The 450,252-nt window shown below is 72.8% G+C and carries 407 protein-coding genes, 4 tRNA genes, 1 other RNA gene, 7 pseudogenes and 2 riboswitches (2 of these 421 cut by a window edge); of the genes and pseudogenes, 205 read left to right on the forward strand and 214 right to left on the reverse strand.

The features are described from left to right. The 5 genes from ACFYXU_RS08540 to ACFYXU_RS08560 all read right to left on the reverse strand — a co-directional run. On the reverse strand, window positions 1-727 hold the 5' portion of the coding sequence (locus ACFYXU_RS08540; protein WP_389456978.1) for a hypothetical protein. The gene continues 488 nt to the left of window position 1, outside the view; only the first 727 of its 1,215 coding nucleotides appear in the window; its start codon is at window positions 725-727; its stop codon lies beyond the left edge, outside the window. A gap of 23 nt (window positions 728-750) precedes the next feature. Continuing rightward, complete coding sequence (locus ACFYXU_RS08545; protein WP_389456980.1) at window positions 751-1,785, reverse strand: NlpC/P60 family protein; 1,035 nt, start codon at window positions 1,783-1,785, stop codon at window positions 751-753. A gap of 195 nt (window positions 1,786-1,980) precedes the next feature. Beyond that, complete coding sequence (locus ACFYXU_RS08550) at window positions 1,981-3,012, reverse strand: NlpC/P60 family protein (protein WP_329856936.1); 1,032 nt, start codon at window positions 3,010-3,012, stop codon at window positions 1,981-1,983. Between the two features lie 257 nt (window positions 3,013-3,269). Then, on the reverse strand, window positions 3,270-4,634 hold the full coding sequence (locus ACFYXU_RS08555) for an NYN domain-containing protein (RefSeq protein ID WP_329856795.1): 1,365 nt from the start codon (window positions 4,632-4,634) through the stop codon (window positions 3,270-3,272). 33 nt (window positions 4,635-4,667) lie between these two features. Continuing rightward, entirely contained in the window at window positions 4,668-4,910 is a 243-nt protein-coding gene (locus ACFYXU_RS08560) for a hypothetical protein (protein ID WP_055644001.1), read from the reverse strand. Between the two features lie 160 nt (window positions 4,911-5,070). Between ACFYXU_RS08560 and ACFYXU_RS08565 the strand changes: the two genes are divergently transcribed. Then, the gene (locus ACFYXU_RS08565; RefSeq protein ID WP_376514722.1) at window positions 5,071-5,805 is read left to right on the forward strand and encodes a rhomboid family intramembrane serine protease; all 735 of its coding nucleotides are present in this window, start codon (window positions 5,071-5,073) and stop codon (window positions 5,803-5,805) included. Then, a complete protein-coding gene (locus ACFYXU_RS08570; RefSeq protein ID WP_017238849.1) occupies window positions 5,802-6,083 on the forward strand; it encodes an Lrp/AsnC family transcriptional regulator in 282 nt (93 codons plus the stop codon). The genes ACFYXU_RS08565 and ACFYXU_RS08570 overlap by 4 nt, the downstream gene beginning before the upstream one ends. A 72-nt stretch (window positions 6,084-6,155) precedes the next feature. Here ACFYXU_RS08570 and ACFYXU_RS08575 read toward each other — a convergent pair whose 3' ends face one another. From ACFYXU_RS08575 to ACFYXU_RS08600, 6 genes are all read right to left on the reverse strand, one after another. Then, window positions 6,156-7,550, reverse strand: coding sequence for an aminotransferase class V-fold PLP-dependent enzyme (locus tag ACFYXU_RS08575; protein WP_376514719.1), 1,395 nt, complete (start codon window positions 7,548-7,550; stop codon window positions 6,156-6,158). 185 nt (window positions 7,551-7,735) lie between these two features. Further along, window positions 7,736-7,851: riboswitch (SAM riboswitch) on the reverse strand. Window positions 7,852-7,938: 87 nt separating this feature from the next. Further along, the gene (trpD, locus tag ACFYXU_RS08580; protein WP_329856804.1) at window positions 7,939-9,003 is read right to left on the reverse strand and encodes an anthranilate phosphoribosyltransferase; all 1,065 of its coding nucleotides are present in this window, start codon (window positions 9,001-9,003) and stop codon (window positions 7,939-7,941) included. A gap of 131 nt (window positions 9,004-9,134) precedes the next feature. After that, window positions 9,135-10,757, reverse strand: a complete 1,623-nt coding sequence (locus ACFYXU_RS08585) for a cytochrome bc complex cytochrome b subunit (protein WP_329856805.1) — start codon at window positions 10,755-10,757, stop codon at window positions 9,135-9,137. Beyond that, window positions 10,754-11,806 (reverse strand): Rieske 2Fe-2S domain-containing protein, encoded by a 1,053-nt coding sequence (locus tag ACFYXU_RS08590; RefSeq protein WP_329856806.1) that lies wholly within the window; start codon window positions 11,804-11,806, stop codon window positions 10,754-10,756. The genes ACFYXU_RS08585 and ACFYXU_RS08590 overlap by 4 nt, the downstream gene beginning before the upstream one ends. After that, complete coding sequence (locus ACFYXU_RS08595; RefSeq protein ID WP_329856808.1) at window positions 11,803-12,612, reverse strand: c-type cytochrome; 810 nt, start codon at window positions 12,610-12,612, stop codon at window positions 11,803-11,805. Before ACFYXU_RS08595 ends, ACFYXU_RS08590 begins: the two co-directional genes overlap by 4 nt. A gap of 74 nt (window positions 12,613-12,686) precedes the next feature. Further along, on the reverse strand, window positions 12,687-13,307 hold the full coding sequence (locus ACFYXU_RS08600; protein WP_329856810.1) for a heme-copper oxidase subunit III: 621 nt from the start codon (window positions 13,305-13,307) through the stop codon (window positions 12,687-12,689). A 202-nt stretch (window positions 13,308-13,509) separates the two neighbouring features. On the opposite strand from ACFYXU_RS08600, the gene ACFYXU_RS08605 reads away from it, so the two are divergent. Further along, window positions 13,510-13,911, forward strand: coding sequence for a hypothetical protein (locus ACFYXU_RS08605; protein WP_329856811.1), 402 nt, complete (start codon window positions 13,510-13,512; stop codon window positions 13,909-13,911). Between the two features lie 86 nt (window positions 13,912-13,997). Here the strand turns inward: ACFYXU_RS08605 and ACFYXU_RS08610 are convergent, their stop codons facing one another. The 4 genes from ACFYXU_RS08610 to coxB all read right to left on the reverse strand — a co-directional run bounded on the left by ACFYXU_RS08610 (window position 13,998) and on the right by coxB (window position 18,467). Next, window positions 13,998-15,251 (reverse strand): Ig-like domain-containing protein, encoded by a 1,254-nt coding sequence (locus ACFYXU_RS08610; protein ID WP_376514713.1) that lies wholly within the window; start codon window positions 15,249-15,251, stop codon window positions 13,998-14,000. 122 nt (window positions 15,252-15,373) lie between these two features. Then, complete coding sequence (locus ACFYXU_RS08615) at window positions 15,374-15,772, reverse strand: cytochrome c oxidase subunit 4 (protein WP_329856814.1); 399 nt, start codon at window positions 15,770-15,772, stop codon at window positions 15,374-15,376. After that, complete coding sequence (gene ctaD / locus ACFYXU_RS08620; RefSeq protein ID WP_329856816.1) at window positions 15,769-17,505, reverse strand: cytochrome c oxidase subunit I; 1,737 nt, start codon at window positions 17,503-17,505, stop codon at window positions 15,769-15,771. The genes ACFYXU_RS08615 and ctaD overlap by 4 nt, the downstream gene beginning before the upstream one ends. Continuing rightward, a complete protein-coding gene (coxB, locus tag ACFYXU_RS08625) occupies window positions 17,502-18,467 on the reverse strand; it encodes a cytochrome c oxidase subunit II (RefSeq protein WP_329856817.1) in 966 nt (321 codons plus the stop codon). Before coxB ends, ctaD begins: the two co-directional genes overlap by 4 nt. 346 nt (window positions 18,468-18,813) lie before the next feature. On the opposite strand from coxB, the gene ACFYXU_RS08630 reads away from it, so the two are divergent. After that, window positions 18,814-20,202, forward strand: coding sequence for a cysteine desulfurase/sulfurtransferase TusA family protein (locus ACFYXU_RS08630; RefSeq protein WP_389456983.1), 1,389 nt, complete (start codon window positions 18,814-18,816; stop codon window positions 20,200-20,202). Window positions 20,203-20,601: 399 nt separating this feature from the next. On the opposite strand, the gene ACFYXU_RS08635 is transcribed toward ACFYXU_RS08630, so the two are convergent. Then, window positions 20,602-21,576 carry a carbohydrate kinase family protein gene (locus tag ACFYXU_RS08635; RefSeq protein ID WP_376514708.1) on the reverse strand — a complete coding sequence of 325 codons (975 nt, stop codon included), beginning with the start codon at window positions 21,574-21,576 and terminating at the stop codon, window positions 20,602-20,604. Window positions 21,577-21,741: 165 nt separating this feature from the next. Between ACFYXU_RS08635 and ACFYXU_RS08640 the strand changes: the two genes are divergently transcribed. Both ACFYXU_RS08640 and ACFYXU_RS08645 read left to right on the forward strand, forming a co-directional pair. Further along, complete coding sequence (locus ACFYXU_RS08640) at window positions 21,742-21,948, forward strand: hypothetical protein (protein ID WP_329856822.1); 207 nt, start codon at window positions 21,742-21,744, stop codon at window positions 21,946-21,948. Window positions 21,949-22,015: 67 nt separating this feature from the next. Then, entirely contained in the window at window positions 22,016-23,518 is a 1,503-nt protein-coding gene (locus ACFYXU_RS08645) for a hypothetical protein (RefSeq protein ID WP_389456985.1), read from the forward strand. A gap of 72 nt (window positions 23,519-23,590) precedes the next feature. Here ACFYXU_RS08645 and ACFYXU_RS08650 read toward each other — a convergent pair whose 3' ends face one another. Beyond that, window positions 23,591-23,947: an iron-sulfur cluster assembly accessory protein gene (locus ACFYXU_RS08650; RefSeq protein ID WP_015033024.1), complete on the reverse strand. Its 357-nt coding sequence runs from the start codon at window positions 23,945-23,947 to the stop codon at window positions 23,591-23,593. A 247-nt stretch (window positions 23,948-24,194) separates the two neighbouring features. On the opposite strand from ACFYXU_RS08650, the gene nadA reads away from it, so the two are divergent. Beyond that, entirely contained in the window at window positions 24,195-25,373 is a 1,179-nt protein-coding gene (gene nadA / locus ACFYXU_RS08655) for a quinolinate synthase NadA (RefSeq protein WP_376515275.1), read from the forward strand. Window positions 25,374-25,446: 73 nt separating this feature from the next. On the opposite strand, the gene ACFYXU_RS08660 is transcribed toward nadA, so the two are convergent. From ACFYXU_RS08660 to ACFYXU_RS08680, 5 genes are all read right to left on the reverse strand, one after another. Then, a complete protein-coding gene (locus ACFYXU_RS08660) occupies window positions 25,447-28,596 on the reverse strand; it encodes an efflux RND transporter permease subunit (protein WP_376515273.1) in 3,150 nt (1,049 codons plus the stop codon). A 144-nt stretch (window positions 28,597-28,740) separates the two neighbouring features. Next, window positions 28,741-29,430 carry a response regulator gene (locus ACFYXU_RS08665; RefSeq protein ID WP_376515272.1) on the reverse strand — a complete coding sequence of 230 codons (690 nt, stop codon included), beginning with the start codon at window positions 29,428-29,430 and terminating at the stop codon, window positions 28,741-28,743. Beyond that, window positions 29,427-30,698: a sensor histidine kinase gene (locus ACFYXU_RS08670; protein WP_376515269.1), complete on the reverse strand. Its 1,272-nt coding sequence runs from the start codon at window positions 30,696-30,698 to the stop codon at window positions 29,427-29,429. The genes ACFYXU_RS08665 and ACFYXU_RS08670 overlap by 4 nt, the downstream gene beginning before the upstream one ends. 639 nt (window positions 30,699-31,337) lie before the next feature. Further along, window positions 31,338-31,616: a hypothetical protein gene (locus tag ACFYXU_RS08675; protein WP_389456989.1), complete on the reverse strand. Its 279-nt coding sequence runs from the start codon at window positions 31,614-31,616 to the stop codon at window positions 31,338-31,340. 19 nt (window positions 31,617-31,635) lie between these two features. After that, on the reverse strand, window positions 31,636-32,436 hold the full coding sequence (locus tag ACFYXU_RS08680; RefSeq protein WP_361394024.1) for a PspA/IM30 family protein: 801 nt from the start codon (window positions 32,434-32,436) through the stop codon (window positions 31,636-31,638). A 273-nt stretch (window positions 32,437-32,709) separates the two neighbouring features. On the opposite strand from ACFYXU_RS08680, the gene ACFYXU_RS08685 reads away from it, so the two are divergent. The 3 genes from ACFYXU_RS08685 (at window position 32,710) to ACFYXU_RS08695 (ending at window position 35,313) form a co-directional block, all read left to right on the forward strand. Next, window positions 32,710-33,315 carry a DUF3043 domain-containing protein gene (locus ACFYXU_RS08685; RefSeq protein WP_329856839.1) on the forward strand — a complete coding sequence of 202 codons (606 nt, stop codon included), beginning with the start codon at window positions 32,710-32,712 and terminating at the stop codon, window positions 33,313-33,315. 50 nt (window positions 33,316-33,365) lie between these two features. Beyond that, a complete protein-coding gene (locus tag ACFYXU_RS08690; RefSeq protein WP_389456991.1) occupies window positions 33,366-34,142 on the forward strand; it encodes a class I SAM-dependent methyltransferase in 777 nt (258 codons plus the stop codon). 82 nt (window positions 34,143-34,224) lie between these two features. Beyond that, the gene (locus ACFYXU_RS08695; RefSeq protein WP_389456993.1) at window positions 34,225-35,313 is read left to right on the forward strand and encodes a S1C family serine protease; all 1,089 of its coding nucleotides are present in this window, start codon (window positions 34,225-34,227) and stop codon (window positions 35,311-35,313) included. Window positions 35,314-35,921: 608 nt separating this feature from the next. Here ACFYXU_RS08695 and ACFYXU_RS08700 read toward each other — a convergent pair. Next, complete coding sequence (locus tag ACFYXU_RS08700; protein WP_030205728.1) at window positions 35,922-36,128, reverse strand: hypothetical protein; 207 nt, start codon at window positions 36,126-36,128, stop codon at window positions 35,922-35,924. Window positions 36,129-36,219: 91 nt separating this feature from the next. Between ACFYXU_RS08700 and ACFYXU_RS08705 the strand changes: the two genes are divergently transcribed. From ACFYXU_RS08705 to ACFYXU_RS08720, 4 genes are all read left to right on the forward strand, one after another. Then, window positions 36,220-37,422: a bifunctional adenosylcobinamide kinase/adenosylcobinamide-phosphate guanylyltransferase gene (locus tag ACFYXU_RS08705; RefSeq protein WP_361394018.1), complete on the forward strand. Its 1,203-nt coding sequence runs from the start codon at window positions 36,220-36,222 to the stop codon at window positions 37,420-37,422. Window positions 37,423-37,470: 48 nt separating this feature from the next. After that, window positions 37,471-38,547, forward strand: coding sequence for a nicotinate-nucleotide--dimethylbenzimidazole phosphoribosyltransferase (gene cobT / locus ACFYXU_RS08710; RefSeq protein ID WP_361394016.1), 1,077 nt, complete (start codon window positions 37,471-37,473; stop codon window positions 38,545-38,547). Between the two features lie 108 nt (window positions 38,548-38,655). Continuing rightward, on the forward strand, window positions 38,656-40,434 hold the full coding sequence (locus ACFYXU_RS08715) for a phosphatidylglycerol lysyltransferase domain-containing protein (RefSeq protein ID WP_376515262.1): 1,779 nt from the start codon (window positions 38,656-38,658) through the stop codon (window positions 40,432-40,434). Beyond that, entirely contained in the window at window positions 40,431-41,144 is a 714-nt protein-coding gene (locus ACFYXU_RS08720) for a hypothetical protein (protein WP_376515260.1), read from the forward strand. The genes ACFYXU_RS08715 and ACFYXU_RS08720 overlap by 4 nt, the downstream gene beginning before the upstream one ends. Here ACFYXU_RS08720 and ACFYXU_RS08725 read toward each other — a convergent pair. After that, the gene (locus tag ACFYXU_RS08725) at window positions 41,081-41,848 is read right to left on the reverse strand and encodes a hypothetical protein (RefSeq protein WP_376515258.1); all 768 of its coding nucleotides are present in this window, start codon (window positions 41,846-41,848) and stop codon (window positions 41,081-41,083) included. The genes ACFYXU_RS08720 and ACFYXU_RS08725 overlap by 64 nt on opposite strands. Before the next feature lie 67 nt (window positions 41,849-41,915). On the opposite strand from ACFYXU_RS08725, the gene ACFYXU_RS08730 reads away from it, so the two are divergent. Next, a complete protein-coding gene (locus ACFYXU_RS08730; RefSeq protein WP_361394009.1) occupies window positions 41,916-42,680 on the forward strand; it encodes an adenosylcobinamide-GDP ribazoletransferase in 765 nt (254 codons plus the stop codon). 16 nt (window positions 42,681-42,696) lie between these two features. Here the strand turns inward: ACFYXU_RS08730 and ACFYXU_RS08735 are convergent, their stop codons facing one another. From ACFYXU_RS08735 to ACFYXU_RS08755, 5 genes are read right to left on the reverse strand one after another with little or no spacing between them, the layout of a single operon-like run. Beyond that, on the reverse strand, window positions 42,697-43,485 hold the full coding sequence (locus tag ACFYXU_RS08735; protein ID WP_376515256.1) for an endo alpha-1,4 polygalactosaminidase: 789 nt from the start codon (window positions 43,483-43,485) through the stop codon (window positions 42,697-42,699). Beyond that, entirely contained in the window at window positions 43,482-44,102 is a 621-nt protein-coding gene (locus tag ACFYXU_RS08740) for a spherulation-specific family 4 protein (RefSeq protein ID WP_389456998.1), read from the reverse strand. Before ACFYXU_RS08740 ends, ACFYXU_RS08735 begins: the two co-directional genes overlap by 4 nt. A gap of 7 nt (window positions 44,103-44,109) precedes the next feature. Then, window positions 44,110-45,552, reverse strand: coding sequence for a hypothetical protein (locus ACFYXU_RS08745; protein ID WP_389457000.1), 1,443 nt, complete (start codon window positions 45,550-45,552; stop codon window positions 44,110-44,112). Further along, window positions 45,549-47,078 carry a GT4 family glycosyltransferase PelF gene (pelF, locus tag ACFYXU_RS08750; protein ID WP_361394001.1) on the reverse strand — a complete coding sequence of 510 codons (1,530 nt, stop codon included), beginning with the start codon at window positions 47,076-47,078 and terminating at the stop codon, window positions 45,549-45,551. The genes ACFYXU_RS08745 and pelF overlap by 4 nt, the downstream gene beginning before the upstream one ends. 27 nt (window positions 47,079-47,105) lie before the next feature. Then, complete coding sequence (locus tag ACFYXU_RS08755) at window positions 47,106-49,196, reverse strand: hypothetical protein (protein ID WP_376515248.1); 2,091 nt, start codon at window positions 49,194-49,196, stop codon at window positions 47,106-47,108. 305 nt (window positions 49,197-49,501) lie between these two features. Between ACFYXU_RS08755 and ACFYXU_RS08760 the strand changes: the two genes are divergently transcribed. The 6 genes from ACFYXU_RS08760 to ACFYXU_RS08785 all read left to right on the forward strand — a co-directional run bounded on the left by ACFYXU_RS08760 (window position 49,502) and on the right by ACFYXU_RS08785 (window position 59,425). After that, on the forward strand, window positions 49,502-51,007 hold the full coding sequence (locus tag ACFYXU_RS08760) for a leucyl aminopeptidase (RefSeq protein ID WP_376515246.1): 1,506 nt from the start codon (window positions 49,502-49,504) through the stop codon (window positions 51,005-51,007). A gap of 356 nt (window positions 51,008-51,363) precedes the next feature. Next, the gene (gene lpdA, locus ACFYXU_RS08765) at window positions 51,364-52,752 is read left to right on the forward strand and encodes a dihydrolipoyl dehydrogenase (protein WP_389457002.1); all 1,389 of its coding nucleotides are present in this window, start codon (window positions 51,364-51,366) and stop codon (window positions 52,750-52,752) included. Between the two features lie 62 nt (window positions 52,753-52,814). After that, window positions 52,815-54,659 carry a 2-oxoglutarate dehydrogenase, E2 component, dihydrolipoamide succinyltransferase gene (sucB, locus tag ACFYXU_RS08770; RefSeq protein WP_389457004.1) on the forward strand — a complete coding sequence of 615 codons (1,845 nt, stop codon included), beginning with the start codon at window positions 52,815-52,817 and terminating at the stop codon, window positions 54,657-54,659. A gap of 120 nt (window positions 54,660-54,779) precedes the next feature. After that, the gene (locus ACFYXU_RS08775; protein ID WP_123451562.1) at window positions 54,780-55,403 is read left to right on the forward strand and encodes a GntR family transcriptional regulator; all 624 of its coding nucleotides are present in this window, start codon (window positions 54,780-54,782) and stop codon (window positions 55,401-55,403) included. 310 nt (window positions 55,404-55,713) lie between these two features. Further along, window positions 55,714-58,419 (forward strand): pyruvate dehydrogenase (acetyl-transferring), homodimeric type, encoded by a 2,706-nt coding sequence (gene aceE, locus ACFYXU_RS08780; protein ID WP_376517747.1) that lies wholly within the window; start codon window positions 55,714-55,716, stop codon window positions 58,417-58,419. A 43-nt stretch (window positions 58,420-58,462) separates the two neighbouring features. After that, entirely contained in the window at window positions 58,463-59,425 is a 963-nt protein-coding gene (locus tag ACFYXU_RS08785) for a helix-turn-helix transcriptional regulator (RefSeq protein ID WP_376513729.1), read from the forward strand. Between the two features lie 171 nt (window positions 59,426-59,596). Here the strand turns inward: ACFYXU_RS08785 and ACFYXU_RS08790 are convergent, their stop codons facing one another. Continuing rightward, on the reverse strand, window positions 59,597-60,517 hold the full coding sequence (locus tag ACFYXU_RS08790; RefSeq protein WP_389457007.1) for an SDR family oxidoreductase: 921 nt from the start codon (window positions 60,515-60,517) through the stop codon (window positions 59,597-59,599). Window positions 60,518-60,616: 99 nt separating this feature from the next. Here ACFYXU_RS08790 and ACFYXU_RS08795 point away from each other — a divergent pair, with 99 nt between their 5' ends. Beyond that, a complete protein-coding gene (locus ACFYXU_RS08795; RefSeq protein WP_361394314.1) occupies window positions 60,617-61,138 on the forward strand; it encodes a DUF4240 domain-containing protein in 522 nt (173 codons plus the stop codon). Between the two features lie 70 nt (window positions 61,139-61,208). On the opposite strand, the gene ACFYXU_RS08800 is transcribed toward ACFYXU_RS08795, so the two are convergent. Continuing rightward, the gene (locus ACFYXU_RS08800; RefSeq protein WP_384574512.1) at window positions 61,209-62,003 is read right to left on the reverse strand and encodes an SDR family NAD(P)-dependent oxidoreductase; all 795 of its coding nucleotides are present in this window, start codon (window positions 62,001-62,003) and stop codon (window positions 61,209-61,211) included. A gap of 89 nt (window positions 62,004-62,092) precedes the next feature. Between ACFYXU_RS08800 and ACFYXU_RS08805 the strand changes: the two genes are divergently transcribed. Continuing rightward, window positions 62,093-62,788, forward strand: coding sequence for a TetR/AcrR family transcriptional regulator (locus ACFYXU_RS08805; protein ID WP_376513777.1), 696 nt, complete (start codon window positions 62,093-62,095; stop codon window positions 62,786-62,788). Between the two features lie 102 nt (window positions 62,789-62,890). Here the strand turns inward: ACFYXU_RS08805 and ACFYXU_RS08810 are convergent, their stop codons facing one another. After that, window positions 62,891-63,388 (reverse strand): GNAT family N-acetyltransferase, encoded by a 498-nt coding sequence (locus ACFYXU_RS08810; protein ID WP_389457010.1) that lies wholly within the window; start codon window positions 63,386-63,388, stop codon window positions 62,891-62,893. Between the two features lie 39 nt (window positions 63,389-63,427). Between ACFYXU_RS08810 and ACFYXU_RS08815 the strand changes: the two genes are divergently transcribed. After that, window positions 63,428-64,348 (forward strand): TIGR01777 family oxidoreductase, encoded by a 921-nt coding sequence (locus tag ACFYXU_RS08815; RefSeq protein ID WP_389408219.1) that lies wholly within the window; start codon window positions 63,428-63,430, stop codon window positions 64,346-64,348. A 213-nt stretch (window positions 64,349-64,561) separates the two neighbouring features. Next, window positions 64,562-65,917, forward strand: a complete 1,356-nt coding sequence (locus tag ACFYXU_RS08820) for an NAD(P)/FAD-dependent oxidoreductase (protein ID WP_389457012.1) — start codon at window positions 64,562-64,564, stop codon at window positions 65,915-65,917. Window positions 65,918-66,593: 676 nt separating this feature from the next. Here the strand turns inward: ACFYXU_RS08820 and ACFYXU_RS08825 are convergent. Continuing rightward, on the reverse strand, window positions 66,594-68,060 hold the full coding sequence (locus ACFYXU_RS08825) for a regulator (protein ID WP_361393981.1): 1,467 nt from the start codon (window positions 68,058-68,060) through the stop codon (window positions 66,594-66,596). A gap of 288 nt (window positions 68,061-68,348) precedes the next feature. On the opposite strand from ACFYXU_RS08825, the gene lipB reads away from it, so the two are divergent. The 4 genes from lipB to ACFYXU_RS08845 all read left to right on the forward strand — a co-directional run bounded on the left by lipB (window position 68,349) and on the right by ACFYXU_RS08845 (window position 71,509). Further along, a complete protein-coding gene (gene lipB, locus ACFYXU_RS08830) occupies window positions 68,349-69,188 on the forward strand; it encodes a lipoyl(octanoyl) transferase LipB (RefSeq protein ID WP_376513740.1) in 840 nt (279 codons plus the stop codon). A 103-nt stretch (window positions 69,189-69,291) separates the two neighbouring features. Then, a complete protein-coding gene (gene lipA, locus ACFYXU_RS08835; RefSeq protein ID WP_189802162.1) occupies window positions 69,292-70,260 on the forward strand; it encodes a lipoyl synthase in 969 nt (322 codons plus the stop codon). 318 nt (window positions 70,261-70,578) lie between these two features. After that, window positions 70,579-70,794, forward strand: coding sequence for a hypothetical protein (locus ACFYXU_RS08840; RefSeq protein WP_148004411.1), 216 nt, complete (start codon window positions 70,579-70,581; stop codon window positions 70,792-70,794). 10 nt (window positions 70,795-70,804) lie between these two features. Then, window positions 70,805-71,509, forward strand: coding sequence for a DUF4191 domain-containing protein (locus tag ACFYXU_RS08845; protein ID WP_361393976.1), 705 nt, complete (start codon window positions 70,805-70,807; stop codon window positions 71,507-71,509). Between the two features lie 80 nt (window positions 71,510-71,589). Here ACFYXU_RS08845 and ACFYXU_RS08850 read toward each other — a convergent pair whose 3' ends face one another. After that, window positions 71,590-72,057, reverse strand: a complete 468-nt coding sequence (locus tag ACFYXU_RS08850; protein WP_329856885.1) for an RDD family protein — start codon at window positions 72,055-72,057, stop codon at window positions 71,590-71,592. A 223-nt stretch (window positions 72,058-72,280) separates the two neighbouring features. Here ACFYXU_RS08850 and glnA point away from each other — a divergent pair, with 223 nt between their 5' ends. Continuing rightward, a complete protein-coding gene (gene glnA / locus ACFYXU_RS08855; protein WP_329856886.1) occupies window positions 72,281-73,705 on the forward strand; it encodes a type I glutamate--ammonia ligase in 1,425 nt (474 codons plus the stop codon). A 93-nt stretch (window positions 73,706-73,798) separates the two neighbouring features. Here the strand turns inward: glnA and ACFYXU_RS08860 are convergent, their stop codons facing one another. Beyond that, entirely contained in the window at window positions 73,799-74,074 is a 276-nt protein-coding gene (locus ACFYXU_RS08860; RefSeq protein WP_329855628.1) for a hypothetical protein, read from the reverse strand. Between the two features lie 149 nt (window positions 74,075-74,223). Here ACFYXU_RS08860 and ACFYXU_RS08865 point away from each other — a divergent pair, with 149 nt between their 5' ends. Beyond that, window positions 74,224-74,583 carry an ArsC/Spx/MgsR family protein gene (locus tag ACFYXU_RS08865; RefSeq protein ID WP_376513743.1) on the forward strand — a complete coding sequence of 120 codons (360 nt, stop codon included), beginning with the start codon at window positions 74,224-74,226 and terminating at the stop codon, window positions 74,581-74,583. Window positions 74,584-74,585: 2 nt separating this feature from the next. Here the strand turns inward: ACFYXU_RS08865 and ACFYXU_RS08870 are convergent, their stop codons facing one another. Next, window positions 74,586-75,443 (reverse strand): alpha/beta fold hydrolase, encoded by an 858-nt coding sequence (locus ACFYXU_RS08870; protein WP_389457015.1) that lies wholly within the window; start codon window positions 75,441-75,443, stop codon window positions 74,586-74,588. A 75-nt stretch (window positions 75,444-75,518) separates the two neighbouring features. On the opposite strand from ACFYXU_RS08870, the gene ACFYXU_RS08875 reads away from it, so the two are divergent. Both ACFYXU_RS08875 and ACFYXU_RS08880 read left to right on the forward strand, forming a co-directional pair. Next, window positions 75,519-75,953 (forward strand): MarR family winged helix-turn-helix transcriptional regulator, encoded by a 435-nt coding sequence (locus ACFYXU_RS08875; RefSeq protein WP_389457569.1) that lies wholly within the window; start codon window positions 75,519-75,521, stop codon window positions 75,951-75,953. Next, window positions 75,950-77,371: a PLP-dependent aminotransferase family protein gene (locus ACFYXU_RS08880; RefSeq protein ID WP_389408213.1), complete on the forward strand. Its 1,422-nt coding sequence runs from the start codon at window positions 75,950-75,952 to the stop codon at window positions 77,369-77,371. The genes ACFYXU_RS08875 and ACFYXU_RS08880 overlap by 4 nt, the downstream gene beginning before the upstream one ends. A gap of 12 nt (window positions 77,372-77,383) precedes the next feature. On the opposite strand, the gene ACFYXU_RS08885 is transcribed toward ACFYXU_RS08880, so the two are convergent. Then, the gene (locus ACFYXU_RS08885) at window positions 77,384-78,289 is read right to left on the reverse strand and encodes a Gfo/Idh/MocA family protein (protein ID WP_376513749.1); all 906 of its coding nucleotides are present in this window, start codon (window positions 78,287-78,289) and stop codon (window positions 77,384-77,386) included. Window positions 78,290-78,653: 364 nt separating this feature from the next. On the opposite strand from ACFYXU_RS08885, the gene glnII reads away from it, so the two are divergent. Together glnII and ACFYXU_RS08895 are read left to right on the forward strand one after the other, a co-directional pair. Continuing rightward, window positions 78,654-79,685 carry a glutamine synthetase gene (gene glnII / locus ACFYXU_RS08890; protein WP_329855620.1) on the forward strand — a complete coding sequence of 344 codons (1,032 nt, stop codon included), beginning with the start codon at window positions 78,654-78,656 and terminating at the stop codon, window positions 79,683-79,685. Between the two features lie 362 nt (window positions 79,686-80,047). Then, complete coding sequence (locus tag ACFYXU_RS08895; RefSeq protein ID WP_329855618.1) at window positions 80,048-80,599, forward strand: winged helix-turn-helix domain-containing protein; 552 nt, start codon at window positions 80,048-80,050, stop codon at window positions 80,597-80,599. Here the strand turns inward: ACFYXU_RS08895 and ACFYXU_RS08900 are convergent, their stop codons facing one another. Next, complete coding sequence (locus ACFYXU_RS08900; protein ID WP_389457018.1) at window positions 80,600-82,015, reverse strand: PepSY-associated TM helix domain-containing protein; 1,416 nt, start codon at window positions 82,013-82,015, stop codon at window positions 80,600-80,602. Window positions 82,016-82,065: 50 nt separating this feature from the next. Beyond that, complete coding sequence (locus ACFYXU_RS08905; protein WP_389408211.1) at window positions 82,066-82,734, reverse strand: hypothetical protein; 669 nt, start codon at window positions 82,732-82,734, stop codon at window positions 82,066-82,068. 219 nt (window positions 82,735-82,953) lie between these two features. Here ACFYXU_RS08905 and ACFYXU_RS08910 point away from each other — a divergent pair, with 219 nt between their 5' ends. The 5 genes from ACFYXU_RS08910 (at window position 82,954) to ACFYXU_RS08930 (ending at window position 89,137) form a co-directional block, all read left to right on the forward strand. Beyond that, window positions 82,954-83,952, forward strand: a complete 999-nt coding sequence (locus tag ACFYXU_RS08910) for an NAD-dependent epimerase/dehydratase family protein (protein WP_389457020.1) — start codon at window positions 82,954-82,956, stop codon at window positions 83,950-83,952. A 232-nt stretch (window positions 83,953-84,184) separates the two neighbouring features. Next, window positions 84,185-84,985, forward strand: coding sequence for a tyrosine-protein phosphatase (locus tag ACFYXU_RS08915; RefSeq protein WP_389457022.1), 801 nt, complete (start codon window positions 84,185-84,187; stop codon window positions 84,983-84,985). Between the two features lie 70 nt (window positions 84,986-85,055). Next, on the forward strand, window positions 85,056-87,065 hold the full coding sequence (locus ACFYXU_RS08920; RefSeq protein WP_389457024.1) for a hypothetical protein: 2,010 nt from the start codon (window positions 85,056-85,058) through the stop codon (window positions 87,063-87,065). Between the two features lie 132 nt (window positions 87,066-87,197). Next, window positions 87,198-88,082, forward strand: coding sequence for a metal-dependent hydrolase (locus ACFYXU_RS08925; protein ID WP_376513760.1), 885 nt, complete (start codon window positions 87,198-87,200; stop codon window positions 88,080-88,082). Then, entirely contained in the window at window positions 88,082-89,137 is a 1,056-nt protein-coding gene (locus ACFYXU_RS08930; protein WP_389457026.1) for a PDR/VanB family oxidoreductase, read from the forward strand. Before ACFYXU_RS08925 ends, ACFYXU_RS08930 begins: the two co-directional genes overlap by 1 nt. A gap of 50 nt (window positions 89,138-89,187) precedes the next feature. Here ACFYXU_RS08930 and ACFYXU_RS08935 read toward each other — a convergent pair whose 3' ends face one another. Then, window positions 89,188-89,724, reverse strand: a complete 537-nt coding sequence (locus tag ACFYXU_RS08935; protein WP_389457028.1) for a hypothetical protein — start codon at window positions 89,722-89,724, stop codon at window positions 89,188-89,190. A gap of 37 nt (window positions 89,725-89,761) precedes the next feature. On the opposite strand from ACFYXU_RS08935, the gene ACFYXU_RS08940 reads away from it, so the two are divergent. Continuing rightward, on the forward strand, window positions 89,762-90,487 hold the full coding sequence (locus tag ACFYXU_RS08940) for a TetR/AcrR family transcriptional regulator (protein ID WP_376513765.1): 726 nt from the start codon (window positions 89,762-89,764) through the stop codon (window positions 90,485-90,487). 41 nt (window positions 90,488-90,528) lie between these two features. Next, window positions 90,529-91,041 carry a GNAT family N-acetyltransferase gene (locus ACFYXU_RS08945; RefSeq protein ID WP_384565896.1) on the forward strand — a complete coding sequence of 171 codons (513 nt, stop codon included), beginning with the start codon at window positions 90,529-90,531 and terminating at the stop codon, window positions 91,039-91,041. Window positions 91,042-91,065: 24 nt separating this feature from the next. Here ACFYXU_RS08945 and pulA read toward each other — a convergent pair whose 3' ends face one another. The 7 genes from pulA to ACFYXU_RS08980 form a co-directional block, all read right to left on the reverse strand. Next, entirely contained in the window at window positions 91,066-96,357 is a 5,292-nt protein-coding gene (gene pulA / locus ACFYXU_RS08950) for a pullulanase-type alpha-1,6-glucosidase (RefSeq protein WP_389457030.1), read from the reverse strand. Between the two features lie 69 nt (window positions 96,358-96,426). Continuing rightward, entirely contained in the window at window positions 96,427-98,112 is a 1,686-nt protein-coding gene (locus ACFYXU_RS08955) for a carbohydrate-binding module family 20 domain-containing protein (RefSeq protein ID WP_389457032.1), read from the reverse strand. A gap of 122 nt (window positions 98,113-98,234) precedes the next feature. Further along, window positions 98,235-99,314: a LacI family DNA-binding transcriptional regulator gene (locus tag ACFYXU_RS08960; RefSeq protein ID WP_329855597.1), complete on the reverse strand. Its 1,080-nt coding sequence runs from the start codon at window positions 99,312-99,314 to the stop codon at window positions 98,235-98,237. Then, a complete protein-coding gene (locus ACFYXU_RS08965; RefSeq protein ID WP_376513775.1) occupies window positions 99,302-100,969 on the reverse strand; it encodes a glycoside hydrolase family 13 protein in 1,668 nt (555 codons plus the stop codon). The genes ACFYXU_RS08960 and ACFYXU_RS08965 overlap by 13 nt, the downstream gene beginning before the upstream one ends. Before the next feature lie 39 nt (window positions 100,970-101,008). Then, on the reverse strand, window positions 101,009-101,881 hold the full coding sequence (locus tag ACFYXU_RS08970; RefSeq protein ID WP_376513781.1) for a sugar ABC transporter permease: 873 nt from the start codon (window positions 101,879-101,881) through the stop codon (window positions 101,009-101,011). Then, window positions 101,875-102,888, reverse strand: a complete 1,014-nt coding sequence (locus ACFYXU_RS08975) for a sugar ABC transporter permease (RefSeq protein WP_329855594.1) — start codon at window positions 102,886-102,888, stop codon at window positions 101,875-101,877. The genes ACFYXU_RS08970 and ACFYXU_RS08975 overlap by 7 nt, the downstream gene beginning before the upstream one ends. 19 nt (window positions 102,889-102,907) lie before the next feature. After that, a complete protein-coding gene (locus ACFYXU_RS08980; RefSeq protein ID WP_376514859.1) occupies window positions 102,908-104,185 on the reverse strand; it encodes an extracellular solute-binding protein in 1,278 nt (425 codons plus the stop codon). Between the two features lie 336 nt (window positions 104,186-104,521). Between ACFYXU_RS08980 and ACFYXU_RS08985 the strand changes: the two genes are divergently transcribed. Together ACFYXU_RS08985 and ACFYXU_RS08990 are read left to right on the forward strand one after the other, a co-directional pair. Further along, a complete protein-coding gene (locus ACFYXU_RS08985) occupies window positions 104,522-105,556 on the forward strand; it encodes a LacI family DNA-binding transcriptional regulator (RefSeq protein ID WP_389408204.1) in 1,035 nt (344 codons plus the stop codon). 75 nt (window positions 105,557-105,631) lie between these two features. Next, on the forward strand, window positions 105,632-106,552 hold the full coding sequence (locus ACFYXU_RS08990) for a phosphatase PAP2 family protein (protein ID WP_376514864.1): 921 nt from the start codon (window positions 105,632-105,634) through the stop codon (window positions 106,550-106,552). Window positions 106,553-106,676: 124 nt separating this feature from the next. Here ACFYXU_RS08990 and ACFYXU_RS08995 read toward each other — a convergent pair whose 3' ends face one another. Further along, window positions 106,677-108,245 (reverse strand): amidohydrolase, encoded by a 1,569-nt coding sequence (locus ACFYXU_RS08995; RefSeq protein WP_389457034.1) that lies wholly within the window; start codon window positions 108,243-108,245, stop codon window positions 106,677-106,679. Next, window positions 108,155-109,693: an APC family permease gene (locus ACFYXU_RS09000; protein ID WP_389408202.1), complete on the reverse strand. Its 1,539-nt coding sequence runs from the start codon at window positions 109,691-109,693 to the stop codon at window positions 108,155-108,157. The genes ACFYXU_RS08995 and ACFYXU_RS09000 overlap by 91 nt, the downstream gene beginning before the upstream one ends. 131 nt (window positions 109,694-109,824) lie before the next feature. On the opposite strand from ACFYXU_RS09000, the gene ACFYXU_RS09005 reads away from it, so the two are divergent. Further along, window positions 109,825-110,439: a TetR/AcrR family transcriptional regulator gene (locus tag ACFYXU_RS09005; RefSeq protein ID WP_389408201.1), complete on the forward strand. Its 615-nt coding sequence runs from the start codon at window positions 109,825-109,827 to the stop codon at window positions 110,437-110,439. Between the two features lie 36 nt (window positions 110,440-110,475). Here the strand turns inward: ACFYXU_RS09005 and ACFYXU_RS09010 are convergent, their stop codons facing one another. Continuing rightward, window positions 110,476-113,463: a bifunctional [glutamine synthetase] adenylyltransferase/[glutamine synthetase]-adenylyl-L-tyrosine phosphorylase gene (locus tag ACFYXU_RS09010; protein ID WP_389408200.1), complete on the reverse strand. Its 2,988-nt coding sequence runs from the start codon at window positions 113,461-113,463 to the stop codon at window positions 110,476-110,478. 236 nt (window positions 113,464-113,699) lie between these two features. Here ACFYXU_RS09010 and ACFYXU_RS09015 point away from each other — a divergent pair, with 236 nt between their 5' ends. Both ACFYXU_RS09015 and ACFYXU_RS09020 read left to right on the forward strand, forming a co-directional pair. Next, on the forward strand, window positions 113,700-115,751 hold the full coding sequence (locus ACFYXU_RS09015; RefSeq protein ID WP_389457036.1) for a PIG-L family deacetylase: 2,052 nt from the start codon (window positions 113,700-113,702) through the stop codon (window positions 115,749-115,751). A 48-nt stretch (window positions 115,752-115,799) separates the two neighbouring features. Continuing rightward, complete coding sequence (locus tag ACFYXU_RS09020) at window positions 115,800-116,231, forward strand: VOC family protein (protein WP_389457038.1); 432 nt, start codon at window positions 115,800-115,802, stop codon at window positions 116,229-116,231. On the opposite strand, the gene ACFYXU_RS09025 is transcribed toward ACFYXU_RS09020, so the two are convergent. The 4 genes and pseudogenes from ACFYXU_RS09025 to ACFYXU_RS09040 all read right to left on the reverse strand — a co-directional run bounded on the left by ACFYXU_RS09025 (window position 116,158) and on the right by ACFYXU_RS09040 (window position 120,346). Further along, window positions 116,158-116,847 (reverse strand): histone deacetylase, encoded by a 690-nt coding sequence (locus ACFYXU_RS09025; protein WP_389408198.1) that lies wholly within the window; start codon window positions 116,845-116,847, stop codon window positions 116,158-116,160. The two genes, ACFYXU_RS09020 and ACFYXU_RS09025, sit on opposite strands and share 74 nt — an antisense overlap. A gap of 133 nt (window positions 116,848-116,980) precedes the next feature. Continuing rightward, the gene (locus tag ACFYXU_RS09030) at window positions 116,981-117,469 is read right to left on the reverse strand and encodes a GNAT family N-acetyltransferase (RefSeq protein WP_389457040.1); all 489 of its coding nucleotides are present in this window, start codon (window positions 117,467-117,469) and stop codon (window positions 116,981-116,983) included. 182 nt (window positions 117,470-117,651) lie between these two features. Next, a pseudogene (locus ACFYXU_RS09035) lies at window positions 117,652-117,738 on the reverse strand (glutamine synthetase); the annotation flags it as partial. 616 nt (window positions 117,739-118,354) lie between these two features. Continuing rightward, window positions 118,355-120,346, reverse strand: a complete 1,992-nt coding sequence (locus ACFYXU_RS09040) for an ATP-binding protein (RefSeq protein ID WP_389457042.1) — start codon at window positions 120,344-120,346, stop codon at window positions 118,355-118,357. Between the two features lie 236 nt (window positions 120,347-120,582). Here ACFYXU_RS09040 and ACFYXU_RS09045 point away from each other — a divergent pair, with 236 nt between their 5' ends. Then, window positions 120,583-121,638: a DNA cytosine methyltransferase gene (locus tag ACFYXU_RS09045; protein ID WP_389457044.1), complete on the forward strand. Its 1,056-nt coding sequence runs from the start codon at window positions 120,583-120,585 to the stop codon at window positions 121,636-121,638. Window positions 121,639-122,128: 490 nt separating this feature from the next. Next, window positions 122,129-122,770, forward strand: a pseudogene (locus tag ACFYXU_RS09050) (site-specific integrase); the annotation flags it as partial. Window positions 122,771-122,845: 75 nt separating this feature from the next. Here ACFYXU_RS09050 and ACFYXU_RS09055 read toward each other — a convergent pair. Continuing rightward, the gene (locus ACFYXU_RS09055; protein ID WP_093876415.1) at window positions 122,846-124,207 is read right to left on the reverse strand and encodes a glutamine synthetase family protein; all 1,362 of its coding nucleotides are present in this window, start codon (window positions 124,205-124,207) and stop codon (window positions 122,846-122,848) included. Window positions 124,208-124,500: 293 nt separating this feature from the next. Here ACFYXU_RS09055 and ACFYXU_RS09060 point away from each other — a divergent pair, with 293 nt between their 5' ends. From ACFYXU_RS09060 to ACFYXU_RS09075, 4 genes are all read left to right on the forward strand, one after another. Next, window positions 124,501-124,881, forward strand: coding sequence for a hypothetical protein (locus ACFYXU_RS09060; RefSeq protein WP_376514880.1), 381 nt, complete (start codon window positions 124,501-124,503; stop codon window positions 124,879-124,881). Window positions 124,882-124,972: 91 nt separating this feature from the next. Next, complete coding sequence (locus tag ACFYXU_RS09065; RefSeq protein WP_376514883.1) at window positions 124,973-125,650, forward strand: DUF3105 domain-containing protein; 678 nt, start codon at window positions 124,973-124,975, stop codon at window positions 125,648-125,650. Beyond that, window positions 125,647-126,276 carry a DUF305 domain-containing protein gene (locus ACFYXU_RS09070; RefSeq protein WP_389457047.1) on the forward strand — a complete coding sequence of 210 codons (630 nt, stop codon included), beginning with the start codon at window positions 125,647-125,649 and terminating at the stop codon, window positions 126,274-126,276. The genes ACFYXU_RS09065 and ACFYXU_RS09070 overlap by 4 nt, the downstream gene beginning before the upstream one ends. A 126-nt stretch (window positions 126,277-126,402) precedes the next feature. Further along, on the forward strand, window positions 126,403-126,822 hold the full coding sequence (locus tag ACFYXU_RS09075; RefSeq protein ID WP_329855570.1) for a CBS domain-containing protein: 420 nt from the start codon (window positions 126,403-126,405) through the stop codon (window positions 126,820-126,822). Here the strand turns inward: ACFYXU_RS09075 and ACFYXU_RS09080 are convergent. Beyond that, window positions 126,807-127,616 carry an alpha/beta fold hydrolase gene (locus ACFYXU_RS09080; protein ID WP_389457049.1) on the reverse strand — a complete coding sequence of 270 codons (810 nt, stop codon included), beginning with the start codon at window positions 127,614-127,616 and terminating at the stop codon, window positions 126,807-126,809. The two genes, ACFYXU_RS09075 and ACFYXU_RS09080, sit on opposite strands and share 16 nt — an antisense overlap. After that, window positions 127,613-128,398 (reverse strand): DUF998 domain-containing protein, encoded by a 786-nt coding sequence (locus tag ACFYXU_RS09085; protein ID WP_389457051.1) that lies wholly within the window; start codon window positions 128,396-128,398, stop codon window positions 127,613-127,615. The genes ACFYXU_RS09080 and ACFYXU_RS09085 overlap by 4 nt, the downstream gene beginning before the upstream one ends. A gap of 202 nt (window positions 128,399-128,600) precedes the next feature. Between ACFYXU_RS09085 and ACFYXU_RS09090 the strand changes: the two genes are divergently transcribed. Then, window positions 128,601-130,361, forward strand: a complete 1,761-nt coding sequence (locus ACFYXU_RS09090; RefSeq protein WP_389408193.1) for an NAD+ synthase — start codon at window positions 128,601-128,603, stop codon at window positions 130,359-130,361. On the opposite strand, the gene ACFYXU_RS09095 is transcribed toward ACFYXU_RS09090, so the two are convergent. The 4 genes from ACFYXU_RS09095 to ACFYXU_RS09110 form a co-directional block, all read right to left on the reverse strand. Continuing rightward, the gene (locus tag ACFYXU_RS09095) at window positions 130,327-131,559 is read right to left on the reverse strand and encodes an MFS transporter (RefSeq protein WP_376514893.1); all 1,233 of its coding nucleotides are present in this window, start codon (window positions 131,557-131,559) and stop codon (window positions 130,327-130,329) included. The two genes, ACFYXU_RS09090 and ACFYXU_RS09095, sit on opposite strands and share 35 nt — an antisense overlap. 83 nt (window positions 131,560-131,642) lie before the next feature. Continuing rightward, window positions 131,643-132,665, reverse strand: coding sequence for an endonuclease/exonuclease/phosphatase family protein (locus tag ACFYXU_RS09100; protein WP_389457053.1), 1,023 nt, complete (start codon window positions 132,663-132,665; stop codon window positions 131,643-131,645). A 242-nt stretch (window positions 132,666-132,907) separates the two neighbouring features. Then, window positions 132,908-133,534: a TetR/AcrR family transcriptional regulator gene (locus tag ACFYXU_RS09105; protein WP_329855564.1), complete on the reverse strand. Its 627-nt coding sequence runs from the start codon at window positions 133,532-133,534 to the stop codon at window positions 132,908-132,910. Between the two features lie 616 nt (window positions 133,535-134,150). Beyond that, window positions 134,151-135,773, reverse strand: coding sequence for an MFS transporter (locus ACFYXU_RS09110; RefSeq protein WP_389457055.1), 1,623 nt, complete (start codon window positions 135,771-135,773; stop codon window positions 134,151-134,153). 189 nt (window positions 135,774-135,962) lie between these two features. On the opposite strand from ACFYXU_RS09110, the gene panB reads away from it, so the two are divergent. The 3 genes from panB to ACFYXU_RS09125 all read left to right on the forward strand — a co-directional run bounded on the left by panB (window position 135,963) and on the right by ACFYXU_RS09125 (window position 138,784). Then, window positions 135,963-136,826, forward strand: a complete 864-nt coding sequence (panB, locus tag ACFYXU_RS09115; RefSeq protein ID WP_361393901.1) for a 3-methyl-2-oxobutanoate hydroxymethyltransferase — start codon at window positions 135,963-135,965, stop codon at window positions 136,824-136,826. 90 nt (window positions 136,827-136,916) lie between these two features. Then, window positions 136,917-137,927, forward strand: coding sequence for an ATP-binding cassette domain-containing protein (locus ACFYXU_RS09120; protein ID WP_361393899.1), 1,011 nt, complete (start codon window positions 136,917-136,919; stop codon window positions 137,925-137,927). Further along, window positions 137,924-138,784, forward strand: a complete 861-nt coding sequence (locus tag ACFYXU_RS09125; RefSeq protein ID WP_376514903.1) for an ABC transporter permease — start codon at window positions 137,924-137,926, stop codon at window positions 138,782-138,784. Before ACFYXU_RS09120 ends, ACFYXU_RS09125 begins: the two co-directional genes overlap by 4 nt. A 15-nt stretch (window positions 138,785-138,799) precedes the next feature. On the opposite strand, the gene ACFYXU_RS09130 is transcribed toward ACFYXU_RS09125, so the two are convergent. Continuing rightward, a complete protein-coding gene (locus tag ACFYXU_RS09130) occupies window positions 138,800-142,072 on the reverse strand; it encodes a BTAD domain-containing putative transcriptional regulator (RefSeq protein WP_389457058.1) in 3,273 nt (1,090 codons plus the stop codon). A 682-nt stretch (window positions 142,073-142,754) separates the two neighbouring features. On the opposite strand from ACFYXU_RS09130, the gene ACFYXU_RS09135 reads away from it, so the two are divergent. Next, complete coding sequence (locus ACFYXU_RS09135) at window positions 142,755-143,549, forward strand: site-2 protease family protein (RefSeq protein ID WP_376517263.1); 795 nt, start codon at window positions 142,755-142,757, stop codon at window positions 143,547-143,549. On the opposite strand, the gene ACFYXU_RS09140 is transcribed toward ACFYXU_RS09135, so the two are convergent. From ACFYXU_RS09140 to ACFYXU_RS09150, 3 genes are read right to left on the reverse strand one after another with little or no spacing between them, the layout of a single operon-like run. After that, window positions 143,546-143,806, reverse strand: coding sequence for a hypothetical protein (locus ACFYXU_RS09140; protein WP_376517264.1), 261 nt, complete (start codon window positions 143,804-143,806; stop codon window positions 143,546-143,548). The two genes, ACFYXU_RS09135 and ACFYXU_RS09140, sit on opposite strands and share 4 nt — an antisense overlap. A 24-nt stretch (window positions 143,807-143,830) precedes the next feature. Next, complete coding sequence (gene npdG, locus ACFYXU_RS09145) at window positions 143,831-144,529, reverse strand: NADPH-dependent F420 reductase (RefSeq protein WP_376517266.1); 699 nt, start codon at window positions 144,527-144,529, stop codon at window positions 143,831-143,833. Window positions 144,530-144,579: 50 nt separating this feature from the next. Next, window positions 144,580-145,179, reverse strand: a complete 600-nt coding sequence (locus tag ACFYXU_RS09150) for a hypothetical protein (protein WP_361393889.1) — start codon at window positions 145,177-145,179, stop codon at window positions 144,580-144,582. 146 nt (window positions 145,180-145,325) lie between these two features. Between ACFYXU_RS09150 and ACFYXU_RS09155 the strand changes: the two genes are divergently transcribed. Then, window positions 145,326-146,660 carry an MFS transporter gene (locus ACFYXU_RS09155; RefSeq protein ID WP_389457061.1) on the forward strand — a complete coding sequence of 445 codons (1,335 nt, stop codon included), beginning with the start codon at window positions 145,326-145,328 and terminating at the stop codon, window positions 146,658-146,660. Between the two features lie 98 nt (window positions 146,661-146,758). On the opposite strand, the gene ACFYXU_RS09160 is transcribed toward ACFYXU_RS09155, so the two are convergent. Next, window positions 146,759-146,992: a hypothetical protein gene (locus ACFYXU_RS09160; RefSeq protein ID WP_376517271.1), complete on the reverse strand. Its 234-nt coding sequence runs from the start codon at window positions 146,990-146,992 to the stop codon at window positions 146,759-146,761. Window positions 146,993-147,054: 62 nt separating this feature from the next. Here ACFYXU_RS09160 and map point away from each other — a divergent pair, with 62 nt between their 5' ends. Both map and ACFYXU_RS09170 read left to right on the forward strand, forming a co-directional pair. Continuing rightward, the gene (gene map / locus ACFYXU_RS09165) at window positions 147,055-147,912 is read left to right on the forward strand and encodes a type I methionyl aminopeptidase (protein WP_376517272.1); all 858 of its coding nucleotides are present in this window, start codon (window positions 147,055-147,057) and stop codon (window positions 147,910-147,912) included. Between the two features lie 113 nt (window positions 147,913-148,025). Beyond that, window positions 148,026-148,676, forward strand: a complete 651-nt coding sequence (locus ACFYXU_RS09170; protein WP_376517274.1) for a heme oxygenase (biliverdin-producing) — start codon at window positions 148,026-148,028, stop codon at window positions 148,674-148,676. On the opposite strand, the gene ACFYXU_RS09175 is transcribed toward ACFYXU_RS09170, so the two are convergent. From ACFYXU_RS09175 to ACFYXU_RS09185, 3 genes are all read right to left on the reverse strand, one after another. Beyond that, window positions 148,666-149,334, reverse strand: a complete 669-nt coding sequence (locus tag ACFYXU_RS09175) for a PhzF family phenazine biosynthesis protein (RefSeq protein WP_384573347.1) — start codon at window positions 149,332-149,334, stop codon at window positions 148,666-148,668. The two genes, ACFYXU_RS09170 and ACFYXU_RS09175, sit on opposite strands and share 11 nt — an antisense overlap. An 84-nt stretch (window positions 149,335-149,418) precedes the next feature. After that, window positions 149,419-151,359: an HtaA domain-containing protein gene (locus tag ACFYXU_RS09180; RefSeq protein WP_389457063.1), complete on the reverse strand. Its 1,941-nt coding sequence runs from the start codon at window positions 151,357-151,359 to the stop codon at window positions 149,419-149,421. 63 nt (window positions 151,360-151,422) lie between these two features. Beyond that, window positions 151,423-152,868 (reverse strand): HtaA domain-containing protein, encoded by a 1,446-nt coding sequence (locus tag ACFYXU_RS09185; RefSeq protein ID WP_389457065.1) that lies wholly within the window; start codon window positions 152,866-152,868, stop codon window positions 151,423-151,425. Window positions 152,869-153,005: 137 nt separating this feature from the next. Here ACFYXU_RS09185 and ACFYXU_RS09190 point away from each other — a divergent pair, with 137 nt between their 5' ends. From ACFYXU_RS09190 to ACFYXU_RS09220, 7 genes are all read left to right on the forward strand, one after another. Beyond that, the gene (locus ACFYXU_RS09190; protein ID WP_389457067.1) at window positions 153,006-154,016 is read left to right on the forward strand and encodes a hemin ABC transporter substrate-binding protein; all 1,011 of its coding nucleotides are present in this window, start codon (window positions 153,006-153,008) and stop codon (window positions 154,014-154,016) included. Further along, on the forward strand, window positions 154,013-155,119 hold the full coding sequence (locus ACFYXU_RS09195; RefSeq protein ID WP_389457069.1) for a FecCD family ABC transporter permease: 1,107 nt from the start codon (window positions 154,013-154,015) through the stop codon (window positions 155,117-155,119). The genes ACFYXU_RS09190 and ACFYXU_RS09195 overlap by 4 nt, the downstream gene beginning before the upstream one ends. Continuing rightward, window positions 155,116-156,018: a heme ABC transporter ATP-binding protein gene (locus ACFYXU_RS09200; RefSeq protein ID WP_389457071.1), complete on the forward strand. Its 903-nt coding sequence runs from the start codon at window positions 155,116-155,118 to the stop codon at window positions 156,016-156,018. The genes ACFYXU_RS09195 and ACFYXU_RS09200 overlap by 4 nt, the downstream gene beginning before the upstream one ends. Before the next feature lie 146 nt (window positions 156,019-156,164). Continuing rightward, complete coding sequence (gene efeO, locus ACFYXU_RS09205) at window positions 156,165-157,322, forward strand: iron uptake system protein EfeO (RefSeq protein WP_389457073.1); 1,158 nt, start codon at window positions 156,165-156,167, stop codon at window positions 157,320-157,322. A 30-nt stretch (window positions 157,323-157,352) separates the two neighbouring features. After that, a complete protein-coding gene (gene efeB / locus ACFYXU_RS09210; protein WP_389457075.1) occupies window positions 157,353-158,621 on the forward strand; it encodes an iron uptake transporter deferrochelatase/peroxidase subunit in 1,269 nt (422 codons plus the stop codon). A gap of 55 nt (window positions 158,622-158,676) precedes the next feature. Next, window positions 158,677-159,558, forward strand: a complete 882-nt coding sequence (gene efeU, locus ACFYXU_RS09215; RefSeq protein WP_389457077.1) for an iron uptake transporter permease EfeU — start codon at window positions 158,677-158,679, stop codon at window positions 159,556-159,558. Next, complete coding sequence (locus tag ACFYXU_RS09220) at window positions 159,515-160,555, forward strand: hypothetical protein (RefSeq protein ID WP_389457080.1); 1,041 nt, start codon at window positions 159,515-159,517, stop codon at window positions 160,553-160,555. Before efeU ends, ACFYXU_RS09220 begins: the two co-directional genes overlap by 44 nt. Before the next feature lie 123 nt (window positions 160,556-160,678). Here ACFYXU_RS09220 and ACFYXU_RS09225 read toward each other — a convergent pair whose 3' ends face one another. Beyond that, window positions 160,679-161,458 carry a bifunctional DNA primase/polymerase gene (locus ACFYXU_RS09225; RefSeq protein ID WP_329855529.1) on the reverse strand — a complete coding sequence of 260 codons (780 nt, stop codon included), beginning with the start codon at window positions 161,456-161,458 and terminating at the stop codon, window positions 160,679-160,681. A 101-nt stretch (window positions 161,459-161,559) separates the two neighbouring features. Beyond that, a complete protein-coding gene (locus tag ACFYXU_RS09230) occupies window positions 161,560-162,192 on the reverse strand; it encodes a TetR/AcrR family transcriptional regulator (RefSeq protein ID WP_389457083.1) in 633 nt (210 codons plus the stop codon). A gap of 99 nt (window positions 162,193-162,291) precedes the next feature. On the opposite strand from ACFYXU_RS09230, the gene ddaH reads away from it, so the two are divergent. Further along, window positions 162,292-163,167: a dimethylargininase gene (gene ddaH, locus ACFYXU_RS09235; RefSeq protein ID WP_389457085.1), complete on the forward strand. Its 876-nt coding sequence runs from the start codon at window positions 162,292-162,294 to the stop codon at window positions 163,165-163,167. Between the two features lie 34 nt (window positions 163,168-163,201). Here ddaH and ACFYXU_RS09240 read toward each other — a convergent pair whose 3' ends face one another. Together ACFYXU_RS09240 and ACFYXU_RS09245 are read right to left on the reverse strand one after the other, a co-directional pair. Further along, window positions 163,202-164,188, reverse strand: coding sequence for a small ribosomal subunit Rsm22 family protein (locus tag ACFYXU_RS09240; RefSeq protein WP_389457087.1), 987 nt, complete (start codon window positions 164,186-164,188; stop codon window positions 163,202-163,204). Window positions 164,189-164,197: 9 nt separating this feature from the next. Next, window positions 164,198-165,481: a Bcr/CflA family multidrug efflux MFS transporter gene (locus tag ACFYXU_RS09245; protein ID WP_361394300.1), complete on the reverse strand. Its 1,284-nt coding sequence runs from the start codon at window positions 165,479-165,481 to the stop codon at window positions 164,198-164,200. 75 nt (window positions 165,482-165,556) lie between these two features. Here ACFYXU_RS09245 and ACFYXU_RS09250 point away from each other — a divergent pair, with 75 nt between their 5' ends. After that, window positions 165,557-166,558 carry a Gfo/Idh/MocA family protein gene (locus tag ACFYXU_RS09250; RefSeq protein WP_384569547.1) on the forward strand — a complete coding sequence of 334 codons (1,002 nt, stop codon included), beginning with the start codon at window positions 165,557-165,559 and terminating at the stop codon, window positions 166,556-166,558. A gap of 122 nt (window positions 166,559-166,680) precedes the next feature. Here ACFYXU_RS09250 and ACFYXU_RS09255 read toward each other — a convergent pair whose 3' ends face one another. After that, the gene (locus ACFYXU_RS09255) at window positions 166,681-168,312 is read right to left on the reverse strand and encodes an alkaline phosphatase D family protein (RefSeq protein ID WP_376512683.1); all 1,632 of its coding nucleotides are present in this window, start codon (window positions 168,310-168,312) and stop codon (window positions 166,681-166,683) included. A 102-nt stretch (window positions 168,313-168,414) separates the two neighbouring features. Between ACFYXU_RS09255 and ACFYXU_RS09260 the strand changes: the two genes are divergently transcribed. Then, on the forward strand, window positions 168,415-169,191 hold the full coding sequence (locus ACFYXU_RS09260) for an SDR family oxidoreductase (protein ID WP_376512684.1): 777 nt from the start codon (window positions 168,415-168,417) through the stop codon (window positions 169,189-169,191). An 82-nt stretch (window positions 169,192-169,273) separates the two neighbouring features. Here ACFYXU_RS09260 and ACFYXU_RS09265 read toward each other — a convergent pair whose 3' ends face one another. The 4 genes from ACFYXU_RS09265 to ACFYXU_RS09280 all read right to left on the reverse strand — a co-directional run bounded on the left by ACFYXU_RS09265 (window position 169,274) and on the right by ACFYXU_RS09280 (window position 172,257). Continuing rightward, window positions 169,274-169,597, reverse strand: a complete 324-nt coding sequence (locus ACFYXU_RS09265; RefSeq protein ID WP_329855519.1) for a nuclear transport factor 2 family protein — start codon at window positions 169,595-169,597, stop codon at window positions 169,274-169,276. A 59-nt stretch (window positions 169,598-169,656) separates the two neighbouring features. Next, on the reverse strand, window positions 169,657-170,673 hold the full coding sequence (locus tag ACFYXU_RS09270; RefSeq protein ID WP_389457090.1) for a hypothetical protein: 1,017 nt from the start codon (window positions 170,671-170,673) through the stop codon (window positions 169,657-169,659). Between the two features lie 25 nt (window positions 170,674-170,698). Then, a complete protein-coding gene (locus ACFYXU_RS09275) occupies window positions 170,699-171,625 on the reverse strand; it encodes an excalibur calcium-binding domain-containing protein (RefSeq protein ID WP_389457092.1) in 927 nt (308 codons plus the stop codon). A 170-nt stretch (window positions 171,626-171,795) separates the two neighbouring features. Continuing rightward, complete coding sequence (locus ACFYXU_RS09280; RefSeq protein WP_361393855.1) at window positions 171,796-172,257, reverse strand: VOC family protein; 462 nt, start codon at window positions 172,255-172,257, stop codon at window positions 171,796-171,798. Window positions 172,258-172,406: 149 nt separating this feature from the next. On the opposite strand from ACFYXU_RS09280, the gene ACFYXU_RS09285 reads away from it, so the two are divergent. Together ACFYXU_RS09285 and ACFYXU_RS09290 are read left to right on the forward strand one after the other, a co-directional pair. Continuing rightward, entirely contained in the window at window positions 172,407-172,904 is a 498-nt protein-coding gene (locus ACFYXU_RS09285; protein ID WP_389407337.1) for a DUF1203 domain-containing protein, read from the forward strand. A gap of 205 nt (window positions 172,905-173,109) precedes the next feature. After that, on the forward strand, window positions 173,110-173,403 hold the full coding sequence (locus ACFYXU_RS09290; protein WP_389407336.1) for a DUF6087 family protein: 294 nt from the start codon (window positions 173,110-173,112) through the stop codon (window positions 173,401-173,403). A gap of 83 nt (window positions 173,404-173,486) precedes the next feature. Here the strand turns inward: ACFYXU_RS09290 and rnpB are convergent. Beyond that, window positions 173,487-173,885, reverse strand: an RNA gene (gene rnpB, locus ACFYXU_RS09295) — RNase P RNA component class A. Between the two features lie 77 nt (window positions 173,886-173,962). Here rnpB and ACFYXU_RS09300 point away from each other — a divergent pair. Further along, complete coding sequence (locus ACFYXU_RS09300; RefSeq protein WP_389457094.1) at window positions 173,963-174,721, forward strand: MerR family transcriptional regulator; 759 nt, start codon at window positions 173,963-173,965, stop codon at window positions 174,719-174,721. Further along, on the forward strand, window positions 174,718-175,563 hold the full coding sequence (locus ACFYXU_RS09305) for a hypothetical protein (RefSeq protein WP_389457096.1): 846 nt from the start codon (window positions 174,718-174,720) through the stop codon (window positions 175,561-175,563). Before ACFYXU_RS09300 ends, ACFYXU_RS09305 begins: the two co-directional genes overlap by 4 nt. Here ACFYXU_RS09305 and ACFYXU_RS09310 read toward each other — a convergent pair. Next, complete coding sequence (locus tag ACFYXU_RS09310; protein ID WP_389457098.1) at window positions 175,508-176,950, reverse strand: RNB domain-containing ribonuclease; 1,443 nt, start codon at window positions 176,948-176,950, stop codon at window positions 175,508-175,510. The two genes, ACFYXU_RS09305 and ACFYXU_RS09310, sit on opposite strands and share 56 nt — an antisense overlap. 348 nt (window positions 176,951-177,298) lie before the next feature. Here ACFYXU_RS09310 and yaaA point away from each other — a divergent pair, with 348 nt between their 5' ends. Both yaaA and eda read left to right on the forward strand, forming a co-directional pair. Further along, window positions 177,299-178,066 (forward strand): peroxide stress protein YaaA, encoded by a 768-nt coding sequence (gene yaaA / locus ACFYXU_RS09315; RefSeq protein WP_384569573.1) that lies wholly within the window; start codon window positions 177,299-177,301, stop codon window positions 178,064-178,066. A 63-nt stretch (window positions 178,067-178,129) separates the two neighbouring features. Beyond that, a complete protein-coding gene (gene eda / locus ACFYXU_RS09320) occupies window positions 178,130-178,768 on the forward strand; it encodes a bifunctional 4-hydroxy-2-oxoglutarate aldolase/2-dehydro-3-deoxy-phosphogluconate aldolase (RefSeq protein ID WP_376512701.1) in 639 nt (212 codons plus the stop codon). On the opposite strand, the gene ACFYXU_RS09325 is transcribed toward eda, so the two are convergent. From ACFYXU_RS09325 to ACFYXU_RS09345, 5 genes are all read right to left on the reverse strand, one after another. After that, a complete protein-coding gene (locus ACFYXU_RS09325; protein ID WP_389457101.1) occupies window positions 178,758-179,567 on the reverse strand; it encodes a GNAT family N-acetyltransferase in 810 nt (269 codons plus the stop codon). The two genes, eda and ACFYXU_RS09325, sit on opposite strands and share 11 nt — an antisense overlap. Window positions 179,568-179,616: 49 nt before the next feature. After that, window positions 179,617-181,266, reverse strand: a complete 1,650-nt coding sequence (locus ACFYXU_RS09330; RefSeq protein WP_389457103.1) for a bifunctional RNase H/acid phosphatase — start codon at window positions 181,264-181,266, stop codon at window positions 179,617-179,619. Then, on the reverse strand, window positions 181,266-182,009 hold the full coding sequence (locus tag ACFYXU_RS09335) for a zinc ribbon domain-containing protein (protein ID WP_389407365.1): 744 nt from the start codon (window positions 182,007-182,009) through the stop codon (window positions 181,266-181,268). Before ACFYXU_RS09335 ends, ACFYXU_RS09330 begins: the two co-directional genes overlap by 1 nt. After that, a complete protein-coding gene (locus tag ACFYXU_RS09340) occupies window positions 182,006-182,824 on the reverse strand; it encodes a Nif3-like dinuclear metal center hexameric protein (RefSeq protein WP_389457105.1) in 819 nt (272 codons plus the stop codon). The genes ACFYXU_RS09335 and ACFYXU_RS09340 overlap by 4 nt, the downstream gene beginning before the upstream one ends. 66 nt (window positions 182,825-182,890) lie before the next feature. After that, window positions 182,891-183,928 carry an ABC transporter substrate-binding protein gene (locus tag ACFYXU_RS09345; protein WP_389457107.1) on the reverse strand — a complete coding sequence of 346 codons (1,038 nt, stop codon included), beginning with the start codon at window positions 183,926-183,928 and terminating at the stop codon, window positions 182,891-182,893. Window positions 183,929-184,146: 218 nt separating this feature from the next. Here ACFYXU_RS09345 and ACFYXU_RS09350 point away from each other — a divergent pair, with 218 nt between their 5' ends. Continuing rightward, complete coding sequence (locus tag ACFYXU_RS09350) at window positions 184,147-185,277, forward strand: hypothetical protein (protein ID WP_389457109.1); 1,131 nt, start codon at window positions 184,147-184,149, stop codon at window positions 185,275-185,277. A 47-nt stretch (window positions 185,278-185,324) separates the two neighbouring features. After that, a complete protein-coding gene (locus ACFYXU_RS09355; RefSeq protein WP_376512711.1) occupies window positions 185,325-185,459 on the forward strand; it encodes a hypothetical protein in 135 nt (44 codons plus the stop codon). A 68-nt stretch (window positions 185,460-185,527) separates the two neighbouring features. Here the strand turns inward: ACFYXU_RS09355 and ACFYXU_RS09360 are convergent, their stop codons facing one another. From ACFYXU_RS09360 to ACFYXU_RS09370, 3 genes are read right to left on the reverse strand one after another with little or no spacing between them, the layout of a single operon-like run. Continuing rightward, window positions 185,528-186,472, reverse strand: coding sequence for a 3-oxoacyl-ACP reductase (locus ACFYXU_RS09360; RefSeq protein WP_376512713.1), 945 nt, complete (start codon window positions 186,470-186,472; stop codon window positions 185,528-185,530). A 15-nt stretch (window positions 186,473-186,487) separates the two neighbouring features. Beyond that, window positions 186,488-187,564, reverse strand: coding sequence for a Zn-dependent alcohol dehydrogenase (locus ACFYXU_RS09365; protein WP_376512715.1), 1,077 nt, complete (start codon window positions 187,562-187,564; stop codon window positions 186,488-186,490). A 54-nt stretch (window positions 187,565-187,618) separates the two neighbouring features. Continuing rightward, complete coding sequence (locus ACFYXU_RS09370) at window positions 187,619-188,473, reverse strand: MaoC/PaaZ C-terminal domain-containing protein (protein WP_361393840.1); 855 nt, start codon at window positions 188,471-188,473, stop codon at window positions 187,619-187,621. 274 nt (window positions 188,474-188,747) lie between these two features. Here ACFYXU_RS09370 and ACFYXU_RS09375 point away from each other — a divergent pair, with 274 nt between their 5' ends. Genes ACFYXU_RS09375 through ACFYXU_RS09390 form a run of 4 tightly spaced genes read left to right on the forward strand, consistent with a single transcriptional unit; the run spans window position 188,748 to window position 192,168 of the window. Continuing rightward, window positions 188,748-189,671, forward strand: a complete 924-nt coding sequence (locus ACFYXU_RS09375) for an ABC transporter ATP-binding protein (protein WP_389457111.1) — start codon at window positions 188,748-188,750, stop codon at window positions 189,669-189,671. Then, the gene (locus ACFYXU_RS09380) at window positions 189,668-190,390 is read left to right on the forward strand and encodes an ABC transporter permease (RefSeq protein ID WP_389407328.1); all 723 of its coding nucleotides are present in this window, start codon (window positions 189,668-189,670) and stop codon (window positions 190,388-190,390) included. The genes ACFYXU_RS09375 and ACFYXU_RS09380 overlap by 4 nt, the downstream gene beginning before the upstream one ends. A gap of 24 nt (window positions 190,391-190,414) precedes the next feature. Beyond that, complete coding sequence (locus ACFYXU_RS09385; RefSeq protein ID WP_376512721.1) at window positions 190,415-191,566, forward strand: sensor histidine kinase; 1,152 nt, start codon at window positions 190,415-190,417, stop codon at window positions 191,564-191,566. Further along, on the forward strand, window positions 191,563-192,168 hold the full coding sequence (locus tag ACFYXU_RS09390) for a response regulator transcription factor (protein ID WP_361393837.1): 606 nt from the start codon (window positions 191,563-191,565) through the stop codon (window positions 192,166-192,168). The genes ACFYXU_RS09385 and ACFYXU_RS09390 overlap by 4 nt, the downstream gene beginning before the upstream one ends. Before the next feature lie 45 nt (window positions 192,169-192,213). On the opposite strand, the gene ACFYXU_RS09395 is transcribed toward ACFYXU_RS09390, so the two are convergent. The 3 genes from ACFYXU_RS09395 to ACFYXU_RS09405 form a co-directional block, all read right to left on the reverse strand. Next, on the reverse strand, window positions 192,214-193,659 hold the full coding sequence (locus tag ACFYXU_RS09395) for an MFS transporter (RefSeq protein ID WP_389457114.1): 1,446 nt from the start codon (window positions 193,657-193,659) through the stop codon (window positions 192,214-192,216). Between the two features lie 247 nt (window positions 193,660-193,906). Next, complete coding sequence (locus tag ACFYXU_RS09400) at window positions 193,907-195,103, reverse strand: lipid-transfer protein (protein WP_361405994.1); 1,197 nt, start codon at window positions 195,101-195,103, stop codon at window positions 193,907-193,909. An 11-nt stretch (window positions 195,104-195,114) separates the two neighbouring features. Continuing rightward, complete coding sequence (locus ACFYXU_RS09405) at window positions 195,115-197,340, reverse strand: acyl-CoA dehydrogenase (protein ID WP_389457116.1); 2,226 nt, start codon at window positions 197,338-197,340, stop codon at window positions 195,115-195,117. 124 nt (window positions 197,341-197,464) lie between these two features. Here ACFYXU_RS09405 and ACFYXU_RS09410 point away from each other — a divergent pair, with 124 nt between their 5' ends. The 3 genes from ACFYXU_RS09410 to ACFYXU_RS09420 all read left to right on the forward strand — a co-directional run bounded on the left by ACFYXU_RS09410 (window position 197,465) and on the right by ACFYXU_RS09420 (window position 198,996). After that, on the forward strand, window positions 197,465-197,890 hold the full coding sequence (locus ACFYXU_RS09410) for a MarR family winged helix-turn-helix transcriptional regulator (RefSeq protein ID WP_376512735.1): 426 nt from the start codon (window positions 197,465-197,467) through the stop codon (window positions 197,888-197,890). 54 nt (window positions 197,891-197,944) lie between these two features. After that, entirely contained in the window at window positions 197,945-198,529 is a 585-nt protein-coding gene (locus ACFYXU_RS09415; protein WP_389457119.1) for a hypothetical protein, read from the forward strand. Between the two features lie 62 nt (window positions 198,530-198,591). Then, window positions 198,592-198,996, forward strand: a complete 405-nt coding sequence (locus tag ACFYXU_RS09420; protein ID WP_389457121.1) for a DUF4259 domain-containing protein — start codon at window positions 198,592-198,594, stop codon at window positions 198,994-198,996. 4 nt (window positions 198,997-199,000) lie between these two features. Here the strand turns inward: ACFYXU_RS09420 and ACFYXU_RS09425 are convergent, their stop codons facing one another. From ACFYXU_RS09425 to ACFYXU_RS09435, 3 genes are read right to left on the reverse strand one after another with little or no spacing between them, the layout of a single operon-like run. Beyond that, window positions 199,001-199,411 carry a hypothetical protein gene (locus ACFYXU_RS09425; RefSeq protein ID WP_389457123.1) on the reverse strand — a complete coding sequence of 137 codons (411 nt, stop codon included), beginning with the start codon at window positions 199,409-199,411 and terminating at the stop codon, window positions 199,001-199,003. A 20-nt stretch (window positions 199,412-199,431) separates the two neighbouring features. Further along, a complete protein-coding gene (locus tag ACFYXU_RS09430; protein ID WP_389407320.1) occupies window positions 199,432-199,704 on the reverse strand; it encodes a DUF397 domain-containing protein in 273 nt (90 codons plus the stop codon). After that, window positions 199,673-200,512: a Scr1 family TA system antitoxin-like transcriptional regulator gene (locus ACFYXU_RS09435; RefSeq protein ID WP_389407319.1), complete on the reverse strand. Its 840-nt coding sequence runs from the start codon at window positions 200,510-200,512 to the stop codon at window positions 199,673-199,675. The genes ACFYXU_RS09430 and ACFYXU_RS09435 overlap by 32 nt, the downstream gene beginning before the upstream one ends. 84 nt (window positions 200,513-200,596) lie before the next feature. Here ACFYXU_RS09435 and ACFYXU_RS09440 point away from each other — a divergent pair, with 84 nt between their 5' ends. Both ACFYXU_RS09440 and ACFYXU_RS09445 read left to right on the forward strand, forming a co-directional pair. After that, a complete protein-coding gene (locus ACFYXU_RS09440) occupies window positions 200,597-201,004 on the forward strand; it encodes an ATP-binding protein (RefSeq protein ID WP_389457125.1) in 408 nt (135 codons plus the stop codon). Window positions 201,005-201,051: 47 nt separating this feature from the next. Continuing rightward, complete coding sequence (locus tag ACFYXU_RS09445; protein WP_389407317.1) at window positions 201,052-201,681, forward strand: class I SAM-dependent methyltransferase; 630 nt, start codon at window positions 201,052-201,054, stop codon at window positions 201,679-201,681. A 2-nt stretch (window positions 201,682-201,683) separates the two neighbouring features. Here the strand turns inward: ACFYXU_RS09445 and ACFYXU_RS09450 are convergent, their stop codons facing one another. After that, on the reverse strand, window positions 201,684-203,789 hold the full coding sequence (locus tag ACFYXU_RS09450; RefSeq protein ID WP_389457127.1) for a hypothetical protein: 2,106 nt from the start codon (window positions 203,787-203,789) through the stop codon (window positions 201,684-201,686). 281 nt (window positions 203,790-204,070) lie between these two features. On the opposite strand from ACFYXU_RS09450, the gene ACFYXU_RS09455 reads away from it, so the two are divergent. The 3 genes from ACFYXU_RS09455 (at window position 204,071) to ACFYXU_RS09465 (ending at window position 207,081) form a co-directional block, all read left to right on the forward strand. Then, window positions 204,071-204,976, forward strand: a complete 906-nt coding sequence (locus ACFYXU_RS09455) for an N-acetylmuramoyl-L-alanine amidase (protein ID WP_389457129.1) — start codon at window positions 204,071-204,073, stop codon at window positions 204,974-204,976. A 120-nt stretch (window positions 204,977-205,096) separates the two neighbouring features. Then, window positions 205,097-205,960 carry a DUF5336 domain-containing protein gene (locus ACFYXU_RS09460; RefSeq protein ID WP_376517778.1) on the forward strand — a complete coding sequence of 288 codons (864 nt, stop codon included), beginning with the start codon at window positions 205,097-205,099 and terminating at the stop codon, window positions 205,958-205,960. Window positions 205,961-206,070: 110 nt separating this feature from the next. Next, window positions 206,071-207,081, forward strand: a complete 1,011-nt coding sequence (locus ACFYXU_RS09465; RefSeq protein WP_389407313.1) for an LLM class F420-dependent oxidoreductase — start codon at window positions 206,071-206,073, stop codon at window positions 207,079-207,081. On the opposite strand, the gene ACFYXU_RS09470 is transcribed toward ACFYXU_RS09465, so the two are convergent. The 4 genes from ACFYXU_RS09470 to ACFYXU_RS09485 all read right to left on the reverse strand — a co-directional run bounded on the left by ACFYXU_RS09470 (window position 207,078) and on the right by ACFYXU_RS09485 (window position 211,050). After that, window positions 207,078-207,623 carry a hypothetical protein gene (locus tag ACFYXU_RS09470; protein WP_376516104.1) on the reverse strand — a complete coding sequence of 182 codons (546 nt, stop codon included), beginning with the start codon at window positions 207,621-207,623 and terminating at the stop codon, window positions 207,078-207,080. The two genes, ACFYXU_RS09465 and ACFYXU_RS09470, sit on opposite strands and share 4 nt — an antisense overlap. A 148-nt stretch (window positions 207,624-207,771) precedes the next feature. Beyond that, window positions 207,772-208,860, reverse strand: coding sequence for a prenyltransferase (locus ACFYXU_RS09475; RefSeq protein WP_389407312.1), 1,089 nt, complete (start codon window positions 208,858-208,860; stop codon window positions 207,772-207,774). Further along, window positions 208,857-209,603: a class I SAM-dependent methyltransferase gene (locus ACFYXU_RS09480; RefSeq protein WP_389457131.1), complete on the reverse strand. Its 747-nt coding sequence runs from the start codon at window positions 209,601-209,603 to the stop codon at window positions 208,857-208,859. Before ACFYXU_RS09480 ends, ACFYXU_RS09475 begins: the two co-directional genes overlap by 4 nt. A 112-nt stretch (window positions 209,604-209,715) precedes the next feature. Next, window positions 209,716-211,050 carry a glycosyltransferase family 4 protein gene (locus ACFYXU_RS09485; protein ID WP_376516109.1) on the reverse strand — a complete coding sequence of 445 codons (1,335 nt, stop codon included), beginning with the start codon at window positions 211,048-211,050 and terminating at the stop codon, window positions 209,716-209,718. A gap of 206 nt (window positions 211,051-211,256) precedes the next feature. On the opposite strand from ACFYXU_RS09485, the gene ACFYXU_RS09490 reads away from it, so the two are divergent. Next, window positions 211,257-211,880 carry a TetR family transcriptional regulator gene (locus ACFYXU_RS09490; protein ID WP_376516111.1) on the forward strand — a complete coding sequence of 208 codons (624 nt, stop codon included), beginning with the start codon at window positions 211,257-211,259 and terminating at the stop codon, window positions 211,878-211,880. Window positions 211,881-211,932: 52 nt separating this feature from the next. Here the strand turns inward: ACFYXU_RS09490 and ACFYXU_RS09495 are convergent, their stop codons facing one another. The 3 genes from ACFYXU_RS09495 to ACFYXU_RS09505 form a co-directional block, all read right to left on the reverse strand. Beyond that, the gene (locus ACFYXU_RS09495) at window positions 211,933-212,469 is read right to left on the reverse strand and encodes a hypothetical protein (protein ID WP_389457133.1); all 537 of its coding nucleotides are present in this window, start codon (window positions 212,467-212,469) and stop codon (window positions 211,933-211,935) included. A 111-nt stretch (window positions 212,470-212,580) separates the two neighbouring features. After that, the gene (locus ACFYXU_RS09500; protein ID WP_376516115.1) at window positions 212,581-212,814 is read right to left on the reverse strand and encodes a ferredoxin; all 234 of its coding nucleotides are present in this window, start codon (window positions 212,812-212,814) and stop codon (window positions 212,581-212,583) included. Beyond that, window positions 212,814-214,277: an aldehyde dehydrogenase gene (locus ACFYXU_RS09505; protein ID WP_389457135.1), complete on the reverse strand. Its 1,464-nt coding sequence runs from the start codon at window positions 214,275-214,277 to the stop codon at window positions 212,814-212,816. Before ACFYXU_RS09505 ends, ACFYXU_RS09500 begins: the two co-directional genes overlap by 1 nt. A 134-nt stretch (window positions 214,278-214,411) precedes the next feature. Here ACFYXU_RS09505 and ACFYXU_RS09510 point away from each other — a divergent pair, with 134 nt between their 5' ends. The 7 genes from ACFYXU_RS09510 to ACFYXU_RS09540 all read left to right on the forward strand — a co-directional run bounded on the left by ACFYXU_RS09510 (window position 214,412) and on the right by ACFYXU_RS09540 (window position 222,232). After that, a complete protein-coding gene (locus ACFYXU_RS09510) occupies window positions 214,412-215,449 on the forward strand; it encodes an MBL fold metallo-hydrolase (protein ID WP_389457137.1) in 1,038 nt (345 codons plus the stop codon). 106 nt (window positions 215,450-215,555) lie between these two features. Beyond that, window positions 215,556-215,632: riboswitch (cobalamin riboswitch) on the forward strand. 95 nt (window positions 215,633-215,727) lie between these two features. After that, window positions 215,728-216,981, forward strand: a complete 1,254-nt coding sequence (locus ACFYXU_RS09515) for a prenyltransferase/squalene oxidase repeat-containing protein (RefSeq protein ID WP_389457139.1) — start codon at window positions 215,728-215,730, stop codon at window positions 216,979-216,981. 8 nt (window positions 216,982-216,989) lie between these two features. Continuing rightward, the gene (locus ACFYXU_RS09520) at window positions 216,990-217,655 is read left to right on the forward strand and encodes an SCO2322 family protein (protein ID WP_389457141.1); all 666 of its coding nucleotides are present in this window, start codon (window positions 216,990-216,992) and stop codon (window positions 217,653-217,655) included. A 185-nt stretch (window positions 217,656-217,840) separates the two neighbouring features. Beyond that, complete coding sequence (locus ACFYXU_RS09525) at window positions 217,841-218,932, forward strand: energy-coupling factor transporter transmembrane component T (RefSeq protein ID WP_389457143.1); 1,092 nt, start codon at window positions 217,841-217,843, stop codon at window positions 218,930-218,932. Then, a complete protein-coding gene (locus ACFYXU_RS09530) occupies window positions 218,929-220,683 on the forward strand; it encodes an ABC transporter ATP-binding protein (RefSeq protein WP_389457145.1) in 1,755 nt (584 codons plus the stop codon). Before ACFYXU_RS09525 ends, ACFYXU_RS09530 begins: the two co-directional genes overlap by 4 nt. After that, window positions 220,680-221,525, forward strand: coding sequence for an ECF transporter S component (locus ACFYXU_RS09535; protein WP_376516131.1), 846 nt, complete (start codon window positions 220,680-220,682; stop codon window positions 221,523-221,525). The genes ACFYXU_RS09530 and ACFYXU_RS09535 overlap by 4 nt, the downstream gene beginning before the upstream one ends. A gap of 305 nt (window positions 221,526-221,830) precedes the next feature. Next, a complete protein-coding gene (locus ACFYXU_RS09540) occupies window positions 221,831-222,232 on the forward strand; it encodes a transglycosylase SLT domain-containing protein (RefSeq protein ID WP_329855442.1) in 402 nt (133 codons plus the stop codon). Window positions 222,233-222,328: 96 nt separating this feature from the next. On the opposite strand, the gene ACFYXU_RS09545 is transcribed toward ACFYXU_RS09540, so the two are convergent. After that, entirely contained in the window at window positions 222,329-223,507 is a 1,179-nt protein-coding gene (locus ACFYXU_RS09545; protein WP_361406067.1) for a steroid 3-ketoacyl-CoA thiolase, read from the reverse strand. 228 nt (window positions 223,508-223,735) lie between these two features. Here ACFYXU_RS09545 and ACFYXU_RS09550 point away from each other — a divergent pair, with 228 nt between their 5' ends. From ACFYXU_RS09550 to ACFYXU_RS09570, 5 genes are all read left to right on the forward strand, one after another. Next, window positions 223,736-225,034, forward strand: a complete 1,299-nt coding sequence (locus ACFYXU_RS09550; RefSeq protein ID WP_376516135.1) for a cytochrome P450 — start codon at window positions 223,736-223,738, stop codon at window positions 225,032-225,034. A gap of 92 nt (window positions 225,035-225,126) precedes the next feature. Next, complete coding sequence (locus tag ACFYXU_RS09555; RefSeq protein ID WP_376516137.1) at window positions 225,127-226,230, forward strand: DUF2330 domain-containing protein; 1,104 nt, start codon at window positions 225,127-225,129, stop codon at window positions 226,228-226,230. Beyond that, window positions 226,227-226,895, forward strand: a complete 669-nt coding sequence (locus ACFYXU_RS09560; RefSeq protein WP_376516139.1) for an O-methyltransferase — start codon at window positions 226,227-226,229, stop codon at window positions 226,893-226,895. The genes ACFYXU_RS09555 and ACFYXU_RS09560 overlap by 4 nt, the downstream gene beginning before the upstream one ends. Before the next feature lie 47 nt (window positions 226,896-226,942). Then, the gene (locus tag ACFYXU_RS09565; protein ID WP_376516141.1) at window positions 226,943-227,263 is read left to right on the forward strand and encodes an antibiotic biosynthesis monooxygenase family protein; all 321 of its coding nucleotides are present in this window, start codon (window positions 226,943-226,945) and stop codon (window positions 227,261-227,263) included. Between the two features lie 32 nt (window positions 227,264-227,295). Beyond that, window positions 227,296-227,781 (forward strand): GNAT family N-acetyltransferase, encoded by a 486-nt coding sequence (locus tag ACFYXU_RS09570; RefSeq protein WP_376516143.1) that lies wholly within the window; start codon window positions 227,296-227,298, stop codon window positions 227,779-227,781. Between the two features lie 8 nt (window positions 227,782-227,789). On the opposite strand, the gene ACFYXU_RS09575 is transcribed toward ACFYXU_RS09570, so the two are convergent. Next, window positions 227,790-229,850 carry an MFS transporter gene (locus tag ACFYXU_RS09575; protein WP_389457148.1) on the reverse strand — a complete coding sequence of 687 codons (2,061 nt, stop codon included), beginning with the start codon at window positions 229,848-229,850 and terminating at the stop codon, window positions 227,790-227,792. 570 nt (window positions 229,851-230,420) lie between these two features. On the opposite strand from ACFYXU_RS09575, the gene ACFYXU_RS09580 reads away from it, so the two are divergent. The 5 genes from ACFYXU_RS09580 (at window position 230,421) to ACFYXU_RS09600 (ending at window position 235,119) form a co-directional block, all read left to right on the forward strand. Continuing rightward, window positions 230,421-231,329: a peptidoglycan-binding protein gene (locus ACFYXU_RS09580; protein WP_389457150.1), complete on the forward strand. Its 909-nt coding sequence runs from the start codon at window positions 230,421-230,423 to the stop codon at window positions 231,327-231,329. 201 nt (window positions 231,330-231,530) lie between these two features. Continuing rightward, window positions 231,531-232,199 (forward strand): HAD-IA family hydrolase, encoded by a 669-nt coding sequence (locus tag ACFYXU_RS09585; RefSeq protein ID WP_389407303.1) that lies wholly within the window; start codon window positions 231,531-231,533, stop codon window positions 232,197-232,199. Between the two features lie 293 nt (window positions 232,200-232,492). Next, window positions 232,493-233,143 (forward strand): HNH endonuclease family protein, encoded by a 651-nt coding sequence (locus tag ACFYXU_RS09590; RefSeq protein WP_389407302.1) that lies wholly within the window; start codon window positions 232,493-232,495, stop codon window positions 233,141-233,143. Between the two features lie 187 nt (window positions 233,144-233,330). Further along, the gene (locus ACFYXU_RS09595) at window positions 233,331-233,831 is read left to right on the forward strand and encodes a DoxX family protein (RefSeq protein WP_389457152.1); all 501 of its coding nucleotides are present in this window, start codon (window positions 233,331-233,333) and stop codon (window positions 233,829-233,831) included. A 664-nt stretch (window positions 233,832-234,495) separates the two neighbouring features. After that, window positions 234,496-235,119 (forward strand): DedA family protein, encoded by a 624-nt coding sequence (locus ACFYXU_RS09600; protein ID WP_376515857.1) that lies wholly within the window; start codon window positions 234,496-234,498, stop codon window positions 235,117-235,119. 211 nt (window positions 235,120-235,330) lie between these two features. Here ACFYXU_RS09600 and ACFYXU_RS09605 read toward each other — a convergent pair whose 3' ends face one another. Continuing rightward, the gene (locus ACFYXU_RS09605; protein WP_376515847.1) at window positions 235,331-235,567 is read right to left on the reverse strand and encodes a DUF2277 domain-containing protein; all 237 of its coding nucleotides are present in this window, start codon (window positions 235,565-235,567) and stop codon (window positions 235,331-235,333) included. A gap of 60 nt (window positions 235,568-235,627) precedes the next feature. Then, window positions 235,628-235,852 carry a hypothetical protein gene (locus ACFYXU_RS09610; RefSeq protein WP_329855428.1) on the reverse strand — a complete coding sequence of 75 codons (225 nt, stop codon included), beginning with the start codon at window positions 235,850-235,852 and terminating at the stop codon, window positions 235,628-235,630. Between the two features lie 188 nt (window positions 235,853-236,040). On the opposite strand from ACFYXU_RS09610, the gene ACFYXU_RS09615 reads away from it, so the two are divergent. Then, the gene (locus ACFYXU_RS09615) at window positions 236,041-236,799 is read left to right on the forward strand and encodes a GntR family transcriptional regulator (protein ID WP_376515845.1); all 759 of its coding nucleotides are present in this window, start codon (window positions 236,041-236,043) and stop codon (window positions 236,797-236,799) included. A gap of 118 nt (window positions 236,800-236,917) precedes the next feature. Here the strand turns inward: ACFYXU_RS09615 and ACFYXU_RS09620 are convergent, their stop codons facing one another. Further along, window positions 236,918-237,694: an MBL fold metallo-hydrolase gene (locus ACFYXU_RS09620; RefSeq protein WP_389457155.1), complete on the reverse strand. Its 777-nt coding sequence runs from the start codon at window positions 237,692-237,694 to the stop codon at window positions 236,918-236,920. Window positions 237,695-237,820: 126 nt separating this feature from the next. Between ACFYXU_RS09620 and ACFYXU_RS09625 the strand changes: the two genes are divergently transcribed. After that, window positions 237,821-238,270 (forward strand): lamin tail domain-containing protein, encoded by a 450-nt coding sequence (locus ACFYXU_RS09625; RefSeq protein WP_389457157.1) that lies wholly within the window; start codon window positions 237,821-237,823, stop codon window positions 238,268-238,270. 125 nt (window positions 238,271-238,395) lie between these two features. Here ACFYXU_RS09625 and ACFYXU_RS09630 read toward each other — a convergent pair whose 3' ends face one another. From ACFYXU_RS09630 to ACFYXU_RS09650, 5 genes are all read right to left on the reverse strand, one after another. Next, window positions 238,396-238,935, reverse strand: a complete 540-nt coding sequence (locus ACFYXU_RS09630) for a DUF4231 domain-containing protein (protein ID WP_376515841.1) — start codon at window positions 238,933-238,935, stop codon at window positions 238,396-238,398. A 58-nt stretch (window positions 238,936-238,993) separates the two neighbouring features. After that, the gene (locus ACFYXU_RS09635; protein ID WP_389457159.1) at window positions 238,994-239,458 is read right to left on the reverse strand and encodes a hypothetical protein; all 465 of its coding nucleotides are present in this window, start codon (window positions 239,456-239,458) and stop codon (window positions 238,994-238,996) included. A 41-nt stretch (window positions 239,459-239,499) separates the two neighbouring features. Continuing rightward, entirely contained in the window at window positions 239,500-240,009 is a 510-nt protein-coding gene (locus ACFYXU_RS09640) for a flavoprotein (protein WP_361403721.1), read from the reverse strand. Window positions 240,010-240,259: 250 nt separating this feature from the next. Then, window positions 240,260-240,895 carry a VOC family protein gene (locus ACFYXU_RS09645; protein WP_389457161.1) on the reverse strand — a complete coding sequence of 212 codons (636 nt, stop codon included), beginning with the start codon at window positions 240,893-240,895 and terminating at the stop codon, window positions 240,260-240,262. A 152-nt stretch (window positions 240,896-241,047) separates the two neighbouring features. Beyond that, on the reverse strand, window positions 241,048-241,467 hold the full coding sequence (locus ACFYXU_RS09650; RefSeq protein WP_389457163.1) for a DUF6578 domain-containing protein: 420 nt from the start codon (window positions 241,465-241,467) through the stop codon (window positions 241,048-241,050). 124 nt (window positions 241,468-241,591) lie between these two features. Between ACFYXU_RS09650 and ACFYXU_RS09655 the strand changes: the two genes are divergently transcribed. Continuing rightward, window positions 241,592-242,125, forward strand: coding sequence for an SMI1/KNR4 family protein (locus ACFYXU_RS09655; protein ID WP_376515831.1), 534 nt, complete (start codon window positions 241,592-241,594; stop codon window positions 242,123-242,125). Window positions 242,126-242,350: 225 nt separating this feature from the next. Here the strand turns inward: ACFYXU_RS09655 and ACFYXU_RS09660 are convergent, their stop codons facing one another. Continuing rightward, window positions 242,351-242,989, reverse strand: a complete 639-nt coding sequence (locus ACFYXU_RS09660; RefSeq protein WP_389457166.1) for a hypothetical protein — start codon at window positions 242,987-242,989, stop codon at window positions 242,351-242,353. A 768-nt stretch (window positions 242,990-243,757) separates the two neighbouring features. Between ACFYXU_RS09660 and ACFYXU_RS09665 the strand changes: the two genes are divergently transcribed. Next, window positions 243,758-244,198 carry a hypothetical protein gene (locus ACFYXU_RS09665; protein WP_389457168.1) on the forward strand — a complete coding sequence of 147 codons (441 nt, stop codon included), beginning with the start codon at window positions 243,758-243,760 and terminating at the stop codon, window positions 244,196-244,198. 673 nt (window positions 244,199-244,871) lie between these two features. Here the strand turns inward: ACFYXU_RS09665 and ACFYXU_RS09670 are convergent. Then, window positions 244,872-245,066: a hypothetical protein gene (locus ACFYXU_RS09670; protein WP_389457170.1), complete on the reverse strand. Its 195-nt coding sequence runs from the start codon at window positions 245,064-245,066 to the stop codon at window positions 244,872-244,874. Between the two features lie 24 nt (window positions 245,067-245,090). After that, window positions 245,091-245,846, reverse strand: a pseudogene (locus ACFYXU_RS09675) (GntR family transcriptional regulator). 78 nt (window positions 245,847-245,924) lie between these two features. Here ACFYXU_RS09675 and ACFYXU_RS09680 point away from each other — a divergent pair. From ACFYXU_RS09680 to ACFYXU_RS09705, 6 genes and pseudogenes are all read left to right on the forward strand, one after another. After that, a pseudogene (locus ACFYXU_RS09680) lies at window positions 245,925-246,199 on the forward strand (hypothetical protein); the annotation flags it as partial. Window positions 246,200-246,581: 382 nt separating this feature from the next. Beyond that, window positions 246,582-246,806: a hypothetical protein gene (locus ACFYXU_RS09685; RefSeq protein WP_389457172.1), complete on the forward strand. Its 225-nt coding sequence runs from the start codon at window positions 246,582-246,584 to the stop codon at window positions 246,804-246,806. After that, window positions 246,803-247,510, forward strand: a complete 708-nt coding sequence (locus ACFYXU_RS09690; protein WP_389457174.1) for a GntR family transcriptional regulator — start codon at window positions 246,803-246,805, stop codon at window positions 247,508-247,510. The genes ACFYXU_RS09685 and ACFYXU_RS09690 overlap by 4 nt, the downstream gene beginning before the upstream one ends. Further along, entirely contained in the window at window positions 247,507-247,851 is a 345-nt protein-coding gene (locus ACFYXU_RS09695; protein WP_389457176.1) for a hypothetical protein, read from the forward strand. The genes ACFYXU_RS09690 and ACFYXU_RS09695 overlap by 4 nt, the downstream gene beginning before the upstream one ends. Before the next feature lie 503 nt (window positions 247,852-248,354). Further along, on the forward strand, window positions 248,355-248,867 hold the full coding sequence (locus ACFYXU_RS09700) for a DUF4365 domain-containing protein (protein WP_389457178.1): 513 nt from the start codon (window positions 248,355-248,357) through the stop codon (window positions 248,865-248,867). Next, window positions 248,864-250,012: a hypothetical protein gene (locus tag ACFYXU_RS09705; protein ID WP_389457180.1), complete on the forward strand. Its 1,149-nt coding sequence runs from the start codon at window positions 248,864-248,866 to the stop codon at window positions 250,010-250,012. Before ACFYXU_RS09700 ends, ACFYXU_RS09705 begins: the two co-directional genes overlap by 4 nt. A gap of 21 nt (window positions 250,013-250,033) precedes the next feature. On the opposite strand, the pseudogene ACFYXU_RS09710 reads toward ACFYXU_RS09705, so the two are convergent. Together ACFYXU_RS09710 and ACFYXU_RS09715 are read right to left on the reverse strand one after the other, a co-directional pair. Next, a pseudogene (locus ACFYXU_RS09710) lies at window positions 250,034-250,769 on the reverse strand (transposase family protein). A 248-nt stretch (window positions 250,770-251,017) separates the two neighbouring features. Continuing rightward, entirely contained in the window at window positions 251,018-253,225 is a 2,208-nt protein-coding gene (locus ACFYXU_RS09715; protein ID WP_389457182.1) for a hypothetical protein, read from the reverse strand. 198 nt (window positions 253,226-253,423) lie between these two features. Here ACFYXU_RS09715 and ACFYXU_RS09720 point away from each other — a divergent pair. Then, a pseudogene (locus ACFYXU_RS09720) lies at window positions 253,424-253,830 on the forward strand (transposase family protein); the annotation flags it as partial. Window positions 253,831-254,454: 624 nt separating this feature from the next. Here ACFYXU_RS09720 and ACFYXU_RS09725 read toward each other — a convergent pair. Together ACFYXU_RS09725 and ACFYXU_RS09730 are read right to left on the reverse strand one after the other, a co-directional pair. Further along, window positions 254,455-254,685, reverse strand: coding sequence for an e9imm peptide (locus tag ACFYXU_RS09725; RefSeq protein WP_389457184.1), 231 nt, complete (start codon window positions 254,683-254,685; stop codon window positions 254,455-254,457). Next, on the reverse strand, window positions 254,682-255,149 hold the full coding sequence (locus ACFYXU_RS09730; protein WP_389457186.1) for an NUDIX hydrolase: 468 nt from the start codon (window positions 255,147-255,149) through the stop codon (window positions 254,682-254,684). Before ACFYXU_RS09730 ends, ACFYXU_RS09725 begins: the two co-directional genes overlap by 4 nt. Window positions 255,150-255,167: 18 nt before the next feature. Here ACFYXU_RS09730 and ACFYXU_RS09735 point away from each other — a divergent pair, with 18 nt between their 5' ends. The 10 genes from ACFYXU_RS09735 to ACFYXU_RS09780 all read left to right on the forward strand — a co-directional run bounded on the left by ACFYXU_RS09735 (window position 255,168) and on the right by ACFYXU_RS09780 (window position 262,103). Continuing rightward, on the forward strand, window positions 255,168-255,947 hold the full coding sequence (locus ACFYXU_RS09735; RefSeq protein ID WP_389457572.1) for a GntR family transcriptional regulator: 780 nt from the start codon (window positions 255,168-255,170) through the stop codon (window positions 255,945-255,947). A gap of 138 nt (window positions 255,948-256,085) precedes the next feature. Beyond that, entirely contained in the window at window positions 256,086-256,442 is a 357-nt protein-coding gene (locus tag ACFYXU_RS09740) for a hypothetical protein (RefSeq protein WP_189953721.1), read from the forward strand. A 2-nt stretch (window positions 256,443-256,444) separates the two neighbouring features. Then, window positions 256,445-257,800, forward strand: a complete 1,356-nt coding sequence (locus ACFYXU_RS09745) for an FtsK/SpoIIIE domain-containing protein (RefSeq protein ID WP_389457189.1) — start codon at window positions 256,445-256,447, stop codon at window positions 257,798-257,800. An 88-nt stretch (window positions 257,801-257,888) separates the two neighbouring features. After that, window positions 257,889-258,554: a DUF2637 domain-containing protein gene (locus tag ACFYXU_RS09750; protein WP_200424181.1), complete on the forward strand. Its 666-nt coding sequence runs from the start codon at window positions 257,889-257,891 to the stop codon at window positions 258,552-258,554. Window positions 258,555-258,571: 17 nt separating this feature from the next. Then, window positions 258,572-258,766 (forward strand): mobile element transfer protein, encoded by a 195-nt coding sequence (locus tag ACFYXU_RS09755; protein WP_043231506.1) that lies wholly within the window; start codon window positions 258,572-258,574, stop codon window positions 258,764-258,766. A gap of 13 nt (window positions 258,767-258,779) precedes the next feature. Continuing rightward, window positions 258,780-258,938, forward strand: a complete 159-nt coding sequence (locus tag ACFYXU_RS09760) for a hypothetical protein (protein ID WP_107063396.1) — start codon at window positions 258,780-258,782, stop codon at window positions 258,936-258,938. Between the two features lie 44 nt (window positions 258,939-258,982). Then, window positions 258,983-259,306 carry a SpdD-like protein gene (locus ACFYXU_RS09765; protein WP_389457192.1) on the forward strand — a complete coding sequence of 108 codons (324 nt, stop codon included), beginning with the start codon at window positions 258,983-258,985 and terminating at the stop codon, window positions 259,304-259,306. A gap of 90 nt (window positions 259,307-259,396) precedes the next feature. Next, window positions 259,397-260,767, forward strand: a complete 1,371-nt coding sequence (repSA, locus tag ACFYXU_RS09770; protein WP_389457194.1) for a replication initiator protein RepSA — start codon at window positions 259,397-259,399, stop codon at window positions 260,765-260,767. After that, window positions 260,764-260,952: a helix-turn-helix domain-containing protein gene (locus tag ACFYXU_RS09775; protein ID WP_389457196.1), complete on the forward strand. Its 189-nt coding sequence runs from the start codon at window positions 260,764-260,766 to the stop codon at window positions 260,950-260,952. The genes repSA and ACFYXU_RS09775 overlap by 4 nt, the downstream gene beginning before the upstream one ends. Beyond that, window positions 260,952-262,103, forward strand: a complete 1,152-nt coding sequence (locus ACFYXU_RS09780; RefSeq protein WP_389457198.1) for a tyrosine-type recombinase/integrase — start codon at window positions 260,952-260,954, stop codon at window positions 262,101-262,103. The genes ACFYXU_RS09775 and ACFYXU_RS09780 overlap by 1 nt, the downstream gene beginning before the upstream one ends. 72 nt (window positions 262,104-262,175) lie before the next feature. Here ACFYXU_RS09780 and ACFYXU_RS09785 read toward each other — a convergent pair. Continuing rightward, a tRNA-Val gene (locus ACFYXU_RS09785) sits at window positions 262,176-262,250 on the reverse strand. Between the two features lie 155 nt (window positions 262,251-262,405). Between ACFYXU_RS09785 and ACFYXU_RS09790 the strand changes: the two genes are divergently transcribed. The 3 genes from ACFYXU_RS09790 to ACFYXU_RS09800 all read left to right on the forward strand — a co-directional run bounded on the left by ACFYXU_RS09790 (window position 262,406) and on the right by ACFYXU_RS09800 (window position 264,856). Further along, window positions 262,406-263,173 (forward strand): DUF4097 family beta strand repeat-containing protein, encoded by a 768-nt coding sequence (locus tag ACFYXU_RS09790; RefSeq protein ID WP_389457200.1) that lies wholly within the window; start codon window positions 262,406-262,408, stop codon window positions 263,171-263,173. A gap of 130 nt (window positions 263,174-263,303) precedes the next feature. Beyond that, the gene (locus ACFYXU_RS09795) at window positions 263,304-264,614 is read left to right on the forward strand and encodes a hypothetical protein (RefSeq protein WP_389457574.1); all 1,311 of its coding nucleotides are present in this window, start codon (window positions 263,304-263,306) and stop codon (window positions 264,612-264,614) included. Window positions 264,615-264,646: 32 nt separating this feature from the next. Next, window positions 264,647-264,856 (forward strand): zinc ribbon domain-containing protein, encoded by a 210-nt coding sequence (locus ACFYXU_RS09800; protein ID WP_329855380.1) that lies wholly within the window; start codon window positions 264,647-264,649, stop codon window positions 264,854-264,856. 25 nt (window positions 264,857-264,881) lie between these two features. On the opposite strand, the gene ACFYXU_RS09805 is transcribed toward ACFYXU_RS09800, so the two are convergent. From ACFYXU_RS09805 to ACFYXU_RS09815, 3 genes are all read right to left on the reverse strand, one after another. Beyond that, on the reverse strand, window positions 264,882-265,877 hold the full coding sequence (locus tag ACFYXU_RS09805; protein WP_389457202.1) for an HAD family hydrolase: 996 nt from the start codon (window positions 265,875-265,877) through the stop codon (window positions 264,882-264,884). A gap of 62 nt (window positions 265,878-265,939) precedes the next feature. Then, window positions 265,940-268,390 carry a phosphoribosyltransferase gene (locus ACFYXU_RS09810; RefSeq protein WP_389457204.1) on the reverse strand — a complete coding sequence of 817 codons (2,451 nt, stop codon included), beginning with the start codon at window positions 268,388-268,390 and terminating at the stop codon, window positions 265,940-265,942. 18 nt (window positions 268,391-268,408) lie between these two features. After that, a complete protein-coding gene (locus tag ACFYXU_RS09815) occupies window positions 268,409-269,647 on the reverse strand; it encodes an HpcH/HpaI aldolase/citrate lyase family protein (RefSeq protein WP_376508562.1) in 1,239 nt (412 codons plus the stop codon). Between the two features lie 177 nt (window positions 269,648-269,824). Here ACFYXU_RS09815 and ACFYXU_RS09820 point away from each other — a divergent pair, with 177 nt between their 5' ends. Further along, window positions 269,825-270,700 carry a TerD family protein gene (locus tag ACFYXU_RS09820; protein ID WP_389457576.1) on the forward strand — a complete coding sequence of 292 codons (876 nt, stop codon included), beginning with the start codon at window positions 269,825-269,827 and terminating at the stop codon, window positions 270,698-270,700. Between the two features lie 14 nt (window positions 270,701-270,714). Here ACFYXU_RS09820 and ACFYXU_RS09825 read toward each other — a convergent pair whose 3' ends face one another. From ACFYXU_RS09825 to ACFYXU_RS09850, 6 genes are all read right to left on the reverse strand, one after another. After that, window positions 270,715-271,452: a Tellurium resistance gene (locus ACFYXU_RS09825; protein ID WP_329855376.1), complete on the reverse strand. Its 738-nt coding sequence runs from the start codon at window positions 271,450-271,452 to the stop codon at window positions 270,715-270,717. A gap of 116 nt (window positions 271,453-271,568) precedes the next feature. Further along, on the reverse strand, window positions 271,569-272,714 hold the full coding sequence (locus ACFYXU_RS09830) for a DUF475 domain-containing protein (protein WP_361403658.1): 1,146 nt from the start codon (window positions 272,712-272,714) through the stop codon (window positions 271,569-271,571). 29 nt (window positions 272,715-272,743) lie between these two features. Next, the gene (locus ACFYXU_RS09835; protein ID WP_329855372.1) at window positions 272,744-273,319 is read right to left on the reverse strand and encodes a TerD family protein; all 576 of its coding nucleotides are present in this window, start codon (window positions 273,317-273,319) and stop codon (window positions 272,744-272,746) included. Between the two features lie 226 nt (window positions 273,320-273,545). Beyond that, the gene (locus ACFYXU_RS09840; RefSeq protein WP_026058190.1) at window positions 273,546-274,121 is read right to left on the reverse strand and encodes a TerD family protein; all 576 of its coding nucleotides are present in this window, start codon (window positions 274,119-274,121) and stop codon (window positions 273,546-273,548) included. Between the two features lie 138 nt (window positions 274,122-274,259). Continuing rightward, window positions 274,260-274,718, reverse strand: coding sequence for a peroxiredoxin (locus ACFYXU_RS09845; RefSeq protein WP_376508565.1), 459 nt, complete (start codon window positions 274,716-274,718; stop codon window positions 274,260-274,262). Window positions 274,719-274,849: 131 nt separating this feature from the next. After that, window positions 274,850-275,272 (reverse strand): DUF3052 domain-containing protein, encoded by a 423-nt coding sequence (locus ACFYXU_RS09850; RefSeq protein WP_329855367.1) that lies wholly within the window; start codon window positions 275,270-275,272, stop codon window positions 274,850-274,852. 419 nt (window positions 275,273-275,691) lie between these two features. On the opposite strand from ACFYXU_RS09850, the gene aceE (ACFYXU_RS09855) reads away from it, so the two are divergent. Together aceE (ACFYXU_RS09855) and ACFYXU_RS09860 are read left to right on the forward strand one after the other, a co-directional pair. Beyond that, complete coding sequence (aceE, locus tag ACFYXU_RS09855; RefSeq protein ID WP_376508567.1) at window positions 275,692-278,424, forward strand: pyruvate dehydrogenase (acetyl-transferring), homodimeric type; 2,733 nt, start codon at window positions 275,692-275,694, stop codon at window positions 278,422-278,424. Between the two features lie 66 nt (window positions 278,425-278,490). Beyond that, a complete protein-coding gene (locus ACFYXU_RS09860; RefSeq protein ID WP_384574005.1) occupies window positions 278,491-279,270 on the forward strand; it encodes a potassium channel family protein in 780 nt (259 codons plus the stop codon). Here ACFYXU_RS09860 and ACFYXU_RS09865 read toward each other — a convergent pair. Beyond that, a complete protein-coding gene (locus tag ACFYXU_RS09865) occupies window positions 279,251-279,727 on the reverse strand; it encodes a peptidase inhibitor family I36 protein (protein ID WP_389457207.1) in 477 nt (158 codons plus the stop codon). The genes ACFYXU_RS09860 and ACFYXU_RS09865 overlap by 20 nt on opposite strands. 131 nt (window positions 279,728-279,858) lie before the next feature. Continuing rightward, on the reverse strand, window positions 279,859-281,481 hold the full coding sequence (locus ACFYXU_RS09870) for an MFS transporter (RefSeq protein ID WP_376508573.1): 1,623 nt from the start codon (window positions 281,479-281,481) through the stop codon (window positions 279,859-279,861). A 116-nt stretch (window positions 281,482-281,597) separates the two neighbouring features. Between ACFYXU_RS09870 and ACFYXU_RS09875 the strand changes: the two genes are divergently transcribed. The 7 genes from ACFYXU_RS09875 to ACFYXU_RS09905 all read left to right on the forward strand — a co-directional run bounded on the left by ACFYXU_RS09875 (window position 281,598) and on the right by ACFYXU_RS09905 (window position 289,551). Next, window positions 281,598-282,233 carry a TetR family transcriptional regulator gene (locus ACFYXU_RS09875; RefSeq protein ID WP_389457209.1) on the forward strand — a complete coding sequence of 212 codons (636 nt, stop codon included), beginning with the start codon at window positions 281,598-281,600 and terminating at the stop codon, window positions 282,231-282,233. A gap of 136 nt (window positions 282,234-282,369) precedes the next feature. Next, window positions 282,370-283,581, forward strand: coding sequence for an alpha/beta hydrolase (locus tag ACFYXU_RS09880; protein ID WP_376508575.1), 1,212 nt, complete (start codon window positions 282,370-282,372; stop codon window positions 283,579-283,581). A gap of 74 nt (window positions 283,582-283,655) precedes the next feature. After that, the gene (locus ACFYXU_RS09885) at window positions 283,656-284,672 is read left to right on the forward strand and encodes a DUF4429 domain-containing protein (protein ID WP_389457212.1); all 1,017 of its coding nucleotides are present in this window, start codon (window positions 283,656-283,658) and stop codon (window positions 284,670-284,672) included. 477 nt (window positions 284,673-285,149) lie between these two features. Further along, a complete protein-coding gene (locus tag ACFYXU_RS09890; protein ID WP_389457214.1) occupies window positions 285,150-286,478 on the forward strand; it encodes a sensor histidine kinase in 1,329 nt (442 codons plus the stop codon). Further along, the gene (locus ACFYXU_RS09895) at window positions 286,475-287,158 is read left to right on the forward strand and encodes a response regulator transcription factor (protein ID WP_329855354.1); all 684 of its coding nucleotides are present in this window, start codon (window positions 286,475-286,477) and stop codon (window positions 287,156-287,158) included. Before ACFYXU_RS09890 ends, ACFYXU_RS09895 begins: the two co-directional genes overlap by 4 nt. Window positions 287,159-287,377: 219 nt before the next feature. Next, window positions 287,378-288,358, forward strand: a complete 981-nt coding sequence (locus ACFYXU_RS09900; protein WP_389407275.1) for an alpha/beta hydrolase — start codon at window positions 287,378-287,380, stop codon at window positions 288,356-288,358. Further along, window positions 288,355-289,551, forward strand: coding sequence for an acyltransferase (locus ACFYXU_RS09905; RefSeq protein ID WP_389457216.1), 1,197 nt, complete (start codon window positions 288,355-288,357; stop codon window positions 289,549-289,551). The genes ACFYXU_RS09900 and ACFYXU_RS09905 overlap by 4 nt, the downstream gene beginning before the upstream one ends. A gap of 62 nt (window positions 289,552-289,613) precedes the next feature. On the opposite strand, the gene ACFYXU_RS09910 is transcribed toward ACFYXU_RS09905, so the two are convergent. Continuing rightward, on the reverse strand, window positions 289,614-290,639 hold the full coding sequence (locus ACFYXU_RS09910) for an aldo/keto reductase (protein WP_389407273.1): 1,026 nt from the start codon (window positions 290,637-290,639) through the stop codon (window positions 289,614-289,616). Beyond that, window positions 290,636-291,055 (reverse strand): MerR family transcriptional regulator, encoded by a 420-nt coding sequence (locus ACFYXU_RS09915; protein ID WP_329855350.1) that lies wholly within the window; start codon window positions 291,053-291,055, stop codon window positions 290,636-290,638. Before ACFYXU_RS09915 ends, ACFYXU_RS09910 begins: the two co-directional genes overlap by 4 nt. A 52-nt stretch (window positions 291,056-291,107) precedes the next feature. Between ACFYXU_RS09915 and ACFYXU_RS09920 the strand changes: the two genes are divergently transcribed. Continuing rightward, complete coding sequence (locus tag ACFYXU_RS09920; RefSeq protein ID WP_361403620.1) at window positions 291,108-291,938, forward strand: serine hydrolase domain-containing protein; 831 nt, start codon at window positions 291,108-291,110, stop codon at window positions 291,936-291,938. An 18-nt stretch (window positions 291,939-291,956) separates the two neighbouring features. Here the strand turns inward: ACFYXU_RS09920 and ACFYXU_RS09925 are convergent, their stop codons facing one another. From ACFYXU_RS09925 to ACFYXU_RS09945, 5 genes are all read right to left on the reverse strand, one after another. After that, entirely contained in the window at window positions 291,957-292,652 is a 696-nt protein-coding gene (locus ACFYXU_RS09925) for a hypothetical protein (protein ID WP_389457219.1), read from the reverse strand. Beyond that, entirely contained in the window at window positions 292,649-294,220 is a 1,572-nt protein-coding gene (locus ACFYXU_RS09930) for an ATP-binding protein (protein WP_389457221.1), read from the reverse strand. Before ACFYXU_RS09930 ends, ACFYXU_RS09925 begins: the two co-directional genes overlap by 4 nt. An 8-nt stretch (window positions 294,221-294,228) precedes the next feature. Beyond that, complete coding sequence (locus ACFYXU_RS09935; protein WP_329855346.1) at window positions 294,229-294,912, reverse strand: response regulator transcription factor; 684 nt, start codon at window positions 294,910-294,912, stop codon at window positions 294,229-294,231. A gap of 74 nt (window positions 294,913-294,986) precedes the next feature. Further along, window positions 294,987-296,597: a murein biosynthesis integral membrane protein MurJ gene (gene murJ / locus ACFYXU_RS09940; protein ID WP_389457223.1), complete on the reverse strand. Its 1,611-nt coding sequence runs from the start codon at window positions 296,595-296,597 to the stop codon at window positions 294,987-294,989. Continuing rightward, window positions 296,594-297,781: a peptidoglycan bridge formation glycyltransferase FemA/FemB family protein gene (locus ACFYXU_RS09945; RefSeq protein WP_329855343.1), complete on the reverse strand. Its 1,188-nt coding sequence runs from the start codon at window positions 297,779-297,781 to the stop codon at window positions 296,594-296,596. Before ACFYXU_RS09945 ends, murJ begins: the two co-directional genes overlap by 4 nt. A 239-nt stretch (window positions 297,782-298,020) precedes the next feature. Between ACFYXU_RS09945 and ACFYXU_RS09950 the strand changes: the two genes are divergently transcribed. After that, window positions 298,021-299,181 (forward strand): Ig-like domain-containing protein, encoded by a 1,161-nt coding sequence (locus ACFYXU_RS09950; RefSeq protein ID WP_389457578.1) that lies wholly within the window; start codon window positions 298,021-298,023, stop codon window positions 299,179-299,181. Window positions 299,182-299,629: 448 nt separating this feature from the next. Here the strand turns inward: ACFYXU_RS09950 and ACFYXU_RS09955 are convergent, their stop codons facing one another. Beyond that, a complete protein-coding gene (locus tag ACFYXU_RS09955; protein WP_389457225.1) occupies window positions 299,630-300,283 on the reverse strand; it encodes a pirin family protein in 654 nt (217 codons plus the stop codon). A gap of 71 nt (window positions 300,284-300,354) precedes the next feature. Here ACFYXU_RS09955 and fasR point away from each other — a divergent pair, with 71 nt between their 5' ends. The 5 genes from fasR (at window position 300,355) to fabF (ending at window position 305,242) form a co-directional block, all read left to right on the forward strand. Further along, a complete protein-coding gene (gene fasR / locus ACFYXU_RS09960) occupies window positions 300,355-301,536 on the forward strand; it encodes a fatty acid biosynthesis transcriptional regulator FasR (protein WP_329855340.1) in 1,182 nt (393 codons plus the stop codon). 89 nt (window positions 301,537-301,625) lie between these two features. Continuing rightward, on the forward strand, window positions 301,626-302,543 hold the full coding sequence (locus ACFYXU_RS09965; protein WP_376508595.1) for an ACP S-malonyltransferase: 918 nt from the start codon (window positions 301,626-301,628) through the stop codon (window positions 302,541-302,543). 18 nt (window positions 302,544-302,561) lie between these two features. Further along, window positions 302,562-303,593, forward strand: coding sequence for a ketoacyl-ACP synthase III (locus ACFYXU_RS09970; protein WP_329855336.1), 1,032 nt, complete (start codon window positions 302,562-302,564; stop codon window positions 303,591-303,593). Between the two features lie 58 nt (window positions 303,594-303,651). Next, on the forward strand, window positions 303,652-303,900 hold the full coding sequence (locus ACFYXU_RS09975; RefSeq protein WP_189801979.1) for an acyl carrier protein: 249 nt from the start codon (window positions 303,652-303,654) through the stop codon (window positions 303,898-303,900). A 79-nt stretch (window positions 303,901-303,979) separates the two neighbouring features. Beyond that, window positions 303,980-305,242: a beta-ketoacyl-ACP synthase II gene (gene fabF / locus ACFYXU_RS09980; RefSeq protein WP_329855333.1), complete on the forward strand. Its 1,263-nt coding sequence runs from the start codon at window positions 303,980-303,982 to the stop codon at window positions 305,240-305,242. Between the two features lie 53 nt (window positions 305,243-305,295). Here fabF and ACFYXU_RS09985 read toward each other — a convergent pair whose 3' ends face one another. Together ACFYXU_RS09985 and ACFYXU_RS09990 are read right to left on the reverse strand one after the other, a co-directional pair. Further along, window positions 305,296-305,478, reverse strand: coding sequence for a hypothetical protein (locus ACFYXU_RS09985; protein ID WP_389457228.1), 183 nt, complete (start codon window positions 305,476-305,478; stop codon window positions 305,296-305,298). Window positions 305,479-305,544: 66 nt separating this feature from the next. Continuing rightward, complete coding sequence (locus ACFYXU_RS09990) at window positions 305,545-306,039, reverse strand: DUF3145 domain-containing protein (protein ID WP_329855331.1); 495 nt, start codon at window positions 306,037-306,039, stop codon at window positions 305,545-305,547. A 259-nt stretch (window positions 306,040-306,298) separates the two neighbouring features. Here ACFYXU_RS09990 and ACFYXU_RS09995 point away from each other — a divergent pair, with 259 nt between their 5' ends. Continuing rightward, the gene (locus ACFYXU_RS09995) at window positions 306,299-307,192 is read left to right on the forward strand and encodes an SGNH/GDSL hydrolase family protein (RefSeq protein ID WP_389457230.1); all 894 of its coding nucleotides are present in this window, start codon (window positions 306,299-306,301) and stop codon (window positions 307,190-307,192) included. Between the two features lie 61 nt (window positions 307,193-307,253). Here the strand turns inward: ACFYXU_RS09995 and ACFYXU_RS10000 are convergent, their stop codons facing one another. Next, window positions 307,254-309,701, reverse strand: a complete 2,448-nt coding sequence (locus tag ACFYXU_RS10000) for a beta-glucosidase (protein ID WP_389457232.1) — start codon at window positions 309,699-309,701, stop codon at window positions 307,254-307,256. Window positions 309,702-309,858: 157 nt separating this feature from the next. Here ACFYXU_RS10000 and ACFYXU_RS10005 point away from each other — a divergent pair, with 157 nt between their 5' ends. Continuing rightward, on the forward strand, window positions 309,859-310,455 hold the full coding sequence (locus tag ACFYXU_RS10005) for a TetR/AcrR family transcriptional regulator (RefSeq protein ID WP_389457234.1): 597 nt from the start codon (window positions 309,859-309,861) through the stop codon (window positions 310,453-310,455). Between the two features lie 382 nt (window positions 310,456-310,837). On the opposite strand, the pseudogene ACFYXU_RS10010 reads toward ACFYXU_RS10005, so the two are convergent. Further along, window positions 310,838-311,323, reverse strand: a pseudogene (locus tag ACFYXU_RS10010) (NAD(P)-dependent oxidoreductase); the annotation flags it as partial. Here ACFYXU_RS10010 and ACFYXU_RS10015 point away from each other — a divergent pair. Together ACFYXU_RS10015 and ACFYXU_RS10020 are read left to right on the forward strand one after the other, a co-directional pair. Next, complete coding sequence (locus ACFYXU_RS10015) at window positions 311,322-312,230, forward strand: LysR family transcriptional regulator (protein WP_389457236.1); 909 nt, start codon at window positions 311,322-311,324, stop codon at window positions 312,228-312,230. The pseudogene ACFYXU_RS10010 and the gene ACFYXU_RS10015 overlap by 2 nt on opposite strands. 32 nt (window positions 312,231-312,262) lie before the next feature. After that, on the forward strand, window positions 312,263-312,976 hold the full coding sequence (locus tag ACFYXU_RS10020; protein WP_389457238.1) for a carbon-nitrogen hydrolase family protein: 714 nt from the start codon (window positions 312,263-312,265) through the stop codon (window positions 312,974-312,976). Between the two features lie 118 nt (window positions 312,977-313,094). On the opposite strand, the gene ACFYXU_RS10025 is transcribed toward ACFYXU_RS10020, so the two are convergent. Then, window positions 313,095-315,281, reverse strand: a complete 2,187-nt coding sequence (locus ACFYXU_RS10025) for a M4 family metallopeptidase (RefSeq protein ID WP_389457240.1) — start codon at window positions 315,279-315,281, stop codon at window positions 313,095-313,097. 147 nt (window positions 315,282-315,428) lie between these two features. Here ACFYXU_RS10025 and ACFYXU_RS10030 point away from each other — a divergent pair, with 147 nt between their 5' ends. Continuing rightward, complete coding sequence (locus ACFYXU_RS10030) at window positions 315,429-316,391, forward strand: LysR family transcriptional regulator (RefSeq protein WP_329855317.1); 963 nt, start codon at window positions 315,429-315,431, stop codon at window positions 316,389-316,391. 6 nt (window positions 316,392-316,397) lie between these two features. On the opposite strand, the gene ACFYXU_RS10035 is transcribed toward ACFYXU_RS10030, so the two are convergent. The 4 genes from ACFYXU_RS10035 to ACFYXU_RS10050 all read right to left on the reverse strand — a co-directional run bounded on the left by ACFYXU_RS10035 (window position 316,398) and on the right by ACFYXU_RS10050 (window position 320,484). Continuing rightward, complete coding sequence (locus tag ACFYXU_RS10035) at window positions 316,398-317,246, reverse strand: EI24 domain-containing protein (protein ID WP_376508611.1); 849 nt, start codon at window positions 317,244-317,246, stop codon at window positions 316,398-316,400. Between the two features lie 10 nt (window positions 317,247-317,256). Next, window positions 317,257-318,861 (reverse strand): serine/threonine-protein kinase, encoded by a 1,605-nt coding sequence (locus tag ACFYXU_RS10040; protein ID WP_389457243.1) that lies wholly within the window; start codon window positions 318,859-318,861, stop codon window positions 317,257-317,259. A 115-nt stretch (window positions 318,862-318,976) separates the two neighbouring features. Then, complete coding sequence (locus ACFYXU_RS10045; RefSeq protein WP_329855312.1) at window positions 318,977-319,399, reverse strand: organic hydroperoxide resistance protein; 423 nt, start codon at window positions 319,397-319,399, stop codon at window positions 318,977-318,979. A 65-nt stretch (window positions 319,400-319,464) separates the two neighbouring features. Then, window positions 319,465-320,484, reverse strand: coding sequence for an NADP-dependent oxidoreductase (locus ACFYXU_RS10050; RefSeq protein WP_389407262.1), 1,020 nt, complete (start codon window positions 320,482-320,484; stop codon window positions 319,465-319,467). Between the two features lie 105 nt (window positions 320,485-320,589). Between ACFYXU_RS10050 and ACFYXU_RS10055 the strand changes: the two genes are divergently transcribed. Continuing rightward, on the forward strand, window positions 320,590-321,024 hold the full coding sequence (locus ACFYXU_RS10055) for a MarR family transcriptional regulator (RefSeq protein ID WP_361403572.1): 435 nt from the start codon (window positions 320,590-320,592) through the stop codon (window positions 321,022-321,024). Window positions 321,025-321,090: 66 nt separating this feature from the next. Here ACFYXU_RS10055 and ACFYXU_RS10060 read toward each other — a convergent pair whose 3' ends face one another. Then, complete coding sequence (locus ACFYXU_RS10060; RefSeq protein ID WP_389457245.1) at window positions 321,091-322,050, reverse strand: hypothetical protein; 960 nt, start codon at window positions 322,048-322,050, stop codon at window positions 321,091-321,093. Window positions 322,051-322,409: 359 nt separating this feature from the next. On the opposite strand from ACFYXU_RS10060, the gene ACFYXU_RS10065 reads away from it, so the two are divergent. The 4 genes from ACFYXU_RS10065 to ACFYXU_RS10080 all read left to right on the forward strand — a co-directional run bounded on the left by ACFYXU_RS10065 (window position 322,410) and on the right by ACFYXU_RS10080 (window position 328,272). After that, window positions 322,410-323,474: a rod shape-determining protein gene (locus ACFYXU_RS10065; RefSeq protein ID WP_361403566.1), complete on the forward strand. Its 1,065-nt coding sequence runs from the start codon at window positions 322,410-322,412 to the stop codon at window positions 323,472-323,474. Window positions 323,475-323,512: 38 nt separating this feature from the next. Next, the gene (locus tag ACFYXU_RS10070; RefSeq protein ID WP_389457248.1) at window positions 323,513-325,222 is read left to right on the forward strand and encodes a GAF domain-containing protein; all 1,710 of its coding nucleotides are present in this window, start codon (window positions 323,513-323,515) and stop codon (window positions 325,220-325,222) included. Window positions 325,223-325,293: 71 nt separating this feature from the next. Further along, entirely contained in the window at window positions 325,294-326,526 is a 1,233-nt protein-coding gene (locus tag ACFYXU_RS10075; protein ID WP_389407357.1) for a nitrate/nitrite transporter, read from the forward strand. A 300-nt stretch (window positions 326,527-326,826) separates the two neighbouring features. Next, window positions 326,827-328,272, forward strand: coding sequence for an acyl-CoA synthetase (locus ACFYXU_RS10080; protein WP_389457250.1), 1,446 nt, complete (start codon window positions 326,827-326,829; stop codon window positions 328,270-328,272). Window positions 328,273-328,323: 51 nt separating this feature from the next. On the opposite strand, the gene ACFYXU_RS10085 is transcribed toward ACFYXU_RS10080, so the two are convergent. From ACFYXU_RS10085 to ACFYXU_RS10110, 6 genes are all read right to left on the reverse strand, one after another. Continuing rightward, window positions 328,324-332,004: a S8 family serine peptidase gene (locus ACFYXU_RS10085; protein WP_389457252.1), complete on the reverse strand. Its 3,681-nt coding sequence runs from the start codon at window positions 332,002-332,004 to the stop codon at window positions 328,324-328,326. 154 nt (window positions 332,005-332,158) lie between these two features. After that, complete coding sequence (locus tag ACFYXU_RS10090; protein WP_376508624.1) at window positions 332,159-333,409, reverse strand: MFS transporter; 1,251 nt, start codon at window positions 333,407-333,409, stop codon at window positions 332,159-332,161. Beyond that, complete coding sequence (locus ACFYXU_RS10095; RefSeq protein ID WP_329855298.1) at window positions 333,406-333,858, reverse strand: GNAT family N-acetyltransferase; 453 nt, start codon at window positions 333,856-333,858, stop codon at window positions 333,406-333,408. The genes ACFYXU_RS10090 and ACFYXU_RS10095 overlap by 4 nt, the downstream gene beginning before the upstream one ends. A gap of 142 nt (window positions 333,859-334,000) precedes the next feature. Further along, a complete protein-coding gene (locus ACFYXU_RS10100) occupies window positions 334,001-335,380 on the reverse strand; it encodes a cytochrome P450 (protein WP_389457255.1) in 1,380 nt (459 codons plus the stop codon). Further along, window positions 335,377-335,721, reverse strand: coding sequence for a hypothetical protein (locus ACFYXU_RS10105; RefSeq protein ID WP_376508630.1), 345 nt, complete (start codon window positions 335,719-335,721; stop codon window positions 335,377-335,379). The genes ACFYXU_RS10100 and ACFYXU_RS10105 overlap by 4 nt, the downstream gene beginning before the upstream one ends. A gap of 110 nt (window positions 335,722-335,831) precedes the next feature. Continuing rightward, the gene (locus ACFYXU_RS10110) at window positions 335,832-336,323 is read right to left on the reverse strand and encodes a MarR family winged helix-turn-helix transcriptional regulator (protein WP_376508632.1); all 492 of its coding nucleotides are present in this window, start codon (window positions 336,321-336,323) and stop codon (window positions 335,832-335,834) included. 112 nt (window positions 336,324-336,435) lie between these two features. Between ACFYXU_RS10110 and ACFYXU_RS10115 the strand changes: the two genes are divergently transcribed. The 5 genes from ACFYXU_RS10115 (at window position 336,436) to ACFYXU_RS10135 (ending at window position 345,007) form a co-directional block, all read left to right on the forward strand. After that, entirely contained in the window at window positions 336,436-336,852 is a 417-nt protein-coding gene (locus ACFYXU_RS10115; RefSeq protein ID WP_361403540.1) for an organic hydroperoxide resistance protein, read from the forward strand. Window positions 336,853-337,119: 267 nt separating this feature from the next. Then, window positions 337,120-339,177 (forward strand): phosphocholine-specific phospholipase C, encoded by a 2,058-nt coding sequence (locus ACFYXU_RS10120; RefSeq protein WP_389407255.1) that lies wholly within the window; start codon window positions 337,120-337,122, stop codon window positions 339,175-339,177. Window positions 339,178-339,364: 187 nt separating this feature from the next. Continuing rightward, window positions 339,365-341,689 (forward strand): FG-GAP repeat domain-containing protein, encoded by a 2,325-nt coding sequence (locus ACFYXU_RS10125; protein ID WP_389407254.1) that lies wholly within the window; start codon window positions 339,365-339,367, stop codon window positions 341,687-341,689. A 26-nt stretch (window positions 341,690-341,715) separates the two neighbouring features. After that, the gene (locus tag ACFYXU_RS10130) at window positions 341,716-342,660 is read left to right on the forward strand and encodes a hypothetical protein (RefSeq protein WP_389407253.1); all 945 of its coding nucleotides are present in this window, start codon (window positions 341,716-341,718) and stop codon (window positions 342,658-342,660) included. Window positions 342,661-342,829: 169 nt separating this feature from the next. Then, window positions 342,830-345,007: a VCBS repeat-containing protein gene (locus tag ACFYXU_RS10135; protein WP_389457258.1), complete on the forward strand. Its 2,178-nt coding sequence runs from the start codon at window positions 342,830-342,832 to the stop codon at window positions 345,005-345,007. Window positions 345,008-345,339: 332 nt separating this feature from the next. On the opposite strand, the gene ACFYXU_RS10140 is transcribed toward ACFYXU_RS10135, so the two are convergent. The 3 genes from ACFYXU_RS10140 to ACFYXU_RS10150 all read right to left on the reverse strand — a co-directional run bounded on the left by ACFYXU_RS10140 (window position 345,340) and on the right by ACFYXU_RS10150 (window position 345,730). Then, window positions 345,340-345,413 (reverse strand) — tRNA-Ile (locus ACFYXU_RS10140). A 166-nt stretch (window positions 345,414-345,579) separates the two neighbouring features. Beyond that, a tRNA-Asn gene (locus ACFYXU_RS10145) sits at window positions 345,580-345,652 on the reverse strand. Between the two features lie 5 nt (window positions 345,653-345,657). Next, a tRNA-Asn gene (locus ACFYXU_RS10150) sits at window positions 345,658-345,730 on the reverse strand. A 136-nt stretch (window positions 345,731-345,866) separates the two neighbouring features. Between ACFYXU_RS10150 and ACFYXU_RS10155 the strand changes: the two genes are divergently transcribed. The 4 genes from ACFYXU_RS10155 (at window position 345,867) to ACFYXU_RS10170 (ending at window position 351,365) form a co-directional block, all read left to right on the forward strand. Next, on the forward strand, window positions 345,867-346,160 hold the full coding sequence (locus tag ACFYXU_RS10155; protein ID WP_376508642.1) for a YtxH domain-containing protein: 294 nt from the start codon (window positions 345,867-345,869) through the stop codon (window positions 346,158-346,160). 28 nt (window positions 346,161-346,188) lie between these two features. Next, the gene (locus tag ACFYXU_RS10160) at window positions 346,189-347,628 is read left to right on the forward strand and encodes an FGGY family carbohydrate kinase (RefSeq protein ID WP_389457260.1); all 1,440 of its coding nucleotides are present in this window, start codon (window positions 346,189-346,191) and stop codon (window positions 347,626-347,628) included. Window positions 347,629-347,703: 75 nt separating this feature from the next. After that, the gene (locus ACFYXU_RS10165; RefSeq protein ID WP_376508646.1) at window positions 347,704-349,437 is read left to right on the forward strand and encodes an ABC transporter ATP-binding protein; all 1,734 of its coding nucleotides are present in this window, start codon (window positions 347,704-347,706) and stop codon (window positions 349,435-349,437) included. Beyond that, a complete protein-coding gene (locus ACFYXU_RS10170) occupies window positions 349,437-351,365 on the forward strand; it encodes an ABC transporter ATP-binding protein (protein WP_329855282.1) in 1,929 nt (642 codons plus the stop codon). The genes ACFYXU_RS10165 and ACFYXU_RS10170 overlap by 1 nt, the downstream gene beginning before the upstream one ends. A 50-nt stretch (window positions 351,366-351,415) precedes the next feature. Here ACFYXU_RS10170 and ACFYXU_RS10175 read toward each other — a convergent pair whose 3' ends face one another. From ACFYXU_RS10175 to ACFYXU_RS10200, 6 genes are all read right to left on the reverse strand, one after another. Then, window positions 351,416-352,426 (reverse strand): RNA polymerase sigma factor, encoded by a 1,011-nt coding sequence (locus ACFYXU_RS10175; protein ID WP_376508648.1) that lies wholly within the window; start codon window positions 352,424-352,426, stop codon window positions 351,416-351,418. Window positions 352,427-352,540: 114 nt separating this feature from the next. Further along, window positions 352,541-354,433, reverse strand: a complete 1,893-nt coding sequence (gene dnaG / locus ACFYXU_RS10180; protein WP_389457263.1) for a DNA primase — start codon at window positions 354,431-354,433, stop codon at window positions 352,541-352,543. 29 nt (window positions 354,434-354,462) lie between these two features. Further along, entirely contained in the window at window positions 354,463-355,722 is a 1,260-nt protein-coding gene (locus tag ACFYXU_RS10185; protein ID WP_329855278.1) for an FAD-dependent oxidoreductase, read from the reverse strand. Window positions 355,723-355,879: 157 nt separating this feature from the next. Continuing rightward, on the reverse strand, window positions 355,880-357,196 hold the full coding sequence (locus ACFYXU_RS10190) for a deoxyguanosinetriphosphate triphosphohydrolase (RefSeq protein WP_376508652.1): 1,317 nt from the start codon (window positions 357,194-357,196) through the stop codon (window positions 355,880-355,882). A 35-nt stretch (window positions 357,197-357,231) separates the two neighbouring features. Next, window positions 357,232-358,071 (reverse strand): sirohydrochlorin chelatase, encoded by an 840-nt coding sequence (locus ACFYXU_RS10195; RefSeq protein ID WP_389457265.1) that lies wholly within the window; start codon window positions 358,069-358,071, stop codon window positions 357,232-357,234. Window positions 358,072-358,160: 89 nt separating this feature from the next. Next, complete coding sequence (locus ACFYXU_RS10200; protein ID WP_389457266.1) at window positions 358,161-358,652, reverse strand: GNAT family N-acetyltransferase; 492 nt, start codon at window positions 358,650-358,652, stop codon at window positions 358,161-358,163. Between the two features lie 76 nt (window positions 358,653-358,728). On the opposite strand from ACFYXU_RS10200, the gene ACFYXU_RS10205 reads away from it, so the two are divergent. Both ACFYXU_RS10205 and ACFYXU_RS10210 read left to right on the forward strand, forming a co-directional pair. Beyond that, entirely contained in the window at window positions 358,729-359,451 is a 723-nt protein-coding gene (locus ACFYXU_RS10205) for an aquaporin (RefSeq protein WP_376508658.1), read from the forward strand. Window positions 359,452-359,482: 31 nt separating this feature from the next. Continuing rightward, a complete protein-coding gene (locus ACFYXU_RS10210) occupies window positions 359,483-360,160 on the forward strand; it encodes an ElyC/SanA/YdcF family protein (RefSeq protein WP_329855272.1) in 678 nt (225 codons plus the stop codon). On the opposite strand, the gene cutA is transcribed toward ACFYXU_RS10210, so the two are convergent. Genes cutA through ACFYXU_RS10225 form a run of 3 tightly spaced genes read right to left on the reverse strand, consistent with a single transcriptional unit; the run spans window position 360,157 to window position 364,504 of the window. Then, complete coding sequence (gene cutA / locus ACFYXU_RS10215; protein WP_376508660.1) at window positions 360,157-360,909, reverse strand: divalent cation tolerance protein CutA; 753 nt, start codon at window positions 360,907-360,909, stop codon at window positions 360,157-360,159. The genes ACFYXU_RS10210 and cutA overlap by 4 nt on opposite strands. Then, the gene (locus ACFYXU_RS10220; protein ID WP_389457268.1) at window positions 360,906-362,774 is read right to left on the reverse strand and encodes an ABC transporter ATP-binding protein; all 1,869 of its coding nucleotides are present in this window, start codon (window positions 362,772-362,774) and stop codon (window positions 360,906-360,908) included. Before ACFYXU_RS10220 ends, cutA begins: the two co-directional genes overlap by 4 nt. After that, window positions 362,771-364,504 (reverse strand): ABC transporter ATP-binding protein, encoded by a 1,734-nt coding sequence (locus ACFYXU_RS10225; RefSeq protein ID WP_389457270.1) that lies wholly within the window; start codon window positions 364,502-364,504, stop codon window positions 362,771-362,773. The genes ACFYXU_RS10220 and ACFYXU_RS10225 overlap by 4 nt, the downstream gene beginning before the upstream one ends. Window positions 364,505-364,571: 67 nt before the next feature. Between ACFYXU_RS10225 and ACFYXU_RS10230 the strand changes: the two genes are divergently transcribed. The 3 genes from ACFYXU_RS10230 (at window position 364,572) to ACFYXU_RS10240 (ending at window position 367,016) form a co-directional block, all read left to right on the forward strand. Then, a complete protein-coding gene (locus ACFYXU_RS10230; protein ID WP_389457273.1) occupies window positions 364,572-365,339 on the forward strand; it encodes an aminotransferase class IV in 768 nt (255 codons plus the stop codon). 410 nt (window positions 365,340-365,749) lie between these two features. After that, window positions 365,750-366,301, forward strand: a complete 552-nt coding sequence (locus ACFYXU_RS10235) for a hypothetical protein (RefSeq protein WP_384564403.1) — start codon at window positions 365,750-365,752, stop codon at window positions 366,299-366,301. 97 nt (window positions 366,302-366,398) lie between these two features. Next, a complete protein-coding gene (locus tag ACFYXU_RS10240; protein ID WP_329855266.1) occupies window positions 366,399-367,016 on the forward strand; it encodes a class F sortase in 618 nt (205 codons plus the stop codon). 4 nt (window positions 367,017-367,020) lie between these two features. Here ACFYXU_RS10240 and ACFYXU_RS10245 read toward each other — a convergent pair whose 3' ends face one another. Genes ACFYXU_RS10245 through ACFYXU_RS10255 form a run of 3 tightly spaced genes read right to left on the reverse strand, consistent with a single transcriptional unit; the run spans window position 367,021 to window position 369,431 of the window. Beyond that, complete coding sequence (locus ACFYXU_RS10245) at window positions 367,021-367,806, reverse strand: TSUP family transporter (protein WP_361404631.1); 786 nt, start codon at window positions 367,804-367,806, stop codon at window positions 367,021-367,023. A 37-nt stretch (window positions 367,807-367,843) separates the two neighbouring features. Further along, complete coding sequence (locus ACFYXU_RS10250; RefSeq protein WP_329855264.1) at window positions 367,844-368,032, reverse strand: hypothetical protein; 189 nt, start codon at window positions 368,030-368,032, stop codon at window positions 367,844-367,846. Beyond that, a complete protein-coding gene (locus tag ACFYXU_RS10255; RefSeq protein WP_389457275.1) occupies window positions 368,025-369,431 on the reverse strand; it encodes a ferric reductase-like transmembrane domain-containing protein in 1,407 nt (468 codons plus the stop codon). The genes ACFYXU_RS10250 and ACFYXU_RS10255 overlap by 8 nt, the downstream gene beginning before the upstream one ends. A gap of 286 nt (window positions 369,432-369,717) precedes the next feature. Between ACFYXU_RS10255 and nirB the strand changes: the two genes are divergently transcribed. From nirB to ACFYXU_RS10280, 5 genes are all read left to right on the forward strand, one after another. Beyond that, complete coding sequence (gene nirB, locus ACFYXU_RS10260) at window positions 369,718-372,237, forward strand: nitrite reductase large subunit NirB (RefSeq protein ID WP_389457277.1); 2,520 nt, start codon at window positions 369,718-369,720, stop codon at window positions 372,235-372,237. Next, window positions 372,234-372,581, forward strand: coding sequence for a nitrite reductase small subunit NirD (gene nirD / locus ACFYXU_RS10265; protein ID WP_376508674.1), 348 nt, complete (start codon window positions 372,234-372,236; stop codon window positions 372,579-372,581). Before nirB ends, nirD begins: the two co-directional genes overlap by 4 nt. A 37-nt stretch (window positions 372,582-372,618) precedes the next feature. Continuing rightward, window positions 372,619-373,203: a TetR/AcrR family transcriptional regulator gene (locus tag ACFYXU_RS10270; protein WP_376508676.1), complete on the forward strand. Its 585-nt coding sequence runs from the start codon at window positions 372,619-372,621 to the stop codon at window positions 373,201-373,203. A gap of 96 nt (window positions 373,204-373,299) precedes the next feature. After that, window positions 373,300-374,661, forward strand: coding sequence for an MFS transporter (locus ACFYXU_RS10275; protein ID WP_389457279.1), 1,362 nt, complete (start codon window positions 373,300-373,302; stop codon window positions 374,659-374,661). A gap of 21 nt (window positions 374,662-374,682) precedes the next feature. Continuing rightward, a complete protein-coding gene (locus ACFYXU_RS10280; protein ID WP_329855259.1) occupies window positions 374,683-375,447 on the forward strand; it encodes an SDR family oxidoreductase in 765 nt (254 codons plus the stop codon). Window positions 375,448-375,513: 66 nt separating this feature from the next. On the opposite strand, the gene ACFYXU_RS10285 is transcribed toward ACFYXU_RS10280, so the two are convergent. Beyond that, entirely contained in the window at window positions 375,514-375,927 is a 414-nt protein-coding gene (locus ACFYXU_RS10285; protein WP_361404613.1) for a VOC family protein, read from the reverse strand. Window positions 375,928-376,016: 89 nt separating this feature from the next. Then, window positions 376,017-376,502: a group III truncated hemoglobin gene (locus ACFYXU_RS10290; RefSeq protein WP_389457281.1), complete on the reverse strand. Its 486-nt coding sequence runs from the start codon at window positions 376,500-376,502 to the stop codon at window positions 376,017-376,019. Window positions 376,503-376,777: 275 nt separating this feature from the next. Here ACFYXU_RS10290 and ACFYXU_RS10295 point away from each other — a divergent pair, with 275 nt between their 5' ends. Beyond that, complete coding sequence (locus tag ACFYXU_RS10295) at window positions 376,778-377,935, forward strand: PhoX family protein (RefSeq protein WP_389457283.1); 1,158 nt, start codon at window positions 376,778-376,780, stop codon at window positions 377,933-377,935. 62 nt (window positions 377,936-377,997) lie between these two features. On the opposite strand, the gene ACFYXU_RS10300 is transcribed toward ACFYXU_RS10295, so the two are convergent. From ACFYXU_RS10300 to dusB, 3 genes are all read right to left on the reverse strand, one after another. Beyond that, entirely contained in the window at window positions 377,998-379,020 is a 1,023-nt protein-coding gene (locus ACFYXU_RS10300; protein ID WP_389457285.1) for a DUF5937 family protein, read from the reverse strand. Between the two features lie 634 nt (window positions 379,021-379,654). Next, window positions 379,655-382,366, reverse strand: a complete 2,712-nt coding sequence (gene ppdK, locus ACFYXU_RS10305) for a pyruvate, phosphate dikinase (protein WP_376508686.1) — start codon at window positions 382,364-382,366, stop codon at window positions 379,655-379,657. Window positions 382,367-382,722: 356 nt separating this feature from the next. Continuing rightward, the gene (gene dusB, locus ACFYXU_RS10310) at window positions 382,723-383,859 is read right to left on the reverse strand and encodes a tRNA dihydrouridine synthase DusB (RefSeq protein ID WP_329855253.1); all 1,137 of its coding nucleotides are present in this window, start codon (window positions 383,857-383,859) and stop codon (window positions 382,723-382,725) included. 52 nt (window positions 383,860-383,911) lie between these two features. On the opposite strand from dusB, the gene ACFYXU_RS10315 reads away from it, so the two are divergent. Beyond that, window positions 383,912-385,351, forward strand: coding sequence for an MFS transporter (locus ACFYXU_RS10315; protein ID WP_389457287.1), 1,440 nt, complete (start codon window positions 383,912-383,914; stop codon window positions 385,349-385,351). Between the two features lie 36 nt (window positions 385,352-385,387). Here the strand turns inward: ACFYXU_RS10315 and ACFYXU_RS10320 are convergent, their stop codons facing one another. After that, window positions 385,388-386,296 (reverse strand): helix-turn-helix domain-containing protein, encoded by a 909-nt coding sequence (locus ACFYXU_RS10320; RefSeq protein ID WP_384564374.1) that lies wholly within the window; start codon window positions 386,294-386,296, stop codon window positions 385,388-385,390. Between the two features lie 101 nt (window positions 386,297-386,397). On the opposite strand from ACFYXU_RS10320, the gene ACFYXU_RS10325 reads away from it, so the two are divergent. From ACFYXU_RS10325 to ACFYXU_RS10340, 4 genes are all read left to right on the forward strand, one after another. Continuing rightward, window positions 386,398-387,834: an MFS transporter gene (locus ACFYXU_RS10325; protein ID WP_389457289.1), complete on the forward strand. Its 1,437-nt coding sequence runs from the start codon at window positions 386,398-386,400 to the stop codon at window positions 387,832-387,834. Window positions 387,835-387,980: 146 nt separating this feature from the next. Beyond that, window positions 387,981-389,021, forward strand: coding sequence for an aldo/keto reductase (locus ACFYXU_RS10330; protein WP_389407241.1), 1,041 nt, complete (start codon window positions 387,981-387,983; stop codon window positions 389,019-389,021). Window positions 389,022-389,037: 16 nt separating this feature from the next. Then, window positions 389,038-389,628 (forward strand): TetR family transcriptional regulator, encoded by a 591-nt coding sequence (locus ACFYXU_RS10335; protein WP_389457291.1) that lies wholly within the window; start codon window positions 389,038-389,040, stop codon window positions 389,626-389,628. Window positions 389,629-389,736: 108 nt separating this feature from the next. After that, window positions 389,737-390,438, forward strand: a complete 702-nt coding sequence (locus tag ACFYXU_RS10340; RefSeq protein ID WP_389457293.1) for a VC0807 family protein — start codon at window positions 389,737-389,739, stop codon at window positions 390,436-390,438. Window positions 390,439-390,512: 74 nt separating this feature from the next. Here the strand turns inward: ACFYXU_RS10340 and ACFYXU_RS10345 are convergent, their stop codons facing one another. Then, window positions 390,513-391,895 carry a glycine--tRNA ligase gene (locus ACFYXU_RS10345; RefSeq protein WP_361404583.1) on the reverse strand — a complete coding sequence of 461 codons (1,383 nt, stop codon included), beginning with the start codon at window positions 391,893-391,895 and terminating at the stop codon, window positions 390,513-390,515. A gap of 176 nt (window positions 391,896-392,071) precedes the next feature. Here ACFYXU_RS10345 and ACFYXU_RS10350 point away from each other — a divergent pair, with 176 nt between their 5' ends. From ACFYXU_RS10350 to ACFYXU_RS10365, 4 genes are all read left to right on the forward strand, one after another. Next, entirely contained in the window at window positions 392,072-393,037 is a 966-nt protein-coding gene (locus tag ACFYXU_RS10350) for a metal ABC transporter substrate-binding protein (protein ID WP_376508697.1), read from the forward strand. Window positions 393,038-393,048: 11 nt separating this feature from the next. Continuing rightward, complete coding sequence (locus ACFYXU_RS10355; RefSeq protein ID WP_329855244.1) at window positions 393,049-393,816, forward strand: metal ABC transporter ATP-binding protein; 768 nt, start codon at window positions 393,049-393,051, stop codon at window positions 393,814-393,816. A gap of 2 nt (window positions 393,817-393,818) precedes the next feature. Continuing rightward, window positions 393,819-394,712, forward strand: coding sequence for a metal ABC transporter permease (locus ACFYXU_RS10360; RefSeq protein WP_389407238.1), 894 nt, complete (start codon window positions 393,819-393,821; stop codon window positions 394,710-394,712). Window positions 394,713-394,784: 72 nt separating this feature from the next. Beyond that, window positions 394,785-395,195 (forward strand): transcriptional repressor, encoded by a 411-nt coding sequence (locus ACFYXU_RS10365; RefSeq protein ID WP_329855242.1) that lies wholly within the window; start codon window positions 394,785-394,787, stop codon window positions 395,193-395,195. A 69-nt stretch (window positions 395,196-395,264) separates the two neighbouring features. Here ACFYXU_RS10365 and ACFYXU_RS10370 read toward each other — a convergent pair whose 3' ends face one another. Continuing rightward, complete coding sequence (locus ACFYXU_RS10370) at window positions 395,265-396,089, reverse strand: isoprenyl transferase (protein WP_361404572.1); 825 nt, start codon at window positions 396,087-396,089, stop codon at window positions 395,265-395,267. Window positions 396,090-396,101: 12 nt separating this feature from the next. Then, on the reverse strand, window positions 396,102-396,851 hold the full coding sequence (recO, locus tag ACFYXU_RS10375; RefSeq protein WP_329855240.1) for a DNA repair protein RecO: 750 nt from the start codon (window positions 396,849-396,851) through the stop codon (window positions 396,102-396,104). A gap of 144 nt (window positions 396,852-396,995) precedes the next feature. On the opposite strand from recO, the gene ACFYXU_RS10380 reads away from it, so the two are divergent. Both ACFYXU_RS10380 and ACFYXU_RS10385 read left to right on the forward strand, forming a co-directional pair. After that, on the forward strand, window positions 396,996-397,469 hold the full coding sequence (locus tag ACFYXU_RS10380) for a carboxymuconolactone decarboxylase family protein (RefSeq protein WP_329855239.1): 474 nt from the start codon (window positions 396,996-396,998) through the stop codon (window positions 397,467-397,469). Between the two features lie 72 nt (window positions 397,470-397,541). After that, window positions 397,542-398,465 carry an RNA polymerase sigma-70 factor gene (locus ACFYXU_RS10385; protein WP_361404566.1) on the forward strand — a complete coding sequence of 308 codons (924 nt, stop codon included), beginning with the start codon at window positions 397,542-397,544 and terminating at the stop codon, window positions 398,463-398,465. Between the two features lie 24 nt (window positions 398,466-398,489). On the opposite strand, the gene ACFYXU_RS10390 is transcribed toward ACFYXU_RS10385, so the two are convergent. Both ACFYXU_RS10390 and ACFYXU_RS10395 read right to left on the reverse strand, forming a co-directional pair. Beyond that, entirely contained in the window at window positions 398,490-398,705 is a 216-nt protein-coding gene (locus ACFYXU_RS10390; protein WP_329855237.1) for a hypothetical protein, read from the reverse strand. Continuing rightward, on the reverse strand, window positions 398,702-398,923 hold the full coding sequence (locus ACFYXU_RS10395) for a hypothetical protein (protein WP_361404560.1): 222 nt from the start codon (window positions 398,921-398,923) through the stop codon (window positions 398,702-398,704). Before ACFYXU_RS10395 ends, ACFYXU_RS10390 begins: the two co-directional genes overlap by 4 nt. A gap of 132 nt (window positions 398,924-399,055) precedes the next feature. Here ACFYXU_RS10395 and ACFYXU_RS10400 point away from each other — a divergent pair, with 132 nt between their 5' ends. The 5 genes from ACFYXU_RS10400 to ACFYXU_RS10420 all read left to right on the forward strand — a co-directional run bounded on the left by ACFYXU_RS10400 (window position 399,056) and on the right by ACFYXU_RS10420 (window position 404,049). Next, window positions 399,056-399,889 (forward strand): Scr1 family TA system antitoxin-like transcriptional regulator, encoded by an 834-nt coding sequence (locus ACFYXU_RS10400; protein ID WP_389457296.1) that lies wholly within the window; start codon window positions 399,056-399,058, stop codon window positions 399,887-399,889. Continuing rightward, window positions 399,871-400,140 (forward strand): DUF397 domain-containing protein, encoded by a 270-nt coding sequence (locus ACFYXU_RS10405; RefSeq protein WP_389407235.1) that lies wholly within the window; start codon window positions 399,871-399,873, stop codon window positions 400,138-400,140. Before ACFYXU_RS10400 ends, ACFYXU_RS10405 begins: the two co-directional genes overlap by 19 nt. Further along, window positions 400,137-400,967, forward strand: a complete 831-nt coding sequence (locus tag ACFYXU_RS10410; protein ID WP_389457298.1) for a hypothetical protein — start codon at window positions 400,137-400,139, stop codon at window positions 400,965-400,967. Before ACFYXU_RS10405 ends, ACFYXU_RS10410 begins: the two co-directional genes overlap by 4 nt. 137 nt (window positions 400,968-401,104) lie before the next feature. Beyond that, entirely contained in the window at window positions 401,105-402,475 is a 1,371-nt protein-coding gene (locus tag ACFYXU_RS10415; RefSeq protein WP_389457300.1) for an FAD-dependent oxidoreductase, read from the forward strand. Window positions 402,476-402,540: 65 nt separating this feature from the next. Beyond that, a complete protein-coding gene (locus tag ACFYXU_RS10420) occupies window positions 402,541-404,049 on the forward strand; it encodes a LuxR family transcriptional regulator (protein ID WP_389457302.1) in 1,509 nt (502 codons plus the stop codon). A gap of 30 nt (window positions 404,050-404,079) precedes the next feature. Here ACFYXU_RS10420 and ACFYXU_RS10425 read toward each other — a convergent pair whose 3' ends face one another. The 3 genes from ACFYXU_RS10425 to leuA form a co-directional block, all read right to left on the reverse strand. Then, a complete protein-coding gene (locus tag ACFYXU_RS10425; RefSeq protein ID WP_376510445.1) occupies window positions 404,080-404,772 on the reverse strand; it encodes a TerB family tellurite resistance protein in 693 nt (230 codons plus the stop codon). 131 nt (window positions 404,773-404,903) lie between these two features. Beyond that, window positions 404,904-406,241, reverse strand: a complete 1,338-nt coding sequence (locus tag ACFYXU_RS10430) for a choice-of-anchor A family protein (RefSeq protein ID WP_389407231.1) — start codon at window positions 406,239-406,241, stop codon at window positions 404,904-404,906. A gap of 248 nt (window positions 406,242-406,489) precedes the next feature. After that, entirely contained in the window at window positions 406,490-408,262 is a 1,773-nt protein-coding gene (gene leuA / locus ACFYXU_RS10435) for a 2-isopropylmalate synthase (RefSeq protein WP_361404540.1), read from the reverse strand. Window positions 408,263-408,555: 293 nt separating this feature from the next. On the opposite strand from leuA, the gene ACFYXU_RS10440 reads away from it, so the two are divergent. Then, window positions 408,556-409,599 (forward strand): M4 family metallopeptidase, encoded by a 1,044-nt coding sequence (locus tag ACFYXU_RS10440; protein WP_329855226.1) that lies wholly within the window; start codon window positions 408,556-408,558, stop codon window positions 409,597-409,599. A 21-nt stretch (window positions 409,600-409,620) separates the two neighbouring features. Beyond that, window positions 409,621-409,872, forward strand: a complete 252-nt coding sequence (locus ACFYXU_RS10445) for a protealysin inhibitor emfourin (RefSeq protein ID WP_329855225.1) — start codon at window positions 409,621-409,623, stop codon at window positions 409,870-409,872. Window positions 409,873-409,874: 2 nt separating this feature from the next. On the opposite strand, the gene ACFYXU_RS10450 is transcribed toward ACFYXU_RS10445, so the two are convergent. The 7 genes from ACFYXU_RS10450 to ACFYXU_RS10480 all read right to left on the reverse strand — a co-directional run bounded on the left by ACFYXU_RS10450 (window position 409,875) and on the right by ACFYXU_RS10480 (window position 416,814). Continuing rightward, on the reverse strand, window positions 409,875-411,218 hold the full coding sequence (locus ACFYXU_RS10450; protein ID WP_389457305.1) for a TerD family protein: 1,344 nt from the start codon (window positions 411,216-411,218) through the stop codon (window positions 409,875-409,877). A gap of 92 nt (window positions 411,219-411,310) precedes the next feature. Continuing rightward, the gene (gene era, locus ACFYXU_RS10455; protein WP_374115426.1) at window positions 411,311-412,261 is read right to left on the reverse strand and encodes a GTPase Era; all 951 of its coding nucleotides are present in this window, start codon (window positions 412,259-412,261) and stop codon (window positions 411,311-411,313) included. A 21-nt stretch (window positions 412,262-412,282) separates the two neighbouring features. After that, window positions 412,283-413,248, reverse strand: a complete 966-nt coding sequence (locus ACFYXU_RS10460) for a WxL protein peptidoglycan domain-containing protein (protein ID WP_389457307.1) — start codon at window positions 413,246-413,248, stop codon at window positions 412,283-412,285. Window positions 413,249-413,323: 75 nt separating this feature from the next. Then, a complete protein-coding gene (locus ACFYXU_RS10465; RefSeq protein WP_376510454.1) occupies window positions 413,324-414,658 on the reverse strand; it encodes a beta-xylosidase in 1,335 nt (444 codons plus the stop codon). 189 nt (window positions 414,659-414,847) lie between these two features. Continuing rightward, window positions 414,848-415,327: a hypothetical protein gene (locus tag ACFYXU_RS10470; RefSeq protein WP_389457309.1), complete on the reverse strand. Its 480-nt coding sequence runs from the start codon at window positions 415,325-415,327 to the stop codon at window positions 414,848-414,850. Window positions 415,328-415,536: 209 nt separating this feature from the next. After that, on the reverse strand, window positions 415,537-415,899 hold the full coding sequence (locus tag ACFYXU_RS10475) for a cytidine deaminase (RefSeq protein ID WP_361404528.1): 363 nt from the start codon (window positions 415,897-415,899) through the stop codon (window positions 415,537-415,539). Between the two features lie 27 nt (window positions 415,900-415,926). Then, window positions 415,927-416,814 (reverse strand): helix-turn-helix transcriptional regulator, encoded by an 888-nt coding sequence (locus ACFYXU_RS10480; RefSeq protein WP_329855219.1) that lies wholly within the window; start codon window positions 416,812-416,814, stop codon window positions 415,927-415,929. Between the two features lie 154 nt (window positions 416,815-416,968). Here ACFYXU_RS10480 and ACFYXU_RS10485 point away from each other — a divergent pair, with 154 nt between their 5' ends. After that, window positions 416,969-418,387 carry an MFS transporter gene (locus ACFYXU_RS10485; protein WP_329855218.1) on the forward strand — a complete coding sequence of 473 codons (1,419 nt, stop codon included), beginning with the start codon at window positions 416,969-416,971 and terminating at the stop codon, window positions 418,385-418,387. A gap of 34 nt (window positions 418,388-418,421) precedes the next feature. Here ACFYXU_RS10485 and ACFYXU_RS10490 read toward each other — a convergent pair whose 3' ends face one another. The 5 genes from ACFYXU_RS10490 to ACFYXU_RS10510 all read right to left on the reverse strand — a co-directional run bounded on the left by ACFYXU_RS10490 (window position 418,422) and on the right by ACFYXU_RS10510 (window position 422,854). After that, entirely contained in the window at window positions 418,422-418,775 is a 354-nt protein-coding gene (locus tag ACFYXU_RS10490) for an MmcQ/YjbR family DNA-binding protein (protein ID WP_389457312.1), read from the reverse strand. Next, the gene (locus ACFYXU_RS10495) at window positions 418,772-420,067 is read right to left on the reverse strand and encodes a hemolysin family protein (RefSeq protein WP_329855216.1); all 1,296 of its coding nucleotides are present in this window, start codon (window positions 420,065-420,067) and stop codon (window positions 418,772-418,774) included. Before ACFYXU_RS10495 ends, ACFYXU_RS10490 begins: the two co-directional genes overlap by 4 nt. Before the next feature lie 5 nt (window positions 420,068-420,072). Beyond that, complete coding sequence (gene ybeY, locus ACFYXU_RS10500; protein WP_116161066.1) at window positions 420,073-420,570, reverse strand: rRNA maturation RNase YbeY; 498 nt, start codon at window positions 420,568-420,570, stop codon at window positions 420,073-420,075. Between the two features lie 12 nt (window positions 420,571-420,582). Beyond that, on the reverse strand, window positions 420,583-421,629 hold the full coding sequence (locus tag ACFYXU_RS10505) for a PhoH family protein (RefSeq protein WP_376510459.1): 1,047 nt from the start codon (window positions 421,627-421,629) through the stop codon (window positions 420,583-420,585). Window positions 421,630-421,735: 106 nt separating this feature from the next. Continuing rightward, a complete protein-coding gene (locus tag ACFYXU_RS10510; RefSeq protein WP_376510461.1) occupies window positions 421,736-422,854 on the reverse strand; it encodes a carbohydrate kinase family protein in 1,119 nt (372 codons plus the stop codon). A gap of 261 nt (window positions 422,855-423,115) precedes the next feature. Here ACFYXU_RS10510 and ACFYXU_RS10515 point away from each other — a divergent pair, with 261 nt between their 5' ends. Next, a complete protein-coding gene (locus ACFYXU_RS10515) occupies window positions 423,116-424,441 on the forward strand; it encodes an MFS transporter (protein WP_376510463.1) in 1,326 nt (441 codons plus the stop codon). Window positions 424,442-424,570: 129 nt separating this feature from the next. Here ACFYXU_RS10515 and ACFYXU_RS10520 read toward each other — a convergent pair whose 3' ends face one another. The 5 genes from ACFYXU_RS10520 to ACFYXU_RS10540 all read right to left on the reverse strand — a co-directional run bounded on the left by ACFYXU_RS10520 (window position 424,571) and on the right by ACFYXU_RS10540 (window position 429,373). Beyond that, window positions 424,571-425,581, reverse strand: a complete 1,011-nt coding sequence (locus ACFYXU_RS10520; RefSeq protein WP_389457580.1) for an adenosine deaminase — start codon at window positions 425,579-425,581, stop codon at window positions 424,571-424,573. A 2-nt stretch (window positions 425,582-425,583) separates the two neighbouring features. Further along, window positions 425,584-426,489, reverse strand: coding sequence for a ribonuclease Z (locus ACFYXU_RS10525; RefSeq protein WP_389457314.1), 906 nt, complete (start codon window positions 426,487-426,489; stop codon window positions 425,584-425,586). A 3-nt stretch (window positions 426,490-426,492) separates the two neighbouring features. Beyond that, the gene (locus ACFYXU_RS10530) at window positions 426,493-426,852 is read right to left on the reverse strand and encodes a histidine triad nucleotide-binding protein (RefSeq protein ID WP_376510467.1); all 360 of its coding nucleotides are present in this window, start codon (window positions 426,850-426,852) and stop codon (window positions 426,493-426,495) included. A gap of 80 nt (window positions 426,853-426,932) precedes the next feature. Further along, on the reverse strand, window positions 426,933-428,027 hold the full coding sequence (locus ACFYXU_RS10535; protein WP_376510469.1) for a tetratricopeptide repeat protein: 1,095 nt from the start codon (window positions 428,025-428,027) through the stop codon (window positions 426,933-426,935). After that, window positions 428,024-429,373 (reverse strand): ATP-binding protein, encoded by a 1,350-nt coding sequence (locus ACFYXU_RS10540; RefSeq protein WP_376510471.1) that lies wholly within the window; start codon window positions 429,371-429,373, stop codon window positions 428,024-428,026. The genes ACFYXU_RS10535 and ACFYXU_RS10540 overlap by 4 nt, the downstream gene beginning before the upstream one ends. Before the next feature lie 66 nt (window positions 429,374-429,439). Between ACFYXU_RS10540 and ACFYXU_RS10545 the strand changes: the two genes are divergently transcribed. Next, window positions 429,440-429,823, forward strand: a complete 384-nt coding sequence (locus tag ACFYXU_RS10545; RefSeq protein ID WP_389457317.1) for a hypothetical protein — start codon at window positions 429,440-429,442, stop codon at window positions 429,821-429,823. 39 nt (window positions 429,824-429,862) lie between these two features. Here the strand turns inward: ACFYXU_RS10545 and ACFYXU_RS10550 are convergent, their stop codons facing one another. The 4 genes from ACFYXU_RS10550 to hrcA form a co-directional block, all read right to left on the reverse strand. Next, a complete protein-coding gene (locus ACFYXU_RS10550) occupies window positions 429,863-430,606 on the reverse strand; it encodes a 16S rRNA (uracil(1498)-N(3))-methyltransferase (protein ID WP_389457319.1) in 744 nt (247 codons plus the stop codon). Beyond that, a complete protein-coding gene (locus tag ACFYXU_RS10555; protein WP_329855206.1) occupies window positions 430,603-431,685 on the reverse strand; it encodes a nitronate monooxygenase in 1,083 nt (360 codons plus the stop codon). The genes ACFYXU_RS10550 and ACFYXU_RS10555 overlap by 4 nt, the downstream gene beginning before the upstream one ends. A 283-nt stretch (window positions 431,686-431,968) precedes the next feature. After that, window positions 431,969-433,105 (reverse strand): molecular chaperone DnaJ, encoded by a 1,137-nt coding sequence (dnaJ, locus tag ACFYXU_RS10560; RefSeq protein WP_329855205.1) that lies wholly within the window; start codon window positions 433,103-433,105, stop codon window positions 431,969-431,971. After that, window positions 433,106-434,125: a heat-inducible transcriptional repressor HrcA gene (gene hrcA / locus ACFYXU_RS10565; RefSeq protein ID WP_329855204.1), complete on the reverse strand. Its 1,020-nt coding sequence runs from the start codon at window positions 434,123-434,125 to the stop codon at window positions 433,106-433,108. 149 nt (window positions 434,126-434,274) lie between these two features. Here hrcA and ACFYXU_RS10570 point away from each other — a divergent pair, with 149 nt between their 5' ends. Both ACFYXU_RS10570 and ACFYXU_RS10575 read left to right on the forward strand, forming a co-directional pair. Further along, window positions 434,275-435,003 carry an MBL fold metallo-hydrolase gene (locus ACFYXU_RS10570; RefSeq protein WP_329855203.1) on the forward strand — a complete coding sequence of 243 codons (729 nt, stop codon included), beginning with the start codon at window positions 434,275-434,277 and terminating at the stop codon, window positions 435,001-435,003. A gap of 119 nt (window positions 435,004-435,122) precedes the next feature. Next, window positions 435,123-435,926, forward strand: a complete 804-nt coding sequence (locus ACFYXU_RS10575; protein WP_361404492.1) for a DUF3097 domain-containing protein — start codon at window positions 435,123-435,125, stop codon at window positions 435,924-435,926. Between the two features lie 752 nt (window positions 435,927-436,678). On the opposite strand, the gene hemW is transcribed toward ACFYXU_RS10575, so the two are convergent. The 3 genes from hemW to lepA form a co-directional block, all read right to left on the reverse strand. Further along, on the reverse strand, window positions 436,679-437,920 hold the full coding sequence (hemW, locus tag ACFYXU_RS10580; RefSeq protein ID WP_376510477.1) for a radical SAM family heme chaperone HemW: 1,242 nt from the start codon (window positions 437,918-437,920) through the stop codon (window positions 436,679-436,681). A gap of 60 nt (window positions 437,921-437,980) precedes the next feature. Further along, window positions 437,981-439,858 carry an AMP-dependent synthetase/ligase gene (locus tag ACFYXU_RS10585; RefSeq protein ID WP_389407224.1) on the reverse strand — a complete coding sequence of 626 codons (1,878 nt, stop codon included), beginning with the start codon at window positions 439,856-439,858 and terminating at the stop codon, window positions 437,981-437,983. A gap of 198 nt (window positions 439,859-440,056) precedes the next feature. Then, window positions 440,057-441,922, reverse strand: a complete 1,866-nt coding sequence (gene lepA, locus ACFYXU_RS10590) for a translation elongation factor 4 (RefSeq protein WP_329855199.1) — start codon at window positions 441,920-441,922, stop codon at window positions 440,057-440,059. Between the two features lie 184 nt (window positions 441,923-442,106). Here lepA and rpsT point away from each other — a divergent pair, with 184 nt between their 5' ends. After that, window positions 442,107-442,373 carry a 30S ribosomal protein S20 gene (gene rpsT / locus ACFYXU_RS10595; RefSeq protein WP_188270270.1) on the forward strand — a complete coding sequence of 89 codons (267 nt, stop codon included), beginning with the start codon at window positions 442,107-442,109 and terminating at the stop codon, window positions 442,371-442,373. Window positions 442,374-443,256: 883 nt separating this feature from the next. Here the strand turns inward: rpsT and holA are convergent. Further along, a complete protein-coding gene (holA, locus tag ACFYXU_RS10600) occupies window positions 443,257-444,246 on the reverse strand; it encodes a DNA polymerase III subunit delta (protein WP_329855198.1) in 990 nt (329 codons plus the stop codon). Between the two features lie 62 nt (window positions 444,247-444,308). Here holA and ACFYXU_RS10605 point away from each other — a divergent pair, with 62 nt between their 5' ends. Beyond that, window positions 444,309-444,551: a hypothetical protein gene (locus ACFYXU_RS10605; protein WP_389457321.1), complete on the forward strand. Its 243-nt coding sequence runs from the start codon at window positions 444,309-444,311 to the stop codon at window positions 444,549-444,551. Window positions 444,552-444,624: 73 nt separating this feature from the next. Here the strand turns inward: ACFYXU_RS10605 and ACFYXU_RS10610 are convergent, their stop codons facing one another. From ACFYXU_RS10610 to ACFYXU_RS10630, 5 genes are all read right to left on the reverse strand, one after another. Continuing rightward, the gene (locus ACFYXU_RS10610) at window positions 444,625-445,533 is read right to left on the reverse strand and encodes a YceI family protein (protein ID WP_389407222.1); all 909 of its coding nucleotides are present in this window, start codon (window positions 445,531-445,533) and stop codon (window positions 444,625-444,627) included. Window positions 445,534-445,632: 99 nt separating this feature from the next. Next, entirely contained in the window at window positions 445,633-446,442 is an 810-nt protein-coding gene (locus ACFYXU_RS10615; protein WP_389457323.1) for an arylamine N-acetyltransferase, read from the reverse strand. Then, window positions 446,439-447,758 carry an MFS transporter gene (locus tag ACFYXU_RS10620; RefSeq protein WP_389457325.1) on the reverse strand — a complete coding sequence of 440 codons (1,320 nt, stop codon included), beginning with the start codon at window positions 447,756-447,758 and terminating at the stop codon, window positions 446,439-446,441. Before ACFYXU_RS10620 ends, ACFYXU_RS10615 begins: the two co-directional genes overlap by 4 nt. Then, a complete protein-coding gene (locus ACFYXU_RS10625) occupies window positions 447,755-448,375 on the reverse strand; it encodes a winged helix-turn-helix domain-containing protein (RefSeq protein WP_376510486.1) in 621 nt (206 codons plus the stop codon). Before ACFYXU_RS10625 ends, ACFYXU_RS10620 begins: the two co-directional genes overlap by 4 nt. A gap of 92 nt (window positions 448,376-448,467) precedes the next feature. Next, window positions 448,468-450,252 carry the 3' portion of a ComEC/Rec2 family competence protein gene (locus ACFYXU_RS10630; RefSeq protein ID WP_389457327.1) on the reverse strand. Its footprint extends 747 nt past the window's final position, so only the last 1,785 of its 2,532 coding nucleotides appear in the window; its start codon lies beyond the right edge, outside the window; it ends in the stop codon at window positions 448,468-448,470.

The following is a 450,252-nucleotide window of genomic DNA, read 5'->3' on the forward strand; positions in this document are numbered from 1 at the left end:
GGTCCGCGGGCGCCGCGGGGCCGCCGCCCGCCCGGCCGGTGGTGACGGCCGCCATGCCCCGGTAGGAGTCGGCCGGGCCGCCCAGGAGCCGTCCCATGGCGTCGATCGAGGCGGGCACGAGGACGACGACCCGGCCCGCCCACTTCCCGTGCCAGGCGTCCCCCACGGCGGGCACCGCCCGGTCCGCGGCCGCCGCGATCTCCCGCAGCCGGTCCCGGCTCTGCCCCACGCCGAGGACGAGGCTGTGCGTGCCGGGCACGGCCGTGACCTCGCCCTGCTGCCACAGCTGCTGCGGGGCGCTCTCGGCGGCGCGGTCCCCGGTCACGTACCAGCGGCCGTCCCGCTCGGCGAGGTCCAGGACCCGCTCGGTGGTGGCGGACCCGGAGTCGTAGCCCTTGATCCGGTAGCCGAGCTCGGCCCGCGCGGTGGCCCGGCCCTCCCCCGTCCGGTCGACGTCGGTGACGGTGTAGGACCAGCCGCCCAGCGGGATCGTCGCGAGCCGGTCGAACTCGGTGCGCGCGGCCGGCGCGAGCGCGGGGTCGAGGGCCGCGAGGTAGCCGGGCTCGTCGCGGGCGAGGAGCGCCCGGGCGTGCCGGTCGAGGAGGCCCTGGATCTCCTGGGAGGACGGGCCGGCCGGGGCGGGGGCCGCGCATCCGCCGAGGACGAGCAGCACGGCCGGCAGCACCGCCGCCGCGCCGCGCACCGCTCCACCCGGTCGAAAAGCCACGCCCCCGATCGTAAGCGGAAGCGTCAGACCCGGGTCACGGTGACGTGGGACATCATGTTCACCGGGTCGTAGCGGACCCGGGCGCCCGGGTAGGGGGCGTGGATGACCTGGCCGTTCCCGGCGTAGATCGCCACGTGGCTGGCGTCGCCGCGGTACGTGACGAGGTCGCCCGGCTGCGCCTGCGAGAGCGGCACCTGGCGGCCCGCGTGGCGCTGCGCCGAGGAGGTGCGCGGCAGGCTGATCCCGGCCTGGCGGTACGACCAGACCATCAGGCCCGAGCAGTCGAAGGCGGACGGGCCGGTGGCCCCCCACACGTACGGCCTGCCGATGGCGCTGCGGGCGGCCAGCACCGCGGCGGCGGCCCGTGACGGACCGAGCGCGGCGAGCTGCGGCAGCTCCTCGGCGGGGCCCCCGGCGGCGGACCCGCCCGCGCGTTCGCCGGTGCGGGAGGCGCGGTCGTAGTCGGCGCGCTGCTCGACGGTGAGGGAGGCGAGCACCCGGCGGGCCTCGGCGAGCTTCCGCTCCACGGTGCGCTTGTGTCGGGCGACCTCCACCCGGCTCGCCTCCAGTTCGGCGAGGGCCGTGCGGGCCTCGGTCCGCTTCTGGTCCAGGGCGCGCTGCGCGCGCCGCAGTTCGCCGAGCTCGGCGGTCTGGCGGGCGGTGATCCGGTCCAGGGCGGTGGCCCGGTCCAGATAGCTGTCCGGGTCGGAGGAGAGCAGCAGGGCGAGGGCGGGGTCGATGCCGCCGGAGCGGTACTGGGCTCCGGCGACCGAACCAAGCGCGCCCCGCATGCGGTTGATGCGCTCCTGGCCGCGGGCGAGGCTGTCCTGCGCCTGGGAGACCGTCCGGCGCAGCGCGTCCGTCTTCTCGTCCGCCCGGTTGTAGCCCTCGGTGGCCTGCTCGGCCTCCTCGAAGAGGCGGTCGACGGTGGCGCGGGTGGACGCGGGCGTCGCCCCGGGGTCGGCGCTCGCGGGGACGGCGCCGAGGGACGCCGCCGCGGTGGCCGCGGCGGCGGCGGTGAGGACGGTGACCCGGGCGGGTCGGCGGTGGGACGCCACGGATCGCGCTCCGTTCGGCTCGACGCAGACTGGCGCGGCAGACAGTAGCCGCTGATCACTCCTCGTCCAACGAAGGCGCCGGGCACACAAAGTGACGCCCCGCCGGAGAACACAGGTCACCGGCGGGGCGTCAGGTCAGCGCGTGTCACCGCGAACCACCCGTTCGGGCGGCAGGGCGGAGCGGGTCGGCGTGCGTCAGATGCGGACGCCGAACATGAACGAGCCGAGGGTGTTCATCGACTCGTAGCGGACGTAGGCGCCCGGGTACGGGGCGTGCAGGACCGTGTTGTTGCCCGCGTACAGGCCCACGTGCTGGAGGCTGTTGAAGAAGACCAGGTCGCCCGGCTTGAGCTGGCTGCGGCCGATCTTCACGCCGTCGTTCTGCTGGGTGTACGTGGTGCGGGTGAGGTCGACGCCCGCCTGGCCGTAGGCCCACTGGGTCAGGCCCGAGCAGTCGTACGAGTTGGGGCCCTCCATGCCGGAGGCGTACGGCTTGCCGATCTGGGTGGCGGCGGCGGCCAGGGCGGCGGCACCGCGCTGCGAGGCCGGGACCTCGTTGCCCAGGTTCACGCGCTCGCCGGCCGCGCGGCTGGCGCGCTGCTCCTTCTCCTGGATCCTGGAGCGCTCCTCGGCGGTCAGGGTGTTCAGGAGCTTGCGGGCCTCGGCGAGCTTGCCCTGGAACTTCTTCTTCTTCTCGCCGAGCGTCTTGCGGACGTCCTCGAGGTCGGACAGCTTCGCGGTGGCCTCGGCCCGCTCCTGGGCGAGCGTGCGCTGCTTGGCCTGGATCGAGGTCAGCACGTCGGCCTGCTGGGCGCTGAGCTGGTCGATCGCGGACGCCTTGTCGAGGTAGGTGTCCGGGTCGGCGGAGAGGAAGAGCTGGAGCGCCGGGTCGATGCCGCCGGAGCGGTACTGGGCGCTGGCGACCGAACCGATCTGGTCGCGGAGGGTGTTGAGCTCCTCCTGACCGCGGGCCACCTTGTCCTGGAGCTGGCCGATCTCCTTCTGAAGCTTGCCGCGGCGCTCGTCGGCGAGGTTGTACTGCTCCGTGGCCTCTTCGGCCTCGTGGTTCAGCTTGTCGACCTTCGACTTGACGTCGTCGATCTTCGGCTGCGCGGGAGCGGCCTGGGCACCGGACTGGGCGGAGAGAGCGACTGCTGCGGCCGCGGCCGCGGTGAACACGGTCACACGGGTTCGGCTCGGCTGCTTGGGACGACGGTGGGACGCCACGAAGGCGAGCTCCTTCTTCCTCAGAGCCGCCCAACCGGTCACGGGCAGGCGGTTCCTCCGCCGCCACCCCGGATGGGTGATCAACCGCGCGAAGGTTCGAAGCCCGACCCTAGTGACCAAGTTGTGATCAGTTCAAATCCCACTGGCAAAAATCTCGCCCACACACCACTTTATTTACACACATCACACGGCCCGTGATGGGCACTTGACGGTGCGCCATCCAGAATCCGGGCATAACGCCCAGGACTTGCGATGTGTCACGAGAGGCGCGAAAGCCGCTTCAGCAACAAGGCGGACGCCACCGGCCGCGCCCCCGCCTTCGCGACGCCGTCGGCCACCTCGCGGTCGGTCGAGACGACCACGACCGGCCGCCCCGGCGGCTCCGCCCTGACCAGCTGCCGGATCAACTCGTCCGCCGTGACCCCCGGCTTGGAGAACAGCACCCGGACCCCGCGCGGCGGCGCCAGCAGCACCGGGGCCGCCAGCTCCGCCCCGTCGAAGACACAGGTGACCTCGGCGCCCGAGCGGGCCGCCAGGCCCGAGAGCCCGCCGAGCAGCCGGAGCCGCTGCTTCTCCAGGGGCATCGTCGGATAGCCGGTCTTGGTGACGTTGTAGCCGTCGACCACCAGATGCGCCTGGGGCAGCGCCAGCAGCTGGTCGAGGAGCGCCGGGTCCGTCTCGGAGAGCGCCCGCGCCGCGATGTCCTTCGGGGACATCCGCCCCGGCTCCACCGCGTCCACGGTGTCCGCCGGGTGCACCGAGACGGGCGGCAGGGCGAGTTCGCGCCGCAGTCCCTGGGCCGCGTCGAGGACGGTGTCGAGCAGCAGCCGCAGCCGCATGTCCTCCACCGAGCGCCCCTCGCGGGCGGTCCTGCGGCTGGCCTCCAGGGCCGCCTCGACCTCGCCGAGCCGGGCCTTGAGCCGCCGGGACTCGCTCTCGGCGGCCGAGACCTGCGCCGCCGACTCCGCGCGCGCGGTCTCGATCTCGCCGTGGACCTTGCGCAGCGCCGCCTCGCCGCGCTTGACGTCGCTCTGGGCGCTGCGCAGCTTGCGCTGAAGCGATTCCGCTTCCTTGCGGGCGGCGTCCAGATCGCGCCGGAGCTGCTCGCTCTCGCCCCGGGAACGGTCCTGGGCGGCGGCGAGCTCCTCCCGGAGCCGCTCCAGCTCGCGCCGGCCCGCCTCGTCGGCGCGCTCGGCGTCGGCGCGCTGCGCCTCCTCGCCGGCGGCGGCGACCAGCTTGACCCAGCCCGGCGGGCGCAGCACGTAGGCCGCCGCCGCCACGTCGACGGGGTCGGCGGCCGCGGGCGGGGTGCCGGTCTCCACCGCACCGGCCAGCTCGGGCTCGCCCTGCTTGAACCGTTCGCCGATCCGCTGCCGGAAGAGCGGGTCGCTCTCCAGCGCGGCGGCCATCGCGTTGCCGGCGAACTTGGCCCGCCGGCTCGCGGTGAAGCGGGCGTACTGCCGCAGGGGCGCGGGCAGCTCCGCGACGGTCAGCCCGCCGAAGGCGTCCGCGACCAGCGCGACGACCCGCCGCCGTACGCCTTCCGGCAGCGGGTGGTCGAGCGTCTCGGCAGCGTCACCTGCCGCGCCGGCCGGCTCACCACCGTGCGCGGGCTGCTCCACGATCCGTCACCCCTATGTCGTCCGCGCCGTCCCTCAGGAGGCGGCGCCCGGCCTGTCCACCAGTTCGATCTGGTCCACCGCGTTGCACCAGCGACAGCGGACCGACTCGATGGTCTCACTGACCACCTGCCGCTCCTCGACCGTCGGGTCTCCGGCCAGGTCCAGATGGACGTACTCGACGACCTTGGAGGAGCGCGTGACGTCGAAGCGGGTCAGGTTGCCGCAGAGCGTGCAGCGCCAGCGGGTCTCGTCGGTCGGCAGGGGAACCGTCGTCATCGGTGCCGTCCTTCTTCCTGTTGCGTGGTGCCAGGTGCGGGAGCCGCGGTGCGCCGTCGAACTGCGGTCGGTGGTGCCCGTAACCCTAAGGCCTCACGGGGAGGGCCGGGCACGGCGAGGCACTCTGTCCACTTCGGCCCCGGTACGCCATGATCTGTCCATGATCGACTGGCGAGGCGCGGCGCTCGGGGCCTGGCGGGGCACCCGCGGCGGACCCACCGTGACGTACGCACTGATCGCCGCCTGCTGCCTGCTCTTCGTGATCAGCCCGGTCTCCGGGATGAACCCGGGATACGGCACCGGTGACACGCTCCTCGCCGCCCAGAGCGACTACTTCCGCCGCTGGGGCGTCGTCCCCGCCGAGCTGATGAACGGCGATCCGCGCGCCCTGCTCACCCCGCTGACCGCGCTCTTCGTCCACGGCAGCTGGCTCCACCTGCTGGGAAACATGCTCTTCCTGTACGTCTTCGGCGCGATGGCCGAGGAGCGCATGGGGCCCGTCGAGTTCTGCCTCTTCTACCTGGGGACCGGCTACATCGCCCTGCTCGGGTACGCGGTGGCGCACGCGGACAGCGAGCAGACCCTGGTCGGCGCCTCGGGGGCGATCTCCGCGGTGCTCGGGGCGTTCCTCTTCCTCTTCCCGCGCTCCCGGGTCACCAGCCTCTTCCCCTTCCTGTTCTTCCTGCCGCTGCGCTTCCCCGCCTGGATCGTGCTGATCTTCTGGTTCACGCTCCAGTGGATGGCCGCGCGGGCCGCGGGCGCCGGACCGGGCGTCGCCTATCTGGCCCACGTGGTGGGCTTCTCCGTCGGGTTCCTCTACGCCTGGGGGCGGTTCCGCGGTGGGGATAGAGTGAAAGCCCCAGCCGCGGCGACCGAGGGAGAAAGCCAGCCGTGATCACCGCGATCGTGCTCATCAAGACCAGCGTGGACCGCATCCCCGAGATCGCCGAGTCGATCGCCGCGCTCGACAGCGTCAGCGAGGTCTTCTCGGTCACCGGTACGTACGACCTGATCGCCATGGTCCGGGTCCCGCGCCACGACGACCTCGCCGACGTCATCCCCGGCCGCATCAGCAAGATCCCCGGCGTCGAGGCCACGGACACGCACGTCGCGTTCCGGACGTACTCCCAGCACGACCTGGAGGCGGCCTTCGCCATCGGCCTGGAGTCCTGACACCGGGCACCCGAGCACGGCCGAAGGGGGCCTCCCGACCGGGAGGCCCCCTTCACCCGTACGAGTGACCGATCAGCCGCGGTCCGGGACGCAGCGGCCGTCCTCGGTGCGGTACTTCCACTGCGCGCCGTCCCGCACGAGCTCCTTCACGGCGCCGACGAAACGCTCCACGTGCTCGTCCGGCGTACCGGCGCCGAAGCTCACCCGGATGGCGTTGAGCGAGCGCTCCCCCGGGGCGGCCTCCGGGGCGCCGCACTCGCCCGGGTCCTGCGGGTCGCTGCCGAGCAGCGTGCGGACCAGCGGGTGGGCGCAGAAGAGGCCGTCGCGGACCCCGATGCCGTACTCGGCGGAGAGCGCGGCGGCGAAGTGGGAGCTGTTCCAGCCCTCCACGACGAAGGAGATGACGCCGACGCGGGGCGCGTCGTCGCCGAAGAGCGAGAGCACCCGCACCTCGGGCACCTCGGCCAGGCCCGCGCGGACGGTGTCGATCAGGTGCCGCTCGCGGGCGACGAGGGAGTCGAAGCCGGCCTCGGTGAGCGCCTTGCAGGCGGAGGCGATCGAGTAGACGCCGATCACGTTCGGCGAACCCGCCTCGTGCCGGGCCGCGGTGGTGTGCCACTCCACGTCCACACCACCGTCGGCCCGGCGGGCCACCTTGCGGGAGGCGCCGCCGCCCGCGAGGTAGGGCTCGGAATCCTGGAGCCAGTCGGCGCGGCCGGCGAGGACGCCGGAGCCGAAGGGCGCGTACAGCTTGTGCCCGGAGAAGGCGACCCAGTCCACGTCGAGCTCGCGCACCGAGACCGGGTGGTGGGGGGCGAGCTGGGCGGCGTCGAGCACGATCCGGGCGCCGTGGGCGTGCGCGGCGGCGGCGAGCTCCTTCACCGGCCACAGCTCACCGGTGACGTTGGAGGCGCCGGTGACGCAGACCAGGGCCGGACCGTACGGGTCGCGGTCGGCGAGGGCCCGCTCCAGGGTCGCGACGGCCTGCTCCGGGGTGCGCGGCGCGTTGAGGTAGGTGACGCGGGCGTCCCGCCAGGGCAGCAGCGAGGCGTGGTGCTCGGTCTCGAAGACGAAGACCTGGCAGCCGGCCGGGATCGCGGCGGCGAGCAGGTTCAGCGAGTCGGTGGTGGAGCGGGTGAAGACGACCTGGTCGCCGTCGCGGCAGTCGAGGAACTCGGCGACGGTGGCGCGGCTGTTCTCGAAGAGGTCGGTGGAGAGCTGGGAGAGGTAGCCGGCGCCCCGGTGCACGCTGCCGTAGTAGGGGGCGTACGCGGCCACGTCGTCCCAGACCCGCTGGAGGGCCGGCGCGCTGGCCGCGTAGTCGAGCGCCGCGTAGCTGACCTCGCCACCGGTGACGAGCGGGACGGTGACGTCCCGGCCGAGGACCGGCAGCGGGGCGTCGCAGCAGGGGTCGGCGGACTCGGCGGCGGCGGTGTCGACGGTGGCGGTGTTCGGGCGTGCGGACATGGCGGTATCTCCCGGCATAAAAGGGGCGCGAAAAGGCGTGAAGGGGCCCGCAGGGCGGAAGCGCGCGAAGGGCGGCGCCACATACGGGTGTTGAGGGGAAGAGGGGCCGGAAGGGCCCTAACGCATTCGCTTGCTCACGAGACAACGCTCCCTAGAGGACCAAGGACCCCAGGGTGACGCGCAGGGGTCCGCGCTTGCCGCAGGCTTCTGCCGTACGACCTGGTCTTCACCCGGGGCACCCCGCCACGGACGGAGGGTTGCCGGACAGCCGGCCGGGGCCTTGCAGCTGTCACTCATGACCTGTTCCAGAACTTATGCCAGGCGATCACGGGGCCGCAACCCCGTCCCGGCATCCGGGACGGGGACGACACACGCCGTTCACACCGGCTCAGGCGTTGCTGGCCGCGATCCACCGCTCCAGCGTGCGGCGGGCGGCACCGGAGTCGATGGACTCGGCCGCCTTCGCGATGCCCGCGGCGAGCTGCTCCACCAGGGTGCCCGCGCCGGGCTCCAGGGCGGTGAGCGCCGCCGCGGCGTTGAGCAGCACCGCGTCCCGGACCGGGCCGGTCTCCCCCGCGATCAGCCGGCGCGCCACGTCGGCGTTGTACGAGGCGTCGGCGCCGCGCAGCGCCTCCAGCGTGACGAGCTCGATGCCGACGTCCCTCGGGTCGAAGCGCTCCTCGGTGACACCGCCGTCCCTGACCACCCAGACGCGGGAGGTGGAGGTGGTGGTCAGCTCGTCGAGACCGTCGTCGCCGCGGAAGACGAGGGCGGAGTTGCCGCGCTCGGCGAAGACCCCGGCGACGACCGGCGCCATGCGCGGATCGGCGACGCCCACGGCCTGGGCCCGCACCTTGGCCGGGTTGGTCAGCGGCCCGAGGACGTTGAAGGTGGTCCGGATGCCGAGCTGCCCGCGGGCCGCGGCGACGTGCCGCAGCGAGGGGTGGAACCTGACGGCGAAGCACATGGTGATGCCCGCCTCCTCGGCGACCTCGGCGACCCGGCGCGGGGTCAGGTCGAGGTTGATGCCGAGCTTCTCCAGGACGTCCGAGGAGCCGGAGGCGGAGGACGCGGCCCGGTTGCCGTGCTTGACGACCTTGGCGCCCGTGCCGGCGACCACGATGGAGGCCATGGTGGAGATGTTCACCGTCTTGGCGCCGTCGCCGCCGGTGCCGACGATGTCGACGGCGGGGCCGGGCACCTCGATCACGTTCGCGTGCGCGTACATGGTCCGCACGAGGCCGGTGATCTCCTGCACGGTCTCGCCCTTGGCGCGCAGCGCCACCATGAAGCCGGCGATCTGCGCGTCGGTCGCCTCGCCGCTCATGATCAGGTCCATCGCCCAGGCGGTGTCGTCGGCGGAGAGGTCCCGGCCGTCGAGCAGACCGTTCAGCAGGACGGGCCAGGAGCGGCCCGCCGTGGTAGGTCCTCCAGCGGGGGTCGCAGCGCTCATGGCAGCTCCTGGTGATCACGTGACGGATACGGTCCCACCCTATCGACCTCCGGGGACGGCAAAGAGCCCCGTCCATCGAATGGACGGGGCTCTCGCCGTGGCGACCTTCAGGAGGTCAGGGGTTCAGGTGATCAGTGGTGGCCGTGGCCGCTCTGGATCTCCTTGTACTCCTCGACCGTGGGCTTGGCGACCTGGCTGTCGTCGCCGTAGTAGCCCTTGTTGAGCTTGACCCGCAGCTTCTCCATGGGGCCGATCTTGCGCTCGACGCCGTTCTCGTCGACGGCCGGCGGGAGCTGCGCGGCGTCGTACTGCTCGTGCGCCGTGAGGCGGTGCAGCTCGCCCTGGCTGAGCGGCTCGTGGATCTCCACGAACTCACCGTGCGGCAGGCGCTTGATGATGCCCGACTCGCGGCCGTGCAGCACCTTGTCCTTGTCGCGGCGCTGGAGGCCGAGGCAGATCCGCTTGGTGGCGATGAACGCGATGACCGGGCCGACGAAGAAGAAGATCCGCACGAACCAGGTGATCGAGTTCAGCGACAGGTGGAAGTGGGTCGCCCAGAGGTCGTTTCCACCACCCACGAGCATGATCATGTACGCGGTGATCCAGGCGACACCGAAGGCGGTGCGCGTCGGAGCGTTGCGCGGGCGCTGCGCGATGTGGTGCTCGCGCTTGTCGCCGGTGATCCACGACTCGATGAACGGGTAGACGCCGATGGCCGCGAGGACCGCCGGGAAGATCGCCAGCGGGATCATCACGCCGAGGACCAGCGTGTGGCCCCACAGGTTGATCTCCCAGCCCGGCATGACACGGATCAGACCCTCGGCGAAGCCCATGTACCAGTCGGGCTGGGCGCCGGTGGACACCTGGTCCGGACGGTACGGGCCGATGGCCCAGATCGGGTTGATCGAGGCGATCGCCGCGATGACCGCGATGACGCCGAAGACCAGGAAGAAGAAGCCTCCGGCCTTCGCCATGTACACGGGCAGCAGCGGCATGCCGACGACGTTGTTGTTCGTGCGGCCGGGGCCGGCGAACTGGGTGTGCTTGTGGACGAACACCAGGATGAGGTGGGCGACCACGAGGCCCAGCATGATGCCGGGGAGCAGCAGCACGTGCGCCGAGTAGAACCGGGCGACGAAGTCGCCGCCGGGGAACTCGCCGCCGAACAGGAACATCGACAGGTACGTGCCGAGGACCGGCACGGACAGGATCGCGCCCTGCATGAAGCGGACACCGGTGCCGGAGAGCAGGTCGTCCGGGAGCGAGTAACCGGTGAAGCCGGTGAACATGCCCAGGAAGAACAGCAGGAAGCCGAACAGCCAGTTGATCTCACGCGGCTTGCGGAACGCGCCGGTGAAGAACACGCGCATCATGTGCACGAACATGCCGGCGAGGAAGATCAGCGCCGCCCAGTGGTGGATCTGCCGGATCAGCAGACCACCGCGCACCTCGAAGGAGATGTGCATGGTCGAGTTGAACGCCTCGGACATGAGCTGTCCCTGGAGCGGGACGTACGGTCCGACGTACTCCACCTCGTTCATCGACGGGTGGAAGAACATCGTCAGATAGACGCCCGTCAGGATGATGATGAGGAAGCTGTAGAGGCAGACCTCGCCCAGCATGAAGGACCAGTGGTCCGGGAAGATCTTCCGCATGTTGGCCTTGGCCAGCGTGTAGATCCCCAGGCGGCCGTCGGCCCAGTCCGCGACCCGCTCACCGGCGGGTGCTTTCTTCGTTTCGGTCACGGTGCTCATCCGCGCTCCCAGAAGGCAGGACCGACGGGCTCGTCGAAGCCGCCGAGCGCCTCGAGGAAGCCCTTGTCGTTCACGCCGATCCGCAGCTGCGGGAGGGCGTGACCGGCCGGGCCGAAGATGACGCGGGCGCCGTCGGAGAGGTCGAAGGTGGACTGGTGGCACGGGCAGAGCACGTGGTGCGTCTGCTGCTCGTACAGGGAGATCGGGCAGCCCACGTGGGTGCAGATCTTCGAGAACGCGACGATGCCCTGGTGGGACCATTCGAGCTCGCGCTTGTCCTTGATGTCCTCCGGCTGGATCCGGACGATCATCAGGGCGGCCTTGGCGATCTCGGTCTGGAAGTGCTCGTCGTGCTCCGAGAGGCCCTCGGGCATCGCGAAGGTCAGCGAGCCGACCGCGACGTCCTCGGGACGCAGCGGCTCGTTCGTGTTCATGTTGATGAGCTGGAGCCCCTTGGTCCACAGCGTGGTCCGGAGCTTCTTCTCGGGCAGCGGGCCCATGTCGCGCAGCAGGACGATGCCGGAGAGCGGTACGAGCGACAGCGCGCCGAACATCGTGTTGCGGATGAGCTTGCGGCGGCCCATGCCCGACTCCGCGGCACCGGCCGCGAAGTCCGCCATGACCTTGGCCTTGACCTCGGGCGACGCCGCCATCGGGTGACGCTCGTCGGCGACCTCGACGTCGGACATCAGGGTGCGGGCCCAGTGGACCGCGCCCGCGCCGATGAAGAAGAGGGCGGCGCCGAGGGTCAGACCCAGGGCGAAGTTGAGCGCGGACACCCGGCCGAGCGGCCAGATGTACACGATCTTGTCGACCGGGAAGATCACGTACGAGGCGATGAAGCCGATGGTGGCCAGCATCGACAGCGTGAACATGAAGGCGACCGCGCGCTCGGACCGACGGGCGGCCCGCTCGTCGATGTCCTGGATGCGGGGCTTGTGGGGCGGGAGGCCCGGGTCGGCGAACGGGTCGTCGGCGACCATCACCGCGCCGTGCGCGGTGTCCTGCCCTGCCGGCAGGTTCTCTTCTGGAATCTCTTGGCTACTCATGACTTCTTGGCCTTAGCGGTGTGGGCCGCGACCCAGATGGCAACTGCGATCAGCGCGCCCAGGCCGAAGACCCAGCCGAACAGGCCTTCGCTGACGGGGCCGAGGCCACCGAGGCTGAGACCGCCCGGGCTGTCGGCCTTGTCGCTGTTGACGGCCTGGACGTACGCGATGATGTCCTTCTTGGCCTTCTCCGGCATGGTCGTGTCGGGGAAGGAGGGCATGTTCTGCGGGCCGGTCTGCATGGCCTCGTAGAGGTGCTTCGGGTCCACGCCTTCGAGGCTGGGGGCGTACTTGCCGTAGGTCAGCGCGCCGCCCTCGCCGGTGAAGTTGTGGCACTGGGCACAGTTGGTGCGGAACAGCTCGCCACCCTTGGCGACGTCGGCACCGTCAGGGCTGTACTGGCCCTCGGTCGGCGTGATCGGGCCGGCACCGAGAGAGGCGACGTACGCCGCGAGCTGATCGATCTCAGCCTGCGAGTAGATGACCTTCTTCTTCGGGACCTGGGCGCCCGGCTGCTGGGCCGGCATACGGCCGGTGCCGACCTGGAAGTCGACCGCGGCCGAACCGACGCCCACGAGGGACGGGCCGTCAGAGGTGCCCTGACCGCCGGTTCCGTGGCAGCTGGCGCAGCCGACGGAGTAGAGCTTCTTGCCCTCCTCGATGGCGAGGGACTGGGCGGTTTCATCGGCCTTCGCCGTGCCCGCGGGCGCGAACGCGGCGTACAGCCCCCCCGTGGCCGCCAGCGCGAGAAGTAGGACGACGACCGCCGCCAGCGGATGGCGTCGTCGTGCGGAGAGCTTTTTCACGGATTACCCCGGTGTCAGGATCTTCTGCGTCGATGCTTGCTGGATGTCTCGGTCCGCCGTGGAGGCGGAGCCGATTACTTGATCATGTAGATCGTGGCGAAGAGGCCGATCCAGACGACATCGACGAAGTGCCAGTAGTAGGACACGACGATGGCGGCGGTTGCCTGCTCGTGGGTGAACCTCTTGGCGGCGTACGTCCGGCCGAGGACCAGCAGGAAGGCGATGAGACCGCCCGTCACGTGCAGGCCGTGGAAGCCGGTGGTCAGGTAGAACACCGAGCCGTACGGGTCCGAGGACAGCGAGAGACCGTCCTTCTTGACCAGCTCGGTGTACTCGAAGACCTGTCCGCCGATGAAGATCGCACCCATCACGAACGTGATGATGAACCACGTCCGGAGCTTCTTCACATCGCCCCGCTCGGCGGCGAAGACGCCGAGCTGGCAGGTGAGGGAGGAGAGCACCAGGACGGTGGTGTTGGTCGCCGAGAAGGGGAAGTTCAAGGCCGAGGCCTTTTCCGCCCAGAACTCGGGACCCGTCACCGATCGCAGGGTGAAGTACATCGCGAAGAGGGCCGCGAAGAACATCAGCTCGGAGCTCAACCAGATGATGGTTCCGACGCTGGTGAGGTTCGGTCGATTGACCGACGGGTGCGCGTGCCCTGTTTCTACTGTCGTTACTGTCGCCACGACCGACATTATGTCGGTCGCTTATCCCGCCCTCACTCCGGGGGGTGCCGTTCGGAGTGTCAGGGGGCCGTGTCCAGCCCGAACGGCCCAGTGCGGAGGCCCCTGAGCGCCGTTCGAACAGGTGCTGAACGGGTGTTGACGGGCTGTGGACCGGAGTAGCATCCGGCGCATCGGTCGACGACCTTCCCACGGACTTCCCCACGGAGGAACGATGCAGTCGAGTGCCACGGTCCTGGTCTACAGCGACGACGCGAACACCCGCGCGCAGGTGCGGCTCGCGGCCGGACGCAGGCCCGCGACCGACGTTCCCCCGGTCGAGTTCGTGGAGTGCGCCACGCTGCCCGCGGTGCTGAAGCGCCTGGACGAGGGCGGGATCGACGTGTGCGTGCTCGACGGCGAGGCGGTGCCCGCCGGAGGCATGGGTGTCTGCCGGCAGATCAAGGACGAGGTCTTCGCCTGCCCGCCGGTGCTGCTGCTGATCGGGCGGCCCCAGGACGCCTGGCTGGCCACCTGGAGCCGCGCGGACGCCGCGGTCACCCTTCCGGTGGAACCGGTCGAGTTCGCGGCGTCCCTGGCATCCCTGCTGCGCTCGCGCCTGTCGATCGACGCCTGAGCCGCCCGGGGCGCGTGCGGCGGGGCCCGCGTGTCGTCGAGCTCCCGTCGTCGCCCGGAGGGCGGACGGGAGGGTGACGGCGCGCTCTAGATCGACGGCCTCAGACGGGCCTTCTCGGTGGGGGCCACGGGGTTTCCGGCGGCCTCCACCAGCGCGCTGCCCTGCCGCCACTTGTCCCACTCCAGGTTCCAGTCGCCGAAGCCGTTGCCGAACGTGTCCATCTGCTCGCCGTAGCTGTTGACGACGCGGACGACGTCTCCGGCGCGGACGGTCTCGTAGAACCAGGCCGCGTTCCCCGTCGACATGCCGACGCAGCCGTGGCTGACGTTCTCGACGCCCTGAGAGCCGACGGACCACGGCGCGGCGTGGACGTACTCGCCGCTCCACGTCACCCGGGTGGCGTAGTACACGGGCAGGTCGTAGGAGTCCGAGCTGCCTTCCGCGATGCCGATGCTGGTGCCCCGCATCCGGACGTAGTACTCCTTGCCGAGCACCACTTTGATCCCGTTACGGGTGGAGAAGCCCGGTTTTCCGGTGGTCACCGGAATGGTGTTGATCACTTCTCCGTTGCGCTTCACCGTCATGTAGTGCGACTCGGCGTCGGCGACGGCCTCGATCCGGTCCCCGATGGTGAGCTTGAGCGGCTTGGACGCGCCGCCGTAGAGCTTGTCGCCGACCTTGAGGCCGTCCAGGTTGCCGGTGACCGTGACGACCGCCCCGGCCGGCCAGTACTCCTTCGGGCGGAAGTGCAGCTTCTTGTCGTCCACCCAGTACCAGGAGCCCTCGACGGAGGGCGTGGAGCGGACCTTGAGGGCCCGTTCGACGACGGCGCGGGCCGACCGGTCCTTGACCGGGAGGCTGAGCTCCGCCGTGATGGGCTGTCCGACGCCGTACGTGCCCGCCTCCGGCCCGAAGGCCACGGTCAGGGCCCGTTTGGCCGGAGCCGTCTCGAAGGTGAACGTACGGGCGCCTGGAGCGCCGTCCTCGTCCTCGGTGGCCACCTGGACCGTGTAGCGGGCGCCGGCGGCCAGGGCGGCCGTGGAGCGCCAGCGCTGCCCGTCCGCGGTGAGCTCGCCGGCGAGGTGGTGGCCCGAGGAGTCGACGGCGGTGACGTCCGTGATCCGGGCGTCGTCGTCCTTGGCCGTGATCTCCAGGGGCTTCTCGGGGTCCGCCTTGGCGCCGTCGGCGGGAGCGTTGACCGCGAGCTGCTCGGCCGCGTCGTAGGCCTTCTCCGACAGGGGGTGGCCGTCGGAGCCCGCGCACGCGGTGGCGCCCGCGTGGACGGTGACGGCCAGAAGGGTGCAGCTCAGAACAGTCCGAATGCGCGGCGTGTCGTTCATGACTTCACGCTAAGGACAATCCCGGCAGCCAGCGCGCCGAGTGCTGCAAAAGAGGGGCCCGGGCACTTCGCTGACGAAGTGTCCGGGCCCCTCGGTGTGCTCCGGTGCGGAGCGGGGTACCGCTACTGGTTCTGGTTCTCGCCCCGGTAGAACTCGAAGACCCAGCCGAACAGGCCGACGAGGATCAGCGGGAAGGAGAAGTACAGGATCCACCAGCCCATCGCGATGGAGAGGAAGGCGAGGGCGCCACCGACGGCCAGCGAGAGCGGCTGCCAGCTGTGCGGGGCGAAGAAGCCCACCTCACCGGCCTCGTCCGCGACGTCGGCCTCCTTGTCGTCCTGCGCCATCGCGTCGACACGCTTGGCCGTGAAGGCCAGGTAGTAGCCGATCATGATGGCCAGGCCGAAGGCCAGGAAGAGCGCCGTCGTGCCGACCGGCTCCTTGGACCAGACGCCGTACACGATCGCCATGGCAAGGATGAAGACGCTCAGCCAGATGAACATCTTGCCCTGGATCTTCACTTGCCGGCCTCCTTGCTGCCCGTGAGGGCCGCGGCCTCGTGCGGCTTGTTCTCGAGCTGGTCGACCGCAGCGATCTCAGGGTGGTGCAGGTCGAACGCCGGGGATTCCGAACGGATCCGCGGCAGCGTGAGGAAGTTGTGCCGCGGCGGCGGGCAGGAGGTCGCCCATTCGAGCGAGCGGCCGTAGCCCCACGGGTCGTCGACCTCGATCTTCTTGCCGTACTTGGCGGTCTTCCAGACGTTGTAGAGGAACGGCAGGATCGACAGACCGAGCAGGAAGGAGGAGATCGTCGAGATCGTGTTCAGCGTGGTGAAGCCGTCGGCGTTCAGGTAGTCCGCGTAACGACGCGGCATGCCCTCGGCGCCGAGCCAGTGCTGCACGAGGAAGGTCCCGTGGAAGCCGATGAACAGCGTCCAGAACGTGATCTTGCCCAGGCGCTCGTCCAGCATCTTGCCCGTGAACTTCGGCCACCAGAAGTGGAAGCCGGCGAACATCGCGAAGACCACGGTGCCGAAGACGACGTAGTGGAAGTGCGCGACGACGAAGTACGAGTCGGAGACGTGGAAGTCCATCGGCGGCGAGGCCAGGATGACGCCGGTCAGACCACCGAAGGTGAAGGTGACCAGGAAGCCGATCGTCCAGAGCATCGGTGTCTCGAAGGACAACGAGCCCTTCCACATCGTTCCGATCCAGTTGAAGAACTTCACGCCGGTCGGTACGGCGATGAGGAACGTCATGAAGGAGAAGAACGGGAGGAGCACGCCACCCGTGACGTACATGTGGTGGGCCCACACGGTCACGGACAGACCGGCGATCGCGATGGTCGCGGCCACCAGACCGATGTAGCCGAACATCGGCTTGCGGCTGAAGACCGGGATGACCTCGGAGACGATGCCGAAGAAGGGCAAGGCGATGATGTACACCTCTGGGTGTCCGAAGAACCAGAAGAGGTGTTGCCACAGCAAGGCGCCGCCGTTGGCGGCGTCGAAGACGTGGGCACCGAACTTGCGGTCCGCCTCCAGGGCGAACAGCGCGGCCGCCAGGACCGGGAAGGCGAGCAGGACCAGGACACCGGTCAGCAGCACGTTCCAGGTGAAGATCGGCATGCGGAACATCGTCATGCCGGGGGCGCGCATGCAGATGATCGTGGTGATGAAGTTGACCGAACCGAGGATCGTGCCGAAGCCGGAGAAGGCCAGACCCATGATCCACATGTCGGCGCCGACACCCGGCGAGCGGACGGCGTCCGACAGCGGGGAGTAGGCGAACCAGCCGAAGTCGGCCGCACCCTGCGGGGTGAGGAAGCCGGCCACCGCGATGATCGAGCCGAAGAGGTAGAGCCAGTAGGCGAACATGTTCAGCCGCGGGAACGCCACGTCGGGCGCGCCGATCTGAAGCGGCATGATCCAGTTCGCGAATCCGGCGAACAGCGGCGTCGCGAACATCAGCAGCATGATCGTGCCGTGCATCGTGAACGCCTGGTTGAACTGCTCGTTCGACATGATCTGCGTGCCGGGACGGGCCAGCTCGGCGCGCATGAAGAGCGCCATGAGTCCGCCGATGCAGAAGAAGACGAACGACGTGACCAGGTAGAGCGTACCGATGGTCTTGTGGTCGGTGGTGGTGAGCCACTTGATGACCACGTTGCCGGGCTGCTTGCGCCGTACGGGCAGCTCGTTCTCGTAAGAGTCCTCAGCTGCGGCGGCACCCTGGGTTTCGTTGTGGATGCTCACAGTTGGTGCTTCTCCGCATTCCTAGCCGGGTCCGTCTGCTCGATGCCGGACGGGATGTAGCCGGTCTGCCCCTTCTCCGCCAGCTCCTTCAGGTGCTGCTGGTAGCGCTCCGGAGAGACCACCTTCACGTTGAAGAGCATCCGAGAGTGGTCGACACCGCAGAGCTCGGCGCACTTGCCGAGGAAGGTGCCCTCCTGGGTCGGAGTCACCTCGAAGGAGTTGGTGTGACCCGGGATGACGTCCTGCTTCATGAGGAAGGGGACCACCCAGAACGAGTGGATGACGTCACGGGAGGTCAGGACGAACCGGACCTTCTCCCCCTTCGGCAGCCACAGGGTCGGGCCCGGGTTGCCGGTCTGCGGGTTCCGGTCGCCGGGGATGCCGGCGTCGTAGACACCGCCCGCGTTCGCCGGGAAGTCCTCGAGGAACTTGTCCGGGATCGCGGCGAGGTTCTTGTCCGTCTTGGCGTCGCCCTGCACACCGGGCACGTTCTCGACGTAGTTGAAGCCCCAGCTCCACTGGTAGCCGACCACGTTGACCGTGTGCGCCGGCTTCGGGGTGAGCTCGAGGAGCTTCGACTCGTCGCGCGCGGTGAAGTAGAAGAGCACCGAGACGATGATGAGCGGGGTGACCGTGTACAGCGCCTCGATGGGCATGTTGTAACGGGTCTGCGGAGGAACCTCGACCTTGGTCCTGCTCCGCCGGTGGAAGATGACGGACCAGATGATCAGGCCCCACACCAGGATTCCGGTGATGAGCGCGGCGGCCCAGGACCCCTGCCACAGGGAGAGGATCGTGGGAGCCTCTTCCGTGACGGGGGTGGGCATGCCAAGGCGGGGGAAGTCTTCCCAGTTGTACGAGCAGCCCGTGGCTGTCGCCAGGATCAGGCCCGCAGTCAGCACCTGCGGCAGCTTCCGCCGCATCGGGCGCCGCGACGAGCGGTCGGAGCCGTTGGGACTCACGTAGCGCCTTCCCGAGAGTCTCGGCCCGCAGTGGTCGGCCACGGCCGTCCGTCTCGCTGGTCGGTCGCCGCCCCGGCCGCGGGCAGGGGTTTGGATGTTTATGCGGACCAAACCCTACTGGACGCTATTTGGGGTCGCGCGGGGAGGGTGCCCAACGCGCCGTCCGAGTCCCCGAAGGGGTGGACTCCGGGGTTCCGGAGGGGGGTCGGAGGGGTCCGTTCGGCCGTCTGGCGACGCACCGCGCCCTCCTTCTGACGAGGCCTCACGGGCGGACGGCCACGGGGGCGCCGGCCGCGACGGATCCCCGCTCCGCCGCCGCCGGATCCCCGGCCTCTACGGTGGGCGGATGCCGTACTTCGACGCCGCGTCCGCCGCTCCCCTGCACCCCGTAGCCCGCCAGGCGCTGCTCGCCTCCCTGGACGAGGGCTGGGCCGACCCCGCCCGGCTGTACCGGGAGGGGCGGCGGGCCCGGCTGCTGCTCGACGCGGCCCGGGAGGCCGCGGCGGAGGCCGTGGGGTGCCGTCCGGACGAGCTCGTGTTCACTCCTTCGGGGACGCGCGCGGTTCACGCCGGAATCTCCGGGGCGCTCGCGGGGCGTCGGCGTGTCGGGAACCGGCTCGTGGTCTCGGCGGTCGAACACTCCTCCGTACTCCACGCGGGTGAGGCGCTCGCCTCGGTCGGCGGCACGGTGACCGAGGTACCGGTGGGACGGTCGGGCGCGGTGGACGCGGACGCCTTCACGGCCGCGCTCGCCGTCGCGGGGACGGCCCTGGCCTGTCTCCAGTCGGCCAACCACGAGGTGGGGACGGAGCAGCCGGTGGCCGAGATCGCGGAGGCCTGCCGGGCGGCGTCCGTGCCGCTGCTCGTGGACGCGGCGCAGTCCCTCGGCTGGGGCCCCGCGCCGGAGGGCTGGTCGCTGCTCACGGCGAGCGCGCACAAGTGGGGCGGTCCGGCCGGCGTCGGTCTCCTCGCCGTGCGCAAGGGCGTCCGGTTCGCGCCCCAAGGGCCCTCGGACGAGCGGGAGTCGGGGCGGGCGCCCGGCTTCGAGAACCTGCCCGCCATCGTGGCGGCGGCGGCCTCGCTGCGGGCGGTCCGGGCCGAGGCGGCGGCCGAGGGGGCGCGGCTGCGGGGGCTGGTGGACCGGATCCGGGCCCGGGTGCCCGAGCTGGTGCCGGACGTGGAGGTGGTGGGCGATCCGGTGCGGCGCCTGCCCCACCTGGTCACCTTCTCCTGTCTCTACGTGGACGGCGAGACGCTGCTGTCGGAGCTCGACCGGGAGGGTTTCTCCGTTTCGTCCGGTTCGTCGTGCACGAGTTCGACACTGACGCCCAGCCATGTGCTGCGCGCGATGGGCGTCCTGAGCGAGGGGAACGTGCGGGTGTCCCTGCCGTCCGGCACCACGGAGGAGGACGTGGACCGCTTCCTCGCGGTCCTGCCGGGGGTGGTCGCGACGGTACGGGAGCGGCTGGGCGCCTCGGGCGCCGTGGTGTCCGCGCCGGCCCCCTCGGGCTCCCTCGTCGTCGACTCCCTGGGCAAGCGGTGCCCGATCCCGGTGATCGAGCTGGCGAAGGTGATCGGGGACGTGCCGGTGGGCGGGACGGTGACGGTCCTGTCGGACGACGCGGCGGCGCGGCTGGACATTCCGGCGTGGTGCGAGATGCGGGGCCAGGCGTACGTGGGCGAGGAGACGTCCGCGGCGGGCGGCACGGCCTACGTCGTCCGCCGCACGTCCTGACGCCGGGCGGCGCCGTTACGGGCGGCGCGCGCCGTGGGCGGCACGCCGCCGTGGTGGGCCTGCGGCCCCAGCGGCCCCGTCGCGGGCGGCGCGCCCGCCGGTCCGTTGCGGGCCGGTGCCTCCGCCGACCCCGTTGTGGGCAGGCGTTCCGCAAGGGGCGGAACGGGTGGGCACAACGGAGCAGCGCCCTGCCGGCGCCAGAGGCTGTCGTGCCTGGACCCGCACCGACCGGTGCAGCACATGGTGGTGCGGGTCCAGGCCCAGATCGCGGAGGCGCCGCTCAGGGCGCCGTCCCGTGTGCCCACCCGTCCCGCCCAGCGGGACGATTGCCCACACGGGCAGCGGGCGAAGGCCTACAACGGGCGCGGGCACACGAGGCGCGGCCCCGCCCGGAAGGGATCAGAGCAGGTGGGACTGGACCTCCGTCGCCGCGTCCTCGCCGTACGCCTTCGTGAACCGCTCCATGAAGTTCGCCCGCCGCAGCGTGTACTCCTGCGTCCCCAGCGTCTCGATCACCAGCGTCGCCAGCATGCAGCCGACCTGCGCCGCGCGCTCCAGGCCCACGCCCCAGGACAGGCCCGTCAGGAAGCCCGCGCGGAAGGCGTCGCCGACGCCGGTCGGGTCGACCTTGGCGGTCTCCTCGGCGCAGCCGACCTCGATGGGCGTCTCGCCGACCTTCTCGATGCGCACGCCGCGCGAGCCGAGCGTGGTGACGCGGTGGCCGACGCGGGAGAGGATCTCCGCCTCGGTCCAGCCGGTCTTGGACTCGATGAGGCCCTTCTCGTACTCGTTGGAGAAGAGGTAGGTGGCGCCGTCGAGGAGCGTGCGGATCTCGTCGCCGTCCATGCGCGCGATCTGCTGCGAGAAGTCGGCGGCGAAGGGGATGCCGCGGTCCTTGCACTCCTCGGTGTGGCGGAGCATCGCCTCGGGGTCGTCGGCGCCGATGAGGACCAGGTCGAGGCCGCCCACCCGGTCGGCGACGGCCTTGAGCTCGATCAGCCGGGCCTCGCTCATCGCACCGGTGTAGAAGGAGCCGATCTGGTTGTGGTCCTTGTCGGTGGTGCAGACGAAGCGCGCGGTGTGCAGGACCTCGGAGATCCGCACCGAGCCGGTGTCGACGCCGTGCCGGTCGAGCCAGGCGCGGTACTCGTCGAAGTCGTAGCCGGCCGCGCCGACGAGGATCGGGGCGCCGCCGAGCTGGCCCATGCCGAAGCAGATGTTCGGGCCGACGCCGCCCCGGCGCACGTCCAGGTTGTCGACGAGGAAGGAGAGGGACACCGTGTGGAGCTGGTCGGCCACGAGCTGGTCGGCGAACCGGCCGGGGAAGGTCATGAGGTGGTCGGTGGCGATGGAGCCGGTGACTGCGATACGCACGGCGGGGTGCTCCTGCGAATTCGATCGGGGCGCGCGGGGCGCTCGGATGAAGGGTGAAGGCGGGCGACAGATCACGCTACCGGGTGGGGCGCTCCCTGCCGAACAGCGGAAACTACCCCAGAGTAGGTCTTTTCCCCGGAGCGGTGCGGTGCTTACGGTGCGCACATGAGCATCTACCCCGCTCCTCGTGAGCGACACGAGTCCGAGTTCAGCCTCGCCCAGCTGCGCGGGGACGGTGCCCGGATGGCCCCCCACTGGGTGACTCCGGCCGATCCGGCCCCCGTTCCGGTCTCTCCCGCGTCGATCCACGGGGTGGTCGTCCCGGCGGCCTCGGCCCGGCTGATCGACGCCACCGCCGAGTACGGCGGCTGACGGAGGGGAACCGTCCGCGCCTCCGCTCCGTCCCATCGGCGTCCGTTCGAGACGAAGGAGCGTTGCGGTGAGCGGTACGGAGAACGTACGGAGGCGGCGGAACGTCCTGGCCGTTTCGGTGGCGGCGGGTGTGCTGCTCGCCGGGGGCGGTGGCGTGTATCTCGCCGTCGCGGCGACGGCGGGCGGCGAGGCGACACCGTCCGCGGGTGACGGGAAGGCCGCGACGGCGTCGCCCCCGCCCCTGCGACTGGGGAAGGGCGGCGGCGTCCCCGGCATCGCGCCGGGCGAGCCGGACCCGGGGGGCGGTCCCGGCATCGCGCCGGGTGAACCGGACCCGAGCGGCGGCTCGCACGGGACGGTCTACGAAGCCAAGGGTCCCCTCCCCCAAGGGCCCTCCTCGGCCGCGGTCCACCGGCCCGAGGGCCTGGTCACCTCGGCGGAGGTGACCAGGCTGGCCGAGGCGCTCGGGATCGAGGGCAGGCCGGTGCTGGTCGGCGACGTGTGGACGATCCACCCGGAGAAGGACGGCCGGGGTCCGCGCCTGGACGTGGCGAAGGCGGCCCCGGGGAGCTGGTCGTACTCCTGGTACGACGGCGGCCCGGTGGGCGATTCCTGCCTCAAGGGCAGGGCGTGCCCGCCGCCCGGTGAGGCGAAGCCCCCGAGCGGCGGTTCACCGGTGAGCGAGGCCGCGGCGAAGGCGGCGGCCGCGCCGGTCCTGAAGGCGCTCGGCCAGGACGACGCGAAGGTGACCGCGACCCAGGTGATGGAGGGTTCGGTACGGGTGGTCAACGCCGATCCGGTGATCGGCGGGCTGCCGACCTACGGCTGGGCGACGGGGCTGCACATCGGCCCGGACGGCCGGGCCGTCGCCGGGAGCGGGACGCTCAAGGAGCCGGTGAAGGGCGACACGTACCCGGTGGTGGGGGCGGAGAAGGCGCTCGCGGAGCTGAACGAGGACGCGAAGAACTCGGGCCGGGTCGGCATCGGCGGCTGCGCGACCGATCCGCCGGCGGCGGGTGTCGAGGGGAACGGCAGGGCCCCCGTCGACGCGAGCGGCGGGACCGAACCGGCCGCGCCCTGCCGGTCGGCCTCGGACGCGGCGCCGCCGAAGGAGGTCCCGGTGACGGCCGCGGTGTTCGGTCTGACCGCGCAGGACGTGGCGGGCGAGCGGCTGCTCGTGCCCTCCTGGATGTTCACGGCGGACCCGGTGGACGCGGCGCCGTACACCGTGATCGAGACGGCGGTGGCGCCGGAGCACCTGGCTCCCCCGGTGAAGCCCACCGGGCCGGGCGAGGGCACGGCGCCGGCCCGTCAGATCACCGCGTACCGGACGGCCGAGGATGGCCGGAAGCTGTCGGTCACCTTCTGGGGCGGGGTGTGCAGCACGTACACCGCCAAGGCCGTGGAGACCCCGGAGAAGGTGACCGTGCGGATCGACGAGAAGGCCGACCCGGGGCGGATGTGCGTGGCGGTCGCCAAGGAGATCACGGTGAGCGTGACGCTGCGGAGTCCGCTGGGCGACCGGTCCGTGGTGGACGCGGCGAGCGAGGAGGCCGTGCCGCGGAGCTGAGCCCCCCGGGGCACACGTGAGGGCGGCGGCCCCGGGATCTCCCCGGGGCCGCCGCCCTCACGTGCTTAAGGCTTAGCTGAACGAGTCGCCGCAGGCGCAGGAGCCCGTGGCGTTCGGGTTGTCGATGGTGAAGCCCTGCTTCTCGATGGTGTCGACGAAGTCGATCGACGCGCCGCCCAGGTACGGGGCGCTCATGCGGTCGGTGACGACCTTGACGCCGTCGAAGTCCTTCACGACATCGCCGTCGAGCGAGCGCTCGTCGAAGAACAGCTGGTAACGCAGGCCGGAGCAGCCACCGGGCTGAACGGCGACGCGCAGGGCCAGGTCCTCGCGGCCTTCCTGGTCGAGGAGGGCCTTGACCTTGGCCGCGGCGGCGTCGGACAGGAGGATGCCGTCGCTGACAGTGGTCTTCTCGTCCGATACGGACATCTGCTTCTCTCCCGGTGTGTACGGAGACTGCTTGCCGACGGTTCCAACCGCCGGTGCCCCGGATTCATTCCGGGCCGAGTGGGGTCTTCCCTCTTTCATGCTCGCACACCCTGTCCAGGAACCACGGACAGCGAATTCGTCACATCGACACTATGGCCATCGTCATCCTGACGTGAAGCGGTTATGATAGATAGCGTCATTTCGACGAAAAGCGTTTCCCGAAGACCCTGAAGAAAGGGTGCGTGACGTGACCACCGCCCAGCCCCTGGATGTGCAGCCCTCGCCGCTCGCCCTGCTCCTGCTCGGTCGCGAAGCCGACCCCAAGAGCGAGCGCGGCGTGGAGTGTCCCGGCGACCTGCCGTCGCCCTCCGACCCGGACCTCGTGGAGCGCGCCCGCGCCGCGAAGGAGAAGCTCGGTGACAAGGTCTTCGTGCTCGGCCACCACTACCAGCGCGACGAGGTCATCCAGTTCGCCGACGTGACCGGCGACTCCTTCAAGCTCGCGCGCGACGCCGCCGCCAAGCCCGAGGCGGAGTACATCGTCTTCTGCGGTGTGCACTTCATGGCCGAATCGGCCGACATCCTCACGGGTGACGACCAGAAGGTCGTCCTGCCCGACCTCGCGGCCGGCTGCTCGATGGCCGACATGGCCACCGCCGAGCAGGTCGCCGAGTGCTGGGACGTGCTGACCGAGGCCGGCGTCGCCGAGCAGGTCGTGCCCGTCTCGTACATGAACTCCTCGGCCGACATCAAGGCCTTCACCGGCAAGCACGGGGGCACGATCTGCACCTCGTCCAACGCCGAGCGGGCCCTGGACTGGGCCTTCGAGCAGGGCGAGAAGGTGCTCTTCCTGCCGGACCAGCACCTGGGCCGCAACACCGCCGTCCGCGACATGGGCATGTCCCTCGACGACTGCGTGCTCTACAACCCGCACAAGCCGAACGGCGGTCTCACCGTCGAGGAGCTGCGCGCCGCCAAGATGATCCTGTGGCGGGGCCACTGCTCGGTGCACGGCCGCTTCTCGCTGGACTCGGTGAACGACGTCCGCGAGCGCATCCCCGGCGTGAACGTGCTCGTCCACCCCGAGTGCCGGCACGAGGTCGTCGCCGCCGCGGACTACGTGGGCTCGACCGAGTACATCATCAACACCCTGGAGGCGGCCCCGGCCGGTTCCAAGTGGGCGATCGGCACGGAGCTGAACCTCGTCCGGCGGCTGGCGAACCGATTCGCCGACCAGGACAAGGAGATCGTCTTCCTCGACAAGACGGTCTGCTTCTGCTCGACCATGAACCGCATCGACCTCCCCCACCTGGTGTGGACGCTGGAGTCCCTGGCCGAGGGCAACCTCGTCAACCAGATCCAGGTGGACCAGGAGACCGAGAGCTTCGCCAAGCTCGCCCTGGAGCGGATGCTGGCGCTGCCGTAACGGTTCTCTCCCCCGGATACGCCCGAAGGGCGCCCCGCGCGACGCGGGGCGCCCTTCGGCGTGCGCGGGGCCGCTAGACGTCCAGGGCGTCCAGCAGGTCCGTGTCCGTGTCTGTGTTCGCCTCGGTCGGCTGCTCCGGGATCTCCGCGCCGCCCTTCTTCGCCGCCTTCTTCTTCGCGCGGCGCTCCTTGCGGAGCTCCACCATCGCGTAGAGCGTCGGGACGAGCAGCAGGGTCAGCAGCGTCGAGGTGATCAGACCGCCGATCACCACCACGGCCAGCGGCTGGGCGATGAAACCGCCCTCGCCGGTGATGCCGAGGGCCATCGGCAGCAGGGCGAAGATCGTCGCCAGGGCGGTCATCAGGATCGGGCGGAGCCGGTGCCGGCCGCCCTCGATCACCGCCTCGACGACGCCCAGGCCCTGCGCCCGGTACTGGTTGATCAGGTCGATCAGGACGATCGCGTTGGTGACGACGATGCCGATGAGCATCAGCATGCCGATCATCGCCGGGACGCCCATCGCGGTGCCGGTGATCACCAGCAGGCCGAGGGCGCCGGTCGCCGCGAACGGGATCGAGACCAGCAGGATCAGCGGCTGGATCAGCGACCGGAAGGTCGCCACCAGCAGCATGAAGACGATCGCGACGGCCGCGAGCATCGCCAGGAACAGGTTGAGGAAGGCCTCGTCCTGGTCCTCGGAGACGCCGCCGATGGTCGCGGTGGCGCCCTCCGGCAGGTCGAGCGCGTTGATCTTCGACTGGAGGGAGGCGCTCACCGCGCCGGTGTTGTCGCCCACCGGCTTGGCCGTGATCGTCGCGGCGCGCGCGCCGTCGATCCGGGTCATCGAGACCGGGCCGGGGACCAGCTCGACCGTCGCGATGTCGCCGAGCTTCACCGGGCCGAGCGGCAGCGCCCGGAGCGCGGCCAGGGTGGTGGCCGGGCGGGCCGAGGTGATGAGGACGTCCCGCTCGCTGTCGTCGAGGATCGCCTTCGCCGCCGGGGTGCCCCGGACGGACTGGGCGACGACCGCGCCGAGCGAGGCGGTGTCGAAGCCGGCGTCGGCCGCCTTCGCGTTCGCCTTCACGGAGATCCGCGGCACGGACTGCGACAGGTCGCTCTGGACGTCGGTGACGTCCTTGAGCCCGGCGATCGCGGCCCGTACCTGCTCGGAGGCCTTCTTCAGGACCTCCGGGTCCGCGGCCTTCACGACCACGCTCAGGTCGCCCGAGCCGAAGCCGTCGCCCGCCGCGATCGTGGTGTCGCCGATGCCGTCGAGGGCGCCGAGGCCCTTCTCGATGGCGTCCCGGGTCCTCTCGTACGCGGCGGAGTCGTCCAGGCTCACCTTGTACGAGGCCTGGTTGGCGCCGGTGCCGCCGCCGAACGCCGCCATGAAGCCCGAGGAGCCCACGGTGACCTGGTAGTCCTTGACGCCCTCGGTCTCCGCGAGGACCTTCTCGACCTTCTTCGCGGCCTCGTCCGAGGCGCTCAGGCTGGTGCCGGGCGCCAGCTCCTGCTGGATGTTCAGGACCTCCTGCTCGCCCTGGTCGAAGAAGTTCGTCTTCAGGAGCGGGGCCATGCCGAAGGTGGCGACGAGGACGACGACGGCGATCGCCAGGCTGGTGAGCCGGCGCCGGGTCGCGAACCGCAGGACCGGCACGTACAGGCGCTGGAGGCGGCTCCGCTCCTCCTTCTCCTCGGCGAGCCTGCGGGCCTCCGCCAGGTCCTCCGGGGTGCCCTTGGGGGCGCGCAGGAACCAGTACGAGAGCACCGGGACCACGGTCAGCGAGACCAGCAGCGAGGCGAGCAGGGCCGCCGTCACCGTCAGCGAGAACGAGCCGAACAGCTCGCCGATCATGCCGCCGGTCAGACCGATCGGCAGGAAGACGGCGACGGTGGTGAGCGTCGAGGACGTGACGGCGCCCGCCACCTCGCGGACCGCGGTGAGGATCGCGGACTGGCGCTCCTCGCCGTAGCCCAGGTGGCGCTTGATGTTCTCCAGGACCACGATCGAGTCGTCGACGACCCGGCCGATGGCGATGGTGAGCGCGCCGAGCGTCAGCATGTTGAGCGAGAGGTCGCGGGTCCACAGCACGATGAGCGCGAGGACGACCGAGAGCGGGATGGAGACCGCGGTGACCAGGGTCGACCGGACCGACGCGAGGAAGACCAGGATCACCAGGACGGCCATGACGAGGCCGAGCGCGCCCTCCGTGGTCAGACCGGAGACGGCCTTGGCGACGGCCGGGCCCTGGTCGGAGACCACGGTGAGCTCGGCGCCCGCGCCGAGGTCGCGGCGCAGGTCGGGCAGCTTCTCCTCGACGGCGTCGGAGATCGCGACGGCGCTGCCGTCCTTGTCCATGGTGGCGAAGACGGCGAGGCTGGGCTTGCCGTTCGTCCGCGTGAGGGAGGTGCGCGGCGACTCCTCCTGCCGCACGGTGGCGACGTCGCCGAGCCGGACCGCCTTGCCCTTGCCGGGGACGGCCGCCGGGATGCGCAGGTCCTCGATCTGCCGCAGCGAGGTGTAGCCGCCGCCGACCTGGATCGTGCGGGACTTGCCGGCCTCCGAGAAGGCGCCGGCCGGCATCGTGGCGCCGCCGGAGCGGAGGGCCTCGGCGAGCTTCATGGTGTTCAGTCCGGCCGCGGCGAGCCGGCGCTCGTCCGGGGTGACGGAGACCTGGAGGTCCTGGACGCCGCTGACGGTGACCTGGCCGACGCCCTCGATGTCCTGGAGGGCGGGCACGACGGTCCGCTCCAGCTGGTCGGCGAGCGCCTGCGGGTCCTTGTCGGAGGCCGCGGCGAGGACGACGGTCGGCATGTCGTCCGTCGAGCCGGCGATCACCTGCGGGTCGACGGAGTCGGGCAGCTGGGCGCGGGCCCGGTTCACCGCCTGCTGGACGTCGGCGACCAGCTGCTTCGTCGACTCGTCGCCGTAGTCGAAGGAGGCCATGACGACGGCCATGCCCTCGGAGGCGGTGGAGGTGACCGACTTCAGGCCGTCGACGGCCTTCAGGTTGTCCTCCAGCGGCTCGACGACCTGCTTCTCGACCACATCGGGAGAGGCGCCCTGGTAGGGGGCGAGGACCGAGACCATGGGCAGCTCGATCGACGGGAACAACTGCTGCTTCAGCTGCGGGATCGCGATCGCGCCGAACACGATCGCGACGATGGACATCAGCCCGATCAGGGCCCGTTGCGCGAGGCTGAATCTGGACAGCCAGGACATGGGGTCTCTCTTCTGTGGCGTACTCGTCGGCGGGCGGGCACACCGCGGCACCCCCCGCCTACACGATCAGCCATCCGCGCCGAGAAGTCCTCGGCCCCCGGGTCCACTTCCTTATCCCGCGCATACCGCGTCTGGAGTACGCGCTCACTCCACCCGGGGGCGTACGAGACCGGACTCGTACGCCGTGACCACCAGCTGGGCCCGGTCGCGGGCGCCGAGCTTGGCCATGGTCCGGTTGACGTGCGTCTTCACGGTCAGCGGGCTGACGTCGAGGCGCTCGGCGATCTCGTCGTTCGAGAGGCCGCCCGCGACGAGGACGAGCACCTCGCGCTCCCGGGCGGTGAGCGCCGCGAGCCGCTGGGTGCGGGCGTCGCCGCCCCCGGCCGCCGGGTCCGACGCGGGGCCCTGCGCGAGGAAGGTGGCGATCAGTCCCTTGGTCGCGGCCGGGGAGAGCAGCGCCTCTCCGGCGTGCGCGATCCTGATGGCGCCGAGGAGCTCCTCCGGTTCGGCCCCCTTGCCGAGGAAGCCGGAGGCTCCGGCGCGCAGCGACTGCACGACGTACTCGTCGACCTCGAACGTGGTCAGCATGACGATCCGTACGTCGGCGAGCTCGGGATCGGCGGTGATCGTCCGGGTGGCGGCGAGGCCGTCGGTGCCCGGCATGCGGATGTCCATGAGGACGACGTCGGGCCGGGTGGCGCGGGCGAGCGCGACCGCCTCGGCGCCGTCGGGCGCCTCCCCCACGACCTCCATGTCGGGCTCGGAGTCCACCAGCACTTTGAAGGCGCTGCGGAGCAGGGCCTGGTCGTCGGCGAGCAGTACGCGGATGGTCATGCGAGGTCCTCCCCCGTGCGGGACGTCACCGGCAGTATCGCCTGCACGCGGAAGCCACCGCCGTAGCGGGGGGCGGCGGTGAGGGTGCCGCCGAGCGCGCCGACCCGCTCGCGCATGCCGAGCAGCCCGTGCCCGCCGACCGGGGGCTGGTCGGCGGACCGGGGCGGGTCCGTCGCGGCCGTGCCGTCGTCGAGGACGGTGATCTCGACCGTACGGCCCACCCGGACGATGCTCACCTCGGCCTTCACGTCCGGGCCCGCGTGCTTGCGGACGTTGGTCAGCGCCTCCTGCACGATCCGGTACGCGGCGAGGTCCACAGTCGCGGGGAGCGACAGGCCCTCGTCGGCACGGGCGAGGGCGATCGGGAGTCCGGCCTTGCGGAAGCTGTCGAGCAGCCCGTCGAGGACGGCGAGGCCGGGCGCGGGCTCGGTGGGGGCCTCCGGGTCGCCGGACTGGCGCAGCAGCCCGACGGTGGCGCGCAGCTCGCCCAGGGCGGAGCGGCTGGCCTCGCGGACGTGCGCGAGGGCCTCCTTGGCCTGGTCGGGACGCTTGTCCATGACATGGGCGGCGACGCCGGCCTGCACGTTCACCAGGGCGATGTGGTGGGCGACGACGTCGTGGAGGTCGCGGGCGATCCGGAGCCGTTCCTCGGCGACCCGCCGTCCGGCCTCCTCCTCCCGGGTCCGCTCGGCGCGCTCGGCCCGCTCGCGGATCGCGTCGACGAAGGCCCGCCGGCTGCGGACGGCGTCCCCGGCGGCCGCCGCCATCCCGGTCCAGGCGAAGACGCCGAGGTTCTCCTGGGCGTACCAGGGGGTCGGCCCGAAGGCCATCGCGGCGGCGGTCAGCACCGCCATCGTCGCCAGGCCGACGCGCCAGGTGGTGGGCCGGTCGGTGCGCGCGGCCACCGTGAAGAGCGCGACGACGGCGGCCATCGCGATCGGGGCCGGGCGGTTGTCGTTGACCAGCTCGACGAGGCTGATCGTGACGGCGAAGGCGAGCACGGCGAAGGGGCGGCGGCGGCGCAGGACGAGTGCGGCGGCGCCCAGGACCATGATCAGCACGCTCCAGGGGCCGGGACTGCGGTCCCCGAAGGTCGGCCCCTCCGGGCTGCCGTGCGGATCGGTGAACGACCCGGCGATCATGCAGACGAGCGCGCCGGCGGCGAGGGTGGCGTCGAAGGCGAGCGGATGCGCGCGGAACCAGTCGCGGAGACGGCTGGGGATCGTGCCGGCGGCGGGGCCGGGGCCGGTGGGGGTCACGGGGGACAACGGTACGACGCGGGGCGGGCGGCGCCGACGCGGAACCAGAGCCGACCGGTCCGGTGCGGGCCCGCGCCCTGTGCGCCCGCGCCCACCGGTCCGCTGCGCGGCGCCCCCGCAGTGGTGGGCCCGCGCCCGCCGTTGCGGGCCGCGCCCCCGCCGGTCCGTTGTGGCCAGCGCCCCGCCCGTTGTGGGCAGGCGTTCCGCAAGGGGCGGAACGGGTGGGCACAACGGACGGCGCCCTTGCCGGCGCCAGAGGCTGCCGCACCCCGACCCGCACCCTTGGTGACGGCACCAGGGCGGTGCGGGCCCAGGCGCAGGACGCGGAGGCGCCGCGAGAGCGCGCCGTCCCGTGTGCCCACCCGTCCCGCCCAGCGGGACGATTGCCCACACGGCAGCGGGCGAGCGCCCACACGGGCGTGGGCGAAGGCCCACACGGGCGCGGGCGGCGGGCCCGCACGGGCGCGAGCGAAGGCCCCACACGGGCGTGGGCGGCGGGCCGCGGCAGAACTCGTGCGGGCCGGGCGCAGGTGCGTGCCCGGCCCGGGAGGGACCGCCGGGACGGCTAGGGTCCCGCGCGGCCGAGAGGCCCGCCGGCCCAGGAGCGGACGCGCCCGGGCGCGTCAGGCGTGGTGGGAGCCTCGGGGGTCAGCCTGGGATCAGGCCGTCGTTCGAGAGCATCGCACGGACCTCCTCCAGGCTCGCGTCCTCGGCCGGGAGGATCAGCTCCGACGGCTCCAGCGCGTCGTCCGGCAGCGGCGTGCCGAGCCGGCGGACGGCCTCCAGCACGGCGCTCAGCGTGCGCCGGAACCCTTCCCCGTCCCCCGACTCCATCTCCGCGAGCAGCTCGTCGTCCAGCCTGTTCAGCTCGACGAAGTGGCTGTCGGCCAGCTTCCACTGGCCCTCCCCCATGATCCGTACGATCATGACGCGTCCTGTCTGTCGCCTACTTCTCGAAGCGCGGGTGGGACTGCTCCTGCTGAGTGCGGTCCTGCGGCGCGGCCGCGCCACCGCCCTCGATGGCCTGCTGCTGGGCCGAGGGGCCCCCGGCCAGCTCCGCCTTCATCCGCTGGAGCTCCAGCTCGACGTCCGTGCCGCCGGAGAGCCGGTCCAGCTCCGCCTGGATGTCGTCCTTCGCGAGCCCGGACTGGTCGTCCAGGGCGCCCGAGGCGAGCAGCTCGTCGATCGCGCCGGCGCGCGCCTGGAGCTGGGCGGTCTTGTCCTCGGCCCGCTGGATCGCGAGGCCGACGTCGCTCATCTCCTCCGAGATGCCGGAGAAGGACTCGGCGATCCTGGTCTGCGCCTGGGCCGCCGTGTACGTGGCCTTGATGGTCTCCTTCTTGGTGCGGAAGGCGTCCACCTTGGCCTGGAGACGCTGGGCGGCGAGGGTGAGCTTCTCCTCCTCGCCCTGCAACGTCTGGTGCTGCACCTCCAGGTCGCTGACCTGCTGCTGGAGCGCGGCCCGCCGGGACAGCGCCTCGCGCGCCAGGTCCTCGCGGCCGAGCGCCAGCGCCTTGCGGCCCTGGTCCTCCAGCTTCGCGGACTGGCCCTGCAACTGGTTCAGCTGGAGTTCGAGCCGCTTGCGGGAGGTGGCGACGTCGGCGACGCCCCGTCGCACCTTCTGCAACAGCTCCAGCTGCTTCTGGTAGGAGTAATCGAGCGTCTCGCGCGGATCCTCGGCCCGGTCAAGGGCCTTGTTCGCCTTCGCGCGGAAGATCATCCCCATACGCTTCATGACACCGCTCATGGGCTTCGCGCGCCCCCTTCTGACGGACTCGGCTCCAGCTCTTTCAACAGGATCCACAGTACGGGCCCTGTCTCCATTACCGCACTGTTCGGAGCGGGATGCGCTCCTCCCCAAGGACGATCGCGCGCGGTGTTCCCTCCCGCGCAGGGAGTAGATGGATCTCCGGGGAGACCGCGCCCGTCCTCCGTACGTACGCCCGAAGACGCAGTCCGTTAGCGGATCGTTCCCGCCCGGCATGGGGTTCATGCCCACCACCCCGTACCCTTGGGTTTTGTGTTCCGTAGCCGTTCGAAGGACGAGAAGGCCCCCACCGACAAGGTGACGGCGGACCTCTCCACCAAGCAGCCCCGCGACCCCGAGGCCCCCAAGGGCCGCCCGACCCCGAAGCGGAGCGAGGCGCAGACCCAGCGCCGTCGCGCCGCGACGGTGCCGACCGACCGCAAGGAGGCCGCCAAGCGCCAGCGCGAGGCACGCCGCACGGACCTGGCCCGGCAGCGCGAGGCGCTGGCCAATGGTGACGAGCGTTACCTGCCCGCCCGCGACAAGGGTCCGGTCCGCCGCTTCGTGCGCGACTTCGTCGACTCGCGGTTCGTGATCGCCGAGTTCTTCCTGCCGATGGCCGTGGTGATCCTCGTGCTGTCGCTCTTCGGCAACGCCAACCGCGGGCTTCAGAACATCTCCCTGCTGCTGTGGCTCGGTGTGATCATTCTGATCGTCATCGACTCGATCGGCATCTGGATCCGTCTGCGGAAGCAGCTGAACGAGCGCTTCCCGAACGAACCGAAGCGCGGCGCCATCGCCTACGGCCTGATGCGCACGCTTCAGATGCGCCGACTGCGTCTGCCGAAGCCGCAGGTCAAGCGCGGAGAGCGGCCCTGAGCGCCGACAGTACGGAGTCGGGCGCGCGCGCCTTCGACGGGGGCGCCCCGGTGCTGCCCGCCGTCGCCCACTGGCCCGCCGGTCCCGGCGGGCTCCGCGACACCATCCGGCAGGAGCTCGTCGCCCGCCAGCTCGACGAGCAGATAACCGGCCGCTACCCGGTGGGCCAGCGGCTGCGGATCCTCGACGCGGGCATGGGGCAGGGCATCCAGGCCCTGCGCCTCGCCCGGGCCGGGCACACCGTGACCGGCCTGGAGGCCGACCCGGACCTGCTGAAGGCGGCCCGTGAGTCGCTGGCGAAGGAGCCCGCCGGAATCCGCGAGCGGGTCCGGATGATCGAGGGCGACGGACGCGAGACCGGGGTGCACTTCCTGCCCGGCAGTTTCGACGTGGTCCTCTGCCACGGCGTGCTCATGTACGCCGACGAGCCCGACGCCCTCCTCGCGGGCCTGGCCCGGATGCTGGCCCCCGGCGGCCTGCTGTCCCTGGTCGTACGGAACGCGGAGGCCCTGTCCATGCGCCCCGGGCTCGCCGGGGACTGGTCGGGGGCGCTCGCCGCCTTCGACTCGGACGTCTACACGGACGACAACGGCATGAAGGTGCGGGCCGACCGGCTGGACGCGCTCACGTCGACGCTCGCGGGCATCGCGGCGCCGCTGCACGCCTGGTACGGGGTGCGGGTCTTCACCGACGACGTCCCCGCCGACGCGGGCCTACCCGCCGCCGAGCAGCTGGACCGGCTGCTCGCCGCCGAGGACCGGGCCGGGCGCACTGAGCCGTACCGGCGGATAGCGGCCCTCCTGCACCTGTGCGGCGTACGGGGCTGACGGAGGCCCGGGCGGCGGTCACGCACCCCTGATCGGGTGCGCTCGCCGGGCCGGGACCCGGACGGAACCGGATACTCCGGGCATGGACGTCTCCCGTGCCCGTCGCGCCCACCGCCCTCCCGCTCTCACCGCCCTCGCCGCGCTCGCCGTCGGGGGCTGCGTCGTCGCGCTGGCCGGCGGCTGCTCGTCGCCCGGCCGGGTCGCGGCCGCTCCGGAGCGCTCCACCCAGGCGGCGGCGCCGCTCGCCACCCATGAGCTGGAGGACGAGTACCGCACCGTCATCAGGAACGTCCTCCCCTCCGTCGTGCAGATCGAGGCGGGCGACAGCCTCGGCTCCGGGGTCGCCTTCGACACCCGGGGGCACGTCGTGACCAACGCGCACGTGATCGGCCAGGAGAAGACCTTCAAGGTCACCGCCGCCACCGGCGGGCAGCCCGTGACGGCGCGGCTGGTCTCCTCGTATCCCGAACAGGACCTCGCGGTCATCCGGCTCGACAGCGTGCCGCAGGGGCTGAAGGCGGCGAGGTTCGGCGACTCGTCCGCCGTCGACATGGGGCAGATCGTGCTCGCGATGGGCTCCCCGCTGGGCCTGTCCGGCAGCGTCACCCAGGGCATCGTCTCGGCGACCGGCCGGACGGTCAGCGAGGGCCGGACCGACGGCGGGACGGGCGCGACGATCGCGAACATGGTCCAGACGTCGGCGGCGATCAATCCCGGCAACAGCGGGGGCGCGCTGGTGAACCTCGACAGCGAGGTCATCGGCATCCCGACGCTCGCCGCGACCGACCCCGAGCTGGGCGGCGGCGCGGCGGCCGGCATCGGCTTCGCGATCCCCGCGTCGACGGTGCGGTCGATCGCGGGCCAGATCGTCAAGGACGGCCGGGTGACGGACTCGGGGCGGGCGGCCCTGGACATCACCGGCCGTACGGTCCTCGACGACGCCTACCGGCCGGAGGGCGTCGCGATCGTCGAGGCGCCGTCGGACGGGGCGGCCGGGCGGGCGGGGCTTCGGCCGGGGGACGTCATCACGCGGCTGGGCGACACGGAGATCACGACGATCACGTCCCTCGCGGAGGCGCTGGCGGCGAGGAAGCCGGGGGAGGTGGTGACGGTGACGTATGTGCGCGGCACGACGTCCCACGAGGCCCGGGTCACACTGGGCGAGCTCTAGCCTGCGGCGCCCTTGGCCGTGTCCGACGGGCCCGTGGCCCGTGGCCCGTGACCGTGTCCGTGTCCGATGGGCCCGTGGCCCGTGGCCGTGGCCGATGGGCCCACTGCACGGCCTGTACGAGCCCGCGCCGCCGTGGGCCGGAGCGGTACCGGACCGGGCGCCCGCGCCCGCGTGGCCCTGAGCCAGAGCCCCACGGGCCCGCGCGCCCGCGCCGCCGTGCCCGTACCCGTGGGGGCGTGCCCGTAGCCGTGCGGGCCTCCGCCCCCGCCCCGTGTGGGCCCGTCGCCCGCGCCCGTGTGGGCGCTCGCCCCCTGCCCGTGTGGGCAATCGTCCCGCTGGGCGGGACGGGTGGGCACACGGGACGGCGCCCCTTAGCGGCGCCTCCGCGTTCCGCCCCCGGCCCGCACCACCATGTGCTGCACCCGGGTGGTGCGGGTCAGGAACAGGAGCCTCTGGCGCCGGCAGGGCGCGGGTCCGTTGTGCCCACCCGTTCCGCCCCGGCGGAACGCATGCCCACAACGCGGCGGGGCGCGGGCCTACAACGGGGGCGCCGGGTGCGGGCCCGCGAGGGAGCGGCGGAGGCTCGGCGCCCGGATCGGCCGGGTGCTCTAGCCCTCCGCGTTCAGGGGCATCGGGCCGTAGATCTTCGTGCCGTCCTCCGACAGCGTCACCTGGTCCGCGCCGCCGCCGAGGAGGTCGCGCCAGTGCTCGCCGATCCAGCTCTCCGCGTCGCCCTGGGTGGTGAACTCCTCGGGGGTCACCACCGGCTCGACCTCCGTGCCGTCGGACTTCTCGAACCGCCACGTCCATGCCATGAAAGCCTCCTGGCGCTCGCCGGATGATCGGTTTCCTGCCCGCAGCGTAGCCGGGCGCGCACGCCTCGCGGTGGCGCGGGAGGATCTGGATGTGGAACTGACACTGCTCGGCACCGGCGCACCCCTCGGACTCCCCCGCCCCGACTGCCCCTGCGCCGTGTGCGCGCTGTCCCGCGGGGAGCGGGTGAGGGCGGCGACCTCGCTGCTCGTGGACGGGGCCCTGCTGCTCGATCTGACCCCGGGGGCCGCGCTGGCCGCCGCGCGGTCGGGGCATTCGCTGGTGGGGGTGCGTCAGGTGCTGCTGACGCATCCGCACGACGGGCCGGCCGTGGAGGTGCCCGCGGGGCTTCCGACGGCGGGGCGGGTGCCGGACGGACGGGAGTTGACGCTGATCAGCGGGCACCGGGTGCGGGCGGTGCCGATGGACTCCCCCGGGACCGGGTACGAGGTGACCTCGGCCGACGGCGAGCGGCTGCTCTATCTGCCGCCGGGCGGCGCGCCCGCCGGGATCGCGGACGAGCGTCTGGAGCCGTACGACATGGTCGTCGCCGATGTCACGGGGCGGCCGGACGGGCTCGCCCGGCTGCGGGCGACGGGTGCGGTCGGCCCGGCGACCGAGGTGATCGCGGTGCACCTGGACCACGACGTGCCGTCCGGCCCCGAGCTGGACCGGCGGCTCGCGGCGGCGGGGGCGCGGGCGGTGCCGGACGGGACGACGCTGTACGTCGGCGACTACCACGAGGTGCCGGACGTGCCCCGGCGGACACTGGTGACGGGCGGGGCCCGGTCGGGGAAGTCGGTGGAGGCCGAGCGGCGCCTGGAGACCTTCCCCGAGGTGCTGTACGTGGCGACGGGCGGGGCGCGGGAGGGCGATCCGGAGTGGGCCGAGCGGGTGGGCCTGCACCGGGAGCGGCGGCCGGCCTCGTGGCGTACGGCGGAGACGTGCGAGCTCGCGCCGCTGCTCGCGGAGGACGGCCCGGCGCTGCTCGTCGACTGTCTGTCGCTGTGGCTGACGGACGCCATGGACCGGGTGGGGGCCTGGGACGACGAGCGGTGGCGGGACGGCGGGCAGGCGGCGCTGCGGGAGCGGACCGGGGAGCTGGTGGCCGCGGTGCGGGCGACGCGCCGGACGGTCGTGGCGGTGACGAACGAGGTCGGGTCGGGGGTGGTGCCGGCCACGGCGGCGGGGCGGCGCTTCCGGGACGAGCTGGGACGGCTGAACGCGGCCTTCGCGGAGGAGTGCGAGGAGGTCGTCCTGGTGGTCGCGGGACAGGCGCTGGTGCTGCGCGGGTAGGGTTCCGATCGCTGATGGACCTCGCTGACTTGTCACTAGGCGGTACTCGTGAACCTGGACGACTTCTCCGATCTGATCGAGCGCCCCGACGGCGGGATACGGCGTGATGCCGAGGAGCGCCGGGAGCGGCTGACCGTGCCGCCGGGGGCGCTGGGCCGGCTGGACGAGCTGGGCGAGTGGCTGTCCGCGGCGCAGGCCTCGGTGAAGGTGCGGGCGATCGAGCAGCCGAAGGTGGTGCTGTTCGCCGGCGACCACGGGGTGGCCTCGCTCGACGTGTCGGGCCGCGCGGCGGGCTCGGCGCACGAGCTGGTGCGCGCGGTGCTCGACGGGGCGAGCCCGGTGGCGGTGCTCGCCCGGTCGATGGCGGTGCCGGTACGGGTCGTGGACGCCGGTCTGGACTGCGATCCGGAGCTGCTTCCGGCCGAGGTGACGCGGCACCGGGTGCGGCGCGGCAGCGGCCGGATCGACCTGGTGGACGCGCTGACGGCCGAGGAGGCCGAGGCGGCGGTCCGGCTCGGGATCGCGATCGCCGACGAGGAGGCGGACTCGGGCACGGATCTGGTGGTGCTCGGGGACCTGAGCGTCGGCGGCACGACGCCGGCGTCCACGCTGATCGCGGCGCTGTGCGGGACGGACGCCTCGGTGGTGACCGGGCGGGGCGGTGCCGGGATCGACGATCTGGCGTGGATGCGCAAGTGCGCGGCGATCCGGGACGCGCTGCGGCGGGCCCGGCCGGTGCTCGGTGACCAGCTGGAGCTGCTCGCGGCGGTCGGCGGGGCGGACCTGGCGGCGATGACCGGGTTCCTGCTCCAGGCCTCGGTGCGGCGGATGCCGGTGATCCTGGACGGTGTGGTGGGCGCGGCCTGTGCGCTGGTGGCGCAGCGGGCCGCCTTCCGGGCGCCGGACTGGTGGCTGGCGGGTCAGGTGAGCGGGGAGCCCGGGCAGGCGAAGGCGCTGGACCGGATGGCGCTCAACCCTCTGCTCGACCACGGCGTCCATGTGGGTGAGGGAACCGGGGCACTGCTCGCGCTTCCCCTCGTCCAGGCCGCCGCGGCCTTCGCCGCGGAGCTGCCCGAGCGTCCGGATCCGACCACTCCGGAGGCCGACGGCGGCTCGGAGGGCTGAGCGGGCGGAGGGGGAGGGGGACGACTCCGGGGACGGCCGGGCGCGACGCGCGCGTGGCCGTCTCCGGCGTCTCCGTACGACAAGCGTCGCCCCATATGATCGCTTTTCATGGGAGAAGTCCGCTTGTCTGCCGAAGCAGCACCCCGGAGCACCGCCCCCCGGGGCAGCACCGCCCGTTCACGGCGCAGCGCCGCGTTCGCCGTCTGGTACCTGCGCGTCGTCACGTTCATCAACTTCCTGAGCGCCGTCTGGGTGTCGTTCGGGCAGGACCTGCGCCGCCACAACGAGGACAACTACTTCACCCCGTACCTGCTCACCGCGGGCTTCGCCTCGGGGGTGTTCACCCTCTTCCTGGCGATCACCATGCGGCGCCGCAAGCGGGCCGCGTGGATCCTGAACATGGTGCTGGGCGGGCTCTTCCTGCTGCTCTTCGCGCTCGTGATGTTCTTCCCGGAGATCCGGCAGCACACCCAGAACTGGATCTCGCTGGCGCTCACCGCCGCGTTCGTGCTCGCCCTGCTCCTCGGCCGGAAGGAGTTCTACGCGAAGGGCGACCGCTCCAACCCGTGGCTGGCCGCGATCGTCGCGGTCGGCGGACTGCTCGTCACCTCGCTGCTCGCGGCCGTCCTGGTCACCGTCACCAACACCTCCACCACCTCCTCCACCTTCCTGGAGCGCTGGCGGTACGGCGTGATGCGGCTGATCACGCTGGCCTCGGACGACTCGCGGTTCGCCGGGATCAGCACCCCCGGCTGGGTCGACGTCACCATCAACGTGCTGTCCACGCTGCTGCTCTTCGCGGTGCTCTTCGCCGCCTTCCGCTCCCGGCGGGCGGTCGACCCGCTGACCGAGGAGGACGAGGAGCGGCTGCGGGCCCTGCTCGACAAGCAGGGTGACCGCGACTCGCTGGGCTACTTCGCGCTGCGGCGCGAGAAGAGCGTGGTGTGGTCGCCGAGCGAGAAGGCGGCCGTCGCCTACCGGGTGGTCGGCGGCGTCTCGCTCGCCTCGGGCGACCCGATCGGCGACCCCGAGGCCTGGCCCGGCGCGATCGAACCCTGGCTCGCGGAGGCGCGCGAGCACGGCTGGATCCCCGCGGTCATGGGCGCGAGCGAGGAGGCCGGGGTCATCTACGCCCGGCACGGTCTGGACGCCCTGGAGCTGGGCGACGAGGCGATCGTGGAGACCGACGAGTTCACCCTGGACGGCCGGGCGATGCGGACGGTCCGGCAGGCCTTCAACCGGGTGAAGCGGGCCGGGTACGAGGTCCGGATCCGGCGCCACGAGGACATCCCGCCGGAGGAGATGGCGGAGCTGCTGCGCAAGGCGGACGACTGGCGGGACGGGGCCACCGAGCGCGGGTTCTCGATGGCGCTCGGCCGGCTCGGCGACCCCCGCGACGGCCGCTGCGTGATGCTGGAGTGCACGGACGAGAGCGGTGCGCTGCGCGCCGTGCTGTCCTTCGTGCCCTGGGGGCCGAAGGGGCTCTCGCTGGACCTGATGCGCCGCGACCGGGACTCGGAGAACGGCCTGATGGAGTTCATGGTCATCGAACTCCTCCAGCGCGCCAAGGAGATCGGGATCACTCAGGTCTCGCTCAACTTCGCGATGTTCCGGTCCGTCTTCGAGCGTGGCTCGAAGCTCGGCGCGGGACCCGTGCTGCGCATGTGGCGTTCCCTGCTCAGCTTCTTCTCCCGCTGGTGGCAGATCGAGTCGCTGTACCGCGCCAACGCCAAGTACCGACCGATCTGGGAGCCCCGATTCATGCTCTTCGAGAAGAGTGCGGACCTGCTGCGCATCGGCCTCGCCGCCGGGCGGGCCGAGGGCTTCCTGGAGGCCCCGGGGCTGCCGAAGTGGCTGCACCGCAGACACCTGGAGAGCAGCCGTTGAGACACGCCGTCGGACGGTTCGCCCGCCGGGAGTGGGGGCCGCTCCTCACGGCCCTGCGGACGGCCCTCGTCACCCTGCGGTGGAGGGCGGTCCCGATGACGCTGGCCGCCGTCTGCCTCACCGCCCTCTTCCAGCTCGTGCAGAACCAGGACTGGGGCTATCAGCCGGTCCAGGACATCGGCTCGGTGCGGGCCGAGGACCCGTTGTGGCTCGCGCTGCTGCGGACCCCGCTCTCCCTCTTCGTGCCCGCGCTCGACCTGCCCGTGTGGGGTGCCCTCGCGCAGGTCCTGCTGGTGTTCGGGATCGCCGAGATCTGCCTCGGGCGGTGGCGGACGCTGGGCGTCGCGTACCTGGCCACCCTGGCCGGCACGCTCTACGCGCGCGTGGGCATCGCGCTCGGCCCCGACAGCCCCTTCGGGCTGCCGGCCTCCGACGCCCAGATCGTGGACACCGGCCCTTCGGCCGCCGTGGTGGGCCTCGCGGTCTACGTCTGCTGGCGCTACCGGGCGTACGGGACGGGCGGGCTCGTGGTCGTGGCGATGGTCGTCGAGGTGATGATCAAGGCGAACCTGGCGGGCAAGGAGCACCTCGCGGCGATCGCCGCCGTCCTCGTCCTGATCGCGGTCGAGTCGGCGCGCGGGCGCCGTCAGGACGGCGGCGTGGAGCCGCGTCCCGGCACGCGCTCCTGGAAGCCGCCGATCAGGTCCTGAAAGCGGCGCCGGACCTTGGTCCAGCGCTTGTCGTGGCGGTAGGTGCGGATGCGGGAGCGGGCCCTGGCCCGGTGGCGGCGCCGGTAGAACTTCCGGGACCACCAGGAGCCGGGGCGGGCGAGCCGGACGGCGCCGACGATCGCCACGAAGGGGATGAGGGTCCCGATCACGGCCATCCGGAACTTCCCCTTCACCAGCGCCACCAGGATGAGGAGGAAGTTCAGCCCGAGCGTGAGGATCAGGTTGACCCGGTCCTGGCGCTCGTCGGCGCTCATGTCGTCGACGCCGAGCGGCGAGAAGCCGCTGAGCGTCAGTCCCACGAGGGCCGTGGTGAGCACCACCACCTCGACGCTCTTGCGGCCGTCGTCCGACCAGTACACGTCGTCGAGGTGCAGGATGAGCGCGAACTCGTCCAGGACGAGTCCCGCGCCGATCCCGAAGACGACCGCGAAGAGGCCGGCGCCGAAGCCGTGCCGGTCGCTGCCCACGGCGCCGAAGCCGCCGATGACGGTGAGGACGACGCCGGGCACGACGTGATGGATGTGGAGTCCCCCGGAGGAGACGTTCTTGAAGGGGCCCTTCCCCGCCCGGATGAGCCGGGTGATGGTGCGGGTGACCAGGAATGTCAGGACGAAGGAGGTCAGAGCGAGCAGCATCGGGAGCTTGCCCGGCTCGACGATGTTCCGGGAGAACCAGTGACCCATGCCACCCCGATCCGATTTGCGCGGTATGCGCAATCTACCGTTCGGGGGCGCCGATTACCCTGCCCGGATGGACGGCCTGCGTTTCGCCTTCGGGACCCTCACCGTGTTCCCCGCCCGCATCACCCGCTGGGACCGGGACGCGGCGCGCGCCGGCATGCTCTCGGCCCCGCTCGCGGGCCTGGTCGTCGGGGTCTGCTCGGCGGCGGCCGGCGGTTCGCTCCTGCTGCTCGGCTCGGGCCCGCTGCTGGCGGCCGTCGCCACGACGGCCGTCCCCGCGCTGCTCACCCGGGGCCTCCACCTCGACGGCCTCGCGGACACCGCCGACGGCCTCGGCAGCGCCAAGCCCGCCGAGGACGCGCTGCGGATCATGAAGCAGTCGGACATCGGGCCGTTCGGCGTCATCACCCTCGTCCTCGTCCTGTTCGCGCAGGTCGCGGCCTTGTACCGGCTGTACGAGGAGGGCTGGGCGCACGGTGTGATCGCCGCCGTGCTGGCCGCCACCGTGGCCCGTCTCGCCCTCACCCACGCGTCCCGGCAGGGCGTCCCCGCGGCCCGCCCCGAGGGCCTCGGGGCGATCGTCGCGGAGACGGTCCCGACCCGGCCCGCGACCCTGACGACCGCCCTGTTCCTGGTGGGCTGCGCCGGGGCAGGCCTCCTCCTCTCCTCGTACGACGCCGTCCGCAACGTCCTGGCGGCCGGCGCGGCGCTCGGCGCGGCGGCGCTGCTGCTGCGCCGGTGCGTGCGGCGGTTCGGCGGGGTGACGGGCGACGTGTTCGGCGCGGTGGCGGAGACGGCGGGGACGGTGGCGCTGGTCGCGCTGACCCTGGGCTGAGCCCGGACCGGCCGGGTCAGCAGGCCTGGCGCCAGGCGTCCAGCTCGTACCGCTTCCGCATCGAGCTGAGGCCCAGCTTGCGGGCCTCCGGGCAGAACCGCTCCGTCGCCAGCTCGTACTCGACGTGGAAGACCGCCTTGCCCGCCGCCGTGAACGGGGCGAGGCGGCCGCACTCGTCGTACTGGGCACACTGCTCGTCGACCGCGAAGTCGAAGTCCGGCAGCAGCTGCGGGATCTGGTCCAGGTCGTTCTTGAGGCCGACCGCGAGGCCCCGGTCGTGGGCCAGGCCGGCGATGAGCCGGTTGTAGCGGAGCTGGTCGGCGGCGGTGAGGGGGAAGCCGGTGCGGTTGCGGTAGCCGTCCATGTTGTCGGGTTCGACGGCGTCGAAGCCCTTGTCCCGGCACATGTCGAGGCGCTTCGCCATGAGCGGGCCGAGGAGGTCGGTGCGGCGGATGTCGAGCCAGCGCTCGCCCTTCCAGCCGTTGCCCTCGCCGAGGAGGGCCTTCGGGAAGCGGCCGGCGTCGGGGCGGAAGTCCTCCCAGGCGCCGGTGGACAGGTAGCAGATGACCTTGCGGCCGCGCCGGTGGAGGTCGGCGACGGCCGACGCGGGGTGGTCGAAGCCGTCGATGTCGTACACCGGGACGTCGACGGCCGGGTCCAGCCGGCCGCTGAGCTGCCACTGCCAGGCGATCCCGGGAGCCGGCCGCCAGCGGTCCCCGGTGGTCTTCGGGTCCGGGCCGGGGGCCGCCGTGCAGGCCGTGGCGAGCAGGAGCAGCACCACGAGGAGCGGCAGCGGTCGTCTCATCGGGCGGGCTCCAGGAGGTGCGGGAGGGTGCCCCAGGGATGGGCGCCGGTGCCGGGGACGGCGCAGTGCACCGGAGTGACCGGGCGGACGCCGGGCGGGGCGGCGTAGACGAGGTGGCAGTAGTGGGCGGCGACCGGCAGGTCGAGCGTACGGTACGTGTCCCAGGGGCCCTCGAAGGTGACGAGGAGGTCGGCCTGGGCCTCGTATCCGGGGTCCGGGTGGGCGCCGTGGTTGAAGACGAGGGTGGCGGCCCCGGCGGCCCGGGCGGCGACCGCGATCCGGCGGTAGTGGGCGAGGGCGGCGGGCGCGGTCGCCACCTGGTCCAGGAAGGCGCCGTCGGCGCCGTACCAGTCGCGGTGGCGGACCAGTTCGGCGACGACCTCGGCGTGCGGGCGGCGGCCGTAGGCGGTGTCCACGTAGCCGAGGACGCGCACTCCGGCCGCCCGCAGCTGCCCGGCGGCCCCCGCGAACGCCGGGTCGGGCGCCGCGCCGGCGCCGCTCGCCGGGTTGAGGACGACGCCGTACAGGGAGGGCGCCGCGTCGATGAGCGCCGACCAGGCCTCGGGCTGCTGGGCCGGGTGCTCGTAGTACGGGACCAGGAGGGAAGGGACGGTCATGACACCCCTAGGCGCGGTGGGCGGTCGGTCGTACCAGGAGGACACAGGTCAGCGCGGCGAGCACCACCGCCGCTCCCCCGGCGGCCACCGGGCCCGCCACGGGTTCCACGGACTGGGCGGCCGCCGCGAGGAGGCAGACGGTGGCGGCGCTGAGCACCGCGCCGAAGGCCTGGAGCAGCAGCCCGAGCCAGAGCACGGTCCCGGTCAGGAGCAGGGTGACCAGGCGCGGCAGCGTCGGCCACGGCGCGCCCGGCCAGGCCAGGGAGGCGGCGAGGGCCAGCCCGAGGAGCACGGTGAGGTAGCCGCCGAGGCAGAGGACGAGGGTCCCGGTGACCGCACGGCGGAACTCGCGGGCGGTGGTGAGGGTCCGCAGCCGGGTCAGGCTGCCGTCCCGGAAGCGGTGGAGCAGCCATTCGGCGGGCCCCATGGAGAGGGTGAGCGCGATGACCGCGCCCGCCCCGCCCACCGTGGTGTCGCCCACGCCGGCCCGGAGGACGAGCAGGCCGCTGCCGAGGCCGAAGAGGCCGTACGGGAGGGAGGCGGCCCGCGGGGGTCCGCCGCGGCCCGCCGCTCCCGGGCGGGCCCCCGGGCGCAGGACGAGCGCGGCGAGGACGACGGAGGCGGCGAGGGAGGTGAGGAGGAGGGTCGCGCGCAGGGCGTCCGGCAGGTCCCAGCGGAAGGCGGGGACGGCGCCGGTGAGCGGCAGCAGGGCGCAGAGCAGGGCCCGTTCGCGGCCGAGGACCAGGAGGACGGTCGCGGCGGCGAGGTAGAGCGACTGTCCGGCGGCGAGGACGGCGGCCGGGGTCTCGCCCGGCCCGGCGGTCGCGAGGGCGACGGCGGCCCCGGCGAGGGCCCCGGCCGGGGCGCCGGTGAGCAGGGCGCGGGCGGCGGCGGGCCGGTCGCCGAGCCCGAGCCAGGTGTACGCGCGGTGGGAGAGGGCCTGGTTCCACACCCAGCCGGTGACGGCTCCGGCGAGCAGCGGGACGGTTCCGGCGGGGAGCCCGAACCGGCCGTGGGCGCCGGCGAGGAGGGGTGCGGCGAGGACGTAGGCGAGGCCGGGGAGCGCGAAGACGAGTCCGCGCAGCAGGCAGCCGGCGAGCTCGCCGTACCAGGCGCCGGCGGGCGGGGCCGCCGGTTCGGGGTGGCGCCGCTCCACGCGCGCGTAGAGGTCCTCGGCGAGGGAGAAGGAGTCGGCGCGGCCGTAGGTGAGCCGGATGTGCTCGTCGTTCATGCCGTCGGACTCGAGGATCGCGGCGATCTCGTCGGGGTGCACGGCGACGGCGACGAACCCGTCGAGCCGCCGGGCGAGTTCGTCGACGGGATCGGCGGCGAGGCCGTCGTCGGGGGGCGGGGGTGCGGGGCGTTCCGCGGGGCCGGTCCGGCGCGGGCGCGGGATCGCCGGCAGCGGGGCGCCCGCCTTCGGGGGCTTCAGCCAGAGGGAGCCGCTCATGCCGGGGTGCCTCCCGTGACGAGGGACGGGGAGGTGCGGCGGGGGGACGGGATCCTGAGGCGGAGGGGTTCCTGGGGCGGCGCGACCGGGTCGGCCGGGGTGCCGGCCAGCTCGCGGTAGATCCGCCGGAAGCCGTCGACCGAGCGGTGCAGGGTGAACTCGTCGATGACCCGTTGCCGGGCGCGGCGGCCGAGTTCGGCCCGGCGGGCCCCGTCCTGGAGGAGCGCGGAGACGGCGGCGGCCATGACGGCGGGCTCGCGGGGCGGGACGACGATCCCGGTGTCGCCGACGGCCTCCCGTACGCCTCCGACGTCGGTGGAGACGGTGGCGCGGCCGCAGGACATCGCCTCGATGAGGGAGAAGGGGAAGCCCTCGCTGATGGAGGAGAGCATGACGACGCTGCCGGCCGCGTAGGCCGCGGGGACGTCGCTGATCCGGCCCTCGAAGGAGACGCCGTCGGTCACGCCGAGTTCGGCGGCGAGCTTCTCCAGGCGGGTGAGGTAGTCCTCGTTCCCGGCGGGCACCGGCCCGAACAACCGGAGCCTGAGCGCGGGGAGTTCGGCCCGGCAGATCGCGTACGCCCGGATCAGGGTCTCCAGGTCCTTGATGGGGTCGACGCGTCCGCACCAGCTGAGCGTGGGCGTCTCGGGCTCGGGTCCGGCCTCGGGGAAGAGGGCCGGGTCGACGCCGTTGTAGACGGTGCGGATGCGGTCGGCGGGGGCCCCGCCGCGCTCCTCCCAGCGCCGGTTGTACTGGTTGCAGGGGGTGATGAGGTCGGCCTTGCGGTAGCCGAGGGTGTTGAGCTCGCGGTAGAAGCCGAGCATCAGGGCCTTGACGGGCCAGCGCTGTGCCTCGGTGCGGTAGCCGAGGTAGCGCTCGCGGAGGTAGATGCCGTGTTCGGTGAGCAGGAAGGGCACCCCTTCGAAGTGCTGGGCGGCGAGCGCCGGCAGGGTGGCGAGTCCGCTGGAGACGGCGTGCGCCACACCGCCGGTGGATATCCGGGCGGCGAGCGGGCGCAGGGCGTGTTCCAGCAGGTCGGTGGCGGTGAGCGCGTCGTGGACGGTGGGCCGGGCCGCGAGCGTCGGCAGGTGCGGCATGGTCCAGATCCACATCAGGGAGCGCAGCGCGGGCTCGGAGCGCAGCGCGGCGGTCAGCCGTCCCTGCCGGGCGAGTCCGGCGAGTTCGTAGAGGCCGCTGCCGAAGTCGCAGCCCGCGTCGGGGTCGAGGAGGGCGAGCAGGACGCGTTCGTACGCGTCGAGGAAGCGGCGGCGTTCGCGCCCCCGCAGGGGCCGGCGGACGGCCGGGCCCTGCGGGGGTCCCCAGAGGGGGTAGGCGGTGTGGCGGGTGACGTTGGACGGCAGCTCCCAGGTGACGGGTTCGCGGCCGCTGCCGGTGAGGGCGAGGATCTCGAAGTCGACCTCGGGCATGCCTCGGACGAGCTGGTCGCACCAGGTGCTGACGCCGCCGTGGACATGCGGATAGGTGCCTTCGGTGAGCATGGTGACGTGACGGCCACTGCTCGGCATGAGTGTGTTCCCCCCGGAACGAGCAGGTCAGGTGGTCGGGAGCGTGAGCGTGACGGTGGTCTGGAGCGCTTCGGGCGCGGTCCAGGCGGAGCGGGCGCCGGCGTAGGCGGTGCCGAAGGCGGCGGTGCCGAGCACGAGGTTCTTGCGGGTGCCCTCGGGGGCGGTGACGGGCACGGTGACGCCGGAGGGCGCCTTGACGGTGACCGTGGTGCCGACGCGGTAGGCGGTGACCTTTCCGGCGGTGACGGCCTGGTCCCAGGCGGCGCGGCGGTCCAGCTCGGTGCCGACGTCCCGCTGGGCGGGGTTCACCAGGGGCGCGTTCGCCGCGAACAGGGCCCGGTAGTCGGCCAGTACGCGGTCGAGGACGGGGTAGAGCAGCCGCTCCTCGGCGAGGTTGGACTGGTGCACGTAGTGCGGGCGGGGGTCGTTGCCCAGGACGTGGGAGAGGGCGGTACGGGCTTCCTGCGGCACGATGTGGTCGGCGTAGCCGGTAGCCGTGGGGAGCGGGGCGGGCAGGCAGGTGGAGGCCGGGTTGGACTCGCAGACGCCGCTGCCGCCGTCGGCGCGGGACGTGTAGATCCAGTTGTACTCGTCGGTCATCTCGGCGGCGGTGCCCACGTTGTAGTACACGTTCATCGGGTGGCGGGGCACGGTCTTCGCGGCGCCGGTGCCGACGGCCCGCTGCTGGGGTTCGCGGGAGTTGTCGCTCGCGGTCCACTTCACCCCGTTGTCGGCGAGGGCGCCGGCGAGGTTCGGATTGTCGACGGGCTGCTGGGGCAGGGTCCTCAGGCCGGAGTGCTCGCCGGTGACGAGTTCGGAGCGGTCGACGGAGATGCCCTTGCGCACCGCCCAGTTGTGGTTGTCGCGGATCTGGGCGGAGAGTTCGGCGCGGCTGACCCAGAGGGTGTTGCCGCTGGTGTCCTTGGCGCACTGCCAGGGAACGACGCTGTTGTCCTGGACGCAGCCGAGGAAGGGGTGGGTGTAGGTGTGGTTGATCCACCGGTACTGGGCGCGGTCGGCGACGAGCCGGTCGGTGAGCGCGTCGGTGCCGCCGTGCTCGGTCTTCCACTGCTCGCCCTGGCCGCCGTTGTAGACCATGTCGAGGGTGAAGCCGGAGGACTTCTGCCAGGCGGCGGCGTACTGGGCGTCGGCGGCCGTCATGCGGATCGGGTCGACGCCCTCGCCGTCGTCGCCGACGCAGTCGAAGTCGCCGGGGGTGCAGTCGAGCGCGGGGTCCCAGCGGGCGTCGGGGGCGAAGACGTCGTCGACGTGGACGGAGAGGTAGTTGCGGCTCTGGCCGAGGTGGACGCCCTGGGTGAGCCAGTCGACGATGCCACGCGCGAGGGCCCGGAACTGCCGCTGGTACTGGTTGTAGGCGAAGGTGACGACGAGTTCGCGGCGCCCGTCGGCGGTGTACTCGCCGACGAGGCTGGCCCGGCCGCCGCCGGCCGCGGGCACGTCGAGGTAGCTGGTGTAGCCGGCGCGGGGGCGGCCCGCGTAGCCGTAGCTCTCGGCGATCGCCGGGTCGTTGTCCTCGAAGGTGAGCGCGCCGGCGAGGTACCGGAAGGGGCCCGCGCGTCCGGCGGTGGTGACGCCCGCGGTGACGCCGTCGAGGACGCCGGACCAGCCGCCCTGGTCGGTGTAGTCGAGGCCGACGCCGGGGTGCGACCAGGTGTAGGCGTCGACCTGCGGGATCCCGAAGGTCCGCTCGTACGTGTGGAGGGCGGTGGCCTCGGCGGAGTCGGGACCGAAGGCGCTCTCGTGGGGCAGGACGACGCCCTGGTACTTGGCGCGGGGCCGCCCGTCGACGGTGTCGCTCAGGAAGGCGGTGTCGAGGACCGGCCGGTTCGGGTCGTTCAGGTCGACCCTGCGGTAGGGGACGCCGGAGCCCTTCAGTTCGGCGGTGATCGCCCCGACCGCGCTGCCGCCGTCGTCGACGACGAGGACGGTGAGGTCCACGCGGGGCGCCGTCGCGGCGACCGCCTGCGCGGACGGGACCACGGTGGCGAGCAGCGCGGCGGCGGCGAGCGCGGCGATCTTGCCCGCACGGGGCGCGCCGCCGCCGTCGGCGGTGGCGCGCGGCGCGGTTCTGGGCGTACGGATTCGGCCGGAGTCCATGGGCTGGTGTCCCCCCTCGACGGGCGCCGGCCGAACCGGCGGGTCCCGTGGAGATGTCGCTGATGAGGCGAAGAACGGTGTGTCGTCCTTGCGTGAATGAGGCGAGTGTGGCGGGGCGGCCGGGGCCGGAAGGGTAAACATGAAAGAGACACCACGGATGAGTGAATCAGCGCCGCCGTGAGCGAACCGGGTGAGCGAGCGTAGGCTCGTTCTCGGCGCTCTCCGGGCCGAAATACGATGCGGCGGGCACGGTCGGCCCATCCCTCGACCGCCACAGAACTCAATGGAAGCGAGATTTCACCACCGTGACTGCTCTCACTCTCAGCACTGCCGGCGCGGCGACGCTGCGCGCCGACGTCCTCGTCGTCGGCGTCGCGAAGTCCGGGAAGACGCTGGTCGCCGCCCCGGGCGCCGAGGCCGTCGACAAGGCCTTCGACGGCCGGCTCGCCGCCGTCCTGGAGACGCTGGGCGCCTCGGGTGCCGAAGGTGAGGCGACGAAGCTGCCCTCCCCCGCCGGTCTCAAGGCCCCCGTCGTCCTGGCCGTCGGCCTCGGCGCGGCCCCCGAGGACGGCGAGTCCTTCGACGCGGAGACCCTGCGCCGCGCCGCCGGCACCGCCGCCCGCACCCTGACCGGCTCGAAGAAGGCCGCCTTCGCGCTGCCCATCCTCGCCGCCGAGGACGCCGCCGCCATCGCGGAGGGCGCCCTGCTCGGCGCGTACGCCTACACCGCGTACCAGGACGCCGCCGGCGCGAAGAAGCCGCTCGCCGAGGTCGCCCTGCTCGGCGCCAAGCCGCGCGACAAGGCCTTCAAGGCCGCCGCCGAGCGCGCCCAGGCCGTCGCGGAGGAGATCAACCGCGCCCGCGACCTGATCAACCAGCCGCCGAACGACCTGACCCCGGCCGCGTTCGCCGCCGCCGCCCAGGCCGCCGGCAAGGAGCACGGCCTCAAGGTCCAGGTCCTCGACGAGAAGGCGCTCGCCAAGGGCGGCTACGGCGGCATCCTCGGCGTCGGCGTCGGCTCCGTGAACCCGCCCCGCCTGGTCCGCATCGCCTACACGCACCCGAAGGCGGAGAAGACCCTCGCCCTGGTCGGCAAGGGCATCACCTACGACTCGGGCGGCATCTCCCTGAAGCCGGCCGGCCACAACGAGACGATGAAGTGCGACATGAGCGGCGCCGCCGCCGTCTTCTCGTCCGTCGTCGCCGCGGCCCGCCTCGGCCTGGAGGTCAACGTCACGGGCTGGCTCGCCCTCGCGGAGAACATGCCGTCCGGCTCCGCCACCCGCCCGGGTGACGTGCTGCGCATGTACAGCGGCAAGACCGTCGAGGTCCTGAACACCGACGCCGAGGGCCGGCTGGTCCTCGCCGACGCGCTGACCCGCGCCTCCGAGGAGCACCCGGACGCGATCGTCGACGTGGCGACGCTGACCGGCGCCATGGTCCTGGCGCTGGGCAACCGCACCTTCGGCATCATGGCCAACGACGATGACTACCGGACCGCGATCCACGAGATCGCGGACGAGGTAGGCGAGCAGTCCTGGCCGATGCCGCTCCCCGCGGACCTGCGCAAGGGCATGGACTCCCCCACCGCCGACATCGCCAACATGGGCGAGCGGATGGGCGGCGGCCTGGTCGCCGGTCTCTTCCTCCAGGAGTTCGTGGGCGAGGGCATCACCTGGGCCCACCTGGACATCGCCGGCCCGGCCTTCCACGAGGGCGCTCCGTACGGCTACACCCCGAAGGGCGGCACCGGCTCCTCGGTCCGCACCCTGGTGAAGCTGGCCGAGCTCACGGCGGCCGGCGAGGTCTGAGCCGCGCGTCCGTGACGGAAGGCCCCGGGCCGCTTCGGCTCCGGGGCCTTCCCGCGCGCGGCCCGCGCCGGTGCGCCCGGCGCCGTGCGCTCGCGCCCGTCCGGCCCGCGCCGGTGCGCCCCCGGCTGTTCGCCCGCGACGAAATCCGCAGGTTCGTCCGCTCCCGTGACCCCGCCGGACGGACGATCGGCCGTCTCAGAGCACGGCCCCGCGTCCCGTCGTCCGTCAACAAGTGCGAAGATGGGTTCTCGGCAGGACAGGGCCCCCACCACAGGGCCGAAATAAAGCGGCCGGACACCAGCCGCCGCCAGGTCGTCGACGACCGGCGACGAGCGCACATGCATGGAGGACGTGACGTGGCGAACGACGCCAGCACCGTTTTCGACCTAGTGATTCTCGGCGGCGGTAGCGGCGGTTACGCCGCGGCGCTGCGCGGAGCGCAGCTGGGCCTGGACGTCGCACTGATCGAGAAGAACAAGCTCGGCGGCACCTGCCTGCACAACGGCTGCATCCCGACGAAGGCCCTGCTCCACGCCGGCGAGGTCGCCGACCAGGCGCGCGAGGCGGAGCAGTTCGGTGTCAAGGCCTCTTTCGAGGGCATCGACATCAAGGCCGTGCACAAGTACAAGGACGACGTGATCTCGGGCCTGTACAAGGGTCTCCAGGGTCTCGTCGCCTCCCGCAAGGTGACGTACATCGAGGGCACCGGTCACCTGTCCTCCCCGACCTCCGTCGACGTGGACGGCCGTCGCGTCGAGGGTCGTCACGTCCTCCTGGCCACCGGTTCCGTGCCGAAGTCCCTGCCCGGCCTGGAGATCGACGGCAACCGGATCATCTCCTCGGACCACGCGCTGACCCTGGACCGCGTCCCGGAGTCCGCGATCATCCTGGGCGGCGGCGTCATCGGCGTCGAGTTCGCCTCGGCGTGGAAGTCCTTCGGCACCGACGTCACGGTCATCGAGGGCCTGAAGCACCTGGTCCCGGTCGAGGACGAGAACAGCTCCAAGCTTCTTGAGCGCGCGTTCCGCAAGCGCGGCATCAAGTTCAACCTCGGCACCTTCTTCCAGTCCGCCGAGTACACCGACAGCGGCGTCAAGGTCACCCTGGCCGACGGCAAGACCTTCGAGGCCGAGGTCCTCCTGGTCGCCATCGGCCGCGGCCCGGTCTCCGCCGGTCTCGGCTACGAGGAGCAGGGCGTCGCCATGGACCGCGGCTACGTCCTGGCCGACGAGTACATGCGCACCAACGTGCCGACGATCTCGGCCGTGGGCGACCTCGTCCCGACGCTCCAGCTCGCGCACGTCGGCTTCGCCGAGGGCATCCTCGTCGCGGAGCGCCTGGCCGGTCTGAAGACCGTCCCGATCGACTACGACGGTGTGCCCCGGGTGACGTACTGCCACCCCGAGGTCGCCTCCGTCGGCATCACCGAGGCCAAGGCCAAGGAGATCTACGGCGCGGACAAGGTCGTCGCCCTGAAGTACAACCTCGCGGGCAACGGCAAGAGCAAGATCCTCAAGACCGCGGGCGAGATCAAGCTCGTCCAGGTCAAGGACGGTGCCGTGGTCGGCGTCCACATGGTCGGTGACCGCATGGGCGAGCAGGTCGGCGAAGCTCAGCTGATCTACAACTGGGAGGCGCTGCCGGCCGAGGTCGCGCAGCTCATCCACGCCCACCCGACGCAGAACGAGGCCCTCGGCGAGGCCCACCTGGCCCTCGCCGGCAAGCCTCTGCACTCCCACGACTGACGCTCACGTCATCACAGGGCGCGACGACCACTTTCCGCAATTCGTTAGGAGCAACTGAAACCATGTCGGTTTCCGTAACCCTGCCGGCGCTCGGCGAGAGCGTCACCGAGGGCACCGTCACCCGCTGGCTCAAGGCCGAGGGCGAGCGCGTCGAGGCCGACGAGCCGCTGCTCGAGGTCTCGACCGACAAGGTCGACACCGAGATCCCCGCCCCCGCCTCGGGCATCCTGGCCTCCATCAAGGTCGCCGAGGACGAGACGGTCGAGGTGGGCGCCGAGCTCGCCATCATCGACGACGGCAGCGGCGCCCCCGCCGCTGCCGAGGCCCCGGCCGCCGAGGCCCCGGCCGCCGAGGCCCCGGCGCAGGAAGCCCCCGCGCAGGAAGCCCCCGCGCAGGAGGCCCCGCAGGCCGAGCCGTCCACCGAGGCCGAGCAGCCGGCCCCCGCGCCGACGGCCGAGGCGGCCTCCGGCGGTGGTTCCGCCGAGGGCACCGACGTCGTCCTGCCGGCGCTCGGCGAGTCCGTCACCGAGGGCACCGTCACCCGCTGGCTGAAGTCGGTCGGCGAGACCGTCGAGGCCGACGAGCCGCTGCTCGAGGTCTCCACGGACAAGGTCGACACCGAGATCCCCGCCCCCGCCTCCGGCGTTCTCCTGGAGATCGTCGTCGCCGAGGACGAGACCGCCGAGGTCGGCGCCAAGCTGGCCGTCATCGGCGCCGCGGGTGCCGCTCCGGCCGCCGCCCCGGCTCCGGCGGCTCCGGCTCCGGCCGCCGCCCCGGCTCCGGCGGCTCCGGCCCCGGCCGCGGCTGCCCCGGCTCCGGCCGCCCCCGCTCCGGCTCCGGCTGCCCCCGCCGCGGCTCCGGCCGCTCCGGCTCCGGCCGCCGCGGCTCCGGCTCCGGCCGCCGCCGCCCCGTCCATCGCCCCGGCCGTGGTCACCCCGGTCCCGGCCACCCCCGCGGCCGCCCCGGCGGCCCCGGCGGAGGACGGCGCCTACGTGACCCCGCTCGTGCGCAAGCTCGCCACCGAGAACGGTGTCGACCTGGCGTCCGTCAAGGGCTCCGGCGTCGGCGGTCGCATCCGCAAGCAGGACGTCCTCGCGGCCGCCGAGGCCAAGAAGGCCGCCTCGGCCGCTCCCGCCGCCGCCCCGGCCGCCGCCGCGCCGAAGGCCGCCGCCGCGGAGGCCTCCCCGCTGCGTGGCCAGACGGTCAAGATGACCCGCATGCGCAAGGTCATCGGCGACAACATGATGAAGGCGCTGCACGGCCAGGCCCAGCTGTCCTCGGTCGTCGAGGTCGACATCACCAAGCTGATGAAGCTGCGCGGCCGCGCCAAGGACGCGTTCGCCGCCCGTGAGGGCGTCAAGCTCTCCCCGATGCCGTTCTTCGTGAAGGCGGCGGCCCAGGCGCTGAAGGCCCACCCGGTCATCAACGCCCGGATCAACGAGGACGAGGGCACCATCACGTACTTCGACTCGGAGAACATCGGCATCGCCGTGGACTCCGAGAAGGGTCTGATGACGCCGGTCATCAAGGGTGCGGGCGACCTGAACATCGCCGGCATCTCCAAGGCCACGGCCGAGCTGGCCGGCAAGGTCCGCGCCAGCAAGATCACGCCGGACGAGCTCTCCGGCGCGACCTTCACCATCAGCAACACCGGCTCGCGCGGTGCGCTGTTCGACACGATCATCGTGCCGCCGAACCAGGTCGCCATCCTGGGCATCGGTGCCACGGTCAAGCGTCCGGCCGTCATCGAGACCGCCGAGGGCACCGTCATCGGCGTCCGCGACATGACCTACCTGACGCTGTCGTACGACCACCGCCTGGTGGACGGCGCCGACGCCGCCCGCTACCTGACCGCCGTCAAGGCGATCCTGGAGGCCGGCGAGTTCGAGGTCGACCTCGGCCTGTGAGGCACGGTCGCCGAAAGGCAACGTAACGAGCCTCACCAGCGGCGCCCCCGTCCGGAAGTGTTTCCGGACGGGGGCGCCGCCGTATTGTCTAAGGGTCAACACTCCCCGAGGAGCCGCTTCATGACCGTCCCCGTCGTCCACTCGCTGCGCGAGCAGATCCGCGAGCACATCGTGGAGGGGATCGTCAGCGGCCGCTGGAAGCCGGGCGAGCGCATCGTGGAGCGCCGGATCGCGACCGAGCTGGAGGTCTCCCAGACCCCCGTCCGCGAGGCGCTGCGCGAGCTGGAGTCGCTGCGGCTGATCGAGTCGGCGCCGAACAAGGGCGTCCGGGTCCGCAACCTCACGGCGGCCGACCTGGAGGAGAGCTACCCCGTCCGGGCCGGTCTGGAGCAGATCGCGGCCGAGCTGGCGGCCGGGCGGCTCGCGGCGGACTGCTCGACCCTGGAGCCGCACGTGGCGGCCCTGTACGAGGCGGACGCGGCCTCCGACGGGACGGCGCAGGTGCGGCACACGGTGGCCTTCCACCGGGAGCTGGTGAAGGCGGCCGGGAACGGCGTCCTGCTGCACACCTGGGAGACGCTGGGCATCGAGGTGTTCACGGCCCTGTCGATCCGCTGGCTGGGCACGGTCCAGAAGTCGTACGCGGAGGAGCACCAGGAGCTGGTGGAGGCCTTCCGGCGGGGCGATCCGAACATCGGTGCGCTCGTGAAGGCACACGTTCTGGGCTGCGCACCGCGCGCCTGAGCCATGACTTTACGCACAGTGAGCGGGCCCGTTCGTCGACGGGCCCGCTCATTCGTGCGCGCACAGCCCCGGAACAGCCCTTCGGCAGCCGTTCCGACCTGCGAAAACAGGCCACCGGCCGAGGCACCGGGTGCCCTCCGCCCTGGCACCCTGTGCCGACTTTCTCGATCTGAAGAGGTTTTCGCCTTCAACCCTTTGATCGATCATCGATCGCCGGTTTAGAGTCTTCGGCGGGCCGCACCCGGCCCTTCGCCCTGTCCTGCCAGACAAGGCCACCATCTCCACCCCACCTGTCCGGAAGGCGGCGATCATGACCGATCCCGTAGGCAAGATTCCGAGCGAGCTCGACCAGCTCCCGGACCGTGACACCGAGGAGACCGCCGAATGGGCGGCCTCCCTGGACGCCGTCACCAAGGCCGCCGGCCCCCACCGGGCCGCCTACCTGATGCGCCGTACGCTCCAGCACGCCGAGGGCGCGGGCCTGGCCCTGCCGAAGCTCCTGGAGACCGATTACGTCAACACCATCCCCACCTCCGCCGAGCCCTCGGTCTCCGAGTTCGGCGGCGACGAGGAGATGGAGCGGAAGATCACCGCGTGGAACCGCTGGAACGCGGCCGCGATGGTCTCCCGCGGTTCCAAGCACGGCGTCGGCGGCCACATCGCCACCTTCGCCTCCGCGGCCTGGCTCTACGAGACCGGCTTCAACCACTTCTTCAAGGGCAAGGAAGCCGACGGTTCCGGCGACCAGCTCTACATCCAGGGCCACGCCTCCCCCGGCATCTACGCCCGCGCGTTCCTCGACGGACGCCTGGACGAGTCCCACCTCGACAACTTCCGGCAGGAGTCCGGCGGCAACGGCCTGCCCTCCTACCCGCACCCGCGCCGCCTCCCCTGGCTGTGGGAGTTCCCCACCGTCTCCATGGGTCTGGGCCCGCTCTCGGCGATCTACCAGGCGCGGTTCAACCGCTACCTGACCAACCGCGCCATCAAGGACGTCTCCGCCTCGCACGTGTGGGCGTTCCTCGGTGACGGCGAGATGGACGAGCCCGAGTCGACCGCGGCCCTCGCCCTGGCGGCCCGCGAGGGTCTGGACAACCTGACCTTCGTCATCAACTGCAACCTTCAGCGCCTCGACGGCCCGGTCCGCGCCAACTTCAAGATCGTGCAGGAGCTGGAGGCCCAGTTCCGCGGCGCCGGCTGGAACGTCGTGAAGTCGCTGTGGGGCAACGCCTGGGACGAGCTGTTCGCGCTCGACACCACCGGCGCCCTCGTCCGCCGCCTCCGCGAGGTGCCGGACGCGCAGGTCCAGACGTACCAGACCCGCGACGCCGCCTACATCCGCCAGGACTTCTTCGGCAAGGACCCGGCGCTCGTCGCGATGGCGCAGCTGCTGTCCGACGACAAGATCCTCGAGTGCTTCCACCTCTCCCGCGGTGGCCACGAGCCGCGCAAGGTGTACGCCGCCTACAAGGCCGCCCTGGAGTTCAAGGGCGCGCCGACGGTGATCCTCGCGCAGACCGTCAAGGGCTTCACCCTGGGTGAGGGCTTCGCGTCGAAGAACGCGAACCACCAGATGAAGAAGCTGTCGACGGACGAGTTCAAGAACATGCGTGACCTTCTTGAGCTGCCCATCTCCGACGAGCGGTTCGCCGACGGCCAGGTGCCCTACGGCCACCCCGGCGCCGACTCCCCCGAGGTCCGCTACCTCCAGGAGCGCCGCGCGGCCCTCGGCGGCCCGGCCCCGGCCCGCCGCACGCACCCGCTCGCCCCGCTGCCGGCCCCGGCCGACAAGGCGTTCGCCGCGTTCGACAAGGGCTCCGGCTCGCAGTCGATGGCCACCACGATGGCGTTCGTGCGACTGATCAAGGACCTGATCCGCGACAAGGAGACCGGCAAGCGCTGGGTCCCGATCGTCCCGGACGAGGCCCGTACCTTCGGCATGGAGTCGCTCTTCCCGTCGCTCGGCATCTACTCGCCGAAGGGCCAGACGTACGAGCCGGTCGACCGCGACCAGCTGATGTACTACAAGGAGGCCGTCAACGGCCAGATCCTGAACGAGGGCATCACCGAGGCCGGCTCGATGGCCGACTTCATCGCCGCGTCCACCGCGTACTCCACGCACGGCGAGGCGATGATCCCCTTCTACATCTTCTACTCGATGTTCGGCTGGCAGCGGACCGCCGACCAGATGTGGCAGCTCGGCGACCAGCTCGGCCGCGGCTTCCTCGTCGGCGCGACCGCCGGCCGCACGACCCTGACGGGCGAGGGCCTCCAGCACGCCGACGGCCACTCGCCGGTGATCGCGGCCACCAACCCGGCCGCCCTGACGTACGACCCGGCGTTCGCCTACGAGGTCGCGGTCATCGTCAAGGAGGGTCTGCGCCGGATGTACGGCGAGGCCGCCGAGGGCGAGGACCAGAACGTCTTCTACTACCTGACGGTCTACAACGAGCCGATGCCGCAGCCGGCCAAGCCGTCCGGCATCGACGAGGGCATCGTCAAGGGCCTGTACCGCTTCAACACGGCGGAGTCGGCCGGTCTCGACCTGCCCGCGAACGCCTCGCGGATCCAGCTGCTGTCCTCCGGCACGGCCATCCACTGGGCCCTGGAGGCGCAGAAGCTGCTCGCCGCCGAGTGGGGCGTGGGCGCCGACGTGTGGTCCGCGACCTCCTGGACCGAGCTGCGCCGTGACGCGCTGGAGGCCGACGCGGCCCTCCTGCGCGGCGAGGAGCAGGTGCCGTACGTCCGCAAGGCCCTGGAGGGCGTCGACTCCCCGGTCCTCGCGGTCTCCGACTACATGCGCCAGGTCCCGGACCAGATCGCGCAGTGGATCGAGCAGGACTACACCTCGCTGGGCGCCGACGGCTTCGGCCTCTCGGACACCCGCGACGCGGCCCGCCGCCACTTCGGCGTCGACGCCCAGTCGATCGTCGTCGCGGCCCTGGCCCAGCTGGCCCGCCGCGGCGAGGTCCCGGCCTCGGCCGTGAAGGAGGCGCGCGAGCGCTACGGCCTGTAAGGGCCCCCGCTCCGCCGAGGCGGGCGGCACGCATGATGGAGTCATGCGTGCCGCCCGCCTCATCAAGTTGGTCCTGCTCCTCCAGTCGCGTCCGTCGATGACGGCGGCCGAACTGGCCGCGGAGCTGGAGGTGTCGGAGCGGACCATCACCCGGGACGCGCTCGCCCTCTCCGAGGCCGGGGTGCCGGTGTACGCGGACCGGGGCAGGGCCGGCGGCTACCGGCTCGTCGGCGGCTACCGCACGCGGCTCACGGGGCTGGCGCGCGGTGAGGCGGAGGCGCTGTTCCTGTCGGGGCTGCCGGGCGCGCTGCGGGACATGGGGCTGGCGGACGCGGCCTCGGCGGCCCGCCTGAAGGTGTCGGCGGCGCTGCTGCCCTCGCTGCGGGACGCGCACGAGTCGGCGGCCCGGCGCTTCCACCTGGACGCGCCCGGCTGGTACCAGGAGCCCGAGACCCCGGAGCTGCTCGCCCCGGTGGCGGAGGCCGTGTGGGACGACCGGCGGGTGTCGGCCCGGTACCGGCGCGGGGACGGCGCGGAGGTGGAGCGGGAGCTCGAACCGCACGGCCTCGTCCTGAAGGCGGGGGTCTGGTACGTCTGCGCGCGCTCGGGCCGCTCCTTCCGCACGTACCGGGTGGACCGCTTCACGGCGGTGGCCGTGGGCGAGGACCGCTTCGACCGGGACCCTGACTTCGACCTGCCCGCCTTCTGGGAGGAGCGGTCGGCCGAGTTCGCCCGCTCCCTGCTCCGCGCGGAGGTGACGGTACGGCTCTCGGAGGCGGGCGCGCGGCGGCTGCCGTACGTCACGGACCGCGCGGCGGCCGAGGCGGCGCTCGCGGCCGGGACCGCCGAGGACGGCCTGCTGCGGGTGGTCCTGCGGGTGGAGAGCGAGGACGTCGCCTTCAGCCAGTTGCTCGGACTCGGCCCGGAGGTGGAGGTGCTGGCCCCGGACACGCTCCGCACGAGGTGCGCGGAGGCGGCCCGGGGGATGGCGGCGCTGTACGGGTAGCGGCGTGCGGGCGCCACCGGCAGGGGCGGGGGCGTGGAGGCCGTACGAGCGCCACCGGCAGGGCCGTAACGAGCGCCACCGTTAGTCGGCCGTACGGCGCTAGCGGCCGGCCGTACGAGCCCTACCGGTGGTCGGCCGTACGGGCCCTACCGGTGGTCGGCCGTACGGGCCCTACCGGTAGTCCGCCACGTCCGGTGTGCCGGTCTCGCCCGCGATGATGAAGCCCCAGGCGTCCGGCCGGGAGCCGTCCGCGTCGGTGAACCCGTACTCCTTCGCGAGGCCGCCGCTGGACAGCGACTGCCCGGTCCAGCGGTGGCGGTCGGGGTCGGCGGCGAGGGCGGCGACGGCCCGGCCGACGTACACCGGCGACTCGGAGACGGCGAAGTCCGGGATCTTCGCGGTGGCGTCGCGCCAGTTCTCCTCGGTGACGCCGAAGCCGGCGAGCATCTGCTCCGACCTGAGCCAGCCGGGCGTGACGGCGACGGCGGTGCCGCCGAACTCCGCCAGCTCCTTCGCGAGGCCGAAGGCCATCCGGAGGGGCGCGTTCTTGGTGAGGTCGTAGTACAGGTTCTCGCGGTACCGGGTCCCGTTGTACTCGGCCGTGCCGTCGGTGACCTCGACGACGAGCCCGCCGGAGTGGCGGATCAGCAGCGGGAGCGCGAGGTGCGAGGTGATGGCGCGGGTCCTCACTCCGAGTTCGAGCATCCTGAGGCCGCCGTCGAGGTCGCTCTCCCAGGTCTTCCTGCCGAAGACGAGCAGGTGCTCGCCGCCCCACACGTCGTTGACGAGGACGTCGAGCCGGCCCCGCTCCCGGTCGATCCGGTCGACGAGGGCGCGGACCTGCTCGGGCTCCAGGTGGTCGGTGGGGACGGCGATGCCCTCGCCGCCCGCGGCCGTCACCAGTTCGGCGGTCTCCTCGATGGTCTCCGTGGCGCGGCCGACCTCGCTGAGCTTCTCGCGGGTGGTGCGTCCGGTGACGTAGACGGTGGCTCCGGCGGCGCCGAGCTGGACGGCGATGGCCCGTCCGGCGCCCCGGGTGGCACCGGCGACCAGGCAGATCCGTCCGCGCAGGGGGGTGGTTTCTGTCGTCATGGTCCCCAGGCTGGCAGGAAAGCACGACATCTTCTGTCCGGATTCGTTTCGGGCTTTCCGGGTGCGTCGGACCTCGCGAGCCGTGATGCTGGTCCCGTGATGGACGAGACCGAGTTCTGGGAGCTGATCGACGCCACCCGCGAGGAAGCCGAGGGCGACCCCGAGGAGCAGGCCGATCTGCTCGTGGAGCGGCTGACCCGGCTGGACCCCGACTCGGTGCTCGACTACGCGCGCCACTTCGAGGCCCGTTTCAACCGCGCCTACCTCTGGGACCTGTGGGGCGCCGCGGCGGTGCTCTTCGACGGGGCGGGCGAGGAGACCTTCGACTCGTTCCGCTGCTGGCTGATCGGCCAGGGCCGGGAGGTGTACGAGGGCGGTGTGCACGATCCGGACGCGCTCGCGGAACTGCTCGGCGACTTCGACGTGGAGATCGACGGGGACGGCGAGGAGATCGGTTTCGCGGCGGACGAGGCGTACGAGGCGCTGACCGGCGCGGAGACCCCCGACCTGGGCATCCCGATGCCGGGCGGGGAGCCGCTGGGCGCGCCCTTCGACCTGGCGGACGACGACGCGCTCGCGGCCAGGTTCCCCCGGCTGTGGGAGCGCTTCGGGACGGTGTGACGCGCGGGGGCGAGGCGCGGGTGCTCCGCGCCCCCGGGTGGTGCGGCGCCGGGGGCGGGGGCGGTGGACGTCAGAAGTGGGTGCCGCCGTCGATGCGGACCTCGGTGCCGGTGATGAACCGGCCGTCCTCGGAGGCGAGCATCGCGACGACGCCGGCGACGGTCTCGGGACCGGCGAAGCCCTGGCCGAGGGCGGGGGCGAGCTTGGTGAAGAGCGACCAGTCGGCGTCCTCGGGGAGACCGGGGCCGACGCTCTGGCGGCTGGCGCCGGTGCCGTCCGTCATGCCGGAGGAGATGGAGCCGGGCTGGACGGCGGTGAAGCGGATGCCCTGCTTGGCGTACTCGGCGGCGAGCGCGTGGGTCATCGACTGGATGCCGCCCTTGCTGGCCGCGTAGGCGGCCATGTAGGGGTGGGCGAAGAGCGCGGAGGTGGAGGAGAAGTTCACGACGGCGGAGCCGTTGCCCTCCAGGAGGGCGGGGATCGCCTCGCGGATCATCAGGAAGGTGCCGGTGAGGTTGATCCGTATGACCTGCTCGAAGGAGTCGAGGCTCGTCTCGTGGGTGTGCGAGGAGCGCAGGATGCCGGCCGCGTTGACCAGGACGTCCAGGCCGCCGAGCGCCTCGACGGCGGCGGCGACGCCGGCCCGTACGGAGGCCTCGTCGCCGACGTTCACGACGACGGTGGTGAGGCGGTCGGCGGCGTCGCCGGCCTTGGCGACGGTGTCCTTGAGGCCGTCCTCGCTGATGTCCGCGGCGACGACGCGGCCGCCCTCGGCGAGCACGCGCAGGACGGTGGCCTGGCCGATGCCGGAGCCGCCGCCGGTGATGAGGGCGCGGCGTCCTTCATAACGGGTCAGCTGGTTCATGTCGACAACCTCTCGATGTCAAGCTTTCCGGGGATTGGTGCCACCGTACGCCTGCATGGCACGTTTTGCCACACCTGCACGTCATGCACATGAGGCAGTCGCGGGCGTACGCTTCACGGGTGAGCACGAAGCCCGAGGGGGCCCCCTCCCCCTCCCCCTCGCTGACGGAACGCCGCAAGGCCGCCACCCAGCTGGACATCGCCCGCGCCGCCGCCGAGCTCTTCACCGAGCGCGGACCCGACGGCACCACGGCCGAGGAGATCGCCCAGCGGGCGGGCGTCGCCCTGCGCACCTTCTACCGCTACTTCCGCTCCAAGCAGGACGCCGTCGCCCCGCTCCTCGCGGGCGGCGCCGACCGCTGGCGGGCGCGGCTCGCCGCGACGGAGCCCGGCGCGGGCGTGCCCGAGGCCCTGGAGCGCTCGATCGCCGCCTCCCTCACCCCGGAGTCCGCCGCCGAGGAGGAGGGCCTGCGCTGGACCCGCGGGCTGCTCCGCGCCGCCGCCGAGGACCCCGCCCTCCGGGCCGTCTGGTACCGGGTCAACCAGGAGTCCGAGGAACGGCTGCGCGACGTCGTCGCCGGGCTCGCCGGACCGGACGCCGACCCGCTGGAGGTGCGGCTCGCGGCGGCGGCGGCCACCGACGCCATCCGGATCGCCCTGGAGAGCTGGGCCGGGACGGACGCCCCGGAGCGCGGCGAGGGCGCCCCGGCCGCCCTGGCGGTCCGCTGCCTGCGCGAACTGATGGGCGGCATGCGGCTGCTGCGGGACGGCGCCTCGGTCGGGTGACCCGCGGGGCCTGGGCGGGGGCCCTCGGGTGTGCGGCCTGATCGCGGGCCCCCGCAGGTGTGCGGCGGCGTCCTCCGGGCGCGCGGGCCGGGGCGGAAGCCCTCAGGTGCGCAGCGAGCGGCCCATGAGGACGTCGTCCACGTACGCCCCGTCGAGGAACAGCTCCCCCGGCAGCACGCCCTCCACCGCGAAGCCCTCCGAGGCGTACAGCGCCCGGGCCGGGGCGTTGTGCCCGAGGACCCGCAGCGTGATCCGGACCGCCCCCTCCGCCCGGGCCCGGTCCATCGCGGCCCGCAGCAGCGCCCGGGCGACTCCCCCGCCCCGGGCCGACTCGGCCACGGCCAGGCCCTGGATCTGACGGACGTGGGCGGTCGCCGCGAGCGGGGTCGGCGGCACCACCCGCACGAAGCCGACGAGCTGCCCGGAGCGCACCGCCACCAGGTAGTCCCCGGGCAGATGGCGGGCGTCGAGGAAGGGCCGGCCCGGCGCCGGCCGGGGCTGCACCGCGTGGAGCGTCGACCAGGTGGTCCGGTCGAGCTCCGCGAGCGCGGCGTCGTCGTCCTGCACGGCGGTCCGTATCAGCGTCTCCGGCACGATCATGCCGGTCACTGTGCCACGGACCGGTCCGGGGAGGGCAGGATGGGGACCATGCAGCGTTCCGCGATCCGCAAGCGTGTCGCCGTCACCGGCGCCTCCGGGCTCATCGGCTCGGCCCTGGTCCGCTCCCTGCGCGCCGACGGCCACGACGTCCTCCGTCTCGTCCGCCGCCCCGCCCGCACGGCCGACGAGGTCGAATGGGACCCGAAGCGGCTGTACGTCGACGCCGCCGGCCTCGTCGGCGTCGACGCCGTCGTGCACCTGGCGGGCGCGGGCGTCGGCGAGCGCCGCTGGAACGAGGCGTACAAGAAGGAGATCCGGGACAGCCGGGTCCTCGGCACCACGGCCGTCGCGCAGGCGCTCGCCTCGCTCGCCGACCCGCCGGAGGCGCTCGTCTGCGGCACGGCGCTCGGCTTCTACGGCGACACGGGCACCCGCGCGGTGGACGAGAGCGCCCCCGCCGGGACGGGCTTCCTGCCCTCGGTCTGCGTCGAGTGGGAGGCCGCGGCCGCCGCCGCCGAGGAGGCCGGCATCCGGGTCACGTACGCCCGCACGGGCCTGGTGGTCGCCCGCGAGGGCGGCGCCTGGGGCCGCCTCTTCCCCGTCTTCCGGGCCGGGGTCGGCGGGCGGATGGGCGACGGGCGGCAGTACTGGTCGTACATCTCCCTCCACGACGAGGTGGCCGCCCTGCGCCACCTCGTCGACACCCCCGGCCTGTCCGGTCCGGTGAACCTCACGGCCCCCGAACCGGTCACCAACCGCGAGGTGACCGCAGCGATGGGCCGGGTCCTGCACCGTCCGACCCTCTTCACCGTCCCCGCGCCGGCCCTGCGGGTCGTCCTCGGCGACTTCGCCCAGGACGTGCTGGGCAGTCAGCGGGTGCTGCCGGGACGCCTGTTGGAGACCGGCTTCGACTTCGCCTTCCCCACGATCGACGACTCGATCCGGGCGGCGCTGCGCTGATCCGCGCCCCCGGCCGTCCCCGGACGTGCGCGCCCGCGCGCCCCCGTGCTGCGTGCACCCCGCCGCGCGCGGCCGACTTCCCCGGGGGCGCTGCCTAGGCTCGATGCCCACCGTCCGATGCCCAGCGTTCGATACGAACGCGAACTCGGGCATTCCGGAGGCCCGTTGGGGGCACAATGCCTCCCACCGGCGCGCCGACCTGGGGAGGGGCACGTGCTCAGTACCGCAACCAGCGCACAGCACAGGGACGTCGTGGAGGCCGTCGACGTCGTCATCGTGGGAGCCGGTACGGCGGGCCTCGCGGCCGCGCACCGGCTGACCCGCGCCGGGCTCGCCGTCGCCGTCCTGGAGGCCGAGCCGCGGGTCGGCGGGCGGCTCGCCACCGACCTCGTCGACGGCTTCCTGCTCGACCGGGTCGGCCCGCTGCTCACCCTCTCGCCCGAGGAGCTGCGGACCACGCCGGGCCTCGACGGCCTGGAGCTCCGCCCCTTCACGCCCGGGGTACTCGTCCACAGCGACGGGCGGTACGCGCGGTGGGGCGTCCCGCACCCGCGCCGGACGGCCGGACTCCGGGGCGCCGGGGTCCACCGGGGCGTGGGGGGAGCGTTCAACATGGCGCGCGCCCTCGCGAGCGCCCCCCGGAATCCGGCCGCCTCGCTCGACCAGGCGCGGCTCGGCGCCTCCCTCGTGCGGCTCGCCGCGACACCGGCGCAGCGGCTGCTCGTCCGGCCCGACCGGACCGCCCGGGAGGCCCTCACCGCGCGGCTCCCCGCCCGGACCGTGCAGGGCGTGCTGCGGCCCCTGCTCGCGGCGCTCCTCGCCGACCCGGACCTCGGCATGTCGAGCCGTCAGGCCGACCTGGCGCTCCGGGCCTTCGCCCGGGGGCGGGCGGCGGTCCCGGAGGGCGGTGCGGCGGCGCTCCCCGAGCGGCTCGCCGCCGCACTGCCGCCGGGCACCGTCCGCACCGGCGTCCGGGTCACGGACGTGTCGGTGTCCCGGGTCAGGACCGCCGGGCACGGCGTGTTCGGCTGTCGCTCGGTGCTGCTCGCCACGGGGGCGCGCACGGCGGCGGAACTGCTGCCGGGGCTGCGGGTGCCCGCCTTCCACCCGGTGACGGTCCTCCACCACACGGCGCCCGCGGCGCCCACGGCGGACCCGACGCTGCTCCTGGAGTCCGACGCGGGCGGTCCGGTCGCCCACACGGCGGTGATGAGCGCGGTCGACCCGACCCGGGCGCCGGCCGGGCGGACCCTCGTCACGTCCACGGTCCTCGGGACGCCCCCGGACGACACGGAGCGGCGGGTCCGCAAGCACCTGGCCACGCTGTACGGCACGTCCACGGACGACTGGGAGCTCCTGGCCCTCCACCACACCCCGGACGCGGTCCCGGCGATGCCGCCGCCGCACGACGCGCACCGACCGGTCCGGCTGCTGGCCGGGCTCTACGCGTGCGGCGACCACCGGGACACGTCCACGGTGCAGGGGGCGCTGGCGTCGGCGGCGCGCGCGACGAGGGCCCTCCTGAAGGACCTGGGCGTCCGCGCGCCGTCGACGGACGCCGCCGCCTGACACCCACCGACGGGACCCCGCACCCGACCCCGCTGGGGCCCGCGCCCGGCCCCGCTGTGGGCCCGCGCCCGGCACGTGGCGGGCCTGCGCCCCGCCGGTCCGTCGCGCCCGCGCGTTATGGGCAGGCGCCCCCGCCGGGCCGTTGTGGGCAGGCGTTCCGCAAGGGGCGGAACGGGTGGGCACAACGGACCCGCGCCCTGCCGGCGCCAGAGGCTTCTGCGCCCCGACCCGCACCACCGGTGACGGCACCCGGAAGGTGCGGGCCACGGCGCAGAACGCGGAGGCGCCGCTAAGCGCGCCGTCCCGTGTGCCCACCCGTCCCGCCCCAGCGGGACGATTGCCCACACGGGCACCGGGCGAGCGCCCACACGGGGGCGGGGCGAAGGCCCACACGGGCGCGGGCGCCCGGAGGCGGGCGACGGCCCACGTGGCAGCTGGGCTGCCCCTACGCGGACGCACGGGGCGCGCCCACGCAGGCCGGGGTCCGAGCCCGCACCCGTCAGAGGGTCCGAACCCACGCGGGCAGCGGGGCCGGACCCACGCGGGCGGCGGGTCCGGGCCCGCGCGGGCGGCGGGTCCGGGCCCGCGCGGGCAGCGGGTGCGAGCCCGCACCCAGCGGCGGGTCCGGTCACTCGCGGGCGGCGGGGCCGCCCCGCTCGGGTGGCGGGGCGGCGCGTCAGCTGAAGGTGGCCACTCGGTCGCGGTACGTGCGGGCCGCCGCCGCGTCGCGGTACGGCTCCAGGCGGCGCTCGAAGTCCCGGACGTACTCGACCGCCCGCGCCGACCGCATCTCCGAGGCCTGCTGCGCCGCCTCCGCGCCCAGCGCGCACGCCTGGTCGAGTTCGCCGAGGGCCAGCCGGGAGGTGGCGAGGACCACCCGGCAGAAGAGGCGGCTGCGGGCGAAGCCGGGCGCCCGGAGCTGGAGGGCGCGCTCCGCGTACTGCGCGGCCGGCCGGTACTGCTGGAGGTCCCGGTGGCAGTGCCCGAGCTCGTCGGAGAGCTGCGCCTCGTCGAAGTGGCGGGCCCAGTGGGGGACCTCGTCGCCGGGCCGGGCCGCCTCCTGCGCCCGCTCGGCGCGGACCAGCGCGGCGCTGCACGCGCGCGCCTCGCCGAGCACCGCGTGCCCCCGCGCCTCGACGGCGTGCAGCATCGCCTGGACGACGGGCGGCGCGGCGGGCCCGACGCCCTGCTGGGCGACCCGGGCGAGCTGGACGGCCTCCCGTCCGTGGCCGAGGTAGACGGCCTGGCAGCTCATGGTGAGGAGCACGTACGAGCCGTAGGCGCGGTCCCCGGCCGCCTGGGCGAGGCGCAGCGCCTGGACGAAGTAGCGCTGGGCGAGACCGTGGGCGGCGATGTCGTACGAGGTCCAGCCCGCGAGCCGGGTGAGGTCGGCGACGGCGGCGAAGAGCCGGCGCCCGGTGGTCTCCCCGTACGTGCCGCGCAGCATGGGCTCGGCCTCGTGCTCCAGGTACCGGACGAGGGCCTGCCGGGCGTGGCCGCCGCCGTAGGCGTGGTCGAGGGTGCGGAAGAGTTCGCCGACCGAGCGGAGGGCGGCGATGTCGCCGCCGGAGACGCGCTGCCCGGGGCCCCGGTCCGTACCGCGCTGGCGGGGCACCGAGGCGCGGCTCTGGGGCGGGACGCGGGGGTCGTGCGGGGGTGCGGCGATGCGGGGCGCGGGGTGCTGCTCGCCGCGGGCGACCCGGTCGTCGGCGCGGCCGATCAGCCAGTCGCGGCTGGGGACGACGAGCCCGGCGGGGGTGAAGGCGATCTTGCGGAGCTCGGCGTGGCTGCCGGAGTCCTTGCGCCACAGGCCGCTCACGATGTCGACGGCCTCCTCGGGGGTGGCGGCGAACTCCAGGCCCGCGTAGACGGGCGCGCAGGCGTCGAGGCCGAGGTCCTGGGCGGAGAGGCGGCGGCCGAGGCGACGGGTGAAGACCTCGGCGATGAGCGCGGGGGTGGTGCCGCGCGGCTGCTGGCCGCGGAGCCAGCGGGTCACGGAGGTCTTGTCGTACCGCAGGTCGAGGCCGTGTTCCAGACCGAGCTGGTCGACCCGTCTGGCGAGCCCCGCGTTGGAGAACCCCGCTTCGGCGATGAGCGCGGCGAGCTGGCGGTTCGGGATGCGCTGCGGTGGTCGTTCCGTCATCTGCTGTGCGGTCTCCTGCCTTCCGGGTCCGGGCGGCAGTCCCGTCGGACCCTCATGGAACGGCGTGAATTTAGCGGTCCGCACGGCCCGTACCGCCACCTTCGCCCCAGATTCATCCGATCGTGTGAGGATTGAGGACGTCGCTGACGGAGGCGTCCCCGTCCACCTGCCGGAGGGGTGCCCCCCGCGCCGCCGTACAGTGGCATGGGCGCGAATGACGCATGGTGCCGCGCCGGCCCGGGATGATCCCCGGTCCCCGGCTCCCGGCACCCAGGAGGAGGCATGGCCGTGAGTGAGCTGCGATTCGTCCGCCTTGGGTTCGGCGCGGAAGCCGTCGACTACCAGGTGGCGTGGGACAAGCAGCGCGAAGTGCACGCCGCGCGGTTCGCCGACGAGATCGACGACACCTGTCTGCTCCTCGAGCACCCTCCGGTGTACACGGCCGGACGGCGCACCCAGGAGAGCGAGCGGCCCCTCGACGGGACGCCGGTGGTGGACGTCGACCGCGGCGGCAAGATCACCTGGCACGGCCCGGGCCAGCTGGTCGGGTACCCGATCATGAAGCTGCCCCGCCCGGTGGACGTCGTCGCGCACGTGCGCCGGCTGGAGGAGGCCCTGATCCTCACCGCCGCCGAGTTCGGCGTGGCGACGACGCGGGTCGAGGGCCGCAGCGGGGTCTGGGTCCTCGGCGACCCGGTCGAGCGGCGCCCGGCGATCGGCGGGCTCTCCCTCGACTTCGACCCGAGGCTGACCGACGAGGAGTTCGACCCCCGGCTGAACGGCCCCGAGTACGCCCCGTCCAACGCCGGCCAGCGCCGCGAGGACCGGAAGCTCGCGGCCATCGGCATCCGGGTCGCCAAGGGCGTCACGATGCACGGCTTCTCGTTCAACGTGAACCCGGACAACGCCTGGTTCGACCGGATCATCCCGTGCGGCATCCGCGACGCGGGCGTGACCTCGCTCGCGAACGAGCTGGGCCGGGACCTCACCGTCGAGGAGGTGCTGCCGGTCGTGGAGAGGCACCTGCGGGACGTCCTGGAGAACGCGGAGCCGAAGCCCCGGGAGATCGAGCGCGCGGACGCGGGCGCACGCGGGGAGGAGCGGGCCGCGGAGCCCGCCTCGGCCTGAGGAATGCCGGGCTCTGGCCACGGGTTGGCCAAGCGTAGGCAAGGCATGGAAGCAACGGGCGTACCCTGGTGTGCGCCGAAGAATCGAAGCTACAGGAGCCGATGTGTCCGCAGTCGCACCCGACGGACGCAAGATGCTGCGCCTGGAGGTCCGGAACGCCCAGACCCCCATCGAGCGCAAGCCCGAGTGGATCAAGACCCGCGCGAAGATGGGGCCCGAGTACACGAAGATGCAGGGCCTCGTGAAGAGCGAGGGGCTGCACACGGTCTGCCAGGAGGCGGGCTGTCCCAACATCTTCGAATGCTGGGAGGACCGCGAGGCGACCTTCCTCATCGGCGGCGACCAGTGCACCCGGCGCTGCGACTTCTGCCAGATCGACACGGGCAAGCCGGAGGCGCTGGACCGGGACGAGCCGCGCCGCGTGGGCGAGTCGGTCGTCACGATGGACCTGAACTACGCCACCATCACGGGCGTCGCGCGCGACGACCTGGAGGACGGCGGCGCCTGGCTGTACGCGGAGACCGTGCGCCAGATCCACCAGCAGACGGCGGAGCGCGCCGACGGCCGCACCAAGGTCGAGCTGCTCGCCCCCGACTTCAACGCGGTGCCGGAGCTCCTCAAGGAGGTCTTCGACTCGCGCCCCGAGGTCTTCGCGCACAACGTCGAGACCGTCCCGCGGATCTTCAAGCGGATCCGTCCGGGCTTCCGGTACGAGCGGTCCCTGGACGTCATCACCCAGGCCCGCGACTACGGTCTGGTCACGAAGTCGAACCTGATCCTCGGCATGGGCGAGACCCGCGAGGAGATCAGCGAGGCGCTCCAGCAGCTGCACGACGCCGGCTGCGAGCTCATCACGATCACGCAGTACCTGCGCCCCTCGGTCCGGCACCACCCCGTGGAGCGCTGGGTGAAGCCCCAGGAGTTCGTGGAGCTCAAGGAGGAGGCCGACGAGATCGGCTTCTCCGGTGTGATGTCGGGCCCGCTGGTCCGCTCCTCGTACCGCGCGGGACGGCTCTACCAGCAGGCCATCGAGAAGCGCGGGGCGGTGGACAACGCCACCCAGGCGGTCTGATCCGCGCGGGTGGACGACGCCACCCAGGCCCAGGCGGTCTGATCCGGGTCACGCGCCCGTCGTGTGAATCCGAGCACAAGTAGTTACTGGCCAGTAGTGACCGAATCCGGTGCGGTCCGTACGACCCCGCAGCTCAGCGGGGAGGTGCGGACCGCGCCGTCGTTCCCGGCTCGCCCGACCGGCCGCATCAACGATTCATCAGTGTTTGACCACCGGGTCACGCCCTGGTAACACCGATCTGTGAGCCTGGTTTCACCCACCGCCACCACCCGCTCACACCCCCACCTCGTCTCACCCGCAATCGAGGGAGGCCCCCGTATGCCGGCCGCATCGACGCACGTCCGCGTCACCGCGATCCCGTCCGTCACCGACGCCCTGAAGGCCGTGGAGTCCCTGCTCCTGGGCGCCGGCCAGCGCACCGCACGGCGCAACGCCTGGAATTCCGTCCTGGAGGACCGCCGCCGCGCCAAGGACCGGGTCGAGGCCCAGCACGTGATGGAGGTCGCGTCCGGCCGGACTTCCCGGGCCACGTAAACTTCAGGACATGGCGAGGAAGGCAAACACGGGCAGCGCTGACGCTGCGAATCCAGGGCGACTGAAGCAGATCGCCCTCACGTACCAGATGACCCGGAAGGCGGACCCGAAGGTCGGTCTGGTCGTCGCGGGCGTGGGCATCGTCGTACTCGGTGTCCTCCTCGGGATCGGCTTCCTCATCGGTCACCCGGTCTACCTGGGCATCCTGGGCCTGGTCCTGGGACTCCTGGCGGCGGCCATCGTCTTCGGACGACGTGCCGAGCGCGCTGCCTTCGGGCAGATGGAGGGCCAGCCGGGCGCGGCGGCGGCGGTGCTCCAGAACGTCGGGCGCGGCTGGACGACGACCCCCGCGGTCGCGATGAACCGCAGCCAGGACGTCGTGCACCGCGCGGTCGGCCGGGCCGGCATCGTGCTGGTGGCGGAGGGCAACCCGAACCGGGTCAAGACCCTGCTCGCGGCCGAGAAGAAGCGGATGAACCGCGTCGTGGTGGACGTGCCGGTGCACGACATCATCGTCGGCGACGGCGAGGGCCAGGTGCCGCTCAAGAAGATCCGTACGACCATGCTCAAGATGCCCCGCGTGCTCACCGGCCCGCAGGTCACCGTGGCCAACGACCGGCTGCGGGCGATGGGCGACCTGATGAGCAACATGCCCCTGCCGAAGGGCCCCATGCCGAAGGGCATGCGGATGCCGCGCGGCGGAAAGACGCGCTGACGACCGGCCCCCTGTGTACGAGGAAGGCCCCGGACCGTGCGGTCCGGGGCCTTCCTCGTACACGGGAGTGGGGCGTGGGCTCAGATCCGCACCTGCACGGCGCCGGAGAGGCGGTCGTGGAGGCCGCGGCCGTCGCGGTCCCAGATGAGGGCCGGGATCGCCAGGCAGACCAGCAGGGAGCGCAGGGCCACCCGGAACGGGCCGAGGCGGCCGCCGCTCGCGGAGACGACCCGCAGGCCGAAGAGCCGCTTGCCGGGCGTGAAGCCGACGGTGCCGACCGTCAGGGTGCTCAGGACGAACAGGATGAGCAGAGCCCAGTTGCCCGTCGCCTGGTTGTAGCCGTCGGTGATCAGGCCGTATGCGATCAGGATGCAGAGGGCCCAGTCGACGGCGAGGGCGCCCAGGCGCCGCCCGGGGCGGGCGATCGAGCCGGGACCCTCCTCGGGCAGCCCGAGCTGCTCGCCGCGGTAGCCGAAGTCGACGCCGGCGTCCTCGGCCGCCGCGCGGGGGCCGGAGAGCCAGGATCCGAGTGCTTGCCTGTTGTCCACCCGACCACGGTACTGCGCCCGTTTTTGATCAGTTCGGCCCGGGTAGGCGAACGGCTCCGACACGGCAGAAGAGCACCCGGCCCGGTTAACTTGGACGAAACAATAGGGTCATGCTTGAGAAATCCCGTCTGCCTATGGTCGGGTCCAGCGTGTGCCACCGCACTGGCCGCACGACCGAGCTGCAAGCCCGCCCCTCCCCGGGCCGGGAGTAGGAGGAAGTTGGATGTCCGAGAAGCACGGGTTCCAGAACGCCGACGAGGTCAGCAAGTTCATCAAGGACAACGACGTCAAGATGGTCGACGTCCGGTTCTGCGACCTGCCCGGTGTGATGCAGCACTTCTCGATCCCGGCCACGGCCTTCGACCCGTCCGAGGAGCTCGCGTTCGACGGCTCCTCGATCCGTGGTTTCCAGGCCATCCACGAGTCCGACATGGCGCTCCGCGCCGACCTGTCGACGGCCCGCGTGGACCCCTTCCGCCGCGACAAGACGCTGAACATCAACTTCTTCATCCACGACCCGATCACGGGCGAGCAGTACAGCCGTGACCCGCGGAACATCGCGAAGAAGGCCGAGGCGTACCTCGCCTCGACCGGCATCGCCGACACCGCCTACTTCGGCCCCGAGGCCGAGTTCTACGTCTTCGACTCGGTGCGCTTCGAGACCTCGGCGAACCAGGGCTTCTACCACATCGACTCCGAGGCCGGCGCCTGGAACACCGGTGCGGAGGAGAACAACCGCGGCTACAAGGTCCGCTACAAGGGCGGCTACTTCCCGGCCCCGCCGGTCGACCACTTCGCCGACCTGCGCTCCGAGATCTCCCTGGAGCTGGAGAACGTCGGCCTCCAGGTCGAGCGCCAGCACCACGAGGTCGGCACCGCCGGCCAGGCCGAGATCAACTACAAGTTCAACACGCTGCTCGCCGCGGCCGACGACCTGATGCTCTTCAAGTACATCGTGAAGAACGTCGCCTGGCGCAACGGCAAGACCGCGACCTTCATGCCGAAGCCGATCTTCGGCGACAACGGCTCGGGCATGCACGTCCACCAGTCGCTGTGGGCGAACGGCGACCCGCTGTTCTACGACGAGACGGGCTACGCGGGCCTCTCGGACACCGCCCGCTACTACATCGGCGGCATCCTCAAGCACGCCCCGTCGCTGCTCGCCTTCACCAACCCGACGGTGAACTCGTACCACCGCCTGGTCCCGGGCTTCGAGGCCCCGGTCAACATGGTGTACTCGCAGCGCAACCGCTCCGCCGCCATGCGCATCCCGATCACGGGCTCGAACCCGAAGGCCAAGCGCGTCGAGTTCCGCGCGCCGGACCCGTCCTCGAACCCGTACCTCGCCTTCTCGGCGCTGCTCCTCGCGGGCCTCGACGGCATCAAGAACAAGATCGAGCCGGCCGAGCCGATCGACAAGGACCTGTACGAGCTGGCTCCCGAGGAGCACGCGAACGTCCAGCAGGTCCCGACCAACCTGGAGGCCGTGCTCCACGCCCTGGAGGACGACAACGAGTACCTCCAGGCGGGCGGCGTCTTCACGTCCGACCTGATCGAGACCTGGATCGACTACAAGCGCACGAACGAGATCGCCCCGATCCAGCTGCGCCCGCACCCGCACGAGTTCGAGCTCTACTTCGACCTCTAGGCCGTACCGCGCGAGCGAGGCTCTTCCGAGGCCCGCCGTCCCCTTCGAGGGGGCGGCGGGCCTCGCCGCTTCCGGGCCGCGGACGGGTGGCGGCTACCGCCCGTAGCGGATCAGGGCGCGGACCATCCGGCAGGTGGTGTCCGAGGGCGGGTGGATGCCGATGCTCTCGGCCGTCGTGCGTATCGTCGCGTTCGTCGCCTTCGACGGGACGTAGACGCCGGCGTCGAGGAGGGCGATCGCGAGCCGCATCGCCTTCAGACGGCGGTTGTGCGAGACGTACCACTCGCGGGGGCGGCCCGCGGGCAGCGGCTTCCTCTGGAGCGGCTTCCAGGGTTCGAGGGACGGCGTCCGGATCACGGCGAGAGCCATGGGCTACCTCCTGGCGAACGGTGGGGTGCGGGCCCTCCCCGGGACCCTCACCTTCACCCCCCATTTTAGAGACACCCACTGACAATCGCCCCTGGCCAGACAGGGTTTGGGGGGTGGTGGAGCAGCCCCTGGGGGGTACCGTGGGGGCCATGGAGATCTGGATCAATCCCGCCTGTTCCAAGTGCCGCAGCGCCCTCACCCTCCTCGACGCGGAGGGCGCCGACTACACCGTGCGGCGCTACCTGGAGGACGTGCCGGAGCCCGCGGAGATCCGGACGGTGCTGGACCGGCTCGGGCTCGAACCCTGGGACATCACGCGGACCGGGGAGACCGCCGCCGAAGAGCTCGGCCTGCGGGACTGGCCCCGGGACGCGGCGCACCGGGAGCGCTGGATCGAGGCCCTCTCGGCCCGTCCGAAGCTGATCCAGCGGCCGATCATCACGGCGGAGGACGGCACGGCCGTCGTCGCTCGCACCGAGGAGGCCGTGCGGGACGCGCTGTCCCGCTGACGTCAGCGTGCCAGGAAGCCCGCGATCCCGGACAGCGCCGCGGGCGGAAGGTCCGCCGGGAGCGTGTGGTGGGTCGCGGCGGGGTGGGTCTCCGTCACGATGCCGGGGACGGTCGCGCGCGCCCGGGCGGCCACCCGGTCCGGGTCGTGGACGCGGCTGCCCCCGGCGAGGAGCAGCAGCGCGGGGGGCCGCAGCGCGGTCAGTTCGGCGGGTGTCGGACGGGGTCCCGTGACCGGGCGCCGGGTCGGCCGTTCCGCCGCGAGGACGTCGAGGCGCCGCACCGCGGGGTCGTGGTCCGCGCCGCCGGTCTCCCAGGCCAGCAGCGACGCGGCCCGTGCGGCGCTCGGGCGCAGCAGCAGGGGCAGGGCGCGCAGCAGGTAGGCGGGCTTGAATCCGGCGAAGCAGCCGGTGGGGTCGAGCAGGACCAGGCGGTCGGTGCGGTCGGGGGCCGTGAGGGCGTACCGGAGCGCGATCCATCCGCCGTACGAGTGGCCGAGGAAGGCCGCGGAGGTGAGTCCGAGGCCGTCGAGCACCGCGTCGAGCCAGGTCACGAGGTCGGCGGCGGTGCGGATCGGGCGGCCGTCGGAGCGGCTGCGTCCGGGGCCGCCGACGAGGTCGACGGCGTGGACGCGGTGCGTGGCGCCGAGCGCGGCGGCCGTGGCGCCCCAGGAGGCGGCGGTGCTTCCGCCGCCGGGCAGGAGGAGGACGGGCGGGGCGTCCTCGGGGCCGTGCCGGAGGACGTGGGTGGTGCCGTGCGGGGTGCGGAGTTCCGAGGCGGTGGTGGGCCGGGGCCACCGGGCGAGGACCGCGTCGTACGCGGCGGTGAACTCGGTGAGCTCAGTCTCGTGGGCGCGGGGCATGGCACGAGTCCTCTCGTTCGGCGATAATCTCGCTCGGCGAGATGATAGGGGGGTGCGGTGGCCGAGTCACCGGAGATGCGGCTCTTTCATCTGCTGCGCGAGGTCACCGTCGAATACGGCCTGCGCCAGAACGAGTTCGCCGCCCGCCACGGCATGCACCCGACGGACGTGCGGGCCCTGATCTGCCTCCTCGACGCCGAGCGCGCCGGCACGGACGCCACCGCCGGGTGGCTCGGCGAGCGGCTCGGCCTGAACTCGGCCGGCACCACCTCCGTCGTCGACCGGCTCGAACGTCTCGGGCACGTGGCCAGGACGCGCGACGCGCGGGACCGCCGCCGTGTCCTGTTGAGCGTGGAGGACCGCGCCAAGGACCTGGGCCGCGCGCACTTCGGACCGCTCGTCGAGGGGACGGTCGCGCTCCTCGAAGGCTTCACCGAGGAGGAGACCGCGGCCGTGCGGCGATTCCTCGGCGGCGTACGGGACCTCATGGACGGCGGCGAGGGACGGTGAGCCCCACCGGCGCGCCCGGGAGCGACCTGCACCTGGAGCTCGGGGCCGCGGGCGGCCGGCGGGCCGCGCTCGTCCTCGCCCTGCGGGAGGCCGTCCGCGAGGGGCGGCTCGCCCCCGGGACCCGGCTGCCGCCCTACCGCTCGCTCGCCGCCGACCTCGGGATCGCCCGCAACACCGTCGCCGACGCGTACGCCGAGCTGGTCGCCGAGGGCTGGCTGACGTCCCGCCAGGGCTCCGGCACGCGGGTCGCCGACCGGGTCGCCGCGCCCGCCCCCGGCCCCCTGCGGCCCGCCGCGCCGCCGCCCCTCCCGTACGACCTCGTCCAGGGCAGGCCCGACCCCGGGTCCTTCCCCCGCGGCCCCTGGCTCGCCTCCGCCCGGCGGGCCCTCACCGAGGCGCCGCACGAGGCCTTCGGGACCCGTGATCCGCAGGGGCGCGCCGAACTGCGCCGGGCGCTCGCCGAGTACCTCGCGCGCGTGCGGGGCGTCCGCACCTCGCCCGACCGGATCGTGGTCTGCTCCGGCGCGGCACACGCCCTGCGGCTGCTCGCGCGGGCCGTCGGCACCGGGCGCCCCTGGGCCGTCGAGGCGTACGGCCTGCCCTTCCACCGGAGCCTGCTCGCCGAGGCCGGGGTCCGCACGGTGCCGGTGGACGTCGACGGGGACGGGCTCCGGCCCGCGGAGCTGCCGCCGGGGGCCGGGGCCGTGCTGCTCACGCCCGCCCACCAGTTCCCCACCGGCGGCCCCCTGCACCCCGAGCGCCGGACCGGCGTCCTGGAGTGGGCGCGGAGCTCCGGCGGACTCGTGGTGGAGGACGACTACGACGGGGAGTTCCGCTACGACCGGCGGCCGGTGGGCGCCGTGCAGGGCCTCGACCCCGAGCGGACCGTCCTCGTCGGCTCCGTCAGCAAGAGCCTCTCCCCCGCGCTGCGGCTCGGCTGGCTGTGCCCGCCGGCGTCCCTCGTGGACCGGATCGTGGCCGCGAAGGGCGAGCGCGAGCCGTACGCCTCGGCCACGGAGCAGCTCACGCTCGCCGACTTCCTCGCCTGCGGCGCGTACGACCGGCACGTGCGCGGCATGCGCCGCCGTCACCGGGCGCGGCGCGACCGGCTGGCGGCCGTGCTCGCCGAACGGGTGCCGGGGGTACGGGTGACGGGGATCGCGGCCGGTCTGCACGCCGTCCTGGAGCTGCCCCCGGGCACGGAACGCGCGGTGCTCGCCGCGGCCTCCCGGCACGGGGTGGCCACCGAGGGCCTGGCCGCCTACCGCCACCCCGACGCCCTCGGCCCCACCCGTCCGGACGGCCTGGTCGTCGGCTACGCCACACCGCCGGAGCGGCTGTACGGGGCGGCCCTGGACGCCCTGTGCGCGGCGCTCGCGGAAGGCCTCGGGGCGCGCCGCCGCGCTCCCGCGTCCTGACCCGCTTCCCCGTCAGGCGACGGCCGCGCGGCGCTCCGCCTCCGTGAGGATCTCCGTGAGCCGCAGGCCGAAGCGGGCGTCGCAGGCGTGCGGTTCGCCCGTGCGGGCGGCGGTGACGAGGGCGTCCACGGCGGCGCCGAACGCGCCCACGGCGCCGTCCCAGCGGGGCATGTCGGACCGGCCGCCGGTGCCGTACAGCGTGAGGGCCGCCTCCGCCGCCTCCGGGGGCGCGCTCAGGGTCAGCGTGGCCGTGCTGCTCGCCCCCGAGGCGTGCCGCAGCACCAGGTGGTGGGTGTCGTCCGGGCCGCCGGCGGCGGTGATCGCGGTGACGTCGCCGAGGACCGGCAGGAGGACGGAGAGGACGTGCGGGCCGACGTCCCACAGGCCGCCCTTCTCCCGGCGCCAGGGGGAGGCCGCGTACGCGCTGGCGGAACCGGGGCCGTAGAGCGAGCCGAGCCAGTGGGCCTCGCCCAGGAACCAGCCGCCCGCGGCCGCCTGCTCGTCGACCCAGCGGGCCGTCGGCTCCGCGAACCGCAGGGTGCAGAAGACGACCGAGGCGACCCCGGCGGCCTCGACCGCGTCGGTCACCTCGCGGGCGAGCTCCACGGTCGTGGCGACCGGCTTGTCGAGCAGGACGTGGCAGCCCGCGGCCGCGGCCCGGACGGCGAGGGGGGCCTGGACGTCCGGCGGGAGGGCCAGGGCGACGGCGTCGCTCACGGCGAAGAGGTCGTCCACGTCCTCGTACGCGCGCGTGCCGGACGCGTCGGCGAGCGCCTCGGCCGCCTCGGGGCGGCGGCCCCACACGCCGCTGAACTCGACTCCGGGATGCCCGGCGAGCGCGGGCGCGTGCGTCCGGGCGGCCCAGGGGCCGGTGCCGAGGAGTCCGATACGGGGCTTCACGCCGGGTGTCTTCGCCATGCCCCCAGTCTGCCGGTCGCCACCGACAGCGTGGACGGCCCCCCTGCGCGGGCGGAGGCGGGCGGACGGGCGGAGGCGGTGCGCCCGGTCCCCCGTATACGACACGGGGCGCCGGGCGGGCCCGTCCGTGCCCGCGGGGCGCGCGCGGGGAGGACCGGCGGCGGTTCGCGCCGCGCCGCCCCGGCCCCGCGAAGATCGGAAAAGCTGAGTAACACGGGGTTCACAAACGGGCAACCGTCGGGAAATCCCGTGTTGCCAAGCTGCGGTCGAACACACACCGCGCAGTCAGCGCAGAGACCGCAGCTTCTCGCAGTGCCGCGAGCCGCAGCGGAATTCCGCAGCAGCACGCCAAAGGATGAGACCCGTGACCTTCAAGGCTGAGTACATCTGGATCGACGGCACCGAGCCGACCGCGAAGCTCCGTTCCAAGACGAAGATCATCGCCGGTGAGGGCCTCGCCCTCGACGAGCTGCCGATCTGGGGCTTCGACGGCTCCAGCACGAACCAGGCCAAGGGCCACGCCTCGGACCGCGTCCTCAAGCCGGTCTTCGTCTGCCCGGACCCGATCCGCGGCGGCGCCGACATCCTGGTGCTCTGCGAGGTCCTCAACACGGACATGACGCCGCACGAGTCCAACACGCGTGCCGCGCTGGCCGAGGTCTCCTCCCGCTACGCCGCCCAGGAGTCGATCTTCGGCATCGAGCAGGAGTACACCTTCTTCGAGGGCACCCGCCCGCTCGGCTTCCCGGTCAACGGCTTCCCGGCCCCGCAGGGCGGCTACTACTGCGGCGTCGGCGCGGACGAGATCCACGGCCGCCCGATCGTCGAGGCGCACCTGGAGAACTGCCTCAAGGCCGGTCTCGGCATCTCCGGCATCAACGCCGAGGTCATGCCCGGCCAGTGGGAGTTCCAGGTCGGCCCGCTGGCCCCGCTGGAGGTCTCGGACCAGCTGTGGATCGCCCGCTGGCTGCTCTACCGCACGGCCGAGGACTTCGACGTCACGGCGACGCTCGACCCGAAGCCGGTGAAGGGCGACTGGAACGGCGCGGGCGCGCACACCAACTTCTCCACGAAGGCCATGCGCGAGGGCTACGACGCGATCATCACCGCGTGCGAGTCCCTCGGCCAGGGCTCGAAGCCGCTCGACCACGTCAAGAACTACGGCGCCGGCATCGACGAGCGCCTGACGGGCCTGCACGAGACCGCCCCGTGGGACGAGTACTCCTACGGCGTCTCGGACCGCGGCGCCTCGGTCCGCATCCCGTGGCAGGTCGAGCAGGACCGCAAGGGCTACATCGAGGACCGCCGCCCGAACGCGAACGTGGACCCGTACGTGGTGACCCGCCTGATCGTGGACACCTGCTGCGAGGCCCTGGAGAAGGCCGGCCAGGTCTGATCCGCAGCGCTTCCCGCACCACCGCCCGAGGGGCGCCCACCGTTCCGCACGGTGGGCGCCCCTCTCGCCATGTGGGATGCGTGACACGGGTTTTGGGGCCCGGAGGGTCGTCGGGGACATTCCCTTCTGCTTCAATAGGGATATGGCCATCATGCAGAACGACACCGCGACGGGTCGCCACGACCTCGAGCCGTTCTGGCCTTCCCGGCAGCACCACGACTTCGACCGGTGCTGTCGACGCGTGAGGAACGCGTCGGCCCTCTAACGCCTCGATCGGTTCGGTCCGATCCCGGCCTTCGGCCGCACGCGCACGACGTACGAGACCACTCCGTCCGTTCCCCGCGCGAAAGAGCTGACCTGCCATGGCCCACACCCAGACCGCTTCCCTCACGGCCGTCCGTCCCGGCCGGCACCGACTGCGTGCCGTCGATCCGAACGAGGTCGTCGACTTCTCCCAGGTGGCGGACTTCCTGCCGCCCGGCGCCACCCTGCTGCCCGCGCCGCAGCACACGCTGCCGACCCTGCCGGGCCGCCCGCCGATGGTCGGGTACCTCGTCCTCGTCCCGGCCGACCAGCAGCCGCACCTGCCCGTCGCCCCCGTCCCCGTCACGGCGCCCGTCGCGGCGGAGGAGCAGGGTCCGGTGACCATCGACGGCGTCCAGCGGATCGCCCTGGTCGACGGGGAGGCGCTGGACCTGACATACCTGGAGTTCGAACTGCTCGCCCATCTGGTGGCACACCCCCACCGGGTGCACACCCGCGACCAGTTGGTCACCACGGTGTGGGGGTACGGGCACGTGGGCGACGGCCGGACGGTCGACGTGCACGTGGCCCGGCTGCGCCGCAAGCTGGGCGCCGAGCACCGCCACACGATCCAGACCGTGCGGCGGGTCGGCTACAAGTACACCCCCTGATCAGGCGGTGGTGCGGGACCCCGGCCTCACCTTCGCCACCAGGGCGAGGGTGAGGTCGACCGCCAGGAACAGCAGCAGGCTCATACCGAGCAGCGGGACGAACCAGCCGATGAGCGCCGTCGCCGCCGCGAGCGGCAGCAGCAGCGTCACCGGGACCTTCCGCCAGGCTCCGCGGGCCACCGGGCGGCCCGGGCGGCGCAGCCACCACATGCGGTAGCCCCAGAGGATCAGCAGGACCAGGGCGAGCGCGAGCGCCGCGAGCGCCAGCTGGTTGAACAGGCCCAGGAACACCCCGGTGTGCGCGTCGATCCCGATCCGGGTGAGCTGCGCGAGCAGCGGATAGTCACCGAAGCGCAGCCGGTCGAGGACGGTGCCGTCCGCCGGGTCCAGCGCCACCGAGTCCAGCTCGACCGGGAACTGGGTGTCGGTCTCCTTGACGACGTACCCCTTGCCCTCGGAGGGCAGCGCGACCGAGATCCGCGGGCTGTCGATGCCCGCCGCGCGGGCCGCTCCGACCGCACGGTCGAGGCCGATGTCGGTGCCTCCGGTCTTCGTGGAGCCGGAGTGCGCGCCGCCGTGGCCCTCGTGCTCGGAGCCGGGGTTCGCGCCGGCCGAGAGGGTGGGCGTCGCGCCGCCGAGACCGTCCTGGACGGTGCCGATGTTCTCGCCCGCGTACCGCGACCAGGTCAGACCGGTCGCGGAGAGCAGGACCAGGCCGAGCGCCGCCCACAGGCCGACCGAGCCGTGCCAGGAGAGCGTGCGGCGGCGGGACTTCGGTCCGCGCTCGGGCAGGACGAGGGCGCGGCGGCTCCTCCGGCGGCGGCCGACCCAGAGGAGCACCCCGCCCAGCGCGATCACCCAGAGCCAGCTCGCGGCGAGCTCGCTGTAGTTGCGGCCGAGGTCGCCGAGGTGCAGGTCGCGGTGGAGACCGTCGATCCAGGTGCGCAGCGGCAGGGCGCCGGAGCTGCCGTAGCTGGGCAGCTGTCCGCGCACCTCGCCGGTGTACGGGTCGACGAAGACGGCCAGCGAGGCGTCCTCGGGGACACCGGGGTCGGCCATCAGGACCCGGGTGGTGGCGCCGGGTTCGGCGCCGGGCCAGACGGCGGTGACGGTGCCGTCCGGGTTGGCCTCGCGGGCGATGTCGACCTGCCGGGAGAGCGGCAGGGCGGTGTCGCCGACGGGGACCTCCAGTTCGTGCGCGTACACGACCTTCTCCGCCGGGAAGGAGAGCGCGTAGAGCAGGCCGCTGACGGCGGCCACGAGCAGGAAGGGGGCCACGAGGACGCCCGCGTAGAAGTGGAGGCGCAGGACGAGGGGGCGCAGCGCGCTCCACGTGCCGGGCCGGATGGGGGTCTTCGCCGACGGTGGCGCTTCGGACCCGGGGGTTTCCGGGCGCGCGAGATCGTCGATGGTCATGGGGGACTGTCCTTGGAGTCGTGTCTCGACAGGGGAAGGCGGCCCCCGGGTCAGACGTGTGCTCCGAGGGCCGTGGCGCGGGGTGCGGACAGCCGGGGCGGGCCGCGCCGGGAGAGGGCGTGCGCGAGGACGACGGTGTGCGGACGCGGGGCGGTCCCGCGGGTGCGGCGGACCGGGCGGCGCGGGGCCTCGGGGACGCGGACGAGGGCGCGGAGCAGCCGGAGCGGGGTGAAGGCGTACGCGAGGGCGGCGCGGGCGAGGGCGAGGAAGGCGGCCTCGCCGCGCGCCAGCCAGAGGCCGCAGAGGAGGGCGGCGAGGAGGTGCACGGCGAGCATGCCGGCACCGGAGGTCGTGCCCATGGGGTCGGCGGCGGCCATGACCAAGCCGTCCATGGCGTCCGCCCCGTCCACGGCGTGCGCGGCGTGTGTCCCGTGCATCGCGTGCATGCCGGCCATGCCCGCCATGCCGTCCATGCCGTCCATGCCGTCCATGCCGTCCATGCCGTCCATGCCCGGCATCGTGTGCGGGTGCGTGCCGTCCGTCGTCGGCGCGGCGTGGCCCGTCGTCGCGAACAGCAGGTGGAGGGCGCCCTGGAGGACCACCATGGCGCCCGTGATCGCGGGCGCGCCCCGGCGGCGGCCGGCCGCGGCCCAGGCGGCGAGCGCGGTCACGGCGAACGCGCCGGACAGCGTGGTCGCCGGAAGCTGATGGGCAGACATGGACGAATGCCCCACGGCTGCCAAAGTCACGCACACGACCGCGAAGAGCGCGGCTCGCAGGGCGCGCAGGGGCGACCGGACATCCGTCATCGCCGCCATGGTGCCATCCCGGCCACTTGGCCGGACAGACCCCCTCCCGGTGCCGTTCCTCCCCTGGCGGAATCCTCCGGGAGCGGAACGCCCTGACACCGGCCGCCACCGGCGTGCAGGCTCGGGATCATGAAACTTCTGATGCTCGGAGGGACGGAGTTCGTCGGCCGCGCGGTCGTCGAGGAGGCGCTCGCGCGGGGCTGGGAGGTGACGGTCTTCCACCGGGGGCGGCACGCGGCTCCGGCCGGGGTCGCGTCGCTGACCGGGGACCGCACCGCACCCGACGGTCTCGCCGCCCTCGCCACCGGCTCCTGGGACGCCGTCGTGGACACCTGGTCGGCCGCGCCGTCGGCGGTGCGGGACGCGGCCGGGCTCCTGGCCGGCCGGGTCGGGCGGTACGCGTACGTGTCGAGCCGCTCCGTGTACGCCTGGCCGCCCGCGGCGGGGCTCGCGGAGGACGGCCCGCTGGTGGAGGGCTCGCCGGACGACGGGGACGTGCCGTACGCGGAGGCCAAGCGGGGCGGCGAGCTCGCGGCCACCGCCGCGTTCGGCCCCGACCGGACGCTGCTCGTGCGCGCGGGCCTGATCCTCGGCCCGTACGAGAACGTGGGCCGGCTGCCGTGGTGGCTGGGCCGGATCGCGCGCGGCGGCCCGGTCCTCGCGCCCGGTCCGCGCACGGCACCGGTCCAGTACGTCGACGTGCGGGACCTCGCCGTCTGGACCCTGGACGCGGTGGCGGCCGGCCTTTCGGGGCCGTACAACCTGGTCTCGCCGCCCGGGCACACGACGATGGGCGAGCTGCTCGACGCCTGCGTCCGGGCCACCGGGAGCGACGCCGCACTGCGCTGGACGGAGCCGGAGGCGCTGCTCGCGGCGGGGGTGGCGCCCTGGACGGAGCTGCCGGTGTGGCTGCCGCCGGGCGAGATGTACGACGCCCTGCACACGGCCGACGTCTCCCGCGCCGTCGCGGCCGGGCTGCGCTGCCGCCCGGTGGACGAGACGGCCGCGGACACCTGGGCGTGGCTGGAGTCCCTCGGCGGCGTCGCGCCGCAGCGCCCGGACCGGCCGGGAGTCGGCCTCACCCCGGAGCGGGAGGCGGAGGTGCTGGCGGCGCTCGCGAAGGGCTAGGGGTGTCTTGCCGGGCGGGCCCGCGCATTCGGCCTGATCGAGCAAGAAGGGGTGTCTTGCCGGTGGGGCCCGCGCACTCGGCCCGATCGGCTAGGGGTGTCTTGTCGGTGGGGCCGCGCACCCGGCCCGACCGGCGGGACACGCCCCCGGGTCGCCGCGCCGCGGATCTGCCCGGAACCGGACGATCCCTTACCGTCGACTCGACCGCGCACGAACCGGAGGAGCCGACGCCATGCCCGCCATCCCCGCCGCCTCCGTCGCCAACCTCCGCGATCTCGGCGGCCTCCCCCTCGGTGACGGGCGCTCGGTCCGTCCCGGCCTCGTGCTGCGGTCCGCGCAGCTCGACCGGCTCGACCCGGACGAGGCCGCCGTGGCCGCCCTCGGCGTCCGTACCGTCGTCGACCTCCGTACGGAGACCGAGCGCGCCGACCGGCCGGACCGGCTCCCGCCCGGGGCCCGGCCGGTCGTCGCCGACGTCCTCGCCGACCACCTGGCCGGCAGCGGACTGCCGCCCGCCGCGCGCCTGAAGACCCTGCTCACCGACCCCGCGCTCGCGGAGGAACACCTCGGCGGGGGCCGGGTCCGGGCGGCCTTCGCCCGGACCTACCGGACCTTCGTCTCCGGAGAATCGGCCCGCGCCGCCTACCGCTCCCTGCTCACCGAGCTCGGCACGCCCGGCGCGGGTCCGCTGCTCTTCCACTGCACGGCGGGCAAGGACCGCACGGGGTGGGCGGCGACCGTCGTCCTGACGCTGCTCGGCGCGGACGAGGAGACCGTGCGGGCGGAGTACCTGGCGGTGAACCCGGCGGTGCGGGTGGCGTTCGCGCCGATGATCGAGGGGTTCACGGCCCAGGGAGGCGATCCCGAGCTGGCGCTCGACCTGATCGGGGTCGTGCCGGAGTACCTGGAGGCGGCGCTCGACGAAGTGGCCGTCCGGCACGGGTCGATGGAGACGTACGTACGGGAGGGTCTGGGCGTGCCGGACGAGGTGACGGCCCTCATCCGCGAGCGGCTTACGGTCACGTCCGCCTGACCCGGCGGCGGGGCCCCAGGAGTGCGGGCCCCCGGGGTGACCATCGGAAGAATCGCTCGTTCTGCTGAACGTGAGCACCCAGGATCTCGTTCCCTCGCCCGTGGGCCCCGTCGACGTCGAGCAGGCCGAGGCCGCGCTGGTCGAGCGGTACCCGCGGCTCGTCCGCATCGCCTATCTCGTCCTGCCGCCCGCGCTCGGGCGCAACCGCCGGGTGCTGACCGCGCACGCCCTCGTCCAGCGGTCGCTGCCCCGCCGCCGGGTCCCCGGGCCCGTCGTGCCCGGGCCCCGGCAGGCCGAGGACGCAGTGGATCCCGGCTACGCCTACGTACGGGGCGAGGTGCTGCGCCAGGCGCTGATCGCCGGGCTGCCGCTGCGGCGGCTCGCGGTGCCGCGCCGGGCGCAGTTCCCGCCGCTGCTGCCGCACGTGTGGGGGCTCCGGCTCTTCCCCCGGGTCGGCGGCGCCGACGAACTGGCCCTGGACCAGCGGCTGTCCCGGCTCTCCGGCCCGGGCCGCGCCGCCTACGTGCTCCGCGGCCTGGAGCGGCAGGGCGATCCGGAGGTCCTGCGCGTCCTGGCGGCGGCGGGCGTCGAGGACCCGCGCGCGGCGCTGGCGGAGGCGGACGCGCTGGAGGCGACGGGTGAGGAGACGGACCCCGGGAGGGACCCGGCGGTGACCGAGGCCCCGGCCGGGGCGAGCGGCCGGGAGCGGACCGGCGGGCCGGAGCACCCGGGCGGCGGTGCCCTCCTGGAGTCCGACGAGTTCGATCCCTGCGCGCTCCAGGCGCGGCCCACCGATCTCATGCGGCGGCGCCAGCACGTCCGGGCCGCCTTCGTCGCGGTCGTGGCGCTCGTCGTCTGCGGGACCCTGCTCGGGCTCCCCGGCGACGGCTGGGGCAGGAACGGCGCCGCGGCCCCCTCGTACGCCCGCAACCCCGCCGCCGAGGCCGCCCTCGACCCCGGCGCGGTCAAGCGGGTGGATCCGGCGGTGTGGCCGGGTGCGACCCGGCGGGACTTCTCGGTGTGGCCGGCGCGCGGTGGGCTGACCGGTGACAGCGCGCTGCTGCGGCGGGCGCTCGCCGTCTGGGCCAGGCCCGGGGAGTCCGTGCGGTCCTCCGCGACGCCGGGGACGCCCGTCGGGCCGCCGATGGGGCCTCCGCAACTGCTGTTCGCGGGCCGGGTCGACGCCATGCGCGTGGTGCTCTTCCACGACGGGCTGCGGGCCGTGCGGTACGCGGAGCCGGTCGAGGGGACCGCGGGCGCCGCGCTGGACTTCGCGCGGACGGACGCGGCCGACGCCGTCGCGGCCGCGGCGCTCGTCGTCTCCCGCGCGGGGGGCAACGTCCGCTATCTGACGGCCCCCTGGGTGCGGGAGACGGCCGTACGGGACCTCCTCGCGCCCGCGAAGGAGCCCGGGACGCTGGCCCGGGACTCCGCCGGGGTGACCGATCCCGTGCCCACGCCCGCGCGGTCCGGGAGCTGCACCCGGTGGAACACCCTCCAGGTGGGGGACGGCGAGGGGGTGCGGCTCCTGACCGACCTCGGTGAGCTCGCGCCCGCCCGGCTGCTGTGGGGGCCGCCCGCCTCGCCCGTGGACGCGACGGGGACGGAGGCCCGGGCGGCCTGGGCGCGGACGGCGTGCCAGCTGGCGGTGGCGCGGGGGAACGGGGTGCGGTCCGTGAGCGCCTGGCCCTTCGCCCGGCAGCCGCTGCCGGAGGGGGCCGGACGGGCCACCTGGGTGTGCACGCGCGCGGAGACCTGGCGGGGCACGGGCAGCAGGGTCCTCGCCCAGTTCCTGGTCCCGTCGCCCGGGGTGCCGGCCGCGCTCGCGGCCCGCTCCGAGGGCTCGCCGGCCTGCGGGGTGCGCGACCCCCGGGTCCTGGCGGGCGTGCTGTGGCGGGCGCCGGGCGGCGGCTGGTTCGTCCTGGCGGCGGGCGGCGGGGACTTCGCGTCCCTGGAGACCTCCGGCGGGGTGCGGGGCCGCTCCGACGGGCCCCTGCTCGCGGTGCGGGCGACGGCGGGCGCGCGGGCCGACCTGGACGGCACGCTGCGGAACGGGACCCGGGTGGCCGCGCTGCGCTGACCCCGGAGGAAGGTGCCGCGCCGACCCCGGCGGACCGCCCGCCCCGACCCGGGAGGATCATGCCGCGCCCGTCGTGGAAAAAGACGTGCCCGGGGCCTGTTCTCACCCCTTACCCCTCAGTACATTGACGGCATGTCTAATACGCAGCCTGCACCGGTGGCGTCGGAGCACATCGAGCTCAAGGCCCGCAAGGTCTCCTTCGACTGGCAGGAGACACCGCTCCACTGGGTCCCGGGCGATCCCTTCACCACGCACACGATCAACGTGCTGCACCTCCTGCTGCCGGCCGGCGAGCGCTGGTTCGTCCACGTCTACCAGCAGGCGCTGCCGTACATCACCGACGACCGGCTGCGCGAGGACGTCATCGGCTTCATCGGCCAGGAGGCCATCCACTCCCAAGCCCATGACGACGTCCTCCCCCACCTGAGGAAGCTGGGCCTCGACCCCACCCCGTACACCGCGCAGGTCGACTGGTTCTTCGAGAAGCTCCTCGGGGACCGGACCCTCCCGCCCGGCCGGCCGCGCCGCTGGTGGCTGATGGAGCGGGTCGCGCTGATCGCCGCCATCGAGCACTACACCGCCTTCCTCGGCGACTGGGTCCTCAACGCCGACGCGCTCGACCGGGCCGGCGCCGACCCGACCATGCTGGACCTGCTGCGCTGGCACGGCGCCGAGGAGGTCGAGCACCGCGCCGTCGCCTTCGAGCTGTTCATGCACCTCGACGGCGGCTACCGGCGCCGCGCCCGCACCTGGGCCCTCGCCTTCTCCGCGCTCGTCTTCCTCTGGCAGCGGGGCATCCGGTTCTTCATGGAGAACGACCCCGCGCTGCTCGACCCCAGGTCCTCCTTCGCGGACTTCGTCCGCAAGGGCCGGCAGGGCCTGCTGCCCTCCACCCCGGCCATGCTGCGCTCCATACCCCGCTACCTGAGCCGCGCCTACCACCCCTCCCAGGAGGGCGACACCGCGCAGGCCGTCGCCTACCTCGCCTCCTCCCCCGGCGCCAACGGAGGCCGCTGATGGCCCGGTTCACCACGGTCGCCCTCGTCGCCGGCGCCGCGCTGCTCGTCCGCCGCGCCGTCCGCAGCCGCATGTCCACGGCCCCGCTCTGGCCGATGCCCGCCCTCGACACCCCCGTCTCCGGATACGGACGGGGCAGCACCGTCCCGCGCAGGGTCACCGTCACCCGGCGCACCGCCCCCGCCGAGGGGGTCGTCGAACTGCGCCTGGAGGGCGCCGGACTGCCCGCCTGGCAGCCGGGCGCCCACATCGACCTCGTCCTGCCGTCCGGGCTCGTCCGGCAGTACTCGCTCTGCGGGGACCCGGCCGACCCGTCCTCGTACACCGTCGCCACCCGTCTGATCGAGGACGGGCGCGGCGGCTCGCGCGAGGTCCACGAGCGGCTCCACGAGGGCGTGGAGATCGAGATCAGGGGCCCCCGCAACCGCTTCCCGCTCGTCGGCGCCCCGGCGTACGTCTTCGTCGCGGGCGGCATCGGCATCACCCCGGTGCTGCCCATGCTCCGCGCCGCCGAGGCGGCCGGGGCCGACTGGCGGCTCGTGTACTGCGGACGGAGCCGGGCCACCATGCCCTACCGGGAGGAGATCGAGCGGCTCGGGGGCGGCGACCGGGTCACCGTCGTCGCGGAGGACACGTCCGGCCTCCCGGAGCTGGGGTTCCTCGGCCGGCTGCCCGCCGAGACGGCCGTCTACTGCTGTGGGCCCGACGGCCTGATGGAGGCGGTGGCCTCGGCGATGCCCGAGGGCCGGGTGCCGCGCCTGGAGCGCTTCAGCGCCGTCGCGCCGAACGGCGGCACCGCCTTCGAGGTCGAACTGCGCCGCTCCGGACGCACGGTGACGGTGGCGGCCGACCAGACGGTCCTCGAGGCGGTCCGCGAGGAGCTGCCGGGGATCATGTACTCCTGCCGGCAGGGCTTCTGCGGAACCTGCCGGCAGTCGGTCCTGGAGGGCGAGATCGACCACCGGGACGAGCTGCTCACCGACGAGGAGCGGGACGGCTCGATGCTGATCTGCGTCTCGCGCTGCGCGGGGAAGCGGCTCGTCCTCGACCTGTAGCGGCTCTCCGGGGAGGCCCCGCGAGCCCGGCCCGATCGGCGAGGCACCCCCTAGGGCAGCACCAGCCAGTCCAGGGCCAGCGCGGTGAGCAGGCCGCCCACCAGGAGCCAGGTGCCGAGCCGGGTACGGCCGTTGCGGGACAGCTCGATCACGATGCCGCAGAGGATCATCGCGAGGCCGTACACGCCGACGACCAGGACGGACGTGCGGCTGGCGAGCCGGATGACCAGCACCACGGCGAGCGCGACCAGGAGCACGGACGCGGCGGCGACCCGCAGCCGCCGCGCCTGCGTGGGCGTGAGCGCGCCGTCGGACGCCTCGTGCTCCGGCGGCTCCTCCTCCCCCTCGGGACCCAGCGGGGCGCGGGATTCGGCTGTCTCCGGGGCCTCTTCGGCCTCCCGGGGCGCCCCGGCGGCCGCGGCACCGGCCGCGGGCCTCTCCGCGTTCTCGGGTTCTTCGGATTCTTCGGGTTCTTCGGGCCCTCCGGTCGTCCCCGGCTCGACGGCCTCCGGGGCCTCGGGGGTCTTCCGGGGCTCTTCGCCCTCCGGTGCCGGTGCCGTCGGGGTGTCCTGGTCGGAAGCGCTCATGGGGCAGGAGCGTAACGGACGCGGTTAGGCTGTTCGTATGACGACCGGGGTGCGCCGCAGGATGGGCGTCGAGGAGCGCAAGCAGCAGCTGATCGGGGTGGCCCTCGAACTCTTCAGCCACCGCTCTCCCGACGAGGTCTCCATCGACGAGATCGCCGCGGCGGCGGGCATCTCGCGGCCGCTGGTCTACCACTACTTCCCCGGCAAGCAGAGCCTCTACGAGGCGGCGCTGCGGCGGGCGGCGGACGAGCTCGCCCTCCGGTTCGTGGAGCCGCCCCAGGGTCCGCTGGGGGCGCGGCTGCTGCGGGTGATGGGCCGGTTCTTCGACTTCGTGGACGACCACGGGCCCGGCTTCGCGGCGCTGATGCGCGGCGGCCCGGCGGTGGGCTCGTCCACGACGAACGCGATGATCGACGAGGTCCGGCAGGCCGCGTACGAGCAGATCCTGGCGCATCTGTCGGTCGGGGAGCCCTCCGCGCGGCTCGAACTGGTCGTCCGTTCCTGGGTGTCGCTCGCCGAGTCGACAGCGCTGCTCTGGCTGGACGGCCGCCGGGTCCCCCGCGCGGAGCTGGAGCGCCAGCTGGTGCACGACTTCGCGGCGCTGGCCGCGGTGAGCGCCGCGTACGACGCGGACATGGCGGAGATCCTGGTCGGCATCCTCGCCGACGAGCCCGCCGACGGCCCCTTCGGGGAGCTGGTGGCGCGGCTCGCCGCGCTGGTCCCGCAGCCCTCGCCGGTGCTGCCCGACCCGCGCCTGCCGTAGGCGGGACTCGCACAGCGGGGCGAAGCCCTACGGTGATCGCCATGACGGCACAGGTGACCTTCCGGCAGGCGGACGAGCGCGATCTCGGCGTGCTGGTGGAGTTGTTCGACGGGGTGGCGCGCTGGATGGTGCGCGGCGGGATCGACCAGTGGAAGCCGGGGGCCCGGGGTCCCGGGCACTTCCGCGCGCGGATCGCGGAGGGCGAGGTGTGGCTCGCCGCGCACGGGGGACGGACGGTGGGGGCGTACGAGCTGTGGTGGGAGGACCCGGAGGTCTGGGGGCCGCAGCCGCCGGTGGCCGGATACGTGCACCGGCTGATGACCGACCGGGAGGCGGCTCCGGCCGGTGCGGGGCGGGCGCTGCTGGCGCACGCGGAGGGGCGGATCGCGGCCTCGGGCCGGACGCTGGCCCGGCTGGACTGCGAGGCGCGCAACCCGGTCCTGGGGACGTACTACGAGGCGGCGGGGTACGCGGACGCCGCCCCGCGCCTGGAGAAGACGGGGGCGGACGGCCGCCGTTACGCGGTGCGGCTGTTGGAGAAGGCCCTGGCGTGACGGGTGCCGCGCCAGGGCCTCCGGTCAGTGCGCGGCCCGGAAGACCGCGACGGTGCGCGCCGGGACCGTGAAGGTGCCCGACGCCGGGTCGTACGCGGCCGTCCTCACGACCGGGTCGGAGCCGCCGGCCTGGACCGGGTGGAGGCGGTAGTCCGCCCCTGCGAGGCCGGTCACCTTCTGCGCGGTGCTTCCGGGGGTCGCGTTGAGGACGACCACCAGGTCGCCGAGGCGCATGGTGATCACTCCCGGGGTCTCGTCGGGGCCGGAGAGCGGGAAGGACAGGGCGTCCTGGACCCGTTCCGTAGTGGCCAGGGAGAAGACCGGCTCGGTGGTGCGGATCTTCTGGAGGTCCCGGTAGGCGGCGGAGGCGCCGTCGATCTGCGCGCAGCCGACGGTCAGGGCCGGGTTCGTGAGCAGCGGCCTGCCGTAGGACCACTTGGCCTTGTTGTCGGCGGCCGGCGGCAGGCCGCGGCCGAAGCCGTTGCCGTCGCGGCAGTCCCAGTGGATCGCGTTGAACCAGTCGCCGCTGTCGAAGGAGTTGCGGTCCAGGGACTTGGAGCGCAGCAGGTCCGAGCCGGCCTGGGAGAGCGCCGGGCCCTGCGAGAGGGTGGCGGTCGCCAGGGCGAGGACCTGCATGCGGGCCCGGTCGGCCGGGGACGTGTCCGCCGGGAGCTTGAAGGCGAGCGCGTCGTACAGGGACTCGTTGTCGTGGGCGTCGGCGTAGGCGAGGGCGTCGCCGGGGGCGGCGGCGTACCCGGCGGGGGCGCCGTTGTAGTCGACCTCGGAGCCCTTGACCGTGCGCCCGGAGGTGTCGGTGAAGGAGTACGCGGCGAGGTTGCCGGTGAGGCCGACCTTGATGAGGTCCTGGTCGTGCAGGAGGCGGGCCTTCTGCTGCTCGGGGGTGCCGTTGGCGGCCGACGTGTTGGGGTCGGTGTAGAGGCCGGAGGCGAAGCCCTGGACGCCGGGGTCCTCGTCGAAGGGGCCGCCGCCGCGGACGGCGTCGCGGGCGCGGTCGGAGAAGGTCGCGATGCCGGTGCCGGCCATGTTCTTCTGGGTGGCCTGGACGAAGCGGGCGTCGTCGGCGACCTCGCCGAAGTTCCAGCCCTCGCCGTAGAGGACGATCGCCTTGCCGTCGACGCCGTCCTTCGCGACGGTCAGCGCGTCGAGGGCCTTGCGGACGGCGAGGATGTTGGCCTTGGGGTGGTGGCCCATGAGGTCGAAGCGGAAGCCGTCGACCTTGTACTCCTTGGCCCAGGTGACGACCGAGTCGACGACGAGCCTGCCCATCATGGCGTTCTCGGGCGCGGTGTTGGCGCAGCAGGTGGAGGTGGCGACGGCGCCGTCCGCCTGGAGGCGCTGGTAGTAGCCGGGCACGATCCTGTCGAGGACGGACTTGTCGGACTGTCCGGCGGCGACGGTGTGGTTGTAGACGACGTCCATGACGGTGCGCAGTCCGTCGCCGTTGAGGGCCTGGACCATCTGCCGGAACTCGACCGTGCGGCGGGTCCCTTCGGGGTCGGTGGCGTAGGAGCCCTCGGGGACGGTGTAGTGCAGGGGGTCGTAGCCCCAGTTGTAGGCGTCCTTCGCCGCGGCGGCGGTGACGCAGGCCTGCTGCTCCTCGGAGTCGGGGGCGTAGACCTTGAGGTCGCAGGCGGGGGTGGTCTGCGCGGACTTCTTCTCGGGGACGGTGCCGAGGTCGAAGGCGGGGAGCAGGTGGACGTAGGACGTGCCGGAGGCGGCGAGCGCCTTGAGGTGCCGTGAGCCCTTGCTGTCCCGGTCGGTGAAGGCGAGGTAGGTGCCGCGGTGGGCGGCCTTCGCGGTGGGGTCGGCGACGGAGAAGTCGCGGATGTGGAGTTCCTGGATCTGGGCGTCGCGCAGCGGTACGGCGGCGGGCTTGCGCAGGTTCATCCAGCCGGTGGGGGCGAGCTTCGGGTCGGTGAGGTCGACGGCGAGGCTGCGGGCGGAGTCGGTGGTGAGGGCGGTGGAGTAGGGGTCCGTGACCCGGTTCCGGACGGTCTTCTGGACGGTGGGGGCCCAGACGTCGACGACGTACCGGTAGGGCTTGCCGGTCCAGGTGCGGGGGCCGGTGACGGACCAGACGCCGGAGGCGTCGTCGCGCCGCATGGGGACGGTCCTGCCGTCGAGTTCGAGGGCGACGGTCCGGGCGGTGGGGGCCCAGAGGGACAGGGTGGTGCCGCCCTTGCGGAAGGTCGGCCCGAGGTCCGCCTTCGTGGCCTTCGCCGCGTAGAGGTCGTCGAGGACGCCGGCGGTCTGGACGCCGGTGGCGGCGAGCAGGGCGCCGTTGGCGGCGCGCTGGGTGGCGATGAGCTGACCGCGCAGGGAGTCCCGTGCCCGGTCGGTGTCGCGCGGGTCGACGGTGAAGGCCGGGTAGTCCTTGAGGTGGGGGTGCTTCGCCTTCTGGGCGTCGGTGAGCGTGGCGGGGGTGAGGCGGAGCCACTGGCCCTCGGTGTTCAGGGCGCCGTCGGTGACGGTGATCCCGCCGTCCTTCGCGTACACCAGCTGCTGGCTGGTGGCGTCGGTGGCCTTCACCTTCCAGACGACGGTGTTCCGGTCGATCCACTGGGCCTCGGCCTTGCCGAGGTCGAGGTTCGGGGAGCCGCCGACGGTGGGCAGGAGGTAGGCGGGCTGTCCGGAGAGCGCCCAGACCTCGTGGCCGTAGGTGGCGAGGTCGAGGGACTGGTCGGTGGGCAGGTCCTTCTCGTCGCCCTTGTGGAGGATGTACGAGAGGGAGCTCGCGCCCTCGGTGAGCGGGACCTCGTAGACGGCGCCGTACGCGTCGAAGCGCGCGGGCATGAGGGGCTTGGACCAGTCGGTGGGCTGGGCGGCGCCGGTCCAGGTGTGCAGGCCCCAGCCGTCGTACTTCCCGTCGGCCCGCTGGTAGTGGAGGACGGCCTTGGTCCTGTCGGGGGTCGTCGGGGCCGGGTTGGTGTCGGACTGGCCCTCGGAGCCCTGCGTGATCCAGACCTCGCCGGTCCGGCCGAGGCCGATGGTGCGCTGCGGGCCGTCGGCGGTGCCGTCCTTCTCGACGGTGTACGGGAGGGTGGCGGCGCCCTCGGGGACCTTGACCCAGGCGAAGGCGCCGTGGGCGTCGCGTCCGGTGAAGGCGGCCTCCTGGCCGGCGGACTTCAGCTTCCAGCCGTCGTAGTCCCCGTCCTCGCGCCGGTAGTGGACGACGGCGTGGGTCCGCTCGACGGCGACGGGCTTCTCGGGTGCCGGGGGTGCGCCCGCCGTGGTGGCGGCGAGGGCGCTCGCGGTGCGGCCGGCGGTGTCGACGGCGACGGCCTTGTAGCGCAGGGCGGTGCCGCCGGGGGCGGTGACGTGCTGGGTGACCTTGTACGGGGCGTGGTCGGCGGTGCCGAGGGTCTGCCAGGGGCCGTTGCCGACCTGGGCGGCGAAGACGACCCGGTTGAGGCCGCCGCCGTCGACGTCGGCGGAGAGCTCGACGGTGCCGGTGGAGCCGGCGGCCGGGGCCCGGAGCGTCACGGTGGGCTTCGCCGTCGGGGCGGGCAGCGGCGCGTCGGCCTCGAGGACCAGGGTGGAGAGGGCCGGGACGGTGACGGTGACCTCGCCCTTCGCCGCCGCGACGGCGCCCTGGCCCCCGTACAGGGTGCGGAAGGCCGCGGAGTCGACCGGGACGGTGACGGTCCTCGGCGTGGTGGCGCCGTTGGTGGCGACGAGGTATTCGGTGCGCTGCTTCGGGTCGGTGCGGGTGAAGGCGTAGACGGAGCCCTCGGCGTACCGCTCGCGCTGGACGCCGTCGCGGAGGGCCGGGTTCTCGCGGGTGAGCTTCGACAGGGCGGCGATCGACCGGTAGAGCGGGTGGGTGGGGTCGTACGCGTCGGAGGCGTGGGTGCGGTCGGTGCCGAGCTGGTCGTCGTCGAGGTAGTCGGCGGTCCTGGAGGCGAAGAGCGTCTGGCGGGCGTCCTTGTCGCCGCCGGGGCCGGTGAAGCCCTGCTCGTCGCCGTAGTAGATCACCGGGTTGCCCCGGGAGAGGAACATCAGCTCGTTGGCGAGCCGGTCGCGGCGGACGAGTTCGTCGTCGGAGGCGTTCGGGTTGTCCTGCTTCAGGAAGGTGCCGATGCGGCCCATGTCGTGGTTGCCGAGGAAGGTCACCTGCTCGTAGGCGTTGGCCTTGTCGGTGGTGTACCGGTAGTCCTCGGCGAAGACCTTGGCGAGGCGGTCGGCTCCGGCGCCCTGGGAGGCGAAGGCGCGGGCGGCGTCCTGGAAGGGGAAGTCGAGGGTGGCGTCGAGCCGGCCCCGGGTGACGTACGGGGAGGTGACGGCGGGGTCGGCGGAGTAGACCTCGCCGAACATGAAGAAGTCCTCGCGGCCCCGCTGCGCGGCGTAGGCGTCGAGGGCGGTGGCCCACTGGGTCCAGAAGTCCAGGTCGACGTGTTTGACGGTGTCGATGCGGAAGCCGTCGATCCGGAAGTCGCGGACCCACTTCTCGTAGATCCTCTTCATGCCCTCGACGACCTCGGGGCGCTCGGTCCACAGGTCGTCGAGGCCGACGAAGTCGCCGTACTCGGCGGACTCCCCGACCCAGGTGGAGTCGCCCCGGTTGTGGTACATCGTGGGGTCGTTCAGCCAGGCGGGGACCTTGCCGCCGGTCGTCGTCGGCGTGTACGGGAAGGAGTCCGCGTCGACCGTGCCGATCGCGGTCCGGTCGTCGAAGGGGCGGCCGGAGGCGTCGAGGTACGGGTAGGCGCCCTTGGGGCGGTAGCCGTACTTCTTCTCCGCGTAGTCGACGGTGTCGGCGGTGTGGTTGGTGATGACGTCGAAGAAGACCTTCATGCCCTTGGCGTGGGCGGCGGCGATCAGCTGCCTCAGGTCCTCGTTGGTCCCGAAGTGCGGGTCGACCTGGGTGAAGTCGGTGATCCAGTAGCCGTGGTAGCCGGCGGAGGCGTCCTTGCCGGTGCCCTGCACGGGCCGGTTCTTGAAGATCGGCGCCATCCAGATGGCGGTGGTGCCGAGGCCCTTGATGTAGTCGAGCCGCCGGCTGAGGCCCTTGAGGTCGCCGCCCTGGTAGAAGCCCTTGTCGGCCGGGTCGAAGCCGGTCCGGGTGCGGCTGCCGGTGAGTCCGCCGCGGTCGTTGGAGGGGTCGCCGTTGGCGAAGCGGTCGGGCAGGACGAAGTAGAACTGCTCGCGGGTGAGGTCCTGGCGGGCGGGCTGCGCGGCGAGGGTTCGGTCGGAGGGCGGGGCGGGCGGCCGGGGTGCGGCCGTCGCGGGGACGGCGGGCACGAGGGCGGCGCACAGGGCGGCGGCCAGCGCGACCGCCGTTCTCTTGCGTATCACGGGGGTGCTCCCTGGAGGTACGGGAAGAGAGGGCCGCCCCGGCGGGGCGGCCCTGGGGGTGGCGGAGGCTCAGCTGCGGAAGGTGTCGTTCAGGACGGTCCGGCCCGTCGACGGGACCGTCGCGGTGCGGTTGGCGCCGGACTCCCAGGTCACGTTCCCGGCGGCGTCCTTGCGGAGGTACTTGTACTCGAAGGCCGTTCCGGCGGGCAGGTTCACCGTCAGCTTCCAGACGGGGTACGCGGCCGGGTCGAGCTTGACGGCGGAGGCGGGGGCCCAGTTGCCGAGCTCGGGGCGGTTGCCGGTGACGTAGATGTTCTGGCCGGTGACCGTGGTGGCGTTCACGTTGAAGGAGGCCCCGGCGGAGGCCTGCTGGGTGCCGCAGCTCATGGCCCCGGTGTGCAGGGCGACGGCGGTGTTCGCGGCGAGGGTGGCCGTGAACTGGCCGGCGGAGTTCACCGTGACGGCGGTGTTCGACTGCACGTCGCAGTAGGTGCCGGCGGCGAGGGAGGTCTGGAAGGTGCGGGTGAGGGCCGAGGACTCGTGGTTGATCGCCACGTACGCCTTGGAGCCCCGGCCGAACGCGATCGCGTTGCCGCCGTTGTCCCACCAGTTCGTGACGGCCTGTCCGCGGGAGGTGTTGCGGAAGGCGACCATGGAGGAGATCTCGCGCCAGGCGTGCTGGCACTTCCAGCCGTCGCTGTAGCAGGCGTCGACCCGGCCGTTGTTCGGCGGGCCCGCGTCCTTGTCGGTCCACTCGTAGCCGGAGTGCACGTCCGGGGAGCCGTAGGGCCAGGCCAGCATGAAGACGGAGGCGAGGGTGTAGTTCGCGCCGTCCTTGTAGCTGAGGGTGTCGCCGCCGCGCTCGGTGTCGTGGTTGTCGACGAAGACCCCGGCCTGGCCGGAGGGCATGTAGCCCCAGGCCTCGCCGAAGTTCTTGAGGAAGGCGAGCTTCTCGCTCTGCACGACCCGCTTGAGGTCGCGGGCGTAGCGGAACTCCTGGACGTCGCCGTTGCCGAGGTACTCGCTCGGGGAGACGGCCTCGCCGGCGCCGTAGATGGCCTCCTGCTTCCAGAAGACGCCCGGGTTCGTGAGCCGCGACTTGATGTTCGCGAGGTCGGCGGCCGGCATGTGCTTGGCGGCGTCGATCCGGAAGCCGTCGACGCCCAGCGACAGCAGGTCGTTGAGGTACCCGGCTATCTTGCCCCGGACGTAGTCCTCGCCGGTGTCGAGGTCGGGGAGCTGGACCAGTTCGCAGTTCTGGACGTTGGCCCGGTCCTGGTAGTTGGAGATGGAGGACCGGCAGTCGTCCATGTCGGCGCCCGAATAGAGGCCGGGGTAGTCGTACTTGGAGAACGGGGTCCCGCCCGTTCCCGTGCCCGACCCGTTCGCCATGTGGTTGACGACGGAGTCGGCGACGACCTTGACGCCCGCCGCGTGGCAGGTGTCGATCATGTTCTTGAAGGCGGCGCGGTCGCCGAGGCGTCCGGCGATCTTGTAGCTGACCGGCTGGTACGAGGTCCACCACTGGCCGCCCCGGAGGTGCTCCTGGGGCGGCGAGACCTGGACGTATCCGTATCCGGCGGGGCCGAGGCGGTCGGTGCACTCCCGGGCGATCGAGGCGAAGTTCCATTCGAACATCACCGCGGTGACGTCCTTCTCGCCGGGCGGGGCGGCCTGCGCCGGGGCGTTGCCCGTGACGGCCACAGCGGCTCCCGCCACGAGGGCGAGTGCAGCGGCCACGGTCTTCCTGGCCATGTCTCCTCCTGCTGACTTCACTGTCGCAAGAAGTTGCCGAAAGGTTCAGCAACTGTTTTCAGCCGTGACCGTACGAGTGCCCCGGCGCCCGGTCAACCCTCCGGACACCCCGACGCGACTTGTTACGAAAGGAGTTGGGGATGCCGGCCCGGCGGCTGCGCCGTGGAACCGCGCACCACCAGCTCGGGCTGGAAGACGAACTCCGTGCGCTGCACCGGGTTCCCCTCGATCTCCTCCAGGAGCGCGCCGACGGCCGCCGTCGCCATGGCCTGGACGGGCTGGCGCACGGTGGAGAGCGGCGGGCTGGTGAAGGCGATGAGGGGCGAGTCGTCGAAGCCGACGACGGAGACGTCGCCGGGCACGTCCAGGCCGCGGGCGCGGACCGCGCGGATGACGCCGAGGGCCATCAGGTCGGAGCCGCAGACGATGCCGGTGCAGCCCTCGCGGAGCAGGATCTCGGCCGCCGCGTGTCCGCCCTCGACGCCGAAGAGGGTGGGCCGGATGAACCGTTCGGCGTCGGCCCGTTCGACGCCGAGGAGCTCGTACAGCTCGGCGGTGAAGCCCTCGGCCTTGCGGCGCGAGGGGACGTAGCGGGTGGGGCCGATGGCCAGGCCGATCCGCTCGTGGCCCAGTTCGACCAGGTGGCGGACGGCCATGCGGGCCGCCGCCCGGTCGTCCGGGGAGACGAAGTTGGCGTCGATGTGCTCGTTGTAGCCGTTGATGAGGACGTACGGGACGCCCCGGGCCGACAGCCGGGCGTAGCGCGCGGGGTCGGCGGAGGCGTCCGCGTGCAGCCCGGAGAGGAAGACGATGCCGGCCACCCCGCGCTCCACGAGCTGCTCGACGAGTTCGTCCTCGGTGGCGCCGCCGGGCATCTGGGTGCAGAGCACCGGGGTGTAGCCGTGCCCCGCGAGGACCTGTTCGACGACCTGCGCGAAGGCGGGGAAGATCGGGTTGGTCAGCTCGGGCACGACGAGCCCGACGAGGCCCGCGCTGCGGCGTCTGAGCCGTACGGGACGCTCGTAGCCGAGCACGTCGAGCGCCGCGAGCACCTTGTGCCGGGTCGCTCCGGCCACCCCCGCCTTGCCGTTGAGGACCCGGCTGACGGTGGCCTCGCTGACCCCGGACTGGGCGGCGATGTCCGCGAGCCGCGGGGCGCCGTTCCCGGCGCCCCGCGGCAGGGGGATCGTCACACCGCCCACCAGACGGTGGTGTCGGCGGGCAGTTCCGCCTGACCGGCGGTGAGGGTGACCTCCTCGTTGGACAGGAGATACCGGCCGGGCAGCGGGACGGTGAGGGCCCGGCCGGTGGTGTTGGCGGTGCAGACGAAGCCGTCGCGGCGGAAGGAGAGCACGCCCTCGGGCGCCTCCAGCCACTCGACGGCCTCGCCCGCACCGAGTCCGGGCTGCGCCCGCCGGACGGCGAGGGCGCTGCGGTACAGCTCCAGGGTGGAGCCGGGGTCGCCGGTCTGCGCCTCGACGCTCAGGGCGCCCCAGGCCGCGGGCTGCGGCAGCCAGGAGCCGCCGTCGCCGAAGCCGTACGAGGAGCCCTCGACGGTCCACGGGATCGGCACGCGGCAGCCGTCGCGGAAGCCGTCCTGGCCGCTGGCCCGCCAGAAGGACGGGTCCTGGCGGACCTCGTCGGGCAGGTCGGTGACGTCCGGCAGGCCGAGCTCCTCGCCCTGGTAGACGTACGCGGAGCCGGGCAGGGCCAGCATGAGGAGGGTGGCGGCGCGGGCGCGGCGCAGGCCGAGCGCGCGGTCGCCGGCCTCGCGGAGCTGGGTGCCGAGGCCCGCCGGGTTGGCGAAGCGGGTGGCGTGCCGGGTGACGTCGTGGTTGGAGAGCACCCAGGTGGTGGGCGCGCCGACCGGGCGCATCGCGTCGAGGGAGGCGTCGATCACGGTGCGGAGCTCGGCGGCGTCCCAGTGGGTGCCCAGGTACTGGAAGTTGAAGGCCTGGTGCATCTCGTCCGGACGCACGTAGTGCGCGGTGCGGTCGACGGTGGGCGTCCAGGCCTCGGCGACGAGGACGCGCTCGCCGTCGTACTCGGCGAGGACCTGGCGCCAGGAGCGGTAGATCTCGTGGACGCCGTCCTGGTCGAAGAAGGGCATGACGTCGTTGCCGAGCAGCTTCAGCTGGTCGTGGGCGCCGATGTCGGGCAGGCCGGCGGCCTTGACCAGGCCGTGGGCGACGTCGACGCGGAAGCCGTCGACGCCCATGTCGAGCCAGAAGCGCAGGATGGAGCGGAACTCGTCGCGGACGGCGGGGTGCTCCCAGTTGAAGTCGGGCTGCTCCGGCGCGAAGAGGTGCAGGTACCAGTCGCCCAGGGTGCCGTCCGGGTTCTCCGTCCGGGTCCAGGCGGGGCCGCCGAAGATGGACTCCCAGTCGTTGGGCGGGAGTTCGCCGGTCTCGCCCTTGCCGGGGCGGAAGTGGTAGCGCTCGCGGAGCACCGAGCCGGGACCCTCGCGCAGGGCGCGCTGGAACCACTCGTGCTGGTCGGAGGAGTGGTTGGGGACGAGGTCGACGATGACGCGCAGGCCGAGGCCGTGGGCCTCGCGGATCACCGCGTCGGCGTCGTGGAGCGAGCCGAACATGGGGTCGATGGCCCGGTAGTCGGCGACGTCGTAGCCCGCGTCGGCCTGCGGCGAGGCGTAGAACGGGGAGAGCCAGACGGCGTCGACGCCGAGCTCCTTCAGGTACGGCAGCCGGCTGCGGACGCCTTCCAGGTCACCCATGCCGTCGCCGTTGCCGTCGGCGAAGGAGCGCGGGTAGACCTGGTAGATCACCGCGTCTCTCCACCAGCCCGTGTGCGTGCCGGTGGTCGGGGCGGCGGCGGGGGTGGCGAGGTGCTGGGTCATGTCTTCCTCGGTTCGTAAGGACATGGGGAGGGGTGCGCTTCAGCCCTTGACGGCACCGGCGGACATGCCGGTGACCAGGTGCCGCTGGGCGAAGAGGAACACCAGGGCGGCGGGGACGGCGATGAGCACGGAGGCCGCGGCCATCGGACCCCACTGGGCGCCGTACTGGTTGACGAACTTCTGTAGTCCGCCGGCGAGCGTGAGGTTCTCGTCGCCGACCATGAAGGCGGAGGCGTAGGCGACCTCGCCCCAGGCGGTGATGAAGGAGTAGAAGGCGGTGACGGCGATGCCCGGCTTCGCGAGCGGCAGGATGAGCCGCCAGAAGGTGCCGAAGGGGGTGAGGCCGTCGACGTAGCCGGACTCGTCGATCTCGCGCGGGATGGTGTCGAAGAAGCCCTTCATCATCCAGGCGCAGAAGGGGACGGCGATGGTCAGGTACGTGATGACCAGGCCGGCCGGCTGGTTGAGCAGGCCCATCGACGCCATGATGTTGTAGATCGGCACGATCAGGACGGCGACCGGGAACATCTGGGTGATGAGCAGCGTCCACATCAGGCCGCGCTTGCCGGGGAACCGGAAGCGGCTGACGGCGTAGCCCGTGGTGGCGGAGATGAAGACGCCGACGACGGTGGTGAGGCCCGCGACGAGCAGCGAGTTCCCGAACCAGGTGAGGAACGGGGTGTCGTTCAGCAGGTTCGTGTAGTTCTCGAACGTCGTCTCTTTGAAGAAGTCCGTGGTGGTCGCGAACTTCGCCGGCTTCAGCGAGGTCAGCAGCACCCACAGCACCGGGAAGACGGCGATCACGGACGCCGTGATCAGCGTGAGGTGCAGGGCGACCGAGGCGAGCGGCGAACGGCGGCCGCGGACCGGGGTGTTCACGGTCGGGGGGGTGGGCGTCGTGGTGGTCACCAGACTTCTCCCTGCTTGCGGAGGACGCGCTGGTAGAACGCGGCGAAGACCATCAGGAGGACCAGGATGAGCACGCCCCACGTCGAGGACTGGGCGAAGTCGCGCGGGCTGACCTCGAAGGAGAACTTGTAGGCCTGCGTGACGAGGATCTGGGTGGCCTCGCCGGGCCCGCCCCGGGTGAGCAGGAAGATCACCGGGAACATGTTGAAGGTCCAGATGGTGGAGAGCAGGACGACCGTCGTGGACACCGAGCGCAGTCCGGGCAGGGTGATGTGCCGGAAGCGCTGCCAGGCGCCCGCGCCGTCCATCTCGGCGGCCTCGTACAGCTCGCCGGGGATGGACTGGAGTCCGCCCAGGAGGGCGACCATCATGAAGGGGACGCCGAGCCAGACGTTGGTCGCGATGACCGAGATCTTGGCCCAGGTCGGGTCGTTGAGCCACGGGACGGCGTCGATGCCGCCGCCCGCGAGGATCTTGTTGAGCAGGCCGTTGTCCTGGTTGTAGAGGAAGCGCCAGGCGAAGACGGAGACGAAGCCGGGCACGGCCCAGGGCAGGATCAGCAGGAGCCGGTAGAAGGAGCGGCCGGCGATCCTCCGGTTCAGGATGTTGGCAAGGCCGAGGCCGAGGGCGAAGGTCAGCGCCACGCAGGAGACGGTCCAGACGATCGTCCAGCCGAGCGTCCCGAGGAACTGGCTGCCGGTGAGCGCGTCGGTGTAGTTGTCCAGACCGACGAACTCGTAGGTGGCCGGGATCTGGTTGACACCGATCGACCGCGCGACGTTCCGCTCGTTGGCGTCGGTCAGCGACAGGTAGATGCCGCGGACCAGCGGGTAGCCGATGATCACGGCGATCACCACGGTCACCGGGGCGACCATCGCCCAGGCGTACCAGTGGGTTGCGAGGGAGCGCTTCGCGGCGCCCCGGGGCTTGCCAGTTCCGCGGCTCCGGCCGCGGGCGACGTCGTCGCCCGCGGCCTTCGCCACCGACTGGCTGGGGGTGTCCACAGCCATCAGCCGGCCTGCCTTCCTGTTACTTCCAGTCCTTCAGGAGCTTGCGGTAGCCGTCGCCCACCGTCTTGGCTCCCGTCTCCGGGGTGGTCTGGCCGGTCAGGACCTTGGTGTACTCGGTGACGAGCGGCGCGAAGAGGCTGCCGGTCTCCGGGATCCAGGGGCGCTCGACGGCCTTGTCGACGACCGGCTTGAAGAAGGTGATCATCTCGTTGGTCGCGACGTCCGGCTTGATGTAGACGGACTGGCGGGTCGGGAGGAGGCTGAGCTCCTTCGAGATCTTCGCCTGGGTCTCGGCCGAGGTCATGTACTCGGCGAAGGCGTAGGAGGCGTCGAGGTTCTTGGAGCCCGCGTAGACGGCGAGGTTGTGGCCGCCCTGCGGGGCGCCCTGGCCGCCCGAGCCGGCCGGGACCGGGGCGATGCCCAGGTTGGCCTTGTCGGCGAACTCCTTGCCCGCGAAGGTGTCGGCGACGGCCCACGGGCCGTTGATCATCATGGCGACCTTGCCTTCCTTGAAGGCGGTCTGCATGTTGTTCCAGCCGTCGGTGGCGTCGGTCTTGGCCGCGCCGGAGTCCACCAGGTCCTTGACGACCTTGAAGGCCTTCACGCCGGCCGGGTTGTCGACGGTGATCTTCTTGTTCTCGGCGTCGACGAGGTCGCCGCCCTCGCCGTACAGGAAGGAGAGGAACCAGTAGGCGTCGTCGCCGCGCAGGTACAGGCCGGTCTTGCCGGTCTTCTGCTTGATCTTGGCGGAGACGGACTTCAGCTCGTCGACGGTCTTGGGGACCTCGACGCCGGCCTCCTTGAAGATCTTCTTGTTGTAGAAGATGCCCATGGAGTCGATGACCTGCGGCACGGCGTAGGTCTTGCCGTTGTACTTCGTGGAGGCTGCGGCCTGCTCCAGGAAGTCGCCCTGGTCCTTGAGGGCGGGGGTGCCGTCCAGCGGGGCGAGGTAGCCGAGGTCGGCGAACTCGGGGGTCCAGGCGACCTCGGAGCGGATGACGTCGGGCGCGCCGGAGCCGGACTGCGCGGCGTTCTTGAACTTGTTCTGCGCCTCACCGAACGGCACGTTCACGTACTTGACGGTGACCTTCGGGTGCTGCTTCTTGAAGTCCTCGGCGACCTGCTTGAAGACCTTGTCCTCGGAGCCGACCGTGGAGGTGTCCCACCACGTCACGGTGCCGGAGAGCTCGCCCGAGCCCTTCGAGCCGCCGTTGGAACCACTGTCGCTTCCGCCGCACGCCGCCAGGGTCACGCCGAGGGCCGCGACCAGCGCGGTGGCCGCTATGCCACGCCGCATGTGAACTCCTTCGATGATCCCGGGGAAACGAGGGTCTGGAACCTTCCTCATGCGACCGCTCCCTCGCGGCGCTCCGGGTTGCCAGGAACGTAACAGGGATGAAAACGCGCCGAAAGACCTTGCGAGAACTTTCTGCAAGACCCGGCGATCGTTACACCCACGTGTCCCGAAGGTTGCCGAAGGATCGCTTGACAGGGGCGATCGACCGGCCTTTACGGCCCGAATCCCCCCACCGGGCGCCCGCAAGGTCTGCAAGAGCTTGCGGAAGCGTCTTGCCGTGACGGTCTGTGCGGGACCGGTGGGCAATACGCCCCGTGACCGGTACAGTCCACCTTCATGACCGCGCGGCTCTCAGACATCGCAGCCCAGGCGGGGGTCAGTGAGGCCACAGTCAGCCGCGTGCTCAACGGCAAGCCGGGCGTGGCAGCCGCCACCCGCGAGTCCGTCCTTGCCGCGCTCGACGTGCTCGGCTACGAGCGGCCCGTCCGTCTGCGGCAGCGCAGCGCGGGGCTCGTCGGCCTCATCACCCCCGAGCTGGACAATCCGATCTTCCCCGCCCTCGCCCAGGTGATCGGGCAGGCCCTGACCCGGCAGGGATACACGCCGGTCCTGGCCACCCAGACGCCCGGCGGGTCCACCGAGGACGAGCTCACCGACATGCTGGTGGAGCGCGGTGTCGCCGGCATCATCTTCGTCTCCGGTCTGCACGCCGACACCACCGCCGACATGACGCGCTACGACCAGCTGCGCGGCAAGGGCGTCCCGTACGTCCTCCTCAACGGCTTCTCCCCCAAGGTCCAGGCGCCCTTCGTGTCGCCCGACGACCGGGCGGCGATGCTGCTGGCCGTGACGCACCTGGCCGCGCTCGGGCACACCCGCATCGGGCTCGCCGTGGGGCCGAAGCGCTTCGTACCGGTGCTGCGCAAGATAGAGGGCTTCCAGCAGGGCATGCGGGAGCGGCTCGGGCTCGGCCCCGAGGAGTCCGAGGCGCTGATCCAGCACTCGCTCTACACGCTGGAGGGCGGTCAGGCGGCGGCGGGGGCGCTGATCTCCCGGGGCTGCACGGCGGTCGTCTGCGCGAGCGACATGATGGCGCTCGGCGCGATCCGGGCGGCCCGGCAGCAGGGGCTCGACGTGCCCAGGGACGTCTCGGTCGTCGGTTTCGACGACTCTCCGCTCATAGCCTTCACCGATCCGCCGCTGACCACCATCCGGCAGCCGGTGCAGGCGATGGGGCAGGCCGCGGTCCGCGCCCTCCTGGAGGAGGTGGGGGGCACCCCGGCCCCGCACTCCGAGTTCGTCTTCATGCCTGAGCTGGTGGTTCGCGGCTCCACCGCATCCGCCCCGACGCCCGCGCGGACTCCTTCCTGAGGTGGACCGCGTGCACCCGGAACCCGACCGAGGGATGATCGGTCGGGGGGACGGGATCTGGCAGACTCTCTCGCTATGGGTGAAACGACCGTGAAGAGCTTGGACAGCCGGACGACCCCGTCGTCACCCATCGTGAACGGCGAGGGCAGGTTCGCGCGGCTGCGCGCGCACACGCCCCGGCGCCCCACGATCTGGTTCGAGATCCTGCTCATCGCGGTGAGTTACTGGACGTACTCGCTCATCCGGAACGCGGTGCCGGAGCAGAAGGCCGAGGCACTCCGGAACGCCGACTGGATCTGGAAGACCGAGAACTCCCTCGGCCTCGCCTTCGAGCACGCCGTCAACCATGCCGTGAACTCGGTGACATGGCTGATCGTGTCGATGAACTACTACTACGCCACGCTGCACTTCGTCGTGACGATCGGTGTGCTGGTGTGGCTGTACCGATGGCACCCGGGCCGTTACGCGGCGTTCCGCACGGTCCTGTTCGCCACCACCGGAGTGGCGCTGGTCGGCTACTACCTGTACCCGCTCGCGCCGCCCCGGCTCATGAACGGCCAGGACTTCATCGACACGGTGCTCGTCCACCACACCTGGGGCTCGATGGCCTCGGGGAACCTCAAACACGTGTCGAACCAGTACGCGGCGATGCCGTCGATGCACATCGGCTGGTCGCTGTGGTGCGGCCTGACCATCTTCCTGCTGGCCAAGGCGCCCTGGGCGCGGATCCTCGGCCTGCTGTACCCGACGGCGACGCTCGTCGTCATCGTCGCGACCGCCAACCACTTCTGGATGGACGCGGTCGGCGGCATGGTCTGCCTGTCCTTCGGCTTCGCCGTCTCCTACTTCTGGTACGGCTCCCGGCCGCACCGGCTGCCGAAGCTGGTGGAGCCGGTGGAGCCGGTGGGCGTCGTCGAGCGGGGCGGCCCGTCCCCGGCGAAGGGGACGGACCGCGCCCGTCAGGACGCCGAGGAGCAGGTCCGCTCCGGCAGGTGATCCCGCGGCCGGTCGGCCCCGGTGCGTGACCCGGCCCCTCCCGCCGCCGTTCGGCTCCGGTGCGTGACCCCGCCTCTCCAGCGGCCGGTCGGCCCCGGTGCGTGACCCTGTCTCCTGTCGCCGGTCAGCTCCGGTGCGTGATCCGGCCTCCCGCGACCGTCAGCCGGACCGGGGCCTCTGCGGTCTCGTCCGCCGGGGCCTCGACCGGGTCCACGGCGAAGGCGGCGAGGTCGGCCCGGAAGCCCGGCGCGATCCGGCCCGCGACCGCCTCCTCCCCCGCCGCGAGCGCCGCGTGCGTGGTCATCCCCTCCAGGGCCATCAGCCCGGTCAGCCCGCGGTGGGCCGAGGCCGCGCCGCGCGGGGCCCGTGCCGTGGCGAGGACGTGCCGGGCGTCGTAGTGGGCGATGGGCCAGTCCGAGCCGAGCGCGAGGTGCGCGCCGGCGTCCCGCAGGTCGCGGCAGCGCCAGGCGCGGGCGGCCCGCTCGTCACCGAGCCGCTTCGACCACTCGTCGGTGTGGTCGGCGCGGGTGTACGCCGTGTGCGGGGGCTGCATCGAGGCGACGACGCCGAGCGCGGTGAAGCGGCCGAGCTGGTCGTCGGGGACGGTCTCGATGTGCTCGATCCGGTGGCGGGGGCCGCCGGTGCCGAGGGCCTCCACGGTGTCGAGGACGTGCCGGACGGCGGCGTCGCCGATGGCGTGGGTGGCGGTGCCGACCCCGGCCCGGTGCAGGTGGCGCACGGCGGCGGAGTACGCGGCCGGGTCGGGCCAGAAGGCGTCGGTGCCCTGGCCGTGGCAGTCGGCGTGCTCCAGCCAGGCGGTGCCGCCCTCGACGGTGCCGTCCATGAAGAACTTCACGCCGCCGATCGCCCAGAGGCGTCCCGCCCGCTCCTGGAGCCGTACGAATCCGTCGAGCTCCTCGGCGGTGGCGCCGGGCATGCACCAGGGGGCGAGGCGGAGGCGGACGGGCAGGTCGCCGTCCTCCTCGATGCCGGCGAGCAGGCCGGGGACGTCGTGGCCGCCGAGGTCCATGACGTGCGCGGCGGTCAGACCGGTGGCGGCCATGGCGCCGAGGAGCCCGACGAGCCGGTCGCGGCGCTCGGCGTACGGCTGCGTGGGCAGGACCGGCGTGATCAGGTCCATGGCGGCGTGCTCGACGAGGTGTCCGGTGGGGCGGCCGTCGCCGTCGCAGACGATCTCGGAGTGCTGGGCGAAGGCGCGGGGTCCGTCGATGCCGGCGGCCCGGAGCGCGGCGGCGCTGGCGAGGGCGGAGTGTCCGTCGTAGAGGCGCAGGAGGGCGGGGCTGCCGCCGAGGGCGTCCTCGATGAGCTCGCGGTGGACGGGCCGGCCGCCGAAGGCGTTGTGGTCGAGGCCGAAGCCGACGACCCAGCCGTCGCGGCGCTCGGCGGTGCGCAGGGCGGCGCGCAGTCCTTCGAGGTCGGTGACGCCGGACAGGTCGGTGCCGGTGAACATCTCCAGGCCCCAGACGGGGTGGCTGTGGGCGTCGGTGAGACCGGGGGTGAGGGTGGCGCCGGCGAGGTCGATCGTCTCGGTGCCGGCTCCGGCCCAGGCGCGGGCCTCCGCGTCGGTGCCGACGGCGGTGATCACTCCGCCATGGACGGCGAGTGCGGTGGCGCCGGTGAGCTCGGGGTCACGGACGCGGGCGTTGACGAGGACGAGGTCGGGTGCGGACACGAGGGGTCTGCTCCTTCGGGGTCGGGTTCTGCGGCGAAGCGGGCGTAGGTCTCGGGGCGGGTGCGGCGGAGCCGGCGCGCGAGGAGGAGACCGAGGAGGAAGACGGCGGGGGCGAGGGAGACGAGCACGGTGTTGACCGTGGTCGAGGCCCCGGTGAAGAGGTCGACGTGGGCGGTGACCAGGCCTATCGCCCCGGCGAGCAGGACGAAGGCGGCCACGGGGGCGACGACGGTCCGCAGGACGCCCTCGCGGTGGTCGATCCGCCGGAAGAAGCAGGGCACGGCGAGCGCGGCGAGCAGCTGGAGGATCATCAGGCCGATCATCCCCGGGGTGTTCACCCAGAGGAGGAGCTGCTGGTACGGGTCGGCGCCGGCGAGCGCGAAGGCGAGGACGACGAGGGCGCCGAGCGCGGTCTGGGCCGCTCCGGCCACGTACGGGGAGCGGTGGCGGGGGTGGATCCGGCCGAGGGCCTTCGGCAGGACGCCTTCCTCGGAGAGGGAGAGCGCGTAGCGGTTGATGGCGTTGTGGAAGGCGAGGAGGGAGGCGAGGACGCTGGTGATGATGAGCAGGTGCATCAGGTCGGCGGCCCAGGCTCCGACGTAGGTGGTGATGGCGGCGAAGAAGAGGCCGCCGGGGTCGTCGGCGGCGGCCTGGACGACCTTGTCCTCGCCAAAGGCCTGGATGACCGTCCAGACGACGAAGGCGTAGAAGAGGCCGAGGAAGGCGACCGCGATGTAGGTGGCGCGGGGGATGGTGCGCTCGGGGTTCCTGGCCTCGCGCCGGTAGATCACGGTGGACTCGAAGCCGGTGAAGGCGGCGAAGGCGAAGGCGAGGACGGCGGCGGTGCCTCCGGTGAGGACGTGCGCGGGGGCGAGGCCCCCGAGGGAGAGGCCGTCCGCTCCGCCGTCGAGGAGCACGCCCCCGGCGAGGAGGACGAGGATGCCCGTCTCGGCGACGAGGAGCACGCCGAGCACCTTGGCGCCGAAGTCGATGGAGCGGTAGCCGCCGTACCAGATGACCAGGAGCCCGGCGAGGGAGACGGGGAGCCAGGGGACGTGGTGGCCGAGGGCGGCGGCGGTGTCGGACGTGGCGGAGCCGAGGAGTCCGTAGACGCCGATCTCCATGCCGTTGTAGCCGAGCATGGCGACCAGGGCGGCCGCGATGCCGACCGGGGTGCCGAGGCCACGGGCGATGTACGCGTAGAAGGCGCCGGCGCTGCGGACGTGGCGGCTCATGGTGGTGAAGCCGACGGCGAAGACGGTGAGGGTGAGGCCGGCGAGGAGGTAGCCGACGGGGGCGCCGATGCCGCCGAGGAGGATGGCGACGGGGGCGACGCCGGCCATGACGGTGAGCGGGGCGGCTGCGGAGACGACGAAGAACGAGATGTCGGCGGTGCCGAGGCTGCCGGTTCTCAGCCCTGGGGGCTCGTCGGGGGTGGGTGAGGGCATGGCGGGGGAAGCCTTTCCGCGACAGGAAACCTAAAGGCTTTCGGTTTCCGCAATGTAGCCTCGCCCTGGACCGTTCGGGAAGACCCGACGAACATCCGAGACGGCAGCAGCCGAACAGGGAGTGACGATTCATGGGCCGGCCGCGCAGACCCCTCCTCGACCGGGAGCGGATCACCACCACGGCGCTCGAGATCGTCGACGAGCAGGGCGAGTTCAGCGTCCCGCAGATCGCCAGACGGCTCGGGGTGCAGACGGCCTCCGTCTACCACCACGTCGACGGCCGGGACGGCATCGTCGAGCTGCTGCGCGAGCGGGTGGCCTCGGCCATCGACGGCGCGACCCTCGACCGGGAGCCCTGGGACGCCGCCATGGCCGCCTGGGCCCGCTCCTACCGGGCCGCCTTCGCCGCCCACCCGCGCACGATCCCGCTGCTCACCACGTCACCGGTGCGCGCGCCCAAGGTCCTCGCCCAGTACGAGCGGGCGGTCGACCGCCTGCTCGACGCGGGGTTCGCCCTGCCGGACGTGATGCCGGTGATCATCGCCCTGGAGAACGTCGTCCTCGGCTCGGCGCTCGACATGGCCGCCCCCGACGCGATGTGGGAGCTCGCCGACGAGACGGCGACGCCCCAGCTGGCCCGCGCGCTCGGCGCGGCCCGGGAGTCCCGCTCCGACCAGGCCTTCGAGCTGGCCCTCAGCGGCTACCTGGAGCACGTTCGGACGCTGCTCGACCAGGATCGGGCGTAGGACCGCGGCTCGGGGAAGAGCTCCCCGGGGACGGCCCTACGCCCCGTAGAAGAGCTCCTCGACGACGGCGCGGGCGCGGCGGGTGACGCGCCGGTAGTCGTCCACCATCTCGCCGACGTGCCCCGGCTCGTACCCCAGGTACCGCGCGACCGCCGCGAGTTCCCGCGGATCCGAGGGGAAGGTGTCGCCCGGGCGGCCGCGGACCAGCATCACCGCGTTGCGCACCCGGGTGGCGAGGACCCAGGCCTCGTCGAGGGTCTGCGCCTCCTCCGTCGGGATCAGGCCCGCCGTGTGCGCGGCGCCCAGGGCCTCGCGGGTACGGGTCGTCCGCAGGCCCGGCTCGGCCCAGCCGTGCCGCATCTGGAGCAGCTGGACCGTCCACTCGACGTCGCTGAGCCCGCCGCGCCCGAGCTTGGCGTGCAGGGTCGGATCGGCGCCGCGCGGCAGGCGCTCGGACTCCATCCGGGCCTTGAGGCGGCGGATCTCGCGGACGGCGTCCTCACCGAGCCCCTCGGCCGGGTAGCGCAGCGGGTCGACGAGCTCGATGAACCGCTCGCCCAGGTCGCGGTCCCCGGCCATGGGTTCGGCGCGCAGCAGCGCCTGGCTCTCCCAGACCAGCGACCAGCGGCGGTAGTAGGCCTCGTACGACTTCAGGCTGCGCACCAGGGGGCCGCTCTTGCCCTCCGGGCGCAGGTCCGCGTCGATGAGCAGCGGCGGGTCGGCGGTGGGCACCTGGAGGAGCCGCCGCATCTCGGCGACCACCCGGTTCGCCGCCCGCGCCGCCTCCTGCTCGTCGACGCCCTCGCGCGGCTCGTGCACGAACAGCACGTCGGCGTCGGAGCCGTACCCGAGCTCGTTGCCGCCGAAGCGGCCCATGCCGATGACCGCGAACCGGGTCGGCAGCTCGTCGCCCCACTCGGCGCGGACGGCGGCCCGCAGGGCGCCGGCGATCGTCGCCGCGTTGAGGTCGGTGACGGCCTCCCCGACCCGGTCGACGAGCGCGCCCGGGTCGGGCTCGCGGGGGTTGTCCTCGGTGCCGTACGAGCCGATGAGATCGGCCGCGGCCGTGCGGAACAGCTCCCGGCGGCGCACCCCGCGGGCCGCCGCCACCGCCTGCTCGGCGTCGTCCGCGCGGCCCACCGCCGCCAGGACCTCCTGCTCCAGGTGGTCCCGGCCGCGCGGCCGCAGCCCCTCCGGGTCGCCGAGGATCGCGACGGCCTCGGGGGCGCGCAGCAGCAGGTCGGGGGCGAGCCGCCCGGCGGACAGGACCCGGGCGAGGTTCTCGGCGGCGGCGCCCTCGTCGCGGAGCAGCCGCAGGTACCAGGGGGTCTTGCCGAGGGCGTCGGAGACCTTGCGGAAGCCGAGGAGCCCGGCGTCCGGGTCGGCCGAGTCGGCGAACCAGCCGAGCAGCACCGGCAGCAGCGTCCGCTGGATCGCGGCCTTCCGGCTCACCCCGGAGGCCAGCGCCTCCAGGTGGCGCAGGGCGGCGGCGGGGTCGGCGTACCCGAGGGCTTCGAGGCGCTGCCCGGCGGCCTTCGGGCTGAGCCGGATCTCGCCGGGGGCGAGCTGGGCGACCGCGTCGAGCAGCGGCCGGTAGAAGAGCTTCTCGTGCAGGCGCCGGACGACGGCCGCGTGCCGCTTCCACTCCTTGTTCAGCCCGGCAACCGGGTCGGTGCGCAGTCCGAGGGAGCGGCCGAGGCGGCGCAGGTCGGCCTCGTCCTCGGGGACGAGGTGGGTGCGGCGCAGCCGGTACAGCTGGATGCGGTGCTCCATGGCCCGCAGGAAGCGGTACGCCTCGTCGAGCTGGGAGGCGTCGGCGCGGCCGACGTAGCCGCCGGCGGCGAGGGCGGCGAGCGCGTCGAGGGTGGTGCCGCTGTGCAGCGTGGCGTCGCTGCGGCCGTGCACCAGCTGGAGGAGCTGGACGGCGAACTCCACGTCCCGGAGTCCGCCGGGTCCCAGCTTGAGCTCGCGCTCGACCTGGGCCACCGGGATGTTGTCGACCACGCGGCGGCGCATCTTCTGCACGTCGGGGACGAAGTTCTCCCGCTCGGCGGCCTGCCAGACGAGCGGGGAGACCGCGTCGACGTACTGGGCGCCGAGCTCCGGGTCGCCCGCCACCGGGCGCGCCTTCAGGAGCGCCTGGAACTCCCAGGTCTTCGCCCACCGCTGGTAGTAGGCGAGGTGGGAGGAGAGGGTGCGGACGAGGGGGCCGTTGCGTCCCTCGGGGCGCAGATTGGCGTCGACCGGCCAGATGGTGCCCTCGACGGTGGTCTCCGAGCAGATCCGCATCAGATGGGAGGCGAGCCGGGTCGCGGCCTGGATCGCCTTGCCCTCGTCGGCGCCCTCCGCCGGCTCGCCGACGAAGATCACGTCCACGTCGGAGACGTAGTTCAGCTCGTGGCCGCCGCACTTGCCCATCGCGATCACCGCGAGCCGGCACAGGGCGGCGTCGGCGGGCTCGGCCGTACGGGCGAGGGCGAGCGCGGCGCGCAGGGTCGCCGTCGCCAGGTCGGCGAGCTCGGCGGCGGTCTGCGCGAGGTCGGCGGTGCCGCACACGTCACGGGCCGCTATGGCGAGGAGGCAGCGGCGGTAGGCGACCCGCAGCGACACCGGGTCGGTGGCCTCGGCGAGCCCCTGCTCGAACTCGGCGACCCCCGGGTGCAGGTCGGCCGCCTCGTACTGGACGAGGGACTCCCAGTCGCGGGGGTGCCGGGCCAGGTGGTCGGCGAGCGCCTCGGAGGCGCCGAGCACCCCGAGGAGCCGGTCCCGGAACGGCTTCGCGGAGAGCAGCGTGGTGATGAGGGTCCCCCGCTCCGTCTCGGGCTGGGCCTCGACGAGACGCACCAGGCCGCGCAGGGCGAGATCGGGGTCGGCGGTGGCGCCGAGGGCGTCCAGCAGGACGGAGTCGTCGCGCAGCGCGGACAGCTCGGGCACGTCCAGCAGGTGTTCGGCCCCCGAGGGATCGGTGAACCCGTGCCGCAGCAGACGTGAGAACGTACTGCTCCTGCGTCCCGGCACCGTCATTCCACCGCTCCCTCCGAGCAGGTCAGCCCCAAGGGGTCGAGCCTATCGGGAGCGGGGGCCGGGGGCTTGCCCGCCCGCCGATCGCGCCGCGTCACACGTGAGATCCCGCACAAAGATCGCTTTACGGACGGATGAACCCTCAGTCTGGAGGGTCCGTCTCCCTGTGCGCGGCCCTCGCCGCGCCCCCTCCGCGGGGGACCGCCCCGCCCCGTCCGTCAGTGAAAGCGCCGCCGATCATGCCTGTCCGCCCCCGCCGTCCCTCCCGCCGCAGCATCCTCACGGCGGCCGTCGCGACCGCCCTGGTCGGCGGCACCTTCGCCGGGCTCCTCTCGGTGACGGCGGCGACGGCGAAGGCGCCGGCCGCTCCCCCGCCGGCACCCGAGACCCCCGCGAAGAGGGCCCCGGTCCGGGCCGCGGTCTCCCCCACGTCCGTGGTGCAGATCGTGGCCCATCCGGACGACGACCTGTTCTTCATGAACCCGGACGTGTCCCAGTCCCTGCGCTCCGGCAGCCCCCTCACCTCGGTCTACCTCACCGCGGGCGAGTCCGACGGCGTCAACGCGCGCCCCCGGGACGCCGCCGCGGCCCCGACCGACAAGGCGGGCTACGCCGAGGCGCGGCAGAACGGCATACGCGCGGCGTACGCGGAGATGGCGACCGGCAGCCGGACCAGCGCCTGGGACCGGGAGGCGATACCCACGGCGGGCGGCGGGTGGGCCGAGCTGGACACCCTGCGCGCCGAGCCGCAGGTCAAGCTGATGTGGTTGCAGATACGCGAGGCCGGCGCCATCAACGGCGACCGGCCGCACAGTCTCCACGGCCTCTGGACGGGCCGGGTCACCACCCTGGAGTCGCAGCGCTCCGCCGGCACCCCGGTCCCCGCGGACTTCGCCTACACGAGGGACCAGGTCGTCGCGACGCTGACCGGGATCCTGGAGCGGTTCCGGCCGACCTTCGTACGGATGCAGGACCCGAGCCCCGGCACGTACCCCGACGGCGGGGCGTTCCGGGACCACCAGGACCACCTCTTCGGGGCGCGGTTCGCGCAGACCGCGCTCGCCCGGTACGCGCGGCTGCCGGGGCACCCGCACGTCGGCGTGCAGAACTACCTCGGCTACCCGACCAGCGCCCTGCCGCACACCCTCGACCCCGAGACGGCCGGAGCGAAGCTGAAGACCCTGGAGACCTACTCGTGGCTGGACGGGGTCCGCGACTGCGGGACCGTCGCGGGCTGCGGCGACCTGAAGGTGGCCGCGCGGCCCGGCGGGCGGGGCTGGACACAGACCGTCCGCTACGCCCGGGGCACCTCCACCTCCTGGGTCCAGCACGGCCCCGACGGCGGGCTGTACGCCTTCTCGGTCCTCGACGGGCACCTCGCGACCTGGCGGAAGGCGGCCGGCTCCGTGACCTGGCGCGGCCCGGACCTGCTGCCCGGCGCGGGCCTCGACAGCGGGGTCACCTCCGTGACCCTGCCGGACGGCCGCATCGCCGTCTTCGGCACCCGGACGGTGCTCGGCGACGGCGCGGCCGGCTACCGCCGCGAGGTCGTCACCACCGTCCAGGCCGCCCCGGGCGGAGTGTTCGGCGCCTGGCGCCCGCTCGGCACGCCCGAGCGGAGCGACGCCGAGGGGACCTCGGACATCAGCGCCCCCGCCGTGACGGTGGCGCCCGACGGCCGGGCCACCGTCGTCCTGCGGGACAGCCGGCACCGGCTGACGGCCCGCGAGCAGCTCTCCGACGGCACCTGGGGCCCGTGGCGGTCGCTGGGCGGCACGGAGGTCTACGGCGACCCGGTGGCGGCGACGGACGCGAGCGGCCGGGGCTACGTCTTCGCCAGCACCCCGGTCAGCGTCCTGGCCTGGTCGGGGCGGGTCCCCGGCCAGGCCAGGACGCTGACCGGGCCGTCGCCGACCGGGCTGCCGCCGACGACCCTCGCGCTGAGCGCGAGCGCGGCGCCGGACGGCGACGGCGTGCGGCTCTGGTTCCGCAAGCCGGCCTCCGGCGACCTGCGCAGCGCCGACTTCTCCGGGGCCGGCCCGGTCTCCCCCGTCACGGAGCTGTCCGGTGCCGGGGTCGCGGGCTTCGGCCCGGTGAGCGGCGGCGACGGCCCGCTCGCGGTCCGCTCCCGCACCGGCTTCCTGGCGACGGCCCCGCACGGCCGGGCGGGGACCCGCCCGGTGTGGTCGCTGGAGCGGTTCCTCTTCTCCGGGGCCCCGGACGCCGGGACCGACGGGGTGGCGGCGATCGGTCTCGACGGCCGGCTGCACTGGACTCCGGCGGGCCGCTGACCGCGTGTCCACGTGCGCGGCCCGGTCCCGTACGGGACCGTGGTCCCCATGGACATCACGCTGGAAGTCGTCACGGTCCCCGTCAGCGACCTGGACCGGGCGAAGGAGTTCTACGGCGAGAAGTGCGGTTTCCGGATCGACCTCGACAGCGAGGTGGCGCCCGGCGTGCGCATCGTCCAGGCGACACCTCCCGGCTCGCGCTGCTCGATCGCGATGATCAGCGGGATGCCGCAGATGCCCGGGACGAAGGGGATGGCTCCGGGCGGTCTACAGGGGCTCCAGCTCTGCGTCACGGACATCGAAGCGGCCCGGGAGGCGCTCGCCGCCCGGGGTGTCGGCGTCTCGCCGGTGATGCACGTCGGCGCGGCGGGCTGGGAGGACGGCAAGGGCGGGACCTGGAACTCGTTCATGAGCTTCGCGGATCCGGACGGCAACGGCTGGGTGGTGCAGGAGGCCCCGTCGGAGCTGTCGGAACGCTGAGGCGGGCCACCGCCCCGGCCGTCCAGTGCCCGGCGGCCCCGGGGCGGGCCGCGAGATGGGCGGCGACCTCGGCGTGCGTCCAGGCTCCGGCCCGGCCGAGGCCCGCGGCCAGGTGCCGCAGGTAGGCGGCGGACGGCGCCCGCAGTCCCTCGTCGCCCGGCATCGGCCACGGGGCGGTGAACGTCAGCACGGGCACCCCGTCGAGGAGTCCCGGGCAGACGAGGGTCTCGTACCGCCCGGGGCCCAGCGTGCCGCGCCCGGTGGCGAGGACCCCGCTCAGGTCGAGGTCGGCGCCCGGCGCGCGGTACATCTCCTGGGCCGCGACGTCCGAGAACTGGCCGGCCGTCAGCAGGTGGGCGACGCCCCACGCGGTGCCGTCCGCGGCCGGGTCGTAGAAGGCGCGCCCGCCGCCCCACACGGGCGAGTCGGTGGCGAAGTACACCTGGCCGGGCAGCACCACGGGCACGGACCGCCCGGGCGGACGGGGGTCCCGGCACCCGGGATACGTCCGTACGGCCTCCGGCGGGCGGCCGCCCTCCAGGTAGTACCGCAGGCGCTCGACATGGGTGTTGGCGCCGTAGGCGGCGTACCAGACACGGGGCTCGGACTCCGGCATGAGGCCCGACGCTAGCGCGACCGGGGCCGTTCGCCGCCGAGGCGTGACGTCGAGGTCCCGCCGTCGCCCGGAGGGCGGCCCCGCAGCGTCCGGTGCCCGCGGCAGGGGGCGGACAGGGCCGGAACGCCGCGCCCTAGAAACCCAGGTAGAAGTGGCGGAGCTTGTCGTCCTCCGCGACGCACCGCATCCCGGCGGCCTCCATCACCCGGTGCGAGGCCGGGTTGTCCAGGTCGGCGTCGCCCTTCACCCCGGCGGCGCCGGCCCGCCGGGCCACCTCCAGGAGCGCCCGCAGCGCCTCGGAGGCGTACCCCCGGCCACGGACGCCGGGCACGAGCCCGTAGCCGACGGTCGCGACCCCGATCCCGTCCGGCGGCCCGTGGAAGCCGATGCCGCCGACGGCGACGCCGTCGAGCCGTATCTCGTACGTCCGGTAGGGGCCCGGGTCCCCGCGCTCGGCGACCCCGCGCAGGAACCCGGTGTTGGCCCGGACGTCCCCGTCGGCGGGATAGCCCTCGCCCCACCGGTCCCCGGCCCCGGCCTCCCGGGCGACGACGCGCTCGGCCTCGTCCACGCTCAACGGATGCAACAGGAGCCGCGCGGTGGCGACGGATGCGATCTTCACCGCCGCAGTGTGGGGCGGCGCCGGTGCGCGGGGCAATCGAATTCCCGCGGCCCCCGGACCCCGGGCAACGGAATCAGCCGCACGCGCGGCCCGGTCGCGAGGCCCGCACACCGGCCGCGCACGGCAAGCGCTCCGGCCGCGCGGCGGGGCACCCCGTCCGCGCGCGTCCGGAGCGCTCCCCGTCACAGCACCGGCAGGTTCTTCCTCAGTTCGAAGGCGGTGACCTCGGAGCGGTACTCCTCCCACTCCTGCTTCTTGTTGCGGAGGAAGTGGCGAGCCTATCCGCCGGCCTCTGGCACTTGCAGTTGTCCCAGTTCGCAGCGCCCAAAGTCCGGTGATTGTTGGTGGGTGTCGGTGCCCCTGGGCCGCCCCCGGACGGCTCAGAGACGGCCCGGCTTCCCGCTGTCCGTAAGCCGCTCCAACAGCGCTACTGCTCTTCGTCGTTGCGCTCCAGCACCAATCCGACGGAACCATCCTCCAGCCCGTTGCTCTCCTCAAGGTGGAGGTGCGCACCATCAGGAACGCCCTCACCGGCCAACACCAGCAGGTGCCCAGCCAGCGTCTTGAGCCCCGCCGTATTCGCCTCGATGACGACCTCTCCCCCGAGATTCCGTACCTCGATCCGTGCGTCTGCGTCCCATGTGAACCAACGCGGCCCCATCTGCCACGGCCTCGACGCGAGTGCTCTGCGCCGGGGCACCACTGAAGTCAGGTTCCATACGAACCATGATGACGTCGACGCACGCGGCTCCGGAGGGGCTTCATGTCCCGATAAACTCGCAGGCCATGAGGCCAAGCGGCTCGTATGCACCGAGCTGTGTCCACGGGTGGTCCATGGGCCCGGTGGCTCCGTGGGGCAAGGGAAGAGGCCTGGACGCCTCTCGGCTAGGAGTCGAGGGCCCCTGGATCGCGTCGAAGCTGGTCCACTTTACGTAGGAAGTCCTGATGAGCTTGGTCTGTCTGCTCCAGTAGGTCGTACCAGCTGCGGCGTTCGACGTTGAGGCTCTCCTTGAGGAGCCTACGATTAGTCCGGCTTAGTCGATCGACGTGGTCGACGATGAAAGTGAGCCTTCGAATGGGGAAATACGCCCCAAACTCTGGAGTATCGTCGAGGAACTCTTCCAAACTCTCAAGATAGTCGACGGCCCTGGTGAATTCGTCGTCCGTCAAGTAGTAGTCGATTCGCTTGATCTCGACTACCCAGATGGTCCCGCGGGGCCCGTTTAGCAGGACGAAGTCTGGACGCTTTACCGGGTCGCGAATGGCGCTAGTCGCGATGAGTTGATTAGACTTCTTAAAATACCACGTCTCGAAGCTGTTGCGAACCCGGTCGAGTGCGTCGTTCATCCCCAGGGGAGTCCATTCCGGGGCCAGCAGCCACGGCGCCTTCTCGATGAGTTCCTGGAGAGGGCGTTCGAGTGTCGTACCATCCGAAATCAGCTGACGGAGTCTGGTGACAACTTCTACTCGCTCTTGGGCTACCTGGCCAAGGGCATAGAACTCGGCAACTCTAGCCTTCTGGAATAGAGCCAGCACGATATCCAGGGGGCTGTCCACCTCCTTGGATACCTGGTGCAGCGTATCTAGGAGTTGTTTGTGTGGTGCAATGTTCTTCGATAGCTCCAGGTAGCGTTCGACTCGCTGCGGATCCGACGCCGCTTCACGGTCGCTGTCAGCCACAAGGAGGCGAAACGCCTCCTTGACCGAATTTCGGTACTGCGGATCACCCGGAGCTTCTGCTAGCAGTCGGGAATCGAGATCTGCAGCCTGCTCGAAGACCTGTCGTGTGCGCCGCTGGACCGAGGACCTTCCGCGTTTGGCTAGATCCTTGACCTGCTTCGAGCCCCAACTCTGCAGGGCTTGGCCTAGGTCGGACGTCCAGATGATGTCTTGTCGGTCGGAGCGAACTAGGTCTTCGGCTTCGTCCAACCACTCGACATGAATCTCACCCGTCAAATAGGACCTGACACTCCACTCACCAGTGAAGCCGGACGTGGCCCCGAAGTCCCGAGTGGTGGCGACAATCTTTCCGCGAGCATAGATGCGGACACCGGCCATCACCTCGTCTTTATATGGATCCTTTGCGAAGGCTAGCCAGCCTGAAACCGGAAGCGGATCCGAATCTTCTGGAGAAATTGGAGTTCGATCGAAGGTGACCTTCGTGTCCTCCTGAAGGTCAATACTCAACTCGCCAAGACGGAACGACTCTGATTTAAGGCCTGGGAGTGCGTCGCTCTCGCGAGTATTGAATACCTCGACATCCCAGTCGTCGCGCCTAATGCCAAACCGGGCGCAGAGTTGCCGATGCAGTTCTTCCCCTTTGGGGACCAGCTTGCGGTTGAAATCGCTGAGTCGGATGCTGGTGCCGTGCTCATCGCGAAAAGTACCGTCGAGGTGTCCTACCTCGGGAATATAATCATCCTCTGAGTCGAACATCATGGCATCAAGGTGCAGCTTGATGTGGGAAACGCGGTATCCCTGCTCGGTCGGTGCGCCTCCTGCGGTGATCACTTCCACGGTTCGGCAGATTCCGAACGGAGCTAGTTTCCCGATCCCCTTCCTCCCCATGACTCGCCGGCCCTTGCCCTTAGACGTGTCCTTACCGAACCGTCCGCGTCGGTCGGAGCCAACGAGCAAGTAGTGGGTGTTCACCTCCTCAGAGGTCATCCCATGGCCGTTGTCCTCGACGGTGACTTCGTACTGCGCCACTGCCGGCTTGCCGGGCTGCGCGGCGAGCCAAGTGCCGAACGGAAGGCGGACATTGACTTCCGTAGCATCTGCGTCGTAGGCGTTGGCGATGATCTCTGCGAGGACCGCCGAAACGCGGTCGTACAGCTTGATGCCGAGCTTGTCGACCGTCAGCCTGCTGATCCGCATGCGGTACGGTCCGGTGCTGCCGCTGCTAGCGGACGTGGTCCTCGCCCGAGCGTCGTGGCGGCCGTCCGTCTGCCTCGGCAGCGCTGGGAACAGCCCCTGGGTCTCAGGTTGTTCTGGGCCTACGTTCGTCACTTACCCACCCCCGATGTGTCAAGGTCCGGCCAGCTAAGCACAGCTGAGGGGTTGTCAAAAGATCGCCCTGACATCGCCGGGGCCTTAAGAGCTAAGATCGCGCCATGCCCACGTACAGCGCTGTGGATCTGTTCGCTGGGGCGGGGGGCGCAACGCGAGGCCTGAGGGATGCGGGCTTCGCGATGCTCGCCGCCGTGGAAAACGACCTGGAAGCGGCCGAAACCTACCGCAGGAATCATCCCAAAGTGTCCCTCTTCGCCCAGGATGTCCGTACTGTAGAGCCTCGGGCGCTGCTTGCGGCGTCGGGCGTCGCGGCAGGGGAGCTCGATCTACTCAAGGCGTGCCCACCATGCCAAGGGTTCTCGTCTCTGGCCAAGGGGCTGGTTGATGAGCAGCGGAACGACCTGGTCTTGGATACCTACCGCTTCGTTGAGGCCATGAGGCCAAGGATTGTTCTGCTCGAAAACGTCCCTGGACTGGCTCGCGACCGCCGCCTTCCGGAGCTGCACCGGATGCTTGATGGGGCTGGGTACCAGCTCAAGACGGGCACACTGGACGCGGCCGCATTCGGGGTTCCCCAGCGTCGAAAGCGGTTCATCTGTTTTGCCGTCAGGGACGATGTCCCCTTTGCGCCCGTCAAGAACCTTCTCGAATTGTTGCCTCCTAGTTTCCGAAAATCTCCGAAGACAGCTGGGCAGGCACTGGCACATCTCGCGCGTTACTCTCGCGCGGGAGATCCTTTGAATGTTCATCGGAAGAGTTCGATTGTCGTTGAGGCACGTATTGCCGCTATCCCAGTTGGCGGCAATCGATTCGACCTTCCAGAAGAGCATCAGTTGGACTGTCATAAGCGATTGAATTCGAGGAACGCGAGCTCCTCGTATGGCAGGGTCAGGTTGGATGATCCGGCTCCCACTATGACGACTCGGTGCACAACGCCTGCGTGCGGAACATTTATTCACCCTTCCGAGAACCGCGGGTTGACGCTTCGAGAGGCGGCTACGTTTCAGACTTTTCCAGTGAGTTACGAGTTCCACGGTAATTACGGATCAATTGAGCGGCAGATCGGGAATGCTGTTCCAGTACGAATGGCCAAGGGGCTCGGGCTGATCGCCACTGCGATCCTGGATGGTAAAAGTTCGTGCCGGGAGAAAAGCTGAGTCACACTCTCGGATAAAATGTGGGCGGGGCATTCCCGTTTGTCGATTAGTCGCTACATCCCGTGAGGCTGGCAGGCTGTTTTTTCGCCCACGCACTGGTCCAGCCGTTCGAACTCACCGCAGCTACCTCGTCCCCAACTGCCATCCCGTCCGCCGTCGACCCACACACCGTGGAGCGGGCGCGGTTCAGGGCGTCCAGGTGGAGCGCGCCACTGTGCGAAGGACCTGGACGCCCTGAACCGCGTCTGCTCGGCTCTGCCTGGGTCGACGGTGGACGGGGTGGGAGCCCACAACCCTAGCCACCCATGCGCCCGCAGCCGGGAAAGGCGCCCCCCATCCCGGTGCCGGCCGATCCCCCGCCGGAGGCATCATCTTGTGCCCGCGGGTGACGTCCCGCATGCACGCAGTGTGCCGCCGGGCGCCGCCAGCCGGGGCGCAGACAGGAGGCAGGCCGCGCCGCAAAGGCGGCGCGCGCCCGCGCCGTGCGCGGATGATTGACCTCGGGGGCGGGTGCGGTCTCCGCCAGGGAGAGATCTTCGGTCTCGCCGAGGAACACGTCCGATTCGACACCGGCTGGCTGCACGTGGCCAATCAGGTGAAGGTCGTCAACGGTCACCTCGTATTCGGCCCGCCAAAGCGTGGAAAGGAGCGAGACGTGCCGCTCCCCCGACAGGTCGCTCGGGTTCTCCGCGAGCATGCCAAGGAATTCCCGCCGGTTGACGTATCCCTGCCGTGGTTGAAGCCCGAGGGGCCGCTCGTCACCAAGCGGCTGTTCTTCTCTCTCACGGGCGGCGGGGCCGTGCGGCGGACCGACTTCAACGCCCGCGTCTGGAAGTTCGCTCTCGTCCAGGCCGGCGTCATTCCAGAGCCGAAGGAGGGCGAGCGCCACCAGGCGGCCCGCGAGCACGGCATGCACGCGCTGAGGCACTTCTACACGTCAGTCCTCCTGGACGCCGGCGAGAACGTCAAGGCGCTCAGCACGTACCTGGGCCACGGCGACCCCGGCTTCACGCTCCGGGTCTACACGCACCTCATGCCGAGCAGCGACGGGCGGACCCGTCGGGCCGTGGATGGGCTCTACGAGGGCACCGGTTCGGCGCCCGACGGCCCAGGGACGGCCCAGCAGCAGTGAGACGACTCAGGGCCGACGGTTCGCGACCGTCGGCCCTGATCGTCAGTACCGGGTTCTACCCGCTCTGACCTGCGATTACAGCACCGGCAGGTTCTTCCGCAGTTCGAAGGCGGTGACCTCGGAGCGGTACTCCTCCCACTCCTGCTTCTTGTTGCGCAGGAAGAAGTCGAAGACGTGCTCGCCCAGCGTCTCGGCGACCAGTTCGCTCTTCTCCATCAGGGCGATCGCCTCGCCCAGGTTCTGCGGGAGCGGCTCGATGCCCATCGCGCGGCGCTCCGAGTCGGAGAGGGCCCAGACGTCGTCGTCGGCGCCGGCCGGGAGCTCGTAGCCCTCCTCGATGCCCTTGAGGCCCGCCGCGAGGAGGACCGCGTACGTCAGGTACGGGTTGGCGCCCGAGTCGATGGAGCGGACCTCGACGCGGGAGGAGCCCGTCTTGCCCGGCTTGTACATGGGGACGCGGATCAGGGCGGAGCGGTTGTTGTGGCCCCAGCAGATGTAGGAGGGGGCCTCGCCGCCCGAGCCCGCCGTGCGGGACGAGCCGCCCCAGATGCGCTTGTACGAGTTGACCCACTGGTTGGTGACGGCGGAGATCTCGCCCGCGTGCTTCAGGAGGCCGGCGATGAAGGAGCGGCCCACCTTCGACAGCTGGTACTCCGCGCCGGACTCGTAGAACGCGTTCCGGTCGCCCTCGAAGAGCGACAGGTGGGTGTGCATGCCCGAGCCCGGGTAGTCCGAGAACGGCTTCGGCATGAACGTGGCCTGCACGCCCTGCTCCAGCGCCACCTGCTTCATGACCAGGCGGAAGGTCATGATGTTGTCCGCGGTGGACAGCGCGTCCGCGTAGCGCAGGTCGATCTCCTGCTGGCCGGGCGCGCCCTCGTGGTGGGAGAACTCCACCGAGATGCCCATCGATTCGAGCATGGTGATGGCCTGGCGGCGGAAGTCCATGCCGACGTTCTGCGGGGTGTGGTCGAAGTAGCCCGAGTTGTCGGCGGGGGTGGGCCGGGTGCCGTCGAGCGGCTTGTCCTTCAGGAGGAAGAACTCGATCTCGGGGTGGGTGTAGAAGGTGAAGCCGAGGTCGGAGGTCTTGGCCAGCGCCCGCTTGAGGACGTACCGGGGGTCCGCGAAGGACGGCGAGCCGTCGGGCATGAGGATGTCGCAGAACATCCGCGCCGTGCCCGGGGCCTCGGCGCGCCACGGCAGGATCTGGAAGGTGCCCGGGTCCGGCTTGGCGATCATGTCCGACTCGTACACCCGGGCGAAGCCCTCGATCGCGGAGCCGTCGAAGCCGATGCCCTCGTCGAAGGCCTGCTCCAGTTCCGCGGGGGCCACGGCCACCGACTTCAGGAAGCCGAGCACGTCGGTGAACCACAGACGTACGAAGCGGATGTCGCGCTCCTCGAGCGTACGGAGCACGAATTCCTGCTGCTTGTCCATTTCCACACCCATCCTCGCTGGTCAGGCCGCCTGCTCCCACCGCCTCCGGTACATCGGGGGGCACCTGAGCATCCCACCACATGGTTTCGCGCACGTTGCACACCCATACTGCCTGCTCGGGTGTGACTCAGGTAACGGGAGGACGGCCGGATCGGGGTGGTGGCGCACCCCTCCGATGTCTGCCCGCCGGTGGCGAGTGGTACCCCGTTCGGCCCACACGGGCCTCTGGCCCACTACGATCTGCGCCCATGGGGGCCCCACGGCTCGAACGCCTGTCCCGGCACGCGCGTCCCATGGCACTGGTGAGTGCCGCGGCGACGCTCCTCGCCGCGCTCTTCCTCTGTCTGGGGACGGGGCCGGACGGGGAACGGGCCCATCACGGGGCGGCTCAGCGGGCCACGGGCGCGGCCCCCGCCGCCCAGGCCCAGGCCAGAGCCACCGTCGCGGCCGTCACCGCCGTCGGCGAGTACATCTGCCCGTACGACCGGGGCGGCTGCTCCCTCTACCCCTCGCTCTCCCCCGCGGTGCTCAGCGCGCCCCCGCTCGACCCCCCGCTCCACGCGGAGGGCGGGTCGGCGCGTCCCGCGCCCGCTTCCGGTGACGGGGCGGCGCTCCGCGCGGACGCCCGGCCGCGCGCACCGGACCTGCACGTCCTTCAAGTTCTCCGGACGTGACGGCGCCGGGCGTCCCGCCGCGAGGCGGGCCCCCACCCCGGCACGTCCACCCCCGAACTCCACCCCACTCCCGAAGAAGGACGACACCACCATGGCCGCCAACCGCTCCGCCACCGCCGAACGCCGCGCCCGAATAGAGGAGATGCGCCGCGCCGAGCAGGCACGCGAGCGCCGGAACCGTCTGATCACCATCGGCATCTCGTCCGTCGTCGTGCTCGGTCTCGTCGGCTTCGGCACCTTCATCCTGATGAAGGAGTCCGACAAGAAGGACAAGGCCGAGGCCGCCGCGAAGGCCCCGATCGCGGGCGAGAAGTCGTGGGACGCGAAGAAGCTCGGCCGCAACCACGTGACCACGGCCGTGAAGTACGACATGAAGCCGCCGGTCGGCGGTGACCACAACCAGGTCTGGATGAACTGCGACGGCGTGGTCTACGACAAGAAGATCGGCGACATGAACGCCGTGCACTCCCTGGAGCACGGGGCCGTCTGGGTGACGTACAACAAGCAGGCGTCCCAGGCCGACGTGAAGAAGCTCGCCGACAAGGTCGGCAAGACGAAGTACTCGCTGATGAGCCCGATGGACGACCAGTCCGGGGCGATCATGCTGTCCGCCTGGGGCAAGCAGGTGACCGTGGACGGGGCGGACGACCCGCGCGTCGACGCCTTCTTCACCAAGTACGTGCAGGGCCCGCAGACCCCGGAGCCGGGTGCCGCCTGCACCGGCGGCATCGGCGCGGACGGGCAGGGCGGTACGGGGATGGGCCAGTGAGGCTCAACCGTACGCAGGGGGCGGCGGTCACCGCCGTCGCGCTGGCGGTGCTGTTCGCCGGGGGCGCGGTCACCGTCGCCTCCGCCGACCGCGACGAGGCCCCGGCCGGCCCGGCCTCCACGTCGGCGGACGCCGGCTTCGCCCGGGACATGTCGGTCCATCACCAGCAGGCCGTCGAGATGTCGTTCATCGTCCGGGACCGGACGAAGGACGAGGAGGTCCGGCGGCTCGCGTACGACATCGCCAACACGCAGGCCAACCAGCGGGGCATGATGCTCGGCTGGCTCGACCTGTGGGGGCTGCCGAAGAACGAGTCCGGTGTCGAGCCGATGACCTGGATGGGCATGGGCGTGTCGGCCGACGCGGACGCGCTGGACGGGGCCCTGATGCCGGGCATGGCGACGGACGCGCAGCTGGACGAGCTGAGGAGGGCCAGCGGGCGGAAGGCCGAGGTCCTGTACCTGAAGCTCATGACCGCGCACCACCGGGGCGGGGTCCACATGGCCGAGGGCTGCGTCCAGAAGTGCGGCGTGGCCGTCGAGCGGGACCTCGCGCAGGGCATGGTCGACTCGCAGACGTCCGAGATGGCGCTGATGGCGGACCTGCTGAAGAAGCGCGGGGGCTGACCCGCCGGACGGGACGAGGCCCCCGGCCCCCGTGACCGCTGCGGTCGCGGGGGCCGTGCCGTCCGCCGACAATGGGTGGGCTCGGGGAGTTCGTACGACGACGTCTCGACGAAAGGTACGCACCCCATGACCACGGCAAGGGACATCATGCATCCCGGGGCCCAGTGGATCCCGGCACACGAGACGCTCGACCGGGCCGCCCAGCTGATGCGCAACCTGAACGTGGGCGCGCTGCCCATCGCCGACGAGAACGAACGGCTCTGCGGGATCCTCACGGACCGCGACATCGTGGTCGGCTGTGTGGCCATGGGCCACGACCCGTCGAAGATCACCTGCGGCGAGATGGCGCAGGGCACCCCGCGCTGGGTCGAGTCGGAGGCGGACGTGGGCGCCGTCCTGGAGGAGATGCAGGGGCATCAGATCCGGCGGCTCCCCGTCATCGAGGACAAGCGGCTCGTCGGCATGATCAGCGAGGCCGATCTGGCCCAGCACCTGTCGGACGAGCAGATCAAGTCGTTCTGCGTGAGCGTCTACTCCGCCACCTGACCGGCCCGCAGGACCGCCCGGGCCACCGCGTCCGGGCGGTCGCGCATGACCAGATGACCCGACGGTCCGGCCGCCTCGTAGCGGGCGCCGAGCCGCCGGGCCAGCGCGCGCTGGCGACGCTCCCAGCGCGCGGAGCCGTCGGGGGCGGCGAGGACGGTGACGGGAAGGCCGGGCGGCAGGGGGTGCCGCTCGCGCAGGGCGAGGAGTCCGGCGGCGACGGCGCCGTACCGGGCGTTCTCCAGGAGGGCGCCGCGCAGCACCCGTGAGGTGCCGTAGACGCGGCGGATCAGCGCGGTGGGGGTGGAGTCGCGGCGGACGGCCAGCCGTCGGACGGCGGGGCCGAGCGCGGCGGGCACTCCGGCGGCCCCGAGGACGGCGGCGAGCGCCCGGGATCCGGCGGTCGTACGGGAGGGCCGGGGGCGCTCCTCCACCGAGGAGTCGACGAGGACCAGGGCGGCGGTCCGGCCGGGGTGGAGGCGGGCGAAGGCCTCGGCGTGGAACCCGGCGATCGAGTGCCCGACGACGGTGACGGGCTCGTGGAGCCCGAGCGCGTCGAGGAGGGCCGCGATCCGGTGGGCCTCGCCCGCGACGGTCGGCTCCTCGGCCGCCGGGGCGGAGAGGCCGTGGCCGGGCCGGTCGAAGCGGACGAGCGTGCGGTGCGGGGCGAGGAGGGGGACGACCGGGTCCCAGTCGAACCAGCTCAGGCCGAGTCCGGCGGCCAGGACGCAGACGGGGCCCGAGCCGTCGACGGCCACGTGGTGGGCCACTCCCCCGATCCGTACGAACGCGGTCACCGTTCCTCCCTCAGCAGGGAGACGGCCAGGACGGCGAGCCAGACGGCGACCAGGAGGACCTGGAGGCGCTGGCCGGCGCCGAGGGACCAGATGCCCCGGCCGGCCTCGAAGGCGGCGACGGCGGCCAGGGTCCAGGCGGTGGCGGCGAGTTCCAGGGCGACGAGGACCGGGCCGGTGCGGGCCAGCGTCGGCCACCGTCCGTACCGGCGGGCGGCGACGGTCAGGGCGACGAGGGCGACGAGCGCGCCGGTCATGGCGAGGCCGGAGCTGACGGCGTGGGCCGTGTGGGTGGCGGGGACGAGCCCGGCGGTCTCGCGGGCCGCGCACGCGGGGTCGGCGGTCGGGGCGCAGCTGAGCGGCAGCCGCGAGTCGACGGCGGTGGCCGCCCCGAAGACGGCGAGGGCGACCCATCCGGTGAGGAGCCAGGGGCGCCGTCGTGGCCCCGGCTGGCGGTCCTGGGACGGCGCCCGAGGACCCGGCTCCGTCCCAGGACCCCGTGGGCGGACCTCGTGGCCTGACGTGAGGTCCCCGAGACCCCGTGGGCGGGCCTCGCGGCCGGCCGCGAGGCCCGTCAGGGCGCCCGCGAGGACCAGGAGTCCGGCGGCGAGGTCGGTGGCCCGGAAGAGGCCGCCGAGGGGCTGGTCGGCGGCGGCGAGCTCGGAGACGTACGTCCGGACCGGGTCGAGGCCGGTCACGACGAGGACTTCGAGCAGCCAGGCGGTGTACGCGAGCGCGCCGAGCGCGAGCAGCACTCCGGCCGTACGCGTGACACTCCTGGACATATCGGCTCGAACGTCAGGGCGCGGCGGAAGGTTCCCGGGCCGCCGTGCCGGTCGCGGCGGGCCGTGCCGGGTCCGCCGCATCGCCCATGGCCGTCATCGCGGCCGTGACCGACGGGCCTCGGGTGCCCCCCCTGCCGGTGGCCGGGACACGAGGTGGCGGTAACCCAGGACATAGCGTCGGTCTGACGATTACACTGGCCGGGTGCCTCAACTACGCCTCGCCCTGAATCAGATCGACTCGACCGTCGGAGACGTCGCCGGGAACGCCGAGGCGATCGTGCACTGGACCCGGCACGCCGCCGGGCAGGGTGCGCATCTCGTCGCGTTCCCCGAGATGGCGCTGACCGGATATCCCGTCGAGGACCTCGCGCTGCGCTCCTCCTTCGTCGAGGCGTCCCGGGCGGCCCTGCGCGGGCTCGCCCGGCGGCTCGCGGACGAGGGGTTCGGGGAACTGCCGGTCGTGGTCGGCTACCTCGACCGCTCCGAGCGGGCCGCGCCGAGGCTCGGCAGGCCCGCCGGTTCGCCGGAGAACGCCGCCGCCGTGCTGTACGGCGGCGAGGTGGTGCTGCGCTTCGCCAAGCACCACCTGCCGAACTACGGCGTCTTCGACGAGTACCGCTACTTCGTGCCGGGCGACACCCTGCCGGTGGTCCGCGTCCACGGCGTGGACGTGGCCCTGGCGATCTGCGAGGACCTCTGGCAGGACGGCGGCAGGGTGCCGGCGGCGCGCAGCGCCGGGGCCGGGCTGCTGCTGTCGGTCAACGCCTCGCCGTACGAGCGGGAGAAGGACGACACCCGGCTGGAGCTGGTCCGCAAGCGGGCCCAGGAGGCCGGGTGCGTCACCGCCTACCTGGCGATGACGGGCGGTCAGGACGAGCTGGTCTTCGACGGCGACTCGATCGTCGTGGACGCGGCCGGTGAAGTGATCGCGCGGGCCCCGCAGTTCGTCGAGGGCAGCGTGATCCTCGACCTGGAGCTGCCGGCGGCCGCGGCGGACGCGCCCGAGGGCCTGGTGGACGACGGGCTGCGGATCGACCGGGTGGTGCTCTCCGGGGAGCCGCTGCCCGCGTACGAGCCGGAGCTGGCGGGCGGCTACGCGCACCGGCTCGACGACGACGAGGAGGTGTACTCGGCGCTGGTGATCGGGCTGCGGGCGTACGTCGCGAAGAACGGCTTCCGCTCGGTCCTGATCGGCCTGTCCGGCGGCATCGACTCGGCGCTCGTCGCGTCGATCGCCTGCGACGCGCTCGGCGCGGACCAGGTGTACGGCGTGTCGATGCCCTCCAAGTACTCCTCCGACCACTCGCGCGGCGACGCGGCCGAACTGGCCCGCCGGACGGGGCTGCACTTCCGGACGGTGTCGATCGAGCCGATGTTCGACGCGTACATGGGGGCGCTCGGGCTCACCGGGCTCGCCGAGGAGAACCTCCAGTCGCGGCTGCGCGGCACGACGCTGATGGCGCTCTCCAACCAGGAGGGCCACATCGTCCTCGCGCCGGGCAACAAGTCGGAGCTCGCGGTCGGGTACTCGACGCTGTACGGCGACTCCGTCGGCGCCTTCGGTCCCATCAAGGACGTCTACAAGTCGGACGTCTTCCGGCTCGCGCGCTGGCGCAACCGGGCGGCCGAGGAGCGCGGCCAGACCCCGCCGATCCCGGAGAGCTCGATCAGCAAGCCGCCCAGCGCCGAGCTGCGGCCGGGCCAGGTCGACACGGACTCGCTGCCCGACTACGAGGTCCTGGACGCGGTCCTCGCGCTGTACGTGGACCGGGACCAGGGCCTCGACGCCATCGTGGCGGCCGGGTTCGACGAGGAGCTGGTGACGCGGACGCTGCGGATGGTGGACCGGGCGGAGTACAAGCGGCGCCAGTACCCGCCGGGCACCAAGATCTCGGCGAAGGGCTTCGGCAAGGACCGGCGGCTGCCGATCACGAACGGCTGGCGGGAGACGCCGTCGGGCTGACGTCGGTGCCGAGGGGGCTTCCCGCGACGACGCGCGAGGCCCCCTCCGCCCCGCCCCGGTCGCGGTCGAGGAGCCCCGCCACCGCGGCGACCGCCAGGCCCACCGCCGTGAGGCCCGCGCCGACCAGCGCCGGTGAGGTCCAGCCCCAGCCGGCCGCGACGGCGGCCCCGCCGGCCCAGGCGCCGCCCGCGTTGGCCAGGTTGAAGGCGGAGTGGTTGGAGGCGGAGGCGAGCGTCGGGGCGTCCTTCGCCTTGTTCATGACCAGCATCTGGAGCGGGGTGGTCGTCATGAAGCCGACCGCGCCGAGCACGACGACCGTGACCAGGGCGAGCCAGGGCACGTGGACGGTGAAGCGGAAGGCCACCAGGGCGAGGACGAGGGCCGCGAGCGAGCCGTAGAGCGTGGGGCGCAGCGCCCGGTCGGTCAGCGGGCCCGCGGCGAGCGCACCGCCGGTCATCCCGAGGCCGAAGAGGGCCAGGACGACCGTGACGGTGGAGTCGCCGAAGCCCATCACCTCGGTCGTCATCGAGGCGAGGTACGAGTAGACCGCGAAGACCCCCGCGAAGCCGAAGACGGCCGTGAGCAGGCCGAGCAGCACCTGGGAGCGGCCGAGGGCGCGCACCTCGCGGCCGAGGCCCTGCCGTCCGTCCACGGGCAGGTGCGGGACGAGGCGGGCGAGCGCGGCGACGGCGAGCAGGCCGATGACGGAGACCACGAGGAAGGTGGCCCGCCAGCCCAGGTGCTGGCCGAGCAGCGTCGCGGCCGGTACGCCGAGGATGTTGGCGACGGTGAGGCCGAGGAACATCGTGGCGACCGCCCGCGCCTGCCGGTCCTCGCGCACCAGCCGCGCGGCGACGACGGCGCCGAGGCCGAAGAACGCGCCGTGCGGGAGGCCGGCGAGGACCCGGCCGGCGACGAGCCAGCCGAAGCCGGGGGCGAGCGCGGAGGCGAGGTTGCCGACGGTGAAGAGCGCCATCAGCAGGAGGAGCATCCGCTTGCGCGGGATCCGGGAGCCGAGGGCGGTGAGCAGCGGGGCGCCGACGACCACCCCGATCGCGTACGCGGAGACGAGGTACCCGGCGGTGGGGACGGAGGTGCCGAGGTCGTCGGCGACCTGCGGGAGCAGGCCCATCATCACGAACTCGGTGGTGCCGATGCCGAAGGCGGAGACGGCGAGCGCGAGCAGCGCCAGGGGCATGGTGGGGGCCTTTCCGGGGTGATTAGTTCTTGGACGAAACAAATCGTCTCAGACGTTTTCTTCCGGAAGGCGACGGCCGGGTTTCAGAGCTTCACACGGGCGGCGATCGGGAGGTGGTCGCTGTCCGTCTCCGGCAGCGCCCAGGAGGACATCGGCTCGACGCCCTTGACCATGATCTGGTCGATGCGGGCCATCGGGAAGGACGCGGGCCAGCTGAAGCCGAAGCCGTCGCCCGCCGCGCCCTGGGTGGAGCGCAGTTGCGAGGTGACGCCGTTGAGCGCGCGGTCGTTCATGGTGCCGTTGAGGTCGCCGAGCAGCACGATCCGCTCGTGGCGGTCGTCGGCGATGGCCTCGCCGAGGGCGTCGGCGCTGGAGTCGCGCTGGCCGGCGGTGAAGCCCGCGTTCAGCTTGACCCGGACGGAGGGCAGGTGGGCGACGTAGACGGCCACCTCGCCCCGGGGGGTGACGACGGAGGCGCGCATGGCGCGGGTCCAGCCCATGTGGATGTCGACGGGCTGCGCGGCGCGCAGCGGGAGCTTGCTCCAGAGCCCGACCGTGCCCTGGACCGAGTGGTACGGGTAGGCCTCGGCGAGGCCTTTCTCGTAGACCGGGACCATGTCGCCCTTCAGCTCCTCCAGGGCGAGCACGTCGGCGCCGGAGGCCGCGAGGGAGCGGGCGGTGCCCTCGGGGTCGGGGTTGTCGGCGTTCACGTTGTGGGTGGCGACGGTCAGGTCGCCGCCCGGGGCGGACTTGTCGGCGACGAGGCCGCCGAAGAGGTTGAGCCAGACCGCGGCCGGCAGCACCAGGGCGATCAGCGCGGTGGCGGAGCGCCGCACGAGGGCGAGCACGAGGAGGAGCGGCACGAAGAGGCCGATCCAGGGCAGGAACGTCTCGGTGAGGCTGCCCAGGTTGCCGATCCGGTTGGGGATGTCGGAGTGGAAGACCATGAGCAGGGTGAGCGCCACGGCGGTGGCGGCGAGCAGGATGCCCCGGCGCCAGATCCCCCGGTCGTGGCGGAGTCCGTCGAGCGCGGTCCGGAACCGTGACCCGGGGCGCCCGCCCCCCGTGCCGCCGTGGTCGGTCTCCGTCATGTCCACCCGCGCCATCGCACTGTCCTCACTGCTGCCTTGCTGCCTTGCCGTACCGCTGTCCCGCTCGGTGACCCGACATCGACACTAGGCGATGACGGGTCCCTCGTACTCCCCCAGGGACGACACGGGCGCGTGGCGGGTTCCTGCAGGTGGCACGGGCGGGGAGGCTGTGACAGAACGCGCACATTCGTACGGGTCGGGGCGGCGGCGCCCGCTTCCGCCGGGTGCGGGGCGGCGGGTCGCGGCGCGCGTCTCCGTCAGGTACGGGGGCGCAGGCCCTCCATGAGGGTGTCGACGACCTGCTCGGCGAGCCCCGGTTCCAGGGTGGATCCGGGCCGGATGACGGTACGGAGCAGCAGGGGGCCGATGAAGAGGTCGTTCACCAGCTCGACGTCGAGGTCGTCGCGGATCTCGCCGCGCTCCATGCCGCGCCGTACGGCCTCCAGGCCGAGGTTGCGGCGGGGGTCGACGACGGTGCGCTGGTACGCGGTCCACAGCTTGGGGTAGAGCTGCATCTGGGCGTACACGTTGTGGAGCAGCGCGGAGGACCGCTTGGCGACGCCGCGCTGGCGCAGCGCCTCCAGGAGCACGACGATGTCCTCCCGGACGGAGGTGCCGGGCAGCACCGGGTCCGAGGGCTCCACGGAGCGGAGCACCTCGACGAAGAGCTCCTCCTTGCCGGGCCAGCGGCGGTAGATGGTGGCCTTGCCGACCCCGGCGGTGCGGGCGATCCGCTCGATGGACAGGTCGGCGAGCGGGACGCCGTCCTCCAGGAGGCCGACGACCGCGTCGAAGATCGACTGCTCGACGGCCTCGGAGCGCGGCCGCCCCCGCCGGATCGCCTCCGGCGCGGGGGCGTCGGCCTGGGGTTCGGGGAGGGACACGTGCGCTCCGTCTCTTGGTCCGTGTTGCGTTGCCGTCCCCCGATTCTCCCGCACGGGCCCCCTCCGCCCCGCCGGGCGCGGGCCCGCGCCCCGCCGCGCGTGGTGCCCCCGCGGCCCCCGTCGTGGGCCCGCGCCCCGCCCGTTGTGGGCGGCGCCCCCGCCGTTGTGGGCAGGCGTTCCGCAAGGGGCGGAACGGGTGGGCACAACGGAACGGCGCCCTTGCCGGCGCGGGAGGCCTCTGCGCCCCGACCCGCACCTTCCGGGTGCCGCCACGCGTAGTGCGGGTTCAGGCGCAGAACGCGGAGGCGCCGCTAGGGGGCGCCGTCCCGTGTGCCCACCCGTCCCGCCCCAGCGGGACGATTGCCCACACGGCAGCGGGCGAGCGCCCCGCCGGGCTCGGGCCCACGCGGGCGCGGCCCGCACCGGGCGGGGCGATGGGCCCACGGCGGACGCGGGCGAAGGCCCGCAACGAGCGGCGCGGGCCCGCAGGGGCCAGGCCCACGCGGTGGCCGCACCGCCCCGCCCGGGGCGCAGGGCTCCCGACACCGCCCCGTCGAGGCGCCGCCCCGCCAGGGCGCGGGGCTCCCGGTGCCGTCCCGCCCCCCCTGCGGACGCGCTAGCGCGTAGGCGTCGAGGCGCGGGCCTCCGTCGGCGTCGGCGCAGGGGCCGCGCCGGGCCCCGCAGGGGCCGCTCGGCCCGGCAGGAACGCCGCCACCACCGCCGCGCCCGCCAGCGCGATCCCCGCCGAGGCGAGCGCCGTGACGTGCATCGCGTCCAGGAAGGCCGTGTACGCGGGGCCGACCAGGCCCTTGCCCGCCGGGCCGAGCTTCTCCGCGATCGCGAGCGTCGCCTCGACGGACTCGCCCGCCGTCTCGCGCAGGGCCGCCGGGACCTGGCCCAGGTGGCCCTCGATCTCGCCCCGGTAGGTGGAGGAGAGCACCGAGCCGAGGACGGCCACTCCGAGCGCGCCGCCGACCTGCCGGAATGTGTTGTTGATCGCGGAGCCGGAGCCCGCCTTCTCGCGCGGCAGCGCCTGCATGATCGCGACGGTGACCGGCGGCATGATGTGCGCCATGCCCGCGCCCTGGAGGAAGAAGACGACCTCCAGGACCCAGACCGGGGTGGTCGCGCCGAAGAGCGAGAAGGCCGCGAGGCCGAGGGCGACGAGCAGCATGCCGACGGTGCAGACGGCCCGCGCGCCGAAGCGTTCGACGACGAGCCGCGCCCGGGGCGCGAAGACCATCTGCGCGACGGCGAGCGGCAGGATCAGCAGCCCGGACTCCAGCGCGCTGTAGCCGCGCACGCTCTGGAGGTAGAAGGCGGAGAAGAAGGTGACGCCCATGAGGGCGAAGAAGACGAGCGCGATCGCGGCGACGGCCGCCGAGAACGCGGGCTTCCTGAAGTACGACATGTCGATGGCCGGGTGGTCGCTGCGCCGCTCGTGCAGGACGAAGCCGACGAGGACGGCGAGGCCGCCGAGGACCGGGCCGAGGACGGTGACGTCGGTGAAGCTGGCCAGCTCGCCGCCGTGGATGATCCCGTACACGAGGAGGACGAGTCCGACGACCGAGAGCAGCACGCCGGGTATGTCGACCCGGCCGGGGTTCGGGTCCCGGGAGTCGGGCACGAGCCAGATCATGAGGGCCAGGGCGAGGAGCACCACCGGCACGTTGACCAGGAAGATCGACCCCCACCAGAAGTGCTCCAGGAGGATGCCGCCGGTGATGGGGCCGATCGCGATGGCGAGGCCGACGCTGCCGGCCCAGATGCCGATGGCCTTGGGCTGCTCGTCGCGCTCGAAGACGTTCATGAGGACGGCGAGCGTCGCGGGCATCACGAAGGCGGCGCCGAGGCCCATGACGGCCCGGTAGGCGATGAGCTCGCCCGGGGAGCCGGAGAGGGCGGCGAGGGCGGAGCCGATGCCGAAGACGGTGATGCCGAAGAGCAGCACCTTCTTGCGGCCGAGCCGGTCGCCGAGGAGACCGGAGGTGAAGAGGAGTCCGGCGAAGACGAGCGTGTAGGAGTTGATGGACCACTCCAGCTCGCTCTGGGTGGCTCCGATGCCGATGGGCGCGGGCGCCGCGATCGTCTTGACGGCGACGTTCAGGATCGAGTTGTCGAGGACGACGATCAGCAGGCTGAGCATGAGGACGCCGAGGACGGCCCAGCGGCGCCGGTGGACGGCCTCGGGGACGCGGGGCCCGGCGGGTGCGGCGGGTGCGGTGGACGGTTGTGACATGAGCACCACCCTAGGGGCATTTCGATACGAGACCGTCTCGTATCGAAAAAACTGAGGAAGGCTTTACGTTGCGGCGGTGTGAAGAGCACCACTCCGGCCCACTTCCCCGCCCGCCCGGCGAAGTGCCACCATGGACGTGGTCCGGGGACGCCACAGGGCGCCTCGAGATGACAAGAGGAGCCGTTCACCATGACGCTTCAGGCTGCCCCGAAACAGCCCACCGACAGCAGCAAGGCGCTGTACGGCGGGAAGGGCACGCGCCGCATCACCGTCCACGACATCGCCGCCGCCAAGGAGCGCGGCGAGAAGTGGCCCATGCTCACCGCCTACGACGCCATGACCGCGTCCGTCTTCGACGAGGCCGGCATCCCTGTGATCCTCGTCGGCGACTCGATGGGCAACTGTCACCTCGGCTACGACACCACCGTGCCCGTCACGATGGACGAGATGACCCTGCTCTCCGCCGCCGTCGTCCGGGGCACGAAGCGTGCCCTCGTCGTCGGCGACCTCCCCTTCGGCTCGTACCAGGAAGGGCCCGTCCAGGCCCTGCGCAGCGCCACCCGGCTCGTCAAGGACGCCGGCGTCCACGCGGTCAAGCTGGAGGGCGGCGAGCGCTCGCTGGCCCAGACCGAGCTGCTCGTCCAGGCCGGCATCCCCGTGATGTCCCACCTGGGCCTCACCCCGCAGTCCGTCAACACCATGGGCTACCGGGTGCAGGGCCGCTCCGACGAGGCCGCCCACCGGCTGCTCAGCGACGCCAAGGCGGCGCAGGACGCGGGCGCCTTCGCCGTCGTCCTGGAGCTCGTACCGGCCGAGCTGGCCGCCGAGGTCACCCGCTCGCTGCACATCCCGACCATCGGCATCGGCGCCGGGGCCGGCACCGACGCGCAGGTCCTCGTCTGGACCGACATGGCCGGTCTGACCGGCGGCAAGGTGCCGCGCTTCACCAAGCAGTACGCCAACCTCCGCGAGACGCTCGGCGACGCCGCCCGCGCCTTCGCCGAGGACGTCAGCGGCGGGGCGTTCCCCGCCGAGGAGCACAGCTTCCACTAGCCACAGCGGCACCACCCGACAGCCCGCCGACATCCCCCATCGGCGGGCTGTCGGTCGTCTGTCGGGGGATTGTCGGTGGCGCCGTGTTCCATGGTGGACATGACGCGATCACACACCAACGCCGTCGAGGTCCGGGGCCTCGTGAAGCACTTCGGCGCGACGAAGGCCCTCGACGGGGTCGACCTGGACGTCCCGGAGGGCACGGTCCTCGGGGTCCTCGGGCCCAACGGCGCCGGGAAGACCACCCTCGTCCGCTGCCTGTCCACCCTCCTCGTCCCGGACGCCGGGACCGCCGTCGTCGCCGGGTACGACGTGGTGAAGCACCCCCGCCAGCTGCGCCGCACCATAGGTCTCACCGGCCAGTACGCCTCGGTCGACGAGAAGCTGTCCGGCTGGGAGAACCTCTACATGATCGGGCGGCTGCTCGACCTCTCCCGCGCCGACGCCCGCCGCCGCGCCGACGAGATGCTGGAGCGCTTCTCCCTCACCGAGGCCGCCAAGCGCCCGGCGATGACCTACTCCGGCGGCATGCGGCGCCGCCTCGACCTCGCCGCCTCGATGATCGGACAGCCCGCCGTCCTCTACCTGGACGAGCCGACCACCGGCCTCGACCCCCGCACCCGCAACGAGGTGTGGGACGAGGTGCAGCGGATGGTCTCGGAGGGCGCGACCGTCCTCCTCACCACCCAGTACATGGAGGAGGCGGAGCAGCTGGCGAACGAGCTGACCGTCATCGACCGGGGCAGGGTCATCGCCAGGGGCGGGGTCGACGAGCTCAAGGCCAAGGTCGGCGGCCGGACCCTGAAGGTCCGCCCCGTGGACCCGGACCAGCTGCCCGTGATGGCAGCCGCGCTCCGCGAGACCGGCCTCGACGGGGTCGCCGGCTCGACCGTCGTCCCCGACGAGGGCGTGCTGTACGTGCCGATCCTCGCCGACGAGCAGCTGACGGCCGTCGTGGCCCTGCTGGGCGCGCGCGGCTTCGGCATCGCGCACATCGGCACCCACCTGCCCAGCCTGGACGAGGTGTTCCTCGCGATCACCGGCCAGAAGACCGCCGATGCCGAACTGTCCGACGCGATCACCGAGGAGGTCGCCGCGTGAGCACGACCACGGTCACCAAGTCCCCCGCCGGCACCCGGGGTCCCGGCCCCGCCGTCCCGCGCACCGCGCCCGTCGCGGAGGGCCGGATCGGCCTGCGGGCCAATCTGCGCCACATCGGCGCCCTGGCCCGGCGCAACGCGCTCCAGATCAAGCAGGACCCGGAGTCGATGTTCGACGCCGTCCTGATGCCGATCATCTTCATCCTGCTCTTCGTGTACGTCTTCGGCGGCGCCATCGCCGGCAAGGGCAACCAGGCCCAGTACGTGAACTACGTGGCCCCCGGCCTGATGGCGATGATGGGCATGAACATCGCCATGGCGGTCGGCACCGGGGTCAACGACGACTTCAAGAAGGGGGTCATGGACCGGTTCCGGACGATGCCGATCGCCCGGTCCTCCGTCCTCATCGCGAAGATCGTCGTCGAGGTCGGCCGCATGATGATCGCCACCGCGATCCTGCTCGGCATGGCCTTCCTGCTCGGCCTGGAGATCCACACCTCGGTCCTGCACCTCTTCGCCGCCATCGGCCTCTCGGTGGTCTTCGGAGCGTCCCTCATGTGGATCTTCATCCTGCTCGGGCTGACCCTGAAGACGGCCCAGGCCGTGCAGGGCATGGCCATGCTGGTCCTGATGCCGCTCCAGTTCGGCTCGTCGATCTTCGCCCCGCCGACCTCGATGCCCGGCTGGCTGGAGGCCTTCACCGACTACAACCCGCTGTCCAACCTCGCCGACGCCGCCCGCAACCTGATCAACGGCGGCGCGGTCGCCCACTCGGTGTGGATGACCCTCGGCTGGTCGGTGGCCATCACGGTGATCACGGCGCCGCTCGCGGTCGCCAAGTTCCGCAAGAAGACCTGAGTCCCGACCGGGGGATCATGACTCGGCGCGCTCACTGATCGCGTCGGCGGCGCGACCGAGCAGGGCGGCGGCCTCCTCACGGGAGAGGCCGCCGCCCTCCGCGTGCGCCGTCCCGAACTCTCCCGCGCCGAGCGTCTCCCGGGCCAGCTCCGTCGCCCGCGCCAGGTTCTCCCGCTCCATGGGCGGCGACAGATGACCGGCCGGAAGCAGCCCGCCGTACGCGCCGAGCAGGACGGCGGCGGTACGGGCCGAAGGGCCGCCGAGCCCGGCGAGCGCCCACGCGGCGGTGATCAGATGGACCGCCGGCATCTGCGGGGCGACCATCATCGACAGGGCCCCGAGGGCACGCTCGTACGCCTGCCGGGACAGCTCGAACGCCGTGCCGTACTCCCCCTCCAGGTTGGACACCCAGGCCAGGCTGCCGAGTGTGAAGCCCTCGAAGATGGAGAAGGTCTCCGCGCTGAACTCGTCGAGCAGCAGCTCCAGATGGACGCGGGCCTCGGCCGTCCGCCCGGTCCGGCCGAGCAGCAGCGCCAGGAAGATCCGGGCCGCGAGCATCGGCTCGTGCCCCCGGCCGTGCGCGCCCTCCACCACCTCGCGCAGGATCCGCTCCGCCTCCTCGCGGCGGCCCGTCTCGATCAGCATGTCGGCGTACCGCGCCCGCAGCAGCGCCATCTGGGACTGGGCGCCGATCCGCTCCGCGTAGGCGATGGCGTCGGCGTAGTCCTGGGCCGCGCCCGCGAACTCCAGCCGCCGCTCCCTGGCCTCGGCCCGCGAGGCCAGCGCCTCGGCCGCGCCCCAGGCGTCACCGAGGCGCTCGAAGATCTCCAGGCTCTCCTCGGCGTCGGCACCCGCCCGCGCGGCCAGGTCGGACCGGTTGGCGAGGAGGTTGGCGCGCAGCTGGAGGGCGTTGGCGAGCTCCCAGTCGTAGCCGAAGCGCCGGCAGGCGGCGACGTGCGCCTCCAGGGCCTCGCCCATGCGGCCCGGTTCGCCGATGAGGAGGACGGCGAAGACCGCGAAGGAGCCGGGCAGCCGGCAGGTCTGCGGGAGCCCCGGCGCGTACACCGCGTTGATCCGCCGCAGCCGCGCGACCCCCTCGGGCGTCGTCCAGCGGCCCGTCTCGTGGTCCATGTTGAGCAGCTCGATCAGCCGCACCCCGCGCCGGGCCTCCCAGCGCTGGTCCTCGGAGAGCGGCGGGGGCCCGGCGGTGCACGGCTCGTGCAGCGGTACGACGGGGGCGGCGGGCGTCCCGAACGGGTCGGGCCCGAGCGCCACCACGGACTCGGCCCAGTGCAGGGCGTCCCCGCGCAGGTCCCGCATCTGCCAGTACCAGAGCAGCGAGTGGACGAGGACCAGCGCCTCGTCCTCGTCGCGGGCGGCGACCGCCCGGCCCAGCGCGGAGCGGATGTTCCCGTACTCGGCGCCGAACCGGGCGACGGCCTCCCCCTGCCCGGGGCCGCGCAGCTCGGGATCGGTGCGGCGGGCCAGCTCGCGGTAGTACGTGAGGTGGCGGCGCTCGGCGGCGGCCCGCGCCCCGGCCTCGTCGAGCCGCTCCCCGGCGTACTCCGCGACGGTCTCCAGGAGCCGGTAGCGCATGCCGGTCTCCCCCGGCACGGCGACGACCAGGGACTTGTCCACCAGCGCCCCGAGCACGTCCAGGACGCCGGCGCCCGCCGGTCCCGCGCACACCGCCTCCGCCGCGTCCAGGTCGCAGCCGCCGGTGAACACCGACAGACCGCTCAGCGCCGCCCGCTCGGTCGCGTCCAGCAGGTCCCACGACCAGTCGACGACCGCCCGCAGGGTCTGCTGCCGGGGCAGCACGGTCCGGGCGCCCGAGGTCAGCAGCCGGAAGCGGTCGTCCAGCCGGTCCGCGATCTGGCGCGGGGTCAGCATCCGCAGCCGGGCCGCGGCCAGTTCGACGGCCAGCGGCAGGCCGTCGAGGCGCCGCACGATCTCCCCCGCGGCGACCGGGTCGTCCGCGACGCGGAAGCCCGGCCGGACGGCCGCGCCCCGCTCCCCCAGCAGCCGCAGCGCCATCGCTTCGGGCAGCGGCCCGAGCGGCCGGACCGCCTCGCCGGGGACGCCGAGCGGCTCCCGGCTCGTGGCGAGCACCCGGACCCCGGGGCAGCGCGCGAGGAGGGTCTCGGCGAGTTCGGCCGCGGCGGCGACGAGGTGCTCGCAGTTGTCGAGGAGGAGCAGCATGCGCCGCCCGGCGCAGTGCTCGACGAGCCGGCCGAGCGGGTCGCCGCCGCCGCGCAGCTCCTCGGCTCCGGCGCCGCGCAGGACGGTCTCGCGGGCGCCGACGGCCGCGAGGACCGCCTCGGGGACCGCCGCCGGATCCCGTACGGGCGCCAGCTCGGCCACCCACACGCCGTCCGGCCAGTCCTCGGTGCCCCGCTCGGCCGCCTCCTGCGACAGCCGGGTCTTCCCGGCGCCGCCCGGCCCGAGCAGCGTCACGAGCCGCGCGCCGCGCAGGTCGTCCCGGACGAGGGCGATCTCGTCGTCGCGCCCGACGAAGCTGGTGAGCCGCGCGCGCAGATTGCCCCGCGGGGGCGTCCGGGCCGGCTTCGGGGCCAGGAGCTCGGCGTGGAGGGCGCGCAGGGCCGGGGACGGGTCCGTGCCGAGGCGGTTCGCGAGGGCGCGGCGGACCGACTCGTACGCGTCGAGCGCCTCTGCCGCGCGGCCGGTGTCGCGCAGGGCCCGGATCCGGAGCAGCTGGAGCGGTTCGTCCAGCGGGTGGGCGGCGCACAGGGCGGTGAGCTCGGGGAGGGCGGACGCCGCCTCGCCGAGGGCGAGGGCCGCGTCGAGCCGGGCGCGGCGGGCGTCGAGGCGGCGGGCCTCCCAGCGGGCGGCCTCCGCGTCCCGGTCCGGCAGGTCGGCGAGGGCCGGGCCGCGCCACAGCCCGAGGGCCTCGTCGAGGAGCGCGGCGGCGCGGGCGGGGTCACCGGCGCCGAGCGCGGCCACGCCCTCGGCGGCGAGGCGCTCGAAGCGGCGGGCGTCCAGGTCCTCGGGGCGGGCGTCGAGCCGGTAGCCGCCGTCGGAGGACACCACCAGGTCCCGGCCGAGGGCCCTGCGGAGCCGCCCGACGAGCGCCTGGAGCGCGGCGGGCGCGTCCGCGGGCGGCTCGTCGCCGTGCCACACCTCGTCCACGAGATCGGCCACGGGGACGGTCCGGCCGGCCCGCAGGGCGAGGACGGTGAGCAGAGCACGGACCCGGGGGCCGCCGACGGGTCGGTCGGCGCCGTCGGGGGTGCGGGCGAGGGTCGGCCCCAGGACGAAGTAACGCACGCGCCCCATTCTCCGCGAGCCCGGGCGCGCGACGCCCACCACCCCACGCGGCGGCTCCGGTCACGCGCGCGGCGCCGGCGCGGGCGTCCGCCCCGCGCGCGCCCGGCGCGCCAGCGGGCCCTCGCCCCGCGGCCCGTGTGGGCGGGCCCGCCGCCTTCGTGGGCCTTCGGCCCGCGGCGACCCCGCCGCCCCGCGTGCCCCGCGCCCGCGTGGGCGTCCGCCCCGCGTGCGCGTGCGTGCGCCCGCCGCCTGAGCGGGCCTCCACCCCGCGCCCGTGTGGGCCTGTCGCCCACGCCCGTGTGGGGCCGTCGCCCACGCCCGTGTGGGCAATCGTCCCGCTGGGGCGGGACGGGTGGGCACACGGGACGGCGCCCCTTAGCGGCGCCTCCGCGTCCTGTGCCCTGGCCCGCACCACCTGTGATGGCACGCGGGTGGTGCGGGTCAGGAACAGGAGCCTCTGGCGCCGGTAGGGCGCTGGTCCGTTGTGCCCACCCGTTCCGCCCCTTGCGGAACGCCTGCCCACAACGGGCGGGCGCCGGCCCGCAACGGGCGGAGCGCAGGCCCCCAACGGGGCCGGCGGGGGCTCCGCCCACAATGGGCGGGGCCTCCGGGTGGAACTTCGGGTGGGGATCGGTACGTTTTGCGGGCACGTTCCGTTCTCCGTCCCCTGGGAGCCCCCGAGATGACCACGGCCACCACCCGGCGCCACGAACGGCGGATCAGCCCCGTCTTCCTGGCGATCCTCGCCGTCATGGCCGTGACCGGCTGGGCGGTGTGGACCGACTTCGCCGCCTCGCCGGGGCTCGCGGTCTTCCTCTTCGTGACCTCGGCCTGGGTCGTGTCGCTCTGCCTGCACGAGTACGCGCACGCCCGGACCGCCCTGCACGGCGGCGACATCACCGTCGGGGCGAAGGGCTATCTGACGCTGAACCCGCTCGCGTACACGCACGCCGTGCTGAGCGTCGTCCTGCCCGTGCTGTTCGTGATCCTGGGCGGGATCGGTCTGCCGGGCGGCGCGGTCTTCATCGAGCAGGGCCGGATCAAGGGCCGCTGGAAGCACAGCCTGATCTCGGCGGCGGGCCCCCTGACGAACGTGCTGTTCGCGATCGTCTGCACGGCGCCGTTCTGGCTGGGCGCGCTCGACGGCGTGCCGTACACGTTCCAGTTCGCGCTGGCGTTCCTGGCGTTCCTCCAGGTGACGGCCGCGCTCCTGAACTTCCTGCCGGTGCCGGGGCTCGACGGCTACGGGGTGGTGGAGCCCTGGCTGTCGTACCAGGTGAAGCGGCAGATCGAGCCGTACGCGCCGTACGGCTTCTTCATCGTGATCGCCCTGCTGTTCGTGCCGGCGGTCAACGAGGCGTTCTTCGACGCGATCGACGCCCTGCTGCGCTCCCTCGGGGTGCCCGAGGTGAGCCGGTACTGCGGCTCGCAGCTGTTCCGCTTCTGGGAGGAGACGCCGGAGTTCTGCCGGGTCTAGCCCTGGACCTCGGCGCCCCCGGCGGCCTCGGTGCGGGCCTCCACCTTCGCGCGGCGGATGTAGTACCAGGCCATGTTCGAGGAGAGGCCCGCGAGGAGCACCCAGACGACGCCGAGGAAGCTGCCCTCGACGAAGGAGACGACGGCCGCGGCGACGGCCAGGGCGCAGACCACGAGGGCGTAGAGGGCGAGGCGGGGCATGGGGGTCGGCTCCTGTCGGGGTACGGCGAAATGTCGTGCCCGTCCAGTGTCCCCCATGCCCCGGTCCGTGCCGGGACCGGCTCAGACGTCCGTGACCCGGAGTCCCGCGTGCGCCTTGTAGCGGCGGTTGACGGAGATCAGGTTGGCGACGAGCGACTCGACCTGGTGGGCGTTGCGCAGGCGTCCGGCGAAGACGCCGCGCATGCCGGCGATGCGGCCGGCGAGGGCCTGGACGATCTCGACGTCGGCGCGCTCCTCGCCGAGGACCATGACGTCCGTGTCGATCTCCTCGAGGGAGGTGTCCTTGAGGAGGACCGCGGAGAGGTGGTGGAAGGCGGCGGCGACCCGGGAGTCCGGGAGGAGCGCGGCGGCCTGCTCGGCGGCGGAGCCCTCCTCCGGCTTGAGGGCGTAGGCGCCCTGCTTGTCGAAGCCGAGCGGGTTGACGCAGTCGACGACGAGCTTGCCGCGGAGCTCCTCGCGCAGGGACTCCAGGGTCTTGGCGTGGCCGTCCCAGGGGACGGCGACGATGACGACGTCGCTGCGGCGGGCGGTCTCGGCGTTGTCGGCGCCCTCGACGCCGTGGCCGATCTCGGCGGCGACGTCCCGCGCGCGGTCGGCGGCGCGGGATCCGATGATCACCTTCTGGCCCGCCTTGGCGAGCCGGTAGGCGAGGCCGCGGCCCTGGTCGCCGGTGCCGCCGAGGACGCCGACGACGAGGCCGGAGACGTCGGGGAGGTCCCAGGGGTCCTTGGGCGCGGGCTTGCTCTCAGTCGTAGTCATGGCCCGACATTACCGACCGGTCGGCGTGGCCGGGGCGGAACCTCCGGGCGCTACCAGCGTGCCGGGGGCGGGGCCGTCAGCCGGTCCGCCAGGCGGGACAGGCGGTCCCTGTAGCGGCGCCCGCGGGCCGGCGGCAGGCTGTTCTCCCCGGCCGCCGCGCTCACCAGGTGCTGCACCGTGTCGAAGTCGACCCCGGCGTCCCCGGCCACGGTGAGCGTCTCGTGGGCGAGGGCCCGCAGCTCCTCGTCGCCCGCGTCGAGCGAGAGCACCGTGGCCCCGGCGCGCCGGGCGTCGTGGACCCGCTGGAGCAGCCCCGCGTCCGGGCGCTCCGGCGCGACCATGAGCAGCGTCGCCCCGCGCCCGGCGGCCTCCAGGCGGCCGAGGCCGACCGCCAGGTGGGCCGGTGCGCCCGGGCGCACCCGGTGCCGCACGAGGGTCGGGGCCAGCTCCGGGAGCCCCGACCAGGCGGACTCGTCGACGAGGTGCGCGGCCAGGTGCCAGGGCTCGTACTCCTCGGTGCCCACCAGGAGCAGTCCGCCCCGGTGCGGCGCGACGGAGGAGCGGAGCGCACCGGCGAACCGGCGGGCCGCTCCGGGCCACTCCGTCCCGGCGAGCACGTCCCGCAGCAGGGCGACCCTCACGGCATCCATGGGGCCGCATCCTGCCCGAGGCGGGGCCCGCGCGGGGGCGATCGGGAAGGATCCACCCGTACGGGAGCCGCCGGGCGCGAACCGTAGGAGGACCGGTGGGCTAATTCGGTTGCCCGCGGGCTCCCGCGGCCGGAGCATGGCCTCTCGTGTCCTCCCCTCGCACCTCGCTCCTGACCAGGCTCTCGGCGCTGCTTCCCGATCTCTCGCCGTGGCGCGCCTCGGCCGACTTCCGGCTCCTGTGGGTCCAGGGACTCGTCACCTACTTCGGCAGCGCGATGGCGATGATCGCGCTGCCGCTCCAGATCAAGGAGCTGACGGGTTCGCCGCTCGCGGTGGGCGCGATGGGCGCGGTGGAGCTGGTCCCGCTCGTGGTGTTCGGCCTGTACGGCGGCGCGCTCGCGGACGCGGTGGACCGGCGGAAGGTGATCCTGGGGACGGAGGCGGGGCTCGGGCTCCTCGCGGTCCTGCTGCTGCTCAACGCGCTGCTGCCGCAGCCGATGCTCTGGCCGCTGTACGTGGTCGCGGCCGGGGTGTCGGCGCTCGCGGGGCTCCAGCGCCCGGCGCTCGACTCGCTGCTCGCCCGGATCGTGCCGCACGACCAGCAGACGGCGGCGGCCGCGCTGAACTCGCTGCGCTGGCAGATCGGGTCGATCGCGGGCCCGGCCGTCGCGGGTCTGGTCGTGGCGTACGCGGGTCACGCGCCCGCGTACGGGGTGACGATCGCCTGCTTCGCGGTCTCGGTCCTGATGTGCCGCCGTCTCTCCCCCGCGCCGCCCGCGCACGACGCGGAGAAGCCCTCGCTGCGGGGCATCGCGGAGGGGGCGCGGTACGCCTGGTCGCGGCCGGTGCTGCTCGGCACGTACGTGATCGACCTGGCGGCGATGTTCTTCGCCTTCCCGAACACGATCTTCCCGTTCCTCGCGGACGAGCTGGACGCGGACTGGTCGCTCGGTCTGATGTACGCGGCCGGTTCGGTCGGCTCGCTGGTCCTGGGTCTGACGAGCGGCTGGACCTCGAAGGTGCGGCGGCACGGGCTGCTCGTGGCCGGCGGGGCGGCGGGCTGGGGCCTGGCGATCGCGGCGGCCGGCTGGTTCGGGAACGTCTGGGTGGTGCTGGTGTGCCTCGCGTTCGCGGGCGCGGGCGACATGCTGAGCGGGCTGGGCCGGGCCACGATCTGGAACCAGACCATCCCGGAGGAGCTGCGCGGCCGGCTCGCCGGCATCGAGGTGCTGTCCTACAGCGTGGGCCCGCAGCTGGGCCAGGTCCGGGCGGGCGCGATGGCCAGCTGGACCGGGACGCGGGCGGCCGTCTGGACGGGCGGTGTGGCGTGCGTCGCCTCGGTGGGCCTGCTCTGCCTCGCGCTGCCGAAGCTCCTGACGTACGACTCGGCCACGGACGAGGACTCGCTGCGGCGCAAGGCCCAGCAGGAGGCGGCCCGGCGGGACGCCGACGCCAGGCGGGAGTCCGCCGGGGCCGCCTGAGCGGCTCCGGCGGATCCACGGGGGCACCCCGCGCACTGGGGCGTGTCGTCGGACTCCCGTCGTCGCCCTCGGGGCAGACGGGAGTGTGACGACACGCCCTAGTCCTCCGGCGTCTTGTCCTTGCCGGAGGACTCGTGCCAGCGCGGGTCGTTCTCCCACTCCAGGTTCCGCTCGCGGGCGGTCTCCATGGCGTGCGAGGCCTCCTCACGGCTGGCGTACGGGCCGAATCGGTTCTTCGCCGGGCAGTCGGGGCCTTCCTCGACCTTCTTGTGCTCCAGGCAGTAGTACCACTCACCCGGCTTGCCGGCGGTGCGCTTCTTGAACAGGGCCATCGTCTTCGGCTCCTTCCTTCGTGACCATGCTGCCCCAAGACCCGGTCGTTAGACTCGCTGGCATGTCTGGCCAGTCGCTTCTCGTGCCGGGGGAGCTCTCCCCCCATCGCCCCGTCCCGGGCTCCATCCGCCGCCCCGAGTACGTCGGAAAGCCCGCACCGGCCCCGTACACCGGGCCCGAGGTGCAGGATTCCGACACCATCGAACGGATGCGGATCGCCGGCCGCATCGCCGCCCGGGCGATGGAGGAGGCCGCCAAGCACATCGCTCCGGGCGTCACCACCGACGAGCTCGACCGGGTCGCGCACACGTACATGTGCGACCACGGCGCCTACCCGTCCACGCTGGGCTACCGCGGCTTCCCGAAGTCGCTGTGCGCCTCGGTCAACGAGGTCATCTGCCACGGCATCCCCGACTCCACCGTCCTGCGGGACGGCGACATCGTGAACCTGGACGTCACCGCCTTCATCAACGGCGTCCACGGCGACAACAACGCCACCTACCTGTGCGGCGACGTCGACGAGGAGTCGCGGCTGCTGGTGGAGCGCACCCGGGAGTCCCTGAACCGGGCGATCAAGGCGGTGCGGCCGGGCCGGCAGATCAACATCATCGGCCGGGTCATCGAGTCGTACGCCAAGCGCTTCGGCTACGGCGTCGTGCGCGACTTCACCGGGCACGGCATCAACTCGTCGTTCCACTCCGGCCTGATCGTCCCGCACTACGACTCGCCCCACCACACCACCGAGATCAAGGTCGGCATGACCTTCACGATCGAGCCGATGCTGACGCTCGGCACCCACGACTACGACATGTGGGACGACGGCTGGACCGTGGTGACCAAGGACCGCAAGCGGACCGCGCAGTTCGAGCACACCCTCGTGGTGACCGAGACCGGGGCGGACATTCTTACGTTGCCCTGACCCCCGGAGTGGGTAGCTTTTACCGACAGGACGTCGGGAACCAGTTGACTTAGGCAAGCCTAACTTGGCAGGATCGTCACTGGTTCCCGTCCCATCGGTCTCGGAGGCACGCCTTGGACACGCCCTTCTCCACGCTCATCCGCACTGCCTCGCACGAGCAGCACACGGAGGCGGAGACCTCGTCCTTCATGGGCGACCTGCTCGGCGGCCGGCTGGCCGTCGACGCCTACGCGCGCTACACGGAGCAGCTCTGGTTCGTGTACCGGGCCCTGGAGGAGGGTGCGGAGGCGCTGCGGGAGGACCCGGTCGCCGGGCCGTTCATACAGCCCGAGCTGTTCCGCACCACCGCCCTGGAGCAGGACCTCGCCCATCTGCGCGGCCCGGACTGGCGCGCCGGGGTCTCCCCGCTGCCCGCCACCGTCGCGTACGCGGAGCGGGTCGCCGAGTGCGCCCGTGACTGGCCCGCCGGTTACGTGGCCCACCACTACACGCGCTACCTGGGCGACCTGTCGGGCGGCCAGATCATCCGCGACAAGGCGGAGCGGACCTGGGGCTTCGACCGCAAGGGCGACGGCGTCCGCTTCTACGTCTTCGACGCCATCTCCAACCCCGCCGCCTTCAAGCGGTCCTACCGGGAGCTGCTCGACGGGGTGAACGCCGACGACCTGGAGAAGCAGCGGATCGTCGACGAGTGCAAGCGCGCCTTCGACTTCAACAGCGCGGTCTTCCGCGAGCTGGGCGGGGAGTACCCGCTCAGCGCGTGAGGGTTCCGTCCAGGCGGACCCGTCCGCCGAGTTCCACGATGCCGTCAGGGCCGGGGGCAGTGAGCAGCTGCGAACCCCGGCCCTGCGTGATGTTCAGGGCCCGTCCCAGCTCCGCCGTGAGGAGCAGCGCGGCCGCGCCCGTCGCCTCGTCCTCGTCGATGCCGTCGCCGCGGCCCGGGAAGCCCCGCGCCCTGACGCGGCCCGCGGCCTCCTCCTCCCACGCCCAGGCGTAGATCCACTCCCCCGGCGCGGGCACCTCCAGGGCCTCCACCTCGGCGACGGAGGCGTACTGGCGCAGGGTGCGGGGCGGGGCCCACTCGGCGCGCGCCTCGATCCAGGTGAACTCCCCGTCGCCGCGCACCCACACCTCTCCGGCCGGCGGGTGGACGAGCTCCAGGTCGAGCAGCCAGGCCGCGCCGACGAGCGGGTGACCGGCGAAGGGCAGCCGCAGGCCGGGGGTGTAGATGTCGACGATCCCGCGCTCCGGGTCGTCCACGAACACCGTCTCGCTGAAGCCGAGTTCCTTGGCGAGCGCCTGCCGGGAGGACTCGTCGGGGTGGGTGCGGGCGTCCCGTACGACTCCGAGGCGGTTGCCGTGCCGGCCGTCGCCCGCACAGAAGACCCGGAGGACGTCGATGTCAGTGGCCGTCGTGTTCATGGCGGAGATTGAACCATTACACGCCACGTCGGCAGGGCCGCACCCGGGAAAATCGGGTGCGGCCCTGCACGGAGGGGTGTCGGGTCAGGAGCCCGTCGTGCGTCGGCGCGCGGCGACGACGATGCCGGCACCGGCCGCCACGGTCAGGGCGGTGGCGCCGAGGAGGAGGGTCGTCGGGACGCCCGAACCGGTGGCCGCGAGGGAGCCGGAGCCGCCGACCGAGGACGAGCCGCCCGCGGTGCCGCCGCCGGCCGTGCCGTCGGAGCCGCCCGCCGTGCCGCCGCCGACGCTTCCGCCGCCGACGGTCCCGCCGCCGCCCGTGCTGGACGAGCCGTCGCCGCCGGACGTCCCCGAGCCGCCGGAGCCGGAGCCGCCCGAGCCGGAGCCGCCGGAATCCCCGGTGCCGCCGGTGGCCGGGGGCAGCGTGGCGCCGGCGTCGAGCGAGAAGCTCACGGTCAGCGCGTCCAGTTCGGTGCCGGCCGGGTAGCCGCCCTGGCCGCCCGGGGCGGTGAAGGTGGCGGAGCCGGCCTCCGTGAGTGTCGCCGGGACGTCGGCGAGGGTGACGACCTTCGTGTCGGCGGACCAGTCGGACTTCGACAGGTCGAGGGAGGCGAGGGCCACGTCGTTCCGGGCGCCCTGGGCGCTGGTGACATCGGCGGTGAGGGTGCCGGTGGTGCCGGAGGCCTTCACCTTCAGGTCGCTGATCGTCCAGTCGATGCCGTGCGCGGAGCAGACGAAGGCGAGCTTGCCGGAGAAGGCCGCGTCCAGCTTGCGGGCGTCGGCGTCGAGGTCGGCCTTGACGAAACCGAAGTCATAGGCGGAGCCATTCTTCTCGGCGCCGCCGGAGGCGGTGACCGTACCGCCGCACATCTGCCCGACGTACCGCTGCCAGCTCTCCTTGACACCCCAGGTCAGCCTGCCGTTGACGACGCCGGCCGGGGCAGTGGTGGGCGGCTGCGTGGTGGGCGGGGCGGTGGTGGGGGGCTCGGTGGTGGGCGGGGCCGTCGTCGGAGGGACGGTGGTGGGCGGGGCCGTCGTCGGGGGCTCGGTGGAGGGCGGAGCCGTGGTCGGAGGGACGGTGGTGGGCGGGGCCGTCGGGGGCTCCGTGGTCGGCGGGGCCGTTGTGGGCGGCTCGGTAGTGGGCGGGGCCGTGGTCGGGGCCTCGGTGGTCGGCGGGGCCGTCGTCGGAGGCTCAGTCGTCGGCGGCGCCGTCGTCGGAGGCTCAGTCGTCGGCGGCGCCGTCGTCGGGGGCTCGGTCGTCGGCGGCGCCGTAGTCGGAGGTTCGGTCGTCGGCGGAGCCGTAGTCGGAGGCTCGGTCGTCGGCGGAGCCGTAGTCGGAGGCTCAGCCGTCGGAGGCTCAGTCGTCGGCGGGGTCGTCGGACGGCTGCCCGCCTTCACCGTGAGGGTGGCCGCGTCGAGCGCGTCGCCCTCCTTGTAGAAGCCCGCGAAGGCGGCCGCGCCGTCCTTCGTCAGCTTCGCCGGTATGTCCTTGAACACCATCGCGCCGCCCGCGCCCTGACCGGGCCGGATGCCGGTCATGTCCAGCGCGGCGAAGGGGATGTCCTCGCGGGTGCTGACGGAGCCGTCCTTCTCCTTGGTGACGACGTCGGCGGTGATCTCGCCGGTCGGCGCGGCCGTGCCCTTCGTCGTCAGCCGGACGTCCGAGATCCGGATGTCGAGCGCGCCCTCGTGGGCCTCGAAGTGGACGCCGCCCTTGAAGGAGTTGGCGGTGCCGTGGGTGCTCATGTCGTACGTGCCGGTGCCGTCGACGAAGGTGAAGACGCCGTTGTTCTCGGCCTGCCGGGCGCCGCCCTCGACCGTGATCTTCCCGTGCGAGAAGGGCATGGCCAGGTAGGTGCGGAAGGACTGCTTGATGCCCCAGTCGAGCGTGCCGTCGACCAGCGTCATCGGCGGCGCGCCCTCGGCCGCGGCGGGCAGGGCGAGGACGACGGCGCCGGTGCCCAGGGCGGCTGCCGTGGCGACGGCTGCCGCCAGGGTGACGGATCGGCGCAAGGGGATGGCCATGACGGGTTTCTCCTAGGGACGCGGGGCGCTCGGGGGGTGCGCGGAAGACGGGGTGAGGGTGGATCAGGCCGAGGGGGTGTCACCGGCACGACGACGGCGTACGGCGGTGAGGACGGCCGTCGCGGCGACGAGCAGCACGCCCGCGCCGATCGCGAGGTACGTGCCGGTGGACGACGAGGAGGACGAGGCGGCGGGTGCCGGGGCGGAGGCCGAGGGAGCGGCCCGCTTCGACGGGGCGGCGGAGGCCGTGGCCCCGCTGCCGAGGTCGGGGAGTGCGGGCAGCTGGGCCTTCGCGTCGACGGTGACGGCGAGGGAGACGGGGTCCATCGCGGTTCCGGCCCGGTACATCCCGCCGAAGGCCTTGGCGCCGCCCTCGGTGAGGGTGGTGGGGGCCTCGGTGAGGACGGCGAGGCCGTTCCTCGGGGTGAGGCCCCGGGCTCCGAAGGTGACGAGCGGGACGGCCCGGTCGGTCCTGCCCTCGCTGGTGACGTCGGCGCTGAGGGTGCCGGTGCCGCCGCTCACCTTCACGGCGACCTTGCCGAGCGTGAGGTCCAGATGGGCGCCGGTGAAGCGGACGCTGCCCGCGAAGGCCGCGTCGAGGGTGCCCGTCTTCGGGTCGTAGGTGCCGGTGCCCCGCGGGAAGCGGAAGAGCGCGCCGCCGTCCTGGGCGCCGTCGGCGAGGGTCCACTTCCCCTGGGAGATGGCGCCGGTGACGTACTCGCGGAAGGTGCGGCGCACGCCCCAGTCGACGGCGGCGGCCCTGAGGGCGCCGGTGGCCGCGGCCCCCTGGGAGGAACTCGCCGTGGGGGCGGGGCGCGTGGGGGCCTCGGAGGTGGGCCGGGCGGTCGGGTCGGCGGGCGCGGTGGCGGGCGGAGTCCGTCGCGGTGTCACGACGTCGACGGTGAGACTGAGCGGGTCGAGGGCGGTGCCGGCCGGGTAGTACCCGGCGAAGGACGCGGCGCCCTGCGAGGTGAGCGTGGCGGGCACGCCGGACAGGGAGACCGGGCTGCCGCCGCCGCGCATGTCGATGCCGCCGAGGGAGAGGGCGGCGAGCGGCACCTGGGAGCTGACGGTCATGCGGCCGCTGCCCTTGGCCTTGCTCGCCATGTCGGCGTAGAGGGTGCCGCGGCCGCCCTGGACGACGATCCGGGGGCGGCTGATGGTGAGGTCCAGTTCGTCGGTGCCGTCGGCCTTGCGGTGGCCGGTGAAGCGGACGCCGCCGGAGAAGGCGGCCTCGAAGGCACCGGTCGCCGGGTCGTACGAGCCCCGCGCGGAGTGGAAGCGGAACTGGCTGCCGCCGACGGTGGCGGCTCCGCCGGTGAGGTTCCAGGAGCCTTGGGCGATGGGCCCGGTGACATAGCTCTGGAAGGAGGACTTGATGCCCCAGTCGAGCCGGCCGCCCTGCACCGTGCGGCTCTCGGCGTGGGCGGCGGCGGCCGGGACGAGGGCGGCGAGCAGAGCCGTGAACAGGGTCACGGCGAGCGCGCGGGCGCGTCTGGGCAGCGACATGGAACCCCTCCGAGGGCTGGTGACTAAGGTAAGGCTAACCTAAACTACGTCGAGCTCAGCCGGAACGCCCGGATGCGAAATCGACGAATCAGAACCATGTGCGGTACGAAGCGGAACGAACGACAGGACGGTGCCCGGTGCGCAGAACTCGCCTCGCGGGAGCGCTGACAGCAGTGCTCGCCCTCGCCCTCGGGGCGACCGGATGCGGGGGCGGAGGCGGAAACGGAAGCGGAGGAAAGGCATCCGCATCCGGTACGTCGGCCGCCTCGGCCGACCGGATCGAGCCGCTCGCCCCCGCCGCGCCCCGACTGCCCGTCACCGTCCCCTCGGCCGACGGGCGCACGGTCACCGTCACCTCCACCGAGCGGATCGTGCCGCTCAGCGGCTCCCTCAACGAGATCGTCTTCACCCTCGGCCTCGGCGGCCGGGTGGTCGCCCGCGACATCACCGCCACCTTCGAACAGGCGGAGAAGCTCCCGGTGGTGACCCGCGCCCACGACGTCTCCGCCGAGAGCGTCCTCTCCCTCCGGCCCACCCTCGTCCTCGCCGAGGGCACCACAGGACCGGCCGAGGCGATCGCCCAGATCCGGGACGCGGGCATCCCGCTGGTCGTCGTGAAGCCCGCCAAGGCGCTCTCCGACGTCGGCTCCCGGATCGAGGCGGTCGCCGCCGCCCTGGGCGTGCCGGACTCCGGCAGCACGCTGGAGAAGCGCACCGAGGAGCGGATCGGCGCCGTGCGGAAGGCGATCCCGGCGCGCGAGGAGAAGCCGCGGGTGGCCTTCCTGTACGTGCGCGGCTCGGCCGCCGTCTATCTGCTCGGCGGGGCCGAGTCCGGGGCGAGCTCCCTGCTGGAGGCGGCCGGGGCGATCGACGCGGGCAAGGAGTCCGGTCTGACCAAGGACTTCACCCCGATCACCAGCGAGGCACTGGCGAAGGCCGCGCCCGACGCGATCCTCGTCATGAGCAAGGGGCTGGACTCGGTCGGCGGGGTCGACGGCCTCGTGAGGATCCCGGGCGTCGCCGAGACCCCGGCCGGCGCGGCCCGCCGGGTGGTCACGGTCGACGACGGGGTTCTCCTCAACTACGGACCGCGCACCGATCAGGTCCTGAAGTCCCTGATCGGCCAGTTGTACGGGGAGCAGAAGTGACGACCGCGGAGACGACCGCGCCGCGGACGCCGGCCCCGGTGCCGACGGCCCCCGGGGAGGCCCCGGCGGCGGCCCGCCGCGGCAGGGCCACCGTCCTGACCGTGTCCCTCCTCGCCGCCCTGCTCCTCCTCGCCCTCCTCTCCGCCGGGATCGGCGCGTACGAGATCCCGCTCGGCGACGTCCTCGCCTCCGTCCAGCACCGGATCGGGCTCGGGGGGCACGCCCTCGACCGCACGGCGGAGAGCGTCCTGTGGAACATCCGGCTCCCCCGGGTCGTCCTCGCCGTCCTGGTCGGCGCCTCGCTCGGCTGCGCGGGCGCCCTGATGCAGGGCGTGTTCGGCAATCCGCTGGCCGAGCCGGGCGTCATCGGCATCTCGGCGGGCGCTGCCGTCGGCGCGGTCGGGGCGATCGCCCTCGGCCTCACCTTCCTCGGCAACTGGACGGTGACGGTCTGCGCGTTCGTGGCGGGCCTGGCGACCGTGCTGCTCGTGTACGCGATGTCCCGCTCGGGCGGCCGCACGGAGGTCGTGACGCTGATCCTCACCGGTATCGCGGTGAACGCCTTCGCGGGCGCGCTCATCGGGCTCTTCCTCTTCTTCGCCGACAACGCGCAGGTCACCCAGATCACCTTCTGGCAGCTCGGCTCGCTCGCCCAGGCCACCTGGCCCAAGGTCCTCGCCGTCCTGCCGTGCGCGCTGCTCGGCCTCGCCGTCGCCCCCTTCCACTCCCGCCGGCTCGACCTGCTCGCGCTCGGCGAGCGGCCCGCGCGGCACCTGGGCGTGGACGTGGAGCGGCTGCGCGTCGTCCTGATCCTGGTGGTGGCGCTGCTCACCGCGGCGGCCGTCGCGGTCGCCGGGATCATCACCTTCGTCGGCCTGCTCGTGCCGCACCTGCTGCGGATGGTGAACGGCCCGGGGCACCGCTTCCTGGTGCCGGGCAGCGCGCTCGGCGGCGCGGTCGTCCTGACGGCCGGCGATCTGGCGGCCCGTACGGCCGCGGCTCCGGCCGAACTCCCCCTGGGCGTCCTCACCGCCCTCCTGGGCAGCCCCTTCTTCTTCTGGCTGCTGCGCAGGACCCGTCGCAAGCAAGGTGGTTGGGCATGACATCGGTACGGTTCGGGGGGCTGCTCCCCCGGCGGCGCGGCCGCGCGCTGCCCACCCCGGCGACCCCGGGCGAGCTCGTCGCCGAGGCGGTCGGGGTGCGGGTCGAGCGGGGGCCCCGGACGGTGCTCGACGGGGTCGGGGTCGCGGTGCGGGCCGGGGAGGTGCTCGCCCTGGTCGGGCCCAACGGGGCCGGGAAGTCGACGCTCCTGGCCGTGCTCGCCGCCGATCTCGCCCCGGACGCCGGAGAGGTCCGCGTCGGGGGCCGGGCCGCGGGCGACTGGCCGGCCGGTGAACTCGCTCTGCGGCGGGCGGTGCTGCCGCAGGACGCGGCGCTCTCCTTCCCCTTCCCGGCGGGCGAGGTCGTCCGGATGGGCCGCGCGCCCTGGGCCGGGACCGCGCGGGAGGCCGAGGACGACGAGGCCGTCGCGGCGGCCATGGCGGCCACCCGGACCGGGGCCTTCGCCACGCGCCCGTTCTCCGCGCTGTCCGGCGGCGAACGGGCCCGGGTGGCGCTGGCCCGGGTGCTCGCCCAGCGGACCGGGCTGCTGCTGCTCGACGAGCCGACGGCGGCCCTGGACCTGCGCCACCAGGAACTGGTCCTGAGGGTCTGCCGGGAGCGGGCCGAGGCCGGGGACGCGGTGGTGGTCGTACTGCACGACCTCGGGCTCGCGGCCGCCCACGCGGACCGGGTCGCGGTCCTCGACGACGGGCGGATCGCGGCGGACGGCGCGCCGTCGGAGGTGTTCGGGGAGGAGCTGCTCAGCCGGGTGTACCGGCAGCCGGTGGACGTCTTCCCGCACCCGCGGACCGGCGTGCCCCTCGTCGTACCGACGCGGGCCCACAGAGGGGTGAAACCCCCTCGAACCACCCCTCTTGACCGGTCCTTGACCAAGCCATGAGGGCTCCATGGAGCCTTCGTGATCGGGCCGTGTCCGATACGCCCGTCCTGAGAGCTGAATCACTGGACGGACGGGTATCGCTGAGGTAAGCCTCGGTTAAGTTAGGTCCGCCTCAGCACCGTCCCCCCGCGTTCCTGGAGTCCTCTATGCGAGCCGTCCGTCTCTCCGTCGTCACCGCCGCCGCGACCGCGGCCGCTCTGACCGCCGTCACGGGCTGCGCCGAGAAAAGCGACTCCAAGGCGAGTGACGACGCCGTCACCGTCGTCGCCAAGGACGATTCCTGTGAGGTGTCGAAGAAGGACTTCCCGGCCGGGCACGTGAAGCTGAACGTGGAGAACCGGGGTTCGAAGGTGACCGAGGTCTACGTCCTGTACCCGGACGACCGGATCGTGGCGGAGCGGGAGAACATCGGCCCCGGCATCAAGGCCGTGCTGACGGCCGAGATCAAGGCGGGTGACTACGCGGTCGTGTGCAAGCCCGGCATGAAGGGCGAGGGCATCCGCCAGCAGGTCAAGGTCACCGGCAAGGGCGCCGCGGTCGCGAAGCGCTCCCCCGAGATGGACGCGGCCGTGGCCGCCTACCGCCAGTACGTGCAGGCGCAGGCGGACGCGACGCTGCCGAAGGTGAAGGTCTTCACCGACGCGGTGCGTGCCGGTGACGTCGAGGCGGCGAAGAAGGCGTATGCCGAGTCGCGGATCGGCTGGGAGCGCACGGAGCCGGTGGCGGAGTCGTTCGGTGACATCGATCCGAAGGTCGATGTCCGTGAGGACGGGCTGGAGGACGGTCAGGACCCGGCGAAGGACTGGACGGGCTGGCACCGTCTGGAGAAGGCGCTGTGGCAGGACAAGAAGATCGGCGCGCGGGAGAAGGAGCTGGCCGGGCTGCTGGAGACGGATCTCGCGGACTGGGTGAAGCGGGTCGGCAAGGCCGAGATCACCCCGACCTCGATGGCCAACGGCGCCAAGGAGCTTCTGGACGAGGTCGCGAGCGGCAAGGTGACGGGTGAGGAGGAGCGTTACTCCCACACCGACCTGGTCGACTTCAAGGCGAACGTCGAGGGCGCGCAGAAGTCCTTCGAGCTGCTGAAGCCGGTCGCGCGGAAGAACGACCCCAAGCTCGTCACGGAGCTGGACAAGCAGTTCGCCGCGCTGAACACGCTCCTGGACCAGTACCGCAACGACAAGACCGGCTACGTCTTCACCTCCTACGACAAGGTCGGCAAGGAGCAGCGCAAGGAGCTCTCCGACGGTGTGAACGCGCTGGCGGAGCCGCTGTCCAAGCTGGCCGCCGCCGTCGTCAAGTAACACCGAACCGGCAGGAACAGGACCAGGGACATGTCCGAGGACATCCAGGAGCAGACCGGGGCCGGTGCGGGCGTGCCGTCGCGTCGTGCGGTGATCGGCTGGGGTGGTGCCGGGCTGGCGCTGGGTGCCGCCGTGGCCGGCGGCGCCGTCGCCCTGACCCGCGGCCACGACGACACGGTGCCGGTCGGCGACAGCGGCGGCGCGGTGCCCTTCCACGGACCGCACCAGGCCGGCATCGCCACCGCGGTCCAGGACCGGCTGCACTTCGCGTCCTTCGACGTCAAGACGAAGGACCGCGACGAGCTGATCCAGCTCCTCAAGGACTGGACGCGGGCCGCCGAGCGGATGACGGCCGGCGCGGAGGTCGGTGACGGCGCCTACGGCGGCCTGCCCGAAGCACCCCCGGACGACACCGGTGAGGCCCTCGGGCTCAAGCCGTCCCGTCTCACCCTCACGATCGGCTTCGGACCCTCGCTCTTCGACGGCCGGTTCGGGCTGAAGGACCGGCGGCCCGGGGCCCTGGTGGAGCTGCCCAGGTTCCCGGGCGACAACCTCGACCCGGCCCGCAGCGGCGGCGATGTGTGTGTGCAGGCCTGCGCGGACGATCCGCAGGTCGCCGTGCACGCCATCCGCAACCTCGCCCGCATCGGCTTCGGCAAGGTCGCCGTGCGCTGGTCCCAGCTCGGCTTCGGCAAAACCTCCTCCACCACCCCCGACGCCCAGACCCCGCGCAACCTCTTCGGCTTCAAGGACGGCACCCGCAACATCGCCGGCACCGAGACCGACCGCCTCGCCCGGCACGTGTGGGTCTCCGGCAAGGACGCCCAGGACAGCGCGGCCTGGATGGACGGCGGCTCCTACCTCGTCGCCCGCCGCATCCGCATGAACGTCGAGACCTGGGACCGCACCCCGCTCGCCGAACAGGAAGACGTCTTCGGCCGCGACAAACGCGAAGGCGCCCCCGCCGGCAAGCCCAAGGAACACGACGAACCGTTCCTCAAGGCGATGAAGCCCGACGCGCACGTCCGCCTCGCCCACCCCGACAGCAACCACGGCGCCACCCTCCTGCGCCGCGGCTACTCCTTCACCGACGGCACCGACGGTCTGGGCCGTCTGGACGCCGGTCTGTTCTTCCTCGCCTACCAGCGCGACGTCCGCACCGGATTCATCCCCGTCCAGACCTCGCTGGCCTCCGACGCCCTCAACGAATACATCCAGCACGTGGGTTCGGCCCTGTTCGCGATCCCGCCCGGCGTCCGCGACAAGGACGACTGGTGGGGCCGGGCACTGTTCTCGTGACCGAGGCAACGCCCGGAGCCCCCTCGCTGACGCTCCACTCACGAAAGGCACCGACGTGTTCGGCAACTACCTGATCGGCCTGCGCGAAGGCCTCGAAGCCAGCCTCGTCGTCTGCATCCTCATCGCCTACCTCGTCAAGACCGGACGCCGTGACGCGCTGCGGCCGATCTGGATCGGCATCGGCGTGGCCGTCGGCGTGGCCCTGGCCTTCGGCGCGGGCCTGGAGTTCGGCTCCCAGGAGCTCACCTTCGAGGCGCAGGAGCTGCTGGGCGGTTCGCTGTCGATCGTCGCGGTGGTCCTGGTGACCTGGATGGTCTTCTGGATGCGGCGCACGGCCCGGCACCTGAAGTCCGAGCTCCACGGCAAGCTGGACGCGGCCCTCCAGATGGGCACGGGCGCGCTGGTCGCCACCGCCTTCCTGGCGGTGGGCCGCGAGGGCCTGGAGACGGCGCTCTTCGTCTGGGCGTCCGTGCGAGCCTCCTCCGACGGCACGCACGCGCCGCTGGTCGGAGTGCTCCTCGGTCTGGTCACGGCGGTCTTCCTCGGCTGGCTGTTCTACCGGGGAGCCCTCAAGATCAACCTGGCGAAGTTCTTCACCTGGACCGGCGGCATGCTGGTCGTGGTGGCGGCGGGCGTGCTCGCGTACGGCGTCCACGACCTCCAGGAGGCCGACTTCCTCGGCGGTCTCGCGGACAAGGCCTTCGACATCTCGGCGACCATCCCGCCGGACAGCTGGTACGGCACGCTCCTCAAGGGCGTGTTCAACTTCCAGCCGGACCCGACGGTCCTTCAGGTCGCGGTGTGGGCGCTGTATCTGGTCCCGACGCTCGCGCTGTTCCTGGCCCCGATAGGGTCGGGTCCGTCCGTGCGGGTGAAGAAGCAGAAGGCGACCGATGAGCAGGCTGAGGCTGGGGCGAGCGCCGAGAAGACCGCTTGAGCGGGTGTCGTTCCCGGGGGGCCGCCGCCGACCGGTGAGGCTCCTCGCGGCGACGGCCGCGGCCGCCGTCCTGTCGCTGACGGCGAGCGGCTGCGTGACCGTGCACGGCGAGCTGGCGCTGCTGCCGCCGGCGACGAAGACCGAGGCCGCGCAGGCCCTCGCCGACTTCACGGCGGCGTACAACCGGGCCGACAAGGCCTACGACCCGGCTCTCGACGCGAACCGGGTCACCGGTCCGCTCGGGGCGATCAACCAGGCGGGCCTGCGCGCGCGGTCGATCAGCGCGCCCGACGGCAACCCCGACCACAAGCCCCTCGCCCTCACGGACGCCCGGTTCGTGCTGCCCCGGAAGGCGGGCTGGCCGCGCTGGTTCGTCGCGGACACCGCGTCCAACCGCGCCTCCGGCGACGAGCGCTGGCTCCTGGCCTTCCTCCGCAACGGCCCGGACCAGCCGTGGGAGGCCGCCTACCTCTCGATCCTCCCCCGGGGCGACGTCCCCGAGTTCGCGGAGGAGGAGGGGTACGCGGTGCCGGTCGCCGCGGACAGCGACGCGCTCGCGGTGGCGCCGGAAAACCTGGGCGAGCGGTACGTGGCGTATCTGAAGGACGGGGCGGCGGGGCCGTTCGCGCCGGGCCTGCACACCAGTCAGTGGCGGGCGCAGCGGCAGAAGGCCGCCAAGCGGCCGGGCATGGCCACCCAGTACATCGACCGCGTCACGAACCAGGGGGACTTCGCGCCCCTGGGGCTGCGGACCCGGGACGGCGGCGCTCTGGTCTTCTTCGCGACCCGGTACTTCGAGCGGCAGACGGCGGCGAAGGGCTACCGGCCGAAGGTCGGCGCCGACACCAAGGCGCTGCTGACGGGCGAGATCAAGAACACGGTCACCCGGGAGTGGGTGTCCAGCCAGGCGGTCCTGGTGAAGCCGGCGGGCACGGACCGGAACGGGGTCAGGGTCGCGGGCCGGCTCCAGGGCGTGGTGGGCGCGGCGGGCTCGTAGCCCTCCCCGCGCCGCCCCGGCGGGAAACCGGCGGATCAGCAGGTCAGCGAGTCCGAAGGCCATCGGGCCGGCGGATCAGCAGGTCAGCGAGTCCGAAGGCCGTCGGGTCAGCGGGTCAGCGGGTCAGCGGGTCAGCGGCCAGGCGATCTCGTGGGCCGGGTGCCCGTCGTCCCCGTCCGCCCCGCGCTCGGCCGCGTGGCGGGCGCAGACGTCCTGGAGGGTCTCCAGGAGGTTCAGCGGGTCGGGCAGCGGGTGCTCGGGGCCGCGGACCCAGGCGACGACCGGATGGTCGTCCTCGTCACCGGGGAGCCGGGCCGGCGGTACGAGGACGTAGCTGCCGCGGCAGTGCCAGCGCAGCCCCGGGTGCTCGTCCATCGTCTCGGGGTGGCAGTCCAGCTCGCACGGCCACCACTCGTCCTCGTCCTCGGGGGTGCCGCGGGTGGCGGTGAAGAAGAGCATCCGCCCGCCGACCGTGTCGACGTCGGCGGACTCGGCGACGGGCCCGACCTCGACGCCCTCGGCGAGGAGGCGCTCCAGGGCGGCGCGGCCGGCGGCCAGCGGGACGTCGAGGACGTCGTGGACCATGCCGGTGGCGGTGATGAAGTTCGCCGCGGGCTCGTTGCGGGCCCAGCGCTCGATCTGGCCGCGGTCGGTGGTCGACTGCGTCTGCCAGGCGAAGGAGACGGGGTGCCGGGCGGGGGTGGGACAGCCGATCCGCTCACAGGAGCAGCTGTAGCCGACGGGGTACGCGGCGGGGGCGAGGGGCAGCCCGGCGGCGGCGACGGCCAGGAGCAGCGTCTCGCGGTCGTTCCCGTCGTCGGCCGCGGTGCGTTTGGGGCGCCTGCGCAGCCACTGTGCGAGTTTGCTCTCCGTGCCGCGGTAGCGGCCGATACCGTCGCCCATCTATCCCCTCACACCTCATGCTCGCCCGTTCGGCTCTGCCCATGGTCCCACCATCCTGCGCTCCGGGTGACCGGAGTGCGGAACCGGGGTGCCATGAGCGGTCAGGAGCGGGGGGCGAGGCCGCGCAGGGCGAGGTCGACGAGGGTGTCGGCGTAGGCGTGGGTGAGCGGCCGGGTGCGGTGGATCCAGCGGTGGTGGAGGGGCCCGACCAGGAGTTCCACGGCGACGCGGGGGTCCGCGTCCGGGTCGATGTCGCCCCGCTTCTGTGCGGCCTCGACGCGGCGGACGTAGTACTGGAGCTGGGGTTCGAGCAGGGCCTCGGTGAAGCGGGCGCCGAGCTCGGGGTCGACGACGCCCTCGGCGGCGAGCGCGCGGGTGGGGCCGTCGAAGGCGGGGTCGGTCAGCTCGTCGACGGTGGCGCGGAGCACGAGCTTGAGGTCGGCGGCGAGGTCGCCGGTGTCGGGGATCTCACTGTCGGCGGCGCCCCCGAGGCTCTCGTTGGCCCGGGCGGCGAGGTCGAGGAAGGCGTCGAGGAGCACGGCGGCCTTGGAGGGCCACCAGCGGTAGATGGTCTGCTTGCCGACGCCGGCGCGGGCGGCGATGCCCTCGATGGTGGTCTTCGCGTAGCCGGTCTCGGAGACGAGCGTGAGGGCGGCGTCGAAGATGGCACGGCGGGAGCGCTCGCTGCGGCGGGAGGCGTCGGGGGCGGCCTTGGCGGGTCTGGAGTCGGACATGCCCCCAATCTAGCAGCGGACGAGACGAGACGTCTCGCCATTCGAACGGGCCCGAACCACCCGAACGGTCCACAGCGCGGAGGCCGTCGAGAGCGGACCATGGGGTCCACCGATCACCGCACGCTTCTCCGTGAGGAGGCCTCATTGCGCACCACTCCGCGCACGTCCTCGCCCCGCCGTTATCTGATGTGCCCACCCACGCACTTCACGGTGACGTACTGCATCAACCCGTGGATGGACCCCGCGAAACCGGTCGACCTGCCGCTCGCCCTCGCCCAGTGGGAGGACCTGCGCGACCGCTACCGCTCGCTCGGCCACACCGTCGAGCTCCTGAGTCCCGACCCGGCCCTGCCCGACATGGTCTTCGCGGCGAACGGCGCGACCGTGGTCGACGGCCGGGTCCTCGGCGCGCGGTTCGCCCACCAGGAGCGCGCGGCCGAGGCCGACGCCCATCGGGCCTGGTTCCTCGGGAACGGCTGGGCGGACGACGCCGTGCGGGTCCCCGAGCACGTCAACGAGGGCGAGGGCGACTTCGCCGTCACCGCCTCCTGGATCCTGGCCGGCCGGGGCTTCCGCTCCAGTCCGCTCTCGCACGACGAGGCGCAGGAGTTCTTCGGGCGCCCGGTGATCGGCCTGGAGCTGGTGGACCCGCGCTACTACCACCTGGACACGGCCCTGTCCGTCCTGGACGACGCCCGGGACGAGGTCATGTACTACCCGGACGCGTTCTCCCCCGGCAGCCGCGCGGTGCTCGCCCGGCTCTTCCCGGACGCCCTGATCGCCACCGCGGAGGACGCGGCGGCCCTCGGCCTGAACGCCGTCAGCGACGGGCGCAACGTCCTGCTGCCGCAGGCCGCGGTGGGCCTCTTCGGCCCGCTCCGCGACCGCGGCTTCGAGCCCGTCGGCATGGACCTCGGCGAGCTCCTCAAGGGCGGCGGCAGCGTGAAGTGCTGCACCCAGGAGCTGCGGCCCTAGCCGGGACTCCGGCCCCGCCGGGCCGGGAGGCGTCCTAGTCGCTCTCCTCCGGCGGCCAGGAGTCGCCCCACTCCGCGTCACGGGCCTGCTTGTACAGGGGCCCGTGCCGCTTGGTGACCACGTCCCGGCCGAGTCCGTCGGGCCCGCAGAGCTCCAGCTGGACCAGGCCCTTGCGGATCTGCGGCCTGCGGACGACACGGGAGGGCGCCGGGGTCACCGGGAAGCGGACGGCGGCGACGTACGCGTACTTCTCGTCCTCGTACGGCAGCGAACCGCCCTTCACCTTCCGGTGCAGCGAGGAGCGGCTCACCCGGGCGGAGAAGTGGCACCAGTCCGCGCCGGGCACGATCGGGCAGGCCCCGCTGTGCGGGCAGGGCGCGGCGACGGTGAAGCCGGCCTCCACCAGCCGGGTGCGGGCCTCGATGATCCGCTCGTAGCCGTCGGGGGTGCCCGGCTCGACGATCACGACGGCCCGCGCGGCGCGGGCCGCCTCGGTGACCAGCGCCGTCCGGTCGGCCCCGGTCAGCTCCTTGAGGACGTACGAGACGGTCACCAGGTCGCTCTCGGGCAGGCTCAGCGCGGAGCCGATCCGCTCGCGCCGCCACTCGGCGTCGAGGACGCCCGCCGCCAGCTCGCGGCCGAGCGCGAGCGCGGGCTCCGCCCAGTCGAGGACCGTCGTGCGGGGCGGCCGCTCCGCCCAGGCCTCGGCGACGGCCCAGCTCGCCGCGCCCGTGCCGCCGCCGACGTCGGTGTGGGTCCGCGGCTCCCAGTCGGGCACGGCCGCCCGGAGGGCGTCCAGGACGCCGCGTACGGCCTCGAAGGTCGCCGGCATCCGGTACGCGGCGTACGCGGCGACGTCGGAGCGGTCGCGCAGCACGGGGGCGTCCGTCGGGGTGGTGCCCCGGTAGTTGGCGATCAGCCGCTCGACGGCCTGCGCCGCCCGGCTGGGCGGCAGCCCGTCGAGGAGCGCGGCGAGGGCGGCGCGCAGGGAGTCGGCGGAGGCGGGGGAGACGGCGTTCACCGCGACATTCTAGGCGGGCTCGGCCTGCGGCTCGGTCGGGCGCCAGGGGCGGCACAGGCCCAGGAAGCAGGCCAGGGCCAGGACGGCGCAGCCCAGCTGCACGACCGCCATGGGGACGGCCGTGTGCTCGCCGGCGATGCCGACGAGCGGGGAGGCGACGGCGCCGATCAGGAAGGAGGAGGTGCCGAGCAGCGCGGAGGCGGACCCGGCGGCGTGCGGGGTGCGCATCAGGGCCTGGGCGTTGGTGTTGGGCATGGCCAGGCCCATCGCCGACATCAGGACGAAGAGTCCGGCGGCGACGGGCGCGAGGCCGGTCTCGCCGAAGACACCGGTGGTCATGAGGGTGAGCGCGACGGCGGCGAGCAGGAGGATGCCGAGGCCGAAGCCGAGCGCCTTGTCGAGGCTGACGCGGCCGACGAGGAGCTTGCCGTTGATCTGGCCGACGACGACCAGCCCGACGGAGTTGAGGCCGAAGAGCAGGCTGAAGGTCTGCGGGGACGCGCCGTACAGGTCCTGGATCACGAACGGGGACGCGGAGATGTATGCGAAGAGGGCGGCGAAGGCGAGCCCGCCGGTCAGCATGTAGCCGGTGAAGACCCGGTCGGCGAGGAGCCCCCGCATGGTGCGCAGGGCCTGGCCGACCCCGCCCTCGTGCCGCCGCTCGGCGGGCAGCGTCTCGTGGAGGAAGCGCCAGACGACGAGGGTGAGGAGGACGCCGATCACGGTGAGGACGTGGAAGACGCCCCGCCAGTCGGTGATCCGCAGGATCTGGCCGCCGATGAGCGGGGCGATGATCGGGGCGACGCCGGAGATCAGCATCAGGGTGGAGAAGAAGCGGGCCATCTCGACGCCGTCGTACAGGTCGCGGACGACGGCGCGGGCGATGACGATGCCGGCGGCTCCGGCGAGGCCCTGGAGCAGCCGGAAGCCGATGAGGAGTTCGGCGCTGGGCGCCAGCGCGCAGACGGCCGTGGCCAGCACGTACACGATCATGCCGACGAGCAGCGGGCGGCGGCGTCCCCACCGGTCGCTCATCGGGCCGACGACGAGCTGGCCGAGGGCCATGCCGGCGAGGCAGGCGGTGAGGGTGAGCTGGACGGTCGCGGCGGGGGCCCGCAGCGCGTCGGTGACCTCCGGCAGCGCCGGGAGGTACATGTCCATGGAGAGCGGGGGGAGGGCGGTGAGCCCGCCGAGGACGAGGGTGACGAGGAGACCGGTCCGCCGGGCGGCGGTGGCAGCCGGAGCGGGTTCGGTTATGTGTCCCTGTGTGGTTTTCTGGCCGCTCTCCGGCATCGACTGCTCCATCTCGTTGAATCCTTGCCTATGCTCTCAGCTCGACCGGCATGGTCGGGACCTGTGGGGTGGGAAATGGACGCGAACGGGACAGTGCGCTGGGGCATCCTGGCGACCGGCGGCACAGCGGAGCGGTTCGCCGCGGACCTGCGGACCCTGGACGGCGCCGAGGTCGTCGCGGTCGCGTCCCGCGCGGAGGCGTCCGCGAAGGCCTTCGCGGACCGGTGCGGGATCCCCCGGGCGTACGGGGACTGGGCCGGGCTCCTCGCCGACGGCGACGTCGACGTGGTGTACGTGGCGACTCCGCACCACGCCCACCGCGCGGCCGCCGGCCTCGCCCTGGAGGCGGGCAAGGCGGTGCTCTGCGAGAAGGCTCTCACCCTGAACGCCGCCGAGGCGGCGGAGCTGGTGGCCCTCGCGCGCGGTCGCGGCCTCTTCCTCATGGAGGCCATGTGGATGTACTGCAACCCGCTGATCCGCCGGATCGCGGAGCTGGTCCGCGACGGGGCGGTCGGCGAGGTCCGCACGGTCCAGGCCGACTTCGGGCTCGCGGGCCCCTTCGACCCGGGCCACCGGCTGCGGGACCCGGCCGTGGGCGGCGGGGCCCTGCTCGACCTGGGGGTGTACCCGGTGTCGTTCGCGCACCTGCTGCTCGGCGAGCCGTCCGCGGTCCACGCGCACGCGCGGCTCTCCCCCGAGGGCGTCGACCTGAACACCGGCATGCTGCTGGGCTGGGACTCGGGCGCCTCCGCGCTGCTGTCCTGCTCGCTGGAGGCGGACACGCCGCTGACGGCCTCGGTGACGGGCACGGCGGGCCGGATCGACCTCCCGCGCGGCTTCTTCTTCCCCGAGCGGTTCACCCTGCACCGCCCCGGCCGGGAGCCGGAGGAGTTCACGTCGGCGGACGACCCGCACTCCCTGCGGCACGAGGCCGCCGAGGTGGCGCGCTGTCTGCGGGCGGGCGCGACGGAGTCGCCGCTCGTCCCCCTGGACGGTTCGCTCGCGGTGATGCGGACGCTCGACGCGGTCCGGGACCGCGTCGGCGTCCGCTATCCGCAGGAGCTCACGCGGGCCTGAGTCTCACGCGGGCCTGCGTCTCACCCGGGTTTGAGCCTCACGCGGGCCTGAGTCTCACCCGGGCCTGAGTCTCACGCGGGCTTGAGCCTCACGCGGGCTTGAGCCTCACCCGGGCTTGAGCCTCACGCGGGCCTGAGCCCCGGGTCGCCCGCCTCCGTGACGAAGGAACCGGCGGTGGCGACGGGGGCGCCGGGCGTCGTGACGTACGGGACCGTGCGGAAGTCGGCGCGGGCGCTCTCCGTGCCGAGCGCCACCGTCACGTAGCCGCGGCGTCCGCTGTAGAACTTCACGTGCGGGTTGGCCTCGATGATCCGGTCGTAGTTGGACGGGCGGTCGGCGCCGTTCCTGCCGCTCGTGATCGAGGTGGTGACGATCTCGGTGCCGAGGGTCCGGGAGGCCGGGTCGCGGAAGTCGGCCTTGATGTCGAGGCCGATGCCGACGTGCACGTCGCCGGTGAGCACCATCAGGTTCTCGACGCCGGCGGACTCGGCGCCCGCGAGGATCCGCCGCCGGGAGGCCGCGTACCCGTCCCAGGCGTCCATGGAGACCGTGTAGTCGGCGGTCGGCCGGTCACGGCGCTCGGAGAACACGACCTGCTGCGGCAGGACGTTCCAGCGGGCCCGGGAGGCGCGCCAGCCGTCCAGCAGCCAGCGCTCCTGCGCGGCGCCGGTCAGCGTGCGCGCCGGGTCCTCGGTGTCGGGCCCGGGAGCGTGCCAGCCGTCCCCGTACGCCTGGTCGGAGCGGTACTGGCGGGTGTCGAGGATGTCGAACTGGGCGAGCCGCCCGAAGCGCAGCCGTCGGTACAGCCGCATGTCCGGACCCTGCGGGCGCTGGGCGGGGCGCAGCGGCTGGTGCTCCCAGTACGCCCGGTAGGCGGCGGCCCGGCGGAGCAGGAACTCCTCCGGCGGGACGTCGTCCTCGGAGGTGTCGCCCGCGTAGTTGTTCTCGGTCTCGTGGTCGTCCCAGGTGACGACGAAGGGGTGGGCGGCGTGCGCGGCGCGCAGGTCGGGGTCCGACTTGTAGAGGCCGTACCGGAGCCGGTAGTCCTCCAGTGTCAGGGTCTCGCGGTCGAAGACGCCGGGCAGGCGGCGGTCGGTGTAGGCGCGGGCTCCGCCGGTGGCGTTCACGGCGTACTCGTACAGGTAGTCGCCGAGGTGGAAGACGACGTCGACGTCCTCCCGCGCGAGGTGCCCGTAGGCCGTGAAGTAGCCCTCGTGGTAGGCCTGGCAGGAGACGGCGGCGAGCTTCAGCCCGGTGGTGCGGGCGTCGGGGGCCGGTGCGGTGCGGGTCCGGCCGACCGGGCTGGTCCACTCGCCGACGCGGAAGCGGTAGAAGTACACGCGGCCCGGGGCGAGGTGCTCGACCTCGACGTGCAGGGCGTGGCGGAACTCGGGGTGGGCGACGGCCAGACCGCGCCGTACGGTCCGGGTGAAGCGCTCGTCGTCGGCGAGCTCCCAGCGGACTCCGACGCGGCGCGCGGGCAGACCGCCGCCGGGCTCGAAGGGGCGGGGCGCGAGCCGGGTCCACAGGAGCACGGAGCCGGGCAGCGGGTCACCGGACGCCACGCCCAGCGTGAACGGGTTCTCGGTGACGCCCCGGCCGTCGAGCTCGGCGGCGGCCGCGGCGCCGGCCACGGGCAGCTGGGTGGCGAAGGCGAGCGCGGCGGCGGCGCCGGTGACGGTCAGGAACCGTCGGCGGGCCAAGTGTCGTGCGGCGGCGCGGAGTTCTTCGGAGTGGTCCTGGACGTGGTTCATGTTCCCCTCCCCGGACGGATGGTGCGCTTCCGCCATTCGAGGGGGACGGGACGACATCCCCTTGTCGAGTACAGAACATCCACGTGTCGGACGGATGAGTTCATGGGGCATGCGTCTCGCGTACGCTGCGCGCCCATGAGCATCGCAGTGGTGACGGGAGCCGGTTCGGGCATCGGCCGGAGCGTGGCGCTGGCCCTCGCGGCGGCCGGCTGGTCGGTGGCCCTCGCGGGGCGGCGGGCCGAGGCCCTGGCGGAGACGGCCGCGGCCCTGCCGGACGGCGACTTCCTGTCCGTCCCGACGGACGTCACGTCCGAGGAGGCGGTCGCCGCGCTCTTCGCCTCGGTACGGGACCACTACGGCCGCGTCGACCTGCTCTTCAACAACGCGGGCACCTTCGCGGGCGGCGGCACGCCGGTCGAGGACCTCGCCCCGGAGACCTGGCGCGCGGTGGTGGACGTCAATCTGACGGGCGCCTTCCTCTGCGCCCAGGCGGCCTTCCGCACGATGAAGGACCAGGCGCCGCAGGGCGGCCGGATCATCAACAACGGCTCGATCTCGGCCCACGTGCCGCGCCCGCACTCGATCGCGTACACGGCGACGAAGCACGCGATGACGGGCCTCACGAAGTCCCTGTCGCTCGACGGCCGCCCGTACCGGATCGCCTGCGGCCAGCTCGACATCGGCAACGCGGCGACGGAGATGACGGCCCGCATGCAGACCGGCATCCTCCAGGCGAACGGCGCCCTGGCGGCGGAGCCGGTGATGGACGCGGCGGACGTGGCGGCGACGGTGGTGCACATGGCGGCCCTGCCGCTGGAGGCGAACGTGCAGTTCGCGACGGTGATGGCGACGGCGATGCCGTACATCGGCCGGGGCTGAGCCCCGGTCCCGGGACCGGGGCTCAGGCCGGCCCCGGGACCGGGGCTGCGGCCGGGGGCGGGAGCCGTCCCCGGCCGGAGGGTCAGGCCTGGCCGGTCTCGAAGCGGGAGATCTTCCCGTCCTCGACGGTGAAGGCCCACTTGGTCCGCATCGAGCCCCAGGTGTCGTTGCGGTAGTCGGCGACGAGGGCGCGCCCGTCGCCGCCCTCGCTCACCACGTCCATGTGCCCCCGGGAGGCGAAGACCTCCCGGTCGAGCCACGGTCGCACGTCCCGGTCGGACCCGTCGTCGGACATGGTCACGTCCGGCGTGAGGACGTCGAGGAGACCGGGCTCGTCGTGGGCGTTGAGGGCCGTGACGAAGGCACGTACCACCGGATCACTGAGCTGCTTCACTGGAAGGGTCATGCCCCACCCGTACACCCGGCGGGCGCGCGCCCCGGGGAGCGGGGCCGCGCCGATGCCACCTATCGGCGGACGGGATCGGCCACCTGGGCCAGCAGAGCGGCCGTCTCCTCCGCCGGAAGGGCCCGTTCGAGCACCAGATCGGCGGTCATGCCGGGGAAGAACCGCCCGGCGGGCCAGTTGCGCCGGTACGAGGGCGGATCGAGAACGACGAGGCGCACCCCGTCGACCACGGGAACGTCGGCGGGGCAGCCCTCGTTCCAGATCCACTCGCCGTCGGCGCCGACGAGGTCGAACGAACCGGTGGTCGACGTCTGGCCCGGCATGTTCCTGCACATCGCGGCGGCCTCGGCGGAGGGCGCCTCGCCCGGCAGGTGCCCGCCTCCGACGAGGACGTCGGCGAGGAGGGTGTGCAGCTGGAAGTTGTCGCCGATGCCGGTGCCGCGCAGCGCGAAGCCCGCGCCGGTGGCGCGGTCGATCGCGACGAACGGTTCGTCGTCGAGGACGTCGAGGGCGTAGGCGAGGCACTTGAACGGGTCGTCCGTCAGCGTCCGGAGCCGGGTCACGGCATCGCGCAGCTCCGTCCGGCCCGGCGTGGAGCGGCGTACGGAGGCCGAGTTGAGCATCGCGACGCAGGCCATCTCGAACTGCGCGACGGACTGCCAGGCCATGACCGGCTCGAAGCCGATCCGCTCGACGTCCGCCTCCCCGAGCCCGTCCCCCTCCGGGTCCGGCAGCGGTCCGCGACCGGCTGCCGCCCAGCGCTCGCAGAACACGGCGGCCGACTCGAACGCCTCGCGGGCGGCGGCGAGCACCCCGGGCGCGCAGGCCGTCGGCTCCGCTCCCCGCTCGACGCACGCCCCGATCACCACGGCGACGACGGCACGGGGGCCGGGCGGGACCTCCGCCAGGAGGTCGGCGAGACGGGGACCCGCCGCGTGGAGCTCCTTGTCGCCGGCCTTCCCGAACGTACCGGTCAGCCGCTCGAAGGCCTTCTCGGCGGCGGCGACGTCCCGGCCCCGTACGGCCGTCTCGAAGGCCGCCACCGCGGCGGGGAATCGTCCTCGTCCGAATATCATCCGCGCACCCTAGCCGAGGCGCCGGTCAGGACCAGTCGCAGGCCTTGCCGTCGCCGTCGCGGTCGAGGCCGGACCGGTAGCCGGGCTGGCCCGCGTAGATCGGGGCCCTGCCCGCGGCGCGGACGGCGTCGCAGTTCTTGTAGTAGGCGAGTCCGCCACCACCGGAACCGGAACCGGAACCAGAGCCGTGGCGGTCGGGGTCCGGATCCGGGTCGGGGTGCAGCCGGGCGTAGTCCTCGCCCGGGCAGGAGACGCCGGGAGGCGTCAGGGAGAGCCGTACGGACATGGACGAGGGCCGTTCGATGTCCTCACCGGCCTCCGGGTCCTGGAAGCAGATCCGCCATTCCTCGTGACGGGCCGCCAGGTCCACGTCCGTGTACGCGACGGCGCCCCGGATCGCGGTGAGGCCCGCCTTCCGGAGGATCGCGGAACCGGCCGCGAACGTCTTGCCGACGACGTCCGGCACCTTGGGAAAGACCACGGCGTCACCGTCCCGCGGCGGGCACGGGCTGCTCTTCTCGACGACGGCGAACTCGATCCGGGCCCGCCGCCCCTCCTCGGTCGTGGCGGTCGCCCCGGCGGCCGGCTCCTGGAAGCACACCTTCCAGTTGCCGTCGACGAGTTGCGTCCTGTCGTCCTCGGTGGCGTCGTGCGAACGCGCCCGGAACCCGGCCTCGTACGCGGCCCGCGACGCCGCCTCCAGGTTCTGCCCGCCGTAGTCGGCGACCACCCGCCGCACCAGGGGCGTGGGCGTGGGGGTCGGCGGAGCGTACGGGGTGAAGGACGGGACCGTGCGGGGCTTCGGCGCGGCATCGGCCGCCGCCGGCCCGTCCGCCGACGGGCCGCCGGTGCCCACGGCCACGAACCAGACGCAGGACAGCACGGTCGCGGTCACCTTGCGCCCCACCGGCCAGCGGCAGCGCCAGGCCAGGAAGACGCCCAAGGGGGGCATCAGGACCAGACAGAGGACGACGGTCCCGGACCGCCGCCACCACGGCTCCTCCCGAACGGACCCCCGCCCCGGCTCCTCACCCACCCGACCCTGCCCCTCCCTGACGACGACTCGGCGCCACACAGGGTATGACCTGCGCGTTCACCGTCCGGGACCAGGGGGTGCCGAGGTCAGTCCAGGCAGAACTCGTTGCCCTCGGGGTCCGTCATCACGAGGTGTCCTGCGCTCATCGGCGGCTCGGGCTCGAAGCGGCGCACCCGCTTCGCCCCGAGCCCGACGAGCCGGTCGCACTCGGCCTCCAGGGCGGCCATCCGCTCCTCGCCCTGGAGGCCGGGGGCGGCGCGGACGTCGAGGTGGACGCGGTTCTTGGCGACCTTGTCCTCGGGCACCTGCTGGAAGAACACGCGGGGGCCCTCGCCCTCCGGGTCCTCGATGGCCGACCGGGAGTTGCGCTGGTCCTCCGGCACGCCGATCCGCGCGAGGAACTCGTCCCAGACGTCCAGCGGATCGACCCCCTCGGGCACCTCCACACCGGGCGGCCCGGGGTGGACGTACTTCAGCGCGTCGCGCCAGAAGGACGAGAGCGCCCTCGGGTCGTGGGCGTCGAAGGTGACCTGGAAACGTCGGCTCATCCGGACTGCTCCGTTCGTAGCGGCTGCGGCTGGCGAGGCGACGCTACCGAAGCCGGTGCCGCCGCGCCCGGCGAACCGGCGCCGCCGCTCCCAGTGCTCCGTCCGAATAGCGCCAGCGGCGGAGGCCCACCGCGCGCGACGCTGACGGCATGACCACCTACGCCCCGCGCCCGATCTCCCCCACCGCCCTCGCCGGCCTCCGCGTCACGGACGACGCCGGCCGGGCCTGCGCGCCCTACACCGTCACCGAGGGCGGAGACCCCCTCCGCTGCTGCCTGCGCCTGTCCGTGCCCGGCGAGCGGATCGCCCTCGCGGCGTACGCGCCGCTGCGCCGCTGGGCCGCGGAGACGGGCGCCGAGCCCGGTGCGTACGACGAGCAGGGCCCGGTCTTCATCCACGCCGCCGACTGCGGGGGCCCCGCGCCCTCGGAGGAGTACCCCTTCTCCCGCACGGGAGCGCTCCGCACGCTGCGCCGCTACGACGCGTCGGGCCGGATCGTCGGCGGCCGCCTCCTGGAACTCCCGGAGACCCCCGCGACCGGCTTCGACGAGGCCCTGACGGAGGCCTTCACGGACCCGTCCGTCGCCCTGGTCCACGTCCGGGCGGTCGAGTACGGCTGCTTCCACTTCGAGGTCCGCCGCCCCTGACCCCCCACGGAGACGGCCCCCGCCCGGACGGAGACCGGGCCGGGGGCGTTCGCACGCGGACCGACGGACGACCCGAGCCGTCGTTCCGAGCTGGGGGCGCGGGTTCCGGGACGGTCGGCAAGTCGGTCTGCGCCTCGGGGGTGATCGACCGGGCGCCCTCTCCGCACGGGGAACACCGGATCGCCCGAACCACTACGCTCCCGGCATGGACGACGAATCGCTCTCCCAGTGGGCCGAGCGTCGCGACGCGAAGATCGGGCATCTTCGCGCCGTGCCCCTCGTCGCAGGCGACGGCCCGAGGGCGTCGCATCTGAACCCCGATGCGCCGCGCGCGATCCAGCGGTGGAACGGCCACCTGTGGGAGGCGTACGGCTTCGCGGCGAACCTCGGGGAAGCACGGCGCATCCTGTTTCCCCCTGCCGAGGTCGCCGCGAGTCCTCAGGCGTCGCCGAAGCTCGGGCCCGGGACCGGCAGGCATCGGAGGCCTTCGGCGCCTTGACTCCGGGGCGGGAACGGCGGGCCTCCGCGACGGCGCACAAAGGCCCCTGATCTGCGATGTCGCGGATCAGAGGCCTTGGGAGGCAGACGAGTCGGGCTGTACGCCGGGTTCTGTGCCCCGGGACCTCGCGGTCGTCGGGGCGACGGCCATCCATCTAGGACCGGCGTTGCCGCCGGCCTCCTGCGGTCTACCCGCGGACTCGGGCGAGCAGCCCTCGAACATCCGCGCAGGGACACCGGGGTGTCCCCTCTTGACCTTGCTCCGAGTGGGGTTTACCTAGCCGCCTGAGTCACCTCAGGCGCTGGTGGTCTCTTACACCACCGTTTCACCCTTACCGAGGACCGAGGTCCCCGGCGGTCTGTTTTCTGTGGCACTGTCCCGCGGGTCACCCCGGGTGGCCGTTAGCCACCACCCTGCTCTGTGGAGCCCGGACGTTCCTCGGGAAGATCCGAGGATCTCCACGCGGCCGTCCGCCCGGCTCGTCTGCCGTGCCGACCATGCTACCTGCCGGGGCGGACGCGCTTGACCTTGCCGCAGCGTCAGGGTTTCTACTGAGCGCATGCGTATCGGCGAGATCGCCGCGCTCGTCGGGGTCACCCCCCGGGCCGTGCGGCACTACCACCAGTCCGGGCTGCTGCCCGAGCCCGAGCGGCGGGCCAACGGATACCGGGAGTACGGGGTCCGGGATGCCGTCCTGCTCGCCCGGATCCGGCGGCTGACCGAGCTGGGCCTCGGCCTCGACGAGGTGCGGGACGTGCTCGCGGACGACGAGGGGCGGGGGCTCGTGGAGGTGCTGGAGGAGCTGGCGGACGACCTGGCGCGGCAGGAGGCGGTGATCCGGGAGCGCCGGGAGCGCCTCGCGCTCCTCCTCGACGCGGCCCGCGCCGGGCGGCTGCCCGCCGACGGTCCCGTATCCCCCGAACTCGCCGCGCTCCTCACCGGTCTCGGCGAGCTTCCCGAGTCGCCGATGGCGGCGAAGGACCGGGAGATCCTGACCCTGCTCGACACCGTCGCCCCCGAGGCCGAGCGGGCCCGGCTGATGGAGCTGATGCGGGACGTGGCGGGCAGCGCGCGGGAGCTGTACGGGCTCCTCGACGCGCTCGCCGACGCGGCGCCCGACGATCCCCGGGTGGACGGGGCCGCCCGCGCCCTCGCCGCCGTCCTGCCCGACGGGATCGCCGTGGAGCTGCCCCCGGAGGGCGCCGGCGGCCTCGCCGACACCTTCTTCGCGGACCTCGCCCCGGCCCAGTCCGCGGCGGTGCGGCGGGCGATGGAGCTGGTGGCCCGGCGGTCGCGGCGCGCGGAGGAGGACCGGTGACGGACACCCCGCGCGGTCGCGTGCCACGGCTCCTGCGCTCCGTCGCGTACGCCGTGCTCCCCGCCGAGCTCGTCCTCCTCGTCTGTCTGGTCGCCGGGGTGCGGATCCCCGGGGCGGTGCTCCTCGTCGGGGAACTGTGCGTGGCGGCGGTCCTCGTCACCGAGGTCGTGGTCCTCCTCCGCCTCCTGCGGCGCGGTCTTCCGCTCCGGGACGCCGTGGCCGAGCTGGTGCCCGAGGCGGTGGCGCGCCTGGCCGGGCACGAGCTGCGGCTCATGGCGGGCCTGGGGCGGTGGGTCGCGCGCCGGCCGCACGGGGTGGCGGGCGCGGACGGCGTGTTCCCGCACGCCCGGGACCAGGCGGCGCTCCTGTACGGCTTCGCGTTCGTGTGCGTGGTGGAGACGGTCGGCATGTCGTACCTGCTCGCCGACTGGCCCGTCGCGCACGCGGTCGTCCTCGTCCTGGACGTCTACACCGTGCTGTTCGTGCTCGGGCTGCACGCCGCGTCCGCCACCCGTCCGCACACGCTCGCCGGGGGCGCGCTCCGGGTCCGGCAGGCCGCGCACGTCGACGTCCGCGTCCCGCTCGACCGGATCGCGAGCGTCCGCCGCGAGTCGCTCTTCTTGCACGAGAAGCGCGACGGCGAGCTGAACCTCGCCGTCGGCTCCCAGACCTCCGTGACGATCGAGCTGACGGAACCGGTCGACGCGCCCCGGCTGCTGGGCGCGCCCCGCCCCGTACGGCTGATCCGGCTGCACGCCGACGACCCGGGGGCGCTCGTCCGCGAGGTCACGCGGGCGCGAACAGCACCTTCGCCGTCCCCGGGTCCGCTTCCGACAGCCTGACCCTGAGCCACTCCCCCAGCGGCAGCTTCGCCTCCCCTCCCTCGATGCGGGCGACGACCGCCGGGTCGTCGAGGTGGACGGTGCCGACGGTCGGTTCGCGCTCCTTCACGTCGATGACGTACGCGTCGAAGATCTCGCCGACCCGTTCCCGCAGGAGCGCGGCCTCGACGATGTCGACGCTCTCCCGCTCGACGGTGTTGGCGCGGCGGGCGCCGGCGGCCATCTCGTCGGGGAGGGCGGGCAGCGCGTCCCGGACCCACGCGGGCGCCTCGTCCCCGGCGACCGCCGCCACGCAGAGCTCGCCCGCGTACCGGTCCACGAGGCGGCGCAGCGGCGCGGTGCAGTGGGTGTACTCGTCGGCGACGGCGGCGTGCACGGCCGGACTGGGGACGTGCCCGTCGGTGAAGACGGTGTATCCGGCGCCGCGCAGCAGGGTGGTGCACTCCTGGAGGAAGGCGGCGTGGCGCGGGTCGGCGGGGTCGGCGGAGCGGACGACGTCCGCGTACGAGACGTGGTGCGGCCAGGCGACGCCGAGGGCGTGGGCGGAGCGGCGCAGACGGGCGACGGCGCCGTCGGGGGCGGTGGGCAGGGTCCGCAGGATGCCGGTGCCCGCTGCGGTCATGAGGTCGGCGGCCGCCATGCCGGTGAGCAGGGAGATCTGGGCGTTCCACGCGTCGGCGGGGAGCGGGGCGCGGTAGGCGAGCGAGTAGGTGTGGTCGGTCTCGACGATCTCCTGTTCGGGCACGTTGAGCGAGATCCCGCCGCGTTCGGCTTCGAGGGCCTCGCGGAGCCGGCCGATGTCACGGAGGAGGGCGAGCGGCTCCTCGGCCGTCCCGTCGTCGATCTCCCGCTGCACGCCCGCGTAGTCGAGCCGGGCGCGGCTGCGGACCAGGGCGCGGCGGACGTCGGTGGCGACCCGGCGCCCCTCGGCGTCGAGGTCGATGCGCCAGAGCAGCGCCGGGCGGGGTGCGCCGGGGAGGAGGCTGGCGGCGCCCTCGGAGAGGACGGGCGGGTGGAGGGGGACCCTGCCGTCGGGGAAGTAGAGGGTGAGGACGCGCCGGTGGGCCTCGGTGTCGATCGCGCCGCCGGGGGTGACGAAGGCGGCGACGTCGGCGATGGCGTAGTGGACGCGGTAGCCGCCGTCGGCGCGCCGGGCCAGGTGCATGGCCTGGTCGAGGTCGGTGGAGCCGGGCGGGTCGATCGTGAAGAGCGGCAGGTCGGTGGCGTCGTGCGGGGGAAGGCGGGGCGCCTTCGCGGCGGCTTCGGCCTCGGCGAGGACGGCGGGCGGGAAGTCCTCGGGGATCGCGAGCTCGGTACGCAGTGCGCGCAGGGCGGCCCGCAGCGGAGCCTCGGCTGCGCCGGTCACGTGGAGGTGGCGGCGGGGCATGGACCGAGCGTAGGACGCGGGGTGGGGCGGGGCACGTCGAAGGGGACGGGGGTACGGGGACGGCGGCGGGGTGTCGCGGGCGGAGGCGGGGTGGGCGCGGCCGGGTGCCTGGTGGTGTCCCGGCACGGGGACGGCGGCGGGGTGTCGCGGGTGGAGGCGGCTGGTGGTGTCCCGGCACGGGGACGGCGGTCGAGGCGGGCGCCCGGTGGTCGCCCGGCACGGGGACGGCGGCCGGGGTGGGCGCGGGCGGGCGCCTGGTGGTCGCCCGGCACGGGCGGGGGTCGGTACCTCGTACGCTGGACGGCCGGGGCCGCACCCCCATCCCCGTACGGACGAAGGAGAACCACCGTGCTCGTGCTGTTGCCGCCCTCCGAAGGCAAGGCCTCCTCGGGGCGCGGGGCGCCGCTGAAGCCGGAGTCGCTGTCCCTGCCCGGGCTCGCCGAGGCGCGGGCCGCGGTCCTGGACGAGCTGGTCGAGCTGTGCGCGGCCGACGAGGACAAGGCCCGCGAGGTGCTCGGACTGAGCGAGGGACTGCGCGGCGAGGTCGCGAAGAACACCGAGCTGCGCACGGCGGGCGCGCGTCCGGCCGGGGAGATCTACACGGGCGTGCTGTACGACGCGCTCGGTCTGGCCACGCTCGACGCGGCGGCCCGTGAGCGGGCGGGGAGCTCGCTGCTGGTGTTCTCGGGTCTCTGGGGCGCGGTGCGGGTGACCGATCGGATCCCGTCCTACCGCTGCTCGATGGGCGTGAAGCTGCCGGGGCTCGGGGCGCTGGGGGCGCACTGGCGGGGCGCGATGGCCTCGGTGATGCCGGAGGCGGCCGGGGACGGCCTGGTCCTGGACCTGCGCTCGTCGGCGTACGCCTCGGCGTGGAAGCCGAAGGGGGAGCTCGCGGCCCGGACGGCGACGGTACGGGTGCTGCACGCGCCGACCCGGAAGGTGGTCAGCCACTTCAACAAGGCGACGAAGGGCCGGATCGTGCGGAGCCTCCTGGAGGCGGGCGCGGAGCCGGGCTCTCCCGCCGAGCTGGCGGAGGCGCTGCGGGATCTGCGGTACGTGGTGGAGGAGGGCGGGAAGGCGGGCGCCCTCGACGTGCTGGTGGACGAGATCCACTAGCCTCCGTTGCACTCTCCGCAACGCTCGTTGCGGGTGACGCTCGCCCTGGGCAGGATGACGCCCATGACGAGCGTCTTCGACCTTGCCCCGGACGGCCCCGTCGTCCCTGTCCTCGTGATCGAGGACGCCGCCGACGCCGTGCCCCTGGCGCGCGCCCTGGTGGCCGGCGGGCTGCCGCTGATCGAGGTCACCCTGCGCACCCCGGCCGCGCTGGACGCCGTCCGCGCGATCGCGGCCGAGGTGCCGGAGGCCGTCGTCGGCGCCGGGACCGTCGTCTCGGCGGCCGGGGTGGCGGACGCGGTGGCCGCCGGGGCGCGGTTCCTGGTCAGCCCGGGGTGGACCGGGCGGCTGATCGGCGCGATGCGGGACTCGGGCGTGCCGTTCCTGCCGGGGGTCTCGACCGCCTCGGAGGTCGTGGCCCTGCTCGAAGAGGACGTGACGGACATGAAGTTCTTCCCGGCGGAGGCGGCGGGCGGCGTCCCGTACCTGAGGTCCCTCGCGGGCCCGCTGCCCCGGGCCCGCTTCTGCCCCACCGGCGGCATCGCGCCCGCTTCCGCTCCCGCCTACCTCGCCCTCCCGAACGTCGGCTGTGTCGGCGGCTCGTGGATGCTCCCGCCGGACGCGCTCGCGACGCGCGACTGGGCGCGGGTGGAGGCGCTGGCGCGCGAGGCGTCGGCTCTGGGGCAGGGCCTCAGCCGCTGAACGTCACGCTGAGGTGGTCGGTCAGCGGGCGGTAGCCGAGGCGCTGGTAGAGGGCGTTGCTCGTGGGGTTGGACAGGTCGGTGAAGAGCAGGACCTGGGCCGCTCCGGCGTCGCGCGCGGCCCGGCTGACCGCCTCGGTGACACCCGCCGCGTACCCCCGGCCGCGCTCGGCGGACGGGGTGAAGACGAGGTGGACGCGGGCCTGGCCCTCGATCGTGCGGGACAGGGCGGCCATCGCGACGGGTCGGCCGTCCGGTGCCTCCCAGAGCCGGAGCCGCTGCCCGGAGATCCGCTCGGTGAGGAGGCCGGTGTAGTCCTCGGCGGGCTCGTGCCCCATGGCCACCACGAACGCCGCCGTCCAGACCGCGAGGAGCGGCACGTCCGCCTCGGTGGCGAGCCTCGCGCGGCCCTCGGGCGCGGGGTCCTGCGGGGTCAGCTCGCCGAGCCGGAAGAGCCGCATCCGGGTGGTGGGCTCCCAGGGGCGGCCGGTGGCCTCCGCGTACGCCTCGACGGCGGCGGTCTCACCGCGCACCACGGCGGGCCGGCGCTCGTCGCCGAGGAGTCCCGCGGGAGCGAGCGCGCGCGCCGCCTCCTCCGTGACGGCCCCGAACGAGGGCGCGCCGGACGGCGGCACCGCGAGGACGCCGGTGACCCGCCCGTCGGGCTCCGTCCACCAGCCGAGCCGCTCCGCCGTGTCCATGAGCGTGAGGACGGCGGTGTTGCGGGCGGCTTCGGCGGCGAGATGCCCGCCGGCGGCGGCCCGGAAGACGGCGGGGCTGTCGGTGAAGGACCAGGTCATGCGGGAGATGGTGGTACGGGCCCGGGGCCCGCCGCCACCGCTTTGTGCGCTACCGCAGGTGCGAGGTGTCGTTGAGGAGGCGTACGGAGGCGTTCCCGTCGGCGTAGTAGGCCACGGCCGAGATCGAGGCGGCCGACAGCTCCATCCGGAACAGGGACTCCGGCGGGGCGCCGAGCGCGAGCCGGACCAGGGTCTTGATCGGCGTGACGTGCGTGACGAGCAGGACCGTGCGGCCCGCGTACGCGGCGGTCAGCCGGTCCCGGGTCGCGGCGACGCGCCGGGCGACGGTCGCGAAGCTCTCCCCACCACCGGTGGGCGCGGCCTTCGGCGAGGCGAGCCAGGCGTCGAGGTCCTCCGGGTGGCGCTCCCGCACCTCGCCGAAGGTCAGCCCCTCCCAGGCACCGAAGTCCGTCTCGCGCAGGCCCTGCTCGACGCGGACGTCGAGGCCGAGGCGGGCGGCGACGGCGCCGGCGGTCTGGCGGCAGCGGGTGAGGGGCGAGCTGACGATCTCCTGGATCGTGCCCCGCGTGGCGAGCGCCTCGGCGACGGCCTCGGCCTGGCGCAGCCCGGCGGCCGACAGCTCGGGGTCGCTCCCCCCGCTCCCGGAGAACCGCTTCTCGGGCGTGAGCGCGGTCTCCCCGTGCCGCAGCAGCACGAAGGTGGCGGGCGCGCCCATGTCGGGCCCGGTCCACCCCTGCCGGGGCGCGGCGGGGGCCTGCGGCTGCGCGGCCGCAGCCGTGGCGGGCGCGGGCGGTGCGGTGTCGGGCACGGCAGCGGGCCCAGCGGTCCCGGCGGGCGCGGGCCCAACGGTCCCGGCGGGCGCGGGCCCAGCGGGTGCGGAGCCCGCCGCGTGTCCCGTTCGCGCCAGGGCGCCCGCCTCCGCCTCGAAGTCGCCGGAGGCCACCGAGTCCGCGATCGCCTCCTCGGCAGCGGACAGGCTGCCCTCAGACAGGCCTGACAGGCCCTCCCCCGGCCCGCTCCCCGGCAGTCCCGACAGGTCGTCCTCCCGCTCGCCCTCCGGCAGGGCGAACAGGCCGTCGTCCTGGACCGTGCCGGGTGCCGTCGGGCGCGTCACGGCGCCCGGCCAGGCGCCCGTGCCGCCCGTGGAGGCCGTCGGCGGGGAAGCCGTCGTGCCGGAGCCCGTCGTCGCGGAGGCGGTCAGTGCCGCGCGGGCCCTCGCCGCGCCGGCCGTCGCGTCGCCGGGCGGGCCCGACGGGGGCGGGGTCGCGGCGTTGCGCGCGGCGGAGGCGTCGAGGGCGGCCGTGGAGCCGGACGGCTCCCACGGACGGCCCCGCTTGCCCGCGTCCATCGCCTCGTTCGCGAGCCGGTCCGCGTGCTTGTTCCGCTCGCGCGGGATCCACTCGTAGCGGACCCGGCCGGACGGGAAGACCCGTCCGGCCTCGGCCGCGAGCGGCTTCATGTCGGGGTGCTTGATCTTCCAGCGGCCGGACATCTGCTCGACGACCAGCTTGGAGTCCATGCGGACGTGGACGGTGGCGTCCGGGAAGAGCTCCCGGGCCGCCTTCAGGCCCGCCACCAGCCCCTTGTACTCGGCGACGTTGTTCGTGGCCACGCCGATGAACTCGGCGGTCTCCGCGAGGGTCTCCCCCGTCGCCGGGTCGAGAACGACCGCGCCGTAGCCCGCGGGCCCCGGGTTGCCCCGGGAGCCGCCGTCCGCCTCGACCACGACCTCGCGCATTACAGGCCGGACTCCGCGGTGCGGACGAGGATCCGGCGGCAGTTCTCGCACCGGACGACCGTGTCCTTGGCGGCGGCGCGGACCTCGTTGAGCTCGGTGATGTTGAGCTCGATGTGGCAGCCCTCGCACTTGCGCTGGTAGAGGCGGGCCGCGCCCACGCCGCCCTGCTGCTCGCGCAGCTTCTCGTACAGCTTGATCAGGTCGGCCGGGACGGAGCCGGCGACGAGCTCGCGCTCCTTGGCGACGGAGCCGGACTCGGTGTCCAGCTCGGCCTGGGCGGCGTCGCGGCGGGCGGTGGCGTCGTCGGTCTTGGCCTGCACGGCGGAGACCCGCTCGGTCAGCTCGGCCAGGCGCTCCTGGGCGGACTCGCGGCGCTCCATGACCTCCAGGACGATCTCCTCCAGGTCGCCCTGGCGCTTGGCGAGGGAGACGATCTCGCGCTGGAGGTTCTCCAGGTCCTTCGGGGAGGACACGGCGCCGGAGTCGAGCCGCTGCTGGTCGCGGGCGGCACGCTGGCGGACCTGGTCGACGTCCTGCTCGGCCTTGGTCTGCTCGCGGCCGCAGTCGCTCTCCTCGGTCTGCGCGGCGACGAGCAGGTCGCGCAGCTGGGTGAGGTCCTTGGTGAGCGCCTCGATCTCGGCGTGCTCGGGCAGCGAGCGGCGCTTGTGGGCGAGCTGCTGGAGGCGGGTGTCCAGGGCCTGGACGTCGAGGAGGCGGATCTGGTCGGCGGGCGCGGCGTTCAGTTGGGGGCTCCAGGAGAGGTGTGGTGGGAGGACCAGGGGTCGGTGACCGTCTTCGAGACGTGGACGCGGAGGTCCCAGCCGTGACGGTCGGAGATCGCGTCGAGCTGCGCGGCGGCCTGCTCGCACCAGGGCCATTCGGTGGCCCAGTGGGCGGCGTCGACCAGGCCCAGCGGGGAGTGCTGGGTGGCCTCGGAGACCGGGTGGTGGCGCAGGTCGGAGGTGAGGAAGGCGTCGACGCCCGCGGCCCGTACGGCGTCGAAGAGGCTGTCGCCGGAGCCGCCGCTGACGGCGACGCGGCGCACGAGCATGCCGGGGTCGCCGGCGACGCGGATGCCCTGCGCGGTGGCCGGCAGCCGCTCGGCGGCGCGGGCGGCGAACTCGGCGAGGGTCTCGGGGCGGTCGAGCTCGCAGATCCGGCCGAGGTTGTTCTCGGGGACCAGGGGTCCGGTGATCCGGAGGTCGAGCGCGCCGGCGAGGGCGTCGGAGACGCCGGGCTCGGCGGTGTCGGCGTTGGTGTGGGCGACGTGGAGGGCGATGTCGTGCTTGATGAGCGTGTGCACGACGCGGCCCTTGAAGTGCCCGGCGGCGACCGTCGTCGTCCCGCGCAGGTAGAGCGGGTGGTGGGTGACGATCAGGTCGGCGCCGAGGGCGATCGCCTCGTCGGCGATCTCCTGGACGGGGTCGACGGCGAAGAGGACGCGGCCGACCTCGGCGTCGGGGTCGCCGCAGACGGTGCCGACGGCGTCCCACGACTCGGCCCGCTCGGGCGGCCAGAGGGCGTCGAGCTCGGCGATGACTTCAGACAGACGGGGCACGGAGGAAAGGCTACCTGCCCTGCGTGCCCCGCCGTCCTGGCCTGTGGACAACCGCCGCCCGGGCCCCTACTTCTTCACGAGGTCGGCGCGCAGGTCGTCGAGGACGCTGTTCGCGGCCGTGACGCCGAGGCCGAGGTACCAGGTCTCGTCCGGGACGTCCTTGGCGTGGCCGGCCTTGACGGCCTTGAGGTTCCGCCAGAGCGGGTTGGCCTGGGCGCTGTCCTTCTTGGTGGCCTTGGCGTCGCCGTAGACGCCGGTGAAGATCCAGTCGGCGTCGGCCTCGTCGATCCTCTCGGGGCTGATCTCGGCCGCCAGCTCGTCGATCTGCTGGTTCTTCGGCCGGGGCAGGCCGGTGTCCTCCAGGATCGTGCCGATGAAGGAGGCCTTGGCGTAGAGGCGGATCTTGCCGGGGAGGTAGCGGACCATGGAGACGGTCGGCTTGTCCGGGCCGATGTCCTCGCCGAGCTTCTTCGCCTTGGTCTCGTAGGTGGCGAGCGCGGTCTTCGCCTGGGCGGTCCGGTCGAGCGCGGCGGCGTTGAGGAGGTAGTTCTCCTTCCAGGTGAAGCCCGGGCGGATGGAGAAGACGGTCGGCGCGATCTTCGACAGCTCGTCGTACTTGTCGGCGGCGCGGAGCTGGCTGCCGAGGATGAGGTCGGGCTGGAGGTTGGCGATGGCCTCCAGGTTGAGGTTGTTGATGGTGCCGACGGACTTCGGGGCGCCGGCGTCCTTGGCGAGGTAGCCGGGGATGCCCTCGTCGCCCTCGGAGGGGGCGTAGCCGACGGGCTTGACGCCGAGGGAGACGACGTTGTCGAGCTCGCCGACGTCGAGGACGACGACCCGCTTGGGGGCGGCCTTGAGCTCGGTCGTCCCGAGGGCGTGGGTGAGGGTGCGGGGGAACTGGCCGGGCTTCGCGTCGGTGCCCATGGCCGCGGTCTTGGCGGCGGCGTCGCCGAAGTCCTTGCCGCCGGTGGCGATGTCCTTCTTCTTGCCCGCGTCCCCCGGCTCGGCGGAGCCGGAGGACCCGTCGCCCCCTCCGCAGGCCGCGAGTGAGAGTGCGGCGGCGAGGGCGACGGCGGCTGCGGTTCCGCGACGGCGGAGGGACATGGGAAGGCTCCTGTACGGGTCGTCCTGGCGGGGACACACGGAGGAGGAACCTCCGCTTAGGTTCGCCTTACCTTACTCACCGCGGTTCACTCCAGCACAGCCGCCCCCACGGACCCGGCAGAACCGCCGCAGGGCCACCCTTATGTGTGAAGTGAACCTGCTCGTGTTGTTCGGCTGGAAGTGCGAAAACTAGCTTCGTGGCCGGAGGTGACGAGTCGATGACAGCGTGTGCCATCGAGACCACGGCCGAGGACGACGACCGCGACCGCGGTGCGTCCTGGCCGACGGGGTTCACGATCACGGCCGACGGCGCGTACGCGGCCAGGCTCGCGGGCGCCGGTGACGCCCTGTACGCGGAGAGGTGGACGCTCGACGGCCCGGAGCCGTACGCCGTCCCGCTCCCCCTCGGCCAGCCGGAGGAGCCCGACGCCCAGCTGCTGCCCCTCGCCGACGGCCGGGTCCTCGTGGCCCGCCGGGTGGACGGGCGGCGCAGCACCTTCTCCCTGCTCTACCCCACGGGACCGGCCACCGGAGAGCTCCAGCTCGGCTCGGTGGAGGGCCCCGGCTCCGGGCGTCTGGTGCTGCTCCCGCCCTCGCCGGACGGCGTCTGCGCGTACGCGATGGGCGTCGGCCCCGACACGACGACGCTCTGGCTGGTGGCGGGCGGGGCCTTCGGCCCGGAGCGGGTGGCGGAGGTCAGGGGCCGCTGCACGGGCGGGGTGTGGCTCGACCGCACGGGCCGGATGCTCGCGCTCGACCGGCGCCTCGACGACGGGCCGGTGAAGGCGGTGGCCGTCGACCTGGAGCGGGGCGGGGAGGTGACGCCGCTGCTCCAGATCACCGAGGAGAGCGACGACCGGCTGCTGCTCGCGGACCCGGACAGCGGACTGCTGCTGATCCACTCCGACGCGCCGTCGCCGGGGCACGACCGGCTCGGCTGGGGCGTGCTCGGGAGTCTGCTGCCGGTGCGGTTCCCCGAGTGCCTGCGGCTCGACGACGCGGCGGTGACGCCGTTCGCGGTGCAGCCGGGGCAGGTGCTGATGCCGGAGAGCTGCGCGGTGGCGCTGCGGATCGACGCGGCGGGCGGCAGCTGGGTGGGCGCCTGGCGCCCCTCGTCCCGCCGGATGGCCCAGCTCGCGGCGCCCCGGGGCTGGCTGGCCGGGGCGGGCCTGTGGACGGCCGGGGGCGAGCTGCGGCTGCCGTACGCGACGCCCGAGGCGCCCTGCGGGCTGGCCGGTCTTGAGGTGCCGCCGGAGCCGGAGCCGGTGGTGGTCGTCGAGGAGCCGCGGGTGTGCCGTCCGGTGCCTCTGCAACAGGCTCCGCTGACGGACCGCAGGCCCGCTGGCTAGACTCACGGCCGCACCACAAGAGCAAGACGTACGGGGTGAGTTCCAGCATGTCGGAAGCAAGCACGGAGGGTACGGAGTCGAACGGCTCCGGGAAGCACCGCGGCGAGGCCTCGCCGGCGGAGGACTCCACGTCCTCGCCGCACGGCCGGCACCGCCGCGAGGCCGACGCCCGCGCGCAGTAGGAGAGTGGGACGAGCAGGGCCCCGGGGTCGCCCCCGGGGCCCTGCTCCTTCCCCACCACCCCTGTGGCTCAGTCCTTCTTCAGACCCAGCACCTCCGTCGCGGCGAAGGTCTCGCCCGCCGGGCGGGACGCGTAGTGCGGGGTCAGGAGGGCGTCCAGCTCCTCGTACGTGAACGCCTCCTTGGCCGTGTCGAACTTGGCCGAGACCCTCGGCCGCTCCACCACCGCCACCATCCCGCCGTGCACGACGAGCAGTTGCCCGTTGACCCCGGACGCGGCCGGGGAGGCCAGGTAGCCGACGAGCGGCGCCACGTGGTCGGGGGACAGCGGGTCGAGCTCGCCCTCGGCGGAGGGCTCGGCGAAGCCCGCGAAGACGTCCTCGGTCATCCGGGTCCTGGCGCGCGGGCAGATCGCGTTCGCGGTGACGCCGTACCGGGCGAGCGCGAGCGCCGAGGAGGTGGTCAGGCCGACGATGCCGCCCTTGGCCGCCGCGTAGTTGGGCTGGCCCGCCGAGCCCGCGAGGAACGCCTCGGACGAGGTGTTGACGATGCGGCCGTAGACCCCGGCCTCGCCCGCCTTGGCGCGGCCCCGCCAGTGCACCGCCGCGAAGTGGGTGGTGTTGAAGTGTCCCTTGAGGTGGACCCGGACGACCGAGTCCCACTCGTCCTCGCTCATCGAGAAGACCATCCGGTCGCGCAGGATGCCCGCGTTGTTCACGAGGACGTCCAGCTTGCCGAACTCGGTCACCGCCAGGTCGACCAGCGCCCGCGCCGTCTCGAAGTCGGAGACGTCGCCGAGGTGCGCGACCGCCCGGCCGCCGGCCGCGCGGATCTCCGCCGCGACCTCCTCGGCGGGCGCGGCGGAGGCCGCGCCCGAGCCGTCGCGGCCGGGCTGCCCGTAGTCGTTCACGACGACGGCGGCGCCGAGCCGGGCCAGTTCCAGGGCCTCGGCGCGGCCGAGGCCGCGCCCGGCGCCGGTGACGATCGCGCTCAGGCCCTCCAGGGGGAGTGACATCTCCGGTCGGTCCTCTCAGATCTCGATGCAGGTACGGAGGGCGGCGCCGGTCCGCATCTGCTCCAGGGCCTCGTTGACGCCCGCCAGCGGCACCCGGTGGGTGATGAGCGACTCCAGGTCGATGCGGCCGGCCCGCCAGAGCGCGATGGCCCGCTCGTACGACCGGAGCACGTCCCCGCCGCCGTACATGGAGGGCAGGATGCGCTTCTCGTCGAAGAACAGCTCGAACATGTTGAGCTGGAGGTGGTCGTCGAGGGCGCCCGCGCCGACGACGCAGAGGGTGCCGCCGCGCCGGGTCGTCTCGTACGCGGTGCGGGCGGTGGCGGACTTGCCGACGACCTCGAAGACGTAGTCGAAGCCCTCGCCGCCGGTGATCCGCTGCTTGGCGTCGGCGAGCGCGTCCGGGGCGACGGCCTCGCTGGCGCCGAACCTGAGCGCGGCCTCGCGGCGGGACTCGACGGGGTCGACGGCGACGATCTGGGCGGCGCCCAGGAGCTTGGCGCCCTGGATCGCGGAGATGCCGACGCCGCCGCAGCCGATGACGGCGACCGACGAACCGGCCTCCACCTTCGCGGTGTTGAGGGCGGCGCCGAGGCCGGTGGTGACGCCGCAGCCGATGAGGGCGGCGATGTCGAAGGGCACGTCGTCGGGGATCGGGACGGCGCAGCCGGCGTCGACGACGACCTCCTCGGTGAAGGTGCCGGTGCCGGCGAAGCCGAAGACGTCGCCGCCGGGGCGCTTGAAGTTGGGGATGCCGGCGTTCATGAAGCCGGCCAGGCACAGCTGGGTCTGGCCGCGCCGGCAGGCCGGACAGCTGCCGCAGGCGGGCAGCCAGCAGAGCAGGACCCGCTGCCCCTGGCCGAGGCCGGTGACGCCGTCGCCGACGTCGAGGATCTCGCCCGCGCCCTCGTGCCCGGGGATGAAGGGGGCGGGCTGCGGCAGGACGCCGCTCATGGCGGAGACGTCGGAGTGGCAGAGGCCGGTGGCCCGCACCCGGATCCGCACCTTGCCCGGGCCGAAGCCCACCGCCTCGACGTCGTCGAGGACTTCGAGTTTGTCCTGGCCGATCTCGTGCAGTACGGCTGCGCGCATGGTGCGGCTCCCATCAGGCGATCGGGCGATCGGGCGAATCGAGGGATCAGGCGGTCAGGAGTGTTCGACGAGGGTGTCGGCGAGGACGGGGGCGTCGTCGCGCTCCGCCGCCGTCACCGTCACCTGGACGCGGCCGTCCCCGGCCCACATCCGGATGCGCAGGGTCTCGCCGGGGAAGACCACCCCGGCGAAGCGGGTGCGGTAGGCGCGGACGCGGGTGACGTCGCCGCCGAGCACCGTGTCCACCACCGCCTTGAGGGTCATGCCGTACGAGCAGAGCCCGTGCAGGATCGGCCGGTCGAAGCCGGCGAGCTCGGCGAACTCGGGGTCGGCGTGCAGCGGGTTCCAGTCGCCGGAGAGCCGGTAGAGCAGGGCCTGTTCCTCGCGTACGGGCCGTTCCACGGTGGCGTCGGGCTCCCGGTCCGGGACGGCGAGGCGCTCGGAGGGGCCCCGGTCGCCGCCCCAGCCTCCCTCGCCCCGTACGAAGATCGAGGCGTCGCTGGTCCACAGCGGCCCGTCCTCGTCGGCGGCCTCGGACCGCAGGACGAGGACGGCGGCCTTGCCCTTGTCGTACACGGCGGCGACGCGGGAGGTGGAGACGGCCCGGCCGCCGGTGGGCAGCGGGCGGTGGAGGGTGATCGACTGCCCGCCGTGCAGGACGGCGGCGAGGTCGATGTCGATGCCGGGGGCCGAGAGTCCGCCGACGACGCCCATCCCGGCGCCCGCGACGGTGGCGAAGCTGGGCAGGACGTGGAGGCGGGACTCCAGGGTGTAGCGGAGCTCGTCGGGGTCGGTCGCGGGCGTTCCGGCGCCCAGGCCCAGGTGGTAGAGCTGGACGTCCTTGTGGTCCCAGGAGATCTCGGCGCTGCGGGGTTCCGCGGCGACGGCCTTGACGGGGTCGATGGGCATCGGGCTGCTGCTCCTCGTGGTGGTGAAGACCTCGGCGCGGCCGTCCACACCGTCGGCCGCACCGAGGCCGTGCGGGGACCGTCCCGTACGCGCCCGTTCTAGAACGCGTTCTAGGTCGGTGGACCCCATGTATAGCCGAGGGGGCGGGAGTTGTGAACCCTCCTGACGGCATGTCAGAAAGGCTGTGGAGCACGGCACCCAGGACATTTGTCACGGCCAGGTCCGTACATCCGCGCCTGCCGGGCGGTGGCCCCCGATCCGTAGCGTCGTCCCCATGAAGAACGAGACAGCGGTCGCCTTCACCGGAGTCACCCGGTCCTTCGGACCGGTCCGCGCCGTGGACGGCATCGACCTCACGATCCGGCGCGGCGAGACCGTCGCCCTGCTCGGCCGCAACGGCGCCGGCAAGTCCACCACCATCGGCCTGCTCCTCGGCCTCGACGAGCCCGACGGCGGCCGGGTGCGGCTCTTCGGCGACACCCCGGCCCGCGCCGTCGCGGCCGGCCGGACCGGCGCCCTGCTCCAGGACGGCCGCCCCCTCCCCCGGGTCACCGTCCGCGAGCTCGTCGCCTTCGTCGCCCGCACCTACCCGAAGCCGCTGCCGGTCGCCGAGGCCCTCGCGCTCGCCGGCCTCACCGACCTCGCCGACCGCCGTGTCGACGGCCTCTCCGGCGGCCAGGTCCAGCGCGTCCGCTTCGCCGTCGCCCTCGCGGGCAACCCCGAACTGATCGTCCTCGACGAGCCCACCGCCGCCCTCGACGTCGAGGCCCGCGAGGCCTTCTGGGACTCGATGCGCGGCTACGCCCGGCGCGGCAACACCGTCCTGTTCTCCACCCACTACCTGGAGGAGGCCGACGCCCACGCCGACCGGATCGTCGTCATCGACTCCGGACGCGTCCTCGCCGACGGCACCGCGGAGGACCTGAAGCGGGCCGCCGGCGGCAGCCTCGTCGCCTTCGACCTGGCCGGCGCCCCCAGCGAGGGCCTCGACCTGCTCCCCGGGGTGACCTCCTTCGAGATCCGCGGCGACCGCGCCCGGCTCCACACCGACGACTCCGACGCGACCGTCCGCGCGCTCGCCGTCCGGGACGCGATCCGGGGCCTCGAAGTCGCCCCCGTCTCCCTCAACGACGCCTTCCTCGCCCTCACCGCGCAGGCCCCGGCCGCCCGCGCCCGCTCCCTGGAGACGACCCGATGATCACCGCGTACGTACGCCTCGAAGTCCGCCGCACCCTGCGCGACACCGGCTTCGCCATCGGCGCCATCGCCGTCCCGGTGATGATGTACCTGCTCTTCACCAACCTCGGCGGCCAGAGCGGGGACGACTGGAAGACCGCCTCCATGATCGGCATGGCGGCCTACGGGGCGCTCGGCGCCGCCCTGTCGATCGGTCCCGGGGTCGCCGAGGACAAGGCGTCCGGCTGGCTGCGGCAGCTGCGGATCACTCCGATGACCCCCCGCCAGGTCGTCACCGGCCGCGCCCTCACCGGCTCGGTGGTGGTCCTCCCGGCCATCGTCGGGGTCCTGCTGGCCGGCGGCCTCGTCAACGGCGTCCACCTCGCGGCCTGGCAGTGGGCCCTGGTCGCCGTCACCCTCTGGCTCGGCTCGCTCCCCTTCACCCTCCTCGGCATCGGCAACGGCTACCGGCTCACCGCCCAGACGACGGGCGTCGTGAACATCGCCTGCAACCTGGGCCTCGCCGTCCTCGGCGGCCTGTGGTTCCCGGTGAGCCTCTTCCCCGGCTGGCTGCGCGCCCTCTCCGAGTACACCCCGACCAACCGCTTCGCCGAGCTCGGCCTCTCGGTCGCCGACGGCCACGCCCCCGGCCTGACGGCGCTCGCGGTCGTCGCCGTATGGGCGGCCCTGTTCGGCACGTACGCGGCGGTCTCGTACCGTCGTTCGGCCAGGACGGCGTGAGGAGCGGGGCATGAGGAGCGGGGCATGAGGATCCGGAAGCGGTGCGGAGAGCGGGCGCGCAAGCGCGAGGACCGGGGGCCCAGCGGGCTGAGCCTCCTCCCCTGGCTCCTGATGGGCCTGGGGGCGCTCTCCCACCTCCTCGGCGGCCAGGCGCCCAACCCGTGGATCGGCGCGGCGGGTCTGCTCGCCTTCAACACGCTGTACATCGCGATCGTGTTCCGCGCCTTCGACCGGCGCCGCCGGGAGACGCCCCTCACCTGGGGACTCCTCCTCACCCTCGGGCTGCTCACCTTCGGCCTGGCCATCGGGTACGGCCGGGAGTGGCTGCTGCTCTTCCCGCTCCTGGGCCTCGGGGTCGGCGCGGTGGTCCGGCGCGGCCGGCTCCTCCCCCTGATCGCCTTCCCGCTGGTCGTCGCGGTCGGGGCGGTGACCTTCTGGCGGGACGGCTGGGACTCCATCGGGATCGTGTACGGCACCTTCATCTCGGTCATGGTGACGGCGGCGATCCTCGCGCTCGACGAGACGGTCCGGGAGCTGCGGGAGACCCGGGAGGAGCTGGCCAGGGCGGCCGTCGAGAAGGAGCGGCTGCGGTTCTCGCGGGACCTGCACGACCTGCTCGGCCACACCCTGTCGGTGATCGTGGTGAAGTCGGAGGTCGTACGGCGGCTCGCCCCGCGCGACCTGGACGCGGCGCTCGCACAGGTCGCGGACATCGAGTCGGTGGGCCGTCAGGCGCTGACCGAGATCAGGGAGGCGGTGACCGGCTATCGCGAGGGCAGCCTCGCCACCGAGCTGGACCGGGCGCGCGACGCGCTCTCCACCGCCGGGATCGAACCGGTCGTACGCCGCTCCGGCCCGCTCCTGGAGCCCCAGACGGAGGCCCTGCTGAGCTGGGTGGTGCGGGAGTCGGCGACGAACGCGGTACGGCACAGCGGCGCGTCCCGCTGCGAGATCGCCCTCACCGGCTCCGCCGACCGGGTCCGGCTCACCGTCACGGACAACGGCCGCGGCCCGGCGGACGGCCCGCCGGGGAGCGGCCTGCGCGGCCTGCGCGAGCGGGTCGCGGCGGCAGGCGGCACCCTGGACTCGGGACCGGCTCCGCGGGGCGGGTTCCGGGTCACCGCGGAACTCCCCGTGGAGGCCTCCGTACCGCTTGAGGGGGATCCCGCTCGATGATCAGACTTCTGCTCGCCGAGGACCAGGGCATGATGCGCGGGGCGCTGGCCCTGCTGCTCGGCATGGAGCACGACATCGAGGTGGTCGCCCAGGTCGGCCGCGGCGACGAGATCGTCGACGCGGCGCTCCTCGCGCGCCCGGACGTGGCCCTGCTCGACATCGAACTGCCGGGGCGCTCGGGCCTGGACGCGGCGGCGGCGCTGCGGGACGAGGTGCCGGAGTGCCGCGTCCTCATCCTCACCACCTTCGGCCGGCCGGGCTATCTGCGGCGCGCGATGGAGGCGGGGGCGGCGGGCTTCCTGGTGAAGGACGGTCCCGTGGAGGACCTGGCCGAGGCGGTCCGGCGGGTGCTGCGCGGCGAGACGGTCATCGACCCGGCCCTCGCGGCGGCGGCCCTGAGCGCCGGCCCGAACCCGCTGACGGGCCGCGAACGGGACGCCCTGGCGGCCTCGGTGGACGGCGCGACGATCGCGGACATCGCGGCGGCCCTGCACCTGTCGGAGTCGACGGTCCGCAACTACCTCTCGTCCGCGATCGGCAAGACGGGCACGCGCAACCGGATGGAGGCGGTGCGGGCGGCTCGGCGGCAGGGGTGGCTCTAGGGCGTGCCAGGCGTCGCGGGGCAGACGGGAGTGTGACGACACGCCCTAGAAGGCGGTGGGGGTGGTCCGCCGCGGCAGCCACAGCAGCATCAGCACCGCCGCGCCGATCAGGATCGCCGTCGAGACGCGGAAGGCCGCCGCGTAGCCGGAGGTGAGGGTCTCGGGGTTCGTGGTCGGGCCGGTGACCGCGGTCGCGAGCGTCGTGAGGGTCGCGAGGCCGAGGGCGCCGCCCATCGTGCGCGAGGTGTTGACCAGGCCGGAGACCAGGCCCGCCTCGCCCGGGGCGGCGCTGGACGTGGCGAGGGCGGCCAGGGGCGTGGTGGCCAGGCCGATGCCGCCCATCATCAGGATCCCGGGGCCGAGGATCGTCGTCAGGAAGCTGCCGTCGGCGGTCATCGTGGACTGCCAGGCGAAGCCCGCCGCCCCGAGGAGCGCACCGGCCGCCGCGAGGTTCCGGGCGCCGACCGCCGGCATCAGGCGCGGCGCCACCTTGGAGCCCACGACGACGCTCAGCGAGCTGGGGACGAGCGCGAGCCCGGCCTGGAGCGGGGTGTAGCCGAGGACGCTCTGCGCGTACGTCGTCATGAAGAACCACATGCCGAAGGAGCTCGAACCGCACAGCAGGATCCCGACGTTGGCCGCCGACACCGCGCGCGTACGGAACAGCTTCAGCGGCATCAGCGGGGCCGCCGTGCGGGCCTCGACCGCCACGAAGACCCCGAGCAGGGCCAGGCCGCCGAGGAGCGTCAGGAGCGTCGCCGGGTCGCCCCAGCCGGCCTCCTCCGTCTGCACGATGCCGTACGCGAGGGTGGCCAGGCCCGCCGTGACGAGGACGGCGCCCGGCAGGTCCAGACGACGGCCCGCGACGGTGCGGCCCTCGCGCAGCCAGAGCAGCGCGCCCGCCAGGACCAGGACGCCGATCGGCACGTTGACGAGGAGGACCCAGCGCCAGGAGAGCAGGTCGACGAGGAGCCCGCCGACGAAGCCGCCCGCGGCGCCGCCGGCCGCGCCGACCGCCGTCCAGGTCGCGATGGCCCGGGTCCTGGCCGCCCCGGCCGTGACCGCTCCGGTGACGAGGGTGAGCGTGGCCGGGGAGAGGACGGCCGCGCCGAGGCCCTGGACCGCGCGGCCCGCGACGAGCTGCCAGCCCTCCTGGGCGAGTCCGCCCGCCACGGACGCGGCGGTGAAGAGCCCGAGCCCCAGCAGGAACATCGCCTTGCGCCCGTAGAGGTCGGCGGCCCGCCCGCCGAGCAGCATGAACCCGGCGAAGGCGATCGCGTACGCGCTGATCACCCACTGAAGACCGGCCGCCGAGAGCCCGAGGTCGGCCCGCATCGACGGAAGGGCGACGTTCACGACGGAGACGTCGAGGACGACGAGGAACTGCCCCGCGCAGGCGGTCAGGACGACCGCCCAGGGGCGGGGGGACGGTCGGGGGGCGGAGGGCACGGCGGTGGTGGCGGCGGAGTCGGTCTGCGGCATGGGTGTCATGGTCGCAGACCGGGTCCGCCCCGTACATAAGGATTCCGTCCTAGGCCTTCGGGAGCAGCGCGACCGGCTGTCGCGCCTACCGGAACCGTGCGCCATGCCGTCATACGCACCCGAGCCGTGCGACCCGCCGTCACGCCCACCCGAGCCGCGCGACCCGCCGTCACGCCCACCCGAGCCGCGCGACCCGCCGTCACGCCCACCCGAGCCGCGCGACCCGCCGTCACGCCCAGCGGAGGAGCACCGCCCCTCACCCCCTCCGCAGGAGCGTCACCACCGCCGCGCCGCCCAGGCCGATGTTGTGGGCCAGGCCGACCCGCGCGCCCGCCACCTGCCGGGGGCCTGCCTCGCCCCGTAGCTGCCAGACCAGTTCGGCGGCCTGCGCGAGGCCCGTCGCGCCGAGCGGGTGGCCCTTGGAGATGAGGCCGCCGGAGGGGTTCACGACCCAGCGCCCGCCGTACGTCGTCGCGCCGGACTCGACGAGTTTACCGGAGGCGCCCTCCTCGCACATGCCGAGCGCCTCGTAGGTGAGCAGCTCGTTGATGGAGAAGCAGTCGTGGAGCTCGACGACGTCGACGTCCTCGATGCCGAGCCCGGAGCGCTCGTACGCGAGGCGGGCCGCGGCCCGGGACAGGGGGCGGCCGACGGCGTCGATGCACGAGCCGGAGGCGAAGGAGTCCTCGGTGTCGGTGGTCATCGCCTGGCCGGCGATCTCCACCGCCCTCCCCCGCAGCCCGTGCTCGTCGACGAAGCGCTCGGAGACGACGACGGCCGCGGCGGCCCCGTCGGAGGTGGGCGAGCACTGGAGCTTGGTGAGCGGCCGGTGGACGGTCTTCGCGGCGAGGATCTCGTCGACCGTGTAGACGTCCTGGAACTGGGCGTTCGGGTTGTTCGCCGAGTGCTGGTGGTTCTTGGCGCCGACAGCGGCGAGCTGCACCTCGGTCGTCCCGTACCGCTCCATGTGCTCCCGGGCGGCGTTGCCGAAGATCTGGGCGGTGGGCGGGGACATCTCGAAGCCGTGGGCGGCGGCCATGATGCCGTAGTGCCGGGCGACGGGCGAGGTCTTGAAGTCGCCGGCTCCCGCTCCTCCGCCGAGCGCGCCCCGGGCCATCTTCTCGAAGCCGAGGGCGAGGACGCAGTCGGCGACGCCCCCCTCGACGAACTGCCGGGCGGTCATGAGGGCGGTGGAGCCGGTCGCGCAGTTGTTGTTGAGGTTGTAGACGGGGATGCCGGTCAGCCCGAGCTCGTAGACCGCGCGCTGCCCCGCGGTGGAGGCCTGGAAGCAGTAGCCGACGGCGGCCTGCTCCACGCGCGCGTAGGGCACGCCGGCGTCGGCGAGGGCGGCGGTGCCCGCCTCCTTCGCCATGTCCCAGTACTGCCAGTCCCGGGTCTCCGGCTTCTCGAACCGGGTCATCCCGACGCCGACGACGTACGCCTTGGTGGTCATCGCGTTTCCCCTCAGTCCCTGGGCAGGCCGAGCAGGCGCTCGGCGACGACGTTGAGCTGTACCTGGGTGGTGCCGCCCGCGATGGTGAGGCAGCGGGACATCAGCAGGCCGTGGACGGCCCGTTCGCCGGGGCCCTCGCGCACGGCGCCCTCGGGGCCGCGCAGTTCGAGGGTGAGCTCGGCGAGCTTCTGCTGGTGGAGCGTCTGGACGAGTTTGCGGACGCTGGCGCCCGCCCCGGGTTCGAGGCCCGACACCTGGAGCAGGGTGGTGCGCAGACCGATGCACGCGAGCGCGTGGGCCTCGGCGAGCAGCGCCCCGATCCGTACGCGTACGGAGCTGTCGACCTGGTCCGCGCGCGCGATGACGGCTTCGAGGCCGGTGTCGAAGGCGACCTGGTCGGCCATGTGGACGCGTTCGTTGCCGAGGGTGTTGCGGGCGACCCGCCAGCCGTCGTTCACCTCGCCGACGACGGCGTCGGCGGGGAGGAGGGCGTCGTCGAACCAGACCTCGTTGAAGAGGGAGTCCCCGGTGATCTCCTTCAGCGGCCGGATGTCGATGCCGGGGGTGTCCCGCATGTCGACGAGGAAGTAGGTGAGTCCCTGGTGCTTGGGGGCGGTGGGGTCGGTGCGGGCGAGCAGGATGCCGTGGTGCGCCCACTGGGCGGCGCTCGTCCACACCTTCTGTCCGTTGATCCGCCAGCGGCCGTCCTCGGTGCGTTCGGCGCGGGTGCGCAGCGATGCGAGGTCGGAGCCGGCGCCGGGCTCGGAGAAGAGCTGGCACCAGAGGCGTTCGCCGCGCAGGGTCGGGCCGAGGTGCTCGGCCTGCTGCTCCGGGGTGCCGTGGGCGAGGAGCGAGGGGACGACCCAGGTGGCGATGCCGAGTCCCGCGACGGTGATCCCGGCCTCGTCCAGCTCCCGCTGGACGGCGAGCTGCTGGAGCGGGCCCGCGCCGAGGCCGTACGGCTCCGGGAGGTGCGGGGCCGCGTAGCCGGTGGGGGCGAGGGCGCGCCGTGCCGCGGCCGGGTCGAGTCCGGCGGCGGGGGCGACGGCCTCGCGGGCGGCGCGGCGGTACGCGTCGGCCTCGGGCGGCAGGTCGAGGCGGAGGCCGCGGCGGACCCCCGTGACGGCGTGCCGCAGGGCGGCGAGCCGGTGCTGGTCGCCGGTGCCGAGGAGCTGGCGGGCGACGAGCGCGCGGCGCAGCAGCAGGTGGGCGTCGTGCTCCCAGGTGAAGCCGGTGCCGCCGAGGATCTGGATGCAGTCCTTGGCGCAGGTGTAGGCGGCGTCGAGGGCGGTGGCCGCGGCGAGGGCGGCGGTGAGGGAGCGGACTCCGTCCAGGCCGTCCAGGCCGTCCTGGCCCTCCTGCCCGTCCTGGCCGGCGCGGGCGGCGTCCCAGGTGAGGGCGCGGGCCTGTTCGAGGCGGACGAGCATGTCGGCGCAGAGGTGTTTGACGCCCTGGAACTGTCCGATGGGGCGGCCGAACTGTTCGCGGGTGCGGGCGTGTTCGGCGGCGGTGTCGACGGCGCGGGCGGCGGTGCCGCAGGCGTCGGCGGCGAAGAGGACGGCGGCCCGGTCCTGGACGAGGGCGGTGACGGCGGCGGACCCGTCGGGGTGGGCGGCGAGGGTGAGTTCGCGGTCCGCCGGTACGTGGACGGCGCGGGCGGCGATCTCGGCGGTGGGCCGGGTCGGGTCGGCGCTCTCGTGGGGCCGGACGGCGAGGCTTCCGGTGTCGGCGGCGAGCCAGACGGAGCCGTCGGCGGTGGCGGCCCGCAGGAGCACCAGGTCGGCCTGGGCGCCGCCGAGGACGGGGGGCGCGGTGCCGTCGAGGAGCCAGCCGCTCGCGGTGCGGACGGCGGTGAGGGTGCCGGTGCCGCCGAGGGCGACGGCGCCGATCCGCTCCCCGCGCGCGAGGTCGCCCGCCGCCGTGTAGTGCCCGCAGCGGTGGAGGATCTCGGCGGCGAGGACGGCGGGCAGGTGGGGCCCGGGCAGCAGGGCGCGGGCGGCCTCCTCGACGACGACGGCGAGGTCCCCGAGGCCGCCGCCCCCGCCGCCGTGCTCCTCGGGGAGGTGCGGCCCGAGGAGACCCTGCTCGGCGGCGGCGTCCCAGTACGGGGGTCGGCCGGTGGCGGTGTCGGGGACGTCCAGGTGCTTGCGGACTTCCTCGGGGGGTACGGCGCGGGTGAGCCAGCCCCGGACGGATCGGGCGAGCTCCCGCTGTTCGTGCGTGATGGCGATGCCCATGGGGCGCAGACTAGAACACGTTCCATTCTGACGGAAGGTCAGGAACGGGAATGAACCCGGACCGGGATCGGGGCGTCCCTACGGACGCCCGCTTCCCGTATCCCCCACGACCCGAGGAGTCCCCGTGGAGCCCAGGACCACGCCCCCCATCGGCTTTCTGCTCAACCGCACCGACGCGGCCCTCACGCGCGTGATGGACGGCACGCTCGGGGAGTTCGGCCTCACGCGCGTCGCCTGGCAGGTGCTGAACACGGTCGGGAAGGAGGCCGGGATCGCCGACGCCGAGCTGCTGCGGATCCTCGCGGACAACGCCGACGCCCCGACCCTGGCCGCCGCCGTCGAGACCACCCTCACCGACGGCTGGACGTCCCGCCCGGCCCCCGGGCGGCTCGCCCTCACCCCGGACGGCACCGCCCGCCTGGCCGAGGTGACGGAGCACGTGAGGGCGTTCCGGGCCCGCTCCGTCGAGGGCATCAGCCCGGAGGAGTACGGGACCGCCGTCCGCGTCCTGGAGCGCATGATCGAGAACCTCCGGGGCCCCGGCGCCTGACCCTGGGCGCTGTGGCAGCATCGAGGCGGGGAGCGAACGACACGGGGGGACATCGTGGGCGCAAGTCTGACGGCACTGCTGATCGCCGTGGTCGGCGTGGCCGGCACGCTGGGGGCGGCGCTGCTCACGCAGAACCGCGCGGACCGCACCAAGCGCATGGAGCTCCAGGCCGCCGCCGACCAGCGGCGCGAGGACCGCGACCACGCCGAGCGGCTGCGGCAGGCGGAGCTCGACCGGCAGCGGGCGAGCGAGAGCCTGGAGCGCCGGCGCGCCTGCTACATCGCCCTGAACACCGCCGCGCGGCAGTTCGTGACGGCGATGACCAACCACATCCACGCCCTGCGGCGCGGCGAGGACGCCACCGCGTCCCTGGAGCGCCTGGAGGACTGCCGGGCGGCCTACCGCGACAGCTACGCGGAGGCCCAGATGATCGTCCCGAACGCGGTGGCGCGCGCGTCCAGCGACGCGAAGGACCGCATGAACGAGGCGTACGGGATGCTGCGGAAGTACACGGCGGACCCGGCCGCGCACGCGGCCGAACTGGCCGCGCTGGGACCGGCGCTCCACGCGGACGTCTGGCCGTACCTGGGGAGGCTGAAGGGGGCCATGCGGGCCGACCTCGGGATCGCGGACGACTGATTGTCAGTGGTGCCTGCCACGCTTCCCGAAGACCTGACGCGACACGGGAGAGCGAGCACGCCATGGGCACCTGGGACATCGGCCCCTTCGACAACGACACCGCCGCGGACTTCTCTTACCGGGTGGACGAGGCCCCGGAGGAGCAGCGCGCGGAGGTCCTGCGCGCGGCCTTCCGCGAGGTGACGGGCACGGGCGGGGAGTACCTCGACGCGGACTTCGCCGTGGAGGCGATCGCCTCGGCGGCCCTGGTCGCCGCGCAGTGCCCCGGCGGCGCCCCGGTCACCACCTCGTACGCCCCGAAGAAGCCCCTGCCCACCCTCCCGGCGGACCTCCGCCCGACGGCGGTCGAGGCCCTGGACCGCATCCTGGTCGAACCCTCCGAACTCCTGGAGCTCTGGGAGGAGTCGGACGGCGAGGAGTGGAAGGCGGGCGTACGGAGGCTGAGGACGGTGCTCGCGGGGGCGTGACGCGTCAGCGGCGCACGATCCGGCGCCGCACGGCGAGCACCACGCTCGTGACCGTCGCGGCGACGGCGGTCACGGCGAAGACGAGCAGTCCCGGGTTGACCCACCACGGGACGATCTCCTCGCCCGCGCACACCAGGCTCACCGGCAGCGCGCTGCTGGAGTCGGGCACGTGCATGTACCCCGCCTTGAACCAGCACGCGTCCTCCGGCTGGAGGAACGGCATGTACGACAGCCCGTACAGGTGCAGCGCCCCGCCCGCGACGAAGGCGAGCGCGGCGACCCAGGCGGCCTTCTTGGCGGGGGTACGGCGGGGGCGGGGCGCCGGGGGCAGCCCGGCGTTCTCCCGGCGGGCCCGCCGCAGCCCCACGTAGGTGATCCCCGCCCACGCCGGCAGGGCGACGGCCAGGATCACCATTCCTATGAGGGTCGCCACGGTCAGCGGCCGACGAGCCCCTGCGCGGCGGCGCTCACGAAGGCCGTGAAGGCGGCGGGATCGGTGAGGAAGACGGGCCCGTCCGGGTTCTTGGAGTCCCGGACGGCGACGTGGGCGGTGAGGTCGGCGATCTCGACGCAGTCGCCGCCGGTGGGGCCACTGTGGGAGGACTTGCGCCAGGCGGCGGATCCGAGCGGCGCGCACTCGATGCACTCGCCGCCATTGGGGCCGCTGTAGGACGACTTACGCCACCGCAGGTCCTGGCTCGTGTCCATACCGCTCCCTCATCACGCGTCCGATCAGTGCGGCCGACTCCTCCCGGGAGAGGGCCGAGGCCTGCAAGCGAGCGTAGCTGACGGACCGCTCCCTGATCACTTGAGAATGGGCGGTCATACGGCCCGAGTCGTAGCTCTCGGTGTAGAAGAGATCCGGGTCCTCGTCGAAGCGCAGAAGGGTGAACGAGCCCAGCAGTCCCGGGTGCTGGCCGACCGTGAACGGCAGCATCTGCACCTGCACCCACGGGTGGTCCCGGAATCCCAACAGGTGGGCCAGTTGGTTTCGCATGACCTCGGCACTGCCGATCTGCCGGTGCAACACGCCCTCGTCCAGCACCACACACAGCACCGGCGGATGCTCGCGCCCCAGGATCCGCTGGCGGTCCATCCGGGCCGCCACCATCTCGTCCAGCCGGTCCGGGTTCTCGACGCCCAGCACCGCCCGCGCGTACTCCTCCGTCTGCAACAGCCCGTAGACCAGCTGCGCCTGGAACGTCGAGAGGTACGTCGCCCGCGCCTCCATCTCCGCGTACGCCTGGAACCACGTCGGCAACTGGCTGCGCAGCACCAGGCCCACCAGGCGGGAGAACGAGCCGCTCGTCATCAGCGCCGCGTCCAGTCGCTCCGAGAACTCCCGGGTCGGGACCTTCTTCGCCGTCTCGATCTGGCCGATCAGCGAACCCGTGCAGTACAGGATCCTGCCCAGCTGCGGCTGGTTGAGGTCGGCCTCCTCCCGAAGGCGACGAAGTTCCGAACCGTAGTAGTCCAGCGGCGAGGCGCTCGGATCCAGGTTCCGGATGTTGACCACGGCGAGGTCACCCCCAAGCTCACGCGGTGAGGCGTTGCGTTCAGTCCGTAGCCGAGCGTAACGAACCGACTCCAGCCTGGTGGCATGAATGACGCAACTGACCTCTACCCCGCGGATGTCACCCACAGCTACCGCATGGGCTTCACCGTCGGTGAGCACTCCGCCGGGCACATGCGCCGCATCCTGCACATGTTCCTCACACGGTGGGGACTCGACCGGCTCGCCGACCCCGCGGCCCTCGCGCTCACCGAGCTCGTCGCCAACGTCGTGCGGCACGTGCCCGGCCGGCGGTGCCACGTGCTGATCCTGCGGGAGCCGGAGGGGCTCCGGGTCGAGGTTTCGGACGGCGTCCCCGGGCCGCTGGCTGCGAAGGCCGCCGGTCCGCTGGAGGAGCACGGCCGGGGGCTGATGCTGGTGGAGGCCGTGACGGACCGGTGGGGGGTGGTGGAGCGGCCCGACGGGAAGACGGTGTGGTTCGCGTGCGACGCATAGGGCAGCATGGGCGCCCGTAGACGCGTACCCGCCAGTAGGAGTGACCCATGTCCGAGCCCTCGCCCGAGATCCTCGCCGCCTTCGAGGCCGCCAAGGGCTTCATGCCCGTCGGGGAGGGGCTCGCGCTGTACGCGGCGGCCGCCGAGGCGGCGAAGCTGGGGCTGCCGCTGCTTGAGGTCGGGACGTACTGCGGACGGTCGACGATCCTGCTGGCGGACGTGGCCCGGCAGGCGGGGACGGTCGCGGTGACGGTGGACCACCACCGGGGCAGCGAGGAGCAGCAGCCGGGCTGGGAGTACCACGACACGACCGTGGTGGACCCGGAGGTGGGGCTCATGGACACGCTGCCGACGTTCCGCCGGACGCTCCACCGGGCGGGTCTGGAGGAGCACGTGATCGCGGTCGTCGGGCGTTCGCCGCTGGTCGCGAAGGCCTGGGGCGGGCAGCTCGGGATGGTGTTCGTGGACGGCGGGCACACCGACGAGCACGCCACCAACGACTACGAGGGCTGGGCCCCCAAGGTCGCCCCCGGGGGCCTGCTGGTCATCCACGACGTGTTCCCGGACCCGGAGGACGGCGGGCAGGCCCCGTACCGCATCTATCTGCGGGCGCTGGAGTCGGGCGACTTCGAGGAGGTCTCGGTCACCGACTCGCTGCGGGTCCTGCGCCGCCGCTGACCTCAGAAGAGCGAGGTCACGTACAGGCAGTTGGTGTAGCTGTAGCCCGGTTCGATCTTGGTCTTGCTGGACTTGGTGTCCCCGGCGGTCGAGGTGCCGGTGGCCGCGCGCTTCTGGAGGAAGTGGTAGTCACCGGCGGGCAGCAGCAGGGTCGCCTTCGGGTACTTCGAGGACGGCCCCGTGCAGGCCTTGATCTTCGGAGAGTTCACGAGCAGCGGGGTCTGGTACTTCGTGCAGGTCCCGCACGCCTTGAGGGTGACCCGGCCGGTCATCGGGCCGGTGTAGAGCACCTCGACCTCGCCGGGGCCGTCGTTGCTGATCACCATGACCATCCGGGCGCCGCCGGGGACGTCGGCCGGCGGCAGGGCCTTGCCGGCGGCGGGCTCCTCCTCGGCGATCTCGGCGGCGATGGCGATGGAGCGGGCGTGGGCGGCCTGCGGGCTGTCCGGGTACGTCTTGGCGTAGTCGGTCATGGTCGAGGCGGCGGAGCTGAACTCCTTGTCCTTGAACTCGTCGGTGCCGCAGGCGAAGTCGCCCTTCTGGACCGCGGCCTTCGCCTCCTTCGCGGCGCTCGCGAGGGACGGGTCCGTCATGTTCCCGAGGGAGGAGTCCAGCGCGCGCAGCTGTGTGGTGGCGGCGCAGGGCTCCGAGCCGCCCAGGGCGCTCGTCCGGGTCTTGATCGCCTCCCGGACGGCCGGTTCGACGCGGGTCGTCTGCTCGGCCTTCGGGAAGGTGGTGTAGAGCGTGTTGAGGCTGTCGCTGGCCGTCGGCTTGGCGGTCTGGACGCCGAGGGCCGCCGTGCCGCACTGGTAGAGCGACTCGGCGAGCGGCTCGTCGGTCTTGGCGGGCCGGGAGCCGAGCAGCCCCTTGTCCACGGTGGCCGGGAGCTCCCGCAGGTGCTTGAGCGGCGCGATGGCCTCGCAGTACTTCTTCTCGCCGTACGGGGCGGAGACCGTCTTGTAGTAGGCGTCGAGCCGGTCGGGGACGAGCTTCCCGGCCCGGGAGCCGGCGTACCGGGTGCCGAGGTCCTCGTAGCCGGTGAGCGCCTGGCGGTAGATCGGCTCGGCCTTGTCGAAGGAGAGGCCGTCGGCGGACTTCACGAGCTTGTCCGCCGCCGCGAGCTGTTCGAGCAGCGCCTGCTCCTTCGCCTCGTCGCGGGCGGAGCCGTACGCGAGGGAGCCGCCGGCGGGCACGGCGAGCAGGACGAGGGCGAGCGGCAGCGCCAGGCGCCGGAGGGAGTCGCCGATCCGGAGGGTGGCGCGCAGGCCGCGGCGGGCGCCGTCGGCGGCGGCGGCGAGGAGCACGACGCCGTAGCCGATGAGCAGGGCCCGGGGCACGCCGTCGACGTCGGCGGGGAGCGCGGCGACGAGCAGGGCGGCGGTGGCGAGCCAGCAGACGGCGGCGCCGATCCACTGCCGCAGGAGGACGTAGCCGAGGCCGAGGCCCGAGAGGTTGAGCAGGGCGATCGCGGCGGCCTGGGCCGGGTTCGCGTCGCCGGGCGGCCGCGCGGGCGGCTGGGGGCCGTGGGCGGGCGGCGGGCCGTATCCGCCGGGCGGCCCGTACCCCGGCGGCGGTCCGAAGCCGGGCGGGGCGCCGGGCGGCGGCGGCGCCGTCCCGGATCCGGCCCAGCCGGCCTGGGGCGCGGGCCCGGCGGCGGCTCCGGCCGGAACCCCGCCCGCGTGCCCGGCACCGGCCGGGGCGCCTTCGGACCCCGCGCCGGACGCCGCCCCGAAGGCGAGGGTGGAGGCGCCCCCTGCGGGAGCCTCGGACGCGGGAGGTGCGGACGGGCGCTCCGGGGGCGGCGCGGCCCCCGGTCCCGCGCCGGTCGGCGGGCCCGGCGGGGCGCCCGGCGGCGGGCCGAAGGCGAGGGTGGGCGGGCTCGCGGCGGGGGCCGCCGGGGCGGCCCAGGGCGGCTCGGACGCCGCCGGCTGCCCGCCGGGAGACGCCCCCGCCGACGGCCCGGCGGGCGCCGATCCTCCGGCCCCAGGGCCGCCCGGCGGGCCTCCCGATCCTCCGGCCCCCGGGTCCCCCGATCCCCCGGTCGCCGGTCCGGCCGGTACTCCGGACGCGGGGCCTCCCGATGCTCCGGGCTCCGGTCTCCCCGTCACCCCGGCCGCCGGTGCTCCGGGCTCCGGCTCCGCCGTCCGCTTCCTCAGGTCCGGGCCGTCGCCTCCCGGCGGTCTGTCGGCCGGCTCGGGACGTGCGTCGTTCGGTTCTTCCCCCACCACGGTTCCCCCTCGTGGGTCCATGCGCGGTGACACCCCACCGTCGCCCTTTGCCTCTACCCTTCACGCTTCGCTCACACGCGTCCACCGATCCGTGAAGGCGGTGACCAACCTGCGACGTATCCCGGCGGCGCGGCACCCCCCTCAGGGCCTAAAGTCGCGGGGTGCCGTACGACCACCGGAACACCGTCCGCCGTTCCCTCGCCCTCGCGCTCGCCGCCACGGGCTGCTGCGCCGTGCTCGCGGGGTGCGGGACCTCACAGGCCTCCTCGCCGCACGCGAACGCCGCCGACTCCCTGGCCGCCGGAAGCGAGAGCGGGACGCGGTCCCGGCCGCCGGCCGCCGACTCCTCCGCGCCCCGGCCCGCCCCCTCGCAGGTCACGCCGCAGGCGAGCCGCTCGCTGGCCGGGAAGACCGTCGTGATCGACCCCGGTCACAACTCCGGCAACTTTCGCCATACCGCCGAAATCAACAAGAAGGTGAACATCGGGACGACCCGCAAGGAGTGCGACACCACGGGCACCTCCACCGACGCGGGCTACACCGAGGCCTCGTTCACCCTCGACGTCTCCCACCGGCTGCGGGACCTGCTGAAGGCACGCGGCGCCAAGGTGGTCCTCACCCACGACGCCGACCGCCCCTGGGGCCCGTGCATCGACGAGCGGGCACGGATCGGCAACGCCGCCCGCGCCGACGCCGTCGTCTCCGTCCACGCGGACGGCTCGGCCGTCGGCAACCGCGGCTTCCACGTGATCCTCCCCGCGAAGGTCCGGGCGGGCTCCGCCGACACCTCGGCCATCGTCGCCCCCTCCCGCGCCCTCGGCGAGCGGATCCGGGACCGGTTCGCGCGCGCGACCGGGACCTCGCCCTCCAACTACATCGGTTCCGGTACGGGGTTGGACGTACGGGGCGATCTCGGCGGCCTCAATCTGTCGACCGCGCCCAAGGTCTTCGTCGAATGCGGCAATATGCGTGATCCGAAGGACGCACGGCTGCTCACGTCGTCGACGTGGCGGCAGAAGGCCGCCCAGGGGCTGGCCGACGGCATCGCCACCTACCTCGGGGGGTAGGACCGGCGGGCGATAGATTCCCTCCGTACGATGGGGCCCCCACCCCCGTGCCATGAACCAAGCGCCACGACCTGAGCGCCGCACGACGCGACGACCGACGACCCGACGAAGGACTCTTACGTGAATATCCGCTCCCTCACCCGAGGCGATGGCGTGCTGATCGGTGCAGCGGTGGTGCTGTTCATCGCCTCGTTCCTCGGCATCGCCGGCTGTGACGCCGGCTCCGACATCTGCAGCAAGATCGACACCCCGAACTCGTGGGAGATCTCGTACCTCGGCTGGGGCACCTTCTTCCTCGGCATCGCCGGCGCCGCCCTCGTCGTCGCCTCCCGCGCCCTGCCGGAGCCCCGCAAGGTCGCCGGTTTCGAGCTCGGCCAGGTCGGTGCCTCGTTCACCGTCGCGGCCGCCTGGACCCTGCTCATGTGGATCTTCGAGGTGGACAACGCCGGCGCGGGCCTGATCCTCGGCCTCATCGCCGCCCTGGTCCTGGCCGCTGCCGCCGTCGCCGGTCCGCTGGTGCCCGCGCTCAAGGCCCCGCTCGTCGGCGCGCCGAAGCCGCAGACCCCGCAGCCGTACGGCATGCAGCCCGGCCAGCCGGGTCAGCCGGGCGTCCCCGGCGGCTACGGCTACCCGGGCGCGCAGCACCCGCCGTACGGCGGTCAGCAGGACCCGTCGCAGGGCGCCGGCCAGCCGTTCGGCGCGCAGGCCGCCGCTCCCGCCCCGCAGCCGCAGGCCCCGCACCAGCCCGAGCCGCAGGCCGCCGCTCCGGCGCCGCAGCCGGCCGGGGACTTCTCGCCGTTCTGGTTCGCGGTCCCGGTCGCGCGTCCGCTGTACGGGGAGGACGGCTCCCAGGCGCCGATCGCCGAGCTGGCCCCGGGCACCTGGTACCTCGCGGTCGAGCAGCGCGGCCAGGCCCTGGTGGCCCAGACGCAGGACGGCCGCCGAGGCGTCCTCCAGGACACCACGGGCATCCAGCGCGGCTGATCCCCCCGCTCCACCCGACGGCCCCCCGCCCGGAATCCCTTCCGGGCGGGGGGCCGTTGCCGTACAGTCCCCGCATCGGACCTGACGGAGCGTCAGAAAGGAGGTGGGGCATGCGACTCGGCCTCGCCCTCGGCTACTGGGGCCGCGGCCCCTCCCCCGCCCACCTCGACCTCGCCCGCGAGGCCGAGCGGCTCGGCTACGACTCCGTGTGGACCGCCGAGGCCTGGGGCTCCGACGCCTTCACCGCGCTGACCTGGATCGCCGCCCACACCAGTCGCATCCGGCTGGGCACCGCCGTCGCGCAGATGGCCGCCCGCGCCCCCACCACCACCGCGATGCACGCGCTCACCCTCGACCACCTCTCCGGCGGACGGATGATGCTCGGGCTCGGCCTGTCCGGGCCGCAGGTCGTCGAGGGCTGGTACGGCCGCCCCTTCCCGCGCTCCCCGCTGACGGCGACCCGCGAGTACGTCGACGTCATCCGGCAGGTCCTGCGCCGCGAGGCCCCCGTCCGGCTCGACGGACGGCACCACTCCCACCCGTACACCGGCCCCGACGGCACCGGACTCGGCAAGGCCCTCAAGCCGATCACGCACCCGCTGCGCGCCGACGTCCCCGTGCTGCTCGGCGCCGAGGGCCCGAAGAACGTCGCGCAGACCCTCGCCATCGCCGACGGCTGGCTCCCCCTCTACTGGACGCCCGACCGCTGGGCCGAGGTCTACGCCCTCCCCGACGCCCTCCCGGAGGGCTTCCTCGTCGCCCCGATGGTGCGGGCGCAGCTGTGCGAGGACGTGCCGGCCGGGCTGCTGCCGGTCAAGGCGATGCTCGGCTTCTACATCGGCGGCATGGGGCACGCGGCCCGGAACTTCCACGCCGACCTGATGGGGCGCATGGGGTACGAGAAGGAGGCCCGGCGCATCCAGGAGCTGTTCGCGGCGGGCCGCCGCGAGGAGGCGGTGCGCGCCGTGCCGGACGCCTTCGCGGACGAGATCGCGCTGGTCGGCCCCCGGGAACGGATCGCGGAGCGCCTCGCGGCATGGCGGCGGGGCCCGGTGACGGACCTGTTGGTCACGGCACCGGACCCCGCCACGCTCCGCGTCCTCGCGGAGCTGAACGCCTAGCCGCCCAGCTGTGAGGTGCTGGGGACCTGGTCCTTGACCTCGGCGCCGGCGCTCTTGCCCGCCTCCTTGACGCTGTTGATGACGCTCTCGAAGGCGCCGACGTCCGCGTCGCCGACCTCGCCCTTGCGCAGCTTCGTCCCCAGGTCCTTGAGCGAGTCGATCCCGGCGGTGAGCGGCGCGACCGCCTTCGACAGCAGCGGGTCGCCCTTGGCGTTGTTCACCGCCGCCTTGAGCCGGTTGTACGTGAAGGCGCCCGCGAGGCCCGCCTTCACCAGGGCGAAGGTCCGGCCGTCCGCGCCCTTCTTGAACGTGCCCGCGCGGTACGGCTTCACGATCCACTGGTAGGTGGCGCCCGCGGCGAGACCGGCGTTCGCCACGAACCGCGTCTTCGCCAGCTTCTGCTGCTCGAAGCTCGCCGAGGCCGTCGGGGTCGCGGAGGAGCTCGCGCTCGTCTTGTCGTCGTCGTTGCAGGCGGCGGTGGTCAGGAGCAGCGCGCAGGACAGCAGCAGCGCCACGACTCCGCGCGAGACGGTTCTGGGCAAGACGGGACCTCCCTGATGGCTGTGGCGCCAGCCTCACCCGGGGCCGCCCGGCCCGCCACCGGGGTGGCTCCGTACGGGTTCCGCCCTCCCTCCCGTACGAGTCCGCGCGTCAGGGGCGAGCCGGTGGCACCGCGGGAGGCACGGGGGTTCAGCCGCAGCAGTCGGGCTCCAGGCCGGCCGGCAGGCGCTCGCCGCCGAAGACGGCGACGGTCGCCTCCTCGCCGCCGAGGGCCGCCACCGCGAGGAGCAGGGACCCGGCGGTCCAGGCGGTCTGCTCCTCGGGCCAGACGGCCCGGTCGGCCTCCGTGGCGCCCTCGAAGACGTACCCCGTCCAGTACATGCCGTTCCCGGCGCGCAGGTGCCCGATGTCCTGGAGGATCGTGAGGGCCCGGTCGGACTCCCCCGTCGCCCAGAGCGCGAGGGCGAGCTCGCAGCTCTCGCCGCCGGTGACCCACGGATTGGGGACGACGCAGCGCACCCCGAGGCCGGGGACCACGAAGCGGTCCCAGTCGGCGTCGATCCGGGCCTTGGCGTCGGCTCCGGTGACCGCGCCGCCGAGGACCGGGTAGTACCAGTCCATCGAGTAGCGGGACTTGTCGAGGAAGCGCTCGGGATGCCGGCGGATGGCGTGGCCCAGGGCGCCCGTGGCGAGCTCCCAGTCGGGCTGTGCCTCCTCGCGGGCCTCGGCGAGGGCGAGGGCGCAGCGCAGCGCCTGGTGGATCGACGAACTCCCGGTCAGGAGGGCGTCGTTCACCGGAGTCCCGTCGGACTCCCGCTTCCAGCCGATCTGTCCGCCGGGCTGCTGGAGCCCGAGGACGAACTCGACCGCCGCGTACACGACGGGCCACATCCGGTCGAGGAAGGCGTCGTCGCCGGTGGAGAGGTAGTGGTGCCAGACGCCGACCGCTATGTAGGCGACGAAGTTGGACTCCCGGCTCCGGTCGGTGATCTGCTCCGGGTCGCCGTCGTGGTAGGCCGCGTACCAGGAACCGTCGGGGTTCTGGTGGCGGGCGAGCCAGGCGTAGGCGCGGGCGGCGGCCTCGTGGTCACCGGCCGCGTCGAGGGCCATGGCGGCCTCGGTGTGGTCCCACGGGTCCAGGTGGTGGCCCCGGAACCAGGGGATCGCGCCGTCCTCGCGCTGCACGGCGCGTATCCCGGCGACGGTCTGGGCGGCCTGCTCGGCGGTCAGCACCCCGGGCAGGACGAGGTGCTCGGCGATCCGCTCGGGCGACGTCACTGGCCCGCGTCCACGGTGACGGCCTTCGGGAGGTGGGGCTTGGTCGCGTACGCCACGAAGCTCTTGCCGACGACCGGGTTGAGCAGCTGCTCGGCGACCCGGGTCAGGGCGGGCTTCTTCATGATGTCCCAGACCAGGAGCTTGTGGTAGGCGCGGACCGGCAGCGCCTTGTCGTTGTCGACGCCGAAGGCGCACTTCAGCCACCAGTACGGCGAGTGCAGCGCGTGCGCGTGGTGGGTGCCGTACGGCTTGAGGCCGGCCTGCCGGATCTTGCCGAGCAGCTCGTCGGCCTTGTAGATGCGGATGTGGCCGCCCTCGACCTCGTGGTACGCGTCGGAGAGCGCCCAGCAGACCTTCTCGGGGCCGTACCGGGGCACGGTGATCGCGATCCGGCCGCCCGGCTTGAGGACGCGGACCATCTCGGCGAGCACGCCCTTGTCGTCGGGGATGTGCTCCATGACCTCGGAGATGATCACGACGTCGAAGGACTCGTCGGGGAAGGGCAGGTTGAGGGCGTCGCCCTCCATCGCGGTGGCGGTCGCGCCGGCGGGGGCCTCGCCGGCCTCCTTCATGGCGGCGAACCAGGTGGCGACCTCGCGGATCTCCTCGCCGTTCTGGTCGAGGGCCACGACCTGGGCGCCGCGCCGGTAGCACTCGAAGGCGTGCCGGCCCGCACCACAGCCCAGATCGAGCACACGATCACCGGGGGCGAGCGGGAAGCGGGTGAAGTCGACGGTCAGCACGGGGACGGCCTGCTTTCGGGGTTGAGGAGGGTGGTGGGCAGTCGTTCCGCGCGGGCGGAACGGGTGGGTGCGGCCCACCCGCCGGGCCGCACCCGGCGCACCGGCGGGAGCGTCACCGTCGGACTCCGGCTCCCTGCCGGGCGACCGCCTCGCGGTAGAGGTCGGCCGTCCCCCGCGCGGCCCTGGCCCAGGTGAAGTTGGCCAGGACGCGTGCGCGCCCGGCGGCACCGAGCCGTGCCCGCAGCTCGGCGTCGCCCAGGACCCGTCCGAGCGCCGAGGCCAGCGCCCCGGCGTCGCCCGGGGGCACCGCGAGGCACGTCTCGCCGTCGGCGCCCGCGACCTCCGGGATCGCCCCGCCGGTCGTCGCGACCAGCGCCGTGCCGGTGGCCATCGCCTCGGCGGCCGGCAGCGAGAAGCCCTCGTACAGCGAGGGCACGCAGGAGACCTGGGCGGAGCGCACGAGGTCGACGAGCTCGGTGTCGCTGATGCCCTTGACGAACTCGACGGCGCCGGCGAGCCCGTACCGCTCGATCGCGGCGGCGACCGGCCCGTCCTCGGCGCGCTTGCCGACGACGACGAGGTGGGCGTCGGGGTTCTCGGTGCGGAGCTTGGCGAGCGCCTCGATCAGGTGGACGAGGCCCTTGAGGGGGACGTCGGCGCTGGAGGTGGTGACGATCCGGCCGGGGACCTCGGCGACGGACGGGTCCGGGGACCAGAGGTCGGTGTCGGCACCGATGTGGACGACCCGGATGCGGTCCTCGCGGACGCCGAGGTGCTCGACGATCTCCTGGCGCGAGGTGCCCGAGACGGTGAGGACGGACGGCAGCCGGCGGGCGACCTTCTTCTGCATGCCGGTGAAGGCGTACCAGCGGCGGACGGAGGCACGGCGCTTCCAGTCGGCGGCGGCGTCGAGTTCGAGCTGCCGGTCGACGGTGATGGGGTGGTGGATCGTGGTGACGAGCGGCGCGCCGATCGCGCGGGGCCCGCCGAGGAGTCCGTAGCCGAGGGTCTGGTTGTCGTGGACGACGTCGAAGTCGCCCCGGCGGGCGGCCAGCATGCGCCGGGCCCGCAGGGAGAAGGTGAGCGGCTCGGGGAAGCCGCCGGTCCACATGGTGGCGACCTCCAGGGCGTCGATCCAGTCCCGGTACTCGTCGCGCCCCGGGGTGCGGAAGGGGTCCGGCGAGCGGTAGAGGTCGAGGCTGGCGAGCTCGGTCAGCCGGAGCCCGGCGAGGTCCTCGCCCTCGTCGAGGACGGGGTACGGCTGGGAGCCGATGACCTCGACGGTGTGGCCGAGCCGGGCGAGCTCGCGGGAGAGGTGCCGGACGTAGACGCCCTGGCCCCCGCAGAACGGGTTCCCCTTGTACGTGAGGAGAGCGATCCGCAACGGACCGTCACCGGCAGCGGTGACGCCCTGTCGGGGGCTTGCCTCTATGGCCTCAGCGGTCATGCGCGACCCCCTTCGAGCGTGCGTTTCGCCGGAGCGTAACCGCTCGCGCTAATCTAGAACAAGTTACAGACTTGATCGTTCTTGATCCTTCAAGGAGCACAGAATCTACCGGCAGGTAGCTCCGTGGTGAGAGCCGGAACAGGTGATTCGCGCCACGGCGGCCGCAGCGCCATACTGTCGCTCCCCACCGCACGGAACGGGACCTCATGACCGCAGACAACAGGGCGGACCACAGACCCGCGTCGCCGCCCCTCACGGAGCGCCAGGAGGCGCGGCGCCGCCGCATCCTGAACGCCAGCGCCCAGCTCGCGGCCAGGGGCGGCTTCGACGCCGTGCAGATGCGGGAGGTCGCCGAGGCGGCCGGGGTCGCCCTCGGCACGCTGTACCGGTACTTCCCGTCCAAGATCCACCTGCTCGTCGCGACCATGCAGGACCAGCTCCAGCACATGCACACCACGCTGCGGAAGCGGCCGCCCGCCGGAGCGGACCCGGCGCAGCGGGTCGCCGAGACCCTGATGCGCGCCTTCCGGGCGCTCCAGCGGGAGCCGCAGCTGGCCGACGCGATGGTGCGCGCGCTGACCTTCGCGGACCGCAGCGTGAGCCCCGAGGTCGACACGGTGTCCCGGCTGACGACCGCGATCATCCTGGACGCGATGGGCGCGGAGCACCCGACGCCGAGCCAGCTCTCGGCGGTCCGGGTCATCGAGCACACCTGGCACTCGGCCCTGATCACCTGGCTGTCCGGACGCGCCTCGATCGCACAGGTGAAGATCGACATCGAGACGGTCTGCCGGCTCATCGACCTGACGGCGCCCGCGCCGGCGGAGTGAGCGGACCGCCCCCGCCCGGCCCGGACGGCGGGGCGGGCGCGGTCCCCCCGCGTCAGGACGAGGGCTTGTTCTTCGCGTTGTTCTCGGCGATGACCGCGGCGCACCCCGGTCCGGTGTCGGTGGCGAGGAACATGACCAGCTTCAGCGGACCCGCCGCGTGGTTGCTGGCCTGGAGCCTCCAGGCGCTCTTCTTGAGCGTCTTGATCTGCGAGCCGCTCTGCTCGAAGCTCCGCTCCTCCGTCCAGCCGCCGCCGGCCAGGGTGGAGACCGTGCCCGCGTAGGACTTCTTCGGGTCGGCGGCCTTCTCGGCGTCGGCCGTCCAGGAGACCATGCAGTCCTTCAGCTCGGCCGGAACCCGCTCGCCGGAGGCGTCCTGCGTGAAGCCGGCCTCCGTCGCCGCCTCCGTCAACTCCTTGGTGACGGCGGCGGCGTCCAGCTTCTCCCCGCCGGAGCCGCCCGCGCCCGCACCGCCCGTCGCGGCCGAACCGGCGGAGGAGGAACCGCCCTTGTCCGCACCGCCGCCGCTCCCGCAGCCCGCCACGAGCAGTACCGCACCGGCGGCCGCGGCCACCCACATCCCCTTGCGCACGACACTCCCGATTCCCCACGCACAAGAGCCCGTCGCCCCCGTGACCGAGGGCCCCAGTTTTGCACGCGGGAACGACAGGACGGTGCCGTCCGGGCCGAGGACTCCGGCGCACTACTCCTCCGGCGGGTACACCGGCTCCCCGCCGTCCGCCAGGGTGATCAGGATCGCCTCCACCGGGCAGCCCTCCGCCGCCGCCAGGAGGCGCTCGCCCGCGTCCGCCTCCGGCTCCGACGGGTGGGACTGGCGGGCCGTGTCGAGGCGGAAGCCGTCCGGGGCGTGGTTCACGCACAGGCCGGAGCCGATGCAGACGCTCCGGTCGACCTCCACCCGCCAGCGGTCCCCCATCACGCGCCGCCCTCGTAGCCGCCGGGAAGGTGGATCATCTTGTGCTCCAGGTACTCGCCGAAGCCCTCGGGGCCGAACTCCCGCCCCAGGCCTGAGTTCTTGTAGCCGCCGAACGGGCCGAGCATGTCGAGGCTGAAGGTGTTGACGTTGAAGGTGCCGGTGCGCACGCCCCGGGCGAAGTCGATGCCGTGCTCCACGTCCCCGGTCCAGACGCTGCCGCTGAGCCCGAAGTCGGAGTCGTTCGCGATCCGCAGGGCCTCGGCCTCGTCCCCGTACGGCAGGAGGCAGATGACCGGGCCGAAGATCTCCTCGCGGGCGATCCGCATGGAGTTGTCGACGTCGCCGAAGAGGGTCGGCTCGACGTACCAGCCCCGTTCGAGACCGTCCGGGCGGCCGCCGCCGGTCAGCAGCTTCGCCCCCTCCGCCTGACCGATCCCGATGTAGTCGAGGGAGCGCCGCTGCTGGCGCCGGGCGACGAGCGGCCCGACCTGCGTGGCCGGGTCGAGCGGGTCGCCGACGACGAGCGCGCCGGCCGCCGCCGCGAGGGCCTCGGCGATCTCCTCGTACCGCGAGCGCGGCGCGAGGATGCGGGTCTGGGCCACGCACGCCTGGCCGTTGTTCATCCAGGCGGCCGGGACGATCCCGGCGACCGCGGCCTCCAGGTCGGCGTCCGGCAGGATCACCGCGGCCGACTTCCCGCCCAGTTCGAGCGTGACCCGGGTGAGGTTGCGCGAGGCGACCTCCATGACCCGCTTGCCCGCGCCGACCGAGCCGGTGAAGGAGACCTTGTCGACGCCGGGATGGCCGACGAGGTACTCACTGACCTCCCGGTCGGCCGGGAGGATCGACAGGACCCCCTCCGGGAGCCCGGCCTCCGCGGCGATCTCGCCGAGGATGTACGAGTCGAGGGGCGACTCCGGCGAGGGCTTGAGGATCACCGTGCATCCGGCGAGCAGCGCGGGCCCGAGCTTGGCGGCGGCGGTGAACTGCGGCACGTTCCACGGGACGACGGCCGCGACGACGCCGACCGGCTCGCGCCGCACGAGCAGCGGGCCGAGCACCCCGCCGCGCCGCTCCTCGTACCGGAAGTCCCGGGCGACGGTGATCGCCGCGTCCCAGACCATCATCGCCCCGAGCGCCTGGGCAAGGACGGACCAGGAGTACGGGGAGCCGTTCTGCGCGCTGATGGAGCGGGCGATCTCCTCGTACCGCACGGCGATCGCGTCCTTGATCCGGCTGACGACGGCGATCCGCTCCTCGACCGCCATCCGGGGCCAGGGCCCCTCGTCGAAGGCCCGGCGCGCGACGGCCACGGCCCGGTCCACGTCGGCGGGGGCCGCGTGCGGGACGCGGCCGATGACCCGCTCGGTGTGGGGGGAGATCACCTCGATGACCCCGTCGCCGAGCGGGTCGGTCAACTCCCCGCCGATGAACAGCTTTCCGTGCTCCACAAGCTCGGTCATGACCGCTGCCTCCCGAGGAGATGAACGTGACGGGGGATGTTCCCGACGATGTTTCCTGACGGTGCTTCAGAACTGATACCAGTTCTAGTTATGGTGGGCAATGGTCGTACCGGTACACAGAGACGAGGACGCTCATGACCCAGGTGACCGAGCACGGCGGAGGCGTCTGGTCCCTGCGGGTGCCCATCCCGGACAACCCGCTCGGCCACACCCTGGTCCACGTCCTCGACACCGGCCGCGGCCCGGTCCTCGTCGACACCGGCTGGGACGACCCCGCCTCCTGGAGCGAACTCACCGACGGGCTCACCGCCCTGGGCCTCTCCGTCCGCGAGGTCCACGGGGTCGTCATCACCCACCACCACCCCGACCACCACGGACTCTCCGGCCGGGTGCGCGAGGAGTCCGGTGCCTGGATCGCCATGCACGCCGCCGACACCGCCGTCGTCCGCCGCACCCGGGAGGCCGAGCCGGGCACCTGGCTCGACTACCTCGCCCGCAAGCTGGCCGCCGTCGGCGCCCCCGAGGAGCACGTCGCCCCGCTGCGCGCCGCCCGCGCCTCCGGCCGGATCCGGACCCTGCCCGGGCTCGGCTCGGCCCTCCCCGACCGCGAGATCGTCCCCGGCGAGCTCCTCGACCTGGCCGGCCGGCGGCTCCGCGCCGTCTGGACGCCCGGCCACACCCCCGGGCACGTCTGCCTGCACCTGGAGGAGGAGCACCCCTCCCGGCTGCCCGGCCGCGGCCGGCTCTTCTCCGGCGACCACCTGCTGCCCGGGATCTCCCCGCACATCGGGCTCTACGAGGACCCCGACGACGCCACCGGGGCCGACCCGCTCGGCGACTACCTCGACTCCCTCGAACGGATCGGCCGCCTCGGCGTCGCCGAGGTCCTCCCCGCCCACCAGTACGCCTTCACCGACGCCGCCGGCCGGGTCCGCGAGCTCCTCGACCACCACGAGGAGCGCCTCGCCGGCCTCCTCGGCCTCCTCGCCGTCCCGCTCACGCCGTGGCAGCTCGCCGAGCGCATGGAGTGGAACCGCCCCTGGGACCAGATCCCCCACGGCTCCCGGAACATCGCCGTCAGCGAGGCCGAGGCCCACCTGCGCCGCCTGGTGAAGCTGGGCCGCGCCGAACCGGTGCCGGGCACGGACCCGGTCACGTACGTGGCGGTGTGAGCGGCGGCGGCCGGCCCCCGGCGCCCTCGTGTGAGGCGCCTCGCACCCCCGGGGCACCCGCCCTACGGGCCGGTAGAGTGGGCCCGTCGTCATCATGCCCGTACGGGGGGAAGCCGGTGGAAATCCGGCACTGACCCGCAACCGTGAGCCGCACCCCCCGAGGAGCGGCGAGTCGGAATGCCCCGTCCGGGACGTGACCGCCGGCACCGTCGAGGAATACGGAGCCGGAGCCTGGTGCCCCTGTGGCGTGCCGGTGCCCGGCCGCAGGAGAGGGCCCCATGAACACCGTCCGCCGCGGCGCCGCCGCGCTCGCCGCCGCCGCCGCAGTCGTGCTCGGCACCGCAGCAGCCGTCCCGGCCGCCGCCGCGCCGTCCCCGACCCCCTCGACCGGCTCGCTCCCGTCCGGCCTGTACGGCACGAAGGACCCGCAGTACGACGGTGTCTGGCGGCAGTCGCTCGCCTTCCTCGCCCAGCGCAGCACCGGCTACCAGCCCGCCGACACGGCCGTGGAGTGGCTCCTGGGCCAGCAGTGCGGCGACGGCTCCTTCCCCTCGTACCGCGCGGACGAGTCGAAGCCCTGCGACGCCAAGACGATCCGCGACACCAACGCCACCGCCGTCGCCGTCCAGGCGCTGCGCGCCGTGCGCCGCCAGGCCGCCTCCCCCGCGGCGATCGACAAGGCCGTCGACGCGGGCTCCGGCTGGCTGCGGACCGTGCAGAACAAGGACGGCGGCTGGGGCTACGGCGCCGGCGGCGCGAGCGACGCCAACTCCACCTCGGTCGTCGTCGGCGCGCTCGCCGCGATCGGTGTGCGGCCCGGCGCGTTCACCTCCTCCGAGGGCCGCACACCGTACGACGCCCTCCTCTCCTTCGCCCTGCCCTGCTCGGACAAGGACGGCGCGGGCGCCTTCGCCTATCAGCCGGACAAGACCGGCAAGCTCCTCGCCAACGCCGACGCCACCGCGGCGGCCACCCTCGCCGGGCTCGGCAAGAGCGTCGTCGCCACCAAGGCCTCCCCCGCCCAGCCGGCGGTCTGCACCGACCTGTCGAAGCCGACCGTCGAGCGGGCCGCCCTGAACGGCGCCTCCTACCTGGCGAAGGCCCTCGCGAAGACCGGCCACCTGACCCTGCCGCCGATGCCCGGCGCCACCGACACCACCGCGCAGCCCGACATCGGCAACACCGCCGACGCCGTCGTCGCGCTCGCCGCCTCCGGCGCCACGAAGGAGGCCGAGCCCGCCCTGGCCTGGCTGGAGAAGAACTCCGCTGCCTGGGCGAAGGAGGGCGGCCCGGCCGCCTACGCCCAGCTGATCCTGGCGGCCCGCGCGACCGAGACCGACCCGCGCGAGTTCGGCGCGGTGGACCTGGTCGAGCAGCTCAACGCCACCGGCCCCGAGCCCAAGGCCCCGGACACCTCCGCCGCCTCCACCAGCGACGACGAGGACTCCGGCTTCGACATCTGGTGGATCATCGGCATCGGCACGGTCGTCGGCGTCGGCATCGGCTTCCTCGTCAGCGGCCGCCGGAAGTGAGCGGACGGATGCGGGCCGCGGTCGCGACGGCCGGGGCGCTCCTCACCCTGACCGCCGTCGCGGCGGCCCCGGCGCAGGCCGCCGGCTACCGCTACTGGTCGTTCTGGGAGAGCGACGGCGGGAAGCCGTGGGCGTACGCCACGCAGGGACCGGCGACCGCCCGGCCCGCCGACGGCGACGCCCTCGGCTTCCGCTTCGCGATCAGCAACGACACCGCCGACTCGACCCGGCCCTCCGCGGCACCCGACTTCGCGCGGATCTGCGCGGGCGTGGAGCGGAAGGACGGCTCCAAGCGGATCGCGGTCGTCGTCGACTTCGGCGGCCCGGCCGACGCCCCGCCCGGGGAGACCCCGCCGGAGAAGCGGGTCGAGACCGGCTGCGCGCAGGTCCACGACGACGCGACCGGCGCGGAGGCACTGGCCGCGGTGGCGAAGCCGCTGCGGTACGACAGCGCGGCGATGCTGTGCGGGATCGCGGGCTACCCGGCCCGGGGCTGCGGCGAGCAGGTCGAGGCGGGCGGGGACACCGGAGGGTCCGGGACGAAGACCCCGGCGCCGGCCGCCGCGCGGGACTCCGGCGGGGGCGACGGCCCGTCCGTCGGCGTGCTCGCGGGCGGGGCCGCGGTCCTGGCGCTCGGCGGGGCGGCGATCTGGAAGGCCCGCCGACGCGGATGAGTACGGTCCGCAGCGGGTCCCACGCACGGGGCGGCGGAGTCCCGGCGTCGGGCCGGAGCGCGTCGACGTCCGCCCGGGAGTCGACGTCCGCCCGGGAGGGGTCCGCCTCCGCCCGGAGCGGCTCCGGGTCCGGGTCCGGGTCCACGTCGACCCGGAGCGGCTCCGCGTCCGCGTCCGCCCGGAGTGTGTTCACGGCCCCCGCGGCGAGCCGGGCCAATGCCCTGCACGCGGGCGCGTGGTGGCTGTGGGCCCTCGGGCTCGCCGTCGCCGCCTCCCGGACCACGAACCCGCTGCTGCTCGGACTGCTCGTCGGCGTGGCCGGATACGTGGTGGCGGCCCGGCGCACGGACGCGCCCTGGGCCCGCTCGTACGGCGCGTTCGTGAAGCTGGGCCTGTTCGTGGTCGGCCTGCGGGTCGTCTTCTCCCTCGTGCTCGGCTCCCCGATCCCCGGCGAGCACGAGCTGTTCACGCTGCCCGAGGTGCCGCTGCCGGACTGGGCGCAGGGGGTCCGGATCGGGGGCCGGGTGACGGCCGAGCAACTGGTGTTCGCGCTGTACGACGGCGCCAAGCTGGCGACCCTGCTGATCTGCGTGGGCGCCGCGAACGCGCTGGCCAACCCGGCGCGGCTGCTGAAGTCGCTGCCGGGGGCGCTGTACGAGGCCGGGGTCGCCGTCGTCGTCGCGATGACCTTCGCGCCGAACCTGGTCGCCGACGTGGTCCGGCTGCGGACCGCCCGCCGGCTGCGCGGCCGGCCGACCGGCGGGGTGCGGGCGGTGCTCCAGATCGGCCTGCCGGTCCTGGAGGGCGCCCTGGAGCGGTCGATCGCCGTGGCGGCCTCGATGGACGCGCGCGGGTACGGGCGGACGGCCCGGGTCCCGGCCGCGGTGCGCCGCACCACGAACGCGCTGACCCTGGGCGGGCTCCTCGGCGTCTGCGCGGGCTCGTACGGGCTGCTCGCCGCGGAGGGCGCGGGGTACGGTCTGCCGCTGCTCGGCGCCGGGCTGCTCGCCGCGATGGCCGGGCTCCGGCTCGGCGGGCGCCGGACCGTCCGTACCCGCTACCGGCCCGACCGCTGGGGCGCGCGGGCCTGGCTGGTCGCGGGCTCCGGGGTGGCGGTCGCCGTCCTCATGATCTGGGCGAACGTCTACGCCCCGGAGGCGCTGCACCCCGGGGTCGTCCCGCTGGAGGCGCCGGAGCTGCCGCTGTGGCCGGCGGTGTCGGTGCTGGTGGGCCTGGTCCCGGCGTTCGTGGCCCCCGTACCCGAGGAGAACCTGTGATCCGCTTCGAGAACGTCTCGATGAGGTACGAGGACGCCGCGCCGACCCTGCGGAACGTGGACCTCACGATCCCCGAGGGGGAGCTGGTCCTCCTGGTGGGCCCCTCGGGCGTCGGGAAGTCGACCCTCCTGGGCGCGGTCTCGGGCCTGGTCCCGCACTTCACGGGCGGCACGCTGACCGGGCGGGTGACGGTCGACGGCCGGGACACCCGTACGCATCCGCCGCGCGAGCTCGCGGACCTGGTGGGCACGGTGGGGCAGGACCCGTCGGCGCACTTCGTCACCGACACGGTCGAGGACGAGCTCGCGTACGGAATGGAGTCCCTGGGGCTCGCGCCCGGCGTCATGCGGCGCCGGGTGGAGGAGACCCTGGACCTGCTGGGCCTGGCGGAACTGCGCGACCGTCCCCTCGCGACGCTCTCGGGCGGCCAGCGCCAGCGGGTCGCGATCGGCTCCGTCCTCACCCCGCACCCCAAGGTCCTCGTCCTGGACGAGCCGACCTCGGCGCTGGACCCGTCGGCGGCGGAGGACGTCCTCGCGGTGCTCCAGCGCCTGGTGCACGACCTGGGCACCACGGTCCTCCTGGCGGAGCACCGTCTGGAGCGGGTGGTCCAGTACGCGGACCAGGTCCTCCTGCTGCCGGACGCGGTGCTGGGCACCCCGGCCGAGGTCATGGCCGTGTCGCCGGTGCACCCGCCGGTGGTGGCGCTCGGCCGCCTGGCGGGGTGGGAACCGCTGCCGCTGACGGTGCGGGACGCGAGGCGGCGGGCGGCCCCGCTGAAGGAGCGGCTGGAGGACCGGATGCCCTCACCGGTCCCGTCGGGGTCCCCTTCAGCCCGGTCGGCGCTTGAGGCGCGGGGGTCCCGTTCGGCCTCGCCGGTGTCCCAGGCGCGGGGCTCCGGGGACGGAGCCTCCGGTCTCGGGAAGGGGCGGGGTGGGGGACTCAACCCGTTCAAGCGGCGCCGCACCCAGACCCAGCAGCCGGCCACCACCACCCCCCTCACTCCCCTCCTCCTCACCGACGGCCTCGGCGTCCGCCGCGGCCGCGTCGAGGCCCTCCGCCGTGTCGACCTCCGCGTCGGCCCCGGCGAGACCGTCGCGCTCATGGGCCGCAACGGCGCCGGGAAGTCCACCCTCCTCTCCACCCTCGTGGGCATGATCGAGCCGACGACGGGCACCGTCCGCGTCGCCGGGCTCGTCCCGCACGACACCGCGCCCCGCGAGCTGATCCGCCAGGTCGGCCTGGTGCCGCAGGAGCCGCGTGACCTGCTGTACGCGGACACCGTCGCCGCCGAGTGCGCGGCGGCGGACGCGGACGCGGGCGCGGCGCCCGGGACGTGCCGGGCGCTGGTGGAGGAGCTGCTGCCGGGGGTGGCGGACGACACGCACCCCCGTGACCTGTCCGAGGGCCAGCGGCTCGCGCTCGCGCTGGCCGTCGTGCTGACCGGCCGGCCGCCGCTGCTCCTGCTCGACGAGCCGACCCGCGGCCTGGACTACGCGGCGAAGGCCCGCCTGGTCGCCCGGCTGCGGTCGCTCGCGGCGGACGGGCACGCGATCGTGCTCGCCACGCACGACGTGGAGCTGGCGGCCGAGCTGGCGCACCGGGTCGCGATCATCGCGGACGGCGAGATCGTCGCGGACGGCCCGACGCCCGAGGTCGTCGTCTCCTCGCCCGCCTTCTCGCCGCAGGTGGCGAAGATCCTGGCCCCGCAGCCCTGGCTCACGGTCGAGCAGGTGGAGGCGGCGCTGTGAGGTCGACCCGTCCCGTACGCCTCGGCCCCCGCTCGGTCGCGGCCCTGGTCCTCGTCTCGCTCGTCGGGGTCCTCGCCTTCTGCTGGCCGCTCTTCGCGGACGCCGGCTCGGCGGTGACCTCGCACGCCGGTGACGCTCCGTGGCTGTTCGCCGCGCTGCTGCCGCTCCTGGTCGCGGTGGTCGTGGCGACGATCGCGGACCGCGGGATGGACGCGAAGGCGGTGGCGATGCTGGGCGTGCTCGCCGCCGTGGGGGCGGCGCTGCGCCCGCTGGGGGCGGGGACGGCCGGCCTGGAGCCGATGTTCTTCCTGATGGTGCTGAGCGGCCGGGTCCTCGGGCCGGGCTTCGGCTTCGTCCTGGGTTCGGTGACGATGTTCGCGTCGGCGCTGCTCACGGGCGGGGTGGGGCCGTGGATGCCCTTCCAGATGCTGTCGATGGGCTGGTTCACGATGGGCGCGGGGCTGCTGCCGGGCCCCGACCGGCTGCGGGGGCGGGCCGAGCTGCTGATGCTGTCCGCGTACGGCTTCGTGGCGGCGTTCGCGTACGGCACGGTCATGAACCTTCAGGGCTGGGTCCTGCTCCAGGGCCTGGGCAGCGGGGTCTCCTTCGTGCCGGGCGCGCCGCTCGACGAGAACCTGGTCCGTTTCCTCGCGTACGTCCTCGCCACATCCCTCGGCTGGGACCTGGGCCGGGCCGCGCTCACCGTCGTGCTGACCGTGACCGTCGGCGGGACGCTCCTGAGGGCGCTGCGGCGGGCCACGCGGCGGGCGAACTTCGAGGCCCAGGTCACATTCGAGGCCCCGGAAACGCCCTCCCGGGGTGAGGCGCCTCATAGGACCTAGGTCACGTACGAGCGGGAGTAGTAGCCCCACACACCGGGCCAAATCACCCCACATCACCGTATGACCTGCGGAAACGCCCGGCCGCCCACCCCCCTCGTTGGGCCCCCGGGTCCGAACCTTCCTCGTACAGGGGGTCGTTGCATCGGCGTTCCGGCCCTGCTTGTCTGGTGGACGTCGCCAGGCAGCCGGTGCTCATCGCAGCGCCACGGACAGCCGGTATCCCCCAGCTCCCGGGTCCCCCGGGCTCTGGTTCCGGCTTGCCGAAATCGCCCGGCGCGACCTGTCCCCGAAGTTAGGTAGAAACCTTGATCCGCTCGCTCACCACTCGTGCCTCCGCCCGCAACAAGAAGATCGCCGTGTCCGCAGCCGTGCTGCTGGGTGCGTCGGGTGCGGTGCTCGGCACGACGGGGTCTGCTTCGGCCGCCAGCCCGCAGGACGTCGCCCGCAAGATCGTCCCCGCCTCGCAGTACGCGTCCTTCAGCAAGATCGTCGAGCACGAGTCGCACTGGAACCACACCGCGACGAACTCCTCCAGCGGCGCCTACGGCCTCGTCCAGGCCCTGCCGGCCTCGAAGATGTCCTCGGCCGGTTCCGACTGGAAGACCAACCCGGCCACCCAGATCAAGTGGGGCCTCAACTACATGAACGAGCGCTACGGCTCCCCGAACGCCGCCTGGGCGTTCTGGCAGGCCAACGGCTGGTACTGATCAGCACCTGCCGCACCGCGCATCCGCAAGGCCCCGCCCTCCTCACGGAGGGGCGGGGCCTGCGGCGTTTCCGGACCGCCTCCGACGGCGGGGCGGTCAGAGCCGCTGGATGATCGTGCCCGTGGCGAGCGCGCCCCCGGCGCACATGGTGATCAGCGCGAACTCCTTGTCGGTGCGCTCCAGCTCGTGCAGGGCCGTGGTGATCAGCCGGGCCCCGGTGGCGCCGACGGGGTGGCCCAGGGCGATGGCACCGCCGTTGACGTTGACCTTCACGAGACCGTCCAAGTCCCGATCGAATTCCTGCGCCCAGCTGAGCACCACGGACGCGAAGGCCTCGTTGATCTCGACGAGGTCGATGTCCCTGAGGCTCATCCCGGCCTTGCCGAGGACGGCCCGCGTGGCGTCGATCGGCCCGTCGAGGTGGAAGTGCGGGTCGGCCCCGACGAGGGCCTGGGCGACGATCCGGGCGCGCGGGCGCAGCTTGAGGGCGCGGGCCATGCGCTTGGAGGCCCACAGGATCGCGGAGGCGCCGTCGGAGATCTGGGAGGAGTTCCCGGCGGTGTGGATCGCGGTGGGCATGACGGGCTTGAGGCGGGCCAGGCCCTCCATGGTGGTGTCGCGCAGGCCCTCGTCGCGGTCGACGAGCCGCCACATGCCCTGTCCGGCGGCCTGCTCGGCCTCGGTGGTGGGGACCTGGACGGCGAAGGTCTCGCGCTTGAAGCGCTCCTCGGACCAGGCGGTCGCGGCCCGCTCCTGGGAGAGCAGTCCGAGGGAGTCGACGCGCTCGCGGGTGAGGCCCCGGCGGCGGGCGATGCGCTCGGCGGCCTCGAACTGGTTGGGCAGGTCGACGTTCCACTCGTCGGGGAAGGGCTTGCCCGGGCCGTGCTTCGAGCCGGAGCCGAGCGGGACCCGGGACATGGCCTCGACGCCGCAGGAGATCCCGATGTCGATGACGCCGGCGGCGACCATGTTGGCGACCATGTGACTGGCCTGCTGCGAGGAGCCGCACTGGCAGTCGACGGTGGTGGCGGCCGTCTCGTAGGGCAGCCCCATGGTGAGCCAGGCGGTGCGCGCCGGGTTCATGGACTGCTCGCCGGCGTGGGTGACCGTACCGCCGACGATCTGTTCGACGCAGTCGGCGTGGATGCCGGTGCGACCGAGGAGTTCACGGTAGGTCTCGCCCAGGAGGTAGGCGGGGTGGAGGTTGGCGAGCGCGCCTCCGCGCTTGCCGACGGGGGTGCGTACGGCTTCGACGATGACGGGTTCCGCGGCCATGAGCTCGTCCTCTCCTCGACCGGACGGGGTGTCCCGGCACCCCGGTCGGTCGGCGTCACGGGGAACTAGTACGCGTTCTAGTTCTGAGTGCAGTCTTATGACTGCTACCGCCGGTACGCAAGGGTCCGGGACGCAACAGTTCCCGCCCCGCCCCTTGCCACTTGGAGAACTCGTTACTAACTTTCCCGGCAACTTCTGATGGTCCATCAGATATGGAGAGTGTTGCCGATGGCCTGCCCGCATCTCCCCGGAGGACAGCTCCCCGAGGGACTCCCCCAGGGGCTCCCCGAGGGCCTCCTCGAGGGGTTCGACGCCACGGACCCCGATCTGCTCCGCGACCGCGTCCCCTTCCCGGAGTTCGCCCGGCTGCGGCAGACCGCGCCCGTGTGGTGGTGCTCCCAGCCGGCCGGCGTCACCGGGTTCGCGGACGGCGGGTACTGGGCGGTCACGCGCCACGCGGACGTCAAGTACGTCTCCACCCACCCCGAGCTGTTCTCCTCGAACGAGAACACCGCGGTCATCCGCTTCAACGAGCACATCACCCGGGACCAGATCGAGGTCCAGAAGCTGATCATGCTCAACATGGACCCGCCCGAGCACACCCGGGTCCGCCAGATCGTCCAGCGCGGCTTCACCCCCCGGGCGATCCGGAACCTGGAGACCGCCCTGCGCGAGCGCGCCCGCTCCATCGTCGAGGAGGCGCGGCGCGGCACCGGAGCCGACGGCACCTTCGACTTCGTCACCCGGGTCGCCGTCGAGCTCCCTCTCCAGGCCATCGCCGAACTCATCGGCGTGCCCCAGGAGGACCGCTCCCGGATCTTCGACTGGTCGAACAAGATGGTGGCGTACGACGACCCCGAGTACGCCATCACCGAGGAGATCGGCGCCGAGGCCGCCATGGAGCTCATCGGCTACTCGATGAACATGGCGGCCGCCCGCAAGGAGTGCCCCGCCGCCGACATCGTCAGCCAGCTCGTCGCCGCCGAGGGCCAGGGGAACCTCTCCTCCGACGAGTTCGGCTTCTTCGTGCTGCTGCTCGCCGTCGCCGGGAACGAGACCACCCGCAACGCCATCAGCCACGGCATGCACGCCTTCCTCACCCACCCCGACCAGTGGGAACTCTTCAAGCGGGAGCGCCCCGCGACCGCCGCCGAGGAGATCGTCCGCTGGGCGACGCCGGTGGTCTCCTTCCAGCGGACCGCGACCCAGGACACCGAACTCGGCGGCCAGAAGATCCGCAAGGGCGACCGGGTCGGCCTCTTCTACTCCTCCGCCAACAACGACCCCGAGGTCTTCACCGACCCCGAGCGCTTCGACATCACCCGCGACCCCAATCCCCACCTCGGTTTCGGCGGCGGCGGACCGCACTTCTGCCTCGGCAAGTCCCTCGCGATCAAGGAGATCGAGCTGATCTTCAACGCCATCGCCGACACCCTGCCCGACCTCACCCTCGCCGGCGCACCGCGCCGACTGCGGGCGGCCTGGCTGAACGGGGTGAAGGAGCTCCGGGTCCGGACGTCGGCGTGAACGGTGCGGGTGCGTGCGTGCGGGTGCGGGTTCGGGCGCGGGTACGAACGCGAAACCGGAACCGGCAGGTGACCGCCCACGTCTGACCCCCCATGCGGGGGACACTCAGAAGGATCCTGACCACCATCGTCGCGCTGCTCGCGCTCCAGCTCGGCTCGCTCGTCGCACCGGCGTACGCCTGCGGCTGCGGCGCCATGATCCCGGACAAGGCCGAGCGGATCGGCGTCGACCGGGAGGAGTCGGCCGTCCGCTGGGACGGCCGCACCGAGACCGTCGTCATGCGCTTCCGCGTGCACGGCAACGCCCGGCGGGCGGCCTGGATCATGCCGGTGCCGGGCCGCGCCGACGTCGCGCTCGGCGACCCGGCGCTCTTCGACGAGCTCGACCGGCTCACGGAGCCCGAGCAGCGCGACCGCTTCCACTTCTGGCCGCGCGAGGGCGACTGGCCCTTCGACGACTCGTACGGGGACGGGGCCGCCGCCGCGCCGCCCGGCACGGGTGGCGTCGGCGTCGTGGGGCGCGAACGGCTCGGCCCCTTCGACGTGGCCCGGCTCACCGCCACCGACCCCGACGCCCTCGGCGACTGGCTGCGCGCCCACGGCTTCGAGCTGCCCGAGCGGCTCACCGGAGCGCTCGGGCCCTATGTCGAACGGAAGTGGGAGTACGTGGCCGTCCGCCTCGCCCCGCAGGAGAAGGGCGCGACGCTCCAGGGCGAACTGACCCCGCTGCGGATCACCTTCGCCTCCCCCGAACTCGTCTATCCCATGCGGCTCTCCCGCCTCGCACGGACCCCGCAGACCCTCGGCCTGTACGTGCTCGCCGACCACCGGATGGAACCCCGCTCCCCCATCGGAGGCGACCGCCCCGAGGTCACCTTCGCGGGCCCGATCGAGCACCCCGGGGGCGCGGTCGCGGACCTCACCGGCGACCGGCCGGCCCGGCTCACCGTCCTGGAACAGCACTTCCCCCAGCCCGCCCGGATCGACGACGACCACCATCTCCGGGCCGTGGCCGACACCCCGTACCGCCGGGTCGAGTACACCGACCGGCTGCTCACCGTGGGCGGCGGCATCCCGGTCTGGCTGCTGACCGTCGGCGCGGGCGCACTGCTCTCCGCTCTGCTCGCAGGCCTGATCGCCGTCCGGGTGAAAAGGCGCCGACCGCGTCTGGACGCGGGTGTACGTTCGAGCGCATGACGAACCCTCAATGGATTGCGGTCGACGACTACTTCACCGACACGATCGCCCCCGGTGACGACGCCCTGACGGCGGCGCTCGCCGCCTCCACGGCGGCGGGCTTGCCGGAGATCGCCGTCGCCCCCAACCAGGGCAAGCTGCTCCATCTCCTCGCCGCGACGCAGGGCGCGCGGAACATCCTGGAGATCGGCACGCTCGGCGGCTACAGCACGATCTGGCTGGCCCGCGCGCTGCCCGCCGACGGCCGGCTGACCACCCTGGAGTACGACCCCGCGCACGCGGACGTGGCCCGCGCCAACATCGCCCGCGCCGGGCTCGACAAGATCGTCGAGGTCCGGACGGGCGCGGCCCTGGAGACCCTGCCGGTGCTGGAGACGGAGGGTGCGGGCCCCTTCGACCTGGTCTTCATCGACGCCGACAAGGCCAACAACCCGCACTACGTGACCTGGGCGCTGAAGCTCTCCCGCCCGGGCTCGCTGATCATCGTCGACAACGTGGTGCGGGAGGGCCGGGTGGCCACCGAGCAGCCCGGCGACGCGGCGGTCACCGGCACCCGCGCGATGTTCGACCTGATCGCCGCCGAACCCCGCCTGGACGCGACGGCGATCCAGACGGTCGGCACGAAGGGCTACGACGGCCTGCTGCTGGCCCGCGTCACGGCGTAGGGCCGCCGCGTCCCTTCGGCTCGACCCCGGGTCATATCCTGCCTTTCATGAGCATCGTGAAGATCAACGTCCTGACCGTGCCGGACGAGCAGCGTGAGGTGCTGGAGCAGCGGTTCGCCTCCCGGGCCGGGGCCGTGGAGGGATCCGACGGCTTCGAGTGGTTCGAGCTGCTGCGCCCGCTGGAGGGCACCGACCAGTACCTGGTGTACACGCGCTGGCGCAGCGAGGAGGACTTCCAGAACTGGATGAACGGTTCCATGAAGGCCGCCCATCAGGGCGGTGGCGAGGGGGGCGAGCGGCCCAGGCCCGCCGCGTCCGGCTCGGCCCTGTGGTCGTTCGAGGTCGTCCAGCAGGCGTCGCCCAGGTAATTCGGCGGCGCACCCGGTCACGCGGGCTCACAATGGCCCGCATGACCTGGACCTTCACCCCCGAGCGCGTCGACACCCCGGACGCGACCTCCCTGCGGCGCGACTACTACGCCGATGTCGCCGGCAGCTACTGGAAGCGGCCGGCGACGGAGGCGGAGGTCGACGAGGGGCTGACGAACGACGGGGTCGAGCGACTGGCCCCGCCGACCGGCCAGTTCCTGGTCGCCCGCTTCGAGGGGAAGCCCGCGGGCTGCGGCGGGGTCCTGCTGCTCGACGGCGAACGCGCCGAGCTGACACGGGTGTTCCTCCGGCCCGCCTTCCGGGGCACCGGCGGCGCGGACGGCCTGCTGCGGGGCCTGGAGGGGGCGGCGCGGGCCCTCGGCGCGCGCCGGACGGTCCTGAACACGCGCCTCGACCTGGTCGAGGCGCGCGGCCTGTACGCCCGGCACGGCTACGCGGAGATACCCGCGTACTGCACCGGCCCCTACATGCAGATCTGGTACGGCAAGGAGCTCTGAGCCCCGCCCTACGAGGGGTGGTCGCGGGGCGGCTCCGGAGTGTGGGGCCCCTCCCCGTCGGAGCCGCACAGCTCCGCCGTCAGCTCCTCCACCAGCTGGACGAGGTCGGTGGGCCGGTCGGGCCCCCACCAGTCGCCGAGGAGTTCCGCGAGCGACTCCTCCCGGGCCCTGGCCAGGACCGTGGCCGCCCGCACGCCGTCCTCGGTGAGCGTCAGCTGGACGCCCTCCCGTGCCACCAGGCGACGCTCCTCCAGCTGCCGGGACGCCTCCGTGACGACCTCCGGCGGCACGGGGGTCGTCTCGGCGAGCCGGGAGGGCTCGACGGCCCCGTGGCGGCGGACGCGCAGCAGCAGCCAGCTCGCGGCGGGCAGCAGGTCGAGCCCGGCGCGTTCGGTGATCGTCACGTAGACCGCCTTGCGGCCCTCCCGGGAGCCGAGGAGGGACAGGGCGCGGGCACACTCCTCGTACGAGGAGCGCTCGACCGGATTGGACGCGAGCGTCTGGCTGGTGTCGGGCGCGGTGACCGACGCCCGCAGCTTGTCCTCCTTGAGGAACCAGGCGACGACGAAGGCGACGAGCACGACCGGGGCCGCGTACAGGAAGACGTCCGTGATGGACGTGGCGAACGCGTGCAGCACGGCCGGCCGGAGCTCCGCCGGCAGCTCGGAGACGGCGCGCGGGTCGGCGGCGACCTGTCCGGGGCCGACACCGGGCGGCACCCGCGCGCCGGCGCTCGCGAACACCGCGTCGAGCTTGTCGGTGAGCCGGTTGGTGAAGAGGGTGCCGAAGACGGCGACGCCGAACGACGCGCCGATGGAGCGGAAGAAGGTCGCCCCGGAGGTGGCGACGCCGAGGTCCTCGTACGAGACGGAGTTCTGCACGACCAGGACGAGGACCTGCATCACGAGGCCGAGCCCGGCGCCGAAGACGAAGAAGCAGAGGCTCATCGACCAGGTCGAGCTGGTCTCGGTCAGCCGGTGGAGGAGCAGCAGACCGACGCAGGTGAGCGCGGTGCCGGCGATCGGGAAGACCTTCCAGCGGCCGGTGCGGGAGACGATCTGGCCGGAGGCGGTCGAGGTGGTCAGCAGGCCGAGGACCATCGGCAGCATGTGGACGCCGGACATCGTCGGCGTCACGCCCTGCACCACCTGGAGGAAGGTCGGCAGGTAGGTCATCGCGCCGAACATGGCGAAGCCGACGACGAAGCTGATCACCGAGACCAGGCTGAAGGTCCTGATCCGGAACAGTTTGAGCGGCAGGACGGGTTCGGCGGCGCGCCGCTCGACGAGGACGAACCAGACGAGGAGTACGGCTCCGAGGACGGCGAGCCCGATGATCTGCGGCGAGCCCCACGCCCAGGTGGTGCCGCCGAGGGACGCCACCAGGACCAGGCAGGTGGCGACCGCGGCGATGAGGAAGGTGCCGAGGTAGTCGGTCCGGTGCCGGGTGGACCGCACGGGGATGTGGAGCACGGCGGCGATCACGAAGAGCGCGACGATCCCGATCGGCAGGTTGATGTAGAAGACCCAGCGCCAGGACAGGTGCTGGGTGAAGAGGCCGCCGAGCAGCGGTCCGAGGACGCTGGTGGCGCCGAAGACCGCGCCGAACAGACCCTGGTACTTGCCGCGCTCCCGGGGCGAGACGAGGTCGCCGACGATCGCCATCGACAGCACCATGAGCCCGCCGCCGCCGAGGCCCTGGACCGCGCGGAAGGCGATGAGCTGCGGCATGTTCTGCGCGATGCCGCAGAGCGCCGAGCCGATGAGGAAGAGGACGATCGCGCTCTGGAAGAGCTTCTTGCGCCCGTACTGGTCTCCCAGCTTGCCCCAGAGGGGCGTCCCGGCCGTCGACGCGAGCATGTACGCGGTGACCACCCAGGAGAGGTGCTCCAGGCCGCCGAGCTCGCTGACGATCGTGGGCAGGGCGGTGGAGACGATGGTCTGGTCGAGCGCGGCGAGCAGCATGCCGAGCAGCAGGGCGCCGATCGCGACGAGGACGGTGCGGTGGCTCTGTCCCTCACCGGGCACGGGGGCGTCGCCGAGGTGGGACGGGCGGGTGTCCTGGGCCATGGGTCTCCGACTCTGTCTCGATCTCGGTCCCGATGCGGGGGTCGGTGTCGCGGTCGGTGCGGGGGGGGCGGTGTCGGTCCCCTTCTCCGACTTCCCCGACTCTGTCGTCGTCGTGGTCTCCGTCTCGGTCTCCGGCGTCTCCATCCTGGTCGGAATATCCCGATATGGCCTGTCGAAGGGCACACTCGTTCGCCCGTCGGGCAGGGGCGGGCTGCATAATCGCTCGCAGTTGTCTCGGGGAGGGGACCCATCATGACCGGACATGTCTGTCCTGAATGCGGTGTACAAAGACCTGGCTGCGCCTGCGCCAGGGCGGCCGGCCTCGCGGCCGAGAGGGCGGCGGCCGAGGACTTCGACCCCCTGCGGATCAGGCCGTACGTGACCCTGGACGCCACCGACGGGCCGGAACGGGAAGGGCCGGGGGCGCAGGGCGGGCCCGGGGGGCGGGGCGAGCCTGGGGGCCGGAACAGGCCCGGGGGCGGGGTCGGGCCCGGGGACCGGAGCGGGCCCGGGGATGCGACGGCCCACCTGCCCGCGTACGTACCCGAGGACGCGACGACCCACCTGCCCGTGTACGTACCCGAGGACGCCACGGCCCACCTGCCCGCCTACGTACCCGAGGACGCCACGGCCCACCTGCCCGCCTACGTACCCGAGGACCCGCCGACGACCCGGCTGGCCGCCGTCCGGCCCGGGCCCGGCCCCGTGGGGCAGGGCCCGGGGGCGCACCCCGGCACCGCTCCCGCGGGTGACCCCTCCGAGACCATGCCGCTGCTGCTCCGCGGCATCGGCCGCACGCCTCCCACCGGCGGAAGCGGATACGGACCTGGCTACGGCGAAGAACCGGAGCGGAAGCCCGGCCGCAAGCGCGGTGTGGTGGTCGCCGCGGTCGCCGCCGTCGCCGTGGCGGGCACCGCGGCCCTGGCGGCGTCCCTCCTCGGCGGCGCGGGCGAGACCGACGACCGGGCGGCCGTGCCCGAGGTCACCACGAGCGCGTCGCTGAACGTCGCCGTTTCGGAGGCCCCGTCCCCCTCCTCCGAGACGCCGGAGCCCACCTCCTCGTCCCCGACTCCGCGCCGGACGCCGCCCTCCCCGTCCGCCACCCCCACCCCCTCCCCCAGCCTCACCACCGCGAGCCCGAGCGCGTCGACCCGACCGGTCGCGCCTCCGGCGGCGAGCCCCACCGCGGCTCCGACGACCGCCGCCCCGACGACGGCCACGCCGTCCTCGGAGCCTCCCCCGGAGACCGAGGAGGCCTCGGTCACCCTGAGCATCGGCTCGTCGGGCGAAGAGGTCGTCGAGCTCCAGGCCCGGCTGACGCTGGCGGGGGCGTACCACGGCGAGGTGGACGGGGAGTACGACCACGAGGTCTATCGGGCGGTGCGGAGCTACCAGTCCTGGATGTACATCGAGGGCGACCCGAAGGGCGTGTACGGCCCCCACACCCGCGAGGTCCTGGAGCGGAGCACCTGGCTGTAGGAGCGCCGGACCGCCGCGCGCGCCGGGCGGCGGGCCCCCTGGACCGTCACCGGGGAACGGCCCGCGGGGGATGGTCGGCCGACCGGTTGGCCAAGAGGGCCTCCGGTTTTGTATCGTGAGAGAACAAAGTGGCCCCGCCCGCACTCCCTGACCGGTGGGCGGGACCACTTCGTTCTCCGTGCCACCCCTTCTGGAGACCTGATGGCCGCCACCACCCCGGCAACGCTCACCACCCGCGCCCTCCTCCTCGACATGGACGGCACCCTCGTCAACTCGGACGCCGTCGTCGAGCGCTGCTGGCGCCGCTGGGCGGACCGCCAGGGTCTCGACGCGACCGAGGTCCTGAAGGTCGTCCACGGCCGCCAGGGCTTCGCGACGATGGCCGTCCTGCTCCCGGACCGCCCGATGGCGGAGAACCACGCCGACAACCGGGTGATGCTGGCCGAGGAGACCGCCGACCTCGACGGGGTCGTACCCGTCCCCGGCGCCCCCGCCTTCATGGCCGCGATCGCGGACCTCCCGCACGCCCTGGTCACCTCCGCGGACCGGGCCCTGTCCGGGGCCCGGATGGGCGCGGCGGCACTCCGGATGCCGGAGACCCGGATCACCGCCGAGAGCGTCGGCGCCAGCAAGCCCGACCCCGAGGGCTTCCTCAAGGGCGCGGCCGCGCTGGGCTTCGAGCCCGCTGACTGCGTGGTCTTCGAGGACTCCGAGGCCGGCATCCAGGCGGGCCGCGCGGCCGGCATGCGCGTCGTCGGCGTCGGTCCGCGCGCGGCGGCCTTCGGGCCGGACGTGCACGTCGACGACCTGACGCGGCTGCGGGTGGAGCCCGCGGCCGACGGCTCGATCACCCTGACCGTCCTGACGTAACCCACCCCGCCCTCCCCCTTCCCCCCCTCGCGCGCGGCCGGATCCCCCGGCCGCGCGCGAGGCGTTTTTCGGACCTCCCGACCGCGTTCCCACCGACGAACCTCGGCGCCACAGGCGGAATCTGGCGCTCCATCAGGTTCGTCGCACCCCTTGATGTGACGTGCCCATGTCGCCACGCTGTTACCTGGCGCACCCCTCACCGAAACCTGGTGCCGCCACGATGACCGGGCCAACCGCCCGCCACCCCGCGGGGACGGCACCAGCCAAGGTCCCCCCACATCAAGGGAGTTCACATGCCCGCCGGTAAGATCTACGCGCGTCGACTCACCGTGCTCGCCGCCTCCGCCGCCCTCACCGTCACCGGCTTCCTCGCCACCGCCCCCAGCGCGCAGGCCGCCATGCCCACCCCGGTCAGCGCGGCGACCGCGCGCACCTACCTGGCCGCCCTGACGGTCAAGGCGGAAGGTTCCACCTCGGGTTACAGCCGGGACCTGTTCCCGCACTGGATCACCCAGTCCGGCGCCTGCAACACCCGCGAGACCGTCCTCAAGCGGGACGGTGTGAACGTCGTCACCGACTCCAGCTGTGCCGCGACCAGCGGCAGCTGGTACTCCGAGTACGACGGCGCCACCTGGACCGCCGCCTCCGACCTCGACATCGACCACATGGTCCCGCTCGCCGAGGCCTGGCGCTCGGGCGCGAACTCCTGGACCACCGCCCAGCGGCAGTCCTTCGCGAACGACCTCACCCGGCCGCAGCTCATAGCCGTGACCGACAACGTCAACCAGGCCAAGGGCGACCTGGACCCGGCGAAGTGGCTGCCCTCGCGGACGGCCTACCGCTGCACGTACGTCAGGGCGTGGGTGCAGGTGAAGTACTACTGGAACCTCAGCATCGACTCCGCCGAGAAGAGCGCGCTCCAGTCGGTCCTCAACGGCTGCTGACGGCACCACCGCTGAGCACGCGTCAGTGACGGTCATCGGGGAGTGAGCCGTGCCACACGCTCCCCGATGACCGAATGTTGAACTTGCAAGCACTAGTGAGGGGTGCCTAACCTTACGGCCTCATCGGTTTCCGTCCCCCCACCCCGTTCCCCACGAGCGGGGCCAGGCCGAAGGAGTGACCCACCCCATGACCGCCGCCAGGAGCACCACCACCCCCGTTCCCGCCCCCGCGTCCACCCCCGCGGGCCTCACCGCCCGTCTGAACCAGGCCCAGCCCTACGCGCTCGGCCTCTTCCGCATCGTGGTCGGCCTGCTCTTCGCCTGCCACGGCGTCGCGTCCCTCTTCGGCCTCATCGGCGGCACCGCGATACCCGCGGGCACCTGGCCGGGCTGGTACGCGGCCGTCATCCAGCTCGGCGCCGGTGTGCTGGTCCTGGCCGGGCTCGGCACCCGTAGCGCCGCGTTCCTCGCCTCGGGCTCGATGGCGTACGCGTACTTCGACGTCCACCAGCCGATGTCGCTCCTCCCGCTCCAGAACGGCGGCGAGAACGCGGCCATGTTCTGCTGGGCCTTCGCGCTGCTCGTGTTCACGGGCCCGGGCGCGCTGGCCCTCGACCGGCTGTTCGGCGCCGGCGAGGCGACGGACGCGAAGGCCCGCGAGGAGCGGAGCGCGCCGGTAGCGGCCTGACACGCGCCGCCTTGCACAAAGGGCCGGGAACCGCAGCACGGTTTCCGGCCCTTCTGGCCACCGACGCCGCGCGCGTGATCACGTAGAACCCGACCCGGCACCCGCGCCGGGTCGGTCGCCTCGCGCGGACGCCCGGCCGGGCGACGCAGCACGCGGTCCCGGCGGCGCAGCGCGGCCGATCGCCTCACGAGGACGCCCAGCCGGGCAGCGAACCACCGTGTCGCGGCGCCGCGCCCCGCGCGGACGGTCGCCTCGCGTCGCCCACCAGCCCGGCACCCCCGCCCGGCGCGCGGGCACAGCCGTTCACCTCACCCCTCCCCCGACACTCAACCCGGCAGCGCCCCATCCGGTCCCGGCACCCCCACCCGACGCGCGAGCACAGCCGATCGCCTCACCCCTCCCCCGACACTCAACCCGGCAGCGCCCCCTCCGGTCCCGGCGCCGCCGCCCTGCCACCCGCGTGCGGCCGGTCGCCTCACGCCCAGACCGATACCACGCACACGCGGCAGGGTGCGGCCCGACCAGCCACTGGCGCGAGGTCCCGCTCCTCCCCGCCCGCTCCCGGCCTGGCCCGGCCCGGCGCTCCCGGTCCCTCGTCGCCCCGCGCCCACGGCACCCGACGGCGGTGGGCCCGTCGGCTCCGCGTAGGCTCGGGCCCGTGAATCTGCTCGACAGCCTGGGCTCGCTGCGGTCGCTCACCGCCGGCCCGTGGATCTATCCGGTGGTGGCGACGTCGATCCTGCTCGACGTCTTCCTGCCCGTGCTGCCGAGCGGCTTCCTGGTGATCACCGCCGCCACGGCGGCGGCCACGGCCACCGGGGCCTCCTCCGGCGTCCCGGCACTGCTCCCCCTCCTCGCCTGCGCGGCCACCGCCTCCGTACTCGGCGACTTCCTGGCGTACCGCCTGGCCCTGCGCGGCGGGGCCAGGCTGGACCGGGCCATCGCCCGCTCGCGCCGCCTCTCGCTGGCGCAGGAACGTCTCGGCACCGCGCTCACCCGGGGCGGCGGGCTGCTCGTGGTGCTCGCGCGCTTCGCCCCGGCCGGCCGCTCCGTCGTCTCCCTGGGCGCGGGCGCCGCGAAGCGACGGGTGGAGGAGTTCCTGCCGTGGTCGGCCCTGGCGGGCGTGGTCTGGGCCTCGTACAGCGTCGGGCTCGGCTGGCTGGGCGGCCAGTGGCTGGGCGCGACCTGGTTCAGCGCGGGGGTGTCGACCCTCGCGCTCTTCCTCGCGGGCGGTCTCGCCGCGTACCTCATCCGACGCCCGGCCGCGGCTCCCGCGACGGCCTCCTGACGGCGGCGCGGCCGGGGCACATCGGGCCCCCTCGGAAGGGGCCTGGGGCGGGGCCCACCGGATCTGGCGGCCCTGGGACCGGGCCTACCGGACCTGGCCGACTCGGGGCCCGGGCCTACCGGGACTCTGGAAGCCTTGGAACCGGACCTACCGGGCCCTGCCCAGCCCTGGGGCCGGCCCCACCGGGGCCACGACAGCCCTGGAACCGGACCTACCGGGCCCTGGCGGCCACGGGACGCGCGCCACGCACCTCCAGGTGATCGAGGAGTCTCGCGGTGGCGTCGGCGATCTCGTCCACGGCCCGGTCGAAGACCTCACGGTTGTGCGCGGCGGGGGCGTGAAAGCCGGAGACCTTGCGGACGTACTGAAGGGCGGCGGCCCGGATGTCGTCCTCGGTCGCCTCCTCGGGCAGGGCGGGCGGGCGGAGGGTCTTGATGCTTCGGCACATGCCTCCAGTGTGACGCGCCCCACTGACAACCGCCCGAAGCCCGGCGAGGACCCCTCCCGCCTACCCGCCGAGACCGCGTCTGCTCCGTGCGTTGATCTCGGCGGTCCGGGCGCGCAGCTCGTACAGGGGAGTGGCGGGCTGGACGTCGAGGGGCTCGGCCTCCCACTCGCCGCCGCCGTGGACGGCGCGGATCCGAAAGCGTCCGGAGACGCTCTCCACGTAGAAGCCGACCCGCCCCGTGGCGGTGTCGCGGACGAGGTCACCGACCTCGGGCAGTCGCTGCACGCATGCCCTCCGTCCCGATTCCTGAAGCTTGGGGACACTCAGGGAAGCGCGGCGACCCCGCCCTGTCAACGTATCTCTAGAGATGTCCCCCGATGGATGGATCGACCGGGCGGGACGGCGTGCGGGTGCGCCCCCGGGCCGAGGAGCGCGCCGTAGGGTGTCCCGCAGACGAAGGGAGTGGTCCACCCGTGACTGACCAGGACAGCGCTCGCCGGCCCAAGTACCAGCGCATCGCAGACGAGTTGAGAACCGCGATCCGGTCCGGCGCCTTCGCGCCGGGCGATCGGCTCCCCGGCGAGAACGACCTCATGTCGACGTACGACGTGGCCCGCATGACCGCTCGCCAGGCCCTCTCGGTGCTGCGTACGGAAGGACTCGCGGAGGCGCGCAAGGGCGCCGGGGTCTTCGTCCGGGTCTTCCGTCCGCTGCGCCGCCGGGGCATTCCGCGCCTCGCCGGGGACCAGTGGGGCAGCGGCCGCTCGGTCTGGTCGGCGGACGTGGAGGACCGGGAGCTGGTCGTGGACCAGATCGAGGTGGGCGAGACGGAGGCCGGCGACCGGGTCGCGGGCGCGCTGAACCTGGAGCCGGGCGCGCCCGTCTGCGTCCGCAGCCGCCGGTTCGTCCTGGACGCCAAGCCGGTGCTGCTGTCGGTGTCGTACCTCTCGGCCGACCTGGTGCGCGGCACGCCGATCACGGAGCCGGACACGGGCCCGGGCGGCACGTACGCGCGGCTCACGGAGCTGGGGCACCGGCCGGTGCGCTTCCGGGAGGAGATCCGCTGCCGGATGCCGACGGCGGACGAGTCGGACCGGCTGTCCCTGGAGCTGGGGACGCCGGTGGTCCTGATCGGCAGGACGGCCTTCACGGGGCCGGGGGTGGCGGTGGAGCTCAACGAGATGACGCTGGACTCGTCGTCGTACGTCCTGGAGTACGACTTCGGCGCGTGAGGACGGCGGCGTGCGACGGCACGCACCCGCCGAGGGTGCGCGAAGGCGGGTCAGCACGAGCCCGGGCCAGGCACCGGCCCCCACGGCCGACGCCCCCCACCCCCACGTCCGACTCCCCCTACCCCCCGGACTCCGCCCGGCCGACGACGAAGCACCGCCCGGGATCGGCGTGGACGACGTCGCCGGGAAACGCGGCGGCGGCCAGGGCGACGGCGTCGGCGGGGGCGGTCCCCGGCCCGACGTGGGTCACGACGAGGCGCCCGACGCGGGCGTCGGCGGCGCTGCGGCCGGCCTGGGACGCCGAGTGGTGCCCGGGGACGGGACCGTCGGACTCGCAGAGGAACAGATCGCATTCCCGGGCGAGTTCGACGAGGGCGTCGCACGGCTCGCAGTCGCCGGAGTAGACGAGGGAGGCCCCTCCCCCGTCCTCGACGCGCAGGGCGAAGGCGGGCATCCCGCCGTGGTCGACGGCGCGGGTCCGCAGGGTCAGCCCGCCGATGCGGGCGAGGTGTCCGTCGTACAGCTCCTCGACGCGGAAGGCACGCTCGACGGGGCTGCGGTCGGGCCCGTTGGTGAGGAAGGCGGCGAGCCGGGCGGCGATGCCGGGCGGGCCGAGGAGGGGCAGGGGCAGCAGGAGGTCGAGGCCCGCGTAGAGGAGCCCGTAAGAGGCGGTGAGCAGGTCGGCGCTGTGGTCGGCGTGCAGATGGGAGATCCAGACGGCGTCGATCTCGCCCAGCGCCGCGTACCGCTGGAGCTCGGCGAGGGTGCCGGTCCCGGCGTCCACCCAGAGGCGGACGCCGCCGCCCTCGACGAGGTAGCCGGAGCAGGCGTTGCCGGGCCGGGGGAAGGGAGTGGCGGATCCGAGGACGGTGATCCGCAGGGCGTCGTCGTCCATGAGCCGAGTCTAGGACGGCTGCCGGAGAGTGGCCGGAAGTTGTGTGGAGAGGGTGAAGGGCGTGCGTATCCTGTGGGCTCGCCGGGTCCCATCGGCGGGCACCCGGCAGAGAACTGAGGGACATTCATGCTTCGCGTTCGTACGCTCGCGGCCGTGACCGCGGCCGCCGCCTCCGGCATCCTGCTGCTGCCTTCGCAGGCGCAGGCCGCCGGCTCGGTCCACCTGTACAAGATCCACTACGACAGCCCGGGCGCGGACCACCGGTCCAACGCCAGCCTGAACGGCGAGTACGTCCAGATACGCAACACGACCGGCGCGGCGGTCAACCTGCGGGGCTGGACGCTGACGGACGCGGCCAACCACAAGTACACCTTCGGCAACTACACGCTCGGCAAGGGCAAGATCGTGACGGTCCGCACGGGCCGCGGCACGAACACCACGGCGAACGTGTACCAGAACCGCGGCGCGTACGTCTGGAACAACGACCGGGACACGGCGAAGCTCCGCAAGTCGAACGGCTCGACCGTCGACACCTGCTCGTACAACTCGACGCGGGTCGACTACAAGTGGTGCTGACCCCGCACCGCGCATGACGGACCGTGGCCCCCGCGACCCGGGGCCCACGGTCACGCCCAGAAGGCCTGCCGGGCCCGCCCCGACGGCCTGAGGGCCGCACTCAGGAGGTCTCGGGGGGGCGGGGCTCAGGAGGGCTGCGTCTCCTGCCGGGCGCCGGGCACGCCGCCGCCGTGCTGCTGCACGTCGGAGTTGACCTGCCCGCCGAGCGTCATGACGTTCAGGGTCGCGGAGTTCTCGTTGGCGATGGCCTTCTCGACGCGGGAGACGAGGACGGTGAAGGCCTCGGGCCCGCCGAGCTTGTGGTACGGCCCGATCTTGGTCTCGAAGTACACCCGCTCGTGCCCGAGGAGCTGCTCCGTGGAGCGGTAGTTCTTCCACTGCTCGCGGTACCGGTAGACGCTCTCCAGCGACACGGCGGCGACGACGACCACGCTCAGCACGGTGGCGATGATCCGCGCGACGTCCAGGTCGACGTTGACGAAGACCGGCACGAGCGCACCGCCGACGACGGAGACGGTGCGCATCCGCAGGTGCATCGCCTTCATGCGGGTCGCCTTGGCGTCGTACCACCCCTGGTACTGCGCGAGCCTGGTCTCGATGTACCGCTGCGGCGTCATCTCGCCACCCTGCGCCCCGGGTTCGGGCGCGTCCCCCACCTCAGCCATGCGGGGAGTACACCGCCAGGCACGCGCCTGCGTCAACTCGCGGTGACCCGGCGTCGGCTCAGAGATGCGCCTTGGCCTCGCGGACGAGCGCGCCGATCCCGTCCCGCGTCCGCACCCGCACCTCGTCCAGCTCGGCGCGGCTCTCCGCCTTCGACAGCAGGGTGATCTCCCCCAGCAGGGCCTCGCCCCGGACCCCCAGAGCGTCGTCGTGGCTCAGCATCTGCATCCGGAACAGGGCCTCTTGGGCGACCGAGCGGAGGTCGTACGCGCGCACCCGCACGTCGTCCGGCGGCTCGGGCGGCCGCGGTTCGTTGCGGCAGAACCACAAGTGGACCAGGGCGCGACGGTAGTTGACGAGGGCGCCGGCGTAGGCGGTGTAGGCGTCGAGCCTCTCCTGCCGCAGCTTCTCCCCCCGGGTGAACTGGTGGCCCCGGTCGACCGTACGCCGCTGGAAGGCGAGCGTGATCCCCGAACCGAGCAGCGTCCCCACGACGGCCATGGCGCTGGCGATGATTGCCTCCATCCGGCCAGCTGATCACGAAAGGGCCCGTCGCGGAACACCTGTCAGCCGACGGCGATCCGCTCGCGCACGGCGGAGAGGGCGAGCGGCCAGGAGAACCCCACGGCGGGGTCGTCGGGCACGAGCACGGAGACACCGGCGCCACGAAGCGTCTCGACGGACCGCTCGAACTGCGGATGACGGGCGTGGGCGGCGCTGACGCACGGCATCGCGACCATGGGGATCCCCTGGCCGATGCCCTCCGCGGCGAACCCGACGACGAAGCTGTCGGCGATGCCGAGTGCCCACTGGTTGACCGCGGCGAAGGTGGCGGGGGCGAAGAGGACGGCGGACGCGGCGGGCCACACCTCCGGCTCACCGGGCAGCGGAGCGTCCCAGCGCACGGGATGCCCGGTGAGCACGGCGAGCCCGTCGAGCGACCCGGCGAGCCAGCGGGCGGCGGCGGGGGTGAGCCCGAGGCAGACGTCCCATCCGTCGGCCTGCGCGTCCTCGATGACACGGGCGATGTCGAAGACCGGCTCGGCGGCACTGGCGAACAAATACAGGGTGCTCATCCCCCCATACGACCACATCGCCCCCTGACCTGCCCCGAAGCCCCATCTCCCCGGAGGAACGAACCGAGTTCCAGAAGCCGGGCCAGATCGCGAAAAGGCCGCGGGACGGGCGAAGACCAACGCCGCACGCCGCCGCTAAAGATGTCAGTTGCACACACCAACCAACCAACAACCGAAGCGAATGGCACCCCACCGGAGGGGCCTCACAAACACACCCGACCGGTCACCGCCGCGGGCAACCGTTCAGGAATCAGATCGTGACGGGCCCACGGGCGGTGGCGAACTCGACCGAGAAGAGCCCCGGTTCCTCATCCTCGACCCAGGTGACGTCGATCTGGTCGAGGGGGTGATCGGCCGGCTCGCCGAGGAATTCGGCGATGGACGCGGCATCACCGGCGATGGAGACTCCCTGAATGGCGGTGGAGGTGCGCGGGTCAGCACTCGGGCGTTCCTCGACAGGAATCAACCACTCAAGAAAATACGGAAGTTGTGGATCCTCCATCAACTCCAGCAGGCCGATCTGCTTCCACCTCAGGTCGAACCCGTCGGGGCGGACACGATGCCCCTCGGCCGAGGCGCGGCCGAGGCGGGACTCGACCGGGCCGATGTCGTCGATGGAGACCACCCAACCGAGCCAGCCACCACCCTCGGCGGCACGGCGCGCGACGGCCTGCCCGAAGGGCGCGCGGTCGGCGGCGGGATGGTCGAGGGTGGTGACGACCTCGACGTATGTGCCGCCGCTCAGCGGGAGGATGAAATTCCGGGTACCGAACCGCGGGTGCACACCCCCGTCGACGAACCCGGCACCGAGGGCCGACCCCATCCACTGGACGGTCGAGACGAAACTGTCGCGGGCAACCGCATAGGACACGTGATCAAGTCGCACGGCGCCATCATCACCCGGACAACCCACCCGAATAGGGACGCCACGCCTACGACAGCAAGGGCCTCTGCGCCCTGCGACAGCTCTCAGAAGCATCGGCCCACGGCGACCGACCGTGATCGACCACGCGATCCGGCCCGCTTGCGCCGGCGCCCTCATCGACCGGGGGCTGCCGTGCCTCCCGACAGGTCGGTGACCCGCCGGGCGGTCACCAGGTAGCCCGCGAAGCTCACGTCCGGCCTGGCCTTCGCCCACCCGTCCGCCTTCTCGACCGGTACCAGGACGGTCGTGCCAGGTACGGGGGAGTTGACCTTGTCCGTGGCGCCCGGGGGTACCCCGTACCGGCAGTGCACCTCGACGATCGACACCACTTCCACCGAAGTGGGCGCGCGCCCTTCGTCCCGGCCGTGATGCTCTTCGCAGAAGTCGATCTCGCCCGCGCGCTCACTGCCGACGATGTCGGCGTAGTCCTCCGGATCGACCTCCAGCAGGACCCACGAGATGACATCCCCCGGCACGCAGCTCGCTCCGCAGCACTGCATCTGCCAGTCATCAACCCAGATCGTCAACGTCACGACACCATTGTCCGTCGCGTGCGGCAACTTGCGGCGGCTCGTGAACGGCTTCGACGAACGCCATGGCACAGCCGGTGAGGGCAGCAGTCTCGTGGGCCCTCCGAGCGATCACTAACCTGTTCGCATGCCCCAGAACGAAGACCGCCGGTTTCCCGCCGCACTCGCCGCTGCCATGGCGGTCCGGCTCGACCGGTTGGGCGAGGACGGTGTCGACTTCGAACCGTACGAGTCCTTCCTGTCGGCAGACGAGACGACGGACTGGCTCCGTGCGTGGACAGGGAACAGCGACCTGACCGGCGATGCCTTCCGCGTCTTCGGCCAGGACGGGACCGGCGGGTACGCGGCCTTCTGGCTCGTCCGCCAAGGCCGGGAACTGGCGGAGCAGCCCGTTGTCTTCATGGGCTCCGAAGGAGAGACCGGAGTCGTCGCCCGCGACCTGGGCACCTTCCTGTGGCTGCTGGCTGACGGCACAGGCCCGTGGGAAGCAGCCGCCCTCTACGAACCCGAAGCCGACTGGACCCCGCGGGTCGACAAGGACCTGGCGGCGATCGCGGAACAGCACGCTCCCGGCCGGCGTGCATCGGCACCGGCGATCATCGCGGAGGCCACACGGGAGTTCCCCGACTTCGACGACATCGTCATGGGGTGGTGCCGCTAACCCTGGAGCAGATCGGCGAGGGCGTCCGAGCAGTAGCCGACAAGGGCCCGATGTTCCGAATGACCGTCGTCGATCCGACAGGTGGCCGACCCTGTGCCGCCCAGCTCCCAGCTGAACTGAAAACCACTGGCCATTCGCACGCCTCCCTAAGTCGATGGCAGAACCCCGTCATCGATGGATGGGATTCTCGTGGACGATCGCGCAGAGAGAGCCTGGGCCGGCTGTTCAGGAGGCGTCCCCGGGCATGGCCCGTTCAAGTGCGCTTCGCCAGGTCGGCTGCTCGGCTGCCCACCGGAGGACGGCATTGCGGACTGCGGCTTGGGAAGCTGACCGCGTCCCCTCACGCTCAGCGGCCGCGCCCGCTTGATGAACCACCTCGTAGGTGTCGTCCTCATCGAGCAGGACTTGGAGGTACGAGTCGCCCTCGGCGTGGTCGCCCAGCCGCTGAAGAAGCAGGAACTCCCTGTGCCGCAGCCCGGCGAGCATCGCCTCAATGGCAGAGGCGTCGGGGTCGCGGACCATCCGGCCACCGGTGACCAGCGCGACAAGCTTGAGCGGCATCGGCCCCTCCCTTTGCTGCCCGTCCCGGAGCCACGTCTGTTCCTGGCCGGTCAAAAGAGGTGGCGGTACGGGGGGCCCGTCAAGTTGGTAGACGGCGACGGGATCCTCCAGATCGGGCCACGAGCCCACAGCCCAGGTTCGGTACGTGTGGACACGACCGTCGGCCAGCGGCACCGTGAGGATTTCCGGCGCGGGAGGACCAGGGATACAGCGACCCACATCCTCACCGTACGGACCGCCGTGGAAGATGGCGTGCATCCAGCCCTTCGGCGGTCTCCCAGTGATGTCGAAGACGTCCTCCACCGTTCCCCTCCGAGCTCGAACGCCGGCTCCGCAGCGACGATGAACGCGCGGGCGCCTACCGGGAGTGGCTCGACGGGGCCTGACCGTTCATGGGCGTCGACTCACTCATAGACAGCGGCAGCCTGCAACGCTCGGGCCAGGAAGGTCCAGTCCCCGCCGCCGGGAAGATCCTTCCCGAAGGTCTGGTACCAGCCCGGCGCGTCCTCGATCCATGCCGCCAGAGCCTCAAGGAAGCTGTCCAGGTCTGGCTCCCCCCGTCATGCCCACTGCGAAGGCAGTCCTGGTGCAGCTCTCGCACGAAGGAGACCAGTTCCTCGCGGCTGCGGACTTCATCGTCGGGAGACAGTGACATGAAGCGAACGTACCTCGCGATGCGGGCTCGACGCTCTCCCCGATCAAGAGGGGCATCGGCCGCCCTATCCCAGCGCACCCAAGACTGCGGCGGCACCCGGCCGATACCCACTTGAGGATTGCGATCGGACGACCCCGGACAGGGTCGGCACGCAGGGTGCGCATACCGCGAGGGATCGTGCGGGACCGCAATCGTCCTCAACTGGATCCCCGTAGTGGAGCACGACGTACGCCGGCCGAAACGGAAGCGCACGCAAGCTGCTACACGCTCGCTCGACGCTGCGTGCCGATTACCAGCGAGAGGCCCACGAAAGGCCAAACAGCAGCTACTGCGCGACAAGTTGAGCCATAGTCAGGCATGATCAAATTCGAGCTAGAGTAGGCATTTTCAGCTAACACATTCTTTCTGGGGGACCCTTGCGCTTCAAGAGCAGCCTCGTCGCCAGCGCCGCGGCTCTGGCCGCCGTCGTCACTCCGCTCCTCGCCAGCCCCGCGGCTGCGGCGTCCGGCACCGAGCAGACAGTCTCGACCAACTCGTACTACGGGCGGATGGTTATCGGCTGGCGGATCAACCCCTACCGTCTCGACCCGATCCAGATCATTGCCGAGGACCGCGCGACCGACGGCTACGTCGTCGGCATCCGCCTCATCACCAACGGCGAAAGCGGCCACAAGGTCTGGAAGATGCGGACCGTACCCAGCGGCCAGACGAGCGCCTCGTGGACCACGTACTTGGAGGCCGGCTGGATCGACAACGCCTACTTCGAGGTCTGCAAGATCGGCGCCAGCAGCGGCGTGATCGCGAGCTGCGAGGCCTCGGGCGTGATGAACAACCCGTTCGACGACTCCTCCATGTAGGACGCACGGCAGGGGGGATGTCTCCGACCGTCGGCTCGGGGCCGTGCACGTCGACGAGCAGATCAAAAAGGTACGGCCTGCGGAGTCCGACGAGTCATCTGTCACGTAACTGGCACGACGCCTCCCCCTCGCTCCCGCGGCGGGGCAACGAACAAGGCCCAGATCCCCGGTTCAGTACCGGTGACCTGGGCCTTTGTCGTGCTACCTACTGGTGGGCGCGGACGGTTTCGAACCGCCGACATCTGCTTTGTAAGCTCGTGCGGGGCGCTCTCGCCAAGGGCGGATCGCTGGTCATCACCGCCACGGCGGTTCGCGTGCGACCACCGTCATCCGCCGCCGTTGATGTCAGTTTTGGATGTCAGCCGGCCGCACTCGACGGCCCGCTACCGCTTCTTCCGAAGCTTCTTCATCTTGGCTTCGGCTTCCTTCTTCTTCCGCTGCTCGACCCCGTACGGGGACCACGCCCCCTGGTGCTTGGAACACCGCGAGGTACCCGTCATCGCCTTGTTCCGGCAGCGACCTCCGCTCTGGGTAGGAGCACTGCACGTCGGCTGAACCATCCTGTCCCCTTCGTCGTCGGACCCTGGAATGCTTCCAGCGCTCGACGCAGAGCGGGGAGGCGCAACCGCGGCGGACAGCAGCACACCGACAGCACACGACCCGGGAAATGGGCTCAGACCTCTTCCGCCATGCCGACCGTCCGACCGGATGCGTGCTGCCCGTCCGCCGCCCGCTCCCCGCCCTCCAGGGCCGCAATCGCCTTCCGCCGCCATCGGCCGACCGCTACGGCCACAATCACCAGCACCACGAGAGCGGCAACAGGTGCGCCCCAGATCAGACCGCCGATGGCAAAACCGAGCGACTCCATGACTCCCCCTTGCGCAGTGCTCCGTCAGCGATTGATCGGGATCTCATAAACGATCTCGCACAGCGCAGCGGGCACGACGATGTCCGCCGTCTCCACGGGCCGGCCCTGGTCGCTGTAGTACGTCCGCCGGATATGCGTGACGAGCGCGGCCTTCTGGATCCCGAGAAGTGAGGCTTCCTCGGCGGTGGCCTGCCGCGGCTAGGGCTGCTCGACGGCATGGCTCACGGGGACACCGATCTCGGCCATCCGATTCACAACGCCGGTCCCGGCATGCGGCCCGCCCTCAGGCAGAACGACGAGTGTCCCGCCGGTGAGGTCGTACGGCTCCCAGCTCGTCGACAGCTGCACGGGCCGCCCATCGGCAAGGAACTCATACACGGTCCGGACGCACAGCTCGCCCTCGCCGATCCCGAGCCGCGCGGCAATCTCGGCCGGCGCAGGAACCTTCGCATCGGTCCGGCTCTCCCAGCCACCGTTCCGCCCCACGGCCTTCATGTCCGCCCGGAACGGCGACCCATCAGGCTGCTCGCGCGCCGCGGACCGCACCATCCGCACCCGCTGCCTGGGCTCGGCCACATAGGTCCCGGACCCGGCCCGCCCCTCCAACACTCCCTGGGAGATCAACAGCTCCTGGGCCCGGCGAACGACGTTCTCGCCCACCCCGCACTCCTGGCCGATCTGGGCCCGCGAGGGCAGCCGGTCTCCAGGGGTCCACTCGTGCTCCGCGATCCGCCGCCGCAGTTCGTCGGCGATACGGAGGTATGGCGGCTGCTCAGGCATATGGAAAATCTAGTCCACTAGCTCTAATCTAGTTAACTAGCTTCACTTAAAGTGATCACCGGTAACGGAGGCTGCCCTGTGCCTGCTCCCGAAGTAAGCGCGGAGGCCCTCGCCGCCCGGTTGTCCGCCCTCGGACTCACCACGCGCGTACTGGCCCACGCCAGGCACACGTCGATCGAAGCGGAGGTACCGGAAACCTTCCCCGCAGAGACATGGCGGGAGGTCCTGGAAGTCCTGGCACAGGCAGACCGCTTCGGTCTCCTCGCCACCAGCCTGGGCGGCCGAACCCTCTGGGCCGCCGTAAACAAGCGGTCCCCGCGACACGCGACGTCCGGGGACCCGGCCATCAGCGATGGGAGCTGATCAGCATGCGCAACCGTATCCGCCGCGCACTTCGCTACACCAGACCGCGGCACGCCCGAACCACCCACCCCCACAAGCCCTTACGCCGCTCCACCCCACCGGAACGGACCATCACCCACGGCGAGAGCACGCCCCGCGTGAGCCGATACGCCTCCACCGCCGAGCACCCCCACCGCACACCGGGGGAGGCAGCCTGATGCCCCACACGAAACCCACCCCGTACCGCTCGTCCCGGTGCCAGATCGGCACCCACCACGAGTGCGCCCACTCCTCCCCGGCAACGGCCCCGGTCGACATCCCAGTGATCTACGAGACGTGCGCCTGCCCCTGCCACACGCCGGCGACGACCCCGCCCCGCCCGGAGGCAACGGCATGAAGCCCTGGACCCCGACCGGCGCCGTGGTTGCCCCCATCGAGATCAGCTCGATCAACGTCCAGCGAGGCGACGTCATTCAGATCGGCGGCCAGCCCTGCCGAGTGGCCGACCTCCGCCAACTCCCCCTCGGCGCGAAGCGCCTCCTCTTTGAAACGGGTGAGCAACTGACCATGCACCCCCGCACGCGCCTGGTCGCCCTCCGAGTCCAGAGAAGGTGGTGACCACGACCATGCCGACTCTCCGCGACACCATCGCCGAAGACCTCCGCACCCAGATCACCACCGGTCACCTCAAGCCCGGATCCCGCCTCCCTTCAGAACCCAAGCTGGCCACGCACTACAAGGTCAGCACCCCCACCGTCCGCCAAGCACTCGCCCTCCTCCAGGCCGAAGGACTCATCGAAAAAACTCACGGCAAGGGCAACTTCGTCCGCCCTCCGCTCCGCCGCATCACCTACAGGGGCGGCGCCGGCATACCGTTCGCCCCCGACCTCCAGACCACCATCCGCACCACCACTGTCCGGGCCCGCGGTCACATCAGAACCCTCTTGAAGGTCCCGTCCAACACCGCCGTGACTGAGTTCCGCTGCACCACCTACGAGGGTGAAACTCCCCGAAGCGTGGCCCGTATCTACACCCCCCGCGACCTGGCGCCATCCGTCCAGCTCGGCTCGTCGCCATGGCCCACGAGAGCGGAGCCGATATCAACGGAGATCCGAGAGACGGTCACCGCCCGCCTCCCCACGCCAGAGGAAGCGACAACCCTCCGGATCAGCTCCACCCTGGCCGTTCTCGCGATCGCCAGCGTGGCAACCACCACCACCGGCCGTGTAGTGGAAGCCGCGCTCCTGGTCCTTCCCGGCGACCGTGCTGACGCGGTCTTCACCACCCATCCCACGACCGAGGAAAGGAAGAGGAAAGGATGACGCCACACAACGAACTGCGACTTCTCCCCTGGTCAGGCCCCGGCGGCAAGCCCTGCTTCCTGAGTACCAACGACGCCAACGGCCACCTGTCCCGCCTGGCAGACAACACCGAAGCGATCCTGCTCGACCTGGCAGCCGAACTGCTGGACTACGCGTCCGCGCTGCTGGATGACTCAGAGGCTCCCCCGGAAGAGGTGCGAACCCTGGCGACAAACCTCACGGGAGCCTTGCGGGACACTTTGCGCGTCGCGGAAAGCCGAGGTCACCGCTTGCTACCTCCATGTCCGGCCATTCACGCCAACGGCACCGACGGCCCCACGCTGCCAGCGTCCTTCGGCTAGCGATCAACGCATGCACGCCCACGACGAGAAGCCTCGGACTCAGTCCGGGGCTTCTCTGCATACCGCTCCGGAGTGACTGCGTCAATGCCGGGTGCGAAGCCTCTGACCTCGCGTTTCACGGTGGCGTCTCACAGCCGGCGCCAATGCATGTCGGGGCCGTCTCGCATGATGCGGGTTGGACGCCGCGTGACAGGCCAGATGCGAGTCGCACGACGCGCCTGATGGGTAGCACTTGAGAGCAGCCCCGACTGCCAGCATCCTGAGGGCTGATGAAGCTGTTATTGAGACAGGTGGCGCAATAGAATCACCTGCCTTCGCACGCGCGTGCGAAGATGTTTGAGTGTGACCTGCTTAGCGATGAAGCGGAGCGTGCGGTGCTGCAACTTGAGAGCAAGCGGCGGTGCGCGAGTCCCACATGGGCGCAGCAGAGAAGGATCACGGCTCCCTATTGCGGCAGCCATGCTCTGGGCTACGCTTGCCGCAGAGTTAGCGGAGGGGGCCGTGTGGGGGATCCGGAGACCTGGCAACAAGAACAGATCAGCCTTGCCTACCTCTCTGCTATAGCGACGCAAGCGGGGGCCACGTCCGCTCAGTGGAATGTGGACAAGGATGGGGTAGACGTCACGCTGCAGCGTGATTACATCGATGTCGCTTTCCAGATGAAATGCACCTTCTCCCCCACGCTTCTAGCGGACGGTGATACCTACGCCTTCGATCTCGACATGCGCACGTATGACATATTGCGCCGCCAGAATCGGTCGTCTGCCGGCTTCCTCGGCCTTGTCGTTGTACCTCGCGAACTTGATGGCTGGCTAGAGCACGACGACGAGTCCCTGCTCATGCGTTGCACTGGATACTACGCAAGAATTCAAGATGCTCCCGCCCTGTCGAATAAAGAGACCACGCGGATTCATTTGCCAAAGAAGCAGAGGCTGGATCGGGCGGGGCTGGATGAGGTCTTCACCTACGCCTTTGATCGCCTGTTTAAATCCGGGACAGGGGAGGGGGCGTCGTGAACACATTTGATATCGGGTTCAAGGAGATCGAATCCTACTTGCGAAGTTCAGGGTGGCAGCGTTCCCTTACCGGCCCGTTCGCGGAGGTATGGCGAGCCATCGGCAATGACCAGCTAACCCTCTTTGTTCCAAAGGATTCGAGCGCTCCGGACTTCTCTCGCGCGCTGCGAAGCCTGACTGACGAGCTGGCCAGACGTGAAAATCGCCCGCAAGAGCAAATCTCGCTCGACATCTCTCGCCAATTTCTCGATGTCACTGACTTGCGGGCGGAAGATGACGAGATTTCCGAAGGGACTATCCCGCTGGCGTCGGGAATCGGCCTATTCAACTCTGCTCATCGGATGATGGTCTCTGCGGCCGCAGCTACTCTTCATCGGCAAGGGTACTACGGTAATTCGATGCCGAGAGCTGCTCACAAGCATGCACGTCGAATGCGGCTCGGGCAAACAAGGCCAGGATCCTACATCGTCCCTGTGATCAGCAGTGCCAGGTTTGGTGTATTGGTCGACGATTCCTTCGATGAGCCGAGGCTCGAGGCTGCGGCGGACGAGTCGTACTTCGAACGCAGGATGCTAACGACGCTGTCAAGGGCTCTTCACACTCTGTCGCAAATGGCAGTCGTGCGTGACCGAACGCCGACCAAGTTCGACGTTCTGAGTGCCGTTGATGAAGGTGTTTCTAGTGAACTCTGTGCCGCTGTCCTCGACGTCATCGGAAAGGGCGGGGTCGACCTCTTTGACATCACGTTCAATTGGGCGCCGAGTTCTCCTGCTCCCAGAGATATCTCCGCCAAAGTGGCCTTCACTAATGAATCGGCAGACCTGATCCAGCACATTGAAACGGAACTAAAGGAGACTGACGCTCCGGCGGAACGGGTGCTGTACGGAGTGATCCGTAGACTGTCATTGAAGAAGAATGAGACTAGCGGACACGTGGCGCTGGAAACGGTCCTAGATGGCAAGCCCCGGGTCGTGGCGTTTGAGCTTCCCCTGGATGTCTATCGACGCGCGGCGCGGTATCACGGGGAGCGTCGCCCGGTAGTTGTTCGCGGCATCCTGGATGCTCCACCTGGGCGACGAGCAACGATGACTGTGAATTCCTTTGACGCTGACCGATCTGTAGCCACCTTTGACGATCTCGGCTGAGACACTGAGCTCTTTCCAACCTCACGCTGACGCGTGGTGAAGGACGAGGACTGCCTTCACGATGTTGGTGATGTGGTTGGTGCTGCAGCGGAGTTTCCGCAGGAGCCGCCAGCCCTTGAGGGTGGCCATGGCCTGTTCACCGACACAGCGGATCTTGGCGTGGGTGGTGTTGTGGCGGCGCTTCCACCGCTTGAGGTGGCGGCCCCGGAACGGGACGCGGACAGGTCTGCCGGCTCCTTGATACGCCTTATCCGCCCAGCATGTGAGGCCCGCTGCGGCGAGGGCGTCGATAATCCCGTACTGCGGGGCGGCGGTCAGGTCTAGGGCGAGCCGGGCAGAGCCGGTGAGGCCCAGAGTAGACGGCCGAACGGATCGGTGAGGACCGGGACGTTCATGCCGTGGCGTTTGTGTTTTCCGGAGTAGTACGGGTGTCGACGGCAATGCGGTCGATGGTCAGCAAGGTTCCGCCGAGGATGACGAACGCCTTCGTCCGGATGGTCTTCATCGCCTCGGTCAGAATCGGGGCGAGAGCCGCCAGAACCTCGTTGACCTCACGGATGTAGCGATAATCGGTTGCGATCCCGATGCCGAACCCCGCCGCGAGTTGGGCGTAGGTGTCACCGCACCACAGGTGGGCCAGGATGAGCAGGGCCCTTCGCCACCGCGTCCGGATGTCCCGGCGCCTGGCCGTCAGTTGTCCGGCCAGGAACCGCAGAGTGCGGGTGGACAAGTGGATCGAGGACGGGTAGACAAGCACGCGAAGCTCCTGGCGGACACGGGTGATCTTGGTCGAGCGCCCGTCTACCAGGAGCTTCGTCGCTGTGCAGGACTGTCCAACTCACGGTCAGAGCCGGTAGCTTAGAAGAGGCTCAATGATTCCTAATGCCATCTGTCAAGCTGCGAGACGCGCCGGAAGCTTACGGGGCCATGATCACTCGCCCCAAAGTAGCTCCATCCCAAAGCCGCTCCATCGGCCTTCGGGAGCCCCTTCAGGCTGCAGTCGATCTAAACTGTAGAATTCCCGTCCTTGAGCAAAGACATAATCCTTTTTTCCATCCCAGCAGACCCCGCAGCAGCCTCCTCGCCCATTTGCACTCTCATCTTGTCCAGAGAGTCACGGACGCGTCGCTGAATAATTCTCTCGTTCTTTCCATCAAGTTCAGCCCTCAGCTCTTCAGCTGCTTCAATCAGCTGCTTGGGCACGTAGTCGAATCGCGAAACGTCCGTGAGCACCGGAAGGTTTACTCTTACATCCCGCTCAATCGCCGACCTGAGTGGACCGATTCGCAAAAACTGCGAAAGGAAGTCGGGGCTAAGGACCGGCGACGGCGGAGGTGAATCAACTCGATCAACCAAGCTTCTTCTAATTCCAAAAGCCGCTTTATCTAGCGTGACGAGCCACTGCCGATATCCCATCGGGTTGGCCGGCCCCTTGCTCCGAAGCATAGTGACACCGACATAATTCTCTGTGTCGTGCGCCACCAGCTGTTGTGTGGCAAAGACGTCAACCTGTGCCGATCGCGAGTTCCTGCGCCGCTCATGAACCGCACTCCACTCTTCCTGGACGGCGAATCGAAACTCGGGCGATGCACTTTCACTCTCCTCTCCCAGGTTCCTCCGTTTGATCGAGTGCACATCCTCCAGGTATTCACGGATGTCATCTTCGGGACGCGAGTCGCCAACGAAGTTCTCGAGCCAACCCGCGAACGTATTGCGTGCCCGGCCGTTCATTGCGTAGGCGCCGTAGACGAATGGAGTGGAACCGTTCCATGACCTCGTTTCACTCCGGCTGAACATCAAGCACCGATTGAGGTGTCGCTCAACCTCCTCCACCACGCCGTCCGTTACGTATAGGTCGATTCCAGCATCAAGGGCCGCGCGGAATATTACGGTGTAATGCCTACTCGCAGGGTCCTCAACCAGCGTCTCAGCAATCAGGGGAAGAATGATCGAGGTGTCAAGCCAAAATTCCCCATCCGAGAAGAGTCTCACCACAACTTTCTGCACGTCGGGTGTCTGGCGCATGAAAGCAAATAGCGTGTATCCGTCCGCCAGGCGCCTCAGGTGATCTTTGATGCCTTCTCCAGGATTGGTGAGAACATCCATCAATGCCTTGGCTACCACCTTCTGGGGCAGCCCATGAGACTTTTTTGTGGGCTCTTCTGCGAGGATCTCGACCAGGTCGTCTATAGCGGTATTAGTCGTCTCCCCCGATCCTGCCGCATTCGCGAAGATCTCTCCCTGCCTGAGAAGGATCCATTCCATACTGGCACGCAGCTCGCGCCCTACCTTCTCTTCACCGCCACCTCCCTCCGGAATATTTGAGTACGACTCAACCAAGCGCGACAGTTCTTTCTCTAGGAGCTCCTCACTCAGAACGAACTTGGCGACTCGCTCATCAAGGCTGACGCGCTCCTGATGGGAGAGGCAAAAGCGATCTTCGGCCTTGTGGTGCTTAATGACGCCTCGTTTGCCACTCATTCGAGTCAACGCGGCGTCTACCTGCCCCGCAACTTGCTGCTCATGTCCGGCGGGAAGGAAAGATGCTACTCGGCGATGAATCTCCTCGCGCACAATGGAATTCTCGGAGTCCGAATCATGAAGCGCGGAAAGGGTGAGAGATTCGAACGACTCCTTAGTTAGCCCCTTGTCGCTGGCCGCATCCTGAATTTGCAGGCTCAGGTGAAGTAGGCCCAACCTTGCTTCGCCTTCATTGAGCGAAAGACCGACTCGGTCAGATAGTCCCCGGCGACGCAAGAGAGGCTCTACGATTCGATCACACAGGCTCGCACTAGCCGCAGCTCGCTGGGGATGCGTTTCACGTCGATCTAGAAACCAGGAGTCATCTCGGACGTCGACTGAGATTCCCTGTTCCCTGAAGATTTTTGACACCAGGTCATCGGCAGCGGGGCCGATTCTCTTGCTGGTTGCGTAGATCAGCCGATCGATCTCTTGGAAATTCTCCTTAAGGCGTCTAATGGTTCTATTGATTTTCGATGCCCAATCAATGGAAACCGAGTACTGAACCATTACCGATGGCTCCTCGGCGGGTCGATACATTTGCCCGTCCCTGCCCCTATCTCCAGCAGGTGCAGCCATGGTACGAAGGGTTGGGTAATCGACGGAAAGGAAATCTGCGGCGAATTCCTCGAACACTTTCCAGTCTCCAGAACCCAGCCGCTCTAGCGCGAGGGTTAGGCGTTCTCTCGTCATGGACAGACTCTAGCTGCGTAGCAGGTGTTTTGGCCGCCCCTCGAGAAAACTGCCGCGCAAGCCGAGGTGCCGCGCCTTGTTGCCTGTGTCCGAGGTATACCGCGCCTTCTCCAAGTTGGCAGTGCGGACCGCGAGTGGGACAGTCCTGCGCAACGCTCAGATGGCCGCCGGGTTCCGTATCGGGATCGCCGCCGACACCCCTACTACTCCGGAAACACAAGCGTCACGGCATGATCGTGCAGGTCCTCACGCCGTTCGGACGGCTGCTGTGAACCTCTCCGGCTCTGCCCGGTTCGACTTACGACCTGACCGATGCCAGTCAGCACGGCATCTTCGAAGCCCTCGCCGAAGCCGGACTCAGATGTTGAGCGGACAAGGCGGGCCAAGGAGGCGCCGGCGGACCCGTCCGCGTACCGTTCCGGGGCCGGCGCCTCAAACGGTGGAAGCGCCGCCACAACACCACCCGCGCCAAGATCCGCTGTCCCGGCGAGCAGGCCATGGCCACCCTGAAGGGCTAGCGTCTCCTGCGGGAGCTCCGCTGCCGCACCAACCGCATAACAGCGATCGTCCAGGCCGTCCTCGTCCTTCACCACGGGTCAGCGTGAGGTTGGAAAAGGCTCACTGGCTGCGCAGTACTGACGGTGGAGCGGACAGCCCGGACCGTTCCCCGCAGGACTGTCCAATCCGTTTTCACAGATCAGTGTCGGTTGCCTGCAGAGCGGGGCCGCTTCCATGCCCCGCCCATGAGGGTCGACTACACAGCTAGAGCGCAGACCTCCAGCACCCATCACCCAGCCCTGCTCCCATCCCGTCTGCCGTCGACCCACACACCGTGGAGCAGGCGCGGTGCCGGGCGTCCAGGTGGAGCGCCCAACTGGACGAACGACCTGGACGCCCGGTGCCGTGTCTGCTCGGCTCTGCCTGGGTCGACGGCAGACGGGATGGGAGCCCCCCACCTCCACACCCCACCGGCCGGCACCCGCATACGGTCCCCTCCCATCCCGGAGCCGGAGCGCCCCCGCCGGAGGCATCGTCTTGAGCCGCACTCGCGTACGGCCTCAGCCGCGTTGTGGTTCGTCGCTCATCAACCCGAGCTGTCAGGCGTGCGGCCGGCGGTCGGGCTGGAGCGGGGCGGAGACAGGAGCGCAGGCCCGGGCGACGGGCCGCGCGCGCCGCGCTGTGCGCGGCGGGTGCCTTGATGAAGTAGGGAAACTCTTACCGCGCTGGCCTCAGAGGGCGATCGGCCTGTAGGCCATGGCTCGGTCAACGGCCTTCTCCGGGGTCAGGTGGGGGTCTGAGCTCCAGAAGACGTAGTCGCTGATGTGGGGGCAAGCCAGGCCCTGTTGCAGCGCGGTCAGGATCTCGGAGGACTGCTCTTCGGGTGTCTCCGGATTCATCAGGCGCTCGACCAGGAGGATCGCTTCTTCGCGGGACATGCGCCGCGGTGGCTGCGTGGTCACTGCTGGGTGATCAAGTGGCGGCCGTCGTGGCTGCGGACGTGGGGGCCCTTGGCGTCCAGGGCGTCGAGGAGGCGGATCGCGTAGACCTCGGTCATGCGGGTGGTGATCTCCTCCGGGGTGAGCCACTCGACCGCGGTCGACTCGGCGGAGGTTCGTTCCTCGCCGCCGGCGGGCTTGCAGCGGAAGACCAGGGCGACGACGCCTCGGGTGGTGTTCTTGTAGACGCCGGTCAGCTCTTCTACCTCTACTCGGATGCCCGTCTCCTCCCAGACCTCGCGGGTCACGCCGGCTTCGGGGGATTCCGTGAGTTCGAGGACGCCGCCCGGGAGTTCCCAGGTGCCGTTGTCGGCTCGGCGGATCGCCAGGAGGCGGCCGTCTTCGCGTACGACTGCACCCGCGACGGACACAGAGTGCAGTGGCGTTGACGTCGTCTTCTGGGCGCTGTTACTCATGTACAGGAGCATAGGAGAGTGAAGAGGACTATGGGTACGACTGCAGGGGGTGGCAGGGCGGTACCCCGGTACGTCCAGATCGCCGACGAGATTGTGGAGCAGATCCGGGCCGGCGTTCTCAAGCCTGGCGACCTGGTGCCGAGCGAGTCCGAGCTTGTCGAGCGGTACGGCGTCGCCGGCGGGACCATTCGGAAGGCCATGGTCGAGGTGCGGGCCAGTGGGCTCGTGGAGACGCGGCACGGGAAGGGGTCGATCGTGAAGGACCGGCCGCCTGTGCGGCTGCGGTCGTCAGATCGGTTCCGGGCGTCTCATCGGCGGGGCGGGAAAGCTGCTTATCTGGCCGAGTCGGCCCAGTCCGGGGCCACTGCCAAGGTGAGCGTGCTGTTCATCGGGCCCATGGAGGCTTCCGAGGAGGTCGCCGCGCGGCTGGAGGTCGAGCCCGGGGCTCAGGTGCTGGCCCGGCGGCGGTTGTACTTCCGGAACGGGACGCCCGTCGAGACCGCCTCGTCGTATCTGCCGTGGGACGTCGTGAAGGACATCCCCGAGCTGTTCTCCGAGAACCCCGGGCCTGGGGGGATCTACGCCCGGCTTGAGGACGACGGGCACGTCTTCGAGGAGTTCGTGGAGACGCTCCAGGCCCGGCCGGCGTCCAAGGCCGAAGCGTCCGAGCTGGCGTTGAGTCCTGGTGCTCCCGTCGTTCACCTGCTGCGGAACGCCGTCACCAAGACCGGGCGGGTGGTCGAGGTCTGCGACACCCTCATGGCCGCTGACCAGTTCGTCTTCGAGTACCGGATCCCCGCCGCCGACTGACGCACGCTCAACTCCTCCCAGCCCGCTCGGACTTCTTCGTCCGGGCGGGTTGACTCATGTATAGGAGTGATGCACTCTTCTTCATGTCACTCATGTACATGAGTGAAGGAGTTCAGGACTTCTAGAGGAGTGATCTTCGTGCGTCAGATTCCCGTCGACACCTCCGCCGCCGCCGTGATGGTGGCCCAGCCCCCGCAGCCCAAGGTGAAGGACCGCCGTACCGGCGAGCGCGCCATGGACGCCGAGACCGGGGCCGCGCTGTCGACCGTGGACGTCATGTTCGCGGCCAACGGCGAGGTGGAGATCCTGAGCGTGACCGTCCCGGAGACCGGTGTCTCCGCCGACCTGACCATGGGGACCCCCGTGGCGATCACGGGGCTCGTCGCCCGACCGTGGGAGAGCGAGTTCAACGGGCAGCGTCGGCACGGCATCGCCTTCCGGGCCGTGGCCGTCACCTCGCTCGCCGCCGGCGCCTCGATGCCGAAGGCCGCCTGATCATGCGGTGGTTGATTGCCGCTGTGGTGCTGGTCGCCGTCCTCGCGGGTCTCCTGCGGTGGCGGCGGCCCGCCTGGTACTGGCTCTCCTTCGGCGTCACGTTCGCCACCTGCCGGGTCCTCGGCCGGTACCGGGCGGTCATGGACGCCTGCGGGCTCACCGTTCCGCCGCCCCGCTGGCGTCTCGCCATCGCCCGGATGGCGAACCGGCCCGTCCCCGAGCCGCGGGCGCCGCGCATCCTGCGGCTCCGGCCCACCCGTACCGGGCTCGTCTTACGGCTGGGGCTCCAGCCCGGACAGGACGCCTTCGACGTGGCGGCCTCGTGCGACCGGCTCCGGCACTCGTTCGGGATGTTCGGGGTCACCTCGCGGGAGATCCGCTCCGGTGTGGTCGAACTGCGGATGACCGGATACGACGTGCTCCGGCGAGTTCAGATGCCGGCGCGGGCCGAACGCTCGACCATGCGGGTACCGGTCGCCCTCCGCGAGGACGGAGACGTCCACTACCGCGACTACCGGACCACCCCGCACGCCCTGACCATCGGCGCCACCAAGTCGGGGAAGTCGGTGTACCAGCGGAACCTGGTGGCCGAACTCGCCGCCCAGGAAGTCGCCTTGGTGGGGATCGACTGCAAACAGGGGGTGGAGCTGTTCCCTCTGGCCCGACGGTTCTCCGCGCTGGCCGACAACCCCGACACCGCCGCCGACCTGCTCGATGCCCTCATCTCGCACATGGAGGACGTCTACCAACTCATCCGCGCCGAACAGCGCATCACCGCCGACACCCTGGACGCCGACATCGCCGCCGACATCTGGGACCTCCCCGACCACCTCCGCCCCGTTCCCATCGTCCTCCTCGTGGACGAGGTCGCCGAACTCGCGCTCTTCGCCACGAAGGACGAGGAGAAGCGGCGCGACCGGATCATCACCGCCCTCGCCCGGCTCGCCCAGCTCGGCCGCGCCGCCGGCATCTACCTGGAGATCTGCGGACAGCGCTTCGGCTCCGAACTCGGCAAGGGCATCACCATGCTCCGCGCCCAGCTCAGCGTCCGTACCGCCCACCGCGTCAACGACGAGACCAGCGCCAACATGGCCTTCGGAGACATCGCACCGGATGCCGTCCTCGCCACCGTCCAGATTCCTGTCTCGGCTCCTGGCCTCGCCATCACCGGCGACGCGTCGGGCGGCTGGTCCCGCATCCGGTCACCCCACACCTCGCTCCGCGCCGCCGTGGACGCCTGCAACAAGCACGCCCACCTGACCCCGGAACTGCCCGCGCTCGACGCGTTCCGGCCGGTCCTCGCCTCGCCCGCCGTGCCTGTGGCCATTCCGGCCCCGACGGCCCCTGCGACTCACTGAGGCTCCCTGCTCCCCTGGCCGGCGCGGCCTCCTCGCGCCACGCCCCTACCCCCGCCATGCCCGAAACGCCCACCAAGGAGGTGCCGTCATGACCAGCAAGCTCCGCGTCGACGCCGTGCTGGTCCAAGCCCTGATCGCAGGTGCGCTGTCCTTCGCCCACCTGCACGACCTGGCCGCCGCTGCCGGGCAGACTGGATGGAAGGCGTGGGCCTACCCCGTCTCCGTCGACCTCCTCCTGGTCGCCGCCTGGCGCCGGCTCCGCGCGGACGGCTCGTCGCGGCTCGCCTGGTGCTGGTTCCTGGTCTCGCTCTTCGCCTCGCTCGGCGCCAACGTCGCCACCGCCGGCTTCCTCGACCTCGCCGACCCGCCCGCCTGGCTGCGCTTCGGCGTCGCCGGATGGCCCGCGGTCGCCTTCCTCGGGGGAACACTGCTCGCCCACTCCGCGCCTGCTCCGACCCCTGCCCCGGCCGTCGAGCCGGAACCTACGGAGCCGGAGTACGTACCCGAGCCGGAGGACAGCGGGGACGCCGGGCCCGCGACTGAGGCGGAAAGCGAGCCGGTCGACGTACCCGCCCTTCCGACCCCTGAGCCCGCCCCCGCGCCCGGCGTCCCGGCCGCGCTCGTCGAGCACGCCCGCAAGGTCGCCGCCGACCACCACGCCCGTACCGGCGCCCCCATCGACACCGACACCCTCCGCGCCCGCCTCGGCGTCCCCGCGCCCATGGCCAGCGCCATCGCCGCCCAACTCGCCTGAACCGGAAGGAGAACGGCATGTCCGCCCGCGACCACTTCCACTCCCTGATGCGCATCGGCCCCGTGCAGATCGGCACCCACCGCGACCGCCACGGCCGCACCAAGTACGCCGCCGTCTGCACCGCCGACCGCTGCGGCTGGTCCGCCGACTACTCCAGCTCCTCGGCCGCCCAGCTCGCGGCCCGTACCCACCGCTGCCGCCCCACCGACTGAACGGAGACCGTCCGTGGACGTCCCGCTCTGGTTCACCCTCCTCGTCGTCGGCGCCCTCGGCATCAAGCTGATCCGCCCGCCCTGGTGGCTCGTCGCCGTGCTCCTCCTCGGCGGCTTCCTCCTCGCCGACAGCCTTCTGGCCCCCGTCATCGACGCCGCCGTCTCCGAGTGACCCGACCCGTACGGATCCGACCCACCCAGAAAGGAGAACCACCCATGCTTCGCCCCAAGGTTCCGACCATGCCGACCCCGGTCGGCGTCACCGCGCCGCCCGCCGTCGTCCAGCCGATCGCCGTGGAGCCTGCGCCGCAGACCATGGCCCCGGCCTCGGCCCCGGTCGTCCCGACCGCCCGGCCCCCCGTCCAGTTCACCCCCGGCAGCGTCCTCACCGTCGTCGGCGCTGGCACCGCCGTGGTCCTGGTCGTCGGCACGGTCCTGGTCTCGATGCTGCTCGCGACCGCCGTCACCGCCGCCTCGGTCGCCGTCTGCGCGGTCGTCGTCCGTTCGCTGCTCACGTCCCCGAACAAGCGCCGCCGCTGACCGGCCCCCGGGCGGCCTCGATACCGCCAAGCATCCGCCGCCCGGGAGCCGTACCCCTCGCCGATCTCTCGACCGGAAGGAAGACCCATCATGGCCCAGCCCAACGCCGCGACCTCGGCGGGCCTGGACCCGGCCACCCTGCACGACGTCCTCCGCGTGGCCGCGAACCCCGACTTCGACCGCTGGAAGGACCAGGTGCACCGCACCGGCGGCTGCTCCGACCCCGTCCACCTCACCGGATGGTCCCTCGCCAAGGACCGGACCTCCGGCGAGACCCTCCGCCGGTACTCGACGGAGACCGAACCTGGCGGGCGCCTCCGCGTCGCCTGCGGCAACCGCCGGGCCTCCCGCTGCCCCTCCTGCGCCCACACCTACGCCGGGGACACGTACCACCTGATCCGCGCCGGCCTCGCCGGTGACGAGACCAAGGACATCCCCGCGACCGTCCGCGACCACCCCCGCGTGTTCGCGACGCTCACCGCACCGTCCTTCGGCCCCGTCCACAACCGACCCGACCGGGGCGCCTGCCGCTGCGGCGTCCGGCACCGGGACGACGACCCCGCCCTGGGTACGGCCCTCGACCCCGAGTCGTACGACTACGCCGGCGCCGTCCTCTTCAACAACCACGCCGGGCAGCTCTGGCAGCGCTTCGCCAACCGGCTCCGCCGTGAACTGGCCGCCCGCGCCGGGCTCACGCAGCGCGCGATGAAGGACATCCTGCGGGTCTCGTACGGGAAGGTCGCCGAGTTCCAGAAGCGCGGCGCCATCCACTTCCACGCCGTCATCCGACTCGACGGACGGGACGGGCCCGGCAGCGCACCGCCCTCCTGGGCCACCGTGCCCCTGCTGGACGACGCCATCCGGGCCGCTGCCGTCCACGCGTACACCACCATCACCGTCCCGGCCGCCGGGGACCAGCCGCGCCGGCGGTTCCAGTGGGGACGACAGCTCGACGTCCGCCCGGTCAAGGCGTTCGGGGACGGCTCCGACATCACCGAACAGGCCGTGGCCGCCTACGTCGCCAAGTACGCCACCAAGGCAGCCGAGACCACCGGCAGCCTCGACCGCCGGATCGGCAACCGAGAGGTGCTCGACCTTCTGGACGTCGCCGACCACCCCCGCCGCCTCATCGAAGCCTGCCTGGACCTGTCCCCGCTCTACCCGGACCGGAAGCTCACCGCCTGGGCCCACATGCTCGGCTTCCGCGGCCACTTCTCCACCAAGTCCCGCCACTACTCGACCACCCTCGGCGCCCTCCGCCAGATCCGCGCCGACTACCGCGCGGCCCAGGAAAACCTCGACGTCGTCCCGGACACCGTGCTCGTCCTCGCCGCCTGGCAGTACGCGGGCCACGGCCACTCCCCCGGCGAGGCCGCCCTCGCCGCCACCATCGCCCGGGACATCCACCTCAACCGCCAGACCGCACGGGAAGCACTCCGCCTGGAAGGAGCCGCCGCATGACCACCGCCACCGCCGAACTCCTCACCGTCCCGGAGGTCATGGAGCGGCTCAAGCTCGGCCGTTCGACCGTCTACGACCTCATTCGGTCCCGCCGCCTGGTCTCCCTCACCATCGGCCGGTCGCGCCGCGTCCCCGCCGACGCCGTCCGGGACTTCATCGACAACCAGATCGAGGAGGCCGCCTGATGGCCACCCAGCGCAAGCGCAACCCCAACGGGGCCGGCACCATCACCCAGCGGTCCGACGGCCGCTATCAGGCTGCCGTCTACGTCCTCCAGCCCGACGGCACGCGGGCCCGGAAGTTCGCCTACGGCAAGACCTGGGCGGAATGCGACGCCAAGCGCCGTGCGCTCCTCGACAAGGTCGACAACGGCGTTCCCGTCCCGACCCGTTCGATGAAGCTCTCCGAGTGGCTGCCGTACTGGCTGGACAACATCGTCAAGCCGCGCCGCAAGAAGACCACCGCTGCCAAGTACGAGGTGCACGTCCGGCTCTACCTCGTCCCGATGCTCGGCTCCAAGCGGCTGGAATCCCTCGGCGTCGCCGATGTCCGGCGCTTCCTCGCCCAGTTGGAGAAGAAGACCAGCGCCGCCACCGCCAAGGAGTCGCACCGCGTGCTCCGCACCGCCCTCACCGCCGCCTGCCGTGAGGAGCTGGTGAGCCGGAACGTCGCGACGCTCGTCGAGCCGCCGACCGTCGCCGCCCGGGAGCTCTCCCCCTGGTCCCTGGACGAGACGCTCGACTTCCTCGCCGCCGCCCGGAAGGACCCGCTGTACGCCGCCTTCGTCCTCGCCATCGCCCTCGGCTTCCGCCGCGGGGAGGTCGTCGGCCTCCGCTGGGAGAACGTCGACCTCGACAAGCGGGAGATCCGGGTCAGGACGCAGCGGCAGCGGGTGGCCGGCGAGGTGTACGAGGACGACCCCAAGGGGCGCCGGCGCAAGCAGACGCTTCCCCTCCCCGCGATCTGCGTCGCTCCTCTGCGGTGGCAGCGGCTCAAGCAGGCCGCCGCCCGCGAGCGTGCCGGGGAGAAGTGGACGGAGACCGGGTACGTCTTCACCACCCGCACCGGCCAGCCCATCGAGCCGCGCAACCTCTACCGCTCGTTCACCCGCGTCGCGAAGAACGCCGGTCTCCGCGTCGTCCGGCTGCACGACGCCCGGCACGGTACGGCGACGCTCCTCACCGCCGCTGGCGTCCCGCCCCGCGTCGTCATGGAGATCCTCGGACACAGCCAGATCGCCGTGACGATGAACGGGTACACGCACGTCGTCCAGGACACGCAGCGGGAGGCCGTGAGTCACGTGGATCGGCTGCTCAGGAGCCGTCCCCGGTCGTGATCGACCGTCCCCGTTGATGTCAGAAGTGGATGTCAAAGGCCCCGGACCATGATCGGTCCGGGGCCTTTGTGCTGGTGGGCGCGGACGGTTTCGAACCGCCGACATCTGCTTTGTAAGAGCAGCGCTCTACCCCTGAGCTACGCACCCGTGGAAGAGGCAACAGCCTACATGGCCCCGGGGTGGGTGCCGCAAACCCGTAAGGGGCGGGGGGTAGCCCCACCCCCGGGACGGTGGGTCGCCCGATCGTGGGGGGAGGGGGTGGGGTCGTAGCGTCGGGGTGTCGTCGCTTCGTCTCTGGGGGAATGATCGTCATGGTCGCTGGCCGTCCGTTCCGTGTGCTGCTCGCTTCCGGTGTCGCCGTGTTCGCGCTCGCCGGGTGCGGGGCCGCCGATGCCGAGGGGGCGCCGGTGGAGCGGAAGGCGTTCGCGTTCGGTGGGGACGCGCTCACCGTCGACTCGGACAACTCCGAGCTGGTGATCACGCCCGCCGACATCGACGAGGTGCGCGTCGAGCGGCAGGTCGACGGGTGGGTGTTCATGGGGTCCGGGCCCGACGCCAGCTGGAAGCTCGTGGACGGGCGGCTCACGCTGCGGGTCGAGTGCGACGCCGTCGCCTCCAGCTGCGGGGCCGTCCACCGCATCCAGGTGCCCCGCGGCGTCGCCGTCTCCGTCGAGGACGGCAACGGCGACGTCACCGCCGACGGCTTCACCACTCCCCTGAAGGTCCGGTCCGACAACGGGGACGTCCGGGTCCGGAACGCCTCCGGCGCGCTCGACCTCGGCAGCGGCAACGGTGACGTCGACGTCGAGGACTCCGTCACCTCGGCCCGGCTCTCCGTACGGTCCGACAACGGCGGCGTCGGCATCAGCCTGCGCACCGTCCCCCGCAAGGTCGACGTCGTCACCGACAACGGCGACGTGACCGTGACGGTCCCCCGGGCCGAGTACGCCGTGTCCGGCTCCAGCGACAACGGCGACGTCCGCCTCGACGTGCCCCGCCGCGACGACAGCGAGCACGTCGTGAGCCTGCGCAGCGACAACGGGGATCTCACCGTCCGTACGGTGAACTGACCGGGCCGTGTGTTCGTCCTTACCGGGTGGGACAATGAACCCTGACCGGGCACGGCGGACACAGCACGGGGAGTAGTACGTGGCGGAGAGCGACGCTAGGGGCGGACGGGCGTCCGGGGGTTCCTCCGCGATCCGGCTGGCTCTCGCGCTGCCCCTGCTGGTGGGCGCGCTGCTGCCGCAGGCCTTCGCCGGCGGCGGGACCCGCCGGTGGTTCGGCGGGCGCGGCGAGAGCCAGCGGGCCGAGGCGCAGGCCGCCAAGGACGCCGCCGCCGCCGCTTTCTACGAGCTCGACACCGCCCAGCGCGGGCTCCGGATCTCCATCGAGACGATCGCCGCCGTCGACAGTTCGCCGGAGGCGCGCCGCGCCGTCGAGGGGTTCGAGGCGCTCGGGCGGCGGATCGACGAGGTCAGCCACGTCTACATCGAGGCCGTCGACGCCCATGACCTCGACCGGGACGAGCTCGACGCCGCCACCGCCTCCCGGGCCCGCGGCGAGCTGAACCGCGCCAAGGAGGAGCTCGACCGCGTCAAGGGCGAGCTGGAGCGCTTCGAGGAGGGCCTCGCCCCGCTCCTGGGCCGCGCCGAGACCCAGCTCGCCCGTCTCGCGCCCGCCGTCGAGCGGGCCCGGCAGGCCCTGCGGGGTGCGAGCGACGCCCTCGACGGCGCCCGGGAGGCCGGGCTGCGCGCCGACGACCTGGCCGCCCGCCTCGCCGCGCTCGGTCCCGAGCTGACCCTGCTCAACGAGGGCGCCGGCCGGCACGGCGTCCCCGAGACGCTCCAGCGCGCCGACCGTGTGCTCCGGGACGCCGAGGCCGTACGGGCCGAGGCCGAGCGGCTGCCCGAGCGGGCCGCCGAGATCGACAAGCGGCTCGTGTCGCTCCGTACCCGCACCGAGGCGCTCACCACCCGCACCGAGGGCGTCGAGCCCGTCCTCTCCGAGCTGCGCCGGCGGTACGCGGCCGCCTGCTGGCAGGACCTCCAGCACGTGCCCGAGCAGGCCGCCGCGGCTCTCCGTCAGGCGGGTGAGCGGCTCGCCGAGGCCGGGACGGCGCGGGCCGAGCAGCGCTGGCCGGACGCGACCTCGCTGCTCTCCACCGCCCGCGTGCTCCTCGACTCGACCGACGAGGCCGTGTCGGCCGCCGGGGACCGGCTGCGCCGCCTGGACGCCGTCGCGAAGGACCCGAAGGCGGAGATCGACCGCGCCCGGTTCGCGGTGCGGGACGCCCAGCGGCTCGCCATGGCGGGGCGCAACACGCCCGACCCCCGGCACGCCCGGCCCCTCGACGAGGCCGTCGCCCGTCTCGACCGGGCCGTGGACGGCCTGGAGGGCCGCCACCCCGACTACTGGCACTTCCTGACCGAGCTGGAGGCCGTCCGCGCGGCCGCCGCGCACGTCGTCGGCCTGATCCGGGAGGACCGGGGATCCGGCGCCGGCCACTGATGCCGCGCGCGCACCGCCGCTAGCCTGTTCCCATGCCTCGTTACGAATACCGCTGCCGCACCTGCGGCGACACCTTCGAGCTCAGCCGTCCCATGGCCGAGTCCTCCGCCCCCGCCGCCTGCCCCGCCGGGCACGACGACACCGTGAAGCTGCTCTCGGCCGTGGCCGTGGGAGGCAGCACCGCCGCCCCCGCGCAGGGCGGAGGCGGCGGCGGTTGCTGCGGCGGGGGCTGCTGCGGCTGAGCCGGGGCCGACGGGAGTGTGACGACTAGGCCGCCGCGGCCGCCCGGAAGCGGCGCAGGATCTCCTCCCCCGCCGCCACCCCGCGCTCCGCGAGGACGTCGACGTGGGGTGCCGTCCAGTCGCTGTCGGCGAGTTCGCCGTGGCCCGGGCGCCAGGCCCGGTCCGCGGCGAGCAGCAGGTCGGCGTCGAGGAGCGAGTCCCCGGCCGCCAGCGTGAGCGACGCGCCGGTGCGGCGGGCGACCTCGCGGACGGCCGCGCTCTTGGTCAGCGGCTTCGGCACCGCGTACACCTTGCGGCCCTGGAGCGAGACCGTCCAGCCCCGGTCGCCCGCCCAGGCGCCGAACCGGTCCAGCCAGTCCTCGGGGAGCCGCTCCCGCTCCACGACCAGGTAGGCGAAGAGGTCCTCGGCGACCCGGTGCTTGCGCACCCAGGACAGGTCCGTGGTGGCGGTGAGGTAGGCGCGGATCTCGGAGAGCGGCGCGCACTCCTCGGCGAGCCTGCGGACGACGGACGCGTGCCAGTCGCGGTCGGTGACGCCGTCGACGAGGATGTGCCCGCCGTTGGCGCAGATCGCGTACGCCGGCGCGGTGCCCGGGAGCTGGATGCGCTGGTACTGCTTGCGCGTCCGCGTGGTGGTGGGCACGAAGACGGTCTCGGCGGTCAGCCGGGCCAGCAGCTCGGCCGCGTCCTCGGTCATGTAGGAGAGCGGCTTGGACTCGTGGACCTCGACGCAGAGCAGCCGGGGCGCCTGGGCGTCCGGCATGCCGAGGGCGAGGGCCGCGGTCGAGTAGATGAGGGTGCGGTCGAGGTCGCTCGCCACCAGCGTCCGGGCCGGGGCGAGACCCGGACCCGCGCCCGGGCCCTCCTCCAGGACCGTGCTCGTGACCGTGACCGGAACCGTGCTCGTGTCGATCCCCTTCGCCCTGCCCGCGTCCGGACCCGGGCCCTCCTCCAGGACCGTGGTCGTGGCCGTGACCGGAGCCGTGGCCGTGTCCGTGGCCGCGTTCGCCGTCGTACCCATGTCCGTCGCCGTACTCGTCGCCGTATCCATGTCCGTCCCCGTACCCGCACTCGTGTCCGTGGTCACTGGGACACCACCGCCTTTCCGTCCGCGCCCGTCGCACCCCTCGTGTACTGAGGATGGATCAGGCCGACGCAGCTGTACGGGAGTTCGTCGATCTCCTCGACCGGGACCCCGCGCTGCTCGGCGAGCAGCCGGACGTGCGCCAGGTCGGCGTCGGCGCCGCGCTTGGCGAGGATCTTCCAGGGGACGCGGCGGAGCAGCACCCGGGTGGTCTCGCCGACGCCCGGCTTGACCAGGTTGACGTCGTGGATGCCGTACTCCTCGCTGATCCGCTCCACGGCCGCCCAGCCCTCCCAGGTGGGGGTGCGGTCGGTGGTGAGGAGTTCCTTGACGTCCGTGTCGACGCTCGCGGCGACCTCGTCGAAGCGGGCGGCGACGGCGTCGAGGAAGGCCTCCGAGACGTCGGATCCGGCGAGCTCGCGGTAGAACTTGGCGCCGTGGAAGTCGTCCGGTCCGACGAGGTCGGAGCGGAGGACCGTACGCGATATCAGGCCGGAGACCGTGGAGTTGAGGCAGGCGGAGGGGATGAGGAAGTCCTCGCGGGTGCCGTACGTGCGGACGCAGGAGCCGGGGTCGGCGAGGACCGCGATCTCCGGGTCGAAGCCCTTGAAGTCCCGTACGGCCTCGGCGAGTTCGCGGGTGATGGCGCCCTTGCCGGTCCAGCCGTCGACGAACACGACGTCGGCCGGGTCGTGGTGGGCGGCGAGCCAGCGCAGCGCGTTGGCGTCGATGCCGCGGCCGCGCACGATGGAGACGGCGTAGTGCGGGAGGTCGAGGCCGTGGCGGGCCTTCGCCCAGCGGCGCATCAGTACGCCGACGGGGGTGCCGGCCCGGGCCAGGGAGACCAGGACGGGCCGCGGGGACCGCTCGGCGAGGACGGTCTCGGTGACCGTGCCGACCGCGCGGGCGATGCGGGCGGCGGAGCTCTCCAGGGCCGCGTGGAAGAGCTCCTGGTAGCGCTCGCTGGGCTGGTACTCGACGGGGAGCGACTCGGCGTAGTGCGCGCCGCCGCTCTGGATGGCCTCCTCCCGCTCCTCGGTGGGGGCTTCGAGCTCGACGTCCGAGAGGTCCTGGAGCAGCCAGCCGACCTCTTCGGGTGCGTACGAGGAGAAGGCGGGGCCGCGGAGGGGCTCGGGCAGCATGGAGCTCCTTTCGGGAGCTTCGGTGACTTCGGTGACGCGGACCGGGGGCGCGTGGGGCGGCGTGTAGGACGGGACCACCGCGAGCACGACGCGCGGGATGTGCGCGGCGAGCTGGGCGAGCAGGCCGTCCGGGGCGTGCAGGGCCGGGGTGTCGGCCGCGGAGTCCACGACGAGGACGACGGCGTCGAAGCCCGCGCCCGCGACGTTGTAGGCGTAGCGCTCGCCGGGCCCGTCGGCGGGGTCGTCGTGGGCGGGGAAGACGAGCCGGGTGCGGATGGCGTAGCCGGGGTCGTCGACGGCGAGGACGGGCGAGCGGGTGGTGGTGGAGTAGCGGACGTCGTGTCCGGCGTCCTCCAGGGCGGTGCCGAGGCGCAGCGGCGCGTACATCAGCTCCTCGAAGCCGAGGACGAGCACGCGGGGCGGTGCGGCGGCGGCCGGCGCGGTCAGCGCCCCGGCCAGGGCCTTCGCCATCGCGGGCAGGGCCGCCTCCAGGCGCTCGCGGTGGTCGGTCGTGAAGCCGTGCCGTCCGCCGTCGGGGAGCTCCTCGGGCCAGCCGAGGTCCACCCGCTCCGGTGCCTCGCCGGGGAGGGGTACGGGGGCGGGGGCGGGCCCCTCGTGGGCCGCGACCAGGGCCTGGCCCTTCTCCAGGACGCCGTCCGGGAGGCGGACGGTGCCGGCGGCGCCCGCGACGAGGTCGACGCGGGCGCCGATCTCGCGGGCGAAGGCGTCGAGGCGGCCGAGGTCGGCGGTGGAGCGCATGTCGACGAGGGCGACGACGACGTACCGGCCCCGGGGGTAGCGGGCGTGGAGGGCGCGGATGGTGTTGAGGACGGTGTTTCCGGTGGAGAACTCGTCGTCGACCAGGACCAGCGGTCCGTCGCCCGCGAGCAGCTCGGGGTCCTCGGGCAGCAGGAGGTGCGAGGTGGCGTGGGAGTGCGACTCCTCGAAGCCGCCCGCGCGGGCCACGCCGGCCACGGGGCGGCGGGTGGAGTGGAGGTACGGGGCGAGGCCGAGGCCGTCGGCGACGGCGTGCCCGAGGGCGGTGGCAGTCTCCGCGTAGCCGAGGACGACGGACCGGCCGGCCTCCTCGTCGCCGAGGAGCTCCCGGACGCGCCGGCCGAGGCCCAAGCCCGAGCCGTACACGACGGAGGGCCGCTGCGGCACGTGCTTGCCGAGCACGCTGGAGACCAGCAGGTGCGCGCGCTTGGGGTTGCGGCGCAGTGCGAGGCCCAACAGGGCGGGCAGCTCCTCGTCGCCGATCAGTTCGACGCCCAGTCGCTCCGCGACCCACGTTCCGGTCCACACCACGTCGTCGACGTCCCTTCGTCAGCCGGCCAGGCCGGCGGTGAGCAGATCCACGAAGCCGACGTCCTCCTTGGCGACGCCGAAGACCTCGGCGCGCAGGAGGGTGCGCTCGGCCCACGCGCGATGCGGCTTCACCTCGTTCATCTTGTTCGTATAGGCGGAGCGCAGCACTCCGCCGCCGTCCCGGTCGGGTCGGAGGATGTCCTGGGCGTCGCTCCACTCCTCGTGGCTGACGACGGAGAGGGCGTGCACCGGCACCACGTGGGTGGGGTGGATGCAGGTCTTCCCGAGCAGGCCGTTGGCCCGGTCGAGCTCGATCTCGCGCAGCAGGCCGTCGAGGTCGTGCTCGATGAGGGCGGTGCGCAGGTCCTCCGCGCGGCCTTCGAGGAAGGGGCTGCGGCGCAGCTGCGGCTTGAACATGCGCTCGCCGGGTCGGAAGTACTCCCAGACGGGTCCGGTGACGGTGAAGCCGGTGCCGTCGGAGCGGCCGAGGACGTTGACGACGTCGGCGATGACGTTCGCGACGATCTTGATGTCGTACGCGGTCATGTCGGGCGAGCGGCGCAGCCCGTAGGCGGAGCAGAAGTCGGTGACGCCGAGGCGGAGGGCGAGGACGTGGTCGCGGTACTTGTCGGTGATCGCGGCGATCCCGGCGAGGGTCTCGGCCCGGGTCTCCAGGTGGAGCAGCTCGGGGGACTCCAGGACGGGCATGGCGAAGAGGCGCCGGCCGGCCGTCCGCTCGGCCTGGGTGAGCGCCTCCAGGAAGGCGTGACCGCGGGACTCGGTGAACTTGGGCAGTACGAATCCGGACAGCAGGCGCACCGAGGCGCCGAGGCGGTCGACCAGGTCGGTGATCTGGCGCGGCTCGCGGACCCGGACGAAGAGCAGGGGCAGGTCCACGGCGGTCTCGGGGTGGTCCGTGGCGGTGTCGGCGTCCGTCACGGTCCCGTCGGAGGGCTCGGCCGCGGCCTCGGCGGGGCCTGCCGCGAGGTCGGCGAAGCCCCGGACGAGGTTGGCCTCGCCCGCCTCGACCTCGGCGTCGCTGATGGAGTCCTCCAGGCAGAGCACCATGGAGACCACTCCGCGCCTGGCCTGCTTGCGCACGGCTTCGGCCAGCCGGGGCCGGGTGGCCGGGCTGTAGAGCGTGGCGCCCAGGGCCACGGCGAGGGTGCGGGCGGGCGAGCCGGAGGTGAACTCGGCCGGCTCCTGGTGGAACAGTCCGGCGCGCACCGCGGCCGGGAGGTGCCCGAAATGACGCATGTAAGTCTCCCGTCTGCCGCTTCGGGCCCTGATGACATGTGGCCGGTAATAGTACGTAGGTGCGGGTGTCCGTAGTTCCCTCAGAGCATGAAATTCAGGTAACTCGTCAGCATCCGTCGCCCGGTCCGGGTATCCGTGGCGCCCCCGCGTTGTCCGCGGGTCGGGCGGGAGGGCAGGATTGCGGTCATGACGCACGCGATGCTGAAGGGCTCCAACGTCCCTCTCGACACCGCGGCCGTACGGGCCGTGCTCTGCTGGACCCCGGGCCCCGGGGTCCCCGACGTGGATGCCTCGGCCCTGCTCCTCGGGCCCTCCGGGCGTGTCCGGTCCGACGAGGACTTCGTCTTCTACAACCAGCCGCGCCACCCCTCGGGGCTGGTGCGGCGGCTGCCGAAGAAGCGGGTCGCCGAGGGTCTGACGGACACCGTGGAGGCCGATCTGGCCGGGCTCGACCCCTCGGTCGACCGGGTGGTGGTCGCGGCCTCCTCCGACGGCGGCACCTTCCGCTCCGTCTCCGACCTGCGGATCCTGCTGTACGACGCGCTGGCCGGGCCGGACAGCGAGCCGCTGGCGCTGTTCGACGTGACGGCGGAGACCGGCGAGGAGACGGCCGTCATCTGCGGCGAGCTGTACCGGCGCGGCGACGGCTGGAAGTTCCGCGCCGTGGGGCAGGGCTATCCGACGGGGCTCGTGGGCCTCGCGACGGACTTCGGCATCTCGGTCGACGAGGACGCCGCGCAGGAGGCCGGCCGGGACGGCTCCCAGGACGCGGCCGAGGGCGGCCGGGCGGCCGCAGGGGGCGGCGCGTCCGCCTTCCCCGAGGCGCCCGCGCACGACCCCGACCTCGACCTGACCGTGGTGCACACCCCCGTGCCGCCGCAGCCGACCGTGCCGCCGATGCCGGACCGGGCGCCCGCCTACGGCTACCCGCAGGAGCCGGTCCACGCCCCGGCCCCCGCGTACGGCTATCCGCAGCCGGTGACGGCCGCCGAGCGGAACCCGGCGCCGGAGTTCCGCATGCCTCCGATGGGTCCCCAGTTCGTCCGGAGCTGAGCGGGCGGGCACGGCTACGTCTTGGTCTTGTAGCCGCGCCCCCATTGCAGGCCCCAGCCGTACAGCCGGTCCAGTTCCGCCTGGAAGCCGTACACGAAGCGCACCTCGCGGCGGACGGTCAGCTCGCCCTTGACGTTCTCCATGGAGAAGACGGCGCAGGAGCGGGCCTGGGGGGCGCGCTCGTCGAGCTCGACCTCGATCCGGGGGCCGTTGCTCGGGTAGAGCGTCACCTTGGCGTGCGTACGGTCGAAGGCCGGCGTCTGGTCGTAGATGTACACGAAGAACAGCAGCCGCTTGATCTCGTCCCAGTGGTCCAGATTGACGAAGATCGTCTCGCCGGAGGAGCCGCCGAAGCGGTCGTCGCCGCTGAGGCGGACGTACGGGGCCTCGTTCAGGTCGCCGAGGAAGCCGCCGAGCGGCTGCACCACGCCCTTGCTGCCGTCGCTGAGCTCGTAGAGGCAGCCGAGGTCGAGGTCGACGTTGACGACGCCCTGGGTGTGGGCCTGGACGACCTCGGGCTTGAAGAACTGCGCGGGGTTCCGCAGCAGCCGTCCGCTCTGCCGGGACCGGCCCTCGATGTCGGAGGTCCGCATCCGCCAGGACAGGTTCACCCGGAGGTTTCCGGTGGCGGCGCCCTGCTTGGTGAGCGAGACGGTCGGACGCCGCTTCGTCAGGTCGATCGAGTTCGACGCCGCGCTGCCCGAGTCGAACTGCGCCGTCCTCCCCGGAAACAGGTTGTCCCAGAAGGCCATGACGCCTTCACCCCCCACTGATCGTCGTCACCGCGGCTCGTCGCCGTGCACATGCCTGCGGGGCGGCCGGATGCACCGGCCGCCCCGCAGAGAAGCATTCCTCGCAGCCGGGGGTGTCACACCCCGGACGGCACCTCGGTCTTGTCGTCCGAGCCCGATCCGCCCTCGGCCGCCGCGATCCGCTTGTTGCGGCGGACGGAGGACCAGAAGGACCAGGCGATGAGGAGGACGCCGATGGAGCCGGTGATGACCTCGGGGATCTCGTACTGGATGGTCACCAGGAGCAGCACGGAGAGGGCGCCGATGGCGTAGTGGGCGCCGTGCTCCAGGTACACGTAGTCGTCGAGGGTGCCCTGGCGGACCAGGTAGACCGTGAGCGACCGGACGTACATGGCTCCGACGCCGAGGCCGAGCGCCATCAGGACGATGTCGTTGGTGATGGCGAAGGCGCCGATGACACCGTCGAAGGAGAAGGAGGCGTCGAGGACCTCCAGGTAGAGGAACATGAAGAAGGCGGCCTTGCCCGCGAGCTGGACCACGGTGACCTTCTTGCCGCTGCGCTTGGCCTCTTCCTCGGCCTCGTGCTCGCGCTCCTCCTCCTCTTCCAGCTTGTTCTCGAAGTAGCTGGAGAGACCGCCGACGACGAGGTACGTGATGAGGCCGGCGATGCCGGAGATGAGGACCGTCTGCGCCTTGTCGACGTGCGTGCCGCCGTGCTGGTGGGCGTGGGTCGCGAAGGTCATCGCGCTGATCAGCAGGACGACGAGGGCGATGCAGACCGACAGCATGTCGACCTTGCCGAGCTTGGCCAGCGGGCGCTCGATCCAGCGCAGCCACTGGATGTCGCGCTCCTCGAAGATGAAGTCGAGGAAGATCATTAGAAGGAACATGCCACCGAAGGCGGCGATCGACGGATGCGCGTCGGTCACCAGCTCCTGATAGCGGTCCGCGTCGTTGAGCGCGAGATTCACGGCCTCGATCGGGCCGATCTTCGCGCTCACGGCGACGATCACGACGGGGAAGACGAGGCGCATGCCGAACACGGCGATGAGCACGCCGACCGTGAGGAAGATCTTCTGCCAGAAGGCATTCATCTTCTTCAGGATTCCGGCGTTGACCACCGCGTTGTCGAACGACAGGGAGATCTCGAGGACGCACAGGATCGCGACGATCCCGAACGCCTCCCACCCCCCGTAGAGCACCGCCGCCACCAGACCGAGCGCAGTGATCGCGAACGACCACCCGAAGGTTTTCAGAACCACTGTCTACCCCATCGTGAAATTACATGGCTTTACGAAACGTTGACCCCGAAGTCTAGAGCGATGCCCCGGAGCCCCGACGCGTACCCCTGTCCCACGGCTCGGAACTTCCATTCGCCGTTGTAGCGATAGAGCTCGCCGAAGATCATCGCGGTCTCGGTGGAGGCGTCCTCGGAGAGGTCGTAGCGGGCGAGTTCCTGCCCGTCCATCTGGTTCACGACACGGATGAAGGCATTGCTGACCTGGCCGAAGCTCTGGCCGCGGTTGTCGGCGTCGTGGATCGAGACCGGAAAGACGATCTTGTCGCAGTGGGCCGGCACCTTGGTGAGGTCCACGATGAGGGACTCGTCGTCGCCCTCACCCTCACCGGTGAGGTTGTCCCCGGTGTGTTCGACGGAGCCCTCGGGGCTGCGGAGCTGGTTGTAGAAGACGAAGTACTCGTCCCCGAGCACCCGGCCGGCCTGACACAGCAGGGCGCTGGCGTCGAGGTCGAAGGCGGCTCCGGTGGTGGAGCGCGCGTCCCAGCCGAGCCCCACGAGGACCTGGGTGAGGTTGGGTGCGGCCTTGGAGAGGGAGACATTGCCTCCCTTGGCGAGCGTGACGCCCATGATTCGGTTCCTCCCCGGTGGTGATGAGGCACGACCGGCGAGGTTTCTCCCCGGTGGTGATGAGCTCGACCGGGAGGCGTGACCCCCGGTCGGGGTGAGCCACGACCGGGAGGTGTGATCCCCGGTCGGGGTGAGGCACGACCGGGGAGGTGTGATCCCCGGTCGGGGTGAGGCACGACCGGCGCCGCACGGGATGTGCGGCGCCGGACGGTTCGAACGGTTCGGCTCAGACGTTGACGCCGAAGTCCTGCGCGATGCCGCGCAGACCCGAGGCGTACCCCTGGCCGACGGCGCGGAACTTCCACTCCGCGCCGTGGCGGTACAGCTCGCCGAAGACCATCGCGGTCTCGGTCGAGGCGTCCTCGGAGAGGTCGTACCGGGCGATCTCGGCGCCGCCGGCCTGGTTGACGACGCGGATGAACGCGTTGCGCACCTGGCCGAAGGACTGCTGGCGGTTCTCGGCGTCGTAGATCGAGACCGGGAAGACGATCTTGGCCACGTCGGCCGGCACGGTGGCCAGGCTGACCTTGACCTGCTCGTCGTCACCCTCGCCCTCGCCGGTGAGGTTGTCACCGGTGTGCTCGACCGAGCCGTCGGCGCTCTTCAGGTTGTTGAAGAAGACGAAGTCCTGGTCGTTGCGGACCTTGCCCTCCTCGCTCACCAGGATGGCGCTGGCGTCGAGGTCGAAGTCCGTACCGGTGGTGGTGCGGACGTCCCAGCCCAGACCGACGGTCACGGCGGTGAGGCCAGGGGCCTCCTTGGTCAGCGAGACGTTGCCGCCCTTGCTGAGGCTGACTCCCACGAGTCCCTCCATAGGTTTCCAGGGGCAGCGCCCCCAGTCGTGCGTTGGCATCGGATCAACGTCTGGATCCTAGTGACGGGTTCCCGGTCGAAACAGTCGATTCGCCCGGTGATTCCGTGGGTGTCGGCTCCGGGGCGCTCAGAGGGCTTCGAGGGCCTTGAGGTAATCACCCAGGTCACGGGCGTCCGACAGGGCGTTGACGACGGTCCAGCGGACCGTGCCGGCCTTGTCGATGACGAAGGTGCCGCGGACCGCGCAGCCCTTCTCCTCGTCGAAGACGCCGTACGCCCGGGAGGCCTCGCCGTGCGGCCAGAAGTCGGAGAGCAGCGGGAACTCCAGGCCCTCCTGGTCGCCGAAGACGCGGAGGGTGTGGATGGAGTCGTTGGAGACGGCGAGGAGCTGGGTGTCGTCGTTGACGAAGTCCGGGAGCCGGTCGCGGAGCTCGCGCAGTTCGCCCGTGCAGACCCCGGTGAAGGCGAAGGGGTAGAAGAGCAGCACCACGTTCTTCTCGCCCCGCAGGTCGGAGAGGCGCACGGTCCTGCCGTGGTTGTCCCTGAGGACGAAGTCCGGGGCCTGGGTGCCGACCTCGATCGCCATCGCGTACGCGTCCCTTCCGACGGGGCCCCGGGCCTTGGGCCGTATCGGTGAACCCGGGTGAACCCCACCCTACGGCCTGCGCACGAAAGCCCCCGCCGGTGGACCGGCGGGGGCTCCTCGCAGCGTGGTGGTCAGCGCTTGGGGGCGGCCAGGCGGGTGCCCGTCCAGTCCTTGGCGACGCTGATGCTCTTGGTCTGGGAGAGACCCGCTGTCTGCGCGGCATCCTGGATGTCGGACGGCTCGATGTAGCCGTCGCGGCCGGTCTTCGGGGTCAGCAGCCAGATGTTGCCACCGTCCTCCAGAAGACCGATGGCGTCCACCAGGGCGTCGGTGAGATCGCCGTCCTCGTCCCGGAACCACAGCACGACGACGTCGGCGACATCGTCGTAGTCCTCGTCCACGAGGTCGGTTCCGATGACGGACTCGATGCCTTCACGGAGATCCTGGTCGACGTCGTCGTCGTAGCCGATCTCCTGGACCACCTGTCCGGGCTCGAACCCCAGCCTTCCGGCCGGGTTGGTCCGCTCCTCCGCGTGGTCCGCGGTCGCGCTCACGGCTTGCCTCCTGCTCATTCGGAAAATCCTGTGGGCCGCGCGTATGCGCGCGGCGCTGGCCGTAGTCCACACGTGCCGGGGCGGATCGCGCAAGTACCCGGCCGCCGAGACCGCCGAAACGGTGACGTTTGGGGCCGTCTCGCCGCAACTTCCGGCACGGTCGGACCTCCCTCGGTGATCAAGCACACATGATTCGTCCCGGTTTACTGACTTCTGCGGTTTCAGTCTGCCGAACGCCCGGACGAAACGCATGCGCGGGTTGGGCGTAAGGTTGCGATTTGAGCGCACCCGGACGCATGGAGGACACCCCGGAGGGTTACCTTTCGGTAAGTGTGACGCCTGGCGCACGCGGGGTAGACGATGGACGTCCCGACCACGTCCGTGGCCCCGTGGGCACCACCGAACAGCGAAGGAAGAGCGTGGCTCCCGGATCCGATCGCAACCCGATCATCATTGGCGGCCTTCCCAGCCAGGTCCCGGATTTCGACCCGGAAGAGACCCAGGAATGGCTCGACTCCCTCGACGCGGCCGTCGACGAGCGGGGTCGTGAGCGAGCCCGCTACCTCATGCTCCGGCTGATCGAGAGGGCCCGCGAGAAGCGCGTGGCCGTGCCCGAGATGCGCAGCTCGGACTACGTCAACACCATCGCCACCCGGGACGAGCCGTTCTTCCCGGGCAACGAGGAGATCGAGCGCAAGGTCCTCAACGCCACCCGGTGGAACGCGGCCGTGATGGTCTCCCGCGCCCAGCGCCCGGGCATCGGCGTCGGCGGCCACATCGCGACCTTCGCCTCCTCCGCCTCGCTGTACGACGTCGGCTTCAACCACTTCTTCCGCGGCAAGGACGAGGGCGACGGCGGCGACCAGATCTTCTTCCAGGGGCACGCCTCCCCCGGCATCTACGCCCGCGCCTACCTCCTCGACCGGCTGAACGCGACGCAGCTCGACGGCTTCCGCCAGGAGCGGTCGAAGTTCCCCGACGGCCTGTCCTCGTACCCGCACCCGCGGCTGATGCCGGACTTCTGGGAGTTCCCGACCGTGTCGATGGGCCTCGGCCCGCTCGGCGCGATCTACCAGGCCCGGATGAACCGCTACATGGAGGCGCGCGGCATCGCGGACACCTCCAAGTCGCACGTCTGGGCCTTCCTCGGCGACGGCGAGATGGACGAGGTCGAGTCCCTCGGCCAGCTGTCCATCGCCGCCCGCGAGGGCCTGGACAACCTCACCTTCGTCGTCAACTGCAACCTCCAGCGCCTCGACGGCCCGGTCCGCGGCAACGGCAAGATCATCCAGGAGCTGGAGTCGATCTTCCGGGGCAACGGCTGGAACGTCATCAAGCTGATCTGGGACCGCTCCTGGGACCCGCTGCTCGCGCAGGACCGCGACGGCATCCTGGTCAACAAGCTCAACACCACCCCGGACGGGCAGTTCCAGACGTACGCCACGGAGACCGGCGGCTACATCCGGGACCACTTCTTCGGCGACGACCACCGGCTGCGCGCGATGGTCGAGGGCATGTCGGACCAGCAGGTCCTGCACCTGGGCCGCGGCGGACACGACCACAAGAAGATCTACGCGGCCTACGCGGCGGCGAAGGCGCACGCCGGCCAGCCGACCGTGATCCTCGCGCAGACCGTCAAGGGCTGGACGCTGGGCCCGAACTTCGAGGGCCGCAACGCGACCCACCAGATGAAGAAGCTGACGGTCGACGACCTCAAGCGCTTCCGCGACCGGCTGCACATCCCGGTGACGGACCGGCAGTTGGAGGACGGCCTGCCGCCGTACTACCACCCGGGCCGGGACTCCGAGGAGATCCAGTACATGCACGACCGCCGCGAGGCGCTGGGCGGGTACGTCCCGACCCGGGTCGTGCGGGCGAAGCCGCTGACCCTTCCGGACGACAAGGCCTACGCGGCCGCCAAGAAGGGCTCGGGGCAGCAGTCGATCGCCACCACGATGGCGTTCGTCCGCATCCTGAAGGACCTCATGCGGGACAAGGAGATCGGCAAGCGCTTCGTGCTGATCGCCCCCGACGAGTACCGCACCTTCGGCATGGACGCGTTCTTCCCGAGCGCCAAGATCTACAACCCGCTGGGCCAGCAGTACGAGGCGGTGGACCGCGAACTCCTGCTCGCCTACAAGGAGTCGCCGACCGGCCAGATGCTGCACGACGGCATCTCCGAGGCCGGCTGCACGGCCTCGCTGATCGCCGCCGGCTCGGCCTACGCCACGCACGGCGAGCCGCTGATCCCGGTGTACGTCTTCTACTCGATGTTCGGTTTCCAGCGGACCGGCGACCAGTTCTGGCAGATGGCCGACCAGCTCGCCCGGGGCTTCGTGCTCGGCGCCACCGCCGGCCGCACCACGCTCACCGGCGAGGGCCTCCAGCACGCGGACGGACACTCGCACCTCCTCGCCTCGACCAACCCGGCCTGCATCGCCTACGACCCGGCCTTCGGCTTCGAGATCGCGCACATCGTCAAGGACGGTCTGCGCCGGATGTACGGCCCCGAGGCCGAGGACGTCTTCTACTACCTGACCGTCTACAACGAGCCGATCCAGCACCCGGCCGAGCCCGAGAACGTGGACGTGGACGGCATCCTCCAGGGCATCCACCGCTACAAGGCCGCCGAGGCGGGCTCCGTCCCGGCGCAGATCATGGCCTCGGGCGTCGCTGTGCCGTGGGCGGTCGAGGCGCAGCGGATCCTGGCCGAGGAGTGGAACGTCCGGGCCGACGTCTGGTCCGCGACGTCCTGGACCGAGCTGCGCCGCGAGGCCGTGTCCGTCGAGGAGCACAACCTGCTCCACCCGGACGAGGAGCAGCGCGTCCCGTACGTGACGCGCAAGCTCCAGGGCGCCGAGGGCCCGTTCGTCGCGGTCTCGGACTGGATGCGGGCGGTGCCGGACCAGATCTCCCGCTGGGTGCCGGGCTCCTACACCTCGCTGGGCGCGGACGGCTTCGGCTTCGCGGACACGCGGGGCGCGGCCCGCCGGTACTTCCACATCGACGCGCAGTCGATCGTGCTGTCGGTCCTGACCGAGCTCGCCCGCGAGGGCAAGGTCGAGCGCTCGGCCCTGAAGCAGGCCATCGACCGCTACCAGCTCCTCGACGTGGCGGCCGCCGACCCGGGCGCCGCGGGCGGCGACGCCTGACGGCGGATCGTTCGGGCTGGTGAGGGCGGCGGGACACGGTCCCGTCGCCCTTCGCCGTTCCCTACGATGCCGGTCATGCCCGTCAAGAAGCTGCGCTGGGAAGAGCGCACCCAGACACCGCTCCTGGTGCTCGCGGTCGCGTTCGGTCTCGCCTACGCGGTGCCGATCGTGGCCCCCGGCGCCGAGCCGTGGGTGCACCGGCTGTGCACCCACGTCGAGTGGGTCGTCTGGGGTGCCTTCGCGCTCGACTACCTCGTCCGTCTCGGGCTCGCCCCGGACCGGTGGCGCTTCGTGCGCGGCCATCCGCTGGACCTGCTCGCGGTGATACTGCCGATGGTGCAGCCGCTGCGGCTGCTGCGGGTCGTCTCCACGCTCCTCCTCGTCGGCCGGCGGGCCCGGATGGCCCCGCAGATAACGCTCACCACCTATGTGGCGGGCGCGGTGGTCGGACTGATGATGTTCGGCTCGCTGGCCGTGCTGCACGTGGAGCGGGACGCCCCGAACGGCAACATCAAGACGCTCGGGGACGCGGTGTGGTGGTCGTTCACCACGATGACCACCGTCGGCTACGGCGACCACGCCCCGACCACGGGGCTCGGCCGGGTGCTCGCGGTGGGCCTGATGCTCTCGGGCATCGCCCTGCTCGGTGTCGTCACGGCCAACATCGCGGCCTGGTTCATCTCGCGCTTCGACCGCGACGACGCCGTGGAGCGCCGGCAGACCGAGCTCCTGGAGGCGCTCACCCTGGAGGTCCGGGAGCTCCGCGCCGAGGTGGCCCGGCTCGCGGCACCGCCGCCGCCGAACGAGCCGCGCGAGGTCCCCTCGCCTACCGCTCCCAGAGCTTGAACGCTCTGACCTCGTAGGCCGTCTGCGGAGCCCACGTCCCCCGCCCCGGGTACGTCTCGAACTCGCCCGTCTCCCCGCACTCGGCCGACTGGTACGTCGTGACGGGCCGCCCCGTGCGGTTCGCGAGGGACTGCGCCGAGGTGCCCGGCGGCAGGGCGACGCAGCTGTCGATGTCGGTCGTGGCCAGCTCGTGCGTCCACGGCCTGCCCTTGAAGTCGGGCTTGGGCCAGAGGCAGAGCCGGCCCGGCCCGCAGGTCCCGAGCACCGTGCCGGACGGTGCGGGCCGCGCCGCGGAGCCGGGCGGCGCGGTCGCGGTCGCGGCGGGCCGCGCTGTCGCGGCGGGCGGCGCGGTCCTGGCGGGCGGCGCGGTCGTGGCCGCGGAGGCGCTTCCGGCACCCTGGGCGGCCGGCAGAAGGGCCAGGGCGGCCGCGAGCGCGAGTGCTGTCTTCGTATACATCCTGATGAACCCCCGTATCGTCACTCTCTGTAACCACGAGCATGGCGGACGTCCTCCGCGGACGGAAGAGGGGCCGCCCCCGTTCACGCGAACGGGTGACGGCCCCCTACGGGAACCCCGAGGACCGGGCGTCAGATGTGACCGCCCATGCCGCCCGCCTCCGCGTTCTCGCCGCGCTTGGTGAGCGTCGCGACCAGCGCCGCGACCACGGCCACGCCACCGGCGACGCTGAAGGCCAGGCCCATGCCGTCGAGGAACGTGTCGTGGATGACCTTGGTGATCAGCTGGAAGAGGTCGGGGGTCATCCCCGGCGCCTGGGCCAGCTCCGGCGGGGCCATGCCGAACTCCGCGGCCTGCTCCAGCTGCGGGTTCACCGGAGCCGGGATGCCGGCCTCCTTCCAGTTCCCCGCGAAGGAGTCGGCGACCTTCGACGACATCACGGCGCCGAGCACCGCCGTGCCGAGCGCGCCGCCGACCTGCATGGCGGCCTGCTGCAGACCACCGGCCACGCCGGAGAGCTCCAGCGGCGCGTTGCCCACGATGACCTCGGTCGCGCCGACCATGACCGGGGCGAGCCCCAGGCCGAGCAGCGCGAACCAGAGGGACATGGCGAAGGTGCCGGTCCCCGCGGTGAGGGTGATCATGCCGAACATCGCGACGGCCGTGCAGACCATGCCGCCGACGAGCGGCACGCGCGGCCCGAACTTGGTGATGAGCGCGCCCGCCAGCGGCGAGGAGACGATCATCATCGCGGTCAGCGGCAGCAGGTGCAGACCGCTGTCGACCGGGCTCAGCCCCTTCACGCCCTGGAGGTAGAAGGTGACGAAGAAGAGGCCGCCCATGAAGGCGAAGGCCATCAGGACCATCAGCACCACGCCGGCCGAGAGCGGCACGGAGCGGAACATGCCGAGCGGGATCAGCGGCTCCTTGACCTTCGTCTCCCAGAAGGCGAAGACCGCGAACAGGATCAGCGCGCCGATCAGGCAGCCCCAGGTCTTGCCGCTGGACCAGCCCCAGGACTCACCGGCCTTGATGAGGCTCCAGACGAGGGAGGCCATGGCGCCGGAGAGCAGCAGGATGCCGAGGACGTCGAAGGAGCGCGGCGCGTTCTCGGCGCGGTGGTCCTTCAGGATGACCAGGCCGAGCACCAGCGCGACGACGCCCACCGGCACGTTGACGAAGAAGACGGACTGCCAGCTGACGTGCTCGACGAGCAGACCGCCGACGATCGGGCCGCCCGCCGTGGAGGCGCCGATGACCATGCCCCAGATGCCGATGGCCATGTTCAGCTTCTCGGCGGGGAAGGTGGCGCGCAGCAGGCCGAGCGCGGCCGGCATCAGCAGGGCGCCGAAGAGGCCCTGAAGGACGCGGAAGGCGATCACGGCCCCGATGGAGTTCGAGAGCCCGATGGCACCCGAGGCGGCGGCGAAGCCGGCGATGCCGATGAGGAAGGTCTGCCGGTGGCCGAAGCGGTCACCGAGCTTGCCGGCGGTGATCAGGGCGACGGCGAGCGCGAGCAGATAGCCGTTGGTGATCCACTGGACCTGGGCGAGGCTGGCGCCGAGGTCGGTCTTGATGGCGGGGTTGGCGATGGCGACGATCGTGCCGTCGAGCGCGACCATCATCACGCCCACGGCCACGCCGAACAGGGTCAGCCAGGGGTGGCCGCGCAGTCCCTTCGCCGGGACCGGTGCGGGTTCCCGGGCGCCCCCCTGACCCTGCGGGGCCTTTTCCACGGTGGTCTGACTAGTCATGCGATCGAGGCTAGTGACAGTCACTGACAATTGACAAAGCGATTCACGCGTCGGTAACTGTCACGTAGCTCACAGGTACGCTGAGCAGGACGAAACGCTGGAAAGAGGACCCCGACGTGACCCTGCCCGGACTGCGCGAGCGGAAGAAACAGCGCACGCGCGACGCACTCACCCGGGTGGCACTGGAGCTCTTCACCACCCAGGGGTACGAGCGGACCACCGTCGACGAGATCGTCGACGCCGTGGAGGTGTCCCAGCGCACCTTCTTCCGGTACTTCTCCTCCAAGGAGGAGGTCGCCTTCACCGTCCAGCACATGGTGGAGGACCGGTTCGTGCAGGCCCTCGGCCGGCGCCCGGCGGACGAGGCCCCCCTCGACGCGATGCGCAACGCCGTCCTGTCCGCCTGGGACACCATCGGCGAGGCGATCGTCGAGGTCGTCCCCGTCGAGCTGTACCTGCGCACGTACCGGATGATCGAGTCGACGCCCGCGCTGCTCGCCGTCCACCTGCGCCGCTCCACCGAGATGGAGGAGACCATCGCCCGGATCATCGCCGCGCGCGAGGGCCTCGACGTCGACGCGGACCCCCGCCCCCGGATCGCGGTGGCGGCGTTCAGCGGGGTGATGAGAGTCACCGGCCAGATGTGGGGCCGGGGTACGGACCAGAGCCTGGGGGCCATCCGCGAGCTCACCGAGGCCTACCTCGACCACCTCGGCCCGGCGCTCGCCCCGCGCTGGGACCGGGAGCGGTAGGGGCCTCGGCAAGGGCCGCTGCGGGGGCGGGGCCTCTGCGGCGGGGCTCTTCGCCGTGCGGCGGCGGGCCCTCGGCGGGGCGGGTGGCCCCCCGCAGGTCGGGGGCCTTCATCTTCGCCCCGTAGGGTGGCCGCCCGTGACCTCCGCCGACACCTCGCCCACGCTCGTCGCCACGCGCGCGCTCCTCGCGCTCGCCGTCGTGTTCGTGCTCCTCGCCACCACCGGGTGGACCACGATCCGGCACCGGCCCGTCTCGTGGTCGTCCCGCGAGGCCGCGCTCGCCGCCTGGGTACGGGACCGGATCGACCACCGGCCGCTGCCGGACCCGGCCGCCCCGGCCGGCACCGTCGCCGCGTTCTTCGCCGGACTCGGCCCGGCCGACGGCGACCGGCTCGCCGCCCGGCACCCGCTCGTCGTCGGCAACCTCGACGGCGCCCCGGTCACCCTGCGCTACCGCGCCAACCGCATCACCCTCGCGCGCGCGTACGCCGCCGAGCGGGGCAGGGTCGACGACGCCCGCCTCTCCCCCGAGGGCCGCCACGAGGCCCTCCGCCGCGTCGACCGCTTCGCCTCGCTGATGCGCCCGGGCCGCCAGGTCCTCGCCTTCGACCCCAGCGGTACGGGACGGGCCGCCGAGGTCCTCGGGGACCTGGACCAGGCCAGGCGCGTGTCCGTGATCGTGCCCGGCGTCGACACGAACCTGCTCACCTTCCAGAAGACCCAGGGCCGCTACGGCGCCCCCGCCGGCATGGCCGAGGCCCTCTACGCGGCCGAGCGGCGGACCTCGCCCCGCGCGCGCGTGGCCGTCATCGCCTGGGCCGACTACACCGCGCCCGCCGGGCTGGGCGTGGACGCGGCGACCGGCCGGCTGGCCGAGGAGGGAGCCGTACGTCTCGTCGGGCTCACCGAGTCGCTCCCCGCGCACGCGCGCGTGGCGCTCTTCTGCCACAGCTACGGTTCCGTGCTCTGTGGGGTCGCCGCGCCCCGGCTGCCCTCCCGGGTGACCGACGTGGCCGTGGCCGGAAGCCCCGGGATGCGGGTCGAGCGGGCCGCCGAACTCGACAGCCCCGCGCGCGTGTGGGCCATGCGGGACGCCGACGACTGGATCGCGGACGTGCCGCACCTGGAGGTCGGCGGGCTCGGGCACGGAGCGGACCCCGTCGCACCCGAATTCGGCGCCCGGCTGCTCTCCGCGCGCGGGGCGGTCGGCCACGGCGGCTATTTCGAGCCGGGTACGGAGAGCCTCGACAACTTCGCCGCGATAGGCGTCGGGGCGTACCCCCGGCTCGTCTGCGCACGTGCCGACAGCGCTTGCCACGACGGAATATCCGGTGCGGAAGGGCTCTGACGCGCGTAGATCCCGCAATTTCGGGACCTTTCACAGGGGCGACGCCGGGGCACACGCCGCATACGATGAGGCGTATGGGTGATGTGCTGGCCGGAATTCATGCCACCTGGGAGCTCGAGAGCGACGCCCTCGTCATCCGCTTCGACCGGGGGATCCGCACGCCGAAGCTCTTCCACGCGCTGCGTGAGAGACGAGTGCCGTTCGAGGCGCTGGCGTCGGTGACGCTCGCGCCCGGGAGGCGGGGCACCGTCGTGCTGCACGCCGTGCCTCGGCCCGGCGCCGATCCGCTGATGGAAGCGGCCGCGGGGCAGCTCAAGGAGGGCAACGATCCGTACCGCCTGGTGCTCCCGGCGGAACGCGAACCGCTCGCCGAGCAGTACCGGGACGAGCTGCGGGCGCTCCTCGACGCGCAGCCGGGGGCCGCGGGGGCCGCCGGGTACGGGGCGTACGGGGACGGCGACGGGTTCGACGGGGTCGATGGGGTCGATGCCTTCGGTGGGGTCGATGTGTTCGATGGGGTCGTCGGGGGCGTCGTGCCCGCCGACCGGTTCCTGGTGGAGCCGCCCTCGGGGCCGCAGTCCTTCAAGGCGTACGACGGGAAGGCCACCTTCGACGGGACCTCGGAGGTCGCCTTCCGCTGGTCTTGGACCGGGGCGACCTCGGAGAAGTGGAAGGCCGGTGACCAGGTCTTCGCCGTACGAGACCTCTGCGGGGTCGAATGGCGCTCGCCGGACGGCGTCGACGGGTACCTGCGACTGCTGCTCCGGGACGGGGCCCGGGCCGAACGGCCCGACCAGGACCCGGCGTGCGTGGTCTTCGGGCGCTACGGGCCGGTCCACGAGTCCCTGACCTTCGCGGCGGCGGTCCTCGCGGCGATCCGCGGCGGGGACCGCGTGCCGGTGCCCGTCCCCGTGCCCGTCGCCGTCGCGGCGGGCGGGGGTGCGGGGGACGCTTCGGGGCCGGAGGGGGAGCGGAGGGATCCCGGGGTGGTGGCTGAAAGGATTCGGCATCTTGGGGAGTTGCATCGGGCGGGGCTGGTGACGGATGCGGAGTTCTCGGCGAAGAAGGCGGAGCTCCTGGCGGAGCTGTGAGGGGGCGTCCGTGCGGGGCGCGCTCGGCTCGGCGCCTCCGCTTCGGTGGGCCCGCGCCGCCGTCCGGGCCTTCGCCTCGGGCCCGTGGGCCCGCGCCGCCGGCCGGGCCTTCGCCTCGCGCCCGTGGGCCCGCGCCGCCTGGTGCGAGCCCGCTGCCGTGTGGGCAATCGTCCCGCTGGGCGGGACGGGTGGGCACACGGGACGGCGCCCTCTCGCGGCGCCTCCGCGTTCCGAGCCTGGACCCCCACCGCCCAGTAGCCGTGCACGGGGGTGCGGGTCAGGGCGCAAGAGCCTCCCGCGCCGGCAAGGGCGCCGTTCCGTTGTGCCCACCCGTTCCGCCCCTTGCGGAACGCCTGCCCACAACGGGGCCCGGCGGGGACCGCAGCCCGGTCGCCGGGTCATACCTGGGTAGCACGGGGTGGTCCGGTCCTCGGTATGACGTCGGAGGGGGAGGCGGCTGCCTACGCTGGGGCCGTCATGGTTACCGCATCGCGGCACGAGCCGCCCCCCGCCGACCCGCCCGCCGCCCGACGTCTCCGGGAGCGGACCCGCGCGATGTTCCAGGGGCTCGGGGCCGCGCTCACCACCCCGACCACTCCGGGGCAGCCGCTCCTCGCGGGCGCCTCCGGCCGGTGGGTGCGGCTGCTGCCGTACGTCGTCGCCCTCGCGTTCGGCTCCGCGCTCCTCCCCTCCACCGTCGTGCTCCTCGTCAACGACTACGGCGTCAACGGCGCCCTCGCCGGCGCCCTCGGCACCGCCCAGGCCGCGCCGCTCCTCATCGCCGTCACCCGCCCCCTCCAGGCCTGGTGGATCGTCTTCGCCGCCGACGTGCTCGGCGCGCTCGTGCTGCTCGGCGCGGACGGTCCCCACGCGGAGATGTGGCCGTGGACCCCGCCGGTCGTCATCGGCTACTGCGCCCTGATGGTCGCGCTCGGACTGCGCGAGTCCCGCCGGGCGCTGTTCGGGGTGTGGCTGGCGACCGGCGTGGCCGGTTTCGTCCTGGAGGCCTTCCGGCCCGCCGGGCAGACCAGCCTGCACGTGCTGCTGCTCGTCCTCAGCGGTGTGCTGCTGCTCCTCACCTCGGCGGTCCGGGCGCGCGGCGACGCGCAGCGGCGGCTCGCGGAGCAGGAGACCATCAGCGAGGCCGAACGGGCCCGCCGCACCCTGCTGGAGGAGCGGGCCAGGATCGCGCGGGAGCTGCACGACGTCGTGGCGCACCACATGTCCGTGATCACGGTGCAGGCGGACTCGGCCCCGTACCGCATCCCCGAGCTCCCGGACGCGGCACGGGAGGAGTTCACGTCCATCGCGGCGAGCGCCCGTGAGTCGCTGGCCGAGATGCGCCGGCTGCTCTCCGTGCTGCGCAGTGACGGCAGCGAGGGCGAACGGGCGCCGCAGCCGGGACTCGACCGGGTCCAGCAGCTCGTCGAGGCGACCGTACGCGCGGGCGTGCCGGCCGAACTGCGGCTCGCGGCCGACCTCGGCGAGGTGCCGCAGGCCGTGGACCTGTCGGCGTACCGGATCGTGCAGGAGGCCCTGGCGAACGTGGTGCGCCACGCGCCGGGCGCCTCGACCCGGGTCTCCGTGCGGGCCGAGGACGGGTGGCTGACGGTCCTCGTCGTCAACGGGCCCTCGCTGGAGGAACGTTCCGCCGTCGAGCGGGGCGCCCCCGGCACCGGGCACGGGCTCGTCGGCATGCGGGAACGCGTACGGTTGACCGGCGGCTCGCTGGACACCGGGCCGCTGCCGGACGGCGGCTTCCGGGTCGCGGCGCGGCTTCCCCTGCGTACGAAGGACACCGAGTGACCATCCGCGTGATCATCGTGGACGACCAGGCGATGGTGCGGGCCGGCTTCGCCGCGCTGCTCGCCGCGCAGCCCGACATCGACGTGGTCGGCGAGGCGCCGGACGGGCGGCAGGGCGTGGACGTGGCGCGCTCGGCGCACCCGGACGTGGTCCTGATGGACGTGCGGATGCCGGAGCTGGACGGGCTCGCGGCCGCCCGCGAGATCCTGCACCCGCCGGCCGGGGTCACGCACCGGCCGAAGGTGCTGATGCTGACGACGTTCGACGTCGACGACTACGTGTACGAGGCGCTGCGCGCGGGGGCCTCCGGCTTCCTCCTCAAGGACGCGCCGCCGGCGGACCTCATCGCCGCCGTACGGGTGGTGGCGGCGGGCGAGGCGCTGCTCGCCCCGTCCGTGACGCGCCGCCTGATCGCCGACTTCGCGGCCTCGCGCCCGGCGCCCCGCCGGGACACCACGGCGCTGCGACTGAACGGGCTCACCCCGCGCGAGACGGAGGTCCTGGAGCTGATCGCGCGCGGCCTGTCCAACCAGGAGATCGCCGACAGCCTGGTCCTCGCCGAGCAGACGGTGAAGACCCACATCGGCCGGGTCCTCGCCAAGCTGGACCTGCGCGACCGCGCGCAGGCGGTGGTCTTCGCATACGAGTCGGGCCTGGTCACGCCCGGGGATTCGCGCTAGGGCGGGTCGCCGCACTCCCGTCTGCCCCCGGGCGACGACGGGAACGTGACGACACGCCCGAGCACCCGGGGGAAAACCCCACCTCCGCCCTCCGGTTGACCGCTCCTCCACCCCCTACCCCGGTATCAACGGGGACTTGGCTCCCCGGTGTGACGCCGCGTCACCCGTCGTCTTCCTACCTTCCTCTCGCCAACGAGAAGAGCGAGGGAGGGCGGGCCGATGCGCCGCTTCACGAGGACCCTGATCACCGCCGCGGTGGTGACCGGTGTGATCGCCGGCACCGCCGGCTGGGCGTCCGGGAACAGCCAGGAGGCCGTCACCGGGGCGCCCGTCGGGACGGCGGCGTGGCGGGCGGCGGGGCTGCCGGACCCGGAGCGGATGGGCCCGGCCGAGGTCGCGCGCTTCTTCGCCGGGCTGAGTCCCGTACGGCAGCGGGAGCTGGCCCGTACGCACCCCAGCGTCGTCGGCAACCTCGACGGGGCGCCCTTGGAGCTGCGGTACGAGGCCAACGCCCGGACCGTCCGGGGCGGGTTCGGCGGGGCGCGGGTCCTCGCCCACGATCCGCGCGGCCGGGGGCAGGTGGCCCTGGTCTACGGGGATCTGGCGCGGGCCGCGCACGTGGCCGTGATCGTGCCCGGCTCCGACGTGGACGCGTCCCACGTGCGGCCGCTCGCGGACATGGCCGCCGAGCTGCGCCGGGCGACCGGCGGCCGTACGGCGGTCGTGGCCTGGGCCGGCTACACGACGCCGGTGGGCGTCGGCCTGGACGCGGCCACCGGGCGGCTCGCCGAGGCCGGGGCGGACCGGCTGACCCGGTTCGCGGACGGGCTCGCCGCGGTCGGCGCGGCCGAGCCCTCCGTCTTCTGCCACAGCTACGGCTCGGTGGTCTGCGGTCTCGCCGCGCACGGGCTGAAGGCCAAGGACCTGGTGGTCTTCGGCTCCCCCGGGATGCGCGCCGCGAACGTGTCCGACCTCGGGACCTCCGCCCGGGTCTGGGCGGCGAAGGATCCCACCGACTGGATCGACCGCGTCCCGAACGTCGCCTTCGCGGGGCTCGGGCACGGCGCCGACCCGGCCGACCCGGCCTTCGGGGCGCGCCGGATCCCGGCCGGGGACGCCGTTGGGCACGGCGGCTACTTCGCGCCCGGCACCTCGTCGCTCCGCGCGTTCGCCGCGATCGCCGAGGGGGACGTCCGATGAAGACGCTCGTCGCGCGGATCGAGGCCGCCACCCCCGCCCACCGCGACCGGGCGGTCGACGGGCTGCGCGCCCTCGCGCTGCTCGCCGTGCCGACGGGGCACTGGCTGCTCGGCGGCTTCACGCTCTCGCCGGACGGTGCCGTCCACAACGCGAGCCCGCTCGGCACCTTCGCGGAGCTGGCGCCCGTCAGCTGGGTCCTCCAGATGCTGGGGATCTTCTTCCTGGTCGGCGGCTACGCCTCGGTCCTGTCCTACCGGCGCCACGAGGGCTCCGCGCGCGCGTGGCTCGGCGGACGGCTCGCCCGGCTGGGGCGCCCGGTGCTCGGGGTCACCGCCGTGTGGGCGGTGCTGCTGCCGGTGCTGCACTTCGGTCCCGGGGTGCCCGTGGACACGCTGCGGACGGCGTCCACGCTGGTGATCCAGCCGCTCTGGTTCGTCGGGGTGTACACGGTGGTGACCGCGCTGACCCCGCTGTGCGTGCGGGCGGCGCGCCGCCTGGGGGTGTGGGCCGCGGCGCCACTGCTCGGCTCGGTCGCCGTCGTCGACTTCCTGCGGTACGGGCCGTACGCCGACGCCCTGCCGTCCTGGCTGAGCCTGCTGAACATCCTGCCCGGCTGGCTGTTCGCGTACCAGCTCGGCGTCGCGTGGGGCGAGGGCCGGGTCACCCGGCGCCACGCGTGGGGGCTGCTGCTCGGCGGTGCCGCGCTCTTCGCCGCCCTGCTCCTGGCCTTCGGCTACCCGGCGTCGATGGTGGGCGTCCCCGGCGAGGCGCGCACCAACTCGCACCCGCCGTCGCTGCTCGTGCTGGCCCTCGCCGCCGCGCAGAGCGGTGCGGCGATCCTGCTGCGGGACCGGATCGGCCGGTTCCTGCGGCGGCCCGCGGTGTGGGCGCCGGTCGTCGTGGTCAACCTGTCCGCGATGACGGTCCTGTGCTGGCACCAGACGGCGATGCTCGCCGCGGCGGTCCCCGCCTCGTACCTCGGGGAGGTCCCCGGTCTGGTCGGCGCACCGGACTCGGCCGGCTGGATCCTCGCCCGGCTCGCCTGGATGCCGGTCTTCGCCGGTCTGCTCGTGCTGATCGGCCGGTACGCGCGCGTCTTCGAGTCCCCGTGGGCGAGGACCGGTCCGGCCCGCCGCACCCTGGCGGGTCTCCTGGCGGCGGGCTTCGCGGTCTTCGCCCTGGGGCTGGCGTGAGCCCCGTGGGGGGTGGTGTCCTGTCGATCAGGCCGGCGCCCGGTCCGGTCGACGCGGCACCCCTACACCTCGCGGGCCGCCGCCGTGGAGCTCATGTCCGGGTAGCGGTCGCCCGCCACCAGGCCGGCGATCGGCTCCAGCGCGGCGAGTTCGGCGTCGGTGAGGGTGATGCGGGTGGCCGCGGCGTTCTCCAGGAGCCGGGCGCGCTTGCGGGTGCCGGGGATCGGGACGACGGTGAGGCCGTGCACGGTGGCGCGCTGCTGCACCCAGGCGAGGGCGATCTGGGCCGGGGTGGCGCCGTGCGCGGCGGCGATCTTCCGGACCGGGTCGAGGAGGGCGGCGTTCCGCTCGGCGTTCTCGCCGGTGAACCGGGGCTGGGACTGGCGGAAGTCGCCGCCCGACAGCTCCTTCGCGGCGTCCGCGAACGCGCCGGTCAGGAAGCCCCGGCCGAGCGGCGAGTACGGCACGAGGGCCACGCCCAGCTCGGCCGCGGCGCCGACGGCGCTGCGCTCCACGTCGCGGGAGAAGAGCGACCACTCCGACTGGAGGGCGGTGATCGGGTGGACGGCGTGCGCCTCGCGCAGCTCGGGCCCGGTGACCTCGCTCAGGCCCAGGAAGCGGACCTTGCCCTGCTGGACGAGCTCGGCCATGGCGCCGACGGACTCGGCGAACGGGACCTCCGGGTCGCGGCGGTGCATGTAGTAGAGGTCGATCGTGTCGATCCCGAGGCGGCGCAGGCTGCCCTCGACCGCCTTCCTGATGTACGCGGGGTCGTTGCGGACGCCCCGGTGGGCCGGGTCGTCGGCGCGGCGCTCGATGGCGAACTTGGTGGCGAGGGTGACCTCGTCGCGGTGGGCGGCGAGGAAGGGCGCGAGGAACTCCTCGTTGGCACCGCTGCCGTACACGTCCGCGGTGTCGATCAGGGTGACCCCGGCCTCCAGGGCCGCTTCGAGGGTGTCGCGGGCGGCGGCCTCGTCGGTGCCGCCGTAGAACTCGCTGATGCCCATGGAACCGAAGCCCTGGACGCCGGTCTCCGGGCCGTCCTGACCGCCGAGCCGTACGGTGTCGATCCTGGTGACGCTGGTCATGATGACGTTCCTCCGCATGCGGTCCCGTAGTGACCGATCTTGATGTCGAGTACGGCGAGCGTGTCCTGGAGCTCGGTGATCCTGGTCAGGACGTCCCGCCGGGTGGCCTCCAGGAGCTCCCGCCGCGCGTCCCGGGTGTGGTCGCCCTCGCGCACCAGCTCGGCGTACCTGACCATGTCGGCGACCGGCATCCCGGTCAGCCGCAGCTTGCCGACGAAGGCCAGCCAGCCCAGGTCGCGCTCGGTGAAGCGGCGCTGGCCCGTGTGGGAGCGGTCCACGTGCGGCATGAGGCCGATCCGCTCGTACCAGCGCAGGGTGTGCGCGGTGAGACCGGTCAGCGCGGACACCTCGCTGATCGTGTAGCGGTCCTTCCCGGCGGTTCTCGTCGTGCTCTCGACGCTCTCGATCACGCTCATGGACTCCACGCTAAAACGTTGGAGTGCACTCGAAGCAAGTAGGCTCGGGCCCATGCAGAGCAGCGTGCCGAGCCTGGCGTCGATCGAGAACTGGCCCGTCCCCACCGCGGCGGCGGCGGTCGTCCGCGCGGACGGCACCCTGGCCGGGTCCCACGGCCCCACCGGACGGCGCTTCGCGCTCGCCTCGGTCACCAAGCCCCTCGCGGCGTACGCCGTCCTCGTCGCGTACGAGGAGGGGGCGATCGACCTCGACGAGCCGGCCGGGCCCGAGGGCGCGACCGTCCGCCACCTCCTCGCCCACACCTCGGGGCTCGCCTTCGACGAGAACCGGGTCATGGCCGCGCCGGGCACCCGCCGGATCTACTCCAACACCGGCTTCGAGGCGCTCGGCGACCACGTCGCCAAGGCGACCGACATCCCGTTCGCGGAATATCTGCACCAGGCCGTCCTGGAGCCCCTCGGGATGACGTCGACGACGCTGGACGGCTCGCCCGCGAAGGACGGCGTGTCGACGGTGGACGACCTCGTGCGGTTCGCCGCCGAGGTGCAGGCGCCGCGGCTGCTCGACCCGCGGACGGTGCTGGACGCGATGACCGTCACCCACCCGGGTCTGACCGGCATCCTGCCCGGCTACGGGCACCAGCGGCCGAACGACTGGGGGCTCGGCTTCGAGATCCGCGACGGCAAGTCCCCGCACTGGACCGGCGCGAGCTCCTCGCCGCGCACCTTCGGGCACTTCGGGCAGGCCGGAACGTTCCTGTGGATCGACCCGGACGCACGGGCCGCCTGTGTGGCCCTCGCGGACCGGCCCTTCGGGCCGTGGGCCGTCGAGGCCTGGCCGCCGTTCACGGACGCGGTGCTGGCGGACCTGCGGGCGGGCTGACCGCGCGCCGCGCGCCGCTCAGCGTTCGCAGCGCGTCGCCGGGAGGGTTCCGTCGGCGCCCGTGAGGATCACCTCGATCATGCCCCCGCCGTCCTCCGCGTACGCGGCCGTGCACACCAGCTGCTGGACGGCCGCGTCCGACAGGTCGCGGACGGAGAACGGCGTGCGGATCCGGACGGTGCGGCGGCCCTCCGGGGTCGTCCCGGCCACCGTGACCTGCTCGGTCCTCGGCCCCCGCGTCCCCTTCGGAAGGTCCGTGGTCAGGCCCGCCTCGGTGTCGGGCCCGGCCGGGCCCGCGAGGAGCGCGGCGAGCACCTTGTCCGTGACGGGCCGGGCGCCCTGCTCCCGCGACGACTCCGCGGAGTCCGCTCCCCTGGCCTTCCGGTCGGCCTCCGTCTCCGACCCGCCCCAGGCGAACGACACGTCGGGGACCGGCAGCCCGTACTCGCGGACCACGGGGACCAGGCGGCCGTCCGGCCCGAGGAAGTAGAGCACCATCCGGAACTCGGGCGCCGGGGGGACGGCGATGGTCGCGGCGCCGCCCGCCTCGACGACGTCGGTCTTCTGGATGCCGCAGGCGGCGAGCGCCAGGACGCCGAGCAGGACCGCGGCGAGGGCCCGGGGCCGGGCGCACCGCGCCGTGCCGTCCTTCGCCGGCGGCCGCTCGGCGGGACTCGCCGGGCGGCGCCCGGCCGGACTCGCGGGGCGCTTCACCGGGGCATCCGTACGGTGAAGACCGCACCGCCCCCGGGGGCGTTGGCGGCGCGGACGGTGCCGCCGTGCAGCCGGACGTTCTCCAGGGTGATCGCCAGGCCCAGGCCGCTGCCGGCCGAACGGGTGCGCGCCCGGTCCGCCTTGTAGAAGCGGTCGAAGACGTGCGGCAGGACCTCCGGGTCGATGCCCGGCCCCCGGTCGGCGACCTCCGTCACCAGCTCGTCCCCCTCCGCGTACAGCCGGACCGTCACCGGCGCCGCCCCGTGCCGCAGCGCGTTGCCCACGAGGTTGGCGACGACCACGTCGAAACGGCGCGGGTCGAGCCGGGCCCTGATGCCCTCCTCGAGGTACGGGGCGACCTGCGCCGGATCGGTCCAGTGCCGGTTCTGGAGGGTCTTGCGGACGCAGTCGGCGGCGTCGACCTCGTCGGTGTGGAGCTCGGCGGCGCGGGCGTCGAAGCGGGAGATCTCCATCAGGTCCTCGACCAGCACGGCGAGTTTCCCGGTCTCGGCGCTGATGAGCCGGACGGCGCGGGCCGTGTCGCTGTCGAGGCTCCCGGCGTCCTCGTCGAGGACCTCGGTGACCGCGAGCATCCCGGCGAGCGGGGTGCGCAGCTCGTGCGAGACGTCGGAGGCGAAGCGGCGGGCCCGGGCCTCGGCGTTGCGGAGTTCCGTGACGGAACGTTCCAGCTCGGCGGCGGACTCGTTGAACGTCCGGGCGAGGTCGGCGAGTTCGTCGCTGCCCTTCGCGTGGATGCGGGTGTCGAGCCGGCCCCGGCCCATGCTGTGGGCCGCGCGCCGCAGTTCGCGTACGGGGCGGAGCACGCCGCGCGACGCGATGAGCGCGGGGATGAGCGCCACGGCGAGGGCCGGGAGGGCGCCGTCGCGGGCGGCGGTGACCATGGCCTCGATGTTCGCCTCCTCGTCGTCGAGCTCCATGACCGCGTAGAAGACGAGCCCGGTGGGCTGCGCCGTCCCCTTGTCCACATGGGTGCGGAAGACGGCGGGGACGGCGATCGTCAGGTAAGGGGTGCCGTTCTTCACGACCCGCTGGAAGCTGCTGTGCGGGGTGTACGCCCCGGCCTGGGCGCGGGCCCGGAGCTCGGGGGTGATCACGGAGGAGGTGGGGCGGTCAGCGGAGGACATGCGCAGGGAGCCGTACTCGGCGTAGACGCGCCAGGGACGGGGTTTGCCCTGCTTGGCGATCCCGCGGAGGACGTCCCCGAGCTGGCGGGGGTCGACGGGCAGGCTGAGGACGAGCGGGTCGACCTGGTCGCGGAAGGCGGAGACGGCGGTGTTCTGGGTCTGCTCCAGGATGGCGTTGCGGGCGGCGCGGTAGGTGAGCGCGGCGGTGGTGCCGCAGCCGACGGCCGCGACGAGGAGGAAGGCGAGGACGAGGCGGGTCCGGAGGCCGAAGGGGCGCAGGCGCGGGACGCGGGCGCGGCGGCGGGCCCGTCGGCCCGGGGCCCGTCCGGTGCCGGCGGCCCCGTCCGTGTCGTCGTCCGTGCCCTCGCGCGGGCCCCCGTCCAGGGCGGCGGCCTCGTCCGTGGCGCCCGGCTCAGGGCGCACACAGGCCCTCACAGGGGGCCGAAGCGGTAGCCGAAGCCCCGCAGGGTCTGGATGTACCGGGGCTCGCCCGGGGTGTCCTCGATCTTGTTGCGCAGGCGGCGGACACAGGCGTCCACCAGCCGGGCGTCCCCGTGGTAGCTGTGCTCCCAGACGTGTTCGAGCAGCTGCTGGCGGCTGAAGACCTGCTCGGGGGCGGCCGTCAGGTGCAGCAGCAGCTTCAGTTCGGACGGGGCGAGCGCGACGCGCTCGCCCGCCTTCGCGACGGTCAGACCGGCCCGGTCGACGGCCAGCTCCCCGTGGAACTCGACGGCGGACCGGCCGGTGCCGGGCTCCTCGATGCGGCGCAGCACGGCCCGTATCCGGGCCTCGATGACCTCGGTGCGGGCGGGCTTGACGATGTAGTCGTCGGCCCCGGCCTCCAGGCCGACGACGATGTCGAAGTCGTCACCGCGCGCGGTGAGCATGATGATCGGCAGCTGGCTGCTCTCCCTGACCCGGCGGCAGACCTGGACGCCGTTCATGCCGGGCAGCATCAGGTCCAGGAGCAGGAGGTCGGGCCGGAACTCGCCGAGCGCGGCGAGCCCGTCCTCGCCGGTGGGGGCGGTGCGCACGTCGTGCCCGCGGCGGCGGAGGCCGAGCTCGACGCCCTCGCGGACGGAGGGGTCGTCTTCTATCAGGAGCACGCGGGGCATCTCTGGAGTATCCCAAGGGTCGAGGGGTCCCCCGCGGGGGACGGTGGCGCGCACGGGGCCCGGTGCGGGGCTCGTCAGCGGCGGAGGCGAGTTCTGCCCGAGGCGAGGAGGGTCTGGAGTTCCGTCAGGCCGAGGGGGCCGGCCAGGAGGGCGAAGGTCGCGAGGATCGTCGCCGCCCCCGCCAGTCCCGCCACCACCGGTCCCGCCGGCGCCGTCGCGTCCGCCACGAACAGCGCGTACCCGGCCGCCGGGACGGCCGCGACGAGGAGCCGGGCGAGCGCGGGGAGGGCCCCGCCGGAGGCTCCTCCGAGGCGGCGGCGGAGCGCGTGCGCCGTGACCGCCCAGCCCGCCCACAGCGCCAGCGAGTACGCCGCCGCCATGCCCGTCACCGCCCAGCGGGTCGGCAGGACGTGGTAGGCCGCCAGGGAGAGCCCCGCGTTCAGGGCCGCGATGACCAGGTTCAGGAGGAACGGGGTCCGGGTGTCGCGCAGGGCGTAGAACGCGCGGGTGCACACGTACTGGCCGGAGAGGGCGACCAGGCCGGGCGCGAAGGCCATCAGGGTCCAGGACATCGCGCGGATGTCGTCGCCGGTGGTCGCCCCGTACCGGAAGACGACCGTCATCAGCGGGACGGCGAGGGCCAGGAGCGCGCAGGCCGCCGGGACGACGGCGGCGGCGCTGGTCCGCAGGGCGTACGAGACGTCCCGCCGGACGCCGGCGAGGTCGCCGTCCGCCGCCGCGCCGCTCATCCGGGGCACCAGGGCGGTCACGAGGGAGACGGTGACGATGCCGTGCGGGACGGTCCACAGGAGGTAGGCGTTGTTGTACGCGGCGAGGCCCGCGCCGCCGCCCGTCGCCGTGTCGCCCGCGGTGGTCGCCAGCCAGGTCGTCACCCAGTAGGCGCCCTGGTTCGTGAGGACGAGCAGCACCAGCCAGCCCGCCGAGCGCAGCGGGGCGGCGAGGCCGCTGCCCCGCCAGTCGAAGCGGGGCCGCCAGCGGAAGCCGGCGGCGCGCAGCGAGGGCAGCAGGGCGAGGGCCTGGACGGCGATGCCGGCGGTGGTGCCCCAGCCGAGGAGCGCGGTCTCCCCGGGGGTGAGCTCCCCGCCGTCGCCGACGACCAGGAAGAGGCCGAAGACGCCGACGGCGACGACGTTGTTGAGGACCGGGGTCCACATCATGGCGCCGAAGCGGCCCCGGGCGTTCAGGACCTGGCCGAGCAGGGTGAAGAGCCCGAGGAAGAAGATCTGCGGCAGGCACGCGCGCGCGAAGGCGATGGTCATGTCCCGCTGTCCGCCCGCGTAGTCGGTGTACGTGTCGACGATCAGCGGGGCGGCGAGGACCGCGGCGGCGGTGAGCGCGGTCAGGGCGAGCGCGCAGAGGGTGAGGAGGCGGTCGGTGTAGGCGACGCCGCCGTCCTCGTGCTCCTTGGCGGCCTTGACGAGTTCGGGCACGAAGACGGCGTTGAGGGCGCCGCCGAGGAGGAGCATGTAGACGATGGTGGGGACCGAGTTGCCGACGGCGTACCCGTCGGCGACGAGGCCCGCGCCGAGCGCGGCGGCGACGACCGAGGCCCGGACGAAGCCGGTGGCGCGGGAGACCAGCGAGCCGGCGGCCATGAGGGCGCCGCTGCGGAGGGCGGAGGCCTTCTGCCGCCGCTCCGCGGGCGGGGTGAGCGTCGCCGTCATCGTCGGGCCATGTAGGCCTGGAAGGCGCGGTACAGCGCTCCGTTGGTCGTGCCCTGCATCGGCGTCTCCCACTCCCCCAGCGTCTCGACGACCTGTCCGCCCGTCCCGAGCTTCCAGCGCAGCAGCCCGTGGGCGCGGTCGCCCGGGTCGAGGGTGGAGGGTACCCCGCGCAGGTCGTAGACGGCCGCGCCGAGGGCGTGGGCGTCGAGGAGCATGCGCCACTGGAGGGCGTTGGAGGGCCGGACCTCGCGGCGGTGGTCGGCGGAGGCCCCGGTCTGGTACCAGACGCGGCCGCCGACCGTGAGCATGGTGTGCGCGGCGAGGATCTCGCCCTCGTGGCGGGCGAGGTAGAGCCGCATGCGGCCGGGCCGTTCGGCGTTGAGGACCGCGTACTGGCGCTCGTAGTAGGCGAGGGAGCGGCCGAGGCGGAAGCCGTCGCGCTCCTCGGTGATCCGCAGCAGCCGGTAGAACTCGGGGAGGTCGGCGGCGGAGCCGAGGACGACCTCGACGCCGGACTTGCGGGCCTTGCGGACGTTGCGCCGCCACTCCTGGTTGAGTCCGGTCCACAGGTCGTCGGCGTCGCGGCCGGCGAGCGGGACCTGGAAGACGTGGCGGGGCTGGGCGTCGGCGCCGTCCTCGGAGTCGCCGCCGCACTTGCGCCAGCCCCGGGCGCGGAGCCGTTCGGCGACGGCCGTTCCCAGCGGGTCGACCTCGTCGGCGAGGACGTCGGAGAGGCGGCGGCCGGGGCCGGTGCCGGCCTTGACGGTGGCGGCGTTCCAGCGGCGGTACGCGGGGCCGGGCCCGATGCGGACGGCGAAGGCGCCCAGCGAGCGCAGATGGCCGAGGAGCGGCCCGAGCCAGCTGTCGAGGTCGGGATCGGCCCAGTCGGCGACGGGGCCCTCGGGCAGGTAGGCGAAGTACTTCCGGGTGCCGGGGAAGGGCCGGAGGAGGACGAGCGCGACGCCGGAGAGCGCCGCGCCCTCGCGCCCCCAGCCGACGAGCCGGTGGCTCCAGCCGTCCTTCACCTGCGCCCAGGAGGGGAGCTGGAGGAAGCTGGGCCCGTCCGCGCCGGGGCGGGAGTCGAGGAACGCGCGGTACGCCTCGGGGGTCACGGGCCCGAGCCTCACCGGTCCCGCCGGGGCGCGGCGGTCGGTGGGTGCGGCCGTCACGAGCAGCGCTGACACAACGGGAGCCTCCTTGTTCCGCCCCTCGGTGGTGGGGCGCACAGCAGGCTCACAGCCGAATTCGACCGGTGCGCGCGGTGATTGTGACGGGACGGTGACGGTATTGCCGCAGCCCCTGTCACAGAGGCGTCCGGCGCCCCACGGGGGCGCGGCAGCGTCCTAAAGTCCAGGTCATCCCACTCTTTCCTCACCCGCGGAGGTCTTCCGTGCTGCCGATACGCACCACGCCGCCGATACGCATGTCCCGTCCCGTCCTGGCCGCCGTGGCACTCGTCGCCTCCCTCACCGCCTGTACGGCCCAGGCCGCGGACGGGGGTTCGTCCGGGTCGGGGTCCGGCGGGGCGAAGGACGCGGCCCCGGTGAAGGTGACCGTGGTGGACCGGGCGGCCGGCAAGCCGGTGTCGGTGACGGCGGACGGCGGGACGCTCACCGCGGTGAAGGTCGTCGACGGCGAGGGCGGGGTCCTGAAGGGCCGTACGGGGGCGGGCGGCACGAGCTGGGCCTCGGACCGCAAGGCGGCGCCGGGCACCTCCTACACGGTCGAGGTGACGTCCCGTACCGCCGGCGGCGAGGAGTCGACCAGCCGGTCGTCCTTCTCCACCCCGGAGGCCGACAAGGTCAACAAGGTGACCCTGGCCCCCGGCAAGAACACCACCGTCGGCATCGCGCACCCGCTCTCCATCGTCTTCGACCTGCCCGTGACGAAGAAGGCGGACGTGGAGCGGCAGCTCAAGGTGACCACCTCGAACGGCACCGAGGGCTCCTGGGGCTGGGTCAAGGACTACTCGGGCCGGGACAGGGCGGACTGGCGCCCCCGGGACTACTGGAAGCCGGGCACGAAGGTCACCCTCGAAGCGGACCTCGACGGCACGGACTCGGGCGGCGGCTGGTTCGTGCGGGACTACCGCACCGGCTTCACCGTCGGCGCCGCGCAGGTCGTCAAGGTCGACCTCGACGCGCACGAGCTGCGTGTCGTACGGGACGGGCGGACGGTCCGTACGATCCCCGTCTCCGGCGGCACCCCGGGCGGCGACAAGCGGTCCTGGCGGGGGACGGCCGTGCTGATGGCGAAGGAGGGCACCATCAACATGAACTCGGAGACGGTCGGCCTCGGGGACGCCTACGACAAGGACGTGGACTACTCGATGCGGCTGACCTGGTCGGGCATGTACGCGCACGCGGCGCCGTGGAACGGGCCGTACTTCGGCAAGGCGAACAAGAGCTCGGGGTGCATCGGGATGAGCGACGCGGACGCGGCGTCGTTCTACGCGTCGGTGAACGTGGGCGATCCCTTCGAGATCAAGGGCCGGGAGACGAAGGGGATCGTGGCGGAGGGGAACGGGTACGGGGCGTGGAATGTGAGCTGGGAGCAGTGGAAGGCGAAGAGCGCGGTGCGCTGACGCAGCGGCGACGGGGGGCTCGGGCCGGCACCGCCGTGGCCCTCGCCGGCGGCCCGTGGGCCCTCGGGCCGGCGCCCGTGAGGCCCGCCCGCCAGGCGTGCGCCTTGCCCGCCGCCGTGTGGGCCCGCCGCCCGCCGCCGTGTGGGCCCGTCGCCCGCTGCCGTGTGGGCCCGTCGCCCGCTGCCGTGTGGGCAATCGTCCCGCTGGGCGGGACGGGTGGGCACACGGGACGGCGCCCTTCGCGGCGCCTCCGCGTTCCGTGCCCCGGCCCGCACCACCCGTGACGGCATCCGGGAGGTGCGGGTTCAGGCTCAGGGGCCTCCCGCGCCGGCCAGGGCGCCGTTCCGTTGTGCCCACCCGTTCCGCCCCTTGCGGAACGCCTGCCCACAACGGCGGGCGCGGGCCCACAACGGCGGGCGCGGGCCCGCAACGGGGCGGGGCGCGGCGGCTAAGGGGTGCTCATCGCCCAGACCAGGAGCTCCGCGTCGGTCGTCGCGCGCAGCGGTACCGCCTCCTCACCCGTGAGCCGCGCCGCGTCCCCCGGCGACAGTTCCTCACCGCGCAGCGTCACCTCGCCCCGTACCACGTGCGCGTACGTGAAGTCCGCCGCCGGGAGTTCCGCCGAATCGCCCGCCCCGAGGCGCCGCACGCGCAGGACCGCGCCCGCCGCCGGGAGTTCGTAGGGGGCGGACAGCCCGCGCACCACCGCGTACGAGGGGTCCCCGCCCGGAGAGAGGGGGGCCAGCCACATCTGGACGAAGGTCAGGGGGACGTCGCCGTCGTTGCGTTCGACGTGCCGGACGCCGCCCGCCGCGCTCAGGTGCTGGAGGTCGCCGGGGCGGACCACCGAGGTGTGGCCGGTGGAGTCGGCGTGGGTGAGTTCGCCCTCCACCACCCAGGTCACGATCTCCGTGTGGCTGTGCGGATGCTCGTCGAAGCCCGCGCCGGGCGCGAGCCGCTCCTCGTTGCAGGCGAGGATCGCGCCGAAACGGAGGTTGTCGGGGTCGTAGTACGGACCGAAGGACAGGGCGTGCCGGGTCTCGATCCCGGCCGCGGGGTCGCCCCCGGGGTGCCGGTCGCCCGCGCGCTGGATGCGTATCACGGACGTACCGTAGCCCGGGGAAACAGCCCCGACCCCGCACGCCGGCGTCCCGATAAGGCAGTCTTGTCCCCGTGCCTGAACCCGTGAACGCCGCCCATCCGCACGCAGCGACCCTGAAGCGCCTCGAACAGTCGTCCGGGCGGCTCGCCGCCGGCGCCATCGCCCGCATGGACGAGACGCTGCCGTGGTACCGCGCGATGCCGCCCGAGAACCGGTCGTGGATCGGACTGGTCGCCCAGGCCGGCATCGCCGCGTTCACCGAGTGGTTCCGGCACCCGGAGACCCCGCAGGCCATCTCGACGGACGTCTTCGGCACGGCCCCCCGCGAGCTGACCCGCGCGATCACCCTGCGCCAGACCGTGGAGATGGTCCGGACGACCATCGAGGTCATGGAGTCGGCCATCGACGAGGTCGCCGCCCCGGGCGACGAGTCCGTGCTCCGCGAGGCGCTCCTCGTCTACGCCCGGGAGATCGCCTTCGCCACCGCGCAGGTGTACGCGCAGGCCGCCGAGGCCCGGGGCGCCTGGGACGCGCGCCTGGAGTCGCTCGTGGTGAACGCCGTGCTCTCCGGCGAGGCCGACGAGGGCGCCGTGTCACGGGCCGCGGCGCTCGGCTGGAACTCGCCCGACCACGTCTGCGTGGTCCTCGGCACCGCCCCCGACGGCGACAGCGAGCTGACCGTGGAGGCGATCCGCCGGGCCGCCCGGCACGCGAAGCTCCAGGTCCTCACCGGCGTCCTCGGCGACCGGCTCGTCGTCATCGCGGGCGGCAACGACAATCCGCTCGCCGTCGCCAAGGCACTGATCGGGCCGTACGCGCCGGGCCCCGTGGTCGCCGGGCCCGTCGTCCCCGACCTGCTCGCCGCGACGCGCTCCGCGCAGGCCGCCGCCGCCGGGCTCAAGGCCTGCTCGGCGTGGCAGGACGCGCCGCGCCCGGTCCTGGCGGACGATCTCCTCCCGGAGCGCGCCATCGCCTCCGACCCGTCGGCGCGCGACCAGCTGGTGGAGGAGATCTACAGACCACTGGAGGAGGCGGGCTCCGCGCTGCTCGAAACTCTCAGTGTCTATCTGGAGCAGGCGAGTAGTCTTGAGGGCGCGGCCCGCATGCTTTTCGTACACCCGAACACCGTGCGCTACCGGCTCCGACGTGTGACCGACGTCACCGGCTGGTCACCCTCCGATGTGCGCTCCGCGTTCACGCTGCGGATCGCCCTCATCCTCGGACGCTTGGCCGACGGAGATCCGCAGTCCTAGACTTTTGTCGAACACCAACAATTCCCCCGACGGTTCTTCGTCCTTGTCCCCACGGGCGCTCGGAGCCGTCCCCAAGAGAGAGTGTGAGGGTGCTCGTACTCGTCGCTCCCGGCCAAGGCGCTCAGACGCCCGGCTTCCTGACCCCCTGGCTCGAACTCCCCGGCGCCGCCGACCGCATCGCGGCCTGGTCGGACGCGATCGGGCTCGACCTCGTCCACTACGGCACGAAGGCGGACGCGGACGAGATCCGCGACACCGCCGTGGCACAGCCCCTCCTCGTCGCCGCCGGCCTGCTCTCCGCGGCCGCGCTCGGTGAGGTGACCCCCGGCGTCGTCGCCGGTCACAGCGTCGGCGAGTTCACCGCCGCCGCCTTCGCGGGCGTCCTCGGCGACGAGGACGCGCTCCGGCTCGTCCGTACCCGCGGGCTCGCGATGGCCGACGCCGCCGCGGTCACCGCGACGGGCATGTCGGCGCTGCTCGGGGGCGACCCCGAGGTGACCGTCCCGCACCTGGAGAAGCTCGGCCTGACCGCGGCCAACGTGAACGGCGCCGGCCAGATCGTGGCCGCCGGCACGCTGGAGCAGCTGGCCGCCCTGGAGGCGGACAAGCCCGAGGGCGTCCGCCGGGTCGTGGCGCTCAAGGTCGCCGGCGCGTTCCACACGCACCACATGGCCCCGGCCGTGGCGAAGCTGGAGGAGGCGGCGCGGCTGCTGTCCCCGGCCGCTCCGGTCACCCGCTACGTCTCCAACAAGGACGGCCAGGTCGTCACCGACGGCGCCGAGGTCGTGGCCCGGCTGGTCGGCCAGGTCGCGAACCCGGTCCGCTGGGACCTGTGCATGGAGACCTTCCAGGCGCTCGGCGCGAAGGCCCTGATCGAGGTCTGCCCCGGCGGCACCCTGACGGGCATCGCCAAGCGGGCCCTGCCGGGCGTGGCCACGGTCGCGCTCAAGACTCCCGACGACCTCGACGCGGCCCGTACGCTCATCGCCGAGCACGCGGCCGTCTGACAAGGAGAGTCGAGAAACATGTCGAAGATCAAGCCCAGCAAGGGCGCCCCGTACGCGCGGATCCTCGGTGTCGGCGGCTACCGCCCCACCCGGGTCGTGCCGAACGAGGTGATCCTCGAGAAGATCGACTCGTCCGACGAGTGGATCCGCTCGCGCTCCGGCATCGCCACCCGCCACTGGGCCTCCCCGGAGGAGACGGTGGCCGCCATGTCGGTGGAGGCCTCCGGCAAGGCCATCGCCGACGCCGGGATCAGCCCCGGGCAGATCGGTGCCGTGATCGTCTCCACGGTCTCGCACTTCAAGCAGACCCCGGCCGTCGCGACCGAGATCGCCGACAAGATCGGCGCCGGGAAGCCGGCCGCGTTCGACATCTCCGCCGGCTGCGCGGGCTTCGGCTACGGCCTGACGCTCGCCAAGGGCATGATCGTCGAGGGTTCGGCCGAATACGTGCTGGTCATCGGCGTGGAGCGGCTCAGCGACCTGACGGATCTGGAGGACCGCGCGACGGCCTTCCTGTTCGGCGACGGCGCCGGCGCCGTGGTCGTCGGCCCCTCCGACGAGCCGCACATCGGCCCCACGGTCTGGGGTTCCGAGGGCGACAAGTCCGAGACGATCAAGCAGACCGTGCCGTGGAACGAGTTCCAGGTCGGCGACGTGTCGAAGCTCCCCGTCAACGAGGCCGGCGAGATCAAGTTCCCCGCCATCACGCAGGAGGGCCAGGCGGTCTTCCGCTGGGCCGTCTTCGAGATGGCGAAGGTCGCCCAGCAGGCGCTGGACGCCGCCGGAATCTCGGCGGACGACCTGGACGTCTTCATCCCGCACCAGGCGAACATGCGGATCATCGATTCGATGGTGAAGACTCTGAAGCTGCCGGAGCACGTCACGGTCGCCCGTGACGTGGAGACCACCGGCAACACCTCGGCCGCCTCGATCCCGCTCGCGATGGAGCGGCTCCTGGCGACCGGGAAGGCGAAGAGCGGCGACACCGCGCTCGTCATCGGCTTCGGGGCGGGTCTCGTCTACGCCGCGACGGTCGTTACCCTCCCCTAGGCACACCGGATCTTCCGGAAGCCCCCGTACCGAAGTAACCGCAAGAAGGAGCAGCACTATGGCTGACACCCAGGAAGAGATCCTCAAGGGCCTCGCCGAGATCGTCAACGAGATCGCCGGCATCCCGGTCGAGGACGTCCAGCTGGACAAGTCCTTCACCGACGACCTGGACGTCGACTCGCTGTCCATGGTCGAGGTCGTCGTCGCCGCCGAGGAGCGCTTCGACGTGAAGATCCCCGACGAGGACGTCAAGAACCTCAAGACCGTGGGCGACGCCGCCGACTACATCCTGAAGCACCAGGACTGATTCGGTCCCCGCTGACTCGGTTCGCCACCCGGCGGTGGCGCCGTATTTCGACCATCACACACGTGGAGAAAGAATTCCTGTGAGCTCGACCAATCGCACCGTGGTCGTCACCGGTCTCGGCGCAACCACACCGCTGGGTGGCGACTCCGCATCGACCTGGGAAGGTCTGATCGCGGGACGCTCCGGCGTCAAGCCCCTCGAGGGCGAGCGCTTCGCCGAACTGCCCGTCAAGATCGCGGCCCTCGCCGCGGTCGACCCCGGCGACGTGCTGCCCCGCCCGCTGGCCCGCAAGCTGGACCGCTCGGCGCAGTTCGCGCTGATCGCGGCCCGCGAGGCCTGGGCGGACGCGGGCTACACCGGCCCGGCCGGTGAGGACGAGAAGATCGTGCCCGAGCGGCTCGGCTCCGTCATCGCCTCCGGCATCGGTGGTGTGACCACTCTGCTCGACCAGTACGACGTGCTGAAGGAGAAGGGCGTCCGCCGCGTCTCCCCGCACACCGTGCCCATGCTCATGCCGAACGGCCCCTCCGCGAACGTGGGTCTGGAGGTGAACGCCCGGGCGGGCGTCCACACCCCCGTCTCCGCCTGCGCGTCGGGCGCCGAGGCGATCGGCTACGCCGTCGAGATGATCCGTACCGGCCGTGCCGACGTGGTCGTCGCCGGCGGTACCGAGGCCGCGATCCACCCGCTGCCGATCGCCGCCTTCGCCAACATGATGGCGATGTCCAAGAACAACGACGAGCCGACGAAGGCCTCGCGTCCCTACGACACCGGCCGCGACGGCTTCGTGCTCGGCGAGGGCGCGGGCGTCGTGATCCTGGAGTCCGAGGAGCACGCGAAGGCGCGCGGCGCGCGCATCTACTGCGAGGTGCTGGGCCAGGGCCTGTCGGCCGACAGCCACCACATCGCGCAGCCCGAGCCGACCGGCCGGGGCATCGCCGCCGCGATGCAGAACCTGCTGGACTCGACGGACCTCAAGCCGTCCGAGGTCGTCCACCTCAACGCGCACGCCACGTCGACGCCGCAGGGCGACGTCGCCGAGATCAAGGCGCTGCGGAAGGTGCTGGGCGACGACCTGGACCACGTCGCGATCTCCGCGACGAAGTCGATGACCGGTCACCTGCTGGGCGGCGCGGGCGGCATCGAGACCGTCGCGACGGTCCTGGCGCTCCACAATCGCCTGGCCCCGCCGACGATCAACATCGACGACCTGGACTCCGAGGTGGCGGCGGACATCGTCCGCGACGAGCCCCGTGAGCTGCCGCAGGGCACGATCGCCGCGATCAACAACAGCTTCGGCTTCGGCGGCCACAACGTGGTCCTGGCGTTCCGCACGGTCTGACGCCCGTACGTGCCGATGGCCCGCCCCCACCGAGGGGGCGGGCCTTCGTCGTGTCAGCGCAGGCCGTTGGCCGCCGGTTCCGCCCGCATGTGGATCTGGTTGAGGACGACGGGGCGCAGCGCCTCGCCGTCGGCGGCGTCCTCGGGGGCGGAGAGGGCGCCCCCGCCGGTGACGCCCGCCCCGAGGAGGACCGCCGCCGCTCCGAACGCGGCGCCCGCCAGACCGTCCCGTGTCACGTCTCTCCCGCCCGGCGCATCCCCTGCGCGCCCGGCCGGAATCTGCCGCCCGTCGGTGAACGGGCGTCAGACCACCTGGTGCAGCCAGCGGACGGGGGCGCCCTCGCCCGCGTAGCGGAAGGGTTCCAGCTCGTCGTCCCAGGGCTTTCCGAGCAGCTTGGCGATCTCCGCCTCCAGCTGGGTCTCGCCCTGCGCGGAGCGCGCCAGGGCGGCCCGCAGCCGGTCCTCGGGGACCAGGATGTCGCCGTGCATGCCGGTGACGGCGTGGAAGATGCCCAGGTCGGGCGTGGCGCTGTAGCGCTCGCCCTCGGCGGTGGGGCAGGGCTCCGCGGTGACCTCGAAGCGGAGCAGCTGCCAGCCCCGGAGCGCGGAGGCGAGCTCCGAGGCGGTGCCGGTCCGGCCCTTCCAGGAGAGCTCGGCTCTCCAGGTGCCGGGGGACGCCGGCTGGCGGATCCAGTCGAGCTGGACCCTCGCACCGAGGACGCCCGCGACCGCCCATTCGACGTGCGGGCACAGCGCGCGCGGTGCGGAGTGTACGTACAGGACTCCACGTGTCGTCACCGGGACCTCCAGTGTGGGACGAGGTTCGCCTTGTCCAGCGGTCCCAGTAAACCGCATCAGGAGCAGAACACCGCAAACCGTCAAAAAGGGGACAGCATGTGACGTGATGTAATTTACCGGAGCCGGTCGGCGAAGGCGCCTCTGGTTCGACGGGGGAAAAGCTACCGTGCCGCGCCGTCATCGGTGTGACGTACGGTCGGTCCGGGGGTGGGTGGGCATCGAGCTTTCACCCGCCAGGACGCCGAAGGAGGGGCCGGAGATGCGCGGCCGACGCCGATTCCGAACCGCTGTCGCCGCCGCGACGGCCGCGCTGCTGTGCGGCGGTGCGCTCTCCGGCTGCACGGGCGGGGACCCGGACGCGGCGGCTCCGAGCGCCCGTTCCGCCCCGCGCCCGACCCCGAGGCCCACGCCGCTGTGGGACGTGTCCCCCGCGTCCGTGGCGGCCGTCGGCGACTCCGTGACCCGCGCCTTCGACGCGTGCTCCGTCCTGTCGGACTGCCCGGAGGTGTCGTGGGCGACCGGGACGGACACCGCCGTGAACAGTCTGGCGCTGCGGCTGCTCGGCCCGGCGAAGGTGGCCACCCATAGCTGGAACCTGGCCCGGACGGGCGCGCGGATGGCGGAGCTCCCGGAGCAGATGGCCGGGGCGGCGGCCGAGAAGCCCGAGCTGGTGACGGTGATGATGGGGGCGAACGACGCCTGCCGGCCCACCCCGGACCTGATGACGCCGGTCGCCGACTTCCGGGCCTCCTTCGTGAAGGCCCTCGCCCGGCTGCGGGCCGGCGCGCCGAAGGCGCAGGTGTACGTGGCGAGCGTGCCCGACCTGAAGCGCCTGTGGTCGACGGGGCGGGTCAGCCCGATGGGGCTGCGGGTGTGGAAGTTGGGGATCTGCGGGGCGATGCTGGCGGACGCGGAGGACCTGGGTCCGGCGGCCGAGCGGCGGCGCGCGGCGGTGCTGGACCGGGTGGTGGCGTACAACGGGGTCCTGGCGGAGGTGTGCGCGAAGGACGCGCGCTGCCGGTACGACGGCGGGGCGGTCTTCGGGTACCGCTTCGACGGCGGCCAGTTGAGCCCCTGGGACTGGTTCCATCCGAGCCGGGACGGGCAGGCGCGGCTCGCGGAGCTGGCGTACCGGCGGATCACGAAGGAGTGAGGGACCCCGGGGCGGTTGTCAGGTGCCGCCCCGGGGCCGGTTCTCGGGGATCCCGGGAGGGTCAGACCTCCAGGGTGGCGGTCAGGCGCGCGTCGGCGAGGGAGTGGGCGCCGACGACCTCGTACGCGCCGCCGACGAGGGTCCAGTCGTGCTTCTCCTCGTCCCAGATCTCGAAGGCGCGGCGGGGCAGCGCGACGACGGCCTCGACGGTCTCGCCGGGCGCCGCCTCGACGTTGACGAAGCCGGCGAGCCAGCGGGCGGGGCGCTCGACGGTGTCGTCGACCGGCGCCAGGTAGATCTGGACGGTCTCGCGGCCGGGCCGGTCACCGGTGTTGGTGAGGCGGACGGTGGCCGTGTCCGGGTCCGCGACCAGGGAGTCGTACGACCAGGTCGTGTAGCCGAGGCCGTGGCCGAAGGGGTACGCGGGGACGGCCGCGGCGCGGTCCCAGGCGCGGTAGCCGATGAAGACGCCCTCGGTGTAGTGCAGTTTCCCGTCGGTCGGGGTGACCTCGGTGACGGGGACGTCGGCGAGGGCGGCCGGCCAGGTGGTGGGGAGGCGGCCGCCGGGCTCCTCGGCGCCGGTGAGGACGTCGGCGAGGGCGGCACCGCCCTCCTGGCCGGGGAACCAGCTGAGCAGCACCGCGGCCACGTCCTCGCGCCAGGGCAGTTCGACCGGGGAGCCGGCGTTGACGACGACGACGGTGTTCGGATTGGCGGCGGCGACGGCCCGTACGAGGTCGTCCTGGCGGCCGGGGAGGGCGAGGTCCGTCCGGTCGAAGCCCTCGGACTCGACGCGCTCGGTGGTGGCGACGACCACGACGGCGGTGTCGGCGGCGCGGGCGGCCTCGACGGCCTCGGTGATCAGTTCGTCGGGATCACGGCGGGGACCGAGGTGGACGAAGGAGAACATGACGGCCGGGAGCGGGGCCGCGAACTCCCGGTCGAGCGTGTGGAGCAGGGAGACCTCGACGGTCTCGCCCGCGGTGAGCGCGACCTTGGCGCGCTCGACCGGGGAGCCGAAGAAGGCCTCGAAGGGGTCGGTGCCGGCGCTCATGGCCTGGACGCCCTCGAAGACGGTCGTGCCGGCGACGGTCAGGGTGAAGGCGCCGAGGCCGCGGGTGCCGAAGGCGTGCTCGCCGGACTCGCGCGGGGTGAAGGTGCCGACGACCTCGATGGAGGCGAGGGTCTCGTGGGTGACGCCCTCGGGGAGGTCGTCGCCGATCCACTGGACCTGGCCGTTGGGCAGGGAGCCCTCGCCGAGCAGGCGGCCCTCGGCGTCGCGGCAGCGGGCGCGGAGGGTGAACCCCGCCGAGACGGAGCCGGCGGGGGTGAGTTCCTCGCTGGGGTCGGCGCCGACGGTGAAGGTCAGCGCGCCGTCGGGGAGGGCGGCGGTGAGGCCGTCGAGCGGGGAGACGAGGTGGTCGGGGAAGACCTGGGCGGAGCCGCCGCCGAGGATCCGGGCGTCGCGGGCGGCGGCGCCGGAGAGCGCGACGGTGGTGCCCGCGGCGAGCGGCAGGGCGCCGTTCTCGTTGCGGACGAGGACGAAGCCGCGGCGGGCGATCTCGCGGGCGAGGGCGTCGCCGTCGAGGGCGGCGGGGGGCTCGGTGACGGCCGGCGGGGCGCCTTCGAGGGCGCCGACGCGGGCGGCGAGCCGCAGGACGTTGCGTACGGCGGCGTCGACCAGGGACTCCTCGACCTCGCCGGAGCGGACGGCGGCGGCGAGCGCCGGGCCGTAGACGGTCTCGGGGCCGGGCATGGCGACGTCGAGGCCGCCGCGGATGTCGCCGGTGGTGGAGCGGGCGGCCACCCAATCGGAGACGTTGCAGCCGTCGAAGCCCCACTCGCCGCGCAGGACCTCGTTCACGAGCTCGTGGTGCTCGGTCATCGTGACGCCGTTGACCTCGTTGTAGGCGGTCATGATGCCCCAGGGGCGGGCGTTCTTGACGATGGCCTCGAAGGGGGCGAGGTAGAGCTCGCGGAGCGGGCGCGGGGCGATGCGGTTGTCGACGGTGAAGCGGTCGGTCTCGGCGTCGTTGGCGACGAAGTGCTTGACGGTGGTGCCGACGCCGCCGTCCTGGACGCCCTGGACGTAGCCGGTGCCGATGGCGCCGGTGAGGTACGGGTCCTCGCTGTAGGCCTCGAAGTGGCGGCCGCCGAGCGGGGTGCGGTGCAGGTTGACCGTGGGGGCGAGGACGACGTGGACGCCCTTGCGGCGGGCCTCCTGGGCGAGCAGGCGGCCGGCCCGGCGGGCGAGCTCCGGGTCCCAGGTCGCGGCGAGGGCGGTCGGGGACGGGATCGCGACCGACGGGTCGTCGGCGGTCCAGCGGACGCCGCGGACCCCGATGGGGCCGTCGGACATGACCAGGGACTTCAGGCCGATCTCCGGCAGGGCGGGCAGGGACCACATGTCCTGGCCCGCGAGCAGCCTGGTCTTGGTGTCCAGGTCGAGCTTGCCGAGCGCCGCCTCGACGACGGTGTTCCTCACGGTCTCCGCGCTGGTCTCCGCCATGGCCGTACCTCCTCGTTGACGTACCGAATGACCCCGATGCGCCCATCGTGCACCCACCTACCTGTAGATCGGTAGGTGATGTAATCATTCTGTTACTTCGGTGTCACGGCGAAGAGGTACGGTCCTGTCGGAGGAACCTGCGGAGAGGGGCCGGGCGATGGTGCGGGCCAGGAGCGAGGAGCGGCGCGCGGACATCCTGCGCGCCGCCCTGGAAGTGATCGCCGAGCGCGGCTACCGGGGCGCCACCCTGGGCTCCGTCGCCGAACGGGTCGGACTGACCCAGCAGGGGCTGCTGCACTACTTCCCGACGAAGGAGGCGCTGCTCGTCGCGGTCCTGGAGGAGCGGGACCGCTGGGACACCAGCGGCGGCCGGGACCGGGAGGGCTGGCGGCTCGACCTCCTGGAGTCCCTGGTCGAGTACAACGCGATGCGGCCGGGGATCGTGCAGACCTTCTCCGCGCTGCTCGGCGAGAGCGTCACCGACGGGCATCCGGCGCGGGCGTTCTTCACCGAGCGGTACGCGCAGGTGCGGGCCAACATGGCGGACGTCCTGCGCCTGGAGTTCGGCGAGCGGCTGCCGGGCGGTCTCACCCCGGAGCGGGCGGCGCCGCTGCTCACCGCGGTGATGGACGGCCTCCAGTACCAGTGGCTCCTGGATCCGTCGGCGGTGGACATGCCGGGCGCCTTCCGTGACTTCCTGCGGCTGCTGGGCCGCTCCGAGGAGCCCCTGGATCCGCCCTCGGACCGGGCCTGACCGGCACTCCCCGGCGCGCGACCGCCGCCAGGTCCTCGGCCAGGAGGGCCGGGTCGGCCGTCAGGAGTCCGTGGACGGCCTCCAGGACGGGGAGCCGCGCCGCGGCGGTGGCCAGGGCGACGTCCTTGGCGGCCAGGGCGACCGGGAAGTGCGAGCCGGTGGCGGTGGCCCGGCCGACGGCGCCCGCGAGGGGGCCCGCGCCGAGCGCGCGGAGCGTCGGCTCGCGGGGCAGACCGAGGGCGTCGGCGAGCGCGAGGGCCTCGGCGACGAGGGCGACCCCGCCGATCGCGGCGTTGATGAGGACCAGCTTGAGGGCGGCGCCCGTGCCGGGCCCGCCGCAGGGCGTGACGGTCCCGAGCCGGCCGAGGAGGGCGGCGACGGGCGCGGTGTCCCCGCCCGCGAGGATCATGAGCTCGCCCGCGGCGGCCCGGTCGACGCTGCCCATGACCGGCGCGTCGATCAGGGTGACCCCGGCGGGGAGCCGCGCGGCGAGGGCGGCGACGGTGTCCGGGCCGACCGTCGAGGTGTCGATCCAGCGGGTGCCGGGGCGCAGCGCGGGGAGCATCTCGTCGGCGACGGCGAGGGCGGCGGCCGGGTCCGCGAGCATCGTGACGACGACGTCGGCGTCCCGGACGGCTTCGGCGGGGGTCGCGGCGCGGACGGCGCCGTCGGCGACGAGGGCGTCGGCCTTGGCGGCGGTGCGGTTCCAGACGGTGAGCGGGTGTCCGGCGTCGAGCAGGCGGCGGGCCATCGGCAGGCCCATGGATCCGAGGCCGAGGAAGGCCGTCTTCTGCGGGGTGTTCTCCATGAAGTCGACGCTAGGCCCGACCTCGTCATGCGACAAGCGAATGTCTAGCATGGCCGCCATGCCCGTCTCGCATGGCCTGTACGAGGCCTTCCTCGCCGTCGCCCGCGCCGGATCCCTCACCGCCGCCGCCCGCGCCCTCGGGTACACGCAGTCCGCGGTGTCGCGTCAGGTCCAGGCGCTGGAGGAGGAGATGGGCGCGGAGCTGTTCGAGCGGCTGCCGCGCGGGGTGCGGCTCACCGAGGCGGGCCGGGTGCTGCTGCCGCACGCCGAGGCGGTGCGGGACCGGCTGGCCGCCGCCCGCGCCGAACTGGCCTCGCTGCGCACGCTCGACGGCGGGCTGCTGCGGCTCGGGGCCTTCTCCAGCGCGACCGCCTCGCTCGTCCCGCGCGCGCAGGCCGTCTTCCGGGAGCGGCGTCCGGGAGTGGTGGTCACGCGCGTGGAGGGCCCGTCGTTCAAGCACCTCGGGCTCGTCGCCGCCGGGGAGGAGGATCTCGCGGTGGTGGCCCCGGCGGCCGCGACGGCACCGCCTCCCGGTGTGACGCTGCACCACCTCCTGGACGAGCCGCTGCTGGTGGCGCTGGGGCGGGCGCATCCGTACGCGGGGCGGCGGGCGCTGCGGCTGGCCGAGCTCGCCGAGGAGGAGTGGATCGTCGGCGACGAGCGCCTGGAGGACACCCTGTTCCGTCCGGCGGTGGCCGCCGGCTTCCGGCCCCGCACGGGGCTGCTCGCGCACGACTGGATCGCGAAGCTGGGGGCGGTCGCGGCGGGGCTCGGCGTCACGCTCGTGCCCGCCCTGGCGGCGGCCTCGGTGCGCCGGGACGTCGCGCTGGTGACCATCCACCCGGAGGACGTCCCGTACCGCCGGATCTGCGCGGCCGCCCCGACGGCCCCGACGGTCGCGGCGACCGCCTTCCTCGGCCTGCTCCGCGAGACGGCGGAGGAGCTAATACCCTCCACCCGGACTTGATCCTTACAGGGGGGCGCGGGATGATGGCGGTCATGATCGTCGCAGCCACCCAGTTCGCCCCGGTCGCCGGGGACATCGACGCCAACGTCCGCACCGTCGCCGGCCTGGTCCGGGCGGCCGGGGCGGAGGGGGCCAGGGTCGTGGTCTTCTCCGAGCTCTCGCTCACCGGGTACGAGCCGTCCCTGATCCGGGACACGCCCGCGCTGGTCCTCGCCGAGGACGACGCCCGCCTCGAACCGGTGCGGGAGGCGTGCCGGGCCGCGGGCGCGGCGGCCGTGGTCAACGGGCCGGTGCGGACGGCCGGTTCGGGCGTGGGCATCACCACGCTGGTGATCGGCCCCGACGGCTCGCTCCTCGCCCGCTACGACAAGCGGCACCTGTACGGGGTCGAGGCGGAGGTCTTCGCGGCGGGCGCCGCCGACGGCCGGTTCGCACTCGAAGGGATCCGCTTCGCCCTGGCCACCTGCTACGACAACCGCTTCCCGGACCTGGCCGAGCGGGCGGCGGCGGACGACTGCGCGGTGTACCTGGCGAGTTCGGTGCTGGGCGCCGACAACGACTCCTTCGAGACGGTGTATCCGGCGCGGGCCCGCGACTTCGGTCTGCACGTGGTCCTCGGCAACGCCCTGGGGGCCAACGAGGACGGGGTCGCCGTGGGCCGGGCCGGGGCCTGGGGCCCGGACGGCGGGCGGATCGCGGACGCCGGGTCCGAGGGGCCCGGGTTCGTCCTCGCCGAGGTGGGCTGAGCGGCGGCGGGGCCGGACGGTCGTGGGACATACGACCGTCCGGCCCCCGGGCGGCCGTCACGGAACCCCCGGTCCGCGCTGCCGTCCCCGCCCCCCCTGACGGGGAGCTCTCAGCCCCTTAGGGGGCGCTCAGGCCCAGCGTGTACGCGCCGGAGCCGCTGTACGCGTGGACCACGTACCGGTAGTAGCCCGCGGTGCCGTAGTAGCTGGTGTCCTCGTCGGCGGTCGCCGTGCCGCCGACGGCCACGTCCGCCCACGCCGACCCGTTCCACTTCTGGAGGTACAGGTCGAAGTCGGCGCCGGCCGGGCCGCGCAGGCAGCCCACGTGGGTGCCGGCGGACGCCGCGTAGTAGTACGAGCCGTTGGGCTGGGCCGCGGCCTGACCGGAGGCCAGGGTGCCCTGGTACGTGTACTGGGTGGTGGCGCAGCCGGTGGGCGGGGTCGTGGTGCCGACCGACAGCTGGTAGGTGACCGTGTGCGTGGCGGAGCCCGTACCGGTGACGGTGATCGGGTACGTGCCGTTGGCGGTGCCCGCGGCGACCTGGACCGTCATCGTGGACGAGGAGCCGGAGGTCACCGAGGAGGGGCTGAAGGAGACGGTGACGCCGCTCGGGGCGCCGCTCGCGGAGAGCTGCACCGTCTGCGCGCTGCCGCCGGTGGTGGAGGTGTTCACCGTGGAGGTGACCGAGGCGCCGGCCTGGACCGAGCCCGAGGACGGGTTCAGGGCGAGCGAGAAGTCCGGCGTGGTGGTGCCGCCGCAGTCGGTCTCACCGGACTGGGCCGGCACGCCGATCGCGTTCCAGGCCGCCTTCACGGCGTTGCACTCGGTGGCGCCGTAGGTGTTCTTGGCGCTGGTCAGGGTCGCCTTGCGGGCGGCGAGGTGGTTCCAGGAGGAGGTCTTCATGAGCAGCGCGCCCATGAAGATCTTGCCGGCCTTCTGGATGCCGACACCGGTCACGGAGGACGGACCGCCGGAACATATCGGGCTGTTGGGCTTGCCGCCGCCCGGGTTGGAGCCCTCGGCGAGCAGGTAGAACCAGTGGTTCTGCGGGCCGGCCCCGGCGTGCACCTCGGTGTTGGAGGTCAGCTGGGTGTAGCAGTTGGGGTCGTTGTTGATGAGCGACGGGTTGTACATGTTGCGGATCGGCTGGTTGTTGCCGGTGAAGTTCAGCTTCTCGCCGACCGTGTAGTCGGGGGTGTCGTTCGGGTTGTTGGCGTAGTGCTCGGTGAGCGCGCCGAAGATGTCGCCCGTCGACTCGTTCATGCCGCCGTTCTCGTTGGACGAGCCCGAGCTGCCCGGCGTCCGGTCGAAGATCTCGTGGCCGTACTCGTGCGCCACGACGTCGATGCCGGTGAGCTGCATGGTGCCGTTCTGGTTGCGGCCGTACGTGGTCTTCGTGCCGTCGTAGTAGGCGTTGACCTCGCTCAGTCCGGCGCGGGCCGGAACCATGCCGCCCTGGCCGTTCTGGCCGTTGTAGCCGAACCACTCCTTGAGCATGGAGTGTTCCTTCTGCGCCGCGTACATGATGTCGACGCAGGCGGTCACCAGGTCGTTGGCGCCGTTGTTGCCCCACGGCGAGGAGCCCGTGTAGGCGCTGCCGTTCTGGCCGCCGCACTTGAAGGAGCCGCGGCTGGTGTCGGTCATCGAGCCGGCGGCGGTGTCGATGGTGACGTTGCCGTTGTGGTAGCCGCGGCCGTCGGCGTGCAGGATCTTGTCGGTGGAGCGGGCGACGGACCCGGTCCGCGCGTCGACGAAGGTGTCGAGCGAGCTCGGGGCGTCCTGGGCGGTTCGCCCGATGACCAGGGTGTGCCAGGTCAGGACCGCCTTGCCGCCCTTGAGGAGCACGGTCAGCTCCGGGGCGCTCGCGCTCTCGACGGAGGCCAGCTGCTTCCGGGCGGTGGCGAGGGCCGCGGCGGCGGTCACCGTCGCCTTCGTGGAGACCCGGATGGCGGGGGCGGTGGCGCCGGTGACCTCGCGGACCTTGCCGGAGCTGTCGGAGACGACGACCGCGTCGCCGCCGACGACCGGGAGGCCCCGGTAGGTGCGCTCGTACGAGGCGTAGTACAGGCCGTTCGCCCAGGGGGTGACGGACGTCCGGACGAGGTCCTCGTCGGCGCCGTGCCGCAGCTCGTCCAGGCCGCTCGCCGCGGCCTTGTCCGCGGCGGCCAGCGCGAGGGACTTGCCGTGCCCGGGCGGTACGGGCTGCGCCTGCGGTGCCGCGGCGGCGGGGCCGGCGAGGGCGGTCGCGAGGCTCGCCGAGAGCGCCAGGGCGGCCACGGTCGCCGTGAGTCTGGTGGGGTGCAACGTCTGCTCCGATCAGGGTGGGGATCGTGGTGGGGGAGACGGATCGTCGCGCCGAGTATGGGCGTGGACATGGCCAGTTCGGGACATCTCACGCGGCATAAGACGCGGGTTATGGTGCGCCCGTGCGCCGCTGCGTACGCTGCTGAAATGCAGCTGGAGTTGAGGCATCTTGAGGCCGTCTGCCGGATAGCGGAGGCGGGCAGTCTGGGGCGGGCCGCGGGGCGGCTCGGGGTGTCTCAGCCGGCGCTCTCCGCGCAGCTCCGCCGCATCGAACGGGTCGCGGGCGGGGAGCTCTTCCTGCGCGGCCGGCACGGGGTGGAGCCCACCCCGCTCGGCGAGTTCGTGCTCTCCAAGGCGCGGCTCGTGCTCGGCGAGATGGACGCGCTGGCCGCCGGGGCGCGGGCCGCCGCCCCGGACACCCCGCTGCGCCTCGGCTGCATCCTGCTCGTCCTCGTGGACCGGCTGCTCGGGGAGCTGGAGCGGGTCATGGCGGGGCAGGAGATCGCCGTGGCCGTCGAGCACTCGGCGACGACCCTGACCCGGCAGCTCGGCGCCGGGCGGTACGACGCCGTGCTGTACGGGGAGGTCAACGACCACGAGGTGCCGCTGCCGGAGGGCACGACGGCCCGCACGCTCGTCCCCAAGGAGCCGTTCTGCGTCCGCCTCTCGGCGGCGCACCCGCTGGCGGCACGGGAGCGGATCGCCCTCGCGGAGCTCGCGGACGAGTCCTGGATGACGCTGGTGGAGGACGACGACGGCGGCCCCGAGGCACTGGTCGCGGCCTGCGAGAAGGCCGGGTTCACGCCCTCGCTGCGGCACCGGGTCGCGGACCGCAAGATGCACTACGCCCTGATCGCGGCGGGCCGGGCGATCTCGATGAGCCAGCCGACGGCCCCGGCGGCGGAGGGCACGGTGCTGCGCCCCCTGGAGGGCGACCCGGTCACGGGCCGGATCCGGCTCGCGTGGAACCGGGCGGCCCTCTCCGCCCCGCAGGCGGAGCTGCTGTACGGGGCGGCGGCCCGCGCCTATCTGGCGAACGTCGGCAACAACGCCTTCCACCGGGCGTGGTGGGACGCGCGGCCGGAGTTGCACCCCGTCCTGGAGATCTGAGCGGGCTCAGCGGGAGAGGTGGTGCGGCCCCCGCGCGTCACCGGCGGAGGGGATGCCGCCGCCGCCCTTCCGGTGGTCGCCGTCCGTGGCGTCCCCGTCCTCGCGCTCGTCCCCGGTGCCCTCGCCGCGCAGGTCGCGGGCCATCAGGGTGGCACCGGCGACCGCGCCCGGCATGAGGAGGACGGCGACGAAGGGCACCAGGAAGGCGAGCGTCAGCGGGACGCCGAAGCCCAGGACGGCCAGCCGGCGGCCGCGGAGCAGGCCCAGCCGCTCCTTGAGCTCGACGCCCCGGCGCTGGAGCGCGACGGCCGTGAGCTCCTCGGTGAGGAAGAAGCCGGAGACGCAGAATCCGATGGCGGGGACGACGGTCTGGCCGACGACGGGGAGGAAGCCGCAGGCGAAGAGCAGGACGCCGTAGAGCGCGACCCGCAGCAGGACCCGCAGGCTGTCGCGGGCCGAGATCCACAGTTCGCGCCAGAGCGGCAGGCCCGACTCGGGCACCTCGCCGCCCTGGCTGCGGTCGACCTCCTCGGAGAGCGACTCGTAGAAGGGCTGGCCGACGAGGAGGGTGACGGCGGTGAAGGTGATGACCGCGAGGAAGAGCCCGAAGGCGAGGACGAGGGCGGTCAGGGTGCCCCGGAGGATCCCGAGCCAGGGCGAGGTCCAGTCGTCGGCGAACGGCGTCGCCCACGCGGCCAGGTCGTCGGCGCCGTATCCGAGACCGACGAGCGCCGCCGCGTACAGGACGAGCGTCACCAGGCCGGGGAGCAGCCCGAAGCCGAACCACCGTCCGTGCCGGCCGACCCACTTCTGGCCCTGCAACAGGTACTTGAAACCCACCCCGAGATCACGCATGGAGGTCACCCTAACCGCCGGTCGCGCGGAAGGACTCCACGGTCGCCGCGAAGCGGGACCGGGCCTCCTCGACGCGGCCGACCGGGGCGGACACCCACACGTCGTACAGGGTCTCGCCCGCCTCCCAGGCGAGGTCGAGGGTGTGCCGGGCCCCTTCGGCGCGGGTGAAGCCGTCCCAGGTGAACTCCCAGCGGGCGGCGGGCAGCCCCCGGTGCGTGGTCTCCTCGACGGTGGCGCCGCGGTATCCCGGATTGCTCCGCGGACCGTCCTCGTCGGAGGCGCGCATCACCCCGATCGCCCCGCCGGGCGGGACCGGCCGGATCCTCACGCCGACCCGGACGGCTCCGTCGGGCGAGGTGTAGAAGACCCGCTCGCCGTCGGTCGAGCGGATCGCCCCCTCGGGGACGAGCAGGCTGAAGCCGCGCTCGTCGGTGACCCGCCGGGACGGGAACCGGTCCGTGCCGGAGACCGCGGTACGGGCCGGGGCCGGGGTGATCGCGGGGGCCGACGCCGCCGTGGCGCCGGCGCCGGTCGGGGCGGGCGGTCCGGCCGTGGTCCCCGTCGGCGGCTCGTCCTGCATCGCGAGCAGCGCCGCGACCGTCGCCGCGGCCGCGCAGACCGCGACGGCGGCCGTGACGAAGGGCAGCGCCCGCACTCTCCCGCGCCGGGCCCCCGGGCCCGCGGTGGCCGGGTGCGCGGTGGCCGGGCCCTCGGTGGCCGGGTCCGGAGGGGTCGCGCCGGGGGTCCTCGGGACGACGTCACGCACGGTCGGGGTGGGGACGGCCGCCGGCGGGTCCTCCCCCGCCGCGCACGCGGCGAGCATCCGGCGCGCCTCGGCGGCCCCGAGGCGCAGCTCCGGGTCGCGTTCGAGGAGGCCCCGGACGACGGGCACGAGGGGCCCCATGGCCGCGGAGGGCCGGACCTCCTCGTACACGATCGCGTGCAGCACGGCGCCGATCGAGTCCCGGCGGAAGGGCGAGGTGCCCGTGGCCGCCGCGCACAGGACGGCGCCGAGCGACCACAGGTCGGACGCGGGTCCCGCGTCGCCGCCCCGCATCCGCTCGGGCGCCGTGTACTCGGGGGTGCCGATGAAGACGCCGGTCCTGCTGAGCGTGGTGGCGCCGGGGAGGCTGGCGATGCCGAAGTCGGTCAGGACCGCTCGGCCGCCGTCCTTCTCCAGGAGGACGTTGGCGGGTTTCACGTCCCGGTGCAGCACGTCGCGGGCGTGGGCGGCGGTCAGCGCGTCGAGCAGGTCGAGGCCGAGCCGCGCGGTCTCCCGGGGGGAGAGCACCCGGCCCTCGGCGAGCCGGTCGGCGAGGGAGCCGCCTTCGACGAGCTCCATGACGAGGGCGGGACGTCCCTCGTGCTCGACGACGTCGTGGACGACGATCACATGGGGGTGGCGGACCTGGGCGACGACCCTGGCCTCCCTGAGGGCGTCGGCGGGGTCGGCGCCGGAGTCGAGGGCGAGGGTCTTGACCGCGACCTGGCGCCCGAGCAGCTCGTCGGTGGCCCGCCGGACGACGCCCATGCCGCCCTGGCCGAGCCGCTCGCCCAGCCGGTACCGGCCGCCGATCAGTTCGGCATCGGCCCGTTCCGACCCGTCGTACGCCACGACCGCGCTCCCCCCGTCCATCGACACGGACATGATGCCGCACGCCCGTCCGGGGACGACGAGGGCCGCACCCCGGTCGGTCGGGGTGCGGCCCTCGTGCGGTGCGCGTCCGGGGTCAGACGGCGAGCTCGACCGTGATGTTGCCGCGGGTCGCCTTGGAGTACGGGCAGACCTGGTGGGCCTTCTCGATCAGGCTCTTGGCCGTCTCGGCGTCCACGTTCGGGATGGTCGCCGAGATCTTGACGATGATGCCGAAGCCGTCGTCGTTCTTGCCGATGCCGACCTCGGCGGTGACCGTCGAGCCGGAGATGTCGGCGTTCTCGTTGCGGGCCACGACGCCGAGCGCGCCCTGGAAGCAGGCGCTGTAGCCGGCCGCGAAGAGCTGCTCGGGGTTGGTGCCCGCGCCGGAGCCGCCCATGGCCTTGGGCGGGTTCACGACGACGTCGAGCTGACCGTCGTCGGTGGCGACGCGCCCGTCACGGCCGTTCTCGGCGGTGGCGACGGCGGTGTAGAGAACGTCGGACTGCTGGATGGACATGCTGGTGTCTTCCTTCTTCGCTCCGCCGACGACTCGCGCCCACGATCGCGGCGGCTGAGGGAAGACTAGCGGGTCGCCGAGACGATCATCTTTCCGGTGTTGTCGCCGCGGAGCAGGCCGAGGAAGGCGTCCACGCCGTTCTCGATGCCCTCGACGAAGGTCTCGCGGTGCTTCAGCTCGCCCGAGGCGAGCCAGCCGCCGACCTCGCGCACGAACTGCTCCTGGAGCCCGTAGTGGTCGCCGACGAGGACGCCCTGGAGCCGCAGCCGCTTGCCGATGATCATGGCCATGTTGCGCGGGCCGGGGACCGGCTCGGTGTCGTTGTACTGGGCGATCATGCCGCAGATGGTGGCGCGGCCGTGCACGTTGAGCGAGGAGATGGCGGCTTCGAGGTGGTCCCCGCCGACGTTGTCGAAGTAGACGTCGATGCCGTCCGGGGCGGCCTGGCGGAGCTGGTCGCGGACCGGGCCGTTCTTGTAGTTGAAGGCGGCGTCGAAGCCGAGCTCCTCGACGAGGAACTTCACCTTCTCGTCGGAGCCGGCGGAGCCGATGACCCGGGATGCGCCCTTGAGGCGGGCCATCTGGCCGACCTGGCTGCCGACGGCGCCGGCCGCGCCGGAGACGAAGACGGCGTCGCCCTCCTTGAAGGAGGCGACCTCGAAGAGGCCGGCGTAGGCGGTGAGGCCGGTCATGCCGAGCACGCCGAGGTACGCGGAGAGCGGCGCGAGCGCCGGGTCGACCTTGGTGGCGTGCTGGGCCGGGACGTCGGCGTACTCGCGCCAGCCGAGGCCGTGCAGGACGTGGTCGCCGACGGCGAAGCCCTCGGCGTTCGAGGCGATGACCTCGCCGACCGCGCCGCCGTCCATCGGACGGTCCAGCTGGAAGGGCGGGATGTACGACTTCACGTCGTTCATCCGTCCCCGCATGTAGGGGTCGACGGAGAAGTGCAGGTTGCGCACGAGGACGCGGCCCTCGGCGGGCGCGGCGACCGGGGCCTCGCGCAGGGCGAAGTCCGCCGGGACGGGCCAGCCGTGCGGACGGGAGACGAGGTGCCACTCGCGGCTGGACGCGGGAAGGACGGACATGACCAAGACCTCCGGGAAAGCTTGACATCACAAAAGGTTCACTGCCTGAAACAACCATGCGCCTGGATATTTCATGTTGTCAAGTATCTGGGTAGGATAGTGCCCATGGCCACCTCACGCACGGACCCCCTGACCCTCGAAGTCGTCGAGCTGATCGGCACGGTCGTGGCGCGCTACTACGAGGAGTACGAGCAGGCGGCCGCGCAGCACGCGCTGACCGGCGCCCAGGCCCGCGTCCTCGGCCTGCTCTCGCTCGATCCGCTGCCGATGCGCCGCATCGCCCAGAAGCTGAAGTGCGAGCCGTCCAACATCACCGGGATCGTCGACCGCCTGGAGGCCCGCGGTCTGGTCGAGCGGCGGCCCGACCCGGACGACCGGCGGGTCAAGCTGGCCGTCCCCACGGAGGAGGGCCGGGACACCGCCCGCCGGCTGCGCGAGTCCCTGGACTTCGCCCGCGAGCCGCTGGGCGAGCTCACCGAGGCCGAGCGGACCCTGCTGCGGGACCTGCTGAAGCGGATGCTGGGCGCGGACGTGGCGTGACGCCCGGGCCGGCCCTCCGGACCGGGTCCTGGTCGGCACGATCGCCGGGGACCTTCACGTCCCGCCCTACACGCACCACCACAGGAACCGGGTGCACGTCGGCGTCGGTTCGGGTGCCGGGGTGACGGGCGGCGTCGGGCCGGTCGTCGTGGGCGCCGGGCCGCCCGGCGCCGTCGAGCCGGTCGGCGGCGGGCCGCTCGGCGTCGCGGTCCCGGTGGGCGGGGCGGACGGGGACGCGGGGCCGGTGGTCGTCGGCGCGGCGGTCGGGCCGCCGTCGCTCCCCTGGCCGGTGCCGTCGCCCGTGCCGGAGCCCGTCCCCGCGCCGGGGCGCGTGCCGGACGCGGGGCCCGTACCGGACCCCTGGCCGCCCCCCGCGCCGGAGCCCGGCACCCGGCTCGGGCCGGAGCCCGTGCTCACCTGGCGGGGGCGTGCGGAGACGGGGCTCGGCGCGTCCGTCGCCGGGACGGGGCTCGAAGCCTCCGGCGTCCCCGAGGTCTCCACGGGCGGGGGCGAGAGCGGGGTCTCGGTGGCCTCCAGCTCCTCCACCGCGATGGCGGCGCCGCTCGGCGGCGGCTCCTCCAGGGCGATCCGCGCCAGGGACAGCGTCCCGGCCGCGAGGACCAGGCCCACCGTTCCCACCAGGACCGTGCGGCCCCCGCGCGAGCGCGCCCTCCTCCCCCGGCGCGGCGCGGACCGGCCCCGGGCGGCACGCCGACCGCCGGGCGCGGGGCGCGGCGGTTCGAGGACGTCCAGCTCGTAGACGTGCTCGGGCGCGGGCCGGGCGGAGCCGCCCTGGGTCCCGGCCCGGTCCTCGTGGAGCGCGGGCCGGTCGGACTGGCCGTACGCGGGCTGTCCGTACGCGGGCCGGTCGGGCTGTCCGTACGCGGGCTGTTCGTACGCGGGCCGGTCGGGCTGTCCGTACACGGGCCGGTCGGGCTGTCCGTACGCGGGCCGGTCGGGCTCGCGGTGGTCCCGGTCCGGGGTGGGGACCGGTGTGCGGGGGGTCTCGTACCGCAGTTCCTCCACGGGAGTCCCGCACCCGGCACAGGCGAGGGCCCCGTTGAGATGCCGCCGGCACGCGTGGCAGTAGTCCATGGGGCCCGCAGGCTATGCGCCCCGGTACCGCGCCAGGTAGGCACAGACGTGAGGATCCTGTGTGGAAACCGCAGGTCGTCGGCGGTGCGCCGTGATTCTCCCGCTTCGGGAAGGATCGCCTCCGCACGCTCCCTCACCCGCAGTACGGCCTCCGGCACCGCCCGCACCGGCGCCCCGGGCGGCTCAGCCCAGCGCGCGCCGAGCCCGCGACGGCCGGACGATGCGAACAGGACCGCGCTTCGCCGCGACCCGCCTCGCCCGTGCCAGCACCGCACTCCGGAGGATCCGCCGTGACCGTCAGCCTTGAGCAGCTGCGTCGTTGCCATGTCGCCGTCGACCTGGGTGCCGCCCGCACCCGGGTCTTCGTCAAGGGCGCCGGACTCGTCGTCGACGAGCCGAGCGTCGCCGCCGTCAACACCCGCACCGGAGCGCTGATCGCCGTCGGCGCCCTCGCCGAGAAGATGACCGGCCGCACCCCCGACTACATCCGGGTCGTCCGCCCGGTCTCGGGCGGCACGGTCGTCGACATCGAGATGGCGCAGCGGATGCTCCGTCACCTCCTCGGCGAGAAGCTGCGCCGCCAGCTGCGCCGCAAGCCCCGCCTGCGCGCGGCCGCCTGCACCCCGCACGACAGCGACCCGCTGGCGCAGCGCGCCGCCGTGGAGACCCTCGTCGGTCTCGGGGCGCGGCGGGTCGAGCTCGTCGACACCCTGATCGCGGCGGCCGTGGGCTGCGGACTGCCCGTCGAGCAGCCGACCGCGACCATGATCCTGGTGTGCGGGGCGGCGACCACGCAGGTCGCGGTGCTGTCGCTCGGCGCGATCGTCACGGCGGAGCGGATGCCGGTCGGCGGGGACGCCATCGACCACGCCGTCATCCAGCACCTGCGCCACCACCACGAGCTGATGCTGCCGAGCCAGTCGGTGCGCCCGCTGCAACTCGCCCTCAGCGGGAACGGCCTGACGACGCACGGGCCCGCCTGGACGGAGATCCACGGCCGGGACGTCGCCACGGGCCTGGCCCGGTCGGTGACCGTCGACACCGCCGCCGTGCGGGAGGCGATCCACACCCCGCTGACGGCGGTCCTCGACGGCATCGGGAAGGTGCTGCGGGAATGCCCGCCGGACCTCGTGGCCGACCTCGCGGACCGCGGGATCATGATGGTGGGCGGCAGCGCCCTGCTGCCCGGCCTCGACCAGATGCTGCGCGAGGCCACCGGGATGCCGGTGCACATCGCCGAACGGCCGGACGTGTGCGCGGTCATGGGCCTCGGCGCGATGCTGGAGGGCCGGGTCCAGCCGATGGTGCTCGACCCGCTGGCGGAGCGGGACCCGCTGGCCGACGACGAGGACTGAAAGCGTCGATACGAGATGATTCGTACGACGATGAGACCATGACGATCATGGACGAGGACGCCGGGGCCGCCGGCACCGAGGACGGAGGCACCGGGACCGCCGGTGTCGCCGCCGTCGGCAGCGCCGGGGCCTCCCGCGACGGCGGCACCGGCGCCTCCGCCGTCGGGAGCGACGACGGCTCCGGGATTCCCGGGGTCGCCGACGACGGCTCCGTGGCCGGCAGCGACGGGGTCGCCGACGACGGCCCCGGGGCGCCCCGCCTCCCCCTGCTGCTCGAAGCGGTCCTCGGCGTCGGCACCGACCTCGAACTCCGCGCCACCCTCCAGCACATCGTGGAGTCCGCCGCCGAGCTGACCGGCGCCCGGTACGGGGCGCTCGGCGTCGTCGACCCCGAGCGCCACCGGCTCACCGAGCTCTTCACCGCCGGCATGACCGACGAGGAGCGGGAGCGGATCGGCCGCCTCCCCGACGGCCGCACCGGGCTCCTCGGCGTCCTGATCCAGGACCCGCAGCCGCTGCGGCTCGACGACCTGACCGCCGACCCGCGCTCCTGCGGCGTGCCCCCGGGCCACCCGGAGATGCGCACCTTCCTCGGCGTCCCGATCCGCGTCCACACCGAGGTCTTCGGCAACCTCTACCTCACCGAGAAGCGCGCGGGCGGCTTCACCGAGGAGGACCTCGCCCTGCTCCGCGTCCTCGCCTCCCAGGCCGGGATCGCCATCGGCAACGCCCGCCTGTACGAGACCGCGCGGCAGCGCGAGCGCTGGATCGAGGGCGCGGCCGCCGTGACCACGGCCCTGCTCACCGGCGCCAGCGCCGAGAACGCCCTGACGACCGTCGCCGAACAGGCCCGCAGCCTCGCCGGCGCCTCGGCCGGGGTGGTCCTCCAGCCCACCGAGGAGGGCGGGATGGAGATCGTCGCCGCCTCCACCCAGGACGACCCGGGCGACCTGGTCGGCACGACGATCGCACCCGGCTCCCCGGTCCTGGTGCAGCTCCTGGGCGGGGAGCCGGTGTTCCTGGAGGACTCGGCGACCGATCCCCGGATGACCACCCACGTCCGGTATCGCTTCGGCCCCTCGATGATGCTGCCGCTCCAGAGCGGCGGGAAGCTCATCGGCACCCTGGCCCTGCCCCGGCGGCGCGGCGCCGCGCCCTACTCGGCGGTGGACCGCCTGCTGGCCTCGCAGTTCGCCTCGCAGGCGGCGCTCGCCCTGGTCCTCGCTGGCGCGCGGCACGACCGGGAGCGGCTCGCGGTCTTCGAGGACCGCGACCGGATCGCTCGGGACCTGCACGACCTGGTGGTGCAGCGGCTGTTCGCCACCGAGATGATGCTGGAGTCCACCCGGCGCCGGGCGGCCGGCACCTCCGACGAGGACGCGCTGCTCGGCCGGGCCGTCGACGAACTGGACTCGACGATCCAGGAGGTCCGGACGACGATCTTCGCGCTCCAGCAGCCGCCGGCCGACGCGCCCACCTCCTTCCGGGGACGGGTGCTGCGCGAGACCGGCGGGGCGGCGGCGCTGCTGGGCTTCCAGCCGTCCGTGCACTTCGCCGGAGCGGTCGACACGCTCGTCGAGGAGGAGACCGCGGACCGGCTCCTCACCGTGCTGCGCGGGGCACTCGCGGCGGCGCACCGTCGGCCCGGGGTCGGCGCGATCACGGTCGAGGTGTCGGCGGGGGACGACGGCGCGCGGCTGCGCGTCGAGGACGACGCCGCGCCGCCGGTCACGGTGACCTGGCCCTGACCCGTATGGCCCAGCCCGGCGCGCCGCGCGGTGGCACCGGATCTTGACTGGGGGGCGTGACCACTGAGCACGTGACCACCGAGAGCAAGCCCCCGACCGCGGCGGCCTACCGCAACCTGGTGACGGCCACCCTCGGCTTCACGCTCACCTTCTGGGCGTGGGACCTGATCGCGCCGCTCGCCAGCTGGTACGGCGACCGGCTCGACCTCAGCTCCTTCGAGCAGTCGCTGCTGGTGGCGGTGCCCGTCCTGGTCGGCTCGCTGGGCCGCATCCCGGCCGGGGCGCTGACCGACCGGTACGGCGCCAAGCTGATGTTCCCGCTGGTGTCGGCGCTGACGATCGTCCCGGTGCTGCTCCTCGTCGTGGTCAAGGACAGCTACGGCCTGATGCTCCTCGTCGGCTTCCTCCTCGGCCTCGGCGGCACGACGTTCGCCATCGGCATCCCGCTGGTCAACTCCTGGTTCCCGCCCGCCAAGCGCGGCCTGGCGCTCGGGGTGTTCGGCATGGGCATGGGCGGAGTGGCGCTGTCCGGGTACTTCACGCCCCGGATCGCGAAGCACGGCGAGAACCTGCCCTTCGTCGTGGTCGCGATCGCGCTGGCCGCGTACGCGGTGCTCGCCTGGTTCCTCATCACGGACCGCCCGGACCGGCCCGTGCCGACGGCGTCCCTCGCGGCCCGCCTCGGCTCGGCGGCCCGGCTGCGGGTGACGTGGGAGCTGTCGGCGCTGTACGCGATCGGGTTCGGCGGCATCGTCGCGTTCGGCGTCTACCTGCCGACGTACCTGAAGACCTGGTACGAGCTCGACCCGACGGACGCGGGCACCAAGGCGGCCGGCTTCGCCCTGGTCACCGTCGTCTTCCGGCCGATCGGCGGCTGGCTCTCGGACCGCGTCCACCCGGCGCTCGTCACCGCCGGCGCCCTCGGGGTGGTCGCCCTCCTCGCGATCGTCCAGGCCTTCGACCCGCCGCTGTACCCGGGCGGCACGACCGCCCTGCTCATCATGGCCGCCGGGCTCGGCACGGCGAGCGGCTCCGTCTTCGCCCTGGTCTCCCAGGTGACCCCCCAGGCGAAGGTCGGCAGCGTGACCGGCATCGTCGGCGCGATGGGCGGCCTGGGCGGGTTCCTGCCGCCGCTGGTGATGGGCGCGATCTACAGCGCGAAGGGCTCGTACTCGATCGGCTTCATGCTGCTGTCGGATCTGGCGCTGGCGGGGTGCGTGTACGCGTACGGGCGGATGCGGGGGATCCGCCCGACGGAGGAGCCCGCCTCCCCCACCCCGAACCTGACGACGACCCGCCCCTGAACCTGCGCGGGCTTCCACCCGCGCGCCGCGCGCCCGCGCCGCTCGCTGTGGGCCGCCGCCCACGCCGTGTGGGCAATCGTCCCGCTGGGCGGGACGGGTGGGCACACGGGACGGCGCCCTTTCGCGGCGCCTCCGCGTCCTGTGCCCTGACCCGCACCACGCGTGACGGGCACGAAGCGGTGCGGGTCCAGGCACAGGGGGCCTCCCGCGCCGGCAAGGGCGCCGTTCCGTTGTGCCCACCCGTTCCGCCCCTTGCGGAACGCCTGCCCACAACGGGCGCGGGCGGGCACAATGCGCCGGGTGACTCTCCTTCACGAGCTGGACGCGACGACCGACGACCGCCCCGCCCTCCGCTTCGGTGCCGAGCGGCTGACCCATGCCCAGCTGGCCCGTGCCGCCGGGGCTCTCGGGGGGCGGATCGGGGGCATGGGGCGGGTCGCCGTCTGGGCCACGCCGACCGCCCGTACCGCCGTCGCCGTCGTCGCCGCCCTGCTCGCCGGCGTACCCGCCGTACCGCTCAATCCCCGGACCGGGGAGCGGGAGCTGGCGCACATCCTCGGGGACAGCGCGCCCGACGCGGTGCTCGCGGGGCCGGAGGACGTGCTGCCCGCGGGCCTCGCGGCGCTCCCGCGCGTCGACGTGGAGCTCGCCGGGACCGGAGCGGCCGTGGCCGCGGCGCCCGTCGACCCCGAGTCCCCCGCCCTGATCGTCTACACCTCCGGCACCACCGGCCCCCCGAAGGGCGTCCTCCTCTCGCACCGGGCGGTCGCCGCGTCCCTGGACGCGCTGGCCGAGGCCTGGTCGTGGACGGCGGACGACGTGCTGGTGCACGCGCTGCCCCTGTTCCACGTGCACGGCCTGGTCCTGGGGATCCTGGGCCCGCTGCGCCGGGGCGGCGAGGTCCGGCACCTGGGGGCGTTCTCGGTGGCGGGCGTGGCCCGGGAGCTGAGGGACGGCGGGACGATGCTCTTCGGCGTGCCCACGATGTACCACCGGATCGCCGAGGCGCTCGACGAGGACGAGGACCTCGCCGCCGCGCTGGCCGGTGCCCGGCTCCTGGTCTCCGGATCCGCCGCGCTTCCCGTGCACGACCACGAGCGGATCGCGGCGGCGACGGGCCGGACGGTGGTGGAGCGGTACGGGATGACCGAGACCTTGATGAACACGAGCGTCCGGCCGGGCGGGGAGCCGCGTCCCGGCACCGTCGGACCGCCGCTCGCGGGCGTGGACCTGCGGCTGGTGGACGAGGACGGCTCCGCGGTCGAGGAGCTCGACGGGGAGACGGTCGGCGAGGTGCAGGTGCGCGGCCCGAACCTGTTCTCCGGGTATCTGAACCGCCCGGAGGCGACGGCGGAGGCCTTCGACGGCGACTGGTTCCGCACCGGTGACGTGGCGGTCCGTGAGGCGGACGGCGGGGTGCGGCTGGTGGGCCGGAAGGCGACCGACCTCATCAAGAGCGGCGGCTACAAGATCGGGGCGGGCGAGATCGAGAACGCGCTGCTCGACCACCCGGGCGTCCGGGAGGCGGCCGTCACCGGCGAGCCCGATCCGGACCTGGGCGAGCGGATCGTGGCCTGGGTGGTGCCGAGGGACGGGGAGAAGCCGCCGGCGGAGACGGAGCTCGCCGACCACGTGGCGGCGCTGCTCGCTCCGCACAAGCGTCCCCGGGTGGTGCGCTACCTCGACGCGCTCCCCCGCAACGACATGGGGAAGGTCCTGAAGAAGGCGCTGCCGGACGGACGGTGAGCGCGCGAAGGCCGGGCCCCTCGGCGCTCGGGGCCCGGCCTGACGCGCGTGCTACCGCACGCCGACCGCGCGGATCAGCTCCTGCGTGACGGAGCCGCCCCGGTCGTCGCGCGCCCCGGCCCGCAGCGAGACGGTGCCCGCGCCCTTCGGGATCCGCAGCTCACCGGTCCAGGAGGCGCCGTGCGAGGACTTCCTGAGCGCGACCTTCGTCCAGGTGGCGCCCTCGTCGTAGGAGGCCTCCAGGCTGCCGGCGCCGATCCTGCCGGTGCCGGCGGCGCCCGCCACGTACGCGGCGGAGATCCCGACGGGCAGCCGGCCACCGGCCCGGACGTCGCCGTTCAGGTCCGTGTCGACGTCGATGCCGAGGTTGAGGAGGGGCAGGCGGGTGACCCGGTCGGAGGGCGTCTCGGCGGAGCGGAACGTCCACTCGCTGTGGCCCTTGGTGCCGAGCCGCCAGCGGTCCGCGTCGAGCGCGGTGTCGGTGACGACCTTGTAGGCGACCTCCTCCGACGGCGCGTCCCAGGCGTAGGCGCCGGAGCTCGTCTTGCGGTCGACGCGGACGCCGTTCACGTACACCTCGGTGTACTGGGTCATCGTGTCGTCGCTCCACACGTTGCCGAAGCCGGTGTGGTCGGTGCCGGAGTCGCCCCAGCCGGGGGTGTTGAAGCGCAGGTCGTTGCCGGTGCGCTCCTGGCCCCAGCCCAGGCCGGTGCCCAGCCAGGGGTGCCAGACGGGGCCGAACCAGTCGAGCGCGGTGCGGCTGCCGCCCCGGTAGACGGACTGCCCGCCGCGCTGCTCCAGGGACTCGCCGAGGTCGACGGACTCGTGCCAGCGCTGGCCGGTGCCGGTGGACACGTACTCGGTGCGCCGGGCCGGGAAGGCGATCCACTCCTTGAAGCCGAAGCCGATCGGGAAGGTGTCGGTGATCGAGTACCGGAACTCGCCGCCCAGTTCCTTCCGCTTGGTCGGCATGCGGAAGGTGGAGTCGATGGTGGCGAGGTCCTTGCGGCCGGGCCGGAAGACGAGGTCCTTGCCGATGGCGCCGGGGTGCCCCTCGGAGAGGTCGTAGGTGTACGGGGTGAAGCGGGTGCCCGTCAGCTCGACGCGCTTGCCGCGGGCGGCCCCGGCGGCGAGCCGGCGCGCGTCGGCGGTGTTCACGGTGGCGACGGCGAGCGGCCGGTCCTGGTAGTCCGCGGTGCCGAACCACTGCATCAGGCGGCCGGGCCGGTCGTCGGTGACGAACAGGGCCTCGGCACCGGCGTCCTGGGCGGTCTGCGCGAGCCGGACCGGGTCGGCGCCCTCGGTGAGGCGGACGAGCACGGCCTTGCCCGTCGCGTTCTTGCCGGAGTACTCGGCGGGGGTGCCGGTGCCCGCGTCGACGAGGCCGAGGCGGTGGCCGCCTTCGAGGAGGGCGGCGCCGGCCTGCGGGGTGGCGTCGGAGAGGCGGGCGCCGTCGACCGCGGCCTCCAGCACCGGCTTGCCGAGGCGCCAGACGGTCCGGTACTCGAAGGTGCCGGTGGCGGGCTTCCGGGTGGGCGCGGCGAAGATCGAGTCGTACGTCGGCGGGACCTGGACGGCTCCGCCGTAGGACGCGCCGTTCGCCTCGCGGTCGAACTCCATGAGGAGCTGGCGGGTCTCGGTGCGCCGGTCGACCTCGGCGCGGATCTCGCGCAGCTGCCGCCCGTCGAGGGTGATCTCGCGGTCCCGGTCGAGGACGATCTCGGGTGCGGTGAGGAAGCCGAGGCCCAGGGAGTCCCCGCCGTGCGAGCCGCGGACGTCGAGGAAGGTGTCGACGGTGTACGTGCCGGGCTTCAGGCGCAGTGCGAGCGTGCCGGACTCGCCGACGGCGGCCGGGAAGGGGTCCACGTCGCGGGTGAGCTGCTGGACCCCGAGGTGGGCGGGGGCGGGGGCGCCGTCGCGGTCCTTGACGTGGACGGTGAGGGTGTGACGCTCCTCCTCCTTCACTAGGCCGAGCGCGGTGTGCGCGACGGGCGTGCCGCCGGCGGTGGCGGTGATCCGGCCGGAGGACTGGCCGACGGGGGCCTTGGCGCCGTCGCCGGTGACGGTGGTGGAGGCGGTGCCGTGCGCGGGGACGGTGAGGGCGGTGTCGGAGAGGGCGGCGACCCCGGCGGGCATGCCCTCGACGGCGAGGCTCAGGGCGACCGGGGCGTCGGAGGAGTTGGTGTAGGTGACGGTCCTGGTGACCGGCTCGCTCTCCTCGTACGGCCAGGAGGTGAAGCCGAGGTCGGCGGAGCCGGTGGCGGTGACGTCGGCGGCGATCGCGGCGGCCACGTCGACCCGTCCCGAGCCGAGTGCGTACGCGGTGGCGTCGAGGGTCTTCGACGAGGACATGAGCGCGTTCTTCAGCTGGGCGCCGGTCCAGTCGGGGTGCTTCTCGGCGAGCAGCGCGGCGACGCCGGCGACGTGCGGCGTGGCCATCGAGGTGCCGCTCATGGTCGTGTAGGGGCCGCTGCCGGCGACGAGCTGGGAGCGGGCGGCGAGGATGTCCACGCCGGGCGCCGACAGATCGGGCTTGAGGCCCTGGTCTCCGAAGCGGGGGCCCTGGCTGGTGAAGTAGGCGGCGCGGTCGGCGGAGTCGACGGCGCCGACGGTGAGCGCGGAGTCGGCGGCGCCGGGCGAGCCGATGGAGCCGGGCGAGCCGGAGTTCCCGGCGGCGATGACGAAGAGGGCGCCGGTCTCGGCGGAGAGCGTGTCGACGGCCCGGGCCATCGGGTCGGTGCCGTCGCTGGGTTCGCTGGAGCCGAGGCTCATCGAGACGATCTTCGCGTCGATGTCCTTGGCGGCCCACTCCATGCCCGCGATGATCTGCGACTCGGAGCCGGAGCCCTCGTCGCTGAGGACCTTGCCGACGGCGAGGGTGGCGCCGGGGGCGACGCCCTTCTCCTCGCCGTCGCTCGCGGCGCCGGAGCCGCCGACGGTGGAGGAGACGTGCGTGCCGTGTCCGTTGCGGTCGGCGACCTCCTGGCCCTCGATGAAGGACCTGCTCTCGGTGACGCGGCCCGCGAGGTCGGGGTGGGAGAGGTCGGCGCCGCTGTCGAGGACGGCGACCTTGACGCCCTTGCCGGTGAGCCCGGCCTCCCAGGCCTTCGGGGTGCCGATCTGGGCGTTGGACTCGGCCATGGCCGCCCGGACGCGGCCGTCGAGCCAGACCTTGCCGGGGGCGGCGGCGCGGGCTGCGCCGCGGGCGGTGAAGCCCTGCCAGAAGGCGGCCGGGTCGGTGGCGGTGACGGCGGCGCCGCCGATGCTGGGCAGGGCGCGGACGGTCTCGGTGCCGCGCGGGGCGGCGGCGCGGGCGGTCTTCCCGCCGTACGTGACGATGAGCGGGAGTGCGCCGGTGAGTCCCTGCTCGACGAGGCCGGTGACGTCGAAGAGCCGCGGGTCGAGGGCGCCGGAGTCGAGGTAGGGGCGGGCCTCGTCGGGGACGACGGTGACGCGGCCGTTCGCGGTCCGGGTGCGGATCGCGCCGGTGGCCCCCTCGGCCCGGTCGACGGTGACGGTCCTGCTCCCGTCGCCGATCTCGGTGAGGGTGACGCGGTCGCCGGTGACGAGGGTGACGGTGGCGCTCGTCGCGGGCGCCTTGAAGGTGTCCGGCACGGGGGCCGCGGCGCTCGCGGCGGAGGCGGTCTGCCCGGCCGCGAGCATCGCGAGGGAGACGCCCGCGGCGAGCAGCGCGGCCCTCCCTCTGTCGAAGGGGGTGGTCCTCGACGTCATCGTTCGAACTCCTCGCGGACCCGGGGTCGGGGGTGTTCCGGGTGCCGCGAGGAGTCTTGGCCTTCGGGGCGGGTGTTGACCCCTGTCGCTCCTGGCGGTTATGCGCCGTGGCGGCCAACCGCCAGGACGGGTCGGTCCGTTCGGGGGCGAAGGGTCACGGAGTCGGGTCGAGGGCGTCATAGCGGCGGAATCCGCGCCCGTACAGGGCGAGGAGTCCGACGGCCAGGACGCAGGCGATCCCGCCGCCGGTGACGGCGACGGCCGGCGAGGTGAGGTCGGCGACGGAGCCCGCGAGGAAGTCGCCGAGCCGGGGGCCGCCGGCGACGACCACGATGAAGACGCCCTGGAGACGGCCCCGCATCTCGTCCGGGGCGGCGACCTGCATCATCGTGTTCCGGAAGATCATCGAGACGGTGTCGGAGTAGCCGGCGAGGGCGAGCATGAGCACCCCGAGCCAGAGGTTCCGGGTGAGCCCGAAGACGGCGATGGCGGTGCCCCAGGCGGCGACGGCGAGCAGGATCGCCTGCCCGTGGTGGCGGATGCGGCCCTGCCAGCCCGACAGCACGCCGCCGAGGAGCGCGCCGAAGGCGGGCGCGGCGACGAGGAGTCCGGCGGTCTTGGCGTCGCCGCCGTACCAGAGGACGGCGATGGCCGGGAACAGGGCGCGGGGGTGGGCCAGGATCATCGCGCAGAAGTCCGAGAAGAACGTCATGCGCAGGTTGGGGCGGGTGGCGAGGAAGCGCAGCCCGTCGAGGACGGAGGCCCTCTTGCCGTCGGTCCGCTCGGGGAGCATGGACGGCAGCCGCCACATGGCGTAGAGGCTCGCGGTGAAGGCGACGGCGTCCACGAGGTACGCGGTCTGGTAGCCCGCGAAGCCGACGATCAGGCCGCCGAGGCTGGGTCCGACGAGCGTGCCGAAGGTCATGATCATCGAGTTGAGCGCGTTGGCGGCGCGCAGCTGCTCGGGCGGCAGGAGGCGGGGGATCATCGAGGAGCGGGCGGGCGCGTTGAGCGCGGTGCACACGGCCTGGAGGGCGACGATCCCGTAGAGGAACCAGACGTGGTGGAAGCCGGCGAACGCGGCGGCGGCGAGCGCGATGGACAGCACGGCGGAGCCGCTCGCGCTGACGAGGCCGAGCTTGCGGCGGTCGACGGTGTCGGCGATGGCACCGCCGTACAGGCCGAAGACGACGAGGGGGACGAGGGAGCAGAGCCCGACGAGCCCGACGGAGAAGGGCGAGCGGGTGATGTCGTATACCTGGAGGGAGACGGCGAGCGCCGTCATGCCCTGCCCGACCCAGGAGACGGTGTTCCCGAACCAGAGGCGGCGGTAGTGCGCGGAGGTGCGCAGCGGGGTGAGGTCGGCGAGGACCTTGCGGCGGTCCTGTTCCCGGGTGGCGGTCACGCGACGTCGTACCGCAGCTCGGGGCGCTCCCAGTGGATGCTCCCGGTGGGCGGCACGGTGCCGGTGCGGACGGCGCCGGTCCGCAGGTAGAACTCCTCGGCGGGCGGGTGGGCGACGACCCGCACGGAGCGGAGCCCGGCGGCCCTGGCCCGCTCGGTCATGTGCTCCATCAGGAGCCGTCCTATGCCGAGTCCCTGGGCGGCGTCGGCGACGAACGCGAGGTCGAGCTCGGCCTCGTCGACGAGGAGCGCGTAGAAGCCGAGCACGCGGCCGCCGTCGGCGTCGTCCACGGCGACGTAGACGGGGTGGTGCTCGATGTACGGACCGCCGACCTGGTAGCCCTCGACCATGGCGGCGTAGTCGCCGCGGTAGGCACCGGAGGTCCGGACGAGCCTGGTGAGCCGCTTGGAGTCGTCGGCGGTGGCGCGCCGGATGCTGATGTCGGACATGGGGCGAGTATAGGAGCGATTCCCATATCCGCTCCTTACAATTGGATGAACGTGCCACAGAACCCCGCCCGGCGCCGTCCTCCTCCGCCCGGGAGGGCCGGTGACGGCGGTCGCGGTGCCCTGAGGCGCCCCCGCGCCCGGGTCAGACCCCGCGGGCTCCGGGTCCGGGGTCCACCGGCGTCGCGGCTCCCAGCGTCCGCTCCGTGAGGCGCATCGGCTGCGGTCCCGGGGAGAGGACGAGGCGGGGGACCGGGCGGGGCGGGCGCCGGGTGACCGGGGTCAGGGTCCAGCGGGAGGTGATCGCGGCGAGCGCGAGGGTGGCCTCGGCCGTGCCGAAGGCGTCGCCGACGCACTTCCCGGCGCCGGTCCCGAAGGGCAGCCAGGCGTCCCTCGGCACCCCTCCCGACGCCCACCGGTCCGGCGCGAAGAGGGTGGGCTCCGGGAAGAGTTCACGGCGCCGGTGGAGCAGGTAGAGGCAGCAGATCACGATGGACCCGGGCGGCAGCGGCGTCCCCGCCAGCTCGGTCCCCCGGATCGTGGTGCGGGTGATCGCCCAGGCCGGCGGGTAGAGGCGGAGGGTCTCGCGCACCACGTCGGCGGTGTACGGCAGCCGGGGCAGGTCGGCCGGGGTGACCGGGCGCCCTGCGAGGACCGCGTCGAGTTCCCCGCGCAGCCGGGCGGCGGCCTCCGGGTGGTCGGCCAGGAGGCGCAGGGCCCACGCGACGAGCGAGGAGGTGGTCTCGGCCCCGGCCAGGACCAGGGTCGCGGCCTGGTCGCCGAGTTCGGCGTCGGAGAGCCCCCGGCCGTGCTCGTCCCGGACGGCGAGGAGCAGCGAGAGGGCGTCGCCGTGGTCGGTCCCGGCCGCCCGGTACGCGGCGACGAGGGCGGCGACCCCGGTGCGCCAGCGGGCCAGGGCGCCGCGGTAGCGGCGGCGCGCCGGGGAGGGGATCCGGTCGACGGCGGGTGCCACGACCCGCGTGTAGAGCCCGCGCAGCAGCACTTCGAGGGCCTCGCGCAGCTCCTCCGCGGCGTGCGGGGTGATCCCGGCGGAGAAGAGGGTGCGGACGGCGACGGCGGTGGTGAGCCGGAAGGCCTCCTCGGTGACGTCCACGACCGCCCCGGGCCGCCAGCGGGCGGTCAGGGCCCGGGTCTCGGCCGCCATCACGGCGGTGTAGCGGTCCAGGAGGGAGGGGTGGAAGGCGGGCTGGAGGGCCAGGCGCTGGGCGCGGTGCTCGGCGTTCGGGCAGGTGGCGAGGCCGTTGCCGAGGAGGGCGCGGACCTTCTCGTACAGGACGCCGCTCCGGTCGAAGGTGCGGCGGTCGGTGAAGACGCGGCGGACGAGCGCGGGATGGCTCACGACGTGGACGGTCCTGGTCCCCATCCGCACCCGGACCACGTCGCCGTGGCCGGGCAGCGAGTCGAGGAAGGGCAGCGGCCGGAGGACCAGCCGGGGCAGGTGCCCGAGCAGCGGCCAGGCTCCGGGGGCGTGGCCGTAGCGGGGAGGGTCGACCGGGAGGCTCATCGCAGGGCCGTTCCCGCTCTGGCACCGACGAACGCGCCTTCCGCCGCCCGCCGTTCGTGCTCCGCGAGCGCCGACTCCCGGGCCCCGGGGACCGTGACCGGCAGGACGCGGACCCAGGCGGCGGGGGTTCCCGCGAGGCCGAGCGGTCGCCGGACGCACAGGTCGGCGACGGTGAGCGGGGTGTGGCGGGCGTCGAGGCCGCGCCGGAGCGCCCACGGTCCGGTCCGGTGCGGCAGCCGACCGAGGACGACCCGGCCGCCGAGCACCACGTCGAGGACGAGCCGGTCGAGGGTGGCGAGTGGTACCGCCGGGGACGTTCGGGTCGGATCGCAAGATCGCACAGACGGCCACGATACGTGATCATGCGAACGCACCGCGTGACGGGCGGAACGGCTCACGACGTCCTCGGCACCAGCGGCGACCGAAACGCGACCTGTCGGCGGGGCGCCCCCTACGCTCCGGTCGCGCAGGAGGCGAGGTCGTCCGGGCCGACGGCGTCGAGCCGGGCGGCCAGGGCGTCGAGGCGCTCCCGCAGCTCGCCGATCTCGTCGAGGCCGAGGCCCGTCGCCGCGGCGATCCGGCGCGGGACGCCGACGGCCTTCGCGCGCAGCGCGGTCCCGTCGGCGGTGGGGCGGACGGTGACGGACCGCTCGTCCTCGGGGCTGCGGCGCCGCTCCACGTGACCGGCCGCCTCCAGGCGCTTGAGCAGCGGCGACAGGGTGCCGGAGTCGAGCCGCAGCCGCTCGCCGATGCCCTTCACGGGGAGCTCGCCGTGCTCCCAGAGCACGAGCATGACGAGGTACTGGGGGTAGGTGAGGCCCAGCTCCTTGAGCGCCTCGCGGTAGACGCCGTTGAAGGCGCGGGTCGCCGCGTGCAGCGAGAAGCAGATCTGGTGGTCGAGGCGGAGGAACTCCGCGTCCGGAACCGTGTCGAGCGTCTCCATGCCTCCAGGATACGCGAGGCCCCTCACGCGCGATTGAGTTGTGCACAATTGAATAGTGCGCTATCAATGAGGGGTCAGTCCTTCTCGGCACCGGACAGGAACGGAAGAAACCATGGACGCGATCTACACCGCCGTCGCCACCGCCAACGGCCGCGAGGGCCGCGCCGTCAGCTCCGACGGCCACCTCGACCTCCCCCTCGCCCACCCCCAGGCGCTCGGCGGCGACGGCCGGGGCACCAACCCGGAGCAGCTCTTCGCCGCCGGGTACGCGGCCTGCTTCGCCAGCGCCATGGGCGTCGTCGCCCGCCAGGAGAAGATCGACATCTCCGAGGCCTCCGTCACCGCCGAGGTCTCCATCGGCAAGGACGCCTCGGACGGCGGCTTCGGCCTCGCGGTCGTGATGCGCGCCGAGTTCCCCGACCACCTCCAGGGCGAGGCCGGCCTCGCGCTCCTGGAGAAGACGCACGCCTTCTGCCCGTACTCGAAGGCCACCCGCGGGAACATCGCGGTCGAGCTCGTCGTCGAGTAGGCCTCACGCGGCACCCCGCGCAGGTCGCGCGTGGTTTTCTGTTGGTTCCCGTACGCCCCTGGTGGTCATCGACCCGCCAGGGGCGTTCGGTTGTGAGTTTTCACGTTCGGGCACGGGGGATTCTTCTGCCGTACGACGGGCAGTCATGGGACGGCCGCCGGGCGGTGGTCCGCGGGCGCTCTCCTGTGGGGCGCCCGTCGACCGGTCCGCACGGTCGCCGCACCCGCACCCCCGCGCACGCACTCACACCCGGAGGGCAACTCCCCCATGGCCGACCTCAACCGCCGCCGGTTCCTCCAGCTGACCGGAGGCGCCGCCGCGTTCACCCTGCTCTCGGACAGCATCGCCCGCGCCGCCGCGATACCGGCGCAGGGATCCACCGGCACGATCCAGGACATCGAGCACATCGTCGTCCTGATGCAGGAGAATCGTTCCTTCGACCACTATTTCGGTGCGATGAAGGGCGTGCGGGGCTTCGGTGACCCGCGCCCGGTCACCCTCCCCAGCGGCAAGTCCGTCTGGAACCAGGCCGACAACTCCGGGAAGGTCACGCTCCCCTTCCGGCCGACCAGCGACAAGCTGGGCATGGAGTACCTCCAGGGCCTCAACCACGACTGGCAGGGCGGCCAGAGCGCCTTCAACAAGGCCAAGTACGACAACTGGATCCCGGCCAAGACCAAGGCCACGATGGCGCACCTCACCCGTGAGGACATCCCCTTCCACTACGCGCTCGCCGACGCCTTCACCGTCTGCGACGCGTACCACTGCTCCTTCATCGGCGCGACCGACCCCAACCGCTACTACATGTGGACCGGCCACGTCGGCAACGACGGCACGGGCGGCGGCCCCGTCCTCAACAACGCCGAGGCGGGCTACGGCTGGACGACCTACCCCGAGCGCCTTCAGACGGCGGGCGTCTCCTGGAAGATCTACCAGGACATCGGCGACGGCCTGAACGCCGCCGGCTCGTGGGGCTGGATCAGCGACGCCTTCCGCGGCAACTACGGCGACAACTCCCTGCTCTACTTCAACAACTACCGCAACGCGCAGCCGGGCAACCCGCTCCACGACAAGGCCCGCACCGGCACGAACGCCAAGGCCGGCGAGGGCTTCTTCGACATCCTGCGCGCCGACGTGCAGGCCGGCCGGCTGCCCCAGGTCTCCTGGATCGCCGCCCCGGAGGCCTTCTCGGAGCACGCCAACTGGCCCTCCAACTACGGTGCCTGGTACATCGCGCAGGTCCTGGACGCGCTGACCTCGAACCCCGACGTGTGGGCCCGTACCGCCCTGTTCATCACGTACGACGAGAACGACGGCTTCTTCGACCACGTCGTCCCGCCGTACGCCCCGGGCTCGGCGGCCCAGGGCCTGTCCACCGCCCCGACCGCCCTGGACTACTTCGGCGGCAAGACGGGCTACGTGGCCGGTCCCTACGGCCTGGGCCCGCGCGTCCCGATGATCGTCGTCTCGCCCTGGTCGACCGGCGGCTACACCTGTTCGGAGACCTTCGACCACACCTCGGTGATCCGCTTCATGGAGAGCCGCTTCGGCGTCCGCGAGCCCAACATCTCCCCCTGGCGCCGGGCCATCTGCGGCGACCTGACCTCGGCGTTCGACTTCACCCGGCCCCAGACGCAGCCCGCGCCGCTGCCGCCGACGGCCGGCTACTACCCGCCGGACAGGAACCGCCACCCCGACTTCCCGGCCACCGCCCCGGCCGTCGGGACGATGCCCCGCCAGGAGCGGGGCTCCAAGCCCACCCGCCCGCTGAAGTACGCCCCGTACGTGGACGGCGCGGCGGACGTGTCGGCGGGCACCTACCGCCTCACCTTCAGCGGCGGCCCGGCGGCCGGCGCCCAGTTCTACGTGACCTCGCCCAACCGCACCGACGTCCCGTGGACGTACACGGCCGAGGCGAACAAGTCGATCACCGACACCTGGAACACGAAGTACTCCGCGGGCGTGACCGACCTGTCGGTGCACGGCCCCAACGGCTTCCTGCGCCGCTTCCGCTCCCCCGGCAAGACCGCCGTCCCGGAGGTGACCGCCCGCCACGACGCGGGCGCGGGCCGCCTCGACCTCACGTTCACGAACGCGGGCACCACCGCCACCGTGACCGTGACCAACGCCTACGGCGGCTCGCCCACCACCCTCTCGGTCGCGAAGGGCGCCACCGTCACCCACACGGTGAGTGTCGCCGCGGCCCACCACTGGTACGACGTCACCGTCACGTCGTCCGCGAGCACGGACTACGTGCGCCGCCTCGCGGGCCACGTGGAGACGGGCACGGCGAGCGTCTCGGACCCGGCGATCCTCACGTACTGAGCGGCGTCCGCGCCGGAGAGAGCCCCCGCTCTCCGGCGCGGGACCCGGCCCCCGTCCCCTCCGACGCGGCGACCCGGACCCCGGTCCACTCCGGCGCGGCGACCCGAACTCCGGTCCACGGAAACCAGGGACCCGGGAGCCGTACAACCATTCGACGACCCGGGCTGTCCCAGAGGGTGTCGCCTGCGTGACCGCACGGGCGACAGCAGGTTTCTTTCTTCTGGGGGTTGTCATCCTGTACCCGCACTCCGCGCGCTCCGTCCGCGCCGGCCGACGTCACCTCACGGCCGCCGTCGCCACCGTCCTCGCCGTCACCCTCGGCGGGGCCGTCCTCACCGCCTCCCCCGCCTCCGCCGTCCCCGGCGCCGTGACAGCGCCGGCGGGGACCACCGACCCGAAGCCGGTGGCACTCAAGGCCACCGACCGGCTCGAGGCCGCCGGCGCGACCGGGTTCGTCGCCGGGGGACGCTGGTACGCGTACGCGGACGGCAGCTCCGTGCCGCTGACCGCGCCGAGCTACGACAGCGCGGGGGGCGATGTCGTCGCGACCGGTGACGAGTACGCGCTGACGGCGTCCCGCGTCGTCACGCTGCACGACATGGCCACCGGCGCCGCGCCCGTCACCTTCGACCTGGACACGCTGAACGCGCGCTACGTGAAGGCCGTCGGCCCGGCGTCCCTGCTCGTGCAGGTGGGCCTGGAGGACGGCTCCGTCGAGCTGCGGCTCGTCACCGCGGCCGCCGGCCGGGTCACCCAGCGGAAGATCGCGGGGGCCCCCGCCGGGAAGACCTGGTTCAGCGCCTCCACGCCCCTGAACGGCTCCGTCGCCGTCCAGTACTTCTCGGGCACGGACGCGGCCCGCAAGGCCCAGTACGCGGTGGTCGACCTGGCCGCCGCCGAGGTCGTCTCCGTCCTGTCCACCTCGCCCGCCCACAACGGCGACGTCAGCCTCTCCGCCACGCACGTGCTCGCGTCCACCACGAAGGGCGCCGAGGGCTACCGCGGCTTCGTCGCGCTCGACCGCGCCACCGGCGAGGAGACCCCGGTCGACCTCGGCCTCGACTCGGACCTGGTCACCGGCCTGACCGGCTCCTGGGCGACGTACGCCGCACGGACCGGCCTCACCGACGAGGGCATGCTCGGCGAGGCGCGCAAGGCCCTCGTGCCGCTCCGGGCCCGGTCGCTGACGACCGGCGAGTCCGTCCGGCTCCTCGACCACGTCTCCAAGGTCGTCACCGCGCCCGACGGTTCGCTGATCGCCGAGGGCGGCACCGTCAAGGACGACGAGGGGCTCTACCGGATCTCCGTGGACGCGGACGGCAGGCCCACCGCCCGGCTCGTCGCCTCCCAGGGCGTGCCGACCGAGGTCGTCCCCCGGGGTACGGACATCCCCTACTCCGTCAGCCTCGACCGGAACCCCACCCTCAAGTGGCGTTTCTCGCGGGTCAACATCGACGTGCACCTCACGCTGCGGAACCGGGCCACCGGCGCCTCCTTCTCGTACACGATGCCCCTCTACACGGAGTCCGCCGGCTCGCCGTACTACTACGGCGACAACACCGTCGGCATCACCTGGGCGCGCATCGCCGAGCTGTCCCAGCTGGGCAAGGACGCGCGTTCCGGCATGTACGACTGGACCATCCGCGCCGTCCCGCAGAACGGCGTCGGCCCGGACGCGGAGACGTCCGGCACCTTCCAGGCCACCCACCTCGCCGACCTGCACGACATCAAGCAGAACGGTGGCCCGTCGCTCGTCCTCCGGGACGCCGCCGGGCAGATGAAGCGGGTCGACACCCGCTACGACCCCGCCACGAAGACCCTCAAGCCGACCGGGGCGCCCGTCGCCGGGGGCGGCGGATGGGGTGCCTACGACCGGATCGAGGCCGCCGGGGACGTCGACCACATCGACGGCGGCGACGTCGTGGCCCGCGACCGCGACGGCTTCCTGTGGGTGCACCCGGGCGCCGGCAGCAGGTGGAGCCCGACCTTCACGCCCCGCCGCGTGGTCGGCGACGGCTGGAACACGTACACCTACTTCACCGGCGGCAGCGACCTGAACGGCGACGGCCGCGCCGACCTGACGGCCGTCGACACGAAGGGCGACCTGTACCTGTACGAGGCCATCGGCGACGGGCCCCAGTGGTACAAGGCCCGCAAGAAGATCGGTCACGGCTGGGACATCTACAACCAGATCACCGCCGTCGGAAACGTCGCCGGAGGCAGCGCCGGTGACCTCGTCGCCCGCGACAAGGACGGCGTGCTCTGGCTCTACCTCGGCCGGGGCGACGGCACCTTCGCCCCCCGCACGAGGATCGGCGGCGGCTGGAACGCCTACACCGACACCGTCGGCATCGGCGACGCCGACGGCGACCGCGTCACGGACCTCCTCGCCTACGGGCCGAACGGCGCCGCCTTCTTCTACAAGGGGACCAACGACTGGAAGGTCCCCTTCGCGCCCCGCGTCGCGAGCCCCGCCCTCGGCGGCGCCGGCGCCTACAACTCCGTCTCCTGACCGCCGGATCCCCAGGGAGCCCCACTGTGAACCCCGTACGCACCGCGCGTCCGACGCGGGGGCGCGCCAAGGCCGCCGTCGCCGTGGCCGCAGCCGTCGCCGCCGTTCTCGGCGCGGTCTCGTCCCCGGCCGGCGCCGCGCAGCGCCCGTCCTACCCCCCACCGAACATGCACGGCCTGAAGAACCCGTTCCTCTCCCCGGACCTGCTCGCCAGGGACGCCTCCGGGAAGCTGTGGCGGATCGGCAGCGTCCGGGACGCCAGCGGCAAGAACTTCACCGCCTCGGGCGCACCGGTCCTGGAGGGCGGCGGCTGGAACACGTACGACCGGATCGAGATGGTCGGCGACGTCACCCCGGACGGCTACCCGGACGCCGTCGCCCGCGACCGCGACGGCGTCCTGTGGATGTACACCGCCAAGAACCGGTCCTACGCGGGCTCCTTCTGGACCCGCACCCGGATCGGCGGCGGCTGGAACACGTACACGCTGTTCACCGGCGGCAGCGACGTGGACTACGACCTCCACCCCGACCTCGTGGCCGTCGACCGGCGGGGCGATCTCTACCTCTACCAGGGCTCCGACGGCTCGGGCGACCGCGAGTACCGGCCCCGGCGCAAGATCGGCCACGGGTGGGGCGTCTACGACCGGATCACCGCCGTCGGCGACGTCGGCGGCGGGATCGAGGGCGATCTCGTCGCACGCGACAAGGCGGGGGTCCTCTGGCTGTACCTCGCCAAACCGGACGGCACCTTCGCCCCCCGCACGAAGATCGGTGGCGGCTGGAACGCGTACACCGACGTCATCGCCGTCGGCGACGTCGACAGCGACTGGCGCAACGACCTCTACGCCTACGGCCCGGACGGCACCGGATACCTCTACCGGGGCACCGGCGAGTGGAAGGCGCCCTTCGAGGCGCGCGTCGCCAACACCATTCTGAAGAACTCCGGGCTCAAGGCCGGCCTGGTCTTCTGACCCCCGGTCAGGTCCGCTCCGCCCGACGGCGACCGGTGCGCCCCGGTCGCCGTCGCCCCGGCGCCATCGTCGGACCACCCTTCGACCACCTCATGGGTCTCGCGGGTGGGACGGAACCTCCGCCGCACCCGCGACTCCCTTCTCCCACCACGGCCACGAGGACCACACCATGACTCTCCCTGTCCGTCCGACCCGTCGCGCGCTCGCCGTCGCGGCCGGGACGGTGCTCGCCGTCACGGCCGGCGTCGCCCTGACGCCGCCGGCCGTCGCCGCCCCGTCCCCCGTCGCCGCCCCGGCCGCCACCGACGCGGCCGAGCAGCTCCTGCCGCTGCCGGGCACCCTCGAAGGGGCGGGCGCGAGCGGGTACCTGACCCGCGAGGACCGGGGACCCGAGGGCGTCCTCTTCCGCTGGGTCCGCCACTCCGACGGTGCGGTGACCCTGATACCCAACGACTACACCGTCCGGCACATCGACGGCGCGGACAGCGTCGTCTCCGAGGACCGCACGACCGCGACGATCCGGGACATGACGACGGGCACGGTCGTCCGGACCGTCCCCAACTCCGCGCTGTACCAGGAGTCCGTCCTGGGGGCCGTCGGCTCCACGCTCCTTTCCGTGTCCACGGACAGGACGACGGGGTTCCAGAAGCTGCACGTGTACCGCCCCGACGCGAGCACCCTCGCGACCGGCCTGCCCGCCGACGCGACCAGGGTCGCGGTCGGGCCCTTGAAGGGCGGCACCGTCGTCGTCGGCTACGAGGTGGACCGCGTGCGGTACCGGGCCGTGCTCGATCTCGCCACGAGCACCCTCGGCGGCGCCGAGCGCTCCCCGGTCCCCTTCGGCGCCTGGGCCGACGACCAGTCGGACACCACCCGCGCCTGGCTGTCGGGCGACAGCGCGCCCCTCGTCATCGAGGACCTGAGGAGCGGCGCCCGGTCCTCCGTCGACCTCGGGTACACCTTCAGGCCGTTGGTCCGCGTCCTCGGCGACTGGGTGCTCTTCGGCGACACGCGCGGCTTCTACGAGCCGTCCCCCGTCCAGGCGCTCCGCGCCCGGACCGTGTCCGGTCAGGAGGTCCGCCTCCTCGACACCGTCACGAAGGCCGTCCCGGAGCCCGACGGCTCGCTCCTCGTCCAGGGCGGCACCCTGGCCGACGGCGAGGGCCTCTACCGGATCCGCGTCGGCTCCGACGGCAGGCCGGCGGCGACCCGGATCGCCTCCAACGGCAAGCCGGTGAAGCTCACCTTCGGCCCGTCGAAGATCCCCGCGGTGCTCGACCTCGACAAGAACCGCACCGGCGTGAACCTCGACTGGCCGCTGTCCCGGCTGAACGCCGAGGTCACCGTCACCCTGCGCCACCAGCGCACCGGCAAGGCGCGCACCGCGGTCCTCCAACCGTCGAGCAACGACTACGTCGCCGAGGGCCTGGTCCGCTTCGTCTGGGACGGCACCCTCGACAGCGGCGAGCGCGCCTTCAACGGCGCCTACGACTGGAAGCTGACCGCCACCCCGAAGGACGGACTCGGCCCGGCGGCCACCGCCTCCGGCTCGTTCACCGTCACGCGCAAGGCGAACGCGAGCGACCTGACGGACAACGGCTCCCCCGACCTGATCGTCCGGAACAACGGCAACCTCGACCGACTGGACCTCACCCACACCACGGCGGTGCCGGGCTTCGACACCGTCCGCACCGGGATCGGCCACGGCTGGGACATCTACGACCGCGTCGAGACCACCCGGAACATCGCCGGCTCGGCGCTGCCCGACCTCGTCGCCCGCGACAAGAAGGGCGACCTCTGGCTCTACCAGGGCAACGCCCGGGGCGGATACGACGCCCGCACCCGGATCGGCGGCGGCTGGCAGGTCTACGACCAGATCGCGGCCGGCTCCGACCTGAACCACGACGGCCGCCCCGACCTCGTCGCCACCGACAAGGCCGGCGACCTCTGGCTCCACAAGGGCACCGGCGTCGCCGCGGCCCCCTTCGCTCCCCGCACGAAGATCGGGCACGGCTGGAACGCCTACGACCGGATCGCCGCGACCGGGAACATCGGCGGCGACCCCTCCGGCGACCTCGTCGCCCGCGACCGGTCCGGCGTCCTGTGGCTGTACCTGGGCCGCGGCGACGGCACCTTCGCGGCGCGCACGAGGATCGGCGCGGGCTGGAACACGTACGCCGACTTCACCTCGGTGGCGGACGCGAACGGCAACGGCGTCGACGACCTCGTGGGCATCAACAGCCTGGGCGACGCCAAGCTCTACCTCGGCACGGGCAACTGGAGGGCGCCGTACACCCGCCCGCAGGAACTCCGCGGCGGCGACTACGACGACAGGCTGCTGGGCTGACCGTCGGGCTGACCTTCCCGGCACCGGCGCGACCTCCGGGCCGGTGCCGGTGCCGGTGTCGCCCTGATCCGGACACCCGGATCAGGGCGGACGGCCACACGGCGCGCCCGGGATGCGGGATGTGCGGCGTGTCACACGCGGGAATCGCGGGAGTGCCGTGGGAACATCGACGTGGTTCCGACTCGGCACTCCGGCCGGCACCGCGGCCCGCGCGGGCGCGGCCGGTTCCCGCCGGGCCGGTGAGGCCCGTACCGCCGCGATGTCAGGCGGCGAACGTCCGCCGGAGCCACCCCTTCGGGGGTGCCTGCACAGGTCAGAACGTTTTTCTTCGGTGGGGCGGGTGGGACTCGAACCCACGGCCGACGGATTATGAGTCCGCTGCTCTAACCGGCTGAGCTACCGCCCCGAACGGTGAGGCGCGTACATGTGTGCGCGCCGTCTGCCGCAGCATAGCCGCTCATACGATCTCCTGCTTCGGATGATCGGCTCTGCTCGACCATGAAGACCGCGCCGCGCGACGGATGGTTCCCCCAGACGCGAAAAAGGACCCCGAAGGGTCCTTCTCCGTCTTGCTCCCCCGACTGGACTCGAACCAGTAACCCTCCGGTTAACAGCCGAATGCTCTGCCAATTGAGCTACAGGGGATCGCGCTCCCCCGACTGGACTCGAACCAGTAACCTGCCGGTTAACAGCCGGCTGCTCTGCCAATTGAGCTACAGGGGATTGCTGCGTCGCAGCGATCGTACCCAGTCCGGCTGAACCGGATGGGCGCTCGCTCGCTGCGAGACATACATTAGCGCAAGCAGGGGGGTGCTCCGCCAATCGGTATCCCCAGGGCCTCCAGGGAAGGATCGCAGCCGTGCGGTACAAGCTGACGTTCGTCGTGGGGCTCGCCCTCGGTTACGTGATCGGTACGCGAGCCGGGCGCGAGCGCTACGAACAGTTGAAGAAGTCCGCGAAGGAGATCGCGCAGAACCCGGCCGTGCGGAACGCGGCCGAGTCCGCCGCCCAGACCGGGCGGCAGGCCGCGGGCAAGGCGGCCCACGTCGTGGGCGACCGCCTGCCGTCCTCCGTGACCGACCGGGTGCAGAGCCTGCGCGGCCGGGGCAACGGCAAGGTCGAGGAGGAGGACTGGGGCACCAGCAACACCTGACGCCCCGAGTGCGGCAGAATCATGTGTCATGGGGATAGTCGCCGGACTGGACAGCTCTGCGGAGTTCACACGCATCGTCGTCTGTGACACGGACACGGGTGCCGTACTGCGGCAGGGGTACGCCGCTCATCCCGGCGAACCCAAGGCCGCCGACGTCGATCCGCAGACCTGGCTGCTCTCGCTCGGGGAGGCCGCCACCGGCGGCCTCCTGGAGGGCGTGGAGGCCATCGGCGTCTCCGCGCAGCAGCACGGGCTCGTGCCGCTGGACGCCCAGGGCGGCCTGGTGCGTCCCGCGCTGGTGCGCAACGACAAGCGGGCCCAGGTCGCCGCCGCCGACCTCGTCGAGTCGCTCGGCGGGCGGCAGGCCTGGGCCGAGGCCGTCGGGGGCGTGCCCGGCTCCGGACAGCCGGTCGCCAAGCTGCGCTGGCTGGCGCGGAGCGAGCCCGAGAACGCCCAGCGGGTCGCCCTGGTCCTCCAGCCGCACGACTGGCTCGTCTGGCAGCTCCTCGGCCGGCCCGCCCGCCGCACCACCGACCGCGGCGCCGCCTCCGGCACCGGCTACTGGTCCGTCGGCACCGGCACCTACCGCCCCGACCTCGTCGAGCTGGCCCTCGGCCACCAGGCCGTGCTGCCCGAGGTCCTCGGGCCCTCCGAGGCGGCCGGCATCACCCCCGAGGGCCTGCTCGTCTCCGCCGGCACCGGCGAGACGATGGCCGCGGCGCTCGGCCTGGGGCTCGGCCCCGGTGACGCGGTCGTGTCGCTGGGCGCCTCCGGCTCCGTGATGGCCGTGCACCACGAGGCCCTCGCCGACCCGACCGGCATGATCACCTCCTTCGCCGACGCCACCGGCATGTACCTGCCGGTCGTCTCCACCTCGAACGCGGTGCGGACGCTGCGCGGCACCGCCGAGATGCTGGGCGTGGAGTCCCTCGAGGACCTGTCCGCGCTGGCGCTCAAGTCGACGCCGGGTGCCTCCGGGCTCGTCCTGCTCCCCTATCTGGAGGGCGAGCGGACCCCGGGCCTGCCGCACGCGGCGGGCACGCTGAGCGGGCTGCGGCGCGAGTCGATGAAGCCCGAGCACCTCGCGCGGGCCGCGTTCGAGGGGATGCTCTGCGGGCTCACCGACGCCATGGACGTGCTGCGCGGCCGGGGCGTCGAGGTCCGGCGGGTCTTCCTGCTCGGCGCGGCGGCCTCCCTGCCGGCCGTGCAGGCCCTCGCTCCGGCGCTCTTCGGCGCCCAGGTCGTCGTCCCCCAGCCGGCGGACTACGCGGCGCTCGGCGCGGCCCGGCAGGCCGCCTGGGCGCTCGGGGTCGCGCGGGGCACGCTGTCCCCGTCCGCTCCCCCGGCCTGGCAGGGCGCCGTGGCGCAGATCCTGGAGCCGGGCGACGACCTGTCCGCCGGGCGCGCGGTGCGGCAGCAGTACGGGGCGACGCGGGATCAGATCCACCCGGGCGCGTTCGGATCGTAAAGTCTTGCCCAGGGCTCCGCCCGCACCCCGAAACCGAGTCGTAACGCTCCTGGGGTGCGGGCGATAGTAGGAGCCGTGCTCATAAGACTTCTCCGAACCCACCTGCGGCCGTATCGAAAACCCATCGCGCTGCTCGTCCTGCTCCAGTTCCTTCAGACCTGCGCGAGCCTCTACCTGCCGACCCTGAACGCCGACATCATCGACAACGGCGTCGTCAACGGGGACACCGGCTACATCCTGCGCTTCGGCGCCCTGATGGTCGGCGTCTCCGTCGTCCAGGTCGTCTGCAACATCGGGGCCGTGTACTACGGCGCGCGGACCGCCTCGGCCCTCGGCCGTGACGTGCGCGGCGCCGTCTTCGACCGGGTGCAGTCCTTCTCCGCCCGCGAGCTCGGGCACTTCGGCGCGCCGTCGCTGATCACCCGTACGACCAACGACGTGCAGCAGGTCCAGATGCTGGTCCTGATGGCGTTCACGCTGATGGTGTCCGCGCCCATCATGTGCGTCGGCGGCATCGTGATGGCGCTCGGCCAGGACGTCCCGCTGTCCGGGGTGCTGCTCGCGGTGGTGCCGGTCCTCGGCGTCGCCGTCTCGCTGATCGTGCGCAGGATGCGGCCGCTCTTCCGCACCATGCAGACGCGCCTCGACACGGTGAACCGGGTGCTGCGCGAGCAGATCACCGGCAACCGCGTCATCCGCGCCTTCGTGAAGGACGGCTACGAGGAGGAGCGCTTCCGCGGCGCCAACGGCGAGCTGACCGAGGTGTCGCTGGCGACCGGGCGGCTGATGGCGCTGATGTTCCCGACGGTGATGACCGTCGTGAACGTCTCCAGCGTCGCCGTGGTCTGGTTCGGCGCGCACCGCATCGACAGCGGCGGGATGGAGATCGGCGCGCTGACCGCCTTCCTCGCCTACCTGATGCAGATCGTGATGGCGGTGATGATGGCCACCTTCATGTTCATGATGGTGCCGCGCGCCGAGGTCTGCGCCGAGCGGATCGAGGAGGTCCTCGGGACGGAGACCAGCGTCGTGCCGCCGGCCGAGCCGGTGACGAAGCTGCTCCGGCGCGGGCACCTGGAGGTCAGGAGCGCGGACTTCCGGTACCCGGGCGCGGAGGAGTCCGTCCTCAAGGACGTGGAGCTGGTCGCCCGGCCCGGGGAGACCACCGCGATCATCGGTTCGACGGGCAGCGGCAAGTCGACGCTGCTCGGGCTGGTGCCCCGGCTCTTCGACGCCACCGGCGGCGAGGTCCTCGTCGACGGCGTGGACGTGCGGAAGCTGGACGCGACGCTGATGGCGCGGACCGTGGGACTCGTCCCGCAGAAGCCGTACCTCTTCTCGGGGACGGTGGCGACGAACCTGCGGTACGGGAAGCCCGACGCGACCGACGAGGAGCTCTGGCACGCCCTGGAGGTCGCCCAGGCCAAGGACTTCGTGTCCAAGCTGGAGGGCGGTCTGAACGCCCCCATCGCCCAGGGCGGCACCAATGTCTCCGGCGGGCAGCGGCAGCGCCTCGCGATCGCGCGGACGCTCGTGCAGCGGCCGGAGATCTACCTCTTCGACGACTCCTTCTCCGCGCTCGACTACGAGACGGACGCCCTGCTCCGGGCCGCGCTGGCGGCGGAGACGGCGGACTCCACCGTGGTGATCGTCGCCCAGCGGGTGTCGACCATCCGCGAGGCCGACCGGATCGTGGTCCTCGACGAGGGCCGGGTCGTGGGCACCGGACGGCACCGGGAGCTGATGGCGGAGAACGAGACGTACCGGGAGATCGTGCTCTCCCAGCTGACCGAGGCGGAGGCAGCCTGATGGCCGGTCCTGGCGGACGCATGATGGCCGGTGGCGGCCCCGACCAGCGGTCGATGGACTTCAAGGGCTCGGGCAAGCGGCTGCTCCGGCAGCTGGCGCCCGAGCGCGGCGCGCTGTGGCTGATGCTCCTCGCCGGCGTGCTGTCGGTGGCGGCCTCCGTGGTCGGGCCGAAGATCCTCGGCAAGGCGACGGACCTGATCTTCGCGGGAGTCGTCGGGCGGAACATGCCCGAGGGCGCGACCAAGGCACAGGCCCTGGAGCGGCTCCGCGCCGACGGGGACGGCGGCATGGCCGACATGCTGTCCGGGGTCGACTTCACCCCCGGCCACGGCATCGACTTCGGCGCGGTCGGCTCGGTGCTGCTGTGGGTCCTCGCGGTGTACGTGGCCGCGGGTCTGCTGATGCTGATCTCCACCCGCATGTCGATCAAGGTGATCAACCGGACGGTCTACCGGATGCGCGAGGACGTCCAGACGAAGCTGGCGCGCCTGCCGCTGTCGTACTTCGACAAGGCGAAGCGCGGCGAGGTGCTGTCCCGGGCGACCAACGACATCGACAACATCTCGCAGACGCTCCAGCAGTCGATGGGGCAGCTGGTCAACTCGCTGCTCACGATCGTCGGCGTGCTCTTCATGATGTTCTGGATCTCGCCGCTGCTCGCGCTGGTCGCGCTGGTGACGGTGCCGGTCTCGGTGTTCGTCGCGGCGAAGATCGGCAAGCGCTCGCAGCCGCACTTCGTGCAGCAGTGGAAGTCCACGGGCACGCTCAACGCGCACATCGAGGAGATGTACACCGGGCACGCCCTGGTGAAGGTCTTCGGGCGGCAGGAGGAGTCCGCGCGGGACTTCCGCGAGCAGAACGACGCGCTGTACGAGGCCGGGTTCAAGGCGCAGTTCAACAGCGGTGTGATGCAGCCGGTGATGTTCTTCGTCTCGAACATCAACTACGTGCTGGTGGCCGTGGTCGGCGGTCTGCGGGTCGCGACCGGCAGCCTCTCCATCGGTGACGTGCAGGCCTTCATCCAGTACTCGCGCCAGTTCTCGATGCCGCTGACCCAGGTCGCGTCGATGGCGAACCTGGTGCAGTCGGGCGTCGCCTCGGCGGAGCGGATCTTCGAGCTGCTCGACGCCGAGGAGCAGGAGCCGGACTCCCCGACCGCCGAGCGGCCCGTCGACCTCAAGGGCAAGGTGGCCCTGGAGGGCGTGTCCTTCCGCTACGAGGAGGACAAGCCGCTCATCGAGGACCTGTCGCTGACCGTCGACCCGGGCCAGACGGTCGCGATCGTCGGCCCGACGGGGGCCGGCAAGACCACCCTGGTGAACCTGCTGATGCGGTTCTACGAGGTGACGGGCGGCCGGATCACCCTGGACGGGGTGGACGTCGGGCGGATGTCCCGCGAGGAGCTGCGCAAGGGCATCGGCATGGTCCTCCAGGACACCTGGCTCTTCGGCGGCAGCATCGCGGACAACATCGCCTACGGCGCGACGCGTCCGGTGACCCGCGCCGAGGTCGAGGAGGCGGCGCGCGCCGCGCACGCCGACCGGTTCATCCGGACCCTGCCCGAGGGGTACGACACGGTGATCGAGGACGACGGGGCGGGGGTCAGCGCGGGCGAGAAGCAGCTGATCACCATCGCGCGGGCGTTCCTGTCGGACCCGGTGATCCTCGTCCTGGACGAGGCGACGAGCTCGGTCGACACCCGCACCGAGGTCCTGATCCAGAAGGCGATGGCCCGCCTGGCCCACGGCCGGACGAGCTTCGTCATCGCGCACCGGCTCTCCACGATCCGGGACGCGGACGTGATCCTGGTGATGGAGAACGGCTCGATCGTCGAACAGGGCACGCACGAGGAGCTGCTGGCGTCCGGCGGGGCCTACGCCCGGCTGTACGCGGCGCAGTTCGCGCAGGCGGTCGCCGAGGTCGACTGACCCGGCCCGGCCCGAGGGGGTGTCCCGCCGGCCGGCGGGGCGCCCCCTCGTCAGTCCAGGTAGCCCCTGAGCTGGTCGGCGTAGGCGTGGTCGCGGAGTTTGTTCAGGGTCTTGGACTCGATCTGGCGGATGCGTTCGCGGGTCACGCCGAAGATGCGGCCGATCTCCTCCAGGGTGCGGGGCCTGCCGTCGTCGAGGCCGTAGCGGAGCTGGACCACCTTCCGTTCGCGTTCGCCGAGGGTGGAGAGGACGTCCTCCAGGTGGCGGCGGAGCAGCAGGAAGGCGGCGGACTCGACGGGTGAGGCGGCGTCGCCGTCCTCGATGAGGTCGCCGAGGGCGACGTCCTCCTCCTCGCCGACGGGCGCGTGCAGCGAGACGGGTTCCTGGGCGAGGCGGAGGACCTCGCCGACCCGTTCGGGTGCCAGGTCCAGCTGGGCGGCGACCTCCTCGGCGGTGGGTTCGTAGCCGCGTTCCTGGAGCATGCGGCGCTGGACGCGGATGACCCGGTTGATGAGTTCGACGACGTGCACGGGGACGCGGATGGTCCGGGCCTGGTCGGCGAGGGCCCGGGACATGGCCTGGCGGATCCACCAGGTGGCGTACGTGGAGAACTTGTAGCCGCGCGCGTAGTCGAACTTCTCGACGGCCCTGATGAGTCCGAGGTTTCCCTCCTGGACGAGGTCGAGCATGGTCAGGCCCCGGCCCACGTACCGTTTGGCGACGGAGACGACGAGGCGGAGGTTGGCCTCGATGAGCTTGCGCTTGGCGATCCGGCCGAGGACGACGAGCCGGTCCAGGTCGTGCGCGAGCCGGCTGTCGAGGTCGGGGGTGCCGGTGAGTTTCTCCTCGGCGAAGAGCCCGGCCTCGACGCGGCGGGCGAGGTCGACCTCCTCCTCGGCGCTGAGCAGCGGGATGCGGCCGATCTCGCGGAGGTACTGGCGGAACAGGTCGGACGAGGGGCCGTTGCCGCCGGGGTCGCCGGTGCGGCGGCGCTGGACGGGTATCTCGGCGGGTTCGGCCTGCTCGTCCGGCTGGGTGGTGCTCTGGATCTCGGTCTGCACGGCGGGCGACCTCCAGGGTGGGGCGGAATGGCTCCGTCACCCAGTGTGGGGTACGACACATCGCCGCCACGAGGGGCGTGCGGTGACTTTTTGAGTCCGGACCGTGACCGAGGGTCAGAGTCCGGCGGCGCCGTTGTTCCGGAGGGACTGGCCGTACTGGGTGAGGACCCACAGCTCGTTCTGCACGGCGGCGAGCCGCTCGGGGTCGCCGTTCGCGCCGAGGCGGGCCAGGGTGCCCTGGACGTCGCGGATGCGGCGGTCGACGGCGCGGAGGCGGACGGTGACGAGCTGGTCGCCGGCGTAGGCCTCGTCGACGGTCTTGGCGAAGATCGTCTCGACGGCGAGCTCGGTGACGAGGGCCCGGACGGAGTCGTCGGGGGCGGCCTGGCGGACGGCGTCGAGATAGTCGGCGGGGGCGCCGGTGGCGCCGCCCGCGTCCTGGACGCACTGGCGGACGGCCGCGTAGGGCGCGGCGGTGAACTCGTCGGCCCCGTAGGCGTCGAAGGCCGGGGAGACCAGTTCGGGCCGCTGGAGGGCGAGCTTGAGGAGCTCCCGCTCGGTGCGGTGGGCGGGGCTGCGCAGGTGGAGCGCGGGGCCGGAGGGGCCGGCGGCCGGGGCGGGGGTGTCGTACGTCCGCTGGGGCTGCTGCGGGCGGCCGGGGCTCCGCTCGCCGCCCTGGCGCTGCCAGCGGGCGATCTGGGCGACGCGCCGGACGACGAACTGGGTGTCGAGGATGCCGAGCATGCCGGCGAGCTGGACGGCGACCTCGTGCTGGGAGGCGATGTTCTTGATCTTCGCGACGATCGGCGCGGCCTCGTCGAGCGCGGCGGCGCGGCCCGCCGGGGTCTCCAGGTCGTAGCGGCGGACGATCTGGCGGAGGGCGAACTCGAAGAGCGGGGTGCGGGGCTGGACGAGCTCCGCGACGGCCTCGTCGCCCTTGGCCAGGCGGAGTTCGCAGGGGTCCATGCCGTCGGGGGCGATGGCGATGTAGGTCTCGGCGGCGAACTTCTGGTCGTCCTCGAAGGCGCGCAGGGCGGCCTTCTGGCCGGCGGCGTCGCCGTCGAAGGTGAAGATGACGCGGGCCGAGCCGTTGTCCATGAGGAGGCGGCGGAGGATCTTGATGTGGTCGCCGCCGAAGGCGGTGCCGCAGGTGGCGATGGCGGTGGTGACGCCGGCGAGGTGGCAGGCCATGACGTCGGTGTAGCCCTCGACGACGACGGCGCGGCTGACCTTGGCGATGTCCTTCTTGGCCAGGTCGATGCCGTAGAGCACCTGGGACTTCTTGTAGACCGGCGTCTCCGGCGTGTTGAGGTACTTGGGGCCGTTGTCGTCGTCGCGGAGCCTGCGCGCGCCGAAGCCGACGATCTCGCCGCCGACGTCCTTGATGGGCCACATGAGGCGGCCGCGGAAGCGGTCGATGGGGCCGCGGCGGCCGTCCTGGGAGAGGCCGGAGAGGATCAGCTCCTTGTCGGAGAAGCCCTTGCCGCGCAGGAAGCGGGTGAGGTGGTCCCAGCCGGCCGGGGAGTAGCCGACGCCGAAGTGGGCGGCCGCCGCCTGGTCGAAGCCGCGCTCGGCGAGGAACTTCCGGCCGATCTCGGCCTCCGCGGAGTCGAGTTGGCCGGCGTAGTACTCGGCGGCGATCTTGTGCGCCTCGATCAGGCGGATGCGTTCCCCGCGCTGGTGGCCGGGGTTGTAGCCGCCCTCCTCGTACCGCAGGGTGATGCCCGCCTTGGCGGCGAGGCGCTCGACCGTCTCCGAGAAGGAGAGGTGGTCGATCTTCATCACGAAGGCGATGGTGTCGCCGCCCTCCTGGCAGCCGAAGCAGTGGAAGAGTCCCTTGCTGGGGCTGACCTGGAAGGAGGGCGACTTCTCGTCGTGGAAGGGGCAGAGCCCCTTGAGGTTTCCGCCGCCCGCGTTGCGCAGCTGGAGGTACTCGGACACGACGGCGTCGATCGGGACCGCGTCCCGTACCGCCTTCACGTCGTCATCGTTGATCCTGCCTGCCACGCATGAAGTCTACGGGTGTCCCACCCCTTTCAGATCAGGCTCTCCAGGGGGACGGAGGGGTCGGCGAGGGCCTCCGGGTCCACGGCCGTACGGGCCCTGATGAGGTCCTGGATGGGGCCTGTGACGTCCCACACATTCACGTTCATGCCGGCGAGCACCCGGCCCTCCTTGAGCCAGAAGGCGATGAACTCGCGCTTGCCGGTGTCGCCCCGGACGACGACCTGGTCGTACGCGCCCGGGGGCGCCCAGCCGGAGTACTCCATGCCCAGGTCGTACTGGTCGGAGAAGAAGTAGGGCACCCGGTCGTAGGCGACGTCCTGGCCGAGCATGGCGCGGGCGGCGGCCGGGCCGCCGTTGAGGGCGTTGGCCCAGTGCTCGACGCGGAGCCGGGTGCGCAGGAGCGGGTGGTGGACCGCGGCCACGTCCCCGGCCGCGAAGACGTCGGGGTCGGAGGTGCGCAGGGACTCGTCGACGGCGATGCCGCCGCCGTCGGCCCGGTCGACGAGGGCGAGCCCGGAGTTCTCGGCGAGGACGGTGCGGGGGGCGGCGCCGATCGCGGCGAGGACGGCGTGCGCCGGGTGCTCCTCGCCGTCGTCGGTGCGGACGGCGAGGACCATGCCGTCCTGGCCGACGATCTCGGTGAGCCGGGCGCCGAAGTGGAAGCGGACGCCGTGGTCGGTGTGCAGGTCGGCGAAGAGCTGGCCGAGCTCGGGGCCGATGACCCGGTGCAGCGGGGTGGGGTCGGCCTCGACGACGGTGACCTCGGCGCCGTATCCGCGGGCGGCGGCGGCGACCTCCAGGCCGATCCAGCCGCCGCCCGCGATCACCAGGTGGCCGTTGTCCCGGCCGAGGCCGGCGAGGACCTGGCGGAGCCGGTCGGCGTGGGCGAGGCGGCGCAGGTGGTGGACGCCGGCGAGCTCGGTGCCGGGGACGTCGAGGCGGCGCGGCTCGGCGCCGGTGGCGAGGAGCAGCTTGTCGTAGCGGATGACGGTGCCGTCGCCGAGGCGGACGGTGCGGGCCTCGCGGTCGATCGCGGTGACGGACTGGCCGAGGTGGAGCTCGACGTCGTTCGCCGCGTACCAGGCGGCCTCGTGGACGAAGACGCTGTCGCGTTCCTTGCCGCCGGTCAGGTAGCCCTTGGAGAGCGGTGGGCGTTCGTACGGGTGGTCGCGTTCGTCGCCGATGAGGATCACCCGGCCGTTGAACCCCTCGGCGCGCAGGGTCTCCGCCGCCTTGGCCCCTGCCAGGCCCCCGCCGACGATGACAAAGGTCTGATCTGCGTCGACCACGTCGTTTCCTCCTCTGTGCGACCGGTTCCAACCTACGCCCCCGGGCGTGCGTCCCGTCGTACCTCTCCGGGCCGTGCCTGCGAGGGTCCCGTACGGAGGGGGGCGACGGAAGAGGGCCGCACCGGCCGCGGGCCCGGCCTGATCGACAAGACACGCCCTAGCGCGGGGCGCGGAGGCGGGCGTGCAGGGCGAGGGCGGAGGCGTCGGTGAGGTTGGCGATCTGGTCGACGATGACGCGTTTGCGGGCCCGGTCGTCGCGGGCGGCGTCGAAGGCGGACCGGAACTGCGGTTCGAGGCCGTCGGGGGCGCGGGCGACGAGGTCCTCGGCGAGCTCGGCGACGATGATCCGCTGGTCGGCGCGGAGCGCCTCCTGCTCGGCGCGCTGCATCACGTACCGGACGGCGACGGCCTTGAGGACCGCGCACTCGTTGCGGGTGGCGCGGGGGACGACGAGCTCGGCGGCGTACCGGGTGAGGCGGCCGGTGCCGTGGGCGCTGCGGGTGGCGCTCTCGGCGGCGAGGCAGAAGCGGCCGATGAGCTGGCTGGTGGCGTCCTTGAGGCGGGCCTGGGCGACGGCCGAGCCGTCGTAGCCGTGCGGCCACCACTCCTGGTCCATGAGCCGGTCGAGGGCCTCGGCGAGCTCCTGCGGGTCGGTGTCCTCCGGTACGTAGCGGCCGATGGCGACGGCGAAGACGTCGGCGCGCTCCGGCTCGGCGTACAGCATGTTGGGGTCGATGTGCCCGGCGTGCAGTCCGTCCTCGAAGTCGTGCACCGAGTAGGCCACGTCGTCGGACCAGTCCATGACCTGGGCCTCGAAGCACTTGCGGTGGGCGGGGGCGCCCTGCCGGATCCACTGGAAGACGGGCAGGTCGTCCTCGTACACGCCGAACTTGGGCGAGCCGGGGTCCTCGGGGTGGCCGCCGCGCGCCCAGGGGTACTTGGTGGCGGCGTCGAGGGCGGCGCGGGTGAGGTTGAGCCCGACGCTGACGGGCTGCCCGTCGGCGTCCTTGACGAAGCGCTTGGGCTCGATGCGGGTGAGCAGCCGCAGCGACTGGGCGTTCCCCTCGAAGCCGCCGCAGTCCTTGGCGACGTCGTTGAGCGCCTGCTCGCCGTTGTGCCCGAAGGGCGGGTGGCCCATGTCGTGGGAGAGGCAGGCGGCCTCGACGAGGTCGGGGTCGCAGCCGAGGGCGGCGCCCAGCTCGCGGCCGACCTGGGCGCACTCCAGGGAGTGGGTGAGCCGGGTGCGCGGGCTGGCGTCCCAGGCGTGGCCGCGGGTGCCGGGGGTGACGACCTGGGTCTTGCCGGCGAGCCTGCGGAGCGCCGAGGAGTGGAGCACGCGGGCGCGGTCGCGCTGGAAGGCGGTGCGCTCGGGCCGTTTGTCGGGCTCCTCGGCCCAGCGCGCGGTCGCGGCGGAGTCGTATCCGGGGGTGCCGGTGAGGTCTGCGCTGTCCTTGGTGTCCTCGATGCCTTCCATGTCTCGACGGTAACCGGAGGGACCGACAGAAGAGCTCAGACGGCGGCGAGTTCCCTCGCGGGGAGGGGGGTGCGGGCCCGGTCGTAGCGGTGCAGGACGAGCCGGGCGAGGGCCGGGTGGTCGCCGAGCGGGGCGGAGGCGAGCCAGGGGGCAGCGGCGGCGGCGCGGGCCGCGAAGAGGCCGGGGGCGGTGAAGCAGGAGGCGACGGCGACCCGGTGGCGGCCCCGGGCGGCGAGCGCGCGGAGGGCCTCGGGGACGGTGGGGGCGGCGGCGGAGGCGTACGCGGGGACGACGGGGACGCCGCCGAGGCGCTCGCCGAGCAGGGCGGCGACGCGCCGGGTCTCGGCGGTGGACCGGGGGTCGCGGGAGCCGGCGGCGGCGAGGACGACGCCGTCTCCCCCGCCGGGGGTCCAGCCGGCCTCGGCGAGGCGGTCGGCGAGGGCCTCGACGAGGAGGGGGTGGGCGCCGAGGGGCGCGGCGACGCGGGTGGTGACGGGGGCGGCGGCCGCGGCGGCGGGCAGGTCGTGGGTGACGTGGTGGCCGGGGGCGAGGAGGAGGGGGACGAGGACGGCGTCCCGGCCGTCGGCGGCGGTCCGGGTGAGGGCGTCGGGGAGGAGCGGGGCGTTCAGCCCGAGGTGGGCGAGCCGGACGTCGAGGCCGGGGCGGAGCTCGCGGACCCGTTCGAGGAGGCGGTCCAGGGTCGCGCGGGCGCGCGGGTCGCGGCTGCCGTGGCCGACGGCGACGAGGGTGGGAGCGGCGTCCGCGGGTGGGCGCGTCCCGGGGCGGGGGAGGTGGCCGAGCCGGGTCCCGAGCTCCTCGGTGATCCTGCCGAGGAGCCCGGCGGCGCTGTCGTACGTGCGGTCCGCATCCGTCATGGACCGATCCTGGACGGAGGAGATTGCCTGCCCGTTGCGCGGGGGTCACGGCGGGTTGCGGTGACCTCACCGACGCCGCGCGGAGGGTGTCAGGCCCCCTGCGCGCCGTCGGGGAGCTCCGTCCCGTCCGGGCGCCACACGTAGCGGACGTCGGGCTCGCGTTCCTCGTTGCGGTGGCCGTCGGTGTACTCGGCGGCGACGAAGCCGTGGCGTTCGTAGAAGCGCCGGGCCGGCTCGTTGACCTGGAACGTCCACAGCGTCAGCCCGGCGGCCCGGCTCTGCTTGGCGAGCTCCACGAGACGGTCGCCGATGCCGTGGCCGCGCCACGGCGGATCGATGTAGAGCTGGTCCAGGTCCTCGTCGTCGAGCACCATCATGGCGACGACCGAGCCGTCGACGGTCGCCACCCAGGTCTCCTGGCCGGGGACGACGATCTCCCGCAGCCAGTACCGGACCTCGTCGTCCGTGTGGGCCCGGCGCACGCCCGGAAGCGCCGAGGCGTAGGAGCGCAGCCACACCTCGGCCACGTCGGTGGCGTCGGCGGCGGTCGCGCGGCGGACGGCAAGGTCTTCGATGATCATGCCCCGGATCGTAGAGGGCTGACCCTCCTCCCCTCCCCTCTTTTTTCATTCCGAATCACGGAATATCTTTTCCACTATGAGAATGTCCCCGCCCGCGCTCCCCCGGCGCGCCGCAGCCGAGTTCATCGGCACCGCCGCCCTCGTCGCCGTCGTCGTCGGCTCCGGCATCCGCGCCGACTCCCTCAGCCAGGACATCGGCGTCCGGCTGATCGCCAACGCCGCCGCCTCCGCCCTCGGCCTCGGGCTGCTCATCGTCCTCATCGGGCCGCTCTCCGGCGCCCACTTCAACCCCGTCGTCACGCTCTCCGAGTGGTGGTCACGCCGGCGCGAGGGCGGCGGGCGCGACGTGCTGGTCTACATCGCCGCCCAGCTCGCCGGGGCCGTCACCGGCGCCCTGCTCGCCGAGGCCATGTTCGGGCGGGCGCCGGGCGTCTGGTCCACCGAGCCGCGGACCGCCCCGCACCTGCTCCTCGGGGAGGCCGTCGCCACGGCCGGGCTCGTGCTCGTCGTGCGGGGCCTCGGGCACATCGGGCGGCCCGGCCTCGCCCCGGTCGCCGTCGCGGGATACATCGGCGCGGCGATCTGGTTCACCTCCTCCGGGTCCTTCGCCAATCCGGCCGCCACCCTCGGCCGCTCCCTCTCCGACTCCTTCACCGGCATCGCCCCCGCGTCCGTGCCCGCCTTCGCCGCCGCCCAGCTGCTCGGCATGCTCCTCGGGATGGGCCTCGCCGGTGTGTTGTACGGAACAGACCGGGCCGCCGGTGAACCGAACGCCGCCGACGCGCGTCGGACGGGGTGACAGAACGCCGCCGAACCAGGGAGGTTCCCGCATGCCGGCACGGCTCACGCGGCTGGTACCCCGCACCACCCGGGCCCGCCGCCGCACCGTCCAGGCCGTGATGCTGGGCGCCGTCCTCGCGCTCGCCCCCGCGACCTGGATGCAGACGGCCGCCGCCGGGAAGCTCCGCGGCACCGCCGACGTGCCGGCCCGGGACGTCGCCGTCGTCTTCGGCGCCGGTCTCTGGAAGGGGCGCCCGACCCCGTACCTCGCGCACCGTCTCGACACGGCCGCCGAGCTGTACCGCACCGGCAAGGTGCGGGTCCTCCTCGTCACCGGCGACAACAGCCGCACCTCGTACGACGAACCGAGCGCCATGCGCGCGTACCTCACCGCGCGCGGGGTGCCGGACGGACGGATCGTCAGTGACTACGCGGGCTTCGACACCTGGGACTCCTGCGTCCGCGCCCGGAAGGTCTTCGGCGTCGACCGGGCCGTCCTCGTCACCCAGGACTTCCACATCAAGCGGGCCGTCGCGCTGTGCGACCGCGCCGGGATCGACGCCTACGGGGTCGGCGTCCCCGAACCCCACGACCGCACCTGGTACTACGGCACCACCCGGGAGCTCTTCGCCGCCGGCAAGGCCGCCCTCGACGCCGGCCTGCGCCCCGACCCGCACTTCCTGGGCCCCGAGGAGAAGGGCGTCACCGAGGCCCTGGCCGCGCGCTAGCCGCCGCGAGGGGCCGGCGCGTCCGGTGCCGGACTCCGCTCGAACCAGTCCCCGCTCTCGATGACCGGGCCGAGCGGCGCGTCCGGCGCCGCCAGGAACACCCAGGCGGAGACCCGCGCCCCGTCCCGGGTCCGGACGACCTCCTTGGCGACCCGCTCGTACCCGACGGGCAGCTCCAGGCGGTCGAGCAGGCCGAACAGCTCGCCGTAGTCGCCGGGCGAGGGCGTGAGCAGGGTGCCGACGACCCGGCCGCCCTCCGCCGGGACGACGTACGGATAGCCGGGCCCGTCGTGCAGGACCGCCCCGTGCAGGACCGCGTCCGCCTCGGTGCCGATCCGGCCGGCGAGAAAGCGGTCGTGGTTGTACGCGCCGGGGCGCAGCGTCCCGTACACGAAGAACGGCAGCTCGTCGCCGGCCGCGCGCTCCACGGTCCGTGCCGCGTCGGTCTCCCGCTCGACCCAGCGGGCGTACCCCTCGCTGACGCGGGTGACACGGGTGGCGAGGATCTCGGGCGTCTCGTAGTCGTGGGCGGCGAGGAGGTGGGCCTCCAGGGCCGGGTAGCGGGCCTCGGTGGTCTTGAACACCACCTCCCACTCCTCGGTGGTCTCGATCGCGTCCCGCCAGTGGTAGACGGAGGTGACGGGCCCCGAGATCTGCGCGCAGGCGACGAGCCGTGCCTCGACGGCGCCGCGCGCCAGGGCGTCGGCCTTGGCGCGCGCGTCGGTGGTGGTGCGGACGGTGACGATCACGTCTCCACCGTACGGGCGAACTGGGCCGCGTGCAGCCGGGCGTAGGCGCCCCCGGCGGCGAGGAGTTCCTCGTGGGTGCCCTGTTCGGCGATCGATCCGCTCTCCATCACCAGGATCGTGTCGGCGTCCCGGATCGTGGAGAGCCGGTGGGCGACGACGAAGCTGGTGCGTCCGGCGCGCAGGGAGGTCATGGCCTGCTGGACGAGGCGCTCGGTGCGGGTGTCGACGGAGCTGGTGGCCTCGTCGAGGACGAGGACCACCGGGTCGGAGAGGAAGGCCCGGGCGAGGGTGACGAGCTGCTTCTCCCCGGCGCTGAGGCCGCCGCCGTCCTCGTCGAGGACGGTGTCGTACCCGTCGGGCAGGGTGCGGACGAACCGGTCGGCGTGGGCGGCCCGGGCGGCGGCGACGATCCGCTCGCGGGAGACCTCGCCGGGGACGCCGTAGGCGATGTTGTCGGCGATGGTGCCGCCGAAGAGCCAGGTGTCCTGGAGGACCATGCCGGTGGCGGAGCGCAGTTCCTCGCGGGTCATCGCGGCCGTGTCGACGCCGTCGAGGGTGATCCGGCCGCCCGTGACCTCGTGGAACCGCATGAGCAGGTTGACCAGGGTGGTCTTGCCGGCGCCGGTGGGGCCGACGATGGCGACGGTCCGGCCGGGTTCCACGGTGAGCGAGAGGTCCTCGATGAGCGGCCTGGCGTCCTCGTAGCGGAAGGCGACCTTCTCGAAGGAGACCCGGCCGCGGAGTTCGGCGGGCCTGCGGGGCGAGAGGGGCTCCGGGGACTCCTCCTCGGCGTCGAGGAGGTCGAAGACCCGCTCGGCGGAGGCCACTCCGGACTGAAGGAGGTTGGCCATGGCGGCGACCTGGTTGACCGGGCCGTTGAAGTCGTACGAGTACTGGATGAAGGCCTGCACGTCGCCGACGGACAGGGTGCCGCTCGCCACCCGGAGGCCGCCGACCACGGCGATGGCGACGTAGTTCAGGTTCCCGACGAGGGTCAGGGCGGGCTGGATGAAGCCGGAGACGAACTGGGCGCGGAAGCTCGCCCGGTAGAGCTCCTCGCCGAGCTCGTCGAAGCGGGCGACGGCCTCGGCGCGGCGGCCGAAGGCGACGACCTCGGTGTGTCCGGTGATCATCTCCTCGACGTGGCTGCCGAGGCGGCCGGTGACGGCCCACTGCTTCACGAACTGGGGCTGGGCCCGCTTGCCGACGAAGGCGGCGACGGCGACCGAGACGGGCACGGTGGCGAGGGCCACGAGGGCGAGGAGCGGGGAGATCCAGAACATCATCACGAGCACCCCGGCCAGGGTGAGCAGGGCACGCGTCATCTGGCTGAAGGCCTGCTGGAGCGTCTGGGTGATGTTGTCGATGTCGTTCGTGGTGCGGGAGAGGACCTCGCCGCGCGGCTGCCCGTCCAGGTAGGTGAGGGGCAGCCTGGCCAGCTTGTGCTGGGCCCGGGCGCGGAGCCGGTGGCCGGCGCGCTGGACGACGGTGGTGGCGATCCGCAGCTGGACCCAGGTGAGGGCGGAGGAGCCGGTGACGACGGCGACGGAGAGCGCGAGGATCCGGCCGACGGCGGCGAAGTCGACGCCGGCGGGGCCGGTGGCCCCGGTGAGGACGAGGTCGGTGGCGCGGCCGAGGAGCAGCGGGCCGAGGACGGAGAGGGAGACGGCGGCGGCGCCCGCGGCGAGGACGCCGAGCAGCCGGGCCCGGTCGGGGGCGAGGGTGCGCAGCAGGCGGAGGCCGGAGGAGCGGAAGGACAGGGAGCGTTCGAGGGAGGGGGTGGCCAGGCCGGGGCCGCGCGGGGGCGGCGGTCCGGTGCGGGCGGGGGGCTGTGCGGGGGCGCGGGTCGCGGTCGCCGTGCTCATGCGGCTTCCTCCTCGGTGAGCTGGGAGAGGACGATCTCCCGGTAGGTGGGGTTGTCCCGCATGAGGGACGGGTGGGTGCCGGTGCCGACGGTGCGGCCGTGGTCGAGGACGACGATCCGGTCCGCGTGCCGGACGGTGGAGACGCGCTGGGCGACGATGACGACGGTCGCGTCGGCGGTCTCCTCGCGCAGGGCGGCGCGCAGCAGGGCGTCGGTGCGGGGGTCGAGGGCGGAGAACGAGTCGTCGAAGAGGTAGACGCGGGGGCGGGCGACGAGCACGCGGGCGATGGCGAGGCGCTGGCGCTGCCCGCCGGAGAAGTTGGTCCCGCCCTGGGTGACGGGGGCGTCGAGCCCCTGGTCGAGGTCCCGCACGAAGCCGGCGGCCTGGGCGACCTCCAGGGCGTGCCAGAGCTCCTCGTCGGTGGCCTCGGGGCGTCCGTACCGGAGGTTGGTCGCCACGGTCCCGGCGAAGAGGTACGGCTTCTGGGGGACGAGTCCGACGGTCCTGGCCATCAGCTCCGGGGCCACCCTCCGCACGTCGACGCCGTCGACGAGGACCTCGCCGTCGGTGGCGTCGAAGAGCCGGGGCACCAGCCCGAGGAGGGTGGACTTGCCGCTGCCGGTGGCGCCGATGACGGCGGTGGTCTCGCCGGGACGGGCGGTCAGCGCGACGCCGTCGAGGACGGAGGCCTCGGCGCCGGGGTAGCGGAAGCCGACGGCGTCGAGGTCGAGGCGGCCGGTGCCGGGCAGGACGCGGACCGGGTCGGCGGGCGGAGCGACGGAGCTGTGGGTGTCGAGGACCTCGCGGACGCGCTCGGCGCCGGCCGCGGCGCGGGGCAGCTGCATGAGGAGGAAGAGGACCATCATCACGGACATGGAGGTCTGGAGGAGGTAGCCGAGGAAGGCGACGAGGCCGCCGGCCTGGAGGGCTCCGGAGTCGATGCGGTGGGCGCCGGCGTACACGAGCGCGACGGTGGTCAGCTGCCAGACGATCAGGACCGTGGGGAACATGAGGGCCTGGAGCCGGCCGGCCCGGAGGCCGACGGTGAGCAGTTCGCCGTTGGCGGCGGCGAAGCGTTCCCGCTCGTGCCGGTCGCGGACGAAGGCGCGGACGACCCGGACGCCGGTGATCTGTTCGCGGAGCACGCGGTTGGCCCGGTCGACGCGCTCCTGCATGCCGCGGAAGAGGGGACCCATGCGCAGGACGACGGTGCCGACGGCGGCGGTCAGCACGGGCACGAAGAGGAAGAGGACCAGGGCGAGCGGCACGTCCTGGCGCAGGGCCATGACGAGTCCGCCGGCGCAGAGCAGCGGGGCGGCGACGAGCAGGGTGAGGACGAGGACGGCGAACGTCTGGATCTGCTGGATGTCGTTGGTGGTCCGGGTGATGAGGGAGGCGGCGCCGAACCGGCCGCGCTCCCGGGCGGAGAAGTCCTGGACGCGGCGGAAGACCTCGGAGCGCAGGTCGCGGGCGACGCCCATGCCGACCCTGGCGCCGGTGTAGGTGGCGGCGGCGGCCGCGGCGGCCTGGAGGAGGGTGACGCCGATCATCACGGCGCCGCCGCCGAGGACGCGGCCGGTGTCCCCGCGCAGCACGCCCTCGTCGATGACGCCCGCGTTGAGGGTGGGCAGGGCGAGGGAGGCGAGGGTCTGGACGAGCTGGAGGGCGACGAGGAGGACGAGGAGGGACCGGTACGGCCGGAGGCGGGGGACGAGCAGTCGGAACAGCATGCAGGGGATCGTGGTACCTCAACCTTGCTTGAGGTCAAGTGCCTTCCGGGCGCCGTACGGTGAGGACATGACGACTCCTCCCCCGCACGCCGAGATCGACGGTGTCCCGGCGGCCGATCCGCAGCTCCTCGCCGCCCTGATGACCGGCTTCGGGCACTTCACGGCGATGCAGGTACGCGACGGGCGGACGAAGGGCCTCGCCCTCCACCTCGACCGCCTCGACCGCTCCACCCGCGAGCTCTTCGGGCACGGGATGGACGGCGGGCGGGTGCGCGGGCTCGTCGCGGGGGCCCTCGCGAACTCCGGGCGGCGGGACGCCTCGGTCCGGGTGTACGTGTACCCGGGCGACCGCGTGGTGGTGACCGTCGCCGACCCGGCCCCCGACGGGCCCGGCGCCCCGCAGCGCCTGACGGCCGTCGACTACGGGCGGCCCGCGCCGCACATCAAGCACCTGGGCGGCTTCGGCCAGCTCTACCACGGCGAGGCGGCCCGGCGGGCGGGCTTCGACGACGCCCTGCTGACCTCCCCGGACGGCGTGATCTCCGAGGGCGCGATCACCAACATCGCCTTCTGGGACGGCACTTCGGTGGTCTGGCCGTCGGCCCCCTGCCTGATCGGCATCACCATGGGCCTCCTGGAACCGCGCCTGGGCTCGGTCCGCCGCCCGGTCGCCCTGGCCGACCTCCCCGGCTACCGGGCCGCGTTCGTGACCAACTCCCGGACGATCGCCCCGGTGGCGGCGATCGACGAGGTGCGGTTCGCGGTGGACGAGGAGCTGATGGACCGGGTGCACGCGACGTACGCGGCGGTGGAGGGGGACGAGATCCGGCCGTAGGGACCCGGAGCCCGAGGGGCCGGACCCGAGCGTCCACTCCCGGAGCCCGACGGACCGGACCCGGGGGCCCAACCCGGAAGCCCGACGGCCCGGACCCGAGCACCCGCCTCCCGGAGCCCGAGGGGCCGGACCGGTACGTCCACCCCGACGGGGGCGGGCGGCCGGACCCGGCGGCCCCGCCGGTCACCCGTTCGGCACGGGGCGTCAGCTGACGGCCCGTACACCGTACTGACCTGCGGGAATGTCCGGAATCCAGGCGACACACCGTATCGGACGGAGTAATCCTGATGCCCCATCAGCAGGCGGGGCGCGCGGCGCGGCTCTTATCTCGGTCTTAGAAGGTCCGGCTCCGGGACGTCCCTCCCGGGAGGACCAGCCGGCATGACCGCTCGCGCGCCCCGGAGGATCCCATGCGCACCACTGCCCGCCTCTTCACCGGAACCGCACTGGCGGTCGTCGCGATCGGGGCCTTCGGCGCCCCCGCTGCCCTCGCGAGCGGCGACGGCAACGAGTGGAGCGGCGAGAGCCACGAGTCGAGCGGGAGCCGCGAGTCCCTGGAGATCTTCCCCTCGTCCGTCTCGCCCGGCGAGACCGTCACCGTGAACACGACGGCCTGCGGCAAGCACGGGCGCGGCGTCGGGGACGCGAACTCGCTCGGCGCGGGCGAGTTCCCGCTGCGTCCGGGCACGCACAAGGAGGTCGTGGTCGGACAGTTCCGGGTGCCGGAGCACGCCAAGGCCGGTTCCCACTGGATCAGTGTCGCCTGCGACAACGGCAAGACGGCCCGGGGCGACCTGACCGTCAAGCACCGGGGTCCGAGCGGTCACGTCCAGACCGGTGTCGGGGGCAGCGTGGGCCCCGACACCGCCCAGGTCACGGCGGGTGCGGCGGTGCTGGCCGCGTCTGCCGTCGGCGGTGTCTGGCTCATGCGGCGCCGGGCGAGCGGCGCGCGGGGCCACTGAGTACACCGCCGGTCCTGCCCCCGCCGCGCGCCCGAACACGGCACGGCGGGGGCAGGGCCACATCCACGGAACGACCGGGGCGACCGAGGGAGACCGGGTGAGCAACAGGAGCAAGGGCTGGGGGATAGCCGCGGCCGCCTGCGTCGGACTCTGGCTCGTCCAGAACGGCTCGGAGAACGTCACCCCGCCCGTGCCGTCGGCCGCGCAGGCCTTCGCCGCCGGGCCGAGCGTGCACACCGACGCCGCCGCCGACCCGCTGCCGCCCTCGCCGCCGGTCCGGCTGCGGATCCCCGAGACCGACGTGGACGCCCCGATGATGCGGCTGGGTCTCGCGGCGAACGGCTCGCTCGACGTGCCGCCGGCCGCCGACCGGAACATGGCGGGCTGGTACGCGGACGGCACCGCGCCCGGGGCGAAGGGCACCGCGATCGTCGCGGGCCACGTCGACAACGCCGACGGGCCGGCCGTCTTCTACACGCTGGGCGCGCTCCGGAAGGGCCACCGGATCGAGGTGGACCGGGCGGACGGGCGCACCGCCGTCTTCACGGTCGACGCGATCGAGGTGTACGCCAACAAGGACTTCCCGGACCGCAAGGTGTACGCGGAGGCCGCCCGGGCCGAGATCCGGGTGATCACCTGCGGCGGCGGCTTCTCGAAGAAGAACGGCTACCAGGGCAACGTGGTCGCCTTCGGCCACCTCATCGGGGTCCGGTAGCGGCTCAGGCCCACTGGTCGAAGGCCAGCTTCGCGACCAGCGACAGCACCACGACGAGCAGCACGCCCCGGACGAACTCGGCGCCGCGGCTCAGCGCCATCCGGGCTCCCACGGTCCCGCCCGCCAGGTTGAACAGGGCCATGACGCCCGCGAGCTGCCAGTACACGGTGCCCTGGTAGGCGAACATGGCCAGCGCGCCCGCGTTGGTGCAGACGTTGACGATCTTCGCGGTGGCGGAGGCGGTCACCAGGTCCAGGTGGAGCACCGCGGTCAGGGCCAGGACCAGGAACGTCCCGGTGCCGGGCCCGAAGAGGCCGTCGTAGAAGCCGATGCCGCCGCCGACGACCACGATCGCCGTCACGATCCGCGCCCGGGTCAGCGGCGCCCGGTCCGCCCCCTCGGCCACCGCCCCGAAGGAGGGCCGCAGCATCACGAAGGCCGCGACCGCGAGCAGCACCACCATGATCACCGGGCGCAGGACGTCGCTGCTGATCCCGGCCGCGAAGAAGGCCCCGGCCATGGACCCGGCGAGGGCGGCGAGCCCGATGCGCACCGCCGTCCCCACCCGTACGGGCGCCTTGCGCACGTAGGTGATCGCGGCCCCGGTGGTGCCCACGACGGAGACCGCCTTGTTCGTGCCGAGGATGTGCGCGGCCGGCACGTGCGGCAGTCCCAGCAGGAGCGCGGGCAGCTGGAGCAGTCCGCCGCCGCCCACCACGGCGTCGATCCACCCCGCCACGAGCGCGGCGAGGCAGAGCAGGACAAGGGTGGTCAGCGAGATGTCGGGCATGGCCGTGAGCCTAGGGAGGAGATCGTTGGCCCGTCCATCAATCGGCTGATCGTTGAGCCAGTTCTGAGCTTGCGGCGCCCTGCTCCCGGTCGGGGGCGGGCGGGGCCGCCGGGGTGACGACGGCGGTGAGCAGGGTCGCGGCGAGCGCCCCGGTGCCGAGGAGGGCGGCAGCGAGCCGTTTCCTGGCGAACTCCACGGTGGTGCGGGGGGCGCTGTGTCTAGGCATGGTCGAAGTCCTCGCTGTGGATGCGGGAGGCCGGTACCCCGGCCCGGAGCAGGGAGGCGGTCGCGGCGCGGGACATCGCGGGCGGTCCGCACAGGTAGACGTCGTGGGCGGCGAGCTCGGGCACGAGGTGGCGCAGCGCGCGGGGCGCGAGCGGGTCGAAGGCGCCGTCCGAGGGGCCGAGCAGGAAGTGCAGGGTGGCCCGCCGCTCGCGGGCGATGGTCTCCAGCTCGGCGCGCAGGACCAGCCCGGCCTCGTTCGAGGCCCGGTAGAGGAGGGTCACGTCGCCGGGCCCGCCGGGCAGGGTCTCGAAGAGGGCGCGCAGCGGGGTGATGCCGACCCCGCCGGCGAGCAGCAGCACCTTGCGGCGGGTGCGGCGGTGGGCGGTGAGCGCGCCGAAGGGGCCGGTGGCGAGGACCCGGGTGCCGGGCCGGAGCCTGCGGATGCGGCGGGTGTGGTCGCCGAGCGCCTTCACGGTGATCCGCAGGGTGTCGTCGCGGACGGGCGCGGAGAGCGAGAACGGCAGGGCGGTCGCCCAGAGTCCGCGCCGCAGGAAGCGCCAGCGGAAGAACTGGCCGGGCTCGGCCCGCAGGTGGGCCACTCCCCTGCCCCGGACGAGGACGGAGACGACCCCGGGGCCCTCGTCGCGGACCTCGGCGACCCGCAGGTCGTGGCGGAGGGCGGCGCGGACGGGGACGACGAGCCGGTACCAGACGAGGAGGACGGCGACGGTGCCGTGGGCCATCGACCAGAGCCAGCGGGTGAGGAGGCCGCCCGCGAGGTCGGGTCCCGCGAGCTGGTGGACGAAGCCGAGCGCGGCGGCGAGGAGGGCGCCGAGGTGGACCGCCCGCCAGGTCTCGTGCGGGATCCGGCGACGGACGGCGCGGGCGGAGGTGACACCGACGGCGACGAAGAGGCCGGTGCCCGCGGTGGCGGCGGCGATCGCCCCGTAGGCGAGGAGGTCGCCGGTGGCGGTGACGAGGTCGGTACGGGTGTGCACCGCGTAGCCGCAGAGGGCGAGGAGGGCGTGGGCGCCGATCAGGCCCAGGACGTACCGGCCGCCGAGGGCGTGCCAGCGGGCGAGCCGGTCGGCTCCGACGCCGTGCTCGACGGCCGGGACGCGGGCCATCAGCAGCAGCAGGACGAGGACGCCGTATCCGGCGAGGAGTCCGGTGAGGTGGGCGCCGGTCGCGAAGAACGCGTCGAGGCGGGCGGACGGCCGGGCCTGGACGCCCCACAGCAGGGCGACGGCCCCGGCCCCGGCGGCGATCGCGTTCCGCAGCCGCTCCGGGGCGAACCGCAGGGCGGGCGCGGGCGGGAGCCCGGCCGGGGGTCGCTCGGACAGTTCGACGGGCAGGGGCGAGTAGAGGGGGTGGCTGGCCTCGGTGGTCACGTCCGGCACCCTAGGGCGGCCCGTATACGGAAACGGCCTCCTTAAGGCGGCCTTGAGCCGAGACTGACCGCGCGTTAATCCCCCGGGCCTCACAGCGCCTCCCGGGCCGTACGGAGATCAGCGTTCCGTACGGGAAACAGCCGGGATGCCGACGGGTAACACCCGCCCCGCACCCTTCCCGTATGAGTTCACGGATCGTGGCGGCCGGGGCCGGGACGGCGAGGTCCCGGCCCGCCCGACGCCTGCCCGGCGAGGCTCCCCTGATCCACCCGCTCCCCCACGACGGAGGCTCCTCATGACCACCCCCACCCTCGTCCTGGTCGGCCACGGCATGGTCGGCCAGCGGTTCCTGGAGGCGCTCGCCGACCGTGGCGTCACCGGGCGGGCCAGGATCGTGGTCCTCTGCGAGGAGCCGCGCCCGGCCTACGACCGCGTGCAGCTGACCTCGTACTTCTCCGGCAGGACGCCGGACGACCTGTCGGTGGTCGAGGACGGTTTCCTCGCGCGGCACGGCATCGAGCTGTACGTCGGCGACCCGGCCGAGGCGGTCGACCGGGCGGCGCGGACGGTCACGGCCCGCTCGGGGCGGGTCTTCGCGTACGACACGCTCGTGCTCGCGACCGGCTCGTACCCCTTCGTGCCGCCCGTCCCCGGCAGGGACGCCCGGGGCTGCTTCGTCTACCGCACGATCGAGGACCTGCTGGCGATCGAGGAGTACGCGAGGACGGCGCGGACCGGCGCGGTCGTCGGCGGCGGGCTCCTCGGCCTGGAGGCGGCGGGCGCGCTCCGGGGCCTCGGGCTGGACACGCACGTGGTGGAGTTCGCGCCGCGGCTGATGCCGGTGCAGGTCGACGAGGGCGGCGGCGCGGCCCTGCTCCGCACGATCGAGGGGATGGGCCTGACGGTCCACACGGGGACGGGCACCCAGGAGGTCGTGACGGCGGACGGCGCCGTGACGGGCATGCGGCTGTCGGACGGCTCCGAACTGGCCACGGACCTGGTCGTGTTCTCGGCCGGTGTGCGTCCCCGGGACCAGCTGGCCCGTGACTGCGGCCTGGAGGTGGGCGAGCGGGGCGGGATCGCCGTGGACGAGCTCTGCCGGACCTCCGACCCGCGGGTCTTCGCGATCGGCGAGTGCGCGCTGGCGGCGGACGGCCGGGTGTACGGCCTGGTGGCGCCGGGCTACGAGATGGCGCAGACGGCGGCGGCGGTGATCGCCGGGGAGGGCGCGGGGGACGGCTTCCGGGGCGCCGACCTGTCGACGAAGCTCAAGCTGCTGGGCGTGGACGTGGCCTCGTTCGGCGACGCGCACGGCACGGCCGAGGGCTGCCTCGACGTCGTGTACGCCGACTCCCGCTCGGGCGTCTACAAGAAGCTGGTGGTCTCCGGGGACGGGGTGCTGCTCGGCGGTGTGCTGGTCGGGGACGCCGAGCAGTACGGTCTGCTCCGCCCGCTCACCGGCACGGTGCCGCCGGTGCCGCCCGAGCAGCTGGTGCTCCCCGCGGGCGCGGGCGCCCCGCCGGCGCTCGGCCCGTCCGCGCTGCCGGACGACGCGGTGATCTGCTCCTGCCACAACGTCACGAAGCGCGCGATCGGCCAGTGCGCGAGCCTGCCGGAGGTGAAGCGGTGCACCAAGGCCGGTACGGGCTGCGGCAGTTGCGTGAAGGTGATCGAGAAGCTGCTGCCGACGCCGGCCGACGAGGGGCTGTGCGGCTGCTTCCCGTACACCCGGAGCGAGCTGTACGAGATCGCCCGGACCCTGCGGCTGGCCTCCTTCGCCGCGCTGCTCGACTCGCACGGGCGGGCGGAGGCGCGGGGCGGTGAGGGCTGCGAGGTCTGCAAGCCGACGGTCGGCTCGATCCTGGCCTCCCTGAACCACGGGTACATCCTCGACGGCGAGCAGGCCTCGCTCCAGGACACCAACGACCACTTCCTCGCCAACCTCCAGCGCAACGGCTCCTATTCGGTGGTGCCGCGCATCCCCGGCGGCGAGATCACCCCGGACAAGCTGATCGTGATCGGCGAGGTGGCGCGGGACTTCGGGCTCTACACGAAGATCACCGGCGGTCAGCGGATCGACCTCTTCGGCGCCCGGGTGGACCAGCTGCCCTCGATCTGGACGCGGCTCGTCGACGCGGGCTTCGAGTCGGGGCACGCCTACGGCAAGGCGCTGCGCACGGTGAAGTCCTGCGTGGGGCAGACCTGGTGCCGCTACGGCGTGCAGGACTCGGTGCGGATGGCGATCGGCCTCGAACTGCGCTACCGGGGCCTGCGCGCCCCGCACAAGCTGAAGTCGGCGGTCTCGGGCTGTGCCCGTGAGTGCGCGGAGGCGCAGTCGAAGGACTTCGGGGTCATCGCGACGGCGAACGGCTGGAACCTGTACGTCGGCGGGAACGGCGGCGCGACCCCGCGCCACGCCGACCTCCTCGCGCAGGACCTCTCGGACGCGGAACTGGTGCGTCTGATCGACCGGTTCCTGATGTTCTACATCCGGACGGCGGACCGCCTCGAGCGGACGTCGGCCTGGCTGGAGCGCCTGGAGGGCGGGCTCGACCACCTCAGGGACGTGGTGGTGCACGACTCGCTGGGCCTCTGCGACGAGCTGGAGGCGCTGATGGCCGCGCACGTGGCCGACTACCGGGACGAGTGGGCGCAGACCCTGGACGACCCGGAGCGGCTGCGGCGCTTCGTGTCCTTCGTGAACGCCCCGGGGGCGCCGGACCCGTCGGTCCGGTTCGTGCCGGAGCGCGACCAGATCAAGCCGGACCTCACGATCCTCACGATCGGCAACCTGGAAGGGGCCACCTCCCGATGACGACACTCGAACTCTCCCTGTCCCCCGACCTGTCCCCGGATTCCTGGCTGGCGGTCTGCGAGGAGGCCCGGCTCACCCCGGGCCGGGGCGTGGCGGCACTGCTGCCGGACGGCCGGCAGGCGGCGGTCTTCCGGGACCGGTCGGGCCGGACGTACGCGATCGACAACCGTGATCCGTTCACGGGGGCGCAGGTGCTGTCCCGGGGGCTCGTGGGCTCGACGGGCGGGCGGGCGTTCGTGGCGTCGCCGCTCCTGAAGCAGCGCTTCGACCTGGAGACGGGCCGGTGCCTGGACGACGAGGGGGTCGCGGTGGCGGTGTATCCGGTGCGGACCACCGCCAAGTAACTTGACCGATCGTTCCAGATAGTCGTACGGTCCTCCCGTGGCCAGAACCAAGGAATTCGATCCGCAGGCCGCGCTCCAGGCAGCGCTCGAACTGTTCTGGGCGCGCGGCTACGAGGCGACGACGATGGCGGACCTCGTGGAGCACCTCGGCATCGGCCGCGCCAGCATCTACGCGACCTTCGGGAACAAGCACGAGCTGTACCTGAGGGCCTTGGACCGCTATCTGGAGACCCGCGAGCCGGGCCTGGTGGAGGAGCTGTCCGCGCCGGGCCCGGCCCTGCCGGCGGTGCGCGCGCTCGTCCGCCGCTTCGCCGCCGAGGCGACGGCCGACGGAGAGCGGCTGAACGGCTGCTTCGTCACCAACTCGGCGGCGGAGCTGGGACCGCACGACGCGGTGGTCGCGCGCCGGGTGGAGCTGAGCTGGGAGCAGATCGAGACGCTCCTGCACGGCGCGCTCGCCCGGGCCCGCGCCGGGGGCGAACTCCCGGACGACCGCGACCCGAAGGCGCTCGCGCGGATGCTGCTGGTCCTGCTCCAGGGCATCCGGGTGGTCGGGAAGGCGTCGAGCGACCCGGGCAGGGTCCTGGACGCGACGGAGCAGGCGCTGGCCCTGCTGGACTGAGGAAAGGGCGCCCACGGGGGGCGCCCTTTCTTCGGCCCGCATTATGGAACGTACGGTCAAGTTCAGAACGTTCGGAACGTCCAGGGGGGGGCTGGAATGTCGACGACAGGACTCGGGGAGCCGCGCGGGGCCACGAACCGCGCCCGGCCCGCCCGGCACGGCTTCCTCCTGCTCGGGGGCGTCCAGATGACGCTCATCTTCACGCTCGCCTCCCTCGCCGTCCCGCTCCCCCGCATCGGAGCCGAGTTCCGGCTCGACCGCGCCGGGCTGATCCTGCTGAGCGCCGCCTACGGGCTGACCTTCGCCGGACTGCTGCTGCTCGGCGGCCGGCTCGCCGACCGCTCCGGCGGGCGCCGGATCCTCACCGCCGGCCTCCTCGTCCTCGGCGCCGCCTCCGCCGTCGCGCCGCTCGCCCCCGACTACGGGACGCTGCTCGCCGCCCGGTTCGGGCAGGGTGTCGGCGCGGCGCTCGTCGCCCCGGCCGCGATGGCGGTGCTGCGCGCGCTCCACCCCGAACCCGCCGCCTACGGCCGGGCGATGGCCACCTGGGGCGGGCTCTCCGTGCTCGGCGCGACCGCCGGAAACCTGCTCTCCGGGGTCATCGCGGCAGCCACCTCCTGGCGCGGCACCTTCGCGGTCCCGCTGGTGGTGACGGCGGCGGCGCTGCTCCTGGCCCCGAGGCTGCTGCCCGTGACACCACCGGGCCGGGGCCGCGCCCTCGACCTGCCCGGCGCGCTGCTCGCCACCGGCGGGATCATCCTCGCCAGTTACGGCCTCGTCCTCACCGACGCCCACCCCTGGGGCTCCGCCCCGGTCCTCGTACCGCTGCTCTCCGGACTCGTCCTGCTCGCCGCCTTCGCGGCCGTCGAGCGGCGCACCGCCGACCCGCTCCTGCCGCCGGACTTCCTGCGCGACGGCCGCCGCGCCCTGGGCCTCGCGGCGATCGGGCTCACGGCGGCCGGGACGGCCACGGTCTTCGTCCTGCTGTCCCTCGCGCTCCAGCAGCAGCGCGGCTGGTCCGCGCCGCTCACCTCCGCCGCGTTCGTGCCCTTCGCGGCCGCCCTGCTCGGCTCCGGCCGGCTCGCGGGACCGCTGATCGGACGGTACGGCCCGGGGCGGGTGACCGCGGCCGGGCTCGGCACGGCCGCCGCCGGGCTCGCCCTGCTCGCCGCGACCGGCTCCGACGCCTCCGCCCCGTACGCGTACGGGCTGCTGCCCGGCCTGGTCCTGCTGCCCGCCGGCGGCGCCCTGTCCTTCGCGGGCGCCGCCGTCCTCGCCACCGACGGGGTCCCGGCGCACCGCGCCGGCCTCGCGGGAGGCGTCCTGAACACGGCGATGGAGCTCGGGCCGACCGTGCTCTTCGCCGCCCTGCTCACCCTCGGGGGCGACACGGTGTCGCTGGCGGCCGCGGCCGTCCTCTTCACCGCCCTCGCCGCCGCCACCCTCCGCACCCACTGAGAAGACACAGGGGAGTCACTCATGTCCGCACGCTTCACCGACCGCACCGTCCTCGTCACCGGAGCCGGCTCCGGTCTCGGCCGGGCCATCGCGCTCGCCTTCGCCGCCGAGGGCGCGAAGGTCGTCGTCGCCGGCCGCACGGCGGAGTCCCTCGACGGGACGGTCGCCCTGATCGAGGCCGCCGGGGGCACCGTCGCCGCGGTCACCGCCGACGTGGCCAGCGCCGAGTCCACCCGGGAACTGGTGCGGCGCACGGTCGAGCTGTTCGGCGGCCTGGACGTGGCCGTGAACAACGCCGGGGTCTTCCGGGGCGGCGGCCACAGCGCCGCCGACCTGCCGCTGGAGGACTGGCGGACGCTGCTCGACATCAACGTCACCGGTGTGCTGCACGCGCTCCAGGCCGAGGTCGCCCACATGCGGGCGAACGGCGGCGGGGCCATCGTGAACATCGCGTCCAACCTGGGCCCGCACGTCCGGATCCCCGGCGTCTTCGGCTACCAGGTCTCGAAGGCGGCGGTCTCGGCGATCACCCGGGCCGCGGCCCTGGACCACATCGCCGACGGGGTCCGGATCAACGCGGTCAGCCCCGGCGCGTCGGAGTCCACCATGTCGCTCCAGCCGGGCGAGAGCGAGGCCGAGCGGGCGGTCCGGATGAAGGAGCAGTCGCCCCTCGGCCGCATCTCCTCGGCGGCCGAGGTGGCGGCGGCGGTGCTCTACCTCGCCTCGGACGACGCGGCCTCCGCCGTCGGCACCGACCTGGTGATCGACGGCGGCGTGTCGGCCTGACCGCGGCTCGGGGCGCTCGGCCCCGGACGGCCGCCGGGTCCGGGGCCCGACCCCGGCTCGGCGTGCTCAGCCCTGGACGGCCGCCGGGTCCATCCAGAAGACCTCCCAGTGGTGGCCGTCCAGGTCGGCGAAGGAGCGGCCGTACATGAAGCCCATCTCCAGCGGCTCCTTCGCCGGCGCACCGCCGGCCGCGAGGGCGGCGTCGGCGAGCCGGTCGCACTCCTCCCGGCTCTCGGCGCTCAGCGTGACCAGGACCTCGGTGGACCGGGTCGCGTCGGAGATCTCCTTGCCCGGGGCCATGAACGACCGGAACTTGGGCTCTTCGAGGAGCATCGCGAAGATCGTGTCGCTGAAGACCACACAGGCGGTGGTCTCGTCGCTGAACTGCGGATTCGAGGCGAAGCCCAGCTTCTCGAAGAACGCCTTGCTGGCGTCGACGTCCTTGACGGGCAGGTTCACGAAGATCATCTGGGGGGCCATGGCGCTCTCTCCTCCGTCGTGCGGTGCTGTCGAGAGGTAAGACGGGCCTGCCCCTCGGAACTCATCGGTCCTCCGAGGATTCTTTTCGCTCAGGCCACGGAGCGCAGTTCCAGGGCCGCCAGCGGGACGAACCCGCCGCCCGTCCCGCCGGTGGCCGCCCCGGGCCCGGCGAGCCGGCCCATCATGGCGAGCGCGATCCGCTCCCCCTGCGCCTTGGCGCGCTCGGCCAGGGGCCCCCGGTGGAGTCCGTCGACGGCGGCGTGCCAGAGCTGGACCCAGCGGCCGAAGTGGGCGGCGGTGAGCGGCCGGGCGGCGTGCAGCGCGGCGTGCGGGGCGAAGGCGTCGCGGCCGTAGTCGGCGGTACGGAAGAGGGCGCGCTCCCAGAAGTCGGCGATGCGCGGCAGGTGGACCTCCAGGTCGGTCCCGGCGATCCGCGTGAAGAAGGGGCCGATCAGCGGGTCGGCGAAGGCGGCGCCGTAGAAGCGCCGCAGCAGCACGTCGAGGTCGCGACGGCCGCGGATGTCGGGGGTCTCGCGCAGGCCGGGCGTCTCGCGGATGTCGGGGGTCTCGCGCATGCCCCCAGTGTGCCCACCGCCGCCCGCTCCCCCAAGTGCCGAAGGTCCTTGCGCCGCCCGGCCCGTCAGCCGGGGCGCCTTCCCGCCCGGCGGCCCCGGCGCCGCCCCGTCCCCGAGGCCCCGGCGTCCGCCGTCCCGAAGGTCCCGGCGTCCGCCGTCCGGTCTTCACCGCCCGTTGAGGCCCGGTCAACTCCGTACCCCTAGGTTCCGGAAGCGCGCGACCCCGTCGCCCGACCGGTGCGGCGGGGCGGTTCCCACCCTCTCAGGAGTGAGACGTGGAGCGACGCAGTTTCCTGCGTGGAGCGGTCCTCGGCACCTCGGCCGCCGCCTTCGGCGGCAGCCTGTGGCAGAGCGCGGCCTTCGCCGCCCCCGCCCAGCCCGGCGCCGGGCCCTACGGGGCGCTCGGCGCGGCGGACGCGAACGGCGTCCAGCTGCCCGCCGGGTTCACCAGCCGGGTGATCGCCCGGTCCGGCCAGACCGTCCCCGGCACCTCGTACGCCTGGCACAGCGCCCCGGACGGCGGCGCCTGCTTCGCCGACGGCACCGGCTGGATCTACGTCTCGAACTCGGAGATCAATCCGAGCGGCGGCGCGAGCGCCGTGCGGTTCGACGCGGCCGGGACGGTCACCGGCGCCTACCGCATCCTCTCCGGCACCCGCCAGAACTGCGCGGGCGGCAAGACCCCGTGGAACACCTGGCTGTCCTGCGAGGAGGTGTCGCTCGGCTACGTCTACGAGACGAACCCGTGGGGCGGCACCGCCACCCGCCGGGACGCGATGGGCCGGTTCAAGCACGAGGCGGCGGCCGCCGACCCGGTCCGCCGGGCGGTCTACCTGACCGAGGACGAGACGGACGGCTGCTTCTACCGGTTCGTCCCCACGACCTGGGGCGACCTCTCCTCCGGCACCCTCCAGGTCCTCAAGGCCGGCACCGCCACCTCGGGCACCTTCACCTGGCAGAACGTGCCGGACCCGGACGGCTCGCCGACCACCACCCGTAGCCAGGTCTCCGGCGCCAAGCGCTTCAACGGCGGCGAGGGCTGCCACTACGCGGACGACACCGTGTGGTTCACCACCAAGGGCGACAACCGCGTCTGGCAGGTGAACCTGGCCGCCGGCACGTACGAGCTGGCCTACGACGACTCGCTGGTGACGGGCGGCGGCGCCCCGCTGACCGGGGTCGACAACATCACCGGCAGCTCCTCCGGCGACCTGTTCGTCGCCGAGGACGGCGGGAACATGGAGATCTGCCTCATCACACCGGACGACGTCGTCGCGCCGTTCCTGCGGATCACCGGCCAGTCCGGGTCCGAGATCACCGGACCGGCGTTCTCCCCGGACGGCACGCGGCTGTACTTCTCCAGCCAGCGCGGCACCAGCGGCAGCTCCTCGGGCGGCATCACGTACGAGGTGAAGGGCCCGTTCCGCGCCTAGTCACGAGACGGCCGGTCCGATCCTCGCCCGGTCATGAGGCGGCCGGTCCGATCCTCGCCCGGTCATGAGGCGGCCGGTCCGTTCCGCGCGCGGCACCGCAGGTCCATCTGCCGCTGGGCGCCGCCGAGCAGGGCGGCGCCCAGCGGTGTCAGGGTGTGCAGGACCGCGTTGCCGTGGCGGAGCGTCGCGATGAGCCCGGCCTCGCGCAGCACGCCCGCGTGCTGGCTGGCCGAGGCCAGGGACACCCCGGCCCGGCGGGCCAGCTCGCTGGTCGTCCCGCCGTCGCCGATGGCGTGCAGGACGGCCGAGCGGGTCTGGCCGACGAGCTTGGCCAGCGAGGAGCCGCCCGGCGCGCGGACGGTCGGCGTCTCGCCGTGCGTGACGGGATAGACCAGGACCGGCGGCAGCCCGGGGTCCCGCAGCACCACCGGGGTCCCCCGGCAGAAGAACGAGGGCTGGAGCAGCAGTCCCCGGCCGTCGAGGTGGACGTCCCGGTCGACCGGGTAGTCGGCCTCCAGGACGGGCGCGCGCCAGCGCAGCATCGGCGGCAGCGAGGCGAGCAGCTCCTCGGCCCCGCCGTCCAGGAGGGCCCGGCCGCGGCGGGCCCGGTCGGCCTCGACGCGGGCCCGGATGTGCGGCCAGTAGGGCTCGACGGCGGCCCGGTGGTAGCTCCGCAGGGCGCCCGTGAGCCGGTCGAAGGGCTCCGCGCCGCCGTCCGCGAGGGCGCGCAGCGAATGGGGCACGGTCCGGCCGCCGGACCGGTCGGCGGCGAGCAGCGAGAGCTCGTCGCGCAGCCGCTCCCGCTCGGTGGCGCGGATGGCCTGGAGGCCCTCGTCGAGTCCGTGGACGCCCTCCGCGGGCGTCAGGAAGTCGGGGAAGTAGCCGCGGCTGGGAACGAGCGCGGCGAGCAGCCGGGTCTCACCGCCCAGCCGCATCCGGGCGTCGGCACGCCATTCGCCGTAGACGACGGGTCCGCGCCGGTCCCTTAAACGGTGAAAGCTCAGAATCGTTTCCCACAGAACGTCCGGCCGGGCGGCCGTCCGCACCCCCGCCAAGTCGTTTCCGGTGAAATGAATCCGCAGCATGAAGGTCCCCACCTGTGCACTCGCAACCACCCCCGACATCGAGTATGCACACCATCACTGCACGTTACCAGGGTGTTTCAGCCACAGTTGAAAGGCATCGCGGCGATCGGGGCGGAACCGAAAAGCTGTACGGGTCGGGCAGGAAACCTTCAGGACCGAGGTGACGTGGTGAAGACCGTGGGGGGCTTTGCCCGTCCGGCGGCGGTCGGCGAGGTTGCGGCTCACCTGCCCGGCATCGGTAAAGGGCGCGGCCTCCGGGTGGGGATCCGGGGGTCGCGCCCGCCCCGTTCTTTGCGGCGATGAATCGAAGAGGTTCAATGCCCAATAATTCAATCGGCCGCAATTGAACATTGACTCACATCAACACGGCCGACAAACGAACAAACGACGGGACGGACACCTCCGCACAAAGGTGTCCGTCCCGTCTCTTTTTGTGAATCCGGGGCCGCCGCCCGCCGGTGAGGGTGAGAGGTAGCCGACGGCGGCCCCGGTGGCTGTGAATCCGCTGCTGAACGGGGGTTCAGGAGGACCCGGCCGTCGCTGCTGAACGGGGGTTCAGGACCCGACCCCGCCGCTGCTGAACGGGGGTTCAGGAGGGCCCGACCGCCGCTCCTGAACGCCCGTTCAGCAGGTCTCAGCGGCTGTCGCTGCCCTTGGACTCGGCCGCCGCGCGGCCCGCCTCCAGGCGCGCCACCGGGATCCGGAAGGGCGAGCAGGAGACGTAGTCGAGACCGACCTCGTGGAAGAAGTGCACCGACTCCGGGTCGCCGCCGTGCTCGCCGCAGACACCGAGCTTGATGTCGGGGCGGGTGGCACGGCCGGCCTGGACGGCGCTGCGCACGAGCGCGCCGACGCCGTCCTTGTCGATGGTCTCGAAGGGGCTGACGCCGAAGATGCCCTTCTCCAGGTACGCGGTGAAGAACGAGGCCTCCACGTCGTCGCGGGAGAAGCCCCAGACCGTCTGCGTGAGGTCGTTGGTGCCGAAGGAGAAGAACTCCGCGGCCTCGGCGATCTGACCGGCGGTCACGGCGGCGCGCGGCAGCTCGATCATGGTGCCGAGCGCGAGCTTCAGCTCGACGCCGGTCTGCGCCTGGACCTCGGCGATGACCTGCTCGGCCTCCTCGCGGACGATCTCCAGCTCCTGGACGGTGCCGACGAGCGGGATCATGATCTCGGCGCGCGGGTCGCCCTTGGCGTCGATGCGGTGGGCCGCGGCCTCCGCGATCGCCCGGACCTGCATGGTGAACAGGCCGGGGATGACCAGGCCGAGGCGGACACCGCGCAGACCCAGCATCGGGTTCTGCTCGTGCAGCCGGTGCACGGCCTGGAGCAGGCGCAGGTCGTTCTCGTGCGGCTCCTTGCGGGACTCGGCGAGGGCGACGCGGACCGACAGCTCGGTGATGTCGGGCAGGAACTCGTGCAGCGGCGGGTCGAGCAGGCGGACCGTGACGGGCAGCCCGTCCATGGCCTCGAAGAGCTCGATGAAGTCCTGCTTCTGGAGCGGGAGCAGCGCCTTCAGCGACTCCTCGCGCTCGGCGTCCGTGTCGGCCAGGATGAGGCGCTCGACGTACTGGCGGCGCTCGCCGAGGAACATGTGCTCGGTGCGGCACAGGCCGATGCCCTGGGCGCCGAAGCGGCGGGCGCGCGAGGCGTCCTCGGCGTTGTCGGCGTTGGCGCGGACGCGGAGGCGGCGGACGCGGTCGGCGTAGGCCATGATCCGGTGCACGGCGCCGACGAGCTCGTCCGCGTCGTCGGCGCCGGCGTGCATGCGGCCCTCGAAGTACTCGACGACCGGGGAGGGTACGACGGGTACCTCACCGAGGTAGACCTTGCCGGTGGAGCCGTCGATGGAGACGACGTCGCCCTCCTCGACGACCTGGCCGTCGGCCGTGGTCATGCGGCGGCGCTTGGTGTCGACCTCCAGCTCCTCGGCGCCGCAGACACAGGTCTTGCCCATGCCGCGGGCGACGACGGCGGCGTGCGAGGTCTTGCCGCCGCGGGAGGTGAGGATGCCCTCGGCGGCGATCATGCCGTCCAGGTCGTCCGGGTTGGTCTCGCGGCGGATCAGGATGACCTTCTCGCCGGAGCGGGACCACTTGACGGCCGTGTACGAGTCGAAGACGGCCTTGCCGACGGCCGCGCCCGGGGAGGCGGCGATGCCGCGCCCGATCTGCTCGACCTTGGCGTCCTCGTCGAACTTGGGGAACATCAGCTGGGCGAGCTGGGCGCCGGTGACGCGCTGGAGGGCCTCGGCCTCGTCGATCAGGCCCTGGTCCACGAGCTGGGTGGCGATGCGGAAGGCGGCCCCGGCGGTGCGCTTGCCGACGCGGGTCTGGAGCATCCAGAGCTGGCCGCGCTCGATGGTGAACTCGATGTCGCAGAGATCCTTGTAGTGGGTCTCCAGCGTGTTCATGATGTGCATGAGCTGGTCGTACGACGTCTTGTCGATGGACTCGAGGTCGGCCAGCGGCACGGTGTTGCGGATGCCGGCGACGACGTCCTCGCCCTGCGCGTTCTGGAGGTAGTCGCCGTAGACGCCGGCGTGGCCGGAGGCGGGGTCGCGGGTGAAGGCGACGCCGGTGCCGGAGTCCGGGCCGAGGTTGCCGAAGACCATCGAGCAGACGTTGACGGCGGTGCCGAGGTCGCCCGGGATGCGCTCCTGGCGGCGGTACAGCTTGGCGCGGTCGGTGTTCCAGGAGTTGAAGACGGCCTCGATGGCGAGGTCCATCTGCTCGCGCGGGTCCTGCGGGAAGTCGCGGCCGGTCGCGGTCTTCACGATCTTCTTGAAGTGCTTGACGACCTTCTTGAGGTCGGCGGCGTCCAGGTCGGTGTCGCTGGCGACCTTCTTCGCGGCCTTGGCCTCGTCGAGGGCCTCCTCGAAGAGCTCGCCGTCGACGTCGAGGACGGTCTTGCCGAACATCTGGATGAGCCGGCGGTACGAGTCCCACGCGAAGCGCTCGTTGTCGGCCTGGCGGGCGAGGCCGGTCACCGACTCGTCGGAGAGGCCGATGTTGAGGACGGTGTCCATCATGCCCGGCATGGAGAACTTGGCGCCCGAGCGGACCGAGACGAGAAGCGGGTCGTCGGCCTGGCCGAGCTTCTTGCCCATCCGGCGCTCAAGGGCGTCGAGGTGCGCGCTGACCTCGTCGCGGAGCTCGACCGGCTCCGAGCCGCTCTCGAGGTAGACCTTGCACGCCTCGGTGGTGATCGTGAAGCCCGGAGGCACCGGGAGGCCGAGGTTGGTCATCTCGGCGAGGTTGGCGCCCTTGCCACCGAGCAGGTCCTTCAGGTCCCTGTTGCCCTCGGTGAAGTCGTAGACGAACTTCTGATCATTGTTTTCCGACACGGGTCCCGACTCCTCGATGACTCGGTTGGCTGCCCTGACGGCGAGGAACATACCCAGATCGAAGGCTTCTGGGGAGGTACGCCTACCGGTCACACGGTCTTAACCACCCGTCCGCCAGCACTTCGAAAGTTACCGAGCCGAAGATTCCGGTTTCACGGCCCGAAGGCCACATGACCCAATCCAGCCCCAACCCGCTCACATGAGCGCCCAATCGAGCACTTGCGTTCAACTCTTGAACACAAAAGGGGTGGCACTCAGTGCCACCCCTTCAGGCTGTGCAGCTATCCGTAACCTGCTCATCTGAGCACCACCCTCCTCAAGGGTGGCGAGGATCACTCCCCCGGAGGGGTCGGATCTCAGCCGCCGGACGTGTCCAGCTCGGCGTCCTCGCTGATCCCGGAGCAGTCGTAAGGGTCCTTCAACCAGCCATCCGGCAGGACAACTCGGTTGTTTCCGGACGTACGACCCCGGGGGCCGTCCGCACCCACCGGCCACGCCTGGTCCAGGTCGAGCTCGCTCAACTGAGCGCGCAGCTCGTCCAGGGAGGAGGTGACGGCGAGCTTCTTGCGCATCTCGGAGCCGACCGCGAAGCCCTTCAGGTACCAGGCCACGTGCTTGCGGAAGTCGATGACACCGCGTGCCTCGTCGCCGAGCCACTCGCCGAGCAGCCGCGCGTGCCGCACCATCGCGTCCGCGACCACGCGCAGACCCGGCTGTGCGTACTCCCCGGTGCCCTCGAAGCCCGCCACGAGGTCCCCGAAGAGCCAGGGGCGGCCCAGGCAGCCGCGGCCCACGACGACGCCGTCGCAGCCGGTCTCCCGCATCATCCGCAGCGCGTCGTCGGCGGACCAGATGTCGCCGTTGCCGAGCACCGGGATCTCCGGCACGTGCTCCTTGAGCCGCGCGATCGCGTCCCAGTCGGCCGTGCCGCCGTAGTGCTGGGCGGCGGTCCTGCCGTGCAGGGCGATGGCGGTGACGCCCTCCTCGACGGCGATCCGGCCGGCGTCGAGGAAGGTGATGTGGTCGTCGTCGATGCCCTTGCGCATCTTCATCGTGACCGGGAGGTCACCGGCGTTGCCCACGGCCTCGTTCAGGATCGCCCGCAGCAGCGGGCGCTTGTAGGGCAGGGCGGAGCCGCCGCCCTTCCGCGTGACCTTGGGGACCGGGCAGCCGAAGTTCAGGTCGATGTGGTCGGCGAGGTCCTCGTCGACGATCATCCGCACGGCCTTGCCGACCGTCACGGGGTCGACGCCGTAGAGCTGGATCGAGCGCGGCTTCTCCGTCTCGTCGAAGCGGATGAGCTGCATCGTCTTCTCGTTGCGCTCGACCAGGGCCCGCGTCGTGATCATCTCGCTCACGAACAGTCCCTTGCCGCCGCTGAACTCACGGCAGAGGGTACGGAAGGGGGCGTTGGTGATGCCGGCCATCGGGGCGAGCACCACCGGCGGCTGCACGATGTGCGGCCCGATGGCGAGAGGGGTGAACGCGGTCATTCGGCCATTGTCCCGCACTGCGGAAGTTCTTAGACAGCCATACGATCCGCACATGCCAGAGCTCACACGCGGCCGCCGCCTCGTCGTCCTCGCGATCTGCTGCATGAGCCTGCTGATCGTCAGTCTGGACAACACCGCGCTGAACGTCGCCCTGCCCGCCATGCGCGAGGATCTCGGCGCCACCGTCGCCGGCATGCAGTGGACGATCGACGCCTACACCCTGGTCCTCGCCTCCCTGCTGATGCTCGCGGGCTCCACCGCCGACCGGATCGGCCGCCGCAAGATCTTCGTGACCGGCCTGGCCGTCTTCGCGCTGGGTTCGCTGCTGTGCTCCCTGGCGCCGAACCTGGAGGCCCTGATCGCCTTCCGCGCGGTCCAGGCCGTGGGCGGGTCGATGCTGAACCCGGTCGCCATGTCGATCATCACCAACACCTTCACGGAACCGGCCGCACGCGCGCGTGCCATCGGGGTCTGGGGCGGGGTCGTCGGCGTCTCCATGGCGGCGGGACCGCTGGTGGGCGGGGTGCTGGTCCAGTCGGTCGGCTGGCGGTCGATCTTCTGGGTCAACCTGCCGGTCGCCCTCGTCGCCCTGCTCCTGACCCTGCGGTACGTCCCCGAGTCCCGCGCGCCCCACCCCCGGCGCCCGGACCCGGTCGGCCAGCTCCTGGTGACGGCGCTCCTCGCCTCGCTGACGTACGCGATCATCGAGACCGACCCGCTCTTCGCCGCCTTCGCCGCCGCCGCGCTCGCCGGTCTGCTGTTCTACGAGCCCCGGCGCCGCGAGCCCCTCATCGAGCTGCGCTTCTTCCGCAGCGCGCCGTTCAGCGGGGCCACCGTCATCGCGGTCTGCGCGTTCGCCTCGCTCGGCGGCTTCCTCTTCCTGAACACGCTCTACCTCCAGGACGTGCGCGGGCTCTCCCCGCTCGACGCCGGGCTGTGGATGCTGCCGATGGCCGGCATGACCTTCGTCTTCGCCCCGCTGTCGGGACGCCTCACGGCGGCCCGGGGGCCGCGTCCCTCGCTGCTGCTCGCGGGGGCGGCGATGACGGCGGGGCCGCTGCTCTTCGCGGCGTTCTCGGCCGAGACGGACGACGCCCTGCTCCTCACCGGGTACGTGGTCTTCGGCATCGGCTTCGGCCTGGTGAACGCCCCCATCACCAACACCGCCGTCTCCGGGATGCCCCGGGCGCAGGCCGGGGTGGCGGCCGCGGTGGCCTCGACCAGCCGGCAGGTGGGGCAGACGCTGGGCGTCGCGGTGATCGGCACGGTCCTGGCGGCGGGGTTCGGCGCCGTGCCGGACGCGGACGCGTTCGTGGCGGCGGCCCGGCCCGGCTACTGGATCATCACGGGCTGCGGCTTCGCCGTGCTGGTGGTCGGGGCGCTGACGAGCGGACCGTGGGCGCGGCGGACGGCGGAGCGGACGGCCCGGTGCCTGACGCCGGAGGAGGGCCGGGAAGGGCCTCAGGCGACAGCCGGGGCGTCGGCCTCCTGAGCCTCAGGCCACGGCCAGGGCGTCGGCCTCCTGACCTCAGGCCACGGCCAGGGCGTCGGCCTCCTGAGCCTCGCGCTCCCGGGCGACGAGGTCGAGGAGGCGGGCGACGCCGGCCTGGGTGGCGTCGTCCACGGGGACGTACGTGACGAGGTGGGTCCCGGCGTTCGGGCCGAGCCAGAGGTTGGTGTGCTCGAAGCGCAGCAGCCCCACGCGCGCGTTGCGGATGACCTTCACACGACCGCCGGGGGCGACCACCTCGTGCCGGGCCCAGATCTCCCGGAACTCGGGCGAGGCCTCTTCGAGACGCCGTACGAGCTCCTTCCAGGCGGGTTCGGCCAGGTGCTCGGCCATGGCGGCGCGGAGCTTCCCGGCGAGCGCGCGGGTGACCTCGGGCAGATCGGTGACGGAGGCCCGGAAGTCCTCGTTCGTGAAGGCGAGCCAGAGGGAGTTGCGGTCCTCGCGCGGCAGGGCGTCGAGGTCGCAGAAGAGGCGCCCGAAGGTCCGGTTGTGGGCGAGGAAGTCGTAGCGGCTGTTCTGGATCGCGGCGGGCACGGGCTCCAGCTGGTCGAGGAGCCGGCGCAGGGTGGGCGTGACGACGGGGCAGGGCGTCTCGGGGTGCGGGTCGGCGGCGCCGGCGAGGGCGAAGAGGTGGCTGCGCTCGGTCGGGTCGAGCAGCAGGGCCCCGGCGAGGGCGTCCAGGACCTGCGGGGAGACTTGGATGTCGCGGGCCTGTTCGAGCCAGGTGTACCAGGTGACGCCGACGGCGGAGAGGTGGGCGACCTCCTCGCGGCGCAGGCCGGGGGTGCGGCGGCGCCTGCCCCTCGGCAGGCCGACCTGCTCGGGGGTGATGCGCTCGCGGCGGCTGCGCAGGAAGGCGGCGAGCTCGTGCCGGCGCACGTCCTGTTCGGTCGGGGCCTCGGGTCCGCTGATCGCCATGACGGTCATGCCTCCAGGGTGCCGGGGCGGTCGGCCCGCTTCCAGGTAGTGCTTGTACCAGGATAAGGACACTCTGGTACCAGGCTGAGCGCGGGCGGAGGCTCGGTCCTGTGACTACGACCTCCCCTTCCGTCCGCACGGCGGCCCCGGCCGCCCGCCGGGCCCCCGCGCTCGGCGCCCTCGGCCTGTTCACGGTCCTGCTCGGGGCCGCGCTGCCCCTCATCGACTTCTTCATCGTGAACGTCGCCCTGCCGTCCATCGACCACGACCTGGCCGCGGGCCCGGCCCTGCTGGAGCTGGTGGTCGCCGGGTACGGCCTGTCGTACTCGGTGCTGCTCGTCCTCGGCGGGCGGCTCGGCGACCTCTTCGGCCGCCGGCGCCTCTTCCTCGCGGGCATGGCCGCCTTCGGCGTGACCTCGCTCGCCTGCGGCCTCGCCCCGGACGCCTGGACCCTGGTCGCGGCGCGGGTGGCGCAGGGCGCCGCGGCGGCGCTGCTGCTGCCGCAGGTCCTCGCGACCATCCACGCCTCGACCGAGGGTCCGCGCCGGGCGCGGGCGCTCAGCCTGTACGGGGCGACCGCCGGTCTCGCGATGGCGGGCGGCCAGATCCTGGGCGGGGTCCTCGTGACCGCCGACATCGCGGGCACCGGCTGGCGCTCGGTGTTCCTGGTGAACGTGCCGGTGGCGGTGGTGGGTCTGGTCCTCGCCGCCCGGGCCGTGCCGGAGACCCGTTCGGACCGGCCGGCGCCGGTGGACGTGCCGGGCACACTGCTCCTCGGGCTCGCGCTGCTCACCCTGCTCGCCCCGCTGACGGAGGGCCGGGCGGCGGGCTGGCCGCTGTGGACGTGGGTGTCGCTCGTGGTGTTCCCGTTCGCGGCCGGGGCCTTCTGGTGGGTGGAGCGGCGGGCGGACCGCCGGGGCGCGACCCCGCTGGTCCCGCCGAGCCTGCTGGCCCTGGTGCCGCTGCGGCGCGGGCTCGCGGTGGTGCTGCCGCTGTCGCTGGGCTTCAGCGGCTTCATGTTCGTGATCGCGGTGGCGCTCCAGCAGGGGCTGGCCATGGGCGCGGTGGCCTCGGGTCTCGCGCTGGTGCCGATGGCGCTGGCGTTCTTCGGGGCGTCGCTGGCGGGGCCGCGCCTGGTGCGGCGCTGGGGCACCCGGGTGGTGCCGGTGGGGGCGGTGCTCCAGGGGCTGGGGATCGCCGCGATCGCCTGGTCGGTGGGGCACGACTGGCAGGGGCTGTCCGTCGGGGACCTGGTGCCGGGAATGGCGGTGGCGGGGCTCGGTCAGGGGCTCCAGCTGCCGGTGCTGTTCCGGGTGGTGCTCTCCGAGGTGCCGTCGGAGCGGGCGGGCGTGGGCAGCGGGGTGATGGTGACCACGCAGCAGTCGGCGCTGACGCTGGGCGTGGCGACGCTGGGTTCGCTGTTCCTGTCGCTGTCCGCCTCGCCGGCCGACATGGGGACGGCGCTGCGGACGACGCTGCTGGTCCAGCTGGGTGTGGTGGCGGTGACGCTGCTGCTGAGTCTGCGCCTTCCCCGCACGGTCCGGTAGGCCCCGAGGGGACCCCGGAGAACCCGAGAGGACCCCTGACGGACAGGAGAGGACCCGAGCGGACCCGAGCGGATCCGAGCGGACACGACAGGGAACATGGAGTGACAGATATTGAAATCTGTCATCACACATGTCATGGTTGTTCCATGACCACCACACCGAAGAGCCCCGTCCCCACCCGTCGCCTCGGCACCACCGGCCCCGTCGTCTCCGCGCTCGGCCTCGGCTGCATGGGCATGTCCGCGCTGTACGGCGAGAGCGACCGCGCCGAGTCGCTCGCGACGATCCACGCCGCCCTGGAGGCCGGCGTCACCCTGCTCGACACCGGCGACTTCTACGGCATGGGCCACAACGAGCTGCTCATCAACGAGGCGCTGCGGACCGCGCCCGCCGCCGCCCGCGAACAGGCGCTGACCAGCGTGAAGTTCGGCGCCCTGCGGACGGTCGAGGGCGGCTTCACCGGCTACGACGGCCGCCCGGCCGCCGTGAAGAACTTCGCGGCGTACTCGCTCCAGCGCCTGGGCACCGACCACATCGACATCTACCGGATCGCCCGCGTCGACCCGGACGTGCCGATCGAGGAGACCGTCGGCGCCATCGCCGAGCTGGTCGAGGCCGGGCACGTGCGGCACATCGGCCTGTCCGAGGTCGGCGCGGACACCCTGCGCCGGGCGGCGGCCGTGGCCCCGATCGCGGACCTCCAGATCGAGTACAGCCTGATCTCCCGGTCCATCGAGGAGAAGATCCTGCCGACCGCCCGCGAACTGGGCATCGGCGTCACGGCGTACGGAGTGCTCTCCCGCGGCCTGATCAGCGGTCACTTCACCCGGGACCGGGAGCTCGCCCCCGGCGACTTCCGCGGCATGTCCCCGCGCTTCCAGGGCGAGAACCTCGACCGGAACCTGGACCTGGTGGACCGGCTGCGCGCGGTCGCCGAGGCCAAGGGCGTCACGGTCGCCCAGACGGCGATCGCCTGGGTCCTCGCCCAGGGCCCCCGGCACGGTGCCGACATCGTCCCGCTGATCGGCGCCCGCCGCCGCGACCGGCTCACCGAGGCGCTCGGCGCCCTGGACGTCACGCTCGACGCCGCCGACCTGGCCGCGATCGAGGAGGCCGTACCGGCGGGCGCGGCGTCCGGCGAGCGCTACCCGGCGGCGCAGATGGCCCACCTGGACAGCGAGCACTGACAGGTACTGTCGTTCCATGGCCGCCACCGAGACCCTGACCGCAGAGCGCATCCTCGAAGCGACCGAGGAGGTGCTGCGGCGCTACGGCCCGGCGAAGGCGACCGTCGTCGACGTGGCCCGGGTCCTCGGCGTCAGCCACGGCAGCGTGTACCGCCACTTCCGCACGAAGGCGGCGCTGCGCGAGGCGGTCACCGAGCGGTGGCTGGAGCGGACCATCGTCGCCCTCGTGCCGTACGTCGAGGCCGCGGGTCCGGCGGACGAGCGGCTGACCGGCTGGCTCACGGCCCTCTTCGGCCTGAAGCGGAGGAAGGCGGGCGGCGAGCCGGAGCTGATGGCCACCTTCCAGGTGCTGATCGGCGAGAACAGCGCGGTGGTCGACCGGCACGAGGATCATCTGGTCGAGCAGATCGAGAGCATCCTGACGGACGGTCACCGCGAGGGCCTGTTCGCGGCGCCGGAGCGGGACTTCGCCACGACGGCCCGCGCGGTCTTCCACGCCACGGACCGCTTCCACAATCCGGCGCACGCCGCCGAGTGGTCGGCCCCGGACGCCGAGGCGGCCTTCTCGGCCGTCGTGGCCCTCGTGCAGCGCGCGCTGAGGGCCTGAGCCGCACACCCCACTTGAAGATCATTTGGCTTGGAATTTCCCCTTCCCTGTCCGGTGCGTGACTAGCGTGCTCCCGCACCGCGACCGTCGGCACTTCCAGGGGGATCCATGTCCACACCCGCCAGACCGGCCCGATCGGGCGGCTCCTCCGCGATCGGCTGGGTCCTCACGATCGGTCTCAACGTCGTCGCGCCGATCCTCACCTACAACACGCTGACGGAAGACCACGGCTGGTCCGAGTTCTCCGCGCTGCTCCTGAGCGGCGCGTGGCCGGTGCTCGACACCGCGGTCATGGCCGCCTGGCGGCGCAAGATCGACGAGTTCGCGATGGTCACCCTGGTCTTCCTGGTGATCACCGCCGTGGTCTCGCTGGTCGGCCCGCACACCGCCCGCGCGCTGCTCGTGAAGGACTCCGCGGTGACGGGCCTGTTCGGCCTGCTCTGCCTGGGGACGCTGCTCGCGCCGCGCCCGCTGATGTTCTACTTCGGCCGCAAGTTCGCGACCGACGGGACCGCCGCCTCGACGGCCTGGTGGAACGGCATGTGGGAGTACGAGGGCTTCCGCTCCACCATGCGCACGATGACGCTGGTCTGGGGCGTGGCGTACGTGGCCGAGGCGCTGGTCCGCGTCGCGCTCGCGTACGTCCTCCCGACGCGGACCATGGTGACGCTCAGCCCGGTCATGATCTACAGCGTCCTCGGCGTGCTCGGCGTGTGGACGGCCTGGTTCGGCAAGCGCCGCGCGGCGGAGGGCGCCCGACGGCAGGCCGAGGCGGAGGCCGCCGCGGCCTCCGGAGCCGCGACCGCCTGACGGCACGGGAAAGCCCCCGGCCCCTTCCGCGAGGGAAGGGACCGGGGGCTTGCGCGTGTCCGCGATCAGGCGGCTCAGGCGCCGATGAGGCGGCTGGCCAGGTAGCCCTGGATCTGGTCGAGGGAGACGCGCTCCTGCTTCATGGTGTCGCGCTCGCGCACGGTCACGGCGTTGTCCTCGAGGGTGTCGAAGTCGACGGTGACGCAGTACGGCGTGCCGATCTCGTCCTGACGGCGGTAGCGGCGGCCGATGGCGCCGGCGTCGTCGAACTCGATGTTCCAGTTCTGGCGCAGGTCCGCGGCGAGGCCCTTGGCCTTCGGGGAGAGCTGCGCGTTCCGGGAGAGCGGCAGGACCGCGACCTTGACCGGGGCCAGGCGGTGGTCGAGGCGCAGCACCGTGCGCTTCTCCATGACGCCCTTGGCGTTCGGGGCCTCGTCCTCGATGTACGCGTCGAGCAGGAAGGCCAGCATCGTGCGGCCGACACCGGCGGCGGGCTCGATGACGTACGGCGTGTAGCGCTCGTTGGACTCCTGGTCCAGGAAGGTGAGGCTGGCGCCGGAGGCCTTGGAGTGGGCCGTCAGGTCGTAGTCGGTGCGGTTGGCGACGCCCTCCAGCTCGCCCCACTCGCTGCCGCCGAAGGAGAAGCGGTACTCGATGTCGGCGGTGCGCTTCGAGTAGTGGGAGAGCTTCTCCTGCGGGTGCTCGAACCAGCGCATGTTCTCCTCACGCAGGCCCAGGCCGGTGTACCAGTTCCAGCGCTGCTCCATCCAGTACTCCTGCCACTGCTCGTCCTCGCCCGGCTTGACGAAGAACTCCATCTCCATCTGCTCGAACTCGCGCGTGCGGAAGATGAAGTTGCCCGGAGTGATCTCGTTCCGGAAGGACTTGCCCATCTGCGCGATGCCGAACGGGGGCTTCTTGCGCGCGGTGGTCTGCACCTGGGAGAAGTTGGTGAAGATGCCCTGGGCGGTCTCGGGGCGCAGGTACGCGACGGAGCCGCTGTCCTGCGTCGGGCCGAGGTGCGTGGAGAGCAGGCCGGAGAAGTTCTTCGGCTCGGTGAAGGTGCCCTTGTTGCCGCAGTTGGGGCAGTTGAGGTCGGCGAGGCCGTTCGCGGGGAGACGGCCGTGCTTCTCCTCGTACGCCTCCTCCAGGTGGTCGGCGCGGAAGCGCTTGTGGCAGGAGGTGCACTCGGTCAGCGGGTCCGTGAAGGTGGCGACGTGACCGGAGGCCTCCCAGACCTCGGTGGCCAGGATGACCGACGAGTCGATACCGACGACGTCCTCGCGCGAGGTGACCATGTAACGCCACCACTGGCGCTTGATGTTCTCCTTGAGCTCGACGCCCAGGTGCCCGTAGTCCCAGGCGGCGCGCTGACCGCCGTAGATCTCACTACAGGGGAAAACGAAGCCACGGCGCTTGCTCAGGCTGACGATGGTGTCGATCTTGTCGGCGGCCACGGTGCTCTCTTCATTACGACGACGAAGTGCGAATGCCTCAGGTTACCGGCGTGCCCGCCCCTGGTATCAAATCGGTTCCGCGACCGGGGCCCGCGAGGGCGCCCGGGCGTCCGCGTGGGGCGGACCACACCCAAGGCAATTGACAACCGTTTCCAGTTTTGTTGAAAATGAGTGTCATGAACGTACGTCGCCTCATACCCCGCACCGCCCTCGCCGGAGCCGTCGCGCTCGGCATCGTCTCCCTCTCCGCCTGCGCCGGATCCTCCGACGCCGCGGACAAGGGCGGCGACGGCAAGCTGGACGTCGTGGCGTCGTTCTACCCGATGCAGTTCCTGGCCGAGCGGATAGGCGGCGGCCACGTCGCCGTGAACACGCTGACCAAGCCCGGCGTCGAACCCCACGACCTGGAGCTCAAGCCGAAGCAGATCGGCGAGCTCGGCGACGCCGACGTCGTCCTCTACCTCAAGGGCATCCAGCCCGCCGTCGACGAGGCCATCGCCCAGGCCGGCGTGAAGAACACCGTCGACGCCGCCACCCTCACGAAGCTGGAGAAGCACGGCAACGAGGTCGGCCACGACCACGAGGGCGAGGAGGCCGGGCACGACCACGCGTCCGAGGCCGGCGCCGACCCCCACGTCTGGCTCGACCCCGTGAAGTACGCCGAGGTCGCCGAGGGCGTCGGCAGCGCCCTCCAGAAGGCGGACCCGGACCACGCCGCCGACTACCGCAAGAACACCGAAGCCCTGAAGAAGGAGCTCGGCGACCTGGACACCGAGTTCGAGACGGGCCTGCGGAACACCGCCACGAAGACCTTCATCACCACCCACTCCGCCTTCGGCTACCTCGCCGAGCGCTACGGCCTGGAGCAGGAGGGCATCACCGGCATCGACCCCGAGTCCGAGCCGAGCCCCGCCCGCATCAAGGAACTCCAGGACATCGCGAAGAAGGACAAGGTCTCCACCGTCTTCTTCGAGACCCTCGCGAGCGACAAGACCGCGAAGACCCTCGCGAAGGACACCGGCCTCAGGACCGACGTGCTCGACCCGCTGGAGGGCATCACGGACCGGTCCGAGGGCGATGACTACCTCGCGGTCATGCGGTCGAACCTCGCCGCCCTGAAGACCGCGCTCGGCGCCAAGTAGGAGGTCCCGTCGTGAGCGACGACCAGCCCGTCATCTCCGTCCGCGGAGCCACCGCGACCCTCGGCGCGCGTCCCGTCCTCCGGGGCGTCGACCTCACCGTCCACCGCGGCGAGGTCGTCGCCCTGCTCGGCGCCAACGGCTCCGGCAAGTCCACGGCCGTCCGCGCGGTCATCGGCCAGGTCCCGCTGACCGGCGGCGCCATCGAGCTCTTCGGCACCGAGCGGAAGCGGTTCCGCGACTGGGCCCGCGTCGGCTACGTGCCGCAGCGCACCACCGCCGCCGCCGGCGTCCCCGCCACCATCCGCGAGGTCGTCTCCTCCGGCCGGCTCTCCCGCCGGAGGTTCGGCTGGACGACGAAGGCCGACCGGGCCGCCGTCGAGCGGGCCATCGAGCTGGTCGGCCTCGCCGACCGCGCCAGGGACTCCGTCTCCGCGCTCTCCGGCGGCCAGCACCAGCGGGTGCTGATCGCCCGGGCGCTCGCCTCCGAGCCCGAGCTGCTGATCATGGACGAGCCGATGGCCGGCGTCGACCTCGCGAGCCAGGAGATCCTCGCCGCGACCCTGCGCGAGCAGGTCGCCGGCGGCACCTCGGTCCTGCTCGTCCTGCACGAGCTGGGCCCGCTGGAGCCCCTCATCGACCGCGCGGTCGTCCTGCGCGACGGCTGCGTCGTCCACGACGGGCCGCCGCCGGAGGCCGTCGGCCAGCACGCGCTGCCCGGCCACGACCACGTACATCCGCACGCGGCCGGCGAGCCGCTCCGCACGGGACTGCTGACCTGATCATGGACTTCCTCGAACCGGCCTTCATGCAGCGGGCGCTCCTCGCGGCCGTCCTCGTCGGCATCACCGCACCCGCCGTCGGCATCTACCTGGTCCAGCGCCGCCAGGCCCTCATGGGCGACGGCATCGGCCACGTCGCCATGACGGGCGTCGGCCTCGGCTTCCTGCTGAACTCCAGCCCGGTCTGGATGGCGACCCTCGTCGCCGTCGCCGGCTCGGTCGCCATGGAGCTGATCCGCGCGTACGGCAAGACCCGCGGCGACCTCGCGCTCGCGCTGCTCTTCTACGGCGGCATGGCGGGCGGCGTCCTGCTGATCAACCTCTCGCCGACCGGCTCCAACGCCAACCTCAGCTCGTACCTCTTCGGCTCGCTGTCGACGGTCTCCACCGAGGACGTCACGGCGATCAGCGTCCTCGCCGCCTTCGTCGTCCTCGTCACGGTCGGCCTGCGCAGGCAGCTCTTCGCCGTCAGCCAGGACGAGGAGTTCGCCCGGGTCACCGGCCTGCCGGTGCGCGCCCTGAACCTGCTGATCGCGGTCACGGCGGCCGTCACCGTCACGGTCGCCATGCGGGTCGTGGGCCTGCTCCTGGTCAGCGCGCTCATGGTGGTCCCGGTGGCGGCGGCCCAGCAGCTGTCGAAGTCCTTCCGCGCGACCTTCGTCCTCGCGGTGGCGACCGGTGTCACGGTCACCCTGGCGGGCACGGTCACCTCGTACTACCAGGACGTGCCGCCCGGCGCGACGATCGTCCTGTACGCGATCGGGATCTTCATCGTCCTGACCCTGCTCGCCACGCCGCTCGCCAAGCGGCGCGCGCGGGCGGCGGAAGCCGCCGCCCTGGACTGCGACGCACGGGTTCCGGCCACCCGGCGGCCGGGCGACGACGTGAAGGTCTGATCCGCGACTGCCCCCGGGGGCACGGGGGGCTGGCAGAATGGCGGGGGCAGACAAGCATCCAAGGAGGCCCCCGTGGCGACGGCAGGACCCCCCGTACGCGGCCGCTCGACCAAGCAGCGGGCCGCCGTGTCGGCGGCACTCAGCGAGGTGGACGAGTTCCGCAGCGCCCAGGAGCTGCACGACATGCTCAAGCACCGCGGCGACTCCGTCGGCCTGACCACGGTCTACCGCACCCTCCAGTCCCTGGCGGACGCGGGCGAGGTCGACGCGCTGCGCACCAGCGAGGGCGAGACGGTCTACCGCCGCTGCTCGACCGGCGACCACCACCACCACCTGGTCTGCCGCGTCTGCGGCAAGGCCGTGGAGGTGGAGGGCCCCATGGTCGAGCAGTGGGCCGAGGCCATCGCGTCGGAGCACGGCTTCGTGAACGTGGCGCACACGGTCGAGATCTTCGGCACCTGCGCGGAGTGCGCCGGGAAGTGACCTGACATACGAGGGGGCCCGCACCGATCGGATTCGGTGCGGGCCCCCTCGTATGTCAGGTCGGGCGGCTCAGCCCTTGTCGAGGACGGCCAGGTCGGCCGGGTCGACGCCGCCGAAGCGGCGGTCGCGCTGGGCGAACTCGACGCAGGCCCGCCACAGGTCGCGGCGGTCGAAGTCCGGCCACAGCACGTCCTGGAAGACCAGCTCGGCGTACGCGCTCTGCCAGATCAGGTAGTTGGAGGTGCGCTGCTCGCCGCTGGGCCGCAGGAACATGTCCACGTCCGGCATGTCCGGGTAGTACAGGTACTTCTGGATGGTCTTCTCGGTGATCTTCGCCGGGTCGAGCCGGCCGGCCTTCACGTCCTCGGCCATCGCCTGCGCCGCGTCCGTCAGCTCGGCGCGACCGCCGTAGTTCATGCAGAAGTAGAGCGTGAGCTTCGTGTTGTCCTTGGTCTGCTCCTGCGCGACCTGGAGCTCCTTGGCCACGGACTTCCACAGCTTGGGCATCCGGCCCACCCAGCGCACCCGGACGCCCAGCGAGTCGAGCTGGTCGCGGGACTTGCGGATGAAGTCGCGGTTGAAGTTCATGAGGAAGCGCACCTCCTCGGGCGAGCGCTTCCAGTTCTCGGTGGAGAAGGCGTACAGCGAGATCGCGCCCACGCCCATCTCGATCGCGCCCTGGAGCACGTCGAGCACCTGCTCGGCGCCGACCTTGTGGCCCTCGGTGCGCGGCAGCCCGCGCTCCTTGGCCCAGCGGCCGTTGCCGTCCATGACGATCGCGACGTGCTCCGGCACCAGCTCCGGCTGGAGCTTCGGCGGGCGGGCGCCGGACGGGTGCGGCTCGGGGGCGCTGTACTCCCGACGCTGGCGCCCGAGGAGTCGTGCGATGGCCATGAGTGGTCTCTCCTAGCTTTTCTCTACGTACCGCAGGGAGCGCAGGCCGCGCTCCAGGTGCCAGTGCAGATAGGCGGACACGAGTCCGCTGCCCTCCCGGACGTGACGCGGCTCGCACGCGTCCGCCGTCGCCCAGTCGCCGGTGAGCAGCGCGCTGAGCAGGCCGATGGCCTCCGCAGAGGGTACGACGCTTCCGGGCACGCGGCAGTCGCCGCATATGACCCCGCCCGCCGCGACCGAGAAGAACCGGTTCGGCCCGGGGAGGCCGCACTTCGCGCAGTCCTCGAAGCTCGGCGCGTAGCCGTTCACGGCGAGGGACCGGAGGAGGAAGGCGTCCAGGATGAGGTGCGGCGCGTGCTCGCCCCGGGCGAGCGTCCGCAGGCCGCCCACGAGCAGCAGGTACTGCTGCACGGCGGGCTCGCCCTCGTGGTCGGTGAACCGCTCGGCCGTCTCCAGCATGGCCGTGCCGGCGGTGTACCGGGCGTAGTCGGTGACGATCCCCCCGCCGTACGCGGCGATGGTCTCGCTCTGCGTGCAGAGCGGCAGGCCCCGTCCGACCAGCTCGCTCCCCCGGGCGAAGAACTGCACGTCCACGTGCGAGAAGGGTTCGAGACGCGCCCCGAACTTCGACTTCGTCCGGCGCACGCCGCGCGCGACGGCGCGCACGCGGCCGTGACCGCGCGTGAGGAGCGTGATGATGCGGTCCGCTTCCCCAAGCTTCTGGGTGCGCAGCACGATGCCGTCGTCGCGGAACAGACTCATGCGCCCATTCTCCCGTACGGCGGCGGCGGACCGGACGCACGGCCCCGGAGAGACGCGGGTCACATCCACCCGTGTCACAGGGGCCCGGGCTGTCTCGTCCCAAGGGGTGAAGCCCAGCGCACGACACCCGCGAAGGAGCACCCCATGGACGCCCGACTGAACCTCTTCGCCAGCCCGACCGCCGGCAAGGCCTTCAAGCACCTGATGGCGGCGGGCAAGGCGGTCAAGGAGTCGACGGTCCCGGCCGCGACCCAGGAGCTGGTCGCGCTGCGCGTGAGCCAGATCAACGGCTGCGCCGTCTGCATCGACATGCACACCAAGGAGGCGGCGCACGCCGGCGAGACCGCGGTACGGCTGAACCTGGTGGCCGCCTGGCGCGAGGCGACGGTCTACACCGAGGCCGAGCGCGCCGCCCTGGAGCTCGCCGAGGAGGGCACCCGGGTCGCCGACGGGGCGGGCGGGGTCGGCGACGAGGTGTGGGCGCGCGCCGCCCTCCACTTCGACGAGGAGGAGCTCACCGCCCTCGTCCTGCACATCGCCTTCATGAACCTGGCGAACCGGCTGAACGCCATCACCCGGCAGCCGGCGGGCGACTACGAGGTCGGCCGGTTCCACTGAGGGACGCCCCACCGCACGATCATGAGGGGTCCGCGTCGCGCGGACGTACGGGAACGGGGAGAGGAAGCCGCCATGAGCAAGGTCGAGGAGTTCGAGGAGCTGCGCCCGCTGCTGTTCTCGATCGCCTACCGGATCCTCGGCAGCGTCGGCGAGGCCGAGGACGCCGTCCAGGAGACCTGGCTGCGCTTCGACGGCTCCTCCACCCGGCCCGACTCGACCAAGGCCTTCCTGTCGGCCACGGTCACCCGCCTCTCCATCGACGTCCTCCGCTCCGCGCGGGTCCGGCGCGAGGAGTACGTGGGCCCCTGGTTCCCCGAGCCGCTCCTCAGCGATCCCTACGAGGACCCGGCGCGGGCGGCGGAGCTGGCCGACTCGGTCTCCATGGCCTCGCTGCTCCTCCTCGAACGGCTGAGCCCCCTGGAGCGCGCGGTCTTCCTGCTCCGGGAGGTCTTCGCCTTCGACTTCCGGGAGATCGCCGAGGCCGTGGACCGCTCGGAGGCGGCCTGCCGGCAGCTGCTCGTACGGGCCCGCCGCCACATGCACGACGGACGCCCCCGGTTCACGGCCGACCGCGACGAACGGCGGGAACTCGCCACCCGCTTCTTCGACGCCCTCCAGAACGGCGACGTCGCCGGACTCCAGGACCTCCTGGCCGCCGACGTCCAGCTCGTCGGCGACGGCGGCGGGAAGGCCCCGAACTTCGCCCGGATCATCGCGGGCGCGGACAAGGTGGCCCGACTCCTCGGCACCGCCTTCCCCGCGCTCACCGAGCTCGACGTCACCTGCGAGCCGCGCGAGGTCAACGGCCAGCCCGGCGCGCTCTACCGCGACCGCGACGGCCGGATCCTCCAGGCCATCGTCCTGGACGTCCTCGACGGGCGGATCCAGACCATCCGCGCGGTCCTCAACCCCGACAAGCTCGGCCACCTCGGGCCGGTCGCCGACGCGTGGGCCATCGACCGCGAGGTGCGGCAGGCCCGCCGCCGCCCCCGCTGACCCGGCCCGCGCCCGCGCCCGCCGTCACGGCACCTCGCCGCGGCTGCGGGCGTTCACGTGCGCGGTGGCCGCGCTCAGCCGCTCCGCCGCGGTGGCCTCCCGCACCCCGTCCGGCTCCACGTCCCACTCCCGCCCGCCACCGAGCGGACGCACCTGCACGTAGGGGCCCTCGTGCCCCATGACCCTCCCGACCCGACCGGTCAGGATCTCGACGACGTACGACCCGATGGGCAGCGTCACGAACGACTCTCCTCCCTCGGCAGTACGGCGGCGGCGAGGAGCCGGGCCGTTTCCACCGTGCAGCATCCCAATTCCACGAGCGGCCGCGGGGGCTCTGCGGCGAGCGTCACGACGTCGAGCCCGAGCGAGGGGAGCGTGATTCCCGCCCTCGCGAGGGCCTCGCGCAATTCCGCCACCGCGTCCTGAGCGGTTCCGACGGCGCTCGTGGTCGTCTTCATGATGTCTTCCTTCACCAACGTATGCCTTTCTGAATCCATTTCCTGCTTCGCCTCTCCAGATTGGGGGCGGATACGTAGGATCGGCAGATGCGCAGGTCGTACAACAAGTGGGTAGGGTTGGGGAGTTAGCCCATGGCCAAGGGCAGGCAGGACGAGAGGTGGCGGTTCTTCGGAGAGCTCCTCAAGGAGCACCGGGAGACCGCGGGGCTCTCGCAGAACGAGTTGGGCGGACTGGTGTTCGTCTCCGGTGCGCACATCGGACTGTTCGAGCAGGGAATCCGAAAACCTCAGCTGGATGTCGCGGAGCGAATCGACAGCGTCCTACAAACCGGGGGTATTTTCGAACGGACGGTACGGGATCTCATCAACAAGTCACCGTACGCCTCCTATTTCCACGAAGTGGCGGAGCTGGAGGCGGTGGCGACGAAGATCTGCGAGTTCGCGCCGACGGTGGTGCCGGGGTTGTTGCAGACGCGGGAGTACATCCGGGCCGTGACGGTCGCGGCGAACCCGTTCGCCACAGAGCAGTACATCGAGGAGAAGGTCACCTCGCGACGGGACCGCGCGCGCATCCTCGATGACGCCACACGTCCCGAGTTCTGGGTCGTGCTCCACGAGAACGCGGTACGCGCCCCGGTCGGGAGTCCGGCCATCATGGCGGATCAGCTCGACCACATCGCGACCCTGATCCGGGACCGATGGGTCCTGGTGACCGTGATCCCCCGCTCGGCCGGAGCGCACGCTTCGATGAACGGCATGCTCCGGCTCATGGAGTTCGAGGACCAACCGCCAACGGCCTATACAGAGACCTCGTTTACCGGCACCCTGCTCGACGATCCGGCAGTGGTGAGGCGCGCACAGCGCGCCTACGATCTGCTCAGGGTCACCGCCTTGTCGCCGGCGGAGTCCCTGGCCCTGATCGAGTCGGCGGCGGAGGACTTCAGACGATGCGCGAGTACGAACTGAACAACGCCCACTGGTTCAAGAGCTCCTACAGCAACGGCGAGGGCGGTGAGTGCGTCGAGGTCACCTACGACTTCGCGGGCGCCACTTGGCGCAAGAGCTCCTACAGCAACGGCGACGGTGGCAACTGCGTCGAGGTCACGTACGACGTCACCGGCATCGTCCCCGTCCGGGACAGCAAGGTCGCCGACGGGCCCGTTCTCGTCGTGCCCGCCGCCGCCTGGGCCGCGTTCGTCGACGGCATCGCGAGATGACCACCCCGTCCCCGCCCGTGGTCCAGGGCTCCAGGAGTTCGACGCTCCAACTGGAGGGCGACGCACTGGTCCTGAGGCGGCCCCACGAGGAGGCGCTCATCCCGCTGGCGGCGGTCGAGCGGATCCGGGCGGAGGGCCGGTCGGTCGGGGTCGAGCTGACGGCCCCGGCGGGGGCCACGCGGTACGTGCACCGGATCGACGGGGCGAGCCCGGCGGGCGCCGCCCTGTTCGCCGAGAGGGTGAACGCCGTCCTGCCCGGGACGCCCGGGCGGGACACGGCCGCCGACGGCACCGCGCTCGTCGAGACGCGTACCCTCCCCCTGACCCGGCGGGCGAGGAAGCTGCGCCGCATCGGGTGGCTGTCGGGCGGCGCGCTCGGCCTGGTCGTCCTCGCGAGCGTGGCCGTCGCGGTCTCCGGGGACCCGGCCGCCGTGATCGCCGTCGTGCCGGCGGGTCTCGTCATGACGGCGGCCCTCGCCGTCGGGGCGAACGCGCTGGCGAACTGGTACCGCGAGCGGCGTCTGGTCCGGCACGGCATCACGGACTTCGCCGCCGAGGTCCCGGGGCGGCCGGGGATGTACCTCTACACGGACCCGGCGGGCCGCATCCGCCATGTGTTCACCTGGGCGGGCGGCATCGCCGTGAAGGTGAGTTACGACCCCGCCGACCCGGGGGACGTGGTCCTGCCACGGGCAGCCCTGTTCCGGCGCGGGGAGCTGGCCCTCGGGCTGCTCCTCGTGTTGCTCGCGCTGCTCTGCGTCGCGGGTCTGATCGCGCTGACCGTCCTCGCGTTCACCGATCCGGGAGCGCTTTCCGGCACCACCTAGGCGCGCTTATGGAAGTCATAAGTTAGCCTTATGAGCTCATAGACCGGGGGCGGGTACCACTCCGCGCGAGAAGTTATTTAGGGTGGCCTAAGTGTCGGCGGCTTTCGCCGCCACGTCGCTTGCGAAGGGAACCCGTCATGCCCCGCCCCCTCCGGGTCGCGATCGTCGGCGCCGGCCCCGCCGGAATCTACGCCGCCGATGCGCTGCTGAAGTCCGACGCCGCCGCCGAGCCGGGCGTGTCGATCGACCTCTTCGAGCGGATGCCCGCGCCCTTCGGCCTGATCCGCTACGGCGTCGCCCCCGACCACCCGCGCATCAAGGGCATCGTCAAGGCCCTGCACCAGGTCCTCGACAAGCCGCAGGTCCGTCTCTTCGGCAACATCGACTACGGCACCGACGTGCACCTCGACGACCTGCGCGCCTTCTACGACGCGGTGATCTTCTCGACCGGCGCCATGGCCGACCGCGAGCTGAAGATCCCCGGCGTGGAGCTGGACGGCTCGCTCGGCGCGGCCGACTTCGCGTCCTGGTACGACGGGCACCCGGACGTCCCGCGCGACTGGGAGCTGTCCGCCGAGAAGGTCGCCGTCCTCGGCGTCGGCAACGTGGCCCTCGACATCGCGCGCATCCTCGCCAAGACGGCGGACGAGCTGCTGCCGACGGAGATCCCGGCCAACGTGTACGACGGCCTCAAGGCGAACCGGGCCAAGGAGATCCACGTCTTCGGCCGCCGCGGCCCCGCGCAGGCGAAGTTCAGCCCGATGGAGCTGCGCGAGCTCGACCACTCGCCGAACATCGAGGTCATCGTCAACCCCGAGGACATCGACTACGACGAGGGCTCGATCGCCGAGCGCCGCAAGAACAAGCAGACCGACATGGTCGCGAAGACCCTGGAGAACTGGGCGATCCGCGACGTCGGCGACCGCCCGCACAAGCTCTTCCTGCACTTCTTCGAGTCGCCCGTCGAGATCCTCGGGGAGAACGGCAAGGTCGTCGGCCTGCGCACCGAGCGCACCGAGCTCGACGGCACGGGCAACGTGAAGGGCACCGGCGCCACCACCGACTGGGACGTCCAGGCCGTGTACCGCGCCGTCGGCTACCTCTCCGACGAGCTGCCCAAGCTGCCCTGGGACGCCGTCTCCGGCACCATCCCTGACGAGGGCGGCCGGGTCCTCCAGGAGACCGGCGAGCACCTGGCCTCCACGTACTGCACCGGCTGGATCCGGCGCGGCCCGGTCGGTCTCATCGGCCACACCAAGGGCGACGCCAACGAGACCGTCGCGAACCTCCTGGACGACTTCGCGCACGGGCGCCTGCTCACGCCGGCCACCCCGGAGGCGGACGCGGTCGTGTCCTTCCTGGAGGGCAAGGGCCTCACGTACACGACGTGGGAGGGCTGGTACGCCCTCGACGCCGCCGAGCAGGCGCTCGGCGAGCCGCAGGGCCGCGAGCGCGTGAAGATCGTCGAGCGCGAGGACATGCTGCGCGCCAGCGGCGCGATCGACTAGTCCGTCGCGGGGCCCTCGCCCCTTCCCGGTCCTACGCTGGAAGGACCCGGAAGAGGTGAGGGCCCATGTCCGCACCCACGATCGACACGGTCACGCGCGCGCGGGACGCGGCGGCCCGCGAGTCCTGGGCCGAGGCGTACGGACTGCTGCGCGCCCAGGACGCGCACCCCTCCCGCGCCCTGACCGCCGCCGACCTCGCCGCCCTCGCCGACGCGGCCTGGTGGTCGGGCCGCGTGGAGGAGTCCGTCACGGCCCGGCTGCGGGCCCACGCTGCCTTCGTGGCGTCCGGGGACCATCGGGGCGCCGGGCTGGCCTCCTGGTGGCTGGCGCACGAGTACGAGGCCCTGGGGCGGCCCGCGACGGCCTCCGGCTGGCTGCACCGGGCCCACCACCATCTGGACGACGCTCCGCCCTGCCCCGAGCAGTGCTTCCTCGCGTGGACCGACGCCGAGACGGCGGCCGCACGGGGCGACCCCTCGGCGGCCCTCGCCGCCGCCCGCCGCATGACCGCGCTCGCCGCCCGCTCCGGCGATGCCGGCCTGCTCGCGCTGAGCCGCCAGGCCGAGGCCTCGGTCCTCCTCGCCGACGGCCGCCGCACGGAGGCGTCGGCCCTGCTCGACGCGGCGATGCGCCCGGTCCTCGCGGGCGCACTGAGCGGGACGGTCACGGGCCTGCTGTACGACCTGGTGCTGACCCGGTGCCTGGAGACGGCGGACCTCGGCCGTGCGGTGGAGTGGACGAACGCGGCGATGGAGTGGACCGCGCCGCCGTGGACGGGCCGTCCCCCGGCGCCCCTGACCGCGCCCTCCGGCGAGAACCCCTTCCGCGGCGTGTGCCGGGCGCACCGGGTCCAGGTGCTCGACCTCCTCGGGGCGTGGGCGCTCGCGGAGGCCGAGGCGCGCCAGGCGTGCCGGGAGGTGCCGGTGGACCGCCCGGGGGCGGCGGCCGCCGCGTACTACACCGCCGGGGAGGTGCAACGGCGCCAGGGGCGCGCGGCGGAGGCCGCCGCCTCGTACGCGCGCGCCCACGAGCTGGGCAGGCTCCCGCAGCCGGGCCTCGCGCTGCTGCGGCTCGCGCAGGGGCGGCCCGAAGCGGCGGTGGCGGGCGTCGGCCTGGCCCTCGGTCGCCTCGGCGATCCCCGTCGTGACCTCCTGGGCCGGGCCCGGCTGCTCGCCGCCCGGACCGAGGTGGCGCTCGCCGTCGGGGACCTGCCCGGGGCGGCGGGCGCGGCGGCGGAGCTGGAGCTGCTGGCCGGGGACGTGCCGCTGCTGCGGGCGACGGCCGATGCCGCGCGGGGCGCGGTGGCGCTCGCGGAGGCGCGGCCGGAGCCCGCGCTGCGGCTGCTGCGGCGGGCGCTCGCCGGGTGGCTGGAGCTGCGGGTGCCGTACGAGGCGGCCCGGGTCCGGGTGCTGCTCGCGGCGGCCGGGCGGGCGGTGGGCGGCGAGGCGGCGGCCCGGCGCGAGCTGGGCGCGGCGCGGGCGGTGTTCGAGCGGCTGGGGGCCGTGCCGGACGCCCGGGCGGCGGCCCTGGCGGCGGGCGGGCCCCGGCGCGGCTCGGCGGCGTCGTCCGGCTGAGCCGGTCGGTCCTCCCCCGGGTGCCGGGGGCTAGGAGACGGTGCGGGCCGAGGCGAGGAGGCGGACGGTGTCCTCGGGGGCCAGCGACAGGGCGTTCCCGACGGTCCCGAGGACCTCGGTCTCGGCCGGGGTGTAGGCGCCGTCGGCCAGCGCGATCCGGGCGGCCTGGAGCAGGATCGACTCCCGCCCGGACGGGGCCAGGTGCGGGGTGAGCGGCTCCAGCGCCTCGTGGAGCTCGATCGAGAGAAGCGTGCCCTCGGGGTTCACCTCGGGCATGAAGCGCCCGGTGTCGGCCTCCAGTGCCTCGACGAGGTCGACGAGCTGGACGGCCGTGCACTCGGCGAAGCCGGCGGACCGGACCGCGGTGACGGCCCGGTCCAGGACCTCGCGGGATTCCGTGCCGCCGGCCGCGAGGACGGCCAGGGCGACGGTGTGCACGGCGTCCCGCAGCATCCCGGAGAAGCGGCTGGTCGTCGGGTGGTCGAGCACCTCCGTACCGAAGTGCGTGTGACAGGCCGCGCACTCGACGACGGGGCCGGTACAGCCCCGGGGCAGGACGGGGACGCCCAGGACGGCGAACCTGCGGCGGCCGGTGCGGCGCCGGTAGTTCCGGTCGCCCCCGCACTCCTCGCAGAAGAACTCGCCGTCTCCGACGGTGTTCCAGGAGGTGCGGATTCCGCAGACGCCCACTTTCCCACCACGTGAATTCCGGGCAGACCGCACACGCACCTCCTCAACGGCCCGGCTGCACTGCCGGCGTTGGCGTGATGTTAGCCACATCCTTGATGTGGCGTCAGCACCCCGTCGTCAGATCACCACCGACTTGGCCGAGACACGTCACCGCTCGGGCGGGGTCAGGAGGTGCGGCGGCGGCGCTTCGCAAAGGCCAGGAAGCCTCCGCCGACGAGGACGGCGGCAGCGGCCGCGGCGATGGCACCGGGGCCGATGGCCGAACCGGTCGTCGCGAGATCACCCTCCGGGGTGGCGGACGGAGCCGGGGTGGGGGCGGTGGCGGGCGCGGTGGTCGCCTCCCCCGGGGTGGCCGGGGCCGCCGGGGTGGAAGGGGACACGGAGGCGGAGGGGGTCTCGGGGGCGCCCGGGGTCGCGCCGCCCTCGCTCGGGGTGGGCGCGGGGGTGGTGGCCGGCGGGGTGGGGACGGGGGTGTCCGTCGGCTTCGGCGGCTGCGGGGTGACGACCGGGCCCGGCGTCGTCTCCTTCGGGAGGCAGCCGGTGAAGTTCATCTGGTGGGTCTCGGCGCCGGGGACGGTGACGAGCTCCTCGGCGACGACGGAGCCGTTGACGTGGCCGGGGCCGACGTCCTTGCCGCCCATCTCGACCTTGGCGTTCGGGGCGAGGATGGTGCCGGGCCAGGAGGTGTAGTTCTTCTTCACGCTCGTGGCCTGCGGGAAGTTCCACAGCAGCTTGGACCGGATCTGCCGGTATCCGTCGGCGGGCACGTCGTAGTCGTCGATGACGGGCATGCCGCCGGCGAGGTTCTTGTAGTAGACGCCGTAGGTGGCCGAGGTGCTCATGTCGTACGAGGCGCCGAGCACGTTCACGAGGGTCGAGGAGCCGACCGGGACGTCCAGGGTGATCGCGCGGTACTTCTCCAGGTCGGCGGCGTTCACCGCGAAGACGTTGAGGGTCTTGTCGGTGCCGGTGAGGAAGATGCCGTCGCCGGAGGTGGAGACCGTGCCCGTGGCGGCGGTGGCGGCCCAGCCGGTGGACAGCGCCCGCAGGTTCGTGAACTCCTTGCCGAAGTCGAGGGGCGAGGCGCCCTTCGCGCCCGGGCCGTCGAGGCCGAAGCCGCCGCCCTTCCGGGAGGTGTCGTCGAGCTCGCCGTAGACGCCGGTGCCCTTGGTGATCACGACCTGGTTGGCGTGGAGGGTGCCGGCGACGACGAGGCTGTGCCCGCCGGGCAGCTTCGCGAGGTCGCCGGGGGTCAGCCGGTAGCCGACGGAGAAGCCCTGGCCGGTCTTCGCGTCGCCGAAGTACGCGTCGCCGCCGACGGCGACCGCGCCCTCGGAGTCCGCGTACCGGACCGAGTCCTTCTCGACGAACTCGGCGTAGAGGCCCGCCGTGCCCAGCGGCGAGGCCGCGCACTCCGTGGTGGCGGCGGAAGCGGCGGGTGCCCAGCCGAGGGCGGCACCGGTGACGGCGAGGACGGCAGCCACGGCAGCGGTCGTGCGCATGCGAAACTCCAGGTCAGGGAGGTGTGGAGAGGGCGCGTGGGGGGTGTGTCCGAGTGGACGTGCCGACCTTCCGCCATTCCCTGATGTGCCGTCAACTCACCTGATATGCCACTGAATCCGACATGCGGGGATGATCTTCCTTAAGTGAATCTGAAGCCCCACATAAGCGTGGTGCGCCTCACATGTGCCGCTGCCCCGCACCCTCCGGGAGGACGGGTGCGGGGCAGCGGACGGCGGGGTGACGGGGGTCAGCGGGCGGAGCGGTTGACCGCCGAGATGACCGCCTTCAGGGAGGCGCGGGTGGTGTTGGCGTCGATGCCGATGCCCCACAGGACCTTGCCGTCGATGGCGCACTCGATGTACGAGGCGGCCTGCGCGGAGGCGCCCTCGCTCATCGTGTGCTCCTGGTAGTCCAGCAGCCGGGCGTCGACGCCGACGGACTGGAGCGCGGCGAAGAACGCGGAGATCGGACCGTTTCCGGCGCCGGTCAGGACGGTGTCGACGCCGTCCACGACCGCCTCGACGGTCAGCGTGTCGGTGCCGTCGGTGTCGGAGGTCGACTGGCCGGAGCGCAGCTGGATGCGGCCCCAGCGGTCCGCCGAGCCGTCCGGGCTGGGCAGGTACTCGTCCTGGAAGACGGCCCAGATCGCGGCCGGCGTGACCTCGCCGCCCTCGGTGTCGGTCTTCTGCTGGATGATCTTCGAGAACTCGATCTGCATCCGGCGCGGCAGGTCCAGCTTGTGGTCGTTCTTCAGGACGTACGCGATGCCGCCCTTGCCGGACTGCGAGTTGACCCGGATGACGGCCTCGTAGGAGCGGCCGACGTCCTTCGGGTCGATCGGCAGGTACGGGACGGCCCACTCGATCTCGTCGACGGTCCTGCCCTGGGCGGCCGCGTCGGCCTCCATGGCGTCGAAGCCCTTCTTGATGGCGTCCTGGTGGGAGCCGGAGAAGGCGGTGTAGACCAGGTCGCCCGCGTAGGGGTGGCGCGGGTGGACCTCCATCTGGTTGCAGTACTCGGAGGTGCGGCGGATCTCGTCGATCTGGGAGAAGTCGATCTGCGGGTCGACGCCCTGCGAGAACAGGTTCATGCCCAGCGTCACCAGGTCGACGTTGCCGGTGCGCTCGCCCTGCCCGAACAGGCAGCCCTCGATGCGGTCGGCGCCGGCCATGACCGCCAGCTCGGCGGCGGCGACGGCCGTGCCGCGGTCGTTGTGCGGGTGGACGGAGATGCAGATGTGCTCGCGGCGGGTCAGGTTCCGGGACATCCACTCGAAGCGGTCCGCGTGCGTGGACGGCGTCGAACGCTCCACGGTGGCGGGCAGGTTCAGGATGATCTCGCGGCCCGGGCCGGGCTGCCAGACGTCACAGACCGCCTCGCAGACCTCCAGGGCGAAGTCCAGCTCGGTGTCGGTGAAGATCTCGGGGCTGTACTGGTAGCCGAAGGCGGTCTCCGGGCCCAGCAGCTTCTCCGCGTACTCCATCACCAGCCGGGTGCCGTCCACGGCGATCTGCTTGATCTGCTCCTTCGAGCCGCGGAAGACGACCCGGCGGAAGGTGGGCGCGGTGGCGTTGTACAGGTGGACCGTGGCGCGCTTGGCGCCGACCAGGGACTCCACGGTCCGCTCGATCAGGTCCTCGCGGGCCTGGGTCAGGACGGAGATGGTGACGTCGTCCGGGATCGCGCCCTCTTCGATGATGGAGCGCACGAACGCGAAGTCGGTCTCGCCGGAGGACGGGAAGCCGACCTCGATCTCCTTGTAGCCCATGCGTACGAGCAGGTCGAACATCTCGCGCTTGCGGGCCGGGGACATCGGGTCGATCAGCGCCTGGTTGCCGTCGCGCAGATCGGTGGACAGCCAGCGGGGCGCCTTGGTGATGCGCTGCTCGGGCCAGGTCCGGTCGGGGATCTCGACGGCCTCGTACCGGCCGTACTTGTGGATCGGCATCCCGGACGGCCGCTGCGTGTGGGTCGCGTTGGTGACGGGCGTCGGGCGGCTGACGAAAGGCGACTGGGACATTGCGTGGGGCTCCTCGGGTCCAGCAAGAAGGACGGCCGACTGTCGAACGCAGCACCAGAACCCGCGGGGAGGGGGTCGGCCTACGACTACAGGCCCTCGCCGCGGCAGCTAAGGAGAAGCAGCCCGAAACGCATGATGTCCGTCACCTTAGCCCAGGTCCGAGAAAGCCGGACGACGCGTTTCAGTATGCGGGACGGCGGCGGCGTCAAGAGCGAAAGGTGACTCATCACTCCATTTCGCCAATCGTCGTCGCAACCCGTGACAGGGGCGATACTCAGTGCCACATTGCTGACATGACCTCCCACACGCCTGTCTTCTGCTCGATCGTCCCGCCGCACGTCCTGGAGCGGCTGGCCGAGCACGCCGACCCGGCCGTCGCCGAGGCCGCCCGCCGCACCCTCGCGGGCGACCTGGCCCAGCGCACCACCCGGACCGAGCGGGCCGTGCCCGCCCCGGCCGGCGGCGCCGACGGAAAGCCCCGGCGGACCGTCCACGACGCCAAGAACGGCACCCGGCTGCCCGGCCACCAGGTGCGCGCCGAGGGCGAGCCGCCGACCACCGACGACACGGCCAACCGCGCCTACGCCGGTCTCGGGGCGACCTTCGACCTCTTCCTGAACGCCTTCGGGCACGACTCGATCGACGGCGCCGGACTGCCGCTCACCGCGACCGTCCACTACGACGAGAAGTACGACAACGCCTTCTGGAACGGCGAGCAGATGGTGTTCGGCGACGGCGACGGCGAGCTGTTCCTCGACTTCACGATCCCGGTCGACGTCATCGGCCACGAGCTGGCCCACGGCTTCACCCAGTACTCGGCGAACCTCGCGTACTACGGCCAGTCGGGGGCGCTCAACGAGCACGTGTCGGACGTCTTCGGCACGCTCGTGAAGCAGTACGCGCTCGGCCAGAGCGCCGAGCAGGCCGACTGGCTCATCGGGGCCGGGCTGCTCGGGCCCGCCGTCGACCGGGGCACGGCGCTGCGGTCCATGAAGGACCCCGGCACCGCGTACGACGACGACGTCCTCGGCAAGGACCCGCAGCCCGGCCACATGGACCACTACGTCCGCACGGGCTCCGACAACGGCGGGGTGCACATCAACTCCGGCATCCCCAACCGCGCCTTCCACCTGCTGGCCACCGACCTCGGCGGCAACGCCTGGGGGCGGCCCGGCCGGATCTGGTACGCCACGATGACCGGCGGGACGCTGACCGAGGAGGCCCGGTTCTCCGAGTTCGCGCGGGCGACCGTGACGACGGCCCGGGACCTCTACGACGAGCAGACGGCCGAGGCCGTGCGGCGCGCCTGGTCGGGCGTGGGAGTACCGACGTCCTGAGCCGACTGGTAGACAGGGCCCATGCGGATTCGAGTGCGGCGCACGGGCGGTTTCGCGGGCATCGAGCGGTCGGCGGAGGTGGAGGTCTCGGGACCCGAGTGGGACTCCCTGTCCTCCGCCGTCCTCGCCGGGGGCGACGGTGACGCCCGGGGCGTCCCGGACGGCTTCTCGTACGAGATCACCGTCGACGGCCGCACGGTCCACTGCCGCGACCCGCACCTCACGGACGACCAGAGGACCCTCGTGACGAGGGTCCTCAAGGAAGGCGCGTAGCCCTAGCGGGCGTCGCGGCGCCAGAACCTGCTCGGGCGGGGCGGGCCGACCTCCAGGGACCAGTCGCCGTCGGCGCTCTCGACCTGCACGAGCAGGGGCCCCCTGGGGAGCGGACTGCCGTCCCGGGGAAGCCTGCTCGCCACATTGGCGAGCAGGTGCCGGCGACCGTCCGGCTCGTGGCCCTGGACGAGGAAGTACTCGTGCTCGAAGCCCGTACGCAGCCGTGAGGAGAGGTGGCCGGCCGGCCCCGTGTACAGCAGCACGTCGCCGCCCCTTCCCCGGGCGCGGCGGCCGAGCCGCTCCACGGTGGCCACCGGACGGACGGCGAGCGTCCACGCTCGGGCGCCGGCGCTCACGCGCAGACGCAGCGGGCCCTTGCCGTCGTGCCGCAGCAGCCCCCGGCCCTCGTAGTCCTCCAGGAGCGTGTTCGCCAGCAGACCGCTGTGCTTGCCGTTCTCGTCGAGGCTCTCCACGGAGAAGTTGCCCTCGCCGGCCCGGGTGGTGTCGACCACCACGTAACCGGCCGGGATCGGCACGTCGACGGTGAGGGTCGCCCTGCCCTTGCCGCTGCGGACGAACTCCGGGAAGTCCCCTCCGAAGAGCTCGATGCCCGACCCGGGGCCGAGGCGCGCGGGCCGCTGGGCGGGGACCTGAGCCGGTGCCTGGACGGCGGCCTCGGCCGCCCGGACCTTGGCCAGGAGCTCCTCGGGGATCGCCTCGGGCGGGGCGGTCTCCCCGGCGGGGGCGGGCTCGTCCCCGGGGCCCGGCTCCGCCTCGGACGGGGCGGGCTCGTCCCCGGAGCCCGGCTCCGGGTCGCGGCCCTCGATGCCGAAGTCCTCGGCGAGGCCGATCAGGCCGGAGTCGTACCCCTGCCCCACGGCACGGAACTTCCACGCCCCGTCGCGCCGGTAGAACTCGCCGAGGACGAACGCCGTCTCCGTGCTCGCGTCGTCCACCTCGTACAGCGCCAGCTGCTCGCCGGTGGCCGCGCTCATCGTCCTGATGTGCAGGTCCGGGACCCGGCCGAACGTCCCGTCCTCGCTGGAGGCGGTGATCACGATGCGCCGGACGTCCGGCTCCACGCGCCCGGTGTCGATCTCCAGCCAGTCGGCGACCCGCCGCTCCTCGTCCCGCACCTGCCCGAGCAGGCGCACCGCGCCGGACGCGTGCGCGGGCTGGTTGTAGAAGACCAGGTCGCCGTCGCTCCTGACCCGGCCCTCGGCGTCGAGCAGCAGCGCCGAGGCGTCGACCTCGGGCACTCCGTCGCCGGCGGCCCGCCGGACGACCGCGATCCGCCACACCTGCCCGGGGACCGGCAGGTTTCCCCCCTTGACGATCTCTGTCACGGCGCCATGCTGACACGCGCCCCGGGGACCTGCCCAGGAGACCGTCCGGAAGCCCGCCCGGGAGACGCGGCGACGGCCGCCGTGAAGAGCGTCTAGAAGCCCAGCTTCCGCAGCTGCTTCGGGTCGCGCTGCCAATCCTTCGCGACCTTCACGTGGAGGTCGAGGAAGACCGGGGTCCCGAGGAGCGCCTCGATGTGCTTGCGGGACTTCATGCCGACCTCCTTGAGGCGGCTGCCCTTGGGGCCGATGATGATGCCCTTCTGGCTGGGGCGCTCGATGTACACGTTCGCGTGGATGTCGAGCAGCGGCCGGTCCGCCGGGCGGTTCTCGCGCGGGATCATCTCCTCGACGACCACCGCGATGGAGTGCGGCAGCTCGTCCCGTACGCCTTCGAGCGCGGCCTCGCGGATCAGCTCCGCGACCATGACCTGCTCCGGCTCGTCCGTGAGGTCGCCCTCCGGGTAGAGCGGCGGGGACTCCGGCAGGAGCGGGATCAGCAGGTCGGCGACGAGCTGGACCTGCTTGTTGCCGACGGCCGAGACCGGGACGATCTGCGCCCACTCGAAGCCCAGCTCCTTGCCGAGCTGGTCGACGGCGATCAGCTGCTCAGCGAGCGTCTTGGAGTCGACCAGGTCGGTCTTGGTGATGATCGCGACCTTGGGGGTCTTCTTGATCCCGGCGAGTTCCTTGGCGATGAACTTGTCGCCGGGGCCGAGCTTCTGGTCGGCGGGCAGGCAGAAGCCGATCACGTCGACCTCGGCCCAGGTGGTGCGCACGACGTCGTTGAGCCGCTCGCCGAGGAGGGTGCGCGGCTTGTGGAGCCCGGGGGTGTCGACCAGGATCAGCTGCGCCTCGGGGCGGTGCACGATGCCGCGGACGGTGTGCCGGGTGGTCTGCGGCCGGTTCGAGGTGATGGCCACCTTCTGGCCGACCAGAGCGTTCGTGAGGGTGGACTTGCCCGCGTTGGGGCGGCCGACGAAGCAGGCGAAGCCGGCCCGGTGGACGGCTTCGGTTTCTTGGTTGCGAGCGCTCATGGGGGCCATTGTCCCCGATGAGCGGCCGCGTCACGCACTCAGTGCCCGGCGTCGCCGTATCCACAGCCCGAAGAGCCCGGCCGCGCCGCCCGCGACGAGGACCGCGGCGGCGAACCAGGGCAGGGCCAGGAAGGAGACGGTGCCGCTCTCCCGCACGTCCTTGGCGGTCGCGGTGAGGGTGAGGTCGCCCCAGTCGAGCTGCGGGGAGCCGGTCCAGCGCTCGGTGAGCCGGATCTTCTGCCGGGGCAGCAGCTCGGCGGGGATCCCGGCCAGGTCGCGGTCGAGGAGGGTGCGGCCGAAGAGGCCCCGGGCCTTCAGCACGACCTGGGGGTTGAGGGTGACGTTCCCGCGGTTGTACAGGGTGTACGAGACGAGGGCGGTGCTCGTGCGCGAGCCGGGGACCAGCGGCCGGTCCTGGTCGAGGGTGACGTCCTCGACGGCGAGGGCGGGGACGGTCGGCCCGTTGACGCGCAGGTAGACGCGGGCGCCGACGGCGCGCTGGACGCCCATGGCGACGGCCCCGTCACCGCCCGGGGCGATCCGCTCGTCGAGGGCGACGAGGGCCCCGGGGTGGTCGCCGGGGTCGGCGTCGGCCGGGACGGTCAGGGTGTACGGGACGGTGACGGCGGAGCGGGCGGGCACGGTGATCCGGGTCCGCTCTGGCCTGATCCAGGCGCCGGCACCGGTCTGCCTCTCCTTCTGGGTGCGGACGGCGAAGCCGCCGTCCCGGTCGGTGTTGTAGGCGTCGGCGCCGTACAGCCGGAAGGTCAGCGGGGCGGCGGTCTTGTTGGCGACGGTGACCCGGTCGGTGAGCGTCGTCCCGGGGTCGGCGGAGAGGTAGAAGTAGGGGCGGCCGCCGAGCTTCGAGGCGGCCGGGTAGACGGCCCACTCGCCGTTCTCGGCGGCCCGGGCGCCCGGCGCGAGGCCGAGCAGCACGGCGAGGGCGCCCAGGGTGCTCAGCGTGCTCAGGAGGAGGACGTACGGCTTCGTGCGCACGGGTGCGGACCCCCGGGGTGCGGATCGGGCGGGCCGGCCGGGTGCGCGCCCGGCCCGCGGGGCGGTCAGGACGGGTCAGGACAGGGTCAGCGTGAGCACGCCCGCGTACGAGCCGGGCGCGGTGAACGCCGGGACGTCGAGGGAGAGCTGCGCGTCGACGGTGAACTCGCCGCCCGTGAGGGTGCCGTTCGGCGTGGAGGCGAGGGTCGCGCCGCCGCTGCCGACCGGGCCCGCCGAGCCGGCGGCGCAGGTGCTGGGGCTGCCGGCCTTGGCGGTGCAGGCGGGGGTCCAGGAGAGGTTCCCGGCTCCGATGGCGCCGCCGGGGCCGGTGAAGTCGGTGACCTTGCCGGTCAGGGACCAGCCTGCGGGGCCGCCGCGGAAGTCCTTCACGGTCACCGTCCGGAGCGCGCCGGTGGCCGCGCCGCCCGTGCCGAAGTCGACGGAGGACAGCTGGACGGCGTCCCCGGCCTGGGTCATGGACAGCTCGCCCGGCGTGACGGCCGCGGTGATCGTCTGGCTGTTCGGCGGAGCCGGGACGACGACCTTGTACGCGGCGGGTCCCGCGCCCTTCTCCGGGTCCCAGGCCGCGCCCTCGTACGCCACGATCCCGGTGGTCGCCACGTCGTTCACCTTCAGGCGCGCGGCGAAGCCGCCCTCGCTGTCGGTGGTGACGGTCATCCGGTCGGCGGTCTCCGCCGCACCGGCGCGGCCGGCGACGGTGACCTCGGTCAGCGGGGTGAACTTCGAGCCGGTGACGGTCACCCGGACGCCGGGGTCACCGGAGGCGCTGTCGAGCTGGAGCGCGCGCGTGTTCGGGTTCGTGGCGGGGCTCGCGACGACCGTCTCGGAGACCGGGGCGGGCGGGGCGAGCACCGTACAGGGGGTGTCCAGCTCCATCAGGTACGAGGTGTGGATGTTGTAGTCGCCGGGCGCGAGGGTGATCGATCCGGCCTCGGTGGCGGTGAAGGTGCCCGTCATGGAGAAGGCCGGGAAGGAGCCCTTGCCGGGGACCGGCGGGTTCTTCTTGGGGCCGGTGACGGTGACCGTGCCGGTCTGGGCGCCGCCGAGGACCACCTTGCCGGTGGGCGTCATGATGTCGGCCGGGAGCGCGAGGTCGACGGGGTTGGACGCGGCCGGTCTGGTGATCGTGTAGGTCACGGTGACGGTCTCGCCGACCTTGGGACGGGCCTTGTCGACCGTGATCGCGGCGGTGGTGGTCCCCGTGATGGGCGGGATGCCGGCGATCGGCGGCGGGACGCAGCGGGTCTGGAATTCCACCGGCTGCGACGTGGTCGTCGCCCCGGCCGGGACGGCGAGCGCGCCGCCGCCGGCGACCGCGAGGGCGGTGACGCCGAGGACGGCGGTCCAGCGCCGTCTTCGGGCCGCCGCCCGGGATCGGGTGAGTGCCATGGGAGTGCCCCCTCCTGAGGATGAGTGGGCGCCATTGACGGCCGGGGGCGGAGAGAAGTCAATGACATCGGATCCCAGCGACTGATGACCCATCAGATCATGTCAAGATCATGAAATCGAAGGACATATCCGCAGGTCACGACGGAGACCGGTGCCGCCCGGGGCGGCACCGGTCCGGGTGGGACGGGCTCAGCTGAAGACGAACGGACCCGGCGACTGCGAGGTCACCGCGTCGCAGTTCACCGTGACCCCGAAGATCACCATCTTGAGGGCGACCCCCGCGAAGTACGAGTTGAGGCTGTCGCCCGAGGCCACGGTCCCGCTGAGCGGGCCCATGATCACGGACTGCCCGGCGGAGCGGGCCGGGTTCTTCTTCCCGGTGAAGACCCGGGTGCCGCCACCGGCCTTGGCCAGCGTGAGCGTCGAGCTGATGGTGTCGGTGCCGACCGCGACCGGCGTGGTGACGGAGGAGCTGATGGTGATGGTCGCGGCGGCCCCGCTCTGCGTGGCCGTGAGCGTGGCACCGCCGCCGCCCCAGCTGCCGCAGTCGTACGTCGCCGTGGCCGAGCCCGGCGAGACCGCGCCGGCCGTCGGCGCGAAGGCGAGTCCGGCGGCGGCGAGCGCCCCGGTGAGTACCGCGACGGTCCCTAAGGTGCTTCTGCTTCTCATGGCGAGTTCGAACCCCTTCCGATACCGAACGCAGGGGTGCGGACACTGCGTGAATGGTGGAGATCTGACGGTCCGTCTGGCGAACCGCTGTCATTGACGCGCAGACGGCATGGGAAGGCAAGAGAAGGTGCCGTGATCCTTCACAAGGACACAAAGAAGCGGGGCCCGGCGTGCCGCCGGGCCCCGCCGCCCTGTTCTCGCCGCCCGCCTCAGCCCGCGGTGACCGCCACGCGCAGCTGCCCGTCCGGACCGGCGAGCAGCACCGGGGTCTGCGGCCCGCCGAGGTCGCGCACCGCGGCGCGGTCCTCCTCCGAGGCCGCGTCGGCGTTCGACACGACGGCCGCCGCCTCCAGGGACTGGGCGCCGCTGGCCACGGCCATCGCGACCGCGGTCCGCAGCGCGCTCAGCTTGAGCGACTCCAGCTCCACGGTGCCCGCCACATAGGTGCGGCCCGTCTCGTCGCGTACGGCCGCGCCCTCCGGCACGCCGTTGCGGGCGCGGGCGCTCCGCGCAAGGGTGATGATCTTGAGGTCCTCGGCGCCGAGGTCGCCGTGCTCGCTGCTGAGTGTCATGGACCGAGCATAGGTCCGTCCGGATGATCAGCCCGCGACCGGGTACATCGCCCCGCGGCGCCCCTCCGGCGACACCAGCCACTCCAGCTTCTCGGCCGTGTTCGCCTCCGGCATCGGCGTGTGCATCACGATGACCAGGTCCGGACGGGCCGGGACCCTCAGCTGGGTGGCCTCCACGACCAGCGTGCCGACCAGCGGATGCTCCATCTCCTTGCGGTTCTGGCCGCCCGGCAGGATGTCCCGCCGCTCCCACAGCTCCGCGAACTCCGGGCTCTGCTCCTTGGCCGACTCGACCACCGCCTGGAAGCCCTCGTCGTCCGGGCACTCCGAGCAGGCCGAGCGGAACTGCGCGACGACCTTCGGCGCCAGCTCCTCCCAGCGCGTCGACCGCGAGCGGTAGAGCGGGTCCGTGAAGAACGCGATCAGGCAGTTCTGCACGATCTCCTGACGCATGCCGAGCACGATCGCCGCCGCGTCGTTCCACATCACGGTGTTCCAGTACACGTCCATGATGTGCGCCGGGAAGGGCATCCACGCGTCGATGAGCCGCCGCAGGCCGTGGCACATGTCCCGGTCCTCCGGGGCCGCCTCCAGGGCCGGCGGGTTCAGCGCCGCCAGGACGTACAGATGGCGCCGCTCGGCCGGGGTCAGCCGCAGCACCCGCGCCACCGAGTCGAGGACCTGAGCGGAGACCGTGATGTCCCGGCCCTGCTCCAGCCACTGGTACCAGGAGACGCCGACGCCCGCGAGGACCGCGACCTCCTCGCGGCGCAGGCCCGGGGTGCGGCGGCGCGCGCCGCCGTCCGGGAGTCCCGCCTCGGCCGGACTGACCCGGGCCCGACGGCTCATCAGGAACTCGCGCAGCTCCCCGAGTCGGTGCTGCTTCGCGCTGGCGCTCTCGAGAGCGGTGACCACGTCTGCTTCCTCCCCCTGGACGCACATGACGGACGGCTGGTGGTGCCTGGTGGTGCCTGGTGGTGCCTGGTGGTGCCTGGTGGTGCCTGGTGGTGCGACCAACAGGATAAGTTCCCGCTCCCCACGGTTGTTCCCGCCCGCGGAAGGTGGGGCCATGGCAACGACGACCACCCCGCCCGAAACCCCCACCACCGCCGCCGCCCCGGCCCCCGCCGCTCCCCCGGCCCTCGCCCGCCGCGACCGGCTCGTCCTCTTCGTCCTGTGCGCCGCCCAGTTCATGGTGGCGCTGGACTTCTCCGTCCTGAACGTCGCGCTGCCCGTCCTCGGCGCCGACCTCCGCTTCGACCCGTCCGCCCTCCAGTGGGCGGTCACCGCCTTCGCCCTGCCCTCCGGCGGCTTCCTGCTCCTCTTCGGCCGGATCGGCGACCTCTTCGGCCGCAAGAGGCTCTTCCTCTCCGGTCTCGCCCTCTTCGGCGCGGCCTCCCTGCTCGCCACCCTCGCCTGGAGCCCCGGCTCCTTCCTCGCCGGCCGCGCCCTCCAGGGCCTCGGCGCGGCGGCGATCGTGCCGACCGGCATGGCGCTGCTCACCACCGCCTTCCCCGAGGGCCCGCTGCGGGCCCGCGCGCTGGGCATCTCCGGCACGCTGATGTCCCTCGGCTTCACCATCGGCATGGTGCTCGGCGGGGTCATGACCGACACCCTCGGCTGGCGCTCCACGATGGGCCTGCTCACCGTCTTCACCCTGATCGTCCTGCCGCTCGCCCCCGGCCTGCTGCCCGAGTCCCGCACCCCCGAGCGGCCCCGCCTCGACGTGCCCGGCGCCCTGACCGTCACCGGCGGTCTGCTCTCCCTGATCTACGCCCTGACGACGGCGGCCGAGCGCGGCTTCGACGGCGTCGACGTCCCCGTCACCCTCGCCCTCGGCGTGCTGCTGCTCGTGGCCTTCGGCGTGATCGAGTCCCGGCACCCGGCCCCGCTGGTCTCGCTGCCGGTGCTGCGCCGCCGCACGGTCGCCTTCGGCAACATCGGCGGTCTGGTGACCTTCTCGATGATGTCGACGATCGTCTTCGTGCTGACCCTGTACCTCCAGGAGACCCTCGGCCTCTCGGCCTTCGCCTCCGGTCTCGTCTTCGGCGTCCAGGGCGCCTTCTCGGTCCTCGCCGGCATGTTCACCCCGAAGGTGATCGGCCGGTTCGGCGCCCACCGCACCCTGGTCGTCTCGCTCGCCGGTCAGGGACTGCTCACCTTCGCGCTGCTCGGCATCGGCCGGGAGTCGGGCGCGGTCCTGGCGACGGTGGCCGTCTCCCTGGCCTCGATGCTGCACCTCGGCGCGATCATCTCGTACGGCGTGACCGTCACCTCCGGCGTCCGCGACGAGGAGCAGGGGCTCGCGACGGGCCTGGTCACCACGACCCAGCAGGTCGGTCTGACCGTCGGCATCCCGCTGCTCGGCGTGCTCGCCACCACCGGCTCCGACCTCTTCGCCGGGGTCCGGACGGTCATCGCGCTGGACGCGGCGGTCGTGGTCGGCGCGGCGGTCGTCGTCGCCCTCGGCCTGCGGCGCCGGTCCTGAGGCCGCGCGCACGGACTGACCGGGCGGACGCCCCCTACGGGCGGTCGAGGCGGAGGCGCACCGCCTTCGGAAGACCGGCGACGACGAGGTCGTACGAGTCCTCGACGAGCTCCCGGACCATCCGGTCCGGGAGCTCTCCGACGGTCACGGTGTTCCAGTGCCGCTTGTTCATGTGGTAGCCGGGAGCGATCGCCGGGTGCTCCTCGCGGAGCCGCACGGCTTCGTCCGGGTCGCACTTGAGATTGACCCGCAGCGGCACGTCGTCGAGCCACGAGAGCGCGAACATCTTCCCGGCGACCTTGAAGACGGAGACCCCCGGGCTGAAGGGGAACTCCTCCGTGGCGTCGTTGAAATCCAGGCAGAGGGCGCGCAGCTCGTCGGGGGTCATTCCGGCTTCTCCTCCGGTTCCAGGGGTTCCACGAGCACGGTGACGATCTTGTTCCGGCGGCCGGCGGGAGCCTCAGCCGTGAGGCGGAGCGAGCGCCCGTCGGGAAGCTCCACGACGGCCTTGGCACCGGCGATCGGGACCCGGCCGAGCGCCTTGGCGAGCAGACCGCCGACGGTCTCCACGTCCTCGTCGTCGTACTCGTCGGGGCCGAAGCCGTAGAGCTCGCCGAGGTCGCCGATGTCGAGGCGGGCGGTGACCCGGTAGCGGTCGTCGCCGAGCTCCTCGACGGGCGGCAGCTCCCGGTCGTACTCGTCGGTGATCTCGCCGACGATCTCCTCCAGGATGTCCTCGATGGTGACGATGCCGGCCGTGCCGCCGTACTCGTCGATGACGACGGCGACGTGGTTGCGCTCCTGCTGCATCTCGCGCAGCAGGTCGCCGGCGTTCTTGGTGTCGGGCACGAAGGCGGCGGGCCGCATCGCGGTGGACACCAGGTCGGCCTCGGAGTCCCGGTTGATGTGGGTCCTGCGGACCAGGTCCTTCAGGTAGACGATGCCGACGATGTCGTCCTCGTTCTCCCCGGTGACCGGGATCCGGGAGAAGCCGGAGCGCAGCGCGAGGGTGAGGGCCTGACGGATCGTCTTGTACCGCTCGATGCAGATCAGATCGGTCCGGGGCACCATCACCTCGCGGACGAGGGTGTCGCCCAGCTCGAAGACCGAGTGCACCATGCGGCGCTCGTCGTCCTCGATCAGCGACTCCTGCTCGGCGAGGTCGACCATGGCCCGCAGCTCGGCCTCGGAGGCGAAGGGGCCCTTGCGGAAGCCCTTGCCCGGGGTCAGCGCGTTGCCGATGAGGATCAGCAGCTGCGGGATCGGGCCCATGATCCTGGCGAGCGGCAGCAGCACGTAGGCGGCGGCGGTCGCCGTGTTCAGCGGGTGCTGGCGGCCGATGGTGCGCGGCGAGACGCCGACGGCCACGTACGAGACGAGGACCATGACGCCGATCGCGACGAGCAGCGCCTCCCAGGTCTCGGGGAAGGCCTCCAGGCAGGCGTACGTGACGAGGACGCCGGCCGCCATCTCGCAGGCGACGCGGACGAGCAGCGCCACGTTGAGGTAGCGGGTCGGGTCGGCGGCGATCTGCGCGAGCTTCTCCGCGCCGCGCCGCCCGGACCGGACGGCCTCGGCGGCGCGGAAGGTGGAGACACGGGCGAGACCGGCCTCGGCGCAGGCGGCGAGCCAGGCCACGACGACCAGCGCGACGGCACCGAGGATCAGCGAGACGTCCATCCGGGTCAGGAGACGGTCGGCGCGGGCGAGGGACCGGTGAGGCCCTTCTCCGCGCGCCAGCCGTCGACGATCGCCGCCTGGAGGCCGAACATCTCGGCCTTCTCGTCCGGCTCCTCGTGGTCGTACCCGAGCAGGTGCAGCACCCCGTGGACGGTGAGGAGCTGGAGCTCCTCGTCCATGGAGTGCTGCGTCGGCGCGTCCTTGCCCTGCTGGGTGGCGACCTCGGGGCAGAGCACGATGTCGCCGAGGAGCCCCTGCGGGGGCTCCTCGTCGTCCTTCGACGGCGGGCGCAGCTCGTCCATCGGGAAGGACATGACGTCCGTCGGCCCGGGCAGGTCCATCCACTGGATGTGGAGCTGCTCCATCGCCTCCGCGTCCACGACGATCACCGAGAGCTCGGAGAGCGGGTGGATGCGCATGCGCGCGAGCGCGTAGCGGGCGATGTCGAGGATCGACTGCTCGTCGACCTCGGTGCCGGACTCGTTGTTGACGTCGATCGACATGGTGCTTTTTTGCTACTTCCCGTTGCGGCCGTTGCGGCTGTCGTACTGCTCGTACGCGTCGACGATACGGCCGACGAGCTTGTGCCGTACGACATCCTGCGACGTGAGCGTCGAGAAGTGCACGTCCTGGACCCCGTCGAGGATGTCCCGGACCTGCCGCAGACCGCTCTTCGTCCCGTTCGGCAGGTCGACCTGGGTGACGTCACCGGTGATGACGATCTTCGAGTCGAAGCCGAGGCGGGTGAGGAACATCTTCATCTGCTCGGGATTCGTGTTCTGCGCCTCGTCGAGGATGATGAACGCGTCGTTCAGGGTTCGGCCGCGCATGTATGCCAGGGGCGCGACCTCGATCGTCCCGCTCGCCATGAGCTTGGGGATCGAGTCGGGGTCGAGCATGTCGTGCAGGGCGTCGTAGAGCGGGCGCAGGTAGGGGTCGATCTTCTCGTAGAGCGTGCCGGGCAGGAAGCCGAGCCGCTCGCCCGCCTCGACGGCGGGCCGGGTCAGGATGATCCGGTTGACCTGCTTGGACTGGAGGGCCTGGACCGCCTTCGCCATGGCGAGATAGGTCTTTCCGGTACCGGCGGGGCCGATGCCGAAGACGATCGTGTGCTTGTCGATCGCGTCGACGTACCGCTTCTGGTTGAGCGTCTTGGGGCGGATCGTGCGTCCCCGGCTGGAGAGGATGTTCTGCGTGAGCACCTCGGCGGGAGTCTCCTCGCCGCCCTCCTCCGATCCGTTCCCGCTCGCCCTGAGCATGGCGATCGAGCGTTCCACTGCGTCCTCCGTCATCGGCTGACCGGTGCGGAGCACCAGCATCATCTCGTCGAACAGGCGCTGGATCAGGGCCACTTCCGCCGGGTCGCCGACGGCGCTGACCTGGTTGCCCCGGACGTGGATGTCGGCGGCCGGGAACGACCGCTCGATCACGCGGAGCAGGGAGTCACCGGAGCCGAGCAGGGTCACCATGGGGTGCTTCGCCGGGACGGTGAACTGGGCGCGGGCCTGTCCGGGCGTCCCGTCGCGGGACGCTCCGTCGTGGGCTGTGGGTGTCTGAGTCATGGGCCGGCACTGTGGCCTGCGCATACCTCCCGTTGCGGGGTTCTCGCTGCTCGACAACCTCTCGGCTTCCCAGCCTACGACCCCGTGCCGACAAGGCCGTAGCGGTTTACGAGGCCGTCGCCCGGAAGCCGATCGTCGGCACCGCCCTGCGCAGCGGCCACGGGCGGGCGGGCGCGGGCAGGAGCCGCTCCAGGAAGGCGTAGCGGCCGCGCAGCGCCTCGGGGTCCTGCCGGGCGTGGCCCTGCACGTGCTGCCACCAGGCGGCGATCTCGCCCCAGGTGGGGGCGGACAGCGAGCCGCCGAACTCCTGCACGGACAGCGCGGCGGTCAGCCCGGCGAAGGCGAGCCGGTCGGCGAGCGGCCAGTCGGCCAGGGTGCCGGTGACGAATCCGGCGACGAAGACGTCCCCGGCGCCGGTCGGGTCGAGGGCGGAGACCTGGATGGCGGGGACCTCGGCGGTCTCCCCGGTGCCGCCGTCGACGGCGTAGGCGCCTTCGGAGCCGAGGGTGACCACGGCGTAGCGGACCTTGTCGGCGAGGGCGCGGGCGGCGGCCCGGGGGCAGTCGGTGCGGGTGTAGCGCATCGCCTCGGCGGCGTTGGGGAGGAAGGCCTCGCAGTGCTGGAGGTCGGTGAGGCCCGCCAGGTCCCAGCGGCCGGTGTCGTCCCAGCCGACGTCGGCGAAGACCTTGGCGCCGCCGCGGGCGGCCTGGGCGACCCACTCCTCGGAGCGGCCGGGCACGAGGGAGGCGACGGCCGCGCGGGCGTGCGGCGGGTAGGCGGGCAGGGCGTCGTCCGGGGGCGGGGCCTCGTGGCCGTGCGAGACCATCGTGCGCTCGCCCTCGTAGGCCATGGAGACGGTGACGGGCGAGTGCCAGCCGGGCACGGTGCGGGAGAGCGAGAGGTCGATCCCCTCGCCCTGCTCCAGGGCGTCCCAGCAGTACTCGCCGTAGTGGTCGTCGCCGAAGGCGGCGGCGAGCGAGGTGCGCAGTCCGAGGCGGGCGAGGGCGGTGGCCATGTTGGCGACGCCGCCCGGGCTCGATCCCATGCCCCGGGCCCAGGACTCGGTGCCGCGGACGGGGGCGCTGTCGAGGCCGGTGAAGATGATGTCGAGGAAGACGGTGCCGGTCAGGAAGACGTCGCAGGCGGGGTCGGTGGGCTCGCGCAGGCAGACCAACGGGTCGACCCCGGCGTCGTGTTGCGGCTGCTCTCCCCTTGCTGTGGTCACGGCAGGCTCCCCGGTCGCGGTGCGGATCACTTCAGTGTGCCCGATGGGGGTGGGGTGACGGGTGGGACGCACAGGAAGAGCGGCCTTTTACCCAGGAAACCACCGGTGAAACACAGAGTGACTCAGATCACACACTGAACGGGTGGAAACCGTCTTCTCCCGCCCGTCTCCTGCTTGATACACATGGTTCCGCGACCCCGTGCCCCGCGCACACCACAGGGCGCTCCACCCTCCCTCCCCCCTTCGTTTCCGGGAACGCCCATGTCCTCGCGGACTCGCCGCCCGGGGGCGCTCGTCGCCCTCGTCGCCCTCTTCACGGCCGGCTACCTCGCCCCGTACCTCCTGCCGACCGTCGTCGGCCGCCTCTCGGCCGGTCTCGGCCTCACTCCGACCCAGGCGGGCCTGGTCGGCTCCGTCCTGCTCCTCGGCTCCTCCACGGCGGGCTTCACGCTCGCCGCGCGCGGCGAGCGGATCGGCCCGCGCCGGGCCGCCCGCGCGGGCCTGCTCGCGATGACCGTCGGCTACGGCTCCGCCGCCGCGACCGGCCTCGTGCCGCTGGTCGTCGCGGGCGCCGTCCTCGGCGGCCTCGGGTCGGGCACGGCGACGGCGGTCGCCGTGGCCGGGATCGCCGGCCGGCGCGACCCGCACCGGGCCTCGACGCTCGGCCTGCTCTCCGTCTCGGCGACGGCCGGCGCGCTCTACCTGACGCTGCCGCACGTGGGCGGCGGCCACGCGGCCCCGCTCCTCGCGATCGCCGGCGCGGCGGCCCTGGTGTGGCCGGTCACGACCCGTCTCCCGGCCGCGCGCGCGTCCCGCGAGACGGCGCCGGTGTCCGGCCCCCTCCCCCACCGGCGCTCCGGCGCCGTCCTCGCCGGGGGCATCCTGTGCTGGTCCCTCGCGCAGAACGCGCTGTGGGGCGTGAGCGGCCGCATCGGCCTCAGCCAGGCGGGCCTCTCCGAGGTCACGGTCGGCGCGGTCTTCGCGGCGGCGCTCGGCGCGGGCCTCGTGGGCGTCACGGCGGCGGGCGCGCTCGGCTCGCGCCTGGGCCGGGCGGTCCCGATCGGCGCCGGAACCGTCGCGATCGCGGGCTGCGTCCTGCTGAGCTCGACCGCCCGGGACCTCGCCACCTTCGCCACCGGCGAGATCCTCTGGAACGCGGTCTACCCGGTCGTCCTGTCCTACCTGCTGGGCCTGGCGGCCTCGCTGGACCCGCGCGGCCGCTGGGCCGTCATGGTGGGCGCGGCGTCGTCGCTGGGCGTGGCCTGCGGCCCGGCGACCGGCTCCCTGCTCTCCGCGGACGCCGGCTACCCGGCCATGGGCCTGACCCTGTGCGCCCTGCTCCTGCTGGTGGCGGCCCCGATGACGGCGGTCGCCCGCCACGCCTCCGGCCGCCCGCTGGTCCCCGGTTCCGTCCACCGGCGGGGCGGCGCGCCCGCGGCGGTCCTGGCGGGCCGGGGCCCGGGCACGGCGCTGGTCCCGCAGATGGGAGCCCCGGAGCAGGAGGTCGCCCCGGTGCCGGTCCCGGTGGGCCGCCGCCGGGCCGTCCGGTCGGCATTCGGCCTCGCGAAGCCGGGCGACCGGGGGTGAGGCCCGCGCCCGGGGCCCCCGCGTGCGCCCCGGGCCCGGTACCGGCGCCGTGCCTCACGGCCCCCGGCGCCCCCGGACCTCGTCCGCGCCCCGGGCCCGGGGCCGCGCCCCGCGCCTGTGCCCCGAGGCCTACGCCCCGTCGAACTCGTACGCCTCGACCTCCGCCAGGTACCGCTCCCGGCGCGGCTCGTCGTCGTCGAGGAACGACGCCACGAACGAGTTCCGCGCCAGCTCCCTCAGCTGCTCGGGGGCCAGCCCCAGCGCGTCCCGCACCCCGTCGAAGTTGTCCCCGACGTAGCCGCCGAAGTACGCGGGATCGTCGGAGTTGACGGTGACGAGCAGCCCCGCCGTCATCATCTCCCGCAGCGGATGGTCGGCCAGCGTGTCGATGACGCGGAGCCGGACGTTCGACAGCGGGCACAGCGTGAGCGGCACCCGCTCGCGGGCCAGCCGCTCGACGAGCGACGGGTCCTCCATGCAGCGCAGGCCGTGGTCGATCCGCTCCACTCCGAGGACGTCGAGCGCCTCCCGCACGTAGGCGGCGGGGCCCTCCTCGCCCGCGTGGGCGACCCGGCGCAGACCGAGCCGGGCGGCCTCCTCGTACACCGCGCGGAACTTCGCCGGCGGGTGGCCGGCCTCCGCCGAGTCGAGGCCGACGCCGGTGATCCGGTCGAGGTACGGCTTCGCGGCCTCCAGGGTCGCGAGCGCCGACTCGGCCGACTCGTCGCGCAGGAAGCACAGGATGAGCCGGGTGGAGATCCCGAACCGCTCCTCGGCCCGGTCCAGGGACGCGCCGAGGCCCTCGACCACGGTCCCGAGGGGGACGCCGCGGGCCGTGTGGGCCTGCGGGTCGAAGAAGATCTCGGCGTGCCGGACGCCCTGCGCGGCGGCCCGCTCCAGGTACGCGTCGGCGAGGTCGGTGAAGTCCTGGGCGGTGCGCAGGACCGCCATCAGCCCGTAGTAGAGGTCCAGGAAGGACTGGAGGTCGCTGAAGCGGTACGCCTCGCGCAGGGCGGTGGTGTCCGCGTACGGCAGGGTGACGCCGTTGCGCGCGGCGAGCGCGAAGGCCAGCTCGGGTTCGAGGGTGCCTTCGATGTGGAGGTGCAGTTCGGCCTTGGGGAGGCCGGAGGGGAGGGGCATGTTCACGTTCGTTTCGGTACGGGGACCCTCATGAGGTCCTGGGCGATGCTCAGCTCGCCCTCGAACCCGGCGGCCCGCGCCTGCCGTTCGAAGGCGGCGGGTTCGGAGTAGCGCTGCGAGAAGTGGGTGAGGACGAGGTGCCGGACGCCCGCGTCCCGGGCGACGGCGGCGGCCTGTCCTGCCGTCAGGTGGCCGTGGTCGGCGGCGAGCCGGACGTCCTCGTCGAGGAAGGTCGACTCGATGACGAGCATGTCGGCGCCCTCGGCGAGCGCGTGGACCCCGTCGCAGAGCCGGGTGTCCATGACGAACGCGAACCGCTGCCCGCGCCGGACCTCGCTGACCTCGTCGAGGCCGACGCCGTTCAGGCCGCCCTCGCGCTGGATCCGGCCGACGTCGGGGCCCTTGATGCCGTGCGCGGCGAGCTTCTCGGGCAGCAGGCGGCGCCCGTCGGGCTCGGTGATCCGGTAGCCGTAGGACTCGACGGGGTGCGAGAGCAGGCGGGTGTCGAGGGTGAGGTCCGCGGTGACGGCGAGCGGCCCGTCGGCGCTGACCGGCGCCTCGGTCAGCTGCACGGTCTCGCGGTAGGCCGTCGCGTACCGCAGGCGCTCGAAGAAGTGCTGCCCGCTCGCCGGGTAGTGGGCGGTGACCGGGTGCGGGACCTGGTCGAGGTTGATCCGCTGGATCACCCCGGCCAGGCCGAGCGAGTGGTCGCCGTGGAAGTGCGTGACGCAGATCCGGTCGAGGTCGTGCGCGGCGACCCCGGCGCGCAGCATCTGCCGCTGGGTGCCCTCGCCGGGGTCGAAGAGGATGCCGTGGCCGTCCCAGCGGAGCACGTAGCCGTTGTGGTTGCGGTGCCGGGTCGGGACCTGGCTGGCCGTCCCGAGGACGACCAGTTCGCGTACGGACACGGGCTATCCCGGAGGCCAGTTGAGACCACGGCCGCCGAGGACGTGCGCGTGGGCGTGGAAGACGGTCTGGCCGGCGCCCGCGCCGGTGTTGAAGACGATCCGGAAGCCGCTGCCGTCGATCTTCTCCTGCGCGGCGACCTCGCCGGCCTCGCGCAGTATGTCGGCGGCGACGCCCGGCTCGGCGGCGGCCAGCGAGGCGGCGTCGGGGTAGTGGGCGCGCGGGATCACGAGGACGTGCGTGGGCGCCTGCGGGCTGATGTCGCGGAAGGCGACGGTGGTCTCCGTCTCGCGCACGATCGTCGCCGGGACCTCCCCCTCCGCGATCTTGCAGAACAGGCAGTCGCTCTGCGGCTCTCCGGCCATGTCCCGGACCTCCTCGGTCTGATGCGGACCGCCGATGGCGATCACTGCTGGGGCCCGGTCATGCTATCCGCCCCGTTCCCCTACTCCTTCGGCATGCGGCGGCCGAGCGCCGTGCGGCTCACCCAGTACGTGATGATCACCGCCCAGAAGAGCGGGGTGCCCAGGGCGCTCACCAGACCCGAGTCGAAGGACCACAGGGCCAGCGCGACGAGCGAGTACAGGCCGAGGAGCCCGACGGCCCCGGCCATGAACAGCACCGGGCCGCAGTTGCGCGCCACGAGGAGCATCGGCCGGCGCAGTCTCGGCGGCACCCGGCGGGCCATCCACACCGCCCAGCCGCCCCAGGCGCCGAGGATCACGGCCGCGCCCACCAGGAGCGGGACGGCCGCGTCGGACCAGGTCGCCCGGTCGGGGACGGCCGCGAGGGAGACGGCGGAGGTCAGGAAGCCGACGAGGGCGACCCAGCGGGCCCCCGCGGCCGTGTTCCAGGCCATGGCCTCCAGGTTGTAGCGGGCCTTGCGGTCCTGGAGGTCGAGCGCGGCGGAGGCGACGAAGCCCTCCGCGGCCTGGGTCCAGGCCCCGCGCCGGAACCAGCGGCGGCGCAGCCGCAGCAGCGAGAGGTTGTTGTGGGCCTCGCTGCTCTGCGGGTTGAGGCGCAGGGTCGTCTCGTACGCCCGCTGGGCGGTGGCGTGGTCGCCGCGACGCTGGGCGGTGAGGCCGACGAGGAAGTGGGCGGAGTCCTCCTCGGGGGCGAGGCCGACGGCGGTCCGCGCCGCCTCGTAGGCCTCGACGGTCCGGGCGGGCGTACGGGCGTGCTCGGCGTGCTCGACCAGGGCGCTGCCGAGCGCGTAGTGGCTGCCCCAGTACTGCGGGGCGAGCGCGACGGCGTGCCGGGCGGTGGCCTCGGCCTCCTGGTGGCGCTGGGCGGCGAGGAGGACGTGGACGCGCATCAGCCAGCCCCCGAGCAGCTCGGGTTCGGCCCGCAGTGCCTGGTCGACGGCCTCCAGGGCGGCGGCCCGGTCCCCGGCCCGGTGGTGGCAGCGGGCGAGCAGCACGAGCGCCTCGGCGTCCTCGGGGTCGCCCGCCAGGTGCCGGGCGACGAGCTCTCCGGCCTGCGCGTACCGCCCGGTCTCGTAGAGCGCCTCGGCGCGGGCGAGCAGGGTGGAGGCCGTCACAGCTTGCGCTTCCGCTTCAGGTGGGCGAGGAGGTCGTCGTACAGACCGCCCTCGTTGGCGAACATGGCGACGTTCCGGGCGGCGGCGAACCAGGGCTCCGTGGACGGCTTGATCTGCCGGGCCGCGCCGAGCAGGTCCTTGGTGGTGATGAGGCGTACGGAGCCGGTGCGGGCGGAGTCGAGGAGCGCGGCCTCGGCGGCCGACTCGCAGACGTGGGCCAGGTCGGCGCCGGAGAAGTCCTCGGTGGCCTTGACGAGCTTGCCGAGGTCGACGGCCTCGATGGGGCGCTCCCGCAGGTGGTAGCGGAGGATCGACTCGCGGGCGGCGGCGTCCGGCGGCAGCACCAGCAGGGTCCGGTCGAGGCGGCCCGGGCGGCGCAGCGCGATGTCCACGTCCCAGGGCACGTTGGTCGCGGCGAGCACGAAGACGCCCTCGTTCCCGGCGCCGCTCGCGATGCCGTCGAGCTCGGTGAGGAGCTGGTTGACGACGTTACGCAGGCCGCTGTGGTGGGTGCGGGAGCGCTTGGCGCCGAGGGCGTCCAGCTCGTCGAGGAAGACGACGCAGGGCGCCTGGCGGCGGGCGGTCTCGAAGATGTCGTGGATGTTCTTCTCGGAGGCGCCGATCCACATGTCGAGGACGTCGGAGAGCGAGACGGTGAGGAAGTTGGCGCCGAGCTCGCCGGCGACGGCGCGGGCGATGAAGGTCTTGCCGCAGCCGGGCGGGCCGTAGAGCAGCAGGCCGCCGCGGAGCGACTTGCCGTACAGCCTGCGCAGTTCGGGGTTGCGCATGGGCGCGAGGAAGGCGGCCTCCAGGCGCTCCTTGACCTCCTCCATGCCGCCGACGTCGGCGAGGCGCACGGCCCCGGGGGCGTCGACGTCCCAGGCGTCCGCGTCCCCGGCGGTCCCCTCGGCTCCGTCGGCCTGCGGCTCGTCGAGGAACCGGGGCCCGACGAGGTCCTGGACCTGCTGCTCGGCGGCGTCCCAGTCGAAGGAGGGGGCGGGCGTCTCGGGAGCCGGGGGCGCGGCGTCGGCGGGTGTCTCCGGGGAGGCCGGTGACACGGGCGGCCGGGGCGCGGACGCCTCGGGGGCGGGTGCGGGCGCCTCGGGGGCGGGTGCCGGGGGCGTGGGCGGGGATGCCGGGGGCATCCCCATCGCCCGGACCATCAGCGCGCGGGCGTTCGCGTCGCCCGGCGCGTGCTGGAGCGCGACGGCCGCCTCCGCGACGGCCTCGTCGTTGCGGCCCTCCGTGAGGAGGAGCTCGGCGAAGTGGAGGCGCAGGGGCACGTCACCGGGGGCGGCGGCCACGGCGGCGCGCAGACTGCGGATGAGAGGGGACTCGTCGGCCATGGGGTCAGCCTAGAAAGGCCGCCCCGCCGCCCGTCCAGCGGGTGGCCGCCTCGTAGGCTGCGGTGCGTGAGACGGGCCCGCGCACCGCGCCGGCTGACGGTGGACGGCCAGGTCTGGCTGTGGAACGTCGGCCACACGCATCCCGGCTGCCGCACCTGTGTGACGCTGCGCCGGGCCGAAGCCCGCGGCGCCCTGCTCCGGCTGATGTTCGAGAGCGGCCCGGGCCGCGTCACGGCGGGCTTCCCGTACGGCGCGGGCGAGGTGGCCGCCGCCGGCGGGCACCTCAACCTGAACGAGCCGGGCGTGATCAGGCGGCTCCTCGACCTGGCGACGGCCCGGGGCGTCCTCCCGTACGAGCACGGCGTGCGGGAGGTGGACGCCTGGCCGCTCTTCGACGCCCTGACGGGCGGGACGCCGCTCGGCGGGCCCGATCGGCAGGAGCTCTCCTAAGCGTGTGACGACACGCCCTGGCTCCAGCGGCCCGTACGGCTAGTTCCAGCGGCCCGTGCGGCCCAGGACCAGCGCGGTCGCCGCCGTACCGGCCGTGGAGGTGCGCAGCACGCTGCGGCCGAGGCGGTACGGCTTCGCCCCCGCGGCCTCGAAGGCGGCGAGCTCGTCCGGGGAGACCCCGCCCTCCGGGCCGACGACGAGCACGACCGTGCCCCGGGCGGGCAGCTCGGCGGTGGCGAGGGCGCCGCTGGGGTGGTCGCGGTCCTCGTGCAGGACGGCCGCGAAGTCGGCGTCCGCGAGGAGTGCCGCGACCTGCTTCGTCGACATGAGCTCGGCGACCTCGGGGAAGCGGGTGCGGCGGGACTGCTTGCCGGCCTCGCGCGCGGTGGACCGCCACTTGGCGAGCGCCTTGAGGCCCCGGTCGCCCTTCCACTGGGTGATGCAGCGGGAGGCGGCCCAGGGCACGATCGCGTCCACGCCGGTCTCCGTCATGGTCTCGACGGCGAGTTCGCCCCGGTCGCCCTTGGGGAGGGCCTGGACGACGGTGATGCGCGGCTCCTCCTCGGGGTCCTCGTGGACCTCGTCGACCCGCACGGTGAGCTCGTCCCTGCCCTCGGCGGAGACCACGACGCACTCGGCCCAGCGGCCCCGCCCGTCGGCCAGCACCAGCGCCTCCCCGGCGCGCAGCCGCTTCACGGAGACGGCGTGCCGCCCCTCGGGCCCCTCCAGGAGGAAGCTCCCGGCACCGGGGACGGTGTCGACGACGAAGACGGGTGCGGTCATGAGTCGCTCCTGTGGGCGAGCCCGGAGAGGGCGGTGTCGAGTTCGGCCGCCAGCACCTCGACGAGCTGCCCGGCGGGCAGTTCACGGGCGAGGCGGTGGCCCTGGCCGGCCCACAGGGCCATGCCCTGGGCGTCGTTCGCGGCGGCGGCGGCCTTGCGGAGGGGGGTGGTGAGGTGGTGGACCTCGGGATAGGCGGCGGGGGCGTACGGCCCGTGCTCGCGCATGAAGCGGTTGACCAGGCCGCGCGCCGGGCGCCCGGAGAAGGCCCGGGTGAGGGCGGTCCGGGTGAAGAGCGGGTCCGTCAGCGCCCGCTTGTGCAGCGCGTGGGCGCCGGACTCGGGGCAGCAGAGGAAGGCGGTGCCGAGCTGGGCGGCGTCGGCACCGGCGGCGAGGACGGCGGCGATCTGCGCGCCGCGCATGATCCCGCCGGCGGCGACGATCGGCAGTGCGACGGCCTCGCGGACCTGGGTGACGAGGGTGAGGAGCCCGGTGCCGGGGGCGCCCTCGTCGGCCGGGTCGTCGCGGTACGTGCCCTGGTGACCGCCGGCCTCCACGCCCTGGACGCAGAGGGCGTCGGCCCCGGCCAGCTGCGCGGCGAGGGCCTCCTCGGCGGAGGTGACGGTGACGATCGTGTACGTACCGACGCGGTCGAAGGCGTGGAAGGTCTCGGGCGCGGGACAGCCGAAGGTGAAGGAGACGACGGGGACCGGGTCCTCCAGGAGGATGGCCAGCTTGCCGTCGTAGCCGTCGTCGCGGGAGTCGTCGGTCTCGCCGAGCGGGGTCTCGTACCAGGTGGCCTCGCCGGCGAGCTGGTGGCGGTAGACCTCGACGGCGGCGGGGTCGGCGGGCCGGCCGTCCTGCGGCATGAAGAGGTTGACCCCGAAGGGGCGTGCGGTGAGCCCGCGGACCCGCTTGATCTCCTGGTAGAGGCCCCCGGCCGTCTTGTACCCGCCGGCGAGGAAGCCGAGGGCGCCCGCCTCGCAGACGGCACCGACGAGCTCGGGACAGGAGGCGCCACCCGCCATGGGGGCCTGCACGATCGGGAACCGAGAGAGATCGTTCAGTGCGGTGGTGGACATATGGGCATCGTGTCATGAGCGGGCCGAGACACGGGAAAGGGGCGGCACCGAAGTGCCGCCCCTTCCTTCACGTACAAGCCCCTAGCGCCCGTTGAACGCGTCCTTCAACCGCGAGAACAACCCCTGCTGCCCCGGCTGACGGTGCTGACCCGGGGACGACCCCCGGACCCCCGGCCGAACGCCTAGCGCCCGTTGAACGCGTCCTTCAACCGCGAGAACAACCCCTGCTGCCCCGGCTGACGGTGCTGACCCGGGGACGACCCCCGGACCCCCGGCCGAACGCCTAGCGCCCGTTGAACGCGTCCTTCAACCGCGAGAACAGCCCCTGCTGCCCCGGCTGGAACTGGCCGGTCGGCCGCTCCTCGCCGCGCAGCTTGGCCAGCTCGCGCAGGAGGCGCTCCTGCTCCGCGTCCAGCTTGCCCGGGGTCGTCACCTCGACGTGCACGATCAGGTCGCCCCGGCCGTTGCCCCGCAGGTGCGTGACGCCGCGCCCGTGCAGCGGGATCGACTGGCCGGACTGGGTCCCCGGACGGATGTCGATCTCCTCGACGCCGTCGAGGGTCTGGAGCGGCACCTTCGTGCCGAGCGCGCCCGCCGTCATCGGGATGGTGACCGTGCAGTGCAGGTCGTCCCCGCGCCGCTGGAAGGTCTCGTGCGGCGTCTCGTGGATCTCGACGTACAGGTCGCCGGCGGGGCCGCCACCGGGGCCGACCTCGCCCTCGCCCGCGAGCTGGATCCGGGTGCCGTTGTCGACGCCGGCCGGGATCTTGACCGTGAGGGTGCGGCGGGACCGGACCCGGCCGTCGCCCGCGCACTCGGGGCACGGGGTCGGGACGACGGTGCCGAAGCCCTGGCACTGCGGGCAGGGCCGGGAGGTCATGACCTGGCCCAGGAAGGACCGGGTGACCTGGGAGACCTCACCGCGGCCGCGGCACATGTCACAGGTCTGGGCGGAGGTGCCGGGTGCGGCGCCCTCGCCCGAACAGGTGGTGCAGACGACCGCCGTGTCGACCTGGATGTCCTTGGTCGTGCCGAAGGCCGCCTCGTTGAGGTCGATCTCCAGACGGATCATGGCGTCCTGGCCGCGGCGGGTGCGCGAGCGCGGTCCGCGCTGCGAGGCCGTGCCGAAGAAGGCGTCCATGATGTCGGAGAAGTTGCCGAAGCCACCGGCTCCGAAGCCGCCCGCGCCGCCCCCGCCGGAGGCCGAGAGCGGGTCGCCGCCGAGGTCGTAGACCTGCTTCTTCTGCGGGTCCGAGAGGACCTCGTAGGCGGCGTTGATCTCCTTGAAGCGCTCCTGCGTCTTCGGATCGGGATTGACGTCCGGGTGCAGCTCGCGCGCGAGCCTCCGGAACGCCTTCTTGATCTCGTCCTGGGAAGCGTCGCGGCGCACGCCGAGCACGGCGTAGTAGTCCGTGGCCACTTACGACTCCGCCAGGATCTGTCCGACGTAACGTGCCACTGCGCGTACCGCTCCCATCGTTCCGGGGTAGTCCATGCGGGTCGGTCCGACCACGCCGAGTTTGGCGACTGCCTCGCCGCCCGAACCGTAGCCGACCGAGACGACGGACGTGGAGCTCAGCCCCTCGTGGGCGTTCTCATGCCCGATCCGTACGGTCATGCCCGATTCCTTCGCCTCGCCGAGCAGCTTGAGGAGCACGACCTGCTCCTCCAGAGCTTCCAGGACGGGCCTGATCATCAGGGGAAAGTCGTGTCCGAAGCGGGTGAGATTGGCGGTGCCGCCGATCATCAGCCGCTCCTCGTGCTCCTCGACGAGCGTTTCGAGGAGGGTCGCGAGCACGGTCGAGACCGTGGCGCGGTCCTCGGCCTCCTCGAAGGACTCGGGGAGGTCCTGCACCAGCTGCGGCACGTCGGCGAACCGGCGGCCGACGACCCGGCTGTTGAGCCGGGCCCGGAGGTCGGCGAGCGAGGTCTCGCCGAAGGGCGCGGCGCAGTCGACGACGCGCTGCTCGACCCGGCCGGTGTCGGTGATCAGGACGAGCATCAGACGGGCGGGGGCCAGCGCGAGCAGCTCCACGTGCCGGACGGTCGAACGGGTCAGCGAGGGGTACTGGACGACGGCGACCTGACGGGTCAGCTGCGCGAGCAGCCGCACCGTGCGCCCGACGACGTCGTCGAGGTCGACGGCCCCGTCGAGGAAGTTGTGGATGGCCCGCCGCTCGGGCGTCGACAGCGGCTTGACGCCGGCCAGCCGGTCGACGAAGAGCCGGTAGCCCTTGTCGGTGGGGATGCGCCCGGCGCTCGTGTGGGGCTGGGCGATGTACCCCTCCTCCTCCAGCACCGCCATGTCGTTGCGGACGGTGGCGGGCGAGACGCCGAGCTTGTGGCGCTCGGTGAGCGCCTTGGAGCCGACGGGCTCCTCCGTCCCGACGTAGTCCTGGACGATGGCGCGCAGGACCTCCAGCCTGCGTTCGCTGAGCATCGTGGCGCACCTCCAGCTGTCGTCGTCGTTCCGGTTGCTCCGCTTTTGGCACTCGCCCTGTCCGAGTGCCAGCGATCCCCCGGCCAGTGTACGGCGGCGGGCATCGCTCCTGGCAAGGAGGCGGCGCCCGCACCCGTTAGCGTCGCCCCATGGACATCGATTGGGAAGCGCACGGATGGGAGCGGCTCGCGGACGGGGTGGGCCGGCGCCGGCTGCCGGTCTGGGACGCCACGGTCGGGCTGGTCCTGGGCTCACGGGCGGTGCTGCTGTACGACACGGGGGCCTCGCTCGCCGAGGGCGCCGAGCTGCGGTCGCAGATCTCGGCGCTCACGGGCGGCCGGAAGGTGACGCACATCGCACTCAGTCACCCCCACTTCGACCACGTCCTCGGCGCGGCGGTCTTCGCGGGCGCGGAGGTCTTCGGCGCGGTCGGCTCGGACGACCTCCTGGGCGGGGCCCGGGCCCGGGAGGAGCTGCGCGCGGACGCCGTGGCGCAGGGCCTGGACGCGGAGGCGGCGGAGGCCTCGGCGGACGTCCTCGTGGCGCCGCGGCACGTCGTCTCGGGCGAGTGGACGCTCGACCTGGGCGACCGCCAGGTCCTCCTGGCGAACGTGGGCCCCGGCCACTCGGGCCACGACCTGGCGCTCTGCGTCCCGGGCGCGCGCGAGGTGGTCTTCTGCGGCGACCTGGTGGAGGAGTCGGGCGAGCCGCAGGCGGGCCCGGACGCGATCCCGTCCCGCTGGCCGGACGCGCTGGACCGGCTGCTGGCCCTGGGCGGCGAGGAGGCGGCGTACGTACCGGGGCACGGCGCGGTGGTGGACGCCACGTTCGTGCGGGCCCAGCGCGATGAACTGGCACGCCGCTTCGAGGTGTCGTAGCGTCGCCGAAATGCGCGGCCGCGGAACGGATCTGACTCCGCCTCGGCCGCGCCGCCCGGGGGACGGCCCCCCGGACCCCAGCAGAGTCCCCGCCCCGCGTCCTGGACAGGATCGAGCCCGTGCGCAGCTACAACCCGGATCTGACCCCGCCCTGGAAGAAGTCGGCCCCCGTTCCCGAGGTCCCGGCCGACCCCGATCTCGTGGTGGAGGAGGTCGGGACGGGTTTCTGCGGGGCGGTGATCCGCTGCGAGGCGGGCACGGTGACCCTGGAGGACCGCTTCGGCAAGCACCGGGTCTTCCCGCTGGAGCCGCGCGGCTTCCTCCTGGAGGGCAGGGTCGTGACGCTGGTGCGGCCCGTGTCGGCGCCCGCGCGCCCCAGCCGTACGGCCTCCGGCTCGGTGGCCGTGCCCGGCGCCCGCGCGCGCGTGGCGCGGGCGGGCCGGATCTACGTCGAGGGCCGCCACGACGCGGAGCTCGTCGAGCGGGTGTGGGGCGACGACCTGCGCATCGAGGGCGTGGTCGTGGAGTACCTGGAGGGCGTCGACGACCTGCCGGCGATCGTCGCGGAGTTCGGTCCGGGGCCGGACGCCCGGCTCGGCGTCCTGGTGGACCATCTGGTGCCGGGCTCGAAGGAGTCACGGATCGCCGCGCGGGTGACGTCCCCGGACGTCCTGGTGGTCGGCCATCCGTACATCGACGTCTGGGAGGCGGTGAAGCCGTCCTCCCTGGGCATCCCGGCCTGGCCGGCGGTCCCCCGGGGCCAGGACTGGAAGACGGGCGTCTGCCGGGCGCTCGGCTGGCCGTCGGACAACACGGGAGCGGTCTGGCAGGCGATCCTGAAGCGCGTGACGTCGTACAAGGACCTGGAGCCGGAGCTCCTGGGCCGCGTGGAAGAACTGATCGACTTCGTGACAGCGCCTTAGCGTCGCCCGCGCCGGGGTGGGGCTCCGGCTAAGGCGGAGCCCGCGCCCGCGTAGGGCCGCCGCCGGCGCCCCTACGACACCCGGTCCCGCCACGCGCGCGGTCCCGCGCCCTGACGGCACTTGGTCCCGTCCCGTGAGCGGTCCCTCGCCCTCACAGCGCCTGGTCCCACCACGTGCTCGGTCCCGCACCCTCACGGCACCTGGTCCCGCCACCTGCGCGGTCCCGCGCCTCGGTGGGGGCGGCACCCCTGAGACGCGCGCGTCGGCGGGGCGGCGCGCGCGTGGACCCACGCCTCGGCGGAACCGGTGCCCATCGCCCACGCCCCGTGTGCGCCTGCACGCGCCTTCACCCGCGCCCGTCGTGGGCCGTCGCCCACGCCCGTGTGGGCAATCGTCCCGCTGGGGCGGGACGGGTGGGCACACGGGACGGCGCGCTGAGCGGCGCCTCCGCGATCTGGGCCCGGCCCCGCACCCCTGGTGACGGGCACTTGTCGGTGCGGGTTCAGGCACAGGAGCCTCTGGCGCCGGCAAGGGCGCCGTTCCGTTGTGCCCACCCGTTCCGCCCCTTGCGGAACGCCTGCCCACAACGGGGGGCGGCGGGAGCGCGGGCCCACAACGGGGCCCGGCGGGAGCGCATGCCCACAACGGGGCCCGGCGGGGGCCCGGCCCGCAACGGGGCCGGTAGGGCGTCGTCCCGGCTAGGCGCGCGCCCCCGGCGACCAGTGACGCGCCGGCCCCCGACCGCGCCCGGTTCAGTCCACCAGGTCTCGGACCACCGCGTCGGCCAGCAGCCGCCCCCGCAGCGTCAGGACCGCCCGCCCCTCCCCGTACGACCGGGGGTCGAGCAGCCCGTCCTCCAGGGCCTTGCGCGAGGCCGCGAGGCCCGCCGGCCGCAGGAGCGACAGCTCGACGCCCTCGCGCAGCCTGAGTTCGAGCAGGATCCGCTCGACCCGCCGGTCCTCGTCCGCGAGGACCTCCCGCCCGGCCCCGGGCGAGCGCCCCTCGGCGAGCGCCGCGGCGTACGCGCCGGGATGCTTCACGTTCCACCACCGGACGCCCCCGACGTGCGAGTGCGCCCCGGGCCCGGCGCCCCACCAGTCCGCGCCGCGCCAGTACAGCTCGTTGTGGAGGCAGCGCCCGGCCTCGGAGGTGGCCCAGTTGGACACCTCGTACCAGGTGAAGCCCGCCTCCTCGAAGGCCGCGTCGGCGATCAGGTACCGGTCGGCGTGGACGTCGTCGTCGGTCATGGGCACCTCGCCCCGCCGGATGCGCCGGGCGAGCTGGGTGCCCTCCTCGACGATGAGGGCGTACGCGCTGACGTGGTCGGGGCCCGCGCCGATCGCCGCGTCGAGGGAGGCCCGCCAGTCGTCGTCGGTCTCCCCGGGCGTGCCGTAGATGAGGTCGAGGTTGACGTGCTCGAACCCGGCCGCGCGCGCCTCGGCGACGCACGCCTCGGGCCGTCCCGGCGTGTGTGTGCGGTCGAGGACCTTCAGGACGTGCTGCCGGGCGCTCTGCATGCCGAAGGAGATCCGGTTGAAGCCGCCTTCGCGCAGCTCGGCGAGGTAGGCGGGGTCGACGGACTCCGGATTCGCCTCCGTCGTCACCTCGGCGTCGTCGGCGAGCCCGAACTCGTCGCGGATCGCCCCCAGCATCCGTACGAGGTCTCCGGCGGCGAGCAGCGTCGGCGTGCCGCCGCCGACGAAGACGGTCCGCACGGGCCGCGGGTCGTCCCCGAGGACCTTGCGGGCGAGCCGGATCTCCTCGGTGACCTGGTCGGCGTAGTTGTCGCGGGAGGCGAGGACACCGCCCGTACCGCGCAGCTCGCTCGCGGTGTACGTGTTGAAGTCGCAGTAGCCGCAGCGCGTCGCGCAGTACGGCACGTGCAGGTAGAACCCGAGCGGCCGCTCCCCGGCCCCTTCGAGGGCGCGCGGGGGCAGCGCCCCGTCGTCGGGAACAGGCTCACCATCGGGCAGTACGGAAGGCATGGGTCCCATTGTCCCGTACTGCCCGGGGGTGACGGTCCTCCTCGGCGGCCGGCGGTCCTCCTCGGCGGCTCAGGACTCGCGCGAGCCCTCGTACATCTCCTCGATGAGGTGCTGGTACTCGCGCTCGACGACCGGCCGCTTCAGCTTCAGGGACGGGGTGAGCTCGCCGTGCTCGATGTCGAGGTCGCGCGGCAGCAGGCGGAACTTCTTGATCGTCTGCCAGCGCTGGAGGCCCTCGTTGAGCCGGTCGACGTAGCCCTGGATCAGCTTCTGGGTGCGCGGGTCGGCGACGATCTCGGCGTACGACCGGCCGCCGAGCTCGTGCTCCTCGGCCCAGGTGAGGAGGGCGGGCTCGTCGAGGGCGATGAGCGCGGTGCAGAAGTTCCGGTCGGCGCCGTGGACGAGGATGTTCGAGACGAACGGGCAGACGGCCTTGAACTGGCCCTCGACCTCGGCCGGCGCGATGTACTTGCCGCCGGACGTCTTGATCAGGTCCTTCTTGCGGTCGGTGATCCGGAGGTAGCCGTCGGCGGACAGCTCGCCGATGTCGCCGGTGTGGAACCAGCCGTCGGACTCCAGGACCTCGGAGGTCTTCTCCGGCAGGCCGTGGTAGCCCTCCATGATGCCGGGGCCGCGCAGCAGGATCTCGCCGTCGTCGGCGATGCGGACCTCGGTGCCGGGGAGCGGCTTGCCGACGGTGCCGGTGCGGTAGGCCTCGCCCGGGTTGACGAAGGAGGCGGCGGAGGACTCGGTGAGGCCGTATCCCTCCAGGATGTGGATGCCCGCGCCGGCGAAGAAGTAGCCGATGTCGGGGGCGAGGGCGGCGGAGCCGGAGATGCAGGCGCGCAGGTTGCCGCCGAAGGCCTCGCGGATCTTGCCGTAGACGAGGGCGTCGGCGACCTTGTGCTTCGCCGAGAGGCCGAAGGGCGCGGAGGCGGTGCCGGTGCGCCGGAAGTTGTCCTGGGTGGCCTTGGCGTACTCGCGGGCCACGCCGGCCGCCCACTGGAAGATCTTGTACTTGGCGCCGCCGCCGGCCCGGGCCTTGGCGGCGACCCCGTTGTAGACCTTCTCGAAGATGCGGGGGACGGCCGCCATGTAGGTCGGCTGGACCACCGGCAGGTTCTCGATGATCTTGTCGACGCGGCCGTCGACGGCGGTGACGTGGCCGACCTCGATCTGGCCCGAGGTGAGGACCTTGCCGAAGACGTGGGCGAGCGGCAGCCACAGGTACTGGACGTCGTCCTGGGTGACGAGGCCGGTGGAGGCGATGGCCTTGGCCATGTACGACCAGTTGTCGTGCGGGAGGCGGACGCCCTTGGGGCGGCCGGTGGTGCCCGAGGTGTAGATGAGGGTGGCGAGCTGGGTGGGCGTGATGGCCGCGACCCGCTCCTTCACCGCCTCGGGGTGCTCCTCCAGGTAGGCCTTGCCGCGCGCCTCCAGGTCGGCCAGGGAGAGGACGAAGTCGCCGTCGACGTCCGCGCCGGCGGGGTCGACGACCACGACGTGGCGGAGGTGGGGCAGGTCGGCGCGGCGCTCGACGGCCTTGGCCAGCTGGGCGGCGTCCTCGGCGATCAGGACCTTCGACTCGGAGTCGGAGAGGATGAACGCCGACTCCTCGGCGTTGGTCTGCGGGTAGACCGTGGTGGTCGCGGCACCCGCGCACATCACACCGAGGTCGCAGAGGATCCACTCGACCCGGGTGGAGGAGGCGAGGGCGACGCGCTCCTCGGCCTGGACGCCGAGGTCGACGAGGCCGGCGGCGATCGCGTAGACCCGCTCGGCGGCCTGTCCCCAGCTGAGCGACTTCCAGTCGTCCGGGCCGGTGCCGGAGGCGGCCGGTACCGGGTAGCGGTAGGCCTCCGCATCAGGGGTGCGCCCGACGCGCTCAAGGAAGAGCGACGCCACGGAGGGCGGCCGGTTCTCGATCTGGGTCTGTGTGTCGCTCACGACGTCCTCCGGGCGGCGGCGGTGCCTTCTGGTGGTTCGTAACTAACTGGCGAGTAACCTTCGAGCCGGGATCAGACTAAAGGCCCGAGGACCGGCGCGTAAGGCCTTGCCGCGCGTCGCTTCATAACGAACGGGCCCACGCGCACACGGCGCGTGGACCCGTTCGTTGCATAGGGCAGCTATGTCTTGTCCGCCCGGCTACTTCTTCTTGCCCGAGGACTCGTCGCTCGACAGGACGGCGATGAAGGCCTCCTGGGGCACCTCCACCGAGCCGACCATCTTCATGCGCTTCTTGCCTTCCTTCTGCTTCTCCAGCAGCTTCCGCTTACGGGAGATGTCACCGCCGTAGCACTTGGCGAGGACGTCCTTCCGGATGGCGCGGATGGTCTCGCGGGCGATGACCCGGGAGCCGATGGCGGCCTGGATGGGCACCTCGAAGGCCTGCCGCGGGATGAGCTCGCGGAGCTTGGCGACCAGCCGGACGCCGTAGGCGTACGCGGCGTCCTTGTGGGTGACGGCCGAGAAGGCGTCGACCTTGTCGCCGTGCAGCAGGATGTCGACCTTGACGAGGCTGGAGGCCTGCTCGCCGGTGGGCTCGTAGTCGAGCGAGGCGTAGCCGCGGGTCTTGGACTTCAGCTGGTCGAAGAAGTCGAAGACGATCTCGGCGAGGGGCAGGGTGTAGCGGATCTCGACCCGGTCCTCGGAGAGGTAGTCCATGCCGATGAGGGTGCCGCGACGGGTCTGGCAGAGCTCCATGATCGCGCCGATGAACTCGCTCGGGGCGAGGATCGTGGCGCGCACGACGGGCTCGAACACGTCGTCGATCTTGCCCTCGGGGAACTCGCTCGGGTTGGTGACGGTGTGCTCGCTGCCGTCCTCCATCACGACCCGGTAGACCACGTTCGGCGCGGTGGCGATGAGGTCGAGCCCGAACTCGCGCTCCAGCCGCTCGCGGATCACGTCGAGGTGGAGCAGACCCAGGAAGCCGACGCGGAAGCCGAAGCCGAGCGCGGCGGAGGTCTCCGGCTCGTAGACCAGCGCGGCGTCGTTGAGCTGGAGCTTGTCCAGGGCCTCGCGGAGGTCCGGGTACTCCGAGCCGTCGAGCGGGTAGAGGCCCGAGAAGACCATCGGCTTCGGGTCCTTGTAGCCGCCGAGGGCCTCGGTGGCGCCCTGGTGCAGGGAGGTGATCGTGTCACCGACCTTGGACTGGCGGACGTCCTTCACACCGGTGATCAGGTAGCCGACCTCGCCGACGCCGAGACCGTCCGAAGCCGTCATCTCGGGGGACGAGACGCCGATCTCCAGGAGCTCGTGGGTGGCTCCGGTCGACATCATCCGGATGCGCTCGCGCTTGTTGAGCTGCCCGTCGACCACACGGACGTAGGTCACGACGCCCCGGTAGGAGTCGTAGACGGAGTCGAAGATCATCGCGCGGGCGGGGGCGTCGGCGACGCCGACCGGGGCCGGCACGTCCCGGACGACCCGGTCGAGCAGCGCCTCGACGCCCATGCCGGTCTTCGCGGAGACCTTCAGGACGTCCTCCGGCTGGCAGCCGATGAGGTTCGCCAGCTCCTCGGAGAACTTCTCCGGCTGGGCGGCCGGCAGGTCGATCTTGTTGAGGACCGGGACGATCGTGAGGTCGTTCTCCATCGCCAGGTACAGGTTCGCGAGCGTCTGCGCCTCGATGCCCTGCGCGGCGTCGACGAGCAGGATCGTGCCCTCGCAGGCGGCGAGCGACCGGGAGACCTCGTAGGTGAAGTCGACGTGCCCGGGGGTGTCGATCATGTTCAGGATGTGGGTCCTGCCCTCACCCTGCCCGTCGGTCGGCGCCCACGGCAGGCGGACCGCCTGGGACTTGATCGTGATGCCGCGTTCCCGCTCGATGTCCATGCGGTCGAGGTACTGGGCGCGCATCTGCCGCTGGTCGACCACACCGGTCAGCTGGAGCATCCGGTCGGCGAGCGTGGACTTGCCGTGGTCGATGTGCGCGATGATGCAGAAGTTGCGGATCAGAGCCGGGTCGGTACGGCTCGGCTCGGGCACGTTGGTAGGAGTCGCGGGCACGCAGGGATCTCGTCTCGGGCGATGTTCAGAACGGACACGTAGAGACCATGGTCCCATGCCCGGCGCCCGGCGCCCGGTTTGGGCGGCTCAGAGGGTGGCTGATACTGTGGACAGCTGTGTCTCGCATGCCCTCTCAGCTGTGGGACGCATCCAGTAGAACACCGAACCTGTAAAGGCTCTTTTCGTGGCGAACATCAAGTCCCAGATCAAGCGGAACAAGACGAACGAGAAGGCGCGCCTGCGCAACAAGGCCGTCAAGTCCTCGCTCAAGACCGCGATCCGCAAGGCCCGTGAGGCTGTCGCCGCCGGCGACCTCGAGAAGGCCACCGTTGCCACTCGCGCCGCCTCGCGTCAGCTCGACAAGGCTGTCTCGAAGGGTGTCATCCACAAGAACGCCGCCGCCAACAAGAAGTCGGCGCTGGCCACCAAGGTTGCCTCCCTCCAGGGCTGAGCTCTGATGTGATCGGCCGTACGGGACCCAGCGGGCCCTCTCTCCCGCTCCCGCCCGGCCACCCGGACTCGCGCACGGACGCGTTCGCCACGCGGGCGCGAGCCCACCCAGCAACGACGAAGGCCCCGCCCCCTCCTTCCCCAGGAGCCGGCGGGGCCTTCGTCGTACCCGGCCGTCCCGGGGCCGACGGGCCCCGGGAGGCGCGGGCCATGAGTCCGCGGGGGCGGGTACGGATGCGGTGCCGCGGCTCGCGATCTCGCGCGTCCGGCGGGGCGACGCGAGGCCGCCGCACGGGTGCCGGGAAACGGGGGCGCGAAGCCGCCGCCCCACGGATGCCGAAGCGACCCACGGGGGCCAGGGAGCGGGGCGCGAAGCCGCCCCACGTGACGGGGATGGGGAACGCGAAGCCACCCCACCGGTGCCGACGAGCGCGGGCGCGAAGCCGTCCCACTGGCGCCGGGGACGGGGAACGCGAAGCCCGCGCGCTGCACGGGTCCCGGGGGCGTAGACGGCGCGGAGCCGCCACGCCCGTGCGGGAGCCCGGGGCCGGGGCCGGGGGTCGCAGGGCCACCACGCTGGGCGGGCGGCGGCGCAAGGCCGCCCCACGGGTCCCGGGACGGAGGCGGCGCGAAGCCGCCGCGCACGTGCGGGGGCCCGGGGGCGAAGCCCCCGGAAGAACTCCGACCCCGACCCCCACCAGCCCCCGGCAGGGTTTCGGGAAGGGGCGGGGTGGGGGAAATCCACCCCCGAATCACCCCGAGGCATCCCTCCCCGCCCGCAGGGAGCCCAGGGGCACAGCCCCGGCAGAACAACCGACCCCCACCCCCACCAGCCCCCGGCAGGGTTTCGGGAAGGGGCGGGGTGGGGGGAACCACCCCCGCGACTACCCCCGCCGCATCCTCGCCGCCCGAGCCACCGCCACCACCGCCTTCTCCAGGGCGTACTCCGGATCGTCGCCCCCGCCCTTCACCCCCGCGTCCGCCTCCGCGACCGCCCGCAGCGCGAGCGACACCCCGTCCGGCGTCCAGCCCCGCATCTGCTGCCGCACCCGGTCGATCTTCCAGGGCGGCATGCCGAGCTCCCGGGCCAGGTCCGCGGGACGCCCGCCCCGCGCCGAGGAGAGCTTGCCGATCGCCCGTACGCCCTGGGCCAGCGCGCTGGTGATGAGCACGGGCGCGACTCCGGTGGAGAGCGACCAGCGCAGGGCCTCCAGGGCCTCGGCCGCCCGTCCCTCGACGGCACGGTCCGCGACGTTGAAGGAGGAGGCCTCGGCGCGGCCCGTGTAGTACCGCCCGACGACGGCCTCGTCGATCGTGCCGTCCACGTCGGACGTGAGCTGCGAGACCGCGGACGCGAGCTCCCGCAGGTCGCTGCCGATGGAGTCCACGAGCGCCTGGCAGGCCTCGGGCGTGGCGGACCGTCCCAGCGTCCGGAACTCCTGCCGCACGAAGGTCAGCCGCTCCGCGGGCTTCGTCGTCTTCGGGCAGGCGACCTCCCGGGCCCCCGCCTTGCGCGCCGCGTCGAGCAGGCCCTTGCCCTTGGCGCCGCCGGCGTGGACCAGGACGAGCGAGATGTCCTCGATCGGGTCGTCGAGATACGCCTTGACGTCCTTGACCGTGTCGGCGGAGAGGTCCTGCGCGTTCCGCACGATCAGCACCTTGCGCTCGGCGAAGAGCGAGGGGCTGGTGAGCTCGGCCAGCGCCCCGGGCTGGAGCTGTTCGGGGGCGAGGTCGCGCACGTCCGTGTCGGCGTCGGCGGCCCGCGCGGCCGCCACCACGTCCCGTACGGCGCGGTCGAGGAGGAGGTCCTCCTGCCCCACGGCGAGCGTCACGGGGCCGAGGAGGTCGTCGGGGGAAGTCTTTCTGGTGGCCATCGCGATCCAGCATCCCACGGGCCACTGACACCGCCGCCCGTACGGGGGACGAGAATGGCGGGGTGAGCGAACGACACGTACTGGTACTCCCCGACCGCGACGCCGCCGAGGAGGTCGCCGCCGAGCTCCCCGACCGTTTCGGCCTGGCCGAGGAACCGCAGCTGGTGCGGGACGCCCTGGCCGGCGAGGACGACGCCGAGGACGCGCAGTGGCTGGTGGTCGTCGAGGACCCGGACGCCCGCCTGGACCCGACGGCGCTGGACGAGCTGGCCGCCGAGTACGAGGGCTGGCTGGAAGCACCGTAGGCACACCCCCGAGCGCCCGCCGGGTGTCGCGCCGTACACCCCCGACCGACCACCGAAGCCCATCTACGGGCGCCTACGACCGGCGACGCCCCCCAGGCCCGCCCGTCTTCGGAACGATCTGCATGTCGAGGTCGATGCTGATGCTGGACCCGACGGCCGCGATCCCCCGCGCGAGCAGCGTCTGCCACGTGAGGGTGAAGTCCTCCCGGTGCAGCTCGGTGGTGGCCCGGCAGGCCGCCCGGGTCTCGCCCTCCAGGCCGCTGCCGAGGCCGAGGTACTGGGTGTCCAGGGTCACGGTGCGGCTCACCCCGTGGAGAGTGAGCGCGCCGGTGACGGCCCAGCGGCTGCCGCCCCGGTGGACGAAGCGCTCGCTGAAGAACTCCAGCGTGGGGAAGGCGCCGACGTCGAGGAAGTCGCCGGACCGCAGGTGGTCGTCGCGCATCTGCACCCCGGTGTCGATGGAGGCCGCGTCGATCACGACGTGCATCGCCGACCGCTCCATGCGCTCGGCGATCCGCACGGCGCCCGCGAAGCCGTTGAACCGTCCGTGGATCCGCGCGAGGCCGATGTGCCGCGCGGTGAAGCCGATCTGCGAGTGCGTGGGGTCGATCTCCCAGTCGCCCGGCTCCGGGAGCTGCGGCTGCGGCGCGACCTGTAGCAGGACGTCGCCGAGACCGCGGTGCTCGCCCTCGGCGACGACGGTGCTGCCCCGGTAGGGCGTGTAGCCCTCGGAGGTGACGGCGATCCGGTACTCGCCGGCGGGCACGGTCGCGAGGACCGTGCCGTACGGGTCGGTCTCGCCGCCCAGGACCTTGCGGCCCGCCGTGTCGCTGACGACGAACTCGGCCTGCCGGACGGGTTCGTGCACGGGGTCGAGCACCCGGCAGCTGAGCACGCCCGCCGAGGAGGGGACGGCGAGACCGGCGAGCGGCCCGCCGCGCGCGGCTCCGCCCGCACGCTTCCCGAAGAGACGATCGAACATTCTTCACGCACCCCCGTGCGACTCGTTCACCATGCAACGAATTCGCATTCGATCACCATTGAGCCGTTCGAGGCAAACGGGAGTGTCTGCGAGCAAGTGTTACCGGGAGTCCGAATTGGGGTTTCCGGTGCGCACGGACGGCAGCACGTCGAGCTCGATGCCGAAGAGCTCCCGGTACGCGGTCCTCACCTCGTCCTCGCTGCCGAGGATCCGCTCCTCGCGCTCTCCCCCGGCCCGCGTGATCAGCTTGGGCGCGCTGAGCGTGATCCGGCCCTCCTCGGTGAGCCGCGAGCAGATCAGCGACCGGGGGAAGTGCGAGTCCGGCGAGGTCTGGTGGTACCAGGCGCCCGCCGTGAAGTCGGCGAGCCGCCTGGGCCGCGGCTCCAGCCGGTACTGCGGCTTCCCGTCCCGCAGGACGTCCAGGTCTCCGTCCGCCGCCTCCACGATCCGGAAGACCCCGCCGGGGTCCACCTGGTCGTCGCGGGCGTCGAAGGCGAGCGGGTAGTGGCCGTGATCGCCGAACCCGACGTCGGCCAGCCACCGCTCCCCCTCCGCCGTCTCCACGAGCAGCGCCATGTGGTCGTACGGGATGCCCGGCGTCCCTTCCGGCCCGATCACCCTCGCCTGGAGCAGCGCGACCTCGTATCCGAGCTCCCTCAGCAGCACGGCGAACGTCGCGTTGATCTCGTAGCAGAACCCGCCCCTGCGAGCCCCGACCACCTTGTCGAGGAGCGCCTTCTCGTCCAGCACGACGGGCTCGCCGAGATGGAGGGAGAGGTTCTCGAAGGGCACGGTCCGCAGGTGGAGCAGATGCAGCTCGCGCAGCGCGGCGGCGTCCGCCCGCCCGGGCCTGCGCGCGCCGATGCGGCGCAGGTAGGCGTCGATGGTGGCGGCCTCATGTGTGGTCATACGGGCAGTCTGCCGTCCGGTGATCCGGATCTCTCGTCGGCTTCCCGGCCGGCGGGCTCCGACTCCCCCTCCCTGCGGGGAAGTTCCCGCATCCTGGCGAGCGGCGAGGGCAGCAGCCAGAGCACGGCGAGGACGGCGCCGGCGGTGGCGATCCACAGCGTGGGGCGCAGCCCGACGGCGGTGCCCAGCAGGCCTCCGGCGAACGCGCCGAGCGGACGGAACCCGTAGTTGAGGGTGCGGAACGCTCCCATGACCCTGGCCCGCACCGCGTCGGGTATCACCGCCATCTGGAACGATCCCGCGGCGACGTCCACGATCATCACCCCGAGGCAGGAGAGGAACTCCGCGACGAAGAGCACGCCCGCCACCAGGGGCAGGGGCCCGTCCGCGAGGGGCACCAGGAGCAGTGGCGCCGTGAAGCCGAGGAAGCCGGCGACGAGCGAGCGGCCGATCCCGATCCGCCGGACCACCGCCCCGCTCGCCGTCGCCCCGAGGAGACCTCCGACGGCTCCGGCCGCGAGCAGGAGACCGAGGAGGCCCGCGTCGATGCCGAGTTCGGTGGTCGCGTAGAGGACGAAGAGGGTGTGGAACATGAGGTTGAAGAACTGGACCGTGCCGGAGGCGGCGAAGAGCGCGCGCATCGAACGCTCCCGGACCACCCAGCGCAGCCCCTCGGTGAAGTGCCCCTTGGCCACGGGCGCCGGCGCGGGTTCGGCGGGCTTGATCCGGGCCAGGTAACCGGCCGAGACCAGATAGGTGACGGCGTCCGCGACCAGGGCGAACGGCGCGGTGAGGAACTGCACGAGCAGACCCCCGACACCGGGCCCCGCGAGCCAGGCCATCGAACGGCTGCCGTTGACCAGCGAGTTCGCCTGGACGTACTGGTCGGTGGGGACGAGCGCGACGAACAGCGTGGTGTTGCAGACCTCGAAGAGGACGGTGAGGGCGCCGATCCCGAAGGCCACGGCGTACAGCTGCCCGAGCGTGAGCGCGTCCATCGCGTAGGCGACGGGGAGGGTGAGCACCAGGGCCGCCCGCCCGATGTCGGCGGCGATCATGGCGCGTCTCCGGTTGGCCTGCCGGTCGGCCCAGGCGCCGAGCGGCAGGTTGAACAACAGGGCGGGGAGCAGTTCGGCGGTCTTGAGCAGGCCCATCGCGGCGGCGTCCGCGCCGAGGGCGAGGACGGCCGCGAGCGGGATCGCGATGAGCGAGATCTGGTCCCCGGCGAGCGAGATGGTCTGCCCGGTCCAGTACCGGCGGAAGGTGCGCTCGCGCAGCAGCGCCGGTACGCGTTCCACGAGGGCCATCTCGCTCACTCCTCTTCGTTGTCGGGGATGTCCTGGTCCAGGTAGGCGATCCGCAGGATGCTGACGGGGCGTGCGCCCTCCGGCCTGAGGGACGGGTCGGACGTGCGCGCCTCGTAGGGCCGGAGCAGTTCTTCGATGCCGCGACCGAGGCCGGCCAGCTCCTCGGGGGTGAGGTGGAGCAGGGTGTCGCCGAACTCCTCGGCCTCCCGCCACTCCCTCGGCAGCCGGTGCCGGTTCTCCATGGCCCGGGTGACCCGCTCGAAGTAGCGCTCGGCGACGGCGGTGCTGAGCGCGTCGGCCGCCTCGGCGACGGCCGCGTCCTCGCTGTACTCGGGCCACTCCGTGTAGCGGGCCGTGGCCTGCCAGGGCTTCTCCCGTCCCCGTCCGCCGGGCGCCTCCTCCACGAGCCCGTACTTGGCGAGTATCCGCAGGTGGTAGGAGCAGCTGGCGACGGATTCGCCGGTCAGTTCGGCGGCCCGGGTGGCGGTGAAGGGTCCACTGCTGCGCAGCAGCCCGACCAGCGACATCCGCAACGGATGGGCGTAGGCCCGCAGGGCGCGCGGGTCGGTGAGCCGGATACTGCGGGGCTGGTCGCCCCCGGACTGCGGTGCGCTCGTCTCGGGCATGATGAAAAGCTATCTTTAGAAAGACTCCTTTACAAGGACTTCTTTACAAGGATCTCGTTCCTCCCTCTCCCGCACTCCTCACCCGTCACCCCTCACCCCCCTCCCGGTACGGCCACGAGCCCGCGCCCCGCTCCCGTCACCGCCACCGCTCCGTCCCGGTCGGTCCGCAGCACCCGCGCACCGCCCGCGCGCAACGCCTCCAGCGTCCGGGGCGAGGGATGGCCGTACGGGTTGTCGCGTCCGGTCGACACCAGCGCGAGCCTCGGCCGCACGAGCCGTATCAGGCCCGGGTCCTGGTGCGCCGAACCGTGATGGGCGACCTTGAGGACGTCCACCGGCCCCAGCTCGGGATGGGCCCGCGCCAACGCCTGCTGAGCAGGCGGCTCCAGGTCTCCGAGCAGCAGCAGACTCAGCCCTCCCCCGGTGCGCACGAGCAGGGTGACACTCGCGTCGTTGGGCCCCTCGACGATCCGCTCGGCGCCACCCCACGGCCACAGCACCCGCCACTCCAGTGCTCCGATCCTCCGCCGCTCACCCGCCCCCGCCCGGACCAGCGGCACGCCGGCCGCGGCGGCCGTCCGCCGCACGAACGCCGCCTGGGAAGGCGGTTCTTCGAGCCCCGTGACCTGGATCGCCCCCACCTCCCGGCCCCTCAGCACCCCGGGGAGTCCGGCCACATGGTCCGCGTGGAAGTGGGTGAGGACCAGCAACGGCACTCTTCGCACCCCGAGTTCACGCAGGCATCGGTCCACCGGCGCGGGATCGGGGCCCGCGTCCACCACGACGGCGGAGTCCCCGCCCGCGGCGAGCACCGTCGCGTCCCCCTGGCCCACCTGACACATCGCGAACACCCAGCCGGGCGGCGGCCAGCCCGTCACCCACCGGGTCAGCGGCACCGGCCGCACCACCGCGAGCAGCAGCAGCCCGGCGGCGACCGCGCCGACCACGCCCCGGTACGGCAGCCTCCGCGCCCCGAGGACCACCAGCACCGTGAGCAGCGCCAGGGCGAGACCGCCCCACCACCCGCCGGGCCAGGCGACCTCGGCCCCCGGCAGGCCCGCGCCGGTACGGGCCACCCGGGCGATCCACCCGACCGGCCAGCCCGCCACCCGTGCGAGGCCCTCGGCGGCGGGCATCCACACGGCCGCCAGGGCGAGCGTGGCGAACCCGCAGACCGTCGCCGGCGCCACCGCGAGCTCCGCCAGGAGGTTCGCCGGTACGGAGACGAGACTCACCCGGGCGGCGAACACCGCCACGACCGGCGCACACACCGCCTGCGCCGCCAGAGCCGCACCCAGCGCCTCGGCCCACCGACCGGGGACCCCTCGGCGCCGCAAGGCGTCGCTCCAGCGTGGGGCGATCGTCAGCAGCGCCCCGGTCGCCAGCACCGAGAGCAGGAACCCGTAACTGCGCGCCAGCCAGGGGTCGTAGAGCACCAGGAGAAGTACGGCGGCCGCCAGCGCCGGGATCAGCGATCTCCTGCGTCCGGTCCCGATCGCGAGCAGGGCCACCAGCCCGCAGGCCGCCGCGCGCAGCACGCTCGGATCGGGGCGGCAGACGATCACGAAGGCGAGCGTCAGCCCTCCCCCGGTCACCGCGGTGACCCGCAGCGAGAGTCCCAGCCTCGGCGCGAGCCCGCCCCGCTCCACCTGGTGCGCCCTCCCGGGCCGTCCGATGAGCAGGAGCAGGACGATGGTGAGGTTGCTCCCGGACACCGCCAAGAGATGCGTCAGGTCCGTCGCCTCGAACGCCTCCCGCAGCTCGGGGCCGACCCGCGAGGTGTCCCCGACGACCAGTCCCGGCAGCAGGGCACGCGCGTCCGGATCGAGTCCCTCGGTCGCCCTCCGCAGCCCGGCGCGGAGCTCCCCCGCCGTCCG

It is taken from the genome of Streptomyces sp. NPDC002232, assembly GCF_042890295.1.
Taxonomy (GTDB): Bacteria; Actinomycetota; Actinomycetes; order Streptomycetales; family Streptomycetaceae; genus Streptomyces.

Bases quoted from the DNA above. Each gene is read 5' to 3' on its own strand.
- ACFYXU_RS08560 (WP_055644001.1), bottom strand. From the start codon at position 4,910: ATGACGACGGTTCCCCTGCCGACCGACGAGACCCGCTGGCGCTGCACG.
- ACFYXU_RS08565 (WP_376514722.1), top strand. From the start codon at position 5,071: ATGATCGACTGGCGAGGCGCGGCGCTCGGGGCCTGGCGGGGCACCCGC.
- ACFYXU_RS08575 (WP_376514719.1), bottom strand. From the start codon at position 7,550: ATGTCCGCACGCCCGAACACCGCCACCGTCGACACCGCCGCCGCCGAG.
- trpD (WP_329856804.1), bottom strand. From the start codon at position 9,003: ATGAGCGCTGCGACCCCCGCTGGAGGACCTACCACGGCGGGCCGCTCC.
- ACFYXU_RS08585 (WP_329856805.1), bottom strand. From the start codon at position 10,757: ATGAGCACCGTGACCGAAACGAAGAAAGCACCCGCCGGTGAGCGGGTC.
- ACFYXU_RS08590 (WP_329856806.1), bottom strand. From the start codon at position 11,806: ATGAGTAGCCAAGAGATTCCAGAAGAGAACCTGCCGGCAGGGCAGGAC.
- ACFYXU_RS08600 (WP_329856810.1), bottom strand. From the start codon at position 13,307: ATGTCGGTCGTGGCGACAGTAACGACAGTAGAAACAGGGCACGCGCAC.
- ACFYXU_RS08605 (WP_329856811.1), top strand. From the start codon at position 13,510: ATGCAGTCGAGTGCCACGGTCCTGGTCTACAGCGACGACGCGAACACC.
- ACFYXU_RS08610 (WP_376514713.1), bottom strand. From the start codon at position 15,251: ATGAACGACACGCCGCGCATTCGGACTGTTCTGAGCTGCACCCTTCTG.
- ACFYXU_RS08630 (WP_389456983.1), top strand. From the start codon at position 18,814: ATGCCGTACTTCGACGCCGCGTCCGCCGCTCCCCTGCACCCCGTAGCC.
- ACFYXU_RS08640 (WP_329856822.1), top strand. From the start codon at position 21,742: ATGAGCATCTACCCCGCTCCTCGTGAGCGACACGAGTCCGAGTTCAGC.
- ACFYXU_RS08650 (WP_015033024.1), bottom strand. From the start codon at position 23,947: ATGTCCGTATCGGACGAGAAGACCACTGTCAGCGACGGCATCCTCCTG.
- ACFYXU_RS08660 (WP_376515273.1), bottom strand. From the start codon at position 28,596: ATGTCCTGGCTGTCCAGATTCAGCCTCGCGCAACGGGCCCTGATCGGG.
- ACFYXU_RS08665 (WP_376515272.1), bottom strand. From the start codon at position 29,430: ATGACCATCCGCGTACTGCTCGCCGACGACCAGGCCCTGCTCCGCAGC.
- ACFYXU_RS08675 (WP_389456989.1), bottom strand. From the start codon at position 31,616: ATGATCGTACGGATCATGGGGGAGGGCCAGTGGAAGCTGGCCGACAGC.
- ACFYXU_RS08680 (WP_361394024.1), bottom strand. From the start codon at position 32,436: ATGAGCGGTGTCATGAAGCGTATGGGGATGATCTTCCGCGCGAAGGCG.
- ACFYXU_RS08695 (WP_389456993.1), top strand. From the start codon at position 34,225: ATGGACGTCTCCCGTGCCCGTCGCGCCCACCGCCCTCCCGCTCTCACC.
- ACFYXU_RS08700 (WP_030205728.1), bottom strand. From the start codon at position 36,128: ATGGCATGGACGTGGCGGTTCGAGAAGTCCGACGGCACGGAGGTCGAG.
- ACFYXU_RS08715 (WP_376515262.1), top strand. From the start codon at position 38,656: ATGGGAGAAGTCCGCTTGTCTGCCGAAGCAGCACCCCGGAGCACCGCC.
- ACFYXU_RS08725 (WP_376515258.1), bottom strand. From the start codon at position 41,848: ATGGGTCACTGGTTCTCCCGGAACATCGTCGAGCCGGGCAAGCTCCCG.
- ACFYXU_RS08730 (WP_361394009.1), top strand. From the start codon at position 41,916: ATGGACGGCCTGCGTTTCGCCTTCGGGACCCTCACCGTGTTCCCCGCC.
- ACFYXU_RS08735 (WP_376515256.1), bottom strand. From the start codon at position 43,485: ATGAGACGACCGCTGCCGCTCCTCGTGGTGCTGCTCCTGCTCGCCACG.
- ACFYXU_RS08740 (WP_389456998.1), bottom strand. From the start codon at position 44,102: ATGACCGTCCCTTCCCTCCTGGTCCCGTACTACGAGCACCCGGCCCAG.
- ACFYXU_RS08745 (WP_389457000.1), bottom strand. From the start codon at position 45,552: ATGAGCGGCTCCCTCTGGCTGAAGCCCCCGAAGGCGGGCGCCCCGCTG.
- pelF (WP_361394001.1), bottom strand. From the start codon at position 47,078: ATGCCGAGCAGTGGCCGTCACGTCACCATGCTCACCGAAGGCACCTAT.
- ACFYXU_RS08755 (WP_376515248.1), bottom strand. From the start codon at position 49,196: ATGGACTCCGGCCGAATCCGTACGCCCAGAACCGCGCCGCGCGCCACC.
- sucB (WP_389457004.1), top strand. From the start codon at position 52,815: ATGTCGGTTTCCGTAACCCTGCCGGCGCTCGGCGAGAGCGTCACCGAG.
- ACFYXU_RS08775 (WP_123451562.1), top strand. From the start codon at position 54,780: ATGACCGTCCCCGTCGTCCACTCGCTGCGCGAGCAGATCCGCGAGCAC.
- aceE (WP_376517747.1), top strand. From the start codon at position 55,714: ATGACCGATCCCGTAGGCAAGATTCCGAGCGAGCTCGACCAGCTCCCG.
- ACFYXU_RS08785 (WP_376513729.1), top strand. From the start codon at position 58,463: ATGCGTGCCGCCCGCCTCATCAAGTTGGTCCTGCTCCTCCAGTCGCGT.
- ACFYXU_RS08790 (WP_389457007.1), bottom strand. From the start codon at position 60,517: ATGACGACAGAAACCACCCCCCTGCGCGGACGGATCTGCCTGGTCGCC.
- ACFYXU_RS08795 (WP_361394314.1), top strand. From the start codon at position 60,617: ATGGACGAGACCGAGTTCTGGGAGCTGATCGACGCCACCCGCGAGGAA.
- ACFYXU_RS08800 (WP_384574512.1), bottom strand. From the start codon at position 62,003: ATGAACCAGCTGACCCGTTATGAAGGACGCCGCGCCCTCATCACCGGC.
- ACFYXU_RS08805 (WP_376513777.1), top strand. From the start codon at position 62,093: ATGAGGCAGTCGCGGGCGTACGCTTCACGGGTGAGCACGAAGCCCGAG.
- ACFYXU_RS08810 (WP_389457010.1), bottom strand. From the start codon at position 63,388: ATGATCGTGCCGGAGACGCTGATACGGACCGCCGTGCAGGACGACGAC.
- ACFYXU_RS08815 (WP_389408219.1), top strand. From the start codon at position 63,428: ATGGGGACCATGCAGCGTTCCGCGATCCGCAAGCGTGTCGCCGTCACC.
- ACFYXU_RS08825 (WP_361393981.1), bottom strand. From the start codon at position 68,060: ATGACGGAACGACCACCGCAGCGCATCCCGAACCGCCAGCTCGCCGCG.
- ACFYXU_RS08840 (WP_148004411.1), top strand. From the start codon at position 70,579: ATGCCGGCCGCATCGACGCACGTCCGCGTCACCGCGATCCCGTCCGTC.
- ACFYXU_RS08845 (WP_361393976.1), top strand. From the start codon at position 70,805: ATGGCGAGGAAGGCAAACACGGGCAGCGCTGACGCTGCGAATCCAGGG.
- glnA (WP_329856886.1), top strand. From the start codon at position 72,281: ATGTCCGAGAAGCACGGGTTCCAGAACGCCGACGAGGTCAGCAAGTTC.
- ACFYXU_RS08860 (WP_329855628.1), bottom strand. From the start codon at position 74,074: ATGGCTCTCGCCGTGATCCGGACGCCGTCCCTCGAACCCTGGAAGCCG.
- ACFYXU_RS08865 (WP_376513743.1), top strand. From the start codon at position 74,224: ATGGAGATCTGGATCAATCCCGCCTGTTCCAAGTGCCGCAGCGCCCTC.
- ACFYXU_RS08870 (WP_389457015.1), bottom strand. From the start codon at position 75,443: ATGCCCCGCGCCCACGAGACTGAGCTCACCGAGTTCACCGCCGCGTAC.
- ACFYXU_RS08875 (WP_389457569.1), top strand. From the start codon at position 75,519: ATGCGGCTCTTTCATCTGCTGCGCGAGGTCACCGTCGAATACGGCCTG.
- ACFYXU_RS08885 (WP_376513749.1), bottom strand. From the start codon at position 78,289: ATGGCGAAGACACCCGGCGTGAAGCCCCGTATCGGACTCCTCGGCACC.
- ACFYXU_RS08895 (WP_329855618.1), top strand. From the start codon at position 80,048: ATGGCCCACACCCAGACCGCTTCCCTCACGGCCGTCCGTCCCGGCCGG.
- ACFYXU_RS08900 (WP_389457018.1), bottom strand. From the start codon at position 82,015: ATGACCATCGACGATCTCGCGCGCCCGGAAACCCCCGGGTCCGAAGCG.
- ACFYXU_RS08905 (WP_389408211.1), bottom strand. From the start codon at position 82,734: ATGTCTGCCCATCAGCTTCCGGCGACCACGCTGTCCGGCGCGTTCGCC.
- ACFYXU_RS08910 (WP_389457020.1), top strand. From the start codon at position 82,954: ATGAAACTTCTGATGCTCGGAGGGACGGAGTTCGTCGGCCGCGCGGTC.
- ACFYXU_RS08915 (WP_389457022.1), top strand. From the start codon at position 84,185: ATGCCCGCCATCCCCGCCGCCTCCGTCGCCAACCTCCGCGATCTCGGC.
- ACFYXU_RS08925 (WP_376513760.1), top strand. From the start codon at position 87,198: ATGTCTAATACGCAGCCTGCACCGGTGGCGTCGGAGCACATCGAGCTC.
- ACFYXU_RS08930 (WP_389457026.1), top strand. From the start codon at position 88,082: ATGGCCCGGTTCACCACGGTCGCCCTCGTCGCCGGCGCCGCGCTGCTC.
- ACFYXU_RS08935 (WP_389457028.1), bottom strand. From the start codon at position 89,724: ATGAGCGCTTCCGACCAGGACACCCCGACGGCACCGGCACCGGAGGGC.
- ACFYXU_RS08940 (WP_376513765.1), top strand. From the start codon at position 89,762: ATGACGACCGGGGTGCGCCGCAGGATGGGCGTCGAGGAGCGCAAGCAG.
- ACFYXU_RS08945 (WP_384565896.1), top strand. From the start codon at position 90,529: ATGACGGCACAGGTGACCTTCCGGCAGGCGGACGAGCGCGATCTCGGC.
- ACFYXU_RS08955 (WP_389457032.1), bottom strand. From the start codon at position 98,112: ATGGCCAGGAAGACCGTGGCCGCTGCACTCGCCCTCGTGGCGGGAGCC.
- ACFYXU_RS08965 (WP_376513775.1), bottom strand. From the start codon at position 100,969: ATGACCCAGCACCTCGCCACCCCCGCCGCCGCCCCGACCACCGGCACG.
- ACFYXU_RS08975 (WP_329855594.1), bottom strand. From the start codon at position 102,888: ATGGCTGTGGACACCCCCAGCCAGTCGGTGGCGAAGGCCGCGGGCGAC.
- ACFYXU_RS08980 (WP_376514859.1), bottom strand. From the start codon at position 104,185: ATGCGGCGTGGCATAGCGGCCACCGCGCTGGTCGCGGCCCTCGGCGTG.
- ACFYXU_RS08985 (WP_389408204.1), top strand. From the start codon at position 104,522: ATGACCGCGCGGCTCTCAGACATCGCAGCCCAGGCGGGGGTCAGTGAG.
- ACFYXU_RS08990 (WP_376514864.1), top strand. From the start codon at position 105,632: ATGGGTGAAACGACCGTGAAGAGCTTGGACAGCCGGACGACCCCGTCG.
- ACFYXU_RS09000 (WP_389408202.1), bottom strand. From the start codon at position 109,693: ATGCCCTCACCCACCCCCGACGAGCCCCCAGGGCTGAGAACCGGCAGC.
- ACFYXU_RS09005 (WP_389408201.1), top strand. From the start codon at position 109,825: ATGGGCCGGCCGCGCAGACCCCTCCTCGACCGGGAGCGGATCACCACC.
- ACFYXU_RS09010 (WP_389408200.1), bottom strand. From the start codon at position 113,463: ATGACGGTGCCGGGACGCAGGAGCAGTACGTTCTCACGTCTGCTGCGG.
- ACFYXU_RS09015 (WP_389457036.1), top strand. From the start codon at position 113,700: ATGCCTGTCCGCCCCCGCCGTCCCTCCCGCCGCAGCATCCTCACGGCG.
- ACFYXU_RS09020 (WP_389457038.1), top strand. From the start codon at position 115,800: ATGGACATCACGCTGGAAGTCGTCACGGTCCCCGTCAGCGACCTGGAC.
- ACFYXU_RS09025 (WP_389408198.1), bottom strand. From the start codon at position 116,847: ATGCCGGAGTCCGAGCCCCGTGTCTGGTACGCCGCCTACGGCGCCAAC.
- ACFYXU_RS09040 (WP_389457042.1), bottom strand. From the start codon at position 120,346: ATGCGGATCAGCAGGCTGACGGTCGACAAGCTCGGCATCAAGCTGTAC.
- ACFYXU_RS09045 (WP_389457044.1), top strand. From the start codon at position 120,583: ATGCCCACGTACAGCGCTGTGGATCTGTTCGCTGGGGCGGGGGGCGCA.
- ACFYXU_RS09055 (WP_093876415.1), bottom strand. From the start codon at position 124,207: ATGGACAAGCAGCAGGAATTCGTGCTCCGTACGCTCGAGGAGCGCGAC.
- ACFYXU_RS09060 (WP_376514880.1), top strand. From the start codon at position 124,501: ATGGCACTGGTGAGTGCCGCGGCGACGCTCCTCGCCGCGCTCTTCCTC.
- ACFYXU_RS09065 (WP_376514883.1), top strand. From the start codon at position 124,973: ATGGCCGCCAACCGCTCCGCCACCGCCGAACGCCGCGCCCGAATAGAG.
- ACFYXU_RS09075 (WP_329855570.1), top strand. From the start codon at position 126,403: ATGACCACGGCAAGGGACATCATGCATCCCGGGGCCCAGTGGATCCCG.
- ACFYXU_RS09085 (WP_389457051.1), bottom strand. From the start codon at position 128,398: ATGTCCAGGAGTGTCACGCGTACGGCCGGAGTGCTGCTCGCGCTCGGC.
- ACFYXU_RS09095 (WP_376514893.1), bottom strand. From the start codon at position 131,559: ATGCCCCTGGCGCTGCTCGCGCTCGCCGTCTCCGCCTTCGGCATCGGC.
- ACFYXU_RS09100 (WP_389457053.1), bottom strand. From the start codon at position 132,665: ATGGCGCGGGTGGACATGACGGAGACCGACCACGGCGGCACGGGGGGC.
- ACFYXU_RS09110 (WP_389457055.1), bottom strand. From the start codon at position 135,773: ATGTCACAACCGTCCACCGCACCCGCCGCACCCGCCGGGCCCCGCGTC.
- panB (WP_361393901.1), top strand. From the start codon at position 135,963: ATGACGCTTCAGGCTGCCCCGAAACAGCCCACCGACAGCAGCAAGGCG.
- ACFYXU_RS09120 (WP_361393899.1), top strand. From the start codon at position 136,917: ATGGTGGACATGACGCGATCACACACCAACGCCGTCGAGGTCCGGGGC.
- ACFYXU_RS09135 (WP_376517263.1), top strand. From the start codon at position 142,755: ATGACCACGGCCACCACCCGGCGCCACGAACGGCGGATCAGCCCCGTC.
- ACFYXU_RS09140 (WP_376517264.1), bottom strand. From the start codon at position 143,806: ATGGGGGACACTGGACGGGCACGACATTTCGCCGTACCCCGACAGGAG.
- npdG (WP_376517266.1), bottom strand. From the start codon at position 144,529: ATGACTACGACTGAGAGCAAGCCCGCGCCCAAGGACCCCTGGGACCTC.
- ACFYXU_RS09150 (WP_361393889.1), bottom strand. From the start codon at position 145,179: ATGGATGCCGTGAGGGTCGCCCTGCTGCGGGACGTGCTCGCCGGGACG.
- ACFYXU_RS09160 (WP_376517271.1), bottom strand. From the start codon at position 146,992: ATGGCCCTGTTCAAGAAGCGCACCGCCGGCAAGCCGGGTGAGTGGTAC.
- map (WP_376517272.1), top strand. From the start codon at position 147,055: ATGTCTGGCCAGTCGCTTCTCGTGCCGGGGGAGCTCTCCCCCCATCGC.
- ACFYXU_RS09175 (WP_384573347.1), bottom strand. From the start codon at position 149,334: ATGAACACGACGGCCACTGACATCGACGTCCTCCGGGTCTTCTGTGCG.
- ACFYXU_RS09180 (WP_389457063.1), bottom strand. From the start codon at position 151,359: ATGGCCATCCCCTTGCGCCGATCCGTCACCCTGGCGGCAGCCGTCGCC.
- ACFYXU_RS09185 (WP_389457065.1), bottom strand. From the start codon at position 152,868: ATGTCGCTGCCCAGACGCGCCCGCGCGCTCGCCGTGACCCTGTTCACG.
- ACFYXU_RS09200 (WP_389457071.1), top strand. From the start codon at position 155,116: ATGACATCGGTACGGTTCGGGGGGCTGCTCCCCCGGCGGCGCGGCCGC.
- efeO (WP_389457073.1), top strand. From the start codon at position 156,165: ATGCGAGCCGTCCGTCTCTCCGTCGTCACCGCCGCCGCGACCGCGGCC.
- efeB (WP_389457075.1), top strand. From the start codon at position 157,353: ATGTCCGAGGACATCCAGGAGCAGACCGGGGCCGGTGCGGGCGTGCCG.
- ACFYXU_RS09220 (WP_389457080.1), top strand. From the start codon at position 159,515: ATGAGCAGGCTGAGGCTGGGGCGAGCGCCGAGAAGACCGCTTGAGCGG.
- ACFYXU_RS09225 (WP_329855529.1), bottom strand. From the start codon at position 161,458: ATGGGCGACGGTATCGGCCGCTACCGCGGCACGGAGAGCAAACTCGCA.
- ACFYXU_RS09230 (WP_389457083.1), bottom strand. From the start codon at position 162,192: ATGTCCGACTCCAGACCCGCCAAGGCCGCCCCCGACGCCTCCCGCCGC.
- ddaH (WP_389457085.1), top strand. From the start codon at position 162,292: ATGGGGTCCACCGATCACCGCACGCTTCTCCGTGAGGAGGCCTCATTG.
- ACFYXU_RS09245 (WP_361394300.1), bottom strand. From the start codon at position 165,481: ATGCCGGAGAGCGGCCAGAAAACCACACAGGGACACATAACCGAACCC.
- ACFYXU_RS09250 (WP_384569547.1), top strand. From the start codon at position 165,557: ATGGACGCGAACGGGACAGTGCGCTGGGGCATCCTGGCGACCGGCGGC.
- ACFYXU_RS09255 (WP_376512683.1), bottom strand. From the start codon at position 168,312: ATGAACCACGTCCAGGACCACTCCGAAGAACTCCGCGCCGCCGCACGA.
- ACFYXU_RS09260 (WP_376512684.1), top strand. From the start codon at position 168,415: ATGGGGCATGCGTCTCGCGTACGCTGCGCGCCCATGAGCATCGCAGTG.
- ACFYXU_RS09265 (WP_329855519.1), bottom strand. From the start codon at position 169,597: ATGACCCTTCCAGTGAAGCAGCTCAGTGATCCGGTGGTACGTGCCTTC.
- ACFYXU_RS09270 (WP_389457090.1), bottom strand. From the start codon at position 170,673: ATGATATTCGGACGAGGACGATTCCCCGCCGCGGTGGCGGCCTTCGAG.
- ACFYXU_RS09275 (WP_389457092.1), bottom strand. From the start codon at position 171,625: ATGCCCCCCTTGGGCGTCTTCCTGGCCTGGCGCTGCCGCTGGCCGGTG.
- ACFYXU_RS09280 (WP_361393855.1), bottom strand. From the start codon at position 172,257: ATGAGCCGACGTTTCCAGGTCACCTTCGACGCCCACGACCCGAGGGCG.
- ACFYXU_RS09285 (WP_389407337.1), top strand. From the start codon at position 172,407: ATGACCACCTACGCCCCGCGCCCGATCTCCCCCACCGCCCTCGCCGGC.
- ACFYXU_RS09290 (WP_389407336.1), top strand. From the start codon at position 173,110: ATGGACGACGAATCGCTCTCCCAGTGGGCCGAGCGTCGCGACGCGAAG.
- ACFYXU_RS09300 (WP_389457094.1), top strand. From the start codon at position 173,963: ATGCGTATCGGCGAGATCGCCGCGCTCGTCGGGGTCACCCCCCGGGCC.
- ACFYXU_RS09310 (WP_389457098.1), bottom strand. From the start codon at position 176,950: ATGCCCCGCCGCCACCTCCACGTGACCGGCGCAGCCGAGGCTCCGCTG.
- eda (WP_376512701.1), top strand. From the start codon at position 178,130: ATGACGAGCGTCTTCGACCTTGCCCCGGACGGCCCCGTCGTCCCTGTC.
- ACFYXU_RS09325 (WP_389457101.1), bottom strand. From the start codon at position 179,567: ATGACCTGGTCCTTCACCGACAGCCCCGCCGTCTTCCGGGCCGCCGCC.
- ACFYXU_RS09330 (WP_389457103.1), bottom strand. From the start codon at position 181,266: ATGCGCGAGGTCGTGGTCGAGGCGGACGGCGGCTCCCGGGGCAACCCG.
- ACFYXU_RS09345 (WP_389457107.1), bottom strand. From the start codon at position 183,928: ATGTCCCTCCGCCGTCGCGGAACCGCAGCCGCCGTCGCCCTCGCCGCC.
- ACFYXU_RS09350 (WP_389457109.1), top strand. From the start codon at position 184,147: ATGACAGCGTGTGCCATCGAGACCACGGCCGAGGACGACGACCGCGAC.
- ACFYXU_RS09355 (WP_376512711.1), top strand. From the start codon at position 185,325: ATGTCGGAAGCAAGCACGGAGGGTACGGAGTCGAACGGCTCCGGGAAG.
- ACFYXU_RS09360 (WP_376512713.1), bottom strand. From the start codon at position 186,472: ATGTCACTCCCCCTGGAGGGCCTGAGCGCGATCGTCACCGGCGCCGGG.
- ACFYXU_RS09365 (WP_376512715.1), bottom strand. From the start codon at position 187,564: ATGCGCGCAGCCGTACTGCACGAGATCGGCCAGGACAAACTCGAAGTC.
- ACFYXU_RS09370 (WP_361393840.1), bottom strand. From the start codon at position 188,473: ATGCCCATCGACCCCGTCAAGGCCGTCGCCGCGGAACCCCGCAGCGCC.
- ACFYXU_RS09375 (WP_389457111.1), top strand. From the start codon at position 188,748: ATGAAGAACGAGACAGCGGTCGCCTTCACCGGAGTCACCCGGTCCTTC.
- ACFYXU_RS09380 (WP_389407328.1), top strand. From the start codon at position 189,668: ATGATCACCGCGTACGTACGCCTCGAAGTCCGCCGCACCCTGCGCGAC.
- ACFYXU_RS09385 (WP_376512721.1), top strand. From the start codon at position 190,415: ATGAGGATCCGGAAGCGGTGCGGAGAGCGGGCGCGCAAGCGCGAGGAC.
- ACFYXU_RS09390 (WP_361393837.1), top strand. From the start codon at position 191,563: ATGATCAGACTTCTGCTCGCCGAGGACCAGGGCATGATGCGCGGGGCG.
- ACFYXU_RS09395 (WP_389457114.1), bottom strand. From the start codon at position 193,659: ATGACACCCATGCCGCAGACCGACTCCGCCGCCACCACCGCCGTGCCC.
- ACFYXU_RS09400 (WP_361405994.1), bottom strand. From the start codon at position 195,103: ATGACCACCAAGGCGTACGTCGTCGGCGTCGGGATGACCCGGTTCGAG.
- ACFYXU_RS09405 (WP_389457116.1), bottom strand. From the start codon at position 197,340: ATGGGCATCGCCATCACGCACGAACAGCGGGAGCTCGCCCGATCCGTC.
- ACFYXU_RS09420 (WP_389457121.1), top strand. From the start codon at position 198,592: ATGGGCACCTGGGACATCGGCCCCTTCGACAACGACACCGCCGCGGAC.
- ACFYXU_RS09425 (WP_389457123.1), bottom strand. From the start codon at position 199,411: ATGGTGATCCTGGCCGTCGCCCTGCCGGCGTGGGCGGGGATCACCTAC.
- ACFYXU_RS09430 (WP_389407320.1), bottom strand. From the start codon at position 199,704: ATGGACACGAGCCAGGACCTGCGGTGGCGTAAGTCGTCCTACAGCGGC.
- ACFYXU_RS09440 (WP_389457125.1), top strand. From the start codon at position 200,597: ATGAATGACGCAACTGACCTCTACCCCGCGGATGTCACCCACAGCTAC.
- ACFYXU_RS09445 (WP_389407317.1), top strand. From the start codon at position 201,052: ATGTCCGAGCCCTCGCCCGAGATCCTCGCCGCCTTCGAGGCCGCCAAG.
- ACFYXU_RS09465 (WP_389407313.1), top strand. From the start codon at position 206,071: ATGCGACTCGGCCTCGCCCTCGGCTACTGGGGCCGCGGCCCCTCCCCC.
- ACFYXU_RS09485 (WP_376516109.1), bottom strand. From the start codon at position 211,050: ATGACCGCTGAGGCCATAGAGGCAAGCCCCCGACAGGGCGTCACCGCT.
- ACFYXU_RS09490 (WP_376516111.1), top strand. From the start codon at position 211,257: ATGACCGCAGACAACAGGGCGGACCACAGACCCGCGTCGCCGCCCCTC.
- ACFYXU_RS09500 (WP_376516115.1), bottom strand. From the start codon at position 212,814: ATGGGGGACCGCTGGCGGGTGGAGGTCGACCGGAGCGTCTGCATCGGC.
- ACFYXU_RS09505 (WP_389457135.1), bottom strand. From the start codon at position 214,277: ATGACCGAGCTTGTGGAGCACGGAAAGCTGTTCATCGGCGGGGAGTTG.
- ACFYXU_RS09510 (WP_389457137.1), top strand. From the start codon at position 214,412: ATGACCCAGGTGACCGAGCACGGCGGAGGCGTCTGGTCCCTGCGGGTG.
- ACFYXU_RS09515 (WP_389457139.1), top strand. From the start codon at position 215,728: ATGAACACCGTCCGCCGCGGCGCCGCCGCGCTCGCCGCCGCCGCCGCA.
- ACFYXU_RS09520 (WP_389457141.1), top strand. From the start codon at position 216,990: ATGCGGGCCGCGGTCGCGACGGCCGGGGCGCTCCTCACCCTGACCGCC.
- ACFYXU_RS09545 (WP_361406067.1), bottom strand. From the start codon at position 223,507: ATGGCCGCGGAACCCGTCATCGTCGAAGCCGTACGCACCCCCGTCGGC.
- ACFYXU_RS09550 (WP_376516135.1), top strand. From the start codon at position 223,736: ATGGCCTGCCCGCATCTCCCCGGAGGACAGCTCCCCGAGGGACTCCCC.
- ACFYXU_RS09555 (WP_376516137.1), top strand. From the start codon at position 225,127: ATGCGGGGGACACTCAGAAGGATCCTGACCACCATCGTCGCGCTGCTC.
- ACFYXU_RS09560 (WP_376516139.1), top strand. From the start codon at position 226,227: ATGACGAACCCTCAATGGATTGCGGTCGACGACTACTTCACCGACACG.
- ACFYXU_RS09565 (WP_376516141.1), top strand. From the start codon at position 226,943: ATGAGCATCGTGAAGATCAACGTCCTGACCGTGCCGGACGAGCAGCGT.
- ACFYXU_RS09570 (WP_376516143.1), top strand. From the start codon at position 227,296: ATGGCCCGCATGACCTGGACCTTCACCCCCGAGCGCGTCGACACCCCG.
- ACFYXU_RS09575 (WP_389457148.1), bottom strand. From the start codon at position 229,850: ATGGCCCAGGACACCCGCCCGTCCCACCTCGGCGACGCCCCCGTGCCC.
- ACFYXU_RS09585 (WP_389407303.1), top strand. From the start codon at position 231,531: ATGGCCGCCACCACCCCGGCAACGCTCACCACCCGCGCCCTCCTCCTC.
- ACFYXU_RS09590 (WP_389407302.1), top strand. From the start codon at position 232,493: ATGCCCGCCGGTAAGATCTACGCGCGTCGACTCACCGTGCTCGCCGCC.
- ACFYXU_RS09595 (WP_389457152.1), top strand. From the start codon at position 233,331: ATGACCGCCGCCAGGAGCACCACCACCCCCGTTCCCGCCCCCGCGTCC.
- ACFYXU_RS09605 (WP_376515847.1), bottom strand. From the start codon at position 235,567: ATGTGCCGAAGCATCAAGACCCTCCGCCCGCCCGCCCTGCCCGAGGAG.
- ACFYXU_RS09620 (WP_389457155.1), bottom strand. From the start codon at position 237,694: ATGGACGACGACGCCCTGCGGATCACCGTCCTCGGATCCGCCACTCCC.
- ACFYXU_RS09625 (WP_389457157.1), top strand. From the start codon at position 237,821: ATGCTTCGCGTTCGTACGCTCGCGGCCGTGACCGCGGCCGCCGCCTCC.
- ACFYXU_RS09630 (WP_376515841.1), bottom strand. From the start codon at position 238,935: ATGGCTGAGGTGGGGGACGCGCCCGAACCCGGGGCGCAGGGTGGCGAG.
- ACFYXU_RS09635 (WP_389457159.1), bottom strand. From the start codon at position 239,458: ATGGAGGCAATCATCGCCAGCGCCATGGCCGTCGTGGGGACGCTGCTC.
- ACFYXU_RS09640 (WP_361403721.1), bottom strand. From the start codon at position 240,009: ATGAGCACCCTGTATTTGTTCGCCAGTGCCGCCGAGCCGGTCTTCGAC.
- ACFYXU_RS09655 (WP_376515831.1), top strand. From the start codon at position 241,592: ATGCCCCAGAACGAAGACCGCCGGTTTCCCGCCGCACTCGCCGCTGCC.
- ACFYXU_RS09670 (WP_389457170.1), bottom strand. From the start codon at position 245,066: ATGGAGTCGCTCGGTTTTGCCATCGGCGGTCTGATCTGGGGCGCACCT.
- ACFYXU_RS09685 (WP_389457172.1), top strand. From the start codon at position 246,582: ATGAAGCCCTGGACCCCGACCGGCGCCGTGGTTGCCCCCATCGAGATC.
- ACFYXU_RS09695 (WP_389457176.1), top strand. From the start codon at position 247,507: ATGACGCCACACAACGAACTGCGACTTCTCCCCTGGTCAGGCCCCGGC.
- ACFYXU_RS09715 (WP_389457182.1), bottom strand. From the start codon at position 253,225: ATGACGAGAGAACGCCTAACCCTCGCGCTAGAGCGGCTGGGTTCTGGA.
- ACFYXU_RS09730 (WP_389457186.1), bottom strand. From the start codon at position 255,149: ATGCTCCTGTACATGAGTAACAGCGCCCAGAAGACGACGTCAACGCCA.
- ACFYXU_RS09735 (WP_389457572.1), top strand. From the start codon at position 255,168: ATGGGTACGACTGCAGGGGGTGGCAGGGCGGTACCCCGGTACGTCCAG.
- ACFYXU_RS09745 (WP_389457189.1), top strand. From the start codon at position 256,445: ATGCGGTGGTTGATTGCCGCTGTGGTGCTGGTCGCCGTCCTCGCGGGT.
- ACFYXU_RS09750 (WP_200424181.1), top strand. From the start codon at position 257,889: ATGACCAGCAAGCTCCGCGTCGACGCCGTGCTGGTCCAAGCCCTGATC.
- ACFYXU_RS09755 (WP_043231506.1), top strand. From the start codon at position 258,572: ATGTCCGCCCGCGACCACTTCCACTCCCTGATGCGCATCGGCCCCGTG.
- ACFYXU_RS09765 (WP_389457192.1), top strand. From the start codon at position 258,983: ATGCTTCGCCCCAAGGTTCCGACCATGCCGACCCCGGTCGGCGTCACC.
- repSA (WP_389457194.1), top strand. From the start codon at position 259,397: ATGGCCCAGCCCAACGCCGCGACCTCGGCGGGCCTGGACCCGGCCACC.
- ACFYXU_RS09775 (WP_389457196.1), top strand. From the start codon at position 260,764: ATGACCACCGCCACCGCCGAACTCCTCACCGTCCCGGAGGTCATGGAG.
- ACFYXU_RS09780 (WP_389457198.1), top strand. From the start codon at position 260,952: ATGGCCACCCAGCGCAAGCGCAACCCCAACGGGGCCGGCACCATCACC.
- ACFYXU_RS09790 (WP_389457200.1), top strand. From the start codon at position 262,406: ATGATCGTCATGGTCGCTGGCCGTCCGTTCCGTGTGCTGCTCGCTTCC.
- ACFYXU_RS09800 (WP_329855380.1), top strand. From the start codon at position 264,647: ATGCCTCGTTACGAATACCGCTGCCGCACCTGCGGCGACACCTTCGAG.
- ACFYXU_RS09805 (WP_389457202.1), bottom strand. From the start codon at position 265,877: ATGGGTACGACGGCGAACGCGGCCACGGACACGGCCACGGCTCCGGTC.
- ACFYXU_RS09815 (WP_376508562.1), bottom strand. From the start codon at position 269,647: ATGCGTCATTTCGGGCACCTCCCGGCCGCGGTGCGCGCCGGACTGTTC.
- ACFYXU_RS09825 (WP_329855376.1), bottom strand. From the start codon at position 271,452: ATGGCCTTCTGGGACAACCTGTTTCCGGGGAGGACGGCGCAGTTCGAC.
- ACFYXU_RS09835 (WP_329855372.1), bottom strand. From the start codon at position 273,319: ATGGGCGTCACGCTCGCCAAGGGAGGCAATGTCTCCCTCTCCAAGGCC.
- ACFYXU_RS09845 (WP_376508565.1), bottom strand. From the start codon at position 274,718: ATGGCGATCGAGGTCGGCACCCAGGCCCCGGACTTCGTCCTCAGGGAC.
- ACFYXU_RS09860 (WP_384574005.1), top strand. From the start codon at position 278,491: ATGCCGGTCATGCCCGTCAAGAAGCTGCGCTGGGAAGAGCGCACCCAG.
- ACFYXU_RS09865 (WP_389457207.1), bottom strand. From the start codon at position 279,727: ATGTATACGAAGACAGCACTCGCGCTCGCGGCCGCCCTGGCCCTTCTG.
- ACFYXU_RS09870 (WP_376508573.1), bottom strand. From the start codon at position 281,481: ATGACTAGTCAGACCACCGTGGAAAAGGCCCCGCAGGGTCAGGGGGGC.
- ACFYXU_RS09885 (WP_389457212.1), top strand. From the start codon at position 283,656: ATGGGTGATGTGCTGGCCGGAATTCATGCCACCTGGGAGCTCGAGAGC.
- ACFYXU_RS09890 (WP_389457214.1), top strand. From the start codon at position 285,150: ATGGTTACCGCATCGCGGCACGAGCCGCCCCCCGCCGACCCGCCCGCC.
- ACFYXU_RS09900 (WP_389407275.1), top strand. From the start codon at position 287,378: ATGCGCCGCTTCACGAGGACCCTGATCACCGCCGCGGTGGTGACCGGT.
- ACFYXU_RS09905 (WP_389457216.1), top strand. From the start codon at position 288,355: ATGAAGACGCTCGTCGCGCGGATCGAGGCCGCCACCCCCGCCCACCGC.
- ACFYXU_RS09910 (WP_389407273.1), bottom strand. From the start codon at position 290,639: ATGACCAGCGTCACCAGGATCGACACCGTACGGCTCGGCGGTCAGGAC.
- ACFYXU_RS09915 (WP_329855350.1), bottom strand. From the start codon at position 291,055: ATGAGCGTGATCGAGAGCGTCGAGAGCACGACGAGAACCGCCGGGAAG.
- ACFYXU_RS09920 (WP_361403620.1), top strand. From the start codon at position 291,108: ATGCAGAGCAGCGTGCCGAGCCTGGCGTCGATCGAGAACTGGCCCGTC.
- ACFYXU_RS09935 (WP_329855346.1), bottom strand. From the start codon at position 294,912: ATGCCCCGCGTGCTCCTGATAGAAGACGACCCCTCCGTCCGCGAGGGC.
- murJ (WP_389457223.1), bottom strand. From the start codon at position 296,597: ATGACGGCGACGCTCACCCCGCCCGCGGAGCGGCGGCAGAAGGCCTCC.
- ACFYXU_RS09950 (WP_389457578.1), top strand. From the start codon at position 298,021: ATGTCCCGTCCCGTCCTGGCCGCCGTGGCACTCGTCGCCTCCCTCACC.
- ACFYXU_RS09970 (WP_329855336.1), top strand. From the start codon at position 302,562: ATGTCGAAGATCAAGCCCAGCAAGGGCGCCCCGTACGCGCGGATCCTC.
- ACFYXU_RS09975 (WP_189801979.1), top strand. From the start codon at position 303,652: ATGGCTGACACCCAGGAAGAGATCCTCAAGGGCCTCGCCGAGATCGTC.
- ACFYXU_RS09995 (WP_389457230.1), top strand. From the start codon at position 306,299: ATGCGCGGCCGACGCCGATTCCGAACCGCTGTCGCCGCCGCGACGGCC.
- ACFYXU_RS10000 (WP_389457232.1), bottom strand. From the start codon at position 309,701: ATGGCGGAGACCAGCGCGGAGACCGTGAGGAACACCGTCGTCGAGGCG.
- ACFYXU_RS10005 (WP_389457234.1), top strand. From the start codon at position 309,859: ATGGTGCGGGCCAGGAGCGAGGAGCGGCGCGCGGACATCCTGCGCGCC.
- ACFYXU_RS10015 (WP_389457236.1), top strand. From the start codon at position 311,322: ATGCCCGTCTCGCATGGCCTGTACGAGGCCTTCCTCGCCGTCGCCCGC.
- ACFYXU_RS10020 (WP_389457238.1), top strand. From the start codon at position 312,263: ATGATCGTCGCAGCCACCCAGTTCGCCCCGGTCGCCGGGGACATCGAC.
- ACFYXU_RS10030 (WP_329855317.1), top strand. From the start codon at position 315,429: ATGCAGCTGGAGTTGAGGCATCTTGAGGCCGTCTGCCGGATAGCGGAG.
- ACFYXU_RS10035 (WP_376508611.1), bottom strand. From the start codon at position 317,246: ATGCGTGATCTCGGGGTGGGTTTCAAGTACCTGTTGCAGGGCCAGAAG.
- ACFYXU_RS10045 (WP_329855312.1), bottom strand. From the start codon at position 319,399: ATGTCCATCCAGCAGTCCGACGTTCTCTACACCGCCGTCGCCACCGCC.
- ACFYXU_RS10050 (WP_389407262.1), bottom strand. From the start codon at position 320,484: ATGTCCGTCCTTCCCGCGTCCAGCCGCGAGTGGCACCTCGTCTCCCGT.
- ACFYXU_RS10055 (WP_361403572.1), top strand. From the start codon at position 320,590: ATGGCCACCTCACGCACGGACCCCCTGACCCTCGAAGTCGTCGAGCTG.
- ACFYXU_RS10070 (WP_389457248.1), top strand. From the start codon at position 323,513: ATGACGATCATGGACGAGGACGCCGGGGCCGCCGGCACCGAGGACGGA.
- ACFYXU_RS10085 (WP_389457252.1), bottom strand. From the start codon at position 332,004: ATGACGTCGAGGACCACCCCCTTCGACAGAGGGAGGGCCGCGCTGCTC.
- ACFYXU_RS10095 (WP_329855298.1), bottom strand. From the start codon at position 333,858: ATGTCCGACATCAGCATCCGGCGCGCCACCGCCGACGACTCCAAGCGG.
- ACFYXU_RS10100 (WP_389457255.1), bottom strand. From the start codon at position 335,380: ATGAGCCTCCCGGTCGACCCTCCCCGCTACGGCCACGCCCCCGGAGCC.
- ACFYXU_RS10110 (WP_376508632.1), bottom strand. From the start codon at position 336,323: ATGGAGACGCTCGACACGGTTCCGGACGCGGAGTTCCTCCGCCTCGAC.
- ACFYXU_RS10115 (WP_361403540.1), top strand. From the start codon at position 336,436: ATGGACGCGATCTACACCGCCGTCGCCACCGCCAACGGCCGCGAGGGC.
- ACFYXU_RS10120 (WP_389407255.1), top strand. From the start codon at position 337,120: ATGGCCGACCTCAACCGCCGCCGGTTCCTCCAGCTGACCGGAGGCGCC.
- ACFYXU_RS10135 (WP_389457258.1), top strand. From the start codon at position 342,830: ATGACTCTCCCTGTCCGTCCGACCCGTCGCGCGCTCGCCGTCGCGGCC.
- ACFYXU_RS10160 (WP_389457260.1), top strand. From the start codon at position 346,189: ATGGGGATAGTCGCCGGACTGGACAGCTCTGCGGAGTTCACACGCATC.
- ACFYXU_RS10170 (WP_329855282.1), top strand. From the start codon at position 349,437: ATGGCCGGTCCTGGCGGACGCATGATGGCCGGTGGCGGCCCCGACCAG.
- ACFYXU_RS10190 (WP_376508652.1), bottom strand. From the start codon at position 357,196: ATGGAAGGCATCGAGGACACCAAGGACAGCGCAGACCTCACCGGCACC.
- ACFYXU_RS10195 (WP_389457265.1), bottom strand. From the start codon at position 358,071: ATGACGGATGCGGACCGCACGTACGACAGCGCCGCCGGGCTCCTCGGC.
- ACFYXU_RS10200 (WP_389457266.1), bottom strand. From the start codon at position 358,652: ATGATCATCGAAGACCTTGCCGTCCGCCGCGCGACCGCCGCCGACGCC.
- ACFYXU_RS10205 (WP_376508658.1), top strand. From the start codon at position 358,729: ATGAGAATGTCCCCGCCCGCGCTCCCCCGGCGCGCCGCAGCCGAGTTC.
- ACFYXU_RS10210 (WP_329855272.1), top strand. From the start codon at position 359,483: ATGCCGGCACGGCTCACGCGGCTGGTACCCCGCACCACCCGGGCCCGC.
- ACFYXU_RS10220 (WP_389457268.1), bottom strand. From the start codon at position 362,774: ATGAGCACGGCGACCGCGACCCGCGCCCCCGCACAGCCCCCCGCCCGC.
- ACFYXU_RS10225 (WP_389457270.1), bottom strand. From the start codon at position 364,504: ATGCTGTTCCGACTGCTCGTCCCCCGCCTCCGGCCGTACCGGTCCCTC.
- ACFYXU_RS10230 (WP_389457273.1), top strand. From the start codon at position 364,572: ATGACGACTCCTCCCCCGCACGCCGAGATCGACGGTGTCCCGGCGGCC.
- ACFYXU_RS10235 (WP_384564403.1), top strand. From the start codon at position 365,750: ATGCGCACCACTGCCCGCCTCTTCACCGGAACCGCACTGGCGGTCGTC.
- ACFYXU_RS10245 (WP_361404631.1), bottom strand. From the start codon at position 367,806: ATGCCCGACATCTCGCTGACCACCCTTGTCCTGCTCTGCCTCGCCGCG.
- ACFYXU_RS10250 (WP_329855264.1), bottom strand. From the start codon at position 368,032: ATGCCTAGACACAGCGCCCCCCGCACCACCGTGGAGTTCGCCAGGAAA.
- nirB (WP_389457277.1), top strand. From the start codon at position 369,718: ATGACCACCCCCACCCTCGTCCTGGTCGGCCACGGCATGGTCGGCCAG.
- nirD (WP_376508674.1), top strand. From the start codon at position 372,234: ATGACGACACTCGAACTCTCCCTGTCCCCCGACCTGTCCCCGGATTCC.
- ACFYXU_RS10275 (WP_389457279.1), top strand. From the start codon at position 373,300: ATGTCGACGACAGGACTCGGGGAGCCGCGCGGGGCCACGAACCGCGCC.
- ACFYXU_RS10280 (WP_329855259.1), top strand. From the start codon at position 374,683: ATGTCCGCACGCTTCACCGACCGCACCGTCCTCGTCACCGGAGCCGGC.
- ACFYXU_RS10285 (WP_361404613.1), bottom strand. From the start codon at position 375,927: ATGGCCCCCCAGATGATCTTCGTGAACCTGCCCGTCAAGGACGTCGAC.
- ACFYXU_RS10290 (WP_389457281.1), bottom strand. From the start codon at position 376,502: ATGCGCGAGACCCCCGACATCCGCGAGACGCCCGGCCTGCGCGAGACC.
- ACFYXU_RS10300 (WP_389457285.1), bottom strand. From the start codon at position 379,020: ATGCTGCGGATTCATTTCACCGGAAACGACTTGGCGGGGGTGCGGACG.
- dusB (WP_329855253.1), bottom strand. From the start codon at position 383,859: ATGACCGCGTTCACCCCTCTCGCCATCGGGCCGCACATCGTGCAGCCG.
- ACFYXU_RS10315 (WP_389457287.1), top strand. From the start codon at position 383,912: ATGCCAGAGCTCACACGCGGCCGCCGCCTCGTCGTCCTCGCGATCTGC.
- ACFYXU_RS10320 (WP_384564374.1), bottom strand. From the start codon at position 386,296: ATGACCGTCATGGCGATCAGCGGACCCGAGGCCCCGACCGAACAGGAC.
- ACFYXU_RS10330 (WP_389407241.1), top strand. From the start codon at position 387,981: ATGACCACCACACCGAAGAGCCCCGTCCCCACCCGTCGCCTCGGCACC.
- ACFYXU_RS10335 (WP_389457291.1), top strand. From the start codon at position 389,038: ATGGCCGCCACCGAGACCCTGACCGCAGAGCGCATCCTCGAAGCGACC.
- ACFYXU_RS10340 (WP_389457293.1), top strand. From the start codon at position 389,737: ATGTCCACACCCGCCAGACCGGCCCGATCGGGCGGCTCCTCCGCGATC.
- ACFYXU_RS10350 (WP_376508697.1), top strand. From the start codon at position 392,072: ATGAACGTACGTCGCCTCATACCCCGCACCGCCCTCGCCGGAGCCGTC.
- ACFYXU_RS10360 (WP_389407238.1), top strand. From the start codon at position 393,819: ATGGACTTCCTCGAACCGGCCTTCATGCAGCGGGCGCTCCTCGCGGCC.
- ACFYXU_RS10370 (WP_361404572.1), bottom strand. From the start codon at position 396,089: ATGGCCATCGCACGACTCCTCGGGCGCCAGCGTCGGGAGTACAGCGCC.
- recO (WP_329855240.1), bottom strand. From the start codon at position 396,851: ATGAGTCTGTTCCGCGACGACGGCATCGTGCTGCGCACCCAGAAGCTT.
- ACFYXU_RS10380 (WP_329855239.1), top strand. From the start codon at position 396,996: ATGGACGCCCGACTGAACCTCTTCGCCAGCCCGACCGCCGGCAAGGCC.
- ACFYXU_RS10385 (WP_361404566.1), top strand. From the start codon at position 397,542: ATGAGCAAGGTCGAGGAGTTCGAGGAGCTGCGCCCGCTGCTGTTCTCG.
- ACFYXU_RS10395 (WP_361404560.1), bottom strand. From the start codon at position 398,923: ATGAAGACGACCACGAGCGCCGTCGGAACCGCTCAGGACGCGGTGGCG.
- ACFYXU_RS10400 (WP_389457296.1), top strand. From the start codon at position 399,056: ATGGCCAAGGGCAGGCAGGACGAGAGGTGGCGGTTCTTCGGAGAGCTC.
- ACFYXU_RS10405 (WP_389407235.1), top strand. From the start codon at position 399,871: ATGCGCGAGTACGAACTGAACAACGCCCACTGGTTCAAGAGCTCCTAC.
- ACFYXU_RS10410 (WP_389457298.1), top strand. From the start codon at position 400,137: ATGACCACCCCGTCCCCGCCCGTGGTCCAGGGCTCCAGGAGTTCGACG.
- ACFYXU_RS10415 (WP_389457300.1), top strand. From the start codon at position 401,105: ATGCCCCGCCCCCTCCGGGTCGCGATCGTCGGCGCCGGCCCCGCCGGA.
- ACFYXU_RS10420 (WP_389457302.1), top strand. From the start codon at position 402,541: ATGTCCGCACCCACGATCGACACGGTCACGCGCGCGCGGGACGCGGCG.
- ACFYXU_RS10430 (WP_389407231.1), bottom strand. From the start codon at position 406,241: ATGCGCACGACCGCTGCCGTGGCTGCCGTCCTCGCCGTCACCGGTGCC.
- leuA (WP_361404540.1), bottom strand. From the start codon at position 408,262: ATGTCCCAGTCGCCTTTCGTCAGCCGCCCGACGCCCGTCACCAACGCG.
- ACFYXU_RS10440 (WP_329855226.1), top strand. From the start codon at position 408,556: ATGACCTCCCACACGCCTGTCTTCTGCTCGATCGTCCCGCCGCACGTC.
- ACFYXU_RS10445 (WP_329855225.1), top strand. From the start codon at position 409,621: ATGCGGATTCGAGTGCGGCGCACGGGCGGTTTCGCGGGCATCGAGCGG.
- era (WP_374115426.1), bottom strand. From the start codon at position 412,261: ATGGCCCCCATGAGCGCTCGCAACCAAGAAACCGAAGCCGTCCACCGG.
- ACFYXU_RS10465 (WP_376510454.1), bottom strand. From the start codon at position 414,658: ATGGCACTCACCCGATCCCGGGCGGCGGCCCGAAGACGGCGCTGGACC.
- ACFYXU_RS10470 (WP_389457309.1), bottom strand. From the start codon at position 415,327: ATGAGAAGCAGAAGCACCTTAGGGACCGTCGCGGTACTCACCGGGGCG.
- ACFYXU_RS10475 (WP_361404528.1), bottom strand. From the start codon at position 415,899: ATGACACTCAGCAGCGAGCACGGCGACCTCGGCGCCGAGGACCTCAAG.
- ACFYXU_RS10485 (WP_329855218.1), top strand. From the start codon at position 416,969: ATGGCAACGACGACCACCCCGCCCGAAACCCCCACCACCGCCGCCGCC.
- ACFYXU_RS10490 (WP_389457312.1), bottom strand. From the start codon at position 418,775: ATGACCCCCGACGAGCTGCGCGCCCTCTGCCTGGATTTCAACGACGCC.
- ACFYXU_RS10495 (WP_329855216.1), bottom strand. From the start codon at position 420,067: ATGGACGTCTCGCTGATCCTCGGTGCCGTCGCGCTGGTCGTCGTGGCC.
- ybeY (WP_116161066.1), bottom strand. From the start codon at position 420,570: ATGTCGATCGACGTCAACAACGAGTCCGGCACCGAGGTCGACGAGCAG.
- ACFYXU_RS10505 (WP_376510459.1), bottom strand. From the start codon at position 421,629: ATGACTCAGACACCCACAGCCCACGACGGAGCGTCCCGCGACGGGACG.
- ACFYXU_RS10515 (WP_376510463.1), top strand. From the start codon at position 423,116: ATGTCCTCGCGGACTCGCCGCCCGGGGGCGCTCGTCGCCCTCGTCGCC.
- ACFYXU_RS10520 (WP_389457580.1), bottom strand. From the start codon at position 425,581: ATGCCCCTCCCCTCCGGCCTCCCCAAGGCCGAACTGCACCTCCACATC.
- ACFYXU_RS10530 (WP_376510467.1), bottom strand. From the start codon at position 426,852: ATGGCCGGAGAGCCGCAGAGCGACTGCCTGTTCTGCAAGATCGCGGAG.
- ACFYXU_RS10540 (WP_376510471.1), bottom strand. From the start codon at position 429,373: ATGGCCGACGAGTCCCCTCTCATCCGCAGTCTGCGCGCCGCCGTGGCC.
- ACFYXU_RS10550 (WP_389457319.1), bottom strand. From the start codon at position 430,606: ATGACCGCACCCGTCTTCGTCGTCGACACCGTCCCCGGTGCCGGGAGC.
- ACFYXU_RS10555 (WP_329855206.1), bottom strand. From the start codon at position 431,685: ATGTCCACCACCGCACTGAACGATCTCTCTCGGTTCCCGATCGTGCAG.
- hrcA (WP_329855204.1), bottom strand. From the start codon at position 434,125: ATGCTCAGCGAACGCAGGCTGGAGGTCCTGCGCGCCATCGTCCAGGAC.
- ACFYXU_RS10570 (WP_329855203.1), top strand. From the start codon at position 434,275: ATGGACATCGATTGGGAAGCGCACGGATGGGAGCGGCTCGCGGACGGG.
- hemW (WP_376510477.1), bottom strand. From the start codon at position 437,920: ATGGGACCCATGCCTTCCGTACTGCCCGATGGTGAGCCTGTTCCCGAC.
- holA (WP_329855198.1), bottom strand. From the start codon at position 444,246: ATGGCCACCAGAAAGACTTCCCCCGACGACCTCCTCGGCCCCGTGACG.
- ACFYXU_RS10610 (WP_389407222.1), bottom strand. From the start codon at position 445,533: ATGTTCGATCGTCTCTTCGGGAAGCGTGCGGGCGGAGCCGCGCGCGGC.
- ACFYXU_RS10615 (WP_389457323.1), bottom strand. From the start codon at position 446,442: ATGACCACACATGAGGCCGCCACCATCGACGCCTACCTGCGCCGCATC.
- ACFYXU_RS10625 (WP_376510486.1), bottom strand. From the start codon at position 448,375: ATGCCCGAGACGAGCGCACCGCAGTCCGGGGGCGACCAGCCCCGCAGT.